The organism is Paenibacillus sp. SSG-1, assembly GCF_002224835.1.
In the GTDB taxonomy this organism is placed as follows: domain Bacteria; phylum Bacillota; class Bacilli; order Paenibacillales; family Paenibacillaceae; genus Paenibacillus_AQ; species Paenibacillus_AQ favisporus.
The window spans coordinates 5,804,372-6,263,895 of record NZ_MBRK01000001.1 but is presented as its reverse complement, the minus strand read 5'-3'; the positions used below and the strand labels follow the sequence as shown (position 1 = coordinate 6,263,895).

Sequence of the window (459,524 nt, the reverse complement as noted above, 5' to 3'; positions counted from 1 at the left end):
GAGCCAGTTTCTTGGAGAGATACCCAAGTGGCTATAAGGGGACCCTCTGCTAAGGGGTTAGACTGCGTAAGCGGTGCGAGGGTTCGAATCCCTCTCTCTCCGCCATTTGAATCACATCTTAGCAAGTTTTAGTATGGCGGCGTAGCTCAGCTGGCTAGAGCGTACGGTTCATACCCGTGAGGTCGGGGGTTCGATCCCCTCCGCCGCTACCATACATACCTGGAGGCTTAGCTCAGCTGGGAGAGCATCTGCCTTACAAGCAGAGGGTCGGGGGTTCGATCCCCTCAGCCTCCACCATCATATGCCGGTGTAGCTCAATTGGTAGAGCAACTGACTTGTAATCAGTAGGTTGGGGGTTCAAGTCCTCTCGCCGGCACCATCTAATAATGCGGGACCGTGGTGTAGAGGCCTAACATGCCTGCCTGTCACGCAGGAGACCGCGGGTTCGAATCCCGTCGGTCCCGCCATTATTATTTATTTCATCTATATGCTTGATATAGATTGAAGATGATGTATTGCATAGTGAATTTCCACAGCGTAAAGTGGGAAGATTAAGATCACCCGCTTTATTTTTGCATGTATGGCTCGGTAGCTCAGTCGGTAGAGCAGAGGACTGAAAATCCTCGTGTCGGCGGTTCGATTCCGTCCCGAGCCACCTTATATGGAGGCTTAGCGAAGTGGCCAAACGCAGCAGACTGTAAATCTGTTCTCGTACGAGTTCGGTGGTTCGAATCCATCAGCCTCCACCAGTTGTAAGAGCCATTAGCTCAGTTGGTAGAGCACCTGACTTTTAATCAGGGTGTCGAAGGTTCGAGTCCTTCATGGCTCATCACAAAGACCATTAACCTTTCGGTTGATGGTTTTTTTGTCTTTTATGGCCTGACGATCTGGTGTGCATAAGAAGTGTGGTTTTCGATTTTATATAGGAATATGGTAAGATGATTAATAAAAATGGCAAAGTGGTGGATGACATCAATGGTGGAGATGGAAACATTACGAAGCAAGTTGGAGCAGGTCGTAGGCGGAACGTTACATATCAAGGAGCTGAGCAAACAGCAGTCGGAGGCGGTTTATTTACCCGTTTCGATATCCAGCAAGGCTTCTTCGAAGAAAGGGAAGCAGACCGAGCATAGAAGCCTCCAGGATGTGGTGATGGTGGAGGACAAAGTTTGGTTCCCGCTGTTTATCAAGAACGGGCGGGTACACGTAATTGAAACCAGTTCTGAGCTGGTCAATGATGAAGTATCCCGCTTGATCGGTGTACTGCTGTCTGCGGTAAGAGAGCAAACAGGTGATGCCGTGGAAGCCCAGGGCGATGAGGAACGGGATCTCCTGAGACTAAGTCAATGGATTCAAGAGCAGCTCGACCTGGGACACGATGATGCCGAATTGCCTGACGATTTGGAACTAAAACGTCTGCTTTCCGCAGAGATGACTCCCTTTTTGCTGACTTGTGAGAGTATCCATGCCTCCGATGTTAAGGGGAGCCAGCTGAAAAAGCTGCTGCGCAGCTACTTCGATGGAGAGGTAGTGCTTGCGGCTCTCCGCGACAACGAGTGGCTCATCTTGGCCAGAAAAGAATTGGTGGCCGGCAGCAATGACGAGAAAGAAGAGGATAACGGCGAATCGGAAACAGACATGCTCTCCGCGTTCTGTATGGGGCTCTATGAGCTGATTGCAAGCGAATGGGTTGGTGCTTTTCATCTATCCGCCGGGCCTTCGTTCATCCCCTTGAAGTCACTGCCGGGCACGGTAGGCATGCTTCGGGAAACTATTTTCTTGGGACGGACGTTTCATGTGTCGGAGCATGTCCACTTTCCATGGGAGCTGCTGCTGGAGCGTTTAATCTACAGCATCCCGATGGAGCAGCGCCGCCGCTTTCTCGAACAGGCAGGAGACCACGGCGTATTGTTCAGCGACAACGAGACGTTGTCGACACTGGAGACTTTCTTTCAGCTCGACTGCAATGTCAGCGAGACGGCGAAGCGACTATATATTCACCGGAACACTCTTTTATACCGGCTCGATAAGATCAAACAAGAGACTAATCTGGACGTTAGAAGCTTTGGGGATGCGGTTTTGGTGAAGCTGACGATGCTATTGTATAAAGTGACGAAAAGAAAATAGGTTTTTTGTGCAGATTGTGTATAGCCAGTCTGCGAGATGTTGGGTAATATATAACTATCATAATGTATTCGATTTCATAACTATACACTAAGGGGGCAAATTCACATGGCAGGTGTACGTTTAGAGCATATTTTCAAAAAGTATCCGGGTTCTGACAAAGCAACAGTTATGGATATCAACCTTGATATCAAGGATAAGGAGTTTCTGGTGTTGGTAGGTCCTTCCGGTTGCGGTAAATCTACGACGCTTCGTATGATCGCCGGTCTGGAAGAAATCTCTGACGGTAAACTTTACATTGGCGACCGTGTCGTGAACGATGTAGCTCCTAAAGACCGCGATATCGCGATGGTGTTCCAGTCTTACGCTTTGTATCCACACATGAACGTATACCAAAACATGGCCTTTGGTCTGAAGCTGCGTAAAGTGAAAAAGGATGAAATTGATAAACGTGTACGTGAAGCTGCGAAAATCCTCGATATCGAGCATTTGCTGGATCGTAAGCCAAAAGCTCTTTCCGGTGGTCAACGTCAGCGTGTTGCCTTGGGACGTGCGATCGTGCGTGATCCTCAAGTCTTCCTGATGGACGAACCGCTTTCCAACTTGGACGCTAAACTTCGTGGTCAGATGCGTGCGGAAATCACGAAACTGGTGAAACGCCTTGAAACCACTTGTATCTACGTAACACATGACCAGACGGAAGCCATGACGATGGGTGACCGTATCGTGGTTATGCAGGACGGCATTATTCAACAAGCCGCTTCTCCGGAAGAGCTGTACAACAATCCAAACAACCTTTTTGTTGCCGGCTTTATCGGATCGCCTACCATGAACTTTATTAACGGAACACTCAGCGAGTCCAACGGTTCTGTACGCTTCAAATCCCAAGGACTTGACGTAGAAGTTCCAGGCGGTAAAGCGCAAATCTTGAAGAGCAAAGGCTACATCGGCAAAGAAGTGATCATGGGCGTTCGTCCGGAAGATATTCATGAAGAGCCTGTATTCTTGGAAGCTTCTCCGAATACGATCTTCACGGCCCATGTAGACGTAACAGAAAACCTTGGTCACGAAATGCTCCTCTACCTGAGCGGATTGGGTAACGACACCGTTATCGCCCGTGTAGACGGACGTTCTACGACTCGTGAAGGCAACAGCGCTCGTTTGGCTGTCGACATGAACAAAATTCATATCTTCGACAAAGAGTCTGAGCTGAACGTATTGTTGGCTGACTAATTCCAGGCGGAATGCCTGAAGATGAAGAGCCGCCCTTTCGGGCGGCTCTTTTGTATTTGGAGCGAATAGGCGGCTGACATTGCATTCATAGGAAATATCATTTACGATGGGTACATTAGAAAATTCATGGTTTGACCGGCGGCAGTCGGCTGACAGAAGAGCCAGCTGATAGAAAGGGAGACGTGAAATGGCTAAGAAAGTAAGAGTATCTGAATTGGTCCAGCAATTTCAGCTGGAGGTCATTTCAGGGGAACACGGCCTAAGACGGGCCATCACGACAGACGATTTAAACAGACCGGGTCTGGAAATGGCAGGTTATTTTGAATATCATCCTGAGGAACGGGTGCAGCTGCTGGGACGAACGGAGCTGGCCTTTTTTGCCATGCTTACGGCAGAAGAACGGAAAGAACGGATGGAGCGCCTGTGCAGCAGCGAGGAAACACCTTGTATTGTTGTCACGAGAGGGCTGGAAGTGCCCGAGGAATTGATCCATTTTAGCCAGGAAAAGAACCTGCCCATCCTGCGGAGCAATATGGCGACGACCATCCTATCCAGCCGGATTACCGGCTTTCTGGAGAGAAAGCTGGCGCCGACCACTACCATTCATGGCGTATTGTGCGACGTCTATGGGGTAGGCATGCTGATTACCGGCAGCAGCGGCATCGGCAAGAGTGAAACCGCACTGGAATTGGTCAAACGGGGCCATCGGCTGATCGCTGATGATGCGGTGGAAATCCGGCAGACCTCGGACTTTCAGCTGCACGGATCGGCTCCTGAGCTGATTCGCCATCTGTTGGAGATCCGTGGCGTCGGGATCATCAACGTCATGACCTTGTTCGGAGCCGGAGCAATCCGGAACAACAAACGAATTACGCTTGTCGTCAAGCTTGAGGCCTGGCAGCAGGATAAACAGTACGACCGGCTCGGACTGGATGAAGAAACGACCAAAATCATCGATACCGACATTCCTCTCGTGACCATTCCGGTACGTCCGGGACGTAACCTTGCGGTCATCATCGAAGTGGCGGCCATGAATTACCGGCTGAAGCAAATGGGTCTGAATGCGGCCCTGCAGTTTACGAATAAGCTCACAGCCACCATTGCAGAAGATATGGACGATATGGACTAGGAGAGTGGATACATGGCTACATTGCTAATTAATCCGATCGCTTTCTCGATTGGATCCCTGTCAGTTCACTGGTACGGTCTGATCCTGGGCTTGGGGGCGCTGGTTGGCCTCCTCCTGGCCATCCGGGAAGGCAGAAGATTCGGCATTATGCCTGAATTTTTCATGGACTTGCTGCTGCTGGGAGTCCCGTCGGCTATTATTGGGGCGCGGATCTATTTCGTGGCCTTCATGTGGGACGATTACAAGAACAACCTGCTGGACATTTTTAAAATATGGAACGGCGGGATTGCCATTTACGGTGCGCTGATCGGAGCGATCATTTGCGCCATCATCTATTTCCGTTACAGAGGGTACAACTTCTGGCGCATTGCCGACATTTGTGCACCCAGCCTGCTTACGGGGCAAATGATCGGTCGCTGGGGCAACTATGTGAACCAGGAAGCGTACGGCGGTCCGGTGAATGAGTTTTTCCTGCGGAACAATCTGCATTTGCCTGCTTTTATCGTAGACCAAATGAACGTCGAGGGCGTATACCACCATCCGACCTTCCTGTACGAATCGTTATGGAGCCTGGTGGGCATCATCATTTTGTTTATTCTCCGTCGTCAAAAGTTTTTGCGCGCGGCTGAATTGTTCCTTTCTTATTTTATTTGGTACTCGATCGGGCGGTTCTTTATCGAAGGACTGCGGACGGACAGCCTTGCTTTTAAGGGTCCGGAATGGCTGGCATCGATGGTTAACGGTTTGTGGAAACCGATGGAGTGGATGGGATTCGAGCACGGTGCGCTTGACCCGAACTACGGAAATGTCCGCATTTCCCAGCTCCTGGCCATCCTGATTATCGTCGTCGCCATTGTATTGATCATTGTGCGCCGTACAACCGGTCAGGCGAAGGAGCACTATCTGGATCCGATCGTCTCGACGAAAGCGCCGAAAGATACGGTGCCGGAAGCAACCGCGCTGGATCATGATGCTAAAGTAGAACCCGTTGCTACCCCTGAGCACCGCGAGGAGAACGCCGTAGTGGAGGACAAAAAGGAGTAACGACAGCATGATAGATACCGTACTGTTTGATTTGGACGGAACGATTATTGATACGAATGAATTGATTATCAGCTCGTTTATGCATGTACTGGAGAAGCATGTGCCGACTCCCCTGACCCGGGAAGTGATCATTCCAAAAATGGGGATGACGCTGGAGCAGCAGCTCCAGTTTTTCTCGGGGAGCGAGGATGTGACCCATTTTCACCAGGCTTACAGAACGTATAACGACGCTCATCACGACGAGATGGTACAGCCTTTTCCGCATGTGCTGGAGGTAATCAAGGAACTGGACCGGCGCGGCATTACGATGGGGGTTGTGACCACCAAAAACAAGCCGGGGACGTTCCGGGTGCTGGAGATGTTTGGGCTGGACAAGTATATGAAGGCGATTGTAACGGTGATGGACGTCGAGCATCCCAAACCGCATCCGGAGCCTGTGCTGATGGCCATCAGCCAGCTTGGAGCGGATCCGGAAGCAACGTTGATGGTCGGGGACAGCCCGGTGGATATTCAATCCGCCAAGGCGGCAGGAGTCCGGTCTGCCGGGGTCGCTTGGTCGCTGAAAGGCGAGAAGGTGCTCCGCGAGTATAATCCGGATTACATACTGCATGATATGACCGATTTATATTCCTTGGTGGAACAGGAGTAAGGCGATTGTGAGCAGAAACGTGACCCGTTACCCGGTCGAAGGCCCGAACGCGCTGTGGCAAATCTATAGAACGGTCAGCCCTTGGAAAGGGGTTAAAAATTTCATATGTATACAAGCGGCCCGGTACTGCCCGATTCTTCCGCTAAAGAATTGGATCTACCGTCACCTGCTGGGGATGAAGGTGGGAGAGCATGCTGCCTTTGGCCTGATGGTCATGGTGGACGTGTTTTTTCCGGAGAACATTACGATCGGGGACAATTCGGTGATCGGGTACAACACGACGATTCTCGCCCACGAATATTTGATTAAGGAATACCGGCTGGGACAAGTCCTGATCGGCAGCAATGTGCTGATCGGAGCAAATACGACCATTTTGCCGGGAGTCACGATTGGGGACGGCGCTGTCATTGCCGCCGGGTCCGTCGTGCACAAGAGCGTGCCGGCGGGTGCCTTTGTCGGCGGAAACCCGCTGCGCGAGCTGAGACGTTCGGATTCGAAAACGGAGGAGGATGCGCATTCCTCGTCCGTGCCGGCATCGGAGGAATAAAGGCAGCGCCGCACATACGAAAACATTCAAAAGCTTGGATTTTGAATGTTTTTTTTGTATCAAGCCGAGGCAAGTGCACGGAAGTGAAACGTATGGCAATTGACGAATCTGCCTTTTCATGTTAATATAGCCATTATTCTTTACTTTGGTAGTATGGTAGCACTTTAACGTGATGAAGAAATATAACTGTTCGAGGTGATGGGACGTGACCAAGCCGAAAGGTTTTGAAAAGCCTTCAGGCGTCCGCGATTATGTGCCTTATGCGGTCTCCAAGCTGCGCCGGATCGAGCGCGACGTGCTTGACTGCATGAGCCGCTGGGGTTACCGGCAAATCATGACGCCGACGATGGAATATTACGATACGGTAGGCGTGGCAAGCTCCACGTCGGACCGCAAGCTGTTTAAATTGTTGAATAACCGGGGCACCACACTGGTGCTTCGTTCGGATATGACGGCTCCGATCGCCCGGGTGGTTTCGTCGCTGCTGAAGGAAGAGCCTCTGCCCATCCGGCTGTCTTACCACGCGAACGTGTTCCGGGCCATTGAGGAAGAAGCCGGACGGGAAGCGGAATTTTTTCAGACCGGGGTAGAGCTGGTCGGTGACGATTCACCCGAAGCGGATGCCGAGGTCGTGGCGCTGGCCATCGAGTCTTTGAAGGCGGCAGGAGTGTCCTCTTTTAAAATTGCCATGGGCCACGTCGGGTTTCTCAACGGGTTGTTTGATGAAATCCTCCCGGGATCAACCGAAGCTCAGCAATCACTGAAAGAGGGCCTGCTCAGCCGCGACTTCGTCGGTTTCCGTAAAACGATCAGCGAGCTGGGTGTAACGGATGAACAGCGGAATTGGCTCGAAGGGCTTCTCCGTCTGCGCGGAGGCCAGGAAATTTGCGATCAGGCGCTGGAGCTGAGCGGTCATCCGCTCGCAAGAGCATCCATCAGCCATTTGTGCAAAGTATGGGAGGTGCTGGAGGCGTATGGCGTGTCGGAGCACGTGCTTATCGATCTGACGATGATCGGAGACTTTTCCTACTATACAGGAATGACGTTTGAAGGCTACGCCTCCGAGCTTGGCTTCCCGGTCTGCAGCGGCGGACGGTACAACAATCTGCTGAAGCAGTTTGGACGGGACGTTCCGGCGACGGGATTCGCGCTGAAAACGAACCGCATTCTGGATGGCGTCAACGGCGTGCAGGAAGCGGCTGTGCTGCCAGTTCTCGTCCGTTATGACGCAGCTCATCGCAAGGAAGGCCTGGCAGAGGCAGCGAGGCTTCGTGCGCAGGGACAATCGGTTGTTACGCTGTTGATCGACGGAGACCATACCGGCCCGGATGCGGCGCAACCAGGGGCGACCAGCCAAGCTTATGGAGAGGTCATCACTTTTGACGGGAGTTTGGGGTAAAGGGAACCTGGGGCAGGTTTAGAGAAACATAAACAGCGAATTGAGATAGATGAACATGAGAAGCAGGAGGGAGAACGTTGGCAGAAACTTTAAAAGTGGCGATGCCGAAAGGGCGGATCTATAAAAAAGCGTCGGCATTGTTCCGTGAAGCCGGTCTTCCGATCCCGGAAGAGGTCGATGAGTCGCGCAAACTGGTCATTCCGCTGCCGGAGCTGGACATGGAATTCATTCTGGCCAAACCGGTGGATGTGCCGACCTTCGTGGAATACGGCGCCGCGGACATCGGTATCGTCGGCAAGGACGTACTGATGGAAGAAAACCGCGATGTCTACGAGCTGCTGGACTTAGGTATCGCCAGATGCCGGATGTCCGTGATCGGTCTGCCCGACTGGAAGCCGGGCATTCAGCAGCGCGTGGCAACGAAGTACCCGAACGTGGCGTCGCAGTATTTCCGCGAGCAGGGGCAGCAGGTCGAGGTGATCAAGCTGAACGGCTCCATCGAGCTTGCTCCATTGATCGGGCTTTCCGACCGGATCGTCGATATGGTGGAAACCGGGCAGACACTGCGGGAAAACGGTTTGGTGGAAATGAACAGCATCTTTGAAATAACGAGCCGTCTGGTAGCCAACCGGGTGAGCTACCGGATGAAGAACGGGCAAATCCAGTCGCTCTGCGACCGGCTTCAGAAAGTCATTTCCGCTTCGGAATAGTTCGGGATAAAGCCAAGCAGAGTGGATGGCGAAGAGATAGCAGAGGGGGAGAATGGGATGAAAATCGTACCGGTTGAGGATTTTGATCTGCGGCGGGAGGTCGAGTACGGCACGCCGGAGCAAAATGCAGCCGCCAAGCGGATCGTGCAGGACGTAAAGCAGGAGGGCGATGCAGCGCTGCTCCGGTACACGGAAGAGCTCGACCGCACGAAGCTGACGGCATCGGGCCTGCGCGTGACCGAAGAGGAGCTGAAGGCGGCCTACACAAAGGTTGAGCCATCGTTCGTCGAAGCGATTTCGGCTGCGGCGCGCAACATTCGCGCGTTCCACGAGAGAGAGAAAAGAAACTCCTGGATGGATCTGCAGCCTGACGGCAGCATCTTGGGGCAAATCATCCGTCCGCTGAAGCGGGTCGGCGTCTATGTGCCGGGCGGGAAAGCGGCCTATCCGTCGTCCGTGCTGATGAATGTCATTCCGGCCCAGGTGGCCGGCGTTCCGGAGATCGTCATGGTGACACCGCCGGCGACGGGCGGAAAAGAGGGCATCAACCCGTATATTCTGGTGGCGGCGGCGGAAGCCGGCGTCCATGAAATTTACCGGGTTGGCGGCGCCCAGGCCATCGCGGCACTGGCGTACGGCACGGAGACGATCGCGCCGGTGGATAAGATCTGCGGGCCGGGCAATATTTATGTCGCGCTGGCCAAGAGGGAAGTGTACGGTGCGGTCGACATCGACAGCATCGCCGGGCCGAGCGAAATCGTCGTGCTGGCCGACGAGCAGGCCGACCCCGAATTCGTGGCGGCCGACCTGTTGTCCCAGGCCGAGCATGACGAGATGGCGTCCGCGATTCTGGTGACGCCTTCGCGGCAGCTGGCGGGCGCGGTCGCTGCCGAGGTGAAGCGGCAGCTGGAGAGCCTGCCCCGCCGGGATATCGCGGCGGCTTCGGTGGAGGGCTACGGAGCCATCATCGTGGTGGAGTCGCTGAAGGAAGGCATATCGGTCGTCAACCGGCTGGCGCCGGAGCACCTGGAGCTGATGGTCCAGGATCCGATGGCGATTGTCGGGCTGATCGAGAATGCCGGGGCAATTTTTCTCGGAGCATACAGCTCCGAGCCGGTAGGGGACTATTTTGCCGGGCCCAACCACATCATTCCGACAAACGGCACGGCCCGGTTTTCTTCGCCGGTCGATGTCGATGATTTTATTAAAAAGTCCAGCATGATCTACTACAGCAAGGAAGCGCTCCTGAAAAACGGCGAAGCGATTATGGAGCTGGCGCGCGGCGAGGGGCTGGAAGCGCATGCCCGGGCCATTGAGGTCCGGCTGAAACGCGAAATCGAAGGGAGAGGCTAGAGCATGACTAATCAAAGCAGCGAACGCCGTGCAAGCATCAGCCGCAAAACGAACGAGACCGACATTCAGCTGACGTTTGGCGTAGATGGCACCGGGGTATCCGAACTGGAAACGGATGTGCCTTTTCTGAACCATATGCTGGACCTGTTTACGAAGCACGGCCAGTTTGATTTGAAAGTGAAGGCCAAAGGCGATATCGAAATTGACGACCACCATACGGTGGAGGACATCGGCATCTGCCTCGGCCAGACTTTAAGGGAAGCCCTCGGCGATAAAAAGGGCATCAAGCGCTACGCGAACGTGTTTATTCCAATGGATGAGGCGCTAGCTCAGGTCGTGATCGACGTGAGCAATCGTCCCCATTTTGAATACCGGGCGGAGTATCCTTCCAGCCAAGTCGGAAGCTTCTCCACCGAAATGGTGCATGAGTTTCTGTGGAAGCTGGCGCTGGAGGCACGCATCACGCTGCATGTCATCGTTCATTACGGCCAGAACACGCACCATATGATCGAAGCGGTGTTCAAGGCGCTGGGGCGTGCGCTGGATGAGGCGACCAGCATCGATCCACGGGTTACGGGGGTTCCATCAACGAAGGGAGTGCTGTAACCGTGACGATCGCCATTGTGGATTACGGCATGGGCAACCTGCACAGCGTCAGCAAGGCCGTCGAACGTCTTGGCACCGAGGCACTTGTGACGGGCGATCGCGAAGCCATTCTTGGGGCTGACGGCGTCATCCTGCCCGGCGTTGGCGCGTTTGGCGACGCGATGGAGCACCTGCGCGAAACCGGGCTTGACCGGGTAGTTCGGGAGGTCGCTGAGGGCGGCAAGCCGCTGCTCGGCATCTGCCTCGGCATGCAGCTGCTGTTTGGCAGCAGCGAGGAGCATGGCCATCACGAAGGGCTCAACATCTTGCCGGGTCGGGTGGTTCGCTTCCCGGACGGGGAGCTGAAGGTGCCGCACATGGGCTGGAACCGGCTGGACTTTGTGCAAAAGGAAAGTCCGCTCTTCAGCGGCCTTACGGAGGGCCATGTATACTTCGTCCACTCGTACCATGTGCTGCCGGACGAACCCGCCGATTTGCTGGCGGTAACGGATTACGGCCGTCCGGTGACCGCGATCGTGGGCCGGGGGTCGGTGTATGGCATGCAGTTTCATCCGGAGAAAAGCGGTGAGCTGGGCGTGCAGCTGCTGCGCAGCTTTTTGCGGCTGACGGGAGCGAAGGTCTAACGCCTTCTTGACCGGCGTGGAATAACAGGAAAGCGGGGAGAACCGATGTCTTCATTTATCATTTATCCGGCCATCGATATTCGCGGAGGCAAGTGCGTACGGCTGGTTCAAGGGGATTACAATCAGGAAACGGTATATAACGACAGCCCGCTCGAGGCCGCCAAGGCTTGGGAAGCACAGGGCGGTGCCTATATTCATTTGGTGGATCTGGACGGCGCCAAGGCAGGACGCCCGGTGAACGACGAGGTCATTGGAGCCATTGCCAAAGGCGTTCAAGTCCCCGTTCAAGTCGGGGGCGGACTGCGCACCCTGGATGACGTGAAGCGCCTGCTTGGCCTTGGCGTGAGCCGGGTCATTATCGGCACGGCGGCGATCGAGGACCGCGCCTTTACTGAGGCGGTACTCGGCACTTATGGAGACCGCGTGGCAATCGGAATCGATGCGCGGAACGGTTACGTAGCGACCCGCGGCTGGCTGGAGACATCGGAGGTTAAGGCAGAGGAACTGGCTAAAGAGCTGGCGGCCAAAGGAGCGGAAACGTTCATCTTCACCGATATCTCCCGCGACGGCATGATGCAGGGGCCGAACATCGAGGCCATCGTGTCACTGGCCAAAGCCAGCGGACGCACCGTGATCGCTTCGGGCGGCGTGACGGTCACCGAGGACCTGCTGAACCTCAGCGGACACCACGGCGACGGCGTGGGCGGAGCTATCGTCGGAAAGGCGTTGTACACGGGCAGCATTCAGCTTGCGGATGCGCTGCGGCGGATCGCTGAACAAGCATAAGCGTGAGGATAGAGAGAGCGGAAGCTCTCTTTTGCAGATATAAAGGGGTAAACGGTAGTCAGACTACCATGTGAGCACGAAAAGAGAGGGAGCGAGGCCCATGCTGGCAAAACGAATCATTCCCTGCCTGGACGTTAAGGACGGCCGTGTGGTGAAGGGTGTTAATTTTGAAAATTTGCGGGACGCGGGCGATCCGGTGGAACTCGCGGCGCTGTACGACAAGGAAGGCGCGGATGAGCTGGTATTCCTGGACATTTCGGCGTCGGTAGAAGGACGCGCCACCATGGTGGAGGTCGTGCGGCAAACCGCAGGGGAAATCGCGATTCCGTTCACGGTAGGCGGCGGTATTTCCCATGTCGATGACATGAAGCGGATTCTGCGCGCAGGCGCGGACAAAATCGGCATCAACACGGCGGCCGTCCTGAATCCCCAGCTCGTAGCGGAAGGGGCGCGCCGGTTCGGCTCGCAGTGCATCGTCGTGGCCGTCGATGCCAAGTATAACGATGCTTGGGGCGAGTGGGAGGTCTACACGCACGGCGGACGGAAAGCCACGGGCATCCGGGCGCTGAACTGGGTGAAGGAAGCGGAAGCCCTCGGAGCGGGAGAGATTTTGCTGACGAGCATGGACGCTGACGGCACGAAGGACGGCTTTGACCTTCCTCTCACCGCGGCGGTCGCGGACGCTGTCCGGATTCCGGTGATCGCTTCAGGCGGAGCGGGGACGAAGGAGCATTTTGCCGAAGTCTTCACGCAGGGGAAGGCGGATGCGGGCTTGGCAGCTACCATTTTTCACTACAAGGAAATATCGATACCGGAATTAAAGCAGGACTTAAAGCAAAAAGGGGTTGAAATCCGATGAGCAGCAACATACAGCAATTCTCCCTGGAGCAGGTGCAGGGGCAAATCCGTTATGACGAGGCCGGCCTCGTACCCGCTATTATTCAGGACGCCACGACGCGTAATGTGCTGATGATGGCTTATATGAACGAAGAATCGCTCAAGCGGTCGATCGAAACCGGGGAGACCTGGTTCTGGAGCCGCTCGCGGCAGGAGCTGTGGAACAAGGGAGCGACATCGGGCAACACTCAGCGCATTGTGTCCGCCAGCTATGACTGCGACGGGGATACGCTGCTGTTCCTGGTCCATCCGAAGGGTCCGGCATGCCATACCGGCGAGGAAACGTGCTTTTACCGCGGCATTGCCGTTCCGGGACAGGATCAATCCGCTGATGGCGTCGATGCGGCAGGCGAAGGAAGACACCGCTTTGCGGTGCTGGAGGAGCTCGAGCAGGTGATCGCGGAACGCGAGAAAGAGCGTCCGGAAGGCGCGTATACGACCTATCTTTTTGACAAAGGCGTCGATAAAATTCTGAAAAAGGTCGGCGAGGAAACCGCAGAGACGATCATCGCGGCCAAAAACAAGGACAATGACGAGCTGCGCCTTGAGGTCAGCGACCTGATCTATCACCTTCTGGTGCTGCTGCAGGAACGCAAGCTGCCCCTGGATGATATCATGGCCGAGCTGGACCGCCGCCACGAGCGTCCCCGCCGGGATTAGGGGGAAACCGCTATGTACATCGATTACCATACCCACCATGTCCGGTGCGGCCACGCCGTAGGCGAGCTTGAGGAATATGTGCGCCGCGCGGTTGACATCGGGCTGGGACAGATCGGTTTGTCCGACCATATGCCGCTGCTTCATGTGGACCCGGCTTCGTATTACCCGGAGATGGCGATGCCGATGGAGGAGCTTCCGCGATATGTGGAGGAGTGCCTGTCGTTGAAGGAGCGCTACCGCGGCCAAATCGACATTCGGGTCGGCCTGGAGGGCGACTATATCGAGGGCTATGAGGCGGAAATTGAGAAGATCGTAAACGCATACCCTTGGGATTACATTATTGGCTCGGTACACTTTTTGGGCGAATGGGACATTACGGACCACCGTCAGGTGCAAGGCTGGGAAGGCAAGGACGTCCTGAAGGTATACGAAACGTATTATGATGCGGTGAAAAAGGCGGCTGCCACCGGCTTTTACGACATTATGGGCCATCTGGACGTGATCAAGCGGTTCGGGTACCAGCCAGGCCCCGAGGCTGCGAGCGAAGTAGAAGCGCTGGAAAACGCCGCCCTTGCCGCTGTCGCGGCCAGCGGGGTAGCAATGGAGCTGAATGCGTCGGGATTGTCCAAGCCCTGCGCGGAAATGTTCCCATCCCGGCGCATGCTGGAGGAGGCATACCGGTTGGGCATTCCGCTCACGGTGGGCTCAGACGCTCATGATCCGCTCAAGCTGGGCGAGAATTTGGAAGCCGCCCGGAACATGCTCTGGGAGGTTGGTTTCCGCGAACTCGTTGTTTTCGAAGGGCGGAAGCGGAGCCGGATTCCGCTGGAGGTATAAGCAGGCTTGTAAGTGCACGGTCTGCTGCGGGCTCAGGGCCGTTTGAAGTGGCGCCGATGACACGGAAGGAAACATTTTTTCCACCGGACTCATCGGCGCGATTTCATTCCGGGAGCGAACCGATGTATAATCTAAGTATAGAAGACGGGTTATCAGGAGGGTCGTATGCAACATAAGCTGCGTATTTTTTCCGGATCATCGAATCCTGTTCTAACTGAAAAAATTTGCGATATGCTGGGTGCGGAGCTGGGCAGCGTTAAGCTTTCCCGTTTCAAAAGCGGGGAAATCTATGTGAACTATGAGGAAAGCATCCGCAACTGCGACGTCTTCCTCGTTCAGTCCCTGTCTCACCCCATTAATGAACTGTTCGTCGAGCTGCTGGTCATGATTGACGCGGCCAAGCGGGCTTCGGCCCGTACGGTGAACATTATCGTTCCTTATTACGGGTATGCCCGCCAGGAACGCAAGTCCGCACCGCGTGAACCGATTACGGCCAAAATGGTGGCGGACGTGCTGACGACGGCCGGGGCGAACCGGGTCATTACTGTTGATTTGCATGCACCTGCTATTCAGGGCTTTTTTAATATTCCCGTCGACCATCTCACGGCGCTGGACCTCATCAGCGCTCATTTGAAATCGCTTCAAATCGACCGGCCGGTCATCGTGTCGCCGGACGCCGGAAGGGCGTCCACCGCGGAGAAGCTGGCGAATCACCTCGATTCTCCGTTTGCGATCATGATTAAGAAGAGACCTGCGCATAACGAGTCCGTCATTACGCATGTCATCGGCGATGTGAAGGGACGGACGCCGATCATCATCGAGGACTTGATCGATACGGGATCGACGATCGTCAATGTGGTCGAGGGCCTGAAGGAGCGCGGGGCGTCCGAGGCGATTGTATGCGCCACGCACGGCCTGTTCTCGGGCGACGCGCTGCAGCGGCTCGATCATCCCCATATCCGGGAGATCGTGGTGACGGATTCGATCGCCATCCCGGAAGCGCGGCCAGAGAAGCTGCACATCTTGACGATTGCGCCGATGCTGGCGCGGGCTACACGGATTATTATCGAGGGCGGGTCGATCGCCACTTTATTCAAGGACGCCGGGGTATAGCTGCCCCGGGGTCTTTTTGCGCTTGCGCGGGAGATGGACGCGGTCTGTCTTCAATGAATTTACGTCAACGTACACTTTTCTTTAGATATAAGAATGGATTAGCTACGAAGAAACGGGCCTCCTTATATCGCAAGAAAAATTTCCGCTAAACGCGGTCTGGCTTCTTAGAAAGTGCACCGATGTACATTTTTTTTAGATATAAGAAAGTTTAATCATCAGAGATGCTGGCTTCCTTATATCGTAAAAAAAACTACCGCTAAACACGGTCTGGCTCCTAAGTAATTACGACGATGGGCGGTTTTTCTTTAGATATAAGAAAGTATAAGCTTCAAAGATGCTGGCCCCCTTATATCGCAAGAAAAACTACCGCTAAACGTGGTCTGGCTCCTGAGAATTACGTCGATGGGTGTTTTTAGTTATAGTAGATTATGGCTTAGATGCCCCTTGCATCTTATGGTATACTGTTCTGGATAGATTGAACTTAAAGTTCGGCGTATGTACTCTCTGATTCCAGAGGGGCGAAGCGGTGGCTTCAGTTCGTTCTATCCAGCAATCAAGGAGGTGCCTTGCTTAGGAATGAACGATTATCATCTGCGGGCGGAGGACCTACACCAAAAAGTAATACCCATTCAAATGGATGCCAATTTCTTTTTTGAACGAGCGGTTCGGTCTCTGGACCGGCACCGATACGATAAGGCATTAAAATATTTTCGCAAAGCTGTTGAATATGAACCGGAAAATCCGGTGAATCATTGCAATATGGCGGGTATATTATCAGAGATGGGCGATTATGAAGGATCAAACGCCGTTCTTGCGCACATTTTGGAGCATGTGGATGCGACCATGACAGAGTGTTACTTCTATATGGCCAACAATTACGCCAACATGGAGAACTTTGAGGAAGCGGAACGCGCACTGGTCACGTATTTGGAGGAGGACCCGGCCGGGCAATTTTTGGACGAAGCGGAAGAAATGATGGAGCTGCTTCAGTATGAGCTGAAGCGGCCGACCAAGCTGAGCCGGATCAAGAGCCGCGGGGGCATCGTGGAGCACGAGCGCGCGCGGTCCCTGATGGAAGAAGGCAAGTTTGCCCAGGCGGCCGAGCTGCTGGAAGGCATCGTGAAGGAAGACCCCGACTTTCTTGCGGCGCGCAACAACCTGTCCCTTGCTTATTATTACATGGGCTTGTTCCGCAAAGCCAAGGAGACCATCGGCGAAGTACTGTCCCTGGAGCCGGGAAATTTGCACGGACTGTGCAACCTGGCGGTTTTTTACCAGCATGAAGGGGATACTGAAGCTTTAGATGGCATGATGAAGATGCTGGAGGTTACGGTTCCCTTTCATCAGGAACATGTATTCAAGCTTGCGACGACGATGGGTATTCTGGGCCGGCATGAAGCGGCCTACGGTCATTTCCGCCGGCTGTTGAAGGATGACGAGCTCAACGATGATCCGAGCCTCTACCATTACACAGCGGTCGCCGCTTATAATAGCGGCAGAAGCAAGGAGGCGGCCCGTTACTGGAGCACGGCCATGAAGCTGGACCCGGAATCGGGAATTCCCCGGTTTTATCTGGACCAGCTGAAGGAGGGCTTTGGCGGAAGCGTCAAGCTCAGCTATCAATATCATCTGCCCTTTGAAGAGCAGCTGAAGCGGTGGGAGAAGGACGGGGAAGGCATGTCCGAGGAGATCAAGAACAACCCGCTGATCCGGTCTTCCTTCTCCTGGGCGCTCCGGTACGGAGATTCTGGTACCAAGCTGCAGGTCATCCGGGCCTTGGCCTGGATTGCCGATGACGAAGTCAAGGAGACGCTGATGACCTTCCTCGAAGACCCGGACGTGCTGAGCGAGCTCAAAGCTGAAGCGCGTCGGGTGCTTCGGGATCTCGGGGTTGAGAGCTCCGAACTTCCTGGTACGGCCGTCGGGGCAGCGGTATACCGTGAAGTGGCTGCGGGTCTGCCCAAGTGGAACGGGACGCTGCAGTCCGTCGTCGACAAGGCTCTGAAGAGCATGGAGACGGTGGCCGACCGCGCACAGAAAAACCATGTGCAGCAACTATGGCACCAGTTTATCAATAAGCTGTATCCCGAGACACCACTCATCAGGCAGGCGGAGGGCTGGTCGGCGGCTCTGGAATACTTGACGGCCAAGAAGCACGGACGCGCCCTGACTTACCAGGAGGTGGCCCAGCGCTATGGCGTTTCGGTCTCCACGGTAAGCCGCAACGTCAAGCGGATCGACAGCGTATGTTCACTGGATGAAGAAAGCGATGATATTTTCCGGCCATTTACGGAGAATATCTAAATAGACCCATTCATTTCCGTTCGAAAAGGAGGCAATTCTCATGTACAAATCCATCGTTATCGGAACAGGACCTGCCGGCCTGACGGCCGCAATTTATCTGGCACGTGCCAACATGAAGCCGCTGGTTATCGAAGGCATGCAGCCCGGCGGACAGCTGACCACCACGACTGAGGTAGAGAACTTTCCGGGGTTCCCTGAGGGCATTATGGGCCCTGAGCTCATGGACAACATGCGCAAGCAGGCGGAACGCTTCGGCGCTGAGTTTAAAACCGGCTGGGTCAACAAAGTCGATTTCTCCAAACGCCCGTTCAAGCTATCCGTGGAAGGCATGGGAGAGATTGAGGCGGAATCCGTAATTATTTCCACAGGCGCCTCGGCCAAATACCTGGGCATTCCGGGCGAGCAGGAAAACGTCGGACGCGGAGTCAGCACATGTGCGACCTGCGACGGATTTTTCTTCCGCGGCAAAAAGATCGTCGTGATCGGCGGCGGGGACTCCGCGATGGAGGAAGCCAGCTTCCTGACCCGTTTCGGTTCCAGCGTTACGCTGGTTCACCGGAGAGAAGAGCTGAGAGCGTCCAAAATTATGCAGGACCGCGCCCGCGAGAACGAAAAGATCATCTGGTCGCTTAACCGTACGCCGCTTGAAATTGTGGCCGGTGAGCATGGCGTGAAGGGACTGAAGGTCCGCAACAATGAAACGAACGAAGAAGAGCTGATCGAAGCAGACGGCGTCTTCGTGGCGATCGGCCATACGCCGAACACTAAGTTCCTCGACGGTCAGATTACGACCGACGAAATTGGCTACATTCAGGTGAAGCCGGGAACGACCGAAACGAACATTCCAGGCGTATTCGCCTGCGGCGATGTGCAGGACGTGCGTTACCGCCAAGCGATTTCCGCTGCCGGTACCGGATGCATGGCCGCCATGGACTGCGAGAAGTTCCTGGAAGGCAGCATGGTGCATGACTGGAGCGAAACGCTGTAAAGCGGATCCATACGAACATAGAAAAGGAGCCGGGGACGGCTCCTTTTTACATAAGAATGGGGGAACGGGCCGCTACCTGATCCTGCCGAGGAGAGGTTTCCTCCTGTATGCGTGCTAATTTCTGTGGATGCTATGCAGGCAGGCGTTGCGCCGGGCTCCACATTTACTCGACCAGGATGGAAACGGCGCTGTATGCGAGAAGCAGGCCCATCGCGACGTTAAACGGGGTCTGGTATGCTGACAGCCATCGCTGAAATATGGAGCCGAACATGCTCCAACAGAAGGTGCTTATCACGCTCAAGAGTGCCAGAAACAAAGAGAAGCCGATCAAGGCCAGATGGGAAGAATGGTACGGGAGAATAAAGGTGGATACGGCCGTTATGGCGTACAAAATGCCTTTGGGATTGATAAACTGAAGCAGCGCCGCCGTCAGAAAGCGGTTGTTTTTGTCCTCCCGGCTGCTCGCGGCCTTTTTGCGGTGGAACATGATTTTAACGGCGAGATACAGCATGTAGGCCGCTCCAAGAATCGTCATCCACCACCGGATGCCGGGAATGAGATTTTTGAGCAGCAGATTGCAGTAACTGCACAGCAGTGCAACGACAAAAAAGCCGGCGCCAACGCCCAGACAAAATCGGATCGTTCGTCGAAAACCGTACCGGTGAGCAAACAGCATCGCCATAAAGTTGTTGGGGCCTGGGGTAAAGGTGCTTACTACAATATAGACAAGAAACGAAAATACAGGCATCTTGGGTCTCCTCCATTTGTATGTTATAATGTCCGAAAATTACGCTATAACGTATTTATACTTCATATTGTACATTGTGATCGTTATATTGTACATAATCGATTGAAAGAGGTGTGCCCATGGAAGAAATCAATCTGATTATCGCGCGGAATTTGAAGAGCATCCGTGACAATAAAAAGCTCAGTCTGGAAAAAGTAGCCGAGCTCACCGGGGTCAGCAAGACGATGATCGGCCAAATCGAGAGGGGCGAATCGAGCCCGACAATCACAACCATTTGGAAAATCGCCAACGGTCTCAAAATTTCGTTCACGTCGCTGATTAACCAGCCCCAGCCCGACACCAAAGTGATTCAGAAAAGCGAGGTCCAGCAGCTATCTGAAGACAACGGCAAATACCGGGTCTATCCTTATTTCCCGTTTGATGAAGAGCGGCGTTTCGAGATGTATGCGGTTGAGATCGATAAAGGGGGATTTCTCGCTTCGGAATCGCATGGTGAGGGAACGGAGGAGTACATTACGGTGTACGAGGGGGAACTGACCATCCGCGTGAACAACAGCGAGCATACTATCGGGAGTGGCGACTCGATCCGGTTCAAGGCCGACCGGCCGCATACGTACCATAATTCCGGCGGCTCGCTGACGAGATTAAGCATGGTCATCTATTATCCGGCTTGAAGCTGGAGGAAGGTGACGCGGGCGCAAATCACTCGGTTCCGAAAAGAAGAACTCAAGCTTACACCTACGGCAAAAAGACCGGCTGCATGAGCCGGTCCCCGTTCGTCCTTTTATAAATAATGAGGCCTTTCAGTCCTTCCTAGAGCCAACCCTTCTGTTCGGCGATCCCGATCGCTTCGATCCGGTTCTTGGCCGACAATTTGTTCAGCGTTTCGGAAATGTAGTTCCGAACGGTGCCGTGCGACAGGTGCAGGGTTGCCGCAATTTCGTTCGCTGTCCTGCCTTCCGCAATCAGCCGTAAAATGTCGCGCTCCCGCGCGGTGAGCGGGTTTTCCTGGCGGAACGAGCCAAAGACGAGCTCGGGTGAGACCTCGCGGTGGCCGGCCATGACCCGCCGGATGGCTTCGGCCAGCTTCTCGCTCGGCTCATCCTTCAGCAAATATCCGCAGGCGCCTGCTTTCACGGCCCGTTCAAAATATCCCGGCCGGGCAAACGTCGTTAATATGATGATTTTACAAGCCGCCATCTGCGCCTTGAGCCTCTCGGCGACCTCAAGCCCGGTAATAACGGGCATTTCAATGTCCAATAGGCAGACGTCCGGCTGTAATGACAGGATCTGGTCCAAGGCTTCCTGGCCGTCGCCGGCTTGGCCCACCACTTCCATATCCTCCTCCATATCGAGCAGCGAAGCGAGAGCGCCTCGCAGCAGACGCTGGTCTTCAGCGATCAGAATACGGATCATGCCGTAACACTCTCCTTCCCTTTAATAATAATCGGTACGGTAATGATGAGCTCGGTCCCGCCGGAAGAGGCCAGCTTCAGCGTTCCGTCGATCAGCGCCAGCCGCTCGGACATGCCTTTCAGCCCATTGCCCTGGCTTGTAGACCGCCCGCTGTCCTCCAGACCGACGCCGTTGTCCCGAATGACCATCCGGACGTCGGAAGTTCCCTTCCGAATAGTAATGGCGCATGCCGTGGCCCGGCTGTGCTTGATGATATTGGTCACTGCTTCCTTCAGGCACATGCTGAGGATGTTTTGCGTCAGATCGGGAATTCCGGTCAGTCGCGTATCCCCCTCGGATTCCAAGGTGATGTCAGCGCTGTGCAAAATCGAGCGCACTTCTTCGATCTCTTCCGCCACCGTCAAGGTCCTCATATCGGAAACCAGCTCACGCACCTGTCTTAAAGCCGCCCGGGAGGTCTCTTCCATTTCACGAGCTTCCAGCCGTGCCTTCTCCGGATCCTTGTCCGTCAGCCGCTGGACCAGCTGGCTTTTTAAGGTGAGCAGGGACAGCGTATGTCCCAGCGTATCATGAAGGTCACGGGCAATACGCAGCCGCTCCTCCTTTTTGACCAAAATTTCAATCTGCTCCCGGGCTTCGTTCAGCTGCAGCTCCAACTGCTTTCGCAGATTCATGGAACGCATGCCGAAGGGGGTCATCAACATAATCATAATAAAGGGAACGAGCGTTAAGTAGTCCGATACGGTCAGATGGCGAATGTTCCCCAGGATCGGGAGCAGGATGGACGCCACGAAGGCGGCGAAGGCGATCCTGAATTTCCGGTCATCCTGATAATTGCCGATAAAGTTGGCGGTAAAAAAGCCCATAAACGAATAAAAAGGGAGGTAGAGCAAAGACAACGTCACAATAATAATCATCTGAACGGCAAGCCAGAAGGCTGTTAACCTTTCGGAGAAAAAGAGCTGACGATACGACACGATAAAGATCGCAATCATGGCGTAGCCAAGCACCATTTTGATGCCGCGCTCATAGGCCATATTAAACAGCGGAATGACCATATACACGAGCCATACATAGGGGGAAAACCCGAGTGCTTTTGGGAAAATTTCTGTTTTTCGACGTGCCAATGGCATTACACCGCTTCCTGTTTCTTTCGTATATAGGTGGATAATACCATAAACAAGATGAGATATCCCAGCAAAATCAATACCGGCTGCCAGCTGGGGGAATGACCCGCGGCTATATCCCAGGCTCCGCTTCCGAAGTTATAGGAAGGAAGCCACTTGCCGATGCTCTGCAGGATGGCCGGGAAGCTGTCGATCGGAAACCACATGCCGCCCACGATCGCCAGAATCATATACACCATGTTGCTGACACCGCTGGCAGTGTCGACCCTTTTCATCGTCCCGACCAGGGTGCCCAGGGCCAGGAAGGGGATGGGGGGGAGCCATATCCACAGGCCGCTGCCGACCCACTGGCCGGCTGACAAATGGACGCCGTTCATAAGAAAGCCTGCAGCAAAAATAACAACAATGGAGAACATATGCATAACCATCTGGCCAAACATTTTTCCAAAGAAATAAATGCTGGAGGGCAGCGGGGTAATCCGCATAAAGACCGACCACCCGTGCGTGCGCTCCTGGACCATGCGGATGCCCAGCGTCATGATCGCTGAACCCATCACGCTGAAGGAAGTCATCGACATCAGGTAACGTGCCTGCCATTCGGAGGCGCCTTCAATGCCGGCATTCACGAGGCGGGTAAAAATGAAGTAGAACACGATCGGCATCAGCAAAGACCAAAAGACGTAGTACGGATTGCGGATAATCCGCAGCATTTCGGCCCGGCACTGCATGAATAACATGTGCATTAGGAAACAGCCCCCTGTGTGTCGTCATTATGAATCATGATTTCAAAAGCGTCATCAAGCCGGCCCTGCTGGGTCCGGATATCGTGGACCGGAAGTTGGTATCGGAAAATCGCGGCCAGCACCGTATCGGTATTGTCCGCCGTGACGGTCCAGCGTCCTTCCTGGCAGGTGCAGTTATGGACACCGGGAACCGGGAGCAGGCGCTCGCGGATGTGCTGTTCGGTATCGGCACTCATCAGAGCGTGGCCTTCGAGCGACCTTGTATCGGTCGTGAAGGTCACGGAGCGGCTCGTCAGCTGGGCCGTGATCGCCTGCGGCGTGCCGTCGGCGGCAATTTTGCCGCGATTGAACAGGATCACGCGGTCCGCGGCGTCCTCGGCCTCCTGCAGGTAGTGCGTGGAGAAGAGGATGGTCTTGCCCCGGTCCGAGAGCGCTCGGACCTGTTCCCAAAAGGAGCGGCGCGCGGGTGTATCCAGGCCGACGGTCGGCTCGTCGAAGAACAGCAGATCGGGATTGCCCGCCAGCGCGAGCGCGAACCCGAGCCTCCGTTTCTGGCCGCCGGACAGCTTCTCCGCCCGTTTGCCCAGGTCCTCCTCGGTGAACCCGGCCAGGGCAGCCAGCTCCTCCAGCCTCATCGGCCGGGGGTAATAGCTGCGGATCAGGGCCAGCACCTCGCGCACCTTCAGGCCGTCGATCACGCTGACATCCTGGAGCATCGCCCCGATGCGCTGCTTGACCTGCAGCTGCTTCGGGGTTTGCCCAAACAGCCGGACAGAGCCGCTCGTCGGCTCGAGAAGCCCCAGCATCATCGAGATCGTCGTCGTTTTCCCGGCGCCGTTGGGCCCCAGGACGGCCACGATGGATCCTTTATCAATCGTGAATGAAACGTCATCGACCGCGGCCTTGCTTCCAAAACGTTTCGTGACATGCTGCAGTTCGGCAATATGTTCCATTTTGTCATTTCCTCCTATTGATCAGGTGAATCCGTATTTGATTGATCTATCGTTATCATAGACGAGGGGGCATCCCTTCGTTAGTGGACTCTGTCATGGAATGGAGGTGACAATTGTCATGTTTTTTGGCAGGGTTTTCATATAGGGGGTAGGTCCGTCAAGCCTTCTGACAGAAGCGCTGGACCCACTTTCGGGTAAGGCCCGCTTCTCTTGACCGGAGAGAGGGCTTCAATTATAGTTGGTACAGTAGGAGCAAACTATTATTGAGGGAAAAAGGTGGCTTGTAACATGTCTGAGCAAATCTACGTCGGTGTCGACTTGGGCGGAACGACCATTAAAGTGGGCATCTGCAATCAAGCGGGACAGCTGATTCAAACGTATGAAGGTCCCACGGAAACAGATAAAGGCGTCGATACGGTTATCAACAATATTGAGAAATATGTGCGCCATATCGTGGAGCAGTCCCCTTACAGCTGGGATCAGCTGGCGGGCGTTGGGGCCGGGGTTGCCGGATTTACGAACGTCCGTGAAGGGATCATCATCCTCGCGCCGAACGTAGGTTTCCGGGATGTACCGATTCGTTCCATTCTGGAGCAGAAGATTGGCAAGCCGATCAAAATAGATAATGACGCGAACGTGGCGGCCCTGGGCGAGGCTTGGAGCGGCGCCGGACGCGGCATCGACAACTGCGTATGCTATACGCTCGGAACCGGCGTTGGCGGCGGCATCATCATTAACGGCCGAATCTATCAAGGCTTCTCCGGACTTGCCGGTGAGCTGGGACATATCTCTGTCGTGCCGGATCTGGAAGCCATTCAATGCGGATGCGGCAAAATGGGCTGCCTGGAGACCGTCTCTTCCGCAACGGGCATTATCCGTATGGCCAAAGACGCCGTTGAGCGCGGGGACCGCACTTCCCTGTCGATGGTTGAGAACATCGCGGCGAAGGAAGTCTTTGATGCAGCCAAAGCAGGCGACGAAGTGGCGCTGCGGATCGTGAACCGCGCCGCCTTCTACCTGGGCAAGTCCATGGCTGCGGTTGCGGCGATTCTGAATCCGGAAGTATTCATTATCGGCGGCGGCGTATCGAAGGCTGGAGACATCCTGTTTAACGAAGTCCGGGAAGTTTATGCGAAGCTGACGCCGGAACCGCTGCAGCGCGGGGTATCGATCCTTCCTGCCGAGCTCGGCAACGATGCGGGTATCGTCGGTGCGGCCGGTTTGCTGCTCCGTTCGTAAGGAGATCCTGCGAGGTCACCCATGGGTTAAAATGAGGGGTGACCTGGGTATACCAAGTATTAACGGGCCCATATTCCATAAGGGAGGGGAAAGCTGATGCTGGAGGAGAATAATACTGCGTCGGCCATGGCCACCCTGATTATTATTACAGGCATGTCGGGGGCGGGTAAATCCTTGGCCGTACGAAGCTTGGAGGATTTGGGATTTTTCTGTGTGGATAATTTACCGCCGGTGCTCATTCCCAAATTTGCGGAACTGATTGAACAATCGAAGGGGAAAATCGCCAAGGTGGCGCTGGTCATTGACCTGCGCGGCCGGGAGTTCTTTACGGCCTTATCCGAATCATTGAATTATATTAAGGACCATTTCACGATTCATTGCGAAATTCTGTTCCTGGAGGCGACCGATTCGGTCCTCGTGCAGCGTTACAAGGAGACCCGCCGGCGGCATCCGCTTGCGCCGGAGGGAATGCCGCTGGACGGCATCCGGCTGGAGCGCAAAATGCTGGAGGAGCTCAAGAGCTCGGCCACAGTGGTGCTCGACACGAGCAATATGAAGCCGGGACAATTGAAGGACAAAATTATCTCGAGATTTTCCCACTTGGAAAGCAACACCCTTTCGGTCAACGTAACCTCATTCGGATTTAAGTACGGTATTCCGATCGATGCCGATCTGATCTTTGACGTCCGCTTTCTTCCGAATCCCCACTATGTGGATAGCCTGCGTCCACACACCGGTCAGGACAGCGATGTGTATGACTATGTCATGAAGTGGCCTGAAACCCAGGCTTTTCTGACGAAGCTGCTGGATATGCTGCATTTCTTGATTCCCCAATACCGTAAGGAAGGCAAGAGCCAGGTGATCATCGGCATCGGCTGTACCGGCGGAAAGCACCGCTCGGTGGCGATCGCCGAGTACCTGGGCAAAATGCTGGGAGCCAGCGAGACCGAGACGGTCTCCGTCAGCCATCGGGATTCCGAACGTGATCGGCATTAAAGAGAGTGGAAGTGATGACAGTGGCAGAACAAAGAAGTGACCGTCCGCGGATCGTCGTGATGGGCGGGGGCACCGGACTGTCGGTCATGCTCCGGGGACTGAAGGAAATGCCGCTAGACATCACGGCTGTCGTCACCGTAGCAGACGATGGAGGGAGTTCGGGCATCCTTCGCAGCGAGCTGCAGATGCCCCCTCCCGGGGACATTCGGAACGTCCTGACGGCACTGGCCGACGTGGAGCCGCTGCTGTCGGAAATGCTGAGATACCGGTTCTCCAGCGGCTCAGGCCTGGCCGGGCACAGCCTGGGGAACCTGATTTTGGCAGCGATGACCGACATCAGCGGCGATTTTGTAACGGCTGTGCGCGAGCTCAGCCGCGTTTTTGCCGTGCGGGGGCGGGTGCTTCCGGCGGCAGGCGAAGCCGTGATCCTGAACGCGGAGATGGAGGACGGCACCATTGTGACCGGTGAGTCGAAAATTCCGGAAGCCGGCGGCCGGATCAAGCGGGTGTTTCTGGAGCCGGCCCATGTCGAACCGCTTCCGGAAGCAACCGAGGCCATCCGGGAGGCGGATGCCATCCTGATCGGCCCGGGAAGCCTATATACGAGCATTCTGCCGAATCTGCTCGTTCCGAAGCTGGCCGAAGCGGTCATGTCGTCGGACGCGATCAAGATTTTTGTGTGCAACGTCATGACACAGCCCGGGGAGACGGACGGCTACACCGTAAGTGACCATCTTCAGGCGGTATATGACCATGTTGGCAAGCATTTGTTCGATTATGTCATCGTGAACAGCGGTGAAATTCCGCCTCAGGTGCAGGACAAATATGCCGAGAAGGGCGCGAAGCCGGTGGAGCTCGATTACGACGAGGTCACCAGTCTTGGCTATAAGGTTATCGCCGATACGCTGGTCCTGTTCCGGACCTATCTACGCCATGACGCCGACAAGCTGAGCCGGCATATTTACCAGCTGGTTCAAAATTGGATTAAACGAAAGAGGTGAGTCCCGTGTCGTTTGCGGCGCTGACTAAAAAAGAACTGACCATGATCGAAGCAGAACCCTGCTGCGAAAAGGCTGAATTGTCGGCACTGATCCGGATGAACGGGGCCGTCCAGCTTTCCAATAAAAAGGTGATTCTGGATATATCGACAGAGAACGCAGCCATCGCAAGACGCATTTACACATTGATCAAAAAGCATTTCCAAGCGCATACCGAGCTTCTTGTGCGTAAAAAAATGCGTTTGAAGAAAAATAATGTGTACATCGTACGTATTCCTGCACAGGTTCAGGAAATACTGAAGGAGTTGAAGATTGTCTCCGAGGGCTTCCTGTTCACCTCGGATATCCATCCGGATCTGGTCCGCAAACCATGCTGCAAAGGGGCGTATTTGCGTGGTGCCTTTATGGCAGGGGGCTCCGTGAACAATCCGGAAGGGTCGTCATACCATCTTGAAATTGCCTCGATGTACGAGGAGCACTGCCAGGCCCTTGTAGACCTCGCCAATGAATTTCATCTGAACGCCCGTTGTATAGAGCGCAAGAAGGGGTTCATACTGTATATTAAGGAAGGCGAGAAAATCATTGAATTTTTAAGCCTGATTGGGGCCCATCAGGCCTTGTTCAAATTCGAGGACGTGCGGATCATGCGGGATATGCGGAATTCGGTTAACCGGATCGTGAACTGTGAAACCGCGAATTTGAACAAGACAATCGGGGCCGCCGTCCGGCAAATCGATAACATCAAACTGCTCCAGAAGGAAGTGGGCCTTGATAATCTGCCGGACAAACTTCGGGAAGTGGCCGAAGTGAGATTGGCCCATCCCGATATGAACCTGAAGGAAGTCGGTGAACTGCTGAAGGGCACCGTCAGCAAATCCGGCGTGAACCACCGGCTGCGCAAGATTGACGAAATGGCCGAGAAGATTCGTGGCGGCTGAGCCTTTTTTCTTCTAGTTTCCTTCATGGTATAATGGTATAATGTTATAAAATGTGTTGTGTGTGAGCTATACAGATTGATCTAATAGGGGGTAAGTTTCCATGACAAAGCACCCGGTAGTTGTCCGTTTGAAAACGGGTCTCCATGCCAGACCGGCAGCATTGTTCGTCCAAGAAGCGAATAAGTACTCGTCTGAAATTTTCGTGGAAAAAGATGATAAAAAGGTGAATGCCAAGAGTATCATGGGAATTATGAGCCTTGCCATTAGCTCGGGTACGGAAGTAAACATCAGTGCTGAAGGTGCGGACGCAGAACAGGCTGTAACCGCTTTAGTCAACTTGGTGGGCAAAGAAGAGCTTGAAAACCAATAATAAACAATTATAGAATGGGCCCTGCGGCTGCGAATAATGCGGAGCTGAGGCCATTTTCTGCACAAAGCAGTCCGTTTCTCCTTGGGGAGGGCGGGCTGTTTTTTGCTGTCAGGCGGGGTCTGGGACGATTTGGCTCTTATAAAAATAAATCTGCCGTCCGATATCATAGCTATAGCCGTTCATGTAAGCGGCGGCAGCGGGGAAGCCCGGATGCATTTATTTTGATAAAGAGGGGTCAACGTATGGGGAAATGGAACAGTACCACAACCAACACAGATGAGGCTGAAGGATCGGGGAAACGACGGAGGCTGACGATCGCGGAGCGGGACGCAATGGGCAGAAACCGGATTCTGCTGATCGCGATTCTGATCTCCACGCTGATGGCTGTGTCCACGGTCAAGCTGGGAAGTCTCGATAATCTGACGAGTCTCAACAACTTAAGCTTCTTGATTGATTTGGTAGTTCTGCTGGTAATGGTGTACAGCCAAGTCCGGCGTAAGCTGATTCATCAGGCGGCCGTTATTGCCATTACGGGGGTGGCCCTGACGATCCTCATTCAGGCGTTGGATTCCACCAGCCCGAGCAGCTTGTTTTCCATATACTATTTGCTCGTGTTGGCGCTGATCACCTTGCGTATTATATTAACCTCGATCACGATGCTGTACGGCTTGGGGTTGATGCTCTACCTGTGCCTGCAAAAGGCTGATGAGGTTCAGCTCGGAACCGGTTCGAAGGACGGACCATTAACGGTCATCATTATGTATGCGCTTGTATGTGTCATGGTGTTCCTGCTGCTGCGGGTGACCCGGTCCTTGATGAACAATATGAAAGCGGCAAGCGATCAGACCGAGCGGCTGCTGGCCGAGCAGAAGGAACAAAAGGAACACGTGCTGGGCAGCGTGGCTGCGGTGACCGGCAGCATCGACGATCTGACGCAGGCGGTCGAGGATAACACCGCCTCGTTCCAGCAGATGAACGTCGCCTTTCAAGAGATATCGGGCGGGGCATCATCCCAGGTGGATTCCACCTATGCCATTAACGAGTCCATTAAGCAGATGAACGAGATGATCAAGCAGATGTCCAACTCGACGGAAACGCTGCTGAGCCAGACAGGTACGGCGAACCGGCTGTCGGAATCCGGCAAGGACAAAGTGGAGCAGCTGAACGAAGCGATTATCGAATTCAAGGAAGAAATCGGCGCCATGTCGCAGGATATCCAGAGCTTGACCGGAAAGGTTCATGAAACGACGCAGTTCAGCCAGACCATTCAGGAGATTGCGAACCAGACCAACCTGCTGTCGCTGAACGCCAGCATTGAGGCGGCACGGGCAGGCGAGCATGGACAAGGTTTTGCCGTGGTCGCCAGGGAAATCCGCAAGCTGGCGGAGAATGCCTCGGACTCGGCGGAGAAAATTTCGCTCCAGCTTCACAGCTTCTCCGAGCTGATGAGCGACACCCTGATGCGGATGGATCAGGTTGCGGAGCGGATGCAGAAGAGCAGCGAGATGACGCATGAGACGTATGAAGCCTTTGAATCCATTAAAGAGTCGGTGGCCGGACTGCTGCAAATTTCCGACGGGTACCGCGGATTGCTTCACGAAGTGGAGACGTTCTCGGGTTCCATTGACGAGTCCACTTCGCATCTCGCGTCGGTGAACGAGCAAACGTCGGCGACGCTCCAGGAATTGTCGGCCACATTGCAGTCCCTCCTCGGCAACAATGAGCAGAGCCTGGCCGGCATTAAGGAAGCGCAGAGCCACTTGAAATCGATCGTCAGCTGACCGTTTCATAGGCAAAAGATTATTTTTCTAACATGTGCAACATTTAACAGTCCCCTACGTCTAGTAGACAAATACAGTTGGAAGGTGAGGGCGGCTGCGCAGGCGGTTTGACCTACAGGCTGCGTCCGTGCTTGCGCTTTCGGCTATATGGATACACTGGAAGTATATAAAGGGAGGCTGAAGGTAATGAAAACATGGCTGAAACCGGTAGGTTCCGTGTTGATCGCAGGAGCGCTCTTGGCTGGAGGCGCGGGCGTCACCGGACTGGGTGGCTCGACCACCGTCTATGCGGACCAGGATGTACAGCGCAATGTCATCAATGTTGTGGGCAAAGGTGAGATTTCGGTCAAGCCGGATATCGCATACTTGTCGATCGGTGTGGACTCGCAAGCGGCAACGGCACAAAGCGCGCAAAAGGCAACGGCAGACAAAATCCAAAAGATCACCGCGCTGCTGAAGACGACGTGGAAAATCGAAGACAAAGATATCAAGAGCACCACGTTCTATGTGCAGCCGAACTACACCTACAACGAGAAGGACGGACAAAAAGTGACGGGCTATACGGCCCACCATACGCTGCAGGTATCGTACCGCGACCTGTCCAAGGTTGGACAGCTGCTTGACGCCGCTTCCGGTGCGGGTGCCAACAACATTGAAAGCGTACAGTTCTCTGTTGAGAACCGTGACCAATATGAGGCACAAGTGATTGAGAAGGCAATGGCTAACGCTGATCTGAAAGCGGGCGCCATTGCCAAGGCCGCCAAGCGTCAGCTGGGAGTGGTTCTGGTCGTGAGCCAGGGCGATGCGCAGAACCCGATCATTTATGCCGAATCTTCCATGACCAAAATGGATGCGGCAAGCAGCGCCGGCAACGCCACCTCGGTGGAGCCTGGCGAAGTGAAAGTATCGACGCAGCTGAGCGTGCAGTACGAAATGAAATAAGCACGGGCTGATTTGGTCCGAGCCAAGCCGCCGTTTCGGGGACAGACGTCCCTTGAAGCGGCGGCTTTTTGCGCAGATGTGGGTCCCGATCCCCCCTTTTCCAGCGGGAAAACACAGAAAGGTATTGTACCAAGGGTCAAAAAACGTTATAGTGAATATGCGAAAATTTGTACATGCAGCAACAGTTTAAACAACTTCCGTTGATCGTAACGGGGAAAAATAATTTACCGAAAAAGCCATACCCATGGATATGGCTTTTTTCTTAGTAATGGATAAGGGGTTGATGCATATGATTGAACTTGTCCAGATTGAGAAGCAATTTGAAGGACAAGTTGTCGTGCATCCGCTGTCACTGAACATTGAAGAAGGGGAATTCCTGACTCTGCTCGGGCCTAGCGGCTGCGGTAAGACGACCATACTACGCATGATTGCCGGATTCGAACAGCCGACTCACGGCGAGATTATCCTGGAAGGGCAGAACGTCACGAAGCTTCCGCCTAACCAGCGGGATCTGAACCTGGTGTTCCAGCACTACGCGCTGTTCCCGCATATGACCGTCGGAGACAATATCGCCTTCGGTTTGAAAATGAAAAAGCTGCCCCAGGCAGAGCAAAAAGCACGGGTTGCTGAAGCCGTCCAGATGACGCAGCTAACCGCGCTTACTTCGCGTTATCCGCATCAGCTGTCCGGCGGACAGCAGCAGCGGGTGGCCATCGCGAGGGCAATCGCGAACAAGCCCAAAGTGCTCCTGCTCGACGAGCCGCTGGGCGCGCTCGACCTGCAGCTGCGCAAGAGCCTGCAATCTGAGCTGAAGCATCTGCAGCGCTCGCTGGGCATTACGTTTGTCTATGTCACGCACGACCAGGAGGAAGCAATGATGCTGTCCGACCGGATCGTGATCATGAACAGCGGCAAAGTCGAGCAGATCGGCACGCCGAAGGACATCTATGCCGCGCCGAAGACGCTTTTCGCCGCGACTTTCGTCGGGGAGAACAATATTTTCAGTTCCGGTTCGGAGCTTTTTGCCGTACGGCCGGAGAAGCTGCGTCCAAAACGGGAAACCGAAGGGGTCCGCAAGACCGGAGTCATTCAGGATGTGCTGTATCTTGGCAACGTTCATAAGCTAACCGTCCAGCTCGATGGCGAACCGATGATGGTGACGATCGCTCTGGACTTCGAAGATGAGATCGTTTGGAAGGTTGGGCAGCGGATCGGGGTGGACTGGAGTCAGCGGGATGAGGTGGTCATCGGGGCATGAGACGATCCAAGCTGCTGATTACGCCGGTTCTGCTGTGGCTGGCGCTGTTTCTGCTCGTCCCGATGGTGATCGTCGTGGTCATGTCATTGATGAGCCGCGACACACTGGGCAATGTTGTCTTTCATTTCTCGCTGAACGGGTATAAAACCTTTTTCGACTCTTTGTATCTCGGCATCTATTGGGATACGTTAGTGCTGTCGGTGGTGACGACCGTCGTATGCTTGTTGGTCAGCTACCCGCTCGCTTATTTTATCGCCAATGCCTCTCCCAGGGTGCAGACCTGGGGACTGGTGCTGATCACGATTCCGTTCTGGATCAACTTCCTGATCCGGACGTACGCCTGGGTGCTGCTGCTGCGCACGCAGGGCGTGGTGAATACGCTGCTGATCCATTTTGGATGGATTCAGGAGCCGTTGCAAATGCTGTATACCAAAGGCGCGGTGCTGCTGGGCATGGTTTACAACTTCATTCCGTTCATGGTGCTGCCGATTTACGTCGCGCTGGAACAGATGGACAAGCGGCTGCTGGATGCGGCCAGCGACCTGGGGGCTACCCGCTGGAAAGCGTTCCGGTACATCACGCTGCCGCAGAGCAAGTCCGGGATCATGACCGGCTGCGTCTTGGTCTATGTCTCCACGACGGGGATGTTCGTCGTCACGGATATTCTCGGCGGTGCCAAGTCGACGATGATCAGCAACATCATCCAGCAGCAGTATCTGGGGGCGCGCAACTGGCCGTTCGGCTCGGCGCTGTCCGTGCTTTTCGTCATCACGTCCCTCATTCTGATCCTGCTGTTTAACCGGGCGATGCAGTCCCGGGCGGACCGAGCGAAGGAGGGGAGAGCATGAAGAAAAAAAGTCATCCCCTGCTGGGGATTCACTCCGTGCTGATGATGATCTTTATTTATGTGCCGATCCTGCTCATTATTATTTATTCATTTAATAACACGAGGCTCAGCGGGGACTGGGAAGGATTTACGTTCGACTGGTACGCCTCGCTGATGACCGATGACCATGTGCTTGAAGCGCTCATGAACAGCTTAACCGTCGGGATCGTATCCACGATCGTAGCGACGCTGCTTGGAACCGTGGGAGCCTTGTCCCTACGGGGGCTTGGCCGGCGATGGAAGGGCAGCATGAACGGACTCATGTACCTGCCCGTTATTATTCCCGACATCATCATGGGGCTGTCGCTGCTGGTGCTGTTCAACCAGATGCATGTTCCGCTGGGTAAAGCGACAGTTATCATCGCCCATATCACGTTCAGCATGTCGTACGTCTATGTCGTCGTGACGGCCCGCCTTGCGGGAATGGGCAAGCAGCTGGAGGAGGCGGCCGCCGACCTTGGCGCCACCCCTTGGCAGACGTTCCGCCATGTAACGTGGCCGCAAATTTTCCCGGGCGTCATCTCGGGGGCGCTGATCGCGTTTACGATGTCGCTGGACGACTTTATGGTCAGCTTCTTCGTAGCCGGGCCAAGCTCAACTACGCTGCCGATTTATATTTACGGCCAGGTGAAGCGGGGAATCTCGCCGGAAATTAACGCACTCTGTACGCTGCTGATCGTGGTGAGCGTGGTGCTGATTTTGCTGGCGCAGTTTTTCCTCAACCGCGGCAAGGGCCAGAAGAAGCATAAAATGCTGCCGATTTAACGCAGCTGCAAGATATTGAACTATTTGATGGAACTATTGATTGAACTACAGGATATGGACTACACGCTATAAGGAGAAAGAGAGGAGATATGTTACTGTGAAAAGAAAGGGTATCGCCGGTCTCGTACTGGCTGGGGCACTCGCCCTCGTGTCGGTTGCATCCCTGGGAGGATGCTCATCTTCCAAGGAGACGCTTCATATTTACAGCTGGGCTGATAATTTTGACGAGCAGGTGCTCAAGGACTTCGAGAGTAAATTCAACGTCAAGGTTACGTATGACAACTATGCGAACAACGAGGATTTGCTGGCCAAAATCAAGGCGGGCGGCGGCGGATACGATCTGATCCAGCCTTCGGACTACATGGTCCGGACGATGATCGAGAACAATCTGCTGGAACCGCTGGACAAGAACAACATTCCGAACTTCGAGAACATTCAGGAATCGCTGAAGAACCCTGATTTTGACCCGGGCAATAAATACTCGATCGTATACACTTCCGGCGTAACGGGTATCGCGTATAACAAAAAGTACGTAAAGGACACCATCGACAGCTGGGAGGATCTGTGGGACCCGAAATACAAGGGCAAGGTCCTTCTGCTGGACGACAACCGCGAAGTGATTGGCATGGCCTTGAAGAAGCAGGGGCACTCGAACAGCTCCCAGGATGAAGGCGAGATCAAGTCGGCCGTGGACGACCTGAAGAAGCTGCTGCCGAGCGTTCTTGCTTTCGACACGGATACCATCAAGCAGAAAATGATTCAGGAGGAAGGCTGGATCGGAACGGTATGGTCCGGCGACGCGGCTTTTATCGCGAAGGACAATCCGGATGTGGAATATGTCGTGCCAAAAGAGGGCGGGACGATCTTCTCGGATAACTATGCGATCCCGAAAGGGGCCGAGCATAAAGAGCTTGCCGAGAAGTTTATCAACTACATGCTCGATCCGCAGGTCAGCGCAAAGAACTATGAATCGATCGGATACAGCGATCCGAACGCCAAAGCGATGGAGTTCCACAGCGAGGAATACCGGAACAACCATATGATCAACCTCTCCGAAGAAGAGCTGGGCCGGACGGAATGGCTCGGCGACGTAAAGGATACCCTGCAGCTCTATGACCGTTACTGGACGGAGCTGAAGAGCGGACGGTAGTAAGCAGAGGCCTTACAACGACCGTTAATATCGTTTAAGAACAATTGCCCTGTTTCGGGATCCATGCTTAAGCTGGCTTCCGGAACGGGGCATTATTTTTATGACGACATGATCGCAAGGCCCGTGGCCGATCGGATGAAGGAACACAAAGTTAACGTAAAGGTTAAGAGAGTTATACTTTTGGCTGGCGTAAACGACAATACTGTAACCCCGGTTGTAAACAAATCGGCGGAGCTCTTTTTTATAATAGGGAAGTGGTGAATTTGGGTAATAAATCATATGACTAGCACAAGCAGCAATGTTTGGAGAGGAGATTGGATAGGGATGAACAAGGGAATGAAATGGGGAGCCGCGGTGCTGGCCGCAGGCGTATTGATCGGAAATGCCGGCGTGTTTGGGGGATCGCAGGTGTCGGCTGCAGCCTCAAAGCCGGTCGTAAAGCCGGCTGCGCAGCCGGGAGTGGCGTTGAAATATAACGGCAAGGTGCTATCGCTGCAGGGGAAACTGGTTGACGGGGTCACCATGATTCCGGTGTCCATTTTGCGCGATGCCGCCGGTCTGCCGCTGTCTTATAATCCGGGTATCAAGACGTACACTGTCGGATCCGGGGTAACGAAGCTGAACCTGGAGGTTTCCGACTACGGGGTCAGCGCTTATATCAACGGAAGCTATGTCGGGGACAATTCGAACAACTACGAGGGCAAATTGATCGACGGCAAGCTGTACGTCCCTTTCAAGCTGCTGAACGACTATATGGGCTTCCAGGGCGTGTATAACGCGTCTTCCAAAACGTTGAGCCTGTCCAAGCGTCAGATGAACCAGGTGGCAATCTCCACCGAACTCATCAAGGCGAGCGACGCCAATGCAACGATTCTGATCCGTTATCCTCAGTTAAGCGGGCTGGCTAACGCGGACGCCCAGGAGGCGATCAACAAAGTATTTAAAGACAAGGCGGAAGCGTTCGCCACAGAAGCCAAGGCCAAAGCGAAAAAACGCGACGCGAAGGTGGAGCACCCGTATGAGTTCGACGGAACGTTCCTGGTTACTTATAACCGCCAAGGCGTCCTGAGCATCGTGACGGATTCTTATGAATACACAGGCGGAGCTCACGGGATGACGGCCCGCGAAGGGTTTACGTTCTCGCTGAAGGACGGCAAACAGCTGACACTGGACAGCCTGCTCCACAATTCGGCCGACGCCAAGACCAAGCTGGACAAACTGCTGAAGCAAAAAGCGACCAAAGACGGCTTCACAGACGGCTTCAACGGGCTGAAAAAGGACGCGGACTTCTATGTGAAGGAAAGCGGATTGACGATCTTCTTCCAACAGTATGAAATCGGGCCGTATGCCGCCGGCTTCCCGACGTATACGTTCAACTTCAGCGACCTGCTGCCGAAGGGAACGGATCCGTTCGAAGCAGCGAAATAATGGAGCCGATGCAGCTGAGATGATGTAAGCGAGTCTGATGAGTATAGAACATTTATCTCAACGAGCGTCGGTCAACGATCCTCAAGCGGATACTTTAAGCAGCCAAACCCCCGTTAAACCTATAACGGGGGTTTGGCTGTTTTTGCTGCGTGGCGGCAGCCGGTCATATTTTTCGTTTGCGGGGCAAAAACAAGGCGACAAGCGCGCCAAGGAGAATGCCGAGCGCCGCGAGATAAATGGCTGTCCGATTCCCCTCAGCTAATGCTTGGCGAAAAGCTTCACCCGTCAGTTGATGCGTACCCGAGTTCGCGATGGCGATCAAGATGGCAAGCCCGATGGCATTGCCGATGTTTAAGGTAGTCGAGGCCATCCCGGACGCGACGCCTTGGTCCTCGGGGGCTACGCCGTCTGAAGCCGTGATCCACATGGCGGTCCAGGTGATGCCCTGGCCGATCCCGGAAATTACAAGGCCCGGAACGATCATTAGGTAGCTGCTATCCGTGTACGCACCTAATGGAATCAGTATGGTCCCAACAATTCCGATGATCATGCCGATAAGCAGTGTGCTTCGCGCCTCCAAACGGGTCGCCAGCCTTTCGCCGAGCTGGGTGCCTGCGGCAATCGCTAAGGAAGGGATAATGAAGGCAAGCCCGGTTTGCAGAGCACTGTATCCATGCACATTTTGAAATAAGGTTGTCAGGAAGTAAGGTAAGGCACCAAACGTCCCCATGTAGATGAATGTAATGACCATGCTGGCAGCCAAGCTGCGGTTACGGAAAAGATGGATCGACATTAAAGGAGCGGTACTGCGTATTTCGATCAGGGCAAAGATCGACAAGAGGATCAGGGAAAGGGCAGCACAGATGATCATTTCCGTGGAGGCCCAGCCCAATTCGGGTCCCTGGACAAGAACATATACCAGGAGAGTAGCGCCTGCGGTTACCGTGGCGGCGCCGGGAACATCGAAATAGCGCTTTTGATTCCGCCGTTCGTCGCGGGGAATAACGAACAGCGCGGCTAGTGCAACGATTCCTGCTAATGGAACATTCACTAAAAAGACCGCTTCCCAGCCAAACGCATTCGTCAATACCCCGCCCAGGATCGAGCCAATCGTCAGGCCGCTGGCTCCGGCCCCGCCCCATACGGCAAGAGCGCGGTTTCGGCGCGGACCTTCCTCAAACAATCGGTTGATCAGCGATAACGTGGCGGGAAACAGGAACGCCGCTCCGATACCTTGGATGGCACGGGCTATAATGATGACGAGCGGGTCCCAAGCCAAGCCTCCCAATAGCGATGAAAGGGCGTAAAGGACCAACGCAAAAATAAACATTCGCTTTTGTCCCAGCATATCGGCAGCACGCCCTCCAAGAAGCAGGAAGCCCCCGCAGAAAACCGTGTAAGCACTGACCACCCATTGCAGGGACTGTTCCGAGAAGCCAAGGCCATGTCCGATCTCAGGCAATGCGACGAAAACGATATTGATGTCGAGCCCGTAAATCAGCTGTGCTAGAGCAAGCAGTGCCAAACTCCATCCCATGCCCCGCTGCTTGACGGAAGCCATTTCGGATGTAGAGCCGCTTAGCCGAGTTTGTTGATCAGTAGACATCGTAGTTCACCCCTATAATTCAAATTATTTTGAAATGATTGGATCGGGAACATTATATTTCAAAATAATTTGAAATGTCAACAAGAGAATTGCGCTGCTGTGGATACGACAATCCCAGAAAAAAATCCCCTCTGAGCAAACGGCAGTGGGCTTTCCTGCACTTGTCTGCTCAAAGGGGATTTTGTTATGGAGCGGAGCTCCTTCTGTTACTTGCCTGAACTTATACGTCAAACACGAAGTCGTCGTCGGACAGCGGCTCGATGTTGATCGCGCGGACGTAGCCGTTGCCTTTTTTCGAGAAGAAATCATGCTGCTTGGTGTGAGTGCTGATGCCATTGAAGACGATCGGGTTGATCGGCTCTTCCGGGAAATGCGGCTCGAAGCCGAGATTCATCAGCGCTTTGTTGGCGTTATAGCGGACATAGGTTTTGACTTCCTCCTGCAGTCCGATCGGGCTGTACAGGTCATCCGTATATTTCACCTCGTTCTGATACAGCGTCTCAAGCAGCTCGTACAGCTCCCGGCGCAGCTCCTCCTGCTCTTCGAAAGAGAACTCCTGGAACAGCTCCTGGGCCAGCGTGCCGACGTACAGGCCGTGAATGCTCTCGTCGCGGATGATCAGGTCGATGATTTCGCCGCTGCTGGTCATTTTGCCCTGTCCGGCCAGGTAAAGCGGATAGAAGAAGCCGCTGTAGAACAGATAGCTTTCCAGGAAGACGGAAGCGGCCATCGCCTTGTAGAGATCGCGCTTGGTTTGAATGTTCGCGTACCAGGATTCGATGCTCTTCGCTTTGAACTGCAGCTGCTCGTTGTCCTCCACCCAGCGGAAAATGGCGTCGATCTCCTCCGTCGAGGCGAGCGTGGTGAAAATGCTGCTGTACGATTTGGCGTGGATTTGCTCCATCATCGACATGAAGCCGAGCACGGCTTTGCGCTGCAGGCCTTCCACATGCTCCAAAATTTTCGGCATGCCGACGCCGCCCTGCAGCGTATCCAGCAGCGTCAGTCCGCCAAGAACATGTTTGTAGGCGGTGCGCTCCTCGTCGGTCATTTTGATCCAGTCCATTTTATCGTCGGACAAGGGGATTTCGTCGTCGGTCCAAAACTGCATGATGTTCTGCTGCCAGAACATGAGCGTAAAATCGTCATCGGGCCGGTTCCAGTTTACTGCTTTCATCAGACCATTGCTCCTTTTATAGAAGAAGGCGACAGGGGCTGTTCAAGCCCCCGCCGTCGCCTTGCGTAATATTCGAATTTAGACGGCGCAGCTGGTGCACTCTTCGATGGACAATTTTTTCGTCCGGGTGTAGTACAGCGATTTCAGCCCTTTCTGGGCGGCGTAAATATAGAAACGGGACAATTCCCGGGTCGATACGGTGCTGTTGACGTGCAGCACGGTGGAAATGCCTTGGTCCACATGCTGCTGGATTTCCGCGATCATGTCGATCAGGCGGAACTGGTCGATATTGTAGGCCGATTTATAATACCACTGCGTTTCCGCGCTGAGGAACGGCATCGGGTAATATGTCGTCGAGTTCGCGTAGGTGCGCGTTTCGATATGCTCGACGATTGGCATGACGCTGGACGTCGCGTTCTGGATGTACGAGATGCTCTGCGTCGGCGCGATCGCCAGACGGTAGGCATGGTACAGTCCGTGCTTCTGCACAAGCGCCTTGAGCTGCGCCCAGTCCTCAGGGGACGGGATCTCGATGCCTTCAAACAGCTGCTTCACACGTTCCGATTGCGGCCGGAAGTCCTTTTCGAGGTAGCGGTCAAAATAGGTACCCTTCGCGTACTCGGACTTGTCGAAATCCCGGAACGTTTCGCCGCGATCGCGCGCGATTTCCATGCTTTGCTCCAGCGAGTAGTAGTTCATCATCATGAAAAAGGTGCTCGCAAACTCGCGCGCTTCCGCACTCTCGTATGCGATTTTGTTTTTGGCCAGGTAACCGTTCAGGTTCATGGCTCCAAGGCCGACGGAGTGCAGCTCCTTGTTGGCGAGGCTCACGCCCGGCGCGTTCTCCACGCGGGAGTGATCGCTGACGACGGTAAGGGCCTCGATGCCGACACGGACCGATTCTTTGATTTTTCCCTGCTCCATCACGTTCACGATGTTCAGCGAGGCCAGGTTGCAGCTGATGTCCCGGCGAATCACATCAGCGACACCGTAGTCGTTGATTTCCGAAGTCTCCTGCAGCTGGAAAATTTCCGTGCACAGGTTGGACATTTTGATCTGGCCGACATCCTTCAGCGCATGCACCTTGTTGGCGTTCGATTTATTCACGATGTACGGATAACCGGACTCGAGCTGGATCGAAGCGATTTTCGTCAGCATGTCGCGGGCGCTCATGACGGTTTTTTTCGTTACCTGGTCATTGGCGAGCAGCTCGTCGTACATTTCGTCCATGTCCAGGTCGTCCAGATGCTTGCCGTAGGCTTTGTACACCGAGTAAGGGCCAAAGACCACAAGCGGCTTGTTTTGGGCGGCGAGCTCGTAAAATTTATTCGGCACAATCAGCCCGATCGACAGCGTCTTGATGCGCAGCTTCTCGTCGGCGTTGATTTTCTTCGAATCAAGGAACTCGATGACATCCCAGCCGAAAATGTTATAGTATCCGGCACCCGAGCCTTTACGCTGGCCCATTTGGTCGGCATAGGAGAACGCGTCCTCCATCAGCTTCAGCACCGGCATGATGCCTTTGGCCGCTCCGGCCACGCCTTTGATCGGTTCGCCGCGCCCACGCAGCTTGGACAAATTGACGGCAACGCCGCCGCCGATTTTGGACAGCTGCATGCAGGTGCCGAGCACGTAGTTGATCGAATTGAGCGAATCGTCCATTTCCAGCAGGAAGCAGGAGACCAGCTCACCGCGGCGGCTTTTGCCGGCGTTGAGGAAAGTCGGGGTCGCTGGCTGCAGCCGCTGCTCGATCATCGCTTCGGCGATACGGAGCGCTTTACCGATATTCCCTTCGCCCAAGTACAGCGCCACGATGGCGACGCGGTCCGGATACTGCTCCAGGTACTGCTTCTTGTCGTTGGTTCTCATCGCATAGTCCTTGTAGAACTTCGAGATCGCCATGTAGGACTGGAATTGGAAGTCGCTGCTCCCCGTCAGGTTGAACACGGACTCGACTTCGTCGTAGGTATAATGCTCAAACACGTTCTCGTAGTAGTCGTTGCTGATCAGGTAATCCAGCTTCTCGCGCAGGGAGCCGAACTTCATCGTATCGCGCTCCACTTCCTCCATAAAGGCGGCAACCGCCTCCCGGTCCTTTTCCAATTGAAAGTAACCGTCCGATCCGCGCTGCATAATTTCGTTGTTGAGTTCAATATGCTTCAATGCTCCGCACCCTCTCTTTGAAAATCTCCGTATCCCGCATCGTTCCCGAAAGCTCAAACTTGGTGATGACCGGCACATGGTACATCTCCGATATCGTATCCGCGCTTTTGGCGAAACGAGGCCCCCAGTTCCGGTTGCCGCTGGCCGACACGCCGCGAAGCATGCGGTTGTTCTTCGACAGGAAGTTGGACACTTTCTCGGGCACCTGCCCAAAACCTGTTGTATACGTTACGAGCACGTAAGGCTCATTCACCTGCTCCTGCTCTTCGATCGGAATGGCTCTCATGTTCAGCTTGTTGACAAAGCGTCTGACATTGCCGGTCTTGGAATCATAGACGATTAGCATGATCCTTCACTCCTGAATAATGTTCTCTGCCGTGGTCACGGGCGCAAAAAAAACGTCTATTGACGTCATTGTAGATAACCACACCACATATCGTGGTCGTTATTCTTGTGATCACAGAATGGTTCAGCTTCGCTGAACATGAAATCCCTTAATCCCAGAACTACACCGATAGACTGGGATAGAGGGAAAATATGTTATATATACTATGCCGATGGAAATCAATATGTAGATGATATTTGGCATGTAGTAAGAATAATACATCAATATATTGATGTGGTCAAGCCTATGAGAATCATGTTCATGGGTGCGCTTGCAGCCTGCTTGACGCCTTGAAAAACAAAAAAACAGGGAGCCTCCCGGCGATCCGTAAGCGGATCGATTCGGGGAGATTCCCTGTTTTTCTTCGGTTCCAAAGCCGCGATTATTTACACGCCTTGGATTGGAGTGCTTTCCAGAACTTTATCGATCAGTCCGTATTCCTGCGCTTCAGCTGCGCTCATGAAGTAGTCACGGTCGGTGTCTTTCTCGATGCGCTCCAGCGGCTGTCCGGTACGTTCGGACAGGATGCGGTTCAAGGTGTCGCGCATTTTCAGAATGCGGCGGGCGCGGATTTCGATATCCGTAGCCTGGCCTTGCGCACCCCCGAGCGGCTGGTGGATCATGATCTCACTGTTCGGCAGGCCGAAGCGTTTGCCCTTGGCGCCGGCGTTCAGCAGGAACGCGCCCATGGAAGCGGCCAAGCCTACGCAGATGGTAGATACGTCCGGTTTGATGAACTGCATGGTATCGAAAATCGCCATACCGGCCGTAATGGATCCGCCGGGGCTGTTAATGTACAAATGGATGTCTTTCTCCGGATCTTCGGCTGCGAGGAACAGCAGCTGGGCGATGATAGAATTGGCGACCACGTCATTGACTTCGGTGCCCAGGAAAATGATGCGGTCTTTCAGCAAACGGGAATAGATGTCGTAAGCCCGTTCACCGCGGTTGCTTTGTTCGACGACCATAGGAATATAACTCACGTGGAAAACCTCCCTTAATTGGCTCAAAATAGGTCATTCTATACATACTGTTACCGTATTAACCACATGATAAACAATTTCAAACAAAAAGTCAAAGAAAGTCAAACTCGAGGTAAAAAAAATAGCCATCTGATTGGCTGTGGTACGTTTGGTTAAAAACATAACGTAGAACGGTTGCCGTTCTGCGTTCTCTTCTATTGAAGAAAAATGGCGCGCCCGCGAGGAATTGAACCTCGATCTCAGGCTTCGGAGGCCTACGTCATATCCATTGGACCACGGGCGCAAAATTCAATAGCAAGAGTTATTATATGATAGCTTGCCTCAAAATGCAAGGGTTAAGTTATTAATTTTTTTGGATCAGGAAAATGCTGTATAGGAGGAAAGGCTGATGTGAATTATAGTCAGTGGACTACTTGCAACCAGCGCCATTATTGAGTAGAATAGTGGTGGGACTTAAAACGTTGACCCGGGACATTTTAGGGCCAGGGGAGAGAGGGAAGCGAAGTTGCAGGAGTGGAAAGAAATGCGGGATATATTAGAGATACAAAAGCAGCTTCTGCCTGATCTCGTGGACGTTCTCAAGACCAGATATACCATTCTTCATCAGATCATGCTGTCGGAGCTGATCGGCCGGAGAACGCTCGCTGCATCCCTGCATATGACCGAGCGGGTGCTGCGGGCCGAGACGGATCTTCTCAAGTCCCAGGGCCTGATTGAGATCGAGAGCTCTGGGATGAGGGTCAGTGAGGCGGGAAGCAAGCTGCTCGAACAGATGGAGCCGATGGTGAAAGTGCTGTTCGGCCTCAATGATCTTGGCGAGAAGATCCGCCAGACGTACGGCTTGCGCAAAGTCGTGGTCGTGCCCGGGGATTGCGAATCGTCGCCGCTCACGAAGCGTGACTTGGGACGCGCGGGTGCCAAAGCGCTGCTTGGCGTCATGAACCAAGGGGACACCGTAGCGGTGACGGGAGGCTCAACGCTCGCCGAAGTGGCGGAGCAGCTGACGCCGCAGGCGGCCGTACCGATGAAGAACAGCTGGTTCGTGCCAGCTAGGGGCGGACTTGGCGAAAGCGTGGAGTTTCAGGCGAACACGATCGCATCCACCATGGCCAAGCGCGTCGGCGCGCAGTACCGGCTGCTGCATGTGCCGGACCTCCTGAGCGATGAAGCGTATCAGTCGCTGGTGCAGGACCGCAACATCCAGGAGATCGTGCAGGCGATCAGGCACTGCCGCATCATCATGCACGGCATCGGGGACGCGATGGAGATGACCCGCCGCAGAAGGCTGGATCCCGCCGCCGTGGAGGAGATCCGGTCGGAAGGAGCCGTAGCCGAATCCTTTGGCTACTATTTCAATGAACAAGGCGTTGTCGTTCATAAAATGATGACTTTGGGGCTGCGGCTGGAGGACATTATGCGGACCGAGACCGTCATCGGCATTGCGGGCGGCCGAAGCAAGGCCAAAGCGATCCATGCGGTGCTTAAGTTCGGCCATGAGGACATTCTGGTGGTTGACGAAGCGGCCGCAATCGAGATTTGCCGGGAAATCGACGGTGAGTAAACAACATTCCTTTTGATGTCATGACAGGTATTTACCTGTTTTGAATAAATAAAATACGAACTTTTGGGAGGACTATTCAATGAGTGTAAAAGTAGGCATTAACGGTTTTGGACGTATCGGACGACTCGCTTTCCGCCGTATTCAAAATGTGGAAGGCATCGAAGTTGTAGCCATCAACGACCTTACTGACGCTAAGATGTTGGCCCATCTGCTCAAATATGATACAACGCAAGGCACTTTCAACGGAGACATCGAAGTTCACGACGGCTTCTTCAAAGTGAACGGCAAAGAAGTTAAGGTTCTGGCGAACCGTAACCCTGAAGAACTTCCTTGGGGCGATCTCGGCGTAGACATCGTTCTCGAGTGCACAGGCTTCTTCACAACGAAAGAAGCTGCTGAGAAACACCTGAAAGGCGGCGCTAAGAAAGTTGTAATCTCCGCTCCGGCTACAGGCGACATGAAGACGATCGTATACAACGTTAACCATGAGACACTGGACGGAACTGAGACAGTTATCTCCGGCGCATCTTGCACAACGAACTGCCTGGCTCCTATGGCCAAAACGCTGAACGACAAGTTCGGTATCGTTCAAGGCTTGATGACAACGATCCACGCTTACACTGGCGACCAAAACACCCTGGACGCTCCGCATCCAAAAGGTGACTTCCGTCGTGCGCGTGCAGCTGCAGAAAACATCATTCCTAACTCCACTGGCGCTGCAAAAGCGATTGGTCTGGTTCTTCCAGAACTGCAAGGCAAACTGGACGGTGCCGCTCAACGCGTACCTGTACCAACAGGTTCCCTGACTGAGCTCGTTACAGTTCTGAACACCAAAGTAACGGCTGACGAAGTGAACGCAGCAATGAAAGAAGCTTCCGATCCAGAAACTTACGGCTACACTGAAGACGAAATCGTATCTTCCGACATCAAAGGCATCACGTTCGGTTCGCTCTTCGACGCTACTCAAACGAAAGTGTTGACTGTTGGCGACCAACAGCTGGTTAAAACCGTTGCTTGGTACGACAACGAAATGTCTTACACTTCCCAATTGGTTCGCACATTGGCATACTTCGCTAAGATCGCTAAGTAATAGCGGCCATCCCATAGCGAAAACATCCCGAGCGGAAACAGGCATCCTATGTTTCCGCTCTTTAAAATATAGAATGCATAAATTTTCAGCGGAGCTGAGCCATTCTATGATTGCAAGATAAATGTCCTAACATGCTGAACCACGGGGCTGAGGAGACTGTCCCGTTAAAAATATGGGTGCGGAGGGAAACAATACGATGAACAAGAAGTCTGTACGTGATGTAGAAGTAAACGGCAAGCGCGTATTCGTGCGCGTTGATTTTAACGTGCCATTGGAAGACGGCAAAATTACCGACGATACACGGATCCGTGAAACGCTGCCAACGATCAACTACCTGATCGAGCATGGCGCGAAAGTGATTCTGGCCAGCCACATGGGACGCCCGAAAGGCGAAGTGGTAGAATCCATGCGTCTGACACCTGCGGCAGAGCGCCTGTCCGAGCTGCTCGGCAAACCGGTTGCCAAGGCTGACGAAGCAGTTGGCGACGCGGTCAAAGCGCAAGTGGAGAAGCTGAACAACGGCGACGTGCTGCTGCTTGAAAATGTCCGCTTTTACCCTGGCGAAGAGAAAAACGATCCGGAACTTGCGAAGCAGTTCGCTGAGCTGGCTGACCTGTTCGTAAACGACGCGTTCGGCGCCGCTCACCGTGCGCATGCTTCGACCGAAGGTATCGCCCATTACCTGCCGGCTGTTTCCGGCCTGCTGATGGAGAAGGAACTTTCCGTACTCGGTAAAGCACTGTCCAATCCGGAGCGTCCTTTCACAGCGATCATCGGCGGTTCCAAAGTTAAGGATAAAATCGACGTGATCGACAACCTGCTGAACATCGCGGATAACGTACTGATCGGCGGCGGCCTGTCCTATACGTTCATGAAGGCACAGGGCTATGAAATCGGTCTGTCTTTGTGCGATAATGAAAAACTGGATGTCGCGCTCGGATTTATCCAAAAAGCGAAGGATCTCGGCAAAAACTTCCTGCTTCCGGTCGACATCGTCATCGCGGACGATTTCAGCGCCAATGCGAATGTGGACATCGTAGAAGTCGGTAACATCCCAGAGAAATGGGAAGGCGTGGACATCGGACCGAAAACTCGTGCCAAGTATGCGGAGATCATCAAGAACTCCAAGCTCGTGGTATGGAACGGACCGATGGGCGTATTTGAAATCGATCCTTTCTCCAACGGTACACGTGAAGTGGCAGAAGCCTGCGCCCAAACCGAAGGCTACACCATCATCGGCGGCGGCGACTCGGCGGCAGCGGCAGAGAAATTCCATCTGGCTGACAAAATGGATCACATCTCGACTGGCGGCGGCGCATCCCTCGAGTTCATGGAAGGCAAGGCTCTCCCTGGCGTCGTGGCACTGAACGACAAGTAAGCAAGAAGCGCCGAAAGAGCGCGGAACGTACGGACCCGTAAGGACAAAAAAGGAGTGAAAAGTGTGAGAACACCTATCATCGCCGGCAACTGGAAAATGTTCAAAACCGTTCCGGAAGCCAAAACGTTTATCGAAGAAGTCAAAGGCAAAGCTGAAGTTGAAGGCGTGGAGAGCGTCATCTGCGCTCCGTTCACGAACCTTCCCGCTTTGGTGGAAGCCGTGAAAGGCACATCGATCAAAATCGGTGCGCAAAACCTGCATTTTGAAGATAACGGTGCGTTCACCGGGGAAATCAGCGGCGTGATGCTGAAAGACCTTGGCGTAGACTACGTCATCATCGGCCATTCCGAGCGTCGGCAATATTTTGCCGAAACCGACGAGACCGTAAACAAAAAGGTTCAAGCGGCTTTCCGTCATGACCTGACTCCAATCGTGTGCGTCGGCGAGAAGCTGGAAGAGCGCGAAGCCGGCCAAACGAAAGACGTCTGCAAAGTGCAGACGGAAGCAGCGTTCCAAGGCTTGTCCGCAGAACAGGCGGCTCAAGTCGTTATCGCTTACGAGCCAATCTGGGCAATCGGAACCGGCAAGTCCTCGACTGCGCAGGACGCTAACGAAGTGATCTCTTATATCCGCAGCCTGGTTGAAGGCCTGTATGGCAAAGAGGCAGCGGATCAGGTTCGTATCCAATACGGCGGCAGCGTGAAGCCGGAAAACGTTAAAGAATACATGGGCCAAAGCGACATCGACGGCGCGCTTGTTGGCGGTGCCAGCCTGCAGCCGGCTTCGTTCATCCAGCTCGTTGAGGGGGCGAAGTAAGATGACCGCACCTAGACCCGTAGCACTGATCATCATGGACGGATTCGGGCTGCGCAGCACGGACGAAGGCAACGCAGTAGCGCAGGCCAAGAAACCGAACTACGACCGATTGATGGCGAAGTATCCGAACACGACGCTGACCGCTTCCGGCGAAGCGGTAGGTCTGCCGGAAGGGCAAATGGGCAACTCCGAAGTCGGCCATTTGAACATCGGCGCAGGCCGCATCGTGTACCAGGATTTGACCCGGATTTCGAAATCGATTCGCGAAGGGGAGTTTTTCAACAATCCGACGCTGGTCGAAGCGGTGCAAGCTGCAAAGAATAACAACAAGAAGCTCCATCTGTACGGCCTCTTGTCCGACGGCGGGGTACATAGCCATATCGAGCATATGTTTGCTATGCTGGACCTTGCGAAAAAAGAAGGACTGGATGAGGTTTACATCCATGCCTTCCTGGACGGACGCGACGTAGCTCCGGATTCCGGCAAGAAGTTCATCCAGGATCTGCAAGCCAAGATCAAGGAAGTTGGCATCGGCAAAATCGCCACGGTACAAGGCCGTTACTATGCGATGGACCGCGATAAGCGCTGGGAACGCGTAGAGAAGTCCTACCGTGCTATCGTATACGGGGATGGACCGAAATACACTGATCCGCTGGTTGCCGTAACGGAATCCTACAACAAGTCGGTATTCGACGAGTTTGTGGAGCCGACCGTCATCGTTGACGAGCAGGGCAATCCGGTATCGCTGGTGGAAAGCGGAGACTCCGTTGTCTTCCTGAACTTCCGCCCGGACCGTGCGATCCAGCTGTCCCAGGTGTTCACGAACAAGGACTTCCGCGGATTCGACCGCGGGCCGAAGTTCCCGGAAAACCTCCATTTCGTCTGCCTGACGCTGTTCAGCGAAACGGTGGAAGGCTACGTAGCCTACGAGCCGAAGAACCTGGACAACACGCTGGGCGAAGTGCTGGTGCAGAATAACAAGAAGCAGCTGCGCATTGCCGAAACGGAAAAATATCCGCACGTTACCTTCTTCTTCAGCGGCGGACGCGACGTCGAGCTGCCTGGAGAAACGCGCATTCTGATCAATTCGCCGAAGGTCGCCACTTATGACCTGAAGCCGGAAATGAGCGCTTATGAAGTGGCGGACGCCTGCGTGAAGGAAATCGAAGCCGAGAAGCATGATGCGATCATTCTGAACTTTGCCAACCCGGATATGGTCGGACACTCCGGTATGCTGGAACCGACGATCAAAGCGGTTGAAGTCACCGACGAGTGCATGGGCAAAGTAGTGGACGCCGTTATTGCCAAAGGCGGGGTAGCGATTATTATCGCTGACCACGGAAACGCCGACATGGTATTTGACGAAGCAGGACGCCCATTCACTGCTCATACGACGAACCCGGTGCCGTTTATTTTGACCGATGAGAACGTAACGCTGCGCGAAGGCGGCATTCTGGCCGACGTGGCGCCGACGATTCTTGATCTGATGCAGCTTCCGAAGCCTGCCGAAATGACCGGCGAATCGATGATCGCAACCCGTAAATAAGCGGAAAATTCGATTCCGGTGATCCGATACGTTATAATGGCTGTAGAAGCTGACAAGCAATATAGAATGAACTCAAGAAGTTCGTGTTGCAGGGCTTGGACAAGGCCGTTACAACAGGGTTCTCCATTCGAGACTTGAGTTCAATCTATATCATGTGGTCTGAATAACCAATTACGAATGTGGAAAAGGAGATTAGCACAAAATGACTATTATTTCTGATGTGTACGCACGCGAAGTCCTCGACTCCCGCGGTAACCCTACGGTTGAAGTTGAAGTATATCTGGAATCCGGCGGCCATGGCCGCGCCATCGTACCATCCGGCGCATCCACAGGCGCTCACGAAGCTGTAGAGCTTCGCGACGGCGACAAAGACCGTTACCTCGGTAAAGGCGTTCTGAACGCGGTGAAGAACGTGAACGAAATCATCGCTCCTGAAGTTATCGGCATGGACGCGCTCGACCAGCTCGGCATCGACAAGCTGATGATCAAACTGGACGGAACACCTAACAAAGGCAAGCTGGGTGCTAACGCCATCCTGGCTGTATCCATGGCCGTAGCCCGCGCGGCTGCTGACGCTCTGGACCTTCCGCTGTACGTATACCTCGGCGGATTCAATGCTAAACAACTGCCTGTACCAATGATGAACATCGTCAACGGCGGCGCTCATGCCGACAACAACGTGGACGTTCAAGAATTTATGGTACTGCCGGTTGGCGCTCCTACGTTCAAGGAAGCTCTCCGTACAGGTGCAGAAATCTTCCACAGCCTGAAATCCGTTCTGAAGGGCAAAGGCCTGAACACAGCGGTAGGCGACGAAGGCGGCTTTGCTCCGAACTTCACGTCCAACGAAGACGCATTGTCCTCCATTATGGAAGCTATCGAAAAAGCTGGCTACAAGCCAGGCGTTGACGTATTCCTCGGTATGGACGTCGCTTCCACTGAATTCTACAAAGATGGCAAGTACCATCTTGAAGGCGAAGGCAAATCCTACACATCCAGTGAATTCGTTGAGCTGCTCGCTTCCTGGGTCGACAAATACCCGATCATCACGATCGAAGACGGCTGCTCCGAAGACGACTGGGAAGGTTGGAAACTCCTTACCGCGAAACTCGGCGACAAGATCCAGCTCGTTGGCGACGACTTGTTCGTAACGAACACCGAGCGTCTTGAGAAAGGTATCGAAGAAGGCATCGGCAACTCCATCCTGATCAAAGTAAACCAAATCGGTACGCTGACAGAAACGTTTGATGCGATCGAAATGGCGAAACGCGCAGGATACACAGCAGTTGTCTCCCACCGTTCCGGTGAGTCCGAAGACAGCACGATCGCTGACATTGCCGTGGCAACGAATGCCGGCCAAATCAAAACCGGTGCTCCGTCCCGTACGGACCGTATTGCGAAGTACAACCAATTGCTCCGCATCGAGGACGAATTGGGCGAACTGGCGCAGTACAACGGCCTGAAGTCGTTCTACAACCTGAAAAAATAAGGCTGCACAGCCTTAAGCAAAGAGCGTTCCGGGTAACTCCGGGGCGCTCTTTTTTATTTAAAATTTCAGTGGCGTTGAACGATTCAATCATCGCAAGTAAAAATTCCGCTAAACTCGGTCTGTCTTTTTTAAAGTTGCGTCTTATGGCGTTATTTATTTCAAGATGGAACTGCCCAGCAAAGTGATGAAAGATCGATGACTAGGATTTTAAACGGTCATGCGTCTGGGGGGCCACCCTGAGCTTGTGATTGATGCCCTAAACGGCGGTGCAGTGCGGGTTTAGCTTGTGTTCGCAAATAGGCTATGGTACAATAAGAATGCTGTTTGTGCACGCTGGGCTGCAGTCTAAGTCCGGCCATAACGGAATTGAAATTTTGACATTCATATAATTGAGATGTTAAGCCATTGGGAGGTGGAACAAATGGAAATCTTGTTGAAGGTGCTGCTCGTGATTTTCTCCATCGCGTTGATCGCGATTGTTCTTTTGCAAAAAGGGAAAAGCGCGGGTCTTTCCGGGGCCATCTCCGGTGGCGCGGAACATCTATTCGGTAAAACGAAAGCACGCGGCATGGATCTCGTGCTGCAGCGCGTGACGGTTGTCGTCGCGGCATGCTTTTTTATCCTGGCCATTGTGGTGGCAGTCGTCGTCAAGTAAAGAATAGCAGCACACCAAAACCTCCGCTCTTTTTCGATTGGAAGATGAGCGGAGGTTTTTTAGGTTGATTAAGGCTTACGGGCAGGGATGCAACCGATTAAATTCGTGTATACTAGGGTATGTGTATATTACTGGACAAATACAACAAACGAACGATTACATAGTCACTTGCGGAAGGCATTCCTGCAAGTCACCTGAGGTGATGAAACGATGATTACGGAACAGATGATACTTGATTTGATGCAGGATCCCGAATATAAACCGATGACGTATCAGGAACTGGAACAGCATTTCGCGATTGACGATGCGCTGGATTTCAAGGATTTTCTGAAAACGCTGAACGCGATGGAGGAGGCAGGGACCGTCGTGCGGACCCGGTCGGAACGGTACGGCGTGCCGGAACGGCTGGACCTCCTGAAGGGCCGTCTGCAGGCCCATGCGAAGGGTTTTGCATTCCTGATCCCGGAAGACCGGGAGCATCCGGATGTATATATTGGAGCCAATGATATGAAGAGCGCCATGAACGGGGATACCGTTCTGGTGCGGGTTACGGCCAAGAGCCCGGCAGGCGGCAAGCTAGAAGGGGAAGTGGTGCGGATCGTCAACCGGGCCATTACCCAGATCGTCGGGGTCTTCCAAGGACATGAAGCGTACGGCTTTGTGCTGCCTGACGATAAACGGATCAACCGGGATATTTTTATTCCGAAGGATGCCTTTAACGGGGCGGTCGACGGCGAGAAGGTCGTCGTCAAAATCGTCAATTATCCGGAGGGCCGATCCGCCGCGGAAGGCGAAGTGGTCGAGATTCTCGGGCATAAGGATGATCCGGGGGTCGATATCCTGTCCATTATCCGCAAGCATCAGCTGCCGGAAGCTTTTCCGGAAGAGGTGATGGCAGAGGCGGAGCAAGCGCCGGAATCGATCACCGAAGAGGAAATCGTCCAGCAGGGACGGCGCGACCTTCGCGGCAAAACGATCGTCACGATTGACGGAGAGGACGCGAAAGACCTCGATGACGCAGTAAACGTGGAGCGTCTGCCGAACGGCAACTTCCTTCTGGGCGTTCATATCGCCGACGTCAGCTACTATGTCCGCGAGAACTCGGAGCTCGATAAAGAGGCATACAACCGCGGATGCAGCGTCTATTTGGTGGACCGGGTCATCCCGATGCTGCCGCACCGCCTGTCCAACGGCATCTGCTCGCTGAATCCACAGGTGGACCGCCTCACGATGTCCTGCGAAATGGAATTCGACGAGCATATGAAGCTCGTGAGGCATGACATTTTTACGAGCGTGATCAAGACGAAGGAACGGATGACGTACAACAACGTCCGGAAGATCCTCAACGACGAGGATCCGGAAGTGACGGAGCGGTACAGCTATCTGGTCGACACCTTCAAGCTGATGAAGGAGCTGGCGCTGCGCCTGCGGGCGAGACGGATGAACCGCGGTGCGGTGGACTTCGACTTCGTGGAGTCCAAGGTGATCGTCGATGAGAACGGCAAGCCTGTCGATATCGTGAAGCGCGAGCGCTCGATCGCCGAGCAGATCATCGAGGAGTTCATGCTGGCGGCCAACGAAACAGTGGCCGAGCACTTCTACTGGATGAAGGTTCCTTTTCTGTACCGGATTCACGAAAATCCGGATCCGGAGAAGCTCCAGACGTTCATGGCGTTTGCGGCCAACTTCGGTCACCATGTGAAGGGCCGGGGCAACTCCGTGCATCCACGGGCGCTCCAGAGCCTGCTGGAGGACATCCAGGGCACGAAGGAGCAGAAGGTCATCAGCACGGTCATGCTGCGCTCGATGAAGCAGGCGAAATACGACGCGGAAATGTCCGGACACTTTGGACTGGCCGCCGAATATTATTCGCACTTTACGTCTCCGATCCGCCGCTATCCGGACCTGGTCATTCACCGGGTGATCCGGGAAGTGCTGGAGAACAAGGGCGTCCTGCCGGAGAACCGGCTGGAGTACCTGGCTTCCCGGATGGCAGACATCGCCCAGCAGTCCTCCGAGCGTGAGCGTGTGGCGGTGGATGCGGAGCGCGACACGGACCAGCTGAAGAAGGCCGAATACATGCTCGACAAGGTCGGCGAGGAATTCGAAGGCATCATCAGCAGCGTGACGAGCTTCGGCATGTTCATCGAGCTCGAGAACACGGTCGAGGGCCTGATCCGGCTGAGCGCGCTGACGGACGATTACTATCATTTCGATGAGGCCTCCATGGCCCTCATCGGGGAGCGCACGTCACGCGTGTTCCGGATCGGCGACGAAGTGAAGATCCGCGTCGAGCGCGTGAACATGGACGATCACACCATCGACTTCGAGATGGTGGACATGAAGCCGCGCAGCGAAGGCCGGCGCGGCGGAAGCTTTGGCGGCCGTGGTGGCGGCCGCGTGGGCAGAGGCGCCGCCATCCGTGAAGGCGGCGAGAATGGCCGCGGCGGGCGCGGTGCGGCCCGTGGCGGCGGCAAGGGCGCGCGGCCGGGCAACAGCGCCCGCGAGGGCGGCGCCGGCGCAGCGCAGCAGGGCGCCGCGCGGGAAGGCGGCCGCAGCGGCGATGCCAAGCGGCCGGTGAGCTTCGGCTTCGGCTCCGGCAAGGGCGGCTACGGCGCCCCGGCGCCTGGCGGAAGCCAGAGCGGCAGCCAGAGCGGCAGCAAGCCGTCCAGCGGCCGCAAGAAGAAAACGTCGCGCAGCGGTATTTTTGTCGGGGACGGGGCGGCAGCCGCCCGCGAGGACAATGCCGGCAGCGGCGAGAGCGTCGTCCGCAAGCGCAAGAAGAAGGGTGCGGCCAAGAATGGCACAGCCGCCTTCGTGCGCAAGAAGAAAAAGTAGAAGGGTTCCTGGGCAGTCTCTTTTAAATCAGGCTTCGCCTGAAATGGGCGCCACACCGTGCGCCTTTTCGCCGAAATCTTGATTTTGCCCAGCCCAGTTGATACAATGGATTTCTGGTGTACCGGCCGGGTTTGCGGCCTCTAGACGCTCTCGTTAGAGCGCTTGAGCTGCTTCCCCTTGTGCTGTATACTGGAAGTCCATTGCTGTTATAGCAAGTGTGGGAGGAGTGATAGCATGGGTGGTAAGAAGAGTGACGGGAAGGTCCTGGCCCAGAACAAAAAAGCTTCCCATGATTACTTCATCGAGGATACGTACGAAGCCGGCATGGTGCTGACCGGGACCGAGATCAAGTCGATCCGGAACGGACGGGCCAATATCGGGGATGCGTTTGCAACGATCCGCAATGGGGAAATTCATATTCATAACATGCATATCAGCCCGTTTGAGCAGGGCAACCGCTATAATCCGACGGATCCGACGCGGACCCGCAAGCTGCTGATGCACAAGGAACAGATCCACAAGCTGCTGGGACAGACTAAGCAGGAAGGTTATACGATTGTTCCGCTTAAGGTGTATATCCGCAACGGCTATGCGAAGCTGCTGCTTGGCCTTGGCCGCGGTAAGAAGCAGTATGACAAGCGGGAATCGGCCGCCAAACGCGACGCGCAGCGCGACATTCAGCGGGCACTCCGCGAGAAGCAGAAGATCGCGCGTTAATTTGGGGTTAAGTGAAGTTACAGGCAAGTTTCACCTGCGTTTCCTTCAACCTCTGTGTCATTTTGGCCGGAATGTGTGATATACTATGTATGTAAGAGGTTATGGCTTGACCGGCCTTTTACGTGATAATTGCTTCTGATCATCCTTTCTTCATGGAGGGGAAGGATGCTGGATAGATTGCTTCTTATGCTTCAACGGTTCTAATCTAATCCAATAGAAGCCCTTTTTAATAAGGGGGCGTTCTTGGATTCGACGGGGATAGTTCGAGCATGAGTAGCGGGTAGTGGGGACGCGTCCACTTCATCAACGCTAAAGCCAATAATAACTGGCAAACAACAAACTTCTTACGCTGTAGCAGCTTAATAACCTGCACACGTGCTCTCGCTCTGCATCGCCCATGTGCCGGGATGAGGGCTCAACTTTAGTGGGATACGCTGTCTAGTCTCCGCCTGGGGCTAGCTGAAGAAGACAAACAGGCTGACCCTATCGGGATCCGGTGACGGGGAGCCTGGTAGGGTGACATCAAAACTGTCACTACACCCGTAGAAGCTTATGTGGCGTTATCTTCGGACAGGGGTTCGACTCCCCTCGCCTCCATAACGAGTATCGGAAAAGCGGCCCGTAATGGGTCGCTTTTTTGCATCTCTGTATTTATTAGGATGGCTCACCCAATGTCTCTTAATCAATATTTTTCTCCACTTTAATTGTGGTTTACTTAGTAACTACCCGGGGAAGATTATACAGTGTCATACTGCAGATAAGTTGAGTTCCAATAAAATGGAAGCAAAATTCAAAAAAACTTGTTATTCAACTCCAGTTGTGTTATAGTTAATTTATTGGAATTTCGACCTGAGATCACATATTGTAGAGGGTTAGATTTTGATGATGTAACCTTGTACAATATGTGATTTTTTTTGGAAACTTGAAGATCATGTAAAAAATAGAATTATGGAGGTAATGAACTATGCAACAAGGAACAGTAAAATGGTTTAATGCAGACAAAGGTTTTGGTTTTATCGAGGTTGAAGGCGGAGACGACGTATTTGTACACTTCAGTGCAATCGTGAGCGACGGCTTCAAATCGTTGGATGAAGGTCAAAAAGTTGAATTTAATGTAGTACAAGGCAACCGTGGCCCACAGGCCGAGAATGTTGTAAAACTGTAAGTTTGTAATCAGAAAGGTCCCGCACATCGTGTCGGGGCCTTTTTTACTTAGGACTCCAGGGGAGAAAGAGGGATGCTGCTTGTACTATTCACGGAAAAGACTGATGATCGATCTTCCTGAGGAAATGACAACGATATGGTCGTGCACCAATGAAAAGTGCAATGGATGGATGAGGGATAACTTTGTTTTTCTGATCCAACCGATTTGTGGCCAATGTAACTCCTTCATGGAGAAAAGTGAGAAAATGCTGCCTATTTTAGCCAATACAAGCCCAAATCAGACAAAGCATTAAATAAAGCGAGACCAAGCAATTCATCACGTTGGTCACCATCTATACGCGGAAAAAAGATGGCGCTATGTTCCGACAGGGGGTCGGCTCCCCCTCGTCGATCACGTAAATGAAATCCACAACCTCATGAGGTTGTGGATTTTGCATTTCAGACGAGCCTATTTCAAATCAAACCCTTTGCTCTTCACATACTCCGTATACCCGCCCAGCGGCAAATCCCGATCCAGCTTTGAGATGAATTTCCCGGACCAGCTGACCTTCTGCTTGTTGTTGGTTCGAGCGCCATAATACTCTTCTATTTCCCGGTCATACTTATCGACTTGTACCTTAAGATCACGATCATACTGGTTTTCAAAAAATACGGCGGACCGTGGCAGGCGCGGCTTTTGTTCTGGGAATTCATCGGGGACGCCTACCGCAAGACCGACCAAAGGAATGACAAAGTCCGGAAGGTCCAGCCATTCGTCCAGCTCAGGCAGAGCACTGTTAATCCCGCCGATAATAACGGCCCCGAGACCCATCGATTGAGCCGCCAAGTTGGCGTTTTGCAGAGCAAGTGCGGCACTTAGTACACTGGTTTGGTAAAAATAGGAGTAGTTCAGATTGCGGCTCATTTTGTCCTGGTAGTCCGGGCCGGCAGCCAGCATCATGCGGTGAAAATCGGCGCAAAAGATAAAAAAGTACCCGCATTCATCAATCCATGGATTTTCCGAATGCAACGCGATTTTCTTGCGCAATTCCCGATCCGTGACGCCGATGATCGAGAACGGCTGCATATGCGCCGAGGTTGGCGCCATTTGTGCCGCGTCGACGATGGCTTCGATTTGCTCACCGGTTAACGGCGTATTTGTAAACTTGCGGATGGAGCGATGCTGGCGGATCAATTGAATGACCTCATTCATAAAAATTCCCTCCAAATCAATGTGATGTGATTTCTACAGAAGCTGCATGAAGACCACGTTCCAATCAAATGGTTTCCATGGAAACCACAATAACAAGGAAATGATACTTTGTCAAATGGTTTCTGTGGAAACCATGATATAATGAAAAGAAAAAAGGTAGGCTTGCCTTATGCCTGATATGAATGATGATTTGCTTCAGCTCAAAAACCGCATCGAAAAATCCATATACCAGATCCTCGTCAGCGAAGCCGAGGATGACAGCGACCGGCTCTGGCTCATGGAGCGCATTTCCGACGACCGGCTGAAAAAGCTGCTGCCCCGTCTATCCGTCTCAAGCCTGCACGTTCTGGACGTCATCTATGTGAATGATGGCATTAAAGGGATCGATATCGCCCGCGAGATGGGTTTAACAAAAGGCGCCGTCTCCAAAATCACCCGCAAATTGCTGGAGCAGGACCTGATACGAAAAAACCAGCTGCCGGACAACCTGAAAGAAATTTATTACTCTGTGACACCACTTGGCGCCGAACTGGCTGAGCTGCACCGGGTTTTTCACAAGGAGAAGGATCATAAAGCGATGGAACTGTTGGCTAGTTTCGACGAGGCATCGCTGGAAATCGTGGCAGACTTTCTGGAGAAGCTGGCCCGTCTGCGGTAGATGGCGTAATTCAAAGCTGGCAGGGAGTGGCTGTCGTTGAGCGTATCGATCAGTATTTTCCGAGGATTATAACTTTAAGCCGCCACGGATCGCTTCCAACTAAAAACCCAGCCTTTGGGGGCTGGGTCTATTTGTGTGCAACGTTTATATACAAAGAAGAAGTAAATCTATAATTGGCATTCTCATCCGTTTGATGAACACTAAAAAAATATTTAACTCTGTATAAAATAATACCTTGTCGTGCCATCCCGGACAGAGCATACTTTTGGCAATGCAAGCAAAGGCGCGGGACATATACAACAAAACCGTAGCGCCGTGGTATGATAACCTTAACCATACCAAATTGGAAATAAAAGGGTTATTTTTCTCCTACGACAGGAAGGAATTACAGCTTATGAAAAGGCAATTGTCAGGTCTGATCGCAATGGTGCTGGTTTTTACCGTCGCTACCTCGATCTTTATTTATGAGTGGCTTCACCCAAATGTCAACTACCCGGAGGCGCGGGAAGGCGTGCTGGACGCCAGAGACTGGGACTTTTCGCAGCAGGGGATCATTCCGCTTCGAGGGGAATGGGAATTTTACAAGGACCAACTGCTAACGCCCCAGGACTTCGCTGATCAGGGAGCGGACCAGCAAACGGAGCGTCGTTTTCTCCAGGTACCCGGAGGATGGAAGGGGAAAGTATCGGACGATGGGTACGGCACGGGAACGTACCGGCTGCGCCTGCTGGTAAGCGACCTTGGCGATTACAGCCTTCGGGCTAAAAAGATTCGGATGTCGAGCCACATTTACATGGACGGGCAAGAGCTTGGCGGTACCGGACAAACCGCCTTGTCTGCCACCGGCTTTGTGCCCAGCAATTTTCCGTTCTTCGGAACAGTTGAAGTGAAGGACCAAACGATCGAAGTTATCATCCAGGTGGCGAGCTACAACAATGTGCAAGGCGGACTTGTGCAGGCTCCTGAATTTGGACGGACAGCCGATGTGCTGACCCGCCGGGACAACGCCCGTATGGCCGATGTGATCGTCATTACGACACTTCTGGTTTTTGGTATTTACTTTGCGGGCATGTTTAGACAGTGGCGGCGGGAGCCGTATCTGATTTTCTTCAGCTTGTTCTGTTGGGCGCTGGGGATTTTTTTCAGCATCGATAACGAAATCGTTATGGCGAACCTGGTTCCTTCCATGTCCTATCTTTTGCTGCAGAAGCTGTTGTTCATCCTTCCTTACTTGGCCATTTTGTTCTTCATTCACTATGTGCGCCTTTATCTAAGTGACAGGAGCGGGCACTGGTTCAAGGGATTTCGCTGGGTTTCCTACGTATATCTGGCTCTGCTCAGCCTGCTCCCGAATGATCGTCTGCTGGTTCTGCTGTGGCCCGGTGTTTTATTGCAGGTTGTGGCTTTCGGTTTCATTTTCACCTCAATTTTTCGCAATCGCCATCATGGGGTGCGGATCTATTATATTTTGCTCGGCGCCTTCTTTTTGATCATTAGTTGGATCTTTGCCCAGACCCGTTATCAGCTGGCGCTGGATAGTCCCTATTACATTATCGTCACGCTGCTGCTGGTCGTGCTGTCGCAATCGTTCCTCATGACGGATCGGATTCGCGGAGCTTTCCTGCGGAGTGAACGTTTGGCTCAGCAGCTGCTGGTCCATGACCGGCAAAAGGATGAATTTTTGGCGAAAACATCACATGAGCTGCGTACGCCCTTGCACGGCATCATCAATCTGTCGGAGACGCTGCTGGAAAACAAGACGACACCGCTTGCAGCGGAGCACCGTGAGAACATCAGGCTGCTGCATCTGATCGGGCGGCGGCTTGCCGGACTGGTTAATGACATCCTTGATATGAACCGGATTCGGTACGGTCAGCTCGATGTGCAGCCGAAGCCGGTCGATCTGTACGTGTCGACTCGCTTTGTCATGGAAACGTTGTCGATTGCGCCCATCAAGAATGGCGTCCGGCTTGCGGACGAGCTGCCTCCCGCGCTCCCCCTTGTCCTGGCAGATGAGAACCGGCTGCGGCAGATTTTGCACAATCTGCTCGAGAACGGATTAAAGTACACCGATAGGGGAACCGTCTCGATCTCGGCCGAAAGGCGGGGGGAGCTGCTGGCTGTTTCAGTAAGCGATACGGGGAGGGGGATCCCGGAAGAAGTCATGGACGATTTGTTTCAACCGTTCTTCCAGCATGACGAGGAAGGCTCCCATTCGCGTGATGGCATCGGGCTGGGGCTTAGCATTTCGAAGCAGCTGGTCGAGCTGCAGGGTGGTCAGATGCAGGTGGAATCCGAAGTGGGCCGGGGATCCCGGTTCACGTTTACATTGCCAATTGCCTGGAGCGGAGAGCATGAAGCGGCAGCGGCGGCGGAAAACGCCACAGCCCAAGCATATGCAGGGGATCGGCAGTACCCGGAGTACGGGAGAGGGAGATACACAGTACAACGAGATGACAAAGAATCTCCGCTGCCTCCCCAATCTACGCCAAGCGGACAGAAGGAGTTGTTCCATGTTCTCATCGTCGACGATGAGCCTTCCAACCTGAAGGTGGCCACGGACGCGATCGGCTCCATGGGACATGCCTATACAACGGCGGCCGGCGGGGCAGAGGCAATGGAGGCCCTTCGGCAAAGAAAACCCGATCTGGTGCTGCTCGACTTGATGATGCCCGGCGTATCGGGGCTCGACATTTGCCGGGAAATCCGCTCTCTGCACGGGCTGGCCGAGCTTCCGGTACTGATGCTGACCGCCTCGGGGCAGACACGCGATACTCTGGCGGCCTTTGCGGCGGGGGCAAACGACATTTTGCATAAGCCTTTTGAACTGGCGGAGCTTCGGGCCCGGGCACAGTCGCTGCTGGCGATGAAAAGCTCCTCTGAGCGCGCGGTGCGCCGGGAGATGGACTTCTTGCAGGCACAAATTCCCCCGCATTTTCTGTACAACAGCCTGAATGCCTTGGTTGGGCTTAGCTACAAAAATGTGGAGAAGCTGCGGGAAACGATTCACCATTTAACCACCTACCTGCGCGCCAAGTTTACGTTCGTTTTTCACGGAGATGAAGTTCCGCTGGAGCGGGAATTGGAGCTGGTTCGCGCTTATCTGGCGATTGAGCAGCTTCGATTCGGTCAACGGTTGGCCGTACGCTATACGATCGACGAGAACGCCCACTGCCTCCTGCCCCCGCTCACCCTTCAGCCTATTGTTGAAAATGCCGTCCGCCACGGGATCGGGCAAAAGCCCGAGGGAGGGACCGTGGACATCATCATTCGCCCTGCGGACAGGGGCGTCGAAATCATCGTCGAAGATGACGGGGCTGGAATGGATGAAGGTACGGTAAGATTGCTGGAGCAAGGAAAGGCTGGAGGAATCGGCATCGGCAATGTGAACCGGCGGCTGCAAATGAGGTACGGGCGAAGTCTGGAAATTCACAGCCGCCCGGGCAAAGGAACGAGAATAACGATTTTTTTGACGGAGGAGCGTTATGTGGAGAGCCATTCTGATTGACGATGAGGAGATCGCGCTTGACGTCATGGATATTATGCTGAATAGGGTTGGCGGGGTGAAGGTCGTCGGCAGATTTCAACTGGCTGGCGAAGCGCTGGCACAATGCGGCGCCCTTCAGCCGGATTTAATCTTTCTGGATATCGAGATGCCTGGGGTGAGCGGGCTCGATGCTGCAGGAGAGCTGGCTGCGAGCTGTCCGGATGCGGAAATCGTCTTTGTCACAGCCCATGATCAATATGCGATCGATGCATATGACACCGAAGCCATCGGATATTTGCTGAAACCCGTCGCGGAGGACAAGCTTGTTAGGGTATTGTCCCGCTATGCGAATCGGCAAGCTAAAAAGAAAAACCGTAGCAGCGATAATTCTGTCGTAGGGTCGCCGAGTGCCGCCGGTTCGGCAGCTGAGCCGGGAAACCGTGCGGAAGATAAGCCGGCACTGTCGCTCAAAGTGCTGGGCAGTATGGAACTGTATGCTCCGGACGGCCGGCTGTTGACATGGCGCACCAAGAAAACAAAGGAATTGTTCGCATTTCTCTGGCATCACCGGAGGCAGCCGGTTTACAAATACGCCATCCTGGAGTATTTATGGCCGGATGATCCGGCGGAGCGGGGGCAAAAGCTGCTGCATACCTCACTCTATTATTTGCGGAGCTTGTTTAAGTCGGTTGGATATGAAGCGGTTGTGAAGTACGGAGATGATCGGTACTGGATTGATGCGTCGTCTGTTCGCAGCGATCTGGAAGATCTGCTTGGGGGATTGGAGCAGGGAGTAGCTGGAGCCGGCATCAAGGACATCCTTCAGCTATATGCCGGCGACTATTTGGAGATGGAGTATTACGATTGGGCAAGCGCCTATCGGATCGAGCTTCGCACTACCCTGTTGTCAACGATGATTGCAGCCTTGGACCAGGCAGCGGATGAATCCCGCATGCTGATCCTCTGGAAGCTGATCGAAGTGGAGCCAAGCCAAGGGCACTATTATGATTTGTTGGCGGATGTGTTAAGCAGGGCTGGGGATCAGGCTGGCGTCCGCCGGGTGCATGCCATGAAGGAGCAGATGCGTTTAGACGAAGGTTAGAACGATAGAGTAATCGCTAAAAATGTCGAAAAACGGTCTTCAGACATGGGTCTGGAGGCCGTTTTTTGTCGTTTTTTGGGAGTAATGTTGTGAAAATGTTGAGAGCAGCTTGTTACAATGGGACGCAGAGCAGGAGACCTCATGACCATGAGGTCCTGTATTATACAAATTCAGAAAGAGGGGGTCAGAAATGAACGGACAGAAGAGGAACAACACCACTGGCAGGGCGGTCATATCCGTCGTTATAAGCCTGATCATGTTGTTCGGGGCGATTCTCCAACTATTGGTGGTGCCGGGACAAGCTTCCGCCGCCCCGGGAGTCGTATGGGAACCGATCGATGGAGGTGGGCTCAGGGCGGATGCGAGTGCAAACTCCAGCTCGAGGGACCCGAGCATCGCGACTTGGAACAACCATTTGTATGCTGCGTGGCCGCATCAAAAGGGCGGCTTCGGGCAACCGGAAATAAGAGTTATGCAGTGGGACGGCAGCGATTGGTCGCCGGCTGATGACGGGAGCGGTCTGAACTTTGGATCCAACAGCAGTGCAAGCAATCCTTCTCTTGCAGTATACAAAGGCTGTTTGTACGCCATCTGGTCGGAAAGGACTTCATCATCGGTCCCCCAGATTAGAGTCAAGAAAAATTGTGGAGACGGAGGCGGATGGGTTTCGACAAGCGGAAACGATCCGGTAAGCGGCAGCGGCAGAGGTGAAATGCCGGTGCTCCTCGTTTATCACGACGATTTGTATGCGACTTGGATAGGTACTTCGGACGGGAGTCCGGGCCGAAAAATTCAAGTGAAAAAATTTGACGGCAGCGTCTGGACCAACGAAGCGGTGGATATGACGTTCGTTCCTAACGGAACGGTATTTGGGCCGCGGCTCGAAGTCTATCAAGACGAGCTTTATTTAACGTGGAGCGAGCAAATGGTGGACAGCCCATATTACTCTTATATTCCTGTCATGAAAAGAACGGTCAACAGTGCAGGAAAGGTCACTTGGGCGAACGTATCGGGGAACTCGGGGATTACGAATACGACGACATCGGCAGGAAGCCCGGTTCTGCAAGCCTATAACGGGCTGCTATACGCGGTATGGAGGGATAACAATCCTGCGCAGTTGAAGGTAAGCAGCTTCGATGGAAGCACCTGGAGCCCTGTCGGCAGCGGGAATTTGGATAAACCGGAGGGGGTTCAATCGCAAAGCCCGAATTTATTTGTATACAATCAGAAGCTGGTTGCCGTTTGGAACGATGTGAAGTCGCAAGGGTTCCAGTGGAAACAACGGGTCGAGGAATACGACGGCACGAATTGGAGCTCGGCGGACCAGGGACTGGCGGGCACGAATCTCGGCAACGTTACTTCTTTTGCCACATTGAACAATGCAATGTATCTGGCCTGGTCCGACGTCTCGAAAATTTATGTGTCTGAGCGTCGGGAGCCGCCCGCGGCCCCTACAGGATTACAAGCCGTTGCAGGAAATAAGGAAGCGGAGCTTAGCTGGAATTTGGGGAGCGGGGTTGCGAATTACAAGATTTATCAAGGTACCGCCAGTGGGGTGTACCGCCCCGATCCGATCGCGACGGTAGATGGCACGACCGGTCATTATAAAGTTCAGGGGCTTGAGGGTGGAAAGACCTACTACTTCGTCGTGACGGCCGTTAACGGTAATGGGGAGAGCTCCTTCTCGGTGGAAGCGAGCGCACAGCTTACAAAGCAGCTGGCGACGGTGAGCTACGTGCCTGGAGATCACGGCACGATTAGCCGCACGAGCGAGCAGGTAGAGATCGGCGGGCATCCGGCATCGGTACCAACGGTTACGCCTGATGAGGGGTACCATTTTGCAGGATGGAGCAGCGATGGTGGCATTACGAAGTTCAGCAGTCAAGAGATAGCGGCTTCGACTGTGACGGCTGATGTGACGTATACCGCGTATTACACGGCGTTTGTCATGGGAGACGCGGATGGTGACGGCAAGGTGACGGCTGCGGACGCGCTTCTGTTAAGCAAATATATCAAAGGCAAAATTACGCTCACGCCGGAGCAATTGCAGGCGCTCGACATGAACGGCGACGGAAAATGGGACGATGAGGATGTCAAAGCGATTCTTGCCGTCTCCGTAGGAAAGGGGTGATTCTATGCGTTGGAAAAAATGGGTTTCGACAATGATGGTGGCTGTTATGCTTCTGCCTTTCGGAACGATGGGCTATGCCGAATCGGATACAGCTTCGAACTCGATGAGAGTAAGCAGTGAAGAGGGGGATGCCGGAGAGTCTGTGGACGTTTCGGTGTTTTTGACACCGGAGGACTTGATCAATCAATACGATATTTCGATCGGTTTCGATGCGGCTTCACTCGAACTGGTGCCTGGGAACGAAGTTACGGATGAATTGGATGTCCCTTCAAATGGGGGAAGCTTTGAAACGGATTTCTCCAGCAATGGGACAATCCAGGTAAAAGCCAATCCGGTTTTGATTATGGATGAGACAAAGGCGCTCACCCTTCATTTTAAAATCAAGGATTCTGTAGAGCCTGGTGATTTGGACCTGACCGTGCTCAAGCACGATCTCTACGAAGGTAATGAGATTGCCTCCACAACGGTGGAACCGGGCAAAATCACCGTAAAGGCAGCGAGTGCTAAACACACCGTGACGTTCGATTCACAGGGAGGCAGCGCGGTTGAGCCAGCTACCGGTGTGGTCAGCGGCACGATGATCAGCGAACCCCCGGCCCCGACAAAGGAGGGTTTTACCTTTGCAGGCTGGTACAAAGATACGCTTGGGACCGATGCGTGGAACTTTGCGACGGATGTGGTGACGTCCGATATGATGCTGTACGCGAAATGGATACCGGCCGCACAGGAGCAATATACAGTGACGTTCGACTCGCAGGGAGGCAGCGTAATTGAGCCTGCGACAGGCGTGGTCAGCGGCACGAAGATCGCCGAACCGCCGGCCCCGACGAAGGCAGGTTACACGTTCGAAGGCTGGTATAAGGATGCGGCTGGGACAGACGGGTGGAAATTCGCAGAGGATGCGGTAACGTCCGATGTAACGCTGTACGCGAAGTGGATGCGGCACGCGGTGCAGATTCAGATCGGCTCGGTGGACGGAACGCCGGGGTCTACGGTGGACGTACCGGTCACGGTGGCCGACTCCACCTATGGAATAGCAGCTTACGGCGTACAGCTTGATTTTGACACGGAGGGATTGGAGGTAACTCGCGTTACAGGAAATGCGGGAGATTACTTCGACTCCAATTACGATAACGACTCAGGCTGGCTCAAAACGGCATGGGTAGACAGCGATGCGGGCGATACGCCGATCAAGGCCGGAGATAAGCTGTTTACCGTGAGCTTCAAAATTAAGAGCGGGTCAGAGCTAGGCGTTAAGAAACTGACGGTGCAAACTGGAGAGCCGACGCTTTTCTCGATCTTGGATGCATTCGGGGCTGAGATGGACAAAACGTTAACCCCTGGCAAGGTAACGGTCAAAGAGGGACCGGTGCAGCACACCGTGACGTTCGATTCACAGGGAGGCAGTGCAGTTTCCAGCATCACCAATGTGGACAGCGGCACGATGATCAGCGCTCCGCCAGCGCCGACGAGAGCGGGCTACACATTCGCAGGATGGTATAAAGAGGCAGCGGGAATCAACGCTTGGAACTTCGCTGCGGATACGGTCACGTCCGATATGACGCTGTATGCGAAGTGGACGAGCAATGGTTCAAACGGTTCGAACAACTCGAACAATTCGAATAGCTCGGGTACGCCATCCATTCCAAGCACGACGACCCCTGAGAAGCCAGCCGGTCTCCAAGTCATTGTCGACGGAGTCGTGAAAGACCAAATTGCTGCTGGTTCGACCACTAAGGAGAACGGCAAATCGGTACTGACGGCGACAATCGACCCATCTAAGCTGGCTGATCAGCTCAAGCAGGCGGCAGATAAGTCCACTGTAGTTATTCCCGTAACCGCCAGTGTGGACAAGGTATCGGTGGTTCTGACAGGTGAAGCGGTGAAGAGTATGGAAAACAAGCAAGCGGTGTTGGAGATACAGACGCCAAGCGGTACCTACAAACTGCCTGCCGGGCAAATCGCCATCGACAAGGTTTCCTCTAAACTGGGCGTACAGCTCAAGCTTTCAGATATTGTCGTTCATGTGGAGATTACCAAGAGCGGTGAGGCTGTGGCGGTTCTTGCTGAAACTGCAGCGGCCCAAGGAAATTTTGAGGTTGCGGCTCCGCCTGTCGCTTTTGATGTAACGGCTTCCTACAATGGTAAAACAGTAAGCGTCGAGCAGTTCAGCAGCTACGTGGAGCGCGAAATTCCGCTTCCCGCCGGCGTTGATCCGAGCAAGGTGACAACGGCAGCTGTGCTGAACACGAACGGAAGCGTACGTCACGTCCCTACCTATATCACGACTCGTGATGGGAAGCATTATGCGGTCGTGAATAGTTTGACCAATAGCGACTACTTCCTGATCTGGAATGCAAAAACATTCGCGGATGTGGAAGGGCATTGGTCGAAGCAGGCCGTAAATGACATGGCTTCTCGTATGATTGTCAAAGGTAGCGATGAGAACCATTATAATCCCGATGCGGTTATAACACGTGCGGAGCTCGCAGCCATCGTGGTCCGGGCGTTAGGCTTGTCCGACAACGGCAGCGGCACCACGTTCAGCGATGTCAATTCTGCTGATTGGTATGCTGGCGCTGTAGCCAAGTCTGTGGAATACGGCTTGATCGAAGGCTACGACAACCGGACGTTTGCTCCGAACCGGACGATTACCCGGCAGGAAGCGTTGGTGATCATGTCCCGGGCGATGAAGCTGGCGGGTCTTGAAGCCGACGGAATCGATGCGGAGTCCCTGCTGTCTTCGTTTGCAGACCGGACAGCGGTCGCTTCCTGGGCAAAGCCAGCCATGGCCGCAGCCGTGAAGAACGGCCTCGTGGAAGGATCTGCAGGGGGCTTAAACCCGATCGGCAACCTGACCCGAGCTGAAACTGCGGCGATTGTACAGCGGTTTTTGATCAAGGCCAACCTTATCGATAGCCGGAACGCCAACTAGTTAAGCTGGCGAAAAGGCTTAAAAAAACCAGCCTCTCCTCCTTATCACTTGGAAGGGAAGGCTGGTTTTGTCTTTATGTTAATGCAGTGGCAGACCGATAATGTTTCGGCGAGGCCCCCTTCACCTTTTTAAACATTTTGGAGAAGAGCAGCGGGTCGGTATAGCCGACCGAGCGGGCGATATCGCCGATTGAAAGGTCTGTGTTTCCCAGCATTTTAGCCGCCATATCCATTCTGTAGCGAATCAGGTAATCCTGAATGCTTATGTTCATTTGCTGTTTGAATAACGAGCATAAATAGCTTCGATTAAGCCCAATCAGATGCGCGATGTCCTCAATAGTAATTTTTTGAGAAAAGTTCATTTCGATAAAATCGATCACTTGCTCCACGTAAACCTCAGCCCGGCTTTCCCTTTGAACGGTGGGCGTTTCCGGACCGGTTTCCACTAGCAGAGATAACATCAAATACAGCAGCCCCGTTAGTCTGGTTTCCCGGGCTTTATGGCTTTGTCTCGACTGGGCCATCAACTGCAAATACTGATGGATCCTATCATCCCGATCATAATGCAGAATTGGAGATGAAGGGGTTAGCCCTGCTTGCATAAGGAGGGGTTCAGCCAGCGTGCCGTTAAAACCAACCCAGCCGTATGACCAAGGGTTAACTTCGTCGGCTTGATAATAGGTAACGATATGGGGACAAATCAGAAACCCCTGTCCTTTGCGAAGGTGGTGCCTCACTCCCCCTACCTCAAAAATCCCCTCCCCTTTGAATATATAATGGAGCAAATAGTGAGTCCTTACGGCGGGCCCAAAATAATGACCGGATATACAATCCTCCATGCCAAACTGCGTCAGATGCAGCTCGGTATGCTGTTTACTTCGCGGCAGATACTCTAACACAAGCAAACCCCATCCCCTTAAAAATAGAATAGCTATATAGAATGAACTAAAGAAATAATTGTTATTAACCTCTATTAAACTTGTTCAATATACCTAGCATAATAACATAACTAGTGAGCACCATGCCATGTACGACCTATCGTATGATCATATATGATTTTTGTATATAAGCCTGTATTTCTGGAATCGTAGATCAATCCTAAAGCCATGTTTCAAAGATAGGTTGAATACAAAAATGCCGGAGCATTGCCCCGGATGGCGGAGATGTAATGGTTCATAGATACGGAAGTGGCACAAGCCAGATTTCTAGACCATGTTACGATGCATGAAGTACCGATGGGCAGGAATGAGGGGATGTTTACCAATGGGCGTAATCGTTCAAGAGCAAGCAGGGTTGTTTCATCTGCAGTCGTCCGGCATGAGCTATTTGATTCAGATCGTGGACGGTTATCCTGTACATGGATATTGGGGAGGGAGACTGAAGCATCGGGAAACGATGGGCGATCTCCTGATACACACTCCCGCGAGGGCCGGGCTTGACCGGCTGCCGCAGGAATACCCGCAGTACGGCAGCGGAGACTTCCGGAATCCGGCGTACCAGGCCGAACTGGAGGATGGGACGAGGATTACGGAGCTCAAGTACGACGGTTACCGGATCCTAAAGGGAAAGCCGCCATTAAGCGGACTCCCGGCCGTTTATACGGAGGACGAGTCCGAAGCAGAGACGCTCGAGCTGGTATTAAAAGATGCCTACTCGGGACTTAAGGTTGTCCTGCTTTATTCCATCTTCACGGATCGCAATGTGATCATTCGGTCAGCTCGTTTGACCAACGAAGGGGACAAGAAGCTTCGGCTTCGCCGTGCCCTTAGTGCCAGCGTCGATTTCTCCGGTCATAGCAATTTGGAGATGGTGCACCTTTCCGGGGCGTGGGCCCGGGAAGGAAATATGAAGCGAAGACCGCTTGAACAAGGCGAAACCCGGATCGACAGCAAAAGGGGCATGAGCAGCCACCAGTTTAACCCTTTTGCCGCTCTGGTCACACCGAAAACGACGGAACGACATGGGGAAGCATTTGGCTTTAGTCTGGTATACAGCGGCGGTTTTGAAGCAGGGGCGGAGGTAGATTCCTTCGGCTCCACAAGGTTTAGCATTGGCGTGAACTCTTTTGATTTCGCGTGGCAGCTGAATCCGGGGGAAAGTTTTCAAACTCCGGAAGCGGTCATGGTGTACTCCGCGCAAGGATTGGGAGAGATGTCGCGGACGTATCACCGCCTGTACCGGACCCGGCTGTGCCGTGGGAAATACCGGGACGAAGAACGGCCGATTCTGGTCAATAACTGGGAGGCCACTTATTTCGACTTCAATGCGGACAAGCTGGTTTCAATTGCGGAAGAGGGGGCCAAGCTGGGCATCGAGCTGTTTGTCTTGGATGACGGCTGGTTTGGCAAACGAGATGCGGACAATTCGTCGCTGGGGGATTGGTACGAGGACCGCCGGAAGCTGCCGGACGGACTGGCGGATGTCGCGGAGCGCATCAACCGGCTGGGCCTGAAATTCGGGCTTTGGTTCGAACCCGAGATGATTTCACCGGACAGCGAGCTGTACAGGAAGCATCCGGACTGGTGCCTTCACGTCCCGGGGCGGAGACGCAGCGAAGCAAGGTGGCAGCTGGTGCTGGACTACACGCGCCAGGAAGTGAGGGATTACATCTATGACTCGCTCTCTGCGATTTTCTCCACCGTGCCGGTTGCTTACGTGAAATGGGACATGAACCGCGCTTTGACGGAAATCGGATCAGCCGCCCTGCCGGCGGAGCGCCAAGCTGAGACTGCTCACCGCTATGTTCTTGGGCTGTACGAGCTGCTTGAGCGAATCACCACTGATTTTCCGCATATTTTGTTCGAGAGCTGCTCCAGCGGCGGTGGACGCTTTGATCCCGGCATGCTATATTACATGCCCCAAACCTGGACCAGCGATAATACCGATGCGGTGGAACGGCTGAAGATTCAGTACGGGACCAGCCTCGTCTACCCCGTAAGCGCCATCGGAGCGCATGTGTCGGCGGTTCCGAACCATCAGGTCGGACGGATCACACCGCTTGATTTTCGCGGCAATGTCGCCATGTCGGGAAATTTCGGGTATGAGCTGGATCTCACCAAATTTACCGATGACGAAAAGGAGACGGTCAAACGCCAAGTCGCCACCTACAAGCAGATTCGCGGCTTGGTGCAGCAAGGCGACTTGTACCGTCTGAAAAGTCCGTTCGAGGGGAACGAGTCGGCGTGGATGTTCGTTTCGGAGGATCAAAGGGCTGCCTTGGTCTACGCTTTTCAAGTGATGGCCGTGCCGAACGCACCCCAGCGGACCTTGCGCCTGGACGGACTTGACCCAGAACTGGAATACGAAGTGGAGCCCGGAACCGGCGGGGAGATTTCGATCTTTGGGGGAGACCGGCTGATGCAGCTCGGTTTGCCCCTTGCCTACGAGCATAAAGATTATCAAAGCCGATGGTTTAGACTGCGGGCCCTCAAGCCCGGCAAGGCGTAACCATTGATCTGAGCCCGAAAGAGCATCCATGGATGGAGTTTAAGCCCCTTTTTTAAGCGAAAAAGGGGCTTTTTGCGCGCAGCAGAGCAGATAACACGGGAGGTAGCGCCATGTTTTTTATCCGGATGATGAATGATATGAAAATAAGGAAGAAGCTGGCCGTTACGTTTATATCGGTGGCCGTTCTTCCCTTGCTGCTGTGCGGCCTGTTTTTGACCGGAAAGCTGCGCGAAATCGTTATTGAAAACGCTTTTGTGCAGGTCTCTACCAATGTGGAGCGTGTTCGGAAACGTACGGAAGAGCTGATCAAGGTTCCGCTGGACATTTCGAACCGGCTGATGAATGACAATCGAATGAAAAGGGTAGCCGGCCAGAAATACAACAGCTACGTTGAGGTCATTCAGGCTTACCGTGACTATACGGATATCCGCGACTACCTCCAGCTGTACAAGGAGATATCGGGGATCCGTGTGTATGCCGAGAATCCGGGGGCACTCGATAACTGGGAGTTTATCCAGCCGGACCGAACGGTCACGGCCCAGAATTGGTACCAAGAAGCCTTGGCGCAGAAGGGGCTGGTCGGCTGGAATCTGATTCAAGATGAACGAAAGGGCTCCGATGATCTAAGTTTGATTCGTTCGTTTCCTTTGGATGCTTCCGGACGAAAAGGGGTATTGGTCATCAATGTGGACAAGCGCCGGTTAAGCTCCATTCTGGAGCAGGAGTCGTTCCCGACCCTGATCGTGGATAACCGGAACCGGATCGTCGCGTCCAATGAAGCGGGAGCGTCAGGAAAGGCTCTGTCGGATATTTATGCCGATCCCAATATACTGTCTCTTCAGGAGGGAAGCTACAATGCGTCCATCAACGGGAAAGCGTCCAAGGTAGTCATCGCCAGTCTGCAACCGCAGGACAGTTGGAATGGCCTTCGCACGATTTCGATTTTTTCCGTTGCCGAGATCACCCGTGATGCCAATCAAGTCATCCGTTTCGGTGTGGTCGTCATTGCAGCCAGTCTGATTGCTGCCGCCCTGCTCATTTATGCCTCCGCATCCTTATTATCCAGAAGGCTCCTCCGGTTAAGCAGGCATATGTCCAAAGTCCGGTCGGGTTCATGGGAAACCTTTCTGCATATCGACGGGAAAGATGAAATTGGCCTGCTGTCCAAGCAATTTAATGCGCTGGTCAGAGAGGTGAACCACTTGTTCAATGAAGTCCAGGAAACGAACCGGCAGAAAAGCCTGGTGGAGAAAAGGCAAAACGAGATGAAATTTAAAATGCTGGCCAGCCAGATCAATCCCCATTTTCTCTTTAACTCGCTCGAATCGATCCGGATGGAGGCCCATATTCGAAAACAAGACGGCATCGCGGAGGCGGTGTGGCTGCTCAGCACGCTGCTGCGCAGCAGTTTGGAAACCGGCAGCGGCAAGATTCCGCTGGGCCAGGAGCTTGAGCGGGTGCGCTGCTATCTTGATATTCAAAAGTTCAGATATGAAGAACGCTTGCAGTATCGATTGACGGTTGATGCAGGCCGGGAAGGGATGCTGGTACCTCCATTGATTATCCAGCCTTTGGTGGAGAATGCCGTCGTTCATGGCCTGGATCACCGCGCGGAGGGAGTGTTTATTAGCGTGGAAGTGAAGGCATTCCAGAGGGGGGTTCAAGTCAAGGTGAGCGACAACGGTGCCGGCCTTTCGGCGGATCGTCTTCATCTCGTGCGGCAGGAGCTTGCATCACCGGCTGAGGACGAGGGGGAGCAGCGGATCGGCCTGCGCAACGTGAATGAACGGCTGGTCCTGCTGTACGGGGAATCCAGTGCTTTACGGATCGACAGCGAGCCTGGAGCCGGAACTTTGATCACATTTTTCATTCCAGGAGGTGATTCCCAATGATGAAGGTCATCATTGTGGATGATGAACCGAAGCTGCGCCAAGGCCTGCAAACCTTGATTCCGTGGGACAGTCTGGGTCTTACCGTGACGGCCACGGCGGCCAATGGTCAAGAAGCACTGGCCGTGATTGATCAGGAACGGCCGGATATCGCCATCGTCGATATTCGCATGCCGCTTATGGATGGATTGCAGCTGATGCAATCCGTATCATCCAGCGGACTTGAGCTGCAAGTGATCATACTGAGCGGTTATGCCGACTTCGAGTATGCCAAACAAGCGATTAAATACGGGGTAGCTGGGTATCTCCTCAAGCCGGTGGACATCAAAGAGATGATCCATACCTTAACGCGGGTCCGAGAGCGGATCGAAGAGGAACGCCTGAAGAAAGGGCCGCGCCAAATCGAGGGTGTAAACCAGGAATGGCTGCTCCAGAGCCTTCTCGTACCGCAGGATACTACCGAAGATCCCGCCAAGCTGCGAAGCATGGCACAAGCAGCCGGACTGCTGTGGAGCAGCTATGAAGTCGTGGCTGTATTCTTGCGCGGACCTGAAGCGACCCGCCCCGATGCACTGCAGCAGCTTGCGGATGCGCTGAAGCCTGACATCGAGCGCAGGGGTACCGGAGCGGTCACGGTTATACCCCCTTACGTCATCCTGCTTCTCCAAGAGCCGCTGCGCGGCAGGCAGCGAAGAGAGCAGTTGTACCGGTTGCTGCGGAACACTTTGGGGAATTTCCGGTTCGTTGCAGCCACCGGGGGAGTGGTGCCGGTACCGGAAGAGCTGAACATTTCCTTTATAAAAGCCCAGGATGCGTTAAAACAGGCTTTCTTCAGCGAGAAGGGCCGGCTGCTGGGTCCCCATCATTCGCGCTATCCTTTACCGGAATTCCCGCGTCTTCCCGGCGGCAGTCCGGAAGAAATAATGGAGGAATTCATCTCCCGCCTCTATTACAGTCTGGATGCGGGAAATCAGACGATGATCCGGCCATTGCTGGACGAGGCGGCGGCCTTTTTTGTCATGCAGGAGGCAAATGAAGGATTTGTCAAAGAATCGTTTTTCTATTTATCCAATGCCGTCATTCATAAGCTGACCGCGACTGCGGGTTCCCGCAAGGAATGGAAAGGGACAGAGGAAGCTTCGCGTTTTTTGAAGGGGATTTTCGAATATGAGCAGCTGGCGGATCTTTTGGAAGAAACAGACTCTTTTCTTCTAGCATTAGCAGAGGATGCGGAACCAGAGGGAAAGGAAAGAGAGCTGAAGATCATGATCAACATCATTCACCGGCATTATGCCGACAACTTGAAACTGGACACGCTGGCCGGGATGCTGAACTACAGTACGGCCTATTTAGGCCAGCTCTTTAAGAACAAAACAGGGGAGTATTTCAACACATACCTCGACAAGGTCCGGATCCGCAAAGCAAAGGAGCTGCTGGAGCAGGGCATGAAGGTATACGAAGTGGCGGAACGCGTCGGCTACACGAGCGTGAACTATTTTCACAGCAAATTTAAAAAATACGAGGGCCGTTCACCTTCCGACTTTAAAAATCCATAATTTGTGGATGATTTTTACCGAAATCCGTTGTATTTGCCGTTTCTCCCCGCTGATTTATGATGGAAGCCAGGAGAGGGGAGGAAACATGAAAACGATAACATTAAAGACGGAAAACGCATACAAACAGACGACGCGGACCCGAAAAAGTGCGTGGAAGGTATTGAAAAACCAAAAATATCTGTATTACATGTCCATTCCGTTCGTTCTTTGGGTCTTTGTTTTCCAGTACCTGCCTTTATGGGGCTGGACAATGGCCTTCCAAAAATATAGACCTGGCGTAAGCTTTTTTGAACAGAAGTGGGTAGGCTTGGAGCATTTCCGTACCTTGTTCCAGGATGACCATTTCTACCAGGTGCTTCGAAATACGCTGGCCATGAGCTTTATGGGCCTGATTGCAGGCTTTATTGTACCGGTCGTCTTCGCCATAATGCTTAACGAGGTTCGGCTTCAGGTGATGAAACGGTTCGTGCAGACGGTGTCTTATCTGCCGCACTTTGTTTCGTGGGTCGTTGCTGCAGGCATCGTTACCAAAATGCTGTCAACGGATGGGGGCGTTGTAAACAGTATACTCCTCAGCCTGAACATCATCGATCAGCCGATTCAGTTCATGGCCCAGGGTCATTGGTTTTGGTGGATCGTCACCAGCGCGGACATTTGGAAGGAAACCGGGTGGAACGCCATTATTTATCTGGCGGCCATTTCCGGCATTGGCCCTGAGCTCTATGAAGCTGCCCGTGTTGACGGTGCGAGCCGGCTAAGGCAAATGTGGCATATCACGCTGCCCGGGATCCGGCCGACAATCATCGTGCTTCTGATTATGTCCATCGGCCACCTGCTCGGCACAGGCTTCGAGAAACAGTTTCTGTTAGGCAATCACCTGGTCATCGATTACTCGGAAGTGCTTGACTTGTATGCGCTTAACTATGGTTTGGCCATGGGACGCTACTCCTTCGGGACGGCGATCAACATTTTCAACTCGGTGATCAGCCTGATCCTGTTGTTTGCGGCTAACGGTATTTTTAAGCGCTTCACCAACGAAAGCATTATGTAAGGAGGAAGACATGGGAACTGCCAATAGTACTGCGCCGGCCGGCCGCATGAAGAGCAAACTGAAGTCAAAATCACCGCAGGACCGGATTTTGGAAGCGATCGTGTATCTGTCCATGATCGTGGTGACCGTCCTGACGATTTACCCGTTCTTAAACGTGCTTGCGATCTCCTTCAACGATTCGGTGGATACCGTCAGAGGAGGGATTACGATTTGGCCAAGGCAATTTACGCTGAAAAATTACGATTTGATCTTTACTTACAGCGGCCTCATCACCGGATTCAAAATTTCCGTCCTGAGGACGGTCATTGGAACCATAGCGGGTCTGCTCAGCGGTTCAATGCTGGCTTACGCGCTGGCCCGCAGCGATTTCCAAGCAAGACGATGGATCTCCATGTTTCTGGCCATCACCATGTATGTCTCAGGCGGGATGATTCCGGGCTTTATCCTGTTGAAGGAACTGCATTTAATTAATACGTTTGCCGTTTACATTTTGCCGGGGCTCGTGAGCGCCTTTAACGTCTTCGTCATTCGTTCCTTCATTGACGGCCTGCCCTATGCGCTGCAGGAATCGGCGAAACTGGACGGCGCCAACGATTTTACGATTTACTGGCGAGTGATTCTTCCCCTTTGCAAGCCGGCGCTTGCGACCGTGGCGCTCTTTCTGGCGGTAGGGCAGTGGAATTCATGGTTTGACACCTATTTGTTCAATGGGTCCAACGAATCGTTGACGACCTTGCAGTATGAGCTGATGAAAATTTTGCAGAGCACGACAACGGGTACTACCAATTCCCAGGACGCTGCCAATATGGCTCAGCGCATGGCACAGGTATCGCCGGAATCCGTCAAAATGGCGATTACCATTATCGTGACGGTACCGATTCTGGTCGTCTATCCTTTCTTGCAGAAATATTTTGTGAAGGGTATGACGCTTGGAGCGGTCAAAAGTTAAAGACAGATGCTGGTGTGTCCAGGCCTCACCGCCTGTTCCATACAAATTCATCATTATTCATTATGACTTGGGGGGTTAAGCTTCATGAAGTCAGGTAAAAAGAGATGGGCGGCGTCTGTACTGGCGCTGACTTTGACGGCAACGCTCGCAGCGTGCGGTGGAAACGGCGGCTCGTCTGCAGCCGAGACAGAGGGAAGTGCTGCATCCGGAACGAAAAGTGATGACCTGAAGCCCATCACATTCACTTATTTTTCGGAAGATTCCAGCACGAACTGGAACAACATGAAAGACGAGGTCGGTAAGGTGATCACGGAGAAAACCGGGGTCACCCTGGATGCGGAGTTCGCTGTTGGCGACCCGGTACAGAAAATTTCATTGATTGCGGCCACCGGCAACTATCCGGATTTGATCGCAGCCAAAGCGGATGTCGGCAAACTTGTCGACGCCGGCGCCGTCATCGACCTCACCGATTTGATCGACAAGTACGCGCCGAACATCAAGAAAATGCTCGGAGACAAGCTTGTTCGGACGAAGTACAGCTTGGATGACCAGGCGATCTACGCGATCCCGACCTGGTCGGCTGTCGAGGAGAAGAAGTTTAAAGCCGACGGAGGCTTTGAGCTACAGCATCGCGTCGTCAAAGAAGCGGGATATCCGGAAATTCGCACAGTGAAGGATTTTGAAAAAGTCATTCAGGACTACATCACTAAGCATCCGACGGACGAAAACGGCAATAAAAATATCGGCTTGTCCCTGAATGCGGACGATTGGCATATGTACCAGGTGACCAACTTGGGATTCCAGACGACAGGAGGGCCGGATGACGGCGAGTATTACATCGATCAGGAAACACACCAGGCCACATACCATTTCCGCCGTCCGGAAGAAAAGGAGTTCTTCCGCTGGTTGAACCACATGAATTCCATCGGACTGCTTGATCCGGAAAGCTTCGTGCAGAAAACCGACCAATTTAAGGCGAAAGTAGCTTCGGGGCGGGTACTTGGCCTTGCCGATCCGGAATGGGATTATGGCGACGGACAAAATGCGCTGAAGGCGGCCGGCAAATTCGACCAGACTTATGGCCACTATCCGGTCACGATGAGCACGGAATACAAGGATACGAGCTTCTGGCCCGCCGGCTTTGACGGAGGATACGGCATCTCGATCTCCAGCAAATGCAAGGATCCGGTACGTGCGATCAAGTTCCTCGACTTTTTAGCATCGGAAGAAGGACAGATCCTGAATAACTGGGGCATTGAGGGCAAGCATTACACGATGGAAAACGGCAAACGCACGCTGATCCCGGAGGTGCAGGAGCGGGCGAACAATGACGGCGCAGCGTTCCAGAAAGAAGCGGGCCTCGGACTATACTGGAACTTGATGGTCCATTATGGTGACGGCATCAAGGATTCCACCGGTAACTACTTCACCCGCAATTACCCGGAACTGCTGACTGCGAACTACAGCGAGGCCGAGAAGGAGACACTGAAGGCTTATAAAGCGGAGCATTGGAAGGATCTCTTCCCTAAGGAAGAAGACTTTAAGCCGAGAGCCTACGGAGCGGCATACACGATGTCCTTGCCTAACGACGATCCTGCCGTGATTCTGGGAGCCAAGATGAAGGACATTACGTGGAAACGTATCCCGGAAGCGGTCATGTCCAAGCCGGAAGACTTCGACAACATTTGGGACGCCTATATGGCGGAGCTGGAGAAGGCCGGAGTTAAAGAAATGGAAGAGGCTTATACCAAGCATATCAAGGACCGGATCGAGCTCTGGTCAACTAACTGAGTAGAGTAAGGCAAAGAATCACCCCGAAAATCGGGGTGATTCTAAGTGTACGTAAAAGTAGCCAGTATGTTAGTCGCCTTGTGAATATGGTGAGAGATTTTTTATCGCTTAGGGATTTAGATTAAAGCAATCGCGAGCAGCGTGAACAGGCTTAACGTCAAAATGGAGTTACGAGCCCTGAATCCGAAGGGTTGGAAAGCGGAGGTGTTTACAGGTCCATCTCTTCGGTCTGTCTCCAAGTACACATGATCACGATCCACTTTTACGATTCTTCCTTCGTGCACATAACCGTCTCTTGTTATAATGCGGACTCTCTGGCACATGAATCGCGTGCAGCTATAATAGGCATCCATCTCATCATTCCTTTCTTTGACAAAGCATCATATGAACGCGTTGGACAAGGGGTCACGGCAGTTATACCAATGAATGAGGCCGATTCCGCTAGTTTACGATATTTTGAGAAACGAACGTTAAAGTGCACCTTTAAACCTTTAAAAAAGATTCAGAAATAAATGAAACCCTGCAGCACAAAGCTGTCAGGGTTTAAAAATGTTATTTGTTCAGAAAAAGAAAGATCTAATGCTTTCAGATCACAACGGCGCGTCCATCTATGTTGTAATTATATTACAAAAATTAATTTGCACCTGTAATACAAAAAAACAAAAAAAACCTGCCAGCAGGTAGCCAGCAGGGTTTTCGTCAATCCTGATATTTGGTTTACCAACAAAATGCTGCCAAAATAATTACCAACAGAATGAACAACACAAGGATAGCACCAACATTGTTGTGCAAGCCGTAACCGTACCCTGCGCCAACTCCTCCTACAACTCCACTCATCCCTTACTACCTCCTTGAGTTTAAAGTACAATGTATCTTATGATTTAATTAGGATTGGGTATGGGCAAAGCGGTAAATAGATAATCATATCTTATGGATAATGAACATTTGGGGAAGGGCAAACCTCTCAAGGGCAAACACTCATTTTTAAGTTTCGGACTATAAATTTAGAATGAATCAAAAAAACGACCCTGCCAGCTAATAGCCAACAGGGAAGAGGCGAGCTTACCGATGCCCGAGGTCGTCAACCCAATTTCAGATAAGTCTCCTTGATAGGAGGCTTTTTTTGTTCTGTAAAAATATTTTTCACCCGTACAACTCTTTATGCCAAGTCATACTTTTTAGGGACACACAAAAACTGTTTCTCTGGACCCACACGGTATTTGTACGCTACTATTAAAACCTATCGTTTCACCACTGATGCTACTGAATGTGTAAGGAGTTAAAAACGTGAACCATGAAGACAGACAATCGACATTTGCCATTTGGCTCAGCTTCATAAGTAATATCGTGTTAACCGCTATTAAACTCGGTGTTGGATTCTTATCCAATAGTCCGGTACTCATTGCAGATGGCGTCCACAATGCAGGAGACGTCGTCGCCACAGGCGCAGCCCTCAGCTCCATGCGGATTTCTAAGCAGCCTCCGGACGAGGACCATCCCTATGGTCACGGGAAAGCAGAGGTGCTGGGGGCAGGGGTCGTGGCCATCATTTTAGCGCTGGCCGCTCTATATATGGCCTATCACTCCGTCATGGTGCTGTTCGAACCCCCGCACAAAACGACCGTCGTCGCGCTGGCAGCAGCGGCTTTTTCTTTGATTTTGAAGCAAGTTCTCTATGTTTATACCATGGCTATCGGAAAACGTCATCGCAGCAGCGGGCTCATTGCCACAGCTTATGATCATCTTGCAGATGTCTATGCTTCCATTGCCGCGGTCATCGGCATCGCATTGGGCATGCTCGGCGATCATTACGATATCGCGATTCTCTCCTATGGCGATCCTATTGCCGGAATCGTCGTCGCTTATTTGGTGTTAAAGCTGGCGATTCATATGGGAAAATCCTCGGTCGATGTTTTGATGGAAAAAAACGTGGACTTGGAGAAAATGAACGAGCTTACGGAGTTAGTCAAAACGGTTCCGGAAGTAAAGCGTCTGGATCGCCTGCGTGCGAGGGACCACGGCCATTATATTATTGTTGATATTCGAGTCGGGGTGGCGGCTGAGCTCAGTGTTCAGGAAGGGCATGATATTTCCCGAAATATTAAACTAACGATCATGAAGCATTGCTCCGATGTCGGAGAGGTTATGGTTCATTTAAATCCATGGTATGAAGAGTAGTCCCCAAATAGCTAAACCCCGCTCACTGAGCGGGGTTTAACGCTTCCTCATTCTTATCCGTAACTTCCTCCACCACGCCGTACCGTTCCAGCGCCTTCACCGAAGCCTCCAGCATGCGTCTCTTCACATAGTCTCCTTCAAGCACCCGCACCCGTTTGCCCAGGAAGCGCAGCTTGGACAGCAGAAATTCCCTCTCATCGCCCATAACGCATACCTTGACCGTATAGGTATCGGTTTGTGCGTCATACTGCACTTCCTTGTCAAAGCAGCACAGCGCATACAGAATGCGCGACAACTCCTGGTTATACTGCGGGATGATCTGGACGAGCACCTCGGCTTTGCGGTTCTCCAGCGTCTCGCTGATCCGCGTCAAAATATCGCTCACCCGCTCAAGCGGCAGCTCCTGCTCGGTGACAGAGAGGATGTTATCCAGCTTCGTGCTCATGAAGGCGCGGTTGCGGATATGGTGCCACAGCAGGTACCATTCCCGCTTCACCATGGAATACTCCAGCCGGTACGGCACGCCCAGTTGGTTGGAGTAGACTTGCCCGCTTTTCAGGGCGTGGGTGACGCGGATCCCGCTCCGGTTCATGATCAGGCGGCGCAGCGGGCGCAGGAGGGAGTGGTATACCTGCTTTTCCCGGCTCCGCGCTTTCTCGATCAGGTGAGCGCCGGTGTCCATCGCTTCATCTTCGGCCAGCAGAGCCGCCAGCTTCGCCAGCGTTTCCGGCGTAAATGCTTCGGAAGCGGCGGGGTGCTCCAGCACGGTTTTCAGCCAAGCGCGTTCGTGGGCGGTGACCATGAAGGTGCCGGAATCGTCGAGGCGCGAGATGATCTGGTAGTTAAATATCTTTTCAAACAGATTCATAATAGGCGCGTATCTCCTTCCATTCCGCGATCATTTCGCGGCGCAGCCGGATCGGCTCAAGCACCTCGCAGCTGGAACCAAAGCTCCGCAGCCACGGCTTGATTTCCGTCGTGCCGTTTACAGTGATCTCGTAGATGAAGGCTTCGTCGTCTTCATCGACGATTTGCCCCCACTGACCCTGCAGCAGCACCCGCTCTTTGATGAAATTCGGTCCGTCGCCGGGATTGTAAAATTTAGCCCGGACCGTAACCGGTGCGCCGGTGTCGATCAGCCAACTGTAGCGCAGCTTCTCCAGCAGTTCCTGCTGCCTCTCCGCAAACCAGACGGGATCCGCCTCTTCTGCCTCCTCAAACTGCGTGATGCCTTCCATCCGGTATTTCCGGATGCCTTCCCGGCCATAGGACAGCAGATACCAGCGGCCGTACTGATGGTCGTACACGACCTTTAACGGCAGCGTCTGTTCCAGCTTGCCCTGCGTTTTCCGTTCAAACAGCGGGTTGGTGTTCTGGGAGGCGTAGCTTTTTTCCGCTTTGGGCGAGAAGTACAGGAACCGGACCTTCCGGTGCTTGCGGATCGCATCCAGAATGGAGAACAAATGGGCTTCGTCCAAAATCCGCGAGTGGTAGTGATATTTATATAAAAAGGGCTCGACCGCATGCTTCTCCGCATGGCTTCGCATCAGCTGCTTCTTCAGTCCGTCCCGCAACAGGTAGCCCTGAACGGAAGGAATTTGGGTGCCCGCCATGACGTCCACAAAATCGTACAAATCCAGCAGCTCATCTTCGGTCAGCTCCTGAACGAGCTCTCCGCGAATGGCGTACCGGTAAGGGCGCGCTCCGCCTATTTTGCGGATCACTCCTACCTCTTCCAGGTACTTCAGGTCCTTGCGGATCGTCTTCTCATCCGGGAGCGGGAGATGGGCGGCCATCGCGTTCGTGCAGCAGTCCAGCAGCTCCAGCGCCGTAAGGGACTGCGTACCAAGCGCCCCAAGCAGCAGGGACAGCCGTTCGCTTTCCGATTCTTTCAGCGACTTGGCGCGGAACAGGAACAGCAGCATGGGGTCAGCCGAATCGTAATAGTTGTAACGCAGCCCTTCGCTGAACTCCTTGCCCTGTTCCTCCGGCAGCTGCTGGTACGTGGCCTGGACAATTTCCTTGAGGCGGCGGATCGTCTTATCGAACGTGTTCACGGAAATGCCCAGCCGCTTGGCAAACTGCTGCCGGTTATACGCCCCGCTCGTCAGCACCAGCAAGCGCAAAAACTGGATTTCTTTATCAAAGCTCTCTTTGGCCATCTGGCGGTTCTCCTTTTCCGTATCGATCTCATTCCATTGTAGCAGGCGAACCGGGTGGTTAACACGTGAACCTTACCATGAGCATGCCGTGATCGTGTGAGCGGAAACACGAATGACGCCTGTTTCAGCAGATTTCTATGCCGGGTCGTAATACTTGCGCCATGTTCGTGCGCACGAAAATAAGCGATGATGACAGCAAGGAATTGAAACCCGCAAGCAAGGAGAGTGCAGTATGGCGATCGTGCAAATCAAGTCCACGAACCCGCAGTTTTCATTTTTGATCAAAAAGAACCCGCATTCCGGCATGATTCTCCGCAGCATCCGCAAAGGGATGGCCTACGGCTGGTATTCGGATGAGCAGACGTTCAACGTCTATTTCAAAGACGCCGATAATGAAATTTCCTATAAGCAGCATGCCGACGAGCAGTTTGAATATTTGAACGTGTCGCGTTACAACACGCCGTTATTTCCGCTCAACGCGATCGGCGAGTTTTTCGCTCATCCGCTCAAGCACCATGACGAACGTGATACGGAGGGGTATGAGCATACGTTGATGATCGGCATGATTCATATCGAGCTCACGCGCTACATCGATTTTTTCGAAAAGCATCTCAAGGACTTCACGTTTCAGATTACGCATCAGGCGCATAAGAGCTACTCGCTCACGGTGACGACGCAGCGCAGCCTTTATGAACTCCTTCACGCCGTGAGCGTGCTGTGCCTGTTCCTGTCCATGTTCGGCAACGAATACATCGACATTTCCGAGCATGTGCTGGACAAATACATCCGCAGCATCAACGTGATCGACGCGCCGTTTTACATCCGCAGCCTGTTCGTCCGAAATTTCCTGGCTTCCCGGGAGCGGTATAACAAGTACAAGGCGGAGCTTGAAGCGTCGGCCCGATACCGCATCCAATTTGCGTACGGAGGTACGGCGCTGCAGCGCCGAAATTACATCGGCAGCGTGCTGCCTTTCGATAAGTCCATTCTCGATGTCGGATGCGGTGAAGGCTTTTATGCGCTGCCGTTTGCCGGCAAAATCGAAGGGAGCTATTACGCGGTCGATATCGACGAAGAGAGCCTGGCGGCCCTGACCCGCAAAGCGGAGTCCCGGCAAATCGATAACATTGCGCCCTTCCACTCGGTGGAGCATTTTCTCGAGGACTACAACGGTGAACGGGTCGACGTGATCCTGACGGAAGTGATCGAGCATATGAGCAGGGAGGAGGCGGCGCAGCTGATTCGGCAGATCGTGGCCGGTGTCGATTTTGAGCATTTGGTGATCACGACGCCGAACGCGGACTTTAACCGTTACTACGAGCTGTCTGGCTTCCGCCATGACGACCATAAGTGGGAGATGGGACAGGAGGAGTTCCAGACGTGGATGCTGGATGTGATTCAGGGGCTCGGACTGTCGCATGAATTCGCGGCGATCGGGGATGAGGTCGACCAGATCCGGACGACGCAGGGCGTTATTTTGAAGAAAGAGGGGGCTTAAAGCTCATGGAAATCCGCACAAAAATGCATACCATCTTCATGCTCGTCGGTTCCACGGAATGCGGCAAAACGACGTTTGCCCAAAATGTGCTGATTCCAGGACTGCGGTTTGAGGATGTGACATCGAAGTTAAAAGCAAACATTCAATATCTGTCCTCCGACCGGATCCGCCAGGAGGTGCTCGGATATGATTACGATAAATACGATCAGGTGATGCTGGAGGCGAGCGAGCAGGCTTTTCACCTGCTGTTCGAGCGGCTGAAGATGGTTACGTCGTTTCCGGTCAATGCCGATTTCGTGGTGGTGGATACGACGGGGCTGGCGGAGGATTTTCGCGAAAAGGTGCGGGAGATCGCCCGCAGCAATCATTACAACCTTGAGGTCATCGTCTTCGATTACCGGAAAAGGGAGGACTACTACGCATCGGAGCGCTCCAAACGGCTCATCACGAATCATATCAACCGCCTGAAAAAAGACGTGCTCGGCGCGCTGCCGCGCGAAGGCTATGCCAAGATCCATAAGGTGCGGGCCAAGGATTTTTACCGGCCTGAAGAAAGCAAGTCCAGTCTCGACTACCGCGTGATGATCGAGGATTTGGAGGCTTATCGGGAGACGGTTCTCCCGCATGGCCCGCAGTACATCATCGTGGGGGATGTCCATGAGTGCGTGGAAGAGCTGAAGGGTCTGCTGCTGAGCTACGGCTTCCGGATGGAGGCAGGTAAGCTGCTCGCAGGGGATAAGCTAAGATCTACGAAGGTCATCCTGGCTGGCGACTGGATCGACAAAGGCAAGCAGACGCGTGAAATCATCGAATTTCTGTATGAGAATCAGGAACATTTCTTGTTCGTGCTGGGGAATCACGAAAATTTCGTCTACAAATACCTGCAGGGCGAGATCCAGGGCGTGGATCAGGAGCTGCTGCAGACGTATTTTGATTCCACCGAGACACTGGCAAACGATGCTGAGCTGCTCCGGAAATTTAATGAACTGGTGGAAAAGGCAAAACCCTTTTACCGCTATGTAGGAACGGATGGCCCTTCCTACTATGTAACGCATGCACCCTGCATGAAAAAGTATATCGGCAAGCTGGACGCCCAATCGGCCCGCCATCAGCGCAATTTCCGCATCGACCGGGAGGCGCCGCTGGAAGAGCAGCTGTCCTTCCTGAAGGATGAGGCGGTCGGAAACCACCCGTATCATATCTTCGGTCATGTGGCCGCCAAGCAGGCTTTCCGGATCCGCAACAAAATCCATCTCGACACCGGCGCCGTGCATGGAAACGGACTGACGTCCGTGACGGTTTCGTTCAAACCGTTCATGAAGTCGCATAAGTCGCGTACGTCCGTGCTGACCGAGGAACTTCCGGTGCTGTTCCAGGAAAAGCAGAAGGTGTCCGTGCAGGATTTGGGGGAGGACGATATCCGCAGGCTGCACTACTGTTCCCGGCATAAAATCAACTTCATTTCCGGCACGATGTCCCCGGCGGATAAAGATATGGAGAGAAGTGAGCTGGAGTCGCTGAAGCGGGGCTTGGACTATTTCAAGGAGAACGGTGTCCTGAAGGTGGCGCTGCAGCCCAAATATATGGGATCGCGCTGCAATATTTATTTGCATCTCGACATAGAGCAGTGCTTCGCGGTAAGCCGCAACGGTTACAAGGTGAAGCAGGTGGATCTGACGGAAGTCTATCATCGGCTGCTGGCCAAGTTCGGCCCTTATATGCAGGAGCGGGGAGTCCGCATGCTCATCCTGGACGGCGAGCTGATGCCGTGGAACGCCCTCGGTGAAGGGCTGATCCAGCGGCAGTTCAAGCCGATCGAGAAGGCGCTGGAGGGCGAGCTTTCCTTTTTGCAGGACCATGGTTTCGAAACCGCTCTGCAGTCATTGACCGAGCAGTATCAGGCCAGCGGCTTTGAGCAGGATCAATACCGCATGCCTAAAAAAGACCTAAGCGACAAATACGGCGCCAACGTGTACCAGAACTACAAGCATATGCACGAAATTGTGGAGACGTCCGTATCGTTGGCACAGCATATCGAAGCTTACGAAACGTACAAAAGACAGCTGGAGCTGTATGCGGAAGCTGGGGAGATGGAGTATAAACCGTTCGCCATCTTGAAAATCGTCATTGAAAACGGCGGGGAGGAATTGCCGCAGTGGACGACAACGGAGATGTACGGCTTCTTATCGGACGATGAATCGGTTTCGCTTGATTTGTCCGAACCGGAGAGTTATGCAGAGGCGGAGCGGTTCTTTGCCAAACTGACGACGGAGAAGCACATGGAAGGCGTCGTTATCAAGCCTGAGGCTTGGGACGGCCGGACGGTGCCGTACATGAAGGTGCGCAACCCGGACTACCTGTCCATCATTTACGGCTATGACTACCGGTTCCCGCATAAGTACCGGAAGCTGCTGAAGCAGAAAAGCATCACCCGCAAGCTGCGGACCTCGCAGAACGAATACCGGCTTGGCCTCCGGATGCTCGACGTGAAATACGACGAGATCGAACCGATGCATGCGGCGTACCAGGAAGCGGCGGCCAATCTGCTGTTTGAGGTGGCCCAGGAGCAAGAGATCGATCCACGGCTGTAGGCGTTCGATTCTCCCTCAAGTAGATCCATGAGAAAGACCACCTCTACGGGTGGTCTTTTTAAAACTCATCTTCTTCCTCCTCTAGAAGTTGCTTCAAGCGCAGCATATTTGTACTCCAGAACTGGGTATAATAAGCCACCCAATCTTGAATTTCTTGGAGCGGGGAAGCGTTCAGCCTGAATCGCGTTTCTCTGCCGACTTTCCGGTCAACGACCAGTCCGGCCTCTTTCAGGATGGTCAAATGCTTGGATACCGCTGTCCGGCCCATCTGGAAATGTGGCGTCAGTTCATGAAGCGGGAGCTCCTCCGCCTCGGATAACAGACGAATCAGTTGGCGTCTGGTTGGATCTGCAACGGCGTCAAATACATCCCGGTGCTCATTGTTCTCGCTCACAGCACTCTCTCCTAAGCCTTATTGTCGTCTCATGATGTGACACCTTTTGGTGACAATTTAATTGTATGACACCTTTTGGTGACAATTTAATTGTATGACACCATTTGGTGTCGTGTCAATGTTTTGCCATGTGAAATGGGACCGCCGGAGTATCCCGCGCATAACCATCCGCCTGGTTCCCAATAACTTCTTGCGTCACTTTACGGTCCTTTTACAAACCGAATGTATACTAGAAGTACAGCAGTATATCAACCATTTTACACAAAGAAAGGGTGCAGCTATGGGAATTCATACGTACTTTCAATCGCTGAACGACCTCGAACGGATCATTCGTTGTCCCGGCAAGTTCAAATTTGAGGAGCACAGCGTTTCCGCCCATTCCTGGAAGGTTGTCCAGTACGCCAAAACGCTGGCTGACATTGAGGAAACCAACGGAGTCACGGTGGACTGGAAGAAGCTGTACGAAATTACCAGCAGTCATGATTACGGCGAGATTTTTATCGGGGATATCAAAACGCCCGTGAAGCACCACTCCCTCGAACTGCGTGCAATGCTTCAGCAAGTGGAGGAAGGCATGGTCGCTCATTTCATTGATGAGCATATTCCGTCTGAGTTTCAGCCGATTTTTCGCAGACAACTGCGCGAAGGCAAGGACGATTCCGTCGAAGGCAGAATCCTGGAAGTGGCCGATAAACTGGATCAAATCTACGAGGCCTTTACAGAACTGCAGCGCGGAAACACGGAAAAAGAGTTCGTCGTCATGTACAGAGATGCTCTCATCAAAATTAAAGGAATCAAGCTTCATTGCGTCGACTACTTTTTGCAGCATATTCTCCCCGATTTAGTCAGCGAAGGGTCCAGATCCCCGATCGATATCGAGAAAATTACGAAAGAAGCCTTAGCCACATAAGTGATGATTTGCATCATTGGTTGTATCCTCCTGCCTTTCAATCTTTTTGAACCTCAGTTCATCCTCTCGAGCTTTACAGCTGCAATAGATTTCTCCTCTCTTTTTTTAAAAATATTTCCCTACATATACGCTTCGAACCAAGATGAGGCCATGCCGCTCTATGGCCACCTTCTTCAGATCCCCGCTTTTTGCACCATTCCATCAGCTTCATATCCCATTTAAGTTCCATTTAAATATTCGGGTTTACTCTAGGGCTATCCCATTACAGCCACAAGGAGTAAATCATCCATGAACAATAAGAAAAAGAAGTCCAAGCGCATTCTGCTCATCAGTCTCACGCTGTCCGTTGCCACAGTCGGCGGTATCCTGTACGGGCTGGCCGACCGGTATTTGATCCCGCATGTGGAGGAGGTTGTTGCCCAGCCCAGCACGGCAGAAGCCATATCGTCGTCCGCTTCCGGTAGGCAGTCGGCGAGTACAACGAAAACGGCTGCTGCGAATACATCGACGAATACAGAATCTGCGGCATCCACGGCCCCGGCGGTAAACGCAACCTCTGACGATTGGAACTACAAGAGCGATAACGTCGATATTTCGATCAAGCAAGTGGAGACCGGTACAGGTGCAGATAAAATGACGTATTACGTCGCCGATGTTCAGCTGAAGAGCGCGTCCAACCTTCGGACAGCCTTCGCGGACAATTCCTTTGGCCGCAACATTACCGAGCATACCTCGGAGATCGCATCCGCCAACAATGCCATTCTTGCCATCAACGGGGACTACTACGGGTTCCGGAATGACGGCGTCGTCATCCGTAACGGCACCTTATACCGTGATGAGCCTGCGCGTGACGGATTGGCGCTGTTCGGTGACGGCACCATGAAATCGTATAACGAGGAGGAGGTTTCCGCCGAGGATTTGCTTGCCCAAGGGGTAACGAATACCTTTTCGTTTGGTCCGGTTCTGGTGAAAGACGGCAACGCGGTGCAGGACTTCGATAACGTCAAAATCGATACCAACTTCGGCAACCGCACGATCGACGAGGCCAATCCGCGGACGGGGATCGGCATCATTTCGCCGAATCACTACGTGTTTGTCGTGGTGGACGGGCGGCAGCAGAATTACAGCCGGGGCATGACGCTGAACGAGTTTGCGAATCTGTTTGAGGACCTGGGAGCGACCGAGGCCTACAATCTCGACGGCGGCGGTTCATCGACCATGTACTTTATGGGCCGGATTGTCAACAGCCCTGGGGGCAAAGGCCAGGAGCGCGGCGTCAGCGACATTATTTATGTTGGCGAATAACGGACCGACGAAGCTGAAGGAGGCTACCGACATGACAACCGTATTGATTCCGGCCTATGAGCCTGACGAGAGACTGCTGCAGCTGATTGCTGACCTGAAAGCGGCTTGCCGCTGCAGGATCGTCGTGGTCGATGACGGCAGCGGAGAAGCTTATGGGGAGCTGTTTCATTCGGCTCGCGAGGCCGGCTGCATCGTGCTGACCCACGACCACAACCTTGGCAAAGGGCGGGCCTTGAAGACCGGCTTCGCCTTCCTGAAGAAGGCGGGTGAGACGGGAGGGATCGTCTGCGCGGACAGCGACGGACAGCACCTTCCGGCCGATATCGTCCGGATTGCCGCGGCGGTCGATGAGCACCCCGACCATATCGTGCTCGGTTGCCGGCATTTTACCGGCAGGGTACCGCTGCGAAGCCGGTTCGGCAACCAAGCGACACGCTTGGTATATGCCCTGACGACCGGCCGCTCTGTCACGGATACGCAGACGGGCCTGCGCGGCTTCTCGCCGGCGATGCTGGACTGGCTGTACAGCATTCCGGGCAACCGTTTTGAGTATGAAATGAACATGCTGCTGCAGGCACGCGGAGACGGCTATCCGATCCATGAGGTGCCCATTGATACCGTCTATTTGGAAAAAAACAAATCGTCCCATTTCCGCCCGGTGGCGGACTCCATCCGGATCTATGCCCCTATCCTAAAGTTCTGCTCTTCGTCCGTACTCTCGGCGGGACTGGACTTCCTGCTGCTCTTCGTGCTTCAGTTCGTTACCGGCAGCCTGCTGGCCGCCGTAGTCGGTTCGCGGTTGTGCAGCGCCATATTCAATTACGCCATGAACCGGCGCTATGTATTTGTGAAAAAGGACGCCCCCCGGCTGATCGAATCGGCTCCGAAATATTTTGCGCTGGTCGCGCTGGTCATGGGATTAAATTACGGGTTGTTGGTATTGTTCCACGAAATGGTGGGGATTCCGCTTTTTATCGCCAAGCTGCTCACCGAGGGCTCCTTGTTCGTGTTCAGCTACTGGTGCCAGCGCAAATTCGTGTTCCGTTCCCGGTCGCAAGCCGGGGGAAGGCCGCCCAAAGCTTATGTTAAGAGATATAAGAAAGTGTGAGCCTCGTATATTTCGGGTTCCTTATATCGCAAGAGAAAAATCGCAAGAGAAAATTTGAACATCAAAGGATGAATATAAGATAAGCCACCGGGTTAATGGCCCCGGTGGTTTTTTCAGTTCTCCGGGACAGGGAGTTAGAGATGGACGTCTGCTCATATCAAGCCATTGATATATTAGTAGAGGAAAAGTTTACCTTGTGGTATAATCTGGGGCTGGTATTTCAAAAAAACAAAACAAAGGATGGTGAATGCGAATGAAAAAGCTTTTATCCCTGTTATTGATCGTTTGCCTCCTGATGCCTGCAGCGATCGTGTCGGCCAAATCAAGCGAGCCTGCAGCTAAAACCTACGCTAAGCTTTATCTTGGCAAGGATGCATCCAAACTACCCATTAAGCTGAACAATGGGCTCGTCGTCGATAAAGAGGACGTGGATGGGCTGGGTTATTTGCCGGTCATCAAGTTGAATGGAAAAAAGGTATGGCGCGAAGCGGATGATTTATGGATCAATACGAACGGCACCGTACAATTTACAGTGACATCCGGCGGAGACACGTACTTGTTGTATCTGTCGGGGGCTACGGGTGGAAGTGCGGTCGACATCGTGGGGGTTCACAAGAACGGAAAAACATTTCTTAAAAAATCGTTTGGCGGCGTCGGCGTTGATGCAAAATTTATATCAGCCAACACCATTCAGGTGGAAATTGAGCGGGACAACAAAAAGTGGAATCCTGAAAGGGATCCGAATGCGGCAAGGCATACCGGGATTTACGACGTCACGGTGTATCAATTGTCAGCCAAAGGTTTAGCTAAGCAAAAGCAGTTTGTGAAGAAAGTTGGTTAGATCGATGCCTACGTAGAGTAGTTAGTTAGCCGCTAAGGGCGGGCCATGATACATAGAAGAGCGATCCAATATGGACCGCTCTTTTTCGTCGATTTGCTGTTCGAACAGGTTTAACCTCTATTAAATTCCTCGTTTAAACGGCTAACGTAATGTTCCAGCACGTAGTCCCTCACAAATTTTTCCTTAGCCTCGCTGTCCTCTTTCCTTTGAAACAGCACGTTCCTTTTCGTTCGTTCCGGCGCAGGCTTGTTAAGCCAGAGCTCCAAGGCCTCGCTCTCCAGCTGACGCTTCACCCTTCGTTCCGTTAGGTGATCCGCCTGTTTCCGGCTCTGGGCTTGAACCGCTGGGGACAAGGACGCCGCCGCTTCGGTCTGCTTCATAAGGAGCTCGGTAAGACGTTCGACTTTTTCCTGCTCACGCTGCAGCAGTTCGAGCAGATGCTGATTAAATTGCTCCTGGTTATTAAAGCGATCGATCACGGATTTCTCCAGTTCTGACAAGGCTTCGGCAAGATTATCGCTCACGCGCTCATCCTTATGGACGCTGGTATCGCTCACGGTCGTGATCGTGGATGACTGGCCCAGCAGCACCTCCTCGACCTGCTCCCCGTTCAGCCCCTTGGAGTATTCGTCACGGATCCGGGCCAGCGTGGGAATAGACGCGGAAGATATCAGATAACTTTTATGCTGCTTTTTCGTATGCAAGTGATGTCCGTGCCGGTCCATGTATCGCCTGATTGTTGGCTGAGGGATTTCAAGCTGTCCCGCCAAATCGGAAACTTTCAGCCATTGCTCATCGCTCATGTGCGCTCACTCTCCCATCATCATACGCTCATAGCTGATATATTCTGGACGCGGGGGGCTTTTTCCTTCGAGCGTGGAGCAATTAGGCTCGCTCAATCATTCACGGCTGGGGTGGCTGGACTTCAAGAGCCGGATTATTCAGTCCTCGGCATTCCCTAGGCGTTACTTCTCACGATTAGCAGCGTTTATAGATAAGAGGTTACGATATTTTCAAATCATAACAACTATTTCTTAAATTATATGGAAAATAGAACGTATATCATGATGTGCATCAACTAGCGAAAGTGAGAGGATGGTCATTAACAAGCTCGCATTATTTTCAGCTTCGATTTTAATGTTCGGTTTTCTTGTGGGTTGCAGCAAAGATCAGACGATAAACAGTCCCTCAACAGGTACGGAAGCAACAACAAACTCTCAGGTAACAACACATTTGCAACAAGAGTCTCATGTGGACAAGACGGATCCGTCACTGGATACGAAATCTTGGTCTTCGGAGAACAAGGAGGTAAAGCTGACGCCGGTTAAGGAAGGGCAATATTCGTATGAATCTGTAGCCGTTGATGTGAATGGTGTGAACAAGGCATTCGACTGGAGCTTTTCGACGATTGAGGACCCGCGGATTTACTACACGGATGTTACCGGCGACGGGAAGGAAGAAGCGGTGATCATCCTTAATAAGGGAAAAGGGACAGGACTGAATATTGATGAATTACATGTGCTGGATGGGAGGGATCTCTCCGAAATCCAAGTGCAAAGCTACCAGGAGATTGTCGCCGGCCAGATCGAAACGGGGGTTACCCGGAAAAATGATCAGACTTTGGCCATTAAGGTAAAGTCACAGGGAAAAGAACATCAATTTGATTATCAGGTTGCCGGTATAAACTTTAAACAGGACAAGCTTAGTTTTGGCGGCGTCGTCTATTATTGGATGAAGAATCAACAAATCGTCACCACGTTAGGTGTGAGCGTTGGCATTTCTCCGCAATACGTAGGCGATTTTCAGATCACCTATAAATTCGATCAAGCAGAAAATAAATTGATTGCTGATCAAATCAGATTTGAGTCAGTTCACAGATAAGATGATCTGGGGTTAAAAAAGGAGACACCGGTCAACTAACCGGCGTCTCCTTTCCATTTCAAAGCATGACTCCCCAATGCTACAACTTCCAAATCCGATACAAAATGACCGCCGCCTCAGCCCGGGTAAGCGGACCTTGCGGCGCGATCTTACCGTTGCTGCCGGTGACGATGCCGGCTTTCACGAGCGCAGCCGCACTATCCTTGGCGTAGCTTGCAATGCTTGCGGCGTCGGCGTATGCGCTCAGGCTTCCACTGCCCCCAACTGTTTTTCCGGCAGCGGCTAAAGCACGTGCAGTGAGCACCATCATCTCCTGGCGGGTGATCGGGCTGTCTGGCTTGAAGGTACGGTCTGGCAAACCAACCGCAATGCCCAGCTCATTGGCAGTGTTCAGCTCGCTACGATTATAAGCGATTGGATCGACATCACTGAATGCGGTTTTCGGGCTGCCTGTACCTTGGAGCTCCAGCGCCCGAACCAGAAGGGCTACGAAGTCGGCCCTTTTGATTAACGCTTCAGGAGAGAAGCGGCTCTCGGACATTCCATGGATGACTCCGCGGGCGGCCATGGCGTCAATGGCTGGCTTGGCCCAAGGGACATTTTGCAGGTCTGTGAAGGCCGTGAACGCATAGGCGACCGCATAAGTACTGAAATGGGTGGTGTGGAAAACCACCGTTCCGGTGGCGGCATCATAGCGGCCGTTAGGAATAGGGGTCGCCTGGCCTTGGCCGTCGACATACCAAACTACAATCTGATCCGGATGGCTTAACTCCTCAGCAGTCGGCTTGTATGGGATTTCCACCGTCACAGGCGCTGCAGGATTGCTCCATTCCAAGGTTCTGCCGGCTGCTGCAAGGCTCAGCTCGATCACCGGACGGCTGCCGATCCGTTCACGATCGGCTGTGCTTAGGTTCAAATGGTCCGTCGAGGCGGTTCCGATGCGGACGGATACCTGCCCGGATAGATCTGTCTGATTGGATAGCATGCCGCTTGGAATTCGAATGATTGCGGAATCCGTCTTCAGCAGCAGCTCAAAGGATTCTTTTCCACTAAGGCTTTGAGCCGGAAGCTGGACTTCAACGGAACCGGTGCCGGGTAGCTTTGCAGTCTCGATCACGATTTGCTTCTTCCCGCTGCCTGTCGCCGCCGCTTGCTCCAGCGCTTTTTTCAGGTTGTCCGCAGAAATGGTACTCACGGCACGTCCGTCTTGGATTTTCGCTTCCGGCTTGATTGTAACGACACCATCGGTGCTTACGGTAATCCCGGTCAGCGGGCTGCCGCCGCCATTGCTGTTATTGCCGCTGCTGTTGCTGCCATTATCGCTTCCGCTATTGCCGCTGTTTCCGTTACTTCCGCCGTTGCCACCGTTGTTTCCGCCACCGCCCTCATTGCCCGAGCCATTGTCGCCCGGATTGGCGGGTTTGCCGGTGAGGGTCAGTACGCCGAACACGGATGGATCCTGGTAGCCGTTACCGGTCGTGTCGTTCCAGGCGGCGACGCTTTGACGGGCGCCGTCCTTCGCGTCATTGATCTGGGCGTCGAAACCAAGCTTCAACTGATTGGCTGGCGTTACCGTTTTGAGTGGAATTTTCATTTCTACTGTATAGTTTGTACCGGCTATTTTGGTCGCCGACTCGAAGCCATCTGCGATCTTGGGCGGATTAAAGGAAGTTTCGTTATCAAAATTAATGCGGAACTGCCCGTCGTCATCCTGGTAGAACGTAGTTTTTGCGTTGTTCTCGTCCAGGAAAACTTCGACGGAGTCCTGCTCCCATGCGTTCGTGCTGGATTTGTCCAGCTGAGCGTCGCTGACCTGGATCAGCACGTACAGGTTGTGGTCGTCCCAGAGCGCTTTGGCTGTGCCAGTCGCGCCCTGCCACGCCATCTGATAGCGGTTGATCGGCATGGCGGCCGCTTGGTTCCATACCGCGTCGACCGTCCCGTCAATCACCGGCGTGCCGTACGCCGCGGTGGATTGGTTGGCATTGCCCGACTCGGGCGGGTGCTCCGTCATAAATTTGTCCGGATCAATGACGCCGTAGTATGCTGGCTTGGCTTGAAGATTTTTATCAAACAACAACGGGTTGGAAGAGGCCCTCCAGCTTGTACCGTCGTCCATCCCCCAGAAGGTGACCCGGCTGATGTCGGCGGCATGGTCCTTGAATATCTTCATTAATTGCGCGTACAAGTAGCCCTGGGCGTTGGCCAGCTTCTCGGGGAGCTCGTAGTTGCTGCCGGCCTGGATGTCCTGCTCGCTGATGCTGACCTCGACCCCTAAGGAGATGAATTTCTCCAGGGAAAGCTTCACATTTTCCGGATTCGTGTTCACATTGTAGTGCCCCTGCATGCCGACACCGTCGACCAGCTTCTTGCCGGGATGTGCTTCGGCATATCTGTCGTTCATGGCTTTGACCATGTTATAAATGGCCTGGGCCTTATTCTGGTTGTCTTCGTTATAATCGTTGTAATACAGCTTGATATCCCAATCCGGATGATCGTCCAGCACTTCCCTGGACGCAAGGAACGCCTGCTCGACATAGTCCGGCCCGATCGCGTTATACCAAGGGGATTTGCGCAGCGACTCTTCCCAATTTGCCGGATTTGGCGGGTTGTCGTTCATCGCTTCGTTGACGACGTCCCAGGAGATCACCTTGTCGCCGAAATGCTCCATGACGGTTCGAATATGGGTCCGCAGGTTGTCCAGCGCTTCCTCGCGGCTCAGAGGGACCGTGTTACCCTGTGCGTCCTGAGCCGTATTCATCCACGCCGGCGACTGCTGATGCCATACCAGCACATGCCCGTGCATCTGCATGCCTGCAGCCCGAACTTTATCGACCATGGCATCGGCTGCGGTGAACGTGAAGCTGCCCTTCGTCGGCTGCAGCGCATCCGGCTTCATGGCGTTCCCCGCCGTGGCGACGTTGTGATGCATGGTTAACAGCTCCAGCCGTACGCCTTCCAGATCCTCCGCCGAGATGGCGTTTCCGATCAGAAAATCGTTTTGGTACGCGTTCTTGAGAGGGACCAGATCCTTCTGGATTTCAACCGGCTTCGAGCCGGTTTTCTCGAAGCTGATATCGTCGATATAAAAGGAGGCTTCCGCGTTACTCGAACTTTCCACGTAGAGGGTCAAGTATTCGCCGCCCACGCTGTTGTAACGGTAAGTTCCTTCAAATTGGACCCAGCCGTCGTCGGTGCTGATCGTTTTCGGGGCCAGGGTCGCATAATTTGCGCTGCCACCGCTGCCGATCTGGGTGGATAGCTGAATCTGGGAGCTGGCGGGGTTGATTAGCTTGACCCAGGCGGATATTTTATACTCGGCGCCTTTATCCACGTATTTCTCCACGCGCAGTGATGGTCCATGCCAGGTAGCGGTCCGTCCTTCCACTTTGAGGGCGTACGCACCGTCCGGTGTGTGGTTGGCTTCATCGGTGACGGTTAGCTTCTCCGTGCCGGATCGGCCTTCAAAGCCACCGGGGGTCTGATCCTCAAAAGTGATCGTGCTGAAAGGCAAGGCAGGATCTCTAGGCGGTTCTTCGTTTCCGCCCCCGTCGGAGTCAGCCTTTTCAGTGATGAGGATGTCGCCTAGGTAGAAGGGGACTGTGGCACCGGCCTCATTAGAGTTGATGCGAAGAGCCTTATCTTTGCTCGTATCCACGGTGAACTCTTTGGTCAAGGTGACCGCTTTGCCGGCCTCATAATCTGCTTCCGCATAATTCCCGTAACTGTCAACCGTTTGGAGCGCTGCTTTGGCATCGGCTGGCACGGCTGCACCGGAATCTACATATACGGCTGCCGTCACGGTGTACGTTTTGCCATTTTCGAGCCCCAGATCGGCAAATTTGAAATCAGCCGCGTCCCAGTTGTTGACTCGGTTGCTTACATAAAGAGCGCCTCCATCCTCATTCCCGTCAAAAACTTTGTCTGATACCTGCTCGAGGTTGGCGCCTCCCGATTGAACGGCTTTGCCCACTCCGTTCGCAAAGGTTTCATGGTATACCACCGTTACCGTACCGGCATCCGGCGACTCTGCATCCGCGCTTACATCCGCGGCCAGCCAGCCCGATGGCATGATCAGAGCCGCGGCGATTACGGCCGAAAAGGCTTGTTTCATCCATTTACTCATTCATTGCACTCCCCCTGCGTCAAATGTTATTTATTAAGCGCTTACATTTTTGCTCGGCGAATCCTCCTTTCCCGCCAAGATGATACCATTCGCCTGAAACGCGCGTCTTACAGCAAATGAAAGGAGATACCGTGCTTTTTTTATATAAATGAATCCGCTGCATCGGCTGGAATGAAAAACGGGCACCTTTCAAGGTGCCCTTACTTGCGTTTTTATCTATCCATGATTAACGATGGGTTCTTTGGGTTAGGATCCCGAAGCGGGCGGAGGATGGCAATACTGCTCCAAAAGAGCATGATCGCAATGACCGGATGCAGCGCGGATAACATACCGATTCGGGATGACAGTACCGCGGTCAGAAACATGCCTATTGTCATGCCGAGCAGCCCTAAACTTCTCCGGATCATTTTGCCGGGCAAACGGGCGGTCCAGGCTAACACAGCCATAATTAGAGGCAGCAAAGAGAAATACCTGGCGAAATTTGCATGGATTAGCCAGTTATCCGGGCTGACGAAGAGGGCGAGCCCAGCGAAAAATACCTGGATTGCGACAGAGATGGTGAACAGCCATGCGAGTGTCATAAAACAGATACGGGCCATCCGCGGATAGGGTCTGTCTACCATCATGACTCACCGTCCGTTCGAGAATTCAGAACATTGGGGTCGGCGTGAATTAGAATATGTGAAATTTCTGAGGGGTCCGTTTCATGGATCGCGTAGATATGCGGCGGTCTGGGCAGACGAAGTTGGGTATGATCGTGAAAAATACGCGTAATCAGCGTACCGAGCGCTTTTCCGCTGTCTTGTTGGACGACGCTCCAAAATCGCCTTTCCCGGTTTTCCCATGGGCCCCAGTGTTCTTCCGATTGAGGAAAAGTCCCCGGCAGAACCGGCTGGGTGACCCATCCCGCCTCTGCGATTTCCGCAGCCAGGGGCTGAAACAGTTTAAAGCAGTAGAAGCCATAAGCGGAATCGCCGCCTTTTGCAAAAATTCGTTCCGTTTCTTCAAGATGCCTTTCCCAAATGGGCTTCCATTGGTCATCGATATATTGCTGGGCATGGGCAGCTAGCACATGCAGGGTCGTCTCTCTTAATGTTTCGGATAGATGCTTCACTTTTCGTCCTCCATTCATTAGGGGTTATGCGCGTTCAAAATCCGCTTTCCAGGCTTTAATGGACCGCTTGATGTGCTCAGGGGTCAGATTTTCTTTCACAGCCTTGTCGCATAAAGCCATCCATTCCTCATCCGGAGCGAATCGCAGCGCAAGAATTTGATTCATTGACAGACGGGGATCAAGCAGCCTGCCGGTGAGTGCGAAGCTGCGTAAGTTTTCCTCGGCCCGAATGGCGCGGTCCTGCACCTTGCAGGCGAACCTCCGGGCGAAGATCATCGTCATGACCGCCATCAGGGAGACCGACACGAACAGCAGCGAGGAAAACAAGGATATCCCGCGCAGCTCTGCGACAAATAAATGGATAATGGAAGCGACCAGCGTAATGATACCTAGGGGCACCAGGAAAAAATGGAACGCCGGAACCATCCTGACGTGAGTTTTATAATTTTGTGATTTCATCGTAAACCTCCTTTCTCGGTATTTTGAGTGAGCGCACACTCATTTGAGGAGGAACGGAGTATCCAGAAATGGAACAGGCTAGCTCAATTTCATCCTCACCGTCGCTATGAGTGAGTACGCACTCATTACTGGCTAAATAAACCCATTCAACCGCAAGATTGGTTGGCTTGACAATGAGTGAGTGCACACTCATAATGGAAGCATAACCAGTAATTACTGCTATGTCAATAGAGTGAGGGATACCATTGGACTTAAAAAATAAAATTGCCGACGCCGCAGAACAGGTGTTATTAAGGAACGGGCTTGCCAAGACGACAACCAAGGAAATCGCCCGGACTGCCGGCTGCTCGGAAGGATCGCTGTATAACCACTTTTCCAGCAAAGAAGATTTATTTGTTCATGTGATCCGTGGACAATTGAAGCATTTGATGAGAACCTTATCGTCGCTGCAAACCATGGCAGGTAAAGACACTGTGCGAACCAATCTGGAGCAGGTTACTCTTGCCGCGCTGGAGGATTTTCATAGCTCCATGCCCCTGATCGGTTCCATTTTCTCTGAACCGGGTCTGCTGCTTCGTCAGCGGGAAGGTTTTGAGCTGCGGAATGAAGGTCCCCACAGGGCCAACGAGGCCGTGGAAGCTTATTTGAATCAAGAGAAGCAGCTGGGCAGAGTCGGGGAGGGCACGGATTCGAGAGCGATTGCCGATTTACTCCTGGGGAGTTGCTTCCAGCATGCGTTTCAAATTAACTTTTTGGGCAAAGAGGAGCCGCCCGAAGAACGGGCACAATTTGCGGCCCGCGTTTTGGATACCTTATCTGCCCTATTATAAATGAACGAACCCAGCTTCCCAAGCTGGGTTTTGTTATCTGTGAACTGCATGCCCAAACGGCAGGTCTCTCTTTTGGATTAGAGATCAGAAAGTATAAACTTCTATGCTAAACATCCTGAATCTCGCAATAAAAATTTCCTCTAAACGCGGTCTGTCTTCATGGAATGTACGTCGATAGATATTTTTAATATAATCATAGCTATTAGAACGACTGGACTTCTTTTCCAGATGATTCAGAACAGGGGGTGTTGGCATGCAGGATCAAATGCTCGAACGCTTGAAGGGCGGCCTCTACGGTGTGGCCGTGGGTGACGCGCTTGGCGGAACGACGGAGTTTATGAGTGTCCGGGAAGTAAAAGCCCAATATGGCTATTTGACGGAGATCATCGGCGGCGGGGTATGGCAGCTCGAACCGGGGGAAGTAACCGACGATACGATGATGACGCTCTGCGTGGCGGAAGGGATTCTGGAAAATCCCGCGGAGCCGCTGGAGGCGATCGGGCGTCATTTTCTCGAATGGTATCAATCGCGGCCCAAGGACATCGGGAACATCATCCGGCATGTGTTTGAAAAATATGAGGGGGATTGGCTCGAATCTGCTTTTATTGCTCATGCAGACATGGGTCAAAGCGGCGGGAACGGCTCATTGATGCGATGCCTCCCGGTTGCGCTGGCTTACAACGACCCGGCTGAGGTTGAGCGGGTAACGATCATGCAATCACGAATGACGCATTACGATCCAAGGTGCGCGGAAGCTTGCGTTATTTATAATCGCATTGCCGATCGTCTATTGCGGGGAGAGGACCTAAGCGAAGCCATCTTGGCTGAGATCAAAGGCAGTGAGTATGAAGGAATGATCGAAGACGAACCAGACTGTCCTCCCAGCGGGTTCGTGGTCCATACATTCCGTTGGGTGCTGCATATTCTGCTTCACGCGACCGACTTCAGCGATGCGGTGCAGCGGGCCGCTAACCTGGGCGGCGATTCCGATACGATTGGAGCGATCGCCGGCGGGTTGGCGGGCATCTATTACGGCTATGAGGGGATCCCGGCGAAGTACACGGATACCATTCTGATCAAGGATCGGCTAGACCGGGTGGTCTCGCAGCTGTATGCGTTGAGGAATTCATCGTCATCGTAAAAAGAAGCCGCAGCAATAAAAGGATAAAAGGGCACCGCTCAGGTGCCACCCTACATCTATCCACTTTAACGGTTACAGTACATTCCGAAAAAACGTACGGATGTCCTTGATCATCAGTTCCGGTGCGTCGATCGCGGCAAAATGCGTACCCCGCTCGAACTCGCTCCAATGCACGATGCGGTTGCCCTGCTCGGCAAAGCGGCGGATCGCCACATCGGATAACTGGAATACCGCGACACCTACAGGGGTTGGCGACATGTCTTTCGGAGCCCAGGCACCCGGGTCGTGTGCGCCTTCGTAATACATGCGCGTAGAGGAGTTTGCCGTTCCCGTCAGCCAGTACAGCATAAGGTTGGTGAGGAACGTATCGCGGTCCACGGCATCGACCGTATCGCCAAAACCGTTAAACAATTCGCAGGTCCAGGCCAGAAGTCCGGCCGGAGAGTCGTGAAGCCCGTAAGCAAGCGTCTGCGGTCTGGTGGACTGGATCATGTTAAACCCGAATCTTTCCTTCATAAAATGCCCCAATCGCCCGACCCGCACCTTCTCGGCATCGGTCAGCGATGCAAATACATCGTCTTCGATAGCCCCGAACGGCACAAAGCCCATGGTCGCCGCGTTGACATGCACCCCGATGACGCGGCCGACGGCGATGCGGCCGATTTCCGGTGCGATCATGGCGCCCATATCCCCGCCCTGCACGCCGTACTGCTCGTAGCCGAGGAGCGTCATGAGCGTATCCAGCGCTTGGGCTGCCCGCGATGGGCTCCAGCCCGTATCGGTTGTCGGGCCCGAGAGGCCAAAGCCCGGCAGCGAAGGGATGACCAGGTGAAAGGCATCTGCGGCATCACCGCCGTACGATGTCGGATCGGTCAGCGGACCGACCAGCTCCAGGAATTCCACAGGGGAGCTGGGCCATCCGTGAATGAGCATGAGCGGCACCGCACCCGGCTCGGAGGAACGAATATGGAAGAAGTGGATGTTCGCACCGTCAATCGTCGTCATAAATTGAGGATAGCTGTTGAGGCGCTGTTCCTGCTGGGTCCAATCAAAGGAATGCTCCCAGTAAGCCGCCATGTCCTTCACAAACGAGAGCGGTGCACCGTAATTCCAGCCAGCCCCCGGAAGCTCATCCGGCCAGCGGGTCATGCTCAAGCGCTGCTTGAGGTCCTGGAGCTCGGCCTGCGTCGTTTCCAAGCGGAAGGGGCGGATCGTACCTGGATTGGTTTGACTACTAGCGAACGTTTTCATTTTTAACATCCTCCTTGGGGTTCTTATGTCTTTATTGTAGGCGCCCCACCTTGACAACAGTATGTCAGCGAGAAATGCAGTGGATATAAAAAGTGATCTTTTTTGTGAATCGCCATTTCTTTGACAAAGGAGAGGGGTAGCTTGAAAGTAGAACGGCTGCTTGGCATTACGATGATCCTGCTGAGCCGGCGCAGGGTGAACGCCCAGACCCTTGCCGATAAGTACGAGGTATCGCTGCGCACGATCTACCGCGATCTCGAGACGATTAACGCTGCGGGCATTCCGATTGTGTCCTATGCGGGAACGGACGGCGGATATGAAATTATGGAGAAGTACCGGATCGAGCGGCAAATTGTCACCTTGGAAGACCTGAAATCGATCCTCGTCGCCTTAAAAGGCGTACAAGCTTCCCTGGATGACCGGGAAATGGACGATCTGCTGACCAAAATCAAGGCGCTTGTCGCCAAATCCGAGCAGGACCAAATGGAGGATGAGGGTGAAACGCTCGTGTTTGACACCAACCTGTGGCATGGAGGAGGAATCAAGGACAAGTCAGTCCTCGTTTCGCTAAGGCAGGCGTCAAAGCACCGGTCGGTTGTGTCCTTCCTATACACCAATTCGGAAGGGACGGCCGAGCAGCGCGAAGTCGAGCCCATTGGCCTGGCTTGGAAGGGGTACGCCTGGTATTTATACGCCTACTGCCGAACCCGTCAGGATTATCGGACGTTTCGGGTTTCCCGATTGAGCGGCTTAAAGGTTCATCTGGAACAATTTCCGTCCCGCGGCGTGCGCATGGAAGAACTGGATGCAAGGTGGGGCAACCAGGAGACCGGCCCTGCCGTTTCTCTCCTGCTGCGTTTTAAGCCGCGGCTGAGCGTACGGGTGGAGGAGGCTTTTGGCGCTGAGAACGTCGAGATAGAAGCGGACGGATCGCTGCTGGTCCGGGCGAGTTACCCGGATAATCATTGGATGTACGGCATGCTGCTGAGCTACGGGCCGGATTTGCGGGTGCTTGAGCCAGCTTATGTAGCCGAGAGGATCCGGCAGATGGCGGTGCAAACGGTGGGGAATTACGAGGATTAAGGCAGAAAATTTACATACGATTATCCGAAGGTCAAATAAGGTCAAAATAATAATTTTCACGATAAATCCACCATAAACCGAGTCAATTCAGGCTATAATCGCGTGTAATCAGCTGTCATCGTTTTTGTCTTTTCACACCCACAGGCATATAATAAAGTCGTAAAGTCAAACAAGGTCAAATGGAAAGGGGAAATAAAGCATGTTTGACTTGATTCCTTTTGGAAAACGCAGAGAAGATGCCTTTGGACCATTGGTGAAATCCTTTAACGACGTGTTCAGCGACGATTGGTTTACATCTTTCAAAGGATCGTTGACGTCCTTCAAGACCGATATCCGGGAAACGGAGCAATCGTATCTGTTGGAGGCGGAGCTGCCAGGTTTTCAAAAAGAAGATATCGAGATCAGCTACGCTGAGCCTTACCTGACGATCAAAGCCGTTCGCAAGGAAGACCATAGCGTGGACAACCAAGACGAACAAGTCGTCCGCAGAGAACGCCGCTATGGGGAATACACGCGCAGCTTCTACGTTCCCGATATTCATGCAGACGGAATTAACGCGTCCCTGAAAGACGGCGTACTGAACATGGAAATACCAAAACAACCTAACCAACGCACCAAACGTATTCAAATTCGCGAAGACATCTAATCATATAGTAAATTGATATGAAGCATCCCGTAGCATCCCGGACGGGGTGCTTTTTGTTAAGATCATAATTTTGAGATTTTTTTCACAAACCCCTTGCAAAGGTGAAAGGGAAGGTGTATGATTAAGCCATAAAGAGGTTGTGATATAAATCACAATCAGATCAAGGCAGCTAAATCATCGGAAATATTTTTTTAAAGTATATTGTGCATTATTTCACAAATGAGCAGTGTCCTCCATTCCGCTGCTTATCCATTAAGTTATCCATTCCGTTTCACATTATCCATTTCATTCCCTATAAGGAGGAATTACCATGAAAGTCGCAGTCATTGGATGTACCCATGCCGGAACCGCTGCTGTAAAAAGCATTGCCATGCAGCACCCGGAAGCCCAAATTACGGTGTACGAACGCAACGATAACATTTCGTTCCTGTCGTGCGGCATCGCCCTTCACGTCGGAGGCGTCGTTAAGGACGCTGGCGGATTGTTCTACAGCAATCCGGAAGAGCTGGCCGGACTCGGCGCTGTGACCCGGATGCGGCACGAAGTGCTGGCCGTCGACACCAACGCCAAGACGCTGAATGTCCGCAACCTAGTGACCGGTGAAGAGTTTACGGACAGCTATGATAAGCTGGTGGTCACCACAGGCTCGTGGCCGGTTATTCCGAAGATGGAAGGCATCGATCTGGACAATGTCCAGCTGTGCAAAAACTACGCTCACGCGCAGGAAATCATTGCCCGCGCTGCGGATGCAGAGCGCATCACCGTCATCGGCGCCGGGTATATCGGCATCGAGCTCGTCGAAGCGTTCCACGAGCTTGGCAAGCAGGTCACCCTGATCGATAACATGGACCGTGTCATGGCCAAGTACCTTGACCGCGATCTGACCGACTTGGCCGAGCAGACGCTAAAGGACCGCGGTGTGCAGCTGGCGCTGGGCCGGACGGTGGAAGGCTTCCGCGGCAGCGAAGGCAAAGTGCGCGAAGTCGTCACCACAGACGGCACGTTTGAAGCCGATATGGTTGTGCTGTGCATCGGCTTCCGCCCCGGCACAGATCTGCTGAAGGGCCAGGTTGACATGCTGCCGAACGGCGCGATTATCGTTGACGACTACATGCGCACCAGCAACCCCGATGTACTGGCCGCTGGAGACAGCTGCGCCGTACGCTACAATCCGACGGGAACGGCGATGTACATTCCGCTGGCCACCAATGCGGTGCGGATGGGTACGCTGGCCGGCATGAACCTGGTGCAGCCGACCGTGCGCTACCAGGGTACCCAGGGGACGTCGGCCATCCGGCTGTTTGACTGGAACATCGCTTCGACGGGCATGACCGAGGCCGGCGCACTTGCTGCAGGTTTGAATGTGAAAACTGTAACAATCCATGAAAACAACCGTCCGGAGTTCATGCCGACCTACGATGATGTCATGCTGAAGCTGGTCTTCGAAGCGGACGGCGGCCGGATCGTCGGGGCCCAGGTGATGTCGAAGGCGGATATGACCCAAGCGGCCAATACGCTGTCGGTATGCATCCAGAACCGGATGACGGTGCAGGAGCTGGCTTTTGTGGACTTCTTCTTCCAGCCGCATTACAACAAGCCATGGAATGTGCTGAATACGGCCGGACTGGCCGCCATGGAGGAAATGAAGAAGGAGCAGACGGCTCCGGAAGCTGCGGTCCAAACGAAATTAGCCGTGTAATGTAATCACGAGTCATTTAATGAATCATTCAACCACCAGGAATTCCATTCCGGCGGGAAGCGGGATTGCCAGCCTGCTTCTTGCCAACACCATAACCATGCTTGATTCCGGCCCGAAGGGGCCGGGATTTTTTTTGCTTTTTCGCTGACGGGGGCGGAATGTACTTTATTTATTTTAAAAAAACGTATGGGATCTATTGACAAATCACCTCCGTCCGCATATTATCTTAATTAATCAAGATATTATATAAATCAAGATAATTAGTTGGTCCAGTTAATGTCAGCGAACCGTTTCTTGAATAGCAAAGAAATCCGCGTAATCAGGCGGCCATTCAATCAAAGGAGATGAAGGATGATGAACATGAATACAAATCAGGCACAGGATCGGAAAGAAATTGAGCAGCTGTTTGAAAAGCTGAAATGGGCTTGGGGAAAAGGGGATGGCGAGGCTTACGGGGCATGCTTTACCGACCAGGCCGACTACGTTACTTTTCAAGGCGAGCATCTGAAAGGAAGAAAGGCGATCGCCGATGTGCATCAGGAGCTGTGGAACGGCGTATTGAGAGGGTCTACGCTGGACGGGGAGATTGCGAAAATCGACTTTATTACGCCGGAGCTGGCGATCTTTCACGGACTGGGCGCCGTCAAAATGAGATGGCAGAAGCAGGCCCCAAAGAAACGTGACTCCATTAACACCAATGTGGTTGTAAAGCAAAATGGCGAATGGCGCATCGCCGCATTTCAGAACAGCCGGATTTCCGGACCGGGTCTGATGCAAAAAATATTCACGAAAATGAGCTCGCGGCGGGCTGTTCAGCAGCAGCTTCGTTGAGACAGTTACAGGAGGATGGCCTGATCGGCGCATCAGCCTGGAAACGATTGAAGCATAGAAAGAACCCCTTTCGTCCTGCCCGGCTGCCGTTGCAGCAAACCGAAACAAACGAAAGGGGAATCTATTGTAATGATCACCTTAATACCCAAACCGGCGGTTCCTAATTAAAGCCACGAGGGAGTATCGGTTGAAGATCGCATCAGGCTTTCTTTTTCCGCGACCAGACAATAACCGGAATTAGAAGCAGGGACAGGAATCCTCCGGCCAAAGAAAGTACGGAGTAGCTGGATTGGGCCACAACCATGCCGGATAAGGCTCCTCCCGAAGCCCCGGCTAAGGCAATAAGCACATCCACCGTGCCTTGGGTCTTTGCCCGAGTATGCGGAGGCGTCGCGTCGACAATGGCTGCCGTTCCGCTAATCAGGCCAAAGTTCCAGCCCAGCCCAAGGAGGGCAAGCGCAAGAACGAGAAATATCATCGATTCTCCGGGCGCGAGCCCAGCCAACAAGCCTGCCGCAAGCAAGGTGATTCCGGAAGCATAGGACATCAGAGTGTGTCCGTACTTATCGACTAGAACGCCGGTAATCAGCGAAGGCAGAAACATCGCAGCCACATGGATGCCGATGACGAGGCCGACCTCGCCCAGCCCGTGTCCGTGATGCTTCATGTGGACCGGTGTCATGGTCATAATGGCTACCATCACGATTTGGGTCAGCACCATCACCGTCGCACCGATCATGATTCCCGTTTTATTCATGGCTGCGTCCTTTATACGGGTGTTCTGCGTGCCATTCAGGCTTTCATCTGCCCGCTGTGCCTCCGCCATGGCCTTGGCCACGATCAGCGGGTCTGGCCGAAGGAAGATGAGGAGGACGACGCCGGCTATAATAAATGCTGCAGCAGCCAGCATGAATGGACCCGAAAGCGCTGGGAAACCTATGGAAGTGGCAAACCGTCCCGTGATATTGACCAGATTCGGTCCGGCCACTGCACCGAATGTGGTGAAGACCATAGCGGCGCTGATCGCTTTAGCCCGCTGCGTTGGCAAGGCCAAATCTGTTCCTGCATATCGAGCCTGTAAGTTTGTAGCCGTACCGGCGCCGTACACCAGCAGAGAAATAAAGAGAAGTGCCAGATTGCTTATGAGGGCTGCCAGAACGACGCCTAGCGCACCAAGCCCACCCGCCAGGAAGCCCGCTGCCAGTCCCGTCCGGCGCCCTAACCGCTGGGACAGACGGCCGACGATCAGGGCTGACGCTGCTGATCCTAACGTGATTAAGGCGGAAGGGACCCCGGCATAGCTGTCGGATCCAAGCATGTCTTGGGCAAGCAGCGCTCCTACTGTAACCCCTGCAGCAAAACCGGCCCCGCCGAAAATTTGCGAAATGATGACGATCAACATCGTCCTTTTATGGAGCTGCCGCTGCCTCTCAGGCGATTCAACGTACTGTCTTAGAGGTGCAGGGAGGGGATTCACCCTTTCTACAACCGTGGTCTCTGACATCTATTGTTCCTCCCTATATTAGACGAACCGATTCGTAAAAGATTTGCTGTTACCCTCACTGCAGACGGTCCTGGAATAAAGAAATGACGGTCTCCACTTCTTCTTTGGTGGTGTACCGGCCCAAGCTGAACCGGATCGCTCCCAGCCCTTCGTAATCGCTAAGGCCCATCGCCCGCAGCACCGGTGAAAGGGTTGTGCTTCCGGAGTGGCAGGCGGATCCGGTGGAAGCGGCGATTTCCGGAAAACGACCCAAAATCTCCTGCCCGCTCAGCCCGAGGAAGCTTACGTTGAGCGTGTTGGGCAGATGGTTGCCGGGATCGCCATTAAACCGGACCTGGTCTCCAAAGGCTTCCTTGAGCCCTTCCTTCAATGCCTCCCGGAGGTTTCGGATTTTACGGGAACCGACCTTCTGCGCTGCCAGTGCTGCGGCTTTGCCCAATCCGACGATATATGGCACATTTTCCGTTCCTGCCCTCCGGCCGGATTCATGGCCTGCCCCATGCACAAACGGGGCGAGTGTCGTGCCTTCACGCACATACAGTGCGCCGATACCCTTGGGCGCGTACAGCTTATGGCCGGCGATAGATAACAAATCGACGCCCAAGGCATCGATGTTCACCGGGATCTTACCAAAAGACTGTGCAGCATCCGTATGCATCAGGATACCGTAGCGTTTGGCGATACTGGCCACCTCTTCAATGGGCTGAATCGTTCCGACCTCGCTGTTGGCGTGCATGACCGAAATGAGGATGGTATCCTCGCGGATGGCACGCTCGATATCTGCTGGTGACACTCGGCCCCAGTGATCAACGGGAACGTAGGTCACTTCCGCGCCCAGCGTTTCGAGGAAGGCACAGGGATTGAGAATCGCCGGATGCTCAATGGTTGTCGTGATGATATGTCTGCGGGGCTGGTTGGATGCAAAGTAAACCCCTTTTAAAGCGTGATTATTGGCCTCGGTTCCTCCGCTGGTAAAAATCACCTCACTGGATTTCGCCCCAATCGCTGCGGCGATCCGGCTTCAGGCGTGCTCGATCGTTTCTTTGAGTGAAGCTGCCGCCCAATGCGACGAAGAAGGATTGCCATAGTGATGCTCGAAAAACGGCAGCATTTCCTGGAGCACTTCCGGATCTAACGGAGTGCTGGCGTTATAGTCCAGATAAATGCGTTTCATTACCTCTGTGCTTGAAATTCCCGCCATTCGTAAACTCCTTCCTCCACCCGGAATGCTGTAAAGCCCTCACGCTGCAATTTCTCAACCGCCTCGGCCGCTGCAACGCAGTAAGGTCCGCGGCAATATGCAGCAATTGGAGTTTCCTTGGGCAGACTTTGCATATATTGATGAAGCTCCTCCATCGGAACAGAGATCGCCCCGGGAATGTGTCCTGCCTCAAATTCATCGGCCGGGCGTACATCCAGTAAGATCATGCCTTCGTTCATTTTGCGCAATACTTCTTTTAAAGACAGGGTCTGAACATCCTCGCACAGACTTAGAAAGTCGTTTTTCACCCGGGTGATGTCGGCCAGCTGCGTTTCGCTCATTCGCCATAGAGCATTCAAAAAGCCCTCAATATGGGGACCAGCCAAGCAGTAGATGACATACGTCCCCCGCTTGCTATACTTCACCAGGTTGGCATCCAGTAAAATTTGGAGATGCCGCGATACGTTGGCTACGCTCATTTCTGTGGCCTCGGCCAATTTTTCAACAGACTTGGGTCCTTGGGATAACAAATGCATGAGCTCGAGCCGTTTATCGCTGGACAAGCATTTCCCGATTCGGGCAAACTGCCGGTACAAGTCGTCTTTGAAAGCACGAACGGGAAAATCGTGGTCCATATCTATTCCCACCTTGCTATAATATTCAATGAATTGATTGAATTATAGTCGTGGTTAACTTTGACCGTCAAGATCATAATGATCTTACAGCTTGACTATATTTTACGAAAGTTCTAATGATGGGTAGGCAAACTTGTCTTGAGTGGGTAATGAATGATAGCTAACTTGCTTCCTTTATCTGCAGACTGTGTTAGTCTTAGTAGTAAATTTCTTGGTTAATGGTTAGATTGAACTAAAGTAAATGGTTGAAAATGTATTTTTAGGAATGATTGGTTTTTTGGTAAAATAGGATACCAGGTGGAAGAATACCTGCTGCCAAAAAAGAAAAAGTATGAAGGGGACAACATTCGGCGTTGACCGAGAAGGGGAGGACACATGAAATCATCCAAAAAGGTATCATTATTTTCATTAGCGCTGCTGCTCCTCGTGGTGACCGGATGGTCTGGTTGGACGGGAAGCGCCGCAGCTGCGCCGGATTCCGGCAAAACCTATGTCATCGGTACCGACATTACGTTTGCTCCGTTTGAGTTTCAGGACGTCAGCGGCAAGTTTGTCGGGATCGACATGGATCTGATGGAGGCCATCGCCAAGGATCAGAATTTTAAGTATGAGATCAAGCCGCTGGGCTTTAACGCAGCCGTTCAAGCGCTGGAGTCGAACCAGGTGGACGGCGTCATCGCAGGGATGAGCATTACCGACGAACGGAAGCAGAAATTCGACTTTTCCGAGTCCTATTTCGAATCCGGCGTGGTGATGGCCATCAGCAAGAACAATGACACCATCAAGAGCTATGAGGATTTGAAAGGGAAAAAGGTAGCCGTAAAGACAGGTACAGAAGGCTACAGCTTCGCCGAATCCATCGCCTCGAAATACGGATTTACCATCGTCCCGTTCGACGATTCCTCGCAAATGTACGACGATGTCAAAACTGGAAACTCCGTGGCCTGCTTTGACGATTATCCTGTGCTGGCTTATGGCGTAAACCAGAACAATGGACTCAAGATCGTAACCGAGAAGGAAGCAGGCGGCTCCTACGGCTTTGCGGTCAGCAAAGGCAAGAACCAGGAGCTGATGCAAAAGTTCAATACCGGCCTGACCAATCTCAAAGCCAGCGGGGAATATGACCAGATTCTCGAGAAATATCTGGGTGAAAATGCATCCGGACCGGCGAACCAAAGCCGCTGGGGACTGATTCAGGATTCGCTGCCACCGCTGCTGACCGGTCTGGGCAAGACGCTGCTGTACACGATCGTATCGCTGTTCTTCGCCTTTATCCTGGGGCTGATCTTCGGCTTTATGAAGGTGAGTCGCAATAAGTTTCTTCGCGGTTTGGCAACGGTATTCGTCGATGTCTTCCGCGGCATTCCGCTGATCGTCCTAGCTTTCTTTATTTACTTTGGTATTCCGCAGGCCTTCGGCTTTACGATGCCGTTGTTCCTGGCGGCCATTCTGACGCTGACTCTGAATGCCGGCGCTTATGTAACGGAAATCATCCGGGGCGGTATTCAGTCGATCGACCGCGGCCAAATGGAAGCGGCCCGTTCGCTCGGTTTGCCATACCGCAAGGCGATGATGAAGATCATCATCCCGCAGGCGATCCGTGTCATGATTCCGGCGTTTATCAACCAGCTGGTCATTACGCTGAAAGATACGTCGATTCTGTCGGCGATCGGTCTCGTCGAGCTGACGCAGTCCGGCAAAATTATTATCGCAAGAACGTTCTCGTCATTTGATATTTGGCTGGTTGTAGCCATCATGTATTTGATTGTGATCACGATCTTAACGAAACTTTCAGGCTTCTTGGAGGGGAGATTGCGCCGTGGGTAAAATCAGGGTTGAAGGATTAAAGAAGAGCTTCGGCGCCAATCAGGTGCTGAAGGGAATCGATATGCAGGTCAAGGAAGGCGAGGTCGTGTGCGTGATCGGTCCTTCCGGATCGGGAAAAAGTACGTTTCTGCGCTGCATCAATCGGCTTGAGGACATCACTGCAGGCCGTGTCATCGTTGATGACCAGGATCTGAACGATTCAAAGACGGATATCAACAAGGCCCGCGAAAATATTGGCATGGTGTTCCAGCATTTTAACCTGTTTCCGCATTTCAACGTGCTCAAGAACATCATGTTCGCTCCGATGGAGCTGGGCAAAATGAACGCGAAGCAGGCGCGCGAAACGGCGATGCGCCTCCTGGAGCGGGTCGGACTCGCTGACAAGGCGGATGCGTTCCCGAGCCAGCTGTCGGGCGGGCAGAAGCAGCGGGTGGCGATCGCCCGTGCGCTCGCGATGAACCCCGACGTCATGCTGTTCGACGAGCCGACGTCGGCGCTCGACCCCGAGATGGTCGGCGAGGTGCTCGGCGTCATGAAGGATCTGGCCCGCGAAGGCATGACGATGATGATCGTCACGCATGAGATGGGCTTCGCCCGCGAGGTGGCGGACCGGGTCATCTTCATGGACGGCGGCTACATCGTTGAAGAAGGTCCGCCGGAGGAAGTGTTCGGCCGGCCGAAAAACGAGCGTACGATCAGCTTCCTGGAGAAGGTACTGTAAGCACGCTATAAGCTTGAGTGAAGCCGCGTACGTGATGAACCGTTATTCGGTGATCACAGCGGTTTGGATGAAAGCCCGGACGGGCAGCGTTAGCTGCTTGGCCGGGCTTTTTGCATTCGTCCCTGCACATATGTTGGCTGTAACCGCTGAAAACGAAACCGAAAGGTACAGCGTTGCGATGAAACATTTTCTCCAGTTAGAGCGTAGAAATATTCCAGGAAAATCCACTTACGTACAGGAGGACGATGATGGTAGAGCTTCGTGAGGAAGGCCAACTGAAATATTCCAACCAGCCGTCCCGGACGGCTAAAACGTTGAATTGGGGACTCGTTGGATTGATGGGAGCCCTCGTTCTAGGATTTCTGGGGTACGGTGTCTTTTGGCTGATCAAGGGAGATTGGGTTGTAGGCAGCATTATCACGGTGATTGGACTATTCTTGGCGGGCATGCTGTGGCTGATCTTCCGAATCGTTCGGATGCCGCAAAAGGTGCTGCTCCGGTACGAACTCCGGGAGGAAGGCTATTATACATACGTTAAGCAAATCAAGACCGGCGAAGAGTCCGAGCATCTGGTGCCATTCACTCAAATGCAGGAGGTGCTGATCGGCCGGACGACAAGGTACCAGCCCAAGGGAGAAGGCAGCATCGGGTTTTATGTGATCGGTGCCAACATCGTCATGAAATGGGTTGATGAAGAGGGTCATATCCAATATTCCATCTTCGGATTAGAGAATCCCGATGAATTGGAGGCCTGGGTAACGGAGTTCCGAAAGCATGGGATCCCGGTGTACGGGACAGAGGCGAATGTGAAGTTTGTTAGGGTGGAGAACTACCAAACCGCTGCATATCGGAAGCCGCGAGCGGAGAGACATCCCCGCGTGGATCAGCCCGGACATGAGGGCCAGAATGGAAGCAGAAGAGAAACGAAGGGATCAGCGGTTGTTCCGGCCTGTTTTTCTAGGCGTCGCCGCAATTAACTTGATTTTGGCCGCATCGTGGATGCCTTCCTGGCCCATTTTAGACGGCGCATTCGCGGACAATTCCGCGTCGACGGCCGTTACGCTGGTAAATGTCGTGCTGTTGGTGCTGACCGGCGCATACTGGCGCCAACGTGTCCGGTGGTACCGTTCACTGCTGGATTCGGTATTGGTGATTGCAGCGCAGTTCGCTGGTGCGGGCATCGCTGCGCTTATTGGAAATGCGGCCTCCGGGCTGCTTGACTCCATCGTGGTGGAGGGACTGCTTTTAGTGGGCATCAGTGTTGTTTTGTTTGTGATTTTTAGATTGGTGCGGTGGATAGTAAAATAACGAAGCCTCACCTTCGTTTGGTTTGGAGCGACAGGAAGGCTTGGGTGTGGGGTTAGAAATGGGGCACCGTTATACGAAACACGAGGTCTCAGCGGCGGCTGAGCTATGCCTCAATATGGCACCCTTCTTCAGTATCCACTGGAGGAGGGGGCTTTTTTGATGCGGATTATTGCCTGCCTCGTTATTTTGTCCCCATCTATTGCCAATCCAAATGCTGTTCGATATACTCATATACATAGTATTACGATGTATTGTAAATCTAGGTATTAGGAGAAGATCATGGCGATTAATAAAGAGCTGCTCAAGGGCAGCACGGTCATTTTGCTGCTGACGGTGCTGAACAAGAAGGAAATGTACGGTTACGAATTAATCAAGGAAATCGAGAAGAGCTCTGAGGGCGTTTTTTCCATGAAAGAGGGAACTTTATATCCCATCCTGCACACACTGGAGTCGGAAGGCTGGCTGGAAGCTTACTGGAGCACACATGACGGCCGCAAACGGAAGTACTACCGGATAACCGACCAGGGCCGGAGTCAGCTGAAAGAAAAGCAGCAGGAATGGGTTCGTTTCCGCACGGCGGTTGATACGGTGATCGGGGAGGGTATTTGATGCGGGCTGTGGAAAAGGATGCGGCGGTTCAGGAGTTTCTTGACCGGGTATGCCGGCATATCCGCGTTAAATCCATGCATGCTGAAATCCGTGAGGAGCTGGGAAGTCATATTGTGGAACGGATGGACATGCTGGCATCCGAAGGAGTTGCTGAAGAGCATTGTGCGCAGGAAGCGATTAAGCTGATGGGCGATCCCGACGACATCGGACGAAGCCTTCACCGGGCGCATAAACCTGTGTTCGACTGGAAGCTTGTTGTTCTATTGGGGCTGCTGACGATTGTGGGGTTGTTTGGATTACTGAATGTGCAGATGTCTGGCCGAAGGATTTGGATGCTCGCTCAGTTTTTTGAGAAGAAGCTGTTTTATGTTGCGCTAGGTTTTGCCGGTCTGTTTATTTGTTATTTCCTGGACTACCGAAAGCTGAGGAAGTTTTCCGGAGTAATATTCTGCGGGACCATCGCCTTAATGGCTTTAACGTTGAAGGTAGGCATAACGACGAATGGGCAGACGACCAGTCTGGCGATCGGTTCCTTTGCCATTAATGTGATGGCTGCATCCATATTGCCATTGCTTATTGCGGCTTCAGGACTGACCTATAGGTTCCGGCGCAGCGATATTGTCGGCTGGATCAAGTTCGCGGCCCAAATGGTCGTTCCGGTCGTACTGTATTGGCAGAGCGGCTCCTTGCTGTACGGCTGCATTTATTTAGCGGGATTCGGAATTATTGCACTGAGGCACAACCGGTTTCCTCTGATGGCCGTTGGACTGCCGATCCTTTCTTTGTACATATATAAACTAACGCAAACCCCTTACCTTGTGGAGCGGCTGCACTCCTTTTTGAGCGAAAAGGATAAGGATTACCAGACCTTGCAGACGATCGGAGCGATCCGTTCGGCGGGGTGGACGGGCCACGGATTTGCGGCGGCGAACGAAACCCTCCCTTTTATCTATGACGAATCGATGTATCCGTATCTTATTTACTGTTTTGGATGGGGTGCCGGGATCGTCATCGGGCTGCTGGTCATTGGATTCATGATACGAATTTGGAAGATGAGCGTGTCCATTAGGGATGAATATGCCACCTGTATATTTTCCGCGTTCATCGTCGTATTTGGCATTCGGCTGTTGTGGCCGCTGCTTATGGCGTACGGTGTGGTGCCCATCGTGGGGCAGAGCCTGCCCTTTGTCGGCTATGGCGGGTTCACGCAGGTGATTGATTTTTGCGCCATGGGGCTGCTGTTATCGATCTATCGGCGCAAGCAGATGCTTCCCGCAAGGATCGAGACCGTTTGAAATTAAGGCCAAGCCCGATTCTTCCGGGTGTTGGCCTTTTCGCTATTGCTATATACAGTTAAACTGTATATAGTGTAAATATACAGTTGAACGATATAAAGTGTGACTGAACAAAAGGGAGGCACTTCATTGAGCAGAGATAAACATTTACCGCTGACCGAAACGGTATATTATATTTTGTTGGCGCTGCTGGAGCCGGCGCATGGTTACCTGATTATGCAGAAGGTGGAGGAGCTCAGCGCGGGGCAGGTCCGGATGGCGGCCGGCACGCTGTACGGGGCGGTGGACAATTTGCTGAAGCAGAAATTCATCCAGCCGACTGCGAGCGAGGACAGCCGCCGCAAGGTGTATGTCATCACCGAGCTGGGACGTGAAATGCTGAGACAGGATTACGACCGGATGCGCCATATGATCGAAGTAACCAATATGCAGTGGGGCAAGGAGGAGTTGCTGCATGAAAAAATATAAATTTTTCACGAATCTGGACCAGGAAGAACAGTGGTTGAACGACATGGCCCGGCTGGGCTATACGCTTGTCCGGAAGTCCTTCGGCTATCAATTCGAGCGAAGCGTACCGGAGGAAGCCAACTACCGGATCGACTTCCGCACGTTTAAGAATCAGCGGGACTTTGAGGATTACGTTGCCCTGTTCGAAGACAGCGGCTGGACGCATGTCGCCGGCACGAAGGGGTCGGGGGCTCAATATTTCAAGCAGAACAGTGACCAGGGAAATGAAGATATTTTCTCCGATGCCGACTCCAAGGCGGCCCGGTATAAGCGGATTTCCGACATGTGGATGACGCTGTGCTGCTGCTTTATCCCGATTTTCGCGGCGCTGATTTCGACCGATGCCATTGACGCATCCGTTATCCTGAAGCCCCAATCGCTGTATTACACGCCGGGATTGTGGGAAATGAGCGGCCCAAGATTTTGGCAGGCGTTCCTGTTCGAGACGCCGTTTGCGCTGTTCCGCGGGATCGTCTGGATGGTCATTCCGGTAATGATTATCGTCTACTCGGTTTTCGCTTACAAAGCCAAAAAGGAATACGACAAGTCCCAGCAGCAGTAATGCCGAATGGGAGCCAATAGGGAGGATGCTGCGCTTGCCGGCATCGTCCCTTTTTTTTCAGGCAGACGGCCCGGCGTATTTCTCCGGCTTCAGAAAAGCGCGAAGCGCGCTGCTCAGCGGTACATCCCGGCGATAGATAAAATAGACCACGACCTCGCGGTAGGACTCCGGCAGGGTCAAGGCTTCAATGTTTTTCTCGTTGGGGATCTGAACTGTGTTGGACCTTGGGAGGAGCGCTACGCCGAGGCCCGAAGCCACACCCCCAAGCACGGCTTCAAGCGAACCGAACTCCATGATTTGCGGATGCTGAACTCCGGCTTCGGCCAGCAGGCGCTCCACTCTGGAGCGGTGGGTGCAGCCTGTCGATAAAATGAGCATCGGCTTCTGCAGCTGTTCCTGCAGGCTGGCCGCTCCGGCCTCGGAGAGCAGCACGAGCTCTTCATCGTAGGAAGGAATCTGCTCCAGCTGGGAATGCGGAACAGGGCCGTACACAAAAGCGCCGTCCAGCTCGCGGTCCAGCACCTGCTGCATGAGCACGCGGGAATTGCCTGTGGCGAGGGACAGGCTGACATGAGGGTAGCGGGCGTAGTAAGCGGCCAGACGTCCCGGCAGATGAGCTGCCGCGGCCGATTCAATCGCCCCGATCCTCAGCGGTCCCCGCGGAGCATCCTCCGCCTGCACGGATTTCTCCGCTTCATCGAGCAAGTTCAGAATTTGACGCGCGTATTCAAGCAGGCGCTCGCCAGCCGGGGTCAGCTCCATCCCCCGGTTGCTCCGGATAAACAGCGGAGTCTGCAAACCTTCCTCCAGCTGGCGAATCCGGCCGGTGACGTTGGAGGGAACATATTGCAGCCTTTGGGCCGCCCGTGTAATGCTTCCTTCCTCCGCTACAGCCCGGAATATACGCAAATCTCCACTTTCCATTCGGCTCACCTTCCTGACTTCATTTTGACTGAACGCCATATTCACTACTAATCATTTTACATGCTCTAAAGCGGCCTATACAATGAATCCCAAAACGGCTTCACAGAGGCCGGAAAAAAGGGAGAGATTCAATTGAGAGCAGCTATTCATCATGGCCGGAGCGGTCTGGACGGACTGCGGATCACCGACGCGGAGACGAAACAGCCAGGCCCCGGAGAGATCAGGGTCCTTGTAAAAACAGCCGGACTCAATCACCGTGATCTGTTTCTGATGAAGGGACGCCGTGCGGCGGATGCACCGCTCATCCTGGGTTCCGACGGCGCAGGCGTCATCGATGCTGTAGGCGAGGGAGTAGCTGGTCTGACCGCAGGAACGGAGGTTATCATCCATCCGACGATCGGTTGGGATCGAACCGAAGAGGTACCGGTGGTGCCGCAAATCCTGGGCGGGCCTACGGACGGGACGTTTGCCGAGACGGTTATCATCCCCGCGGACAATGCCTTCCGGAAGCCGGCATACCTGACCTGGGAGGAGGCGGGAGTATTGCCCTTATCCGCGCTCACGGCCTACCGGGCGCTGTTTACGAGGGCGCAAATCAAGGCTGGCGAGCACGTGCTCATCCCGGGCATTGGAGGCGGGGTTGCAACCTGCGCCATGCTCATGGCCCAAGCTGCGGGGGCTGTCGTCAACGTCACTTCCCGAAGCGAGGCCAAGCTTGAAGAAGCGCGGCGTTATGCTGTGCGGGGAGCTTTTTCCAGCAATGGAGACTGGAACGAAGGGCTGCAAGGGGAGAAGGTGGATGTGATCCTCGACAGCATCGGTCCGGCCACCTTTTCCAAATACTTGGAGGTGATCAAGCCGAACGGCCGGATTGTGAGCTTCGGGGCAAGCTCCGGTGACACGGTGGAGGTCCCGCTAAGGGCGTTGTTTTTTCCGCAGCTGTCATGGATCGGTACATCGATGGGAAGCCGAGAGGAGTTCGGAGAGATGCTTCGGTTCATGGAGGAGCACGCCATTCGGCCTCTGATCGACCGGATGTATCCGCTGGACGAAGCGCCGGCGGCGTTCCGGAGAATGACTGCCGGGGAGCAGTTTGGCAACATCGGGCTCTGCATTGGTTGAGCATGGATGCCCGTTCATGCCAGCGGGACCGGCTCTTTAATCTTTCTTTAGATTTCCTTTAATATTAATTTCTGTTTGCTTAACATCCTCTCCCTATAATCAAAAGCATCTTAGGTTCACGCTCAGGCGCTCACGCGGAGTGGGCACCGGACCGGAAATGGGGAGAAAGAGATGCAGAAAAAAACGATCGCCGTGCTGTTCGGCGGCTGCTCAACGGAATATGAAGTCTCGCTGCAATCGGCGGCTTCCGTCATAGATCATTTGGACAAGGCTAAATATGAGCTGGTGCTCATCGGCATTACCCGGGAGGGAGCCTGGCTGAGGTACCACGGAGATCCGGAGGAGATCCGCAGGGACCGCTGGCATCAGCATCCGGGTTGCATCCCCGCGTTTCTGCCACCAAGCAGGGAAACGGGCGGAATCGTGGAGCTGGTCGGGACGGAATACCGATTGACGCCGGTGGACGTCGTATTCCCGGTTCTTCACGGCAAAAATGGGGAAGACGGCACACTGCAGGGGCTGCTGGAGCTGTCGGGCATTCCTTTTGTCGGCTGCGGCACACTGTCTTCTGCCCTTTGTATGGACAAGGAGGTTGCCAGCAAGCTGGTCAAAGCAGCCGGAGTGGAAGTGGCGGGTTCGGTCACGGTCCTCGCAGGAGACGACTTGTATGCGGCCGCCAAATCGGCTGAGACGCTGGGCTATCCCGTCTACGTCAAACCGGCCAAGTCCGGTTCCTCTTTCGGTATTACGAAGGCGTACGACAGGCTGGCGCTGATGGACGGCATCCGTGAGGCGCTGCAGCATGACGACAAAGTGGTGGTCGAACAGAACATTGCCGGATTTGAAGTGGGCTGCGCGGTCCTGGGTCATCGGGAGCCGTTCATCGGAGAAATCGACGAGATCGAGCTGCAGGGCGAGTTTTTTGACTATACGGAAAAATACCAGCTGATTTCGTCTAAGATCCATCTGCCTGCCCGGATTTCGGAAGAAACGGCGAACCGGGTCAAAGAGACCGCGCGCCGCATCTACCGGACGCTTGGCTGCCGCGGCCTGGCCCGGGTGGACATGTTCATTACCGAAGGGGAGCGGATCGTATTCAATGAGGTGAACACGATGCCCGGCTTCACGGCCGCCAGCCGCTATCCGAACATGATGCGGGCCAGCCACCTGCCGTACCCGGATCTGATGGACCGGCTGATCCAGCTGGCCGAAGCGATGGAGGTGATCCGATGATCGGGGTTGTAGGCACGGAAGGCCGCGTGATTCACATCCAGCCGAGCATGGTGTACCGCGGACACCTGGTCCTCATTAACAGCGAGCATCCGCTCCGCCAGGTGCCTTATTCCAAGAGCCTCGCTCCCGTGGAATCACTCGCTCATGGCAGCACTCATGAGCGGGTGATGCGTCTGGAACGCAGCTGCCTGCAGCAGCTGGAGGCGCTGCTGGACGCCTGCGGGGGCCGGGGAAGCATCGGAGTGGTCAGCGGCTACCGCACCGCGATGGAGCAGCAGCGCATCTACGACCGGTCGCTGGTGGAGAACGGGGAGATTTTTACTGCGAGTTACGTGGCTCGTCCCGGAGAAAGCGAACACCAGACCGGACTGGCGGCCGATGTGGGCGATAAGCATACGGGGGTCGACTATTTATGCCCTTCGTTTCCGGAGGGTGGCGTTTATGCCTCTTTCCGGAAGCTGGCAGCGGAGCATGGCTTCATCCAGCGTTACAAGCAGGGCAAAGAGCATCTGACGCACATTGCCTGTGAGCCTTGGCATTTTCGCTATGTGGGGGTGCCGCATGCCATCATCATGGAGCAGTATGGGATGTGCCTGGAGGAATACACGGACTACTTGAAGCAGTTCACCCTAGATGGTCCGCATCTGTTCAAAAAGGTGAAGGAACATCTTGTGGAGATGTACTATGTTCCTGTTCATGAAGAAGAGCAGGTGCTGACGATTAAGGTCCGCCCCGAAACGAGGGTGGAGTGCTCAGGGAACAATGTGGACGGCTGCATCATCACCGTCTTCCATGATTTGCGGAAGGGGCTGGTGGGTTGAGGGCGCATCGTCTTCGGGCAGAAACGTTCCCTGTGAGATGGGGATACTCGCTTAGTTCTCCAGGCGAAAAGAGAGAAGCCCGGCCTTCCTTATCCCACCGGGCGTGGGCGGAAATCAGCCTGGATCACTTGCGGCATAACGCCGCAGAGCTTCAGCGGCTCCTCCCTTCCGGGTGCCGCCTGATGGCGGTGGTTAAAGCTAATGCATACGGACACGGTATTACGGAGATCGCGGGGCATTTGAACCGTTCGGGGATGGATAGCTTCGCTGTGGCGGAAATCGGGGAAGGGATCCTTTTGCGGGAACAAGGCATCCAGGGGGAGATTCTAATCCTTGGCTACACCGATCCAGAGAGGGCCGCCGATTTAGCCAGGTACCATCTGACGCAGACGATGGTAAGTTTGGAATACGGGCAGGCCTTGGAGGCGCTCGGTATCGACCTGGAGGTACATGTCAAAATCGATACCGGCATGAACCGGCTCGGCGTGCCCCACCAGGATACGATGTCGATTTTGCGGTGCTATGACTTTGTCAATCTTCGGGTGACGGGCATGTTCAGTCATTTGTCCATGTCGGACGGACTTGGACCGGAGGAGACCGAATTTACGCGCCGGCAGATCGCTCACTTTGATGGTGTGGTCGCGCAAATCAAGGAAGCCGGCATCGATCCAGGCCTTGTGCATCTTCAGAGCAGCTACGGCATGCTGAATTACCCTGAGCTGCGCTATGACCGGGCCCGGCCGGGGATCGCGCTGTACGGCCTGCTCAGCCAGGAGGGCGACGCCGTGCGGTGCCAGGCCGAATTGCGGCCTGTGCTGGCGCTCAAGGCGACCGTGACGCAGGTGAAGGAGGTGCAGGCCGGCCAGCCGGTCGGCTACGGACGCCGCTTCGTTCCGGAACGCGATATCCGGATCGCCACGGTGTCCATCGGCTATGCCGACGGCGTTCCAAGGATGCTGTCGGACGGGGGTGGACAAGTCCTGATCCGCGGGCAGCGGGCCTCCATCATCGGCAGCATCTGCATGGATCAGCTGACCGTCGACGTCACTGGTGTCGACGACGTAATGCTAGGGGACACCGTCACGCTGATCGGCCAAGATGGCGATGAGCAGATCACCGCCGGCGAGATGGCCGCACGCTGCCATACGGTCACCAACGAAATCGTGAGCCGGATCGGCAGCCGGGTGCAGCGCATATTTGTTGAATAGCCGCTGGGGACAGCGGCTTTCTTGCGTTTATAGCTGTGGTCGGGGTTACCGCCGTTACTTCGTTGTATTTCGGCGTTTGAACTCTTTTATGATGAAGTTTTTTGCGGAGACGATCAGCATTTCAGGGATGAGAACGCACCCGATATATAGCAGGATGATGAACGGAAGGGAGGCCGTGAAAATAGCGAAGGTTTGTTCTTCCTTTGGTGCTCTGATGACCAACCATAGAGGAATTGCGATCACCCAGGTGAATAGGTTGGATATCAGCAGATAGGTCAGGTTTTCCCACAGTAAGCTAAATAGAATCAAAACGGCAATAGGGATCGCCCACGAATCCAACTGCTGATCCAGATTTAAAAAGCAGAAGAAGGCCATGGGATAGATCAGAGTAAGAACGATTTGGCTGGCTTTTATTCGACTCCGTTTCATTTGGCTCTCCTTTCTTTTCCGTGACTAAAAAAACCCACCGCCTTGTGAATGAACCTCCACGGTTAGTTGATGCCTAACAACGAGAGAATAGTTCAATGCAGACGGTGGTTCTTTACATGTTAGACTATTTTTAAGCGCAGAACCCTAGGATTGCTGATCGTCCATCAGGCGAAGCAGCAGGACAATGGCCTCGGCTCGAGACGTCCGTGCCGCGGCCGCAAAGTTCCGGCCGTCGCGGCCCACGGTCAGGCTACGCTCCTCCAGGGCGGCCGCTGCGGGCTTCGCCCACGCCGGGATCAGAGCGTCATCGTTATACGAGGTGCGCCCCGCGGCTTCTTGCGCCAGGCCAAGTGCCTTGGCGGTCATGACAGCCATCTCCGCACGGGATATGGGTGCCCAGGGCCGGAATTGTCCGTCCGGATATCCGGCGGTCACGCCCGATTGGTACGCGGCATTTACAGCATCAACGGCCCAGAACCCGATCGAGCCCTCATCGGTAAACCGGTGCGGAGGGTTATCCTGACGAGGCTGCAAATTCAGCGTATGCACCAGCATGACGGTGAATTCTGCCCGCGAAACCGGCATGTTCGGCTCAAACGTACCGTCCGGGTAGCCGCGGACCAGCCCCAGCTTCACCGCCCGGAGGATATCCGCTCTGGCCCAGTGGCCGGCGATATCGCTGAACGGATCCGGTTCAGGCGTCGGCTCCGGCTCCGGGTCCGGCTCGGCAGGAGGCTTCGGCTCGGCAGGAGGCTTCGGCTCCTGAACCGGCTGGGCAGGCGTAGTAGAAGGCCAACTGCTCGAGGAGCCGGATCCTCCGCCAGGCTTGCTGGCGGTTACGGCACTTCCCTTCAGCGGCAGGCTTTCGTTGCCGGCTGCATCCAGGGCGGTGACGCTGAACGTATAGGCGGTATCGGCAGCCAGCCCGGCAACGTCATACGCATAGACGCTGCTGCTGACCGTCACTGCGTCGCCTGAACCGGACGCGACACGGTATGATGCTACGCCGGTGACGTCCGTTGCCGCCGGCCAGTTCAGGGTCAGGCTTCCTGACGTGACGCCGGAAAAGGTCAAGCGGCTATCGGCCGGCCAGGCGGGAGCCGTGCAGTCGGCCGGATGGGATGCTTCCACTGAATACAGACCTGTCGTCCCATCCTGTGCCGTGACGATCAAGGAAACCTCCGTCGTGAGGGGGCTTAGCGAGACACGAGTCTCCTGTCCGCTTACCGCCAGACTGCCGTTGATCGTCATGGTTGCTTTCGAATCCGCCACCGTGGCTTTCAACGTCACTTCTGAAACGCCGCAGGGCACCGACAATTTGTAAGCCGAGGCGGCAGGATCAAATTCCGGGCTCAACTGCCCCGCCGAAAAAGTCAAACTGCTCAAATTAGCATTATTACTCAATGGTTGTTCTTGGATCGTAATGTTGACTTTAGCTTCCGTGGAGACCAGGCCTGCATTGGTCTTAGCTCTCCATGTGAATGAAGCCGTGCCTATGAAATCGGATGCAGGGACAAATCTCAAATTCCCCAAATCGGAAGCATCAATTTCTTCAGCCTCGACCACGTCTTTCGGGGTGTCCCCGTCTGTAAGCTCCAGTTTCCCCATAGCAGGATCGGGCAGTGAGGAAATCCGCACGCTGTTCAAAGTGTCTTCTCCGCTCCCGCTAATGTGGCCTGCAAACATGTTTTCAGTAAACGCTAGAACCGAATTCTTCGTGGTCGCCAAATCAAAATCGGTCGCCTGGAGAGAGGACCTAAGCACCAAATGGATCGTGGATTCCTTCTGAATGTTATAATCCGCGAGCGTCCGGCCGTCCTCAAGCTGCTTTCCAGCAAAAATCAGGCGCTGCTGGTCGGGTGGAATGCCCTCCTTATCCTGGATCTTCTGTTTAACCTGCTCTATTGAATCCGACGGTTCAACGTTCAGCGTAATGGTTTTTCCGGTCAGCGTTTTAATGAAAATGATCATGCCACTTTCCAGAAAGGCCCGCTGCGGAAAGGCCAGCGTAAGCAGCATGATCAGGGCAAGACACGCTGCAACAATGCCCGGCCTTATTTTTCTTGCCATCGATGAATCCTCCATCCCTATTCGTTTGAAAACTCCATTGTATTCGCTGCAGACCAACAAAATCCCTTTTAAACGGACCGGAATAAACCATATTTTCATACCGTTGAAAAAACACAGAAATTAACCGTTGACAGGGGCCACCCCCGGTGATAACCTCAACCAGAGGAAAAAAGCCAACCTGCTATACGATATGTAAGATTGATTAACGCGGCAGACCTTTGAGGAGCCGTTTTTTCAAGACGTTATGTCCTTTGTGGACCCCTAGATCCGCATACCTGGCAAGCCGACTCTTCTTTCCGAAGGGTTTTTTCATTTTATAAAAACGTGGGCATACTGCCAGATGCCTAATCCGACAAAAAGAAAGTGATCCCTTGTATCAGCTAAAGTTTAGGGCGAACACCGAGCGCCTGCTAGACAAACATCTTACCGGTGAATCGATCGATTACCGGCAGATTATTTCCCTGTTCATTCCGATTCTGATCGACCAGGCGTTTATTATTTCGCTGAACATGGTCAACGCTGCCATGATCAGTTCGGCCGGAGTCGCCGCCATCAGTGCCGTCAATATGGTCGACTCGCTCAATATTTTCCTGGTCAGCGTCTTTATCGCCATGTCGACGGGCGGAACGGTCGTCGTCGCGCAGTATAAGGGCAGCGGCAACGACCTTATGGTTTCCAAAGCGGCGTCAAGCACCGTCTCCGCCTGCGCGATCCTGGCGCTGGCTCTCAGTCTGATCCTGGTCTTGTTCCACCAGCCGCTGCTCAGCGTGCTGTTCGGAGCGGCTTCGCCGGAAGTCATGGACAATGCCAAAGTATATCTGCTCGGAGGCGGCGTGTCTTTTGTGGGGATCGCCATTACTGAAGCGGTGTGCGGGGCGCTGCGCGGGATCGGCAAATCGAGGGCTTCGCTCATGCTGTCCCTGTTCATGAACCTGACCTACGTCGCGCTGAATTTGGTGTTTATTAACCTGCTGCACATGGGCGTGCTTGGCATGACGATCGCGATCAACATTGCCCGGTACCTGGCGGCCGCCTGCGCGCTGTACTTTCTGGTGAAAAGGGACACCGATCTGCATTTCCAGCTCCGGTCCATCGTTCAGGTGAACCTGAAGATGCTCCGCAAAATCTTTTCCATCGGCATCCCGTTTGCAGCGGAGCAGATGTTCTTTAACGGCGGTAAAATGCTGACCCAGATCTTCATCGTCGGCCTTGGCACATATGCCATCGCCACCAATGCGATCAGCGGGTCGCTGGCAGGCGTCTCCCAAATTCCGGCGAACGCGCTCTCGCTCACGCTGGTGACGGTAGTGGGGCAGTGCATCGGACGGAGAAACGTGGAGGACGCGCGCAAGTTCACCAAGACGTTCCTGTGGCTGGCGTCCTTCTCCTTCGTGCTGACGGGTGTGATCATGATGGCCTTGTTCCATCCGCTCGTCAGCCTGTTCCACCCGCCGAAAGAGATCGTCGGGGACATCTTCACGGTCCTGCTCATCAACCTGATCGCGCAAGTACCGCTTTGGGCTATCAGCTTTATTATGCCGTCGGCGCTGCGGGCCGCCGGGGACTCCAAGTTCACCTCGCTGGTCTCCATGCTGTCGATGTGGCTGTTCCGGGTCATCCTGGGCTATGTGCTCGGCATTGTGCTGCATTGGGGAATCGTCGGCGTCTGGCTGGCGATGAACTGTGAGTGGGGCGTGCGCGGCACCGTCTTCCTGCTGCGTTTCATGGGCAAGAAGTGGTATCAGCACCGCTTGATCGATTGAATATATACGATATCCATTCCGAATTTTACGATAAAAAAAGGACTTTCCCCGGCTTGCCAGCCGATCAGGGAAAGTCCTTTTGCGTTAGGCGGTTGCTCTGTTATTCGGCCGCTATTCGTCCGCAATAATAAGCTTCGTCTGCGTCTTTTTAAATTTGGCGGCATAACTGCGGTCCACCAGGTTGTCTGTCACGATCGCATCGATTTTGTCCAGCGGCGCGATCGCAATGGTGACATCCCGGCCGAATTTGCTGCTGTCGGCGGCGACAAAAACCTCTTTGGACAGCTCGATCATCTTTTTGCGCGTGGTCGCTTCCTCCAGGTTGTAGTCGGAAATTCCCCGTTCGGTTGTGATGCCGCTGCAGCAAATAAACGCCTTGAGGACGTTCAGTTCATGAAAGTTGAAAATATACTCAAACGTTACGACCGACTGCTCGTCCTTACGGATTTTTCCCCCGATGATCATCAGCTCGATGTCGGTGTTCATCAGCTCGGTAATGACCGGGATGGAGTTGGTAATGACCGTCAGCTTCTTCTTGTCCTTGATGTATTTGGCAATATGGTATGTCGTCGAGCCGCTGTCGATGTAAATACAATCCCCGTCCTGAATGTATTCGCTGCATTTCCGGGCGATGGTTTCCTTCTCCTCCAGCCGGTCGATCATGCGCTCATCCATGGAAGGCTCGCCATACTTGGGCTCGGCCAGCTTGATGCCGCCATAGATTTTGACGATTTTCCCCTGATTGGCCAGCACATTGATGTCCCTGCGCAGCGTGTCCACGGAGATGTCCAGTTCTTCGGTCAGCTCGTTCATCTTCAGCACCTTGCGGACGTTCAGCAGATCGATGATTTTCTTTTGTCGCTCTAATGGCAGCATGTTTTTCACCTGTATTTATGACGTGGAAGCTTCGATATTCAAGTTAAGTCAATACCAGTGTACTGATTACACCTTGCAACTTCAATACCGTTTATACCTTGGAGCCACAGGTTTCTGTTGAGCATCTTGCCCGAAACTGCATGGTCTTGCTTCAGCTAAAAAGGGCCGTTGCCGGCCCTTCTGAATTCAATCCGCGACCCGAAGCACGATTCGTCCCCGTCCATGGCCGGTTTGGCATAGCTCGTGAGCTTGCCTGATCTCATGCAGTGGAAATTCCCTTCCGACCGGTGCCTTTATTTGTCCGTCTGCGATCAGCTGTCCTATTTGCTGGAAAACGGTATCGGGTGCGAGCTCATTGCTGAACCGCGCAGTAATGCCCAATTGCTGAGCCCGCTCCGTGGAGGGGACGTCTACAAGCGAGAGCAAGGTTCCCCCGCGTTTCACGATGGACCAGGAGCGCTCCAGCGTGTCACTGCCAACCCCGTCCAGAACCAAGTCCACGTCGTGCACTCTGTCCTCAAATCGGGTTGTTCGATAATCGATGACGGTGTCGGCACCCAGCGATTTGACGTAATCAATGTGGTCCCCCGAACATGTGCCGATGACTTCGGCGCCTTTCCATTTGGCCAATTGAACGGCATACGACCCGACCCCTCCGGCCGCCGCATGAACCAGAACACGCTGGCCTGGCTGCAAATGGCCATGAGCGAACAGCGCCATCCATGCCGTGGTAGCACCTCCTGAGATGGTGGCTGCTTCGCGGAAGGAGAGATTTGGCGGCAAGCTTGCGAGGGTATCCACCGTTGTTGTGACGAACTCCGCGCATGCGCCTTGACTGGCTCTGCCGAATACCGCCTGACCTTTCCGAAATTTCGATACACGGGAACCGACATCGGCGACGACTCCCGCTACAGCTGAGCCCGAGATGAAAGGAAGCTGCAGCGGGACATGCTCCTTCATCAGTCCTTGACGATACGCCCAATCCACAGGCAGTACGCCGACGGCATGCACGCGAATTAAAACTTCCTCCGGTTTAGGAACCGGTACAGGCAGTTGTTCCAATTTCAGCTCCTCTGGTCCTCCATATTGGTGAATGCGGACAGCTTGCATCAGGTTTGAAGTCATCTTTCCATCTCCTTCGAAATCATTTTTGTGTGCTGGATATTGAGGATCCAACGGTTTTACGGGCTCGCACCAGCATAGAATAAAGCGCGACAACCACGAGCAGGACGGTGAACAGCAGGGAAAACGCGTTGCTGTAGCTCATCGCTTGCTCGTGAAAGAGCAGTGGATTCAGCTGAGCGGGAGCTCCCCAATCAAGTACTTTACCAATCAAAGAAGTAGAGACGGCTCCGATGATGAATGTCATCATGGTAAGAAAGCCCATCCCGATACCCATATGCTCCTGTGACAAAGTGAGGGAAACGCTGTTTGACGTAGCTACCTGGATAAAGGTCTGCCCCGTGCTGGCTAGAATCAGGAAGATCCATATATAGGCGGGCGGCATCCCGGGGAATACGGACAAGATACCAAAGGAAACCAAGAGCGGAGCTGCAGCCAGATAGAAGAGAAAGCCATTTCCCCTTTCATCGGCGAGTTTCCCGCCTGTTCTTCCCAGCAAAGCGGATGCCATGGCTCCCGGAAACATAACAAAACCAATGAATGCGGGAGATATATGGCTTATGTTCGTGAGCAGCTGCGGCATAATGAAAGGCATTCCGGAACTCAGGCTTGCCGCTAACAAAGCAATCCCTACGCCCAGGACATAACGCCGATTATGAAACAAGGCGGGCTGAACAAACGGCTCCTCTGCGGACCGGATGCGAAGGATGAATAGAGCAAAGAAGACGAAGCCGGTACCAAAGAACAGCCATGAACTATAAGTAATAGCAAGAAGTATTAACGCAATGGTACCTGCAAGCAGAAATCCGCCGATCCAATCCAGCTTGCTCCCTGTCCGCTCCGGTTCTTCCTGCAAATATTTGCGGAATACAGGCAGAACCAGCAGGATGAACAAAGAAAAACAAAAAAGCATACGCCAATGAAGCATACCTGTCACCAGACTAGCCGCTATAGGGCTAATGGCCGTCCCAAGAGCCAGCCCGCTTACCATCGTGCCAATGGCCCGGCCTCTGTTTTCCGGAGGGAAATATTTGGCCGGTATAATCATGGATACGGCGGGGATCACCGCTCCTCCGGCAGCCTGCAGCATCCGTCCAGCCACCATCATCCCGTAATGCTGTGCCGACAGCCCTAAGAGCGAGCCCGTGACCATAAGGATGAAGCCGAAAGTCAGCAAATCCTTCAGCCGGAAACGGTCTGCCAATTTACCGTAGGTCACTGAACCGATCGCATACATGATTCCATAGCCCGTGGTCATCCAGCTCACCTGTGAAGCCGTCAGCATAAATTCCTCGCGAATGGATGTGAGCACCACGTTAAAAATCGTTGCGTTCATGACCGATATGATCAAGGTGAAATACATGATATGAAGCAGCTTATTGGCCGCATCCTTTTGACCCTCCATCTCCGTAAGTCCCCTTTCCTTTGCGTTCCATCGTGAAGATGGAGATTCATCCACATTATAAAGTTGATAAATGACCGTTAAAAATATAAATTGGTCATAAGTTCATAACTCTAAAGATATAAACTTGATTCGGTCCATCAGAATGGAAGGGTGGAATCCATGGAATTATTGCAATTGAAGTATTTTCAAACCGTCGCCCGGCTGGAACACATGACGAAGGCAGCCGAGGAATTGCATATCGCCCAGCCAGCCCTCAGCAAAACGATCGCCCGGCTGGAGCAGGATATAGGAGTTCCGCTATTTGACCGCCACAAACAAAAAATCCGCCTCAATTCGTATGGCAGACTGTTTTTGCAGCAGGTTGAGCCGGCCCTGACGATGCTGGAAGAGGGGAGACGCCAGGTTGCCGATCAGGCTGGCCTCGAGCAGGGACGTATTGTGTTGGCCACAACGAACCACAAGTGTGACGCGGAGTTTATCAGTTCATTTTTATCGGCGCACCCGAAGGTCAATCTTCGCCTTACCCAAACGACCTCGCACGAGGAGAAGATCGAGCTCCTTCTTGACGGCGAACTGGACTTTTGCATTACTTCACTGCCGATTGAACATGAGGAGATCGAAAGTATTGAATTTTTGCGGGAGGAGATTTTTCTGGCAGTACCCTCCGGGCATCCTTTATCGAATCGCACCCGTATCTGCTTAAGCGAGTTGGCCGGGGAACCCTTTATCGGTTTGGACAGGAAACACAGCTACCGGGTGTTAACCGATCAATTGTGTAAATCGGCGGGTTTTGAACCAAAGATTTCATGCGAGGTGGATGATACGACCGTCATGAGTGCTTTTGTCAAAGCGGGTATGGGGGTTGCCTTATTAACCGAGGCTGCGAAATTAAAAGAACCCTCCCTTGTTCTGCTTCCGATTGAACAGCCTGTGTGCCAGCGCACTTTTCTGTTGGCCTGGTCGAGACATCATTACCTATCCAAAGCGGCTCATACGTTTCGTGATTTCCTGATCCGCTATTATGCGGACTTCACAACAGAATTAGCACAGTAAGCCTTGGTCAAACGCCAAAGCGCCGAATCGGTACTCCAAAGTACTGGTTGGGCGCTTTTTTTACGTATATATGAGAAGCAATGAAGTCGATTTAGGATAAAGTTAGTCAAAATATATGAAAAACATATGCATAATTTACTTCGGTTTTACACAATGGACGATTTGGATTGACATTCGCTTTTTATACTGGGGTTGTGTTTATGGGAGGTGAGCCGTCTGCTCAAGCTGCAGCATATTCGTAAACAATTCGACGAAAAGGTAGTTTTGGAAGACATCAGTCTCGAGATCGGCACGGGCGAAATTGTATCGCTCCTCGGTCCGAGTGGAAGCGGGAAGACGACCCTTCTCGGCATTATTCTCGGGTTAACCGATATGGATCAAGGCAAGATCCTGTTTAATGGCAACGACATCAGCCGGGTGCCTATGAACAAGCGCGGATTCAATATCGTGTTTCAGGATTATGCCCTGTTCCCGAATTTGAACGCTTACGACAATATCGTATACGGGCTTCGCAACAAGAAGGGCATCAGCAAGGAGGAGGTTCAGGAAACGATCGATTTTCTGGAGCTCGGGCCCCATCTGAAAAAAAGAATCAGCGAGCTGTCCGGGGGCCAGAAGCAGCGGGTGGCTTTGGCCCGAACGCTGGTCACCAAACCGAAAATCCTGCTGCTGGACGAGCCGCTCAGCGCCCTCGACGGGGTGATCAAGGAATCGATCAAGCAGCGGATTCAATCGATCGCGCGGGAATTCAAGCTTACGACCATCATTGTGACCCACGATCCGGAAGAGGCGCTGACCCTGTCGGACAAAATTCTGATCATCAACCAGGGCCAAATCGCCCAATACGGCACGCCGCAGGACATCATCCAGCAGCCGGCGGATGCTTTCGTGGAACAGTTTATTATCCGGCAGCTGCAGATTAAACGGCAGAACATTTACCAGCTTTTTGGTGCGGCCCATGCATAAAGTCAAACCTGAAATGCGGGTGATCTTCATCCTGATCGTGCTGCTGTTCGCCGTGTTTCTGTTCATCCCGCTGGTGGTGCTGCTCATTCGCTCTTTGGAAAATGATCAGGGCTTTACGCTCACAAACTATACCGATGTGTGGAGAAACCGGGACCTGACCCGCTCCATTCTGAACAGCGTCAAAGTATCGGCGCTAACCGCACTCATCACGACGGTGCTCGGCTTTATTCTCGCTTATGGTATTCACTGTACCAACGTGTACCGGCCCATCAAGGGTGCAGTAAGAATGTTGGTCGCGCTCCCGATGCTCCTGCCCACGATTACCTACGGATTCGCCATCATGTACTCCTTCGGGAACCAGGGGCTGATCACCCGGATTACGGGACGGAACTGGTTTGAAATTTACGGATTCAACGGACTGCTGCTCGGCTATGTCATTTACACGCTGCCGCCGGCCTTTCTGTTGATCCACAATGCGTTCCGCTACGTGGACCGGAAGTTCATCATCGTCTCCAGGCTGATGGGGGACGGCACGCTGCGCAGCTTCAAAAATACGGTGCTGCGGCCGCTGGCGGGCGCGCTGGGCGGCGCGTTGATCCTGTCGTTTATTTTGAGCTTTACCGATTTCGGGATTCCGGCGTCGGTCGGCGGCACCTACGAGGTCGTTGCAGGGCAATTGTACCAGGTGATGCTCGGCTCCATTCCGGATTTCAACCAGGGGGCGGTCGTTGCGATCGTCATGCTGATCCCGGCGGTGTTTGGCATCTGGCTGCTGCAGGCGCTGGAGAAGCTCAATTTCCACGTCGATAAAATGGCCGATACGCCGCTGCCCAAGCACCGTGTACGGGATGCAGGCTTCGGAATCCTCTCCCTGTTGGTCGTGCTCGGCATGCTCTCTATCTTTGCGGTTATGTTTATCGCACCGTGGATGAATGGATATCCGTACGATCTCACGTTTACCTTCAAGCATGTGGCGAGTGTGCTGGAATCCGGAGATCTCACAGGGGTGTACAAGCATTCGCTGTGGGTTGCGCTGCTGACGTCCGTCTTCGGCACCCTGGCTGCTTATGCCGCAGCGCTGCTCAATGTGCGTACGAACCTGCGGTGGCGGGGAATCACGGATACCATTTCGATGATCACCAACACGGTGCCGGGCATGGTGCTGGGGATTTCGTACCTGCTGTTTCTGAACGGGAGCAGTCTGAAGGGGACGTTTACGATTCTCGTGCTGTGCAACATCGTCCATCTGTTCACGACGCCATACCTGATGGCCAAAAACGCCCTTTCCCGGATGAACCCTTCCTGGGAAACGACCGGGGAACTGCTTGGAGACAGCTGGCTGCGGACCGTCCGGCGGGTGGTGCTGCCGAATTCGGCCGCCACGGTGATCGAAATGTTCGGGTACTTCTTCGTCAACGCGATGGTGACGATCAGCGGAATCATCTTTCTGGTATCGGCGCAGACGTCGGTGGTGGCGAGCAAAATCAAGGAACTGCAGCATTTTGCCAAGTTTAATGAAATTTTCGTGCTGTCCATGCTGATCTTCGCAACCAACCTGATGATCAAGGTGCTGTGCGAAGTACTGCAGAGAAGGAGGGCGGTGCGGCGGTGAGCCTGGGGGTTGACCTTCGCCTAGCGGGATTAACTGCTGGTATTTCACGATTTCTTAGTATCGCTCTAGAAGGTTACATGGCTAGCTATGAGCACAATCTACACTCGCATTGACATGGCTTTGAATTTGTTTTCACTATCATTCACTCTTTTCGCCAAGCCCAGCGGAGGGGCTGAAAACAGGGTTTGGAGAAGCGCAGCGATCGGAATCCCGATTCGGACCCGGAGCGGCCTCAGAAGGCACGCAAGCAGCAAGCCAGCATTACCATCATTTTATTTGAAGCGAGGGAATTTACCCATGTCCAAGTCCAAAACGTTCAAAGGCCTTCTGCTCACCCTGCTCGCCATCAGCCTCGTATTCGCTCTGGTCGGATGCAGCAGCAGTAAAGCGGAGGAATCCAAGAAGGTCGTCATCTACACCAACGGTGATGAAGAAGCGGTAGCCGCCATGGAGACCGCGCTGAAAAATGCCGGCTACGACGGCAAATACGTGCTGCAGTCACTCGGCACTTCCGAGCTCGGCGGAAAGCTGATGGCGGAGGGAAGCGATATCGAGGCCGATCTCATCACAATGAGCTCGTATTTTATCGACAGCTCGCAGAGCAAGTACCACATGTACAAGGACCTGTCTTTTACCACGAACGCCATGGATTCCTATCCGTCTTACTATACGCCGATTCTGGCCAATACCGGATCGATCTTCGTGAATACCGAGGTACTGAAGCAAAAAGGATTGGAGAAGCCGGCATCGATCAAGGATTTGACAAAGCCGGAATACAAAGGCCTGGTATCGATTCCGAACATTATGGACTCCTCCACCGGCTGGCTGCTCGTACAGGCCGTCATCACGCAGTATGGAGAAGAGGAAGGCAAGCAGGTGCTGCACGATCTGATCGCGAACGTCGGCCCGCATCTGGAGAGCTCGGGCTCCGGCCCGATCAAGAAGGTTGAAGCCGGCGAAGTTGCCGCAGGCTTCGGACTGCGCCACCAGGCGGTCAAAGCCAAGGCTTCGGGCGCGCCGATCGACTATGTCGACCCGTCGGAAGGCAACTTCTCGCTGACCGAATCGATCGCGGTCGTCGATAAGAAGAACGCCACGACCGACCTCGCCATGAAAATGGCCGAGACGATCATCAAGGATGCGCGCAAGGACCTGATCACGAACTATCCGGTCGCCCTCTACCAAGGGGAGACGGTCGAAGACATCAACAAGCCGGCCAAATCGATGAAGTTCGCCAAACCGCTGACGGTGGAGCTCCTTGAGGAGCACCAGAAGTTTTTTAACGATGCCAAATAACAAGTGGCGACGACCCAAGAATGAACCCAATATACCGCAGGGAGTGACTTACCCATGAACCAATACAAGCTGTTAACCCCGGGGCCGCTGACCACGACCCGTACGGTGAAAGAGGAAATGCTCCTGGACCGCTGCACCTGGGACGATGACTATAAATCGATCACGCAGCGGATCCGGTCCGAATTGCTCGGCATCGCCGGCGCCGATCCCGCGGAATACACCGCCGTACTGATGCAAGGCAGCGGCACATTTGCGGTCGAATCGGTCATGACCTCGGCCATTTCCGACCAGGATAAGGTGCTGATCATCACGAACGGCGCCTACGGCGAGCGGATCGTCCAGATGGCGCGGTATATCGGCTTGAACTATGCGGAATATCGCATCGATTATGACCGGCATCCCGACGAAACGGAGCTTCGCGGCTTGCTTGAAGCCGATCCTTCCATTACCCATATCGCGATGGTTCACTGCGAGACGACGACGGGCATATTAAATCCGCTCGAAACCGTATCTGCGCTGTCCCAAGCCTACGGCAAAACGCTGATCATCGACGCCATGAGCAGCTTCGGCGGCATCGCGATCGATGTGCCGGGCCTCGAAATCGACTATTTGATCAGCAGCGCCAATAAATGCATTCAAGGCGTACCCGGCTTCGGGTTTGTCATTGCCAGATTGGAGAAGCTGAAGGAACTCCAAGGCACGGCGCGCAGCCTATCGCTGGATCTCTATGACCAATGGAAGGGCATGGACAAGGACGGCAAATGGCGGTTTACCTCGCCTACCCATGTCGTGGCAGCCTTTGCGAAGGCCCTTGACGAGCTGGCGGAGGAGGGGGGCGTCCCGGCCAGGTTTGAACGCTACCGCCAGAACAACCGGCTGCTTCGCGACCGGCTGGCCGGCATCGGGCTGTACGCCTATATCGAGGAAGCGAAGCAGTCGCCGATCATTACGACGTTTTTGTTCCCTGAGGGGCAGCATTTCAGTTTTGCCGACTTTTACGCCTATGTGAAAGAAAGGGGCTTCGTCATCTACCCCGGCAAGCTGACGGACGTCGATACATTCCGCATCGGCAACATCGGGGAGATCTATGAGGAAGACATCGAGCAGTTGTGCGGTATAATCGAGGAATATATGGGAGGGATGAAGCGATGAACCGGATTGAGGGCGTGATTTTGGATTGGGCCGGAACGGCCGTGGACTTCGGCTGCTTTGCGCCGGTGAACGTCTTTGTCGATATTTTCAACCAAGCTGGCATTGAGGTTACGATGGAGGAAGCCAGAGCACCGATGGGCATGCTCAAAATCGACCACATCCGTGCCATGCTGTCTATGCCGAGGATTTCTACTCTCTGGAAGGACAAGTACGGACGGGATTTCAGCGAAGAGGATGTGCACCGACTGTACACCGCGTTTGAGCCTGCGCTGATGGCCTCCCTGACCGAATATACGGATCCGATACCCGGCGTGATCGAGGCGGTGGAAGCGCTGCGGGCGGACGGACTGAAGATCGGCTCCACTACAGGGTATACACGTTCCATGATGGACGTCGTCACTCAGGGCGCACGGGAAAAGGGGTATTCTCCCGACCATCTCGTCACCCCCGACGAAACGGGATCTTACGGGAGACCGTATCCGTACATGATTTACCGCAATATGGAGCATCTAAAGCTGTCCGCATCCTGGAAGGTGGCCAAGGCCGGCGATACGGCCTCCGATATCCAGGAAGGCATACAGGCCGGTGTATGGTCGATCGGCGTCGTCATCGGCAGCTCGGAGATGGGCTTAAGCCAGGAGGAATACGACCGCTTGTCCGCGGCCGAGCGGGCCGAGGCGATTGAGCGCACGAGACGGGCGTTCCTGGCGAACGGGGCCGATTTTACGATCGATACGCTGGCCGATCTGCCGGCCCTCATCGGAACGATCAACCAAATGTTGGCCAAAGGCGAACGTCCCGGCCAAGCACAGCGGCTGCAGACCGCAGAGCTTTAATCGCATACAGTGCAGCTGTTATCTAACCGCGCTTCGGCGCGGTTTTTTATATTGGCTTGCCCTGTTGAGTTCATGCAACCTCACAGTTGCTTATTGTTGACATGCAACCTCGGGGTTGCTTATAATGGGTTTATGAATTGGGACAAAGACGCTATATTCAAAGCTCTTGCCGACCCGACTCGACGGCTTATGTTAGACGAGCTGTCCGAGCGTAACGAGCTGACGTTGTATGAACTTACGGTACGTCTCATTATGAAGCATGAGCTCTCCATTTCGCGGCAGGCGATTGCCAAACATCTTGCTGCATTGGAAGAGGCAGGGCTCGTCATGACAGAAAAGAAGGGAAAATATCGAGTCATTATTTTCAACAACGAGCCGCTTAAACATTTGCTGGAGGGATGGGTAGAGTAATGTAAAGGTGCCGATTGTAACGAGAGCACCCACACCAATTTCAAAGGAGGCACAAAGGATGAAAATCGTTGTGACCAGTATATTTGTATCAGACCAGGACCGGGCACTTCAGTTTTATTCAGAAAAGCTGGGGTTTGTCAAAAAGGAGGACGTTCCCGTCGGTGAATACAGGTGGATCACGCTTGTCTCTCCGGACGAGCAGAACGGCACCGAGCTCTTGCTCGAACCGAATAACCATCCTGCTGCCAAAGAGTATCAAACGAAGATATTTGCTGATGGCATCCCGGCAGCGATGTTTGGTGTGGAGGATATTCATACCGAGTATAAGCGGCTGTTGGAAAACGGAGTGAAGTTTACGATGGAGCCTACCCCAATGGGCGATCTTACGATAGCCGTCTTCGACGATACATGCGGCAATCTGATTCAGATTGTGCAGAAGTAAAACAGGAGGGCGGCTGAAGAAGCCCCTGCAATAATGTACTATCCGCCTGCCGGCCCCGCACCCTATAATGCTAAAAAACGACGGTGTGAGGAGTATCCAACATGAACATTGCTTCTTTTCTGCTGTACTGTGTCATTGTTACCTTTACGCCGGGGCCATCGAATATCGTCATTTTGGCGGCGGTCCGGCAGAAGGGCTTCAGGCAGGCGGCCAAATATATTGCCGGGGCTTCTATCGCTTACTCTTTGCTGGTGGCCGCTTCGGTCGTGGTGAACCGGGAGCTGGTTACGGGGATGCCCGTCGTTCTTACGGTGCTAAGGATCGCTGGCAGCTTGTTCATTCTGTACCTGGCATACCAGATTTACCGCATGGACGTGTCCAAGGCGGCGGCCAAGCAGACGGCGTCATTTATGTCGGGATTTTGGATGCAGTTTCTGAACCCGAAGGTGGTGCTGTTCACCATTACCGTCATTCCCATTTACGTCATGCCCTATTATTCTTCAGGTTGGGTCTTGGCCCTGTTTGTGGGATTGGTCTCGCTGATCGGCGTTGCCGCCTATTTTTCCTGGGGACTGTTCGGCACGCTGCTCAAGGGTATTCTGCAAAAATACCAAAAAATCTCGAATATCGTTTTCGCCCTGCTTCTGGTATACTCGGCCGTAATGGTATCCGGGATCACGGACATCGCGAGGGGGTGAGCGGAGGATGGAACGGTTCGAGTATAAGCAGGCGGCAGGCATTACCGCGCTGTCGGCGAGCATTGCCGATTTTACGTACAAAAAGCACTGCCACGAAGAGTACGCGCTCGGCGTCACCCTCCGCGGCGTTCAGCAGTACGACCTGGAAGGGAGCCTGCAATCCTCCCACCGCAGCGGTGTGATGCTGTTTCATCCCGAGCAGACACATGACGGCTGGTCGCAGGAACGCTCCGGCATCGATTATGTCATGCTCTACATTCACCCGGATCAATTCCTGGAGGCTTTGGGGAAAAAGGAAGTGCTCCGCTTTTCCGACCCTATCCTATACGACGCGGGGCTGCGGCGCAGCATTCTCGATCTGTCCACCGCCATTGCCGGCGGCCAATCCGAGGATGTATGCAGCGAGCTGCTGTTTCGGGTTGCAGGCCACTTTTCGCAGGACATTTTGCGGCCGATGGACATCAAGGCCCCGTCGTTCACCCGCAAAGCCAAGGAGCGGATCCACGAGAACCTGGAGCATGTGCTTCGCCTGGACGAAATCAGCGGGGAGTTCGGGATGTCCAAATATCAGTTCATCCGGGCTTTCAAAGCCAATACCGGGCTCTCGCCTTACCAGTACTTCCTGAACTGCCGTCTGGAGCGGGCCCGGCAGCTGATTGAAAAGCACCGGGACATTTACCTGGCGGTGAGCAGCTGCGGTTTTGTGGATCTGGCCCATTTGAACCGCCATTACAAGCATGTGTACGGCACGACGGCATTCGAGTTTTTGTCTTACTTGGAGGGAAAGCTCTGACCTCGTTAGATTTGTTCTAATAAGTTCGTTATACGGCATGTCATCCGAAAGGATGGCATGCTTTTTTTGCGTTTTGCGTTTTGCGTTGGAGACACCGGACTGGCTCCCGGATAGTGGCCCTGTCTGAAAGGGAGGTTCTTTCGTCATTTCCCATGGATCTTCGGATTGAACGGCTGCTTATTGGAGCGGAGTTTTAAAAGAAAACGTTATGGGCACAATGGATGTCATGCAATGTTCATGATTATAGTATAGGGTACTAGGGTATATTAAAAGAGGACAGTCATTCTGAAGACGAAAAGGAGTGCTGACATGATGAAAAAACAATGGCTTATGCTCATCGCCGCAGCCATGCTGATGCTTGGAGGGTGCCAAAATAATGACTCCGCGTCGGAGCCGGCATCCGTGACCCCGTCGCAGCACGAGCAGGCAGCGGACGATTCGGACAAGAACATGGACCAGATGGACGAGATGCATCATTCCGGTTCTGGGGAAGTTCCCGCAGGGCTGAAAGAAGCGGCGAATCCGGCTTTCAAAGTTGGAAGCCAAGCGATCATCGAGGCCGGCCACATGAAAGGGATGAAGGGCGCCAAGGCTACCATTGTCGGTGCCTATGACACAACGGCCTATGCTGTCTCCTACACGCCGACAACCGGCGGGCCCAAGGTGACGAACCACAAGTGGGTAATTCACGAGGAGATCGAGAACGCCGGGGCCGAGCCGTTCAAGCCAGGGGACGAGGTCGTTCTGGAGGCGGACCATATGCCGGGAATGAAGGGCGCCAAAGCGACGATCGATTCCGACGAGAAAACGACGGTGTATATGGTGGATTATGAGCCAACGACGGGCGGCGATCCGGTCAAAAACCATATGTGGGTTACGGGAAGCGAGCTGTCGGCTGCCAAATAACCGTCCCGAATACCCCTATACCATCCAGGGCCACAAACAAGTGGCCCTTTGTTATTTTCCAGGCCGATGCTCGTAGAAGAATTTCTATTACGGATTCATCGCCCTCCTCGCAACATTGGATAAGCATCGAAAATAAAAAAGCACCCTCTAAGGGTGCTCACGCAAATTTGGGTCGGATCCCCATCCCTACTTTCCGGAAAGGCTAATGAGTTACTCTCCGGAATATAAGCCGATACGGTTCCCGAGGGTCGACAGCCTCTTCGGCTTTTGGTCCAGCTCACCGGCCAAGACGGTCAGTGCTTCTTTGAGCTGCTGCTCATTCCAATACACATAGGGGCTTTTCCACTGGCCCTCGACGGTCTGCATCTGGATTTGGTCCGGTTTCATTTTTTTGTAATTGAGGAGCCAACGTTCCATGTTCTTGGCGGGAATGTCCGTCTGGACCTGTTCCCCGATAATGTCCAGCACCTGCCCCCATTGGCTGATGCCTTTAAATGAAGTGAGCTTGTCCAGGACCTGGTTCAGCACCTGCTGCTGACGCCGGTTCCGGTCAAAATCCGAAGACGGCGACGATCCGTCGTTGGACTTCCGGTAGCGGACGAAGTCGAGCGCCTGCTTGCCGTCCAGATGCTGCATACCCTTGCGCAGATTGATATCCGTGCCGTCCGCCGTATCTTTGTAGCGCATGTCCATGTCGACGTCAACATCGACGCCGCCGACGGCATCGATGATCTGCCGGAATCCTTCAAAGTTGATCATCACCATATAATCGACCGGAATGTGGAACAAGTCGCCAAAGAACTCCTTCGTGTCGGCCATGGCCGCCTTTTTGTCCTTGATATAGTAATGGGCGTAATAGTAGTTGGCTTTGTGCGTCCCCAGCTGGGATTGGCTGATTTTTAAATCCCGGGGGATAGATATTAAGCTGGCCGATTTCTTTTCAGGATTCAGCGCCCCCAAAATCATCACATCGGTATTGATCGTTCCCCCGCTGCCTTCGCGGTTGTCGATTCCGGCGAGGAGAAAAGTCATCGGCTTCATGTCGGCCTCGGTTACGCTTTCAACCGGCGGCTCGCTGACGGCCTCCCCTTGTTCCTGCAGCTGGGACTGGGGTGCGTAATATTCGGCGGCAGCCGATATTTTATGTAAGGTTGATATCGCTTTATGATGCAAAAATCCAAGGAATCCGCCTACTCCGATCAGCAGGAGCGCGATTACAGCCATGATGCTGAGCATCCACTTGCGGAGCCGGCTCATTTTCTTCTTTTTTTTGGAACGTGGTTGCATAACATCCTCCAATCCTATTCTATCAAAAAAAGCACTATACATATGTATACTATAATTATTACAAGCGAGCAACTTTACATAGGTTTCATTATACAATGTACAAAACTTAGCGTTGAATACAGGCGGCAATGGACCTTCAACTGAAAGATGATTCGTTCTCTTGACAATCGGCATATTCTGGAATAAGATGATTCCATAAATGACAGTAAGTACTGACAGTCATAATTGGCTTGGCATTGTTTAAAATAAAGGAGGAATGGAAATGGGAGATGATCAAATGGACGGAAAACCGGTCGTGTGGGTTAATGCCTTTCAAGTGAAGCCGGGCAAGCTGGACGAATTCATGCGGATTCAGTCTGAGGAGCTGCGTTCTTTTGCAGAACAGGACACCGTAAACGGAGCGCTTGGGAGCCGCCTTCTGCGCGCATCCCATCGGGACCGGGCCATAGCCATTGCATTGTTCGAGAGTGTAGAGGCCCACCAATCCTGGCTTAAACAGGCGGATTTCTCAGCGCATTACGACAAGATCAAGGATCTGATCGAAGGGGCGGAAGGCGATTATTATACGGTTGAGGCCGCCTACGGGGCAACCATTGAGTAAACAAGGCGGCGAGTGCCGGGTGACGGGATAGCTGTGAGTGAGTGCCTGTGAATGAAATGTACCCTGTATGACAGTAAGTACTTACTGTAACCTATGAATAAACTATTAATCTATTTATGAGCTACTAATCTATTTATGAGCTACTAATCTATTTTGAATCATGGAAGGGGTTATGAAGTCATGATGAATATTGGAATTATTATTGGGAGTACCAGACCGGGACGCAACGGGGAGGCGATCGGCCGCTGGGTGCATGAAATCGCAAGCAGTCGGAGCGACGCCAGATTTGAACTGGTCGATATCGCGGATTATCGGCTGCCGCTGTTTGATGAGCCGATGTCCCCGATTATGGGGCAGTACTCCAAGGAACATACGGTGGCATGGTCGAAGAAAATCGCCGAGTTTGACGGCTTCGTGTTCGTGACTCCCGAATACAACAAATCCATACCCGGAGCACTGAAGAACGCCATCGATTTCCTGTACTATGAATGGAACAACAAGGCGGCAGGCATTGTGGCTTATGGCGGCGGCGGAGGCTCGCGTGCAGCGGAGGCGCTTCGATTGATCCTTGGCGAGCTGATGGTAGCTGATGTTCGCGCACAGGTGGGGCTGTCCCTGCATACCGATTTTGAAAATTACACGGTTCTGAAGCCGGGCGCCCATCAGGAAGCGGCGGTTCATGCCATGCTGGATCAGCTTGTGTCCTGGAGCGAGGCGCTTCACACCGTTCGGCAGAAGGAGAAAGCCCACGCCTAAAAGGGATCTCCATGTTATACTCTTTAAAGCCAATCCGGAGGATGATGCCGGGTTGGCTTTTTTTCTACTATATAATGGGGTTTGGAGCAGGGTGTCTATCCTCCGATCGAGTGTCCCTTGACAAGACGACCAGGGATCGTTAAGATTAGAATGAACGTTCTATCGTGATTTAAATTTCGAAAGCAGGCTGGAGGCTAAACCGATCATGTTTGAGAAATATAACAAAGTTCAGCAGGCAGTGCTGGAAACGACGCTGCGTATTATTATCGAAAAAGAGCTGCAGGCGACGTCGATGGCGCTGATCGCCAAGGAATCGGGCGTGTCTACCGGAAGCATTTATCATTATTTTTCAAGTAAGGAAGAAATTATAAACGAATTGTATCGAGCGATCGTTCTATACAACGGAGAGTATGTAACACGGGGGATGGACGCCAAGGAACCGATCCGGACCCGTTTTAACCGCGCCTGGGAGAAAGTGTTCCAAGTCAGCCTTACACATCCGGAAGGTTTTCAGTTTATCGAACAGTATTCGTTCTCCCCGTATATTAACGATGCCGTCAAAAGGGAATCGTATGATGGCGGTTGGTGTAAGCCGATGGCGGCTCTGTACGCGAAAGCGATCGAATACCAGCTGTTCATTGAGCAGGAGCCGGCCATGATGGTGCAAATGCATTACGGCACGATGGCTTACCTGGTCAAAGGTCATTTACAAAAGCATTTTACGCTGACGGATGAAGTAATTGAGACGGTCATTAACTCCTGTTGGAAGTCGGTTGCCAAATAACGCCGCACCATAGGTGCGGTTTTTTCAGCCTGCTAGAATGAACGTTCAATATAGTAATCGAAAGGAGCTTATACAATGAGCAAAACGATATTAATTACCGGAACCAGCTCGGGTCTGGGTAAATTAACGGCCATCCATTTTGCGAAAATGGGCTGGAATGTAGCGGCGACGATGCGCACGCCGGAAAAAGAAACGGAACTGACGGCATACAGCAACATTCAACTGTTCAAAATGGATGTGACGGATGTAGACCAGGTTCAAACCGCCGCGAAGCAGGCGATTGATGCCTTCGGCACCATCGACGTTGTCGTTAACAACGCCGGGATGGGCACTTACGGGGCGCTTGAGCTGGCGGAAGAAGAGGCGATTGACTGGCAGTTTGCCGTAAACACACGGGGACCGATTAATGTGATCCGGGCGTTGCTGCCGCATTTTCGGGCGAACGGGGGAGGGATGTTCATCAATATCAGCTCCTTCATGGGCGTGACAAGCGCGGTTCCGCTGGGCTCCTTGTATAACATGTCCAAGTTTGCCCTTGAGGGACTGACGGAGGGCCTCTATTACGAACTGAAACCGCTGAATATCGAACTGAGGCTTGTGGAGCAGGGAGGATCGTCGGGGAACAACTTTATGAACAATATGGTCTGGAGCACGAATCCCGACATTCACGACTACGATGAGCTCACGGCCCGGCTGAAGAAGCGGTTGGAACAGCCGGAGGGGGCCGATGCGGATGATCCTCAAACGATCGTGGATGTCATTTCGGATCTGGCCACCGGCAAGAACAAGCAGTTCCGTACGCTCGTGGGGAATGCGGCCCATGAATTGATGCGTCTCAGACAGTCCGTGCCTATTGAGGAATACTTGGAGACGATGCGAAAGAAATTTTTGTAAAAATCGATCCCCCTGTTCAACGCATGCGGCATGTCATGTATAAACAAAACTGTACGGCTTTATTCCAACCAGATTAGAATGAACATTCTATCGGTAACAGCGGCCATTTCATATCTAAAAAAGATCAACTCCGGTGGGGTTGATCTTTTTCCTTTTCGCAAATGATAAGACATGATGATACCGGCTCGGGTTAGAACCACTTCTCGGCCCATTCTTCCACGGCTTGAAGCGCTCTGCCGAGTTCGGTTCCCTTGCGTGTCAGAGAATACTCCGTACGGATCGGCCGCTCGGTAATGACATTGCGGATAATGATCCCGTTATCCTCCAGCTCTTTAATGCGTTCGTTGAGCATGCGTTTGCTGAGATCAGGGATGTATGCATGAATTTCGCTAAAACGCTTTGGTTCCTCCATTAGGGTATGAACAATCAGGCTGACCCACTTCTTTCCCGTAATCTGGTGTGCGAGCTCGACCTTTTCGCATAAAAGCCTGGCGCGTTTCTCATCCATAGTGCTGACCCCCCTGTGTGCACTGGTTACTTAATATTAACAAGTTATGATCTCTGTAAGGATTCCAAAAGATTCCCAAATCCAGCCGTCAATGGTCATACATTGCCATTATAATATCATAGAAAGCGCTGTCATCAAAGGGATTTTATTTCCGTTCATAATTTGGACAAGAATCTGTTGACTAATCGCTTAAATGGGTTTATGATTGCCAATGTGAATTCAACAGGTTATTAAAAGTAACCTTGTTGCAACGGATTTATCTGCCAGCATGCGCATGGTTTTTGGTGGGAATGGAATGGAGGAGTCATACGTGGACAACATGACATTTGTCTTGTTTGGAGGAACAGGGGACCTGGCAAAGAGAAAAATATACCCTGCACTCTACAATCTGTTTATAGATAAAAAGATGCCTGAAGCGTTCTCGATTATCGCCTTGGGCCGCAGAGAACAATCTAGTGCAGATTTTCAGCAAAACGTAGCGAAATCGCTGCAAACTTTTTCAAGAAGAACCGTAAACGATCCGGCCACTTTGGAAGCTTTTCTCCAAACGATCCGGTATACCGTCCTTGATGCCAATCAAGTGGAGGATTACCATAAGCTGCGGAGCCTAGTAGAGTCGCGTGAACAGGAATTGAACATTCCTCAGAATCGCATGTTTTATCTCTCGGTGGCGCCGGAGTTTTTTGACGTGATCGCCTTAAATATTAAAGACAGCGGACTTGGTTCGACAAGCGGATGGAAACGTCTGATTATCGAAAAGCCTTTCGGACACGACCTGCAGTCTGCGCGCCATTTGAACGAGCAGCTCAGCAAAGCGTTTGATGAAAGCGAAGTGTACCGCATCGACCACTACCTCGGTAAGCCGATGGTGCAAAACCTGGAAATCCTCGAGTCTTCCAACCCGATTCTCAAAGCGCTGTGGTCCAACCATCACATTGCCAACGTCCAAATTACGGCAAGTGAGACCGTCGGCGTCGAAGAGAGAGCTGGATACTACGACAACTCGGGCGCAATCCGCGATATGGTGCAGAACCATTTGCTGCAAGTGCTGATGATGGTTAGTATGCGTCTTCCAGGCAGAGGCGATGCGAACGAAGTCCGCATGAAGAAGAAGAACGTTATGCAGTCCCTTCGTCCGCTGCAGAAGGAAGATATCGCGAAGAACGTGATTCGCGGCCAATATGCCGCCGGTCAAATGCAAGGAAAGCCGGTTCCCGGTTATCTTGATGAGCCTGGCGTTCCTGCGGGCTCGAAGAACGATACGTTTATCGCTACACGCCTCTGGATCGATAACTACTTCTGGAGCGACGTTCCGTTCTACATTCGCACAGGCAAAAGAATGAAGGAAAAATCTACGCGGATCGTCATTGAATTTAAGGAGCCGTTGAAGGGACAAAATACCACCAACGATCCGAATCTTCTCGTGATTGAAATCAATCCGAACGAAGGCATCTTTATGCAATTGAACAAAAAGAATCCGCGGAACGATTCCAAGCTGGAGCCGATGCGCATTCACTTCCATGAAAATGGAAAGGACGTACCGGAAGCGTACGAAAATCTGATTTTCGATGCGGTTCGCGGGGATTCCACGTTCTTTGCCCATTGGGATGAAGTCGAATTGTCCTGGCAGTACGTGCAGCCGATTCTGGATGCTTTCGAGGAGGACAGCGTTCCGCTTCATCAGTATCCTGCAGGTTCGAACGGACCTGAAGCGTCTGACCAGCTGCTGGCCGAGGACGGCTTCAAATGGTGGCTGGATACAGAGCCTGAAGTTGTGAAAGAAGAAGAGAAGGTACTTGTGGGTCAATCTTGATCCAGGTTGTAAACCATACTGGTAAAGGTTTCAATAAACAAAAATAGAGAAAATGCATGGTGTGGAGGGAATTATAATGAAAGTCGGATTGATTGGATTAGGTAAAATGGGTTTGAATTTGGGACAAAATTTGATGGATCATAACCACAGCGTCGTTGCATTCGATTTGAACACAGCCGCTGTTGAAGACATGAAGAGCAAAGGCGCCGAAGGCGCTGCAAGCATCAAAGAGCTTGTGTCCAAGCTGGAAACGCCAAGAATCGTGTGGATCATGGTGCCTCACTCCGTTGTAGACTCGGTTCTTGACGAGCTGAAACCACTGTTGTCCAAAGGCGACATCGTAATCGAAGCCGGCAACTCGCACTACAAAGAGTCGATTGAAAGATACAATCAAATGAAGGAATTCGGCGTAAGCTACCTCGACGTAGGTACTTCAGGCGGTATGGAAGGCGCTCGTAACGGCGCTTGCTACATGGTCGGCGGAGATCAGGAAGCATGGGACATCGTTGAACCGATCTTCAAGGACACCGCTGTAGAGAACGGCTATCTGTATGCTGGCAAATCCGGCAGCGGCCACTTCCTGAAAATGGTGCATAACGGCGTCGAATACGGCTTTATGGCAGCTATCGGCGAAGGCTTTGAAGTATTGGAGAAGAGCGATTTCGATTTTGACTACGAAAAAGTGGCCCGCGTATGGAACAACGGCTCCGTTATCCGTTCCTGGCTGATGGAATTGACGGAAAAAGCCTTTGCCAAAGACGCGAACTTGGACGAAATTAAAGGAATTATGCAATCTTCCGGCGAAGGTAAATGGACTGTGGAAACAGCTCTTGATCTGCAGACCGCTACACCGGTTATCGCTTTGTCCCTGCTGATGCGTTACCGTTCCCTGGAGAACGATACGTTCACAGGTAAAGTAGTTGCCGCGCTCCGTAACGAATTTGGCGGCCATGCTGTAGTCAAGAACTAATCTAAATAAATAAGTTGAACTAATGAATAGGATGCAGGCAAGGGAGTAAAAGGATCCCGAAGAAGCGAAGCGTTCGTGTTTGGCTTTCGGATTTCTAACTTAAGTGGGTTCTGTACTATCAAGAAATCCGAAAACAAGAGCGATCGTAGGAACATTTTACGTACTTGCCCCATTATCCATTTTAATGGTTCAACTTATATAAAAGAAAAAAATAAGTGGAGGTAGTGAAATCATGAAATTTTTCATCGACACTGCAAACCTGGACGACATTAAAAAAGCATATAAAATCGGCGTACTTTCCGGCGTGACGACAAACCCTTCTCTGGTTGCCAAAGAAGGCGTGAAGTTCGAAGACCGCATCGAAGAAATTTTGAAGGCTGTTCCTGAAGTGGAATCCGTATCGGCAGAAGTTACTCCGGATGCGGAAACTGCGGAAGATATGATCGCACAAGCCGATGAACTGATCAAAATCAACGGCGGAGACAAGAACATCACGATCAAGCTGCCAATGACGCTGGCTGGTCTTGAAGCTTGCCGTTACCTGACGAAAAAAGGCGTAAAAACGAACGTAACCCTGATCTTCACCGTGAACCAGGCTCTGCTGGCTGCACGCGCAGGTGCAACGTATGTATCCCCATTCCTGGGCCGCCTGGACGACATCTCGGAAGACGGCGTGCTGCTCGTGGCCAAAATCGCTGAGCTGTTCCGCGTTCATAACCTGGACACTCAAATCATCGCTGCTTCGGTTCGCCATCCAGACCACGTAACCCGCGTAGCGATGGCCGGTGCGCATATTGCTACCGTTCCATTCAGCGTCATCGCTCAACTGGTAAAACACCCGCTGACAGATCAAGGCATCGAGAAATTTGCTGCCGACTGGAAAAACGCAACGAAGTAATATTCAGCAGAGCAGATGAATAAGTATATATTAGGATAAAAAGGCTTCCTTCCTGCCGGGCCGCGGCGGAGGGGGGCCTTTTTAGCTTATTGAAATGGATGTGCTCAATAGGCCTGCGCTAAAGGATCTGAATCAAAACCGGTGCAAACTCCCGCTAGTATGAGGGAATTTAGCAATCGTGTAAACCGAAGGGAGCTGGTGTTGCCCAAAATTCAGTGTGTAAAATTTTTGTGATAAGTAAATTTTCCCTTTCTTGGGAGAGGCAAAGGGTGTATGATATTTCGTACCTAATAAGACGACTGAAAAGACAACAGAATTTGGAGGACTCATGGATACACTTCCAAAGGCAATCATGAACGCACTAGCGCAGCACGGCGTGGCAAAGGAAAGCGTGCTCTGCTGGCTGCTGTGCGACCGGGCCCTGGAGAACGGGTTCAGGGATACGTATGTACTTTTGACCCCTGAGGAGCTGTTGATCTTGTCCCATGACCAGGCGCCAGCGCGGGAGAAGACATACAGCGGGTATGCGGCAAACGTCCCATTGAAAGGGCTTTCTCCGGAAAAAGAGGCCCACTGGGAGCTGGAGGCGCTGAAGATTCGGGACATCGAATCGCTGAGCATCGTCAATCTGGTAGCCTCCGGCATGGTCGTCATCAAGGCACCGGAGGAGAGGGCCGTTGCCGCGTTCACGAACGGCGGCATGCGGAGCGCAGCCAGGCTGGCCAAAATTTTTGAGAAGCTGAAGAAAAGCGAAGAGCTCGGTCCGGAAGAGCTGCGGGACGACCAGGAGCGGGCCACATGCCCGAAATGCGGCATGATCTACCCCGAAGAGGGGCGCCAAGTTTGCCCCAAATGCATGAAGAAGCACGCCGTCTTCGGCAGGCTGCTGTCCTTTGCGGGCAAGTATAAAGTCTCGATGTTCTGGATCGTGCTGTTTATGCTGCTGAACTCGGCGGCGGGATTGGTCATTCCTTATTTTCAAGGTACGCTGCTGTTCGACCAGGCCTTGGGCGGCAAAGGCACGTTCGCAGGCCAAATCGGGCTGGTCATCGCACTTATTATCGTTTTCCGGACGCTCTCGCTGTTGTTTGGGGTCATCTTCGGCGTCATCAACGCCAAGATGGCGGCGAATATTGCCTTTGACCTGAAGTCGAGCGTGTTCCATGCCATGCAGCGGCTTTCCTTAAGCTTCTTTGAGAAGAAGCAGACGGGGCAGCTGATGACCCGCATCAACAATGATGCGACCGAACTGCAGTATTTTTTCGTTGACGGCATTTCGTATTTCGTGGTCAACGCCATGAACATTATCGGAATCGTCACCGTTCTGCTTGTCATGGATTGGAAGCTGACCCTGCTGTGCCTTCTTCCTCTCCCCTTCGTGTTCCTGCTCGTCCGCAAAGTATTTCCTAAGCTGTGGAGGCTGTCCATCAGGCGGCATAAGCGTGTTAGCGCGATGAACGCCATCATCAGCGACACGATCCGCGGCACGCGGGTGGTGAAGGCGTTCGGGAAGGAGCAGATGGAGAATACCCGTTTTCAGCGGGCCAGCGGGGCTTTTTCCGATGCGGAGCAGTCCTTTAACAAAATGGGCGTAACCTTGTTTCCCGTATTGAACATTCTGACGCAAATTGGCGGCATTCTCATTTGGGCCTTTGGCGGCTGGAAAGTCATGCAGGGGGATTTTACGTTCGGTAAAGTCATGACCTTTATGAACTACATGCTCCTGCTGTACGGTCCGATCCAGTTTATGAACAATATTATGAACTGGTGGTCCTACTGTATGTCCGCGGCACAGCGGATTTTTGAAATCCATGACGCGGTGCCCGACGTGGTGGAAAAGTCGAACGCGATGCAGCTTACGGAAATGCAGGGCGAAATCCGCATATCGAACGTCACCTTCGGCTACGAGCCGAACAAGGCGATCCTGAAAGGGGTGTCGCTGCATGCAAGGCCCGGTCAAATGATCGGCGTCGTCGGGCACTCAGGGGCCGGAAAATCGACGCTGGTCAACCTGATTCCGAGGCTGTATGACGTCAATGAAGGAGAGATCCGGATCGACGGCATCCCGATCAAGGATGTGTCCATGGCGTCCCTTCGGACGCATATCGGCATCGTATCCCAGGACGTCTATGTCATGTCCGGAAGCATCGCGGAAAATATCGCCTATGCTGATCCGGACTGCACCATGGCCGACCTGATTCACGCTGCCAAAGTGGCCGGCGCACACGACTTCATCGAGAAGCTGCCGGACGGCTACGATACTATTGTCGGGACCGGAGGGCATAACCTGTCCGGGGGCGAGAAGCAGCGGCTCAGCATTGCCCGGGCCATTTTGCACAATCCGAAAATACTGATTCTGGATGAGGCCACCGCCTCGCTCGATACGAAGACCGAACTGCAAATCCAGGAGGCGCTCGATACGCTGATCAAGGGAAGAACGACGATAGCGATTGCGCACCGCTTGTCCACGTTAAGAAACGCCGACTATCTGGTCGTGCTGGAACAAGGCAAGATCGTGGAGGAAGGAACGCATGAACAGCTGCTGGTGAAGGAAGGGGCTTATTACGACCTGGTCAAAAAGCATGACGAGGCACTGAAGATGAATGAGGTGATTACGGCATGACGCTTAAGGATGTAAGTGTTAGCGAGATTCTAAGGCCCGAGGACGGCGGGAGCAGCCCCGGCCTCGCGGAGGCGGCACAAATCCGTTATTTGTCCCCGGGCGATACGGTGTTTACCCTGACGGAAGGCCATATGCTGAACGTGAAGGCGGGGGGCAAGGAGCACGCCGGAGTGTACGTGCACTGCTCTTTTCCGCATACGAATAAGCGGATCTACCTATCGATTCGAACCGTCGAGAATGAGGAGATCGGGATGATCCGCTCCCTGGACGAGTTCCCGGAGAAAACGCAGCGGATGCTGGAGGAGCAGGTGGAGCTGCGGTATTTTGCCCCTGAAATCTCGAAGGTTCTCTCCGTCAAAGAGGAGTTCGGATATTCGTATTGGGATGCGGAAACCACATCGGGGCGCTGCCGCTTTACGGTTCGCGGCGGCGGTGGGAGCGTCAAGCTGATGACCGCAAACCGGCTGCTGATCGTGGATGTGGACGGCAACCGGTTTATCATCCCGCATCTGGACCGACTGAGCGACAAGGAATACAAGATGGTTGAGGTATGCATGTAGGTTGAACTTCGACGCCTGTCGATACAAGGACGGAGGTATTCATGAACCTTAATTTTACACTGCCGGAGCGCGAGCTGGAGGCCGCCTCGCAGGCTGTGGGGGAGCATATCCGTTACTGCGTGCCTGTCGATTTGACGCTGGGCGGGCAGCGGACGGAAGGTTATTTCGTAATTGGAGAGCAGAGATGGGCCCTGCTGCTGGAGGGCCGTGTGGTCGACAGCCGTCTGATTACCGACGCGAAGGAATACAAGGTGGTGCCGCTGATCGGCAGCGCCGTGCTGGAAGGGGACGAGGCCGGCACCAAATTTATTCTTACGAGGCTGTCCATGAAGCACGCGGCGAGGTACGGTTATATCGCCCAAATTCTGAACGATCTGTCGAGGCAGCGGACAATCCGCATATACAACGATGAAGAGGAGCCGGTCTGCGCCAGCTGCGGCGGTTCGCTCATACCGGGAACGAGGGTGTGCCCGAAGTGCATGAACAAGGCAGCAGCCTTCAAGCGACTGGTCTCGGTGGCGATGAATCACAAAAAAACGTTCGCGATCGGGCTTGCAGTGACATTGGCGGCTTCCGCCATATCGATGGCCGGCCCTTACTTTCAAAAGCTGCTGGTGAATTCCTCGCTGCAGCCGCCTCCCGGCCAATCACCGAGCGTTCCCGTGTTCATCTGGGCCATTCTCGGCCTGCTCTTCGTCCTTGTCGGCGGAGAGGGGCTCGGCATCATCAAAGGGCGGATCATGGCGGGGGTCAGCTCGCAAATCGCGGCCGACCTGCGCAAGCTGGTCTATGAGCGGATTCAGAGCTTGTCCCTCGGATTTCTGACCACGCAGCGGGCCGGGGACATCATGAACCGGGTCACCTCGGATACGGACCGGATCCGCAATCTGGTTCAGGAGCTGTTTACGACGGCTGTCTTTCAGCTCATTATTCTCGTGTCCGCGAGCGTGCTGCTCTTCTCAGCCGATTGGCGCCTGGCTTGCGTTGTGCTGCTGCCGGCGCCGCTCGTCGCCTACATCCAGCGGTATATTTGGAAAGGCGTGCTGTGGAAGCTGTTCCGCAAGCAGTGGAGGGTGTACGACAAGGCGAACTCCTTCCTGCATGACGTGCTAAGCGGGATCCGCGTCGTCAAGGCGTTTGGCAAAGAGGAGCGCGAGGTGAAGCGGTTCAAACAGTACAATGCCGAGTTTGCTGCGGCGACTATCCAGACCGAGAAAGTATTCAGTATCCTGTCGCCGATCTCGAACTATTTGATCCAGATGGGGCAGTATCTCGTGCTCCTCATCGGATGTAACATGATTCTCGGCAAGCAGATGTCCCTCGGGGAGCTGGTGCAGTTCAGCGGTTACGCCGGGATGATCTACGGACCGATTGCGTGGCTGATGTTTATGCCGCGTTGGCTGTCCAATGCCATTATTTCGGTGGATCGCATCTTTTCGGTGATCGATGAGCAGCCGGAGGTAATGGACTCCGAGGCGTCCGTCAAGCATTCGATTCAGGGAACGATTACGTTCCGGAATGTGATATTCGGCTACAAATCGTATGAGCCGGTGCTGAAGGAAATTAATGTGGAGATCAAGCCGGGGGAAATGATCGGTCTGGTTGGACATTCCGGGTCAGGGAAGTCGACGCTGATCAACCTCGTCTCCCGGTTCTATGACGTCAATGAAGGCGAGATCCTCATCGATGGAGTGGACATCCGCCGGATCGAGCAGGCGCATCTGCGCTCGCAGATTGGCGTCGTGCTGCAGGAGACATTTCTGTTCAGCGGCACGATTCTGGACAATATCCGGTACTCGAAGCCGGAAGCGACGTACGAGGATGTGCTCGAGGCGGCGAAGATCGCCAATGCGCATGATTTTATCCTGCGCCTGCCGGATGGCTATGATACACGCCTGGAGGAGAACGGCGGCAACCTGTCCGGCGGAGAGCGGCAGCGGCTGGCGATTGCCCGGGCGGTGCTGAACGACCCGCGGATCTTGATCCTCGACGAGGCGACGGCCTCGCTCGATATCGATACGGAGAGCGCCATCCAGGAGGCACTGCAGCGGGTCACCCGCAACCGGACGACGCTGGCGATCGCGCATCGCCTGTCGACGCTGCGGCATGCCGACCGGCTAATCGTTCTCGACAAGGGCGAGATCGCCGAAGTCGGCACGCACGCCGAGCTTGTGGCTAAAAGAGGGATCTACTACAACCTCATCACCGCGCAGCGCAACATGTCCAAGAAGGCCGAGGCGGTAGGGTAGACCGGCGGGGGATGGCTGCGCCGGGTGGCCGAGGTCGATGTTTGTGAAAAATGTATAGTTGTTCATCGCACTCCGACTCTACTACGTAGAGCCGGAGTGTTTTTGTTTTTAGTACGGGAAGCCTTGGCAATTGTGCTTATTGCGAATGTATCCGAATGAGGAAGGATAACAGCTAGTTATCTAGCTTTGTTTCTCCTTCATAAAGAGACCGATCAGCAAAAGAATCACCCCGGTCAAAAAGAACAGCGGGATCAGGAGCATCATGAGGCCGATGGCGGCAAACCCGTCATGGGCGATCCAGTCCCCGTATATCAACGCAACAAGCCACGAAAATACAAATGCGATCGGCAGCATCGTCGTGATTCCCCACACCATGTATTTTCTTTTCGCCGATTTCCCCCTGCTGAGCTCAAAGGCTAAGCTTAACGCAGCGAGTACAATGATCGCTCCGACGACTAATGCCATTGGTATCCCTCCTGGTAGTTCATTGTCTTCTTTTTTTGCTTGTCATAGGTGAACTGCATGGCGACAAAGCTTAGGACGACCTGCTGGTCCAAATTATAGCTTATGAATAGAACGCTCTAACATCCGAAGGGTTGGTTAAAAAATGGTTTTTCACTGAATCACAAAGGTAAAATCATCCATTTGTTGAATAGTATTTCAGTAAGGCCTTAGGCCAGGAAGCCTATTCTCGTAGGGGAGGAATACACATGGCGCGCCGATGGGTAAATTCGCCGTACGCCTTTGCGCTGGGGATGTTTGCGATGATGGTTCCGAGTCAGGCATTCAGTTCGTTTTACAGCTATTTTTACGTGGAAAAGCTGGGACTCGGCGTCGGGCTCGCCACGCTCGCCAGAACCATTTTCCTGATCTGGGATGCGGTGAACAATCCGCTGTTCGGCTATTGGTCGGACCGGACCGAAACGCGCTACGGCCGGCGCAGGCCGTGGGTATTTGCCTCCATTCCGCTGTTTATGCTTACCTTCGTGTTGGTCTTCTCCCCGCCGGGAGGATTATCGCAAAACGGGCTGTTCACCTGGTTTCTGGTGACGCTGGTGCTGTATGAGGCGGTGGCGACCGTTCTGTGGGTCAACTACGGGGCGCTGTTTCCAGAGCTGTTCCGCGGCGACCGTATCCGGGCCAAAGCCTCCGCCATCCAGCAGGGCTATCAGGTGCTGGCCCTTCTCATCGCCACTGCCCTGACGCCTATCATTTACGCGGCGATCAACTTCTCCAATATGGCGATCGTGTATGTTTTCGTGTTCGGCATCTGCATGCTCATCTGCATGCTTAGCGTGCGGGAGCAGCGGGACCCTGGCAACGCGGAACCGATGAAGCTGGGCGCCGCCTTTAAGGAAACGCTCAGCAACAAGAAGTTTTGGATCTTCAACGTATCGAACTCGTTCGCCCAGACCGTGAACGGACTGGTCAGCTCCATGATCCCGTTCTACGCCAAATACGTGCTGCGGATTTCGGAGGGCCAGGTGTCGATTCTGCTGGCGGCCGTGTTTGTATCGGTCATTCCGCTCGTGGGCGTATGGTACTGGATCGTCCGCCGGATGGACGGCGTGAAAGCCTGGCGGCTGTCGCTCATCCTGTACGGGCTGTCGGTCATTCCGCTCTGGTTCGGCTACAACCTGGTGAGCGGCGTGGCGGCCGGCATCGCGGTAGGTTTTGGTTTGGCCGGTTTCCTCGTTACGCCGGCGATGGTCAGCGGACGTATTATCGACGAGGATGCGGAGCGGACCGGACGGCGGCGCGAGGGCATTTATACGGCAGTCAGCGGGTTCATTACCCGGTCAAGCGGGCTGATTTCGGCGCTGGCTTTTTACGTGGTCGGCCTGATCTTTGGTTATGAAAGCGGTGACAATCCAGGATCGAATCCGGAAGCGACGTTTCGTTACCTGATCAGTGTCGTGCCGTTATGCTTATTGGTCATATCGGTTGTGATATCTTTTATGGCCCAGTTTGATTTTCATATGACGGGGAAAGGAGAGGTGAAGCATGGCCAAGAGGCTCATCATCAACTGTGACGATTTCGGACAGAGCCCGGCGATGAACCGGGCCATCATGCATCTGCTCGAGGAGGGCAAGGTCTCCTCGGCGACGATCATGGCGGTGGCGCCCGGTTTTGAAGAGGCGGCCGACTGGGCTGCGCGCCGGCAGCAGCCTAATGTGGGGCTGCACCTGACCCTGACGAGCGAGTTCGACGCCCTGCGCTGGAGCAGTCTGACCGGGCACCCGTCGCTGCATGACGCCGAAGGCAAGCAGTACCGGACGGTCAGGGAATTTGAGCTGGGCGCAGAGACGGGCGCCGTCGTGAAGGAGATCGACGCCCAGTACGAACGGGTTAAGCAGGCCGGCATCCGAATCAGCCATGTCGACAACCACATGGGCAGCCTGTACGGTATGGAGACGGGGCGCAGCCTGCTGCCCCAGACCTTTTGGAAAATTTCACGCTGGGGCCTGCCTTCCCGCTTTTTCCGCTACATCCACCCCGATGACCCGCTCCTTCGTTCGCTGAGCGGCATTGAACGCCCAGTAGCCAAAGCGGCGGCGCTGGCGGACACCTTCGGAGTGCCGATCCCCGACTATCTGCTGTCCCATCCCTTCGGATTGGTGGAAGGGGAAACGTATGACAGCTTCAAACGGTCGATCATTGCCAAGCTGTACGCCCTGCCGGAAGGGGTCTCAGAGACCTACATTCATCCCGGTGCGGAGGATGCGTGGATGCTGGCTAACATTCCGCAGTGGGAGAAGCGGGTGTGGGAGTTCCGGCTGCCTTTTGATGACGACTTTGCGTACGGCTTGAAGGACGCCGGCGTGGAGCTGACCCATTACGGCTATGTTCAGGAGCACCTAAGACGGCCGCGCTTCAGGTCGGCTTTCCGGCTGATCCGGGAGCTGGCCCGGAAATAGGGCCGCGAATATAGAACTTGTAAGGTCCCGTGAGGCGGGGCCTTTTTGGTTCTGGCATGATTTAACAACTTCCATTTTGGGCTCGGTCTTTAGACACAGGAAACGCCAAAATGTTATAATATAGGTCAATTTTCTGGGGGGTGTCTATTTGAGTATATGGACGTGGCTGCAGGATGTGATCGGCCGTATCAGATGGATGGATGTGCTGGTTTCTACCGGAATCATGGCCATTTTTGTGCTGATGAACCGGTTTCTGGTCCGGTACGTGTTTTCGCTGGTCAACAGGAAAAAACGGGAGAAGGAGCGGACGCTGTTGTGGGAAGAAGCGCTTGAGAAACCGCTCCGGTTGTTTGTTGTCGTCCTTGGGGTGTATCTGGGATTCAAATATTTGTTTTCCGTCCGTTGGGAGACAGCCATTGCGTTGGACGGACTTTTTCGCAGCGCGGTCATCCTGCTGATTGGATGGAGCCTGCTCACTCTGTCCAACCGGTCTTCATTTTTATTGGAGCAGCTCAGCAAGAAGATCCGGCTGGATGATTCGAGCATGCTGATTCCTTTTATGTCCAAAGTGCTGCGGTTTGTCGTGATCGTCCTGACCATTACGCTGATCGGAACAGAGTGGGGGTTCAGCATCAACGGCCTGGTCGCGGGCATGGGGCTCGGCAGTTTGGCGATTGCCCTGGCTGCGAAGGATACGCTCGGCAATATTTTCGGGGGCATCGTCATCATATTGGAGAAGCCCTTCTCAAGGGGCGATTGGATCCTGACCCCCAGCGTGGAAGGATTCGTCGAGGATATCACCTTCCGGAGCACGAAAATCCGTACCTTTGCGGATGCAGTCGTAACGGTACCGAATGCAGCGCTGGCGGATCAGCCGATCACGAATTGGAGCCGCATGGGCAAACGCAGGGTTACCTTTACGCTCGGCGTGGCACTTGATTCGGACAGAGAGCGGCTGGCTGCAGCGGTCGAACGGATCGAGACGGGCCTAAGGGAAAATGAGAAAATCGATCAGACGACGATTCTGGTCAAGTTTACGGAATTTCAGCAAAGCAGCTTGGGCCTTTTCTTTTACTTTTTTACGAAAACGACCGTGTGGGCGGAGCACTTGGCAGTACGGCAGGAGGTAAACCTCGCCGTGATGAAGGTGCTCGAAGAAGAGGGAATTCGCCTCGCCTATCCAGCGCAGCGCTTACTCCTTGAAGAAGGAGTCGTGTGGAACTCGGAAGAAGAGGGACTGAGATCCGTTTCGAGCGCGGGATGATCCTTTCGCGCATAGAAAACAGCCCTTCGCACATGATTGCGAAGGGCTGTATTGGCTTGTCCGGTTTATTGTTCGCTGTCCGCTGGGAATCAACGGTTCTCTAAACCGCTCAAGCCGAGTTTAGATGTCCGACCAGTTCCGGTCGCCCGTCAGGAACTTCTCCGTCAGGATCGACAGCAGCTGAATGCCGACTTCGTTTTCACCGCCTTCGGGAATGATGAGGTCAGCGTATTTTTTGGATGGCTCGATAAAGGCCTCATGCATCGGCTTTACCGTCGCCAGGTACTGCTGGTGAATCGACTGGATGCTGCGTCCGCGTTCCTCAATGTCGCGCAGGACGCGGCGCAGAATGCGGACGTCCGGATCGGTGTCGACGAACACCTTGATATCGAGCATCTCGCGCAGCTTCTCGTCCGAGAGGACGTGAAGGCCTTCGATAATGACGATATTGTTCGGCGTCAGCTCCACCTTGTCGACCGAGGAGCGGGCGTGAACCGTAAAGTCGTACACCGGCGCGTAAGCGGTTTGGCCTTCTTTTAACTGGCTCAAATGCTCGATAAGTAGTTCATTATCAAAGGCGAACGGATGATCATAGTTGATCAGCTCCCGTTCCGCCAGGCTAAGATGAGGGTTGTCCTTGTAATAATTGTCCTGGGAAATGAAGGTGACCTTTCCCGAACCGAGACGATCGATGACCGAACGGGCCACCGTCGTTTTGCCGGAGCCAGTGCCGCCGGCGATACCAATAATAAGCATGACGAGTCGTGTACCCCCTAAATGAAATACCACCTGCAACTACAACCCAAGTATTGTAGCACAGCTGCCGCTTTTTTTCACCTTATCGGGGTTATGAGAAAAATGGTAAGGTTGTTTGTGAGCAAGGCAAACGCCATGGGAAAACTTGTCATGAGCAGTTCGGCAAACCTTGTCGAAAATAGCTTCTTATTGGTTGCAGGCACGGGCAGGAAATAAAACATTAACGGGCGAATGTAAATAAGATTGAAATTACTAAATTGACTTGGTAAACAAAGAAAGGTTGATGATTGTGCCACTCGTAGATATGCCGCTGTCCCAGTTGAAGCAGTATGAAGGAAGAAATCCGAAGCCGGATGATTTTGATACATACTGGTCGCAGGCACTGGAAGAAATGCGGGCTGTCGATCCGCAGGTGGAACTCGTTCCAGCGGATTTTGAAGTGCCGTTTGCCGAATGCTTTTCGCTGTATTTCACCGGGGTGAACGGCGCGAGAATTCATGCCAAGTATGCCCGGCCAAAAGGGGCTGCCCAGCCTCACCCGGCCGTGCTGCAATTTCACGGTTATACGGGAGACAGCGGGGATTGGATGGATAAAATGGTCTACCCGGCAATGGGTTTCTCCATCGCGTCGCTGGACGTCCGCGGTCAAGGCGGCTTGTCCGAGGATAAAGGCGGTGTGGTCGGCAACACGCACCATGGACATATTATCCGCGGCCTAAGCGACAAGGACCCGCACAAGCTGCTTTTCCGTGACGTGTTCCTGGACACCGCACAGCTGGCGGCGATCGTGATGAGCTTCCCGGAGGTAGACGCAGACCGCGTGGGGGCGACGGGCTGGTCGCAGGGCGGAGCACTGACGATTGCGTGCGCCGCGCTGGAGCCGAGAATCAAGAAGGCAGCCCCGGTATATCCGTTCCTGAGCGATTATAAGCGGGTATGGGAAATGGATCTCAGCGTTCATGCGTACGAGGAACTCCGTACCTATTTCCGCAAGTTCGACCCGCAGCATCAGCGCGAGGACGAAATTTTCACCAAGCTTGGCTATATTGACATTCAGAACCTGGCTTCACGCATTGAGGCCGACGTTATGGTTGGCGTAGGACTGATGGACACGATCTGTCCGCCATCGACCCAGTTCGCCGCCATTAACAAAATGAAGTCGCCTGTGAAGCTTGAAATCTATCCGGATTTCGGCCACGAAGGTCTCCCTGGCCTGAACGACAAGATCGTGCAGTTTATGAAGGGGCTCCAGCAGGAATAGTCGCGTATCAAAGCCGCAGATGATAGCGGTGGATTGATTGGCTAGCTCTTAGGCTGTAAAAGAGGCTGCGTTCCATTCCGGCGTTGCTGTAATCGGATGCATGGCATCGTTCGGCAACCGGCTGTCATTGAGCGGATTTTTTGCACTCCTTTGTTTTTCTAACCTACATGCTCCTTAATCAAAGGCATTCCTTGAGGCTAAATATCGGCCAGGGAATGCCTTTTGGCGTCTGTTTAATGGTACGGGTTACGGAAAATGGATTGTTTTTAGAATGGGGGTACGACCGGATAGAAAAAAATATCGAATTTTGGCGGCGCAGTTAACTTTCGTTAATTGTTGGTGCCTGTTTGCCTTGCTACGATAGGGATGCCTTTTTGATCCCGATTCAAAAGACCTAGACGGAAAGACTCATGCCGGCTTGGGGTTGGGACAATTTTCATATCTGAAAGAGCAAGGAGAGATAGGAAATGCACCGATTAAGAAAGCTAAGCCTGGGAGCCGTGCTTATGTTCGGCCTGCAGCAGCTGTACCCGGTGGCGGCATTTGCCGAAATTGCAGTGGAGCCGCAGGAGGACCCGTTTGTTTTTTATGTTAGCGACAACGATTATGGCGAGGGATACAAGCTGAGGGTTAGCTCCTATAGCGATCAGGAAGACCTTTTGCACGAGGAGACCAGCGAGAACCCGCCGAATGAGCCTTTCGTCATTTCCATTAATCCGTACGAAAATCCATGGATTCCGCACGTTGATCTGGATGACCCGCGTCCAATTACGTTCCGGGTGGAGACGATTAAAATGAACGGCAGCGGTTCGGAAGGGGATGGAGCATCCCCTGAGACGTCTGGTGGCACCGGCGGATCGAGCGGAGCAGATAGCGGCAGTGAAGAGCCGGGCAACCCTAGCGGCGAAGTCAGCGACGGCACGACCGGGGGTACGAGCAGCGGCAATGAGGGAACTGTAGGCTCGGATTCCGGAGAAACCGGCGGCACTGAAGGAAGTGAAAGCGGCGAAAGTGAAACCGGAGATGCGGGGCAAGGCGATCCGATTCCCGGGAACTCCGGGGAGCCTGGGGGTTTGCCTGGAATCGGTATCGAATCGATTAGCTCCGATGTACCTCAAGAGGATAGCACAAGTGTGGCGGCGGCTCCCGGCAATGAAAACAGCGAAGAAATTGTGGACCGCGTCGATTATACGTGGAGCCCAATGGCGACCGTCGAAGGGGATATCCCTGCTGCACCCGGATCGGTGGACGACCTGAGAGTGCTGGTGGCGAGCGGAGACAGCCTCGGGACTTCCGTAGGCGAAGGCGATGAAGGATTTAAATACGATGAAGAAACACACATGGTCCATTATAAGGTAAACCTGCCGAAGGGCGGACCTTACCTCGTCGAGGCCTCAGTTGACGGTGACCCTTATGGATCGGCTCTCGTGAAGCCGGTTACCGGGGTGAACCGTTTCCCAAGTAAAACGCTGATCGAGGGCAACCAGATCCATACTTACTTTGAAGTTGACGCTGATCCTCTTGTCCCGTACACCGTAGAACAACTGAATGGGATGGACGACAGCTTGAATGCGGACGATGGACAGGCGGTCGATTTTGGCGGGCAAACCTACAATACGTCCAAGGAGGTCGAACTTCCGTTCGAATTTCCGTTTTATGGGGAGAAGCATGGCCAGATCTGGATCGATATCAACGGAGGAATTTATTTTGACAATTATTCCACTCCGGGTCCAGAGAATTATCCAGATGTAGATGCACCGCCTGCTCTGCAGGCCTATGTATCCGGTCTGAGGCTGAATCCTACCGACCCAAACTCCAAAATCCTAACGAAAACGATCGGGGAGGAAGGGGACCGGAAGTTTATCGTACAATGGAACAATATGTATTTTTATAACGCCGATGCCCCGATTACGTTCCAGGCGATTCTATTCGAAAATGGGGATGTGCAATATCAGTATCCGAACATCACGATAGAAAACGGCGAATACGATGACGGCGAGGCTTCAACGATCGGCATTCAAGCCGCTCGGGGCTTGTCCCTAAATTACCTCCTCTATTCGCATCGCATGTCCATGATCGAAAGCAACCAGGCGATTCGCTTCAGTCCGGTAACGGTCTCGGACGAGAATCACACCGATCCCGGTCATGGCCAGTACACAGTGATCTACAACGGTAATGGCAGCACAGAAGGCGTAGTCCCTGTGGACGGGCAAGCTTATGGTACTGAGGATAGCGTAACCGTTCAGGGGAACGCCGGCGGCCTTAAGAAGGATGGGTACGATTTTGCCGGATGGAGCCGGCATTCGGACGGAAGCGGCACGCTGTATAAGGAAGGCGACACCATTTCGGTCGGCTCGGAAAATATAACGCTCTATGCGGTATGGGCGCCGGTAACTCCTCCGGGTGGCGGTGGCGATAACGGAAACGGCGGAGGAGGAGATAACGGCTCCGGTGGAGATGGCGGCTCCGGCGGAGGGGATCATGGCTCCGGCAATAACGGCGGATCTAACGGCGGTGGAAGTAACGGTGGCAACAATAGCTCGGGCGGCAGCGGCGGATCGAATAACGGCGGCAGCAGCACTGGCGGCTCAACCACGCCAGCGTCTTCGGGAAATTCGGCTGCCAGCGTTCCTTCGCCGATCGTGGTGAACGGTAAGTCTTACGATGGTGTGCTTCAAACGACGGCTTCTACCAATAACGGGCAGACGTCCGTAACGGCGGTCCTTGATTCGTCGAAGCTGCAGGCCATGCTGAGCCAGGCCGGGCCGGGACAATCCGTCATCATTCCGGTCATGCAGGCAGCAAATACAACGACGGTGGGGCTGACAGCAGAATCGCTGAGGGCTCTGGAAAACGGCGCCAGTCAGCTGGTGATCCAAACCGCAAACGGAAGTTATCAGATTCCGGTTTCTGAGATCAGCACGTCAAGACTAACCCGGCTCTTCCAAGCTTCAGGTGATGTTACGGGCATGAACGTCCAGATCACCATCGCCGGGTATGAAGCGGCAAAGGCAGCACAGCTGCAGGCAGCCGCCCAAAAGATGGGGCTGCAGCTGGTGATCGGACCGGTCGATTTCCGGATTGCCGCTTCGTTCCAGGGTCAAACCTTGAACGTTAGCCCGTACAGCACTTATGTGCAGCACGTCCTGCCGATTCCGGCAGCAGGTGAAGGTATGGTGTCCACGGGAGTCATGCTGGACGAGAACGGAACCGTGCATCCGGTGCCTACCCGGTTGACCGGAGAGAACAGCAGCCGCAGTGCGGTCATGAGCAGCCTAACCGGCGGTACGTTCGCCTTGGTTGGCTACAGCACAAGCTTCAGCGATGTGAGCGGGCATATCCAAGAGGTCGTACAGGACCTTGTCTCCCGCTTGATTCTGCAGGGAACGGGGGATGGCCGATTCAATCCTGACCGTACGACTACCCGCGCGGAATTTGCGGCCATTCTGGTCCGCGCGTTAGGGCTTGCCGGCGGAGGCCAATCAAGCAGCTATGCCGATGTGAAGCCGGGCGACTGGTATACGGAGGCCGTCACGCTCGCCCAAAGATACGGTATCGTGAACGGTTACAGCGACGGCACGTTCCGTCCCGGTCATACGATCACCCGTGAGGAGGCGCTGGTCATGTTCAACCGGGCCGGTAAGCTGGCCCGCTTGAAATCCGGTGCCGATCAGGAAGGCTTAAGCCAAGCATTGTCCGTATTTACAGACAGCCAGGCTGTGTCGGGCTGGGCGGCTCAGGCCGTGGCTGAAGCGGCGCAGAACGAGCTCTTGAACGGCCTTGGCGCTCAGCTGCAGCCGAAAAAAGAGATCACCCGAGCGGAAACGGCCGAGATCCTTCAGCGTTTGCTGGAGAAGTCAGGCCTCATCTGATCGTATAAACACTATAGAACATGCAGAGGCAGCTGCCGGGAATATCCCGGCAGCTTTTTTTGTTCCAGCCGCGGGGGCTCAGTCCATACCCACAAGCGCTTCAAGTTGAGCCCGAATGTTGCCGCTGGCGAATCCGCCATGATAACAAATAACGTTCTCGATCTCGTAATTCAGATACCTCTGCAGCGAAAGTACCGCCGCGTCCATATCCGGCGTGGAAGGGCGGTGGGGTCCCATCAGCTTGCCGTTAACGCTGAACATCGCATCCCCGGCAACCAGCGTTTGGCTCCGGTGCAGATACAGACTGAGGTGTCCCGGCGTATGTCCCGGTGTATAGATCACCTCGATTCCTCCGCAATAGGGCAGCACCTGCCCGTCTTCCAGCGTGTGATCGACCCTGCCCTTAGGCAGGTTGGCGATCAGGAAGGAGACAATCTGCTTGCGCTCCCCTTCCGGCAAGCCTTCCAGCTGCCAGGCCATGTGCTCCATTGTGGCCTTCATTAATGGGAGCTCGCCTTCGATATACGGCTTCTCCAACGGGTGGGCGTATACGTTGATGCTGAATCCGGCTTCCTCCAGAATCTCCGGCAGGCTGCCGATATGATCGATATCCTGATGGGTCAGCAATATGGCCCGCAGTTGCTCTGCCGGAACGCCGTGCCGCTCCATTTCGTTCCGGATCAGGCCCCACTGGCCGGGTGTACCGGTATCGATCAGCACCGCGTCTTGTCCGTCCCAAACAAGCGTAGGGTGTAACGTCTGGGGGCCGCCAAATCCGTCAATCTGCAGTTCCAGCATGATTGCACTATTTTCAATGATCAAGGGAACACCTCCTTTATACTGAGTCGTAGCGAATGGGCTGTGAAGATACTTCTCCCTAACAGAATAACGAACCAAGCGGGCGTAAGGATACGTGAACAGCGTGCCGCTCGAAAAAAACATTCCCGGACCAGGCAGCGAAGGGACAGGACCCCACATAAAAAAAAGCGGCAAGGCCCATGGGCCTCCCGCTATACTCGCAAAGCGTTAGGATTTTTTCTTGTCGGAGCCTCCAAAGTTCAGGCCGAGCTCGCCGTCATGGCTGCCGACATTGCCGCCGACCTTAAAGCTGACGCCTTTACCGCCGCCAACTTGCGCCCCGGCATGAGCCCCGAGACCGTGATCGCCGCCCACATGCGCACCTGCGCTGACGCCGGCCCCCTGCCCGCCGCCAACCTGGCTGTTCACATAGGCACCGATGCCGTGGTCTCCGCCAAGCTGGGCTTCCGTATTCAAGCCAATCCCCTGCTTGATGCCGACATGACCGTCGGCGTGGACGCCAAGGCCGTACTTGCCACCCAATTGGGCGCCGGTATCGAAGCTGAGGCCGTGGCTGCCGCTTACCCCGGCTTCACCTTGCATGCCAAGTCCGTAAGATTCGCCGCCGACATGCGTGCCGGCTTGGGTGCTGACGCCGGTGCTGTCCATCTGGCCGCTGGCGCTAACTCCAACGCCGTGTTTTCCCCCGACTTCCATGGAGGTGTTCATCTGAATCCCTTTGGTGGATTCGGTTTTTTGCTCACCCTTTACAGCTTCGCTTTTCACTGGCTCCTCTTTCTGGGCCTTTTCCTTGACGGGTTCGCTTTTGGCCGGTTCACTTTTCACGGGAGCTTCCTTTGCGGCCTCAGGTTTGACCGCCGTATTCTCGGGCTTTGCCAGCTCTGTTTTCTCGGTAGCAGGATTAATCTTGAATTTGTAGCCTTGGGGCGTAGGTTCAACCCGGTTCCAATCATAGGGGAACGGCTGTGGAGTGATAGGAGCAAACGGATAAGGATAGGAGTTGAGCTGCCCGTTTGTGTCGTATGCGTAGTACGTGCGATAAGGAACCGGATAAACGTACTGGGGCCACGTATAGGGAAGGGCGTATGGATAAGAGGATCGCTGGTTGTAAGCATAAGCATACGGGTCCACGCATGGCTGCCAGCACGGCCCGTACGGATGTCCATTCGTAATCATGGGGAACCTCCATATTTGAATTTAATACTATAACCTATTCACATGGAGCCCGAGGTGACACCCGCCTACGGGTCGTTTCTTCGAAAGAGAAGATGTACTATTTTATATGACGTTTGTCATACTCCCTACCTGATGTTCATGACTACTCGGTAACGGTCTGGTTTTCTATACTTAGGCTAGAAGACGTCCTCGGAAGCCCCGAGTATGACGGCATGCTTCATTCAGGGAGGAAGACAGATGAAAACACAAACCAAGGTCACCAATCTAAAAAAAGAAATGGCCCCCTATGAGAAAAGCAATACGAAATCGAGCATTATACAGGTCGTGACAACCCTAGGACCTCTGTTATTACTCTGGTACGCCGCATATTTAAGCTTATCCGTATCGTATTGGATAACGATTCCTATAACCATTATTGCTTCCGGATTCGCCATTCGGACCTTTATTATTTTTCACGACTGCTGTCACTATTCTTTCTTTCAGAATCGGCGGGCCAATGAAATCATCGGTATGATTACGGGGATTCTGACGCTTGTTCCGTACCAGCAGTGGAAGAACGAGCACTCCATTCATCATGCCACGAGCAGCAACCTGGATAAACGGGGGATCGGCGATATGTGGGTGATGACCGTGGATGAATATGCCGCGGCGTCATGGACGAGGAGACTCGCTTACCGTTTCTATCGCCACCCGGTCGTTATGCTCGGACTCGGGCCGATCTTCGTGTTTGTCATATCGTACCGTTTTAACCGTAAAGGAGCGAAGCGAAAGGAACGCATCAACACCCATGTGACGAATGCAGCGATTGTCGGTTTGTATGCAGTGATGTGCTGGGCGGTAGGCTGGGAGGCGTTCCTGATGGTACAGCTCCCGATTTTATTCGTATCCGGGATGCTGGGCATTTGGCTGTTTTACGTGCAGCATCAGTTTGAAGATTCCTACTTTGAAAATGAGGACGAATGGAGCTACGTAAAAGCTGCGGTGGAAGGAAGCTCGTACTACAAGCTGCCCAAGGTGCTGCAGTGGATCACAGGCAATATCGGTTTCCATCATGTCCACCATTTGAGCCCGAAGGTGCCCAATTACAATTTGGAGAAGGCGCATAATTCGACGCCGCCGCTTCAGAAGGCTACGACAATTACGCTTGCGACGAGCTTGGCCTCTCTTAAATTCCGGCTGTGGGATGAGGAGAACAAAACATTTGTCAGCTTTAAGCAGATCAAACTTGGTCGGCGGCAAACCGAGCGTGGAGCTAAACCGATCAAAGCCAGCAGAGCAAGCATACAAGGGGAATAGCGCTGTTATCCGGCGTTTATGATAAACTACAAGGAAAAACTATCGTTCGCACGTCGGGGGGCATCGGCCTTGCAGAAATGGTACCAAATTTTTCACAGGAGCACAGGACTGAGTCCTTATGTATGGGTCATCTTTTATATTTTCCCTTTTTACTTCATATTTCGTTCTTCGTCCACGGTTCATGTGGTGTTTGGCACCCTGATGATTCTGGCGTTTTTCGGCTGCTATGTGTTGTCGTTTGTATCCAAGGGCTGGTGGTTGTATTTTTGGACGTCCATTCAGATTCTGATATCCTTGGCCATGACCCTGATCTTTGGATATGTCTATTTCGCGCTCTTCGTTGCGTTCTTTATCGGAAATATTCATCACCGGGTTGGATTCGTTACGCTGTATACGATTCACCTCGTTACGACAATGGTTACGGTGAATTATGAATATGTGACGCAGGATCCCGTCATGATTACCCAAATCCCGTTCGTTCTGATCAGTCTGATCGCGGTGATTCTGCTGCCTGTCACCACATATTATCGGAACAAACGAGGGAAGCTTGAGGTACAGCTGGAGGATGCGAATAAGCGGATTTCCGAACTGGTGAAGCTGGAGGAACGTCAAAGGATTGCCCGCGACCTTCATGATACACTCGGTCAGAAGCTGTCCCTTATCGGGCTGAAGAGTGATTTGGCCGGCAGATTAATCAGCACAGACCCGGCTCAAGCGCAGTCCGAGATCAACGATGTGCGTCAGACGGCAAGAAATGCTTTGAAAGAAGTGCGGGACATGGTCACGCAGATGCGCGGCACGCGCCTCGAAGATGAGATGTTCCGCATCAAGCAGATCCTTAAAGCGGCCGAGATTGAATTTGTTATGGCAGGAGACCCGATACTCAGCAATACCTCGCTTCTGGTTGAAAATGTGCTGAGCATGTGCCTGAAAGAAGCGGTGACGAATGTAGTCAAACACAGCGGCGCCACCGTCTGCTCGATCGTCATCGAGTCGTCTGCAACCGAGCTGACGATGAAGATCATCGACAACGGGATTGGAATCCAGACGGACTCGGCCCTGGTCAGAGGAAGCGGTCTGCGTGGAATGAAAGAACGGCTGGAGTTCGTAAACGGCAGTATGGAAATCGCCGCGGGCATCGATCCGGGCACGAAGGTGGTCATTAAAGTGCCAAACGCTGTTAAACACCCGGATAAGGAGGTCATCATATGATCCGAATCGTTATAGCCGAGGACCAACGAATGGTGCGGGGCGCGCTTGCCTCGCTGGTCAATCTGGAACACGATATGCAGGTTGTGGGCCAAGCGAGCAACGGCGAGGATGCCGTGAAGCTGGTTCAGCAGCTGAAGCCGGATGTTTGTATCATGGATATTGAAATGCCGGGAAAAAGCGGTCTGGAAGCGGCCGAGGAACTGAAAGGCAGCGGCTGCAAGGTGATGATTCTGACGACCTTTGCACGCTTTGGCTATTTCGAGCGGGCCATTAAGGCCGGGGCCTATGGATATTTGTTAAAAGACAGCCCCAGCGAAGAATTGGCAAGTTCCATTCGGAGTATCGTGGCGGGCAGACGGATTTATGCGACAGAGCTTGTCGACGATGCTTCCGGGCAAGAGAACCCGCTTACCCCACGGGAAAAGGACGTGCTCGGCCTGATTGCCGATGGCAAGAACACAAAGGAAATCTCCAGTCAATTGGATATCACGCAAGGAACGGTCCGGAACTACATTTCCGTCATTCTGGATAAGCTTCAAGTCACAAATCGGGTGGAAGCCATCACGCGCTTTAAAGAGAAGGGCTGGTTCAAATGATTCGATCCCGATGGCCCCTTGGCATGGATTTTGGATGAACCTTAAGGTTTACCGGATCCGTTTCCAGGGGGCATTTTTGTATTGGACCCTGCAGCCGCTGGAGCTGCCGGAAAACTCATCGAGATCACAGCCCCGCCTTCCTGCCGGTTGCCTGCGGCAATGATCCCGCCGCAACGCTCCACAATTGCCCGCGAGATCGCCAGCCCCAGGCCGGACTCCCCGTCCTTGCCCTTTACGAACCGGTGGAAAAGAAAAGGGAGAAGCTTATCCGGAATGCCAGGCCCGTCGTCGCTGATGGTCATTTCGATCCGACCCTCCACGGCCTTGGCGTGTACATTCATTTGCTCAACGGCATAGCGGGCAGCGTTGGACATGACATTCAGCAGCGCCTGAAGCAGCTTGTCCCGGTCGGCCACGACCTCGAACGGCCCGGACGGCGGGGCGTAATCGATCTGCAGCCGGATCCCTTTCTTGACCAGCAGCGGATTCATGCGTTCCGAAGCTTCGGTGATCAGTTCCTTCAAGGACACAGCGTTCTTGCGGAATACATCCTCTTCGCTGTCCAGTTTTGCGAGCAGGGTCATCTCCGTCACCAGCTTCTTGAGCCTGCCGCTTTCGCTAATGATGATATCGAGGCCTTTGCGGATGCGCTCACCTTCAAATACCCCGTCACGAATGCCTTCCGCATAACCCGCGATGGACATCAGCGGGGTTTTCAGCTCATGCGACGCGTTTTGGAAAAACTGCTTCTGCACATGGTTAAACCGGTCCAGCTCCCCGGCCATGTCATACACGGACTCCGCAACGGAGCCGATCTCGCCTCCGGCTCTGACGAAGCGGACCTCGGAAAACCGTCGCTCCTTGACCTTGATCAGCTCCTCCTGAAGGCTCATGAGCGGTCGGATCAGCTTCTTTGTAATAAACAGGCTGAACGCGACCATGAACGCGCCTCCGACGCCAAAAATGATCAGCAGCCGTTTCAGCAGCGCTTGTTCAATTGACTTGACCCGGCTCACCGGCGTGAGCAGGGTAAGGGTCCCCTGGGGCATGATGCTTACGGACGTGATAAACCTTTTGTCCGTCCCCTCTACAATGTCCTTGAAAGCCTGCTCGCCGGAGACGCCCTTCACGGCCTCGGCGATCTTCATGGCGGGATTCGGGGCGGTCACGGGCATGCTTTTTCCCTGGATATCCGTGAAAATGGCCGCAACTCCGCTGGTTTCCGCCATTTTAACCGGCAAGGCAGGCGCTGTGGACAGCTCCGTCGCAACGGTTTGAATGCTGTCGACCCGCAGCTTGGCGGATATGACGGCGCCCATGGCCTTCAGGTCCTCCTTCTGGGAGCCGATCAGGTGGTCCAGCAGGACGAAATGGATCACCACGGCCGTAACGGACAGGACCAGCAGCAGCGCGATCCCGAAGGCCAAATTAATCTGATGCACGAGCTTCATCGTGAGCGTCTCCTCCTTCGTGTCTTAACCGGTAGCCATGTCCCCAGATGGCTTCGATCGGCACCTGCTCCAGCTTTTTACGCATCCGTTTGATCAAGTGGTCGACCGCCCGGTCGCTGCCGAAATAGTCGTCGCCCCAGACCCGGGTCAGCAGCTCGTCCCGCGTGAAGGCGCGGTTCGGATGCTCGGCCAGCACCTGCAGCATCGCGAACTCCTTGCTGGTCATGTCCACTTCTTCCCCGTGCCAGAATACGCGCCGTTCGTCGGGGATCAGCTGCAGCCCGCCCGTTTCGATCCGGGCCGGATGGGACAGGCCCGCTGCGGCATCACCGGATCCGCTCAGCTTGTACCAGCGCTGGAGCTGCCGTCTGATACGCGCGACGAGCTCGCGGGGGCTGAATGGCTTGACGAGGTAATCGTCGCTGCCCAGCTCCAGGCCCAATATTTTATCGACCTCGTTGTCTTTGGCCGAGATCATGATGATCGGCACTTCCGCCTCCTGCCGGATCCGCCGGCAAAATTCGTAGCCGTCCATGCCCGGAAGCATGATATCCAGGACCCACATGTCTGGCGGTGACGTCCGCCACAGATTCCAGGCTTCCTCGGCGCTGCCGAGGCCGACCGTGCGGTAGTTTTCTTTTTGTAAATAAGCCTCGACAAGATCCCTTATATGTACATCATCATCGACCACGGCGATGACGTAACTGTTGTTCATCCCATGTACCTCCCGGATTGGAAATTCATCTCCAGTATATCAAGCGGGTGCCTGCGTATGGAGCTCTGCCATTGTTTTTCCATAATTTCTCCCGCGGGCTGCCACAATCGTTCCGTAGACTGGGACATGTAACACCATATCCGAATTAAAGGAGTGCTGAATCAATGATTCGAAACGCATGGTTTAAAAAGACGGTCGCCTCTGCGCTGCTCATGTCCGCCGTAGCGGCCCCGGCCGTAACAAATGCAGACGCGAGTGAACAGCCCCAGGTTCCTTCCGATGTTCCAGCCAAGGTAGCTGCGATACCGGCAATCAAGGGAGCGGTTATGAAATCCGCCATTGCAGATCCGGTCGAGCTGGCCCAAAAATATGCGCCGGACACCGTAGAGGACTGGAAGCAGACATTGGAGCAGTTCAAAAAGGTGGCAGGAGAAGGCCAACGCTTCTTCAGCATAATCAAAGCGGTTCCGGTGGAAGATGCAGCGAAAGTAAAAGCGGGCGAAGCTTCTCCGGTTACGGAGACGCTTCAGCCTGCAGCGGCAATTCCGGGGGAGAAGATCCGGATCGAAATCCTGGATAAGCTGAAGGACAAGGCGGCCGAGGTGCTGGGTCAGGCCAAGGATCTGGAGCTGGCCGATGTGCCGGGTCAGATCAAGGTGTTCGATAAAGCCGAGGTGCCAGGCCAGATCCTGGAATTGGACAAAGCTGAGGTATTGGGCCAGATCAAGGAGCTGGTGAAATCCGAAGCGGCGGAACAAGCCAAACCTGTGGATGAGGCCAAGGCGCTCGGACCTGCCAAGGTCATCATCTCCAAGCTGGGGGAACTGAAGGTAGAGGCGGCTAAGACTGAGCCGGCGGCGGCAGGCGACTCAGAGCATTCCAAAACTGTGAGCATTGCTGTCAGCAAGGAAGCAAGCGAGTCCGCCATTGCGTTTATGAAGGCCCACATCGCTTTGCATGACGCCGTGGAGTCCAAGGACGAGGCGGCCATCAAGGACGCGCTCGCCAAGCTGCTCGTTCAATACAAGGCGCAGATCAAGGAGCTTGAAGCGGCGGCTAAATCTTAATTGTTTCGTTGAGCAGTCCGTACAGACACATAGAGGAGATATGAAGGCAGTCCCTGTTTCCAGCCCCGGCTGGAGCTGGGACTGTTTGCGCGTGCAAAAAATTTTGCATCTCCCTTTCAAGATTTAGTATGCTAAAGACAGCAAACAACGATCGTTGTTGAACATGTCACGTGAACGCCCGGACGTAAGTAATAGTCCGGTTGCAATGCGCGAGTTGAAAGGGAGTCGGTCCGGACGAATGAATACGGGTAAAATATCATTGGCAGAAGCAGGCAAGCAGGCAGAATATGTACTGGGAGGGCACGGTCCCCGAAATCTGGAGGTGCTGAAGGAGGCCTTCCGGGAGGTGGACGGGTCCCTCGGTGGCGATGCCTACGGCAAAGGCAAGGTGATAGAGGATTTTCAGAACAAAATGGCGGCGTATTTGGGCAAGGAATCGGCCGTCTTTTTCCCGAGCGGGACGATGGCCCAGCAGATTGCGCTGCGGATCTGGTGCGATGAGAAGCAGGTGAAGAAGGTGGCATACCATCCGCTGTGCCACCTGGAAATCCACGAAGAGGACGGTTTGAAAGAACTGCATCATATTGAACCGGTGCTTCTGGCGGACAAGGATCGCCTGATCCGGCTGGAGGACGTTGAGCGGATGCCGGAGGACGTGTCCTGTCTCCTGGTGGAGCTGCCCCAGCGCGAAATCGGCGGCCAGTTGCCGGACTACGGCGAGCTCGAAGCGATTTCCGCCTATTGCCGAGAAAAGGGCATCCGCCTGCATCTCGATGGAGCGAGACTGTTCGAGGTTACGCCTTACTATGGAAAAACCGCTGCGGAAATCTGCTCGCTATTCGACAGTGTCTACGTTTCTTTTTATAAAGGAATCGGAGGCATTTCCGGTGCGGTCTTGGCGGGAAGCCCGGATTTTACAGAGCGGTCCAAGGTATGGAAGAGACGGCACGGCGGGGATCTGTTCAGCCTGTATCCGTATGTAGTCAGCGCCGATTACTATTTTGACCAGCGCATTGGACGGATGGAGCAGTATTATGAGGATGCCAAAGAGCTTGCCGCGCTATATAACGAATGCTACGGCGTCAGCACGAGGCCGGCCGTTCCCGTATCGAATATGTTTCACGTCCATATCCAGCTTGGCAAAGAGCGGCTCGAGGCGCTCCTGGTGGATATCATCAGCGAAACAGGCATTCAATTGAATCATTATGTGAAAGATAATGGGGATTCGGAGTCCTCCTATGAAGTCAGCATCGGGGACTTGTATGCCAAGGTGCCCAAAGAACGGATCCGGGACGCGTTTCGGGCGCTTGACCGGAAGTTGAAGGAAGAGCTGGGCTAAGAAAGGGTCAAACTGTTGAGGATGGGATTCTCAATGGACCGGAAGGCGGCATAAGTTAAAAGGGGGCCTGTCTGGCAGCGTGCCTTCAGGGCTTCAGCATGGACTATTTTTGCTGGGTATGGGAGGAACCGAAAGAGTATGGATACGTTGATGGGACTCATTGAGCAGGTGGGTTATTTTGCGTTCTTTTTCGTATTGTGCTTAGGCGTTATTGGCCTCCCGCTTCCGAACGAGGTGGTGGTCATGATCGGCGGGGTGCTTGCCGGGACGGGGCATCTGGCACCGGTCTCTTCGTTTATCACGATTTACCTGGGGATCTGTTCAGGCTTGACCGTCGGCTTTGTCGTCAGCCGTCTGGCGGCAAGCCGCCTGCTCGACCGTCTGACCAGGTCCAAGCGGATGGCCAGGTATATCGATAAAGCGGAGCTGCTGAACCGGAAATACGGTAATATGGCCATGTGCATCAGCGTATTCCTGCCTGTTCTGCGAAACGTGACGCCGTATGCCGTCGGCATGAAAGGGATGGCTTACCGCCGTTTTGCCCTCGTCTCTTACACGACAGCGTTCGTGTGGACGCTGCTGTATTTTCTGATCGGGAGCACGCTCGGGCTCCAGGTCGACGATATCAGTACGATGTTCGCCTAAATGTTGAAGGGGGTGAAACCATTGCGCATACAGGATTCCGGATCCCATCATTCTCAAGAGCCAGGTGTTACTCCAGAGATAGTGACGCTGGGGATGGGCTGTTTCTGGAGCCCGGAGGCATTGTTCGGCCATATGCAGGGGGTGATCCGGACGCGGGTTGGCTATGGAGGAGGAACGGCATCAGATCCAACGTACCGGAACATGGGTGATCATACAGAGACGGTCGAGGTCGTGTATGACCCTGGCGTCATTTCCTTTTCCGACATTCTGAACGCGTTCTGGGACAATCATAACCCTTTTAATATTAACGATTACAAAGGCAGGCAGTATTTGTCGCTGCTCCTCTATCGCGGTGATGGACAGCTGAAGGCGATTCACCAGGTCCTGGCCTGGCGCGAGGAGCAGGGCAAAGGACGGCCGGATACGGAAATCGCTCCGCTTACGGCCTGGTACCCGGCGGAAGAACGCCATCAGAAGTATTACCTGAAAAGGCATCCGGATGCAATCGAGCAGTTGAGCCGGCTCTATCCGACGCATGAGGAGCTGGTGAGTTCCACGCTGGCCGCCAGGCTGAACGGACTAGCCAAAGGATACACGAGCCTGGAGCGAATACAAAAAGAGATCCATACCTGGCCGCTCGCGGAAGAGGAGCGAAGCCTGCTGCTGGAAACGGCCAAGCGGATTAAATGGTGATATATAACGTACAAAACAAACCGAAGGAGGACAGGCTCCTTTGGTTTTTTTGTGTAAACGTATGATTCACTTACAAATTGTTAGTAAGTCAAAATGGTAGGATTATCTCCAAATCATTTGCGTTCTTACGATTTGTTTGTACCTTTCATATAATTCAATCAAGCGAAAAGAACGGTGCACGTTGAGTTGCCAGACGTGGCCTGGCGCTGTACCGCTCTTGCGCTCATTGATTCTAGGAGTATCGGCTTCAGGGTGCACCAAGGCATGTGCCGGCTATGCCTCGGATCCACCGGCTGCCGGTCGTATATATGGAGGGTATGAACATGATCCAACAAATGAATCGCTTATATATTTACTTACTGACGCTGGGCGTTTTCCTGACGGCCACCTCGGAGCTGATCGTCAGCGGCGTGCTCAGTGAGATCGCCGGTGATATGAACGTTACCGTCGGTGCCGCGGGGCAGCTGATCACGGCGTATTCTTTAGCCTTTGCGATCGGCACGCCGGTCTTGATTTCGCTGACCTCCCGTCTCGGGAGAAAAAAGGTGATGCTGGGTTCGCTGCTGGTTTTCGCAGCCGGCTGTGGACTGTCCTTCGCCAGCACCCATTTTGTCCTGCTGATCGCGTCGCGCATCATTCTGGGCATCGGATCGGGCGTGTACCTGGTGGTCGTGTTCAGCGCCGCCGCCAAGCTCGTCCCGGCGGAGAAGGTGGGCAGCGCCATCGGCACGATTATTCTGGGCTTCAGCTTGGCCATGGTGCTGGGAGTCCCGCTTGGCATCGCCATTACCGGCTGGATCGGCTGGAGAATGATCTTCGTCCTGCTGGGAGCGCTGAGCCTGCTGATTATGGCGGCGATTTACCGGCTTCTCCCGGCTGTGGAAGGTGATGAGCCCGTCTCCTTGGGACGCCAGCTGCGCCTGCTGGGCAGCGGAGTTATCGTGAGTGCTCTGTTCATTACGCTGTTCCGGGAGACCGGGAATTCGGTGATGTATACCTATATGACCCCGTTTCTGCAAAGCGTACTTCACATGAACGCCGCAGGCGTGGCGGTGACCATGCTGGGCTTCGGCATCCTCGGGGTGATCGGCTCCCGTCTGGGAGGCTACGCCGTGGACCGGTGGGGGGCCGTACGCATTCTGCTGGCCGGTCTGCTCGTCCATGCCGCGGCCCTGGCGCTGCTGCCGGCGTTTTCCTCCTGGCTCGTTCCGGACCTCATTCTGATCGGCGTGATGATGTTCGCCATGTTTGTAACCGCGCCGGCCATTCAAACTTACTTTATCCAGCAGGCGCCGGAATCCTCCGATCTCGTGCTCAGCTTGAATACGTCGGTGACGCACTTAGGCCTGGCGGCAGGGGCAGGTATGGGAGGAGCCGTGATCAGCGCCACCTCCACCGTGCTGTACAATCCTTGGGTCGCGGGTCCGGTAGTAGCGCTGGGCCTGGGGGCCGCTATCGTCTGCTTCTTTCTTGGCAGGAAGGCATACCGGAGGCTGGCGTGACGGCTGCGGCTGCCATGAGCGTGTATGATCCATACTGAGCGTGTATGACCCGTGAAAAAGCGGCGGTACGCCGGGAGCGTCAGGGACGCTTTCCGGATACCGCCGCTTTGTCGTGCAGCAGGCGTTTCTAGAAGCAGGTGAACGATTGGATGGTTCTGAGGTCGAGCCCCGAGTACATCCAGAAAAATCCGTTCCAGCGGAATCCGGCAACGGAGGTCCGGCCGACGAAGACGGGATAGAACCAGAAGCCCGGACCGCGTACGGGCCAAATGAACGTATTGCGGAAAAGGCAGCCGGAGATCGCGCCGGGATCAACGGCGAGCGCCGATGCGCCGGTTTGTGCAGGCGTAAATTGCGGCGGCGGGGATGAAGGCGGCTGCACCTGGCCTTGAGGGCCGAAGGGAGGCATGAATGCCATAGGGATGACTCCTTTCTTTGCTCATTTGAGCATAGGTATGGCGAGCTTACGCTAATAAGCTGATGACCAGCAGTTCGTACAGGACCAGAGGCAGGATGGTTTGGTTAAAGAAAGGGGGGCGTCCGGGGATGAAAGCCCGGTGTCCTGATGACTGCGGAATTTGGATATACACGATACCCTTGTCGCAGTGCAAGAGGGTTCCTTCAAATACATCGCCGTCCAGCGTTTCGATCCGGACATGCTTATTGACATGTTGGCGGCACAGCTGCTTGAAGCGTTCGCGAGCCGAATGAAGCGTTTGGCTCATATGAGGCTCTGCCTGGTACAGCGTTTGGTGCTGATAGCCTGAATATTGCACACTCATGACGTTGACCTCCGTTTGGAATTGACCTGCTGCATCCTATGCAGATGCCCAGGCGGAAGTGTCTTAAAATGAACGAAATGTCATACACATCAGTAGTAACGGTCCTTAATGACCGTGGATCAATGGATGTCGCTGAGTTTTTAAATAAAAATTTCTAAATATACGACGTATGTTGAAATAAAATTTCGCAAGCGATATAATAGGCACCAGAAATGTTAACATCTCAAGGCAGCATTCAGGGCTTTTTCGGCTCATTCGCGTGGCGGTTGCGGATTGCACCGTCTGTTCGGAGCATTTGCGCCATTGAGTCTGCCGGCAATCCTGAAGAGAACCGGAAATCGGGAGGGAAGATCATGTACGCTGGTATAGCGGAAGGCGCCAAGGCGCTTGGCCTGGACACAAAAGGGCTTGAGGCCGCCGGGCGTGCCATTGAGCGGGAGATGGCCGCCGGGGTAATACCCGGGGCGGTGCTGGCCGTCACCCGGCACGGGAAGGAATGGGTTTATGCAGCGGGGAAGTCAAATCCGAGTCCGGATGAATCGCTCCCGGCCGGACCGGATGTCCTGTATGATTGTGCTTCGCTGACCAAGGTGAGTGTCACGCTGCCGCTAGTGCTCGGACTGATCGATGAAGGCGTCCTGACGCTTGGTACAAAAGCTGCCGCCTGGATCCCTGAGTTTACCGGTGAGGGGCGGGAAGAGGTGACGATCGGGCAGCTGCTCACCCATACTTCCGGTCTGCCGGCGGATCGAAATATCCACTCGCACGGCTGGACGCAACCCCAAATGTGGGAGGCGGTCACCGGCGTGGCGCTGCAGCATCCGCCGGGTACGGCCGCCGTCTACAGCGATCTCGGCTTCCTCCTTCTCGGCCGGATCGTCGAGAAGGCGGCGGGCATGCCTCTGGACCAGGCGGCCAAGGCGCGGATCTGGGAGCCGCTCGGTATGGCCGGCGCCGTCTTCGCCCCGCCGGCCGGGCTGCAGGCGCGGACCGCCCCGACGGAATATGACCGCGCTGCCGGCGGTCATCTCCAGGGGGTGGTCCACGACGAGAAAGCCCGCGCCCTCGGCGGCGTCTGCGGGCACGCCGGCCTGTTCGCCACCGCCGGCGACCTGGCGCGCTATGCGCGGATGTGGCTGGCCGGCGGCGCCGTGCCGGAGCCGACCGCGCCGGGCGGCCAGCCGCGGCGCGTCCTGTCGGCGGCGGCCGTCAGGGCCGCGACCCGGACCCATACCGCCGGCATCGCCGGGGCGAACCGGGGGCTCGGCTGGGTCCTGAAAGGGGACCGCTGGGACGCCTCCGGCGATTGGATGGGCCCGCGCAGCTACGGGCACACCGGGTTTACCGGGACCAGCCTGTGGGTCGAGCCCGATCTGGACCTGGCGGTGGTGCTGCTTACCAACCGGGTCTATTACGGCCGAAGCGGCAGCGTCGGCGTGCTGCGGGCGGCGGTGCACAATGCGATTACCGCCGCCGTCAGAGATTGATAACGATGCGAACGACAACGAGTAGGGATGAGATCTGCTACGATACGATACGGGCAAAGGAGAGAGCATCATGAACGGGGGACTAGTCAGACTGCGAGAGATTTTGGACGACCTTACGCCCTCAGAGCGCAAAGTGGCTGAATACATTATCAGCTATCCGCACAGCGTACTCGACATGTCCGTAGCGCAGCTGTCTGCGGAAAGCGGCGGCAGCCAGGCGGCGATCATCCGCTTGTGCAAATCTATGGGGGTGAAGGGATACCCGGAGCTGAAGCTGAAGGTAGCCGGGGACCTGAACCAGAACGAAGAGCGCTATGAGTACCGGGAGATTCGTCCGGGCGATTCCATGGAGCAAATTATTCAAACCGTGTCCGCCAACAACATTCAGTCGATCCGGGACACGGTAACGATTCTTGATCCGAAAACCGTGGACCTGGCTGTGGAGGCGTTAAGCCAAGCCTCCCGAATTTTTTTCTACGGGCTCGGAGCTTCCCATCTGATTGCGCAGGATGCGCATCACAAATTTTTGCGGATCAACAAGACAAGCCATTCCTTTACCGATCCGCATCTGGAGCTGACCTCGGCGGTCATGCTGAATCCGGGCGACGTGGCGGTCGGCATTTCGTATTCGGGCGAGACGGCCCACGTCATCGAATGCCTGAAGGAGGCGCGCGCCTGCGGAGCCAAGACGATTTCCATCACCAAGTACGGCAACAATGCCGTGTCGGCACAGGCCGATTATCCGCTCTACACGTCATCGACGGAGAACGAAATCCGCAGCGGCGCGATGTCGTCGCGGATGACCCAACTGAACGTCATCGATATTTTATATTTGGGCGTGGCCAGCCGGGAATACGATCAATCGGTCCGGTATTTGAAAAAAAGCCGGGAGATTATCAAGCGCCTGACGGGCCGCTGATCGAAACAGGTTATGGCTTATCCTTATCCTAATACATCCTCTTTCCTGGGGCATTGACGGCTCTGCGGGAAGGGGATCATTTATTTTCAGGTAAAATCTTCATATTATGCGGACGCATTCCTCCCAAAGGATGATAAAATAGAGGGAATTGAACGTCATCTTGGGATGGAATATCGGCATAAATGGGGTATAGGCAATGGATAAAGAGATAGACCAAATGGATGATCGGCAGATCATTGCAGCTTTTAACGCGCATTACAGGCAGCGGGGCTTTGATCCCGCCAAGTTTCCCGTCCTTAGCAAGCGCTACACCAAAGAGGAACTGGAGGAACGGTTGTCCATTTATAAGGAATATATTGATATCATTCTTTTTTTCGTCAACAAGTTTCTGTCGACCATTCAAGGGACCCCGATTCTGGTCACGGTGACCGATCAATGGGGATATCTGCTGGAATGCTACGGCGAGCCGATGTTTCTCAAGGCCATCGCGGAGCTGGGCATTACCAAGGGGGTCCGCTACAACGAGGAAACCGGCACGGGCTCGGTCCCGCTGTGCCTGCGGTTTAAGCGTCCGTTTCAGACCTTGGGCGAAGAGCATTTCTTCGAGGCGCTCCATGGCATGGCCTGTTATTCGGCCCCTTTCCACCGGGAGGATGGGGCGGTGCTTGGAACGCTTTCCCTGATGACCGGGTTCGATTCGGCCCATCCGCACCTGCTGACCCTGCTGTGTACCATGGTTGATTCCGTGGAGCGGGAAATGCTGCTTCGCCGGAACAACGCCCACCTTCACACGTTGAACCAAGTGCTGCTGGAGGCGAATTATCAGGGGGTTGTCGTGACGGACGCCGCCGGCCGGATTATCGACATGAACGATCAATACTTGAGGATGCTCCGCTTAGGTGGCGGGGACAAACATCTATACCTGGGCACGCCGGTGCTGGAGCACCGCCTGGTTTCCCCCTATTTCGAGCGGGTGCTGGCCAGACAGGAGGAATGCATCGGCGTGGAGCTGCAGGACACCCGGATGGACTCCGACAGCTATTATATGCTGGACGTTCTGCCGGTTTTTGACATGGGCGGCTGCCTTTGCCGCATTATCGGTACCCTGCGGGATATTACGGAAATGAAGAGGACCGAGGAGGTGCTGCGGAATACGGAGAAGCTGGTATTCGCCGGCCAGCTTGCGGTCGGCATTGCGCACGAAATCCGTAATCCCCTGACTACTGTCAAGGGCCTTATTCAGCTGGCGGGACCGACCTCGGGACTGCGGCATTATGACCTGATTATGTCGGAGCTGGACCGGATGAACCTGATCGTTGGCGAGTTTCTCATTTTAGGCAAACCGCAGGAAATCCGCTTCCGGGAAGATTGGTGCATGACGATTCTGCAGGAGGTGCTGAGCCTGATCGAAATCGAGGCGGCGAAGAACAATGTCCGCATCCGGTGCACCTGCATCCGTGAGGAGAAAATTTCCTGCGACCGCAATCAGATCAAGCAGGTGTTTCTGAACATACTGAAAAATGCCATTCAAGCGCTGCCCGGCGGGGGGCGGATCGACATCGTGCTCGAGGCAGACGGCGGTTACCAGCGGATCCGGTTCGTGGACAACGGAATCGGCATGCCCGAAGAGGTGCTGGAGCGGATCGGGGAGCCATTCCATACGACCAAGCTGGAAGGTTACGGTCTGGGCATGATGATCGTGAAGAAAATTATCGCTTCCCACCGCGGCATCCTGAACATTACAAGCGAGCCCGGCAAGGGAACGACGGTGGAAATGGGACTGCCGATCGGCTGATCGAACAGTCCCTGATGAATAGAAATGGAGTTAAGCGAGGTGTCGCGAGATGAAGGTCATGTGGAATTTTGTGGAAATCGTCAGAAATGTCGTATATTTGTTCCTTGGCCTATGCGTGTGCGGGTTTGCAGAAAAAAACCTGACGGCGAGGATCGACGGCAGAATGGATCTGATGCTGCTGGTGCTGCTTGCAGATCTGATGCTGCTGTTCGTCTTCCACCGTCAGGTCATCGGCCCGAAAGCCAACAAACTTCCCGTTAGAACGAGGAATTATTTAATCATAGCTGCGGTGCTGATTTTCATCGCGGTTTATATGCTGAGCTGACATCCGTTGACTGCTAAAACAACAGGTACCAGAAAACAGCCGTTTCCTGCGCATGCTCTTTAAAGCCCCGGTATAGATAGGAATCAAAGCCTCCAATAACAAATCCGCAGCTTTCATAAAATTGGCACACCCGCACGTTGTTGCTCTGCGTCTCCAGCATGAGGCCGGGCGTGTGGCCGGCCTTGGCCCAGAGCACCGCCTGCTCGATCAAATTTCGGCCGATGCCGTGTCCCCGGGCGTTCCGATCCACCCGAAGATCCTCGATATAAGCATACCGATTCCAATTTTTCGCCAGCATGATCCGGCCGACGGCCCGATCTCCCACTAAGGCCAGGTAGACCGCACGGTCCGGACGGCCGATGTACTCCGACAAATTTCCGCTGTCGCCCTGGTCCGCCTCGTCAGGGTAGCTTTTTTGATAACTGGGCACGACGGGTTTAAGCGTATAACCGATCCCTTGGTCCGTAACGGACAGGACGAGCTCGGAATCTACCGTAAAGCTGCCGTCGATCTGAATGTGCTCCGGGTGGTCCCGGTCTGTCATTTCCCTGATCTGAATATCCATTTATCGTATCCTCCTGATTCGCGGTTGGATTTTGAACTTGGGTCAAAATGCTACCTTGCAATCCGGAGGCGGGGCTCTGACTTAACGAAATACAAGCTGTGCCGTCATTACGGTTCTCCTCCTATTGGGCAGAATAAGGACACACCGGCTCTATCATAGCAAAATTCGGTGATCCAATATATTTTTCAGGCTGATATGCGATTTCGACGGGCCGAACCTTGCCAGGGCATCCTGGAAGTCGGCAACCTCGTCGACGGACCCCGTCTGGACGTGAATGAGATAGTTGTACTCCCCGCTGATACGGAACAAGCCCGTCACTTGCTTGGACTGCGTGCAAAATTCCACCAGCTCACTGCAGTGCTCGGTCTTCATCAGGATAAAAGAGGTCGTTCCCCGCTGCAGCTCCCGCAAATTCAGATCCGTGCTGTACCCCGTGATCACGCCCCGTTCCTCGAGCTTAACGATCCGCTCCTTCACGGAAGGCTGGGACATGGCAATCTGCTTGCTGATCTGGGCGATCGGCATTCGCGCTTCATGCTGCAGAAGCTTTAAAATTTTCAGGTCGATCTCGTCAACTGCCGTGCTCAAATTCGCCATCTCTCCTGTACTTGATCTAAAGATAAGGTAAGCATACGAAAATAACTTATTTTATGCAAATCGGGAAGGACCAATTCCTTATTCCATGCATGTCGATCGCGGAAATGAATCTATAAAATAAAAACGATACGAAAAGCACAAAGGGAGAGATGGTTATGAGCGTGAAAGGACTGGCCCATGCGGCCATTCAGGCAGAGGATTATGAAGGAACGCTTGATTTTTATATCCGGGTTCTCGGGTTTACGGTCGGTCACTCCTGGAGCCTGCCTGCGTTTAAAATTAAGACGGCCTCGATGCTGGTTTCGCCTGACGGGCGGACCTGCATTGAGGTGTTCGACCGCGGCGCCGAAGTTCCGGCCGAGGGGGATAAGGCGCCTTCGCGCGAGGAAGTGAAGCACGGCGCCCTGCTCCATTTGGCATTCTACGTGGAGAATGTGGACGAGATGGTGGACAAGGCGCTCGCTCACGGGGCGCGAATATATGTGGAGCCGGGGAATCTGGAGCTGGGTGAGCCGCCGCTTAGGGTCCGCAATGCGGTCCTGCACAGCCCGAACGGCGAAATTATCGAATTGATCGAGGAAGTGGATTTTAACGTGGGAACCCGCTGAGGTTCTGTGTGAGATGGAGGCAGCCGAAGGTTTCGGCTGCTTTTTTGTATGTCATATAACCTTACAAACTCGTTGATAAAAAATATGAAAGCACTTACAATATGGTTATTTAGACATGTTTCGCGTTGTGTTTTGTCGAATCGGCATCCCAGAATGAAGAGAGGAGAAGTGATCCATGCGATGGGCCAATGGATGGAAAATCCAGTACATTTTCGTTCGATTCATGATCCCTTATTTCTTGTTCATGCTGTTTACCCTGCTTGCAGGGGCCTTGTTTTACAGGCAAACCTATGACGTGGTGAAAAAGGAAGTCACGCACAGCAACCTGCAGATGCTGGATCAGGTGAAGGAAACGGTCGACAGCCGCTTCAACGAGATTAACCGGATTTCCCTGCAGCTGCAAAGCGATCCAGCCGTTCAGAGCTTTCAGCAGGTGAAGGAACCGTTCCGGGACACGACGGCGTACAAGGTGTATCGGACGCAAAAAAGCCTCTACAGCTACAATGCAGCCAATGGATTTATTCTTAACTACTATCTGATCTTCAAAAATAGCGATTTGGCGCTATCCCCGGATTCCACTTATGAACTTCCCTCGTTCTATCGTTACATGTTCTCTGAACCCAGCAAGGATTACACGACCTGGAGGAACGATCTCCTTGGCCATTTCCGCAACCGGGAAATCATGTCGTCCGGATCCACGGTGTATCAAGGCAAGACGACGGATCTGCTGACATATGTCCAGTCTCTCGGATACCCCGGTCATATTCAGGGGGTGCTGATGATTCTGGTGGACAACCAGCGCCTGCAGTCGCTTCTTCGTGGAATCGACATATCCGACGGGGGCTGGGTTTCCATCGTGGATGAGAAGGGACGCCTGGTTACATCCCTGTCAAGCGGCAGCATGGTGACCCGGCAAAGCCTGCCGCCGGGAGCGAAATCCGGAGTGATCGAAGCTTCAACGGCTACCGGCGGTATGATGATGACCTATACCACCTCGTCTTATAACGGATGGTCCTATGTCGTCGCCCAGCCGCCCCATGTCGTCCTGAGCAAAGTGTTGGCCATCAAGCATACTACCGTGACCATTCTCCTTGCGTTCCTGATTTTTGGCCTCATCCTTGCCTATCTGTTCGCTACCCGGAGCGGCAGGCCGATCGTGAACATCACGACTGCCCTGACGTCCCGGCTGAACGGCGGGGAGTTGAAGCGGCCAAAGGATATGTACGGCTATATCCAGCACTCGCTCGCACGCCTGATCGACAACAACGATGAACTGCAGCAGGAAATCGAGCGGCAGGCTCCGCTGCTGCGGGAGTCGTTCTTCGGGCGGCTTCTTCAGGGCGAATACCTGATGGCCGAACACGTCGAATCCTTGCTGAAGCATCAAAACGCCGATATTCAGGGCAGCGGCTGCGCCGTCGGAATCGTTCAGTTTCACCGCGGCGGGCACCGGTTTCAGGAGGAGGAGCTGCGCGAGCTCGATATCGAACGCGTGCTCATCCAAGATATGCTGGGCCGGACACTGAAGGGCTGCCCTTTCACTTACCCGGTCGCCGAGGATAAGATCGCCGTCCTGTTCGTCAACGGACAAGGCGATCCCGGCGCCTTCCGAAAGACGGTGGAACAGGAGCTGCAGCAGCTGACGCTGGAAATCAGCCGCCACGGGCTCCAGGCAGGCTTCGCGATCGGAGGCTACCGCACCTCGCTCCTTGAAGTGCCGGAATCCTTTGAAGAAGCGAGGCAGGCGCTCACCCGGGTGCAGGAAGCCGGGTCCAGCCAGTCTGTCTGGTTCGAGGATCTGGCCCATGATCACCGTGGTTTTTATTTTCCGGCGGAATCGGAAAACCGCCTGATGAATTACATCAAAGCAGGCGAGACGGAGGAGGTCCGGAAGCTGCTCGCCTCCCTGTACCGGGAAAATTTCGAGGAGCGGCACCTTCCCTTGGCGATGCAGCAGCTGTTCGTTCTTGACCTGGTCGGCTGCCAGGTCAAAGTGCAGGATCAGCTGATGGTGAAGGAGCAGGCGGACATGAGGCAGCTGCTGCAGCAGCTCGGCACGGCCAATCACCCGAAGCAGGCTTTTGATAACGCTGCGGAGAGATTCGCGGAAATTTCGGACGGCATCGATCTGCGCAAGAAGAGCCGCAACGTCCAATTGATCCGCGATACGGTGGACTACATTCATCACCAGTACGGACAGGCTGATCTCAGCCTGGATGCCGCGGCGGATCATCTGAATATATCCAAGGGGTATCTGTCGCAATTTTTCAAAGAGCAGACAGGGGTCAATTTTTCCGAATACGTTGAGAATCTCCGGATGGACAAAGCCAAGCAGCTGCTGTCCGAGACCAGGCTGCCAATCCGGGATATTGCGCAGCAGGTCGGGTACCACGCGTCCAGCAGCTTCTGCCGGGCCTTCAAGCGCGGCAGCGGCATCAGCGCAACGGCGTACCGCGATATCGCACATAAGAAACCGGCTTCCCCTCTTCACCGTCAGGATGCATAAGCGTTTTTGGGCCAGGGATTTCCTGGCCTTTTCGCTTTCACGAGAATACCTCGCCAGCGGCCGGCTGCCTAAGGCAAATACGCCCGAATCTAACCAAATGTATACAAGCCGGGCAAAGGTCAACGGCCTTTCTGAACGAGGGTAAACCCGCCGGGGAACAGGCAATTTACACCTTGGGCGGTCCCGGTCTATGCTGGGTCCATTCAAGGGGGTGAAAGTGAAATGAGCTTGTCGGTGACCGAGCGAAAGACCAGGGCAGCGCGCAGGACGGGAAGGAGACCCGCCGTAAAGAAGCTGATCCACAGCTGGCAGTTATACGTGCTGATGGCGCTGCCGCTCCTGTATTTGATCATTTTCAAGTACGTACCCATGTATGGCGCACAAATCGCTTTCAAGAACTTTATTGTGACCAAAGGCATTTGGGGAAGCGAGTGGGTCGGGCTGAAGCACTTTGAGCGCTTTGTCCACTCGTACGACTTCTGGAGGATTTTGAAAAACACCCTGATCCTCAGCTTTTACAACCTGGCTGCGAGCTTTCCGTTTCCCATTCTGCTGGCGCTCGGCCTCAACTATTTGCGGGGGCGGGTGTTCAAGCGGGCGGTGCAGATGGTCACGTATGCCCCGCATTTCATCTCGATCGTCGTCATCGTCGGGATTATCCGGGAGCTGCTCGACCCGAGAACGGGCATCGTCAACAAGCTGCTCGGCTTTATCGGTGTGGGGCCGGTCAATTTTATGGGCGAGATTTCGATGTTCTCTTCCATTTATGTCTGGTCGGATGTCTGGCAGCATGCGGGCTTTAACTGCATCATTTTCATTGCGGCGCTTGCGGCAATCGACCCTGCCCTGCATGAAGCGGCCGTGGTCGACGGGGCCAGCAAGCTGCGCCGGATGTGGCATATCGACCTGCCCGGCATCATGCCCATGGCGATCATCCTTCTGATCCTGAGCACCGGGCATGTGCTCGACGTCGGCTTTGAGAAGGTGCTCCTTCTCCAGAATCCTATTAACCTGAAGGCATCCGAGATTATCGACACGTACGTGTACAAGGTCGGTCTGACCTCGCAGGTGGCGAATTACTCGTACTCAACCGCCATCGGTTTGTTCAAGTCGGTCATTAACCTGGTGCTGCTCATCGTGGTCAACAAGATCGCTCAGCAGTCGAAGCAGGCAAGTCTGTGGTAAGGAGGGAAGCCCATGAACGGCACTTTGCGCAATGATTCCCGGGGGGACAAGGTGTTCTCGCTCGTGAACGGCGCCATCGTCACCCTGTTTTTTATCAGCGTGCTCTATCCGATCGTGTACATCGTCAGCGCGTCTTTCAGCGACTCCAATGCCGTCGTGTCCGGTAAGGTATGGTTGTGGCCGGTTCGTCCGACACTGGAAGGTTACGCTGCCGTGTTCGACTACAAGATGGTATGGACCGGATTTAAAAACTCCGTCGTCTACACCGTGACAGGCACCGCCCTCAACGTCTTCCTGACGGTGCTGGCCGCTTATCCGCTGTCCCGTAAAGACTTGTACGGCAAAAACGTATTCATGATTCTGTTCATGTTCACGACGATGTTTACGGGGGGACTGATCCCCAGCTATCTGCTGGTGCGGGAGCTCGGTATGCTCGATACGATCTGGTCCATGATCATTCCGGGAGCACTGACCGTATGGAATGTCATCATCGCCCGGACGTATTTTCAAATGTCCATACCGGACGAGCTGCTGGAGGCGGCACGGCTGGACGGATGCAATGACTTCCAGTTTTTGTGGAAGGTGGTCATCCGGCTGTCGGGACCCATTCTCGCCGTGATTACGCTGTATTATGCGTCGGCCAACTGGAACCAGTATTTTAACGCAATGATTTATTTGAAATCCCAGGACCACTACCCGCTGCAGCTCGTGCTTCGCGATATTCTGATCCAGAACGATGTCGACACGGCGATGCTGGCGGCCGATCCGCAGGATGCGGCCCGCAGGGAGGCGCTCAAAATTTTACTGAAGTATTCCTTGATTGTGATTTCCATCTTTCCGCTTCTGGTCGTGTATCCTTTCGTTCAGAAATTTCTGGTAAAAGGCGTCATGATCGGCTCATTAAAGGGATAAGGAGATGATCGGTGTGAAAAGAAAGTTCCTGTCTTTGCTACTCCTATCCGCTGTCATGATCGGCCTGCTCGGCGCATGCGGCAGCGGAGATTCAGGGGGTGCGCCGGCGGCGGAGCCGGGTGCCGGTGAAGCAGTGAGCGATGCGGGCGTGTTCCCGATCGTGAACGACAAATTGACGCTCAAGGTCATGATCGGCGCTAATCCGGCCGTCGAAGATTTTAACACGAACGAATTCACCAAATACTTCGAGGAGAAAACGAATATTCATGTGGAGTGGGAAATCGCCACTGCCGAGAAGCTCAACCTGGCGCTGGCGAGCGGCGACCTGCCGGACGTCATCATGAGCATGAACGTCACGCCGGAGCAGCAGGCGCTGTACGGAGAACAGGGGGTCATTCTTCCTCTGAACGATTACATTGAGAAATACGGCCTGAATACGAAAAAAATGTTTGAGGAAAGTCCTCTGGTCAAACCGACGATCACTTCGGCCGACGGGAACATTTACGCCCTGCCGGCTCCGAACGAATGCTACCACTGCTCCATGCGACAGAAGCTGTGGATCTACGAACCGTGGCTGAAGGCGCTCAATCTGGAGATGCCGTCCACGATCGATGAATTTTATCAGGTGCTGAAGGCGTTCAAGACCCAAGACCCGAATAAAAACGGGAAGGCCGACGAAATCCCGTTCTCGGGAGCGCCGCAAACGACGCAAAATTCGACCCTGACGACGAGTGTAGAAAACTTTCTGATGAACTCTTTCACGTATGCACCGTATACGCGGATGTATGTGAATGATGAAGGTAAAGTCGATGTTCCGTTCGTCAAGGACGGCTGGAAGGAAGGGCTGGCCTTCCTGCACAAGCTGTACGCCGAAGGCTTGATGGATCCGCAATCGCTGACCCGGGATCCCGCGCAGCTCGTTCAGCTGGGGGAAAATCCGGACGTGCCGATTCTGGGCGCCGCCTCCGGCCCCAATATGAGCGTGCTCACCCAACTAAGCGGTGCTAGTGGCCGGTGGAAGGATTATGTCGCCGTACCTCCGCTGAAAGGCCCGGAAGGGCTTCAGGTGACGCAGTACGATCCTTACCAGGTGGCTCCGGGGCAGTTCGTGATCACGAACAAGGCGAAAAATCCGGCGGCGGCCTTCCGCTTCGCGGACGCCCTGTACGACCGGGAAACGACGCTGCGCTCAACGATCGGGGAGCCGGATAAGGACTGGAGATGGGCCAAAGACGGCGAAATCGGCTTAAACGGCAAGCAGGCGGTCTATAAAGACATGTCCCAATTCGGGGTGACGCAGAACAAGCACTGGGCGCAGACCGGCATCGCCTACCGTCCGAATTCGCTGCGCCTCGGCGCCGTGGAGGACAAGGAGAACCCGCTGGAATCGATCCTGTACAACGAGACGAAGACCAAATACGAGCCTTATCGCGTCAAGGTGGAGACGGTGCTGCCGCCGCTCAATTTTACGGTGGACCAATCGCAGGAGCTGGCTGACCTGTCCAAGACGATCTTCGATTACACGAACGAAATGATGGCGCGGTTCATTATCGGCGACGCCGACCTCAACGCCCAGTGGAACGAGTACCAGTCGACGCTGAAGAGCATGGGGCTGGACCGGTACCTGGAGATCTATCAGGAAGCGTATGATGCACGCAAATCCGTGACATCAGAGACCCAATCGTAAGGAGGAAACTACGATCATGACCGCTATTCAATCGCACGCCTTTACCGTTCCGGACAAGTGGAAGTGGTTTACCGAGAGCCGTTACGGGATGTTTATCCATTGGGGGCCTTACGCGCAGTACGGGCGCGGGGAACAGGTGCTGTTCCGTGAGCATTTGGACCACAAGGAGTATGCGGAGCAGGCCTGCGCATGGAACCCGGAGCATTATGATCCCGAATTGTGGGCCTATACGGCGAGAAAAGCGGGGTTTAAATATGCCTGCTTTACGACCCGGCACCACGACGGCTATTGCATGTGGGACAGCGCTTATACGGACTACTCCAGCGCCAAGCAGGCTCCGCAAAGAGATTTTGTCCGTGAATACACCGAGGCCTTCCGCAAGGAGGGGCTGCGGATCGGACTGTACTATTCGTGGATCGATTGGCGGCTGCCGGCGTATTTCGACGGCCCGGCCAAGGATCCGGAGGGGTGGGAGAAGGTCCGTGGTTATCTTCACGCCCAAGTCAAAGAGCTGCTGACGAACTACGGTAAGATCGACCACTTCTTCTTCGATGGGGTATGGCCGCGGAATGCGGACGATCTGCAAAGTGTGAAGCTGGTGGAGGAAATGCGGGCGCTGCAGCCGGATATTCTTATCAACAACCGGCTCGGTTATTCCGCCGCTCATGACGGGTATCGGGCCGACGGGGGCGTGGGTGCCGGCGATTCCGATACGCTCGGCGACTTCGGTACCCCGGAGCATGTGATCCATGCCGAGCAAAAGCGGCTGTGGGAGTCATGCCAGGTGACGACGTGGCGGCTCTGGAGCCATGTAATCGGCGAGCGGTGGCGTCCGGCGGACGTGCTGCTTGATATGCTCTGCGAAAGCGCCGAGAAAGGCGGCGGCCACGGGGGCAACCTGCTGCTCAACGTCGGCCCGACGGCGGACGGTCAGCTCCCCCCTGAATTCGTGGAGCGGGGGCTGGAGATTGGGCGATGGCTGGAGGTACACGGCGAGGCGGTGTACGGCACGGACGGAGGCTCTGTCACCGAGTTTATCACCCGCGGACGGCAGACGACCCGCGGCAATAACTTGTATTTGATCATCCGGTTCTGGGATGGCCGCCCGGACATAAGGCTGGCCGACTTGACCACCCGGGTGAAGGGCGTCACGCTCCTGACCACAGGGCAGGAGCTCGCGTTCCAACAGAACGGCGATGAGCTGTGGATTCATGGGCTGCCGCGGGAGGCGCCGACGCGGCTCTTCCCGGTGATCCGCGTGGAATGCGAAGGCAAGCCCGAGGCGAATCAGTGGGGCAGGGAGCGGCTGTGGGAAGGCGATCCCGCCCGGGTAGCTGACTGGGCGCGCTTGCGGGGCACTTCGGTATTCGCCGATGGTGCCGAGCGTTAGCTCAATCGGATTTAACTAAAATGCAAACCGTGACCCTGTAACCTTAGGGCCATCTCATACTAGGCAGCGGTGTGCTTTCCCTTGGAGTCTTCCTTCCGGGGAAGCATGCGCTGAGCCTTGGAGGGATGGCCCTTTTGTTGTGGAAGAACGATATAGCATTATTCCTTATATTCCTTTACATTTATATAACCAAATAGTAATATAATAAGCATGAACACGGACAAACTGTTTGAAGCGTTATCCGAACCGAACCGGCGGAGCATTCTGGAATACTTGCGAGTGCGGGACCGCTCTGTGGGCGAGCTTGTGGAGCTGTCGTCCCTAAGCCAGCCGGGGGTGTCCAAGCATTTGCGGATCCTGCGGGAAGCGGGGCTTGTGACCGTCCGCAGCGATGCCCAGAAGCGGATGTACAGCCTGAACGCGAAGCCGCTGGAGCAGCTTGACGATTGGCTTGGGCCCTACCGCAGGTTCTGGTCCGGCAAGCTGGATGACCTGGAGCGCTTCCTCGATGAAGAAGAACCCTGAGCAGGAAATACCTGCTTGCAGGAATATGGCAGAATTTGAATTCTGTTGGGTATCCTGGCGGAATGACAAACTTTAAAGAGCATGTGAAAAAGGAGGATCATCCGTGAATTCCAATGAATTGGCCGTGGTTGAGCAGGACGAGCAGGGAACCCGTGTGCGGTTCGTGCGGCATTTGAAGCACCCGGTGGAAAAGGTATGGGCGGCGCTGACCGAGAATGACCAGCTGAAGCAGTGGTTTGCGGAACTTCGCGTCGAAGATTTGCGTGAAGGCGGAGTCATCTCATTCGATATGCAGGACGGTACTTATGAAAAGTTCGAAATTTTGGAGCTGAAGCCCCTGTCGGTACTTGAGTATACCTGGGCGGAGGACCGCGTCCGGTTTGAGCTGTATCCCGAGCCGCAGGGCTGCCGCCTCGTTCTGATCGAGACGATCGTCCGAGTCACCGATCATACGCCTAAGGACGTTGCCGGATGGGATGTCTGCCTGGACGTTATCGAGGCGCTGCTCGACGGCCGAACCATTGCTTCCCGGAAGGACATCTGGGAAGGGAAATACGAGCGATACCGCAATCGGTTTGCGGAGTTGCGTCAGGGATAAGCCATGAGCGGCCGGCAGCCGAGATGTACAGCCAAGGAGCCCCCAGTCTAATAGGACTGGAGGGCTTTTTTTGGCGTGGAGTTGGGAAGGACCTTCAGCCGGCGTTTCGGGCACCTCAAAGTGCACAGTGGACGGGCCGAAAGCCAGAGCCGGCAAAAATGGAAGGCGGTGCTTATCATCCATCCATCATGCTGCTTATGCGAATTTCTGCTTCTCAGCTGCCAGAAGAAATCTGCTGCTCCCGGTAGGATCGGGGTGAGCAGCCAATCGTTTTTTTGAACATTTTGGAGAACAGAAACGGATCCGTGTAGCCGACCGAGCGGGACACGTCGCTTACCGACAGCTCCAGGTTGTGCAGCAGCACGGTGGCGCGCTTCATCCGGTACTCCAGCAGGAACGCCTGCAGCGACACGCCGAACTGGTCCTTGAACAGGCCGGACAGGTATGTCCGGTCCAGCCCGACGGAACGGGCGATGTCCTGGATGCTGATCTTCTGGCTGTAGCTGCTCTCGATATAGCCGACGGCCTTGCGGACGTAGGCTTCCTTCGAGGTGGTAGGCCGCGGGGCTTCGCCGTTGTCACGGCAGTCCCGAATCAGTTCGCCCAGCAGCCCGTACAGGATGCCCTGGCTGAGCACGTCGCCGCCGGGCCCTTCCATCGCGGCGCGCAGCTGTCCGTAAAACCGTGGAAAGCCCCCGTCCGGACCTGCCTCGTAGACCGGATGAGACGCATTCAGGTGGGCGCGCTGCAGGAGCGTCTTGGCCAGCACACCTTGAAAGCCGAACCATGTATACGTCCACGGATCCGACTCGTCGGCCGTGTATTGCACCAGCATATCCGGCACGATCAGAAATCCCTGTCCCTCGCCGAGCCGGTAGGTGGTGCCGCCGGTGGTGAAAGTCCCCGTGCCGCTGTGCACATAGTGCAGGATGTAGGCATCCCGCAGTCCGGGTCCCCACGAATGGTTCGGCAGGCATTCCTCCATGCCGAAAAAGTGCAGGCGGAGATCGGTTTGGCCCTGCAGGGCGGGCATATAGTAGTCGACATTGATCCGGGTCATTTGTGCTCTGAGTCCCTCCCGTCTGTCTCGCAAGAAAAACTTCCGCTAAACGCGGTCTGTCTTCTGTGAAGGTACGTCGATAGACGTTTTTTTACATTATAACAGGTAAAACGGCTGTAAAACGAGATGAAAGCGAATTCTAAAATGGGATTATGACAGGTAATGCAGGGGTTTCTCCATGTTATTTCCAGGGCCGGGCCTATATATTTAGGTCATGCGACGGGCTTGAAGAAAGCCAACATTTACGGGAGGGATTGAATCAATATGGCCAAAATTACGTTTATCGGTGCAGGCAGTACGGTATTTGTAAAAAACGTGCTTGGAGACGTCATGTCAACTCCGGCGCTGCAGGGGTTTGAGCTGGCCCTTTTCGATATCGACATGGAGCGGCTGAACGATTCGGAACGGCTCCTGAACAGCATCAAGGAGACGCTGGGCAGCACATGCCAGATCAAGGCGTACACGGACCGTAAAGAGGCGCTGCGCGGCGCCAAATATGTCATTAACGCGATCCAGGTAGGCGGGTACGACCCTTGTACGATCACCGATTTTGAGGTGCCGAAGAAATACGGCCTGCGCCAAACGATTGCCGATTCCCTGGGCATCGGCGGGATTTTCCGCAACCTGCGCACGATTCCGGTCATGCTGGACTTTGCGAAGGATATTCAGGAAGTCTGTCCGGACGCTTGGTTCCTCAATTACACGAATCCGATGGCGGTGCTGACCAACGTCATGAACACCGTGGGCGGTGTGAAAACGGTCGGTCTGTGCCACAGCGTGCAGCACTGCGTATCCGACCTGTTCAGAACACTCGAAATGGATCCGACCGGCGTAGAATCCAAAATCGCGGGCATCAACCATATGGCCTGGCTGCTCGAGGTCAAGAAGGACGGGGTGGACCTGTACCCCGAAATCAAGCGCCGTGCCGCTGAGAAGCAGAAGGAAAAGCATCATGACATGGTGCGCTTCGAACTGATGCTGCGTTTTGGCTACTATGTTACGGAATCGTCCGAGCATAATGCCGAATACCATCCGTATTTCATCAAACGCAATTATCCCGAACTCATTGAAAGATACAACATTCCGCTCGACGAATACCTGCGCCGCTGCGTTAACCAGATCAACGGGTGGAAGGAAATGCGCGAGAAGCTGTTTGCGAGCGAAAGCATCGGGCACAGCCGTTCCAAGGAGTATGCATCCTACATCATGGAAGCGATGGAGACGAACCAGCCGTTCAAAATTGGCGGCAACGTCATGAACACCGGCCTGATCACGAACCTGCCGAAGGAAGCCTGCGTCGAAGTGCCGTGCCTGGTGGATGCCTCCGGCGTGACTCCGACGTACGTGGGCGATCTGCCGCCGCAGCTGGCCGCGCTGAACCGCACGAACATCAATACGCAGCTGCTCACCGTCGAAGCGGCCGTCACCGGGAAAAAAGAGCACATCTACCATGCGGCCATGCTCGATCCGCATACGTCCGCGGAGCTGTCCATCGACGATATCGTGGCGCTGTGCGATGATCTCATCGAGGCGCACGGCAGCTGGCTGCCTGAATTCAAATAAAGGCATCGCTGTGATGTAAAAAATGAACGGGCTTACCTCTCTCTGCTGCTTCATGGCAGAGACGGGGTAAGCCCGTTTTTGCATTCCTTCCGGTAGTCCGGATGGCCGTCAGGCCCGGCGTTTCCCACCAATTCGTTCCGTACATCAAAACAGCCATACTAGCAGGATGATCACGGCCACAATGGCTAGACCTATCAGCAGGTTGACTAGGTTCCAGAGAAATCCGCGGCCGGCACCTTGATTTACCTTTTCATCGTGGCGCTTCTTGTGAACGTCGGGGTCATACTGTCCGGGAGGGTTGCGAAAATCCATAGCCATTCTCCTTTCGGTTGGAGATGATCCGGCCCTTGTTAGTGCCTGGCTCAGGCGACGGGAAGGGATATCCGGCATTTTTTCAATCGGTTGTTATTTATTATAACGTTTCCGGATACCGTTTTGTTGGAAGATTTTCTAACTCCTGGGTTATTTGGTTGTGCACGGTGTCCTATACTTTATGCTGCACAAACTTTTTGCCTCCCTTTCTGCGTCTAGCTGGTGTCTCGGCAAAGACACTTTAAGAGAGAAGAGGTTGAAAGATATGAAAAAGAAGAACATTTGGCACCGGATGGCGTTTCCTACTATTTGAAGTCGGATGGAACCGGCAGCCCGGCTGGGATGATCTCGCTTGAGGTCATTACTGAGGGCAGTACGGGCGGGACGAACATGCCCCGAATCGATACGTACAACGTGTCAAATTCGGCTGCAGCCTCGCGCGTAACGCTGTCCGGCCTCCTTGGGGAAGGTTACAAGGACCGGCTTGACGCGGACATTCTCGCCCATATGAAGAAAGAACCGGAGAATTACTTTCTGAAGGATTACAAAGGGACTCTTCAAGAGCAAACATTCTATATCGAGAATGGTGAGCTGGTGATTGTGTTTCCGAAATACAGCATCGCACCGGGTTACGTCGGTTCGCCGGAATTCCGTTTCAACCTGAAAGGGTAATCCGTTCATGAAGCAATAAAATAATGTATAACCAGAGTTTAAAAGGCATCCCGGAAGCATCCGGAGGTGCCTTTTTTGGCTTATTTGTATCTCCAATAAGTGGAAACAACTTTATCCGCCCGTTACAACGTCTTGCCTATACATCAAAGAAAACGAGGTTAGGGTGAATTTTCAAATGAACGACAACATCAGGCTGCGCAGAAGTATAAATTCACGGGGAACGGCTGGTGAAATGCCGGAAGCAGAGAAACGGTATATGCCCGGACTCGACGGGCTCAGGGCCGTATCCGTCCTTGCTGTGTTGGCGTATCACCTGAATGCGAAATGGGCGCAGGGAGGGCTGATCGGCGTTGGCATCTTTTTCGTCATCTCCGGTTATCTCATTACGGACCAGATCATTCAGGAGTGGAAAAGGGAGGGAAGGCTGAATCTGCTCCGCTTCTGGACACGCAGAGCCCGCAGATTGCTGCCTGCCATGCTGGCCATGCTATTGTTCGTTGCCCTATGGCTGTTACGGATTGAGCCCGGCAGACTGCAGGCTCTGCGGGGAGCTTTTCTATCATCACTATTTTATGTGAATAATTGGTGGCTCATCTATCATAAAGTATCCTACTTCGAAAGTTTTGGGCCGCCTTCGCCAATCGGGCATTTGTGGTCGCTGTCCATTGAAGAACAGTTCTACTTGATTTGGCCGCTGCTGCTGGTTATCGGTTTGAAAGTTTTTCCCCGACGCGGCAAATTGGCGCTTATCATTTTCGGGCTGGCTGCCATCTCTGCGCTCAGCATGGCGATCATCTATGTGCCGGGCACGGACCCAAGCCGGGTCTATTATGGCACGGATACCCGGGCTTTCGCGCTCTTGGTCGGAGCTGCTTTGGCTGTCGTATGGCCAAGCGGGAAGCTGAAGGGTCAGGTATCGTCACGATCTCGCGGCCTGCTGGATTTGATTGGAGTTGTGGGGCTTACCGTTCTTCTCATTCTCATCTGCCGGACAAATGAATATGATGACTTCCTTTACCGGGGAGGGTTCCTGGTCATATCGCTCCTGTCCGCGGTTGTCATCGCCGTGCTTGCCCATCCTGCCGGCCGGATTGGCCAGTGGATGGGCTGCAAGGGTCTGCGCTGGATCGGGGTCCGGTCTTACAGTCTGTATATTTGGCATTATCCAGTTATTATCCTGACAAACCCGAGTGTCCAGACGGAAGGGACAAGCCTGCCGCGCATCCTGCTCCAGCTGTCCGCCAGCTTTCTATTAGCGGCATGCTCCTATCAATATATCGAAGAGCCATTACGTAGAGGAGGATTCAGCGTGAAAAGAAATCGATCGTTTTTCGCCGGAAAGGGAGCTATTCGCCCCATCTTGCTAAGTGTCCTTATTCCCGTGATTCTGATAACGGCCGCCTGCAGTCACTACATATGGAACAAGCCTGAGCCGGCTGTGAAGGTCGTCGAAGCCGGGGGAACAATGGCCCAGCCGGTGGAGCATACATATGAGTCCGATGAAGAAGAGACGGATGAGAACAAGAATCAAAAGGCCGACAACGAGCCGATCTCGCCGAATAACTCGGCGGATAAGCCGATTCCGGCCCCTGGGGCCAAAGAACAAAACGGGCAGCTGGCTGCAGCCTCAACCAAGACCACTGATCCGCTGGTGCCTTCCGGCAAAGGCGTTAGCGCCATCGGCGATTCCGTCATGCTGGACGCTGCGCCTTTCCTGGAAAAGATGCTTCCCGGTATCGTCGTGGACGGCAAGGTCGGCCGGCAAATGCGCCAGGCAGGGGAAACGGTCGACCGGTTGAAAGCCCAGGGGCGGCTCGGCGACCGGATTATCATCGAGCTCGGCACCAACGGTCCTTTTAACAAAAGGCAATTAAGATCCCTGCTGAAGTCACTGGGCGCGGACAAGCGGATCCTGTTGGTGAATACACGTATTCCGCGCCAGTGGCAGGATACCGTAAACAGGGACATAGCAGAAGTTGCCAATGAATTCGGCAATGCCGCAGTAGTAGACTGGTATTCGGCCAGCGAAGGCAAAGAGGGCTTCTTTTCCCGGGATGGCGTGCATTTGAACCGCAGCGGAGCGGAATTCTACGCTTTCCTGCTTGTAAAGGCCCTTACGGCATACAACGAATAATTTATGAATGCTGCCGCCAAAACTTTTTGCTTCCCTTCGCTCGTCTTGTTTCTGTGAAGCGATCAGAAGCAAAGCTGTCCGGGTCAGCCGGTGATTAAACATAAGAAGGGTAATACGACATGCTGAAAAGGAAAAAGGAAAAAGTGCTGACGCAGTGCATTAAAGAGCATCAGGCGAATGTGTACAGGCTCGCGTTCAGTTACGTGAAAAATAAGGAGGATGCGCTGGATATCGTGCAGGACTCCATTTATAAAGCGATGACGCACATCGAAGGGTTAAAGGATCCCGACGCCGTCAAAAGCTGGTTCTACCGCATTGTGGTCCACACCGCACTGGACTTTCTACGCAGGAACAAAAGGGTTCAGGCGATGGACCATGAAATGATCGAGGTACATGCCCCAGGTGTGGAGGATGAGTATACGAATTTCGATTTGATGAGAGTGCTCGAGGAGCTGCCCGAGAAATACCGGATCGTGGTCGTGCTGAGATATTTGGAGGATATGAAAATCGATGAAGTAGCCGCGGTTCTGGGGGAAAATGTGAATACGATCAAAACGAGGCTGTACCAAGCGCTTCGGATCATGCGAATGAAGACAGGTGTTGAACCTTTAAAGGAGATTAAATGAGATGAACAACCATATGGAACGGCTGCGGACAGAGTATCAGAATACACCGGTTCCGGAAGAGCTGGATCGGATCGTGGATCAGGCGATAGCCAAATCTTTGCACAGCAGCAGACGCAAACGCGTTAAATATACATGGGCTGCCGGAGCTTGCGCGGTGGTGCTCCTTTTTCTGGCGACCATCAATGCCAGTCCGGCGGTGGCCAATGCGTTATCGGCCATCCCTGGCGTAGACCGGATCATCAAAGTGCTGACATGGAAGGAATATGCTGTCGATGAACCCGGGGGTTATCATGCCAACATCAAGGTACCGGCCGTCACCAATCTGGACAATCAGCCGCTGGAACAGGGGTTGAATAAAAAGTATTTGAAAGAAAACAAAGCGCTCTACGACAAGTTTATGGCGGAGATAGAAGCGTTGAAGCAAGGCGGCGGCCACCTGGGCTTAGATGCCGGCTACAAGATCAAGACGGACAATAATGACATCCTGTCTATCGAACGTTATGTCGACGAAAGCAGAGGCTCGACGTCCGAGAAATTGGAGCTGGACACGATTGATAAAAAGAACGAAATTCTCATTACGCTGCCAATGCTGTTTAAAGACGATCGATACATTCAGTTGATCAGCGACAACATCAAGGAGCAAATGAAACAGCAGATGAAGACGGATGCGGACAAATTCTATTGGGTATCGGGGTCTGCGGAGGTTTTGCCGACCGACGAATTCCGGGCAATCCAAAAGGACCACAGCTTCTATATCAACAACGACGGCAAGCTCGTCATCGTGTTCAACAAATATGAAGTAGCGCCGGGATATATGGGCTCTCCCGAGTTCATCATTCCGACCGAGGTGATTTCAGACGCTTTGGTAAGCCGCAAGTATATCAAGTAATGCGAAGACCGGTAAAGGGACGCCTTTTACCGGTCTTTATGTTTCCCGTACGGTTGAATTCACTAAAATCATAGGAACAGACACAAAAAGCTTACAAACACGCATCGTCATACGTAAGATTTTTCCAGTATAGTGAATGCGTAACTTGACATCTCCTTCCCAGAAACACAAATCCGGCACCAAGGCCCGGCCACAGACCCAACCATTTGTAGCGGTGGACTCTGCAAGCAAATCAAAACCCCTTCGCATTCCAACAATTCGTCCCAGCCTGTCTGCCCATACCATCCCATCCCGAGAAGGGCGTCTGAACAAACGCCAATATTCGTTCACGCTGCTAAGGAGGTGAGCTCCAGAAATTACCGGGTTCCCAGAAAAATGAAAGCGGTTTATTTTTAAAGACGGGGCAGTTCCTGTCGCAGGTAGTCCAGGTCCAAGTATCCCATTCAGGAGGATGATTATGACGGCTCACCATTTTCAGGCTTTACGGAAAACGGCGGCTCTGTATGCGCTGATCTTTGTGTTTCTCATTTCGCAGTTTTTTTATGCCCCGTCTTGGAGCTATGCAGAACCCGCGGGGGCTGTACCTGCCTCCGAGAACCAACAGCCGGGCGGTAATGACACTTCGGATCCGGCCGGCGGTAAAGGCCAGGCTGATTCTCCGGGTGAGGCTGCAGGCTCCGCAGACGCGGGCAATCCGGCCGATGGAGCTGCGGATACGCCGGCTGGAAGCTCCGCCGGCGGGCTGAAGTCCCCAGAGCCTGCAGCCGAGGCAGGGGGCGTTGCTGCGGCCGCCGAGCCGGGCAATTTGGCGGCGGGCAAGAGCATGAGTGCGAGCTCTTCTACCCAGACCTACGCGCCGGCGAATGCGGGCGACTCCAATCAGGCTACATACTGGGAGAGCAATAATAACGCTTTTCCGCAGTGGCTTCAGGTTGACCTTGGCGGGTCCTACAATGTTAACAAAGTGGTCCTGAAGCTTCCGGTCAGCGGCTGGGAGAAGAGAACCCAAACGTTGTCGGTCCAGGGCAGCGCGGACGGGGCAAACTTTACGAATTTGGCCGCCTCGCAGAGCTACACCTTCGATCCGGCCGGCAACAATACGGTGACGGTCAGCTTTACCGCGGCTGCTGCCAGATATGTCAGGCTGGCCTTTACGGCGAACACGGGCTGGCCTGCTGGGCAGATTTCCGAGTTTGAGGTGTACGGCGCCGCCGCTGGTGGCGACACGCAGGCCCCGTCTGCCCCGGGAAACCTGGCCTTTACCGAGCCGGCTTCCGGACAGATCAAGCTGACGTGGACCGCTTCCACGGACAATGTGGGCGTAAGCGGATATGATATCTATGCGAATAACGCCTTGCGTGCGAGCGTTGCCGGCAGTGCTCAGACGTATACCGACAACCAGCCGGCATCGGCTACCGTCTCCTATTACGTCAAAGCCAAGGATGCGGCGGGCAACGTATCCGCCGCCAGCAACACCGTGACCCGAACCGGCATGGGCGGGGGCACGGGCACGAATCTGGCGCTGAACAAGCCGATCACCGCTTCCTCGAACGAATACATTTACGTGCCGGCCAATGCCAATGACGGCAGCCTGACCACCTATTGGGAAGGAGCTGCCAATGCGTACCCGAATACGCTGACGCTCAGCCTGGGCGCGAATGCGAATATTTCGTCCATCGTGCTGAAGCTGAATCCGGACAGCGCTTGGGGACCACGCACCCAAACGCTTCAGGTGTTGGGCCATGACCAGAATTCGACCAGCTTCACGAATTTGGTCTCCTCTGCGCAGTACAGCTTCAGCCCGGCGTCCGGCAACACCGTGACGATTCCGGTGACGGCTACCGCCAGCGATATCCAGCTGAAATTCACCGCCAACTCGGGTTCGACCGGCGGCCAAGTGGCGGAGCTGCAGGTCATCGGAACGCCCGCTCCGAATCCGGACCTGACGATCACGGGCATGTCCTGGACGCCGGCATCTCCGGTAGAGACCGATGCGGTCACGCTGACGTCCACGGTCAAAAACGTGGGGACGGTTTCTTCCGGAGCAACGACGGTGAACTTTTACCTCGGCACGACCAAAGTCGGTTCCGCACCGGTGGGCGCTTTGGCGGGAGGAGCTTCCACGAACGTAACCCTGTCCATTGGCGCCAAAGACGCGGGAAGCTACCAATTGACCTCCAAGGTGGATGAAGATAAGTCGGTCATTGAGCAAAACGAAGACAATAACGCCTTCACCAACCCGTCGCCGCTGGTGATTGCACCGGTATCGAGCTCCGATCTGGTAGCTTCTTCGGTGACCTGGACGCCGGGCAACCCTTCGGCCGGCAACACGGTGAACTTTACGGTGACGGTCAAAAACCAAGGAACGGCCGCTTCGGCGGGAGGCGCCCATAATATCAAGCTGACGTTAACCGATGCGACGACCGGCGCGGTGATCAAATCCTTGACGGGCTCGGTTAGCGGCGTCATCGCCAGCGGGGCTTCAGCTGCACCGGTCAGCTTAGGCAGCTGGACAGCGGCGAACGGAAAGTATAACGTCAAGACGGAAATCGCCGTTGACGGCAACGAACTGCCGGTGAAGCAGGGCAACAACGTCACAACGCAGTCCTTCTTTGTCGGCCGCGGCGCGAACATGCCGTACGACATGTATGAGGCCGAAGACGGCGTTATTGGAGGTGGCGCGGCGATCGTCGGTCCGAACCGGAACATCGGCGACCTCGCCGGCGAGGCTTCGGGACGTAAAGCCGTGACGTTAAACAGCACGGGCAGCTACGTTGAGTTCACGACCAAAGCCAATACGAATACGCTGGTGACCCGGTTCTCCATTCCGGATGCACCCGGGGGCGGTGGTATCGATGCGACGCTGAACGTGTACGTCAACGGCACTTTCACCAAGACGATCAATCTGACGTCGCGCTACGCCTGGCTTTACGGAGACGAAGCGAACCCGAGCAACAGCCCGGGAGCCGGTGCGCCAAGGCATATTTATGACGAGGCCAATATCATGTTCGACAGCACCATCCCGAAAGGCAGCACAATCCGGCTCCAGAAGGATGCGGCCAATACGACGAACTATGCGATCGATTTCGTCAGCCTGGAGCAGGTTGCGCCGATTCCGAATCCGGATCCGGCCAAATACGCGGTGCCGGCCGGCTTCACGCATCAGGACGTGCAGAATGCGCTGGATAAAGTGCGAATGGATACGACAGGCAATCTGGTCGGAGTATACCTGCCGCCGGGAACGTATCAGACCTCGAACAAATTCCAGGTCTACGGCAAGCCGATTAAAATCGTCGGCGCCGGCCCATGGTATACACGCTTCGTGGCTCCGGCGAACCAATCCAACACAGATGTCGGATTTACGGCCAACTCCACGGCCAATGGCTCCACGTTCGCGAACTTTGCCTACTTCGGCAACTATACCTCACGTATCGACGGTCCGGGCAAGGTGTTCGACTTCTCGAACGTGGCGAACATGACGATCGACAACATCTGGACGGAGCATCAGGTGTGCATGTATTGGGGAGCCAACACCGATTATATGACGATTACCAATTCGCGCATCCGCAACACGTTTGCCGACGGCATCAACATGACCAACGGCAGCACGAACAATCTGGTGCGCAACGTCGAAGCGCGGGCTACCGGCGACGACAGCTTCGCGCTGTTCTCGGCGATCGACGCGGGCGGGGCGGACGAAAAGGACAACGTCTATGAAAACCTGACTTCGCTCTTGACCTGGCGTGCAGCTGGCCTCGCCGTCTACGGCGGATACGGCAACACTTTCCGCAACATTTACATTGCCGATACGCTGTGCTACTCGGGCGTGACGATCAGCTCGCTGGACTTCGGCTACCCAATGAACGGCTTCGGCGCATCACCGACAACCAATTTCGAGAATATATCGATCGTCCGGGCCGGCGGGCACTTCTGGGGCCAGCAGACCTTCCCGGCGATGTGGCTGTTCTCGGCATCGAAAGTGTTCCAGGGCATTCGGGTAAGCGACTTGGACATTGTGGACCCGACTTATCACGGCATTATGTTCCAGACCAACTATTTTAACGGACAGCCGCAAAATCCAATCAAGGACACCATTTTCACGAACGTTACGATTTCCGGCGCACAGAAGAGCGGTGACGCATTTGACGCCAAGTCGGGCTTTGGGATCTGGGCCAACGAAATGCCTGAATCCAATCAGGGGCCGGCGGTCGGATCGGTGACCTTCAACAATCTGAAAATTGTGAATACGGCCACGCCGATCAAAAACAATACGTCGACCTTTACCATCAACGTGAATCCTTGATATCAACGCTATATCAGTTGAAAAGTTGAAATTGAAACATTTTACTCCTTGCTTGCATCGGTATTCTCTAGTTCAAGGTATATAGCCAGTATAAAGGACGTACAGCCCCATCCCGTTTCTTTGGGAATGGGGCCGTACGTCCTTTGCTGATTTTGTTAAGTAATAAAGAGCATGTCAGTATCAGTGACTTTGCTTCCTTATATCGCAAGAACTTCCGCTAAGTGCGTATATCACCTCAAGCCGAAGCTGAGCTGCTGCCGGCCTTACCGGCTGCGCCCATGATCACCGAGTCTTTAGGCAGAAGCAGCGCGAACAGGCCAAGCAGCGGGAGAAAAGCGCATACCTGTGTCATCAGCGCTACCCCGTGTGAGTCCATCAGCCAGCCCATGATGACCGAACCCAAGCCGCCCATGCCGAAGGCCAGTCCGAAGAACAGCCCGGCAACGGTTCCCACGTGTCCCGGCAGCATCTCCTGTGCATACACGATAATGACCGAGAAGCCCGACATCAGAATCAGGCCAATGGCCGCGCAGAGGATCACCGACCCGATCGGCCCGGCATAGGGCAGCAGGAGGGAGAACGGGGACGTGCCAAGGATGGAGAACCAGATAATTTTTTGACGCCCGAACCGGTCCGCCAGCGGACCGCCCAGGAACGTACCGGCCATGCCGGCGAACTGCAGGGCAAAAATACTCAGCTGCGCGCTGGTCAGCGGAAGGTGGTATTGATCCATGTAATAGAAGGCGTAATAACCGGTCATGCTGGCGAGATATACGAACTTGGAAAACAGCATGAGGATCAAGATCGCGAGCACATACACAATAAACCGCTTGCTGAACCGGCTAGGCTCCTGGTGATGGGTACGGTTTGCGGTCCGGGCGGGACGGGTCTGCCGGCTGTACCAGCGGCTGACGCCGAGCTGCAGCGCGATGCCGAGTCCGGCCAGCACGATAAACCATAGAAAACCGAGCTGTCCCTGCGGGCTGATGATGAACGCGGCCATCAGCGGAGCAAACGCCTGGCCGGTGTTGCCCCCGACCTGGAATACGGACTGCGCCAGTCCTTTCCGCCGGTTCATGGCCAGGTGGGCGACCCGGGAGGACTCGGGATGGAGCACCGAGGAACCGATCCCGATCAGGGCCGCTGATAGCAGCAGGTACCAAAACGATGGTGCCAGGGCTAAACCTGCCATACCGAGCAGGGTGAACAACATGCCAAGCGGAAGGAGCAGCGGCAGCGGGCGGCGGTCAGTATAGTACCCGATGGCCGGCTGCAGAATGGAAGCCGTAATATTGAGCGTGAAGGCAACCCAGCCGATCTCGGTATAGCTCAAGTGCATCTGCTGCTGAAAGAGCGGAAACACTGCGGGAACGACCGATTGCATCGCATCATTCAGCAGGTGGGCGCAGCTGACGCCGAGCAGAACGGCCAAAGCCGTATTTTTCGCCGTATCCACGGTCATTTCAGATTGTGACATTTCTCCACATCCTCTTTTTTTCTACCCATCATAGCGGATCGAACACGCATCTGTCGCAGCGAAAATTGCCTTTTGGACAGAGCACGATATGCTATACTGAAGCGGGGTGAGGGTACATGAGAATGCAGATCGTAATGCCGCAGCTGGAGGTTCACCGCTTCTCCAGCCCGTTCGAAAATACACCGCATGCACACGACGATCAATTCCAAATCACGATTCCGCTTCAAGGGACCTGCCATTTTACGCATGAGTATAAACAGCTGGCGCTCCCTCCCGGCGAAGGAATTGTGCTGCAGCCTAGCGACCGGCATTCCTTCTACATCGGCGACGGAACGGGCGTGGTGGTGATCCGGATCCGGCCCGAAAGCCTGTACCCGGGTGATTCTTCGGTTTACAGTGAGCCCCGGCACAGAAAGCAGTTTGACGTGAGCCGGGTATCGAGGGTGTTTCGGCAATGGACAGCGGACATGATGGCTCTCGACATGGCTGATCCGCTCGTGGAGGAGGAGCTGGAAGCCCGGATGATCTGCGATCTGCGGGAGCTGATTTGGGAGGGGACCGTTCCGGCCAGCCCCAAGATGGCCCATGCTGCCGCCGACCGGCATCTGGCACAGGTGCTCGAATATGTGCATGCGCATTTCACGGAACAGTTGAGCGTCAGCAGCCTCGCAGCGATGGCGATGCAGAGCCGGTACCATTTTATCCGGTCGTTCAAGTCCCTGACGGGCGTGCCTCCGTATCAGTATGTGCTGCAGCTCCGGGTGAGGGAAGCGATGGAACAGCTGAAGACGTCCGCGGACACTGTCACCGTTATCAGTTTCAACCTTGGGTTCTCGAGCACGAGCCAATTTTTCCGGGCCTTTGCCAAGATGACCGGCATGACGCCGGAGCAGTACCGGAAATCGGAAGGACGCCGCTTGATCTAAAAAACTTAAATTGGAGCTGTGAAATCGAACCGTATCCGAGAGGGATGCGGTTTTTTGAGCTTATCATCGAGACGGATTCTCCGTAATATATCGATACACGCTTGACAAGATATCTAAGTAGTATTATAAAATAACACTACAGTACTTTAGCGAAAGGAGGAGCTAAAAATGATCGAACAACTGCGAAGCCTCGGTCTTTCGGATCTGGAAGCGCGCATCTACCTCGTGCTGCACGAAGAGCCCCATTTGTCCGGTTATGAAGTGGCGAAAAGGGTATCGGTATCACGGACGAACGTCTATGCGGCGCTGCGGGTGCTGACCGACAAGGGCTTCTGCCGCTCCATCGAAGCGGATCCGGTGCTGTACGATGCCGTCCCGATCGGGCAGCTCATCCGCATGCTCAAGTCGCAGTTTGAGCAGACGGCGAAGGCGCTTGTGGAAGAGCTGGATGCGCCGCCGAAGGCGGCACCTGCCTTTTACACATGGAAAGGGGAACAAGCGCTGCAGACCGCCATCCGCCGGCTGATTGCCAATGCGGACAGAAGCGTCGTCGTCGACATCTGGTCGGAGGATGTCCACTGGGTGGAGGAAGCACTGATGGAAGCCCAGCAGCGCGGGATTAACGTCATTCTGATCACGATCGGCGAGGCGGGCACCGGGCTTTCGAACGTCATCGTGCATCAGCGGAGCGAGGAGTGGGCGCAGGTGATCTCGCGCAAATTTTCCGTTCTGTGCGACGGCAGGGCAGCCCTGATCGGCAGCTTCGGCAAATCACTGAAGCTGTCCGCGCTGGAGACAGACCACCCGTCGGTGATCGAGCTGCTGAACAATGCGTTCTTCCACGATGTCATCGCCGACCGGATTGAGCAGGACTTCGGCCGGGAGCTGGAAGAGAAATACGGACGTCACTACGAGCGGATAATCGATCCATATCGCGGGATGCTGGAATAGGAGGCGTCCCCCTTTTTTTTGGAGACTCATTAGTAGTATTCAAGAATACCATTATGGAAGCGATTCTCATATCAAAAGGAGATGGATGAAAGATGAAAACGAATCTGAATGTTGAAGAAATTCGCACTGTTCTTGAAGGGACCGGCGGACAGCTGCTGGTCAAATACGGCCAGGGGCCCGCTCCGGCGGACCGGGAGGCGATAATCGCCCGGTTTGTGGAGGCGAACTCGTGGGCCGAGAAGAACATCCGAAGCATACTCGAATCCCGTTACCCGGATATTCCATGGTCGGAGGCCGAATTGGATGCAGATCAGCAACGTGAGCCGGAGTTTGGCGGGACTTATTGGGTGCTTGATCCGGTGGATGGCGCGGTGCATCTGCATCAGGGTTTTGCCTTCTGGTCGACCTCGCTGTGCCTGATCGAGGAGGGGCAGCCGGTTTTTGCGGCAGTGTATGATGCGAACCGGCGTGAATTTTTTCATGCGATGCGGGGAAAGGGCGCCTTTCTGAACGGGGAACGGATGGCCGTGGCGCAGAAAACCAAACTTGCCGACGCCCTGCTGGTCACCACCCCGCCGAACAAGGTGGAGAAGGAGCCCGAGAACGTGCGGCTGACCGCCTGGAGTACCGGGAAGCTCCTCCCGGAGACGACTGCAATCCGTATGCTCGGTTCGGTTGCGCTCCAGATGGCTTATGTGGCCTGCGGGCGGATGGATGCTTATTGGGAGCACGGGCAGGAAGTTTACGACTGGATGGCCGGGGCTCTTCTGATTGAGGAGGCAGGCGGAATCGCAACTGATATGGACGGCAAGCCGTTTGGATGGGGTGCCTCCGGCGTTATTGCGGGGAGCCGGGAACTATGCAGGGGCATTACCGGGGTGCTGGGCTATTAATGCGCTGAGGCTATGCATACCTTTTTAGTACTTGAAGCGGGGGAACATGGCTGGTAGACTGCTTGTAATCTGGTAATTAAAGGAGGAAGCCTCATGACTATTGATCTTCTTGGTGCAGTCCGGTTTATAAACAGCCGTTTTGGCAGCCGGGCCAAGGATATTGCTCCGGTGGGTGCCGGAGACTGGTCAACGGCTTACGGATTCACGCTGGACGGCCAGGAAATGGTGATCCGTTTCGGCGCTCATGTGGAAGATTTTCAAAAAGATCAGGTCATGGGTTCACTCGCCCCGCCAATGGTACCCGTTCCTGAGGTTACCTTGATCGGAGAGACATCCGAAGGTTTTTATGCCGTATCGAGGCGGGTCCGTGGCGGACATCTGGATGAGCTTGATGCTGGGGAAATGCGGCTGATCCTTCTGGGGCTGATTGATGCGCTCTTGGGACTTCAACAGGTAGATACAGGAAGTATAAGCCATGGTGGAGAGTGGCGTCTTGGGGGCCGTCGCGCAAGCTGGAGTGAGGAGCTGCTGTCCGTGGCCGGACCGAGGGACCGGCTTCCCGGCTGGCGGGAGCGGCTGGATTTATTCCCCGCGGAGTCCAAAATTTTTGATAGCGGTGTCTCGGCTTTACGGCGGCTCGCCCCCCATCTTCCCGAGTATAGAGGTATCGCTCACTGCGACCTTTTGAACCGGAATGTATTGGTGGACCGCGGCGGGTTGACCGGCATCATCGATTGGGGAAATGCCATTTACGGCGATCCCTTGTATGACATGGCCTGGCTTTTATACTGGTGGCCTTGGTATCCGCAGTGGCAGGAGATCGATCTGCAGCAGGTTCTGAATGATGTTTGGGAGCGGCAGGGAGGCTTTCCTTCGCAGATGGAGGAGCGGCTCCGCTGCTGTTTGCTCCACATTGGCTTAGACCATATCGCCTACTGCGCTTTTAGGCAGCGGACGGAGGATATGCGGCGTAATGCCGTGCAGCTGTTGGATTACATATAAAAATATATTTTACAAATAATTGGAAATCAGGTAGACTAATAGAGAAACTAATATTAAAGCGCTTTAACTTTCGGAGGGGGTGGGACTGCGTTAATCCTGTGATCTGCTGCCCGCGCCGATGGCGTCCCTGGCGGTTACAGCTGAGATGAACCGAGGCATAACCTGTTTCCTAATCTATGAAATTAAAGGAGCGTAATGGGTGATGAAAAGAAATAAGAGATTTTCATTAAGCGGCAAAGCCGTTCTGATTTGTTGTCTCGCTTTTCTGATGGTTCCCGCCGGATTTGCGCTGGCGGCGCCGAACAAGCCTTTCCCTCAGCATACGACTTACACCAGCGGCTCGATCAAGCCGAGTCATGTAACCCAGACCACGATGGACGATGCAGTCAAATCCAAATGGGACAGCTGGAAATCAGCCTACCTGAAGCCGGCCGGGACCGGCAAATATTATGTGAAGTACGATTCAAGCGGCGCGACGGTGTCAGAAGCGCATGGCTACGGCATGCTGCTGACCGTGCTGATGGCCGGATACGACAGCAGCGCGCAGACCTATTTTAACGGACTGTATAAATACTACACCGAGCATCCCAGCGACAATAATCCGTACTTGATGGCATGGAAACAGAACAGCAGCTTTCAGAATGTTGAAGGAGCCGATTCCGCCACTGACGGCGATATGGACATCGCTTATTCGCTCCTGTTGGCGGACAAGCAGTGGGGCAGCAGCGGCACAGTGAACTACTTGCAGGCAGCCAAAAATATCATCAATGCCATTATGCAAAACGACGTGAACCAGACGCAATGGACCCTCCGGCTTGGCGATTGGGCTACCGACGGCTCCTACGCTACGGCGACCCGTCCTTCAGACTTCATGCTGAACCATCTGAAGGCGTTCCAGCAGGCGACCGGTGATACCCGGTGGACCAAGGTCATTGATAAAACCTACTCCATTATCAATTCGATTTATACAAATTACAGTGCATCGACGGGATTGCTGCCCGACTTTGTCGTCTACTCGGGAGGCGCGTACAAGCCGGCGCCGGCCGACTTCCTGGAAGATACGACCGACGGCTCCTACGCCTATAATTCCTGCCGTACGCCTTGGCGGATTACGACCGATTACCTGATGACCGGCGACAACCGGGCGCTGAATCAGCTGAACCAGATGAACAGCTGGATCAAAGGCAAGGTGAACAGCAACCCGGGCGCCGTCAAGGACGGATACAAGTTGAACGGAAGCGTCATCGGTTCGTATAACAGCGGCGCCTTTTTCGCCCCGTTCGGCGTCAGCGCCATGACTTCCTCGTCGAACCAAACCTGGCTGAACTCTGTGTGGACATATACGGCCGGAAGCTCAAGCGAAGGATACTATGAAGACAGCATCAAGCTGTTCTCGCTCCTTGTGATGTCCGGCAACTGGTGGGCGTATTGATTGTTGGTGTATTCAAATTTTGTAGTGGTAAAATAATCGCAACCAACTCCCTGTGCCGCCCATTCGAGGCACACCGGTACGACAAAATGGACTTTTCTAGATTTTGTCGTCAAACATGGTTTCCGTTCTTAAGTTGTTTCATCAATGAAATTTTGGCTTCCAACATGTCATTAAGAGTTCTGTGAATCTGCTCAAATTCGATCTGTTTCTGCTCGATCTCACGTATCTTTTCACGAAAGAGGTCAATGAGTTCCATTCCTTTTGATATCGTAAGCTTATCCACAGTATATTCTTGAAAGAGTTCTGTCATTTCGTCTAGAGAAAAGCCAACGCTCTGCAGCCTCTTAATGATCTTCAAATGTTCGACTGTCTCCTCTGAATAGTCACGATAGTTATTTTTCCCCCTAAGAACATAACGACTGTCTAACAAACCTACCTTCTCATAAAATCGAATGGTAGGGGCTGTCAAGCCTGTTTTTATTGCTAACTCATGGATTTTCAATGTAAATCCCCTCTAAATGATTTGCCTTCAAGTTAACTTCATAGTTTATGATTCCATTGTAACACAGACTACCAAGACAAAATGGAGGGAAATCGAAATGAGGAGTTTTGATTCGTCGAGTAGTGATGTGAACAATTCAACATCAACCCCTGCAACAATGCGCGCGGTCCGTTTACATCAATACGGTGAACCGGCAGAAGTACTGCGCTTGGAACAGGCTGCGATCCCTAGCCCCGGTCTCGGGTGTATCCGTGTGAAAGTGCACGCTTGCGGGCTAAATCCAGCCGACTGGGGAATATGCAAAGGTCTGTTTCCCGGTGATCTGCCTCGCGGCATTGGTCTGGATGTGTCTGGGATTGTGGATGCGGTCGGTGAGGGTGTCAATGATGTCGCGATCGGCGACGCCGTCCTAGGCATCGCCGACTACGCCGGTGCCTTGAGCGGCGGAGCGGCTGAACAAGCAATTCTGGACCATTGGGCACGTATCCCGGAAGGACTCGACTTCGTGCGGGCTGCGGCACTGCCGCTCGCAGTCGCAACATCCTATCGACACATTGAAGTGCTGGGGGTGAAGTCGGATCATACCCTCCTTGTGCACGGAGCCGGAACCATGCTAGGCATTGCCGCCGTCCAAATCGCCCTGATGCGAGGTGCCCGAGTGATCGCTACCGCCGGCGATAGCTACGCCGATCAGCTCCGCGCGATGGGAGCGGAGGTGACCTCGTACGGCGACGGAATGGTTGAGCGCGTAGCCGAGTTGGCCGGACAGCCGGTGGATATGGTTCTGGATACAGCACCGCCGAGTGGAGCACTGCCTGCTCTTATCCAAATCGTCGAAGGTGATCCTCGTCGTGTCTTAACCATTAGCGACTTCACCGCAGCCGCCGAGCTCGGTGTCCGCACCACCTTCACAGAGCTCTCCATGGATGAGGCTCAGAACTACGATGTTCTCGGCGAGTTCGCCCAGTACACAGCGGACGGCAAGTTCACTGTCCCTGTTGCTCGGACTTTCGCGCTCGACGAATGGCGCACAGCACTCGACATCAGCCTGAGTGGGCGCGCCCGCGGCAAGCTGGTCCTGCTGCCTACCGGTAACTAATGTAGTTCGAAATCTGAAATGGAAAATTATTCAATCCACCACAAATCGGAATAGTCTTCTTGGGGAAGCCTGTCTATGGGAAAATAACATGAACAGCCCCGGCCGCAATTGGGCCGGGGCTGTTTGGCTATCCCCAAGTGATGAAGTGGTTCAGACCTTCACCGTCTCGTTTTTGCTGTCAGTTTGCTCACCCGACTCCGATGAATCCGTCGGTTCGCCCTGCCACAGCAGCTGCATTTCCGTGCTGGACTCCAGCAGTTCGGCAAGGCTGCCTTCCGCTTCGATGCGGCCGTCCTTCATCACGATGATATGATCGGCCTGCGCCAGCGCTGCCCGGCGGTGGGACACAGCGATGCAGGTGACGTCGCGCTCCTCAAAGAGACCCTCCCACAACTTCTTCTCCGTTTCGACGTCGAGCGCGCTCGACAGATCATCGAAGATAAACAGGTCCGACTCGGTCATCATCATGCGTGCTGTGGCGGCGCGCTGGATCTGGCCGCCGGACAGCATGACGCCTCTCGGGCCGACGAAGGTATCGAGACCTTTCTCCAGGTCCTCGATATCTTTCTCCATGACGGCCAGCCGGATTGCCCGGGCGAGCGCGTCCGCCTCGGGCGGGCTGCCCTGGACGATGTTCTCCTGCAGCGTGTCGCTGAAGAGCCGCGGAACCTGCGGCGTATAAGCGGACCGCGGCGGAACCAAGAACGCCGCCGGATCGATGTCGCGGCCGTTCCAGCGCACATCACCGCCCGATTTGGGCAGCAGGCCGAGCAGTGTGCGGACGAGGGTCGATTTGCCGGAACCGATCCGTCCGGTGATTACGACGAACTGGCCTCTTGTCACCGCAAAGTTCACATCAGTAATTCCGTTCTCCGAGCCCGGATAGGTGTAGGAAAGGTTCCGGATTTCCAGCGTTTGCAGCCGGTCGTCGGAGCTGCGCTCGACCAACGGCAGCTCTGGCGGCTCGCCGTAAAGGTACGTTTCGCTGAAATCCATGATCCGCTCCTGCTCCCCTGGCCGGAAGAGAACACTCATACGGTCGAGGGACACCTTAAGTCTTTTATGTTGAAAAACCATATATCCGAACAGGGAAATACTGAACGCAATATTGGTCATGTATGAGGTAAACAGGGCGAAATCGCCGACGGTAAACTGTCCGGCCTTCATCGCCGAGGCGCACATGAGCAGGATAATGCCGGTACAAATGCTGAGCACATGCTGATTGAGCGAGCGCATCCACTGCTTGAACAGGTTATCCTTCAGCGCCGCCTGCCGCCGCGATTCATTCAGTTCCACAAAGCGGCGGTGGACATGCTCCTCGGCCTGACCCAGCTTCAGCGCCTGCACCGCGCCGAAAGACTCGGCAATGAAGCTGGTGATGCGCCCGGTGGCTTCGCGGTTCTGCTGGCCGTAGCGTCTCGCCCGGTTGCCGGACAGATTGTTCAGCAGCGTCACCGCAACCAGCGGCAGAATCGCGACCAGAGTGATCTGCCAGTTGATGCGGGCCATGATGACCAGGGAGATGATCGCAAACGCAAACCGTCCCCAGAAGTCGACCCAGGACTCCACGTATTCGACCACTTCATCCACGTCTTCGCGGAACCGGCTCACGGCTTCGCCCGGTGAAGCGGGGAGGTTGCGTCCGGGCCAGCGCATGATGCCTTTCAGCATATTCGTGCGGAGAATCGCCTGGATGTCGTAAATATAGGTGACCCATTTAAAAAAGGCCCAGAAGAAGACGCCGGTCCGGGATATGCGGACGATAGCGATAAAAATGAGCGGGGCGACGAGCCACAAATAGTTATGTGACTGGCCGGTCGCCCTGTCGAAGAACCACTGCATGCCAAGGCCCAGCAGCAGCGGCATGGAATGGAACAGCCCCCACAAGAGGCCGTTCACAATAAACAGCGAGATGTTATACGTAAATAGGCGCTGGATAAACCGGGTTACGGTCATGCCAAGTCCTCCTCTCGTCCGGTAATCAGCAGCTGGGCGTAGTGTGAGGTTGGTTCTTTCGCCAATACCTCCCGTTCCCCGAATTCAAGAATCCGGCCGTCGCCCAGCACCATAATGTGGTCGACCTGCTCCAGCGTGGAGAGCCGGTGTGCGATCACGATGCCCGTACAGTTCTGCATGAGCTGATCCACGGCAGACTGCAGCATCGCTTCGGTAGCGGCATCCAGCCGGGACGACGGCTCATCCAGAATCACCAGGCTCGGCTGGGTCAGAAAGACCCGTGTCAGGGCGAAAAGCTGCGCTTCCCCGGCGGACAGCGAGGCGCCGCCGGCCTTCAGGTGCGTATCCAGACCTTCCGGCTGCGAGTCGATCCATTGCTTGAGTCCGAGCCTTTCGGTCGTGCCCAGAATATAGTCGTCCGATATGCTGCCGTCAAACAGCGTCAAATTGTCCCGGAGCGTGCCGTCAAACAGCTGCACGTCCTGCGTGACCATGCCGACCCGGCGGTACAGCGCTTCGAGCTTCAGGTCGCGGATGTCTACGCCCCCTACCCGGACGGTGCCGCTGTTGATATTGTACAGGCGCAGCAGGACCCGGCTGAGGCTCGACTTACCGCTTCCGGTACGTCCGATGATGCCCAGACGCTTGCCGGGCCGGACGGTGAACGTAATATCGTGGAGTACCGGCTTATCCGGGTTATAGCTGAAATGGACATGGTCGAATTCCAGACCAAGCGCTCCGTCAGGCAGCGCCGTTTGTGACCCTTCCATGATCTCGGTGCGGCTCGCCAGCAGCTCCTGGGAGCGCAGCATGCCGGATTTGGCCTTTTGGAATTCCTGAACCTGATCCCCGAGCTGCTCGATCGGATCGTTCAGCATTTGGGTGTATTGATAGATCAGGAATAGCGTGCCGAGCGATATTTGGTCGGTCAGAAAATAATGAACACCGAGCATCAGCACCGCCGTCACGGCGATGGCGAACAGCACGACCGTTGTATTCCAGGGAATGACGCGCAGCATCCAGGCTTTGCGACCTTTGAGGAACACATTTCGCATAGAGCGGTAGAAGCGGTTCATGACGTACGGCACGTTGCCGTTCGCCTGAACGTCCTCAATGCCGGCGATCCGTTCCTCGATCAGGCCGAACAGGGCCGCGCTGGCACCGCGTTCATCTTTGGAGGAAGTGACGCCCAGATTGCGGATGAACACCATGGCCCCAATAGATGCCAAAGTGAACAGGGTCATGACCGAGGCAATCGGCCAATTGATCGTAAACATATAGCCGAGAATGCCGGCAAGAAGCACGAAGCTGCCAATGACTTTAATGATAAACATGGCGAAAAAGTTCGACATGTTGGTGACGTCCCCGTCGATCCGCTCAATCATTTCGCCCGGCGTTTTCAAGTTGTGAAACCGCATGTCGAGCCGCAGGCAGTGCTTCAGCAGGTCGCCGCGCAGCTGGTTGGTGGCGCGCCAGGACACGTCGTTGCCGAGATAGCTGATCGCCACGGTCAGGACCTGGTTCAGCACGGCAAAAACCAGGTAAATCCCTGCCAGCACGAATAGGCTCGAGACGATGCCGTTCGCGGCGGCCGTGTCGATAAAGCGCTGCACGATCTGCGGATTAACCAGCTGCGCCCCGGTCGAGGCGAGCAGCAGAATAAGCAGCAGGAGCAGCCGCCCCCGGACCGGCTTCAAATACTTCAGCAGCCAGGACATCGACGGCTTTGCGGATTGTTGCATGGTAAAACCCCCCAATTCCAAACGAAACCTTATGTATGGTGGCTTGCTTTCGCCCGGCTTTCATAATTGACCGGATGCAAATAATATCCATCATACAATAATTTGGAAGCGATTCAAGATAAAGTTTGACTAAATCCAAACTTTATCGGCCCTGCCCGCTACTGTGCAGCACTTCGCATGCGGATCATGCTTCCGATCCCTGTTATTCCCGGATTTCCATGGAACGGGTAGAAGGTTGAAATCCGGGAATAAAGGGGACCACTTCGTTTCTCCAGCACGATTCCGCCTGCTCCGTTGAAGCCAGCTCACAAACCAAACAAGGGAATAAAAGCTGGCTTAATCAAAAGAGGGGGGTAAGGGGATATTTCGGGGCATGATCCGCATGCGGAGCCCCTCCAGTTCATATTGAGTTCACATTACAGGTTTAATCTTAGTACCGTTCACAAGCTCGGCACTGCTTGTTGCAGGCCTGGCCGGTGACCCAGAATCAAGGGAGGTATGAAGATGGAACCCATCATTCGCGTAGAACAATTGCGAAAACAATATAAAAACAGCAAACGTCCGGCCGTGGACGGGATCAGTTTCGAGGTGGGGAGGGGCGAATTTTTCGCCTTCCTGGGCCCGAACGGAGCGGGGAAAACGACTACGATTTCGATCCTGACCACTACGCTGTCCAAAACCGAAGGCACGGTTATGATCGCCGGCTATGACGTGGAGAAGGAAGCGGCGAAGGTGCGCCGGAATGTCGGCATTATTTTTCAAAACCCGAGCCTGGACCTCGATTTGACGGCGGAAGAGAACATCCGCCTCCATGTCAGCATCTATGGCGTTTATGCCTACCGGCCGTTCTACAGCATGATGCCGAAGGAATACAAGCAGCGGATCGAGGAGCTGGCCGCCATCGTCGGCATTCACGACAATTTGTTCAAGAAGGTCAAAGGCTTCTCCGGCGGGATGAAGCGCAAGTTGGAAATCATGCGCAGCTTGATGCACAAGCCGCAAATTTTATTTTTGGATGAGCCGACGCAGGGGCTGGACGCCTCTGCCCGCCAATCGCTGTGGGCCTATCTGCAGAAGATCCGCAAGGAGGAAAACATTACGATTTTCCTGACGACACACTATTTGGAAGAAGCGGAGGAAGCCGACCGGGTATGCATGATCACACACGGCAAAGTGGCGGTGCTCGGAACGCCGGAAGAGATCAAGCACAAGCTGCTGGGTGACAAAAGTATGCTGATCGATGCAGGCGACCGGAAGGCGCTGCGGGCGGAGCTGGAGGAGCTTCAGGTTTCTTTTACCGAAGAGGAGCAGTGCTTCCGGGTCCGTTTTCAGGATAAAACGCCGCAGTCCCTCGTAGCCCGTCTGCAAACGCCATTAAGCCGGATGGAAGTGCACCAGCAGACGCTTGAGGAAGCCTATCTGAGCCTGGTGCAGCAGAGTCAGAACGACGAATCGAGAAAGGGGGCGGTCTAAATGCTCATGACCAAAGCGCAAAAGGAAAGCAACGCGGTCGTGGCGATCGCCGCACGGGAAATTACGAAGGGAATCAAAAATCCGGTGCTGATGATCGTGAGCATCGTCTTTCCGATCATTTTCATCGGCATCTTCGGTGGAAGCCTGTCGCAGAACATGGCCGGCAATCTCGGTTACAATTATTTGCAGTTCATGATGATCGGCATGATCGTGAACAGCGTGTTCACGGGCCTTATCACGGGGATGAGCTCCCTGATCGAGGAAAGGAACCAGAATTTGACGCAGGAGCTGTATGTGTCCCCGATCTCCAGGTATTCCATTATCCTCGGTAAAATGATCGGTTCCAGCTTCACCAGCATCGTGGGGCTGATCGGCATTCTGATCGTCGCGCTTCTGATGCAAATTCCATTAGGCGGCATGCATATTGTATGGCTGTTTCTCATTACGCCGCTGTTCTGCCTGATCGGCGGATCGTTGGGTATTTTCTTCATCGGGTTTGTCCAAGACAGTAAGACGGCGGATATCGGTTCGATGCTGCTCGTCATGCCGCAGATGTTCCTGTCGGGAGCGATGATTCCGATCCAGCATTCCACCGGCATTCTCGGCTTTCTAGCCCATATTATGCCGATGACGTACTGCATCGATTTGGCCCGGGCGGTGTTTTATTCCGGGACGCCGGTCTACTCGCAGATCGTGCTGTACCATCCGGTGACGGATCTGCTCGTGATGGCCGGATTCTTCCTGGTCTTCACGATCGTGGGCACATTGATGTTTACGAGATCGGAACGGAATCGGTAAAATGCAGGTAGGACGAAAATGGCCCCTCCGATTGGGGCATGGATGTACGGAACGCATAACCGTGAATGTTCGCGTTTATTTCATATCTATTATAGAAAGGAGTGGGGCGACTTGGCTCATATACTGGTTGTCGACGACGATCCTCATATCCGCGAGCTCGTCAGCCATCTGCTGAAGAATGAGGGCTATACGATAGCAGAGGCTTCGAACGGAAATGAAGCCTTGGAGGCAATGGAGTCGTTCAAGGCCGATCTGGTCATCCTCGATATTATGATGCCGGGCATGGACGGCTGGGAGCTGTGCCGTGAGCTGGATGCGGCCTATGACATTCCGCTGCTGATGCTGACGGCCAAAGGTGAGACTTCGCAAAAGGTCAAAGGGTTTGAGCTCGGGACCGACGACTATCTCGTCAAACCGTTTGACCCGCTCGAGCTGACTGTCCGGGTGAAGGCGCTCCTCAAACGTTATAAAATATCGGCCTCGCAGGAAATTCAGTTTGGCGACGTGCGTCTGAACCGCAAAACGTACGAATGCTACGCAGGATCGGCTGCGCTGACGCTCCCGCTGAAGGAATTTGAGCTGCTGTTTTTGCTTGGCAGCTACCCGGGCAAGACGTTTTCCCGGGATCAAATCATTGAACATATTTGGGGCTATGACTATGAAGGTGACGAACGGACCGTCGATGTGCATATCAAGCGGCTGCGGGAACGGTTTGCCGACCAGCAGGACCGCTTTCAGATCCGCACGATCCGCGGCCTCGGCTACCGGCTTGAGGTGCTGTCATGAAGGATAGGGAGCAGGGGCCGGTACCGGTTGATGCGTTCCAGGCTGACGGTACCGATGCCCGTTCCGGGAACCTGGAGCGAAGCGGGCCGGATCGTTACAGCGCACAGCGGGAACGGATTCAGCGCCGCCGTCTGGATCGGGAGCAGAACGAAACGTGGCTGCGCATGAATCACGCGAGGGGGACGAAGCCGGAGGACCGGCAGGAGGCTCGCCGGCTCAAGAGGGAAGAGCGGAGAAGAAAGCGGAAGGAAATTGCGAAGCGGAGAGAGGATAAGATTCGGGGCATGGACGGTGAGCCGCTGAACTTTTGGCTGCGCGTCCGGATCATCTTTTTCATGATCCTTTTGCTGTCAGCGCTCGTCGTCTGCTGGACTGCGGCGTTCTATATAACTCACGGCCTTCGCTGGCACATATCCCCGCTCTTGCGGCAGCTGCTGAATTCCGTGCTGGGATTCTTCATTTTCGGCGTTTCCATCTCGATTATTTCGCGGTTTGCGAAGCGGAGACAGTCGGAGTTTTACCAATTGGTCATCGATGCGCTGAAGCGGATCTCCAAAGGCGACTTCAAAGTGGAAATTCCGGTGTTCGGAGAAAACGGCCACTGGGGCGGGATTGTGAAGGGGATCAACAACATGGCCGCCGACCTGAACAACCTGGAGCATATGCGCCAGGAGTTTATATCGAACGTGTCCCACGAGATTCAATCCCCGCTGACTTCGATCAGCGGCTTTGCCCGCGTCCTGCGCGAGGAGAACCTGAGCCCCGGCCAGCGGGACCATTACTTGAACATCATTGAGGAGGAGAGCGTACGGCTCTCCCGGCTGTCGGAGAACATGCTGCGCCTGGCGTCGCTGGATTCCGACAAGCATCCGTTTCACGCTGAACCGGTCCGGCTGGACAAACAGCTGCAGATGCTCGTTCTCGCCTGTGAGCCCCAGTGGCAGGGCAAGGACCTCGATATGTCTGTAGAGTTTGAACCCGTGACGATCGAGGCGGATCGGGATTTGCTCAGCCAGGTCTGGGTGAATCTGCTCCACAATGCGATTAAGTTTACGCCGGAGGGCGGAACGGTCCAGGTTTTTCTCGAGGAAAGCGGGCAGGAAGCCGTCGTGCGCGTCAGGGACTCGGGCATTGGCATTTCGGCCGAGGACCTCGAGCATATTTTTGAAAGATTCTATAAAGCGGATAAATCAAGAACCCGCTCCGGCGGGGGAAGCGGGCTGGGACTATCGATTATACAGAAAATCGTGCAGATGCACGGCGGCAGCGTCTCGGTCCAAAGCGCTCCGGGAGAAGGCACGGAGATGACGGTCCGGCTGCCTAAGACAGCAGACCGAGCTGCCGGGCCGTAACGAGCGCCTGGGTTCGCGAGGATACGCCGAGCTTTTCGTACAGGCGGGATAAGTAGACCTTAATGGTCCCTTCCGACAGAGCCAGCTCGGCGGCCATCTCCTTATTGCTCGCCCCTTGGCCGATCAGCCGGAGCAGCTCGGATTCGCTGCGGCTCAGCGGCTCGGCCGAGGCCGCCGGAGCTGCAGCCGCAGCCGCCGTCTCCTGCATGGCCACGGGGAATAGCCTCAGAAGCGTACGGACATAATCCCCGGATACTTCCCCCGGGAGCCCGGCCCCAACGTCCTCATGGCTTCCACCGGACTCTCCGCGAATGACGGCCGCCTCATACCGGCCAAGCAGCGACATCATCGGCTTGCCCTCATCCACAAAACTCCGGATATACCCGCTGCGTTCTCCCAGGAACAGGGCGGTATGGAGGTGGCGGAGGGCGGCCGTTTTTTGCCCCAGCTGTTCCTTCAGCAGCGCCTGCAGGGTATGGTTCTCCACGATGCCGGAAACGAGCTGCTCGCGCTCCGATTGGGGCAGCAGGTGCTCCAGAATCCGCAGCGCCTCGTTCTCCTTCCGCTGCTTGCCAAGCAGGCGCACAAGCGTCATCATTTCATACTCCCGCTGAAAAGTCGGCTTGTCCTTGGCGGTCAGCCCCAGCCGGGCCATCAGCTTCCTGGCGGCCGGCATTTGTCCGTCTGCAAGATGCATGCGGACTTTGAATGCCGTCAGCAGATGGACCCAGGGCGTGCCCCAGCCGGCAGAAGATGAGAGCGGGGCATCCAGCACTTCGTCGATGACGTCATGCGCCAGAGCGGTCCGGTCGTCCGCAATGAGCAGACGGGCCTTCATGAGCAGCATGGGAACGAGCAGTCCCGGTACGTTTAATTTTTCGGTCAAAGCTGTCATCTCCTGGAGCATCTGGCGGCACTCGCCGAGACGGTTCCATTCATAATATCCTTCAACGAGCGACTGCTTTACATAGAGATGAATGAGCGACCCCTGCCAGCCATGGGCGGCGAGCACACCCATAAACAGCGTGCCGATTTTTTCCGTGTCCGCCGACAGAACTCCTTTTAGCCCCAGAGCGGTCCGTCTCACAAGAGGCTCTGTTTTGTTGTAGTTAAACATATAATAAGTCGGGTCAGCCGGGAGGATATCGTCCAGCATGGTCCCGATGAAGGCAAACCAATTCGTGAAGTCTCCGCTGGCGAACATCAGATTGGAACGGACGAACAGGATGCCGCTCTGCAGCTGCTTCAGCCGTTCCGATTCCTTCAGCATCCGGGTCGACGCCTCCAGTGATCCGAGTCTGGTTTCAGCCTGGCCGAAGTGCCCGGTGAGCACCAGTACGAACGCGTACAGGAGCGACAGCTCCATAGACAGCTCATAGGATGGCGGGAAGCCCTCGAACCAGCGCAGCAGGACGGAAACTTCACCGCGCTCCAGCACGGCTGGAATATGCTGCTCGAGCAGGCGGCCCGCCTCGGCGTAATCACCGGCAGCCATGGCGTGGTCTACGGCTTCGTCCAGCAATCCGCGGGACGCAAAGCCCCGGCTTGCCAGCCGGTTCAGCCGCAACCACTCATCGGGCTGATGCCGCTTGAGGTGTTCCCGGACAAATCCGGCGAATAAATGATGGTAGCGGAACCATTTATGCTTCAGGTCCAGCGGGATGAGAAATAAATTGAACCGGCGGGCCGCGTCAAGCTTGTCCCCGCTGGCAGGGTCGCCCGTGAGCAGGCTGCATATGCCTGCATCCATCCGGTCGAGAACGGCCGTCGTCAGCACGAACGATCTCAAGTCGGCAGGAAGCTGCGCAAGTACCTCCTGAAAAAGGTAATCGGCCACATCCCGGTGGTCTCCATAGAACCCTTCGATCCATCGGTCCACGTCTTCCGCCGCTCTTAAAGAGAGCGAGGCCAGCTGCAGACCGGCTGCCCATCCCTCGGTCCGTTCCGCAATCCGGTCGATCTGCCGCGGGGTCAGCCGCATGATGCCGGACTTGTGGTAGAACTGCTCGGACTCGTCCCGGGTAAACTGGAGCCTGTCGGCGTCAACGACGATGCATTCCCGCTTGGAGAGCCATTTGGATGCAGGAAAAGGTACTTCCTTGCGGCTCGCGACCGTCACATGAAGGGTGGGGGGCATATAGTCGATCAGGTAAGACAAGCCGTTATGGATGCGGTCATCCTCTATCCAATGATAATCGTCCAATATGAGCTTTACAGGCTCGGACAGTCCATAAAGTTCATTCATTAACGCATCCAGGAAGGCGTCTGCCGACAGGGAAGGCAGGGCATCGGCCAGTTCCAGCATTCGCAGGGCTGCCGGGGCCGGCAGGATTTCCGCCAATGCAAACGCCGCATAGCGCCAGAACCGGACCGGATCGTTGTCACGGCCGTCCAGCGCCAGCCAGGCGCAGTTGACGCCTTCGCTTTGGGCCCACTGCGTCAACAGGGTGGTTTTGCCTGAACCGGCAGGGGCGTAAATCAAAGTGAGTCTGCCATGAACTCCACCCGACAGAGATTGAAGCAGGCGTTCCCTCTCGACCAAGCCATCCTTCGGAAAGGGCAGGGTGATTTTTGTTTTTAAGATGATTGCATCGGTCCGCGTGATCATTGTATCCTCCAAATTTCCGACAAAATGGATGCCTTTTCCGTACTTTTTCTCTCATTATATAAAAAAACGGCCGATCCGTTAACTTTCGTTAATCGCCAAAGGCCTGTTCTTCGGTTAAAATATGCGCAGATCGGAACGTGAGACGATGAGCCGGTCACCCCAATTAACCAAACAACGCCATTCTCCCCACGCAAGGTCCCTGCTACTGGGTCCTAGATCCCCCTCCCCCACAACTCTGCCGCGAAGCTCCCCGGAAACCGGAAACGGTCCCCCTGCCGGATTCCGGCGTTATGCAAAAACAGCCAATCAGAGCATGCTCTGCATTGGCTGTTTTTGGTTAGGGAAGATGAATGGATTTGATATGATCCGTGTGAAGAAGGATGGTTTGGCCTCCCGCCTCGATCAGCTCTATAATATGACTGTCTACTTTTTTGAGGAGCCCGGCTTTGAGGGGAGATTCACCCAAATCGAACACGACCAGACCATTCTGGAATTTTTCAAGCTGCTGTTCCAAGTTCCGCGATAGGGCCGGTGTTCCTGGCTGCACGGGAAAATGCGAATCGCTCAAATCATAGGGGGTCATATTCGGAGGGTACGGAGACAAATATTTTACATGGTGCAGCGGGATATAGATGGTATGGTGAACAGGGGAGTAGAAAAGGAAATAATCATTCATAATGCTGGTTACATACCCATGAATCGAGCTGGCACCGCCAAGATGGATTTCCGTAAATATGCCTCTTGCATTCATCAGCATCTTGCGAAAAGAAATATGGGCATGGTCAAGAACGGGCTCTTTGTTGGCTTGAGACGAATCCTCGGCCTCCTCCATGATCTTCATGTGCTGAAGATGGTGTACCGGCGTGTAAATATATTTGTTTTCCGAGTAGAGGACCAAAATATCACTGCCGACATCAATGAGTTCACCGATGATCGGGATTTTATAGCCCGAGATCTTTAATTCTATTGTTTTTCCAAGTAGAGAACGGATGGACTCCATAGCTTGCCTCCTTTCATATGACATATTGAGTCCAGAGATAAAGGCTGGCGAGGCTGACGATTAGACCGACAGGTATCACAATGAACGTAACGCGCATATACTGCTTCCATGTGATATGAATTTTGCTGCTTCTTAACATGAACATCCATATCAAGGTAGCGAGGGTTCCGACGGGCGTCAACAGCGAACCGATGTCGCTTCCGATAATCGTTGCCATATAAGCGAGATGGACATGCTGCGGATCAAGTCCCATGCCGAGCACCGCTAAGGTTCCGATCATGACGGACGGCAGGTTATTCACGATATTGGACAACAGGGTCAGCAACAGTCCGAATGCGGCGATCAGGCTAGCTTCACCCATGCCGGCAAATGGTTGTAATCCGTTGATTAAAGCAGCGGTTAACCCGGCGTTATCCAGGCTTTTGACGATAATATAGATGCTGAAGGCGAACAGCAGGATATGCCAAGGCGTCTTCGTGACGATGTCCTTGATCCCTGTTTTGGTCCGATACCAGCGGACGAAGACGATGAGGGCAGCCCCGGTGATTGCGACATACTCGAGCGGTATACCCAAGCTTGCTGCTAGAAAGAAACCTGCCCGGAAGAGGACTACGATGCAGATGCTGACACGAAACAGCCACCAGTCGATTTGGGTTCTGGATTCGGTTGGCTGTTGAAGCGGGTGTATGTTAACTAATGAAAAATCACGGGCGGGGTTACGGGAGATGGTAACGGGTATCTGTTTGCGGAAATAAAGGTAGAGCAGCATGGCGATCGTTGCGATCCCGATCATGGAGGGGACGAACATAATTAGGGTATAGCTGTTCAGGTCCAGGCCTACGATATTAAGCGCGATGAGATTCGCGAGGTTGCTCACGCCGATCGGTGCGCTGGATGCCGTTGCGATGAGTGCGCCGGAAAGGAGGTACGGTATTTTTTGATGCGGCTTTAATTTCAGCATCGAGCAGATTTGAATAATGATGGGCGTTGTGATCAGGATACTGCCATCGTTATTAAAGAAAATCGTCATTAGGAAGCAGAGCAGGATCACGTACCAGAACAGTTTCCGGCCGGAACCGTTTACCCGTTCAATCAGGTTAAGAGCAACCCAGCGAAAAACACCGACGCTGTCCAGCACAAGGGACATCACGATTGTAGACAGAATCGTCACAGCGGCTCCGGAAACGATGTTGAAGATGGTGATCAGGTCCGTTAAAGGGACGACCCCGGCGGCGAGCAGAATAAATGCTCCGGCAGTGGTTGAAATGGATTCGTTGATTCCGCGGGGACGCCACATCAAGAAAATGACGGTGATGGCAAATACGCCGACTGTTAGCCACATTTGGTAGTCAGACATTTACTTTGACTCACCTCCCAGGGGGAGAACACTGGATACTGGCTGAATGACTGGATCTGCGGTCCGTGTAGCTTTTCCTGGACGAATCATCCAGTACAACGGGATTCCGGCAAGTAAAACTGCAATAAATACATACATGGTTTATTCCCCCCTTTGTGGATTGGATTCAACGCGAAGGGTCTATTTGGTTGATTGCAGTCATGGCTTATTTACCGATTTTGCGCTTGCGTACCGTACGTTTAATCGTTTTGGTCTTTCTCCAGGATCTGTTAGCCCATTCCATGGCCCCTCTTGTCAGATTGCCTTTGGTATGGTTGCCGCGGGTTTTGTTGCCACGGGTTTGATGGCCACGAGTTTGATTGCCACGAGTTTGGTTGCCGCGGGTTTGATTACCACGAGTTTGGTTGCCACGAGTTTGGTTGCCGCGGGTTTGATTACCACGAGTTTGGTTGCCGCGAGTTTTGTTACCTCTAGTTTGATTGCCCCGGGTTTGGTTGCCTTTGGTTTGGTTACCTTTGGTTTGGTTACCTTTGCTTTGGTTGCCTTTGCTTTGGTTGCCTCCAGACTGATTGCCTTTAGATTGGTTTTTGTTACCGCCGCTCTTGTTCTTGTTTCCTCCACTGGTGTTCGAGCCGATGACCATAACGGATTTTACATGGAATATCGGAATACTGATGACTTCATCTTTTTTGGCTACCACCGTCAATGTGGATTGGTTCACATCCGCAACCACACCTTCGACTTTTTCAGGGCCGCCGCGGTTGATCTGTACGCGTTGGTAGCGGAGCGCGTGCAGCAATCCAGCGAAGTTTCCTGCCATAATCGGGTTCACCGTCATGGCTTTTGCCCCTCCGGATTTGCCTGTGCTGCTGATGCTTTTGATATGGGTGCTGTTGACATAGACGATGCCTTCTTTCGTCGCAACGGCCAGGTAACCGTTTTGTATCCCCACCAGAACACCTACGATCGAGTCCGGCCCGCCGCGATTGATTTTCACCTCGCTCCCAATGGAGTTCATTGTGTTAAGACCTGCTAACGACATACCAATTACCCCTTCCAAGATAGTTTGGATAGTCTCATGAAGGGCTTTATTTGTCCTTCGAGTCTATCTGTAATCTATTTATATGTGTCTTGCAAAAAAGGGGACTAGCCGAAAATACTAGATTATCCAAAATCAAACCGGAGTCTATCTTTCTATGTCTGCCGAATAGTTTTTACACTAGAAAGGCGTCAGCCCTTACGTGAACTGCCGGCGCCGCATAGGTTGAACAAAGCCTAAATAGGGCAAATGATCACGCCGTGTTCAGCCCCAGTGGGCCGGGCAGGCTGTAGATCAGGCGATTCAATCTAGAAGGGCGGTTACGGCATGGGTCTGCCTGTATACCGGATCGAGTTAAAGGATTCGGCGATGAAAAAGCTGGAGAGCAACATATGGTCCGATTCGTTTGTCAGTGGAACGATGAGTATGGATGGCCGGAGGACTCCGATTCGCATTCGTTACCGCGGGGGCCATACCCGTGAATATCCGAAAAAATCCTATGAGGTTCGGACGGCCAAGGCGACGTACCACTTTAACGCGGAGCACGATGATCCGTCCCTGATGAGAAACGCCCTTTCATTTCATTATTTTAATGTGCTTGGCGTCCCCAGCCCCTCAACGAAACACTGTGTGCTTTATATAAATGGAAAGAAGGAAGGGGTGTATTTAAGAATTGAGGCGGTGAAGTCCGCTTTTTTCCGCAAAAGGGGGCTCCATGCACGAAGCATCATCTATGCGGTCAATGATAATGCTGACTTTGCAATGCCGGAAAAAAATGCGAAGTCCAGCAAATTGCTGTCAGGATACGCCTTCATTAAAGGCGGCGAAACGGACAGGAACCGCCTCAGCGACTTCATCCGCAGCATTAACCGAAAAAAAGGGACCGAGCTAAGCGATTATCTTCGGCAGCGACTGGATATGGACAATTACTTGCGCTGGTTATGCGGAGCTGTGCTGACCGGAAATTACGACGGGTTCCTCCAGAACTATACGATATTCGAATACGGCAAACGCAGTAAGTATGGAATGATCCCTTGGGATTATGAGGGTACATGGGGCAGAAACTGCTATGGTAAAGCTGTAAACTCCGACCTGGTCAGGATTAAGGGATACAACGTGCTGACTGGAAAAGTGCTGGCCTACAAGACGAACAGACAGAAGTATAAGCGAATCCTTGAGCGGGCGCTGGAATCCACCTTTACCGTATCCCGCCTGATGCCTGTGGTCAGGAAAATGCACAGCGCCATTGCTCAGGATATCTATGATGACCCTAAATATAAGTGGGATGTCGGTATCTTTGATACGGAACCGGATGTCATCAGGGAATATATTGAAGACCGGCGCCGGGATATCAAGAATGAAATGGAGCAACTTTGAGCGAGCCGTGGCTCCCCCGGCTACATAACACAAGCCCTGGCACGCTTACACGTACCAGGGCTTGCTTCCCAGGGATTTGACCCCGCTTCAGATCATTTTCTGATGTAAATGATTTAAATAGCGCCAGCGCGTGATCCAATAATAAACGACCTGGATCGCCAGGAACGTGGCGAAGATGGCCAGCGTATGCGAAGCGACGGAGAAGTCGACCAGCTGCTGCAGGGCCAGAAAGGCGACGCTGCTGTGGATAACCGCCACCAGCATTGGCAGGAAGAACATCAGCAGCAGCTGCCTCGAGACGGTTCGCCCCAATTCCCTCCGGCTTAATCCCACCTTGGAGATCATCCGGTACTGCTCTTCGTCCCGGGCCAGGTCGGCATAAAGCCGGAAGTAGATGAAGCTCGCAGCAAAGGTGAAGAACACGATCCCGACGAGCCCGCTGACGATCAGCAGCAGGCCGTTTAACTGCCGGGACTCGACCCAGTCGATGACGAGCGCCTGGAAGTTGTAATTCATATTTCCCGACTCATCGACGTCATTATTAATGGTGTCGCGGAGCTCCTGCGCGATGCGCAGCGTGTGGTGCCAGTCCGGAACGACAAACTGCACAGAGACGAGCTTGAGCAGATTGCCGGCGTTCATCTTCGCATAGTCTGCGTCGGACACGACATACACGTTGGTGGTATTGGGTACGACGATATGAGGCAGCGCTTTGAGCAGATGCAGGGTCATTTCCGAGCCTTCCTTCGTCAGGGTCAGGCGGTCCTGGGTTAATCCGTCCAGCTTGAACTCGCTGGTTTGCGTGACCGTCGAGGGCGTGGCGAACGCTTCCCCTTCACGAAGCGTCTCCTGCTCGTAACCGAGGGCCTGCGCCAGTCGGTTGTAATCGTCCAGCTTGATCAGCATGAACCCGTTATCCGAATAAGTCGGGATATAAGATACTTTGCGGTAGTCAAAACCCTCCCTCCGCAGTGTATCTTCAATCAGGCGGACATGCTTCTGCTCAAACGAATTTTTATGGTCCGAATCATTATATGAATCATACGTGAACGCATACGGGTTCTTCATCGAAGCGAGCCCGGGGTCGCCAATGGCCAGCGCGGTTCCGATCCCGGTAAAAGCGGTAGCGGAAATGACCGCAACCATGAAGAACATCACGGCGTTGTCCCGCAACCGGTAAATCAGTTCGGAAATCGTCAGCAGGTTTGTCCGCTTGAGGAAGATGCGGGGCCGCTTCTTCATCGCTCTCATCACGTACACGCTGAGCTGGGTGAACAGGAAGTACGTGCCGACGATGACCAGCACCACGCCGCCGAGCAGCAGCAGGAATGAGAACATCCGGCGCAGCACGAACAGGAACACGCAGGCGTAGCCGAGTATGATCAGCAGCGCCGACAGAACGGACAGCAGGACCGATGCTTTCGGCTCAGGCTTGGGCTTATCCTCCGCTTTGATCAGCTCGATGAGCGTGCCCTTCCGGGTCATCACCGACGTGAAGGAAGCGACCAGCAGAAACAGAAGCAGGTACGCCCCGGCCGTCAGCAGGACCGCTTTTCCCGGCAGGTAAAAGGGCAGCCCGTCGACGATCGCCAGCATCGAGGCGGAGATGAGCAGGATCAGCTTCGAGAACACAGCCCCGACGATGATCCCGGCGATAATAGCTGCAACACCGATTGCGATATTTTCAATAAAAAGCATCCGGTTCAGCTGTTTGCGTGACATGCCTAGCAGGAGCAGAATGCCGAATTCCTTTTTGCGCAGCTTGATAAACGAAGATGCTGAATACAGCAGGAAAAAGAACGAGAAAATGAACACGATACATTGGGATACCCGCAGCCCCATCGTGCCGAGCATGCTCAGCGTTCCGCTGGAGGACACGATGTTTCCCTTCAGATCGGGATGAAAGAGCAGCAGGGCATAGATGAAGAAAATCATGACCGAAAAGGCGCTGCTCAGAAAATGGGCGACGTACGCGCGCTTGTTCCGGAAGACGTTATTAAAGGCGAACTGGCGAAAATTCATGTCCGTTCCCTCCCAGCAGCGACAGCACGTTGATGATCTTTTGGTAGAACGCCGCGCGGTTATCCCCGTCATGGATTTCGTTGTACAGCTGGCCGTCTTTGATAAAAATAACGCGGTGACAGTAGCTCGCCGCCACCGGATCGTGGGTGACGAGCAGCATCGTGGCCCCGTCCTCCTGATTGCGCTTCTCGAGAATTTCCATCACGTCGCGCGCTGCCTTGGAGTCCAAGTTGCCTGTCGGCTCGTCGGCCAGCAGCAGCTTGGGCCGGTGGATTAGCGCCCGCGCGATCGCGGTTCGCTGCGCCTGCCCTCCGGATATCTCGTAGGTTCGCTTATCCAGGATCGGGGTAATGCCAAGTTTCTCAGCTAGAGCGGCGACCCGTTCGTTCATTTCCTGCACGCCGACGCCATCCAGCGTTAACGGCAGTATAATGTTCTCCTTCACCGTCAGCGTATGAAGCAGATTGAACGACTGAAAGACGAAGCCCAGCTCCCGGCGGCGGAACAGTGCCAGCTGATCCTGGGACAGGCGGTACGGATCCTCTCCGCCGATGCGGATTTCGCCCGAGGTCGGGCGGTCGATGGTCGACACGATGTTCAGCAGGGTCGTTTTTCCGCTCCCGGACGGCCCCATAATGCCGACAAACTCGCCTTCCTGAATCGTTAAATCGATATTGGACAGAGCCTCGTAGGAAACCATGCCTTTATAAATTTTGCCTATATTTTTGGCGGATAAAATGTCCGTCATCCGAAGCACTCCTTCTCTTCAACCCGGACACCTGCTCGCGCGCGGGAGAGCGGCGGAACCGGCGGTCCGTTCAATTTTAGGGTCCCCGCAAGATCAGTGATGGCGCATCGATGTAAAGGGATGCTTTGCGGGGTTCATCTAGGTCCAGTGTAAGCGATGGAGCCCAAATCTCCTATGGATGGACCTTTCAGCAATCTTACACGGATGTAAGCTTGCGTCACCGCCTGCAGGCTTGTCTTGTCCGGACGCGCGGCAAAAAGGCGCCGGAATCAGCGATTCCGCACCTGTACCTGCGAGCGCTCAAAATGGAGACGGACCGCCGTCCCTTCCCCGGGCGCCGATTCGATGCGAATGCCGTGGCCCAGCTTGTCCACGACCTCTTTTACGAGATACAGCCCCATACCCGTAGATTCCTTGAACCTGCGGCCGTTCTCGCCCGTGTAGAAGGGACGGAAGACCCGCCCGAGGTCCGCCTTCGGAATGCCGACGCCCCGGTCCCGGATTTCCAGGGTCAAGGAACGGTCGTCTTCAGTCCTGGCGGAAACCGTAATTTTGCTGCCGGTGCCGGCGGCATATTTGATGGCGTTGGACAACAGCTGCTCGAGCATGAACCGCATCCATTTGGCATCGGTTTGCACCATAACCCCGTCGTCCACCTGAACTTCCGGATACACATGATTGCGGATAAAATACCGCTTGAGCTCATGCACCGTTTCGTTTACGGCCTGCCTGAGCCCTACGGGCTCCACGCTGAAGTCCTGCTCGAAGGTTTCGAGACGGGACACGTACAGCACCATCTCCAGGCCGCGCCGGATGCGGTCGGTTTCCTCCGATATGCTGAGCAGACGCTCATCGTCTTCACCCTGCGTAATCATCTCGATGACGGATACCGGCGTCTTCATCTGATGCACCCACTGGTTCATGAAGGTCAGGTGCTCCTGCTGCTTGCGTTCCCAGGTCTGAAGCAGGTTCTGGTAATGCCGGTACTGCGTCTCCAGCAGATGGTTGAAGGCTTGGGACACTGGTGCGGTACCGCCTGCGGCGATCGACTCGTTTAAGGCTTCGAATGGACGGGATAAGCGCATGTACAGCAGCCGCTGGCTGAAGAAACGAAAGATGAGATATCCGGCAAAAATAAACAGGCCGAGAAAAATGCCATAGAGCGCCGTGAGCGGATGGTCGTATCCGTCAAACCAGAACACAGCCACAACGGCCAGCAGTTCCAGCATCGTGAAGATCAGCAGCGGAATATGATCGCGAATGAAGAGCTTCAACGTCATGCCTCATCCTTCCATGCCATATTGAGACGGTAGCCCGAGCCGCGCACCGTTTCCAGCGCCTCCCCGATGCCCAGCTCCGCCAGCCTTTTGCGGACACGGGTAATATTCACGCTCAAGGTGTTGTCGTCCACGAACGTGTCGTCCCACAGCTTCTCGAGGATCGTTTCCCGGGAGACCAGCCGCGGACTGCGTTCCAGCAGGGTTTCAATCAGAATCGTTTCCTTCCGGGTCAGGGAGATCCGCTTGTCCCCCAGCTTCAGCTCCATCCGTTCGGGATACAGGACAAGCCCGGCTTGTTCGACCGTCCGCTCACCGCCGGCGGCATAATCCCCATAGACGCGCCGGAGCTGGCTGCGAATTTTGGCCATCACAATTTCGTAGTGAAACGGCTTGGTGATATAATCGTCGCCGCCGTTCTCCAGGGCCATGACCTGATCCATCTTTTCGTTGCGGGCCGAAATAAAAACGATCGGGCAGGTCGACACCTGACGGATCTGCCGGCACCAGTAGTAGCCGTCGAAGCTCGGCAGGTTGACATCCAGCAGCACGATATGGGGGGCGGCCGCCGTAAACTCATCCAGCACACGGTCGAAATCGTGAATGACGATGGCCTCGTCTCCGTATTTTTGGATGTGGGACTGAAGCAGACCGGCGATCTTCGGATCGTCTTCGACGATCAATATTTTATACATATCCGAATTCTCCTTATGAAAGCAGTACTCGTGTTCCTATAGTAGTTAACTCAGTATCATTATACACGTAAACCGCTGCGGGATTCAGGCAGCCAGGGTTCTGGACGGGAAGCGGGAATAGAATTCGATTGGGAATGATGATCCCGGAGCCCGTTTTAAAACAATGAAAAAGGTACCCTCGCCTGAGGGCACCTTTTTTTGGGCTGCACTGGGTTAGTCGTATGCTTGTTGACTGTCTGGGGGGACGCCATTCCTTTTTAAACGGGCCTCCAAATACGTCTTGTTACCAAGGACGGAGGGATGTTCCGGCTGGTAACGCCTTGCTGCTTCGTTATGTTCATAAGCCGTTTCATACTGGCCGAGCTTGTCGTAACAGACGCACAGCTGCAGATGCGGGAGCCATGTGGCATAGGATCGGTTGGATATCCCCCAATGGCTCGTCGGCGCCGTCCATTCCAGGGCCTGTCGGTACCAGAAAATGGCCGTCTCCCAATCCGCCTGTTCCATATAATGGAAGCCCAGCCTGCAGCAAAACTCGGGGCGGGGCTTGCCGTATTCCAGCGATTTCAAGGTGTAGAGCAGCTCCTTGGATCGATTCCCAAGCGCATGGTAACAATCGGCCAATTTGCCGCATGCCGCAATATTATCCTCCACCCACCCGCGGCCTTCGTTCAGAAATTTCTCATAGTAGAACACAGCCATTTCATATAAATGGTGGTCCATCAGCTCATTAGCAAAATAATACGTGTCCCGGGGAGTGAATTCGGCTTTTTGAGACAATTTGCGCAGGTAGATGCTGAGGTTGCGGTCGCGGTTTCGATCGTCACCCCGGTGAGTAACGGCAATATCGCTGTCCACAATCCGTCCGCTGACCTCCAGATATTCATGAACCGTACCGGTCCAGCGGAATCCCTGTGAACGCTTGACCAAACGGTTGCGCCGCAGCTGGACGGTAACGTTGCCGTACGGGTCGGAACCGAGATGGTACAGCATCGTGACCGAATCGGTCCTTCGATCGAGAGACTCCTTGAGCCGGATTAGCTTTATCTGATCTTCCTCGAGCAGGATATCGTCGGCGTCCAACCACAGAATATACTCGCAGGTGGCGAGACTGAAAGAAAAATTCCGGGCCGCGCTAAAATCGTCAATCCAGTCGAAGAAGTGAATGTCGTCGGTGAATTTTCGTGCGGTCTCCCTTGTTCCATCCGTCGACCCGGTATCCACGATAATGATCTGATCCACTGCACGGGATACCGAGGACAGGCACCTTTCCAGCGTGTGTTCTTCATTTTTTACGATCATGCACAGGCTGATGGTTATCACAATCAGGGTTCCTCCTAGACTCCACACGGATTGCTGCCTCGGAAAAGTGATGAGCTGCCGCCATGCGTAATAAGTATGTATCAATACCATGTGTCGTGCGGCGGGCTTCCACTGAAATCTGGCCGCTTATTTCAAAGGTTATGTGCATCGGTAGGCGGACATACCAACCGGACTATTCCGAACGGCGAGTTCGACGGGTCCCGGCAGCCGGATTTCAGGGGGGGTCATCATGGGCAAAGATGAGAACATGGATTGCGGTGACGGAAAAAGGAACAGGGACAGAGATATTTCCGGTATCATCCTGATCACGGTACATGAGTCTGAGGAGCTGCATGTTCTGCTGAAGCGGATGCTGCTGAAAATCCCCCCGGTTGTTTATTCGGGATCTCCGGCCTCAGCTGCGGAACTGAACGGTGTGCTGAAGGAACTGCTCTGCTTCATCAACGATCTTAGCGGGCTTAAACCCAGGGAAAAGGCCCACCTTCAGGCCGTCCTTGAGCTGACGATCATGATGTCGGAGGCTCATCCTTTATCGGTCATGGGTCTGGTCATCAAACTCCAGCAGCTGCTCGGGGAAATGCTATCGTTTGTACTTTTGCTTCGGATCAGAGCCTCTGACAAGGATTTGCTGGTCGATGCAATCAGAAGGATTGAGCGTTCACTTGCTGCTCTGCTGCCGCGGATCGCTGCTGGTGGGCCGGCGGGACCGACGGGGCCGCCGGGAATGCCGGGTCCCCCAGGAGTTCAAGGGATACAGGGGCCAGCAGGTCCTGCCGGTGTACAGGGTGACCCGGGAGCAACAGGAGCCACGGGAGCAACAGGAGCCACAGGAGCAACGGGAGCAACAGGAGCCACAGGAGCAACAGGCACTACGGGAGCCACGGGCGCTACGGGTGCGACGGGTGCAACGGGCGCAACCGGTGCAACGGGCGACACGGGAGAGACAGGTGTTACAGGGGCAACAGGCACTACGGGAGCCACGGGCGCTACGGGTGCTACAGGTGCCACAGGCGATACAGGAGCAACGGGAGCAACAGGTGACACAGGAGCAACGGGAACGACAGGTGCTACGGGAGCAACCGGTGCTACGGGCGACACGGGAGCGACAGGCGCTACAGGGGCCACGGGAGCAACAGGCGTAACAGGTGCGACAGGAGCAACGGGAGCAACAGGTGATACGGGAGCAACAGGGGCAACGGGAGTAACGGGTGCTACGGGAGCAACCGGTGTTACGGGCGACACAGGTGCAACAGGCGCTACGGGAGCAACCGGTGCTACGGGCGACACGGGAGCGACAGGCGCTACAGGGGCCACGGGAGCTACAGGCGTAACAGGTGCGACAGGAGCAACGGGAGCGACAGGAGCAACGGGCGCAACAGGAGCCACAGGAGCAACGGGCGCTACAGGGGCAACAGGCGATACGGGAGCAACGGGCGCCACGGGAGCAACAGGCGCTACAGGAGCCACAGGAGCAACGGGAGCGACAGGTGCGACAGGAGCTACAGGAGCGACGGGAGCAACTGGTGCAACGGGTGACACAGGAGCCACGGGGGCAACTGGTGCAACGGGTGCCACAGGAGCAACCGGTGTTACGGGCGACACAGGTGCAACAGGAGCAACGGGCGACACGGGAGCAACTGGTGCAACGGGTGCTACAGGCGATACAGGAGCAACGGGTGACACAGGAGCCACAGGAGCCACAGGAGCCACGGGCGCAACAGGGGCAACAGGCACTACGGGAGCCACGGGCGCTACGGGAGCGACAGGAGCAACGGGAGCGACAGGTGCCACAGGAGCGACAGGTGCCACAGGAGCCACGGGTGCTACAGGAGCGACAGGTGCTACAGGTGCAACAGGTGCCACGGGAGCCACGGGAGCGACAGGTGCTACGGGTGAAACAGGTGACACAGGAGCAACGGGAGCGACAGGCGCTACAGGGGCCACGGGAGCCACGGGTGCTACAGGAGCGACAGGAGCCACGGGTGCGACAGGTGCCACAGGAGCTACGGGTGCTACGGGCGACACGGGAGCTACAGGAGCAACTGGTGCAACGGGTGCTACAGGAGCCACAGGAGCTACGGGTGCTACGGGAGCAACAGGAGCGACGGGCGCTACGGGAGCGACAGGCGCCACGGGAGCAACTGGTGCGACAGGGGCCACAGGCGCTACAGGTGCAACGGGAGCTACAGGCGCTACGGGAGCTACCGGAGTAACGGGCGACGCGGGTGTGACAGGAGCAACGGGAGCTACCGGTGCCACAGGCTCTACAGGAGCCACGGGAGCGACAGGTGAAACGGGTGCAACGGGAGCAACTGGTGCAACGGGAGCCACAGGCTCTACAGGAGCCACGGGTGCAACAGGCGACACAGGAGCCACGGGAGCCACAGGCGATACAGGAGAGACGGGTGCTACAGGTGCCACAGGCGCAACGGGAGCAACTGGTGCAACGGGTGACACAGGAGCCACGGGGGCAACTGGTGCCACGGGTGCCACAGGAGCAACCGGTGTTACGGGCGATTCAGGTGCAACAGGAGCAACGGGAGCAACAGGGGCGACAGGCGCAACGGGAGCAACTGGTGCAACGGGTGACACAGGAGCCACGGGGGCAACTGGTGCCACGGGTGCCACAGGAGCAACCGGTGTTACGGGCGATTCAGGTGCAACAGGCGCAACAGGAGCAACAGGGGCGACAGGCGCTACGGGTGCTACAGGTGCGACAGGAGCTACAGGAGCTACAGGAGCGACGGGAGCAACTGGTGCAACGGGTGACACAGGAGCCACGGGGGCAACTGGTGCAACGGGTGCCACAGGAGCAACGGGTGCAACAGGAGCCACAGGAGCGACAGGTGCTACGGGAGCGACAGGTGCAACGGGAACCACAGGAGCCACAGGAGCAACGGGAGCCACAGGAGCAACGGGAGCCACAGGAGCTACAGGCGCAACAGGTGCGACAGGCGCTACGGGCGACACGGGTGCGACAGGCGCCACGGGTGCCACGGGTGCAACAGGTGACACAGGAGCCACGGGAGCTACAGGCGCAACAGGTGCGACAGGAGCCACGGGAGCGACAGGTGCAACGGGAGCATCAGGAGCCACGGGAGCGACGGGTGCTACAGGTGCCACAGGAGCGACAGGAGCAACAGGTGCGACAGGTGCCACAGGGGCGACGGGAGCCACGGGAGCCGGTGGAGTGGTTCCTTTTGCCTCGGGGCTGCCACTTAGTTTAACGTCAATCGCAGGCGGGCTGGCAGGAAACGTAGGGCTCGTTGGATTTGGCAACTCAGGAACGACGACTCTTGTAGGGGGAACCTCGATCGATTTGACGGGGGCCGCCGGAACGCTGTTGAACTTTGCCTTTTCTATGCCAAGGTCAGGGACGATTACGTCCATATCCGCTTATTTCAGCACAACGGCCGCCTTGAACCTGCTGGGAACAACATTGACCATTACAGCTACTTTGTTCAGTTCGCCTACCCCGAACAATACGTTTACGGCGATACCGGGCGCTACGGTTACCTTGGCCCCTTCATTGACCGGAACCCTGGCGGTTGGAACCATTTCATCGGGGAACCTTAGCGGGCTGTCTATTCCATTGACATCGCAAACACGACTGCTCATGGTCTTTTCGGCCACGGCCACCGGAATCAGTCTGCTCAACACCGTTGCCGGATACTGCAGTGCCGGGGTTAGCATTGGGTAATTCATCCTTTGTTTTACAGGGTCAGAGACTTGAACAAGTAAGGAGCAAACGTCATGCACCGTTTTTGGGAAAAGGTCATCAAACCGCTGATCATCGCCACTCGTCCCCGCACCATTGTAGAGATCGGTTCTCTAAGGGGGCAGGTCACGTATAAACTGCTCGACTACTGCAAGCATGTCGGCGCCCGCTGCATCGCCATCGATCCCGTGCCCCAGATGGATACGGAGCTGTTAGCGGAATATTACGGCTCATCCTTCCAAATGATCCGGAAGCTCAGTTTGGAGGCTCTCCCGGCGATTAGGCAGTACGATATGATTCTGATTGACGGCGACCATAACTGGTACACGGTTTTCCACGAGCTGAAGCTGGTTGAACAGACGGCTGCCCGTACGGGGCAATTTCCTGTCGTCATCCTGCACGATACGGAATGGCCTTACGGCCGCCGGGACATGTACTATTTTCCCGAATCCATTCCGGAGGAATTCCGCAAGCCGTTCGCCACAAGGGGGATAGAACCGGGACGGTCCGAACTGCTTCCTGTGGGCGGGTTCAATCATATGGTCAGTAATGCCCTTTATGAGCATGGGGAACGCAATGGGGTGCTGACCGCCGTGGAGGACTTTATCGAGGGCACTTCCTATGATCTGCGTCTGTATCGGCTGCACTCCAGTAATGGGCTGGGGATTATTCTGGAGGAGGATTCGCCGGCTGCCGATGTACTGCCTTATATTTTGAATACGTCCGGCTTGTAATCAAGCAGGGCAGACCTTTTGATTCGGAAAAGAGGGAGATATATGCCGTTAACGAGCCTGGTCATGCTAACCCTGAACGGACTGGAGATGACAAGACGCTGTGTCGAAAGCGTCAGCCGCCATACCGAACCGCTGGAGTGGATCGCAGTGGATAACGGATCGACCGATGGGACGGTGGATTTCTGGGCTGGAATTCCTGGCGTGAAACTCATCGCGAACACGGAAAACCAGGGCTTTGCTGCAGGAGCAAACCAAGGGATGGCTGCAGCTTCCGGCGATCATATCCTGCTGCTGAACAACGATACGGTCGTTGGACCACATTGGCTGACAAGGCTGCACGAGGCGTTGAGCCGCGATCCCGATATCGGGATCGTCGGGCCGGTATCCAACCATGTCGCCCCCATCCAAAGAGCGGCAGGTGCGTGGCCTTCGCTTGAAGAACTGGACGCCTACGCGTTAAATCGGCAAACAAACCTTGCAGGACAAGGCTTTTACGCGCATAGGCTGATCGGTTTCTGCATGCTGTTTCACCGCGGGCTGCTGGAGAGAATCGGCGGATTTGACGAGCGTTTTTATCCTGGGAATTACGAGGATGACGATTTTTCGATCCGGGCTCGCATCAGCGGCAAACGGTTGTGGGTCGCCGAGGACGTCTATATCCATCATGAAGGCCAGGGCACGTTCGGACGCAGTCCGATCGGCCACCGCATCGCGATGCTGAACAATGCCGAGCGGTTCCGAGACAAGTGGAACGTTGGCATCTCCGCATGCGAGATTGCCAGTTTGGGGTACAATCCTTCAGACATCGTAGGCCGGGAGCCCTTTTTCATACCGGAAAGGCATTTCGTTAAGCTAAAGACCACTGATGAGACAACGGCTTATGATCAGACGCGCATGCAAATTCCGGAACTCAGCCCTGCCGAAAAAATAATTTTTCGGAGCAGATAACTTTTTGCTGTCTTCCTCCGTCAGATATTACACAGTCAATAATTTCTATATCAGGAAAAGTAAAAGGAGGCGCGTTTGTGAAAAAAATATGGTTAACGCTTATGGCCGCCGTGATGATCATCTCGGTCGCCCTCGGCGCCAATCAGGGGCAGGCAGCAGCCGCAGCCAGTCAAATCTCGATTTATATTGACGGCCAGAAGCTGTACTCCCCTCAGGCTCCCATTATGGTGAAAGGCAGGGCCATGCTCCCGATGCGAGCCATTTTTGAGGCGCTCGACGCCACGATCGACTGGAACGCGAAGACGAAAACCGTCACCGCGAAACGGGATCAAACGACGATCGTGCTGAAGATCGGCTCTAAGTCTGCGATCGTCAACAACCGGACATTGTCCCTGGATGTACCCGGCCAGATCTACAAGGGCAGCACGATGGTGCCTGTCCGGTTCGTCAGCGAGGCGCTGGGTGAAAAGGTAGACTGGAATGCTTCTAACAAGACGGTAACGATCACGACATCCGGCGGACCGGTTAATGCCGTGGCCTATGTTTCGGCCCGGACCATTTCCAAAAACGGCGACGGACGCGATGTGGAAGTCAGCTTCCCGAAAGTTTCGCCGGAGTCCGGCGTAAGCGAATACCGGGTGCTGATGGTCAAATCGGGCAATGCGTACAATTTCAATCTTGCTCAGGCACTTTCGACCAGCAGCTACACCTCGATCCGCCCGGACGGGGATGACGTGTCGATTACCTTGTCGTCCCAGACCCGCGACGTGAACGGCGATTTGCTCCGGTCGGGGCAGTCCTACGCGGCGTTTGTTCTGACCGTGGGCAAACGCGGAAACAGCGCTCTGTCCGGCGTATCCCAGACAATCACGCTGTCTCAGGCCCCGACCCTTCCATCCGTTGGAGCGGTTTCGAACCTCAAAGTATCCGATGCGAGTGACTACGGGGACGGCCGGGACCTGTCTGTCAGCTTTACCAAGGCCCAAACCGAAAACAATATTACGAATTACCGCATCTATGTGGTCAAAACCAAGGATAAGAACAGCTTTGACCTGGCGGCTGCGAACAAGGTATCGTCCTCAAACTTCACGGTGGTGAACAAGGCTGGAACGACCTTGTCCGGCAATCTTTCTTCTTCGGCAAGGGATACCTCCGGCGAGCTGATCCGGAACGGGGTTCCTTACACGGTGTTTGTGATGTCCGTCAGCAATACCGGCAGCTACACGTCGCAGCTGTCCGCTGCTTCATCGTCCATTACGCTGGCGGCCAATGCGGTATCTGCACCGGTCATTACCCGCGTGGATGACATTAGCAATTATGGCGACGGCCGGGATCTGCGCGTGAACTTCAATAGGGTGTCCGACGAATCCCGCATAGGTTCTTACCGGATTTTCGTCGTGAAGGACAGCAAGGCAGGCAGCTTTAGCCTCTCGGCAGCGAACAATGTTCCGAGCGCTTATTACACGCAGGTGGGCAAAACCGGTTATAACATCAGCCAGGCGCTGTCTTCTGGAGCGCGTGACGTCGACGGATCGCTGATCGCGAACGGCGTTGTATATCGTGTGTTCGTCATGGCCGTGGGAACGGGAAGCTATTCCGGCAGTAATGCGCTGTCTTCGGCGTCTTCTTCCATCGTGCTCTACGGCAACGGTAATGTCGATGCGGCAAGCAATGTGAATGTCAGCGACATTAGCGATTACGGCGATGGACGCGATCTGCGGGTTACCTTTAACCGGGCATCTGACGAGAGCCGCATTTCCGGCTACCGGATCATGGTCGTGAAGTCGAACCAGGCAGGAAGCTTCAATCTGTCCTGGGCAAACTCGGTGTCCAGCTCGAATTACACGACGGTAGACAAAACCGGATATAACATTACGAAGGTGCTGTCTTCCGGAGCAAGGGACGTGGACGGCGACTATATCCGCAATGGCACCAGCTACCGGGTGTTCGTTCTGTCGATCGGTTCCGGCGGCTACTCCGGCAGCAACGCGCTGTCTTCCTATTCCCCGGCGATTACGCTGGGCACCAACGGCTACGTAGGACCGGCAAGCAACGTGAGCGTATCTGACGTTTCAGACTATGGCGACGGCCGGGACCTTCTCGTAAACTTTAAGCGTGCCGACGACGAAAGATATATCGGCCAATACCGGATTCTCGTCGTGAAAAATGGAGATGCCGGACGTTTTGATCTGAATGACGCCAACGCGGTGCGCAGCTCGAACTACACAGCAGTCACGCCGAATGGTGCCAACATTAGCAAGGCCCTCGCTTCGGGAGCGCGGGATGTGGATGGGGACGCCATCCGGAACGGCATCTCCTATCGGGTATTTATTTTGTCGGTAGGAACGGGCAGCTACGCCGGAACGAACGCTCTCTCCTCCTATTCGCCATCCATCACACTGTCGGGCAACGTGAAGGTCGATCCGGCAACGGATGTGAAGGCGGCGGATATCGGCGATAACGGCGATGGACGCGATCTGCAAGTGACTTTCAATCGTGCCAAGGACGAAAGCAACATTAAAGGTTACCGGATTCTCGTTGTACAGGAATCTCAGGCACAATTTTTTGATCTATCCGATGCTGAAAAAGTGCCAAGTTCGCTCTACACGCCCGTTAGCACGACTGGCTCTAATTTGAGTGTTAAGCTGAACACTGGAGCCCGGTCCGTCGATAATAACGTCATTAAAAATGACGTCAGCTATAAGGTGTTCGTTCTGTCTGTAGGGGCGAACGGTACCAATGCGCTGTCTGAACCATCTGCGCCGATCACACTGTCCACGAAGTCTGCAAGTCCCGTAACGGATGTCAGCGTGTCGGACGTAGGGGACAACAACAACGGCAGCGACCTTGAGGTTTCCTTTACCAAAGCGGCAGATGAGCGTAATTTGTACGAATACCGTATTTTGGTCGTGCCTGCCGATAAGGCGAATGGAATGGAGGCAGCGGATGCAACGGATATTAGGTTTTACACGATAGCATCGAAGGGCAGCAACTATAAGCATGCCCTAAGCTCCGATGCCAAGGATATTAATGGCGAATTTATTGCGAATGGGGTCTCCTATAGAGTTTTCGTCCTGTCTGCGATGAGTCCGGACGGCAAGGGCAATGTTCTGTCGACCCCATCCGATGAAATCAAACTGCAGTCCAACCCGACCCTGGTGACCCGAGTCACAGCCTCGGAAATAAAAGATGAAGAGGTGAAAGTTACCTTTGCGAAGGCAGCGGATGAAAGCACCATCGATTATTACAAGGTGTTCGCCGTGCCGGTTGGATCGACTACGTTCATGACGGCGAAATCCGCCAAGGAGGTACCGGACAGCTTCAAGAAAGTCGATAAGGCCAACAAGGGTTCTTACGAGACGGCTTTCCAGACGGGCGACAAAGATATTTACGGTCAGGAGCTGGATAAGAATGCCAGCTACCTGGTATATGTCCTGTCCGTGTTGAAAGGGGACCAGGCTTCCAAAAGCGTGCTTTCTTCCGAAACGGGTTTTATGTTCGTAACGGCTTTTGATGAGAAGGACATGAAGGGTTACACCAAAAACCAGCTGGTGACCGATCAGGGCAGCATTTATCAAGTGCTAACGGACTCGCCGCAAGGAACGCCGGGTAAATCTGGTGACTATAAACTGCTGAAGAAGGCGGAAGCCAAAACAGCCGTCTCCAGCAAAACAAAGGGCTAAGAAGGGTTCCACGTAAACCTGCCGATCTTCGGCCCACAAATCACAGCTCCTGGATGATTGATTCCAGGGGCTGTTTTTTTGTGTATGTCTAATTTGCACATGAAAAATCATCCAATTATTAGGGTATTCTTACGGGATTCTTTGCCCGTACAATAAATTTACTCATCCTTGGTAACCGCTTACATGAAGTGCTGCAGCTGCAGCAATCCGCATGTCAGTCATCATCGATTTTATCGAAAACGCCTTCGAAAAACCAGACCATTTTATGATTGAGGAGGGCAATGATGTTTAAGAAGACGTTAAGCTTGGTTCTCGCCGCTTCCATCGCGCTGCCGCTGGCCGGTGCGGTGGGCCCGGTGTCCGCTGACAAGGCGAACCATGGTAAAGGACCCAAGGCACCTGACCAAACGTACAGCTGGGACCGGGTCAAGGTTGTCGGCGGAGGTTTTGTTCCGGGGATTGTCTACAACCCGAGTGAGAAGGATCTGATCTACGCACGGACGGATATCGGAGGGGCCTACCGCTGGGACCCGGCCACGAAGACCTGGAAGCAGCTGCTGGATTTTGTCAGTGCAAAAGAATGGAACATGCTTGGCGTGGACACCCTGGCGACGGATCCGGTGGAAACGAACCGTTTGTACGTAGCGGCCGGAACCTACACCAACGACTGGACCGACATGAACGGTGTGCTGCTGCGCTCTACGGATAAAGGGGAGACGTGGCAGCGCACGGAGCTTCCTTTTAAACTCGGGGGCAATATGCCGGGACGGTCGATGGGCGAGCGGTTGGCGATCGATCCGAACAATAACCGCATTCTTTACATGGGTACCCGCAGCGGTAACGGGTTGTGGCGCAGCACCGATTATGGAGTCACCTGGAGCAAAGTCGACAGCTTCAACGCCGCCGGCAACGTGAAGGACTCAACCAATGATCTCGTCGGCGTCGTGTGGGTAACGTTTGATCCGTCGACGGGGAGCCAAGGGAAAACCACCCAGACCATTTACGTGGGAGTCGCCGATACCGAGCACAGCATCTATCGGAGCACCGACGGCGGTCAAACCTGGGAGCCGGTGCCGGGACAGCCAGACCAAGGATTCCTCCCGCACCATGGCGTGCTTTCGAAGAACGGGAGCCTCTACGTGACCTACACCAAGGAAGTGGGTCCGTATAACGGCGGTGAAGGCTCGGTGTGGAAATACGATACGTTAACCGGACAGTGGACCGATATCAGCCCGACCGGTGCGGGTTCTACGGATAGTCCGTACGGCGGCCTTGCCGTCGATGCGCAGCACCCGGATACGATCATGGTCGCCACGATGAACAAATGGTGGCCGGATGAATTCATCTACCGGAGTACGGACGGCGGCAAGACGTGGAAGCCGTTCTGGACGCTGGATTATGCCAAAGACCCGGTAAGGACGAACAATTATACTATTGACTACTCCCTGTCTCCGTGGCTGGATTGGGGCGAAAAAAAGAATCTGCCTGAACAGAATCCGAAGCTCGGCTGGATGATCGGCGACCTGGAGATCGATCCGTTTAATCCGGATCGGATCATGTACGGTACAGGTGCGACGCTGTACGGGTCGGAGAACGTGACTGCCTTGGACAAAGGAGAAAACGTCAATATCTCCGTCATGGCCGACGGGATCGAAGAGACGGCGATTCTCGGCTTGATCAGCCCGCCGAGCGGTGCCCAGCTGCTGAGCGCCATGGGGGATATCGGCGGCTTCCGCCACGAGGATCTGACCAAGGCGCCGTCCATGATTACGAATCCGTATATCGGGACAAGCACGGACATCGACTATGCCGAACTGAACCCGGACATCGTCGTCCGCGTCGGCAACAGCGACGGGGCGAACCCGAGAATGGGCGTGTCGACGGATAACGGCAAGACGTGGAAGCCGGCGGCCAACGCCTGGACATCGGCATCCGACGATGCTACGCAGGGCGGCTATGTCGCAGTCGGTGCAGACGGCTCTTCCATCGTCTGGAGCCCATCCAACTCGGCCGCTCCGAAGCCGGTGAGCTATTCGCGCGACCTGGGCGCCACATGGACGGCCTCGTCCGGGGTTCCAAGCGGCGCGAGAGTAGCCTCGGACCGGGTGAATCCGAATAAGTTTTACGCGATTGCGGACGGTACGTTCTATGTCAGCCAGGACGGAGGCGCCTCCTTCACCAAGGCAGCCTCGGGCCTGCCGACCAACCTGACAAGCAACTTCAAAGCCATACCTGGCGTGGAAGGAGACATCTGGGTGGCCGCTGCCGCGGATAACAAGAACCAGGACAGCCTTTTTGGATTATGGCATTCCACGGATTCGGGACGGACGTTTACGAAGCTGGGACAGATCCAGGAAGCGGCGGCCATCGGTTTCGGCAAAGCCGCTCCCGGCCAGAAATACATGGCGCTGTATGCCCATGCCACCATCAACAATGTGGACGGCATTTACCGCTCCGATGACGCAGGCAAGACGTGGACACGCATCAATGACGACCAGCACCAGTTCGGTTCGGCCAACGCGGCGATCACCGGGGATCCAAGGGTTTACGGCCGCGTATATTTGGCGACCAACGGCCTCGGCATTGTTCTTGGTGATATCGCCGGCAGCCAGGATACGGCGGCACCGGTCATCACGGTGGACGACAAAGGCAAACCGCAAAACAACCGGAACTATGTGCTCTCCGGCCGCGTGAACGAGGCTCTACAGGATTCCGCGATCAGCGTTTCCTTAAATGGCGAAAAGCCTTTTACCATAAAAGTTGTGAACGGCAAGTTCAATCATAAGCTGACCTTGGCCAACGGGAAAAACCGGATTGTGCTGGAAGCAGCCGACCTGGCAGGGAACAAGGCAAGCCTTGAGGTTACGGTCGAGTACAACGCCAAGAAGTAATTTGAAAAGGGCGCTCGGGGATCCATCTTAAAGGGACCTGCTGCTGTCCATGCGGTGAGGACTGCCCACGATCGGCATCCTGCCCCTTTCCAAAGCGGTATAAATGAGGGACCGACCAGGGACAGCAAATCCGCTGCCCGGGCGGTCCTTTTCTTTTTCAAGAACAGATCAGCGCCTTTGGTAGAAATGAATTTCAGCCTGCATGAAAGCGCTGTTGTGCAGGGGAACGGGGCACCGGTGTCGAAACGATTCAAACAGAATGATAAAATAAAATGATAAGCCAAACGATTGGAGTGAGAAGCCGTGGCCAGCATTAAAGATATCGCCAAAAAAGCCGGCGTATCCATATCAACGGTATCCTACGCGCTGAACGGAAGCCCGAAGGTGACGGATGAGACCTGCGCCCGGATTTTGGCCATCGCCAAAGAACTGAATTATGTACCCAATGCGGCGGCACGAAGCCTGAAGAAAAAGGAGTCGAAAATTATCGGGGCCTTTCTGCCGGACTTTAGCGGCGGTTTCTACGGAGATCTGCTTCAGGGAATGAAGGGCACGCTGATTCAAAAAGGATACGATCTGGTCGTATGCAGCGGCCCCCAGTCGCACCGGTTGCTGGCCGAGAAGCTGTTTGACGGGGCGCTGATCCTCGACCACACGTTCTCGGACGAGCAGCTGCTGAACTTTGCCGAGCTCGGGCACCGGCTGGTGGTGCTGGACCGGGAGCTGAAGCATCCGAATATTAATCACGTTCTTCTCGATAACAAAGCCGGGGCCAGCCTGGCGATGGAGTATTTGATCGACCTGGGACACCGGAAAATTTACGTGGTTACCGGTCCCGAGGGCTCTTATGACTCGAAGCAGCGTATGGCTGCGGTCAGACAAACGGTTGAACGAAACAGCGACGTGGAATGCATTGAAATTTCCGGTGACTTTAACCGCACGGGCGGCGAGCGCGCCGGCAAACAGATTGCCGCGGAATTCGAGGGTCCGGTGGCGGTCTTTTGCCTGAATGACGAAATGGCGATCGGCATGTATGACTATATATCCGAAACGGATTTGGAGATGGGCAAGGACATCCACATCATCGGTTTCGATAATATCGAGCTGTCCGAGTATATCCGCCCAAGGCTTGCGACGATCGATTATTCCAAGAAAAAGTGGGGTTCGCTCGCATCCGAGCAGCTGATCAAAATCATTGAAGGCAAGCCGGTCGAAAATGAGCGGATTTATGTGACTTTGGTCAAGGCAGAATCGGTTAAGCCGCTCTAATCAGTCCAATCCCGCCGGGCGGCGGCCGCTGAAGTATAAAGAAAGATATTCCTGCTCATCCTGAAGGTAAACCGACAGGGAGGATGCAGGAATGATCAATTTGGAGTCCAGACTCGAAAATGTGGAAGACGAATTCGTCAATATTGACAGCTACTTATGCAAGCATGATTTTTCGCTGGCGGGCAACTGGGATTATAAGCACGGCTATCTGGATAAGCGCCTTGACCAGGAAAGAATGGTGTGGCTGCGGATTCCTTTTCACGTAACCAAAGGCAACCTGGACGGCGAATGCGGCGGCTGCCGGGCGACCGTTAAGCTGGGACGACCTTTCGTATTCAAGTACGTATACAACACGGGAACTGACAAGCATGCCATGCCCCATCTGCTCGGCGCCTTATTCGACCAGTTTCAGGCACCGCTCGATCCTGACGCACATCTGGAGGACGAGTGGGTACAGCGCGCAAGAAGCGTTCTGCAGGAAGTGGAGCTGGGGTACTTACCCTAAGGATTTCGCCGTAAATTAGAGCAGCTTGGTCAAATTCGTTTGGCCGGGCTGCTTTTTGTTTTGTACAGGAAAGCGGGGCGATAACGGTGGGGATCACCTGAGCTTACGTTGTTTCTTTTTATACAGCCATCGTTTGTTTCATAGAGTACAATAGGAGAACTACAGGGAAGAAAGGAGGTGTCAGTCAATGAAATACATGGAGACGGCGGAACTTCCGGACGAGCTGTACGAGCTGCTGGACGGCAGGGAGCTGATCACGAAGCAGCATGAGGCGATGATGCTGATGACCGTAACGGAGGAGGGCTGGCCGCATACGGCCATGATCAGTGTAGGCGAGATCGTCGCCCTGGACCGGGGGCAGGTCCGGCTGGCCATGTGGAACGGAACCGCGACGACCCGAAACATGATTCGTACGGGAAAAGCGACGCTCGTTCTGGTCTACTCCGGTAAGGCCTATTACGTAAAGCTTGTGCTGAGACTTCTGCCGGTGCTTCCCGCAGCCAAGCATCCACGGGAGCGTTTTGAGGCGGACATCCTATCCGTACGAGCGGACGTGGCCGCGTATGCGGACATTAGGTCCGGCATCCAGGTCGACTTTAAGGAGCCCGAAGCTGTGCTCACCCGCTGGTATGAAACGTTAGCCGAGCTGAGGTTGTAGAAAGGCAGCCGAATGCGGATAAAGGCGCTTCCGCGCATCCCCGGACTGGGCAGCTGCCTGGTCTGTGGATGCCGTATAACGCGGTTCAGCTATCATGAGTTTACGCCGGTAGGGTTTTTCTTCTGATCTTTCGTGCTTTGTTCGGAATTTATGCAACATGTCTTTGAAAGCGCAATCATTCGTATATACAATAACATTACGAAATTCACACTTGGAAAAAGAGGGTGATTCGCATATGAGATCCTGGCTCCTCACGCGCTTTCCCCCGCTACACTCGATTGTCGTGCAGCTCTTCCTCTTCTTTTTCTTCGGGATGACGCTTCCTGTCCTTATAGGAGGTTTTTTGTCCTACCACAAATCGTCCTTGATCGTTGAACAGCAGGTCAGCAAGGTGGCCGCGCTAACGATCGTGCAGGTCAGCGACAAGCTGAATATGTTTTTCAAGAAACTGGATGACTCCTCGATGATGGTATTAAACAGCAAAATCGTCCACAACATTTTGGAGCAAAGGCAGGGCGACAACGCCTATGAAACGACGCTCAAGGTGAAGGACGGTAAAGATATGCTGACCTCGATTATGATCAATTCACCGGAAATTCTCGATATTTATATTTTTGATGTCAAAGGCAAAAACTCGGTGCTCAGCGCAGACTCGCTCATGTCGATTCCGAATCAGTGGGATTCCGACTGGTACAAAGCCATTTTGAAGGCGAACGGCAATACCGTATGGTTTGGGCTCTCCGAAACCTCATACCTGAAAAAGACCGGGATGGGCTTCCCGGTGTTTGGTCTCGGTAGGGCCATCCGCAGCTGGGAGACCGGCGAAATTATCGGGGTCATGTTTGTCGAGGTGATGGGAAACGTGCTGATCGATGAGCTGAACCGCGTTCAATTCGGCGATACGGGATACGTCTACATCGTCAACGACCGGAATCAGTATTTCTACCATCCCGATCCGGACGAGTACGGCCAAACGTCGAAGCTGCCGCTGCCGGCCCGGAAGACGCAGCTGCGCGAAGGACGGCGGAATACGCTGATGATTCCCGAGCTGCTCGACAACGACTGGCGCGTCGTCGGCGTCGTGCCGCTGGAGGAGATGACAGCCGATTCGGCCAGCATCCGCAACCTGACGGTGTTAATTACCCTCTGCTCGATCGTGCTGGCGATCGGCATGGGCTACTACGTTACACGCAGAATCGGAAATCCGCTCGTCAACTTGAGCCGCTTGATGCGCAAAGGGGAAGCCGGCGACCTGACCATCCGCAGCCGCAGCGTCGGACGCAACGAAATCGGCCAGCTGGGCCGCAGCTTTAACAAGATGATCGAACAGATCGAGCTGCTCATCGAGCGGATTGCCAAGGAGGAATCCGAGAAGAAGAAGGCCGAAATCCGGGCGCTTCGGTACCAGATCAATCCGCATTTTCTGTACAACACGCTGAATTCGATCCGCTGGCTGGCCAAGCTGAACCGTACGAACGATGTCGACCAGGCCGTCACCTCGCTCGTCCAGCTGCTCGAGGTCAGTATGGGGCGCAGCGGCGTCTTTATCCAGTTAGGCGAGGAGCTGGACCTGCTGCAGAAATACATGGTCATTCAAGGGTACCGGTATGACAATGCCATCACCCTGCGTATCGATTGTCCCGATGAGCTGGAGCAAATTCCGATTCCGCGCATGCTGCTGCAGCCGATCGTGGAGAACGCGGTCTTCCACGGTATCGCGCCCAAAGACGAACCAGGCACGATTGAGATCCGCGCGCGGCAAGAGGGGGAGGAGATCATCGTCAGCATCGCCGACGACGGTGTAGGTATGAGCGAAGAGCGGCTGGCCCACATCTTCGCCGACGAGCGTGCCCATCATCACCGGGGGATGACCAACATCGGTCTGCGCCATGTGCACCAAACGATCCGGCTGTATTACGGCAGCGGATACGGGGTCAGCGTGACCAGCGAGCTCATGCAGGGGACGGAGGTCACGATTACTTTTTCGAATTTAAAGGGGGATCAGGATGTACAAAGTGCTGTTGGTTGATGATGAAGCCATCGCAAGAATGGGGATTCGGTCTACTTTTGAATGGGAAGTCAACGGATTCGAGCTGGTGGGAGAAGCCTCCAACGGCCAGCGGGCGATGAAATGGGTCGAAAGCAAGGAGATCGACATTCTGATTACCGATATTGCCATGCCGGTCATGGATGGGCTTGAGCTGGCGCGCAGGACCAGGGAAATCTGTCCTTGGGTCAAGGTGCTCCTGCTCAGCTGCCATAGCGACTTCGAGTACGTCCGCGAGGGGATCCGGCTGGGTGCCTTTGACTATATTTTAAAGCCGATGCTGAGTGCGGAATCGCTGAAAACGGTGCTGTACGAAATGCGCCACAGCCTGCAGAAGGAGAAGGAGGATCACCGCATTCTGGAGCAGTACAAAGAAAAAAACAGCGCAGATCCGGCGGTTGCCGTGATGCCGCTGCCCCTCCCTGCGGATTGTCCGCCTCCGGATAAATCGCTGCACCAACGGATCGTCCAGCAGGCGGTCGAGTATATTTCGGAGCATTTTACAGAGTCGATCTCTCTGCAGCAGGTTGCCGACAAGGTGTGCGTCAGCCGCAACTACTTCAGTGAAATGTTCAAGCGGGTCACCGGACACAATTTCATCGATTACTTGATTACGCTGCGGGTGAACCGGGCCAAGGAGCTTCTGCAAAATCCAACGCTGAAGGTATATGAGGTCGCGGAGATGTCCGGCTTCAATGATACCAAGCATTTCAGCAAGCAGTTCAAAAAGGTCGTTGGACTGACGCCGGCGGAGTTCCAGGGCATGCCGCGCAGATAAGGTGCTTCTTACGATATATAAGCTGAACTAAAGAATAGGATGCAGGGCAAGGGAGTAAAACGATTCCGAAGAAGCGAAGCGGTCGCATTTGGCTTTCGGATTTCTGCCTTAAGTAGGATCATCAATCAAGAAATCCGAAAACAAGAGCGATCGTAGGAACTTTTTACGTACTTGCCCCTATCATCCATTTGGAATAGTTCAACTTATATAGTTCAAAAACACAGGAAAACATGACACGATTTCGGAAATATGTGCCGTTCAAAAGGCGAAGGGCGCCGTTTTATAATAATCACGTAAGCGTTTTCACACCAAGGTGCTAATCCGATGACTACTCTTTTGAATGGGGGAGTAAAGAAATGAAGAAGCTCAGAAAGTCCTTGCTAGCGGTAGTATTGTTGGCGTCGGTTGTGCTGCAGGCATGCGGATCGGGTGGCGGCAGCGGCGATAACCAGGGAGCGGTGTCGGAAGACGGCAAAGGCAGCGGGGAGAAGGTCAAGATTAAATGGGCGACCTGGGGAAATCCCGGAGAGCTGACCCGCTTCCAGGAGTTTACGAAGGATTTCAACAAGAGGCATCCCGACATCGAGGCGGAGCTGATTCCGATTCCGGGGGAATACGACCAGAAAATTTTGACACAGCTGACGGGAGGAACCGCTCCTGACGTGTTTTATGCCGGCGATGGCTTCGTCGTGAAGCTGATTGAGAACAAGAGCATTGAGGAAATGACGCCGAGAATGACGGCGGCAGACAGCAAAATCAAACCGGACGACTACTTCGAAGGGCTGTGGGGCGCGGCCAAGCGTGACGGCAAGATCTACGGGGTGCCGGTCGACTGCAATCCGATGGTGCTGTGGTACAACAAGAAAGTGCTGAATGACGCGGGAATTACGGAGATGCCGGCCGACCTTCAGGCGAAGGGTCAATGGACCTGGGACGCGTTCAAAGGCATGGTGGAAAAAATCCGCGACTCGAAAAAGTACGGTTACGTGCTGGATAACTCCTGGAACAGCTATTACAGCTGGGTAACGTCCAACGGCGGCAAAGTTTACGACGACAATGGCAAGTTCATCGGCTATGACGATCCAAAGTCGAAGGAAGCGTTCCAGTTCCTGTACGATAACGTGAAGGAGAAAAATATTACGTTTGCCGGTACGCTGCCGAAGGGGCAGGGCGGTGACGCCATGTTTATGTCCAACCAAGTCGGATTCGTCGGAGCCGGACGCTGGTATCTGCCGCTGTTCAAGAAAAACTCCAGCCTGGAGTATGATGTCGTGACCTGGCCGACGAACACCGGGAACAAGATTGAACCGGCCGGAATTCCGACGGCATTCCTGGTCATGAACAGCGCATCGAAGCATAAAGACGCCGCCTATACCTTCTACTCCGAATTCCTGAGCTCAGATGGCCAGAAGTTCCGTCTGCAAGGCGGGGGGAATGCCGTACCGTCCGTTCAAGGCGTGGATGACGTCGTTCTGGAAGGCAATCTGCCGGAGCATGCGCAGCTGTTCCTCGATGCCCGTGAGGTAGGTTATTCGCTGACGCCGTTCGAGGCCGGCATCCCAGGATTGAGCACGGATATTACTTCCAAGTTCGAGGCATTGTGGCTCAAGAACGGCGAGTTGGACGCATCGCTCAAAGACATTCAAGAAATGGCCAACAAAAAAATCGACGATTATAAAAGCGGCAAATAACGAAGGTCCGGAGGGAAGGAGCGCAGGGCACAGCGCAGCGTTCCTTCCCTCTTTCCATGCCGGCCGGCGGCTGGCGGCCAGCGCTTCATAAGGCGTAATTCGCAAGAGGAAGGTGGATGTTTATGCAGAATCAGACGGCCGATCGAACGGCTTCTGCGCCGGCCTTGCAGCCGGACAACAAACGGAAGACCGCTATGACGAGCAGGACATCGGATGGCATATGGGGCTACGTCTTTATTTTCCCCCAATTGGTCGGACTGCTGCTGTTCTCCTTAATTCCCCTGATTTCGGCTTTCGTGCTCAGCATGATGAAATGGGACGGGATGGGGGAGAAGCAGTTTGTCGGACTGGATAACTTCATCAACACGTTCAAGGATGAGGATTTCCGGATCGCCGTGGTCAACACGCTGTATTATACGGTGCTAACCGTGCCTACGGGCATTATTCTGGCGATGCTCATCGCGGTGGGCCTGAACCGGGTACAAGGCAAGCTGATCTACAGACTCATTTATTTTATGCCGAACATTACGATGTCCGTGGCGGTCGCCGTCGTCTTTATGTGGCTGTTTAACGCCGATTTCGGGTTGATCAACCTGTATTTGAAGGAATGGTTCGGGATCGACGGTCCCCGCTGGCTGACCGACACGCGGTTTGTCATGCCGTCGATCGCCATGCTCAGCGTGTGGATGGGGCTTGGCGGGAATATGGTCTTGTTCCTGGCCGGGCTGCAGGGCATATCCGCCAGCTATTACGAAGCGGCACAGATTGACGGCGCCAGCAAATGGCAGCAGTTTGTCAATATAACCGTTCCGCTGCTGTCTCCGACGACCTTTTTCGTGACGATTATGACGATCATCGGTTCGTTTCAGGTGTTCGATCAGTCGTTCGTCATGACCTCCGGCGGGCCCGCGAAAGCGAGCTATACGATCGTGTTCCATATTTACGATTCGGCGTTCGTGGACTTTACGTTCGGGAAAAGCACGGCGACCGCAGTCATTTTGTTCATCATGATCTTGGCGCTGACGCTGTTCCAAATGAAAATGTCCAAACGCTGGGTCCATTACGAGGACTAGAATCGACCGGATAAGGAGGAGAACGCATGCAGACCAGAGGACTTCGTTTGTCCACCGTCCTGCTTCACATTATATTGCTGATCGGCGCGTGCATTATGGCATTGCCGTTTGTTTGGATGCTGCTCAGCTCGCTCAAAGATCTGTCTCAAGTTTTTATCGTGCCGCCCAAATGGATTCCCGATCCGTTCGTGTGGTCCAATTTCAAAACCTCGTTAACGGCTTTGCCCTTCGGAAGGGCGTATTTCAACAGCTTCTATATCAACATCATCGTCGTTGCTTCGCAGCTGTTCACCTGCTCGATGGCGGCTTACGCGTTTGCCAAGATCCGCTTTCCTTTCCGGGAGCCCCTCTTCGTCCTGTTTCTGGCGACGATGATGGTGCCGGGGCAAGTCACGATCATTCCCCTGTATTTGATGATGAAAAGCATCGGCTGGCTGGACTCGCACTTGTCGATCATTGTGCCCGCCGCGCTGTTTAACGCCTTCGGCGTGTTTCTGCTGCGTCAGTTTTTCAGAGGCATTCCGAAGGAGATGGAGGAGGCCGCCATCGTGGACGGTGCCAACCGCTGGACGATTTATGCGCGGATCATGCTGCCCCTGGTGAAGCCGGCTTTGTCGGCGCTCGGCATTTTCACGTTCCTCGGCATGTGGAACAGCTTCTTCTATCCACTCATTTTCCTGAACACTCCCGAAAAATTCACCGTCCCGATGATGCTGAACCTGTACCGCGGCATGTATTCCACGGACTGGACGCTCATGATGGCCGGCGCCTCGATTGCGCTGATTCCGGTGCTGATTGTGTATATTATCGGCCAGCGGTATATCATCGAAGGCGTAACGCTATCCGGGATTAAGGGTTAATGGGTTGTGTTTATGTTTGGAGATAAGAAAGCATTAACTTCCCGGGCAAAACTTCTTTATTTCGCAGGTAAAAACTTCCGCTAAACGCGGTTGGTCTTCTTAGAAAAGATGTCGTTAAACGTGTTTGTTAGCAAGTCGCCGCAGCGTGGCCAAATTTCTTTGGCCAGGCTGTTTTTCTTTGTAGACGTAAGCTGCCAGAAAGGCGGGGTGAACGAGCGCCAAGGACATGGGGATAGCGGTATGGGGAGACGGTTGAAGGGGAGGGCATGCTTCTGGAAATATAGGCAAGCCGCTCATTTTGCGGGGGAAATATGATACTCTATACTTTAGTTCAATCTTTCTAGTGAAGAGAATTTACTTTATAAGGGCCATGCATCGGAGCAGGGAACACAGAGGAGGAACAAGATAGAACTTATGAATAAACGTTCACATACGGATGCGAAGGCAGGCGGCTCTGCGGCCGCAGCTGCTTCCGGACCGGGCGCGAACCGGGTCTGGATGATTATTGTGCTGGGGGCGCTGTCGGCCTTCGGTCCGTTTTCGCTTGATATGTATTTGCCGTCTTTGCCGGAAATGGCCAAGTCGATGCACACGACGGCCTCGCTGACCCAGCTCAGCTTGACGTCCTGCCTCATCGGGCTTGCGGTAGGCCAGCTGCTGGCGGGGCCAATCAGCGATGTGAGAGGACGCCGCACACCGCTGATGATCGGGATGGTGGTGTACGGGGTTTCGTCGCTGCTGTGCGCCTTCAGCCCGTCGATTGAGCTGCTGATTCTGCTGCGGTTTATCCAGGGCATTGCCGGCTCGGCGGGCATTGTCATTTCGAGAGCGATCGTCCGGGATATGTATTCCGGGAGCGAGCTGACCAAGTTTTTCTCCATGCTGATGCTGGTGAACGGGGCGGCGCCGATTCTGTCGCCGATCCTGGGCGGGCAGCTGCTTCAGGTGACTTCGTGGCGCGGCGTATTTATCGTGCTGACCGCCATCGGGGTCGCCATGCTGCTGGCCGTCATGCTCGGGCTGCCGGAAACGCTGGCGCCCGGCAACCGCTCCGGCGGCGGGACGCTGGGCACGGTGAAGACGTTCGGCAAGCTGCTGCGCGACGGCAAGTTCATGGGCCTGGCGCTCAGCTCGGGCTTCATATCGGCCGCGATGTTTGCCTACATTTCCGGCTCGCCGTTCGTACTGCAGGAAATCTACGGGGTATCCCCGCAAATGTTCAGCGTGATCTTCGCCACGAACGGGCTCGGGATCATTATCGCGGGGCAGATCACCGGCCGGTTGGCCGGACGCGTCAGCGAGAAAAAGCTGCTCGTGACCGGCATTACCCTGGCGACGATCGGCGGCGTGCTGCTGCTGATCCTGCTCGCTGCCGGGGCAGGCCTTGCGGCGATCCTGCCGCCGCTGTTCGTGGTCGTATCCTGCGTCGGCATCGTCGGAACCGCAGGTTCCTCGCTGGCTCTGCAGGATTACGGCCGCTCCGCAGGCAGCGCCTCGGCGCTGCTCGGGCTGCTCTCCTACATCTTCGGCGGGATCGTCAGCCCGCTCGTAGGCATCGGAGGCAGCACCTCGGCCCTGCCGATGGGCATCGTCATCGCCTGCGCGGACGTCGGCGCCGTGCTGTGCTACGTGCTGCTGGTGCGCCGGCACACGCGTGCCAGCCAAGCCGGCTCGGCGGACGCCTCGGCAGGGCTGTGACGCCGGGATCGCTGCGGGGCATGGCCGGGAGGCGGCCACCGGGCCGCCTTCACTGCGTGCCGCTGCGCGGCGCGGACTGAAAAAAACCTTGAACGGGAACGTGCCGTTCAAGGTTTTTTTGTGTGCTTTGCAGCGGAAGTAATGCCAATCTGCATTTATTTTGGGGGAAAAGGAAAAGGGCTTTTCCGCAGACAGGCGTCACGATCATCCGCTCATCCCTTGAGATCCTCTGGCTCAGGGATGAGCCGGTGTTTTCCCGAAAAACTGCGGCAAGTATTCTTTGTTGGCCTCCAGCATCTCATCCAGCATCTTGATCGCTACTTCGACCGACGGCACAAGCGGGTGATGGGCCAGCGCTTGGATCGCCAGCCCGCGGTCACCGGTGACCGCGGCGTCGATGGCGAGCTGCTCATAGGTTTTGACGGCCTGGATCAGGCCGACGGCCATCCGCGGGATGCGCGTCACAGGCAGCGGGAGCGGCCCGTTCTTCGTTACGACGCAGTTGACCTCAATGCTGGCGTCCTCGGGCAGGAACGGCAGTGTCCCGCGGTTGGCCACGTTCAGCGTCTGGATGTCATTGGTGCCGTTATAGAGCGACCGCATCAGGTTGACGGCGGCTTCGGAGTAGAAGGCGCCGCCGCGCTGTTCCAGCTGCTTCGGCTTCTCCTTCAGATCCGGGTCGCTGTACAGCTCGAACAGCTCCTCTTCGACCCGCTTCACGACCTCGGCGCGGTTGATGCCCTGATGGAAGGACTCGAGCTGCTCTTCCAGCATCGCGTCCGTCATGTAAAAATATTTTAAATAATAGGAAGGCAGGGCGCGCAGCGACTGCAGGAACTCGGGATTCCATTCGCGGGCCGGCACATTCGAAGCGCTGTAGCCGGCGGTATCGGCGAGCAGTTCATCGAGTTTGTCTTCGCCTTCGACATCGACGCGGGTGACCCAGTGAAGATGATTCAGACCCACAAACTCAGCGTAGACCCGGTCAGGAGCGACCTGGTATTTGGCGGAAGTTTGCTTGATCAGGCCGATGGGCGCGTTGCATAACCCGATGCTGCGAACGTTGGAATACTTCAGGATGGCTTCGGTGACCATGCCGGCCGGGTTGGTAAAGTTAAGCAGCCAGGCGTTTGGCGCCAGCTCCTCCATATCCCGGCAAATATCGAGCAGGACCGGGATCGTCCGCAGCGCCTTCATCATGCCGCCGGGACCGGTCGTTTCCTGACCGATGACCCCGTACTTGAGCGGAATTGATTCGTCGCGTCCCCGGGCATCCAGCATGCCTACGCGCATTTGGGTGCTGACGAAGTCGGCGCCCTCGATCGCTTTGCGGCGGTCGGTGGTTAAATGCACTTCGATCGGCAGCCCGGATTTCTCAACCATCCGCTTCGCCAGGCTGCCGACGATGTTCAGCTTCCGGAGACCTGGCTCGATATCGACGAGCCACAGCTCGCGGACCGGAAGCTCGCGGTGATGCAGGATAAACCCTTCCACCAGCTCCGGCGTATACGAGGAGCCCCCGCCGATTACAGCTATTTTCAACCCCTGCTTTGAAGTCATGATCCTTCACTCCTATCGGGTAGTTTGGTGAATATGTTCAAAATCGCGGAACAGCCGCATCTGATCATAGACCTGTTCCGGAATCGTTAGACCGTCCGCCTCCATAGCCGCCCACACGGCGCCGACGACCGGCTCCGTCGCGAGCGTCACGACCGAGGCCGCTGGTGCAACGGCTCGGACGGCCTGCTCAATCGGGCCGCGGATCCATCCGCGGTCACCCCGCGTCAGGAGGCTGCCGGCAAGCACCACATCAAAGGCCTCGTTCTCCATACCGAGCCTGCGGATGACGGCAGCGGCCGATTTGCCGAGCTCCACACCTTGGCGGTTCAAAATTTCCAGCGCCACCGCATCCTGGCCGGCAGCAGCTGCAAACAGCAGGCGTGCGGCGTCTACCGGCACGCTGCGCTGGTTGTCGTAGAAATCGTCGAACATCTCGCCGACGGTATCGTAGCCCAGCAGGGACAACAGCAGCTGCGTCAGCTGCGTCGGCTGCTCGCGTCCGTCCCAGGCGCGGATGACGGAGCGGAACACCTCGATGTTCAGGGCTCCGCCTCCGCCAAAATCGCCGTACATGTAATCGAAGCCGCCGCACTGCACATGCTCGCCTTGCGGATTCCGGCCGGCGGCATTGGTGCCTGTGCCGCAGATGAGGGCGACCCCGTACGGCCGCTTCGTCCCGGCCCGGAGTCCGATGACGGTATCACAGTCGACCGAATAATCCGTGAAGCCCATATTTCGGATCATGGGATGCAGGATCCGGTAGTCCGGCTCACGGTCGGCTCCCGCCAGGCCGAAAAAGGTGTGGCGGATGTCCGCAAGCTGCAGCCCGGCGTCGGCGATGGCACCGAAAGCGGCGCTCCGGATGCTCTCGGCGGCCACGGCGGCGTCAATCTGGTGATTCCCGTTGCCGCTTTGGCCTTTGCCGAGCACTTGCCCCTGCTCGTCGGTGAGCAGGGCATAGGTTTTGGTGCCTCCCCCGTCGATTCCCAAATAGTAAGCCAATAGTCGTCACTCCTATATGATCAATTCATGCTTTTGCTGTACATGATGATCCGGAGCCGGGTAACTAAAGTCAGGCTCGACGCCCAGGAACGGACGACTCCCGGACGATGAGCTCCGGATCGATTTTTAAGTTGGCTCCGCGCTTCATCGTACCGTCGATCCGCTTCAGCAGCATGTCGGCTGCGGCGATGCCGATCCGGTCTGCCGGCTGGCGTACCGTCGTCAGATACGGATGAAGCTGGGAGGATATTGTCTGGTCGTCGTAGCCAACGACGGCTACCTGGCCGGGCACCTGAACGCCCGCTTCCATCAGCGCGTTCACCACGCCGAGGGCGATATTGTCGTCGCCGGCGAATACCGCTTGCGGAAGCTCCCCTTCCTTTAGCCACCGTACGGCCGTTTCATAGCCGAACCCGATTTCAAAGTCTCCGTTTACGATTTCAAAGGGGGCAAGCCCCCGCTCTGACAGCGCCTGCATAAATCCGTCGCGTCTCTCCCGGGTGCTTCGGAACATCTCCTGTCCGCATAAATGGGCGATGGACGTATATCCGTTATCAAGCAGATGGCTTGCTGCCGCATAGCCGCCCTTGAAGTTGTCGATCGTCACCGAGAAATTGTCGTTTTCCGGCTTCTGATTGTCGATCAGTACGTATGGAATGCCGCGTTTTTTCAATTCCACGATATAGTTGTCTTCTTCCATGGGGGAGAGCAGAATGAGCCCGTCCACCCGGTCCTCCTGAATCAGGTAATGGCTCTCGTCCGAACCGATGCCCGTCGATACCGAAATGGCCAGGTAGTAGCCGTGAAGCGCTAACACTTCGTTCAGCTCTTTGACAACGGCATCGAAGAAGGAATCCTGAAGGGTCGTTACAATAAGGCCGATGATGCCGGTTTTTCCGCGGGCAAGGCTCCGGGCGGCGGCGTTCGGGTGGTATCCCAGCTCTTTGATCGCATCGAGCACTTTCTGCCGGTTTTTTTCCCGGACGGTTTCGGCTCCGTTCAACACACGGGATACCGTTACAACGGACAGTCCTGATTTTTTGGCAACGTCAAAAATACTTACTTTCATCTCTCATTTCTCCTTGGGCAGATTTTTCCGAACCTATAAACTTATCCCTAGTATACATGGACGGAAGTCTGTCCGCGAAGCATGGGATGGCATAAACCGGATACCGCCCCGCAGAGGACGGCATCCGATCGCCGATACGCCGTAAAAAGGTATACCGAATTGAATTGAATCGAATATCTACATTATAAAATGATGGCCCGCTCCACCGAGGAGGACATTTTTACGATGGAAGGGGAAATTTCTCTATTTATGTTCCACAAACTTTCCGTTTACCGCTTGATGATCTCCTGCAGCTTCTTCTGAATCGTCGGCATAACCTCTTCCACCGTCTTATGCCCGCTTTCGATCGGCTGCATCTCGTTAATGAACATGTCGTTGATTTGCGAGTAGTTTGTGATCAGGTGGTTATAGGACTCGAAACCGTATTTAATGGCGCCTTCGTATACGTTCTTAATATCCTGCGGGTCGACGCCCTCAAAATGTTGGTAATAAGCTTCTGCTGCCTGTGTGTTGACTGGCGGGTTGCCTCCGCTGAGCTCGATGGATTTCTCCTGCACGTCGGCGGTAACCAGATACTTGATCCATTCAAAGGCTTCCTTCGGATGCTTGGAACCTTTCAGGATCATGAGCGGATCGACGTACAGCGTGCTGCGCACCTTGTCGTTGCCGCCCCAAGGCACAGCCGCTACGCCCACTTTGAACGGAAAATCGTTGGCCCCGGCCAGGTTCCACGAACCGCCGACGGACATGCCGATTTTGCCGGCGACGAAGGGATCACCGTTCTGACCGGCGACGCTCTTGCTCCACTCGGTCGTCGGGGAGACCTTCTCTTTGAAAATCAAACCGAACAGCTTGTTATACGCCGCCATCACTTCCGGCGAATCGAAATGGGTAGCGGAAGGAACGCCGCCGTTGGTCCAGGTGTCTTCCGAATAAGGCTCGGCCCCGAAGTAGAGAGGGCGGTTATCGCGCTCAGCCCAGGTAAAGTCCACGCCGTACTGGGTTTTGGCGATGTCGTCCGAAATAACGGTCAGCTTCTTGGCGTCTTCGACCATTTTGTCGAACGTCCAGCTCTTGTCCTCATAATCGCTTGGCGGATAAGGCACTTTCGCCGCGTCGAACATATCCTTGTTGTAGAGCATCAGCGTGACATACATATTGACCGGAATGCCGTAAGTGCGGTCCTTTACCTTGTAGATGCTCATCAGGTTGTCCGGAATGCCGTAATCTCCCGCCTTAAAGCCGTCCTCCTGGATGATGTCCGTCAGATCCAGCAGCATATCCTTGTTGTAGTATTCCGCAAAGCCGCCATAGCCGTAATGGCTGGTGACGTCCGGGGACTTGCCGCCGGCGATCAGCGTCTGCAGCTTGCTGTCAAACTGCTCGTAAGGCGCTTTTTCGACCTTGACCTTAATATTCGGGTGCTTTGCTTCAAAGTCGGGAATCAGTTTTTCGACGAACGTGCGGTCTTCCGAGTCGATCGTGTAGTGGGTAATCGTCACAGTGCCGCCTTTATCGCCCCCTGCGGAGCTCTCGCCTCCTGAAACCACATCGCCCGCCGATTTGCCGCCGCTGCAGCCGGACAGCGCGGCCGCAACCAGCATTAGCGTCGTCAGAAGAAGGGCAAAACCTGATCTTTTCCTGTTCTTGTTCATGAACCGATACCTCCATTGCCTTCATGTAATGGGTGCTGCTGCTGTCTGAACTTGTTGAAGTAAAGGCCGGCTTGCTAGTCCTGTGGGGAAGGTGCTTGCTGCATGCCGGCTTCGACCGCGCCCCGGTGGGGCTTGAGGATGACTGCCGGGACGACGGGGCTTCCAATAGATCCGTGCCATTACTTGATCCCGGTGAGCACGATGCCCTCGACGAACCGCTTCTGGGCTATGGCGAACAGCGTCACGATCGGCAGCATGGCCAGTACGGAGGCGACCATCAGCAGGTGCCACGGCGGAATCCGGAAGCGGGATGACGTCAGGGATGCCATACCGACCGGCAGCGTGAATTTCTCGGTGGAGCTCAGGTACAGCACCGGCGTCAGCAGATCGTTCCAGCTGTAGATGAAAGCGAAGATCGCTACGGTGGCGAGCGCCGGTCCCGAAAGCGGGAGGGCGATTTGGCGCCACATGCGAAACTCGCTGCAGCCGTCGATGCGCCCGGCGTCGAACAGCTCTTCAGGGAGCGTCGAGAAGAATTGGCGCAGCAGGAAGATGTTGTACGCTGAGCCGAAGAACGCCGGGACGATCAGCGGCAGGAACGTGTCGATCCAGTTCAGCTTCGAGAAGAGGATGAACTGGGGAATCATGATGGCCGGGTAGGGCAGCATCATCGTGCTCAGCATGAGCAGGAACCACGTGTTGCTCCCCTTGCCGCGGTATCTGGCAAAGCCGTAGGCCGCGAGCGCTGAGGAGAGCAGCGTTCCGATCACGGTAAGAACGCCGATAATCAGGCTGTTCATGTACATCGTGCCGAAGGAGAGTGTATCGAAAATCTCCTTGTAATTGCTCCACTGCCAGCTTTCCGGCAGAAAGGTCGGCGGAAACTTCAGCATTTCCTTCTTCGACTTCAGCGATGTCGATACCATGAAGAACAGGGGCAGCAGCATCAGAAAGGTGGTAACGACCAGCGCGATAAAGCTGACAATGCCTACGGGGTCAGTGCTGCGCCGCCGCTTGGGGGCGGCGTTGTCCGCGTGCGGGCCGGCGGCCGGAAGGGTACTCATCTAGCGTTTGCCTCCTTCGTAGTGAACGTATCGGTTCGACAGCTTCATCACGAGCGCGGTAAAAAGCATGACGACGACGAGCAGCACCCAGGCCAAGGCGGAGGAATAGCCGGCGCGGTACTCTTTAAAGGCGCTGGTGTACAGGTTGTAGACGTAGAACCAGGTAGAGTAGTTCGGGCCGCCCTGGGTCATGACAAAAGCCTGGGTAAACACCTGGAAGGAATCGATCATGCCCATAATCAGCTGGAACAGCAGTACAGGCGAGATCATCGGCAGGGTGACATGGAGAAAAACTTTGAAGCGTCCCGCCCCGTCCAGCTTAGCGGCTTCCACGAGGCTCGCCGGAACGCCTTGCAGTCCCGCCAGAAAGAGGATCATGCCCGAGCCCGCCGTCCAGAAGGACATAATCATCAAGGCGTATAGAGCCGTGTCCGGGTTCATGAGCCAGGCCGGACCTTTGATGCCGAACCAGGAGAGCATGTAGTTGAACAGTCCGATCTGCGGGTTGAAGATCCAGTACCAGAGCAGCGACATCGCCACGCCGGATACCATGCTCGGGAAATACATCGCGGTCCGGAAAAATCCGCGCAGCGGGATCTTCTGGTTCAGCAGCAGGGCGAATCCAAGGGCCAGCAGCAGCTGGATCGGCACGCTGATGAGCGTATACCTCAGCGTCACGGTGACGGATTTCCAGAACAGATCATTGCCGAACATCTCCGCATAATTGGCCAGGCCGATAAACTGGGGCGGGTGAATGATGTCGTAGTCCGTGAAGCTGTAATAAAGCGAGGACAAGATGGGATACAGGGCAAAAACCAGAAAGCCGATGAGCCAGGGGGAAATAAACAGATACATGTACAGCGTCTGCCGCCTGCTTTCGCGATGGGTCACGGGTGCATCAACCTTTCTCACAATGTTTATAAAAGTTTAAACGCTTTAACTTATGGGACAAATTAACCCCAAATATTTATCTATAGTAGCGGGGTATAATTATAAAAGTTAAAGTGCTTTAACTTTTATCTCCTGCCTGTTGCCATTATCATAGTGGATGGTCTGCAAATAATCAATACTAAATTTCAGGATTGTAAGCGTTACCTGTTATAAAAGATTACATTCGACATGGAAATCTTCATGATTTCAAGCGAAAAATCGGGTTTGTGCCGGTTAGCGATGTGATTTTCGGATTGAGAAAAGACATGTTTCACTTTATTAGCCCTGCCCAAGACCACAGTCTCCACTGTTGCGCAGTAAAATGTTATGAAATATAACATTAATATAACGGGAACATGGGCAGCCTTTACATGATCCTGGCGGGGTACGAGGAATCGGGGATGTGCCGATGTTTTGGGCAGATTCCTATAGTCGTTTATAATAATGACAAGGTCTGTCACCGACCCTATTTGTTTCCGATGGTGTGTACCGCCAAATCCAGTAACGGGAGTGCCGACATGTCCAAATCGAAAAGACTGCTCGACCTGATGATGACGATTAACCGGATGCGCCGTTTTAAAGTCAAGGAGCTGGCCGACGAATTCGGGGTGTCCACCCGGACGATCCTAAGGGACCTGCAGGAGCTGAGCGAGCTCGGCGTCCCTTTATATTCGGAAGTGGGGCCGCATGGCGGCTACCAAGTACTGAAGGAACGGATCCTGCCCCCGATCGCCTTTACGGAGGAAGAGGCGGTGGCGATTTTTTTCGCGGTGCACGGTCTCCGGCACTATGTCCATATCCCGTTTGAGACGGAGAGCTCGTCCGCGCTCCAGAAATTCTACCACTACATGCCCGGGGATGTGCGCGACCGGATCGACCGGATGAAGAACCGGGTCGACTTTATTACCCCGTCCAGGCGGGCGGGTGCACCCCATTTGTCCGTGCTGCTGGACGGGGCCGTGAACCAGAAGGTGCTGCGCATCGTTTACGAATCCCGCGGCAGCAGCTCGGTTCGGCAGATCCAGCCGATCGGCATCTATGCCAGCCAGGGACTGTGGTACTGCCCGGCGTACTGCTTCCAGCGGAAGGACTTCCGCCTGTTCCGCTGCGACCGGATTACGGATGCCGCCGAGGATACAACCGGCCTTGAAGCGGCCGACCTCAGCCATGTGCATCTTGGGAATCGGAAGTCATTTCACGGGGAGGACTCGGCGGAGCTTCGCTGCTATGTGGAGCTGACCCCGGAAGGCGTGGAACGGTGCGAGGGAGAATTGTGGCTGGAGTCCAAGCTGCATATCCGCGAGGATGGGACCGGCTGGGTGGACGGGATGATGCCGGAGCATGACCTTTCGTTTTACGCCCAATTTTTTATCGGCTTGGGAACGAATGCGACTGTGAAAGAGCCTCAGGCACTGGTCGGTCTGATCCGCGAAAAGCTTGCTGAACTGCTGTCCCGGTACGAATAATGGTCATTTTTGGGGAAGTAAGGGCTTACCAAAAAAAGAATATTAAATTTTCAGTATTTTTCTGTTAAATGTCATGTATTTTCATGAAAACTGTGCTAACATACCTTTGTTTCAAAGAATACGTTTGAAAGAAAGGTGAATTCTGACTCATGACCGCAACTGTTCAAGAGCCTTCTGCACGGTCAGAAAAACGGCTCAGTCTTGTCCGCCTCACCTGGCCTATATTTCTCGAATTGTTCCTGTTCATGCTGATGGGCAGTGTCGATACATTGATGCTCAGTTCGGTTTCCGACAATGCCGTCTCCGGCGTCGGCGCCGCCAACCAAATTATTTCCATCGCCATCCTCGTGCTGGAGGTGATCGGCAGCGGGGCGGCGATCGTGGTGGCCCAGTACCTGGGCTCCAAAAAGCTCAGTGACGCGGCGCAGGTGACCGGAAATGCAATCACGCTGAACCTGGCCGTAGGGGTGCTCCTAAGCGTTATTTTTCTCGCCTTCGGCGGAATGATGCTGCGCCTGCTTAACGTCACCGGGGAAATTTACGGGTATGCCCAGTCCTATATCCAGATCGTCGGAGGCGGCATTTTCCTGCAGGCACTCATTAACGCCCTTGCCGCAACGATCCGGACCCACGGGTTCACCAAAGAAACGATGGTCGTGTCGCTTCTGATGAATATCATTCACGTGGCAGGGAACTACGCGCTGATCTTCGGGCATTTCGGCCTGCCGGCGCTGGGCGTACAGGGGGCGGCGATCTCGACGGTATTCAGCCGCCTGGTCTGCCTGCTGATCTTCTTCTGGCTGCTGTACCGGGTCATGGAAGTGCACGTGGAATGGCGTTATTACATCCGTCTGTCGAAGAAATTTGTGCTTAAAATTTTGAATGTCGGCATTCCGTCGGCTCTGGAAAGCATTGTATACCAAATGTGCCAGCTGACCTTCACGCTGTACGTCACCTACCTCGGGGCAGAAGCGATGGCTACCCGGCAGTATGCCGTGAACATCTCGATGTACATCTATTTGTTCAGCATGGCGATCGGCATGGGCACGGCCATTATGGTCGGCCATTACGTCGGTGAAAGACGCAACCAGGACGCCTACACCCGGGTGTTCCAGAGCGTGAAGTGGGCGCTGGCCGCGACCATCGTCATCGACTTGATCATTATTCTGTTCCGCGTTCCGCTGATGGGCTTGTTTACGGACGATGCACTCATTATCAAAATGGGGGCGCAGGTCATCCTGCTCAGCATCGTGCTGGAGACCGGCCGCACCGTCAACATCGTCATCATCAACTCGCTGCGCGCTTCGGGGGACGCCAAGTTCCCGGTCTACATGGGGCTATTGTCTATGGTATGCATGTCTCTGCCGCTGGGATACTTCCTCATATTCAAGCTTCACATGGGCCTTGCCGGCGTGTGGCTCGCCATTGCCGCGGACGAATGGGCCCGTGCCGTCATCATGTATTTCCGCTGGCGGAGCCGGGCTTGGGAGAAGCATGCGCTGATCGAACCGCAGGACGGACCGGAGGCCGTGCCGGCAACAGTGCCGACAACCGGTTAACCGGGAGGTTAAGGAAGCTGGATATAACGGGAGATCGGCGCAGGCAGGTTGCGCGCTCCCGGTAATCACGATATAATGTACCTGATGCAGTTACAGCTGAGTGACTGCTTTTCTTTTGACTCTTACTGTGATGGAAAAAGTATCAGTTTACCAACCAATGAACATCACCCGAAAAGGAGAGGTTTGCATATGAAAATCGAAGTATGGTCGGACTTTGCCTGTCCGTTCTGCTATATCGGCAAGCGCCGTTTTGAGGCTGCCCTCGAGCCGTTCGCACACAAGGATGAAGTCGAGGTTGTGTTCCGCAGCTTCGAGCTGGACCCGGGCGCACCGAAAGACAACGATAAGGACATTCACAGCATCCTGGCCTCCAAGTACGGCATGAGCTGGGAGCAGGCCAAGGCGGCCAACGACAATATGACCGAGCAGGCCAAGACGGTGGGGCTCACGTACAATTTCGATACGCTGGTCCCGACCAATACGTTTGACGCGCATCGTCTGACGCAGTGGGCCGGGGAGTTCGGCAAGAAGTATGAGATGACGGAACGGCTGTTCAAGGCGTACTTCACCGATTCGGAACATTTGGGAGACCGTGCGGTATTGGCGCGCCTGGCCGGCGAAATCGGGCTGGACGCCTCTGCGGCAGCCTCCATGCTGGAGAGCGATGCTTACACGAACGATGTCCGCAAGGACGAGGGAGATGCGGGACGACTCGGCATCAACGGGGTACCGTTCTTCGTCATCAACCAGAAATACGGCATTTCCGGCGCCCAGCCGACACAGGTGTTTGCCGAAGCGCTGGACAATATCTGGAAAGAAGAGCATCCGCTGACGCTGCTGGGGAACAGTGCTGACGGGGATGACCTCTCCTGCACGGACGGCTCCTGCCAGGTGCCAACGGATAAAAAGGCGTAACACTGCGTTTGCCGCAAGTCGCCCGAAATTGAATAAAGGCTGTTAGCTGAAGAAAGGCTGCCTACAACCGGGCTTACGAGCAATCCGGGAGGCAGCCTTTTTGGCTGTATATTTTATTAAGGATTTTTTACATGAGGATACGGTTAGACCGGTTAATAGACCGTTTTGGTCAGCTGCTTGAACAGCTGGAAGCCGATCTCGTCCACATGCCGTTTCTGCGGCCTCATCATGGACAGCATTTTCATCGCAAAGCTGCCGTTGTTGGACAGCACGACGACCGCCGTGTTTTTTTCCATGTGAAAGCCCAGGAAGCTGCTTGAGCCGTACGTACCGCCGTTATGCCAGTGAATCCGGTCGTGGTAGATGCCGGTTTTGACCATCCATCCGAGGCTGACGTCCTCGCCGCGGCGTACCCGGTGGCGGGGCTTCTGCCCGTCGCGAAGCGCGGCCGTGATTGGGGCGGAGCCCATGCCGACGTTCGCTTTGGCAAATTGGAGCAGATCATGCGCCGTGGAACGCAAGCCTCCCGCGCCGGCGAGAACGCCCAGATCCCAATGGGGAACCGGCTTGCCGTTGGCCGTATACACCGGGAGGAGACGGGACTGCTGCTCATCGTTCAGTTCAAAGAGCGTGTCCTCCATAAATAACGGTCCGCAGATCTCTTCCCGCATAAGCTGTTCCAGACTCCGGCCGGTGCAGCGGCTCAAGATAAGCCCAAGCAGGCCTACGCCCAAATTGGAATACTCGAAGCTTCCGCTCGACGAAGGTCTGGTTTTCAGCAGGTCCTGCAGCAGATGCTGCTCGGTGTAGTTTTGGTACGGGTTCAGTTTGTCGGTGACGGTCTGCTTGAGACCGGCCGGCAGCCGTGGGAGTCCGGAGGTATGCGTGGCGAGCTGTTCCAGCGTGATGGCGCCGACTTTGGCGTTAGAGGCGATTTCAGGTATGTATTGGCCTACGGTATCCTTGAGCTGCAGTTTGCTCTGACGCTGCAGGATACACAGAAGTGAGGTCGTAAAAACTTTCGTTACGGATGCGATTTCATAGATGGCTGATGCGTAATCGAAGCCCGGAGGTTGTCCCCAGCCGGTGTAAAAATGGTCCCCGTTCTCCAGAATGCCGATGGTGACGCTCAGCGGGTTTCTTTCCCCGTAATGCTCCTGCACCAGGTAGTTGGCTTCTTCAATGATTTCATGGTCAGGAATGATCATGCGCTTATGGCACCTCCTATCTTAATTAGACGCCATGACCCCCTTACAGGTTTCGCTAGAAGGTTTACCAATTAGAGGATTACCCCTTTTTAGCGTGCGTGACGCGCAAATTTCAGAATCAAACGGCGGTTTTTATCGAAAAAATGCAGAAAATCTCCAAAAAACTAACATTTTTGGCTGGACTGACCGATATGGGAGGTAGGGTCTTTTTTTGTTTCTACTCAAAATTAGGGAATTGGAGGGAATTTACATTGCGAATCAGATTAAAAAGGGTACTGGTCATGTCCCTGGTTATGGTACTGTGCATGGCCTATGCCGGAACGACCTGGGCCGCCACGGCGGATTTGACCAAGCTGGTTTTGTCCAAAAATGAGCTTACCCTTGAAATCGGCGATACGGCGAAAGTAACCGCGACGGGTGTATATTCGGATAATTCAACGGCAGATTTGACGGTAAAGGCGAGCTGGAGCAGCTCGAACAACGTAGTTGCCACCATATATAACGGTACCGTAACCGCTAAGAGCGAAGGTACGACAACGGTAACAGCCGTATTCGGGGACGTATCCGAATCGGTGTCGGTGACTGTAACGAAGAAGGTCAAGGCGCTTACGAAAGATGTGCAGAGCCTGGATTTGAAGCTGGGGGACAAGCCCCAGATCAAGCTGACCGCAACCTATACAGACAACAATACGGAGGAAGTTTCCGGCAAAGCGGACTGGTCGACGGATAACGCCAGCGTGGCGACGGTCGTGAACGGAACGGTGACGCCGGTGGGTCCGGGTACGGCTACGCTGACGGCGGTGTACGGCAAGCAGACCGTAACGATTCCGGTGAGCGTAGAAGTGGTGAAGCGGCTCGATGCGGACCCTGCGCAGGTGTCCATGCTGCTGAGCGAGAAGACACCGGTGCAAGTGACGCTGAAAGCGACCTATCCGGACGGCACAACCAAGGATAACGTTGCGGCCGACGCGGAATGGACGTCGAGCAACGAAGGCGTGGCGGACGTCATCAAGGGGCAGATTACTCCTTACGGTCCGGGAACCGCGACGATTACGGCGAAGTACGGTACGAAAACGGCAACGATTCAGGTCGATGTCGACAAGACGATCCGCCTGAAAGCGGACAAGCAGGATATTTTCCTTCATGCAGGGGACTCCACCACACAACCGATCAAGGTTGAAGCGGTGTATCCGGACAAGGATCCGGTGGACATTACAGGAGATGCTGTATGGTCTTCCAGCGACGAGAAGGTCGCTTATGTGAACAAAGGCGTCATCACGGCCATCGCGCCGGGTGCAGTGATCATTACCGCCAAATACGGGGACAAGAGCGTGGCCATTAATGTCGACGTTGACGTGCCGCGCCACCTCGATCTGGTCGAGAAGGTCGCACTGAGCCTGACGGGTGAGAAGACGAAGCAGCTGGACTTGATCGCTACCTATGCGAATGGGGAAACCGAGAAGGTTCAGAGCAAAGCCGTGTGGAAATCCAGCAATGAGGACGTCGTTTTTGTCAGCGGCGGGAATTTGACGGCTTTCAAAAAAGGAGAATCCAAAGTCAGCGCCACCTATGGCGGAGTGACGGTAACGACATCGGTTGCTGTTGACATGCCGCTCAGCATCTCGCTGCCGGTGAAGAAGCTGTCCCTGAAGGTAGACGCCACCTACCAGGCGAGCATCGTGCTGGATTACGGTGCGGACCGGGCGGCCGAGACGATCTCGTCCAAGGACAAGGTAGAATGGAGCACAAACAAAAAGGATATTGCCGACATTGATGAAAATGGGCTCATCACGGGCGTGGCGACAGGCACCGCGACGATTACGGCCAAGTACGAAGGCAAATCGTACACGATGACCGTGGAAGTCGGATTGGTCAGCGACCTGAAAGCGTCGGATACGCTCGTGATTATGTCCGCCGGTGACAAGAAGCAGCTGACCTTGACCGCGAAGGATGCGACGGGTACAGTGGTGGACGTGACCAAGGAAGCGTCCTGGAAGTCGAGCAGCTCCACGGTTGCCGGGGTAGACAATAATGGCCTGGTATCCGGTCTGAAGAGCGGGAAAGCCAACATTACCGCTGAGTACGGCGGACAGAAAGTAACGATCCCGGTGGAAGTCGACGTCATCTCCGCCATTGAGGCGAGCGAGACCGCAGTATCGCTGAAGACGGTAGGCAAAGCCAAGGATAAAACGGCCACCGTCAAGCTGGAAGTGACGTTCAGCGACGGCAGCACCAAGGATGTGACATCCAAGGCGGAATGGAAAACCGGAAACTATAAAGTAGCGTCGGTTAACGACGGTGTCATTACCGCTGCTGCTTACGGCAAAACGACCGTGACGGCCAAGTACGGCAACAAGACGGTCCGGATTCCGGTCGAAGTGGATACGCTGAAATATTTGCAGACTGACAAGGTGAGCGTGACGCTGAACGTCGGCGACAAGCTGACGCTGGCGGCCACGGCGACCTACATGGACGGAACCGATGTGGACGTCTCCAAGCCGGCCCTCTGGAAGTCTTCCAAAATTTTGACGGCGACGGTGAAGGACGGCCAGATCACGGCTAACGGCAAAGGCAAAGCGACGATCACGGTCAGCTTCGGCGGCAAATCGACCAAGGTGGTCGTGACGGTACAATAGAACATAAGCGGATCAAAGCGATCCGAATATGAAGAATCACCCAAAGTCCATATGACTAAGGGTGATTTTTTTTTGCCTGCGCAAGCTGCAGGAGCCATGGCGAGTGGGAAGCGCGATCAGCGTGACAGATGCTCGGCCAGATAGCGGCCTGTATATGAGGCCTGAACGGCCGCCACATCTTCCGGCGTACCCTGCGCGATCAACTGCCCTCCGGCATCCCCGCCTTCGGGTCCGAAATCGGCGATCCAGTCGGACGCGGCGATCAGATCGAGATGGTGCTCGATCACCATGACCGTGTTGCCGGCGTCCACGAGCCGGTTCAACAGGCGACACAGATGCCGGACATCACTGGGATGAAGCCCGGTCGTGGGCTCATCCAGCAAGTACAAGGTATGCCCTCTGGCTTTTTTGCCAAGCTCCTTCGCCAGCTTGATCCGCTGGGCTTCTCCGCCAGACAGCGTCGTCGTGGGCTGCCCCAGCTGCAGGTAGCCGAGCCCCACTTCACCCAGCAGGTTCAGCATGTCGGTTATTACCGGCTCCTCAAAGAGGGCGGCATTCTCCAGGACGGTCAGGTTCAGAATGTCCGAAATGCTAAAGCCCTTGTACTGAACAGCAAGCACATTCTCTTTGAACCGTTTTCCCAGGCAAACGGGGCAGCGCACCTCCACATCCGGCAGAAAGTGCATATCCAGCTGCAGGGTGCCCATGCCGCGGCATTTCTCGCACCGGCCGCCCGGCGTGTTAAAGGAGAAGTGCTTGGGACTCAGCCGTTGTTTCCGGGCCTCGGGCAGCTCCGCGAATAAGCTGCGGATTGGGGTAAACAGGTCGGTGTAGGTCGCGATATTGGATCGCGAAATCTTCCCGACCGGGGCTTGGTCGACGGCGATGACCTTGTCGATAAGCTCCAGGCCGGTGATGCGTTCATATTGGCCTGGCATATCGCCGGACAAACGAAGATGGGATTTTGCCGCAGGTTCGAGGATATCGAAGAGAAGGGTGGATTTGCCCGAACCTGAAACCCCCGTCACTGTAATCAGGCATCCGAGCGGAAAGCTGACGGTCAGCTGCTTCAGGTTATGGGCGGAAGCCTGCTCGATCGTAAGCTTGCTGCCGCTGCCCGCTCTCCGCGTAACCGGAGGGTGGGCGATGTCCACCTCCCGCAGATACCGCCCGGTAGCGGATCCGGGGATCGCTTTCAACTGTTCGAGCGTTCCGGTGCCGACGACGGTCCCGCCTTCTTTTCCGGAGCCGGGGCCAATCTCGATCAGATGGTCCGCAGCCTTCATTACCTCGGTGTCATGTTCGATGACCAGCACGGTATTTCCCAAATCGCGGAGCCGCTTCAGCACCCGGATCAGCTTGTGGGTATCCCGCGGATGGAGACCGGCCGTTGGCTCGTCCAGTACGTACAATACGCCAGTGAGGCCCGATCCGAGCAGCGAAGCGAGCCTGAGCCGCTGGGCTTCCCCGCCGGACAACGTGCTCGCCTTCCGGTCCAGCGACAAATATTCGAGCCCGACATCGATCAGCCGCTGGATACGGTCCGCCAACCCGTTGAAAATAGGCTCCCATACAGCGAGGCTTTCACCTGGAAGCTCCTGTTTCAACTGCTTGAGCCAAGCATAGAGCGGGAGAAGGGTATAAGAAGCCGCCTCGATGATAGTCGTACCCCTAATGGTAACGAGCCGGCCCTCTCTCCCCAATCTCGATCCCTGGCAATCGGGGCAGATCTGCTTCATAAAATACGGATCCCATTTTTTAGAGCTCGATTCTTCCGGGTCTCCGTCATGTTCCCTGTACTTGCGCAGCAAATGGGTGATCAAGCCTTCAAAATTGCCCTTCCCCACAGTTTTGGGGGGCTTAACGCCGGGGAAGTGGCGCTGGAACTGCTCACTGGCTGCGCCATAGAGCAGCATGTCGCGTGCGATCGCGCCATAATCGCGGATGGGCAGGTGCGGCTCGTACGGGAAGCCGTAATGTTTAGATGCCGCTAACAGAACGTCGGCATAGTATTCGCGAACCCAGCCATCCCAGAGCGTTACGCCTCCTTCCAAGATACTGCGGTCTTCCTGCAAAAGCCGGTCCACGGCAATATCGGTCACGATGCCGATTCCTGTGCAGGTCGCGCAGGCTCCTTCTGGCTTGTTGAAGGAGAAGTGGGCCATCGTCAGCTTCGGGATTGAGGCACGGCAGTGCGGGCAGGGCATATGCTTGGGCTCCTCAATCGCATCTTCCGATGGTTCAAGAACTTCTTCGGACACCGCTGGACTGTCTTCGAAGACGGGGTGAATGCTTTGATCGCAAGCTGGACATACCCGCACGCCGAGCTTGGCGTACAGCACACGCAGGTACGTATAGATCTCCGTAACGGTCCCGACGGTGGACCGGGGGTTCCTGTTGGTCACATGCTGGCTGACGCTGATGGAAGGGGACAGGCCACGGATGGAATCCACCCGTGGTTTGCTGATGAAATCCGTCACCATCCCCATGGACTCCATGTACTGCCGTTGGCATTCCTTTTGCAGCGTATCCATCGCGAGCGACGATTTGCCCGACCCGGACAAGCCCGTCAGTACGACCAGCCTGCGTTTGGGAATGCGGAGCGAAATATTCTTCAGATTATGCTCCCGGGCCCCTTCGATTTCAATATATTCATCCACGAATCCATCCCTCTCTTTCATTTTGTGATACGGTACCTTGGATGGTTTTAGAATAATTCATATATACGACAAAAGATGACGTAATTGGAGGGATGGCATAGTAAAAAAGGCCTCACGCCGAAGCGGAAGCCTTTTTAATGTTCACGGACGTTCCTAATAACTATGCTGGAACGATTCATGCACGATATTCTTTTTGAAATTGGTCTTTGGCCGTAGAATCTACTCCAGCCGTTCCACGTCTACGACCGGTACGTTCACAGGCTCGACGGTTTGATCGCCGTCCGGGTACATTTCCTCGGACTCGTTATAGGTTCCGATGACGGTCACGCTGCCCTCGGTGAATTGGAAATTGCCCCTCAGTTTGATATACGACCCTTCCATTTCCGCGAGCGCCTCGCCCTGGCCGCCTTGGACGATATAGATGGTAAAGCGAACCTTCTCTCCCGGATGCGACGGCAGATCGGTCGCTACGATATCCGTAAAGTCCTGCTGGAAGCCCGTAAACTCATAGGCGTCGCCGCGCCGCTCATATATCGCCTCCGGTGCCGTGCCTCCGGCAGCGTCCATCCCGCCGGTCACGTTGTCTCCGCCAATCTCCGGATTCGTCACCAGGAGCGACTTGTCCGATTGAACGCTATAGCCGTCCGCGCTGAATTGGAACAGCTGGACCATGCCGTTCTCCCGGACTTCATAAGCGGCATACAGCGCCTTCCGGGTCGTTGAGTCCGCTTCGACGAGAATGACCGGCGTGCTGCCCGTGCTGAGCGACGGTTCGATGGAGACTTTCCGGATGGCAGCTCCCTGCGGGAAATCGTGGCTGCTGTAACCCTGCACCGTCTCATCGCTGTTCATCCGGGTGAAATAGACGGTGTTGCTGCCGTCCGCTCCGATGGCATAGGCTTTGCCGCCGAAGCGATCCGCTCCTCCGCTGACGAAGTCGTAGGAGGGGGAGGGATTGGCGCTCTGCAGCAGGCGGACCGGATCATGAACCGTCCAGGCCAGCTGAGCCGCCTTGATCTTGTCCTCCGTATCCTCGTAGCCGGATAAGGCCTGGTAAATTGCGATCGCCTCTTCATACTTATGGTTCTTCACTTTGCGGTCTGCGCCCTTCAGCCAGGTGCCGATTTGCCGGGTGATGTAATCCTGGACAGCGGACTGCTTCATGCCGGCGCCGGCCATGTAGGCGGTGTACATCTTGGCGTGGGCGGCAAAGTTTGCCGCCTGGTCTCCCTGCACGTCCTTTGTGAGCAGCGTGCGGGTGAGGGAGTCGGCCTTTTCTTTTACCCAATTCGCCTTAAAGCTGCGGCTCTTGTATTCGGCCATCATGGACAGCGACCAGTCCAGCATGTTCTGATACTGCCCGGCACCCGCCATGCGGGCCATCAGAGCCTCGTCATACGATTGAAATTTTCCGCTTAACTGCTTGCTTTTGGCTTCCGCACCGCCATAAAATTCCGCCGGAATGGCCAGCAGATTCCATTTAAAGGCGTTGTCGTTAACGTTCCCCTGGGCCAGCTGATCCTTCGCCTGCTGGTAAAAGAGGGACTGGAACTGCTTGAAGTCCTTGGTCAGATCCTCCGAAATGCCGTACATCGCGGAGATCTTCGGATAGTAGGCGGCCAGCGGCTGGCTCGCAGCCATATACTCCTTCTTGGCGGCAACCAAGTCGGCGTATACATTCATAAGCCCGTCAAAATCCCGGTTTCTGGCAGCAGTTTCCGCGCGTTGATCTAAACGGGACAGCGACTGCCTCATGGAGGTGATCGGCTCAAGCTCTTTCAGCCGGGAGGCGATCAAATCTTCCTTATAGCGTATGGACCGGTTTGCGGCGGCTTTTTGGTACCATTCCTCTGCATTGATCAGATCTTTACGGTCGTAGTACTGACCCGCTGTGGCGACCCAATCGATCTTCCGGTTCATGTCATAACCCTTGACTCCGATCAGGACCAAAGCTGCGGCGCAGAGCAAAATATACAAATTACGCAGGGTTAGCGCGTTTTTCATCGTCATATCTTTATGGCCTCTTTATTCCCATTTTTGAAAATCCGGGTCCCAGCGGTACTTTTCATTATAAATGGCGGATACCTCGTCGCGTAAGCCGTCCCAGGACTGGTCCGGATTGCGCCGCACGATCTGGTACAGGCGCAAAAACCGCTCCCGCGGCAGACCGCGCGCGTAGCGCCGGATGAAATCAGGATACATATCCACGTACTTCTTCATCCGTACCGCGGCACCGGCCGCAGCCGTCATAATGCTGGCACCCTGCTTCATTTGCAGGATGTAACGCTCATGAATGAGCAGATAACGAATGGCGCTGGCCTTGATCAGCTCGCGTTTAACCTTGGCGATTTCGCCGATATAAGCGGCCAGATCGGAATCGAAGTCCTCGATCAACAGCGGCTCCAGCTCGAGATCCATGTCTTTGCGCAGCACGAACGACTGGAGCAGCACGATTTGCTGCAGCCGGATCCGGTCGTTATGCACGATGGTGGCAATCTCCCGCAGAATCTCGTACCCGATCTGCTCGTCATCCTTAATGGCGGCCGAGGCGGTCGACAGATTCAAATAGATGCCTTCCAGGATCAGGCGCTGGCTGCCGTGGAGCAGCTTGTCCAGCTGGCGGCGCGTCTCGGACGGCAGCATGCGCCGCTGGAGCAGCCACAGCATCACCGTCAGCAGGAGGCCCCCGCCCAGGCAGACAGCAATCTGCAGGAATGTCTGGCTTAGCAGCACGGCCACCAGCGTCAGCAGAAGGGCGGCCAGCCTTTCCGTCTGCATCGACCGCTTGGCGTTAATCGCCGCCTGGTCCATGACTGGGATCAGCGCGTGACGGCCGCAGTTGGCGCAAGTGTCTTCCCACAGGACGGTAAAATGATGGCAATGTTTGCAAACTCTTAACTTTTGATAGGCATATCTCGTTCTATAATAAGGGCGCAGACGTACCGGCTTCTTCTTAACCATGGCGGTCTCCCGGGTTGGCAATGGTGAGCAGCGTTTCGTCCAGCTCTTCCGGAAGCGGCGCGGTCTTCTGGCGTCTGAAATAATTGACGGATTTGATCAAAACAAAAAGAAACAAAACGGCGAGACATCCGTAAGCAATCATATCAATATTCCTTTCTATCGGATGGATAATTATGCAAGTTGTTAGTTAGGTCCTAATGCCTACAATCCGCGGAGCTCCTGTAAACATTGAACTTTGGCAGGTATAATTATATCATAATGTTATAGATTGGGATATTTTAGCGCTCGGCATGGAAGTTTCTACTGAATATGGAATGAAACTAGAAACGTCACTTCACGTTTTTTTATCGTTTCTTAAGGAATATTTAAGACTTTTTGCCTAGAGTTAATAATGGCACTCTTACGGCTTGGAAAGGTCGAATTTTGCGGAATACTGGCCTCGAATATTGGAAACCGAAGACTAATGTTGTGAAGGAGAAACGCTATGCATTTAAAAAATAAATGGACGCTGTGCCTGCTGGCGGGGGTGTTGCTGCTTGTGTCATGGTGCGGCTTCCTGCCGCCGGTATCGGCTGCCGGGCAGCCGTTATCCCAGATTGACGCTGTACTGGTGATGGATGCCAGTAATTCGATGAAGGCTAGCGATCCCAACCGGATCAGCGGCGAGGCGATGAAGATGTTCATTGACATGCTGTCCGCCCAGGGGGACAAGGTCGGAATCGTCTCCTATACGGATAAGATCCAGCGGGAGAAGGCGCTGCTTGAAATCCAGTCTGCGGCGGACAAGGAAGATCTGAAGCAGTTCATCGACCAGCTTGACCGCGGCGCCTATACCGACATTTCGGTCGGCGTGGATGAAGCGGTGAAGGTGCTGAAACAGGGCATGGACAAGAGCCACGAGCCGATGATCGTCGTCCTGGCGGACGGCAACAATGAGCTTGACCCGAAATCGGGCAAGACGGAGCAGCAGGCCGACCAGCAGCTGAGCGCCGCCGTGCAGGAGGCGAAGCAGGCAGGCATCCCGATCTATACGATCGGGCTGAACGCCGACGGCAAGCTGAACAAGGCTGCCCTGGCGGATCTGGCCAGCCAGACCGGGGCCAAATCATTCTCCACCAGCTCGGCGGATGATTTGCCGCAAATTTTGAGCGAAATTTTCGCCAGCCACCAGAAGCTGAAGATCGTTCCGGTGCAGTCGATCACCGCGAACGGCAGCTATCAGGAAGTGACCATCAGCGTTCCGAATGCGAACGTGCTGGAAGCGAACATTTCGATGATGTCCGGAAGCCCGGTTGACGTGAAATTAACCGATCCTGCCGGGACGGCTCAGACCATTCCTTCGGCGAACGTGCTGAGCTCCAAGTCGAAGACGTACTCCCTGATCAAGCTGCTGAAGCCAAAGCAGGGCGACTGGAAGCTCCAGGTGAAGGGCGTTCCGAAGGACAAAATCGACATCAATCTCGTCTTTAACTATGATTTGGACCTGACGATGGATCCGCTGCCGTCCAAATCGGTGAAGCCGGGTGACACGATAGAGATCAAGTCGTATCTGGTCAGCAGCGGCCAGAAGCTTCAGGATCAGGCGCTGTATGGCAGCATGGCCGCCAAGCTTCTGGTGAAGGACCTCGATACGGGCAAGACCGAGGAAGTTAAGCTGACGAACCAAGGAGACCATTTCGAGGGTTCTTATAAAATTACCGACAAGCACCAGTACGAACTGAAGGTGCGTGCGGAAGACCAAAGCTTCTACCGCGAAACCCAGCCGGTTACCGTCAGCGCCAAGCCGGCGGCTGCGGGCACGGGGGCCGGGACGGCAGCTTCAGGAGCGTCCAAGGATAAACCGTTCCCTACGATGCTCGTCGTGATCGGGGTTATTGCCCTTTTGATCATCGCGGCCGCGGCGTATTTCATTTTAAATGCCGTGAAGAAGGCGAATCGGGGCTTTGTCGGGCAGATGGTCATCGAGATCCGCGACGAGAATACCGGGGAGAAGACGTACCCGCAATATAAGAAGCTGACCTCATTCCGGGGCAAGTTCAACCTGCACCAGCTGCTGCAGCTGGCGCCGGAATTGAAGGAAACCGACAAAATCATGTTTACGCCGGGCAAGAACGACCGCCTGGTGCTGAAAAATGCCTCACCTTGCACGATTGAGCGGTCCGGCCGTGTGCTGGATGCTTCTGCCGGCGTGGAGCTGAAGAGCGGTGACCGCCTGAGCGTGTCACTGCAGCAGATTGACAAAACGATACAATTTGAATATTTGGTGTAACGGGTTATTCATATCCGTGCACCTTTTCCAGGAGGGGAATCTATGAAACCGGTCGTTAGAGAACATATACAGCAGCTGGACGTGTCGCTGGGAGGCGGTATCGTCAGCGAAAAAATCCGGGTGGACACGATTGACAACCCGATTCTGATCATCGGCCTCGGAGGCACCGGCATTGATGCGCTGCTGCGTCTGAAATACCAGATCAACCGGCGCTTTAAGCTGCCTGAAGATCCGCTCTCCAAGAAGAAAATGGACAAGCCGGACAACGTCGAGTTCCTGGCTTTTGAAACGAACGAGCAGGACCGGAACAAGCGCTACAAAGGCGTGGGTCTCGATCCGATCAACGAATTCGTGCTGCTGTCGAACGCCGAGATCGGCGGACTGCTGCAGAACCGCAGCATTTTGGAGCCGTACATTACGGACTGGCTGTCGCCCGAGCTCAGCATCACCGACGGCATGAACGGCGCGGCGGGCGTCCGCCAGGCGGGACGCTTGCTGCTCTTCACGAAGATCAACCAGGTCGTGCAGGCCATCGACAAGAAGATCAAGACGCTGTCCGTAGGCACCAACAAGAAGCTGATGGTGTTCCTGCTGACCGGCCTCTCCGGCGGTACCGGAAGCGGCTGCTTCCTGGACATCGCCTATATCGTCCGCGGCATTATCGAGCGCGACCATGGCTCCGCCGGGATCGACCGGGTCAACACGCTCGGTTATCTGTTCACGCCGGATATCAACCTGGCGAACAAGAGCCTTAGCGAACATACGCGTGAGTACATCAAGAAGAACGGCTATGCAGCCCTCAAAGAGCTCGACTACTGGATGAACGTTGATGCGCGCGGGGAGCGGTTCAAACAGCAGTACGGCAACATTCTCACGGTCAACTCGCCGCTGCCGCCGTTTAACCTGTGCCATCTGATTTCGGCGACCAACACGGAAGGCAAGCTGTTGGAAAATGCCTATGATTACTGCATGAACGTCACCGCCGAGAACATTACGAACTTCATGGCGAGCGAGGAAAAGCAATCGGGCGAAGAATTCGCCATTCACGACTATATCAGCAACATCCGCACGAATATCGCCCAAATGAACAAGGCGTATCCGGCCAACTACGATTACAACATCATCGGCGCCTCGTCGGCCGTGCTTCCGATTGAGGAAATGACGACGTTCCTGGCGTACCGCCTGTTCGGCAAAATGGAGACGATGTTCGAAAAAGCGCCGAATCAGGAAGACGTGGAGAAGTTCGCCCGCAAGCTTGGCGTCGATCTCGACACGATGGTGAAGACGTTTGAATCGCGCGTGCCGGAGCCGCTGCCCGGCTACCAGAACAGCGAGCGCTTGAGCTACACGAACGTTGTTAAAAATCAGGTCATCAACATGGACACCGAGCTGGAACAAAATTTCCTGGCGCGGGCCCGTGAGGAATATATCAAGGCGAAGAAGCAGCTGCCAGGGGAAATCGTGGCGCAGTTCAGCGACCAGATCCGCCGCATGTTCCTGCACCCGCAGCAAGGGCCGTTCTACGTGTCTCGCCTGATCTACACAGAGAAGGGGTTCAGCCTGCTCAAAATGCTGCTCTCCTATATTGAGACGCTGCGCGAGAACCTGACCCGCATTCCGCGGGATATCGAGGTGGCCCGGGAGCAGGCGGATGAGCGTCTGGGCGATGCAAAGAGCGCCTTCGTATCCAAAGAAAAGAAGAAAAACGTCTACATCGAGGCCAAAATCAACGAATACTGGCTGATGGCGGACGTAGAGCGTACCGAGCAGATGATCGAGTTCTACGAGGATCTGTATGATCTGCTGAACAAGGAAAACAACCGTATTTATAACGTATATACCGAAATTTTGAACGCGCTGAACTCCATTTTCGCCAAAAACGGAGACATTCTCCTGAACGGGGAGGAGCAGCAGGATCACAAGGGCAACAAAACTTACTACTGGAATCTGGTCAGCGTGCCCGACATCTCGAAGGTCATTAACCGCATGATGGAGCAGAAGGATGTTGACGATCTGATCCGCGACTTTGCGCAGGAGCTGCTGGACCATTCCAATCGCTGGATTCGCGAGCAGGAGATCGACGTGGTCAGCTCCATTTCGGAGTTTCTGACCGACAAGTTCGGCGACCTCATTACCCGCTCGATGGAAGACTTCCTGATCATGAAGTTCGGCCAGGAGGAGTCGATCGAGAAGTTTGTGGAGCGGAACATCGCCAGCAAGCTGGACGAAGAGGCCGTGCCGGTCTTCCACTTGAGCAACAGCGCAGGCAATCTGTACTTCCCGTCCTGGGGCTTTGTCTCCGTGCCGGTGCAGGCGCCGAGCATCCTGAAGGGGATCCGCAATTATCAGAACAATTCGGTGGGCAAATCGCATTTTACCGTCAAAGAGAGCGAAGTGAAGAACCGGATCTTCTGGCTGAATACGAAAAATGGCGTGCCGCTGTTTGTGTATACGCCGCTTAAGGTGTACGAAGAAAGCTACGAACGCACGATTCTGGACAAAGAAGGCATCGGCCGCCACCTGGTGCAGACCGATCGTGTGAACTGGACGTACCTGCCTTCGCCGATTCCGGAAAAATCGTGGGGCGAGACCTACGTAAACCCGCGGGTGCAGAGTTATAACGCCCGTGTCCGCACCGAATTCGACCAGGCGCTGCAGTTGAAGGTGGTTCAGCTGAAGGATGCCGACCAGAACACCAGCAACCGCTACGCGGTGGTGTTTACGAAGCCGTTTGACGTGGAGTCTGCGCTGCACGCGTACGACATGCAGCTGAATGCCGCCAAGCCGAATCTTGGCGAAGTGAAGCGAGCACTGACCGAGCTGAAGCGTTACTTGAGCGAGGGATTGGAGCGGGAAGGATCGAAGGATATCTTCGGCTCGATCAATGAGGAGCTGGCCAAGGAGAACCTGATCCGTTCGCCGGAGCTCATCGCCCGGGTACGGGCCGAATTGGCCAAATATACAGCCATTGCCGCTAAGGCTGCCGAGCTGGAAGACATCATCAGCCAGCATCAGGATGAGGAGAAATGGCTGGACCAGTTTATCGAAGCGATGTACACCGGCACGATCTGCAAGAAGGGCGCCTTGTACGTCTACGACCGCGACCCGGAAGAAGAAGCGTGGCAGCCGTTTGCCAATCTGCTGAAAAGCGTCAATTACGTCGAATACGAAGTGTTTAAGCATTTCCGCGGGCTGGATGAGAAAAGCCGCAGCACCCTGCTGCGCAAATCGTCCCGCCGGGATGCCGAGCTGACCGCTTCGGAGGATATCACCCCGCTGCTCACCAAGCTGGAGGAGCTGTCGGCGACCTTCCTGGAAGCCCGCGACCGTCTCGAATACGAGAAAGTGGAGCTGGCGGACGGGGAAGACCGCTATCAGTTCTACAGACAGATTTCTTCCAAGCTGAACGATATCCGCAGAAGGCTGAAGTAAGCGATGAACGGCATTTTAGAGCGGTTTGCATCCAACTATGCCGCGGCCCAGGAGAGCCTGACGGGTAAGGGAGACGACCAGAGCAGCATCCATTACCCGGCGGTGCTTCTGTTTATCGGCGACAAGACGGCGGACGCCATCGGACCGATCATGAAGATCCACCGGCATAAGTGGGATAACAGCGCCGGAGTGACGTATTTCCATGTCGGCACGGCATCCGGCAGCGACCGGGGGGCCGCCGCTTCAGACGAGACCCACGGCACTTTGGCGTCCACGGCCTCCCAGGAAAGTCATGCGAATGGACGGTTTGAAGCCAAAGGCTACGGGTTCGGCGAAGTGCGCTCCGAAGACGGCGGTTCCTTGCTGAGCCGCTTTCTGTTGGACGACTCCGCTGTGCCGGGTGATCCCAAAACGATACGCAAAGAGCTGTACCGGGCGTTCTACCGGAACGAAAAGCAGTTGTTCGAGCTGAATAAGGCGATCCGCCGGCTAGAGTCTCATATTGCGGGCTACGGCCGGATGTATTCCTCATTCGACCGGATCCATCTCTCTGTCATTACGCGGGTCGACGACCCGCTTAATGTGTTCATACCGGAAATTTCGCTGCTGGCCCAGTCGATCTTCAGCCAGTCCTTCAAGTCGGTTCAGATGGACCTGTACGCGCTGATCAGCGAACGGGAGCAGCTGGAGTCGTTCGGATATGCCAGCTCGGCAGGGATGGCTTTTCTGCGGGAGCTCGACATGATGCAGCGCCCCGAGTACACGTTCTCTGCGCCGCTGCACGTCACGGAGGATGGACTGTCCATCCCGGTGACGCATCCGGCTTCGCCGCTCTTCGATCTGGTGTACGTGCTGTCGGACAAAAACGAGCGCGGCATCGCCGATCCTGGCGGCATGCAGGACAACTATGAGATCATCTGCCACCTCGGCCTGCTGAAGAACCGCAAGCAGAAGGAGCATCAGATCGACGGTCAGGCAGGAAGCTATAACAATACCTCCTTCAAAAATAACATCATGACGGAGTCCGGCCGGCAGGGCTATGTCTCCGCCGGTTTCTCCAGGGTCAAGCGGCCGAACCAGCCGATTGCCCTGACGGTGCTGTACCATTTCTACAGCCAGCTGCTGCTGAGGATGAAGACAGGAAGAGAGCTCGGTATCAAGGAACGCCTGGCATTCTTCGGGCTGGATCCGGCGGCGGTTTCGTCGCGAGCGGACCATGTGGTGCCGGACGGCAGCCGGATCGAGGAAATGAACGGCATGATGACCCGGCCGGTCGGCTTCGCTTCGCTGAAAGGCATGTCCGTACGCGAAGCGGAGGAGGCGCTGTTCGGTGACGGATGCCGGCGGTATTTTCAAGCCAACTATGAGCAGGAGGCAAGCGAAGCGCTGGGCCGCCTGGACGGGGCGGAAGAGCTGGATTCCGTCATCCGGCAGCAGATGGCGGAGCATCCGGAGATCAGCGTGTTCCACATTGCGGCATGGACCGGCGAGAAAGAAGGGGCAGGCGGTGTGCTGGAGGCGCTGCGGGCCCGGATCCGCGATATGGCCGGCCAGCTGGAGGCTGACCGGGCCGAGCTCGACCGGTATTACAGCGAGCAGGTGGGGAACCTGCCTTTTCCAAAACGGCCGCTGATGGACAAGCATAATGTGCGGAGCTTTATCCGCTATTTTCTGGAAACCATCTATCAGCGCAAGCTGGAATTGCTGCTTCTGGAGACCGAGCTGAAGCTGTACCGCCGCTACGAGGCGGAGCTGGAGCGTCTGCATGGCCACTACAAGCGGCAGGCGCAGCGGCTTGAGCAGCTGGAGGGTGAGCTGCATGCCTCTGCGCAGCAGAGCATTCGGGCTGCCGACGATTATATCGGGCAGAACATTATGGAGTATTACGGACTCGTGACGGAAGACATCATGCGCGACCTGGAGGCGAAGAGGGGGCCGTTTATCTTTTTCGAGGACCGTTATGTCGGGAACCTGTCCGCATTGGCAGCTGCGGGGACCGACAGACTGCTGGAGAGGCTCATTGCTGTCGTGGAGCGTGATTTGCTGACGGCAGAGCCTTTTGATCAGACCTTTGAGGATGAATTGCTGCGCCGGGCCAATGTAACGATCGATTACAGCAACAAGCAGGTGCTGTCGAAGGAAGACCTGTTCAAGATGCTGTACCGAACCCTTGAGGAGCATGCGGTCATTAACGTGCGGCTGTTCGACTACACGCAGGAGCACCGCTATGAGGAAAAGTATTTCTTCGGCGATGCCAGCAGCGAATTTGTCCGGTATGCCCTGGGGGCAGACGAGACCTCGCGCATCTACAAGCTCGGGGTCGTGCACGAGAAGCGCAGCAGCGGCGTCGAGAAGCTGAACCTGATGGGCGGATTCCATCTGGAGGACTTGATGTATTACCGCAACGGCAAAGCCTATTATGAGACGTACGTCCAGAACGGCTACGAATTTCACGGTGTGGACCCCGGGCAGCTGCCGGAGCTGCGGTAAGAGCCCGGGCGCCACTTAAGAAAGGAAGCATGGTATCATGCAGCGTAAAATCAATCTGCTTCTGCTGCTCCTCAGCCTGATTGGCGGCGCGGCCGGCTACGTCATCGGAGAGGTCGTGCTGCACGTGTGGGGCAGCGATCTTCCGCGAATCGTGGCCATTGGATTATATTTGGGAATACTGGCTCTCTGCATCGGCACCGGGTGCCTGATCGCGGAGATGATGTCACCCCGCCTGAATGGGCCGTCCTGGAGACAGCGGTATCTGGGGACTTCCTGGAAACTGCTCGTGCCGGCCACACTGGTGCTGGTCTTCGTGCTTGGTTTGGTTTTGGAGTTCGTCTATGAAATCAATCCCGGCCATGCGAAGCCGGTCAAGGACATTGCTTTGGTCATCGACAACTCCGGAAGCATGGGGGAGACTGACCCGGACAACGACCGCTATACGGCAGCCAAAAACCTGATCAACCGGATGGACAGTGACAACCGGGTAGCGGTGATGGTCTTTAACGACCAGACGACCCTGCTGCAGCCGTTCATGAAGGTCAAAAATAAGGATGCCAAACATAAGGTCATCTCCGAAATTGACGGGCTTGAGGCAACCGACGGGGGAACGAACATCAGCCTGGCGCTGGCGGATACGATGAAGCATATCGAGGAAACGAATGACGCCAACCGGAACACGATGGTTATCCTGCTGTCGGACGGCATCAGCGATGTGGACCTGAACAGCGCTCTCGCAGCGTACAAGCAGCGCCAAATCGCCGTCAACACGATCGGGCTCAGCCTGGTTCAGGCGGATGGGGCGCAGCTGCTGCAGGACATTGCCCGGGAGACGGGCGGGCAGTATTACGACGTGTCCAATGCAGGTGACCTGTCGCCGGTCTTCCAGCAAATCTATGAAGACGTAGGCGACCGGACGCTTCTGACCGAACGGACCGGCCCGACACAGGACAGCGTCTATTACCGGATGCTGCACATCGCTTTCATCGCCATCATCGGCGGGGCGATCGGCTTATCCCTCGGCTTGATCTTCGACAACCGGTATTTGGCCCGCAGCTTTGGTATTGGCGGCGTGGTGTCCGGCCTGATTGCCGGAGCCGTGCTCGAATTTGGCTTGTCGGGCCACACCGTTGGCGACGAGCTGGTCCGCCTGCTGTCGTGCCTGATCCTGGCCGGCGTGCTCGCCTTGTTCACCGGCGTCATTCCGGTGAAGGAGAACGGCAAGCTTGCGGCCGGTCTTCAGCGTCCGGGCCAGGCCGGACGGACGCAGTCCGGCTTCGATCGGCGCCAGAAAGACAACACGAGCAGAGGATTCTAAGCAGGGAGGCGCATGACATATGCGGTTTATCGATGCACAGCCGGGCGACCCGGTCATCCGCGGCTTGTCCCACCAGCTGGACGAGGATCGCTGCACCCTCCGCTGGCAGTGGCCGGAGGGGATTCATGCCGTGTACATCGGCAGAGCTTTTGACATTCTTGCGGAAGACGCGGGAGAGGGCGGAGCTTCGGCTCCGTCCGATTCGCCTTCCGACAAGCTGAGGCTGTATACCCGAAACGAATATAAAGCGAACAACGGTTATCACGACCGGATCGAGGGCGTCGGACGCGTCATCTACACCGTCTATGCTTCGGTAACGGAACAAGGCGATGCCGTCCTGTTCCGCCAGCCTGACGGAGCCAATCGTGCCGTCTTCAGCACAGGCAAAGCCCGCGTGACCGTCTCCATCCGCGAGAAGGGCGGATGGCTGCAGAAGTTCAAGACCGTGGAAATCCGGGTGACGACCGAGGTCCCGATCCCGAAGGAAGCGCTCTGCTATGTCAAGAAGCAGGGAAGCTACCCCGCCCACAAGGAAGACGGAACGGTGTATCCGTTCGTCATGGATTTCGCGGCGGGGAAAAACGTGCTGCCCGCCATCGAGGTGGGCAAAAACGACTACGTGCGCCTGTTTTTTACGGACGGGAAGAAGTACGGGCAGCTGTATGAGTTGGTGCAGGGACGCTAGGGTCGCTCCGGTCGCTCCATATATGCCCCTGCGGCTTCTGTTGGGTCGCTCCATATATGCCCCTCCGGCTTCTGTTGAAATCGTGTTATTTTGATGAGATAGGAAGGGAATAACACGATTTCAAAGGAAGCACGTAAACTCTCCGGTCCATATATTCCGCTTGGCAGGGGGCAATTTGTGGGTAGACTCAGGATGTTCCATATCGACATGGCAGGGAGCGTTTGTGGGCGGACTCAGGGGGCTCCATATCGACATGGCAGGGAGCGTTTATTGGCGGACTCAGGGTGCTCTATGTTCGCTTGGCTGGGAGCATTGTGGGCAGACTCAGAGGAGAAGGCAGAAGCTGGATAGCTCGAAGATGGCAGGTGCAAGCCGATTCAGGGATCCGGGGCATGCCGTACGGTGCTACCTTGTGGGCAGGAATGTGCGATAAAATATAGAGATTAAACATATGAACTATTAAACTAGTGAAATTAAGGGTTAGAGTGAACGGAATTGGATTCAAGGGCGGATTACTAGCTTTGAGGGGCGAATTACAGAACTAAAAGTGCGCAAGCTTGCGGAATCGACCTGCAAAGCTGCAGAATGGAGTTTGAAGGTTCGAGGTAGAGTTATACGTTAGATCTGCAGAACAAATAGATTAGCAGAAATAATAGATGACCAGAACGAATAGATGAGCAGGACGTATACATTAAGGGAGCAGTGCTTCGAGAGAAGTGCTAGAAATGCTTAGAGAGAAAGAGCTTAGAGCCTAAGAGTGAGCTTAAAGATTAGGGCTTGGAACTTAATGAGCAGAGATTAGAATTTGCAACCTGGACCATCATAGCGCTAAGGGCAGGCTGGCCTGAACGGCTGAATACCAAAGTAACAGAACTCCATAGGGCATAAACAGAGCGAGGCCCAGGGATAAAAATGCTGCCGGAGATGACCCAGCGGAGAGGACGGAATCATTTTGGAGAAGCGGCAGCGGTCGCCTTTGCCTCGGAATTTCAACCTTTAATAGGGTTAATCAAATCAGGAAATTTGGAGGCAACAGCGATCGGAAGAATGATCCGGCATCGGAGCGGGCTTTAGCTTCTCTGCCACAGCTCGAGGAAGTTATTCTCGATGTTTTGCTTCCGCAAAACGTGAGATATCAGCGCCTCTTCGAGTCAGCTCACGAAAGAGCATCAGCGGCTCTTCGAGCCAGCTTACGATAAGGCATCAGCGGCTCTTACGAGCCAGCTCACAATGAGATTACTAGCGGCTCTTCGAGCCAGCTATTGAACATAGAAGTACGGGAAAGGGGGAACGAAAGCATCATGGGCATTTTTGACAGGTTCAAGAGGAAGCCGGAGCCGGAGCCCCGGCCATTGTTTTACGATATCGTATGTCCGTACTGCTTCAGCAAATTTTCGCCGGAGGAGGTCGTGTTCCGCGCTGCCCACCATCGGGAAGACGACGAGGATTACGCGCTCCGCGAGGATGAGGAGCTGAACCGCTACCGGGAACGCTTCGGCCTGGATTCGGTGTACGACATGGAAGCGATCCTCTATCCGCGGGACATTCCCGAGGAGCATCAGATCTACTCCGATCACGTGCTGATCGGGTTGAACGACCGCTACGGGGTGGTCACGCGCAGACGGCTGTGCCCGAAGTGCCATAACGAACTTCCGGTAACGGCGGGCAAAGTGCCGAGCAACATCATCTCGATCATCGGCGCCTCGCAGGTCGGCAAGTCGGTGTATATGACCTCGCTGATCCATACGCTTCAGCATATGACGGCGGACCATTTCAATGCGGCCTGTATGCCGCTGAATGCGGAGATCAGCCGCAAGTTCCGCACGATGTACGAGGAGCCGCTGTTTGAACGCGGGGACCTGCTTGCTTCCACGCAGAAGGAGAAGATGCAGGAGCCGTTTATTTTCCAATTCGTGTTCAAGGACGAGACGAAGCCGCCGCTCACGCTGGTGTTCTTCGACGTGGCCGGCGAGGGCATGGTCGACGAGGATTACCTCGGCCTGCACGGGCAGCACATCAAAAACTCCGCGGGCATCCTGTTCATGATCGATCCGCTGCAGATCCGCTCGATCCGCGAGAAGATCCGCCTTAATTTAGGCGACCAGCCGGGCGAATGGGTATCGCAGTACGATGAGCCGCGGGACGTGGTGCTGACCTTATTTGGGGACTTTATCGCCTACGAGGACAAGGGCAAAACCGACATACCGACAGCGGTGGTGCTGACGAAGAGCGACATGCTCCACTCGCTGAAGGACGAGGACGGCGAGTACGTGAAGCCGAACAGCAACATTTTCAACAACATGGTGCACCGCAAATATTTGAATCTGACCGAGTTCGAAAATATTGACGGAGAAATCCGCCGCTTCATCGAAAAGGTCGATCGGCCGTTTAAGGGGACGATGGACGTGTACTTTTCCAATACGGCTTATTTCGCGGTGTCTGCGCTGGGCAGCAATCCGGTGGGGCAGAAGCTGCAGAGCGTGGTCAGCCCGATCCGGGTGGATGAGCCCTTTATCTGGCTGCTGTACAAGCTGAAATACATCGAGGGGAGAGAAGACTAGTGCCTGATTTCACTCCCAAAAAGGTTCAGCAGCAAATGTATACCCGCGAACGGCGCGGGATTTTCCGCTCTACCGAAGGGTTTGATACGATCGCCAGATCGCTGGGGCTGGAGCATGGTTTTATTAAAAAGGTGCTGCATCCGTTCTGCCAATACGACGCCCCGGCGGAGCTGACCGCACGGAGCGAGAAGGAAGCAGACGCTTATCCGGATGCCCTGCATCTGTTTCGGGCCGAGACCGGGGAAACGGTTCTAGGGCGAAGCGTGTACCAGCCGGCGGATTTTACCGGGCTGCGCAGCGCCTTTTTTACCCATAACTATGTACTCCCACCGGGTTGGATGGAGCAGACGGGTACAGATTACCGCAGGCTGCTGAACGCCCAGTTTGCCGATCATTACGACATTGAGCTGGGCCCGGACCTCCCCGAACTGGGGGATTTGCCGGTGGCGAAAGACGGGCAGAATCTAGCGGCGGCCGAGGTCATGGCGCTCCTGGAAGAGCTGCATATTGACGAGAAGGTGTTCAAACAGCTGCTGTTTGCAGCCATGTCGTCGGTATCGGGCAAAAAGAAGGTATACATCGTCTTGGACGTTCCGGTGGAGCAGTTGTCCGTCAAGGCGCGCGAACTGCTGCATGTGCTGTTTGGCAGCCTGCCTTACGCGCTGCGCAGCGAGCTTGGTTTTCTGACGTATGCCAAAGAGCCGCAGAGCAAAAAGGGCATCCACCTGAACTTCGTGGAAAAAGGGGGCCTGCGCCTCGGCGACCGCAGCGTAGAGAAGGATTATTTGTTTGAGCTGGCGGCGGGCCGCGTCATCAACGTGGACTTGGACTGGTCCAAGCAGCCGTATCTGGATTTTGCCTGGGCGAATCTGCGGAATCCGGAACGGTTGGAGGATTTTTATGCTTTTGCCGACCAAATGATGGAGGGCATGGAGCCGATCCGGCGGATTTCGGTTGCGGGCTACCATGAGCTTTGCGTGCTGTACCAGATCGATCAGGGACGGGAAGAGCTGTATACGGCGCAACCCGGCACGGTGCTTCGCTGCATCCTTGATTATCTGTCCACACCTGGGGCAATTCATGCCAAAGCCCGGCTGAATCAGCTGTTCTTGACGCGTTTTGACAAGGAGCTGGATCGGGTGAAGCTGGGCGAGGTGCCAGGTACGGACATCATCGAAAGCATCAAGGATTACTATGCCGTCGACGGCAAAAATTTTGGCCTGCGCATCGTGGAGTATTTCATCCGTACGATCAACAATGCGCTGTCGCAGCAGCGTGAGGATATTGCGCAAGCCGCGTACGGCATGCTGGAGAGCACACCGGCCTTGAGCCGCACTTTCTTCGCCCGTGTGCTGAGCAGCCCGGGGCTGCCCGCCCTGCTGTTCGAGCCTTACATAGAAAATAGGCTGAAACAGGCAGCGACAGCCAGTGATCTGGTCGAGCTCGCCGGCGCCTGGGTGCAGAATCACCCGATCGTGCTGGAGAACGCGGTGTTCACCAAGCTTGCGGAAACGCAGCTGATGGACAAGCTGGGCCGGGAGTCCGATCCGGTCCGCGCCGTGAATGCGGTGATGGACCAGTTGGACGATCTCGAGCGGGATCCGGGCCGCGGACTGGGCCAAATCGAAGGCGGGTCACGGTTTGTCGACCGGCTGGTGTATGCGGCCAATCTCTTTTTGCTGAAGGATCTGGATTTGGAACGTCTTTCGAGAGAGCAGCTGCTGGACATTGGATTTCTGCGGGAGCCGAAGGAATTAAGATCGTGGGTATCCCGATTCGATGCCCGCATCCGCTCCAAAGCGAACGTCATGCTGGCGCTCTATCAATGGTTCGGTACCGACCATCCGAAAAGGGAGGACGTGCTGGACGGATTGTCCTTTGCGGAGAGGGATCAGGTGCAGTATATCGGCCGCGGCTGGCTGCAGCGGGAAGTGAAGCCAGAGGTGTTCGAGTGGATTACTCTGGCCTTCTGCCAGGACGTGGAGACCGGAGCGGTGGATTACGGATCCTTGCTGGATTTCGTGTATAAATACGGAGACAGCCCGGAGACGGTGTATGAGTACATCCAATGGTCGGCGGACCAACCGCTGTTTGTGCGTCCACGCGGCCTGGTTCCTGCGTATGCCGCGGCGATCGTGTCGTTTATGAAAAGAAATGACCCGGGCGCGTTCCGGAACAAAGACAAGGTGAAAAGATACTTTGACTCCGCTCCGCCGGCGCTTCAGCCGGCTTACGCCCGGGCACGGTCGGAACTGGCGCCATCGTGGATGAAGTTTTTCAGAAACAACCGCAAGCCGATCATGCTCAGCTCGGTGCTGCTGGTCATCGTGATTGCGGCAGGGGTCACGATGCTGACGCTGCAGGCGAACGGTGCCTTTGATCGGAAGGCGGACCCGGTAGACGTCACGAAACCGCCGGTCGCTTCCCAGCCTCCGGCGACGGAGACGGCAACGGAAATTCCGCTGCTTACGGCGGAGCAGGTTAAGAATGGGGAGCAAGGGGAACTGACGGAGCTTACTTTCCACTTCAAGCAGCCGGAGGCCTGCCGGAATTTCAAAGCGGGTGAAGTGACCGTCCTGGACAAGGACGGTAACATCCTGTTTGAGGCGATTGATCCGCAGACGGTCAGCCAGTGCGCGGCGGATTCGGCTGGGGGAACGGATTCCACGTCCGGAGATACGGCAGGCATCAAGGCAACCGACGGGCAGACCACCGATTCGGCAGGAACGTCAGGCACGGATGCGACGGAAGGCGGCCAGACCGGCGAAACGCCTGGCGGGTCCGATACGGATGCGACGAAGGACGGACAGGCGGATACCGGCGGGTCTTCCGGGAAGACGAACGCCGCGGATGGAACGGCGGGAACGGACTCGAACGGTGGGGGAGCGGACGCCGGTCAGTCGTCTGACAAAGCTGCCGATCCATCGGATGCATCGACTGGCACTGCCGGTGGAAAAGATGAAGCAACCGCAGGCAGTGAAGGCAGCGGTAACGGTGACACCGGGGGAGTAACGGACAGTGCCGGAACAACGGGAACTACAGGTGCACCCGGTTCCGGTAATACGTTGACGGACGAATACACCAGCACCATCACCGTGAAGCTGGGCAAAAAGCTGGACATTAGCCAGATTGAAAAAGTCAACGCGGCCGGCGGATCGTTTGTCTTGACCGCAAATCCTGAGCAAGGAAACACGGATCAGGAAACCGGCGATACGACCGACGAAAAGGCATCCGGCGATCAGCCGTCGACAGATGGGAAATAAGGATGAATTTCAGTGGCAGGACAGATTGGCCCCATTGATAGAAATTCATAAATGGATATAAGGAAACCCCTTAATCGCACGTATGGTGCGATTAAGGGGTTTTTCTAAGCCTTCATTTGCGGGGAATTCGGGTTGAGCTGCATAAATTCAATGCGGTTTCCGTCCGGATCCTTCACCCAGCACTGCCAATTGGAGTCTTTGCCCTGCTGGGGCTCCACGTCCAGCGGGACACCATGCCGTTTCAGATGGGCGGCGATTTCTTCGATGCTGCCCACTTCCAGGCACAAATGCGAGAATCCGATGGGGCGTTTCACCGCTTCGGGTTTATTTTCAGCCCCATAAAACAGCTCGATAAACTGGCCTTCACGCACCTTGATATACTCGATCCAGGGGTTGCCATGATCATCCTCAATCGAAAAGGCCTTTTTAAATCCGAGAATGCCGCAGTAAAAATCGATCGATTTGTTCATATCGGCTACATCAAAGGCCAAATGCCCAATCCCTCTAATCATCCGGTCTACCTCCCTTAGATTGATTTAGAATTCCGATTCGGTATGACTCGTCGTCCGACGGTAACGCTTTCATCTTATCCAATCAAAGCGCTATTGGCAATTTGTATTTTTGAACATCCATAATGTTCGTTTTTATCGGTATATTTGTAATATCGAAATGCTTTCAATCTAAATAATTATACTAAAATACGAACGATGTTGATCGTGGATGTTGACACATTCGTGTTTATCCATTACACTAACTCCTGTAAACGATAAATAACAGAGACATTGTTCGTATAACCTCAATGATATGGTTTGAGGGTTTCTACTAGGGGCCGTAAATCCCTGGCTACGAATAGGCTGCTTTGCATACCTATTCTATGCCGGGGATTTTTTTGTTGACCTAACCCATTTCAGGAGGAACATGATGAGTAAATATGATGTCATTGTCGTTGGAGCCGGTCCGGCCGGTATTTTTGCCTGTTATGAATTTGCGTTAAAGGCGCCTCATCTGAAGGTGCTTCTGGTGGATAAAGGGCATGATATTTACCGCCGCAGCTGTCCGATTCTGGAGGACAAAATCAAGTTATGTCCGCCCGCCGGCGGCCGTAAGGAGTTTGCCGGCTGCGTACCCGCCTGCTCAATCACAGCGGGCTTTGGCGGAGCCGGAGCTTACAGCGACGGAAAATTTAACATTACAACCGAATTTGGCGGCTGGATGACGGACTATCTGCCACCATCCAAAGTGCTTGAGCTCATCCGTTATGTTGACGAGCTGAACCTGCAGCATGGCGCGACGACGAATATTACCGATCCGACGACGGATGTCATCCGGGGCATTGAGCAGCGCGGCTATGCCGCGGGTTTGAAGCTGCTGCGGGCACAGGTACGGCATCTCGGCACGGAGCAGAACCTGGAAATTTTAAAATCGATCTACGAGTTTCTGAACACGCGCATCGACATGATGTTCAAGGCCGAGGTGGAGGACATCCTCACCGTCAAGGAAGACGGCGTCCACACGGTGCAGGGCATCGTCCTGAAGAATGGGGACAGTTACGAGGCGGACCGCGTCATCATCGCCCCAGGCCGGGACGGGTCAGCTTGGCTGACAAGCATCCTGAAGAAGCGCCGCCTCAAAATGTACAACAACCAGGTCGACGTCGGCGTTCGCGTCGAAACCTCCGATGTGGTGATGTCGGAAATCAATCAGCATCTGTACGAGGGGAAATTCGTCTTTAACACGTCCGTAGGCACTCGAGTCCGCACGTTCTGCAGCAACCCTTCCGGCCACGTCGTGGTCGAGAATCACAGCGGAGCGATGGCGGCCAACGGACATTCTTTCAAGGATCCGGCGCTGGGCTCGTCCAATACGAACTTTGCGCTGCTCGTCTCACATAAATTTACGGAACCGTTTGATAAGCCGAACGAGTATGCGCGTGAAATATGCAAACGGGCCAACGATTTGTCTAATGGCGGGATCATTGTCCAGAAGTACGGCGATATTTTGCGCGGACGGCGCTCGACCGAAGGGCGGATTCGGGAAGGATTTCTGGAGCCTACCCTGAGGGAGGCTGTACCGGGGGACCTGGGTCTCGTTCTGCCTTACAACACGATGAAAAGCCTGATCGAAATGGTTGAGGCGCTGAACCATGTCACGCCGGGCATCGCTTCGGAGCATACGCTTTTCTATGGCGTCGAAGCCAAGTTCTACTCCGCCCGTCCCAAGCTGTCGGAGACACTGGAGACGGAAATTCGCGGGCTGTACTGCGGCGGCGACGGAGCGGGGATCACGCGCGGTCTGGCCCAAGCCGGGGCGGCCGGTGTTTGGATTGCCCGCGGGGTGGTGGAGTCGCTGTCCCGGTAAACAATAGCATATAGAAATTGGTGAGATTCCTGCCTGAATGTTTAGGCGGGAATCTTTTTTTCACTCAAAAGGAAGATACCCTGCCTGTCCGGGCCCTAAAATAGAAAAATTTTACTAGTCGGATGTCTTTAATCAGGATAAGATCGATGCAGAACAATTCAGCGTTGAGGCTTACATCCATTCATAAATATGTAGGAGGAATGAAATTTGCAGGGGTACGGTAAAAGGTGGGTTACCGCCGCGTTGACGCTGTGCATGGCACTTGGTGTGCCTTCGCTGGCTTGGGGCGCAGGGGTCAGAGAGGACTCGGCATGGCTCAGCGTCAGCACTTGGCAGCCGGATGCTGCCGCCAGCACGAAGGGGGATTTGCTCACCGCGGGATGGGTTGGAAACGGCAGGGTGCTGGCCGCAAAGGACGGCAGCGTGCTGGTGTCCGACACGGTGAACCACGTGATATGGAAGGTCAGCGGCACACAGCGGACTGTTTTTGCGGGAATGCGGTTTGCGGGTTATAAGGGGAACGACAAGCCGCTGGGCGGATTGCTGGATGGGGCTGCGAATACCGCGCTGTTTAATCAGCCGATGGGCATGGATACGGATGCCGCCGGCAATTTGTACGTCGCCGACTCGGGGAACCATGCGATCCGCAAAGTTACCCCTACAGGGCAGGTCAGCACGCTGGCAGGAAACGGAGTGCAGGGGTTCAAGGATGGCACCGGTTCGGCAGCCGCGTTGAATACGCCAGAGGATGTGGCGGTGGCGAAGGACGGATCCGTGTACGTTGCCGACACGCTGAATCATGTGATTCGGAAAATCGCCGCAGACGGTACGGTCAACACGCTAACCGGCTCTTCCGACCGTGTAGTAGAGGTCTATTCGGGAGTGGCGGCATTCGCTGGCGACTACAAGGACGGGACGCTGAAAGAGGCGCGGTTTAACGAGCCTTCAGGGCTGGCGCTGGACGATGAGGGGAACCTCTACGTCAGTGACTCCGGCAACCAGGTCATTCGCTATATTAATCTGAAAACCGGTATGGTCACGACAGTCGCCGGATCGGTAGCGGGCGATGGCCAAGGGGTGGCACCAGGGAAACTATACCGGGGCGGAGGTTACCAAGATGGCGCGGCAGCTTCGGCGAAATTTAATCATCCCGTTGATGTGGCTTGGTCCTCCTCTCAGCATGAGCTGGTCATTGCCGATTCGCTCAACCAGGTTGTGCGAACGTTGAAAGACGGCCAGGTCCATACGCTCGTGGGCTCTTTGCAGGGAGAAGAAGGGAAGGCAGACGGTGTCGAGAGCACCTCTTTGCTTTCTTATCCGCAGGGCGTTGCTGTAAGCCAGGATGGGAGTGTCGGCTGGATTGCCGGAAACGGCTTGCGCCAGTGGAGCTTGTATCGGCAGCCGGATCATAAACCGATGAAACCGGCTGGTGCCGTTTACGTGGCCTACAACGCCAAATGGCTGCAGATCGATACCCGGGTAACCAAGGACGGCCAGACGCTGATTCCGTTGCGGTCTATCGCTTCCGAGCTTGGACTGAAGTTGGTATCGGCTTCGGCCAAGTCTGCCGTGGTTCAATCAGGAGACCGCAAGATTCAGCTGGAGGCTGGCAGCACCGCTCAATCCATCGACGGAAAGTTGTATGTGCCGATCCGGACGCTGACGGACCTGCTGGACAAGGACGTGAAATGGCTGGCTTCGGAGAAAACCGTGGTTATCCGTGATAAATAAAGGAGAGGAGTTGAAAACAACGTGAGACGAGGAAAATTATGTTGGAAAATGGTCAGCTCGACGCTGATTCTGCTTCTTGCAGGCTCGGCGGCTTGGACGACGCAGGCTTCCGCCGACAGCGCACGCAGCATGACCATCAGCCGCATTGACGGACCGGCTTATATCCAGCAGAGCGGGGGCGCGCTGCGCATTCAGGCTTATCCAGGAATGCTTTTGCATGAGGGCGACACCCTTGTTACCGAATCCGGCGGTGCGGTGCTGGCCATTCAGGATGAAGGGGACGAAATCACGCTGGCTCCGAACAGCGAAATTCGGATCAAGGTGCTGACGGGTGGAGCAGTACAGTCGACAACCAAGCTGGAGCTGATGTCGGGCCAGGCGTATACGAGCGTCCATGATCTGCGTGAGTCCCGGGACGTGTTCGAGATGGATGTGCCCGGGCAGAAGCTGGAGGTCAGAGGAACGCAGTTTTTTGTCATTATCAATCCATTGACAGGTACCCCTGATGTTGTCGCGGGAGCAGGTGTGGTCAAGGTTTCGGGTACGAACCCTCAAAGCTTTGCCGGGAAGGCCGAGTCACCCGTCACTTTATATCCAGCCCAGCAAATCAGCTTAACGCCCGGCGTGGATCCATCCCTTCAAACGCCGACCGGCGTCGATATTTCGGATCTTGTTCATCAGGCTTCACCGGACATCATTAAAGCCATCATCCAAAACAAGGCGCAGATTGACCGGGAGAACCAGGAGCTGATTGAGCAGCAGAAGAAGCAATTGGAACAAGGTCAGTCCAAACCCTCCGGTTCTTCGGCATCAAACGGGTCAAACGACCTCTTTTTGGTAAGCCAACTGGATGACCTTCAAAAAATCCAGCAAAATTTGAATGTCTTGGTCGGCAATGTAGCCAAGGAGGCGAGTAGTCAGGGCAAGATCGAAAAAAGTAAATTGGATCCGTTGATAGAACAGGTGAACCGCGGGATTGACGACCCGAACGGAAAAATTGACCTTGGAAATGTGCGTCCGTTTGATCCGACCGTAGGATTGGACCCGCAACAGGAGGCTAAACGCAAAGAGCAGGAGAAGGTTCAGCAGGAACTGCAAAAAAAGATCCAGGAGCAAATTCAGCAACAGCAGCAGCAGATACAGGAAGTATTGCAGCAGCAACAGATGCAGGATATATTGCTGCAACAGCAGATGCAGCAGCAATTTCAGGCTATGATCGACAATATCCTGAAAACGATCGCCGAATTGCAGCAGGCCAACCAAAAGGCAGCAGAGCAAAGAGCTACGCAGGCCGTGATCCAGTATCAGCAGCAGCTGAGCACTGATGAGATGAAGCGTTTTGAAGAAGAAGTGCGACGGCGCAATCAGGAGCGGATTCAAATGGGAGGCCAGCAGCCTGCTGCTCCTACGCAGCCGACTGTCCCTACGCAGCCAAATTCGCCGAGTGGGTCGATGACACCTCCGGTGAAACCGCCAGTGGATCCTCCGGTCGATCCGAAGCCTGTCGAAATTAAAGCTGTTTTCAGCCCGGATTTTCCGGAACAAGTGCCGCTCCATTCTTCACACAAGTTCACGTTTGGATTTAGCAGCGGTCAATCGGATCAAGAAACGAAAGTAAAGGTACGAGTGACGTACAGCTCTAAAACGGGCATCAACTTGTCCGAGACGGATTACACCTATTGGTATGGGGAAGATGCTATCAAAGAGGGCCAGCTCAGCCCTGATGGCATTGTCATAACAAAGGAGGCCGGTCCAGACGAGGAAGAAGGGGAAGGCTTTACCCTGGGCGAACTGAACGGCACGCCGATTACTTTTGCAACCAGGTTGCCGGAGGTCGGCGACTACCTGGTAAAGGTTGAGCTGCTGAAGGATGAAGAGGCTGCCGGCGATCCGCTCGTGACCGTGACCAAAGAGGTCCATGTTATTGATGGTCTATCAACGGAGGTTAACCCGATAGAGGACACTGACCTGGATAGAACGCTGAAAGTAAAGGCCGGGGGAATTACGCCCGAGACCGTTTTGGGTCTAGAGATCGACCTTAGAAGAGGAAGTGGCGAAGCCTCCGAGGCAGCACCCGGTGCACAATTCATACTGGTGCATAATGGTAAGGAAGTTGCTGAAGGGAAAACGAATAGCGATGGTATCGCGGACGTTTTGCTTCCGCCACAATTGGCAGCGATAAATTTAGGACTTGTGAATGGAGACGGTCCGACACCAGAGGGAACGGAATTTACCTTACGGATGGTTGCCCCGGCGGATGAAGTGAATGTGCCTATACCTGGAGAATACACTGCAGAACTGCAGTGGGTAAGACAAACAGGTGACATTGAAAAGTTAATCCCGCTTGGGCAGGCTTTCAAGGTTCACTACACCGTTCCTCCAACTCTCTGATCATTTCAAACAGAGACCATAAACCCAACCAACCCGGACAGGATCCCTCCTGCCGGGTTGTTTTTTTAAGAGATCAGAAGGTATAAGATTCGGGGCCTCCGCTTCCGGATCTCCGCTTCCGGATCTCGCAAGAAAAACTTCCTTTAAACGCGGTCTGTCTTCTTTGAAGGTACGTCGATAGACGTTTTTTTATATACCTACCTCTTCTCCCATCTGATACGATGTTGTTGAATTTAATGCTATGAATATTCTGGGGGTGAACCGCTTGAAATTCATGATTGTAGACGATGAGCCGCGGCACCGCCGGGGCATGGCCGGGATGCTGCTGGCGAGCCGGCCCGGCTGCGAAGTGTTTACGGCCGGGGACGGAGCCAAGGCGCTGGAAATGGCCGGCATCGACCGGCCCGAGGTCATATTTACGGATATCCGGATGCCGCAAATGGACGGGCTTACGTTCCTGCGGCGGGCGAACGAAGCCTTGCCTTACAAGCCGCGGATCGTGATGCTGTCCGCGTACAACCTTTTCGAATATGCCCAGGAGGCATTGCGGCACGGGGCTTTTGATTATTTGTTAAAGCCGGTTGATGTCGACAAGCTGGAGGAGGTGCTGGAGCGGTTGGAACACATCTATCGTGAAGAGCGTGAGGCACGGGCTCGAACCATGGCGCTGGAGAAGCAAATGACGGCAGCTTCCTTGGCGCATCAAGGGCGTTTGATGCAGCAGTGGCTGTCCGGCAGCCTGAGCTTGGAGGAGGAACAGAGCTGGCTTTCGGCCGGAATCGTGGATGGCCCTGGAGTGGTCATCGTTTCAGAGCTGGAGCCGGCCAGCGGGGACGGGAGCGGCTCTGCCACGGAACATTCGGATCGCGGGATGTCAACTTGGTTCCACGTCCCATCACCTGACACTTACACCGAACCCCGCTCCGCCTCTCTGACAGCCGATAGGCTGCACCAAGCGCTGAAGCGCGCCTGCTCTGCCTTCGGCAAGGCCTTGACGATCGCCTGGGATGCGGCGGATTGGAAGCGGCCGAGGTGGGTCACGATCCTACACACGGGTACAAGCTTTGGTGAAAAGCGGGAAGACATCCGCAGGGGGCTGATGAGCCTACAGGCCGAACTCACCGCTGTGGGGTATTCCGACAGATGGGTGCATGCGATCGGAGAAGAATGCGTTGATCTAGCGGAGGGGGGGCCTCAGTCTTACCGGACGGCTCTGGCTGCGCTGCCGTATCTGTTTTACGACCAGCATGGGGCCATCTTGTTTCATAGCGAGCTTCTGCCGATACATCCGGTTTTAATGTGCTCTGCCGCAGAATTGCTGGATCTCCTGAACGCCGGCGATACGGAAGGTGCAAAGGAATTGTGCCGTACAGCCGTGACCACTATGTCGGCTGACGGCATGGCCGAGCCGCAGTCCGTCAAGGACCAAACCTGCCTGCTTCTGCTGAAGCTGGCGGACAGCAAATCAGGGTGGGGGATGAACCCGCTGACGGAAGAAGCCGTACGGCAGATCCGCACCTGCCGGCGGTTTGGGGAGCTGCTGGAGATTTTGGATTCGGTGCTCGAGCAAATGGGCGTCACGCTGAAGGAGCAGAAAAAAAGCAAACGCGAGCTCGTGATCGACAGCTGTCTTGAGCTGATGCGTGAGCGGTACATGGAGGATTTATCGCTGGAATCGGTGGCGGAGTCGTTCCGCTTCAACCCGTCTTATTTCAGCACCTTGTTCAAAGAGGCGACAGGCCGTTCTTTCTCGGATGTTCTCATTGAGATCCGGATGCGCAAAGCCGAAGAGCTGCTGCGGGACGGCAGCGGACTAAAGGTGTACGAGATCGCCGAAAGGTGCGGCTTCCGCGATACGAAATACTTTTCCCGGAGCTTCAAAAAGCATGTCGGCGTTACGCCGGAGGCGTACCGTCATTGGGCAAGGCAGCAAAAATCAGGGGAGGGGAGGTCCAGATGAAATTCCGCTCCAGGCTTCTGGCCAGCTATGTCGTTCTCATTGCGCTGCCCCTGCTGCTCCTGAGCTTCATCTATTACCGGAACAGCTTGAGCTCGATGCGGGATCAGGCGCAAAACAACGTGCTCGAAATCGTCAAGAAGAGCAATGAAGTGATGGATACGAAGCTGAGGAAGGTAGACCAGGGCAGCTTAGCCTTGTTCGTCGACCGGGACCTTTTTCGGATCTTCAACCAGTTGGATCCTTCCGTCCCGTCGGAGCTGCTGGATGCGGACAGGCAGGTGTCCGCCATTCTGAGCAAGTATTTTACGCAAAATGAAGATGTGTACACGTACCAGCTGTGGACTTCCTATTACAGTTTCGGTTCACAGCGGAATCTTCCGCAGGGGGATCCGACCCGTACGGCGCTGTATCAGGAGGCGGAGAGGGCACATGGCAAAATGGTCTGGTACCCGACCTACGATTTCGTCCAAATGTTCGATCAGCCCTGGCTGCAAAACAGCGATATCGAATACCGGTATATGTTCTCCGCCACCCGCCTGATGGAATTTTCCTATGTCGATAATTCCACGATTGCCAGGCTGCGGCCGAACGTGGAGCGGCCGGTACTGACAATTGGCTTTAAAGCGGACTTTTTCAACTCCCAATTCGAGCAGAGCATTCCGACAGGATCGAGCTATTTGGTGATTGATCCGGATAACAAGGTCGTGGCCAGCTCGAACGCCTCCCAGGTAACCCGGGTGTTCAATGAACAATGGGTGAACGCCATTCGAAAGGCTGGAAGCGGAACGCAGCGATTGGTCCTGGACGGCCAAAAGACGATCCTGTGCTTCGACCGCTCTGCCGTAACCGGCTGGCTCTCGGTGGTCTTGATTCCGGAATCCACGCTCGTCCGCGGCTTTATTCCGACCATCCGCACGTCGACGATCCTGCTGGCTGCGCTCCTGGCATTGATTGCATACTTGTTCGCTTATTTTATCGTCCGCAAAATGACTGGCCCGATCCGGCAGCTCTTCACCGCCATGCGCTCGGTCGGCGAAGGGGACTTTCAGACCCGGGTAGAGGTCAAAACCCATGACGAGTTCGGGGTGCTGCTGCAGCGGTTCAACCGGATGAATTCGCGCATCGAAACGCTGGTGAAGGAAAACTACGAAATCCGGATCAAGGAGAAAGAGGCGGAAATCATGGCGCTCAATATGCAGATGAACCCGCATTTTCTCTATAATACGCTCAACATCATGAACTGGATGGCCATCGAATCGGGACAGAGGGAGCTGAACCGGATGCTCGTCCGCCTGTCCAATATGCTGCATTACACCTCGCGCAAGGACTGGGGAGCCGTAACGGTTGCCGAGGAGCTCGAGTGGATGAAGGACTATTTTTACATTATGGAGGCCCGCTTTGAATCGAAGTTCACGGTTCATTTTGGCATCGCTCCCGAGCTGCTGGACACCCCGGTGCCGAGGCTGCTGTTCCAGCCGTTCGTCGAAAATGCCATTCTCCACGGCTTCGAGCAAATGGAAGAAGGGGGACGCATTGAAGTTACCGGAGAGATCAAGGACGGGACTCGTGTGCTGGTTGTTTCGGATAACGGGCGCGGCATGAGCCGGGAAACGGTTCAGCGGATTTTGTATGCGGAGTCCGCCTCGATCGGCATCAAAAACACGATTTCCCGCATCCGTCTTGCGTATGGGGACGAGTACGGCATCGATATCGAATCCGCTGCAGGCCAGGGAACACGCGTGATCATCACACTGCCCCACTTTTCTAATCAAAGTCCACCATTCCAAAAATAATCCGGTTTTGAAAGCGCTGCCTAAAATCTATAATCAAAGGCAACATAGGCTGCAGCTATGAAATCATTCGTAAAGCAGGAGAGGGGTTACAGTTCATGATGAAAAAACACCGAAAGCCGCTGACGGCAGCGATTGCATTTCTGCTCACGGCAGGATTGCTGCTGAGCGCCTGCACCCGGTCGGAGGAAAGCGGCGGGCCTGCAGCCGGAAGCGCGGACAAGGGGGGAACTCAGGCGGCGGCCGGCGAACAGATCAAGCTCCGCCTCACCTTATGGGGAGCGCCTAATGAAATTGCCGTAAACAAAAAGGTCATCGCCCGGTTCGAAGCAGAGCATCCCAACGTGAAGGTCGAATTGCAGCAGATTCCTACCGATTACGACACCAAGCTGACGACTATGGTTGCTGGCAACGATGAACCGGACGTGGCGATGATGGAATCGGCGACGATCGCCTTTCCGCTTGCGGAACAGGGGAAATTCCTGAATCTTCAGGAATTCCTGGACAAGGACCCCGAAATTAAGACCGATAGTCTGGTTCCGAATATCACCTATTCCTCGGAGCCCGGCAATATTATCGGTATAGCCCCCGGCCCGGAATCGTTTACGCTTTTTTATAACGAAGATGCTTTTAAGGAGGCTGGGTTGACGCCGCCGCCTTCCAAGGTATCGGAAGCGTGGACCTGGGAACAGTTCGTGGATACCGCCAAGAAGCTGACCTTGGACAACAAAGGACGGAATGCGGACGATCCGAATTTTGATCCGAAAAACATTAAGCAATACGGAGTGAACCCCGGCAACTGGTGGGGAGCGTACAGCAGCTTTATTTTTTCAAACGGCGGCGACTTTGTCTCTCCGGACGGCAAGACGTTTGCTTTGAATCAGCCGGAAGCCGTCGAGGCGCTGCAGAATATCGCCGATCTGATCAATAAGTACCACGTTGCTCCGTCACCGCTGCAGGCCAAGAATATTCCGGCAACCAATGTGGCTCTGCAGACGAGAAAAGTGGCGATGGTAATTGACGGACAATGGAATACCAGCACGCTTGCGGAATCGAAGGTTCACTTTAACGTCGGAGTGCTTCCTGTCATGAAAAAGCCGGCGACCACGGTAGTTTGCGCGATGTTTTCCATTTTTAAATCGACCAAGCATCCCCAAGAGTCCTGGGAGCTGCTCAAGGCGCTTATTGACCCAGATGCGTCAATCGAGATGCTGACTTACGGCACCTGGATGCCTTCGCTGAAGGACTGGTATACGGATGATGCCCTGCTGTCGAAATGGGCGGTGAATCAACCTTCCCGGCCATCAGGCTACAAAGATGCGGTTATTGACGTCGTGCTCAATCATAGCCATGCTACGCCTACCGGTTACGTTAAGAACTTCAACAAGATCATGGATATCGTCAATCCTGCCATGGATAACGTATGGCTGGGCAAAACAACGGCCAAGGAGGCGATGGACAGCATCGCGGCCAAAGCTCAGGCACAGGTGCAGGGACGGCGAGACGTAAAATAGGGGGCTTAAAGTACACATGCAGACGAACATTCCGATGAACGCTCCGGTTCCTGTGCGCCGCAAGGCGGGTGTACGGGAACGCAAAGCTCTGTTCTACGGGCTGCTGTTTACGGCTCCGGCGGTACTCGGGTTTATTCTGTTTACCGCCGGTCCCATGATCGCGAGCTTTGTGCTGAGCTTGACCGATTACAACGTATTCAAGGAGTCGGTGTCCTTTATCGGCTTCGGCAATTATGCCCGGCTCTTCTCCGGCCAGGACGAGAGCTTCTACCGCTCGCTTGGCGTCACGTTTTATTTCGTCGTGCTGCGGGTGCCGGCCTGCATCATCATTTCCTTCATTATTGCCCTGCTGCTGAACATGAACATTAAGGCTCGCGCCTTGTTCCGGACGATCATTTATCTGCCGAGCATCGTGCCGGCGGTAGCCTCGGCGATGATTTGGATGTGGCTGCTCAACCCGGACCTAGGGCTGATCAATATGATGCTGAAATGGCTTCATCTGCCGACGAGCGACTGGATTTTTTCCGAAAAGAGCGTTATCCCCTCCATCGTGCTGACGACGCTGTGGGGCATCGGAGGGACCGTCATCATTTTTCTGGCGGGCTTGTCTGGCATTCCCAAGCAGTACTACGAGGCGGTTGATGTGGACGGAGGCGGGTGGTACCACAAGCTGTGTCATATTACGATTCCGATGGTGACGCCGACGATCTTTTTCAATGCGGTGATGACCATCATCAGCTCTTTCCAGGTGTTTAATGAGGCGTATATTTTGACCCAGGGTGGACCGAACGATAAGAGTTTGTTCTTCGTGTTCTACCTGTGGCGGACCGCGTTCCGGGATACGGAAATGGGTTATGCCTCGGCGCTTGCTTGGGTGCTGTTCGTGATCATTCTGGCGTTTACGTTCCTCGTGTTCCGATCGTCGAAATCCTGGGTTCATTACGAAGGAGGCGGACCGTCATGAGGGAATCCAGACTGAAGCTGGGCGCGGGCTATGTGGCGCTTGGTGTCATCTCACTGCTGTTTATCATCCCGTTTATTTGGCTGATCCGAAGCTCACTGATGGATTTATCGCAAATCTTCGTGATGCCGCCGGAATGGATTCCGCATCCCTTCCACTGGGACAATTATAAAAGGGCGCTTACGTCCCTCCCGTTTGGCACGTACTTCGTCAATACGCTGGTCATTGTGGCAAGCGTGCTGATCGGAACGGTACTGACGAGCACGATCTCGGCGTTCGGGTTTTCACGGATCCGATGGAAAGGGCGGGATGCCGTGTTCGCCGTCCTTCTATCGAGCATGATGCTGCCGGGAGCGGTGACGCTCATTCCGAGCTTTCTCGGCTGGAAGGAGCTCGGGTTCTACGATACGTATTATCCGCTCATCGTGCCTTCCTTTTTCGGAGGCGGGATCTTCAACATCTTTTTGCTGCGGCAATTCTATATGTCGATTCCGAAGGACTTTGACGAAGCGGCATTTGTCGACGGGGCGGGTTACTTTCAAATCTATTGGCGCATTATTCTGCCGCTCAGCCGCTCCGCGGTCATCGTCGTCGCTTTGTTCACCTTCCTGGGCACCTGGAACGACTTTATGGGACCGCTCATTTACTTGAAGAGCGACAGCCGCTTCACGCTGGCGCTTGGCCTGCAGATGTTCCAGGGCAGCTACTCGGCCCAGTGGGATTTGCTCATGGCAGCTTCTGCGGTGGTCATCCTCCCGTGCGTGGTCATTTTTTTGCTGGGACAGCGTTATTTTCTGGAAGGAATTACCCTGACGGGGTTGAAAGGATAAGCATCGCAAGAAATTGCATGAAGGGAGAGGGTGCAGGATGACAACGACTCATTCGCAGCAGGGCTGGCAGGGCGTGCCTTTTACTCAAGTGAAGATCCACGATGAACTGTGGAAGCAGAGGCTGGAGGTATGCAAGCAGGTGACGCTCCGGACCTGCCTGGACAAATGCGAATCGACCGGGCGGATCAGCAATTTCGCCAAAGCGGCCGGCCTTATGGAAGGAGAATTTGAGGGGATTTATTTTAACGATTCCGATGTGTACAAGGTGCTTGAAGGCGCGGCATACCTGCTGATGGCGGACCGGGACCCCGAGCTGGAAGCGGAGATCGACCGGATCATCGGCTTGATTGCAGCGGCGCAGGAGCCGGATGGATACCTGACGACGTATTACACGCTTGAAGCCCCGGACCAGAAGTGGACGGATATGGAAAAGCACGAAATGTATAACGGCGGCCACCTGATCGAAGCGGCGGTTGCGTACCACGCGGCTACGGGCAAGCGCACGCTGCTGGACGTGGCCTGCAAGCTGGCTGACCATTACGACAGCCTGTTCGGGCCGGGCAAGCGGCATTGGGTGGAAGGCCATGAGGAGATCGAGCTGGCGCTGATCAAGCTGTATCACGCGACCGGTGAGGAGCGTTATTGGAAGCTCGCCCTGTGGCTGCTCGAGGAGCGGGGTCACGGGCATGGCCATGGTGCGATATGGGACCGCGAGGAGTGGGGACCGGCGTACTGCCAGGACGATGTGCCTGTCCGGGACATCGAGAAGGTGACCGGGCACGCCGTCCGTGCGATGTATCTGTACACCGCCATGGCGGACGTGGTGCTGGCCTCCGGAGACCGGACCTACGAGGAAGCCCTGCGCAAAGTGTGGGCGCACACGGTCGAGCGGAACATGTACATTACCGGAGGCATCGGGCCGTCCCGGCATAATGAAGGGTTCACGCACGACTATGACCTCCCGAACGAGAGCGCTTACTGCGAAACCTGCGCCTCGATCGCGATGGTGTTCTGGAACCACCGGATGAGCCTGCTGTTTGGCGAGGCGAAGTACGCCGACGTCGTGGAACGCGCCATGTACAACGGGGCTTTGGCGGGGATTTCGCTGTCCGGCGACCGTTTTTTCTACGTCAATCCGCTGGCGTCACAGGGCGATCATCACCGGACCGAATGGTTCGAAACGTCCTGCTGCCCGACGAATTTGGTGCGGTTTCTGCCTTCGATCGGCGGATACAATTACGCCGTGAACGAGGAAGGCCCCGTCATGCTGCAGTTCGTCGCCGGCACGGCCGACCTGGAACTGAAGGACGGCAGCCGGGTCTTGATGAAGACCGTAACCCGTTATCCTTGGGACGGGCATGTGCATGTCGAGGTGGAGCCGGCCCGGGAGGCCGAATTCGCGGTTCGGCTGCGCCTGCCGGGATGGTGCCGCGGGGCGAAGCTGTCCATTAACGGGGAGAGCGTGGCTCCTGCGGATTGGACCATAGACCGGGGATTCCTCGTGCTCAGCCGCCGCTGGCAGCCGGGCGACACGATTGACTACGTGATGGAGATGCCGGTTCAGCAGGTTCACGCACGGCCGGAGGTCGAGGCCGACCGGGACCGCGTCGCGGTTCAGCGCGGACCGCTGGTGTACTGCCTGGAGCAGGCGGATAACCCGGAACTTGTTTATGATGAGTTTGCGGTCCGGCCGGGCATTTCCTTTGGCCTGGAGCCGCGGGACGAGCTGGGCGGCATCGTTGCGCTCACCGGGTTCGACGGGCAGCGAGGGTACCGCTTCGTGCCGTACCATTTGTGGGACAACCGGGAGCCGGGATTTATGCAGGTCTGGCTGAAGGAAGAGGAGGACAGGCGGCTGTATTCGTTGTAAGGTAAAGTGTGTGTATAAGGGCAGTCCGGTGAGCGCAGGTTCACTATGGCGGCGCATGTCAAAGGTTCACCACATGTGCCGGGGGCCGGATAGGATCCGCTTTGCTGTAGCTTTATATGATAGATTGAGGCACCGGGAGAGATCCCGGTGCTTTTTGGCTTGGGGCCCCGAATGGCCCCAAGCATCTGCGCCTGTTTGTGCGGTTTTGTTATCTTGCGCTTATACTTGGGAAGCCTTCCAAGCTCTCACCGGCAGCAGTATACTTAAGCCGAGATATTTCTTGAGGTGGCTGCAGCCCTGCAGGATATCCCTTGGTCAACGATTTTTTACAAATGGATAGGGGGAAGTAAGAGGATGCTTACAACGATTGAACCTAATATTCTCTACTTTGGTACGCCTGTAGTTCTGATCAGCACTTTGAATGAGGACGGTTCGGCCAATTTAGCCCCGATGTCTTCGGCCTGGTGGCTGAATCAGTCCTGCATGCTCGGCATGAGCGGCAAATCGAAGACGGTCCAAAACATCAAACGTGAGCGCGAGTGCGTGCTGAATCTGCCGTCGGCCGATCTGGTCAGTCAAGTGGATCGCCTGGCGCTGACGACAGGGGTGAACCCCGTCCCTGATCACAAGGCGGAGATGGGCTACCGGTACGAACCGGATAAATTCGGTCTTTCCGGGTTTACGCAAGTCCCGTCGGACCTGGTAAAAGCGCCGCGGGCCGGGGAGTGCCCGGTTCAATTGGAGGCGGAGCTGGTGCAGATCCACTCCTTTGAGGAGCCGAGCTCCATCGCGGCGATGGAGATGAAGATCAAGCGGATCCACATCGACGAGGAGCTGCTGATGGGGGAGAAAAACTACATCAACCCCGAGCGGTGGAACCCGCTGATCATGAGCTTTTGCGAGTTTTTCGGCCTCGGCCGCAAGCTGCACCCGTCGAGACTGGCGGAGCCGTTTATGGCGAAAAACTATGAGAAGTAATCTATACAACAAACAGCGTTAGCAGGTCTGTTGAAGGGAGCATCGGATGGATTCCGGTGCTTTTTTGTTTCGAGTGTGCCTTTGAAGGGTGGCAATTCGTGGGCAGGCGAGACTGACTTCCCCAAGCTACCTAATTTCTTCCCCACTACTATCCACTACCACTGTGACTGTAATCTTCCTTATTACTCTATCTCCTATCACTTTCCCCTGACCACTTTCCGTTCCAACAATGTCCGCAAACTCCTCCACCCATTCCCACTCCAAACTCATTGTTATATGCCGTGTAACCGCACAATAGAACCGTCGGAAAATAATTTACTAAAAATCCGGATATATAGAAAAATATTTTCTTAAAAGCGTTTACATAAACCTGTGGTTTTGATAGTCTATGAATCAAGAAGCAATCATACATCATTTACCGGAGGAGTGAGGACGAATTGGAGAACAAGCTGAAGTATGATGTGGTGGTTATGGGCGGCGGTATTTCCGGCTCGATGGCTGCGGTGGCGGCCGCAAGCTCGGGGGCCAAGACGCTGATCGTGGAGTCGCACGGGTTTCTCGGCGGTACGCTGACGGCGAACGGCGTCGGGCCGATGATGACCTTCCATGCGGGGGATAAGCTGGCGATCCGGGGCTTTACCGACCAGCTGATCGAACGGCTGAAGCGGCAGGGGAAGTCGCCGGGGCATATTTTTGACACGGTCGGCTTTACGTATTCGGTAACCCCCTTCGACGCCGAGGCGATGAAGCATGAACTGGAGCTGATGGTGACCGAGAGCGGCGGAGAGATTTTGTACCACACGATGCTCGCCGGCGTGAAGGCGGAAGACGGACGCATCGTCAGCATCAAGGTGTGCAACAAGTCGGGCCTGACCGACATCGAGGCATCCGTGTTTATTGACGGAACCGGGGACGGGGACCTTTCCGTAGGCGCCGGAGCGGAGTTTACGAAAGGCCGGGAGTCCGACGGGGCAATGCAGCCAATGACGCTGAAAATGAAAATGTACAACGTGAACATCCCCAAAGTGAAGGAGTACATCCATGCGCATCCGGAGGATTTTCCGCTATACAACGGCGACACCTCCATCATCGAGAAGGCGCCGCGCCTGTCGGTCGGCGGCTTTGACAGCTTGTTCCGGAAGGCGAAGGAGCGCGGCGAAATTTCGATCCAGCGCGAGAACGTGCTGTTCTTCGAAACGAACAATCCGGGCGAGGTCATTCTGAACACAACCCGGATACTGGGCCACGATCCGACCGATGCGTTCAGCCTCAGCCTGGCCGAGATGGAAGGACGGAAGCAGTGCCGCGAGCTGGAGCTGTTTGTCCGCAAATACATTCCGGGCTTCGAGAACGCAGTTGTGGAGTCCACCGGTCCGAACATCGGGGTGCGCAGCTCCCGCCAGATCAAAGGGGTGTACACGCTGACCGCCGAGGACCTGCTGGAACAGAAGCTTTTTGACGATACCATTGCCCATTCCGGCTATCCGATCGACATTCACAGCCCGGACGGGGAAGGGACGAAGCATCAGAAGCTGGAGTGGGGCGGCATGTACAGCATTCCGTACTCCTGCATGATCACGAATTCCGTGAAAAATCTGATCGTCATCGGCCGCTGCATCTCGGCGACGTTTGAAGCGCAGGCAGCCATGCGAACGACCCCGACGACAGGGGCGATCGGCCATGCGGGGGGCGTGGCTGCGGCATACGCGGCCAAACATGGCGTTAACGTACAGGATGTGGACATCAAAGCAGTGCAGGCTCAGCTCAAAGCGCAAGGGGCCCATTTGGAAATATAGCCCATGAATTATTAACCACGTGAAGAAATCTCATGACGAGAGGGGTAACCAAAGTGACTGGTGTAATGTGGGTGCAAGCGATCGGTATTTTGATTGTGTTTTTGGTGTTCGTCGGGCTGATGATGACGCGCAAAATCCCGGCAATTCTGGCGCTTCCGCTGATGGCGATCCTGTTTGCGATCATCGCCGGGGTACCATGGAACTCGAATAATCCCGATACGACAAGCATTGCCAAAACGATCCTGGCGTCGGGCTCGATGCGGCTGTCCGGGGCGATTGCCGGCCTCGTGTTCGGCGCCTGGTTCGGACAAATCCTGAACAAGGTCGGTATTACCAAATCGATTATCCGCAAAGCTGCCGAGCTGGCCGGGGATAAGCCGATGCTGATCGCGATTCTGTTTTTCGTGACCGCGTCCATTATTTTCTCCGCCGCAGGCGGGCTGGGCATGGTGATCCTGGTCGGTACGATCGTTATTCCGATCATGCTGACCGCCGGCATTTCGCAGTTCGTTGCGTCGATCGTTGTGCTGTCGGCGGTCGGGGTGGGCGCACTTTTCAACGTATCCAACTGGGCTGTGTATGTTGATGTGCTCGGACTCTCGGTTGAGCAGATCGCGGACTACACGATGGTGGCCGCGCTGCCGCTGATCGTGCTGTCCCTGGCCATGATCGTGTTCTATATCCGCAAGGACGGCAAGGGCCGCAGAGCGTGGGCGATGCCCGCAGCTACCGGCGGCGACGGCAAGAAGGTGCCGACCTATGCGCTGATCAGCCCGCTGGTGCCAGTTATTCTGGTGTTCGCTTTTAAAATCGATATCGTTCCCGCCGTCATCATCGGCGCGCTCGTTACGATCCTGCTGGCCTGGCCGAAGCGCCCGATCCACGTGCTCTCCAGCGCGCTGATCGAGGGCATTCAGGACGTCGCCGGCGCCATGGCGCTGATGATCGGCATCGGTATCCTGCTCAATTCGGTTATGGCACCGCAGGTTTCCGCGCTGATTTCCCCGCTCATTGAGGCGGTGCTTCCGGGCAATCCGATCATGTACATTCTCTTCTTCACCATCCTGTCGCCGCTGGCAATTTACCGCGGTCCGCTCAACGTATGGGGTCTTGGCAGCGGCATCGCCGCCCTGTTCGTGACGGCAGGTATGACGCCGGTCGCCGCCATGCTGGCGCTGCGCGTGGTCAGCAACGTGCAGGCCGTATCCGACCCGACGAACTCTCATAACGTATGGGTTTCGGATTTTACGAAGACCGACATCAACGAAATTTTGAAGAAGACGCTGCCTTGGATGATGGTCGCCGTCCTGATCTCGATGGTCATCGGTGCATTCATGGTATTTTGATAAAGACGGCTTTTACGGATGATTCCGGACGGGGAACGGACTGCGCGGCTTGATGCGGGCCTTCCCCTGTCCTGACTTCAGGAGGGTAACATGGAGAGAAAAAAAGTAAGGGTAGGCATCGACGTCGGCGGAACGTTTACGGACGCGGCCGTCATCGACAATGAAACGTTTGAAGTCATCGGCAAAATGAAAATCCCGACGACGCACCATGATGAGGACGGTGTGGCAAAGGGGATCGTGCAGATTTTGAACCGGATTCTGGAGAGCCAGGGCATTCTCCCGGAGGATGTCACGTTTATCGCCCATGGGACAACCCAGGCGACCAACGCCCTGCTTGAAGGGGATGTGGCCAGAGTCGGCATCATCGGTATGGGCACGGGACTCGACGGCATGAGCGCAAGGTCCGAGTCCAATCCGGGGGATATTGAGCTGGCGCCAGGCAAGTTTTTGAAAACATATCATACGTTCCTCGACTCCAAAAATCTCACTGACGCAGACATTGAAACCGCCATCGACGCCCTGGTGCAGCAGGGGGCCGAAGTCATCGTCGCCTCCGAGGCGTACAGCGTCGACGATCCGACCAATGAGCTGCGGGTCATTGAACTGGCGAACCGCAAGGGCATCTATGCCACCGGCGGCCACGAAATTTCCCAGCTGTACGGGCTGAAGACGCGGACGCGGACGGCGGTCGTTAACGCATCCCTGATTCCGAAAATGATGGAAACGGCCAACATGACCGAGAAGTCCGTCAAAAACGCCAATATCCAGTCCCAGTTGATGATCATGCGCTGCGACGGCGGCGTAATGAGCATCGATGAGGTACGGAAGCGCCCGATCCTGACGATGCTGTCGGGCCTCGCGGCCGGGGTGGCGGGCGCTTTGATGTATGAGAAAATTTCGGACGGCATTTTCTTCGAGGTCGGCGGAACGAGTGTCGACATTTCCGTCATTAAAAACGGCAAGGTCATGATCCAGAACGCCCAGGTCGGCGGCCACCGCACGTACCTGCAGTCGCTGGACGTCCGCACGCTCGGCATTGCCGGCGGCAGCATGATCAAGGTGTCCAGCGGCAAAATTACTGACGTCGGCCCGCGGAGCGCGCACATCGCCGGCAAGGAGTACGAGGCGTTTGCACCGGCGGACGAAATCGTCAGTCCGAAAGTGAAATTCGTCAGCCCCCGGGAAGGCGATCCGGCCGAATACGCCATCTGCGAGTGCGGAAATGGACGGGAGTTCTCGTATACGCTGGCGGGTGCAGCCAACATCCTCGGCTACGTGCCGGAGGGCGACTATGCATATGGTAACAAGGAAGCGGCAGTAAAAGCATGGGAAGCCCTTGCCGCACACGTTGGTCTGAGCGTGGAGGAAGCCGCGCGCAAGGTGATGGACATTGCAATCGATAAAACGATGAAAACCGTAAATGAAATGATTCAGGATTATGAGCTGGACCGGGCCTTCGTTACGCTCGTTGGCGGTGGCGGCAGCGGGGCGGTGCTGGTGCCGGCGATGGCCGAACGGGAAGGCTTCAAGAGCCAGATCGCCAGCAACGCGCCTTATGTCTCCACGATCGGGGTGGCGCTGGCCATGGTCAAAGAGCAGCTGGAGCGGACCGTCGTCAATCCGACGGAAGAGGATATCAAGCGGATCCGTGCCGACATCGTGGAGCGGATCGTCCAATCGGGAGCCAGCGAGGAGACGGTGGAGGTCACGATTGAAATCGACAGCCAGAAGAACATTCTGCGGGCCATCGCAACCGGCTCGACCGAGCTGCGCTCCAAAGACCTCGGACAGCAGGCGATGCCGCTGGAAGAAATGACGGCGGTCGCGGCCAGCTCGGTCGACCAATCGCCGGAGAACACCCGGCTGGCGGCACAGAGCGGACGGTGGAGTCTGTTCGAAGCGGAGCAGACGAAGAAGTCCCTGTTCGGCCTGATGAAGAAGAAGGTCAACTACGTCGCCGTGCTGGACCGCGAAGGGGTTGTCCGCTTCAAGAAGAGCGGCGTCCAATTTACGAAAGTGACGAAAGCTGCGGCTGATGACCGGCTTAACGAATTTCTGGACGACAATACGATCTACTCTGACGCCAACGCGACGATCCCGAAGGTGTTTGCCTTTTATAAGGAGAAAATGCTGGATCTGACCGGCATGCAGACGAAGGAGCAGCTGCTGTCGATTCTCACGCTTGAAACGGAGATGCTGAAGTCCGAGGACGAAATGATCGTCATTGCGTACCAATAGAACAGCTAAAGAGATGAAGAGATAGATCAAGGTTAGAACACGAGGAGGGGGATGAAAGGCATGCCGGAGTTCCAGGGATACGGTTGGAATGTTCAACATCTTGGACTGACCGATGAGCTGCTCGCCCATGCGGAGCTCACCAAGGACCCGCTGTACCGCAAAATTCCCCAGGACCGCCTGGCCTATTATGTGGACAGGTCGCTTCAAAGGGGCAGGGAAGCGGCACAGGCCTGCCGGGGCATGTCCATCCGCGAGCTGTACCGCAGGGAAGGCCTCCGCTACGAAATCACCGACCGCTCCGGTACGTTTCATCAGCTCTCTCTGCGGGCGCAGATCGATTTTAACAAAACACCGCCGGAGGTGGTCGTTTACGCCGCATCTCTCCGCGGTATGGCGGATGCATACCGGGCGGTCATGAGTCCGGGAGAACGGGCAAATCATTCGGCGGACGCGAAATCAGGCCCAGGCAATGCGCTGCAGCCGTCAGAGCGCACGCCAGATCCGCATTCGGAGCGCCCACCCGCCCCTCAGGACGATGAGCTGGAGCGGCTGGTCGATATCCACCTGGCGCATGAATTTTTTCACTATGTGGAGTACCGGGCCGGGCAGTTTACGAACGACATGCTGGAGCCGGTCGAGGTGTTCCGGCTGGGCAGGAGGCTGGTGAAGCGCTCGAGCGTTGTTCAGTGCAGCGAAATCGCTGCCCACGCCTTTTGCAAGGAGATGATGGGCTTGCCTTTCCTGCCGAACGTACTGGATTACGCCTTCCTGATCCAAACCGGTTCTTTAAGCGAAGAAGCCTTTTACCGGGAAGTCGAGGCTTGGAAGAGCGGCCATGCGGCGGCGTTGTGACATCGTTTTCTAAATACCTTCCCTTGTATGATATAATGGGGTGTGCTAGCGGGGGTTACCGGATTAGCTATTTTCCCACAGGTAGGTCAGGAGGAGGTCACATGTCTTCACAGGTTCCGGCCGTCATCGCCAAAATCGTATCGCAAACCCAAAAGTTAACCTACGGCGAAAATCAAATCGCCAACTTTGTCATTCATAATCCGGAGTTTATTACCCGCAATACCATCACGGCGATTGCGAATGAGATCGGCGTATCCGAGACGAGCATTAACCGCTTCTGCAAAAAGGTCGGCTACAAAGGCTTCAACGACTTCAAGATTGCCTTTGCCCAGGACGCGTTCTACCGGGATATGCAGGCGAAGAAGAAGGAAAGACGCGAGATCAATCCCATTGATGCGCTCGCTTTGGATTATAATGAGCTGATCGTGAACACATCCGCGCTCGTGACGGAGGAGCAGCTGAACCAGGTCGTGGATTTGCTGAAGAATGCCCGCCGGATCGTGGTCATCGGATTGTTCGATTCGTTTTTGGCGGCAATGGCGCTCCGCAACCGGCTGGCGATTATCGGCATGATGGCGGAAGCCATCAACGACAGCAGGGAAATGAAGATCGCCGCCTCCCAGTGCGGTCCGGACGATGTGGTCATCGCTTTTTCCCGTTCGGGTTCAACGAGGGAAATTATCGATGCGGTATCCATCGCGCGGGTCAATCAGGCGAAGGTGATCGCGATTACCTGCTACGACGCTTCGCCGATTACGGAGAACGCGGCCGTCGATATTATTGTCCCGGATAAAATATCCGTCAATAACAGCGCCTTTATGTCCAATCATATTACGTTCCTGTTCGTGGTCGATCTGATCATGAGCGTGTTTATTTCCTCGGATAAAAAGTATTTGAAAAAGAAGCTGGACAGCGAGGGCCTTTTGGCCAGTGACCAGTCGATCACGAATTATTTTTTGTAAGAAGAGCGTTTCCTGCCGGAGGGCAGGGGCGCTTTTTTTGTTGGCTTACGGTCAAGTCCCGGAGAGCGCTGTCATATACATCTTTACGGATTCATCTTCGATCCTGCGGATGACGCCAAAGTTGTGCGCAAAGCCGCAGAATGGGCGATTGGCCGTGGAGACGGGTCCCACTAGAATGGGGTTGTAAACTTACAGGTGGTTCCCACCGGGAGGAGATTGGTATGAGCAAAAAAATGCGTTTTGCCATTATTGGAGCCGGCGTGATCGCCCCTCTGCACGCGAGAGCCATCGTGAGCCATCCGGAAGCGGAGCTGGCGGCGGTCGTAGACGCCGTTCCGGAAAAAGCGGCAAAAATAGCAGAGGAATTCGGAGCGGCCCACGTATATACGGATACCCGGCAAATGCTTCAGGAGTGTGACGTGGACGTCGTCTGCATCTGCGTGCCCAGCGGAGGCCACCGGGATGCAACCGTCGCCGCGGCGGAGGCAGGCAAGCATGTGCTGTGCGAAAAGCCTCTCGGCATTACCAAGGCGGACATGGACGAGATGATCGAAGCCTGCCGGAGTCATGGCGTCAAGCTGGCCACCGTATTCCAGAAACGCACCACGCCGCATGCACTGCTGACCAAAAAGGCCATTAACGAAGGCAAACTTGGTAAATTAGTGCTGGGAGACGCCTACTTGAAGTACTACCGCAGCCCGGAATATTACAAAAGCGCCGGATGGCGCGGAACATGGGCCATTGATGGAGGCGGCGCCCTCATGAATCAGGGGGTGCACGGCATCGACATCATCCGCTGGATGATGGGGGAGGTAGACAGCGTCTTTGCCTATACGGCTCCGTTAATTCATGACATTGAGGTGGAGGATACAGCGGTTGCGGTTTTGAAATATAAGAATGGGGCGTTTGGGGTCATCCAAGGAACGACGTCGGTCAATCCCGGCCAGGAGCCGCGTTTTGAAATTCACGGCGAGCACGGGACGATCATTTACGGAGACAGCGGTTTTAAAGTATGGAAAACGGTTGACGGTGATGCAGCCCCGCTCGTGTCGGAAGGCTCCGCCGAAGGTGCGGATGACCCGAATGCCATTTCTTCCGACGGGCACTATATTCTGATCGACGACCTGATTCAGGCGGTGCGGGAGGATCGTGAGCCGCTCATTTCGGGAGAGGAAGCGAGGAAATCGGTGGACCTGATCCTGGCCATTTACGAGTCCTCGCGTACGGGCAAGGAAATCAAACTGTAGGAAGAGGCGATGAACGGAAATGAGTACAGAAGAGCTGAAGGTCGCAATCATTGGGCTGGACACGTCGCATGCGCCGCTCTTTGCCGAGCTGCTGAACAACCCGGATCACCCGCACCATGTGCGCGGCGGGAAAGTGACGGCCGCCTATCCGGGCGGATCGCCGGATTTTGAACTGAGTATCGGGCGGGTGGACAAATTCACGGCTGAAGTCAGGGACAACAGCGGCGTCCCCATCGTCCAGAGCATCCAGGAGGCAGCCGAAAACGCCGATGCCATCCTGCTGCTCTCCGTGGACGGGCGCGTGCACCTGGAGCAGTTCCGGCAGATCGTTCCTTATGGAAAGCCGGTTTTTATCGACAAGCCGTTTGCCGTCACGACCCGTGACGCCAAGGCGATTTACCGGCTGGCACAGGAGCACGGAATTCCGCTTATGAGCTGCTCCTCCGTCCGCTGGTCGGAAGGCCTGGGCCGGGCGCTGGACTCAGCCGGTCAGGGGAACATCATCGGGGTGGATACCTACGGCCCCATGGAGCTGCAGTCGACGCAGCCTGGCTTTTACTGGTACGGCATTCATGCCGCTGATATGCTGTACCGCAGCATGGGCAAAGGGTGTAAAGAGGTCACGGTCACCACGAATGCCGACCATGATCTGGCCGTAGGTGTATGGGAGGACGGCCGGGTCGGAACGCTGCGCGGCAACCGGAAGGGCAACCGCCGTTTCGGAGCGTTGATTCATCGTGAGCAGGGGACCGAGCATGTCGACGTGTATGCGGACGGCAAGCCGTATTATGCCAGCATGCTGGAGGAAGTGATCCGCATGTTCCAAACGGGCGCGGCTCCGATCGACATGACGGAGACGCTGGAAGTCATCGCGTTTCTGGAGGCGGCCAACGAAAGCCGGGAGACCGGCAGAACCGTGAAGCTGGATACGGGCATCAGCCCTGTTGCCAGCTCCTGATTTTGCCGCTTGCTTCTTGCGGCGTGGTAAAAGCCGTCCAGGTTCGCTTCCGGCTCGGCGTCATAGATGCTGCTGCCGCATCCCGACTATGACGTCTGGATGAATCGAACCCTGGGAGTCTATAACGGGTTATCTGAAACATGCAAGAAGATGTGCAATGATCTGATTTTGCACAGACGATGAATCATGGTGATGAAAGGAGGGGAAGGGCGACATGAATGCGGCTTTTCAACTGGGCGTCATTACCGACGAGATCTCCCAGGACATCGCCGATGCGATCCGCATTGCCCGCAGGTACGGGCTGGCCGCGCTGGAGCTGCGCTCCGTGGACGGAGAGCAGCTGTACCGGCTGAGTGATTCGCGCATAGAGGAGATCGGTGCGGCGATCCGGGCGGCTGGCCTGAAGGTCAGCGGCTTATCCGCCCCGGTGTTTAAATGCAACCTCCGGAATGCGGAAGAAGTAGCCGAACACCGGGGAATTTTGACCCGTTATGCGGAATTGGCGCAGCGGCTCGGCACCCGTTATGTCCGCGGCTTCAGCTTCTGGGCAGAAGGCCCGCTGGAGGAGGCGTTCGAAGACATCGTCCAGGAATTAAAGGGCGTGGTGCCGATCCTGGAGCAGCATGGCGTCATTTACGCGCTGGAAGCGGATCCGGCGGTCTACGCCTCCAATGCGGCTAAAGCAGCAGCTCTGATCCGGGCGGTGGATTCGCCTTATGTTCAAGGATTGTATGACCCGGGTAACGACCTGTGGGATCCGGACCGGGAGGTCCCTTACCCTGACGGCTACGATGCTTTGCGGGGGCGGATCTGTCACATCCACCTGAAGGATGCGGTGAAGCAGGGAGATCATACCGAAGCGGTGGCGATCGGAAAAGGTCAGGTGGATTACGCCGGCCTGCTGCGCCGCCTGGTGGAAGAGGGGTATGACGGCTATTTGGTGGTCGAAACCCACTACAGGCTTCAGTCGAGCCTGACGGAAGAGCAGCTCAAGCGCCCGGCCGGATATGCTTTTTCCGAGGGAGGGGAAGAGGCGACGATCGACTGCCTGAATTCCTTGTTTGAGCTGCTGGAGCGGAGCTCCATTTCAATTAGCAAGCAATAAGCAAGAGCGGTTCGTAAATTAATGGAGGAGGAATGATCATGCCCAGTCCCCGTTTGGCGGAGAAAAAGTGGTGGAAGGACCGTCTTCAGGTCCGGCAGTACGCGTCGAGAGACGAGATGGGAAGAGCGGCGGCAGCCGATGTCTCCCAAGCAATGAAGGCGATCCTGGCGGACCGGGGCAGCTTGCGGATCGTGTTTGCCGCGGCCCCGTCGCAGAACGAGCTGCTGGACTACCTCGCAGCGGATAAAGATATCGAGTGGAGCCGGGTGACCGCGTTTCACATGGACGAATATATCGGACTGGACGACGATGCTCCCCAGCGGTTCAGCACTTTTCTGGATAACCGGCTGTTCTCCCGGGTCCGCCCGGGAACCGTCCACCTGATCGACGGCTCCGCCGATCCCGCTGCGGAGTGCGAACGGTATGCGGCACTGCTGCAGGAGGCCCCAATCGATATCGTCTGCCTCGGCATCGGGGAGAACGGCCATTTAGCTTTTAACGATCCGCCAGTGGCCGATTTCAACGACCCGAAGACGGTAAAAATCGTCGAGCTCGACGACATGTGCCGGGAACAGCAGGTTCGGGACGGCTGCTTTGACCGGTTCCGGGAGGTGCCCGAAACGGCGATGACGCTGACGATCCCTACGCTTCTCTCCGGCAGCCGCCTGTTCTGCATTGTGCCGGGCCCGACGAAGCGCAGCGCGGTGACGCAGACGCTGGAGGGACCGATCACGACCGCCTGCCCGGCCTCCATTTTGCGGGAGCACCCGAACTGTACGTTATACCTGGACCGGGATTCGTATGGAGGCTGACCGCCGCGGCATGGAACCTACGGCAGCAGGCAGCCATGACGCCCTGACCCGGCTGGAGGGCATTCATGCCCTGACCGGGGAGCATATCCGGCTCACCCTGGCAGGCGGGCTGATTGCCGGGTACGAAGTGCTCGGGACACCGGAGGAGGAGGAGATCCAGCGGGTTGCCGGGGCACAGGGGGGCGGGCAGGAGCTGCCCCTCATCGGACCGGGACTTGTGGACCTGCAGATTAACGGGTACGCAGGGCTGGACCTCAACACCCATCCGCTGCAGGCGGACACCGTCCGGCAGTTAAACGAGAGGCTGTGGGCGGAGGGCGTCACCTCGTATTTGCCCACGCTGATTACGAACAACGATGAAGCGCTGCGCAGCGGACTCCGCACGCTTGCCGAAGTGTGCGAAACGGACCCCAATCACAATATGGCGGGAATTCACCTGGAGGGGCCGTTTATCTCCCCGGAAGACGGGCCGAGAGGGGCCCATGACGCCCAGTATGTCAGGGCGCCGGATTGGGGATTGTTCCAGTCCTGGCAGGAGGCTGCCGGAGGGCGGATTCGGATCGTTACGGTATCGCCGGAGTGGCCGGAGGCCGTGGATTTTATCGAGCGGTGCACGGGCAGCGGCGTGCTGGTCTCGATCGGCCACACTGCGGCCAACTCGGCCCAGATCCAGGCGGCCGTTCAAGCCGGGGCGCGCATGTCCACGCATCTGGGCAACGGCGCCCACCCGGTGCTGCCCCGCCACCCGAATTACATATGGGATCAGCTGGCGGAGGAGCCCTTGTGGGCGAGCGTGATTGCGGACGGCTTTCACCTGCCGGACGCTTTTCTCCGCGTTGCCGCCAAGGTGAAGGGCGAGCGGCTGATCTTGGTCAGCGATGCCGTCAGCTTCGGCGGGATGCCGCCCGGCACGTACGACACGCATATCGGCGGCCGCGTCACGCTGACGCCGGCAGGGCGGCTGCACCTGGCCGGGCAGCCCGCGCTGCTTGCGGGCTCGGCGCTGCCCATGACCGCCGGCATCGCGCACCTCGCGGGGCGGGGCATCGCCAGCCTCGGCCAGGCATGGGCGATGGCCTCGGTGCGCCCCGCGGGCCTGCTGGGCCTGCCCGCGGCCCAGGGCCTTGCGCCCGGCGCGCCCTCGGACGTGGCGCTCTTCACCAAGGATGCGGCGGGCATCCGCATCCTTCGCACCTATAAGCGCGGGCAGCTGAAGTACGACGCCCGCGTTGCGCAAGACGCCGGCACCATGGGATGAGACCTGCACGGTGCAAGCTCTCCATCGCCACACGATAGCTCCAGCATCACGCGCCGTAGCCTCTCTCTATACGATAACGCCCGCAGGATGCACGCTGCTGCTCTCTCTACACGATGCTGTCCACACGATGCGCGCTGCTCTCTCTACCTGATGACACCCGCGCGATACGCGATGCGCTGCTCCACACGATGATGCCCACACCACACATCGCGGCCATCTCCACCCGATGGCGTTCGCACCATGGGTCATGGCCATCTCTTCCCGAAGATGTACTCACCTCGCACCATACCCCTAGTCCACGCACCACGCACGCATCGCAGGCCAATACTCAGCCCCAAGCTTAGCGGGGCTGAACCAAAACATGAACCCCCACCCGGATACGCAGACCGGGTGGGGGTTTTTACTTTACCCACATGTGATGGCGGCAGGCCCTGCTGAGGTTCGGCGGCCGTTCATGCCATTAATCAATATGCAACGTAACCCCAACCTCGACCCAGCGGAGTGGGCGGAATCGATCTGGAGAAGCGAAGCGGTCGCCTTTGTCTTATCCAGCCCCAAGCTTGGCGCGTGCTAAACCAAACCATTAACCCCCACCCGGATACGCAGACCGGGTGGGGGTTTTTACTTACCCACATGTGATGGCGGCAGGCCCTGCTGAGGTTCGGCGGCCTATCATGCCATTAATCTTTATGCACCGTAACTCCAACCTCGACCCAGCGGAGTGGGCGGAATCGATCTGGAGAAGCGAAGCGGTCGCCTTTGTCTGATCCAGCCCCAAGATTAGCGCGGGCTGAACCAAAACATGAACCCCCACCCGGATACGCAGTCCGGGTGGGGGTTTTTACTTTACCCACATGTGATGGCGGCAGGCCCTTCTGAGCTTCAACGGCCTTTCACGCCATTAATCATTATGCAACGTAACCCCAACCTCGACCCAGCGGAGTGGGCGGAATCGATCTGGAGAAGCGAAGCGGTGGCTTTTGTCTTATCCAGCCCCAAGCATAGCGCGGGCTGAACCAAAACATGAACCCCCACCCGGATACGCAGACCGGGTGGGGGTTTTTACTTACCCACATGTGATGGCGGCAGGCCCTGCTGAGGTTCGACGGCCGTTCATGCCATTAATCTTTAGCACCGTAACTCCAACCTCGACCCAGCGGAGTGGGCGGAATCGATCTGGAGAAGCGAAGCGGTCGCCTTTGTCTTTGGATTTCACCCTTGGTATGTTTCCGGTCAAGAAATCCAAAGACAACAGCGATCGGAAGAACGATCCGTACACGGAGCGTCCACTCGAGCATCGAAGTACCAACGAAGAACGATCCGTACACGGAGCGTCACTCGAGCGCCAAGAACCACAAAGCATCAGCAAGCATTATGCCAACGGAGCGTCCACCCGAGCACCCGAAGTAACATGAAGCATCAATGCCAACGGAGCGTCCACCCGAGCGCCGAGGTACCAGCTTTATTATGAGCTGTCATTTACCGGACGACTGCCTGTACCACGCTGCTCACGTCCAGCCTGCCCGCCATCACTCCCCTCTACGATGCATATTTGCGCCGATACTCCCCAGGCGTAATCCCCGCATGGCGCTTGAACATGCGGATGAACGAGTTCACGTTGCGGTAGCCGACCCGGGCCGCCACGTCCTGGATGCGCAGATCCAGGTTCTGCAGCAGCTCCTTGGCGGTCCGGATGCGCAGGTCGTTCAGATAGTCGCTGAAATTGACGCCGGTCTTCTCCTTGAAGTACGTCGACAGATAGCCGGACGTAATGTTCAGCTTGTCGGCCATCATGTCGAGGTTGATGTCCTCGTCCAGATGCGTGCACATATACTCCGTCACGAACGATGTGATCGGATCATGCTCCTCCGTCTTGCGCCGGATTCCCTGCAGCACGGGGTGCAGCAGGTCCGCGAACCAGCGCTCGTACTGCGTCCGGCAGTAGAAGCGCCGGGTCTCCTCGAGCGCCGGGCGGCCGCCGGCATCGGCCGATGCGGCCGCGGGAAGCTGGCGCAGCGCTTTATCCAGCTCGCCCGCCACATCTTTGGCGAACTGCCGGTAGTCGCTGGCCACCGCCTGCTTCTTCTCGAGCTGGTCCAGGCTGCGCCGGACCCATTCCTGCATGCCTTCCTCGCTGCCGCTCATCAGGCGGGTCTGGAACTCCTGCTCCCACATCGCTTTGAGGTAGCGCTCGCCTCGCGCTCCGCCGTCAGGGGCGTCCGGCCGAATCCACTGCGTTTCATCCACCAGGCGGCGCAGCTTCAGCCGCTCCTGGACCTGCTCATACGCAGCCGTGAAGTCCGCCCCCGCCGGCTGAACGGCTCCATGGGCCATCGTGACGAGATAGCTGTCGCGGTCCACGGAGAACACCTGCAGCAGCCGCTGCATGTATGGGGTGAGATCCGCTTCCGGATCGGGCAGGAACAGCAGCGTCAGGATCTGATGGGGCTCAGTCTGGATCGTGACGGCATCGGGAAAAGCCTGACGCCATACATTGTCGACGTACACGCGGAGGTAATAAGAGCCTTTACCCGTTTTCTGCTGATAATGCTCGAAGGCATCCTTAAACAGCACCTGGTAGACCACCACCACGTAAGGCAGGCTCGTATCGGTCAGCTCCTGGATCTCCTTCAGGTTCATATGGATGTTCTTCAGCTTGTTGGTGTAGGCGTAATGCCGGAGCATGGAGTTTTTGCGTGCCAGATCGCGCGAAATGCTTTGGTGGGAGATGCGCATGTGGTGCATCTTTCGCGTGATCAGCTCGATTTCGCGAACGGGCTCGTTATCCGTGCCGCTGCCGGCGTCGGTCTCGTAGCCCTTCAGTTCGTCGACGATGAGCCGAATCGGCTGGTGCATGCGCCGGCTGAACAGGAAGGTGAGCACGATCAGGACGCCGACGATGGCGAGCAGCGACAGCAGGATCAGGTTCAGATTGAGGAGCTGGCCGGAAATGCTCTGGACCGGAACCCGGCTGACATAGGTGAAGCCCGTGCCGGCCCCCTTTTTATAAAAATAATAGTAATCCTTCGTTTGCATATAGGAACGGCCCGGATCAAACGAAGTGACGAGACCCGAATTGATGTCGGCCGACGTCTGGTAGAGCGGCTGCCCGTCAGCATTCAAAATATAAAACTGGTCGCTGATCGAAACGTGCAGGTCCTGCGTCAGCTTTTGGGCATCGATCATGACGATGAAGTACATGTCGCGGTAAGGCATCATTTTAATGATCATGGGCATCAGCACGCCTTTGGACACGGTGTGGCCCGCCGTGTTCTCGGTAAAGGCGGCAGCCGGAAACACGCGGTAGGCGTACGATTCGTCAAACTGTCGGTCCCAAAACTCCGGCGGGTAGGAAGGGCTAATGTAATACGTGCTAAACATCGCATTTGCGCTGCTTGTCCCGTCCTTCTCGATGACGTAGGCGTCGCTGCGGAAGTCAATGATGAGGTTGTCAATATAAAGGAAGGGATTCGTGTACAGCTGCTTCATCTCGGCAATGACGTCGTTGACGTAGCCGTAAGCCTTGTTGACTCTCGCATGCCGGAGCAAATTGATGTGGGTCGCCCAGAGGCTGTTCTGGTTCAGACCGAGCACCATTTCCCGGGTCAGCCGAAAATGATCCTCATAGCCCTCCACCGCGTGATTAATGCTCAGCTCGTTGTACTTGACGATCTCCTGGTGGATCTGGCGTTTTAAATAGAAGAAGGAAACCAGGTTGAAGGCGGCAAGAAGCAAGATGACGGCCAGAAATCCAAGCAGCAATTTCGTGAAAAGCGTCGTATACCCCAGTTTTTTCGTCAGCATGAGTGACATCTCTTGAACACCTCCGGCAGTGTGCGCTCTGTTACCTATATAGATTGAACTAAAGTTTTGCATTGGACTTCCTGTTATAACGGCCCAATAGATGCCTAGAACATTCCTTTCTTTAGTTCAATCTATGTATATCATAAGATTTATTTTCGCATTCAAACAATATTCACCTTTTCGGGTATCTCTACAATCTTCCGGCTGACCCCGGAAAAAGGGGATATCCTCACAAACGTGCAGATTTATTTATGGAGAAGCGTTCAAGTATGATTCGGGTACAGGGTTTCACGGCCCATGACCAAAGAGGGAGGTGCGCATGTGGGTGAAACAAGCACAATCGGAAGTGTCGGGAATCGTTGAAGCAGGCCTGCCGGGCCTGAACGTAAAGCGCCGCAGCGGCATGACCATGCAGAGCAGGCTGAAGCGGGCCTGGAGACGAAGCAAATACTTATGGCTGCTGTTTCTCCCGTGCCTGCTGTATTACGCGATTTTTAAGTATGCACCGATGTTCGGCCTCGTGATTACATTCAAAAACTACAACGTGTTCAAGGGCATTTGGGCGAGCGAGTGGGTGGGCTTCAAGTATTACCGGATGTTTTTCGAGAACCCGGATTTCTGGGTGCTGATGAAAAACACGGTGCTGCTCGGCGTTTACAAGCTGGTCTTCGGCTTTCCGGCGCCCATCATTCTGGCCCTGCTGCTGAACGAAGTCCGGAATGCCGTGTTCAAAAAATGGGTGCAGACCGTCAGCTATCTTCCGCATTTCATTTCCAACGTCATCGTGGCCAGCATGGTGATCATGTTCCTGTCCCCGAATGGGGGGATCATCAATGAGCTGATTACCGCGCTCGGCGGCAAGCCGGTCAACTTCATGATGGAGCCGGGATGGTTCCGGCCGGTCTATGTCCTGTCGGAAATCTGGCAGCACATCGGATGGGAGACGATCATCTTCCTGGCGGCGCTGACCGCGGTCGATCCTCAGCTGTATGAAGCGGCCAGCATCGACGGGGCAAACCGGTGGCGGAAGCTGTGGCATGTGACGCTGCCCGGCATTGCCCCGACCATCATGATCATCCTGATCCTCGATATCGGGAAGGTGCTCGAGATCGGCTTCGAGAAAGTATTTCTGATGTATAACCCGGCCATTTACGACACGGCGGACATCATCAGCACCTATGTGTACCGGGTCGGGATGGAGCAGGGGAACTTCAGCTACGCCTCTTCCATTGATCTGTTCATGGGGGTCATCAGCTTCATCTTTATTTTTTCGGCCAACTTTATCAGCCGCAGACTGGGGGGAACCAGCCTATGGTAAGTGCAGGGGAGGTGCGCGGCCGCCGCAGGATCAGCCTGTTTACCATCGTCAATACGCTGATTCTGCTCGGTGTCGCCGCCGTGACGCTGTATCCGTTCGTTTACATGCTTGCGGTTTCGCTCAGCGGGGACGTGTACGTCATGAAGGGAGAGGTCACGCTGTGGCCAAAAGGCTTTAATCTCCGGATGTACGATCTGGTGCTGGGGGACCCGAAAATTTGGTCGGCCTACCGGAACACGATCATCTACACCGTGCTGGGCACGGCGATTGCGATGATCATTACGTCCATGGGCGCTTATGCGCTGTCTCGCAGCGACATGACGTTTCACAAGGGCTTTACGCTATTGATCGTGTTTACGATGTTTTTCAGCGGGGGCATGATCCCGACGTTTCTGGTGGTCCGCTCGCTCGGGCTGGTCGATACGATCTGGGGCATGGTGCTCCCGGGAGCGGTCAGCACGTGGAATCTCATTCTGATGCGGACGTTCTTCAGCGGCATTCCGAAGGAGCTGGAGGAATCGGGGCGGATCGACGGGCTGAACGACATCGGCATCTTCTTCCGCATCATCGTGCCGTTATCCAAGCCGGTGTTTGCTACGATCTCATTGTTCTATGCGGTAGGCATCTGGAACAACTTCATGAATCCGCTGCTGTATTTACGCAATCCCGACCTGTTCCCGCTTCAGGTCATCCTCCGCAATCTGGTGCTTGCCGGAAGCGTCAGCTCCGGGCAGGTGACGCAGATCGGCGGGGACAACATGGTGGTCGAGGATTCGCTGAAGTTTGCGACGATCATGGTATCCACCATTCCGATCCTGATCATATATCCGTTCGTCCAGAAATATTTTGTGAAAGGATCGATGATCGGCGCGGTGAAGGGATAACTGTGATGTTCCAATTTTGATCAAAGGGGCGAAACGAATGAAGAAAAGAAAGATCGCTTCAGCGCTGCTGGCCGCACTGCTGATCGTCATTGCCGCAGCCGGATGCACCAGCGGGAAGAAGGAAGAGACGAGTACGACACCAAATGCCGGAACCGGGGGACAGAAGGAGACGGTCACCTTAACGGCTCTCCTCGACAACAATGCGACCTTCCCGTACAGCAAGGATTGGCCGATCTGGAAGTGGATTCAGGAGAAAACCGGGGTCACGCTGAACGTGCAGACGCCTTCGGGCAAGCTGAGCGACACGCTGAACCTCGTCATGGCCTCGGCCAATCTCCCGGACCTCATGTATATGTCGAGCCGAAGGGACTCCAACAAATACGGGGACCAGGGCGCGCTGGAAAACATTTTGGACCATGTCGACCAAATGCCGAACCTGAAAAAGTGGATGGAGCAGTATCCGGAGGAAGCCAAGGCCGCGCTGTCTGCGGACGGCAAAATGTATATGTTCCCGAACCAGGGCTTTGGGGAGACGAACCGGATGATCTGGCTGTACCGCGAGGATGTGTTCAAGAAAAACGGACTGCAGCCGCCTAAGACTTATGAGGAGCTGCACCAGGTACTGAAAAAGCTGAAGCAGCTGTACCCGGACAGCTATCCGCTGTCGATGCGCTTCGGGCAAATTCCGGATGAGATGTACGCCAACCTGACGACCAACTTCGATACGGGCACGGACGTATATTACGATTTTGACGACAACAAGTGGAAGTTCGGACCGACCGAGGACAACTACAAGAAAATGGTGGAGATGTGGCATACCTTCTACGAGGAAGGGCTGATTCCGCCGGATTTCCTGTCGATCCAGACGAAGCAGTGGCAGGACGTCATGTCCACGGGCCAATCCTTTGTGACAATCGATTACATCAGCCGCGTCGACTTCTTCAACAACGCGATGCGCAAGGATAATCCGGAGTACAGCCTGCAGTTCATGGCACCGCCTGCAGGACTGCCGGGCATGAAACAACTGAACCCGTATTTCCACTATCTTGAGGGCGGTCTGACCGTTGCCTCGAGCTCCAAGCATAAAGACGAAATTATGAAGTACATGGACTTTTTCTACAGTGAAGATGGGCGAAACTTAAGCAGCTGGGGCAAGGAAGGCGAGACTTATACGGTGGAAAACGGGGAAAAGAAATTTAAGCCAGAGTATACCGACGTGACGGAAATGAGGAAGCAGACCGGTCTGCAGACGAGCGGCACGTACACGTGGATCGACTTTAACGCGCACTTGTCGCTGTTCTCGGACGATTTGAAGAAGGCCTATGAGGAAGCCGCCAAGTACGATCCGCCGGCGATGCAGCCGAAACCGGCCTTTACCGACGCGGAGAACGAGGTGCTGTCGGTGACCGGGCAGGCTGTGAAGAAATACCGCGAAGAGAATTTCTCCAAGTTCGTCCTGGGCACGCGGAAATTAAGCGAGTGGGATAAATATGTGGAGGAAATCAACGGCCTCGGCGTCCAAAAGCTGATCGACACCTATACGGCGGCGCAGCAGCGGGTGGAGCAGGCGAAGCTGGAAAATAAATAGGAAGGCGCGAGGCTGCGCCGATTCCCTGAGGCACCTGGCTAACGGCCGGGTGCTTTTTTTCTGCATTTGAATGCAAGGCAATTTACCCATCATAAAAGGGCGGATGCCGATATTCCATCCCAAAGGTTTTCCAAATTCCTTGACAGGATACAATATCTGTAATATAAATGATCTAGTTATTTAGTAAATTACTGATTTAGTAAATTACTAAATGTTAATCGGGAAAGTGAGATGAATCGGATGGATAAAAGCCGCAGGGCAGAGCTGATCGCCCAATACAAAGAAATGAAACCCCAAATGGGCGTATATATGCTCAAGTGTGTCCCTTCCGGACGCATCTATCTGGGTTTTACGCAGGATATGAAAAGTATGCTGAACCGGCATCAGTTTATGTTGAAATCTGGCCTGCACAAATGCAAGGAGCTGCAGCGGGAATGGAACGAATACGGGGAGAGCCAGTTTGAAGTGAAGGTTGTGGACACGCTCGCCTACGACAAGGATGAGTCCAAAACCGACTATACGGAGGACTTGGAGCTCCTGCGCGACATCTGGAAAGATAAATTAGAAAATGTGGAGATGATCTAACCATGAGGATCCCAACAACGTTAAAACATAAACCGGTCATCGTTTCCGAGAATTACGAAAACATCGACGGCAGAAAGGCGTACAGCACGGATGCCAAGGGATTGTCCCTGGGCCTTGCCCAGTGGAACGAGCGCGGGAAGGTGGACATTTCCGCCAAGGTATGGCGTTATACCGGCGAGAAATGGTCGCGCCAATCCGAAGAGCTTCCGATGCACCGGGTGCTGGATCTGGCGATTCTGATCCTGCGCAGCAGCGCTTACTTCAGCGAGGCGTACCGCTATCCCAAGCTGTATGACCCGGAAGAGGCGACCATTGACCGGGTAGGGGTGCAGGGGGACGCCATGGAAGTGGCGGTATGCACGGACAATCCGATGATTGACGAGGATATCAAGCTGTTTGCCCAAGCGCTGAACGAAGACGGCGAGCTGCTGGGCGAGCGGTTCCGCATTTTGTCCCGCCTGCTCAAGGACATGGGATATTGATGAGCATGCGGAAACCTTTCAAATGGATGATCATTAAAGGAGATGGTTTTACATGAGTTCTACCGAGCAAGGTTTAAAAGGCGCCTCCGGTGCCGTGCCATCCGAGAGGCCGGGGCCGGGTGCTCCCGAGAAGAAGGATACGGTACTGCGGGCCATGATCGCCTTCCTTATCCCCCTTATTCTGAGCAACGCCCTGCAGTCCGTCGGCCAGCTGGTCGGCAGCATCGTCGTGGGGCGCTGGATCGGGGTTGAGGCACTGGCAGCGATATCCGCATTTTTCCCGTTATTTTTTCTGGTCATATCCTTTGTGATCGGGATCGGCTCCGGCAGTGCCATTCTGATCGGCCAGGCTTACGGTGCCCGCAACGAGGAGAAGCTTAAGGCGGTTGTCGGCACGACGCTGACCTTCACGGTCATCCTCGGCATCGTCCTGGCGGTGCTGGGAGGCATCTTTACCGAAGACATTTTGCTTCTGATCGGAACCCCGTCCAACATCATCGACATTTCCGTACATTATGCCCGCATCATGTTCTGGAGCCTGCCGTTTTTGTTCCTGTATGCAGTCTATACGACATTTATGCGCGGAACGGGCGATTCGAAAACGCCGTTTTATTTTCTGATCGTCAGTACGGCGCTGAACCTGATTCTGCTGCCCGTGCTGATCTTTGGCTGGATCGGGCTGCCCAAGCTCGGCCTGTACGGCGCGGCTTACGCGAATCTCGTCTCCACGATCGTGACCTTTATTGCGATGCTCTGGTATCTTCGCTGGAAGAAGCACCCGCTGCAGTTCGACGCTTCGGTGCGCAGGCACCTGGGGATGGACCGGGAAATGCTGAAGCTGCTGCTTCGTCTCGGCATTCCGTCCAGTATCAGCATGATTCTGGTGTCGCTGTCCGAGATTGCGGTCATTATTTTCGTCAACCGGTTCGGGTCCGACGCAACTGCGGCCTACGGCGCGGGGAACCAGGTGGCGAGCTACGTCCAGATGCCGGCGATCAGCCTGGGCATGACCGTATCGGTGCTGGGAGCGCAGTCGATCGGGGCCGGTCAGCTGGACCGGTTGAAACAGGTCATCCGCGTGGGTATTATGCTTAACTATATCATTGGGGCCATCATCATTATCCCGGTGTATCTGTTTTCGGAGCATATTTTGTCCTGGTTCATTACGAGCGGCGATACGCTGGACATTGCCCACCGGCTGCTCATGATCACGCTGTGGAGCTACCTTATCTTCGGCCATACGCAGATTTACGGGGCGACGATGCGGTCCAGCGGCACGGTGCTGTGGCCGACGGTCTTCAACATCGTGTCGATCTGGTGCGTAGAGGTCCCTGTGGCCTATGTGCTCTCGTACCACACAAGCCTTGACATTGAAGGCATTTGGATCGGGTATCCGGCGGCGTTCATTGCCAGCTTCATTCTGGTGTACAGCTACTACCGCTTCTCATGGAAAAAGAAGCAGATTACGCGGCTCGTTCACTAGCAGGGAGTACTTCAGAACTGCGGAACCTGGAATAACCAAGGGGGGACCGACATGAAGGGGAAAAGGCTAGCGTTATCGCTGATCATCGCTTTCGTGGCTGCGTACATTGGATTTGGGGCTTGGATCGCCCATGATACGAAACGGATATTGGTGGCAGCCATGAGCGGGGATCCGGGCTATACCGAATACATGGATGAAGCTGTCTATGATGACATCCATCCGGTCCAGCGAGGCATGACGGACAAGGATTATGCGTATGACCCCGCCGTTCACGACATTGGCTTCGTATTTCCGCTGCATTTCTTCGGCGTATCTCAGGCTTATGTGACCCAGCAGTATTCCGGTGAGCATTTCGGGTTCAGGGAGCCGGTCCGGCTGACACTCCAACTCAAATCCGGCAAATGGTATGCGACCGGTGCATCCATTCAGCCTTAAAAATAAATCAGATGGATAACTATAATTGAAGGGCTGCTCGAACGGGGCGAAGATGACCGTGGAAGCAGCTCATTTTTTGTATTAAAAAATTTTTTGAATATTTTTTTGCTTCCGTGTCGATTTCGCCGACATGCATACGTCGAATTAATGTAAAGACAAAAAACAGTGAAAGGTTGTTGAACAATATGGGAGCACAAATGAACGCTTATCTGATGTCGGTGGATGCAAGAAGCCAGGCGAATTACTATATCGAGGCCCTCGGCGGGGAAATTCAGTTTGTCAGTACATACGGAGACGCGCCCGGAGCGCCTGAGGCGATGAAGGATAAAGTGATGCACTTGGCGGTAACGGTGGCAGGAACGAATCCATTGATGCTGTCCGACGCGTTAGAACCGGTTTCGTATAACCGCAGCGTCAGCCTTTCTTTAACATATACCGATGAGGCGGAAGCCAGAGCGGCCTATGCCAAGCTGAGTGAGGGCGGAGAAAGCAAGTATCCTTTTGCCCTTCAGCCATGGGGCGCTTATTATGGTGAGGTCATTGACCGGTTCGGTGTAACGTGGATGATCACGAAAATGTAATGGCGGGAACGAAACCCGGCAAATATAACGATGGGAAGCAGCAGATAAAGCAGTTCAAGGAAGGCAGCCGCCATGAGGATCGGCTGTCTTTTTTTGCTGCAGTGAACAGCCGGGAACCGTTGATCAATCGGCGTCAAACTTACCTTTTTTCCCCTTCGTTAAGGGAACGAAGGGGTTCCAAAAAGCCAAAAAGTAAGTTTTTTTAAATTAGTGGGTTGCAAAAACTAACTAAGTATTGTATTATGACTTACATAGAAACGAGCACAACTGGTGAGCGCTCAGCAAAGCAGATCATGACGAGAAAAAAACAAGTAAGAGCTTCATTTGAGAAGGGATGGATCATCCGATGATCAAGGAAACGTTCGATGCGTTAATTATCGGCTTTGGCAAAGGCGGAAAAACGTTGGCCCCCTTTCTGGCCGAGCAGGGATTGAAAGTCGCCGTCGTGGAAAAGTCACCTCTGATGTATGGCGGAACCTGCATCAATATCGGCTGCATTCCCACAAAGGCGCTGGCCTATCAGTCGCATATCGTTTCGCAGGAGGAAGGGAACGGTCCGGAGTCCCGGCAGGCGAAGTATGCGCGCGCCCTTCAGGAGAAAGATGAGCTGGTTACCCTGCTGCGCGGGAAGAACTTCAATAACCTGAACAGCCATCCGGGGATCACGGTATTGACAGGGACGGCTTCGTTCCAATCCCCGCACGAAGTTCGGGTGGAAACGGAAGCTGGGAGCATCCTCGCCGAGGCCGAGCGGATTTTCATCAACACGGGGGCAAAACCGGTCCTTCCCGACATTCCCGGGATTGACGGAGCTCATGTCTATACGAGCACGGAAATGCTGGACTTGGCGAAGCTGCCTTCCCGGTTGGCCATCATCGGCGGCGGCTATATCGGCCTGGAATTCGCCTCCATCTATGCAGGCTTCGGCTCAGAGGTGACCGTTCTTGAGAATGGCGGCGTATTTATGCCGAGAGAGGACCGGGAGATTGCCGAAGAGGTCAAAAAGGTGCTGGAGGCCAAGGGCATCCGCTTTCGGCTGCAGACCAAGGTGTCCCGGATTGCGGAACAAGGGGAATCCGTTCAGCTGCTGCTGTCCACACCTGACGGTGAGGACACACTCCAAGCGGATGCCGTACTGGTCGCCACCGGAAGACAGGCCAATACGGACGGGCTGAATCTTGAAGCCGCAGGCGTTGAAGTGACGGAGCGAGGTTTCGTCCGGGTCGACGAGACGCTTCAGACCACTGTGCCGCATATCTGGGCGATCGGCGACGTGAACGGCGGCCCGCAGTTTACGTACATTTCGCTGGACGACTACCGGATTCTCAAGAATCAATTGTTCGGTGACCGGACGCGTACGACCGGCGACCGGCGATTCGTTCCTTACTCCGTGTTTATCGATCCTCCGCTGGCCCAAGTCGGGTATACGGAACAGGAGGCGCTGAAGCGGGGGCACACCGTGAAAACGGCAAAATTACCTGTTACCGCATCGACGAGGGCACGCCAGCTGAAACAGACCGAAGGTCTGCTGAAGGCGGTCGTCGACGCCGAAACGGACCGTCTGCTCGGGTTTACTATGTTCGGTGCGGAGTCCAGCGAGGTTGTGAACATCGTGTCCGTGTTCATGCAGTCCGGGCAGCCGTACTCCGTACTCCGCGATACCATTTTTACGCATCCGTCGATGGCGGAGACGATCAACGACTTGCTCGGCGCGATCCAGTGAGCTCTTCTACGAGCTCATCGCTTACATATTGACGGACACAACGTCACTCAGCTTAACACGATAAATCACATGTATAAGGGAGAGAACAACCATGACGAAAGTAAAAGAGACGATGAAAGCTGTAGGCCTGTATAAGTATTTACCGATTGATCATCAAGAAAGCCTGATTGACGTCGAGCTGGAAAAGCCGGTGCCGACAGGCAAGGATTTGCTGGTGAAAGTCCAAGCCATCTCAGTGAATCCTGTCGATTATAAAGTCCGTTCGCCTAAAGACCGCGTGGAGAGCGTGCCAAAAGTGCTGGGATGGGACGTCGCGGGCGTCGTCGAGCAGGTAGGTCCGGATGTGACGTTGTTTAAGCCGGGCGATGAAGTGTACTATGCCGGCAGCATTACGCGTCCTGGCGGCAACAGCGAATTTCATCTGGTGGACGAACGCATTGTGGGCAAGAAGCCATCGACGCTGGATTTTGCACAGGCGGCGGCGCTGCCGCTAACGACCATTACAGCCTGGGAAAGCTTGTACGACCGGCTTGGAGTCTCCAAGAACCAGGCGGACAACACCGGCAAAACCATCCTGATTATCGGAGCAGCTGGCGGGGTCGGATCGATTGCGACACAGCTCTCCAAATATTCCGGCCTGACGGTCATCGGCACGGCTTCCCGCCCGGAATCGGCCGATTGGGTGAAAGGGCTGGGGGCGGACCACGTCATCAACCATTTTGAAGCATTCCTGCCGCAGCTTAAGGCGGCCGGCATCGAGCAGGTCGACTACATCCTCTGCTTGAACAGCACGGAGAAGCACTGGGCGAACATGGCGGAAGCGATCGCGCCGCAAGGCAAGATTTGCTCGATCGTAGAGACGGATGAGCTGCTCAACCTGACCCTGCTCAAGAATAAAAGCGTCACGTTCGTATGGGAGCTCATGTTTACCCGTTCCACGTACCAAACGCCGGATATGATCGAGCAGCACAAGCTGCTGGACGAAGTCGCACGCCTCGTGGACGAGGGCGTCATCCGGACCACCACAAGCGAGACGCTTACACCGATCAATGCCGCCAATCTTCGCAAAGCCCATGCTCTGCTGGAGACCGGCCGTACAGTTGGCAAGGTCGTACTGGAAGGATTTTGACGGGAGCCGCGCGGGGGTCGATTTGCGTGAAGCGGTCATTTGTGGCACTGTAGGATTAGAAGGTAGTACCACATTTGAGGCAAAGATACACGGGGGGGTCATGGATATGCCGAAGAATATTTACAACCTGGATTGCAACATTGCGCAAACATTGAACATCGTTGGCGATCGATGGTCTTTGATGATCATACATGAAATTTTGGTCGGTAAAAAAACGTTCAACGAGATCAAACAGGGGCTGGCGACGATCTCTGCGAATGTGTTATCCGAGCGGCTCAGACAGCTGGAGGAGGACGGGCTGATCGTATCCAACCTGTACTCCGCACATCCTCCACGGTATGAGTATGAATTGACGGAAAGCGGACGGGATATGGAAATGATCTTTCATGCTTTTATCCTGTGGGGAGAGAAGCACCTGGATAAATGCTATAAAAGCCTGAAGCATACCGCCTGCGGCCACGAAGTCGAACTCCGCCATTATTGCCCGCACTGCGAATCGAACGTGGATGACATTACCGTTGTCCCCGTAGAAGACGCCAAGCAGCCGTAACGAACGGCCGCCGCAAAAGCTTCAGCCGGATCGCCTAGGGCGGTCCATTACACATAAAGAAGGGATGGATGACAAATGGCAAACACGACAATCACGCTGGAACAGGTATTGAATCAGCAGGTGGCGAACTTCAGCATTCTTTACGTTAAAATCCATAACTACCATTGGTACGTAAAAGGGGAACAGTTCTTCACGCTCCATGCGAAGTTCGAAGAGCTGTACAACGACATTACGCAAAAAGCGGACGACATCGCCGAACGCCTCCTGACGATCAAGGGAAGACCGGCCGCGACGATCAAAGAATATCTTGAAATCGGCACGGTAGCGGAAGCCACGGGAAAAGAGGATGCGCGCGGTATGGTGCAGTCGCTTATCCATGACTTCTCTGCGGTCAGCAAGGAGCTGCAGGATGGGATCCGTTTGGCGGAAGACGCGGGCGACCATCCGACGGCAGATATGCTGATCGGGATGCAGGCGGACCTCGACAAGCACGTCTGGATGCTGGAATCTTATCTTGGATAAAAAGGAAGAGCCCGGGGCTAAAGCTCCCCGGGCTCTTTTAATAACGTCGTCCGTGCCCCGCTGTGCGTCAGCGTCAGCTTATGCATCGCCCGGGAGCAGGCGATATAGAGCAGCGATCGGTCCATCTCGTTCCGGTAGACTTCGCTATTCACGAAAGGAACGATCACCTCATCGAACTCCAGGCCTTTCGCCAGATGGGCGGACGTGATGATGATGCCCTCGTGGAACTCCTCGCTGTCGAAATCCAGCAGATACAGGTTGTCAAACGCGTCCCTCAGGCTTTGATAGACCTCGTCCGCCTGGGCCTTTGTTTTGCAGACGATCCCCATGGAACGCGACTCGGAATGCACAAATTCTTGGAGGACAGACCGGATGCGCTCCATTTCCTCCTCCCCGTCTGCGCAGGCAACCATCCGCGGCAGCTCGCCGTGCCGCTCAATGGGTACGACGCTGCTGTTGTCTTTGAGCTGCTGGGCAAAGGTCGTTATTTCATAGGTGGACCGGTAGCTCTTTAACAGCTCTACCGTATCCGCGTTCGGGAACACCTTTTTGATCTCGGCAAGCGAAGAGGAGGAGTAGGGATTGACGGATTGTCCGGCATCGCCGAGGATCGTCTTGCGGCAGTTGAACAGCTTGGAAAGGACGGCGTACTGGATGGGCGTGTAGTCCTGCATTTCGTCGACGATCAGATGCTTGACGAAATCAAATGGCGCCGTTCCTTCCCAGTACATTTTCAGGTAGACGAGGGGAAAGACATCCGAATATTCCAGCTTCTTCGGCCCTGCCATGCGAAGCAGATCCGGTCTGCCCAGCCAGTCGTAAAAATCCCTGTACAGCGCCAGCAGGGTGGAGGCACGGAACATTTTTTTAACGGCCGCCTTGATTTTGCGAATCCGGGGTGCGGACAACCTCTGTCCATCCTCGTCCCTGAGGTTTGCCGCCGCCTGGTTTGCGGTCCGCTCTAGCCTGGACAGTACGGGCATCCGGCGGGTGCCGTCATAGATGGCTCGCAGCTCTGCGGCAGAAATCTGCAGTCCGTCGACCTGCACATCCTCCGGCGCAAAATAATGCTGCTCTGCATAAGCGACAAACTCATCCAGCTTCTGGATGAAGTCGGCAGTCGCCTTAAACCGGATGCGTTCGACCATGCCCGGGTCTTCTTGGTCCATCAACACGGTGACCTGCTCGTAGAACGTCTGGAAGCCGGCAATCCCTTTGAGCTCCACTTCCGCCAGCTCCTCGAGGCGCATTTCCATCATATTTTCTTCACCAAGCTCTGGCAGAACGCTCGAAATATAATCGGAGAACACGTTGTTCGGCGAGATGATCAGCACGTTTTTTGACGTCAGCGTTTCCTTGTAGCGGTACAGCAGGAAGGCGATACGGTGCAGGGCGACCGACGTTTTTCCGGAACCGGCCACGCCCTGAATGATGAGAACATCGGAGGTTTCATTGCGGATGATGACGTTCTGCTCCTTTTGAATCGTGGCGACGATGTTTTTCATCTTTTCGTCCGAGGTGCTGCTGAGCTCCTTCTGAAGGACGTCGTCGTCGATGTTGATCGAGCTTTCGATCATATATTCCATGCGGCCGTCCCTGATTTTGTACTGCCGCTTCACCGTCAGCTCGCCCTCGATCCGCCCCAGCGGAGCTAGGAAATAGGCAGGCCCGACGCCGAAATCGTAAAACATGCTGGCGACCGGCGAGCGCCAGTCATAAATCAGATTCGTATGCCCGTCCGACCCGGCAAAGGAATGAATCCCGATATAATAGGCATCGGCTTCTTTTAGGCCATTTTCCCGAAAGTCTACCCTGCCGAAATAAGGAGACTGGTACAGCTTGTGCAGCTTCCGCTCCTTGTCGATCGCTTTCTCACCCGAGTCGATCTGAAGCGAGATGTCGACCTTGTTCGCGGCCCGCTCCGCGGGATCCAGTTGGGAAATGTTTTCCCACATATATTTTTTCGCCTCGATGACGTCGCGGTAGGAAGCGGATATTTTCCCGCGGATGTCTTCCAGCGCCTGTCCCAGCTTGTCTGTCATCGCTTCGGCATAACGCCTTTCATCGGCTTCGCTTTGGTTCAACATCTTAGACCCTCCCTGTGAAAGAATAAGTCTAAGTATAGAAAAAATCCGCCAAAAATATAGACTTATACTTCCGGCTGTAGTATTATAACTTGCACGTGGGTCCAGAAATACCTATACGGCACCACTTTACAGTACCAAAGTAATTAATGGGATAAACTACAGCCAGGTCCTTAAGGGGCCTGGCTTTTTGGTATGTCCGTTACCTGCCTGGATTCAGATTCCGGAATGCTCTCCGCGTACTGCCGCTGCATGGCGGCCAGCCGGCCGTTAACCCATTCCCGGGCTTCGGGAGGCTCTATAATGACCGCTTCGGGCCCCAACATCCAGACCATATCGGCAAAGAACGCCACGTCCTTCCGGGGAATGGATATGCCGATCCTGCCGCTGCCATCGGGCTCGCATTCGATATGAGGCTGAAGCCGGCCGTTCCCCTCCAGCATTCGGACGCCTTCCGGAGTCAGTCGGACGATGAAGTCGGTCTTCGTCGCCTTCTTCAATTCCTCCTCATTCCAGTTAAACACCGTTTTCTCATCAACCTCGTCAAGGCAGCAGACCTCTTCATTCAGCACGGCTGAGCGGATACGGTCCGCCCGGAACAGGCGATAAGCTTTACGGGTAAAGCAGTAGGCAGGGCAGTACCAGTATCCTTGGTCCGAGTAGAGGCCGATCGGCTGAATGACTCTTTCGTCCGCGGATGTGCCGGATTGATAGACAATGGTTGCGGCGCTGCGAATCATAACCGCCTGCAGCAGCACTTCCAGACACTCGGCAGACATGCTGCGCCGGGGGCTCCAAATCGCCATTTTACCGGTTAAGCGGCTGATTCTCTCTTTCAGGTCCGGCGGGAGATAGTGATAGAACTTGTCGAGGGCGGAAGCGGCCGCTTTACCGAACGGGACGGAGCCAAAATAAGCCAGCGATTGGGAGGCGAAGAACAAGGCGGTCGCTTCGCTTTCGGTAAAAGCGATCGCGGGCAGCAGCCGCTCGTTTAACAGGCGGAAACCGCCGCCCCGTCCTTGGACGGAGTACACGGGGATGCCCAGCTCGCCAAGCTCGATGAGGTCCCTGGATATGGTCCGCTGGGACACGCCCAGCTCATCCGCAAGCTCGCGGAGAGTGAAGTTTTTCTTAGCATTGACGAGCATGATAAGCCGGATCAACCGCTGGGATTTATACATCGGCGTCCCGTCCTTTCATTTTTTTCTCAAGTGTATCACAAAAACAAGACAGTACCTGTCGTGTTTAAACGATATAATGAGTTCATAAGATTTGGAAAGGCATAATCAACCCTATAGAGGAGGATGCTGTATGGAACCAATGGAAAAGGGAAACGAGCGCAGTCTGCAGGCGTTTCATGCATTTCGCCGGGCGATTGAGGAAGGGGATACGGGGGCGTTTGAAGCGCTGGTGACCTCTGATTTTGGTTTTATCGTCCCGATCCCTTTTGAGGAATGGCAAGGAGAGCAGAGGGGAACCGGGAGGTTCCGGGAATTGGTCGAGCTTGAACGGGCAAGCATGAGTGCCAAACTAACGCCGGTCATCTGCGTAGAGCAGGAGGATACCGGGATCGTTATCTTTCAAGCGGAGGGGATCTTTAACGAAATGCCGTACACGAATGAGCTGGTAATCGTGTTCCGTTTCGAGCAGGAACGGATCCGCTCCTTCCGGGAGTATGTGGGCGTCACTTCCCACCTGCTTGCGATAGCGAAGTCGTAAGGCATGAAAACGGGCAAGGCCGGGAATAAGCACGAAGAGTGCCCTCGGTCTTGCCCGCATGTTTGCTGCCCGCGGCGCCATGTTATTCGGTTATCCGGCGGGACGGAGTGGGCTCATCAAACTGCCGGTTGATCAGCACTTGGCAGGCGTTCAGAAAATACTCGGCATGGTAATACCCCTTATCCATGTAGGCACTCATCATGGCGCCTTCCTTCAGCAGCTGAAGCTGGTAAGTGAGCTGAACCGGGTCGCGGGCGCCGGCCCGGCGGGCAATATCCTCAACATTTTTCCAAAGGGAGGAGCGGTGTGTCATGGCTGCCTGGTGTCCGGGATGGTCCTCATCCGGAAACTCGACGATGGCGTTCATAAAAGGACAGCCGCGGAACTTGGAACTCTTCATTCGTTCAACCAATTCCTCCAGGAGGGCGTAGAGCTGTTCCTTTGGCGAATCGGAGAACTGCCGCTTTATTTCTTCATATGCTTCCATCCTGGTCTTGGAATGCAGCTCCAAATAGGCCACGACCAAATGGTCCTTGGTCGGAAAGTTGCGGTAAAAGCTGGCCTTTGCGACCCCCGATTCCTCAATGATCCGGTCGATCCCCACGGCACGCACGCCTTCGCTATAAAATAAATCGGACGCCACCTTCAGTATCCGTTCTTTGGCGGATTCCTTCTTGGTCATTCTAATCACCTGTTCCTAAAATAAGGTAAATTCGCTGTTGACATGAGACAGATCTGTCTGTATCATACGATTATCAAACGAGACAGATCTGTCTCATTTATTTTAATGGCTGATTCCGGCTGCTGTCAAATATCCGGATCCGCCAGAGGAGGATGAAGCAAGCGATGAACCAACCGGTCAATTCCATTCCCGCGCCTCTTGCGCAGGCGGCGGCTGAGCCGCGCCAGAGGCCGCGTTTAATGCTGGCGGTGATGCTGCTGTCCGTATTTATGGCCGTAGCGAACATTTTTATCATCAATGTGGCAACCCCTTCGATTCAGCGGGGGCTTCACGCCGATTTCTACGGCGTACAGTTCGTCGTTTCGGCCTACACCTTGTCCTATGCCGTGGCCTTGATTATCGGCGGGCGGCTGGGCGACCGGTACGGACGGCGGAAGATGCTCCTGATCGGCGTGGCCGGCTTTACATTAACATCCTTGTTATGCGGCATTTCGGGCAGTGTCGGTGTGCTTACGGCCATCCGCGTGCTTCAAGGCTTTAGTGCGGCGCTGATATCGCCGCAGGTGCTGTCCCTTATTCAGGCGCAGTACCCGCCGGAGAAGAGGGGAATGATCTTCGGGCTGTATGGTGCAGCCCAGGGATTGGCCGCTTCGACCGGCCAGCTGATCGGCGGTTTGCTGCTCGGCTGGAATCCGTGGCATCTCGACTGGCGGCTGGTCTTTTTCTTCAGCGTCCCGATCGGATTGATCATCCTGGCGATGGCTCCGTTCGTTCCGGAATCGAGGGATTCGGACCGCTCGCGGATGGACTGGTTCGGTGCGGCCGTGGCGGCGGCAGGACTGCTCCTCCTCGTGTATCCGCTGGTCCAGGGGCAGAAGGAGGGGTGGCCGGCGCTGCTCGTCATCAGCCTGATTCTGTCCGGCCCTGTCCTCGCCGTATTCGTATGGACGCAGCGTAGGCTGCTTGCCAAAGGGCGCCGGCCGTTTATGAACGTGAGGCTGTTCGGACAGAAAGCATTCAGCTTGGGCCTGGCCGTGATCTTTCTCATGATGACCGCTCAAGCCGCCTTCTTTCTGATCACGGCCTATTTGCTGCAAATGGGGCATGGATTCAGTGCCCTGAAATCCGGATTGATCATCCTGCCCATGGGCATCGGGTATTTTCTGGCCTCGCTGTTGTCCCCGAAGCTGGCGGGCAAAATTGGAGCCCACGTCCTTACGGTCGGTTCGGTGCTGACCACCGTCGGCTATTTCGCGGTCGCGCTGACGATCTGGGCCACCGGATGGTCGCCGAATGTATGGTTCTGGCTGCCGGCTCTGGTCCTGCTGGGCATAGGCCAAGGCTTTATCGCCGCGCCGCTGACCAATGTGGTGCTGTCCAAGGTAGAGAAGCAGGATATCGGGTCGGGCTCCGGCATTTTGACGACGGGGATGCAGCTCGCCTCTGCCATCGGTATCGGCCTCATCGGCATTGTCTGGATGAGCTCATTAAGCCATTATGCCAATCAGGCGGAGGCGCGGACCGAGCTTGAGCTGCGGCAGCATCTGACATCCTACGCCTTGTCGGAGGAGCAGGGGCAGACGGCGCTGGCCAGGCTGCGCGATTGCTTCCCGGCAGCGGCCGGTCAGGCACAGGCGGCTCCCGGCGCATGCAAGGTTACCGCTTCCGCTGCCGGGGGTGCCGAGAGGCTGGTGGCGGACGGCGTATCGCAGTCGAATGCGCGCAGCTACACGAGCGCTTTTATCCTCAGCATGACGGTGCTCGGATTCTACACGATGCTGATCATTCCGATGACGGTCGCGCTAGCCGGGAGAAAGCGAAAGAGATGAAGGCGCAGTGGACGATCCGGCAAGGGCTTCAAGATCGTCCGAGGCTCGCCAATTATCGGATGAACGGGTCCCGCCCGTGAATCCGGCAGCCCTAAGGTATAACATTCTTATCTCCCAAAAAACCCTGCCGATTCTTCAGGAGAATCGGCAGGGTTTGGGCGCTTTTATGCAAGCTGCGTATACGTTGATATTACTTAGGCTGTACCGTATCGGCGTCCGACGTCACAATGATCGCTTCGGCACTCGTGATGCCGGGAATCGATTTGGTCATGATCGGAGAATGATAGGCGATAATTTTGGTGCCAGGGCGAAGCTTGGTATCGCCGCCCATCGTAGGGATGACCGGCGTATCTTTCGAGATGTTCAGAATGACGTCGTTGTCGGTGGAATCATCGGAACCTACGTTTACATAGACCTGATCGGCCGAAGCCCGGTCCGATGCTTTAACAGTACCTTCAATTTTGACCGTTTCCGCCTTCTTCACCACGATTTTGCCGGCATGCGTTTGGGCCGGATAAATCATCGTCATGATATCGCTGTAGTATGCGTCCACGCGGATATCCGCCTTCAGGGCATCCTTGGTCAGCGCCCTGCCGTCTTCGTCGACGATTTGGGTTTTGTCATCGACGGAGAGGATGACGTAGTTGACGCCGCCCTTGTCATGCGCCTTGCCGACGACCGTCACTTTGCCGTCCGCCGTATTAGTGACGATGCCGTCTGTGCCTGCTTTAAGTTCCTGATCTGTATTTCCGGATTCACCGCTTCCGGTGTCTTCCGTGTTCACGATCACATAATTCGTTCCGGCTTGAGGCGGCAGGCTCATGGCCACTTCAGGACCATAGAAAGCTCGGATGCTCGTGCCCTCTTTAATGTCGCCGCTGGTCAGCGCCTTGCCGTCCTGGCTGAGGATGGTGGCTTTATCGGCCAGGTGCAGAAGAATCGTGTCCTCATTAGAGGTGTAAATATCGGTTCCTTTGACCAGGATGCCGTTCTCTCTCACTTCGGATACAGTACCGTCAATGGCGGTAAAGCTCTTGTCCTGAACGACAAGCGTCAGCGCCGTGCCGCGGGCCGGAAGGCTTTTCGTAATATTCGGTCCATAGAACGCCTTCACGACTTTTTTCTCATCGATCACGGTTTTCAGGGGAACGCTTTTCCCGCGGGCATCGACGATCTTGGTCTCCGGCGTGATGGCCAGGATGATCTGGCTTTGATCGCTTGGAGCCAGCCCCCGTCCCGTAACCGTAATGGATTTGCCGGTCTTGTCGTTCACGAAGTTCGTGATTTGTCCCCATGTGGCAGGAACCACTTTGGCCTCATTTTGAACCTGGCCTTGTCCGCTTTGAGCGGCTGCGGGCGGAACTTCCTGGGCGCTGGCCGCAACCGGAACGGCTGCCAGAGCGAAAATTGATGCGGTTGCCAAGACTTTGTAAATTTTGTTCATCTGTCATTTTCCTCCTCTATATGGCGTTCTTGCGAGTGCGAATCGGAATGTTTCACCGTGCATGCAATTGGTAAATGATGCTTGCTCTTCATAGTTCCTGACGAGGCGGTCATGCCAAATGTTGCACATTGCAGGCAAATTCACAGCGTTCTCCGTCCAATAACACGCTTATGGGCTGGCGGCCATACAATGGGGAAAGAACATTGAAGCTGGAGGTAGCCTGATCATGAAAATGACGCTGGATCTTGCCAAAATGCTGCTCGAAGCAGCCGAGAAAAAAGCTAAGGAAATGGGGCTCGCAGAGGACATCGCCATCGTGGACGACGGCGCGAACCTGGTCGCCTTTCACCGGATGGACCACGCCCGGATCGGGGGCATCGATATCGCCCAGAACAAAGCCTGGACCAGCGTGGCCCTGCAGATGCCGACCTCGAATCTGACCAGAACGGCTCAGCCCGGGCAGCCATCCTTCGGGATCAATACGACGAATCAGGGCAGGGTGGTCATCCTGGGGGGAGGAATCCCGTTAAAAGCAGGCGATGTCATCATTGGGGGCATCGGGGTCAGCGGAGGGACGAGCGAGCAGGATATTCAGGTGGCGGAGGCCGCCGTGCAGGCTTTTGAGCGCTGGATGCAGCGGTCGGACCTTCGGAGCATCTCGTTTCGGATTGGATCGAATCAGTCGTAAAGGCTGCTCTCGCAGCACGGCCGAATCGATGGCAAGATAAAACCCTCCATCCGGCCTGCATGTGAGGCGGTTGGAGGGCTTTGCTTAACTAGTATGGTGGATCAGAACGCCCAGTTGCCCTTACGGAATACAGGTTCTCTTTGGCCGTCCGCCGTGATGCCGTCGATGTCCATGTCCGCAGAGCCGATCATGAAATCCACGTGGATCATGCTGTGATTCAGCCCGGCACGGTCGAGCTCTTCCCGGGTGAGCGAGGTTCCGTTCTCGATGCAGGTCGGGAAGGCTTCGCCCAGGGCCAGATGGTTCGATGCATTTTCGTCAAATAGCGTATTGAAGAAAATGAGCCCGGTCTCCGAAATGGGCGAGTGGTGCGGTACAAGCGCGGCTTCGCCCAAATAGCGGGCCGACGCGTCCATGTCGAGCATGCCTTTTAAAAATTCGTAACCTTTCTCTGCCGTAAAATCGACGACTTTTCCGTCCTCAAACGTCAGGCTGAAGTTCTCGATCAAGTTTCCCTGGTAGCTGAGCGGTTTGGTGCTGCGGACTGTTCCCCGGGTCCCTTCCCTGCGGGGCGAAGTGAACACTTCTTCCGTCGGAACGTTCGGGTTGAACTCATTGCCCGCTTCATTCCGGGCGGTACCGCCGTTCCAGACATGATGCTCCGGAAGCTCGATCAGCAGGTCGGTGCCCGGAGCTTTATAATGAAGCTGCTTGTACTGCTTGCGGTTCAAATATTCGCGCTTGCTGCGCAAATTCGCATTATGCTCGTTCCAAGCCTGGATCGGATCGCCGCCGCTCACACGGGCGGTTTGGAAGATCGCCTCCCACAACGCCTCGACCGCGGCTTCCGGTGCCAGGTCCGGGAAGACCAGCTTCGCCCAGGCCTCGGACGGGACGCCGATAATGGACCAGGTCATTTTGCTTGCGGACATATACTCCCGCCATTTGGAGAGAGCGGCGCTGGCCGCTTTGGAATGGGCTGAGATCCGCTTGGGGTCTACGCCCTTCAGCAGCTCGGGATTAGCCGATTCGATAAAAAGAAATGCCCCGTCGTTCTCGGCGAATTCCTGAACCCACTTTGCTCTCCACACCGGGTACTCCTCAAAAGCCTCGTCAGGAGCGAGATGATACTTCAGCTGTGTGCTGATCTCGTCCTGCCACTCAATATGAACCAGCTTTGCCCCGGCTTGATACGCTTGCTTGGCGATCATGCGCACGAATTCCGGCACATGGATCGGAGCGCTGATCCACAAGGACTGCCCCGGCTGAATATGAACCGCAACACGGACGGCGAGCTCGGCGTATTTTTCCAAACGGTCTAAAAAACTCATGGACTTTTTCCTCCCCAACATCGGCAGATTATAACAATCTATTAAGGATTCGCCCTTTCTTCGCCAGTTCCTTCCAGCTTTCGCGCCGCCGGAGGCCTCCGAACAAATGCCATCGGTGTATGATCTTGTCTAAACAGGAAGGAATTTAGAAGGACATCGGGCTTTTTCCGCGAATTAGGAAGGGAGCAAAGCAAGGGGGAGACGCCATGAAAAAGCAACGGCCCATCTATGTGCAAATCGATATTGACACAACGATGGATAAGCTATGGGAATATACCCAGAACCCGGATTTGCATACCGCATGGGATGCCCGGTTTACGGAAATTTCGTATTTGCCGCGGGCACAGGATGAGCCTCAACGTTTTCGGTACCGAACCCGGATCGGCATGGGCATCGATATTGCAGGCGAGGGAGAATCGGCGGGACAAGTGGAGAAGGAATCCGGGGACCGGGTCTCCTCGCTGAAGTTTTGGACGCATGACCGGCTATCGCTCATCCGAAAGGGCAGCGGGTATTGGAAGTATACGAAGAAAGACGGCGGTATCGGCTTCGAGACGCTGTACCAATATGAGTCGGCTTTCGGCGCGGCGGGGCGTCTTGCCGATGCCTACCTGTTCAGGCCGCTGCTCGGATGGGCGACGGCTTGGAGCTTTGACGCGTTAAAAATGTGGCTGGAGCAGGGATTTCATCCGAAGCTGCTGCTCCAGCGCTTTCTCACGTACTGGACCGTGTGCGGGGTGATCGCCTTTGTATGGCTGTACCACGGCCTCGTTCCCAAGCTAATCATGGCCCATCCGGACGAAATTCGCATGATGGAAGCCGTAACCGGGAGCATGGGCAGCGGCGTGGCGATGATCCGGATGGTCGGCATACTGGAAATGCTCTTTGGACTCGTGTGGCTGCTGCCGCTGTATAAGCTGAAGCGCCCTCTGTTTATTCTCCAGATCGTTGCCATCTGCGGTCTGACCGCCTCTGCGGGGATCGGGGATATCGGCAGTTTCGTCGCCCCGTTTAATCCCGTGACGCTAAACGGTATGCTGATCGTCCTGTCGCTGATCGGCTACGGGAACAGCCGACATCTGCCCAGCGCCGCCCGCTGCCGCCGAAAGAAGGCAGGTGACCTATGAAATCGATCTATGAACAGGCGCTCGGCGATACCTATCAGCTGCTGCATCCCAAGCTGCAGGAGCGTTACCGGCTGACGGGAGATGCGGTGTTTACCGGGGCCGGCCGGATGGAGGAAATCAGCGGCGGTTTGTTTGCCATACGGGCCATGATGGTTCTGGGCATTCGGGCCCGTCTGTTCTTTCCCGAGCGGGGCCGGAACATCCCTTTTGTGATCCACAACAAAGTATCCCGGGATGCAAAGGGCAAGGAGACGGTACATTGGGATCGGACGTTTGATTTCCGGGGCAAAAAACGCCATTTCGATGCTGTGATGAAATGGGACAGTGAGGAGGAGCAGATCCTGGACTTGTTCGGCAAGCCGGCACTGCTCGGCTCCTCCCTGTCCCTCCACGTGGACGACAAAGGAGCCATGCACATCTCCTCCAGAAGCCAGTGGCTGCCCCTGTTCGGCATGCGGATCCCGCTTCCCCGGGTTTTTCACGGGGCGGCCCAGATCGTGGAGTCCTACGACGAGGAGCGGCAGTGCTTCCGGATTCGGGTGCATGTGCGCAATCCGTTGTTCGGCACCCTTTTCGCCTATAAGGGGAGTTTTACGGGAACAAGGAAAGACGGGAGCGGAGGAAGCCGGGATGAAACGTAACGCATGGTTCGGATTGCTGCTGTATGTGATGTTTCTCGGCGTCAGCGGGCGGCAGCTTCAAGTGCTTGAAGCGGTGCTGATGCTGGCGGTGCTGGTGCTGGTACCGGGTTTCTTAATGCTCGTGGATGCCCGCCTGCGTAACGGGAAAACGATGGCTTTGTACAAAATCATGATTATCCTTTACCCCCCGGCTGCCGTCTGTGCGGCACTCTCCTTCATGGGAGATATCCCGCTGTTATGCCTTCCCTGGGTGGCTTTTACGGTGATTACGGCGCTGTATGGGCTGAGACGGCTGCTGGAGAGGGGACTGCATCCGCTTGCTGAAACCGCGGTGGATTTCGGACTGATGTACTTGGCCGGTGGCGGTTTCTGGTTCCTGGCTGCGTCGCTGCATTGGCGTATAATGGATTTTTCGGACGTGCTCATCATGCTGACAGCCGTTCATTTTCATTACTCTTCATTTATTATCCCGATCCTGGCCGGACTGCTGGGGCGAAAAATAACGGTTGGACGGAAGCTGTACTTAACCTCGACCGTCATCATCATGCTGGCCCCGGCCGGCATTGCGCTGGGCATTGCTTTTTCCACCGCCCTTGAGTTCATTCTGGTGGCGGCGTACCTGGCTGCCCTGTACAGCTACGGACTGCTTGTTTTCAAAGCTTCCTTTACCCGGCAGGAGGCCAAATATCTCATTTCTTTTTCGGCGCTCGTATTGATGGTGACGATTCTGTTCTCCCTGATTTACGCAGCCGGCAAGGCGATGGGGTTCGGGAGTCTCTCGATCAACCGGATGATCTGGATTCACGGCTTGATGAACGCGGTAGGCGTAGCTCTTCCGTCGCTTGCGGGCTGGCTGCTGGAGGGAAACTTCCCGAAGGAGAGCTATTATGGCAAACCGGTAAGCTCCATCACCGGCGGAAGGCATATCGGGCGCCACTTCTTAAGCAGGGAAGGACTTCTTGACGAAACGGCATCCTACTCAGGGCTGGTCGACCGGATCGACGGGTTTGACTCCGCCTCGTTCCGCGCCCGGAGGCTGTCGCCCGTCATTCGGGATTTCTACGAGCATACCGATCAGTACGCGATGCGGGCCGACATCCGCTGGGCCGGGTGGTTTAGGCCGCTGGCTGTGGTCTATCAAGTCATCAGCCGCCGGATCGGGCAGATCCATCTTGGTACACTTAAAGGGTGGCAGGGGATGTACGGCCGGGTTCTTCCGGTGGCGTCGGGCAGGGACGGCAGGCAGCGGGTTCGCGCCTGGCAGCGTTTGAACGGGCAGGGGGAGGCGATTTTCATTGCGCTCTATTCCCTGCATTGGTTCGGAGACGAGCCCTACATGAATATCGCCCTGCCGCTGCCGGGCACCAATATGACCGGGATGCTGCGCCTGTATAATGAAGGCTCCGGGCTCGTCTTGACCAGCGCCCACAGCCCGGCTCACCGGGGCGATGAGGGCATTTACCTGCATGCCTCATGGTTCACGATGCGTTTGCCCCTGAAGGAAACCTTCTGGATCCGGGAGGGGGAGTCCGGACAGCGGCTGACGGCCCGCCACCGGATGTGGATTTTCGGACTCCGTTTCCTGGATATCCGGTACGATATTCAGCGGTCCGGATGAGCCTGCGGCTGGGCAGCGGCGTTGACATGTATGTCCCATGGGATATAATGCTAAAAGGAAGATGACCGAAAGATCAGGTATTGGAGGATTATTGTCATGAGCCAGGACAGGGAGCCGCTGTACATTCAAATACAAAACCATTTCAAGCAGTTGATTGCTTCCAGGCAGCTGAAGGAAGACGACCGGATTCCGACTGAGAAGGAGCTGATCGACCAGTTTCAGGTGAGCCGGATTACCGTGGCCAATGCGCTGGCCGAGCTGGCGGGCGAAGGCTGGATCTACCGGATTCCGGGCCGGGGAAGTTACGTCAAGGGTGTGCCTGAGAAGTACATATCGGGTAATCCGGTCTCCCTCGTCTCGGAGGCCAAATCGTCGTCGGCTCCCAAGATCGGGCTCGTGTTTCCTTCCATTGAAGATTATTTTGCCATCCAAATGGTACGGGGGATCCGCAGCGCGCTGTCGGGGAGCAAATACTCGCTGGTCGTCATGTTCACTTACAATTCCAAGGAACTGGAGAAGGAAGCGATCCGCGAGCTCCGCAGCACGACGGACGGGCTGATTATTTTTCCGGTGGATGCCGAGGTGTACAGTGAAGAAATTATCGCGTTGAAGATGCAGAATTACCCGTTCGTGCTCTTGGATCGGCATCTGCCCGGCGTTGAGACGAACGTGGTCCTGTCCGATCCGGCTCTGGGTTCCATCCTGGCGGTGGATCATCTGTGGGAGCTGGGACACCGGAACATTGCGATATGCTCGGATTCTCCAATACCGACGGTGACGGTCGATGAACGGATTCAAGGATATAACGAAGCGCTGAAGAACAAGGGCGCGATGATCAATCCCGCTTTAATTCTTACCGACTTCAGCATCCCAACGGGGCCTTCCCGTACGGATCACCCGCTGTACCGCTTCCTCAAGAGCCGGATGGCGACGGCGTTTATCGCGCTGAACTGCAAGCTCGGGGTCAACCTGTGGTCCATGGCCAAGGAATTGGGGCTGGATGTCCCGGGTGACCTGTCCATCGTCACGTTTGATAACCCGAGTCCTATGCTCGAAGAGCTCAGCGTATTTACGTATATCGATCAAAGCGAGGAAGAAATGGGTCGCGAGGCGGCTAGCCTGCTGCTGGATATTTTGGAAGGGAACATCAAGGACGTCAAGTACACGAAGCGGATTTTTAAACCCCGTCTCGTCATTCACCATACGACAGGCCCGGTATAACCAGAGGAAACAAGAAACGGCATTTCTTGAAACAAGAGATGCTGTTTTTTTTGTTTTATATTATACATAAATGCTATATTATATATATTAATACGAGCAAATTTATTGCCGATGTGCTGTAACCGACGAAGCAGCAATTTATTACTCCGGAAATTCCGGGAGCATGCATGGCCGGAGACGGAAGGATGCAGAAGGGGAAAAGGTGATCATCCATGAGATTTATGATTGAAAAGCTGGAGCGGCGCATTCAGGAGCTGGCCGGGCTGAGATACCGGGACCGCAAGCCGCTGGAGAACATGCATATCGTACCGGATGTGGAGAGTTTGGCGGAAGCGAAGGCCGCCGCAGGCAGCCAGCCGGTCGTGAAGGTAGGGGACCGCTGGGGAGGAAGGGACCGCTACGCCTGGTTCATCGCTGACGTAACGTTTCCCGCATCGTGGAGGGCCCAGGACGTCGTAGGACTGATCAAGCTTGGGGAAACCGGCGGGGGCAACTGCAGCGGGTATGAAGGCCAGGTGTATCTGAACGGGGAACCGGCGCAGGCCGTGGACCGCAACCATGCCGAGCTGTTCTTCCCGGCGCAGGCTGTGGACGAAGGCCGCGTGGAGCTGGCCATCCGCGCATGGAGCGGGCTGACGCCCCCGAACGGCAGCCATATGCCGTTTGATCATCGGGTTGATGTGCTGGAGCTAGCAGTACTGGACGCGGCAACCGACGATCTGTACTATACGGCACTGCACATGCTGCAGACGGTGAAGCTGCTGGACGAACGCGCCTTGGAGAAGCAGGCGATGACGTCTGCACTGGAGGAGGCGTTCCGGCTGCTGGACTGGAGCGCGCCGGGATCGGACCGTTTCTACGCTTCCACCGAGCAGGCGCTGTACGTGCTGAAGGAGCGGCTTGAGGCGATTCCGCGCGGCCCGCGGCCGCAGATCACCGCGGTCGGCCACTGCCATATCGACGTCGCCTGGCTGTGGCGGCTGAAGCATACCCGGGAGAAGTCCGGGCGCTCGTTCTCGACGGTGCTGACGCTTATGGACCGCTTTCCGGAGTATGTTTTCCTTCAGTCCCAGCCGCAGCTGTACGCTTATTTGAAGAAGGATTTTCCGACGCTGTACGAGAAAATCAAGGCTCGCGTGAAGGAAGGCAGCTGGGAAGCGACCGGGGCGATGTGGCTGGAGTCGGACTGCAACATTCCTTCCGGGGAGTCGCTGGTCCGGCAGCTGCTGACGGGCAAGCGCTTCTTCAAGAGGGAGTTCGGCGTTGACAACCGCGTCTTATGGCTGCCGGACGTGTTCGGATACAGCTGGGCGCTGCCGCAAATTTTGAAGAAGAGCGGCATCGACTACTTCATGACGACCAAAATCAGCTGGAGCCAGTACAACCGCTTCCCGTATGACACGTTCATGTGGCGGGGCATCGACGGCACCGAAATGCTGACGCATTACATCACGACCCCGGACAACGACGGCAGCTGGTTTTATACGTACAATGGCAACATCACCGGCTCCTCGATTCAGGGGCTGTGGGATAACTACCGGCAGAAGGACATCAACGAGAATCTGCTGCTCGCCTACGGCTGGGGCGACGGCGGCGGCGGTCCGACCCGGGATATGCTCGAAGCGGCCCGCCGTTATGAAGATATGCCGGCGGCGCCGCAGGTGAAGCAGGGCGGAGCGGAAGCATTCTTCGAACAGCTGGAGGAACGGGTCAAGGACGATCCGCAGCTTCACTTGTGGGACGGGGAACTGTATCTGGAATACCATCGCGGCACCTATACGTCCCAGGCTTATAACAAGCGGATGAACCGCCGGATGGAGCAACTGCTTCACAACGCGGAATTCGTGAACGCGCTGGCGCTGATGCTGAATCCGGGCTATGCTTATCCGGCCGCAGGCCTCGCGGACAGCTGGGAGATCGTGCTGCGCAACCAGTTCCACGACATCATCCCGGGCTCGTCCATTCACGAAGTGTATGAGGACAGCCGGGTCGAGTACGCTGAGGCCGAGCAGCTGGCCGTGCAGGTGCTGGAACAGGGGCTGTCGCAGTTTACCGCCGAGGGCCGCGGGGAAGCGGGCGCACAGCCGGACTCCGCCAAGGCGGAGGGCAAAGGCTTACCTGTCCGGATTTTCAATCCGCTCGGCTGGGAACGCTCTTTCGTCAGCGAAGTTTCCGTGGAAGGGGCCGCACAGTTGGTGTGGTATTCTGCAGCCGGAGAAGACCTGCCGACCCAGATCATTCCTGTGCAGGAGGATGGATCATCCCGCGTGCTGGTTACCGTGAAGGATGTGCCGGCCTACGGCTACACGACCATTTACGGCCGCAGCGGGGGATCGGGCACCCCAGGTTCGGCTTCCGCTGTAGCGGGTGAGACGGATTGGCAGATCACGGGAGACGTCGTGGAAACGCCGTTCTACAGCATCCGTCTGAACGAAGCCGGTCAGCTGGTATCGCTGTACGACAAGCAGGCGGACCGCGAAGTGCTGAAACCGGGTGAGCCGGCGAACGTGCTGCAGGTATTCGAGGATAAGCCGATGGCGCACGACGCCTGGGACATCGATATTTTCTACCAGGAAAAAATGCGGACGGTCGAGGACCTGAAGGAACTGACGGTCCTGGAGGAAGGGCCGCTGCGCGGCGTGATCAAGATGGTGTATGCGTATCACAACTCCACCATCGAGCAACGGTTCACGGTGTACCGGGACGATCCGCGGATCGATTTTGTGACCAAAGTGGATTGGCACGAGCACCAGCAGCTGCTCAAGGCCGCTTTTCCGGTCGACATCCGCTCCACCAAAGCCACTTACGAGATCCAGTTCGGCAACGTGGAGCGTCCGACCCACTGGAACACGAGCTGGGATTACGCCCGGTTCGAATCCGTGGCGCAGCGCTGGGTGGACCTCTCCGAGGGCGGTTACGGCGTCAGCCTGTTGAACGACTGTAAATACGGGCATGACATCCGCAACCACGTCATCCGCCTCAGCCTGATCAAGTCCGCCGTCTATCCGGACGGAACCGCCGATCAGGGTGAGCATGAATTTACGTATTCGCTGTATCCGCACCGCGGCGGCTGGTATGAAGGCGGAACCCACCGGGCGGCCTGCGGCCTGAACACGCCGCTGCTGGCCGTGCCGGTACAGGAAGGCATTCTGCCGGAGGCGCTTGGCCTGGTGAAGGTGAATCAGCCGAATATTATGATCGACACGATCAAAAAGGCCGAAGACAGCGACGATATCGTCATCCGCATGTACGAATACGGCGGCATCCGCACCCGCGCCCGGGTCGAGCTGGACCCGCAGGCCGGTGTGGTCAGCGCGGCGGCCGAGACGAATTTAATGGAAGAAGGCGGCGAGCCGTTGAGCGTGTCGGGCAACGGTACGGAGCTGCGCTTCAAGCCGTACGAAATCAAAACGCTGGTGGTATCGCTGGCGCGTTAGCCACCCGCACCATATTTGATGCGATACGCACGAAGCACAAGCAAGCCCAGCCTCACCCATGAAGGGGGAGAGCTGGGCTTGTTTTCTTTGTCCGGGCCGAGCAGCCGTGTCAGAGCGTCTTGGCCTCCAGCCGCCGGGCGATGATCGAGAGAATGTAGTTCACGATGAAGTACAGGGCGGCGGCGAAGATGAGGGCCGGGATGACGTAGTTCGGGCTGTGTCCCTGCAGGATCTGCACGTTGTGCATGAGCTCGGGAAGCGAAATGATAACCGCGAGCGACGTATCCTTGAGCAGCGAGATGAACTGGCTGACCAAGGGCGGGACCATGCGGCGCAGCGCCTGCGGCAGAATGATATGCCGGAGCGTCTGCATATAGCTCAGCCCCGAAGAGCGGGCCGCCTCGATTTGTCCCCGGTCCACGGAATTGAGTCCGCCGCGGACGATCTCCGAAATCATGGCCCCTTCGAACAAGGTCAGGCCGACGACCGTCGCCCAGAAGGGGGACATCTTGATGCCGAGTTGGGGAAGCACGATGTACATGAAGAAGATGATCAGCAGCAGCGGCAGGTTCCGGATAATATCGACGATGGCTGCGACAATCCGGGACAATACGGGGATTTTGGCGTAACGCAGCGTCCCGAGAACGGTTCCCAGCACGAAGCTGAACACAATGGACAACACCGCGACCTCGATCGTAACGAGAAACCCCTCAAGCAGAAACTTGACGTTGGGTAGGGAATAGGCACCTATAAAATCCATGGCGGCATCTTCTCCTCTTGCCAGAATAAAGCCCCTTTATCGGTCAGCCGAGCGGAATCGGCGTTCCATGTAATGGACCGCAAAGCTGAGCGGAAGCGTAAGCACCAGGTAAAAGACGGCGACGATCGTATACACGGTCAGGGGCAGGAAGGTGTCGGAGTTGATCAGGTCGGCGTAATACATCAGGTCCATCCCGGTCACGACGGCCAGAATGGACGAATTTTTAACGAGATTAATAAACTGGTTGCCGATAGCCGGCAGCACGATCTTGATCGCCTGGGGCAGCACGATGTGAAGCATCGTCTGGATATACGACAGTCCCGTCGCGCGGGCGGCCTCGGTCTGGCCGGCCGGTACGGACTGGATGCCGGCACGGATGGCTTCCGCGATGAAAGAGGCGGTGTAGACCATCAGCCCAAGCGTCCCCGAGGTAAAGCCGTCCAGCGGCAGTCCGAGCGACGGGATTCCCAGGAAAAAGAAAAACACGACGAGCAGGAGCGGGATGTTGCGGATAAACTCAACATACACCGTTCCGATCACATTCAGGGCCCGGATCGGGGAGATCCGCATCACGGCGATGATAACGCCGAGCACGAAGCTCCCGATCAAGGCGAGGACGCTGGCTTCAATCGTGTGGATAAAGCCTTCGGCAAAACGGTCCCAGTGGTTAAACAAGACGTGAATGTCAAATTTGCCCGGCATGGCCTTCGTCCTTTCTTAAAGGTTTTCAGGGCTCCCCGCAGCGTGCCGGGAAAGGCAGCGAAAGCCAAGGCCCTACTCGGGTTTGACACCCATCCACTGCTCATACAGCTTGTCGTATTCGCCACTGTCCTTCATTTCCTTGAGCAGATCGTTGACGGTCTTCACGAACTCGGCGTCGCCTTTTTTGATGGCGATTCCGTAGGGCTCGTCGGTGAAGGTGCCGCCGACCAGCACGTAGTTCGGATCCTGTTTTTGCATGCCGAGCAGGATGGCGTTGTCGGTCGTCAGGGCTTCCCCTTGGCCGGCTTTCAGCGCGGTAAATGCGTCCTGATAGTTTTCAAACTCCAGCACGGTGGCGTCCGGCGCCTTTTCGCGGATGTTTTTAGCCGAGGTGGAGCCTTTGACGGTCAGCACCTTCACGCCTTTTTTCAAGTCCTCCAGGCCTTGGATGGCGCTGCCCTTCTTCACGAGCAGGGATTGACCCGCTTTAAAATAGACGTCGCTGAAATCGACCTGCTGCTTGCGCTCCTCAGTGATGGTCATCGTGGCGACGATAAGGTCGATGTCCCCGTTCTGCAGCAGCGGAATGCGGGTTTTGGACGTCACTTCCTTCAGCTCGATCTTGGTTTCATCGCCGAGTATTTTTTTGGCCAACGCCTTGGCGATGTCGATGTCAAAGCCCTCTACCTGTCCGGAAGTCGGGTCCTTCAGCCCGAACAGCTTGGTGTCGTATTTCACGCCGGCGATAAGCTTGCCGCGGGCCTTGATCGCTTCCAGCGTGCCGCCCTTGGCAGCCGTGTCTCCGCCGTCGTCCTTGTTCCCGCTTGCAGTCGTGTCGGTCGACCCGCCGCCGGTCGCGGCCGTGGGCTCGCTCTTCGAGCCTCCGCAGGCCGTGAACACCAGGCACATCGCCAACAGGACAAACGCAACACTCCACCTCAAAGGTTTTTTCATGAATTCAATAACCCCTTTCCATATGCTTTCCGCTGAATTTAATGATGAATCAGCCGGCTGAGAAACGTCCGCGCGCGCTCTTCCCGCGGATGGTCAAAGAAGCTTGCCGCCGGGCCTTCCTCGATGATCTGACCGTTGTCCATAAAAACGACACGGTCGGCAACCTCGCGGGCGAATCCCATCTCATGCGTAACGATGACCATCGTCATCCCGTCGTAGGCGAGAGAGCGCATCACGTCCAGCACTTCGCCGATCATTTCGGGATCTAGAGCCGATGTGGGCTCGTCGAACAGCATGATCTTCGGATGCATGGCCAGGCCCCGGGCGATTGCGACCCGCTGCTGCTGTCCCCCCGAGAGCTGGGAAGGGTAGCTGGATGCCTTATCCGCAATGCCGACGCGGGACAGATAAGAGGTCGCACGCTCGGCCGCTTCTTCTTTGGAGAGGCCAAGCACCTTGACCGGAGCAAGCACAATGTTGTCGATCACCGTTTTATGGGGATACAGATTAAAATGCTGAAAGACGATGCCGATCTCGCGGCGGAACCGGTTAATGTCGATCTTTTTGTCATGCAGCGCCGTTCCGTTTACGTAGAGCTCGCCCGACGAGATTTTTTCCAGCCGATTGATGCAGCGGAGCAGGGTGCTCTTGCCGGAACCGGACGGTCCGATGATCACGACCACTTCGCCCTCTTCGATCCGAAGGTCGATATTCTGGAGGACATGGAAGCTGCCGTAAAATTTACTGACGTTCTTGAATTCGATCAGAAATATACCTCCCTTCCTATGTAACCTTTAAGTGCGTGCGTGTTCAAAAAGTTCAGTTTTCAGCACCGAGAAGATTGAATGAAGCAAGGGACTGAGGAGCAGAGCGTACGTAGTGGGTACGTGAGCACCGGAAATGTTTCCGAAGGAAACATACTACGCAAGCATCCACTTAGGCCCGGCTGAATTCAAGATTCGATGCCGAATCAGCTTCCCGATTTACTTCGTGATCAAAAGCGGACTTTTTGAACAACCTCTTTAAGGAGCATGTCGGCCCGACGTGCTCGTAACACTATATTGCTGTAAGCCCGATAAAATGATTAACCTGCCCAAATGCCGTCAGCTCGAAGTCATATCTTGGCATGGCATATCAACATTTCCCAAATCCTTGCATTTTGGTGATTTCCGTGGTACACTGTATTCAGTTCTAAAATTTGAAACCAATTCACATATTGAAAAGGGTATCATGTTTACGATGGAACTTTTTTCAATGTGTGAATTTTTTTTAGCTTTATTTAAAAGAAGGATCATATTAAATTTCAATTTTGGAGGTACAGCCCCATGCAAACAGGTACAGTTAAATGGTTTAATGCCGATAAAGGCTTCGGATTCATCGAAGTTGAAGGCGGAAACGATGTTTTCGTACACTACAGTGCAATCACTGGTGATGGTTTCAAAACGTTGGACGAAGGACAACGCGTCCAATTCAACGTGGTTGAAGGCAACCGTGGACCACAAGCTGAGAACGTAGTGAAACTGTAACATCAACAAGCGGCTGCCCTTAACAGATTCGTTAAGGGCAGTTTTTTCATATAGACCAAGCAGGCTTGTCCAAGATCCGTTCTTGGCGGAGGTTGACTGCTGCAGGGCGTCCGTTTATACAGTTTGGTTTTATACTTCATAAAAGGGGGACTGAGCATGAACTACCGCAAAAAGTCGATGGAGGAAATACCTGAGGAAAATACAGCGATCTGGTCCTGTACGAAGGAAGGGTGCAAAGGGTGGATGCGCGATAATTTCGCCTTTGAGCATGAGCCGACCTGCAGGTTGTGTAATTCCCCGATGGTGCGGGATACGAAAATGCTTCCTGTTCTGAACAATTCGAGTGCCGATCAGAAATCGGCCAAGAAGGGCGTCAAGATCGACTCCTAAGCAATGAACCCGTGTGAAATCATAGAATATCCGATATAAACGGCAAAAAGGTCTGCACGATTATGCAGGCCTTTTTTCTATGGGATGCGGATCGAAGTATCCCCATTGAAGGTTCTGTTTCGGTTAATTTATCCTGTTAATGGTTCATGTCCTGAACCCTAGACAGTCTTTCCTGGCCGGTACCCGGTGTTAGTGGTCTTCGTCGATGACGCCAAGCGCCCGGTTTTTCTCTTTGAACCGCTCATTGTGCGAAGAAACATAAGCAACCTTGGGCGCTTCGGGATCCATGTAGAGCTTGGCGCTGTTCGTGGCAAGCACAGCATCGGTGAATGTGCCTGCGATCAGTCTCACTTTGCTGCTGTAGTCCACAAAGTCTCCTGCGGCAAAAATTCCCGGCACATTCGTTTCCAGCTTGTCGCTGACGTTCGCCGTCCATTCGCCCATATCGATGCCCCAGTCGCGGATCGCCCCAAAGTTATACCGCATGCCGTGGTTGACGATGACCGCATCAACGTCCACGCGAAGGGTATCGCCGCTCTCTTCATGACAGATCGAAACCTGATTGATCGCGCACCCGTCACTGCTGTGCAGCTGGCGGACGGTATAGGGAACATGGATCTGAACGGAGGACTGCTTCATGCGAACCACGTTGCGCTCATGGCCGCCAAACTGCTCGCGCCGATGTACTACACAGACGCTGGCTGCGATCGGCTCGAGCTCATTGGCCCAGTCCACGGCGGAATCGCCGCCGCCGGAGATGAGCACGCGCTTGCCGCGGAAGGGCTCGAGCTCCTGCACCGTATAGTGAAGGTTGCTCACTTCGAACCTGTCGGCACCTTCGATGTCGAGCTTCGCCATCTCCAGGATGCCGTAACCGATCGCCATGATGACCGTGCGGGTCCAGTGCTTTTCTCCGGTTGAGGAAGTAAGCAGAATAGTGCCGTCTTCCAGGCGCTCCTGGCCGACGATCTGCTGGCCCAGTACGACGGTCGGATCAAAAGTCAGCGCCTGCTGCTTCAACTGCTCGATCAGGTTGCGGCATAGGATCGGTCCCGTACCGCCGACGTCCCAGATCATTTTCTCCGGATAAATCAGCATCCGCCCGCCCAATTCGTCCTTCGCTTCGATCAGCTTGGTCTTCAGGTCGCGCATCCCGCTGTAAAAAGCCGCATACATGCCGGCAGGGCCACCCCCGATGATGGTTACGTCGTACAGCTCCAATGATTCACTCATGGTTTTCCCTCCAAGTCCATTCAGGTATGATCCGATCCAAAAGTCGGAAAATAAGATCTATATCAAGCACTGGCGTTTAACTTTTCGCTCTGGCGAGCAGATACAGAAAATAAGGTGCGCCGATGACGGCGACTACAATTCCTGTCGGTACGCCGGAAGGCTGCAGAATCCAGCGGCCGATCGTGTCGGCCGCGATAACGAGCAGCGCCCCGATGAGCGCCGAGACCGGAAGCAGCATCTGATGCTTCGGACCGACGAGGCGTCTGGCCAAATGCGGACCGACGAGCCCGACGAAGGCGATGCCGCCGCTGACGGCTACACTTGCCGCAGCAAGGGCGACGGCAGCGGCGAGCAGGCGGAACTGCTCTTTGCGTACATTTTCGCCAAGGCTGGTCGCCATCTGCTCTCCCATCTGCAGCACGTTCATCACCCGTGCCCGATAAATAATGTACGGCACCAGGACGACGATCCAGGGGAGAAGGGAGAGGACAAACTTCCAGTTCGTTCCCCAGATGCTCCCTGCGAGCCATGTCGCGACGAATTGATACTGCTCCGGCTTCAGCCGGAGCGTCAGCACGATCATGGCCGCCTGAATGCCGGCGGCGACGGCGATGCCTGTCAGCATCAGCCGGATCGGGCGGATTCCCTTGTTCCGTGTGTAGGACAGGGAGTAAATCAGTGCCGCCGTCAATCCTGCGCCCACAAAGGCTAAGAGAGGGAGCAGGAATACCGGCATCGCCTGCGTCGTCGGATAGAACGAGACGAGCAGCATGACCATCAGCCCCGCCCCCGAGTTGATGCCGAGGATGCCGGGGTCGGCCAGCGGATTGCGGAATATCCCCTGCATGACCGCTCCGGACACCGCCAGTCCCGCGCCGATCAGCACCGAAATGACGATCCGCGGGAGCCGGAATTCGAAGAGAATCAGGTTCTCCTGATCCGATCCCTGCCCGAACAGCGTCCGAATCAGGTCGAGCGGGCTTAACCGTATGTAGCCGGTGTTCATGCTGATAATAAAGACCGCAACAATGAGCAGCGCGAGAATCAGCATGACGGTCATGCCGCGAAGCTTTCTCCGCTGTTCGTAAGTAGAAACCGCTTGTCGTTCGGACATTACAGATCCCCTACCTCTCTTCGTGCAAGATAGAGGAAGAACGGAACGCCGATCAGCGAGATGATCGCTCCGATCGGGGTTTCATGCGGCGGATTGATCATTCTTGCCGCCAAGTCGGCAAGGACCGCCAGCAGGCTGCCCAGCACCGCCGAGCAAGGAACGATCCAGCGGTAATCGACGCCGACGAGATAACGGGTGACATGCGGGATAATGAGCCCGATGAAGCCCACCGATCCGACCACGGCGACCGAGGAACCCGCCAGTACGAGCACGATGAGCACGGCGGCCAGCTTGATTAGGGCGGTGCGCTGTCCGAGCCCCTTGGCGACTTCATCGCCGAGACTCAGCATCGTGATCGACCGCGAAATGAGCAGCGAGCCGATCAGGGCGCCGGCGATCCATGGGAACATGATCTTGAGCTGTACCCACTTCGTGCCGGCTACGCCGCCGGCATACCAGAAGGCCAGATCCTGGCCGATGTGAAAGTACAGCGCCACGCCTTCGCTGAGCGCGGTCAGCAGCAAGCTGAGCGCTGCACCGGCCAGAACGAGTCGTACCGGGGTAAGCCCTCCCGGGGCGAGCGATCCGACGCCGTAGACGAGTCCGGCACCGACCCCCGCGCCGAGAAAGGCGTACAGGATCAAGTACATAAAGGACAGACCGGGGAAGAAGGCAAAGCATAGCGCAAGAGCGAAGCCTGCACCCGCATTAATGCCAAGGAGTCCCGAGTCGGCGAGTGGATTGCGGGTCATCCCTTGCATTAGGGCTCCGGCTACCGCAAAGCTTGCGCCAATCATCGCGCTGGCAAGGACCCGCGGCAGGCGCAAATCCCGAATAATTTGGTGATTGACCACATCCGCATGGAAATTGAACACGGCCGACCATACTTCAGACAGCCGGATATTGGCCGCTCCGAAGGAGATCGACAATCCCATGCTCAGAACGAGCGCGGCAAGGCCGCCGATAAGGATCAGGCTGGCGGTCTTCGGACGGGAACGGAGGCGTTCCTTGGAGTCCGGGGTCATATTCGCTGCTGCCTGCTGATTCATATATTGTCACCTATTTCCATGAAATTGATTCTCATTCTCACTTCATTCTCAATTACTCATTTTATATGAACAGCAGGCCTCTTGGCAATGAGAAATATGAAATCGGCATAAATCTGGCACAATTGAGCGTTGGTTCTGCAATGCACTGGAAGAAGGCCATTCTCAATAAGGAAGTGCCGAGGTGAAACCCTGCAGGTATCGGATAAATCTATGGACGGTGCCGAATTCCCGGCAAGAAAATAAAGATTGACAAGGGAACGGCGAGCTGTTAAGTTTTCAATTGATAATGATTATCATTACTGATGAATTACATACCTATGGGGGGTTATTATGTTTACAAGGTCCAAATCATTGTTTACGGTCATGATCCTGGTGGTCATGCTATCCATGCTGGTGACGGCCTGCGGCGGCAATAGCGGCGGCAGCGGGTCAGCGGCATCCGGCGGGCCGGCAGCCGAAACTTCAGGCAAGGAGACAGCCGCACCGGATTCAAAGGAAACGGCGTCGGACGGAGGAACGCGTACGTACAAGACAGAAAAAGGCGACGTGGAGATTCCCGTAAAGCCGCAGCGCATCGTAACTGATTATTATGGCGGCGAGCTGCTGTCCGTCGGCGCCCCTGTAGTGGGCGCGGAACCGAGCATTTTCCAAAACCCGTTCCTGAAGGATAAACTGAACGGAGTAGAGGATGTAGGCTATCCAATCAATACCGAGAAGGCGCTCTCGCTCAAGCCCGACCTGATCGTCGTCATGTACGACGACAATTATGAGGCGTTGTCCAAAATCGCACCGACCATCTACATTCCTTACGGCACGGCAACCAACGTTGACGATACGGTGCGCCTGTTCGGCGACATTGCCGGCGAAAAGGAAAAGGCGGAGGAATTCATCAAAGCGTTCGACGAAAAAGCAGCGGCTGCCCGTGAGAAGCTCAAAGGCGTCGTCGACGAGAACGACACCTTCGGTATCTACGAGTTGACGGACAAGGGCGAGCTGTGGACGTTCGGCGACAATGCCGGCCGCGGCGGCCAGGTGCTGTACAATGCGCTCCAGCTGAAACGCCCCGCGAAGAACAGCAAGGAAAACCAGACGCTGCAGCTGTCCATGGAACTCCTGCCGGAGTATGCGGCGGATTACATGTTCCTGACGACCTACGATCCGGAGAAGAAAGGCGACAAGCTGAAGGAACTGAAGGCTTCCCCGGTATGGAACAGCCTGGCGGCCGCGAAGAACGACCGCATTTACTATAACGACTTTGACACGTTCTACCGCTATGATCCGATTGCTATTATGGGCCAAATCGATTTGTTCGTGGATATGATCCTCGAACACAGTGGTAAGAAATAGGAATTAGCATATAGAGTGTCCAGGCGGCAACGATTGATACTGCCGGTAACGAAAAAGAAGCTGCTCCGCTTTGATGCGGGGCAGCTTCTTTTTGTCTTTAACATCGCTTTGTCGAGCTGTCATGGACAGTTTCTCTGAGCAGCCGTTTTTACCGGTCGTTTATTGCCGTCTTTTCGTAAACGAAGTGATCAAGGACACGATGGACAGCAGCAGGGCGGCAATCGAGGCGACCAGCGTCGCGGTCTGAACGCCGCTGCTTCCGGAATCCGCCGTGGCCGGGGTTTGAGTCGGTACGGCAGCCTGGTCCTGAGCGGACGTGTCGGCCCCGGCTCCGTTATCCGTGGAGGCCGTGTCGTCATGGCCGTGATCGGCAGGCTCCGTGGATTCCGCGACGGTGATTTTGGTGATGGAGTGAGGCGAATCCGCGCCTTCGTCACCCGTCCATTCCACGATACTGCCGTCTTTGTAATATTGGTAGGCGTCCCAGGCGACATCGGCATCCTGGTCCGGGTTCTGCGCAACGAAGTTGAACTGCTGGAATTCACCGGCATTGATGCCGGCCCCGGTAGCGCTCCACGTAATGGTTTTGATTTTACCCGAGGCATCCTTTTCGGTCGTGACTTTCCACTCCGGCACCGGCTGGTACTGTTTAAGGTCCACGTTCTCCGGCACTTTTAACGTTACCTTGGTAGTGGCCACTTCTTTCTCAGACGGAATCTTGATCGTGTACGTTTCCCAGGCTCCCGGAGCCGATGTGGCCGGCTTGACCGTCACATGGGCGCTGGCGATGCCGGAAAACAGAAGCAGGCCGGCGGCTGCCGTGATCAAGAACGGGATGCGTTTGCTCAACAATGTTTTCATGCTCAATACCCCTTTATATTGTATTTGGTGATGAGGCCGATATCACTTGCCCGCATGCTTCAACTGCTTCCGACGGTAATCTGGAAATCGGTATCCCAGGCGTCGAGGGACTCGGTCAAAATATGGACATGGACGTTCCAGCGGCCTGCCATGCTGATCAGGTCCTGGGCTTTATACGTCTTGTCGGCGCCGGGAATCTCGATTTCGTATTTGCCCATATCCATGTCCAGCGAGGTCAGCGTCAGCTTGATCTGCTGAATGCCCTGCACCGGCTTGCCGCTGGCATCCTTCACGCCTACCTCGAAGGTATTCTCGCCCGCGATATTCGGGCTGATCTGCAGCGTGACGACGGTGCGGTTATCCAGCGTCTGCTGCACACTCACCGGCCCCGGATTGGAAGATGCCGGGGGCAGGTTCGAGAGGGCGGCGGCGAGCACCAGGGCCGCAATGCCGGCCGCGAATTCGATCCATACGCCGGCGCCAAGCGGCTTGCTGCGGCGCTGCCCGCGGATGAGGTGCACAGCGGCGAAGCCGAGCATCACCAGCAGCAGCACGCATTTCAGCAGCAGGATGCGTCCGTAGGCGGTGTGAAGGAGCGAATACCAGGTCGGTACATACGTCAGCGAGGCGTACACGCCGCTGATCAGCACAGCCGCCACCAAGGTGGTGCCCCATAGAGAGAAGCGCTCGATGACCGCGAAGTAACTCTTTTTACGAAGATCCGGTTCGTCTGGCAGCGATGCCTCCCTAGGCAGAATCAAGCCGAGGGCGAGCAGGCAGCCGAGCCAGATGGAAACCGACACGAGATGAAGGAAATCCATAAATACCGGCATCCATATCGATTCGGCCGAAGCGGCGTGCCCAATGAATGCCTTGGACAGCAGCAGCCCCACGCCGGTGAGCAGTGTGCCCGCATACAACGCACGGAGCCCTTTTTGCTCGGTGCTCTGGGTTGCGGCATAGAGCAGTGCGCCCAGGAACAGTACAAGGATCACCTGCACCAGCCAAATATGGCCGAAGCTCGTAATGCGCAGCATTTTGCCGAGGAGCTCTGCGTTCCACACCTCGCTCCAGTCGACTCCGGCTTCGATCGCCGTTTGCATCGGCAGGCTCAGGAGCACACCGAGGATCAGAGCGGCATAGGATATGCCCAGAAGCTTACGGCTCCGAGGAGATAACACCGGATGCCGGGACCCTCCGCCCGCAGGCAGCAAATATAGATAAAAGCATAAAACGCCAAGCAGAAAAGCCAAGCTTACATAAAAGACCCAGCGGATCAGGATCAGATCGGCGCCCGGCGTATAACCCGCGTACACAATGTGGCTGGCCGTACCCTGGCTGCCTGTGCCGATTTGGAACGGAAACGTTCCGTTCACCGGATGGCCGTCACCGGACACGGCTTTCCACTGAACTGTATAAATACCGTCCGGAAGACCGGTCTTCAGGTCGACTTCCAGGACGGCCGGCTGTCCGGCCGGAACTCTGCTGCTGCCCTGGTTAACCTCTGTTCCGGACGAATCCATCACGATGATGGAGTGAAAGGCCGGCTGCAGCGCCTCGTTGAACTGAAGCGTCACTTTGGCTGGCGTCTGCGTCATCACTTCATTATCGGACGGGCTGGACTTGGTCAGATAGGCATGGGCCGAACTGGAGGCAGGATGAATGAGCACTCCGATGAAGATCACCAGCATCCACACCCATAGCGGTTTCATATTACGTTTGAACATATCAAGGATTCACCTACTTTGAATTCGGTGCCGTTACCGCCGCTTGCGGCCGGCACATTGGTAATTGTATAGCCATCGTTCCGAGATGAAAATGACCCTAATGGGCTATAGCGGACCACAGGATTCATCGATTTCGTGAACTTTCGCCATGAAGCTGGATGGATCTAGGCGATTCTTCTTTTTCGGAAGCTAAATTTTTCCATAAAATGGGATGTTTGGCGGCTGACTTGCCGGATACCGGAGGATACGGCAGGATTTCTCCGGCTGGGGGCTCTGAGCCCCGGTCATCGCGGTTCAGCCCGCGAGGGCCGGGATCAGCCATTTTCAGCACATTTTCAATAAGTTTCAGGTCTCGATATAATAAAAAGGGAGTTCCCAATGAACGAAAAAATTGAAATCAGGAGTGATGTTATTCATGAGTTTGGCTGTGTTGGAACGTCGGAGTGAGCTGCTGAAGAAACGGATTCAACAATTGATCATTAAAGATAACCAGTACGGAATCAGCCGTCAACAGAACATGTTCCTGCAGCACATGATTAAGGAATTACACCAAACATCATACGAGTTAAACACGGAGCGCGGGTAAGCCGGCTGGGCTTATCCGGACGGAGAGAAAAAGGGTACCCGCAAGGGTATCTTTTTAGATTAAGAAAGCAATGAAATCAAGTTGAAGAAACCCGGATCATGCTCGCAGACATGCGCCGGGTTTTTCGTTCATATAAATAGAATACGTGTGAAATCAAGACGTTGTAGGCGAACCCGCATAGAGAAGGTTCACATCCGCAGCAGGGAGGGCTTTGCCCTTCTGTCTGGCTTCGATATACCGGATGAACAGCTCGGTCAGGTCCGGGTCAAACTGGGTTCCGGCACAGGCGCGCAACTCGCGGATTGCATCTTCGACCGATTTGGTGTTCTGGTATGGGCGCTCCGAGGTCATGGCGTCAAAGGAATCGATCACGGTGAGCATCCGGCACAGCAGGGGGATTTCCTCCCTCTGATACCCATGCGGATATCCCTTGCCGTCGTACCGTTCATGATGCAGCTCGATATAGGGCACCAGCGCTTTGAACGGCTCCTGAATGAGCGCGATTTCCTTGCCCCAAACGACATGCTTTTTCACCGTTTCCCATTCCGAAGGGCTCAGCTTGCCCTGCTTCCGGATAATGTCGCGCGGTATTTCGAGCTTGCCGATATCGTGGATGAGTGCCCCGAGCACGAACTGCTTCCGGCTGACCGGGTCCAGCCCGAGTACTTTGCTCATATCCATGGCGTAGCGAAACACCCGCTTGGAATGCTTGAACGTATCGATATCCTTGTACAGAAACAGGCTGAGCAGCTGCTCGATGTTTTTGACGTCCTGGGCGATGTCCTGCTCATCCTGAACAGGCTGGGATTCCCCAAAGATTTGTACGGTGTTTTTACCCTGTTTTTTGGCACCGTAGAGGGCCTGGTCCGCCTGATCCACCAATAGCGATTTGTCGTGAATGTCGGGCTTGTATCCGGAAATGCCGGCTGAGAAGGACAAGCATCCATGCGGAAAAATTTCTACGCCTTCGTAAGGGGTATCGTTGATCCGTTTGCGCAGACGGTTGATAAACTCAAGGGCTTGCTGCGTATCGTAACCGGGCATCAGCAGGGAAAACTCCTCACCGCCGTACCGGGAGGCGGAAATGCCGGCCGTTTCCGATTCTTCTTTTAAAATTTGGCCCATGAGACCCAGCAGCCGGTCGCCCTTCAGATGACCGAAGTGGTCGTTGTACTTTTTGAAATCGTCGATATCGACCATGGCGAGGGACAGCGGCTTGCCGGTATTTCTCGCCTGCTGCAGCTGTACGTCGAGAATTTGCTCGAAGTAGGTGTGATTGTACAATCCTGTCCGCTGATCTGTATTGGCGCGCTCCTGCACCTGCTGATACATGCCGAACTGCATCCGGAACAGGTGGGACAGCAGCAGGCTGATGCCGAGAAACAGCCCCAGTCCCGTCACGCCGTTATGAACGACCATGATCGTGAGCACGAGAGAGAGGATCAGGATGCATAAGTAGACAAGCATGGATTCCCGCAGCAACCCCTTCAGCAGGGCGTACAGGTTGTCCCGGTTGCGGTACATCAAGCAGTAGTACAAGCTGATACATATCAGGTTCAGTATAAAATAAGCAACGAGGGCGCCGACGTATGCCGGCAAATGAACGTTCTGAAGGTAGCCCAGACGGCCGCCCATCAGATGAAACATGCCGCCTGCACCAGAAATCATGATGGAATAGATGGAGAAGTTGAGAAGGTGCTTCCACCATGCTAATTTCCGTTCGATGAAGGCGAAGATGACCGCGCTGACCAGCAGCATGGCCAGAGAAGCCGCGCTCCCATAAGTAAAGATGCACGCCAGATATACGACCGAGTCCATCGACTGCTTGCTCCCGTCCGGGGGAACCTGGAAGGTATACATATACAGAACCAGCGACGCGGCAAGCATGGAGCCGAGAAGAAGCCAGTCCGCTGAAGTATATTCGAGGGACAGGCTGCGCATATGGAGCAGGAACAGAAGGGTGCCAAGCAGGCAGAACACCATCGTGCCGACCAACCCGGGAATTTGCTGCTGCGTAATAAGACGTTTTTTGAACATAAGATTTATCTCCCTGCAGCAAAAAAATGGATATTCGAATCAGATGTTTATTTCGCCTTGTTAAATCTTAATTCCTTTAATTTTCAAGGCGGAATGGAAAACGAATCATCATCTGACGGTTCTGCGCTTGCATACTATTGGGGGGTATCGTATAATGATGGTATCAAAGCGGCATAGGAGGTGTCCTTATGGCGAAGGTCGAAATGAAGGTCGAAGGAATGACGGGCGATGCCCTGCTCTCCGCAGTCGGTCCTCACAGCTCCTGCGAAGGGGGATGCAGCGAGCGGCACAGCCACCATTCGGAACAAACCAAGAACAATTTGATTACCCGTTTGAACCGGATTGAAGGACAGATCCGCGGCGTGAAAGGCCTGATCGAGAAGGATACCTATTGCGATGATGTGCTGAACCAGATCGCGGCGATCCAATCGGCCCTGAACGGCGTAGGCAAGCTGCTCCTGGAGGGTCATATGAAGAGCTGCGTGGTCGAGCGGATCGAAGCCGGAGACCATGAAGTGATTGACGAACTGCTGGTTACGGTGAAGAAATTAATGAAATAATACCTGCATGAGAAGCAGGGATTATCCAACTTAAGGAGGAATATATGATGAAACAAGTTACGCTTAACGTTCAAGGCATGTCGTGCAACCACTGCGTCAATGCGGTAGAAGGCGCGGTGAAGAATGCCGGCGCCGCAGGCAAGGTTGACTTGCCGTCCAATACGGTGACTGTGGACTATGACGAGAACAAAGTAAGCCTGGACACCATTAAGGCGGCGATTGAGGATCAAGGCTACGATGTTGTCTAAACATTAGATCAGGCGGATGTTACGCCTCGAATACGAGTTTCAGAAGATGGCGGAGGCGAGGATGTCCTCCGCTTTATACCAGGCAGCGATGCGAATTTACGTGATTTGCGGGCGCTGCCTTTTTTGACTCCAGTTTATACCCCGCTGGGGTATGCCATAGACTTGGGGAAAGGAGAGGACGCGGCTATGGAACAGCATACGCCGGATCAATCGGAGAAGCATACGACCCTGCCCATTACGGGAATGACCTGTGCGGCCTGCGCAGCCCGGATCGAGAAGGGGTTAGGCCGGATGGAGGGCGTCAGCCGGGCGAACGTGAACCTGGCATTGGAGAAGGCCTCCGTCACCTATGATCCGAAGCAGACCAATCTGAAGCAGCTGGAAGACAAAATCGTATCGCTCGGTTACGGTACGATGAAGGAAACGATGGATTTTGACATTACGGGAATGACCTGTGCAGCCTGCGCGACCCGGATCGAGAAGGGGCTCGGCCGGCTGTCCGGCGTGACGGAGGCGAATGTCAATCTGGCGCTGGAAACGGCCCGGGTGGAATACATGCCGGGGACCGTGACCGTGCAGGACATGATGCATAAGGTGGAGCAGCTCGGGTACAAGGCGATTCCGAAGCAGGAAGCCAAGGATACCGCCGAGCTCCGCCGTCAGGAGATCCAGCACAAGCGGTGGAAGTGGATGATGTCGGCCATTCTCTCCCTGCCGCTTCTATGGGCGATGGTTGGCCACTTTTCCTTTACGGCATGGATCCCTGTGCCCTCGCTGTTCATGAACCCTTGGTTCCAGCTGATTGTGGCTACGCCGGTACAGTTCATCATCGGCGGGCAGTTCTATGTCGGAGCCTATAAAGCACTGCGCAATTGGAGCGCCAACATGGACGTGCTGGTCGCTCTGGGTACATCGGCCGCTTATTTTTACAGTCTGTATCTGACGATTGCCTCCGCCGCGATGGGAATGAACCATTCGGTGGAAATGTATTATGAGACGAGCAGCATTCTGATCACGCTGATTCTGGTGGGCAAGTGGTTTGAGGCGCTGGCCAAAGGCCGGTCCTCGGAGGCCATCAAAAGCTTGATGGGACTGCAGGCCAAAACGGCGCTCGTTCTGAGGGACGGGAAAGAGGTCAGCATCCCGGTCGCGGACGTGGCCGCCGGCGATACCGTGATCGTCCGTCCCGGGGAGAAGATCCCGGTGGACGGGCGGGTACTCGAAGGATCGTCCTCTGTAGATGAGTCGATGCTGACCGGCGAAAGCCTCCCGGTCGAGAAACGGACCGGGGACAACGTAGTGGGCGCTACGCTGAACAAGAACGGCGTGCTGCGCATCCGGGCGACGAAGGTCGGCAGCGAGACGGCGCTGGCCCAGATCATCAAGGTGGTGGAGGAGGCGCAGGGCTCCAAGGCACCGATCCAGCGGATCGCCGACGTCATTTCCGGCATCTTCGTACCGATCGTGGTCGGCATAGCGATTGTAACCGGGCTGGCCTGGTATTTCCTTGTGGACCCGGGCCACTTTGCCCCTGCCTTGGAGAAGGCCATCGCGGTGCTCGTCATTGCCTGCCCGTGCGCGCTCGGACTGGCGACGCCGACCTCCATCATGGCCGGCTCCGGCCGGGCCGCGGAGTTCGGCATCCTGTTTAAGGGCGGGGAGCATCTGGAGTCGGCGCAGGACGTCCAGGTGGTGGTGCTGGACAAAACCGGCACCGTGACGAGCGGCAAGCCGCAGCTGACGGACGTGGTGCCCGCGCCGCTCATGACCGAGCAGTCGCTGCTGCGGATGACTGCCGCGGTCGAGAAGCATTCCGAGCATCCGCTGGCGGAAGCCATCGTGGCGGGCGCGCAGGAGCGGAGTAAAGGGCTGCCGCTGCCGGAAGCGAAGGATTTTGCCAATCTGCCGGGCTACGGCGTCTCCGCCCGGGTCGACGGCCGCTTCGTGCTGATCGGCACCCGGAAGCTGATGGCCGAACGAGGAGTAGCGCTGGACAGCGCCATTCCGGTAATGAATCGGCTGGAGGAGGCCGGGAAGACGGCGATGCTGGTGGCGGTGGACGGCAGATATGCCGGGCTCGTAGCCGTCGCCGATACGATCAAGGAGACGTCGCGCGAGGCGGTGTCCCGCCTGCAGGAGATGGGCATCGAGGTCGTCATGATCACCGGCGACAACGAGCGGACGGCGCAGGCGATTGCGGCCCAGGCCGGCATCCGCCGCGTGCTGGCGGAGGTGCTGCCGGAAGGCAAGGCCGAGGAAGTGAAGAAGCTGCAGCAGGCCGGCCGCAAGGTCGCGATGGTCGGGGACGGCATCAACGACGCCCCGGCCCTGGCTACGGCCGATATCGGCATGGCGATCGGCACAGGGACGGACGTGGCGATGGAGGCCGCCGACGTCACCTTGATGCGGGGCGATCTGAACGCCATCGCCGACGCGATTCTGATGAGCCGCCGGACGATGGGCAACATCAAGCAGAACCTGTTCTGGGCGCTCGCCTACAACACGGTCGGCATCCCGATCGCCGCGGCCGGCTTCCTGGCGCCATGGCTGGCCGGCGCGGCGATGGCGTTCAGCTCCGTGTCGGTCGTGCTGAACGCGCTGCGCCTGCAGCGGGTGAAGCTGTGACTCTGCCGCCGATTAGACTTAAACGGCGGTGGCAAGGATTATGCCGGTCGCTAGTGTAACTGCATATACTGCACATCAAATACGCCCAAGGGAACCGGATGAACGCCGGCCCCTTGGGCTTTTTGCGTGTAAATCATTTCCCATGGCTCCTGATCAGGACTGATGCCTGGCAATATGGCCCGGGTCGGTCAAATTTTAATGTCCGCATGATTCCTTTGAGCTTCGAGCACGTCGTACAGCGCCAATTTATAATTGATTTTATCCAGATTGCGGTAGAGATCGGCTATTTTATTTTCAATATCTTTTTTATGCTGGAGCATCATCGCTTTACGTTCCGAAATGGTGAAATCGCCCGCTTGATACAACCGGACATATCTCTGTATCTGCACGATGGGCATGCCCGTTGCCCGGAGTGCGGTAATGAAATGAACCCATTCCAGGTCCTCATCATCGTATTGGCGTTTTCCGTTCTCATCGCGTTTGACATGAGGGAGCAGGCCTTCATTTTCATAGTACCGGAGCGCGGAAGCCGAAATTCCAGTCATCTGCGTGACCTCTTTTATACTGTTCATGGATACACCTCTCTGTATTTGTTTTTAAAGTTAACTTTAGCATAAATGATGTTCAGAGGTAACTGAAATGAGCGGTTGGATGGATCGAATACCGATGGGACAGGCAGCAGGTTGTTGGAGAAAACGGAACACAGTATGAAAAGCAGAGGATGCCTGAGCAAAATCTGCGTAAAGAACTCAGGAATAGGAAGTGTTTATGCCAAAGGATCGTGGTCTCTGATTTGATGGAAAAATACCCTTGACTTAAAGTGAACTTTAAGATTTATGCTAAAAATGCAATCCATAAGGCAATCCAATTCCATGAGTAAAGGAGTAGTGAGAAAACATGTGTAAAACACGCGTGCTCAGCGCCCCAGGCGCAAAAAAGCCTTTTGAAAAAACAACGATTGAGCGGAGAGAGCTGCGGCCGGACGACATTTTAGTCGATATTCATTACAGCGGTATTTGCCATTCGGATATACATAGTGCCTACGATGAGTGGGGCGGGGGGATATTCCCGATGGTTCCCGGTCATGAAATTGCCGGCATCGTAGCGGCCGTAGGTTCGGAAGTAACCCAATTTGCGGTGGGTGACCGCGTTGGCGTGGGCTGCTTTGTAGACTCGTGCGGAGCGTGCGAATACTGCCTCATGGGGGAAGAACAGTATTGCACGAAGGGCGTCGTTCAGACCTATAATTCGCTGGACTATGACGGCAATCCGACCTATGGCGGGTACAGCCAAAAGATCGTCGTTACGGAAAGATTCGTAGTCCGGATCCCGGAAGGTCTGGAGTTGAGCGAGGCAAGCCCGCTGCTCTGCGCCGGCATCACCACGTATTCCCCATTGAAGCATTGGAACGCTGGTCCCGGCAAAAAAGTAGCCATTTTGGGGATGGGCGGACTCGGCCACCTGGCGATCCAATATGCGCATGCCCTGGGTGCGGAAGTCACGGTTTTGAGCCGCTCCATGGGTAAAAAAGACGAAGCCCGGAGCTTCGGCGCAGACGATTACTTTTCTACCAGCGATCCGGATACGTTCAAAACGCTGGCCGGCCGTTTCGATCTCATCCTGAACACCGTATCCGCGAATCTTGACGTTGATGCGTATCTATCACTCCTTCGCGTCGACGGTACGCTTGTGAATGTCGGTGCACCGGGCAAGCCGGATCAGTACAATGTGTTCTCCTTAATTATGGGCCGCCGCAGCATCGCCGGATCGCTCGTAGGCGGCATTCGGGAAACGCAGGAGATGCTTGAATTCTCAGCGGAGCACGGCATTGCTCCTAAAATTGAGGTGATCCGCGCCGACCAAGTCTACGAGGCTTATGAACGCGTCCTTCGCAGCGACGTGCGGTACCGGTTCGTCATTGATATAGCTACACTGTAATGAGTCCATGTTTCGATGTGGAACTCGCTCAACAGATATCGGGTCGCCATGCGCTTCATGGACGGATCCATCTGAGCCCTGGCAGGGACTGTGCCACAATCCCCCTGCCGGGGCTTTGTGCTGCCGGTTACTTCTGAAGATGCTGGATGGAGGCGAACCCGGCCAGAACGAATCCGCCGTGCCCGCCGGACAGGACGGTCGTGATCGAGCACTCCGCCACCAGCTCGCTCTGCCTGGAGACAAAGGAGGGATGCCAGCGGTTCAGCACGCTCTCGGGAAAGGCATTGAGCAGAAAATCCGTGATCAGTCCGCCGTGGGTGATCAAGGCGAGATGTTTGCCCGGATGCTGCAAAGCCTGCTCCGACAGCAGCGATGACAGCCGGTCGCCGGCCTGCCGCGCGGAGTCGCCGACGGGTGGGACGTAATCCCGGTCGTCCGTGCATCGTTCCCACATGCGCACAAACGCTTCGAAGGTTTGGCCGGGAAGGTCGCCCCAGTTGGCGCGCTCCCTCAGGCGCACATCGGTGTGCACGGGAAGGCCGGACGCTTCAGCGATATATCCGGCCGTGTCCGCCGCCCGCCGGAGCGGGCTGGACACAATCGCGGCCAGGGGCAGCCGGCCTAAATGCCGGGCGGTCTGACGGGCTTCCAGTACTCCCTCGGGGGAAAGCGGGACATCGCCTATGGCGCGGACCTTGGTGCCGTGCCGGACGAGATAAAAGGTGGTGCTGGTGGCAATCGGATTCATAAAGGGGCCTCCTTGGCATAGACCGTTAGTGTTGCGGTTCAAATCGTTAACGTGATTAACAAACAACAATTGATTTAGCGTAAGTGAAATTAGATGTTTATCTAAATACACTCTAATGGATTTCTATGAAAAATAGAACAGGGGAAGCCACAGCGCATCCATTTTTTGAAAGGAAGAGGATTGGTTTATAATAAAAAGGTGCATGTCTGCCTGTATTCACGCGATTGCAGGTGCGGTACAAGTCATGAGGCGGCTAGACAATAACCACTCGCGTTAGGAGATGTATGACTGATGAACGAGGTTATATCCTTAATAAAAAACCACCGCTCCATCCGCAAGTTCAAGAATGAACCGGTCACGGAGCAGCAGCTGAACGAGATCATTTCTGCGGCACAGTGCGCTTCCACTTCCAGCAATGTTCAGGCCTACAGCGTTATCGCGGCCACGGACCCGGCCCTGAAGAAGCAGCTGGCCGAATTAGCCGGCAATCAGGCCTATATCGAGGAATGCCCGGTGTTTCTGATCTGGTGCGCGGATTTGCACCGTTTGGATCAGGTCACCGCCGGGCACATGGCCGGCCGGGAGTCGTACGTGGATTCGACGGAGAATTTTATCGTGGCCACGGTCGATGCGGCCTTAGCGGCACAGACGGCGGCGGTCGCCGCGGAATCGCTCGGGCTTGGCATCGTCTATATCGGCGGCGTCCGTAACCGTATCGCCGAATTGTCCGAGCTGCTGAACCTGCCGGAGCTTGTCTACCCGGTATTCGGCATGTGCCTGGGTGTGCCGGATCAGGAGCCGGGCATTCGTCCGCGTCTGCCGGTGGAGGCGGTTCTGCACCGCAACGGTTACAACGAGGAGCGGATTCAGGAGCCGGTGCAGGCATATGATCAAACGATGCAGCGCTACCTGTCCGAGCGTACCGGCGGCAAGCGGGATACGCCATGGTCGCAGATTATGGCCGATCGTTTGGCCGAGCCAATCCGGCTGCATATGCGGGAGTTTTTGAGCGGTAAAGGCTTTATGAAAAAATAAACCGGCAGCCGCCGTAACTCGATTATGATAAAAAAGAGGCTTGCGTTTAAAATAGCGCAGGTCTCTTTTTTTATTGTGTCTGTTGTGCCAATTTTCCTTTTCCTGGGTAAATAACTTAGGAATGGTGACAAAACCTTCATCCAAAAGTAACGGAGCCACCCTTTTATAGACAAGCAGGGGTCTCTATAATGCTTATAATCGCTATCCCAGATTAAAAGATATAGAAAAGATTATTTTATGGAAAAGGAGCAGCCATACATGCGGACAAGATTCAAAATGGTACTGCCGGGATGCTGTATGCTTCTGGCTTTGGCGGGTTGCACGGAACCGGGCGGCTTGAATGACGGCCTTGGAAGGACTCCTGCTCCCATCAGCGCCGGCGAGGAGGCAGGAAAGCCTGGCAACGTGGAGAACGGGCATTCATCAGGTGGGGCAGCTGGAACAGCGGAGCAGGGAGTTCAGGGGAGTAACGCCTCTTTTGCCGATCAGATGAAGGCCCTGACGAACGCGGGGACCGTGAAAAGCTTGAGCTATTCCCGGCTCACCCAAAAATACGTATACATCAAATCGACGGCCAGCAGCAGCTTCGAGGTCTATTTCGGAGACTTTCAGGCGAAAACGGAAAAGCTCGTCATCAAGCATACATACAGCGCCAAGGAGTCAAGCGTATCCCTAAGCCCTACCGGGCCTTACTTTATCGTCACCCGGGTAACGAGCCGCAATCCCGACCGCTATAAATCGGAGCTTTACTATACCGGAGATTTGAAGCCCTACGCGGTGCTGAACACCTTTGGCGAGCCCAGATGGGACGAGGATGGCAGGCTGATCCGGTCTTCGGAATATTTCGATAAGCATCCGAATACGTACCGAAGCCAGATCAGTGTAGATTCCTTGAAAGCCGTACCGGAACCGGACGAAGTGTTCGCTGAGACCGTCACCGTGGTGAAGGGTCCCGAAACGTCCCGGAAGACCGGCGTTATCTTCAACGTGACCAAGGTGGACAAAAACATGATCTATTATCAGGAACTGAATCTGGATACCAAGCAGATTGAAAACAAGCAGAAGCTGTATTAAGGGCATATCCTGGTTTTGTAAAAAGAAAAAGGCCTGTCCGTAGCGGGCAGACCCTTTTTTGATTTAGCACGGAAGGCCGTAAAAACGGCAGGCATTGGCATGCAGCAGCGCCCTGGCTTCCGGCAGGGGGACGCCACGAAGACTGCTCCATACCGAGGCCACCTTTGCGGTCATGCGGGGATGGGTCATCTGACCGGCGAACGGCCCTTCGAACGGCCAAGGCCCGTCGGTCTCGGTCATCACCTGGGAGGCGGGATAACGGCGCGCGAGCTCCTGGATTTCCGCCTCATAGGCGATATCCGGTGTAAACGAGACGTAATATCCGCTATCCGCCATGCGCCGCACGGTGTCCGCCGATCCTTTGAACCAGTGGAAATGGGCACGGGAGACGCCGTGCTTTTCCAGCAGATCGCAGGCGATATCCGCATCCTCGTACACGGCGTGCAGCACGATCGGCTTGTCATGGTCCCGGGCAAAACGGACGAAGCGCTCAAGCAGCGCCTCGTACGGCCCGTTATCCCATGGAAGTCCGGCTTCCGCTGCCTCCAGCCGCGAGTAGTACGGCAGGCCGACTTCGCCGACGGCGACCATGTCGTCCGCATGCTCCGCCATCCAGCCGAAGAGCGCGTCGATCTCGCGGTCAGCATGGAGCGGCTGCTCGGGATGGAAGCCGAAGGCGGGATAGACCTGCCCGGGCCAAGCCTGGGCAAGCCTCAGATTGGCTTGGCTCGATAACAAATCCATGGACACGCCGATGACGGCTGCGACGCCTGCATCTTTCAGGCTCCCGAGCAGCGCCTGCGTCTCGTGCTCCTTATAAGTATCGAGATGAATATGGGCATCGATCAAGGGCGCGAGCGGCGACCGATTCGCCTCCGCCGGCGATGCGGATGCCGCTGCTGCCCGGTCGAGGACCATCTCTTGGCCGTTTGCGGGTTTTACTTCGCTGTGGTTGCCGCTCATTGGCGTGAACCTCCTTGCTGTGCAGCCTGCATTTTTCGCTGCTCCTCGCGCATCCATTCGCTCAGCTGACGCTTCAGCTGCAGAAACTCGGGAGCCTCTGTCACTTCCTCGCGCCGCGGGCGCGGAAACGGCACGTCGATGGCGTGCAGCACCGCGGCCGGCCGGCTCGAGAAGACGTAAATGCGGCTCGAGAGCAGCAGCGCCTCCTCGATGTTGTGCGTAATGAAGAGAACCGAGCGGCGGTTCTCTTCCCAAATGTCGAGCAGCCAGCGCTGCATGTCGCTGCGGGTCAGCGCATCGAGCGCGCTGAACGGCTCGTCCAGGCACATCAGCTCCTGCGGGCTGAGCAGCGCGCGGAGAAAGGCCGCCCGCTGCTGCATGCCGCCCGACAGCGTATGCGGATGCGCCTTCTCAAAGCCGGCCAGGCCGACTTTGGCGAGCCAGCGCCGCGCGTCCTCACGGGCCTCCCGGCTGACAGGGCCGTGCACCTCCTGGGCCAGCAGCACATTGTCCTCGATCGTCCGCCAAGGGAACAGGGCGGGCTGCTGCGGCATGTAGCTGATATGCCCCTGCTGCCCGGTTACCTCGGCGCCGTTCATCCGGACGGTGCCGGCATCCGGGCGGGTCAGCCCGCCGATCACGTGCAGCAGCGTGCTCTTGCCGCTTCCCGACGGCCCGATGATGGACACGAATTCGCCTTGGCCCACGGTCAGCGAGATGTCGCTGAGTACCGGCAGTGTTCGGCGCTTCTCTTTGAAGCTTTTGCTGACGGAGACGATCTCCAGCGCGGGCGCGGTTTTTTTATTCATCACGGTATTTCTCCTTTCCGGCCTGGCCCGCTAGCCCTGCTTCGGCTTCCAGCGGACGAACCATTTTTCGAGCAGCGCAATCAGCCCGAACATCAGCAGGCTCAGCACGACGATGATCATGATCGCCACGAACATGCGGTCGGTGCGGTAGCCCGATTTTTGCAGCATCATATAATAGCCGATGCCCTTGTCGGCCCCCAGCCACTCGGCGATAATCGCACCCATGACACTGTAGGTGGCGGCAATTTTAATGCCGGAGAAGATGGAAGGGAGCGCGTGGGGCAGCTCCAGCTTGGCGAAGATTTGGCCCTTGCCCGCCCCGATCATGCGCATGTAGTTCATCATGACGGGATCGGTCTGCTTCAAGCCGCCCAGGGCGGCGACCGCCACCGGAAAAAAGCAGACGAGCGTGATGACGATCAGCTTGGGCAGGAGGCCGAAGCCGAACCAGATCATCAGCAGGGGGGCGAGGGCGATGGTCGGGATATTTTGGCTTAGAATGAGCAGCGGATACAGCGCCTGTTTTAAAAACGGAATCAAATGCAGAATCAGTGCGATGACCAGCCCGATGGCGGTTCCGATGGCGAAGCCGAACACGGTCAGCTTCAGCGTGGCCCATACATGCTCCCACAAGCCGCCGGAAGCGGCCGCGGCTTCCCGGGCGATGTCGCTCGGCGCAGGCAAAATCCATTGTTCAATATGGAACAGGGAGGTCAGCAGCTGCCACACGAGCAAAAAGAAGATGACCGCCACGAGGGGCGGCCATACGTTTTTCCACCAGCTTCTCATGGACGGTACTTCTCCGTCAGCTTGTCCATGCTGATTCCGCCGGGATTATGGGCGATTTTGACCTGGGAGATGATACTCGGGCTGCCTGCGGCCACCAGAGCTTCGTGCATTTTGCGCACGACGTCCAGCAGCTCCTCCAGCTCGCCCTCCATCGTCGTTTCCAGCGGGTGCACCTCATGCTTCACGCCGGACTGCTGAATGACCTCAATGGCACGGTCGACGTAGGCGTAAGAGTCTTCGTTGCCCGGCGTCTTCGGGATCACCTGAATGCTTAACAGCGTATTGGCCATGCGAATCTACTTCCTCTCTTCATAGGTTACGGTATCTCTTAGGTTATGTGCTGCTTATTGTTCCGGCAAAAAGTCATTCGTGTACGCACTCTTCACGTCCAGCGGCTTGTCCAGCAGCTTGTGATCGTACATCCAGTCGGAATAGCCCTTCCAGATCTGTTCCTTCTGCTCGCCCCAGCGGGCTGCGTCGTCTTGATATTTAGGACTTAACCATTTCTGGCTTTCGATCACCAGCTGCTTATCGAGGTCCGGCACGTCCTTCAGCAGCAGGTTGGCAGCTTCTTCCGGCTTGTCGATCGCGTACTGATAACCTTTGGCGGTCGCGCGCATAAACGCTTTAACCAGCTCGGGGTCATCCTTGATCTGCTTCTCGTTCGTTACGAGAACCGGTGTGTAGTAGTCCAGCTTATCGGAATAATCTTTGACATACAGCATGTCCAGCGGCTCGCCGCGCAGCTTCGCCTCGATTCCGGTCCAGCCGTAGAAGATCCAGGCGAAGTCGATGTCCCGCTTCACGGCGGTAAAATAATCGGCGTCGCCCATATTGACGATTTTTACCTTCTTCACGTCCGCCTTGTCGATCTCCATGATGGAGCCCATGACGGCTTCTTCCACAGGGGAGCCCCAGCCGCCGTAGGTTTTGCCTTCAAAATCCTTCGGCGTCTTGATCCCCCGGTCTACCGGTGCGGCAAAGCCCGACGTATTGTGCTGGATGACCGCGGCGATCGAGACGAGCGGCACGCCCTGCGTGCGGGCCTGGGTCACGCTCTCCTGATAGCTTACGCCGAAGGGCGCCTTGCCGGAAGCGACCATGGCGTCGGCGCCGGTGGAGCCCGGCTGCACGATCTCGACGTTCAAGCCTTCTTCTTTATAATAGCCCAAGTCTTTGGCAGCATAGAGCCCAGTATGGTTCGTGTTGGGCGTCCAGTCGAGGACGACTTTGACGTCCTTCAGCGGCTTCGCTGCGGTGTTGTCCTGGCCTGCCGTGGTGTCGGAAGCGGATGTTCCTTCTCCGCCGCCCGTATTGTTCTGGCTGCCGCCGCATCCGGCAAGCGCCAGTACGAGCATGCAGACCAGCAGCAGGCCGATGGATTTGTTCTTCATGGCTTTCTCTCTCCTTTGATGTCCGGCCGTTCTTGTTCTCTCTGTGGAAGCACCGACCGGTGATCCCCTCTCCCCGTTATATTTAGAATCGTAAGCCGATCTGAGTGACTGAATCATCGAAGCATTCGCAAGGCGTAATCCCGTTTTTCACTAGTATGAATGAAAAAAGCGCCCCGTAAACGGGACGCTTCATATGCGCAAGATCAGCACGGCTTGTATGCCGTGACAAACGGTTTCCTACGCTGGCATTACCCAGATCAGGTTAAAAGGGTCAGTATCTTGAAGGGATACAATCTCAGCCGGCCAATTCCAGCACCCCGGATTCTATAAGGTTTTCGGGTTGTTTTCCTCCCATATTATAGTCCATCCCCATGGGGGTGTCCAGACATCCGCCCGATTCCAGATTATCTCTGGAAAAATTCGATCCATTCTTTTTCCGGACCATAGATAAAGAAATATTGGTATCCGTTCGGCAGGGTCACGATTTCCTGATCGATCAGCTCCACGCCGTCGAGCGCCTGGATCCGCTCAAATTCCTTCTGAATATCGTCGACATGGATCGCAAAATGGTGCACCGTGCCCTCAGCCGGCAGGTCGTAGCTGTAGCCTTGAATGAGCTCGATTTCCGTCTCGTTACTGCCCCCGAAGCCGAGAAACGCCAGCTGGAACACGCCGTTGGTGTGTGTCAGCCTGCCTTTCAGCTCCAGGCCCACGATCTCGGTATAAAATCGGATGGTTGACTCCAAATCCCGTACGACGATGCCGACATGATCCAAACGTTTATTAGCCATATGTATAAGCTCCTTTTCATAGTACTTATAAGTAATGGGTTTGCCCTAAATTAAGGCTATTATAGCATTTAAATCCGAGGTGTAAGGCAACTTTATGTAAACATCATTGTTTATAAATGATAGGCTGCTTGGTGGCTTCGTTAGGTATTGAAATAGTCAGGAACGGGGGAGAGGGTCTTGAAAAAAATAATTGCAGCATGGCTTTTCATGTGTATGTTGACAGCATGTACCGGGCCAACATCCAGTGGAGGGGACATAACGATACTCGATAAGCAGCTCATTGGCTCGACATACTGGATTGTCGCCGAGAAAACCCATAGTAAAGAAGAAGGAGCGTTTAAAATTAAAGTCGATAATGAAAACACTTGGAACTTGTTAGAGGTCGGAAAAACGTACTTATCGACATACTCCTACAAGTCGTTGGACAAAGGAGCTAAACTGGAGAGTGTCCGCCATATAAATCAAGGGCAGTGAACAACGCAACAGGCTCATTTGATTAAAGCCCGGGATGTCCATCAGACGATCCCAGGCTTATTTTAGTTCCCGCGCTGCTTCTTCTTCGCATAAAATTCGGCCGCCTTATGGCGGTTGCCGCAAGTGTCCATGCTGCACCAGCGCCGCTTGCCGCTCTTAGAGGTGTCCACAAAATGCAGGATGCAGTCGTCATGCTCGCAGATCCGGATGCGGTCCGAAGATACGCTTGCCAGCGTCTCGAAGAGGGAGCGGACGATGGGGTACAGCACGCCTTGGACGGCGGTTTGCCCGTAGGTGATGAGAAGGGGGGTGCCCTGCGCATCCCGCTCAGCCCGAAGCGCCACGTCTAACCGCGAAGCTTCGGCCTCCATGGCGGCGAATGCCTCATCCGACAAGGTACCGCCATGGTCCAGGTCTTCTAGAACGAGCCGGCACACGCCGCGCAGACGGAGCAGTTCGGGCAGCAGGTCTTCCCGCGGCACAGCTGAAGCTGCCCCTGCGGTATTGTTCAAGCCGTGCAATTCATTATCGTGAAGCCATTCGTCTAAATAACCTGGCTCCTCCAGCATATCCGTGACCCGGTGCTCCCGCATGCGCACCGTATTGGCGAGATTGATCCACAGGGCGCCTCCCAGCACATTGCGGGAAGGGGATTTATCCATGATGCGTCATCCTTTATAGAGTAATCGTTTCCTTTGTGTTCAGGAATGCTATGTCCATTGTATCACCAACTGCAGTCCGCAGGCGATTTTGCCAATCGGGAGTCTGGAGGTATACAGGCGGATGGTGGATGGCGGTATGGTGGATCGGCACCAGCCGTTTGGCCCCGAGAACGCGTGCGGCCGCGGCCGCTTGTTCCGGAAGCAGCGTAATCGGCATGCCGCTGGGCGGCTGACGATCAGGACGTTCCAGAACGGCACCGTTCACCGGCAGGCATACCGCATCGAATGGGCCGTGAGCCGCGGCAATCTTCCACCAGTAACCGTGCCACAGCGTATCTCCGCAGTGGAGCAGGCGGTGCTCGCCGTCGCTCAGCGCCCAGGCGATCTGCACGTCTCCGACCCCGTCGACGGAGTACGTGGCGGCTGCGCTCAGCGCACCGATTTGGAAGGCATCGCCGACGGAAGCACCGATTACGCGGTTGAGGCCGCTATTTTCGGCAAGGAGGACGCTCTCCTGCGGGAGGTACACGGGAATGTCAGCCCCGTAGGCATCGATGATGGCCTGGGGATCAAAGTGATCCGCATGCTCATGGGTGATCAGCACCGCATCTGCCGGGCCGTATTCGTTAAGCGGGAAGAGCGGTTCGTGAGACTTGGCGTATCTTTCCGGAAAATGATAAAGCGGGTCAATGACCACCGATGTGGCTCCTGCCGTCACTCGAATGCCTGCCCAGGGAAGCTTTTGAAGTTCCATGTCATCCATCTCCTTTGTATAACCTCTAAAATTTGTATTACAAGTTATAATTGGAGTATAGCTGTATTTTTATAACCTGTAAATATATTTTTAGGGGTTATACAAAAATAAAAAAAAGCGGGGCGGCTGGCCCGCTTTTAATTTGAATGGCTTATTTTCCTGCACCTGATGGCCCCTGCAGTCCGCTCTGGTGAACCAGCTTCCGCCGCTGCAGCTGGAAAGCCGCAAAGCTGAGCACGACCATGCCGGCAGTGAACACCGCGAGCATCCATGCCGACTGGTTCACTTCCAGATGGTCCAGGCTCCAGCCCATGATAAGCGGCAGGATGGCTCCGCCGACGCCGCCGGAGGCGATCAAAATGCTGGGTGTCGATTCTTCGCTGCCCTGCAGCAGCTTGCTCGCAAATACGAGCGCAATCGAAAAGATCCCCGACATGAACAGCCCGAGCAGCAGGATGATCGCGAAAGCCGACCATACCTTGCCCATCAGCGGGAACACGATCAGCAGCACCAGGGTGATGAGGCAGCTGAACAGCACGTAGACCCGGTAATGAATCTTTTCGGCGACGACGCCGGCAAAGATCCGGCCGACGGACATCGCGATCCAGAAGCAGGTGACGCTGAGCGCGGCGGCGGCTTCCTTCATGCCCATTTTCTCAATCAGGATGGCCGGCATAAAGTTGGCCAGGCTCATCTCGGTGCCGACGTACAGAAAGAAGAATACGATAAAGAGGACGAGAATGCCGAAAGCTCCGCCTTGATAAGGGAAGCGTTTGGCCGAGGCATGCTCTTGACCGGATACGGAAGCGGCAGGCCCTTTGGCGCTCAGCACGGCATCGATTTCACCGAAGGAGGCCTTCGACCAGAACAGCAGCGTGACGAGTGCGATCAGCGAAATGACGAGGAACGAAAACCTCCACCATCCTTCCGTAATGAATCCGCTTGCGATTAGCGGCATGACCATGGCCCCGACCCCGAAAAAGACCTCCAGGCGGCTCATCGCCACAGCGGTTTTATCAGTAATCGCCGCAATAATAATGGTCCCGATCACCGCTTCAATCATGCCGAAACCAAAGCCTGCGCACACGGCAATTGCGTACAGCCATTCCCAAGGCGGCAGCAGGGTATAGACCAGCTCGGCGGCTGTAAGCAGGCCGATGGCGATCAGCAGTCCGCCCCTTTTACCAAAACGGCGGTTCAGCCACGGGGATACGAGCACACCGGCCAGAAAACCGGCGAACTGGGTAAAGATCAGCGTCCCGCCTTCGCTGTATTCGCGGTGATAATGCTCCAGCAGCACGGGAAGGACCGATCCCAGCACGACATGCGCCAGGCCGATCAGAAAATAGGATAGACATCCTATCCAAATGAGTCGTTTCATGAGGAACTCCTTTACAGTATTAAATTCTTGGTGCGGACAAGCCGGATGACGGCCGGTATCTCCATCATAACAAGGTATTCAGGGCACGTCATGCCTATTCTTGGATAAAAGTTGACGTGTTCCAAGGTTCATCCTATACCGGACAGGGTACACTATGGGTACGGGCTGCGCCCATGGACAACACGAAGCAGAAAGGAGCGGATCATCTAGAGATGGAAGCGAAAATCATCCTGGAACAAAATCTGGCCAAAATACTGGATCACAACCAGTTTTGCTCATTTGCCACAGTGGAAGGCAACCGGCCGAAGCAGCGGTATATGGCTTTATATAATCAGGGCCTCAGCATCCATCTGGTCACCGACCGCAAGACGCATAAAGTTGAGGAACTGGAGGAAAACCCTCACGTTTCCCTGCTGCTGGGCTATGAAATCGGGGGATCGCGGGAGGTTGTAGAGATTGAAGGAACCTGCAAAGTAACGGCTGAGGACTCCCTGCGTAAGCAGATCTGGAAGGAAGAATTCAAGAAGCGGTTTACCGGTCCCGATGATCCGGATTACGTCTTGCTTGAAATTACGCCCGTCCGTGTAGAATATACGGGGAAAGATGGGGAAAAGCACGAATGGATCGAGTAGATTTACTGTGTCCATAAGCAATTGGAACCATTTTCATAGATCCGTGATACGCCCTGATGCTCGAGACCTTGTTCTCGGGCATTATTTTTTGGGAATTGGATGTATTTGTCTTTATTTCATAGGTTACATCGATATAAACTACTCTTGTAGACAGAACTTAATTTAACAATGGTTAGTTAAATAAAGGGGTTAAATTTGTTCTGCCCACCGTACTCGATGTACATCTATTAGGAGGGGTAACATGTCGAAGTCCCGTAAAAAAGTCCTCAAAGGCATCACCGCCGCAGCCGTTGCGATCAACGTGCTCGCCGTTCCAATGGTGCCGGTATTTGCGGACAGCAGCAGCAACGGATCCAAAGTGAAGCTGCGGATCATGGAAACATCCGATTTGCACGTGAACATGGTCAACTATGACTACTATGCGGACAAGCCCACTGACGAATACGGGTTTGCCAAGACGGCCAGCCTGATCAAGGCAGCCAGAAACGAAGCGAAGAACAGCCTGCTGTTCGATAACGGGGACTTGATCCAAGGGAATCCGCTTGGCGACTACGTGGCCAAAGTGAAACCGCTTAAAGAGGGCGAAGTGCACCCGGTTTACAAAGCGATGGACCTGATGGATTACGATGCCGGCGGCGTCGGCAACCATGAATTCAACTATGGCCTGGACTTCCTGAAACTGTCGGAAGAAGGCGCCAACTTCCCGATTGTCAACGCCAACGTCTACAAGGACGACGGGGACAAGGATGACAGCAACGACGTGAACTATTTTACCCCTTATACGATTTTGGACAAAAAGGTTACGGACGAGAACGGTAAGGAGCAGACGATCAAGGTCGGTGTGATCGCATTCGTTCCTCCGCAAATTTCCCAATGGGATAAAGCCAACCTGGAAGGCAAAGTCATCGTGAAGGACATGGTGGAGACCGCCAAAAAGTTCATTCCGCAGATGAAGAAGGAAGGAGCCGACGTCATCGTCGCCATTCCTCATTCCGGCTTTGAGGATATTCCGGAGACGCCTCTGATGGAGAATACCGTTCTGTATCTGAGCAAGGTGGAAGGTATTGATGCCATCCTGTTCGGACATGCCCATAAAACGTTCCCGAGCGCAGAATTTAAAGGCAAAACCGGCGTAGACCTGGAGAAAGGCACGATTAACGGCGTCCCTGCGGTCGAACCTGGATTCTGGGGCGATCACCTCGGCATCATCGACCTGAACCTGGAGAACGTAGACGGCAAGTGGAAAGTAGTCGACTCGAAAACCGAAGCGCGCCCGATCTACGATACGGCAAACAAAAAGGCGCTCGTTGACGCCGATCAAGAAATCGTGAACGCAGTTAAAACGGAGCATGATGCAACGATCGATTATGTACGCGGACCGGTAGGCAAAACCAGTGCGCCGATCAACAGCTATTTTGCACTCGTACAGGACGATCCGTCCATTCAAATCGTCACCAACGCCCAGAAATGGTACGTCGAGAAAAACCTGAAGGGGACCGAATACGAAAACCTTCCGGTGCTGTCGGCAGGGGCTCCTTTCAAGGCGGGCGGACGTAACGGCGCTTCGTATTATACGAACATTCCGGCCGGAACGATCGCGATCAAGAACGTCTCCGACCTCTACGTGTACCCGAACACCGTGCATGCCGTTGTCGTTACGGGAGCCGAGGTGAAGGAATGGCTGGAGTGGTCCGCAGGCCAGTTCAACCAGATCGATCCTTCCAAGACGACCGAGCAGCCGCTCGTGAACATGGACTTCCCGACATACAATTACGATGTCATCGACGGCGTAACGTATCAAATCGATGTGACCCAGCCAAACAAATACGATGCAAAGGGCACGGTAGTGAATCCTTCAGCAAACCGTATCAAGAATTTGCAGTTCGACGGCAAGCCGATCGATCTGAAGCAGAAGTTTGTCGTAGCGACCAACAACTACCGCGCTTCGTCCTCGAAGCTCGCCAACCCGGACGGCAAGCGGATCATCATGGCCGCTCCGGACGAAAACCGCCAGGTCATCATCGACTACATCCGCGACAACGGAACCATCAACCCGTCCGCTGACGGAAACTGGACCTTTGCGCCGGTGGATGCCAAGCTGAACGTGACCTTTACCTCTTCTCCGGATGCGAAGGACCTTGCGGCCAGCAGCAAAAACATGAAATACATCGGCGCGGCCGAGGACGGATTCGCCAAATACGGACTCGATTTGTCGGTAAGCACGGCTGGTACGGCCCCAGTGACGCCTCCGGCTACCACACCGGAGACGCCTTCGAAGCCGTCTGAGCCATCGACGCCGGCGCAGCCTTCGAAACCGTCCACGCCGTCCAAACCGGCTCCGGCACCGGAAACGAAGCCTTCCGGCAAAGTATATGTCATCAAGAAGGGTGACAACCTGTACCGCATCGGCATCAAGTTCGGTGTGGACTGGAAGACCATCGCCCATGTCAACGGCATTACGGACGTGCATGGATTGAAGGTCGGACAGCAAATTATGATTCCGTAAGCTTTCAATTTATAGGCACGATTCGGGATTTACCGCGAAAGGACGAAAGAGCAGAGAAAGTTCTGCTTTTCGTCCTTTTTTTGTTCGATAGAAAATTTATGAATGTCCAGGGAATCCCGCAAGGTTCCGGAATTGGCAAGGGGGTTTGCGGCGGAGCCAAGTGCATGAGCGGGACGGATTATGATCCGACACCGGCGCGGGTGTTCTGCTGCGGTGCGGTTCTGCGTCCAAAGCGGAGCAGGTAGACGACGGCGACGATGACCATCATGACGGCCAGCACCAGGAAAATGCTGCTGTATAAATAGCTGCCCGGATACGTGTTCAGCGGGTTCCAATGGGCAGAGGAGCCGGTGTCGAGAATGCTGCTGTACACGGACGTGGCAACCGCTGCGCCGATGAAGTTCAGCATGCTGAGCAGTCCCATCCCGACGCCGGTCTCTTCCTTGGCCAGCGTACGGGAGACGGTGTTCGAGAGCGCGACCTGCATGAAGGTCTGGCCGACATTGCTGAAAATCAGCACGATGGCGATGATCCAGGCATGGATGCCGGCAAAGGCGGAGAGGAGAAAGAAGCCGATCATTTGAAGAAGGGCTGCGATGCAGACGACGAAGAGGTTGCCCTTCAGGTCGGCGAACTTTCCTCCCGCGAAGCCGAGCAGCGCGGAAGCCGCGGCACCCGGAATCATGATCAAGCCGATGACACTGGCGTCCAAATGATTGGACCCTGCCAGCAGCTGCGGGATCAGGAACGGGATCGAGAACGCGATACAGGAAATGACGAAGGCAATGCCGATGCCAAAAGTATAGTTTAGATTCCGAAACAGCCGGGGCTGCACGAACGGATCGGCTGCTTTGCGGATGCGGATGACGAACAGGATAAGCAGCAGCACTCCGGCGGCTGCCGGAATCCAGCCTCCACCGGTCAAGGCGAACAGGATCAGGCCGGTTGAGGCGGCGAGCAGTCCGCCGCCCAGAACGTCCATACGCCCACTGCTTTCCTTGGCATCGTCAAGGTACTTTCGGTAAAAGGGCAGGGTGAGCAGGACGAGGACCGAGAAGCAGAAGAGCCAGCGCCACCCGGCGTAGCCCATAATAAGCCCGGAGACCACGGGGGCGAGCGTATTGCCGACGGCGAGGCCGATCGCCGACTTGCCGAGGGCGCGGCCCCGGGTCTCCGGCGGGAAATAGCGGACGGGGATGATCATGGCGGCCGCCGGGATCACCGACGATCCGGCCGCCTGAAATACCCGGCCGATGACGATCATCCAGTAGGCTCCGGCGGCGAGCCCGAAGACGGAGCCGAGCACGAATACGATCAGCCCGATGGTGATCAGTTTTTTCAGGGCGTATTTGTCCGCCAACTTCCCGTAGGTCACTGAGCCGACTGCATAGACGAGCATGTAGGCGGAGGACACCCAGCTGACCTGGGCGGCGCTCAGGTGAAATTCCGCCCGGATGCCGGGCAGCGCGATATTGAACATGGAAACGTTCATGACCGAAATAACCAGCGTGAACATGAGAATCTGGACCAGTTTGTTGCCTTGATGGACGGACTCGGCTGTAGATTTCATCGTTATTCCCTTCTTTCGGATAAGTGATTAGCTGAGAAGCCATTCGGCGGCGAACAAAATGTCTGTCAGCACTTACTGACATATAGTGCGGAAAAGCGCTGCAATATGCGCTTTTTTAAGCTCAAAGCTTTTTTGACTGCAAAAGGGCACTAATATTTCCAAGGTATCCGCCCGATTTGAAGAAATAGATGCACTTATTGGCGGTCGAGCAGCGGATTCAACGCCACGCCGGGATAAATAGATGCACTCTTGCGATCAAAGCTAAGGCGTTAACGCCCTGGCGAACAGCCGGACGCTTTCCTCAATAAAGGCGTCCATTTCGATATCCGTAAACGTTTGGACCGCATGGGTCGTATTGAGGAAGGCCCCGAGGTTCATCCACATAAAAGCGACCGCCGTCAGCGACGGGTCCTTCGTGACCAGCTTCCCTTGATCGGACATGTACTTGAAGTAATTCGTCAGAACCTCCCGAAACTGCCGGGGATGGCTTTCGGAATAATCCCGGAAGCCGGGCAAATGATCGCCGACCTGAATGCTGATAACAACCAGCTTGCGGTTGCGGTCCATAATTTTATGATAGGTCCGGCTGATCATAAGCAGGTCCTCGTGCAGATTTCCCGTGAGCTTTTCCTTAAATAGCTTCTGCATCTCGGCTGCGTACAAATACCGGTCATACGCCTTCTCCAGCAGGTTCTGTTTGCTGCCGAAATGACGGAAGAGCGTCTTCTCGCTCAGCCCGGCTTCAGCGGCGATTTCACGTGTGGACACCCCGTCATAGCCTCTGGCGGAGATGAGGTCGATCGCGGCCTGCATCAGCTTATCCTGGGTGCATAACTGGTTGTTTTCGTTCATGTGACTCTGCCCACTTTCCATGATCTGACTGTCAGTACTTACTGTCATCTTAATCTTCGGGTTTACTCTTGTCAAGGGCAAACGCCCGCTCTTTGCATAGGAAAAAGCAGCCCGGCTTCATAAAGCCAGGCCGCTTTTCGGCAGTGGAGCTGATGCTAGTCTAAGACAATATTCTCAATTTAGTTTGCATCTGCACAGATCAATGTCAGTTACGATGCACTGCTTAATGTCACCTACGCTGTACTGTCCAATGTCAGCCTACAATCGCGCTGCTGCTCGAACTGCCAATGCCTACCTGGACCTGACCCAGCCCGCCGAGCTGATAGCCGCGTCCGTAGACGCTGATGCTGACCGGAGTTTCGGTCTCATTGGTCACGGTCACATCCTGCTCGCCGACCGTCACTTGGAGACGCGCCCCACGGAACATTACTTTGAAGGAGAAGGCACTCCAATGTCCCGGATTGAACGGATTCAGGTGCAGCACTCCATCCTTGACGCGCAGCCCGCCGAACCCGTGCACGACGGACATCCAGGTGCCGGCCATGCTGGTGATGTGGCAGCCGTCCTCGGTGTCGTTGTTGTAATTGTCCAGATCTAGGCGCGATGTGCGCAAGTACATTTCGTACGCCTTCTCCCGGTAGCCCAGCTCGCAGGCGATGATCGAGTGAACGCAGGGGGAGAGGGAGGACTCGTGCACGGTCAGCGGTTCGTAAAAGTCGAAGTTCCGCTTTTTCGTATCGAGGTCATATCGGTCCCCCAGGAAAAACAGCCCCTGCAGCACGTCGGCCTGCTTGATGTACGCCGAGCGCAGGATCCGGTCCCAGGACCAGTTCTGGTTCAACGGCAGGTTCGACGGGGCCAGGTCCTTGACCGGCGTCAGATCCTTGTCGAGGAAGCCGTCCTGCTGAAGGAAAATGCCGCGCTCCGCATCGACCGGATAATACATTTTCGCAAGGATGTCGCCCCATTTGGCCGTTTCTTCGGGCGCCAGCGCCAGCTTGGCCACCAGCTCCTCGTAGTGTGCCGGGTCGCTTGCCTGAAGGTCGGACAGCACCTGCAGCGTGTATTCCATCGTCCAGCAGGCGATCCGGTTGGTGTACCAGTTGTTGTTGACGTTGTTTTCGTATTCATTGGGCCCGGTCACGCCCAGAATCATGTACTGGTCCTTGGCTGGGACGTAGTTTACCCGTTCTTCCCAGAAGCGGGAAATTTCAACGAGCACCTCCACGCCGTATTGGGCAAGGTAGCTGTCATCGCCGGTGTAGTTGACGTAGTTGTAAATGGCATAGGCGATCGCTCCGTTACGGTGGATTTCCTCAAACGTAATCTCCCACTCGTTATGGCACTCTTCGCCGTTCATCGTCACCATCGGGTAGAGTGCGCCTTTGGCAAAGCCGAGTTTACGGGCGTTCTCGCGCGCCTTCTCGAGGTGCTTATAGCGGTAGATCAGCAGGTTGCGGGCGATCGTGGCATCCGCCGTGCTCAGATAGAAGGGCAGGCAGTAGGCTTCGGTGTCCCAGTATGTGCTGCCGCCGTATTTTTCCCCGGTAAAGCCTTTGGGCCCGATGTTCAGCCGGTCGTCCTCGCCGGTGTACGTCTGGTTCAGCTGAAAAATGTTAAATCGGATCGCCTGCTGCGCCGCCACGTCCCCTTCGATCACGATGTCGCTCTCGCGCCACTTGGCCGCCCAAGCCTGCACCTGCTCCTCATAGAGCTGCCCGAAACCGGCAGCAGCAGCTTCCTGAAGCGCCGATCGTCCGGCGTCCAGCAGCTGGGCGTACCCGTAGTCGCGCGAGGTCACGTTCGCTACGTATTTGTAGATGACGGTCTCCTCATCCTGCTTGGCTTCCGCCTGTACGCGGTAGCCGGCATACTTCTCCTGCTCGATCTGCTCCGGTTCCAGCGCCAGCTTGGCGCCGTTCTGATAGATTTCAAACGTCATGACCGAGGTGACGTGAAAATCGAGCTTTTTGGTCCGGACCGTTAATGCGGCGTTGTCCGCGGTCACTTCCTTGTGCACTTCGACCCAGAATTTCTCGTCATAGTTCGAATCTTTGTTCTGCACATCGCCGTCCAAGTACGGCGTGACGGTCAGCGTTCCGCTAAAGTTCAGCGGCGTTACCGCATAGCGGATCGCTCCGATCTCATGCCGGGCCAGGCTGACGAAACGGACCGCCTCGACGCGAATCTCCTTCCCGTCCGGCAGGGCGGCGGTAAAGCTGCGCGACAGCGTACCTTCCTTCATATTCAGCACGCGTCTGAAAGACTTGACCTGACAGGCTGCGAGATCAAGCTCGGTGCCATTAACCGAGATGCCGATGCCGATCCAGTTGGTGCTGTTCAGCACCTTGGCAAAATACTCGGGGTATCCATTTTTCCACCAGCCCACCCGTGTTTTGTCGGGATAGTAGACACCGGCCATGTAGCTTCCCTGCAGAGACGGACCGCTGTAAGCCTCCTCAAAGTTGGCGCGCTGGCCCATATATCCGTTGCCGATGCTGAAGACACTCTCGGATATTTCCTGCTGCTGGGGATCGTACTGCTCCTCGATAATATTCCATGGGTCCAACGTTAGATATTGTTTCATAGTTAACTGGCTCCTTCGGGAAAAAGTGTTATTAACTCTTTGTTATGCGACGTATAATCATTGTGCTGCGCAGGACAGGGGAGTCCTGGTTTTCATCTCTGCCAGGACTCCCTGCTGCACGAACGCCGCCTGGTTCGGGGAACCTAGCGGTGAGAAACGAGCTCAAACAGGCGGACTGTCGTCATGTCCTGCAGCGAAGGTACCACGGCATCCGCCGCGCCCAGTACTTCCGGCGAGCCAATGCCGATGCTGCGCATCCCGGCCCGCTTGGCGGCTTCGATGCCGGCCTTGGCATCCTCGAACACGACGCATTCCTGCGGCTGTGCGCCAAGCTCCCGGGCACCCAGCAGGAAAACCTCCGGATCGGGTTTGGCGCTGGCCGTTTTGGTTCCGTCGATGATTGCGTCAAAATACGGAACAAGGCCGGTGTTGTTCAGGATGGTCATCGCATTTTTGCTGGCCGACCCCAGGGCAATGCGGATTCCGTTCTCCCGCAGCTCTCGCAGGAAGGCGAGCGCCCCTGGAAGGATCTCCTGTTCATCCATATGCGAAATATACTCGACATACCAGCGGTTCTTCTTGTCGGCCAGCGCGGATTTGGCCGCATCGTCCAGCTCAAGCCCGCCAACTTCAAGCAAAATGTCCAGCGACGCCATTCGGCTGACACCCTTGAGGCGCTCGTTATCCTCCGGCGTAAATACAAAGCCGAGCTCTTCGGCCAGGCGTTTCCATGCAAGATAGTGGTATTTGGCTGTGTCGACCAGAACCCCGTCCAGATCGAACAGGCAAGCTTTAATGGGAGCTGCAGCTGTCATTTGTCATTCCTCCTTATGTAGTTGTGCAAACGTTTGAACAAACAGGTGAAAAGAAATGAAGCACCAGGATGCTCCACATGGTTTTGATACGTTTACGATGGTTTAGGCGGCGTAAAAATGGACGACTCCCGAATCACCAGCCGGTGGGGAATAATGTGGCGCTTCTGGAACTGCCGGTCCCCGTCGTGCTGAATGGACTGAATCAGAGCCTGGGCTGCGGTGTAGCCCAAGTTATAGATGCCGATATCCATGCTGCTGATGGGCGGCGTGGACAGTTCGGCGATGGAAATGTTGTTGAAGCTGACGATGCACAGGTCGTCCGGAACACGGTAACCGAGCTCGTGAAGTCCACGCAGGACGCCAAGCGAGACGAGATCGTCCATGACCACGAGGGCAGTGGGACGCTCAGGCAGGTTCATGAAAAACGACATCGCCCGGTAGCCGCTCTCCTGGAGAAACTCACCTTCGACGATCCAGTCCTTTCGCATCTCCAGACCGGCCTCTTTCAGAGCGTTCGTGTAACCTTTCAGCCGGTCGCGCGAGACGATGTGATTCGGAGGCCCGCTGACAAAACCAATCCGCTGGTGGCCGAGGGATATCAGATGTTTGGTCGCATCGTAAGCGGCCTGAATGTTGTCATTGTCCACGGACAGAATGTCCGGGTACTTCTCGCTGCGTCCGATCAGCACGAACGGATGGCCGTTCTGCTGCAGAAAATCGACCACCGGATCCTCTTTGCGCGAATAGAGCAGGATCGCCCCGTCAACGCGCTTGCCGTTCAGCAGCCGGGAGACGGCCTCGACCTCCTCCTTCTCACTGCCTCCGGAACTGATCAGCACATCGTATCCCGAGCGGTTGGCCTGGGTGACGATACCGCGGATCAATTCCATGAAGAACAGATTCAGGAACAGCTCTTCGGCAGGCTTGGGCAAAATGACGCAAATGCTGCTCGTCGTCTTGGAAACCAGACTTTTGGCCGTCATGTTGGGGTGGTATCCGAGCTCCTCCATGACATCCCGTACCTTCTGCGACGTTTCACGGCTGATTCTGGAGTTATTCGACAGCACTCGGGAGACGGTGGAGGGGGAAACGCCCGCTCGTTTGGCGACATCTTTAATCGTTACAGACATTTGTTACCTCCTGTGGAACCGTTTGCACTATATCGTAAATGAGAAACGGCCGTCTCATAGACGCTGGCTATTTTACAATTGCTATCTTAGCCGAAAGCCCCAAGCTTGTAAATATCCAACCTGTGGCGGCGAAAGAAGCCGGTGGGATCTGGCTTGAGGCACTTTTTACAACCAGGAAAAGGCGGCGATATTATAAAAAACCATGATATAGATAGAATCGTCAAGAAAATGAAAGATAATACGGTGTGTATCTCTATATATTGCGGAAAATCGGATATAGATCCAGCTTTTCATAGAAATTAAGCCGTCGTATTCTCCATACAGACCGGTGTCGTCCGAAAGCTGCCCAGGGTCAGTCCAGTTCGCCAGCAATTGTATCCGCTTTCTATCTGGGTGATTGACGGGGCTGATCGGCAGTATTCTGCTCAAAGGATGCCGGATCAAGCAAAGGAGGATGTCATGAAAACAAACAAATGGGGCATGCCGGCAGGACAACAACTGCGGAGGCTGGCAGCGAGCGTAACGGCGGTATTCATGGCGGTTGCCCTGCTGTCGGGATGCAGCAGCGCGGGAAACCATGCTGCGAATGACAACGGGGCTCAAGGCCGGCCCAATGCAGGAGCTGGCAGCCAGACGGCAGAACAACAGGGGCAGCCGGGAACGGGAACCACAGCAGGGGAACAGCGTGGCGGAACTGCCGTCACGGCCGTCGACGAGCAGCCGTCGACCGTGTTCTATGAGGTGTTTGTCCGCTCATTCTATGATTCAAACGGGGACGGCATTGGCGATTTGAAGGGGCTGACACAGAAGTTGGATTACCTGAACGACGGCAATCCAGATACGACGGACGATCTCGGTGTCGGCGGCATCTGGCTGATGCCGATCCAACCGTCGCCCAGCTACCATGGGTATGACATTACCGACTACGAGGGCATTAATCCCGATTACGGGACGCTGGAAGATCTGAAGGAGCTGATCGCCGAGGCGCACAAGCGCGGGATCAAGGTTATCATGGATTTGGTGTTGAACCACACCAGCACGCAGCACCCCTGGTTTGTCAGCGCTTCAAAGGATCCGGGCAGCCAATATAGGGACTGGTACGTGTGGGCGGAAGACCAGAAGCTCAGTCCCACCGGGGTCAGTGCGGCCGGCAGCGGCAGTCCGTGGCATGCCTTGAACGGAAGCCACTATCTGGCCACGTTCTGGGAAGGAATGCCGGATCTGAATTATGACAACCCTGCGGTTCGGGCGGAAGCCGTCCGGATCGGGCAGTATTGGCTGAAGCTCGGCATAGATGGATTCCGGGTGGACGGCGCCAAACACATTTACGAGAACCTGCAGAGTGACCGGGGCCAGGCGGCCACGGTCAAAAACACGGCGTGGTGGCAGGAATTCCGGACCGGCATGAATCCGGTGAACAAGGATGCCTATATCGTGGGTGAAGTATGGGAGAATTCGGCCGCCGCCATCGCGCCGTATCTGGATCAGGCCTTTGATTCGGGGTTTAATTTCAGCCTGGCGGAGAGCATCCTGAGCGCGGTGAAGGACGAGAGGGACAACAACCTTTCCTTTACGCTGCAGCGGACACAGCAGTTCTACGGCAAACAATCGCAGGGGCGGTTCACCGACGCCATTTTTCTGTCGAATCACGACCAGGACCGCGTAATGAGCCAGCTGGACGGAAATCCGGACCATGCGCGGATGGCCGCGGCGCTGCTGCTGACGCTGCCGGGCAACCCGTTTATTTATTACGGCGAGGAAATCGGCATGCGCGGCGTGAAGCCCGACGAGCGGATCCGGGAACCGATGGTGTGGAGCGATCTGCCCCCACAGCCCGGCCAGACGTCGTGGGAACAGCCGCTTCTCACCGGAGAAGCAGCGAAAGGAATCAGCGTCCAGTCGGAAACGGCCGACCCGAACTCGCTGCTGTCGACCTATCGGGACCTGATCCGCTGGAGAGAGGACGTTCCCGCATTGCGGGATGGCGACATCCAGAGCTATGACTCCGGCAATCCGGCCGTGGTGTCCTTTTTGCGCCGTAGTGCACAACAAACTGTGCTAGTGTTGCACAACTTGTCTGGCAAGGAGCAGCAAGTTCAGCTCGAGGCAGGGCAGGGAGGAGGATTCGCAAAAGTGCTTAAAAACAGCAGTAAATCCACGGTTTTAGAGCAAAACTTGCTTAGCCTCCCTCCATATTCCAGTGTGGTTCTGGAATAAAATTGACGAAATTAAAAGAAATAATGCGATATAGAAAGAATTATAAAGAGAACTGCTGTTTATGTTTTATAAATGGGATAAAACACGTTGTGCAAACGTTTTTACAAAAATATAGACCTTGTGTATGATAAACGCATGTTTAAAGCGCTTACTTGGTAACTTCCGCAAAAGGAAATACCAACGATTCTTGAAAAAACTGCGGATTTATGCTGATCATGCCATGTGATTGCGTAGTCGGTCATTGTCCGGGAAGGGCTTCATAACATGCATCCAATCATGCCGTGCCGAGAAAGGCGCTTGCAAATGGGAAGTCAGGCATGTTTATGAAATCGTTTGCGCAAGTGCGCAGGTCCCTCAAGGAGAGTCGGCAGGGCATCAAGCGGCAGGCGTCAGGTATTCATTGGAATCGGCGAGGTATCAGACATGAATGGGAGTCAGCAAGAGCAGGTATTACAGGGAGTCAGCAAGGCAGTCGTGTTACGAAGTAAATGATCAGAGAGGGGTTCGTTTTGGAATGAAGATGAAAAAGGTTATGGCGCTGGTCGCAACGTTGACCATGGCATTCTCGATTACGGCGTGCGGCAGCTCCGGCAGCAAGGCGGAGGAGCAAACTCCATCGACTACAACAACTGAAACGGCGGCTACAGACGGCCAGTCGGATAACACAGCGGCTTCGGGCGACAGCCTCCAGCCGGAAGAAGGGGCTTCCCTCGTCGTATGGGAGTCCAAAGAGGAGCGCTCTTTTACCGACGAAATCGCCAAGCAGTTTACCGAAAAGTACAACGTACCGGTCAAGATTGAAGAGGTAGCGGCAACAGATCAGGTAACGAAGCTGTCCCAAGACGGTCCGTCGGGGCTTGCAGCCGACATCGTGATGTTCCCTCACGATAACCTGGGCAGAGCCGCGGCAGCGGGGCTGCTGCTCGCCAACGATGCGTTCAAGGACGAAACGGTGAAAAACAACACGGAAGCCTCGATTCAAGGCGTAACCTATGACGGCGTGCTGTACGGGTACCCGAGAGCGGCCGAAACGTACGCCCTGTATTACAATAAGAGCCTTGTGAAGGAAGCGCCAAAGACGTTCGATGACGTCATTGCGTTCGGCAAAACCTTCACCGACAAAGCCAAAAAGAAATACGGAATCATGTGGGAAACAGGCAACATGTACTTCAACTATCCGTTTATCGCAACGACCGGCGGATACATTTTCGGTAAAGACGGTACGGATAAAGACGATATCGGCCTCAACAGCGAAGGCGCGGTCGAAGGCCTGAAAACCTATGTACAGCTGAAGGAAATCCTTCCGGTGAAGAGCGGCGACATTTCGCCGGACATCAAGCGCAGCTTGTTCAACGCGGGTGACGTGGCGATGGACATTAACGGTCCGTGGGAGCTTGCCGGCTACAAGCAGGCGCTGGGCGATAACCTTGGCGTCGCTCCGATCCCTACGATCGGCGGCAAAGCGGCAATCTCGTTCTCCGGCATCAAAGCCTGGTACGTCAACTCCTTTACGCAGTATCCGAATGCAGCCCAACTGTTCGCGAACTTCGCCTCCAGCAAGGATGCTCAACTGCTGCTGAACACGAAGGTTGGTTCCATCCCGACGAACAAAGAGGCGCTGGAATCCGATCAAATCAAAAACGATCCGTACATTTCGGCTTTTGCAGAGCAGACGAAAAACTCCCAGCCGATGCCTTCCATCCCGGAAATGGGCAACGTATGGAGTCCGGTGAATGCGGCGCTGCCTGAAATTTGGGACAACAACGCGGATCCGAAGGCGGCGATGGATAAAGCGGCACAGCAAATCAAAGATCTGAACAACGGTGCAACCAAGTAAGGCATCGACGCACCGCTGTCAGGTAAGGAAAAAGTTATGAATGGAAGTATGACCCGCCGCCATCAACCGCGGCGGGTCATTCCCTGACATACCGGTACCGCTGAAAAGCGCGCACGCTTCGGCTGCCGGTATCGCCAAGGAACAGGGCCGGGAAAGCGCGGCCTGTCTTCTTGGAAGCAGTACCCTCCGGGGGTGCTTCCGTTGACCCGGGGAGAGGAGAAGAGGATACGATGAACAGGCTCCGCGGCAAAGCCGCTTTACTGTCGATTATCAGCATGGGATTGGGACAAATCTATAACCGCCAATGGATCAAAGGCATCTTGTTCCTGCTGATCGAGGCTTTTGGCATTTACTACTTCATCAACAATTTGGGAAGAGCGCTTTGGGGGATTACGTCGCTCGGGGATACGCCGCGTCTGCTCGTGAAAGGCAAGTGGATCGATGGCGACCACTCCATCTTTATCATGATTCAAAGCTTGATCACGCTGCTGTTTCTGCTGATCTTTATCGTCGTATATGTCATGAACGTCAGAGACGCGTACCATACGGCGATCAAACGGGAAAACGGGCAAGTCCCGAACAGTTTCGCCAAATCCATTAAATTTGTGATGGATTATAAATTCGCCCAAGCCTTTTTGACGCTGCCGGCGCTCGGCATCTTGTTCTTTACGATCATGCCGATCCTGTTTATGATCATGCTGGCTTTTACGAACTATTCCGCACCGAACCATATCCCTCCGGCGAAGCTGGTGGACTGGGTCGGATTCCAGACCTTCAAAGATCTGGTGTCGCTGAAAACCTGGAGCCATACGTTTTTCGGCGTATTAACTTGGACCATTATCTGGGCGGTTCTGTCCACGGCGACCACGTATTTGGGCGGCCTGCTCGTTGCGCTTTTAATCAACCAGCAGGGCATCAAATTCAAGGGCATGTGGCGGACGATCCTGGTTATCCCTTATGCCATTCCGCAGCTGATTTCGCTGCTCGTCATGAGGAATATGTTTAACGGCCAGTTCGGGCCGATCAACCAGTACCTCGGCTACTTCGGGCTCGGCGGTCTTCCTTGGCTGACCGATCCGTTCTGGGCCAAGGTGACGGTTATTCTCGTCAACATGTGGGTGGGCATTCCGGTCTCGATGATTCTGATCATGGGCGTGCTTACGACCATTCCGAAGGACATGTACGAAGCGGCTGAAGTCGACGGGGCAAGCGCGTATCAGAAGTTTCGCATCGTTACGCTGCCGATGATCCTCTTCTCGACGGCACCGACACTGATCATGCAGTTTGCCGGAAACATCAACAACTTCAACATGATTTTCCTGCTGACAAACGGGAACCCGGTGGTCGGAGACTACCAGTATGCGGGAGCGACGGACCTTCTCGTGACCTGGCTGTACAAACTGACGCTGGATCAGAACAAATACAATATGGCGTCGGCCGTCGGCATCATTATCTTCCTGATTATCGCCATATTCTCCATCTACAATTACCGGCGGACCAAATCATTTAAAGAGGAGGATATGATCCAATGAGCGGACGTCAAGGCAGAAAAGCAGTTCGGCTGACGGTCAGCTACATCATTCTCATCATCATGGCCATCGGCTCGATCTATCCGGCCCTCTGGGTCATTCTCGGCTCCTTCCGCCCGGGAAAATCGCTCTACAGCAAGACGCTCCTTCCGGAAGCGTTCACGCTGGACCATTATCGGGAGCTGTTTACGTCCAGCAGCATTTTGTTTGGCCAGTGGTACATGAACACCCTGAAAATCGCCGTGTGCTCGATGATCATCGGCGTCTTCCTGACCCTGCTCACGAGCTATGCGGTATCGCGTTTCCGCTTCAAGTGGCGCAAGACGGCTTTGTCGACCGTGCTCATCCTCGGCATGTTCCCGGGATTCATGAGCATGATCGCGATTTACCTGCTGCTGAAGGAGTGGCATTTGCTGGATACGCATCTTGCGCTAATTATCGTGTATGCGGCGGGAGCCCCGCTAGGCGGCACCTTTATCGCCAAGGGCTTTCTTGACACGATCCCGCGGACGCTGGACGAGGCGGCAAAGATCGACGGAGCGAGCAACTGGACGATTTTCAGCCGCATTATTCTGCCGCTGTCCCGGCCGATGCTGACCTATATGGCGCTGACGCAGTTTGTCGGCCCATGGGTGGACTACATCTTTGCCCGCCTCGTGCTGCGGACGAAAGAAAATTGGACGCTGGCGGTTGGATTGTTCGACATGGTCAGCACAAATCAGAATACGAACTTTACCACCTTCGCCGCAGGGGCGGTTCTGATCGCGGTGCCGATCACGATCCTCTTTATTTTCCTGCAGCGCCTGCTGGTAGACGGTTTAACATCGGGAGCGAGCAAAGGGTAAGCAGGGTGTGGAGGCTTCTCCCCCACGGGCGATCTGCCTGACGGGTTGGTTTTTTGGAACAAAAGAAAAACAGAAAGGCACAGCTTTCGCATCATGCATGCAGGCTGTGCCTTTTTATTTGGAGGCTGGCTGTAGCTCCAGAGTGCACCGGGTCCAATTCACGTACAATCAGGAAAGGTTTCCCTTGGATAAAAAGTACCGGATGGGGAGGGATTCGCATTCATATGAAGTATATGTTATAGAGGTGAAAAGAAATAGATCGAAGGGAGTTTACCTATATGAATCAATCATGTTTCGAAGACCGGATTTACTGTATGGGATGCGGCAAGCTCGTGAAGGAGCACCGGGCCAGACAGGTGCTGAAGACCGGATACTATATGCACACCCACCGGCTGGCGGCGGGATGCGATGAGTGCGGAGCGCATTACGTGGATTTGCTGCCGGATGAGACGGGCTCCAGAGCGGCAAGCTACCACCCTTTTTGAAAGCGTATTCAAATAAAAAGGGTTTGTGTCGATTTAACCGGGAATATGTCGTAAAAAAATTCGCTAAAACATAAAATTCCATCTTTCGTTTTTATCGACAACGTCGTATGTTTATAGTAAGTAGAAAATTCCAATTTATAAAATATATTAGGGAAGCGAAATGCACCGGGGAAGTCCCTCGGCGTATGGATGCTGGCCGCCGCCTGTGAACCGTGAGAATAACGGAAGAAAAGTCAAACATAGGAATGGTACGGTAGTAGGAGGAAGTTAGGTGGAAGCTCTCGGCTTCATGTTTTTTTCAACGCTGGAGACATTTGCGATCTATTCGCTGACGATGTCGCTGTTTAGGTTCAAAACCTCGGATTACTTGTGGCAGGCTCTGTGTGTCACGCTGCTGGCGAATGTGCAGAGCTATGTGATGAGGGACGAGCTGTCGCTGTCGTTTTCAGCACCGTTAATCACGATTCTGATTTACATTCTGCTGTATACGACCGTGATGAAGATCCCTCTGGCCTGGTCGGCCATCTGCACAATTCTGGGTTATGCGCTGTATGCGCTCATCCAGACCGTCTATGTGCTCTGGTTGTTCGGATCGGTTCAGGAAGCCAGCGCCACGGACGTTAACTCTTACAGCTTGCAGGTCGTCTCGGCGTTAACGGGACTTGGGGTATCGTGGCTCATGTACAAGTTTGGGATCGGGTTCGCCTTTGACTTTGAGAGGCTGCGCTTCAAGAAAGAGCACATCGTGCTGGTGCTGCTGATTATGGTCACGCTCGTCTCGGTGGAATTTATTTTCTATTACAACAAGGTATGGATCAACGTTCTGTTTTTCGCCTGCACGTTCGGCCTCTTTTTGTATTACACCATCCGCAAGGAGGAGGAGGATATCCATGCTGATTGAAACGGCCGCCGTACGAATCGCTGAAGGGATCAAGCGGCAGGTTCCGGATCATAAATCCTCGGTGAACATCCTCAAACATGCGATTGCCGTCATTCTGAACGTGGTGTTGATCATCGCCCTCACGCTGGTGATCGCGTTCTTCACAGGGTATATGGACCGCGCGGCGACAGCGCTGATCGGATTTGCGCTGCTGCGCCAATTCACGGGCGGTATTCATCTGAAAACCGGGGAATGGTGCGTGCTTGTCACCACCGCCTTGTTCACCCTGGTGTCGTTCATCGAGCTGTCCGCCTTCTATGTTCAAGTACTGAACGTTCTCAGCATGGTGCTTGTGGCTGTATTTGCTCCGTGCAAAATCGAAAAGCAATCCAGAATACCTCGCAGGCATTACTCCAAACTGCGGGTGATCGGAGTCCTCATTGTACTGGCCAACGTCCTGATCCAGTCGCAGACGCTTGCCGTCGTCTTCTTCGTCCAAGCCCTCAGCCTGATCCACCGAAAGGAGGTGAAACGCCATGTCACTGATCAGCAAAGTTAAGCACAGCACATTCACAGCCATTGCTTCGGCATTAACGCTGGTAGCTGTGTATCTCGTAAGTGTTGCCAGTCCTGTGTATATTTACAGCGGTGAGACGCCAGAGGAACTGCTGAAGTGAAATGGAGGAGCTGATTCAGATGCAATATCTTACGGTTTCACGAGATATTGAAGGGGAATCAGGCATCGTCAATCTTCGGGTACACGATATTTTGTTCATGGAATTCAGCATTCCGGCAGACCGGGTTGTCGTTCATACGATGGAAGAGCAGTTTTATATGAACGGCACGCTTAAATACTGGTCCGGCATGCTGAGCGCGAGCGGGTATACGTTTCGCAACGTAGACCGGAACCTCGTCAACGTGGACAGAATTATGCTGATCGACAGCGTGTACAAGAAGGCGTATTTTGAGCCGGAAATCCATAAAGGCTCCAAATGCTGCACCATGGCGTTTAAAAGGTACAACAAGATTAAAGAGGAGCTATTAGCCTATAACCCGGGAATATTGATCGTCTGAAAGGAGCTGCGCTAAGCAGCTCTTTTTTTGCTTCTTCAACGCTTCTCAATAGGCGCAGAGCTGCTGGCGAGGAAGAAATTACGCTTGACCCCAAAGGCTTCATATACTATAGTAAACCCATCGGAATTAAATTAACTGACTCGTCAGTCAAGTGATGAAAGGGGTCCTGATTCTGCCATCGCAAACTAATGAAGAACCGCAGCGCGAGCAGGAGCTGAGGCAGGCCGCCCTCGAGCTGTTTGCACGCAAAGGTTACCATAATACAAAGATATCGGAAGTGGTGAAGGCGGCCGGCGTCTCGCAGGGGACGTTCTACTGGTATTTTGACGGGAAAGAGCAGATGGCCATCCGTTTGGTGGAGAACGGTCGGGACAGGCTGGTCGAGGTCATTGAACAGGGATACCGCAAGCATGCGGGATCTGTAGACGACATGGTGAATTCCTCAGCCAACCTGCTGACCAACCTGTTCGAGTTTGCCAATGAAAACCGGAATTTGATGGCCTTTCTGCTGATCAAGGGGCAGGGCGCCGATCCCAAGGTCCGTTCGGCGGTATCGGAAGTGTGGATCGCCTTTGAAGAGGCCTTTAAGAAAAATGTGCTTCGCGCTATTGAGTTGGGTATGCTGCCGCAGTTTACGGACGTTTCGCTGCGCGTGAACATTCTCGTGTCGCTCATCACAGGCGTTTTGACCAAATGGTTGTTCGGTCCGCTGCATGACGTGGACTACGAGCCGGTGTACACCGCCGCGCAGATTGCCGAAGAAACGGCCCGGTTCGAGTTCCGCGGGCTGCTCGGTTAAATATTAGAACCTATTCTAAGGGGGATTATAGAAATGAAGTTTAGAGTCAAATCACTATTTATGTCGCTGTCGCTGATCGCCGTTATCGCTTTGGTACTGGCCGGCTGCGGCAAAGATTCGGCGTCATCGGGCAGCAATGCTTCCGGTGGAAGCGGCAATCAGGCGTCTTCGTCGGCTGGCAATCTGCTTGAGCAGGTCAAGAAGAACGGAAAAATCAAGGTAGGTTTGATGGGTACGTATGCCCCGTATAACTTCTTGAACGACAAGAAGGAAGTAGACGGATACGACGCCGACATCGCCAAAGCGATCGCCAAGAAGCTCGGGGTTGAGGCTGAGTTCATTACCGGCGAATTTTCGGGCCTGATCGAGGGTCTGCAGCAGGGTAAATACGACGTGCTGATCAGCCAGGTGACGATCACGGATGACCGGAAGAAAACGATGGACTTCTCGGAGCCTTACATCAAGAACTCTGTGAATGTGGTCGTGAAGAGTGACAACGATACGATCAAGTCGATCGACGATTTTAAAGGCAAGAAGATCGGTGTCGGACTTGGCACCAATGACGAGAAATACCTGCGCGACGAAGCGATGCCGAAAGTCGGCAAGTTCGAAATCGCGACATACAACGACGTCATTTCGTCTCTGATGGATTTGAACACAGGCCGGATTGACGCAACGATCAACAACATGTTCGCCCTGAAGCCTCTTATCGACCAGAACCATCTGAAGATTAAAGCGGTCGGCGATTCCATCAAGGACGATTATGCCGGTGTCGCGATGCGCAAGAACAATCCGGAACTGCTGGATGCAATCAACAAAGCGCTGGACGAAATGAAGACCGACGGAACGCTGAAGGAAATCCACCAAAAATGGTTTGGCGTCGATCCAAGCTTCTAAGTTATGAGTCTTACAGCTGTGGGAGGCCGTTTTAAATGAAATTGGTAATGGATAATTTGGGTTTTCTGTTTACGGGAGCCTACTACACCCTGCTCATCACGATCGTCTCCATGTTTTTTGGGTTGTTTATCGGACTGTTCACAGCCATCGCCCGGTTAAAAGGAAACCGGCTGATCGCCGGCATCGCCAGGGTATATGTGTCCATCATCCGCGGAACCCCGATTATCGTGCAAATCTTCATCATTTACTACGGCTTGCCCGATTACGGGATTGCACTGCAGCCGATGACGGCCGCCTATATTTCGCTTAGCATTAATATTGGTGCGTATTTGTCTGAGACTATCCGCGGGGCGATCTTGTCCGTGGATAAAGGGCAGACCGAAGCGGCGCTGTCTCTGGGGCTGACGCCATGGCAGACGTTGCGCAAGGTCGTTCTGCCCCAGGCGGCCCGGACGGCGATTCCGCCGATGGGCAATACGTTCATCGGGATGCTTAAGGAAACATCGCTGGTGTCCATCGTTACGGTGACGGAGCTGCTGCGTTCGGCGCAGCTGCTGATCGCCCAGTATTACGTGGCGATGCCGTTCTACCTTGCTATCGCCGTCATGTACTGGGTGATGAGCACAGGCTTTTCGGCGATTTTGAACGTCATTGAGCGGAAGCTGTCCAAGGCTTATTAAGGAGGGAGAAGGCATGATCGAAGTCAGCCATTTAAGCAAAAGCTTCGGATCGTTATCGGTTCTGAAGGATGTGAGCCTGAACATTCGGCAGGGCGAAATCGTGGTGCTCCTGGGACCCAGCGGCTCGGGCAAAAGTACCTTGCTCCGGTGCCTGAACGGCCTGGAGCAGGCTGATGCCGGCTCGGTCCGCATCGACAGCGTCCACATCGAAGCTGCGATGCGCGCCAAAGAGCGAAAAAAGGCGGTCCACGAGCTGCGCAGCCTGACGGGCATGGTGTTTCAGTCGTTCAATCTGTTCCCTCATCTCACCGTCCTGGACAATGTGATCATGGCCCCGATGACGGTGAAAAATATGCCAAAGGAGCAGGCGGTTGAAATTGCCGAAAAGCTGCTTGGCAAAGTCGGTCTAGCAGAGAAGAGGGACGAGTATCCTTCGCGGCTGTCCGGTGGGCAGCAGCAGCGGGTGGCGATCGCCCGCGCTTTGGCGATGGAGCCGAAGATCATGCTGTTCGACGAGCCGACATCGGCGCTGGATCCGGAGCTGACCGGCGAGGTGCTGCAGGTGATGCGGCAGCTGGCGGAGGAAGGAATGACGATGGTCGTCGTTACGCATGAGATGAAATTCGCGCAGGAAGTGGCGAATCGGATCGTCTTTATGAGCGAAGGCATCATTCAGGAAGAAGGGGCGCCGGAGCATTTCTTTGCCGGACCGAAGACGGAACGGGCGCGCAAGTTCCTTCGCCAGATGGCGCAGGAGCCGGTCTAAGGCTGGAATATAAACGATGATACACGGACTTAAGAACGGAAATACGGAGACAGGACAGCCTGATCCGAAGGAGTTGAAGCGCAGCATGAATGATCATCAGCAGCATCTGGACATGATTTCGGAGCGGGTACGGCGGATCATGGACAGTGAAAATATCGACGCGCTGGTCGCGACCAGCAGCGAAAATTTTTATTATCTCTCAGGGCATCAGAGTGCCTTTATGTATACCCTGCGCATGAGTGAGGTTGGGCTGGCGGTTCATTTCCGCGATCCCGGGCGGAAGGCAGTCGTCATCATGAACGATTTCGAAGCCGCCGGGTTTGCCGGGGATTCCGAGCGGTATGAGGTTCGCACCTACCCTACTTGGGTAGATGTGGATGATCCGCTTCATTTGAAAGGCGGCAGCTATCAAGGGAAGCGGCCGGTGTCCCCGCAGGCGGAGGAGATGTTCGGCGTCCTTCAGCAGGTGCTGGAGGAGTACGGCATCTCCCGGGGGCGAATTGCGGCCGAGCTGGATTTGATGCGGCATTCTTCCGTGATGGCGCTGCGCAAGGCGTGCCCGGACATTTCCGAGCTGGCCGAGGCGGGGCCGATCTTCACGCGGCTGCGGGCGATCAAGACGCCGTGGGAAATTCAGCAGCTGCGCCGGGCATGCGCTTATGCGGAAGCAGGCGTCGAGTATGCGGTCCGCGAAATCGAGCCGGGCGTTTCTGCCGCAGGGATCGTGGATGCGTTCCGGAGATCGCTGATGCGGAATCCGGACGGGTCGACGCCGCGGTTCCATATGATTTCGGTCGGGGACCACTTTGCCCCTGTACAAGTGTTTGATACCCGGCCAAGCCAGCCGGGGGACGTGATCAAGTTTGACGTAGGCGTCGAGGTGGCCGGCTACGGCTCGGACATCGCCCGCACCTTCGTGCTGGGCGAGCCTGCGGATGTCACGAAGCGGATCTATGAGGCGCTCCGGCGCGGGCATGACCGCCTGCTGCAGACGATCGAGCCCGGGATGCCAATGAAAGTGGCATTCCAAGAGGGGATGAGCGTCATCCGTGCGGCGGGGCTGGGCCAGTACAACCGGGGCCATCTGGGGCATAGCGCAGGGCTGAGCCTTGCCGCGGAGGAAGGGCCGTTCATCAGCCCGTCCGAGACGGCGGTTTTTGAGCCGAACATGGTCGTCTGCATCGAGACGCCTTACTACGGCTACGGGATTGGAGCCATCATGATTGAGGATATGCTTCTGATTACGGAGAACGGCGTGGAGCGGCTGAACCGTTTAAGCACGGATTTGGTATCTTTGTAATTAAGCGTAATGGAAGTAAAGTTTTGTCTAATTAGGGATTAATTTGACGAATTGATATTTTTATGGAAAACATTCATCCCGATGAAAGTGCGTTTACAAACCGGCTGACTTGGTTTTAAATAGGGTAAGCCCATTTTCCTCGCAAAATCGGTTACTCATCATTAAGGGTTCCTTTCCTCCTGGAAGATCTCCAGGATTCTTAGGGAACCTTGGAAGATCGGGGGGATTGAAATGCAAATCTTGTCTGATGAACAGCTGCTGGAATGCGTGATGCTGGCCAAGCAGTTGGAACTGGACCCTGAATTTCTGGCCCTGCTGATGTCGGAGCTGCAGCGCCGGGGAATCGAGCTGCAGGATGAGGACGGTGTTCTCCTCCAGGAGGATTATCAGGTATCCGGAAACCGCGAGCTCGATGCAGCCGAAATGTACTTTGCATGATCGGGAGAGTCGTCATGAGACCCATGAGAGTGCCGGTGCAGCACTTGCTTCGGGCTCACCGGTTGAGCACCTGACTGAAGAGAATCAAGGCCTCAGCGATGCTGGACCATTCCATATTCGGTAACAAGATTTTCGCTGCAAGCGGTCTGCTTTCAGTGAATGTATGCAATTGGATCGTTTGAGACAAGGAGCTGCGCCCTTTGGGGCTGCAGCTCCTTTTTTATGGCATTCCAGTCTGGAATTCGGCCCGGCAGTCCGGACATGGTACAATACCAAAGGAGTGAGAAGATACCTTTACTTTTCCAAAGGAGATTTTTCGTCATGTTTAAAATTTTCATTGTCGAAGATGACAAGAAGCTTGTCAGCCTGCTGGAGGAGCATTTGCATAAATTCGAATATGACACGCGTTCCGTGACGGATTTCGCTGCGGTTCTGAGCGACTTCCGGAGCTACGATCCTCACCTGGTGCTGCTCGACATCAATTTGCCGAAATACGACGGATACTATTGGTGCCGGCAAATTCGCGGCCTGTCGACATGCCCGATTATTTTCATATCGGCCCGGGAGGGCAAGATGGACCAGGTGATGGCGCTGGAAAACGGGGCGGACGATTATTTGACCAAGCCGTTCGATTATGAAATCGCCGTGGCCAAAATCAGCAGCCAGCTTCGCCGGGCGTACGGTTCGTATGCCGCATCCCAGCAGACGCGGTCCGTCACGGTCTCAGGGCTTACGCTGGACGTGGACCGGCTCTCTCTGACCTTAAACGGGCAAAAGGTGGAGCTCAGCCATACCGAAGCCAAAATATTAGAGGAACTGCTCACCCGCCAGGAGCAGGTCGTCAGCCGCGACCGGCTGCTGGACCGGATCTGGGACGACCAGTCGTTCGTGGATGACAACACCCTGAACGTCTACGTCACCCGCGTCCGCAAAAAACTGTCGGGGCTCGGCGTGCAGGATGCCGTCCAGACCGTCAGGGGCCAAGGTTACCGGCTGCTTCCAAACTGGGAGGACGAAGCATGAAGCTGTATCTGAGAGACCAAGCCCCGCTTATCGCCCTTTATATTCTGCAATTATTTCTCATCACGCTGGTGTACCGGCTGGACGGGTACCGGAACGCCGAGGTCAGCCTATATGCGGCGCTGCTCAGCAGCTTCCTGTTCGCCGGGTACCTCCTGATCCGGTACTGGCGCAACCGGACCTTCTATGCGCGGCTGTCCGCGCCGTCCCCGACGACGGAGGAGCTGTTGAACAACAAGCAGCAGACTCCCTTGTCCCTGAGCCTGCACCGTCTGATCAAGGGGCAGTACCGCCGCTATCAAACCGAGCTGCAGCAGTATAAGCACAAGCTCGATTCCCATATTCAATTCATCAACCAGTGGGTACATCAGATGAAGACGCCTGTGTCGGTCATCCATCTGATCATTCAGCATCAGGACAAGCCGGAGTTCACCGCGATCGGCGATGAGCTCGACCGGCTTCGGAAGGGGCTGGACATGGTGCTGTACACCGCCCGGCTCGACACGTTCGAAAAGGATTTTTTTGTGGAGGAGTTGGATCTGGAGCGGGTAGTGCGTTCGGTGACGTCCTCACAGCGCCGGCTGTTTATAAGGAGCCGTATCTTTCCTGTCATCGAGTTCGAACGGACGCTTCGGATTACTTCAGACGAGAAGTGGCTGTCCTTTGTCATGACCCAGCTGGTCACGAACGCGGTCCGGTATTCCGCAGGGGAGGAGCACCGGCAAATCCGGTTCCGCGGATACCAGAGCGGCAGCGAGGCGGTTCTGGACATCCAGGACGAGGGCATCGGCATTCCGCAGGGGGATCTGCCGCGCGTGTTCGACCCGTATTTTACCGGTGAGAACGGCCGGTTGTACCAGGAATCGACCGGGATGGGACTGTACCTGGTCAAGCAGATTTGCAGCCGCATGGGACACGGCGTCGAGATCGAATCGGAGGAAGGACGGGGAACGACCGTCCGGATCAGGTTCAAGCTTACAAATGTGTAAGCTAGTGTAATGTTGCGCGATGGCAGGCTGAAGCAGGCACTGCCTATAATAAGCCTATGACAGAAATCAAAGCGGAGGAGCCTGGAGCACGTGACGATTCTGGAAGTGAAGCATTTGTCGAAAATCTATGAAGGCCGCGTACCGCTGCAGGCGCTCGACCATATCCAGTTCGCGGTGACCGAAGGCGAATTCGTGGGTGTGATGGGCCCCTCGGGGAGCGGCAAGACCACGCTGCTCAACGTGATTGCGACCATCGACGAGCCGACGGCCGGCGAAGTCTGGATTAATGGGACCAACCCGCATCAGTTGAGCCGCAAACAGACCGCGCTGTTCCGCAGGCGCGAGCTGGGCTTCGTGTTCCAGCACTTCAACCTGCTCGATACGTTGAGCGTCGGGGAGAACATCGTGCTGTCCCTGTCGCTGGACGGGGTGCCCGTACGGGAGATGGAGCGCAGGCTGGAGGAAGTGGCGGAGAAGCTCGGCATTCGCGGGATTCTGGACAAGCGCACCTACGAGATTTCGGGGGGACAGATGCAGCGGACGGCCATCGCACGTGCGCTGATCCACCGGCCTTCGCTGATTCTGGCGGATGAGCCGACGGGCAATCTCGACTCCAAGGCGTCCAAGGACGTCATGGAGACGCTGGATCAGATGAACCGGCAGGAGCAGGCGACGGTGCTGATGGTGACCCATGATCCGGTCGCGGCGAGCTTCTGCCACCGGGTCATTTTTATCAAGGACGGCAAATTCTATAACGAAATCTATCAGGGCAGCAACCGGCAGGCGTTTTTCCAGAAAATCATCGACATGCTGTCGCTGCTGGGGGGAGACAGCCGTGTCCTTTCTACAGTTCGTTTATAGAAACGTCGCCCGCAGCAAGCGGACCTATGCGGCTTATTTCCTCAGCAGCGCCTTCTCGGTCATGATCTTCTTCATCTGCGCCCTGTTCCTGTTCAGCCCCTATATCCGCGGGCAGCTGATCTATCCGATCGTAATGCAGACGATGATCACCGCCGAATGCATCATGTATCTGTTCTCCTTTTTCTTCGTGCTGTATTCGGTAGGCTCCTTTCTGACCTCGCGGAAGCGGGAGATCGGAATCCTGCTGATGCACGGGATGACCAAGGGACAGTTGAACCGGATGGTCCTGATGGAGAACATGCTGATCGGCCTCGGGGCTATCCTGACCGGTATGGCCGCCGGCCTAATCACCGGCAAGCTCTTTTTGATGATCGGTTCCCGTGCCTTTGGCATGGCCCCGATTCCGTTTTACTTGCCTTGGCAGGCGCTGGCGATGACAGCGGGCGCATTCGTACTGCTGTTCCTGCTGATTTCGGTCTGCACCTCCGTCATGCTCCGGAACCGGACGCTCATCGAGCTGTTTCAGTCCGGACAAAGGCCGAAGACGCCGCCGCGGACGTCCGGCATCCAGTCGCTGCTGGCGGCCGTGCTGCTGCTCGCATCCTATGCATTGGCCGCGACGACCACGGTGAATACGATCTACATCCGCATGCTACCGGTCGTCATCATGACCATCGCCGGCACGTATTTCCTGTACACCCAGCTTGGCGTATGGGTCGTCCGGCTGCTGCAGAAGCGGAGGCTCTTTTTCTGGAAAAAGACGAATATCGTGACGGTCTCCAATCTGGCGTACCGGCTCAAAGACAACGCGAACATGCTTTTCATGGTGACGATCATTTCGACGGTCTCGTTCTGTGCTGTCGGCGTGTTTGCTTCCATTAATACGCTCTCCGGCCAGTTTCGGGAGGACTACCCGGCAGCGGTCAGCTATCTGTCCAAGGGAGGAAATTCTCTCGAAGCGCAGCATGTGCAGCAGCTTGAGGACGAACTTCGCGCGAAGGGGCTCAGTCCAGCGATCGTCAGCTTTCCGGTCAAAAACATCCAGGTCGGCCTGCCAGCCGGTGAAGGGGACCGCGCGCTGCTTCCGGTCATCTCTTATTCCAGCTACAAGCAGGCGGTGGAAGCCGCCGGGAACAGCGACCTGGAGAAGCCGCTGGAGGGCATTGACGCCTTGGTGATGATCAGTTCCGAGCGCGACCGTACCTACACCCGGATCCGGGAGATGGAGGTCTATACGCTGGCGGAAGAGAGGCTGCAAATCCGGGAGATCGGGTACACGTCGCGGGTACCCGTGCCTGAGCATGTCCTGCGGGAGATGAAATGGAAGCGGGAGGGCGATTTCAGCGGCCTCGTCGTCAGCGACCGCCTGTTTGACCGTCTGACGTCTCCCGTGTCAGTGGACCGGTATACCGGATTCTACGTGGACGATTTCGAGCGTACGCTGGGCCTTGGAGAGCGGCTCGCGCCGCGCGGCGAAGTCCGGTATGACGCCGGACAGCCGTACGCGATGACGGTGAGCGGCACGCTGTATGTGACGCAAATGACGTCTTACCGGGCGATGCTGTTTGCAGCGCTGCTGGTGGGGACGGTGTTTTTTATCGCAGCGGGCAGCTTCTTGTATTTCCGCCTCTATGCGGACCTGGACTACGACCGGCGCCAATACGACACGATCGCCAAGATGGGACTGACGGACCGGGAGCTGAACCGGATCGTGACCGGACAGCTCGCGATGCTCTTTTTCGTGCCGATATTACTAGCCGCTCTCCACAGTATTTTCGCTTTCATGGCGCTGCAGAGCTTCTATTATCTCTCCATCGCATGGGAAATGGGCGCGGTGCTGGCGTGCTTCGTTACGGCCCAGGTGGCGTATTTTTTCTTCATCCGTTACAACTATTTGCGGAACGTAAGAAAGACCCTGATTTAACGCAGGGCTTCACTATAAACCGTATGGGAGGGAATTCCATGGAGCAGTGGATTACCAGCGTCGTGGAACAGTTCGGTTATGTCGGTATTGCGCTCATTATTGCCCTTGAAAATATATTTCCCCCGATTCCGTCGGAGCTGATCCTTACGTTCGGGGGCTTTATGACAACGAAATCGCATCTGGCCATCCCGGGCGTCATCGCGGCGGCTACAGTCGGCTCCGTGATCGGAGCGGTCATTCTGTACGGCATCGGCCTGCTGCTGGATGTGAACCGCCTGGAGCGGATCGTGGCCAAATGGGGCCGCATCCTGCGGGTCAAATCCTCTGATATCGCCAAGTCGGAGAAGTGGTTCAGCCGTTACGGCTACTTTACGGTGTTCTTCTGCCGGATGATTCCGCTCGTGCGGTCCCTGATCTCGATTCCGGCCGGGATGGCCCGGATGAAGTTTGGTCTGTTTCTGCTCTTTACCACCGTCGGAACGCTGATCTGGAACACAGTACTCGTGTATTTGGGGGCGGCCCTGGGGGATTCCTGGGAGAGCATTCTGCACTATATGGACGTGTATTCACATGCCGCATACGCCGTGATCGGCCTGGTTATTGTATGCGTGCTGTTCCTGTACCTCCGCCGCGCGCGGGGAATGCGGGTTGAAAAGTAAACTGAAGGAGTTGTGAAACGTTTTGGATTTGATGGAAATCATTAAAGCGGTGATTCTCGGGATCGTCGAAGGATTGACGGAGTTCGCCCCGGTATCATCGACCGGGCATATGATTATCGTGGACGATATGTGGCTGAAGACCGGGGAGTTTCTGGCTTCACCCGTAGCTAATACCTTTAAAGTCGTTATTCAGCTGGGCTCAATCCTGGCGGTGGTCGTCGTGTTCTGGAGCCGGTTTCTCGACCTGCTTGGCCTGCGGAGAAGAGAGCCGGAGGCAGGGGGCAGCCGGGCGCAGGGACGCCTGAAGCTGACCCAGGTCATCGTCGGCCTGATTCCGGCCGGCGTGCTCGGCCTGCTGTTCGATGACTATATTGACGAGCATCTGTTTTCGACCCGGACGGTGCTGATCGGGCTGGTCATCGGGGCGCTCCTGATGATCGCGGCCGACGTATGGCGGCCGAAGCGTCCGAAAGCCGAGACGGTGGACCAGATTACATACGGGCAGGCCTTTGGCATCGGACTGGTTCAGTGCCTGTCCCTGTGGCCGGGCTTCTCCCGCTCCGGCTCTACCATCTCCGGCGGGGTTCTGATGGGCATGAGCTACCGGGCGGCTTCCGACTTTACGTTTATTATGGCCGTGCCGATTATGCTCGGTGCCAGCGGGTTGTCGCTGCTGAAGAACTGGGAGTATTTTACGATGGATATGATGCCGTTTTTCTTGGCAGGCTTTATCAGCTCGTTTATCGTGGCGCTGATCGCCATCCGCTTCTTCCTGAAGCTCATCAACCGCATCAAGCTGGTACCGTTCGCCGTGTACCGGATCGTGCTGGCCGCTATTATTTTTCTCGTCATATGGTAACCGTTCGTTATAAGCCCCTCGCAGAGGGGCTTTTTTTGCCGCTTAGAAACTCCTTCCAATCCAGGCCGGCCATCAGGTACAATAGGTTCGACAAGGAGGCCTGGCATGAAAATTAGAGTGCTGATTGCGGATGATAATTCGTTTATCCGGGAAGGAATGAAGATCATCCTGAATACGTTCGGGGAGTTTGAGGTGCTGGCTACGGTGAACGACGGGCAGGAAGCGGTGGACTACTGCAGGACCCACGAGGTGGATGTGGCGCTCCTGGACGTGCGGATGCCGAATATGAACGGGGTGGAAGCGACCAAAATATTGACCGAAGAGACCGGAACCAAGCCGCTGATCCTGACGACCTTTGATGACGACGAATACATTCTGGATGCGATCCGTTACGGCGCCAAAGGGTATCTGCTGAAGAACAATGACCCTGAGCGCATCCGGGATGCGATCAAGAGCGTGTACAGCGGCAATAATGTGCTGCAGGACGTAGTGCTGGATAAGCTGAAGTCGGTGATGGACGGACTGCCTGCGGGTCAGGGGAGAAGGACGGAATCGGGTGCCCATCAGGAACATGGCGGAGCTCCGCAAGCGGGTGTGCAGGAGGCTGGCGGGAGAGGAGCGTCTGCGACCGCGGGGAGTACATCTGGCCGGGGAACAACGGGAGCATCGGGCGCATCGGCGGCATCGGCGGCGCAGGCTAAGGGAGCCTCGTCTACCGATTGCCCGTTTGACCGCAGCGTATTCACCGAGCGCGAGCTGGAAGTGATGTCCCTGATCGCCCAGGGGCTGTCCAATAAGGAAATATCCAAAGAGCTGTTTATTTCGGAAGGGACCACGGCCAACTATATTACATCGATCCTGAACAAAACGGCGCTGTCGCACCGCACCCAGATCGCCATCTATTATTTGACCGGCAAGGTCCGGTAGGCGGCGGATTGTATGGAACTGTGGACCGTCGGCAACAAAACGATATTGCTGCTCTTTGTCGTGATCGCCACCTATTTTACGGCAGCCCAACCGGACCCGTGGATCGTGCTGGTGTTTCTCATTTACTCGGCGCTGAATCTGGTGCTGCATATCGTGAAGGGCAGCCGGCTGAAGCAGGGAGCCATCGTGCTGATCGAGCTGTTTTTGATCGGCTGTGCGATGTATCATCCCTTTTTCACGCTGCTGCTGCCCTTCGGATGTTATGAGCTGGCCACGTTTTATCCCCGGAAGAACGGGGTCGTGCTCCTTGTTATCCTGATTCCGCTGATCTTCCTGCGGGATTCGATGATGGTTCTATATATGTTCGCGGCCGCGCTGAGCTATTTCAATTATGTGCTGGTCCGGCAGTATATGGGCAGGATCGTCCGCCAGGAAGACGAAAATGAGCTGATACGCAAGGATATGCACCGGCTGGCCCGGAGCTTGAACGAAAACAGGGACTTCGCCAGGGCCTCGGAATATATGGTCAAGCTGGAGGAACGCAGCCGGTTAACCCAGCAGATTCACGACGGGATCGGGCATGCCATGACCGGGGCCTTGATCCAGATGGAGGCCGCTAAGCGGCTGCTGCACAGCGACCCCCATACCGCGGAGAATCTCCTCCAGAACGCCATCGGCATCTCGAAGGAAGCCATCGAGGAAATCCGCCTCACGCTGAAGAACAACAAACCCCCAGTGGAACAGCTCGGACTGAGCCGCCTGAAAACGACTGTTGAAGCTTTTAGCGGCAAAACGGGGATGATGACCTCTGTCGTTCATGACGGGAACATGGAAATCATCACCCCTCTCCAATGGAAGATCATCTATGAAAATGTGACCGAGGCGCTGACCAACAGCGCCAAGTACTCCGGGGCTACTTCGGTGCATGTGGAAATCCGCGTGCTGAACCGCTTCATCAAAGCGGTCGTCTCCGATAACGGCCAAGGCTCGTCCAAGATCGTTAAAGGCCTGGGCCTGATCGGCATGGAAGAGCGGACGGCATCCGTGAACGGCACGGTCATCGCCGACGGCTCCCAGGGCTTCACGGTCACTACGCTGATTCCGTACGGCAGGGAATGATAAATTTCATATGACCGGTTATGCCCCCACGGGTAAAGACATGAATTTTCTCATGGATCAAGGATGAACTTATGCACTGACATAAGGTCATCCTTTTTTATTAAGATAAGAGCATCAAGAGATGGAGCGGGCGAGATGCATGCCGCCCTGTCGATCTGTTAAAAGGACAACGAAACGGAGTGGGATGAAATGAACGTGCTCGATATTCGGGGGCTGACCAAAAAATTCGGCGAATTCGTCGCCGTGGACAATATGTCGCTGACGGTAAGGGAAGGGGAAATCTTCGGCTTTCTCGGGGCCAACGGCGCCGGCAAAAGCACAACCATCAATATGGTATCCTCACTGCTGCGCCCGAGCAGCGGGGAAATCCGGATTTTGGACCGGGACATCACGAAGCAGAGCCGGTTCGCCAAGCTGAACCTGGGCATCGTGCCGCAGGATCTGGCGATCTATGAAGATATGACGGCGTATGAGAACGTGAGCTTCTTTGCCGGATTGTACGGTCTGCGCGGCACCCAGCTTAAAGAACGGACGGAGGAAGCGCTCGAATTTGTCGGCCTCAGCGACAAGGCGAAGAGCCTTCCGAAGAACTTCTCAGGCGGAATGAAGCGGCGCTTGAACATCGCCTGCGCGATCGCTCATAAGCCGAAGCTTATTATTATGGATGAGCCGACCGTCGGCATCGATCCCCAGTCGCGGAACTATATCCTGACCTCGGTGCGGAATTTGAATGAATCGGGCTGTACGATTATTTATACGAGTCACTATATGGAAGAAGTCGAGGAAATCTGCTCGCGGATCGCCATTGTGGATCATGGCAAAATCATCGCCGAGGGCACGAAGGAGCAGCTGAAGTCAACGATTACCGACGTGAAAGACATCCGCATCGAAGTGAAATCGGCGCAGCCTGCGGCGGCAGGGGCGCTCAAAGCGATTCCGGGCGTGCGGACGGTGCTGCAGGAAGAGAACATGATCCGGATTCACAGCGACGCGGCGGTCGACAACTTGAACCGGATTCTGAAGCAGCTTATGGATGACGGGATGGAAATCCGCTCGGTGGAAGAGCAGGAGCCCAATCTGGAGACGGTGTTTCTGACCTTGACGGGAAGAAATTTACGGGATTAATCGCTTAAGCGGGGAGGAGGTTCATGAGGTGAATATTTTATCGATTGCATTTAAAGAAATCAAACAGGATTTCCGGGATCGGCGCACACTGATATTTATGCTTGGCTTTCCGATCATTCTGATGCTCATTCTGGGCCTGGCCCTTACGAACGCATTCAGCGGCGATTTGAGCGTCGGTGACCTGAAGGTGGTCGTGAAGGACACCACCGGAGGAGGACCGCTGTCCGAAGCGTTTACTGCCTTTACCAAGGAGGCCGGAAAATCGGGGATCACGTTCGATTCGCTCCCGGCGGGGAAGAACGGCCGGACCGAAGTGGAGAACAACCGCTACGTGGATTATGTGGAGCTGAGCGGGCAGGGGATTTCCCTCTACGGCAGCAGCCGCAGTACGATTGAGAGCAATATCGTGCAGGGGATGCTGACATCCTTTGCCGATAAATACAATGCGGCTGCGGCGGTTGCGCAGACCGAGCCTGCCCAGGTTCAGGCGGTGTTTGCTGGCGGAGCCGGGTCGGACTACATCAAGGAACTGTCGATCAACGCGGACCGGACGCCGGGGTCGATCGATTACTACGCGCTGGCCCTGACGGTAATGGTCGGTATGTGGGCGGCCATGCCGGCCGGTGGGCTGATCCAAAGGGAAATCTTGCGCGGAACGGCGGTGCGGCTGGTGACGGCGCCTGTACGCAAAAGCGAGATATTTGCCGGCAAGGTGCTGGGCGGCATCGTGACCAACTTTCTGTTCGTGATCGTCATTATCGTCTTCAGCAAGTACGTCTTCAAGGCGTATTGGGGGGAACATATGGGCATCGTCCTGATCGTGCTGCTGTCGGAAGTCATCATGGCGCTGAGCCTGGGCCTTGCCTTCAGTTATCTGCTCAAAGGCAGCGCATCGCGGGGCATTGTCTCTCTGATCGTTCAGCTGATGTCCTTCTTTGGGGGAGCGTACTTTCCGATCGGGGACGAAGCCGGGGGAGGCATCATGGGATTTCTCGTGAATTTGTCTCCGATCCGCTGGGGAAATCATGGATTGACCCAGGTGATTTACGGAAACGACGTATCCGCTGCCTGGCCGGCGGTCGGCCTGTATATCGGTTTTGCCATACTGTTTCTGGGCGCATCCATCGCCGTCATGAGACGCAGGGAGGGATTGTAACATGTGGAAGGATATCTGGTTTTTGGTGATCCGGACACTCCGGGCCACATTTCGCAAACGCAGCACGATGATTCTGTACTTCGGGCTGCCGATCGCTGGCATATTGGCTTCCCTGCTGCTCTATGGATCGCAGGGAACAACGGAGCTGCGGGTTGGCGTAGTCAACGGGGATGACGGGCAAACCATCGCAGCCGATACGGTTCAGTTTGTTCAAGGTCTCGACCATGTCAAGGTCGTGAACGTGACCCAGCAGGAGCTGCAGGATCAGCTTGCCGCAAGCGATCTCGACAGCGGGCTGATCATCGAGTCCGGCTACTCGGAGAGCGTTCGGAGCGGCAGCCCGGACCATATCGCGATTCAGTCGGTGAAGGGCGCCCAGGTAACGGCGTATATGAAATCTATGCTGTACGGATATATCGACAACGTGGCGGCTATGGGCAGAATTTCGGCCGGAAACGACGCGAAGTTCCAGCAGCTGTATGACCGATACCGTTCGGCGGACTTCAAGGTCACCTCCGAGTCTGTCAATGACACGTCGACCACGAAGGAGATGTCCTACCAGTCCATCGGCTTTCTGCTGATGTTTATGATGACCTCGGCAGTGAGCTTGTCGGATCTTATCCTGAAAAACCGGGAGAACCGCACGTACTTCCGGGTGCTATCTTCGCCGATTAACGCCAGGACGTACGTCATGGCCAACATCTTGATGAATCTGATCGTCATGCTGGCGCAGATCGTGATCGTCCTGTTCTTCATGCGCGTCGTGTTCCGGATCGATGCGGGCATGCCGGTGGCACAGATGTTCGGCATTCTGCTGCTGTTCTCCTTGGTATCGGTGAGCATCTCCCTGGTGATCGTGGCCTTCTCGAAGAGCTCCGCCATGGCCGGCGCGCTTTCGAACCTGATCGTCACACCGACATGCCTGCTCTCCGGCTGCTTCTTCCCGATCAGCATCATGCCGGATGCGATCCGCCGGGTGTCCGACTTCCTGCCCCAGAACTGGGTGCTGCAGTCGATCGAGAAGCTGCAGTCCGGCGAAGGCTTCGCCGGGGTATGGTTTAACCTGTCGATTCTGTTTGCCTTCGCGGTGGTATTTTTCCTCATCGCGACCTACAAGTTCGGCAGAAACAACGATACGCGGAATTTTGTGTAAAGCTATATGGCGAAAAATAAGGGACCCCAGGTACGAAACCCGGGGTCCCTTGCTTCTTATTTGTCCGCTTTAAGCATGGCGCAGCCGTATGCCGGCAGCTTTACTTGAAGCTTGCCCTGGCGGGCAGACGCGGTTTGGTCTGTGCGGATATCCGTCCAGCTTGATTCCTCCACGTCGACCGAGAGGGTATCCTCCTGGGCCGAATTGTTCATGAGAATGACGATCTTGTCGTTCTCGTCCTCGCGGGAGTAAGCCAGCTGCGTGCTTCCTTCCTCCGCGGACAGGAACGTCAGTCTTCCGGTGCGGAGCGCACCGTACTGATGACGCAGAGCGATCAGGTCCTTATAGAACGCCAGCAGATCCTGGTCCTGCTTGGCGGCATCCCACTGCATGCACTGGCGGCATTCCGGGTCCTGACCGCCGCTGAGGCCGACCTCATCCCCATAGAAAATGCAAGGGGTTCCGGGGAATGTGAACTGGAACTGGGCGGCCAGCTTCATTTTATCCTTGTTCCCTTTGCATTTGGTTAGCAGGCGCGGCGTATCATGGCTGTCCAGCAGGTTGAACGCCACTTCGTTCGCCTGGCGCGGATAGCGGGAGAGCTGCTTGCCGATCGCATTGGCGAATCCTTCGGCGTCCGTAATTCCGTCGACAAAGAAATCGAGCGCCGCGTTGGTGAACGGATAGTTCATGACGGCGTCGAACTGGTCTCCCTGCAGCCAAGGTGAGGACTCGTGCCAGATTTCGCCGAGAATATAAGCGTCCGGTTTAGCCTGTTTTACGACCTGGCGGAACTCGCGCCAGAACTGATGGTCGACCTCGTTGGCCACGTCCAGGCGCCAGCCGTCGATGTCGGCTTCCTTGATCCAGTATTCCGCGACCTTCAGGAGGTACTCCTTCACTTCAGGGTTTTCGGTATTCAATTTCGGCATGAGGGGCTCAAAAGCAAACGTGTCGTAGCTCGGTACGCCGTCCTCCACGCCGATCGGGAACTTGCGGATGTGGAACCAGTCCTTGTAGCGCGACTGCTCTCCTTTTTCCCGAAGATCCAGGAAAGGGGCGAACGTCCGGCCGGAGTGGTTGAACACCGCATCCAGCAGCACGCGGATGCCCCGCTCGTGGCAGGCGGCCACGACCTTCTTCAGCAGCTCCATATCCCCGAATTGGGGGTCGATCGTTAAGTAATCTTCGGTATCGTATTTATGGTTGGTCGTCGCCTTGAAAAGCGGCGTGAAATAAATTGCATTGACGCCCAGCTCACTTAAATGATCCAGGTGGTCGAGCACCCCCTGCAAATCCCCGCCGAAGAAGTTGTCCCGCTCAGGCTCGCCGCCCCAGGGCAGCGTTCCTTTCGGATCCAGCGACGGATCGCCGTTTGCGAAGCGCTCAGGGAAAATTTGATAAAAGACCGCGTCCTTCACCCATGCCGGCACGGTGAAAATATCGACCGGATTGATGAAAGGATACTCGAACAAACGGTCCGGCGTCTCTGGCGGCTCCGGAAGGAAATCGTATTCGGTCATCCAGTACTTTTCCTTGCCGTCCTCGAGCAGAAATCCGTATTTCAGCCGGCGGTAGGGAGGCGTCACCTCGCATTCCCAGTAATCAAACAGTTCGTCGGAAACCAGCTTGATCATCGGGATATACTCCATCGACTCCTCCCAAATGTACTTGTCTCCGGCCATGGCCGATACCGAAGTCACGTCGTCTCGTTTGGTGCGGATTCTCAGGTGGATGGTACGTCCGTCATAGGCATAACACCAGTTTAGTTTGGGGCGGTGGTACACAGCTTCCAGCAGCATCTCATTTTCCTCCTCACGCAAAAAAGGCACAACCAGGGTCCATTACTTCAGCCCGAGGTTGTACCTTCATTTAGGGTAACATAGCCTTTAAATTGAAATACTGAGAACATCGGTTAAGGAAACGTCCGTGCTCAGGTAGCTAAAATATAGCATGATTCCTTCTGGGCTTCAACCTGTAAAATTGTGCGGCCGATCAGTGAACGCTCCTCCTCTTCCAGCGAAATAGGGTATAATCACAATGAAATTACCTTGGAAGCTTAGGCCTGAAACAGACAGAAAGGAACGATATCATTGAACGTATCACTGTTATATATCGAAGACGACGCCGAGATCGGCGAATGGGTCTGCCGGGACCTGACCGAACGCGGATATCAGGTGGAATGGCAGCGCAGCGGCGAAAGGGCTGCGGAGCTCGCGGCCAACAGCAAGCTGGTTATTCTCGATGTCATGCTGCCGGGCCTGGACGGATTTACGGTGGGACAAAGGCTGAAGAAGGCGTACCCGGAGCTGCCGATTCTGATGCTGTCCGCGCGGACGTCCATCGACGACAAGCTGGAAGGGCTGCAGTTTGCCGACGATTACCTCACGAAGCCTTTTCACCCCGACGAGCTGGCGGCCCGCATCGAAGTGCTGCTCCGCCGGTCGGGATCGGTCGCGTCCGATGTGCTGGAACTGAAGCACTTGTCGGTACACGAGCGGGAGAACCGGATTGTGAACCGCGAGACCGGGGAAGAGATCATCCTGACCGGCAAGCAGTATCAAATTTTCAAGTTTATGCTCCGGCATTTTGGCCAGATCCTGACCAAAGAGCAGATCTATGAGGGCGTGTGGGGCGAGCCTTATTTCGACGGAGACAAGACGCTGATGGTGCACATCCGCTATCTCCGCGAGAAGCTGGAACGTGACCCGGCCGCGCCCGAAATCATTGAAACGATCCGCGGTGTCGGCTACCGCATCAAGGCATGAAGACGGGCAGAAGCGGAAAGTTCCGCGGTTCGCTGCTGTCGAGATACCTTTTAATTATGGTCATCGCGCTGCTTTTTATTCCGGTGGTGTTTCCTGCGGCGCTGATCGGATATCAGCTCGTCAACTTGAATATCATCGATCCGCTGTTTCCCTCGGAGCCGGAGCGGGAAAATCCATACACCGGCTTGCGCCTTGAGAGAACGTGGCATCAGGAAGCTAAGCAGCTGAAGGACAAAACCCCGGAGCAGATCGATGCCAGGCTAAAAAAGCTTAGCCAGAAGTACGACAAGGCGGCCGTGTTCTGGGTTGACGGGCAGGGCAACCTCAGGGAGCCGGGGGGCAGCAAGCTGGACCTTCCGAAGCGGTGGAGCGCGTCGGATGCGATGGCCTATATGAAGAAGTACCGGGAATCCTACGGGAAGTTTACGGTGGTTGCTTTTATCGGGGATGCAGAGTCTCTGGGCAAGGGATTTATGGTCATCGAGGTGCCGAAGGAAGTGCAGAGCACCCGCAGCGACTCGGTGTCAGACCGGACATTTTACTTCGTATATGTACTTATTCTGCTGATGTTTTTGGCCTTTGTCGCCGTCTCATGGATGTTCTTCGTGAACATGAGAAGGCGGCTGCTGAGCCTGCAGTATGCCATGACGGTGCAGGGTCAGAACGGACTGCCGGAGCCGATCCAGGTCAAAAGGGAGGATGAAATCGGACAGCTGGAGAACGCGTTTAACGGGATGGTGGCCAAGCTGGGCCGAAGTTTAAAGCGCGAACGGGAAGAGGAGGAGCTGCGCAAGCGGCTGATCGCCAACCTGTCGCATGACCTGCGTACGCCGCTGACCGTCATCCGGGGCCATGTCCATACGCTGCAAAAGGAGGCCCTGTCCGATCGGGGACAGGAGCTGCTGAAGCTGACCGAAGCCAAGCTCGGTGATCTGGGCGGGCTGATCGATAACCTGCTGTCGTATAATCTTCTGACGAGCGGAAGATACACCCTGCAGCCGGTGCAGGCAGATGTGCTCCGGATCGTGAGGGAAAGCGCGGCCGCCTGGTATCCGTTGTGGGAAAAAGAAGGCTTCGAGGTGGATGTCTCGCTGCAGGAAGAGCCGCTGTGGTGGCTTGTCGATATCCAGTGGTTCCGGCGGATTCTGGATAACCTGTTTCAGAACGTGCTGAGGCATGCCCATTCCGGTTTGTATATCGGCATCGCAACTGAGACGGCCGGGGGCAGGACGGCCATCGTCATTTCCGATCATGGCCAAGGCATGCAGTCGTCTTCCGGCGGCAAGGGTGCCGGGATTGGCCTCGCGATCATCGGCTTCCTGACGCGGGAGATGGGGCTGTCCATGCTGATCGAGAGCAGTTCGCAGGGGACAAGGGTCCTGCTGTACCCTGCGGGCTCGGAGAAACCGGGACTGATGATCAAGTGAAGCCTTGGTTTTGACCATAGAAAACTTACACCCCCTTGTTAGCCGAAGCCTAACAAGGGGGTGTAGTTTAATCAGAGCGGTTTTCTGTATACTTTCACGTGATGAATATTTCAGCTGTTAAAGGATTTGATGAAGTTTTTCTGATCCTTGGTGAACACGTATCCACGTCGTTCGTAGAACCGGTGGGCCTGGACGCGGCTCGGATGCGACAGCAGCTTGACTCCGGAGAACCCGTGTCTTCTCCCCCACTGTTCCAGATGGCTGATCAGCATACTGCCGACCCCTTGATTCCGGTGTGATTTTTTTACGACAAACCCCAGAACGTTGATCAGCGAGTCGGAAAAGAGCAGCTCATAAGGACTGCCGTGAATGTATCCGACGACTTCTTCATTTTGCTCGCACACAAAAATGACATCCTTCGTCTGAGCCGTGATGGCTTCAATCCTCTTCTTCACCCGGTCCTCGGTAAACAACCGCAGATCCGGGTTGAAATCCTGATTCAATACGTAAATATCGCGGTAATCCGCTGCTTCAATCTGCCTAACCGTGCAATCCGTCAATGTTACGCCTCCAATCGTCAAGAGATGACAGGTTTCTCTCATTTATGGTAGAGGCTGGCGCGGATTTTGGCAATGGAGTTTTAAACGAAATTTAAACTTGGAGCAGCCTGTCTTTTAACCTTGGCCCGGTAAGATGGGTATCGAGGTGATGATCGTGAGTGAACTCGTGATACAGACGAGAAATTTGAACAAAAAATACCGCGGCCGCTATGCCGTACGCAATTTGGATTTGGAAATCGCCAAGGGGGAAATTTACGGCTTTCTCGGACCGAACGGGGCCGGGAAGACGACGACGATCCGGATGCTGCTCGGCCTGATTCGCCCGACCGTGGGCTCGATCCAGATTTTCGGCAAGGATCTGAGGAAGGATAAAATGAATATTCTGCGCAAGGTCGGGTCGCTGGTCGAATATCCTTCGAACTACGGCCATCTGACGGCCGTGCAAAATCTGGAGGCGATCCGCCGCATCCTCGATGTGCCGAAGGCGCGCATCCACGAAGTGCTGGACATCGTGTCTCTCACGAAGGACGCGAAGCGCCCCGTCAAAGGGTATTCGCTCGGGATGAAGCAGCGGCTGGGCATTGCCGCCGCTCTGCTCGGAAGTCCGGAGCTGCTGATCCTGGACGAGCCGACCAACGGACTGGATCCGGCCGGGATCCACGAAATACGCGAGCTGATCCGCAGCATGCCGAAGCAGCACGGGATTACCGTGCTCGTCTCGAGCCACCTTCTTTCCGAGGTCGAGCAAATGGCCGGGACCGTCGGCATTATCCGCGAAGGGGAAATGGTGTTCCAGGATACGATCGACAATCTGAAGCAGCAGGCCTCAGGCGGATTCCGCCTGGTCGTATCGGAGCCGCAGGAGGCGCTGGTTCACCTGATCGGCCAAGGCTATACCGGCCGGATGGAAGACGGGGCGATCAAGCTGGACCAGCTGAGCGATCCGGAAGTGGCGCTGCTCGTCAAGCGCCTCGTAGACAACAACCATGCGATTTACCGTGTGGAGGAGAAGCGACGCTCGCTGGAGGATATTTTCATGCAGGTGATCGAGCAGGGGGGATTCTCATGATGGTGGCGCGCGCGCTGTCGGCCGACTTTCTGAAAATGCGCCGCAAAGGGATCTGGCTCCTCGTTATTCTGGGCTCGGTCGGACTGCTGGCGATGCAGGGGCTGAATTTCGGCCTCCGGTACGACTACCTGCTGCAGCGCTATCAGGATGATCCGTGGGCCGGGCTGATCGGGGAGATCTTCTCGTTCGTGCCGATCGCCCTGTTCCTGGGCACGACGCTGATCGCTTCGCAAATTGCCAACGTTGAGCATGGCAGCAACTCATGGAAGCAGCTGCTGGCACTGCCGATTTCGCGGGGCGCGGTGTTTACGGCCAAATATCTGCTGGGGATCATTGCCCTGGCGGCATCCTGCCTGATTTTGTCCTGCGGAACCGTCGTCCTGGGACTGGCCCTCAAATTCAGTCCGGACCATATCCCGTATTTGACGATTCTGAAGCTCAGCTTTGTGCCTTTTCTGGCGGCGCTGCCGCTGTTTGCCCTGGAGCTGTGGCTGTCCCTGACGTTTAAAAATCAGGCGCTGCCGATCACGCTCGGCATTACTGCCGCCATCGCTTCGCTGTTCGCGGGAAATTACCCGGAATGGTTCCCGCTGGCCTGGCCCCTGCTGTCGTTCTATGGAAAGGCGTCCCCGGCCCTGCCGGTAGGCGGAGGCATCATTTTGGCATTTATCATTTATTTGGTTGGCATGGGGCAATTCCGCGGAAAGGATGTGGACTAGAGATGCTGAGTTACTTTCGGGTGTTATCCGCCGAACGGCTGAAGATGTCCCGTTCTCTGATCGTGCTGCTTATCCTGGTCAGTCCGCTCGTCTCCGTCCTGGTCGGGCTGCTGTCGGACGTCGACAGCCGGCAGCAGCCATGGCTGGTGCTGCTCGGCGCCTTGAGCATGCTGCATGCGCTGCTGTTCATGCCGATCATGTCGGGAATCTTCGCCGCCTTCATCTGCCGCTACGAGCATCAAGGGGGCGGGTGGAAGCAGCTGCTGGTCCTGCCGGTGACCCGGTCCGGGGTGTTCCTGGCAAAATATACGGTCATTATCGCTCTGCTGCTGATCATGCAGGTGCTTTTTCTCGGCGCACTGCTGCTGGTCGGCGCCGTGAAGGGCCTGCCCGGTCCGATTCCGTGGACGGAGATCGGCCGCAGCCTGCTGGGCGGCTGGGTCGCCTGCCTGCCGCTCGCGGCGCTGCAGCTGGCCGCCTCGCTTATGTGGAGCAGCTTCGCGGCTCCGCTGGCACTGAACGTGATGTTCACCATCCCGAATATGCTGGTGGTGAACTCGGCCACCTATGGTCCTTACTATCCCTGGGCGCAGCCGTTTCTGGCAACCCTGCCGGCAGGCACGATGGAGGGAGGCGGATTCGGGGCGCTGAACCTGCCGTTTGAAAGTCTGATGATTACGGTCGTCGGCAGCTTTGTAGTCTTTTTCCTGATCGGGTGGATCTACTTCCGGATGAAGGAAGTATAGAAGGTTTGGATTGCTGAAAATAAGGGTAAAGCAACATAAGGGCGTCCCCGCTAGGGGCGCTCTTTTTTTTGCTGGGGCAGGGTGAAGATGCCGTTCAACGGGGGTTCCAGTCCGGCGGCTATTCACAAAGCGAATATAACATGATATATTATTTAGAGATTGTAGAATGGTTCAGCTGAGCTGAACTTGTGGACCCAGAGACAGAGGAGGTTGCAACGTGTCGCATGAATCGTCGTCGAAGCCGATGTACGAACAAATTTTTGAAGAACTGCGCGATCAGATCGTAGCCGGAAAATATATGCCGGGGGAGCGGATCCCATCGGAAAAGGAGCTGGGCGAAGCCTACAGCGTCAGCCGGATCACCAGCAAGAAGGCGCTGGAGATGCTTACGCAGGAGGGATACATTGTCCGCCAGCCGGGGAGAGGCTCCTTTGTGGCCGAGGATTATGAAAGCGGGGGAGGAACACCGCCGTCCCGCGCGGGGGCAGCGTCCAAGCGGCGCCGGGAGAGCGGCAAGCTGCTGATCGGACTGGTCATGACCGACTTTGGGGACAGCTATGGAACGGGCCTCGTCTTCGGCATGGAGGAAGCATCCCGCGAGCATGACAGCTATTTGATTCTCCGCAGGTCATTAGGAGAGACCGCCAGAGAGCAGGAAGCGATTCAGGGCCTTCTGGAGATCGGGGTGGACGGGCTCATTATTTTCCCGGCGCAGGGCGAATACTTCAATGCCGAAATTTTGAAACTGGTCATCAGCGAGTATCCGTTCGTGCTGCTGGACCGGCACCTGAAAGGCGTCTCCGCCAGCTCCATCAGCACGGACAACGTATCGGCGTCCAAGCAGTTGATCCATTATCTGTTCGGACTTGGGCATACCCATATCGGCCTTATGACCACCCCGCCCCGGGATACGACCGCCATCGAGGAGCGGATCGAAGGATTTATCCAAGCCCATGCGGAAAGCGGCATTGCCGCCGACCGGAGCCTGTGGATGGAGAACATTACGGCGACGCTGCCGGCTGCCTTTGTACCGGAGAACAAGAAGAAGGAGAAGGAACATATCAAGCGCCATCTCGCGGCCCATCCGGAGATTACCGCTCTGTTCGCCATGGAATACAACATCGCCAGGCTTGCTTATGAGGCGGCGCTGGAGTCGGGGATCCGTGTACCGGAAGATCTGTCGATTGTATGCTTTGACAGTCCGGATGACGCTGCCGGCTCCTTGTTCACCCATATGCGGCAGAAGCAGAATGAGATGGGGAGGCTCGCCTTTGAAAATGTGCTTAAATTGCGAAACGGCGAGAGCGTTCCCGGTAAAATCCTGCTGGATGCCGAGCTCGTCGAAGGCTTGTCGGCGGGACCTGTCCGGAACGGCGGGCTTGCCATGAAACACAAATAGAGCTGGAACCAAAGCGGCAGGCCTCTGTGGGAATGCCGTTTTTCTTTTAAATAATATAATATTTAACGATAGAATGTTATAAAAAGTATATTGACATGTTAACTTACCAACAAATATAATTTTTGTGTATTCATACGGTAGCATAGCTGATATATTCATTAACTTTCGACGCTTATGATGCCATAACCAAGGAGGAGAGCGCATGAAATCACTGGGTACGGAGCCTGTTACTTTGGAACGGTTGGCCGGGAGAATGTCCGAACAGCTGGCCGGAGAGACGCGTTTGCTGGACATTTTTCAAAATGCGATACGGAATACTTGGGGGACGACGCTGAAACGGATGGAAGACGGAACGACTTTCGTCATCACCGGCGATATTCCGGCGATGTGGCTGCGCGACTCGGCCGCGCAGGTGCGGCCGTTTCTGGTGCTGGCGAAGGAGGATCCGGAAGCTGCGGACATGATCGAAGGCTTGGTGCGGCGGCAGCTGGATTCGATTTTGCTGGACCCTTATGCAAACGCCTTCAACGAGGAAGCCAACGGGCGCGGCCACCAGGCGGACGAGACAGAAATGACCCCCTGGATATGGGAACGCAAATACGAAATCGATTCGCTCTGCTATCCGCTTCAGCTCAGCTACCTGCTCTGGAAGAACACGGGCAGAACCTCGCAATTCCAAGGCAGCTTCCGTCAAGCTGCGGAGGCCATATTGGATTTGTGGACGGTGGAGCAGCGCCATGAAGAGCGGTCGCCTTACCGGTTCCAGCGGAAGGACTGCGTGCCGAGCGATACGCTGGTGCGGGACGGCAAAGGCGCGGAGACGGCTTATACCGGCATGACCTGGTCCGGATTCCGGCCGAGCGACGATGCGTGCGAATACGGCTATCTGGTTCCTTCCAATATGTTCGCCGTTGTGGTGCTCGGCTATTTACAGGAAGTTGCCGGAGAGGTGCTGCAGGATGAAGAACTGCAGGGCAGGGCCGCCAAGCTTGCCCAGGAGATCGAGCAGGGCATCCGGGAGCACGGCATCGTGCAGCATCCGGAGTTCGGGCCGATTTACGCCTATGAAACCGATGGCCTGGGCCATCACAATCTGATGGACGACGCCAACGTGCCGAGCCTGCTGTCGATTCCGTATCTCGGTTACCGGGACGCGTCGGATGAGGTATACCAGAATACACGGCGGTTTATTTTGAGCCGGAACAATCCTTATTATTTTGAAGGAACTGCCGCCGAGGGGATCGGCAGCCCGCATACACCGCAGGGCTACATTTGGCATATCGCCCTGGCGATGCAAGGGCTGACTGCGGACAGCCGTGAGGAGAAGCTGCGCCTGCTGCAGGTGATGAGCCGAACGGACGCGGGAACCGGGCTGATGCACGAAAGCTTTAAGGCCGACGATCCGGCGGAGTATACGAGACCTTGGTTCTCGTGGGCAAACATGATGTTCTGCGAACTGCTGATGGATTACTGCGGCATCCGCGTGATGCGCTAAGAGAGATAATCTCAGCTATCTAATAAAGTGCGGAGTTGGACGAAGGCTTTCCTGCACCTCGATATTACTTTCCTCCTACTTCCGTAGGGGGAATTTTTGTTTCATCGCCTTGGCAGGGGCCAAGAGCTTGTTGCATATGTGAGGAGACAGAGCGAAGTAAAAATATTACACTTAATCCAAAGATAAAAACATTATATTACTTTTGCTGCTTCTGTAATATTGGTGTAACACAGCCTGGTTTGTGTTGGGCTGATCGAAAAGGAGGGCATACACAGTGATAAAACTCATGGTAGTCGATGACGAGCACTGGATTCGGGAAGGCTTGAAAAGGACCATTGATTGGAGCTCACACGGAATCCAATTTATCGGTGACGCCGAGGATGGTTGCAAGGCGTTGGAATTAATCGAAGCCCATGTTCCGGAAATTATCATTTCGGATATCAAGATGCCCACAATGGATGGTATGGATTTAATGGAAGAAATTAAAAAGCGCGGAATCGATACAAAGGTTATTTTTATTAGCGGCTTCAGCGATTTTGCGTATGCGCAGAAGGCGGTCAAGCTAGGAGCGTTTGACTATATTCTCAAACCGGTTGAAGAACCGATTTTGCTTGAAATTATTGAACGCTGCATCAGCGAAATCAGACAGAAGCAGGAGCTGAACTCCCGCCTGCAGGAATTGTCGGGCCGCATTCGGGAAAGCTTGCCGCTCGCCAGACAGAAGCACCTGGAGATGTGTTTAACCCGATCTTTGACAGAGCGAGAGATGCAATCCGCATGGGAAGCCCTTCATATCAACCTCGATCCGAAACGGCTGATCGTTATGGCGATGGTCGTCCACGAGTGGGGAGACCGGGAGATGGACGAAAGCGGATGCTCGCTCATGAGGTACGCGCTCGGAAATTTGGTGGAAGAAATCCTGTCCCAAAAGGGCATCCGGTGCTTGGCTTGTCCTTTACAAGGGAATGATTTTGCGGACATTGCGCTAATTGCTTCGCTAAGTGAGCCCGATACCTCTTTCGGCGTCGAGGACTTGTACCGCTATATGGATGGCGTTATTGAAGATGCGCTTCAAGTGTTAGGCGTTCGAATCAGCATAGGGATCAGCGGCTTAAGAGAGCGGACGCAGCTTGCATCCTCTTTTAGGGAAGCGCTTACTATAAGCATGAACTATTTGGTTCACGGACCCGGGCAGGTCCACACTGCCCCGATGGACGGCAGTTCAACAGGTCATGGATCCAAGCCCCGCCCGGCTGAGCAGCTGGACTACCGCATGGCTGCATGCATGGGGCAATTGGCGGCGGACGTTTTGCTCACGGATCACAAAGCGGACTCCCTTGACTCGGCATTGTCGAATCGGATTCTGCATGCCATGAAGCTGAAGGATGCGGGCAGATTGTCCGAACTGCTCGATGTACAAACCGGGCTGCTTCAAGAGCTCATCAAGCAGACGCCGGCCATTGCCGTGCGGTATGAAATGAATATGCACATCAGCATCCTTTTGTCCAAGTGGCAGGAGCTGCTCCAGGCAAAGGATCATTCCAAGGCTTCCACCATTACGCATCAACACAAGCTTCAGCTCTACAGGTGTTCCATTGGCGATTGGAAGGCCATGATCATGGACACCTTCCTCATAAAGGATACTCATGCACCCTCAATTGCGCATAAGCGAACGATAGAAACGGCGCTGCGTTATATCCATGATAACTACCACCTTGGCATCAGCCTTCATAACGTGGCCGAAAAGATTTACATGAATCCCTCTTACTTCAGCAGAGTGTTTCACGAAGAGGTTGGCGAAACGCTCAGCCGCTATCTCATTCGAATCCGAATCGCGAAGGCGAAAGAATTGCTTGAACAGACCCCTCTAAAGGTATATGAAGTCGCAGACCGGGTCGGATATCGGGATTTTCGGCATTTCGTCAAAACCTTTAAGGAATGGGAAGGCATGACGCCCGCTCAATACCGTAATTACGGGGCATAAGAAGAGAGGGACCTCATGAGACTGCAGTTCATCGATAGAATCAAGTTCAATTCGGTCGGAATGAAGGTGTTCGGATTCTACGTAGCCAGCATGATCGTCATTATTACCGTTATGGGATATCTATCCTATGATAAATCCGCTCAGATGATGGAGAACAAAATCGGAGGCATGGCGCTTCAGAATGTTCAGCAGATGAGCAAGCGGGTCGATATCCTTCTGGAGGGATACGAGGACCGTTCCCTTCTTGTCGTCGGCAATAAGGATATTCAGAAGCAGCTCATGGGAGATTTTATGGACGAGAAGGAAAGGATTCAGACGAATAACGCGAATACCGCCTTTCTATCGAACCTGGTAAACTCCAGGAATGATATGAATAATATTTATCTGCTCAGCGAGAGGGGCTACTCCTACCGCTATTCACCCAAAGAATCCTTTCCGGTCTACAATTCTTACCCCTATGAATATTTCACGGAGGCCTGGTATCAACAAATCCGTCAGGCTGACGGCAGGCTCGTCTATTTCGGCATCATGCCTTCATTAATAAAAGGTCCGAGCTCCGAGCCTGTTTTTACCTTTGGACGTGCCCAGAAAAATATGAAAGGCCGCGGAGAAATTATCGGCGTCGTGCTGTACGAAGTCGATCCGGCGGAGGTCCGGGAAATTTTGGCGGAAATCGATTATGACGGGTCGGGAATCAACGTCATGATTGACGATACCGGCCAGATCAAAGGGGATAAGGGTGGAATCCTATTGTCCAGCAAACTGGACATTCCGTTCAAGGAAGAGCGTCAGGGAACGCTAAGCTACTCCATAGACGGGCAAGAGATGCTGGTCGTCTACAGCCAATTGGAGACGAACCATTGGAGGCTTGTCGGCATGCTGCGCAGCAATGATTTGATGAAGGAAGCGATGGATATTCGCTGGTATATGCTGTCGCTGGGCATTGTTTTTTCCTGCATCGGTATCCTGCTCGCGATCATTATCGCTTCTGCCGTTCACCGGCCGCTTCAGAAGATGACGCATGCGATGCGCCGAGCCAGGGACGGCGATTTCAACATCCGGATTGTCGATAAAAGAGAGGACGAATTCGGCTATTTGTTTACCCATTTTAACCAGATGGTGGCCCATATCAAAGAATTAATCAACGAACTGTATGTGCAGAAGCTGCTGGAACGGGATCTTCAGCTGAAAATGCTGGGATCTCAAATTAACGCTCATTTTCTGTACAACACGCTCGATTCCGTCCACTGGATTGCCCGCATACATAAAGTTGACGACATTAGCACGATGATCTTCGGACTGTCGAAGTATTTGCGGATCAGTCTGAGCGAGGGAAGGGATGAAGTGCCGGTCAGCCAGGTCGTCCATTTGATCGAGAGCTATATCATGATCCAGAAAGTCCGGTATAAGGACAAGTTTACGCTCTATGTGCAAGCGGACGAATCGCTGATGGATTATAGAGTGCTCAAATTTATTTTTCAGCCGATCGTAGAGAATGCGATTTATCACGGGCTGGAGCGAAAATCAGGCAAGGGCCGGCTGGATATCGCCTTTACCCGGGAAGGCAGCTGCCTGAAATTCGTCGTTACGGACGACGGTGCCGGAATTGCGCCGGATAAGCTGGCTGAATTGAAGCACATTCTGGGCGGAGAACAGCCTGCGGAGGAAAGCAGCTTCGCGCTGAGAAATATTAATTCACAAATAAAAATCGCATATGGCGCCCAGTACGGGATCGAGATGGAGAGCAGCCTGGGGGAAGGAACGAAAGTAACCATGACGATCCCGCTCACGAAACGAAGCCCTGCCCAGCAAGTCAGTTGAAGCGAGTTTCGTATGACAGCGTGCGTAGATGATTACAAGAGAAAGTTAAAAGTGGAGGTAACGATGAAAGTGTTCTTGACTCGTCGAAAGATGCCTGTTCTTTTCATACTTGTACTCCTGGCCACCGTAATCATGGTATGGAACGCTTATGTCAGCAAGGGAGCGACATTCAACGTTAATTCGGAATTATTAGGCAAAAATGCTGCGAGCAGCTCGATTAAGCATAACGGCCCTGTAACGATAAGCTTCTGGTATTCGTGGGTCGGCGGATTTCAGGACGAATTCTACGATACGGTCGTGAAGCCGTTCGAAGAGGCAAACCCGGATATCAAGGTTGAAATGACCTTCATTGAGAACTCGGACAATTCACAAGGCTCGGATAAGCTGTTGACGGCGATTGCCGGAGGGAAGGCGCCGGATGTCGCGATGATCGACCGGTTTATTGTAGGCGAATGGGCGGCGATGGGCTCCATTGAAGACATTTCGGCTTATGCGAATCGTGAAGATATGGCGAGTATTTATTACAAAAGCGTGTGGGCGGAATCCCAATACGACGGCAAAACGTACGCCCTCCCTTGGAATATGGACAGCCGAGCCATGTATTATAACAAAACGATGATGAAGCAGGCGGGTTTTAATCCCGACAATCCCCCGAGAACCATTGCCGGTCTGGATGCCATGGCAGAGAGGATGTTCAAAACGAACGGGGACGGCGCATATGAGCAAGTCGGATTCGTCCCGTGGATGGGTCAGGGCTTTTTGTATACGCATGGATGGAACTTTGGCGGCGAATGGGAACGAGGCGGGAAGCTGACGCCGAACGATCCGCGGAACGTTAAAGCGCTGGAGTGGGTGCAGGGCTACGCCGAGAAGTACGATGTAAAGAAGCTGTTGAAATTTTCGGAGATGATGAGACAAACCGGAAGAAACTCCTTTTTGTCCGGCAAAGTCGGATTTGTCTATGAAGGCAACTGGCTTCTTAATGAGATGGAAGATTTGGATTTCGAGTGGGGTGTGGCGCCGATGCCTACAATTGATGGCAGCCGGCCGGTCACATGGTCAGGGGGGTGGTCGTTCGTCATGCCCAAAGGGGCGAAAAATAAAGAGGAAGCTTGGAGGTTTATGAAGTACGTAGCGGGCAAGGAAGGCTCGCTCCTATGGGCCGGCCGCGAGGGCGGCAGGAATGATCTGATGTGCATTCCGGAAGTGAATGCCAAGCTCGGCTTGGATCAGAAGGAACCGATGAAGGTGTTTACAGAGCTGCTTGGGAATGCCTACATCAGGCCCGTCACACCTGTGGGCGGATATATGTGGGATGAAATGCTCCGTGTGCAAACGCTGGCGATGAATCTACAGGGGGAACCGGGAGAGCTCTTGAATGAAATGAAGAAGAACGTCGATGCTGAATTGGCTAAGGTTATGGGGTACGGAAACCGCAAAATGGAGCATCCCCAAGGCCGCGATGAGCAGCCGTAAGAGTGTCTGTCATGTATGACAGGCACTCTTTTTTTCTTGCCCCGGATTGAAACGCGAAGCCGATGGCTCCCCTTCCAAGATAGTAAAGATAGTACACGAAATACAAAAGCAGTCTCATTATCCCCTCTCATAAAAGCGTTTACACTAAAAAGGAACTAATCATACCATTAAAACCTGGCAAAAAGGAGGCATGTAAGTGAGGAAAAAGAAGGGCGCCACTCATTTGAGAAGAGCGATGCTCAAGTATCTGGTTACCGCATTATCGGTATGTTTCGTATTAACAGGCTGCGGGGGCTCGGGCGGGTCCAGCGGAGAGAATGGAGCCAAGGATACAAAGGGAGCGGACAGTACAAATCAACAGACCGATACCGCCAAGAAAAATACCGATACGGGTAAAGGCAGCGGTGAAAAGGTAACGCTCGAACTCTGGGGTTGGGGAGGCAAATTCCAGACGGACTACACGAAAATTGTCATCAGCGAATTTGAGAAAGAGCACCCGAATATCAAGGTGAAATACATCATCGATCAAGGGGGCACGGATAAGCTGACGACGCTGATTGCCGGCGGCACGCCTCCGGACGTAGCGGTGCTCGACCGCTTCATGGTAGGGCAATGGGCGGCGAAGGGATCGCTGGAGAGCCTACAGCCGTTCGTCGATGCCGGAGACGAAGTACGCGCCGACGATTATTATCCGGGCGTCTGGGCGGAAGCGAATTACAAGGACCAGCTCTATGCGATGCCGTTCACCACAGATAACCGGGCGCTTTATTATAATAAAACGCTTATGAAGGAAGCGGGTCTCGACCCGGAGAAGCCGCCGGTTACGATTGCGGAATTGGACGCGATGGCGGAGAAAATGTTCAAGAAAACAAGCAACGGAAGCGGCTATGAGCAGGTCGGCTTTATTCCATGGGCAAACCAAACCTACTTATACACACAAAGCTGGAACTTCGGCGGAGAATGGACCAATGGCGAGGAATTGACGCCAAACCACCCGCAAATTGTGAAAGCGCTTGAATGGATGGTCAGCTACGCCAAAAAATACGATATGTCCAAAATCAACAAGTTCAACGATGTTATGGGCAAAACCGGCATCAACTCGTTCTGGACCGGCAAAGTCGGATTCGTCGTGGACGGCAACTGGGTGCTGAACGATTTGACCAGCAATGCGAAGGTGAAGCCTACCTTCGAGTGGGGCGTCGCGCCGATGCCTTCCGCGGAAGGTTATCCTCAAACGACATGGGCAGGCGGCCATTCCTGGGTCATGCCGAAGGGAGCCAAGCATCCGCAGGAAGCATGGGAGCTCCTTAAGTTTATCGGCGGCTATAAGGGCACGCTGCTCTGGGCCAAGCGGGCGGATGCAGGCAACGATATTACGACGATGCCGAAGGTCAACGAAGAAATTAAGATCACCGAGAATCCCAAGCTGAAGGTATTCGTCGATTTAATGCCTGTGGCGCATTACCGCCCAGTTACGCCCGTCGGCCAGAAGCTGTGGGATGAAACCTTCCGCGTTCAGGATTTGGCCTTGAACGGAAAGGGCGAGCCGAAAAAGCTGCTGGACGAAGTCAAGAAGAACGTCGATAACGAGCTCAAAAAACTGGAATCGAAATAATCAAGGTGGACCGGTTTTCATAAGGAGGGGGCGGCTGAATCGCCTGTCCCCTTTCTTCATCAGAAGGAAAAGAACCGCTTAAGGGACATCCTGATGAATTGAACGACAAAGAGGTGACAGTGCTTGAAATGGCGTTGGAATGATGCACTAAAGTGGAAGAGAGTCATGCTTATATCGATCACTTTTCTTGTCTTTTCGCTGACCTTCGGTGAGAGCTTTCATTCTTATGCCAACAACGAACGTTTACGGGACCGGAATCAGAATCAGGGCGTTCCGCTGACGAATGACCAATTAGCCGTGAACAGTATTTTGGAGCCGACTTACGCGACGACGCTGGCCGGATATAAGAAAGAGGGCTATCCGCCTGCCGATCAACCGGACATTGTGATGAAAGCCGATCAGCATTCGGCGTTTGGAGGCACGAAGCCGGTCTTGGAAACGGTAGACGGCCTTTCCGCTCTTGTGTGGGACAGCAAGACAACGTGGATCGAATGGTCGGTAGATATCCCGCAGGACGGTCTTTACAACCTGGCCCTAAGTTATTATCCGATGCCGGGAAAAAGAATGCCGATTCAGCGGGAGCTGCTTATTGACGGAGAAAGCCCGTTTCGCGAGGCGCAGCGTATCTATTTCTACCGCAGCTGGGTCGACCGGGGCGATCCGGCCCAAAACAACCAGGGAGACGACGTCAGACCCAAGCAAATCGAGAAGCCGCAGTGGATGGACCTTCCGGTTTCGGACGGGAATGGTCTGTACCCGGAACCCTTCCAATTTTATATGACCGCAGGCAAGCATGTCATTCGGATGAATTATTTGCTCGAACCGATGGCCATCGACGAGATCCGGATTACGTCACCGGAGCAGCTGCCCAGTTATGCCGAAGTGGAGCAGGCCTACACCGCGCAAGGCTATGAACCCGCCCAGCAGATCAATGTGAAAGTGCAGGCGGAGAACAATCCGACGAAATCCGATCCGACGATCCGCAGAGAATCGAATGGCGATCCGTTAATGGAGCCGGCAGGCGATGGGCGAATCCGGCTGAACGCATTTGGCGACTGGCGCTGGAGGAAGGGCGGTCAGAAGGCATCGTGGGCGTTCTCGGTTCCGCAGGACGGGTTGTATAAGATTGGGCTGAAATTTGGACAATGGTGGGGCGATGGGCTGCCGTCCTATCGTCAAATTCTTATAGATGGGAAAGTTCCGTTCAAAGAACTGGAGCTGTACCCTTTTACCTACTCGCGCAACTGGCGGATCGAAACGCTGCATAAGGACAATGAACAAACAGGAAAAGATGAACCCCTGCTTGTGTACTTAACGAAAGGCGAGCATACGCTGACGATGACCGCCCAGGTCGGGCCGTATCAACCGATCATGGAAGCTTTGACGGCCGATACCCAGAAGCTCTCTGATCTGTACAGGCGCATTATTATGATCACGGGACCGACGCCGGATCCGAACTTCGAATACGAGCTGAACAAGAAGGTGCCGAAGCTGATTGAGGACCTGAAGGTCATCGCGGACGATCTGCTCGTTCAGATGGATGCGCTCAAGGCTCTGTCGGATGTAGAGCCGAGCACGGTGAACAGTCTGCGGATGATGAACCACACGTTCGAGAAAATGATCCGTAACCCCGATTCGATTCCAAGACAATTATCAGAGCTCAGCAACAGCCAAACGAACCTCAGCACACTGCTGATGGATCTCCAGAATGTGCCGCTTGTTCTGGATTACATCCTGATCAGCGCCCCGGATACGAAATATCCGAAGGTAAAATCCAACGTTCTGCAAAAATCGGTCAGCACGTTCAAAAACTTCATGGCTTCCTTTACGAAGGACTATACGGGCGTAGGCAGCGTCTACGACAACGAAACGGGGGAGGAAGAGGGTCCGGTTATCGAGGTTTGGGTATCCCGGGGCAAAGAGTGGGCGGAAATTATGAAGGAAATGGCGGAGGAAGACTTTACGCCCAAAACCGGCATACGCATCAACATCAATACGCTCCCGGCCGGCCAATTGAACTCGGGCTCCGTCAACACGCTGCTGCTTGCGGCAAGCTCCGGCAGAGCGCCGGATGTCGCAACAGGCGTCGATGCGCATCTGCCTGTCGAATTTGCGATCCGGGACGCTTCCGTCGATTTAACGCAGTTTCCTGATTATGAACAAGTCAGCAAACGGTTCCTTGCGGGATCGCTCATTCCTTTCAAATACAATGGGGGGAACTATGCGCTTCCGGAAACGCAGGATTTCAACTTGTTGGTCTTCCGGAAAGATATCTTGAACGAGCTGGGCGTCAGCATCCCGAAGACATGGGATGAGGTCTATGCTCTGCTTCCGATTCTGCAGCAGAACGGGATGCAGATGTACTACCCGATCACGCAGCTTGGCTTCATGCCGTTTCTTTACCAGAATGGCGGCGACTATTACAAGGAGAACGGAACAAAGTCGGCGCTGGATTCACCGGAAGCCTTCCAGGCCTTCACGGAATGGACGGAGCTGTATACCAATTACAAATTCCCGGTCATGGCCAACTTTTTCAACAGGTTCCGTACCGGGGAAATGCCGATCGGGATCGCGGATTATCTCACGTATGTACAGCTCTCTACTGCAGCGCCGGAGCTGATCGGACGCTGGGGCGTCGCTCCGTCTCCCGGCCATCAGAAGGCCGATGGATCGATTGACCGCACGACCGGTGGAGCGGTACAGTCCGTTGCGATCTTCAAGCAATCGGAGCATCAGCAGGAATCCTGGGAGTTTCTGAAATGGTGGACGAGTACAGAGGTTCAGCTGCAGTTCGGCCAAGAGCTGGAGGCACTGCTCGGCGTCGAGGCCCGCTGGAATACGGCGAATATAGACGCTTTATCGCAGCTGCCATGGCCGGAGGACGACCTCAAGGCATTGAAGGACCAATGGAAGTACTACAAAGAGCAGCCGTACGTGCTCGGCGGCTACTTCACGGGGCGGAACATCGATAACGCCTGGAACCGCGTCGTTCTTGGCGGCATGAATATCAGGGAGTCGCTGGAGAAGGGCATCAAGGATATTAACAAAGAGCTTAACGCCAAGCAGAAGGAATTCGGGTTCACGCCGAAAGACTAAGGCGGCGGAAGGAGGAGCAGTATGCAAAGCAGCGTGGAGGTTAAAGGGCCGCTCCAGCTGGCACCGCAGAAGGCACGTCGATTCAAATTGACTCACGCGAGAAAGAGGGCTGCGCTCGGTTATTTGTTTCTCAGCCCGTTCCTGATTCTCTTCATCGTGTTTACCGTCATTCCCGTCGTGCAGTCGGTCTATCTCAGCTTCACCTACTACAACATGCTCCAACCGGCGAGGTGGGTAGGCTTATCCAACTACAGCGTCTTGTTTCTGGAAGACGACATCTTTCTCACATCGCTAAAAAATACGTTTATCTTCGCTGTGATCGCCGGGCCGCTAAGCTATTGCTTATCCTTTTTGCTCGCGTGGGTGATCAATACGCTGAAGGCCAAAATGATATTCTCGTTGGCCTTTTACGTCCCTTCGATTACGAGCGGAATCGCTTTATCGATCGTCTGGCTGTACATATTCTCCGGAGACCGCTACGGGTTATTGAACAATGCGCTGCTCAACTGGGGCATGATCAGCGAACCGATTCTCTGGAATACGGATCCGAATACGATCATGCCGGTCATCATCATCGTTTCTTTGTGGATGAGCATGGGTACGGGATTCCTGGTGTTCCTGGCGGGGCTGCAGAATGTATCGCCAGAGCTGTATGAAGCAGGCGCCATTGACGGGATTTCCAGCCGGTTTCAGGAATTGTGGTTCATTACGCTGCCGCTGATGAAGCCGCAGCTGCTGTTCGGTGCAGTCAACGCCATCGTCGGCGCTTTCGGGGTGTTCGACATTGCCGTGGCCATCTCCGGGATGCCGAGCCCGAACTATGCGGGCCATACGATTATTGCGCATCTGTTCGACTATGCCTTCATCCGGTTCGAGCTGGGATACGCATCGGCAATCGCCGTCTTCCTGTTTGTAGTCACGTTCGGCTTAGGCCGCATCGTGATGCGGTTACTATCGTCCAAAGATCAATAAGGGGGCTAAAGGACGTGACGATGAGCTTTACGAAATTTATCGCCCGTTTCAACAGGGGTTTGTTATACGCGTTTATGATCGCATTGGTCGGATTTACGTCCTTGCCGATCGTATATATGATTTCCACGGCTTTCAAACCGCTCGATGAGCTGTTTCTTTATCCGCCGAGATTTTTTGTGCAGAAGCCGACCCTGCGCAGCTTCTTTGATCTGCTTACCGCGACGGACAGCTCTGTCGTTCCTTTCTCGCGGTACATCTTCAACAGCTTGTTCGTCTCCGTTGCGGTCGTGCTCTCCAGCTTGGTTGTGTGCTGCCTGGGAGCGTACGTGTTATCCAAGTTCAAGCCGCCGGGTGCGGGCTTCATCTTCTCCGTCATCCTGTCCGCTCTGATGTTCTCGCCGCAGGTGACCCAGATCCCGACTTATATGATCGTATCGAGCTTAGGATTGGTCAATACGTATTGGGCGTTAATTCTGCCGAAGATTGCCGTGGCCTTCAATATCTTCCTCATGAAACAGTTCTTCGACCAAATTCCCGATGCCCTGATCGAGGCTGCGCATATCGACGGAGCATCGGATTGGAAAATCTTCTGGAGGGTGATTATGGCGGTGAGCAAGCCGGCCTGGGCAACGTTGATTATTTTCTCTTTCATCGGGAACTGGAACGATTTCTTTTCGGCGCTCGTGTTTACGACAAGCGAATCGATGAAGACGCTGCCGCTGGCGATTCAGACACTGGCTGGAGGGCCTGGCGTCGTTGCGCGGACGGGTGCGCTGGCTGCCGGCACGTTCCTGATGACGCTTCCTCCGATTCTCATCTTCCTGCTGTTCCAGAAGCTGATTATGAATACGATGGTTCATTCCGGGATCAAATCATAGGGGGCGGATATGGTGTACAAACGAATAACGGCGGGTATACTCGGCGGTCTGCTGTTTCTGATCAGCAGCTTGCCTGCCCATGCGCTCCCGCAAATGTCTTATACGCTCGATCCGATGTATGGCCATCGGATGCCGATCCCCCTGACCTATACGGTAGACACGATCATTATGGATGTTGGCCAGCCCGGCTTGAATAAACCGAACGACTTGTTTATCGACGAGAAGGGGCTCTTATACGTAGCCGACACGGATAACAACCGGATTGTGAAATTGGACGGCCAAGGGAAAGTGCTGGGCATCTTCGGGAAAGAACAAAGCGTCGAGCTCAGCAGTCCGAGCGGTATCTATGTCGATAGCCTCGGTCATATGTTCGTAGCGGACACGGGCAGCGGCAGGATCATTCATCTGTCTCCGAAAGGGGAGTTAATCGAAGAGTTCGTCAAGCCGGAATCTTCCCTGCTGAGCGAAGATTTGGATTTTTCCCCGGATAAAGTCATCATGGACCGGCGCGGTTATCTCTATGCGCTCAATAAAAATGACTACAGCGGCTTCATGATGATCGACGCGATGAACCAGTTCCGCGGCTATATCGGCGCCAACCGCGTTCCGTTCGACTGGAAGAAGCTGCTCATCCGGTTACTGGCAACGCCGGAGCAGCGGGAGCAGCTGAACAATGCGGTTCCTCCGCAAAATTCAAATATCACAATCGACGGTAAAGGATTTATTTATACGCCGACGGTTCTGATCGAAGCGGACCAGCTCAAGAAGTTTAATGCCATGGGTGAAAACATCTACAAGAAGGCATTTTTCGGCGAAGCTTCGATCGAAAGCGGGGCGCTGGAAAACCCATATTTCATCGATATGGCTGTCGATCAATACGGGGTCGTGAACGCGCTCGACGCGATGTCGCGGAAGATCTATCAATACGATCAGGAAGGCAATCTGCTTGCTGTATTCGGCGGACAAGGCGATGAGAAGGGGCGCTTTGAATACCCGACGAGCATCGTCGTCGATAAGGCGGGCAAAATCTACGTGCTGGACCGGGACCGCAATAACATTCAAATTTTTCAGCCGACACGCTTCGCGGAATTGGTCCACCAAGCGAGCCAGCTGCACTTCAACGGGCGTTACCAGGAAGCGATGGTGCCCTGGAAGGAAGTGCTGAAGATCGACGAGAACTATCCGCTTGCCCACCGCGGCGTGGCGAAAGCGCTGATGAAGGAAGAGAGATGGAAGGAAGCGATGCGGGAATTTAAGCTGGGCAATGACCAGGAGGGGTATTCACTCGCTTTTGCCGAGTATCGGCATGGCTTGTTGCGTGAATATTTGGGCTGGATTATCTTGGCCGTCGTTCTCATCGTGGTCGCCATCTACTTTATCGTCAAATTCATGATCCGCGTCACGAATACCGTCATAAGGAGGTATGGCTATTGATCAGAACGGCGGATATCAAACAGTCGGGTCTCCGGTCACTGCGGCTGGGCATAGCAATACTGTTCCATCCGGTGGACGGTTTTGAGGAGCTGCAGAAAAACAAGCATCTGATCTCGGCATTCGTCTTAATCCTGCTGACCATCAGCGTCAGAATTATATCGATCTATATGACCAGCTTTCATATGACGTCGCTTCAGCCGAAGGATGCCAATTTGAATTTGGAAATCATCCGCTTCGTCGTGCCGCTGATCTCGGGCGTGATTGCCTGTTATTTAATTACAGCGATTATGGACGGCGAGGCCTACTTCAGCCAAGTGCTGACCGCAATGTCCTATGCCTTGATTCCCTATATCGTATTTACCATCCCGCTGGCTGCCGTCTCCTTGGTGATGTCAAGGGGCGAACTGGGGCTGTACAACAGCATCAATTCGATCATATGGCTGTGGGTGGCCCTGCTCATCTTCATTCAACTGAAGGTGCTGAACGATTATACCTTTAAGAAGGCGGTCGGCGTCCTCCTTTTATCCATCTTTGCCTTTATTATTTTCTGGGGAACGGTAGGGCTTGTCTTCGCCTTGACGAACCACGTTCTTCAATTTGTGCGTGAAGTGGCCGTAGAAGTCAGATACTTACTGGAAAATTGAGGGGGGTACCATGAAAACGAGACTCGCCAAACGATGGATCTACTATTTAACCGTCAGCGTCATCATTGCTGCGCTCGTGCTTCTGGCGTTACCCTCCGTGCAAAGGGCCATGGAACGGGCCAAGGAGGAAATGAGGCCGAATAAGAACCAGGTCGTTGAGAGTGAGCAGATGCCGGCTCCGGAGGAGAGCGGACAGCCGCAGAAGCCAACCCATTATGAGAAGATCGCCGAGAACGACCGGCTTGAGCTGCAGTTCCGCTCATCCGATTCCGCCATCGCGGTGATCGACAAGAGCAACGGGTACCGGTGGGAATCGGCAGTTCCGCTGCAGGATGTCGAAACGGACGGGAATGAGCTGTGGACCGCCAGCAGTCAGTCGATTTTTCATCTGACCTACACGGATCCCCATCTGCCTGCGCTGGAAACGCAGGAGACGAACTTTGCACTTGAGCAGCCGAAGATGACGACGACCTCACTGGAAAACGGGATATCGGTCCGTTACGAGCTGCCCAGGCTGAAAATCAGCTTCGATATGAGCTTCCAATTGAAGGGGAACGCCCTCGAAGTCACCGTACCCGGCCAATCGATCCAGGAAGGGGAAGACAACTGGCTCATGTCGGTTGCTCCGCTTCCCTTCTTCGGAGCGGCATCGGATCACGATCAAGGCTATGCGGTCTATCCCGACGGGCCGGGTGCGCTGTCTTATTTTAAGACGAACCACCCGAATTATTTGAATCCTTATCGTGCGAGCGTTTACGGCGCGGATACGATTACCTTCAATTTTTTCGGACGGGAACAAAACGCGATGCTGCCGATCTTCGGCTTGAAAGTGGGCAATAACTCCTTTATGGGGATCATCACCCAAGGAGAATACGACGCGAATATCCTCTATTCGCCGAGCGGCTATCTCATTAATTTGAACCGAATATCTTCCGAGCTCGTTTACAGGCGCGAGTATGAAGCGGTTAAGAAAGACGGCAATCTGACGAAGAAGCCCGAAAAGGACCTGATCCGCGAGGATCATACCATCCGCTACATGTTCTTTAGCGGCAAAGAAGCCGATTACAGCCATATGGCGACCGCCTACAGGGAGTATTTGCTCGACGAGCAAGGCGTGATTCCGAAGGTGAAGAAAGGGGAAGCGGTTCCTTTCGGACTTGATCTGCTTATGGGCATTAAGAAGGACCAGATTCTGTTCGATCATTTTATTCAGAGTACAACCTTCTCAGAGGCGCAGGACATGATGGAGGACCTCAGCCAGCGCGGCGTGCAGTCGATTTCGGCGAACCTGCTCGGTTGGACGGGCGAAGGCTACATGAGTTATCCGTCGGGATATAAGCCTTCCCGTAAGCTGGGCGGCACAAGAGGGCTGGCGAAGCTGAGCGAGTATGCGAAGGCGAAGAACTACCAGCTTTTTCTGCAGGACAACTATGTCGAGGCATGGAAGGGCAACGACGGGTTCTCGTCGCGTAAAGACGTCGTTGTCGGAGCCAATCATTTTGTCGTGACCGACCGTTACAGCGAGCTCTTCTACTTGAATGCAGGCAAGCAGAATGCGCATTTCCAGAAGAAAGTGCTGAATCCGCTGCGCAAGCTGGGGATTACCGGCATTAACTTCGACGGCATCGGCAGTCAGCTCTACTACGATTATAATGACGATTACCCGCTGAAGCGCGGGGGGACAGCCAAGCAGTGGACGGAAATGATGGAGAAATCGGTCCTGCAGTTCGGCGGTGCGGCCTCGGTTGGGGGCAATGGATACAGCCTGAAGCATTCCTCCCGCCTGTTCGGCATCCCGATGGAGGACAGCGGCTTTTTCTTTACCGACGAAACGATCCCGTTCTACCAGATGGCGCTGCACGGCATTATTCCTTACTCGGGCGATCCGCAAAATTTATTCTACGATCCACAGCTGCAATACCTCAAAATGGTGGAATACGGCTATATGCCGTACTACCAATTAACGATGAACCACTCTGAAGATTTAAAGGACACCATCTACAGCGATTTGTTCAGTTCGGCTTACAGCAATTGGGTGGATCAAGCGGTCCAATACTATAAAGAGATGAACGACAAGCTGAGATCGGTATGGTCGCAAACGATGAAGGAGCACCGCAAGCTGCAGGATGATGTCTATGAGGTCGTATATGAGGACGGGACTCGCGTCATTGTCAATTATACGCCGGGTGAGGTGACGGTCGATCATCATGTCGTTCCGGGCAAAAACTTCATCGTGGTGCCGAAGGGGGGATCAGCATGACAGGGAAAAAGTTGAGTCTGGAACGAAAAAAGATGCTGGCAGGCTATGTTTATATCGCTCCATGGGCGATCGGGTTCGCATTGTTCATGCTGTATCCTTTGATTTACTCCCTTTGGCTGGCCTTTCATGAAGTGGTCGGCGTCGGCAATTTCGACTTGGAGCCTGTCGGCTGGGGAAATTTCAACAAAGCGTTCGTGCTGGATACGCAGTTTATTCCGTTGTTCATTTCGGTGGTGCAGGATGCCGTCATCAATACGCCGCTGATTCTGGTCTTCTCTTTGTTTATCGCGATCCTGCTGAATCATAAGATTCGCGGGCGCGCCTTCTTCCGGGCTGCATTTTTCCTGCCTGTTTTGATCGGCTCCGGCCTTGCGATGCAGCAGCTGCTCTACGCAGGGGTCGGCAAAGACACGCTGGTGAACGGCATCGGCGTTCCGGAGGAGGTATTTCTGTATATGGGCCCGACGTTCTCGCAGATCGTCTTCGATATGCTGAGCAGGCTTACCGTGATCTTTTGGAAAACGGGCGTGCAGATCCTGCTCTTTTTAGCCGGACTTCAGGGGATTTCTCTGTCGCTCTATGAGTCGGCCAGATGCGACGGTGCAACCGAATGGGAGATGTTCTGGAAAATCACGCTGCCGCTGATCTCACCGATCATCCTGCTTAATCTCGTCTATACATGCGTGGATTCCTTTACGGATATCAACAACAGGATGATGGTCTATATCAAAGATACGGCCTTTACGAAGATCGAAATGGGCTACGCGTCCGGTATGGGCTGGATCTACTTCTTGTTTATCTTCCTGCTGCTCATTATCGTATTTGCTTCAACCAGGCGCTTAGTCGTATACACAGGTGAAAAATGAGAATGAGGAGCAAGGAGGTGGTGCAGCGTGAAACCGATTCCGATGTCGAAGACCAAGCAGCGTGTGGCTGTGCAGCCCGAAAGTATCGCTAACCGGGCGAAAGCGTTAAGAAATAACAGCGTCATCAGCCGGATCAGCAGCAAAAGCCGCTGGTTCGCGCTCATTTACCGCATCTTCGTGTACGTCATTCTGATTGACTTGGCCTTTGTTTTTCTCTATCCGTTTATCTATATGATCACGACCTCGCTCAAGCATCCGGTGGATCTGATCGACTTCGCGATCAAGTGGATTCCGACGAGTCTGGCGTGGGAAAACTTCTACTACGGGATGAAGGGGCTGCAGTTTTGGACGCATTTCAATAACTCGGCCCTCATTTCCGTAGTGAGTGTGATCGGCCAGGTATTATCCTGCTCTTTCGTCGCCTATGGTTTCTCCCGCATTAGGTTTCCCGGACGGGAAGTCCTGTTCGTGCTGTGCATGTTCACGATGATCATTCCGCCGCAAACGATCATTGTCCCTTTGTATATGCAGTACAAGACGATCGGCTGGCTGGACAGCGTGATGCCGCTGATCGTGCCTTCCTTTTTTGCGAATGGGCTTAGGGGTGCCCTGTTCATCTTTATCTTCCGCCAGCTGTTCCGCGGGCTTCCGTGGGAGCTGGAGGATGCGGCCAGGGTGGATGGCTGCGGAAGCTTCCGCGTATACTGGAGAATTATTCTCCCGCTTACACCGCCTGCGATTGTCGTAACGACCCTGCTGTCCTTGGTATGGCACTGGAATGACTTCTTCGAGCCGTCGATCTTCCTGACGTCAGAGGAGAAGTTCACCTTGCCGATGATGCTTCCGCGGCTCTACCAATCCCTGGATACATTGACAGGCAGCAGCTTTGAAGTGTTCAGCCTGCCTGTCGTCATGGCCGCTACATTCCTTGCACTGATTCCGATGCTTGTCGTCTATCTCTTTCTGCAGCGGTATTTCATTCAAGGCGTGGAGCGTTCCGGGCTGGTTGAGTAAGCGGAATGAAAAGCACTCCATTCGGGTGCCGTTGAAAGGGGAGAGAGGCCGCCATGCTGTGGTCAGAACGCGCGGATGCGGCGCAGGAAGCGCTGCGCCGACATTATTGGAACCCGGGTATCGCCATGTTTAATATTGAAACGCCGTGCCCGAACGGCGATTGCAACACGATTTTTCATTACTGGTGGATGGCGCATGCCGCCGACGTGCTGGTGGACGGACTGCTGCGCACCGGCGAGGCGGTTTACGGGGAGACGCTCGCGGAGCTGCATGACGGCATCCGGCGCCGGAACGGCGGCGTGTACCCGAATGAGCTGTACGACGATATGGAATGGATGGCGCTCGCCTGGCTGCGCGCGTACGAGGCGACCGGCGAGGAGACGTACAAGGAAACCGTCCACATCCTGTGGGAGGACATCCAGAGCGGATGGAACGACCATATGGGAGGCGGCATCGCGTGGCATAAATCCCAGCTGGCTTACAAAAACACCCCGGCCAATGCGCCCGCCGCCATTCTCGCGGCAAGGCTGTACCGGTGCTTTGGCAGCGCGGAGGATTTGGAGTGGGCCCGCAAAATATACGATTGGCAGCAGCGCTCCCTGGTCGATCCCGCCAACGGCTTCGTCTGGGACGGCATGAACCGGACCGGGGACGGAAGGATTGATAAGGACTGGAAGTTTACCTACTGCCAGGGTGTCTTTATCGGAGCGGGCGTGGAGCTGTGGCGGGTGAGCGGGGAGCCGGGCTTCCTCGTGGATGCTCTGCGCACGGCCGAGGCCGCCAAGGCGGAGCTTGCCGCGGATGATGGCGTGCTCCCGGACGAAGGAAGCGGGGACGGCGGCCTGTTCAAAGGCATCCTGGTCCGCTACCTGGCTGAGCTGAGCCTGGCCTCGGTGGAGGCGGCCCGGTTTGCCGTCCCGATGCTCGCCGCAAATGCCGGCGTGCTGTGGGACGCCGGGCGAAGCGCCGCATGCCTGTTCGGAACGGACTGGAGCCAGGCGCCGGCAGATCCGGTATCCCTGAGCACCCAGCTGAGCGGCGTGAAGCTGCTGGAGCGTATGGCGGTGCTGGAGAAACTGGGGGTTGCCGATCATGAGAGTAAACAATAAGCATGTTTAACGATATCTTAAACAGTAGAACTTCATCGTTGGTATGGAAGGCAGACTCAGTGGACCGCTCACGTAAAGTGGGCGGTCTTTTGGTTTGTTTTCCCGCTCCCTAAAAAAAGGATTGTGTTGAAAGCGCCTGTATGGTATTTTATGTACATAAAAACGTTTTTATAGCAAAGGAAGAATGGTTATATGGGTAAGGTAACGATCAAGGATGTAGCTAAAGCAGCCGGAGTCTCCATTTCTACGGTTTCGAATGCATTGAATGACGTGGATGTATTGACCCCGGAGACCAAATCACATGTTCTGAAGGTGGCAGAACAATTAAATTATGTACCGAACCTGAACGGGAAGCTGCTGAAGTCGGGGAAGACCAAGATGCTTGGCTTTTTTACAACAAGCGTGGCAGGGCCCTACTTCTACACACTGGTTGAGTCGATGTCACATGAATGCGACCGTTTGGGTTACGGATTGAATGTGTTTATTACGAAGGATAAGCAGGTTATCATGAGCAATATTATGGGCGGCCGGGTGGATGGCGTCATCATATTCGAAGAGCTGAGGATCGACGACAAAGACATCGCCGCTATGGAGAAGGACAAGATCAATGCCGTGTTCCTGGATCGCGAGATTCAGAAAGAGACGATGGGCAGCATCATTTTCGACTCCTATGAGGCCGGTTATGAAGCGACTAAATATTTGATCAGCCTGGGGCATAAGAAGATTGCCTATATTTCCGGCGTGGATACGATGTTTGACAGCGTTCAGCGGAAAGAAGGATATCTGGCTGCTCTGCGCGAGTGTCAGTTTCCCATCGATGGAGACTATATTCTGCAAGGTTATTTTGAGGAAGAAGGCTCCTATAACGCTGTAAAATCCTTTCTTCACCTGCACCCCGACAAAGTGCCCGATGCTTTTCTTGCCGGTAACGACGTGAGTGCCATCGGTTGTATTCGGGCCCTGAAATCCCTGGGATACGAGGTTCCCCAAGATATAAGCGTCGTGGGCTTCGATGATATTGATATTGCGCAGTATTTTACACCGCCTCTCTCGACCGTACGCAATCAGATTGCCAGACAAGGCATTCTGGCCGTGGATCACCTGGTTCGCATGATTCAGAAGAAAGAGCAAGGCAAGACTCAGAAATTGCCTGGGGAGCTTGTCGTTCGCGGCACCAGTCATGTGAAGATCAATCGGAATAAACCGGTTTAAGTGAAAGGGCCAATGATTATTCCGATTCTTTTTTTTAAAATGATACAAAATAGGAGGATATTTTTTGCCAAAAAATAAAAACGTTTTTATTTAAGTCTGTCATTTTGTGATCAAAGGAGGCTTACTAGGTGGGCAAAACAGTTTTAGTTCAGCCAACCGGCACAGGCCCGGTTCAACCAACCGGAAAGAAGCCGCGAGGGCAGAGAATCAAGGAGTTTTTCATTGATTTCAAGCGGCAATGGGAGCTTCAATCGATGATTCTTCCCGGTATTATCTTCATGTTTATTTTTTGCTACATACCGATTTATGGTTTATCCATTGCTTTTAAAAATTACACCGTCATTGATACGCTGGATTCCGCTCCGTGGGTTGGCCTGGACAATTTCAAAATTATTATATCGGACAAGTATTTTTGGGATTCCGTAGTCAACACGCTGGGCATCAGCTTTTTAAAATTGGCGGTGGGCTTTGTCATTCCGATCATTTTGGCCATTATGATTTACGAGGTTAGCATGGGCCGGTTCAAAAAATTCGTACAGACGATTTCGTATCTGCCTCACTTCTTGTCATGGATCGTGCTGGGCGGAATGCTCATTACCTGGTTCTCCACCTCCGGTTTACTTAACGAAGTGCTGCTTGGCTTAGGGCTAATCTCGCAGCCGCAAAACATTTTGCTCGACCCGAGCAAGTATTGGTGGATTGCGACCTTATCGGATATCTGGAAGGAAGCTGGATGGGGGACGATTCTGTACTTGGCGGTCATGTCCAAGATTGATCCTACCTACTATGAAGCCGCAAAAATCGATGGTGCGAGTCGCCTCAGACAAATCTGGAACATCACACTGCCTAACATGAAGATGATTATCAGCTTAAATCTGATCCTGACTGTAAGCGGTTTATTGGGGTCAAATTTGGATCAAACCTTGGTGCTCATGAATTCACAGAACCGGGAAAAGGCAGAAGTCATTAACTCGTACGTGTACCGGATGGGGATGACGCAAGGGGATTTCTCTTATGCCACCGCGGTTGGTTTGGGTGTATCCATCATATCGGTCATTCTGCTCGTTACGGCTAATAAGGTGACCAGCAAATTAAATGATAATCAATCCGTTCTATAGGCCATGCAGGGGGAGGCATTACGGTGAATTTGAAAGCAGCAAAAGGGGATCTCGATAGCAAAATCTTTGATACGATCAACATCATCCTATTGGTTGTATTTACGATTATTATTGTCGTTCCGTTATGGAACGTCGTCGTTTCATCCTTCAGTTCGGGCAGGGCCCTTGCCGAGGGCGGGTTTATCTTTTGGCCTAAAGAATTATCGCTTGAGAATTATCAGGCTGTGTTCAGAGATACAGGCATATGGCAGGCCTTTTTCATCTCGGTTGCCAAAACCGTGATCGGGGTTATCACCCATGTATTCTTCTGTGCCATGGTAGGTTACGGCCTGAGCAAAAAATACGTCCGCGGCCGCAAGTTCTACGTTGCGATGGGTGTCATCACCATGTTTTTCTCGGGCGGTATGATTCCGACCTACTTATTGATTAAAAGCTTGGGCCTGCTGAACACCTTCTGGGTTTATATTATTCCGGCTCTCTTAAGCTTCTATGATGTCATCATTCTGATGAATTTCTTCCGCAATGTGCCGGATTCGCTGGAAGAGTCGGCAAAGATCGACGGCGGCGGCGACTGGAGAGTTTTTCTGAGCATATTCATTCCTCTTTCTATGCCGGCCATGGCCACAATCGCCCTATTTAACGGGGTAGGGCAATGGAATGATTTTATGACCACGAAACTGTATATCACCGACCAATCGCTATATCCCTTACAGATGATGCTGTATGAAATTATTGTGCAGTCTCAGACGCAATCGATGCAAAATATAGGTTCCGTAGCGATTCAAACCACCACGAAAGGGGTCCAACTAGCAACAATCGTCGTAACAACGCTGCCGATTGTTGTGATGTATCCGATATTGCAAAGATATTTTATCTCGGGGATGATGCTTGGGGCAGTCAAAGAATAGAGAAGCAACTCTAAGGGAGTGGAAATGAAGCTGGCTGTAAAAACACAGGCTCTATCAGGAAAGCGCTTTAATTAAAAGGGAGGGTATAGGATGTTTACGAACAAAGCTTTTGGAAAGAAAGGACTCACACTGTTAACTGTATTGATGAGTGTTGTATTGGTTGTTAGTGGCTGCAGCGGATCGGGCGGCAAGTCCGGCTCCAAGAAGGAGAATTGGGTTTCGATCGAAGACCGTTATACTCCGGATGCCGAGACTCCGGCCTGGAAGCTGGATAAAAAAGAAGAGGTAACCAACCTGACTTGGTATGTAAATGCGGATTGGTGGAATACGGATTTCGGCAAGGACGTTGTCACCAAAAAAATCAAGGAAGATCTGAATATCAATATCAAGTTCATCACGGGTGACGATACCAAATTGAACACGTTTTTTGCCGGCGGGGAAATGCCGGATTTGATCACAACGTTTGACTCCAACTCCCCGGTGGTACAAAAAGCGGCCACTTGGGCGCTGCCGTTAAATGATCTGGCTGAGAAATATGATCCCTACTTCAATAAAGTTGCTGCACAAGACACACTCAACTGGTTCAAGCTCAAGGACGGCAAAACCTACGGATATCCGAACTATTCCAATACACAAAAGGACTATGACAGCGGCAATATTCCTGCGAAAACGGCATTTATCATCCGTAAGGATGTTTACGAAGCCCTGGGTAAACCGGTTATGGGCACACCAGAGCAATTTCAGGCTGTCCTCCAGGATATCAAGAATAAATTCCCTGACCTGATTCCATTCGGGTTCAACTCCATTGGTGAAGGAACAGGATCGCTTGGCGATACGCTTCAGGACTTCATCGGCGTGCCGCTGGAAGACAAGAATGGCGGATTCTACAACCGTAACCTCGATGAAGACTATTTAACTTGGGTAAAGACGCTTAATTCCGTATACAGAGCCGGGGCGATCAGCGATGACAGCTTTGCCGATGACGGAACCGCTTTTGAAGAAAAGGTCAAGGCCGGCAAATATGCAACCATTTTGTTGGATGGAACACCGCAGCAGGGCGGCAACCTGCAAAGCTTCTACAGTAATAATAAAGGCAAGGAGTATATCGCGATTGACGGCCCCCAAAGCACGGCCTTGCATTCACCGACACTGAACCAATCCGGGATCACAGGCTGGATGATCAGCTTTATTACGAAAAATAATGTGGATCCCGCTAAATCGATTCAGCTCTTCACCTACTTGCTAAGCGAAGAAGGACAAATGCTGATGAACTATGGTATTGAAGGCGAGACCTATAAAGTGAACGCGGATGGAAAGGTCGAGTTCCTGCCTGCAGTGAAGGAGCTTCAGTTGAACAACCCGGATTCCTTTAAAAAGGATTACCGCATGGGCGAATTCATGTTCTTTGGCCATGACCGCCACAAAGCGCTCAGTGGTGACGCATTCCCGGATGCCATCAAGCAAATGCAGGAATGGGGTAAAGGAAAGCTGGTGCCACACTTTATCCTGGAAAATATCAACCCTGACCAAGGCACACCGGAAGCGCGTTCTTTGGCCGCAATCAATACCAAATGGAACTCAACACTCATCAGTATGATTCGTTCGAAGGATGATGCTGCGTTCGATAGCCTCTTGAATGAATACAAAAAGTTCCTGGACAGTAACAATTGGGACAAAATCGTGGAGGTTCGCAATGAGAAGATGAAAGCGAACAAAGAAAAGCTTGGGCTGAAATAGGCTTTCACGGATAGGAAACGATATATAGAAATCTGGAGGGAACAACATGCTGAACATGACAATCTACCAGTCGAATGGGGAAGAGGAATTATTCATTAAGAAAACGAAGGAGGAGCTTACGCCTGTATCTCCCTCTGCACTGCTGAATACGGTTGTTATCGATGAGGAGCAGACGTATCAGGAGATGGATGGCTTTGGCGCGTCCTTCACGGATTCCGCGGCTTATCTGATTCATCAAGTACTGGGGGCCGAGCAGCGTTCGGAGCTTATGACACAATTGTTCGATCCGAACGAAGGGATTGGTTTGTCGGTACTGCGCCAGCCCATGGGCGCATCTGATTATGCACGTGACTTCTACAGTTATAATGATCTGCCGGAAGGCCAGGCCGATATGGAGCTGAAGCAGTTTTCCATTGCACACGATGAGGACGATATTATTCCACTCCTGCAGGAAGCGCTGCGATTGAATCCGGATATGAAGCTGATGGGTTCGCCCTGGAGCCCGCCTGGCTGGATGAAGACAAGCGGGTCGATGATCGGCGGAGAGCTGAAGCAAGAGTGCTATCCGGTTTATGCCCATTATTTCGTCCGTTATATTCAGGAGTATGCATCAAAAGGTCTGCCTATCTATGCGGTGACGCCGCAAAATGAGGCCTTGTATTCACCAGGTCATTATCCCGGCATGATCATGCTGCCTGAGGCACAAAGTGATTTCATTAAGAATCACCTGAAGCCGCAATTCGTGAAGAATCATATCGATACGAAAATCCTCTGTTATGATCACAATTGGGATAAACCCGACTACCCGCTGACGGTGTTAGAGCAGGCCGGCGATGCGGTGGATGGTGTCGCTTGGCACTGGTACGGCGGCAAGCCGTCAGCCCAATCGGACGTATTCGAAGTTTTCCCTGATAAAGAGGTCCATTTCACGGAAGGGTCGGGCGGGGAGTGGATTCCGCCGTTTGAGCAAGCCTTCTCGAATGTCATGCGGACAGGTATCGAGATTCTCCGCAATCATAGCAAGTCTTACGTCTTATGGAATATGGCACTGGATGAGAAAAATGGCCCTACCGTACCCGGCTTTGGTACAAGCACCTGTCGCGGTATTGTGACCGTGAATCAGCAGACGAAGGAACTAACCTATACGCTGGACTACTATGCGCTGGCGCATTTCAGCAAGGGGATCCGTCCGAAAGCGCGGCGTATTGCTTCGACCAGCAATGATCTGATCCGCTCCGTTGCCTTTAAAAATACGGATGGCTCTATTGCAGCCGTTCTGTTTAACGACAGTGAAGCATCGGAGAGTGTAGCTGTTCAGCTGCACGGAAAAGAGGCATTGCAGCTTGAGATGCCGCCCAAGAGCGCTTTAACGTTAATGTTTGAAGCGTAACTAGTAGAGGGGCCGTTTTATAATAAAAACCGGCTTGTTACATGAGAAAACGGCCTGCGCCGATTGAAAAGTATAAAAGAGGATTACGCTGCACGGCGACCGCTTCCCGGTATTTTACCGGAGAGTGGTCGCCGATTTTTTTCTCGAATTTTCCTATAAACTGCGCGGCTTGGTCGGAGTGACACAGAGAAAATTTACTCCGAAACAACATGATTGGGCTTTACAATCTCAATGTTCTAGTGTACTATCCAACTATAACACTAATACAAGGGAGTTGTGAGCATGAACCATCGAACAAATATGCAGGCGGACGCCGATGCGCCGGTTCTTTCACTCCAAGGGGTATCGAAACGGATCGGAAGCAAGTGGATCGTCAGCCAGCTTTCTTTTGATGTGCATAAAGGCGAAGTGGTAGGCCTGCTGGGGCCCAACGGTGCGGGCAAGACGACAACCATCCGCATGATCGCCGGATTGATCGGGATGACGGAGGGAGATGTGCTGGTCCGCGGGAGCAGCATCCGCAACGACTGGAAGCAGGCGATCCGCCATATCGGGGCGATTATCGAGAACCCGGAGTTCTACCCGTATATGACCGGATACGATAATTTGAAGCAGTATCAGCGGATGAATCCCTGGATCAGCCGGGAGCGGATCGACGAGGTTGTCCGGCTCGTGGGGCTGGAGCAGGCCATGAAGAAGAAGGTCAAAGCCTACTCGCTCGGCATGCGCCAGCGGCTCGGCATCGCCCAGGCGCTGCTGCATGAGCCGTCAGTCCTGATTCTGGATGAGCCGACGAACGGCCTGGATCCGGCGGGCATCCGGGAGATGCGCGACTATCTCAAAAATATCGCCCGCGAAGAAGGCATCTCCATCCTGGTGTCGAGTCACCTCCTGCTTGAAATGGAGCAGCTGTGCAGCCGGGTCGTCGTCATTCAAGACGGCAAGCTGGTGACGGTCCGCTCCATTGGCGGAGGCAGCCGGGAAGCGGAGCAGCCGGGGCAGCAGGAAGCCATTCGCGTCATGTTCCGCGTCGGCCGCCTGGAAGAGGCGAAGAGGCTGCTCGAAGGGCTGGATCTGGCCGAGGTACTGGCGGTGAACCCGGAACAAAGCGAGATGATTCTTTCCTTGCAGTACAAGGACATTCCGGGGGTAGTGGAGCGGCTGGGCAGCGGCCGGATCCCGATTTACCTCATTACCGAGCTCAAGCAGTCTCTAGAAGACGAATTCCTGAAATGGACGGGAGGAAACCAAATTGCGTAGTTTTTCTTTGCTGGTGGTCAACGAATGGCTCAAGATGGCCAAGAAGCGCAGCTTCTTCATTCCTTATGCCATCGCTGCAGTGGCCGCAATCGCCCTGGGCTGGATTCTGAAGCGTTGGGGTGGCGAGATGCTGACAGGGGCGAGCGCCCTGGATTATACGGTGTTGATGGCGGGTATGAGCGGCTTTGGCCAAATGACGGCCATGCTGGCGATCATCTTCACGGCCGGCATCGTATCCGGGGAGCACGGCCAAGGAACGATCAAGTTCCTGCTGATCCGCGGGCAGAGCCGGTCCGCAGTTTTGGCATCCAAGTACACGGCGGCCGTCCTGTTTACGCTGTCGCTGGCCGTATGGCTGACGGTGCTGAGCTTCGCAGCGGGTGCGTTCTTCTTCGGCACGGATGCAGGGGAAGCCGGCTGGCGGGATGTGCTGGTGGCCGGAGGCAGCACGCTGGTGTACAGCATCATTTTCATGACACTGGCCTTTATGATGGGGGTGCTGACCCGGTCGACGGGAGCCGCAATGGGTGTAGGCATGGCCTCGGTGATGTTCAGCGGAATCGTTATTCCGAAAAGCTTCTATAAATACGTGCTGTTCCCGAACGCAGACCTGTCGGTGTACAGTCAGGGCGGTCACGCACCGATTCAGGGGATGAGCCTGGGCTTTTCCATCGCCGTTCTGGCGGCATATCTCGTCTTGTTTCTTGTCGCCAGCTTTGTTACGTTTAAGAAACGTGATATAGCCTGATGCGCGGGAACGTAAGCTGACGGCGAAAGGAGTCTGTCCTGAAGTGAGTATTGAATTCGACAACAATTTGCCGATCTATCTGCAAATCATGAACCATATCAAGAGACAAATTGTCTCAGGCATCCTGCAGCCGGGCGATAAAATCCCTTCCGTAAGGGAACTGGCGGCCGACCTGCAGATCAACCCGAACACGATCCAGCGCACATTTCAGGAGCTGGAACGCGAGGAAGTCGTAGAGACCCGGCGCGGGCTGGGAAGATATGTGACAAGCGAGGAATCGAAGATTATGGCGATTAAAAAGGAAATGGCGGGCGAATTGCTTCACCAGTTTATCCATGGCATGCAGGAGCTGGGGTTCAAAAATCAAGACATCGTCTCCATCGTAAGCGAGGCGGTCGCGGAGGACCGAAAGCAAGGCGTAAAGGAGGGGGCTAAGGGTGGAAACACTGCTCAAAGTTGACGGCGTATCCAAGAAATACGGAGGCAAGCTGGCGCTGAACAGCGTGTCACTGCGCATCGGACCGGGCCGGATCGTCGGCCTGCTCGGGTCGAACGGCAGCGGGAAGAGCACGCTGATGCGGATCGCCGCCGGGCTGACGCCGCCTACCGCGGGAAGCATTTCCGTGCTGGGCAAGCCGGTGGGCAAGGAAACGCGCAGCCTGATCTCTTATATGCCGGACCTTCCGCTGACGGAGAACTGGATGCGGGTGAAGGATGCGGTTGCTTTTTACCGGGATTTCTATGATGATTTCGACTTGGAAAAGGCGCGCGAGATGCTCGACTTTATGAATTTGAAGGAGAACGACCGGGTCAGCTCCCTTTCCAAGGGCATGGGCGAACGGCTGCAGCTGACGCTGGCCCTCTCCCG

At 54.7% G+C, this 459,524-nt stretch carries 382 protein-coding genes, 9 tRNA genes, 1 other RNA gene, 1 pseudogene and 2 riboswitches; of the genes and pseudogenes, 285 read left to right on the top strand and 108 right to left on the bottom strand.

Translation table 11 applies throughout. From position 1 onward, the window contains the following. Positions 1 to 13: 13 nt before the first annotated feature. The 26 genes from BCV73_RS28580 (at position 14) to trxB (ending at position 19,002) form a co-directional block, all read left to right on the top strand. Positions 14 to 105, top strand: a tRNA-Ser gene (locus tag BCV73_RS28580). A gap of 30 nt (positions 106 to 135) precedes the next feature. Further along, positions 136 to 212, top strand: a tRNA-Met gene (locus BCV73_RS28575). A 9-nt stretch (positions 213 to 221) separates the two neighbouring features. Continuing rightward, positions 222 to 297: transfer RNA gene (locus BCV73_RS28570), tRNA-Val, on the top strand. A 6-nt stretch (positions 298 to 303) separates the two neighbouring features. Next, positions 304 to 379, top strand: a tRNA-Thr gene (locus tag BCV73_RS28565). Positions 380 to 390: 11 nt separating this feature from the next. Further along, positions 391 to 467, top strand: a tRNA-Asp gene (locus tag BCV73_RS28560). A gap of 115 nt (positions 468 to 582) precedes the next feature. Next, positions 583 to 655, top strand: a tRNA-Phe gene (locus BCV73_RS28555). 8 nt (positions 656 to 663) lie between these two features. Continuing rightward, positions 664 to 749 (top strand) — tRNA-Tyr (locus BCV73_RS28550). A gap of 7 nt (positions 750 to 756) precedes the next feature. Further along, positions 757 to 829 (top strand) — tRNA-Lys (locus BCV73_RS28545). A 155-nt stretch (positions 830 to 984) separates the two neighbouring features. Continuing rightward, positions 985 to 2,127 carry a PucR family transcriptional regulator gene (locus tag BCV73_RS28540; RefSeq protein ID WP_256993034.1) on the top strand — a complete coding sequence of 381 codons (1,143 nt, stop codon included), beginning with the start codon at positions 985 to 987 and terminating at the stop codon, positions 2,125 to 2,127. Positions 2,128 to 2,232: 105 nt separating this feature from the next. After that, a complete protein-coding gene (locus BCV73_RS28535; protein WP_076173198.1) occupies positions 2,233 to 3,357 on the top strand; it encodes an ABC transporter ATP-binding protein in 1,125 nt (374 codons plus the stop codon). 187 nt (positions 3,358 to 3,544) lie between these two features. Continuing rightward, a complete protein-coding gene (gene hprK, locus BCV73_RS28530; protein ID WP_076173197.1) occupies positions 3,545 to 4,486 on the top strand; it encodes an HPr(Ser) kinase/phosphatase in 942 nt (313 codons plus the stop codon). Between the two features lie 12 nt (positions 4,487 to 4,498). Next, a complete protein-coding gene (gene lgt, locus BCV73_RS28525; protein ID WP_089549417.1) occupies positions 4,499 to 5,530 on the top strand; it encodes a prolipoprotein diacylglyceryl transferase in 1,032 nt (343 codons plus the stop codon). Between the two features lie 7 nt (positions 5,531 to 5,537). Next, positions 5,538 to 6,179 carry a pyrophosphatase PpaX gene (ppaX, locus tag BCV73_RS28520; protein WP_089549416.1) on the top strand — a complete coding sequence of 214 codons (642 nt, stop codon included), beginning with the start codon at positions 5,538 to 5,540 and terminating at the stop codon, positions 6,177 to 6,179. Between the two features lie 7 nt (positions 6,180 to 6,186). Continuing rightward, positions 6,187 to 6,726 (top strand): acyltransferase, encoded by a 540-nt coding sequence (locus tag BCV73_RS28515; protein ID WP_089549415.1) that lies wholly within the window; start codon positions 6,187 to 6,189, stop codon positions 6,724 to 6,726. Positions 6,727 to 6,931: 205 nt separating this feature from the next. Beyond that, positions 6,932 to 8,125: an ATP phosphoribosyltransferase regulatory subunit gene (locus BCV73_RS28510; protein ID WP_089549414.1), complete on the top strand. Its 1,194-nt coding sequence runs from the start codon at positions 6,932 to 6,934 to the stop codon at positions 8,123 to 8,125. A gap of 77 nt (positions 8,126 to 8,202) precedes the next feature. Continuing rightward, the gene (gene hisG, locus BCV73_RS28505; protein WP_076173192.1) at positions 8,203 to 8,835 is read left to right on the top strand and encodes an ATP phosphoribosyltransferase; all 633 of its coding nucleotides are present in this window, start codon (positions 8,203 to 8,205) and stop codon (positions 8,833 to 8,835) included. Between the two features lie 57 nt (positions 8,836 to 8,892). Further along, positions 8,893 to 10,188: a histidinol dehydrogenase gene (hisD, locus tag BCV73_RS28500; RefSeq protein WP_089549413.1), complete on the top strand. Its 1,296-nt coding sequence runs from the start codon at positions 8,893 to 8,895 to the stop codon at positions 10,186 to 10,188. 3 nt (positions 10,189 to 10,191) lie between these two features. Further along, entirely contained in the window at positions 10,192 to 10,794 is a 603-nt protein-coding gene (hisB, locus tag BCV73_RS28495) for an imidazoleglycerol-phosphate dehydratase HisB (protein ID WP_089549412.1), read from the top strand. 2 nt (positions 10,795 to 10,796) lie between these two features. Further along, positions 10,797 to 11,417, top strand: coding sequence for an imidazole glycerol phosphate synthase subunit HisH (hisH, locus tag BCV73_RS28490; RefSeq protein ID WP_089549411.1), 621 nt, complete (start codon positions 10,797 to 10,799; stop codon positions 11,415 to 11,417). Between the two features lie 45 nt (positions 11,418 to 11,462). After that, positions 11,463 to 12,203, top strand: coding sequence for a 1-(5-phosphoribosyl)-5-[(5-phosphoribosylamino)methylideneamino]imidazole-4-carboxamide isomerase (hisA, locus tag BCV73_RS28485; protein WP_089549410.1), 741 nt, complete (start codon positions 11,463 to 11,465; stop codon positions 12,201 to 12,203). A 100-nt stretch (positions 12,204 to 12,303) separates the two neighbouring features. Next, the gene (hisF, locus tag BCV73_RS28480; protein WP_089549409.1) at positions 12,304 to 13,062 is read left to right on the top strand and encodes an imidazole glycerol phosphate synthase subunit HisF; all 759 of its coding nucleotides are present in this window, start codon (positions 12,304 to 12,306) and stop codon (positions 13,060 to 13,062) included. Beyond that, complete coding sequence (hisIE, locus tag BCV73_RS28475; RefSeq protein ID WP_089549408.1) at positions 13,059 to 13,760, top strand: bifunctional phosphoribosyl-AMP cyclohydrolase/phosphoribosyl-ATP diphosphatase HisIE; 702 nt, start codon at positions 13,059 to 13,061, stop codon at positions 13,758 to 13,760. Before hisF ends, hisIE begins: the two co-directional genes overlap by 4 nt. A 12-nt stretch (positions 13,761 to 13,772) precedes the next feature. Beyond that, positions 13,773 to 14,597 (top strand): histidinol-phosphatase HisJ, encoded by an 825-nt coding sequence (hisJ, locus tag BCV73_RS28470; RefSeq protein WP_089549407.1) that lies wholly within the window; start codon positions 13,773 to 13,775, stop codon positions 14,595 to 14,597. A 165-nt stretch (positions 14,598 to 14,762) separates the two neighbouring features. Continuing rightward, positions 14,763 to 15,710 carry a ribose-phosphate diphosphokinase gene (locus tag BCV73_RS28465; protein ID WP_076173184.1) on the top strand — a complete coding sequence of 316 codons (948 nt, stop codon included), beginning with the start codon at positions 14,763 to 14,765 and terminating at the stop codon, positions 15,708 to 15,710. A 576-nt stretch (positions 15,711 to 16,286) separates the two neighbouring features. Next, entirely contained in the window at positions 16,287 to 18,014 is a 1,728-nt protein-coding gene (locus BCV73_RS28460) for a tetratricopeptide repeat protein (RefSeq protein ID WP_076173183.1), read from the top strand. Between the two features lie 40 nt (positions 18,015 to 18,054). Beyond that, positions 18,055 to 19,002, top strand: coding sequence for a thioredoxin-disulfide reductase (gene trxB / locus BCV73_RS28455; RefSeq protein WP_076173182.1), 948 nt, complete (start codon positions 18,055 to 18,057; stop codon positions 19,000 to 19,002). A gap of 163 nt (positions 19,003 to 19,165) precedes the next feature. Here trxB and BCV73_RS28450 read toward each other — a convergent pair whose 3' ends face one another. Then, on the bottom strand, positions 19,166 to 19,750 hold the full coding sequence (locus tag BCV73_RS28450) for a LysE family transporter (protein ID WP_076173181.1): 585 nt from the start codon (positions 19,748 to 19,750) through the stop codon (positions 19,166 to 19,168). Between the two features lie 119 nt (positions 19,751 to 19,869). Between BCV73_RS28450 and BCV73_RS28445 the strand changes: the two genes are divergently transcribed. Continuing rightward, a complete protein-coding gene (locus BCV73_RS28445; RefSeq protein ID WP_076173180.1) occupies positions 19,870 to 20,424 on the top strand; it encodes a helix-turn-helix domain-containing protein in 555 nt (184 codons plus the stop codon). Between the two features lie 139 nt (positions 20,425 to 20,563). On the opposite strand, the gene BCV73_RS28440 is transcribed toward BCV73_RS28445, so the two are convergent. Genes BCV73_RS28440 through BCV73_RS28425 form a run of 4 tightly spaced genes read right to left on the bottom strand, consistent with a single transcriptional unit; the run spans position 20,564 to position 23,989 of the window. Further along, positions 20,564 to 21,166 (bottom strand): response regulator transcription factor, encoded by a 603-nt coding sequence (locus BCV73_RS28440; protein WP_076173179.1) that lies wholly within the window; start codon positions 21,164 to 21,166, stop codon positions 20,564 to 20,566. Next, entirely contained in the window at positions 21,163 to 22,299 is a 1,137-nt protein-coding gene (locus tag BCV73_RS28435) for a sensor histidine kinase (protein WP_179232092.1), read from the bottom strand. Before BCV73_RS28435 ends, BCV73_RS28440 begins: the two co-directional genes overlap by 4 nt. After that, complete coding sequence (locus tag BCV73_RS28430; protein ID WP_089549406.1) at positions 22,299 to 23,036, bottom strand: ABC transporter permease; 738 nt, start codon at positions 23,034 to 23,036, stop codon at positions 22,299 to 22,301. The genes BCV73_RS28435 and BCV73_RS28430 overlap by 1 nt, the downstream gene beginning before the upstream one ends. After that, a complete protein-coding gene (locus BCV73_RS28425; protein WP_089549405.1) occupies positions 23,036 to 23,989 on the bottom strand; it encodes an ABC transporter ATP-binding protein in 954 nt (317 codons plus the stop codon). Before BCV73_RS28425 ends, BCV73_RS28430 begins: the two co-directional genes overlap by 1 nt. A 288-nt stretch (positions 23,990 to 24,277) precedes the next feature. Between BCV73_RS28425 and BCV73_RS28420 the strand changes: the two genes are divergently transcribed. From BCV73_RS28420 to BCV73_RS28360, 12 genes are all read left to right on the top strand, one after another. Next, positions 24,278 to 25,228 (top strand): ROK family glucokinase, encoded by a 951-nt coding sequence (locus tag BCV73_RS28420; RefSeq protein ID WP_076173175.1) that lies wholly within the window; start codon positions 24,278 to 24,280, stop codon positions 25,226 to 25,228. 96 nt (positions 25,229 to 25,324) lie between these two features. Further along, the gene (gene rapZ, locus BCV73_RS28415) at positions 25,325 to 26,224 is read left to right on the top strand and encodes an RNase adapter RapZ (protein WP_076173174.1); all 900 of its coding nucleotides are present in this window, start codon (positions 25,325 to 25,327) and stop codon (positions 26,222 to 26,224) included. Between the two features lie 14 nt (positions 26,225 to 26,238). Further along, entirely contained in the window at positions 26,239 to 27,225 is a 987-nt protein-coding gene (locus BCV73_RS28410; protein ID WP_076173173.1) for a gluconeogenesis factor YvcK family protein, read from the top strand. Positions 27,226 to 27,230: 5 nt separating this feature from the next. Next, positions 27,231 to 28,160, top strand: coding sequence for a DNA-binding protein WhiA (gene whiA / locus BCV73_RS28405; protein ID WP_076173172.1), 930 nt, complete (start codon positions 27,231 to 27,233; stop codon positions 28,158 to 28,160). Positions 28,161 to 28,260: 100 nt separating this feature from the next. Next, a complete protein-coding gene (locus BCV73_RS28400) occupies positions 28,261 to 28,530 on the top strand; it encodes an HPr family phosphocarrier protein (protein WP_076173171.1) in 270 nt (89 codons plus the stop codon). A gap of 242 nt (positions 28,531 to 28,772) precedes the next feature. Continuing rightward, complete coding sequence (locus BCV73_RS28395) at positions 28,773 to 30,311, top strand: methyl-accepting chemotaxis protein (protein WP_179232091.1); 1,539 nt, start codon at positions 28,773 to 28,775, stop codon at positions 30,309 to 30,311. Between the two features lie 186 nt (positions 30,312 to 30,497). Beyond that, positions 30,498 to 31,253, top strand: coding sequence for an SIMPL domain-containing protein (locus tag BCV73_RS28390; protein WP_089549403.1), 756 nt, complete (start codon positions 30,498 to 30,500; stop codon positions 31,251 to 31,253). Between the two features lie 283 nt (positions 31,254 to 31,536). Beyond that, complete coding sequence (locus BCV73_RS28385; protein WP_275541930.1) at positions 31,537 to 32,511, top strand: ABC transporter ATP-binding protein; 975 nt, start codon at positions 31,537 to 31,539, stop codon at positions 32,509 to 32,511. Continuing rightward, complete coding sequence (locus tag BCV73_RS28380; RefSeq protein ID WP_089549401.1) at positions 32,508 to 33,359, top strand: ABC transporter permease; 852 nt, start codon at positions 32,508 to 32,510, stop codon at positions 33,357 to 33,359. Before BCV73_RS28385 ends, BCV73_RS28380 begins: the two co-directional genes overlap by 4 nt. Then, on the top strand, positions 33,356 to 34,162 hold the full coding sequence (locus BCV73_RS28375; RefSeq protein WP_089549400.1) for an ABC transporter permease: 807 nt from the start codon (positions 33,356 to 33,358) through the stop codon (positions 34,160 to 34,162). Before BCV73_RS28380 ends, BCV73_RS28375 begins: the two co-directional genes overlap by 4 nt. Before the next feature lie 112 nt (positions 34,163 to 34,274). Next, positions 34,275 to 35,312, top strand: a complete 1,038-nt coding sequence (locus tag BCV73_RS28370) for a polyamine ABC transporter substrate-binding protein (RefSeq protein WP_373319031.1) — start codon at positions 34,275 to 34,277, stop codon at positions 35,310 to 35,312. A 324-nt stretch (positions 35,313 to 35,636) separates the two neighbouring features. Beyond that, positions 35,637 to 36,740 (top strand): PdaC/SigV domain-containing protein, encoded by a 1,104-nt coding sequence (locus tag BCV73_RS28360; protein ID WP_179232089.1) that lies wholly within the window; start codon positions 35,637 to 35,639, stop codon positions 36,738 to 36,740. A gap of 163 nt (positions 36,741 to 36,903) precedes the next feature. Here the strand turns inward: BCV73_RS28360 and BCV73_RS28355 are convergent, their stop codons facing one another. The 6 genes from BCV73_RS28355 to BCV73_RS28330 form a co-directional block, all read right to left on the bottom strand. Further along, positions 36,904 to 38,346 carry an MFS transporter gene (locus BCV73_RS28355; RefSeq protein WP_218828203.1) on the bottom strand — a complete coding sequence of 481 codons (1,443 nt, stop codon included), beginning with the start codon at positions 38,344 to 38,346 and terminating at the stop codon, positions 36,904 to 36,906. 220 nt (positions 38,347 to 38,566) lie between these two features. Beyond that, positions 38,567 to 39,523 carry a class 1b ribonucleoside-diphosphate reductase subunit beta gene (gene nrdF, locus BCV73_RS28350; protein WP_089549396.1) on the bottom strand — a complete coding sequence of 319 codons (957 nt, stop codon included), beginning with the start codon at positions 39,521 to 39,523 and terminating at the stop codon, positions 38,567 to 38,569. A gap of 78 nt (positions 39,524 to 39,601) precedes the next feature. Continuing rightward, positions 39,602 to 41,686 (bottom strand): class 1b ribonucleoside-diphosphate reductase subunit alpha, encoded by a 2,085-nt coding sequence (gene nrdE, locus BCV73_RS28345; protein ID WP_089549395.1) that lies wholly within the window; start codon positions 41,684 to 41,686, stop codon positions 39,602 to 39,604. Continuing rightward, complete coding sequence (nrdI, locus tag BCV73_RS28340; protein ID WP_076173159.1) at positions 41,673 to 42,032, bottom strand: class Ib ribonucleoside-diphosphate reductase assembly flavoprotein NrdI; 360 nt, start codon at positions 42,030 to 42,032, stop codon at positions 41,673 to 41,675. Before nrdI ends, nrdE begins: the two co-directional genes overlap by 14 nt. Positions 42,033 to 42,457: 425 nt before the next feature. After that, positions 42,458 to 43,054 (bottom strand): ATP-dependent Clp endopeptidase proteolytic subunit ClpP, encoded by a 597-nt coding sequence (clpP, locus tag BCV73_RS28335; protein WP_076173158.1) that lies wholly within the window; start codon positions 43,052 to 43,054, stop codon positions 42,458 to 42,460. A gap of 208 nt (positions 43,055 to 43,262) precedes the next feature. Further along, positions 43,263 to 43,337, bottom strand: a tRNA-Arg gene (locus tag BCV73_RS28330). Positions 43,338 to 43,577: 240 nt separating this feature from the next. On the opposite strand from BCV73_RS28330, the gene BCV73_RS28325 reads away from it, so the two are divergent. The 12 genes from BCV73_RS28325 (at position 43,578) to BCV73_RS28270 (ending at position 56,601) form a co-directional block, all read left to right on the top strand. Continuing rightward, positions 43,578 to 44,615: a sugar-binding transcriptional regulator gene (locus BCV73_RS28325; protein WP_076173157.1), complete on the top strand. Its 1,038-nt coding sequence runs from the start codon at positions 43,578 to 43,580 to the stop codon at positions 44,613 to 44,615. Between the two features lie 79 nt (positions 44,616 to 44,694). After that, positions 44,695 to 45,705, top strand: coding sequence for a type I glyceraldehyde-3-phosphate dehydrogenase (gene gap, locus BCV73_RS28320; RefSeq protein ID WP_076173156.1), 1,011 nt, complete (start codon positions 44,695 to 44,697; stop codon positions 45,703 to 45,705). Between the two features lie 196 nt (positions 45,706 to 45,901). Beyond that, positions 45,902 to 47,083, top strand: a complete 1,182-nt coding sequence (locus tag BCV73_RS28315; protein ID WP_076173225.1) for a phosphoglycerate kinase — start codon at positions 45,902 to 45,904, stop codon at positions 47,081 to 47,083. A gap of 63 nt (positions 47,084 to 47,146) precedes the next feature. After that, the gene (tpiA, locus tag BCV73_RS28310) at positions 47,147 to 47,899 is read left to right on the top strand and encodes a triose-phosphate isomerase (RefSeq protein WP_089549394.1); all 753 of its coding nucleotides are present in this window, start codon (positions 47,147 to 47,149) and stop codon (positions 47,897 to 47,899) included. Between the two features lies 1 nt (position 47,900). After that, positions 47,901 to 49,445 (top strand): 2,3-bisphosphoglycerate-independent phosphoglycerate mutase, encoded by a 1,545-nt coding sequence (gene gpmI, locus BCV73_RS28305; protein WP_076173154.1) that lies wholly within the window; start codon positions 47,901 to 47,903, stop codon positions 49,443 to 49,445. Between the two features lie 202 nt (positions 49,446 to 49,647). Continuing rightward, on the top strand, positions 49,648 to 50,934 hold the full coding sequence (gene eno / locus BCV73_RS28300) for a phosphopyruvate hydratase (RefSeq protein WP_076173153.1): 1,287 nt from the start codon (positions 49,648 to 49,650) through the stop codon (positions 50,932 to 50,934). A 421-nt stretch (positions 50,935 to 51,355) separates the two neighbouring features. After that, positions 51,356 to 51,589, top strand: a complete 234-nt coding sequence (secG, locus tag BCV73_RS28295) for a preprotein translocase subunit SecG (protein ID WP_076173152.1) — start codon at positions 51,356 to 51,358, stop codon at positions 51,587 to 51,589. Between the two features lie 210 nt (positions 51,590 to 51,799). Then, positions 51,800 to 54,427: a ribonuclease R gene (gene rnr, locus BCV73_RS28290; RefSeq protein WP_089549393.1), complete on the top strand. Its 2,628-nt coding sequence runs from the start codon at positions 51,800 to 51,802 to the stop codon at positions 54,425 to 54,427. A 234-nt stretch (positions 54,428 to 54,661) separates the two neighbouring features. Next, on the top strand, positions 54,662 to 55,144 hold the full coding sequence (smpB, locus tag BCV73_RS28285) for an SsrA-binding protein SmpB (protein ID WP_076173150.1): 483 nt from the start codon (positions 54,662 to 54,664) through the stop codon (positions 55,142 to 55,144). Positions 55,145 to 55,377: 233 nt separating this feature from the next. Then, positions 55,378 to 55,744: a transfer-messenger RNA gene (ssrA, locus tag BCV73_RS28280) on the top strand. Positions 55,745 to 56,108: 364 nt separating this feature from the next. Further along, positions 56,109 to 56,309 (top strand): cold-shock protein, encoded by a 201-nt coding sequence (locus BCV73_RS28275; protein WP_076173149.1) that lies wholly within the window; start codon positions 56,109 to 56,111, stop codon positions 56,307 to 56,309. A gap of 28 nt (positions 56,310 to 56,337) precedes the next feature. After that, the gene (locus BCV73_RS28270; protein WP_373309600.1) at positions 56,338 to 56,601 is read left to right on the top strand and encodes a cold-shock protein; all 264 of its coding nucleotides are present in this window, start codon (positions 56,338 to 56,340) and stop codon (positions 56,599 to 56,601) included. A gap of 155 nt (positions 56,602 to 56,756) precedes the next feature. On the opposite strand, the gene BCV73_RS28265 is transcribed toward BCV73_RS28270, so the two are convergent. Next, positions 56,757 to 57,500, bottom strand: a complete 744-nt coding sequence (locus BCV73_RS28265; protein WP_089549392.1) for an NADPH-dependent oxidoreductase — start codon at positions 57,498 to 57,500, stop codon at positions 56,757 to 56,759. Between the two features lie 178 nt (positions 57,501 to 57,678). On the opposite strand from BCV73_RS28265, the gene BCV73_RS28260 reads away from it, so the two are divergent. From BCV73_RS28260 to BCV73_RS28240, 5 genes are all read left to right on the top strand, one after another. Continuing rightward, positions 57,679 to 58,158, top strand: a complete 480-nt coding sequence (locus BCV73_RS28260) for a MarR family transcriptional regulator (protein WP_218828202.1) — start codon at positions 57,679 to 57,681, stop codon at positions 58,156 to 58,158. Positions 58,159 to 58,552: 394 nt separating this feature from the next. Then, entirely contained in the window at positions 58,553 to 61,666 is a 3,114-nt protein-coding gene (locus tag BCV73_RS28255) for a hybrid sensor histidine kinase/response regulator (protein WP_167372898.1), read from the top strand. Further along, the gene (locus BCV73_RS28250) at positions 61,644 to 62,747 is read left to right on the top strand and encodes a response regulator (RefSeq protein ID WP_089549390.1); all 1,104 of its coding nucleotides are present in this window, start codon (positions 61,644 to 61,646) and stop codon (positions 62,745 to 62,747) included. The genes BCV73_RS28255 and BCV73_RS28250 overlap by 23 nt, the downstream gene beginning before the upstream one ends. A 190-nt stretch (positions 62,748 to 62,937) precedes the next feature. Then, positions 62,938 to 64,878 carry a dockerin type I domain-containing protein gene (locus tag BCV73_RS35985; protein WP_256993032.1) on the top strand — a complete coding sequence of 647 codons (1,941 nt, stop codon included), beginning with the start codon at positions 62,938 to 62,940 and terminating at the stop codon, positions 64,876 to 64,878. A gap of 4 nt (positions 64,879 to 64,882) precedes the next feature. Then, positions 64,883 to 67,813: an InlB B-repeat-containing protein gene (locus tag BCV73_RS28240; protein ID WP_089549389.1), complete on the top strand. Its 2,931-nt coding sequence runs from the start codon at positions 64,883 to 64,885 to the stop codon at positions 67,811 to 67,813. Positions 67,814 to 67,886: 73 nt separating this feature from the next. On the opposite strand, the gene BCV73_RS28235 is transcribed toward BCV73_RS28240, so the two are convergent. Next, positions 67,887 to 68,711 (bottom strand): AraC family transcriptional regulator, encoded by an 825-nt coding sequence (locus tag BCV73_RS28235; RefSeq protein ID WP_089550447.1) that lies wholly within the window; start codon positions 68,709 to 68,711, stop codon positions 67,887 to 67,889. A gap of 364 nt (positions 68,712 to 69,075) precedes the next feature. Here BCV73_RS28235 and BCV73_RS28230 point away from each other — a divergent pair, with 364 nt between their 5' ends. From BCV73_RS28230 to BCV73_RS28205, 6 genes are all read left to right on the top strand, one after another. Next, complete coding sequence (locus BCV73_RS28230) at positions 69,076 to 71,259, top strand: alpha-galactosidase (RefSeq protein ID WP_089549388.1); 2,184 nt, start codon at positions 69,076 to 69,078, stop codon at positions 71,257 to 71,259. A gap of 110 nt (positions 71,260 to 71,369) precedes the next feature. Then, the gene (locus BCV73_RS28225) at positions 71,370 to 73,151 is read left to right on the top strand and encodes a cache domain-containing sensor histidine kinase (RefSeq protein WP_089549387.1); all 1,782 of its coding nucleotides are present in this window, start codon (positions 71,370 to 71,372) and stop codon (positions 73,149 to 73,151) included. After that, positions 73,148 to 74,704, top strand: coding sequence for a response regulator transcription factor (locus BCV73_RS28220; protein ID WP_089549386.1), 1,557 nt, complete (start codon positions 73,148 to 73,150; stop codon positions 74,702 to 74,704). Before BCV73_RS28225 ends, BCV73_RS28220 begins: the two co-directional genes overlap by 4 nt. Before the next feature lie 85 nt (positions 74,705 to 74,789). After that, complete coding sequence (locus tag BCV73_RS28215) at positions 74,790 to 75,755, top strand: ABC transporter permease (protein WP_089549385.1); 966 nt, start codon at positions 74,790 to 74,792, stop codon at positions 75,753 to 75,755. 10 nt (positions 75,756 to 75,765) lie between these two features. Further along, a complete protein-coding gene (locus BCV73_RS28210) occupies positions 75,766 to 76,704 on the top strand; it encodes a carbohydrate ABC transporter permease (protein WP_089549384.1) in 939 nt (312 codons plus the stop codon). A gap of 84 nt (positions 76,705 to 76,788) precedes the next feature. Then, positions 76,789 to 78,495, top strand: coding sequence for an ABC transporter substrate-binding protein (locus tag BCV73_RS28205; RefSeq protein ID WP_089549383.1), 1,707 nt, complete (start codon positions 76,789 to 76,791; stop codon positions 78,493 to 78,495). Positions 78,496 to 78,611: 116 nt separating this feature from the next. On the opposite strand, the gene BCV73_RS35980 is transcribed toward BCV73_RS28205, so the two are convergent. Both BCV73_RS35980 and BCV73_RS35500 read right to left on the bottom strand, forming a co-directional pair. Continuing rightward, a complete protein-coding gene (locus tag BCV73_RS35980) occupies positions 78,612 to 78,848 on the bottom strand; it encodes a hypothetical protein (protein WP_089549382.1) in 237 nt (78 codons plus the stop codon). Between the two features lie 364 nt (positions 78,849 to 79,212). After that, a complete protein-coding gene (locus BCV73_RS35500; RefSeq protein WP_208629353.1) occupies positions 79,213 to 79,332 on the bottom strand; it encodes a YjcZ family sporulation protein in 120 nt (39 codons plus the stop codon). A gap of 450 nt (positions 79,333 to 79,782) precedes the next feature. Here BCV73_RS35500 and BCV73_RS28195 point away from each other — a divergent pair, with 450 nt between their 5' ends. Continuing rightward, the gene (locus tag BCV73_RS28195) at positions 79,783 to 80,673 is read left to right on the top strand and encodes a cation diffusion facilitator family transporter (RefSeq protein WP_089549381.1); all 891 of its coding nucleotides are present in this window, start codon (positions 79,783 to 79,785) and stop codon (positions 80,671 to 80,673) included. A 22-nt stretch (positions 80,674 to 80,695) separates the two neighbouring features. Here BCV73_RS28195 and BCV73_RS28190 read toward each other — a convergent pair whose 3' ends face one another. Then, on the bottom strand, positions 80,696 to 81,541 hold the full coding sequence (locus tag BCV73_RS28190; RefSeq protein WP_089549380.1) for a WYL domain-containing protein: 846 nt from the start codon (positions 81,539 to 81,541) through the stop codon (positions 80,696 to 80,698). Further along, on the bottom strand, positions 81,528 to 82,835 hold the full coding sequence (locus BCV73_RS28185) for a helix-turn-helix transcriptional regulator (RefSeq protein WP_089549379.1): 1,308 nt from the start codon (positions 82,833 to 82,835) through the stop codon (positions 81,528 to 81,530). Before BCV73_RS28185 ends, BCV73_RS28190 begins: the two co-directional genes overlap by 14 nt. A gap of 232 nt (positions 82,836 to 83,067) precedes the next feature. On the opposite strand from BCV73_RS28185, the gene BCV73_RS28180 reads away from it, so the two are divergent. Both BCV73_RS28180 and BCV73_RS28175 read left to right on the top strand, forming a co-directional pair. After that, a complete protein-coding gene (locus tag BCV73_RS28180; RefSeq protein ID WP_089549378.1) occupies positions 83,068 to 84,333 on the top strand; it encodes a class I SAM-dependent methyltransferase in 1,266 nt (421 codons plus the stop codon). A gap of 5 nt (positions 84,334 to 84,338) precedes the next feature. Continuing rightward, on the top strand, positions 84,339 to 86,924 hold the full coding sequence (locus tag BCV73_RS28175; protein ID WP_089549377.1) for a metallophosphoesterase: 2,586 nt from the start codon (positions 84,339 to 84,341) through the stop codon (positions 86,922 to 86,924). A gap of 58 nt (positions 86,925 to 86,982) precedes the next feature. Here BCV73_RS28175 and BCV73_RS28170 read toward each other — a convergent pair whose 3' ends face one another. Further along, the gene (locus BCV73_RS28170) at positions 86,983 to 87,318 is read right to left on the bottom strand and encodes an ArsR/SmtB family transcription factor (RefSeq protein ID WP_089549376.1); all 336 of its coding nucleotides are present in this window, start codon (positions 87,316 to 87,318) and stop codon (positions 86,983 to 86,985) included. Positions 87,319 to 87,598: 280 nt separating this feature from the next. On the opposite strand from BCV73_RS28170, the gene BCV73_RS28165 reads away from it, so the two are divergent. From BCV73_RS28165 to BCV73_RS28150, 4 genes are all read left to right on the top strand, one after another. Further along, complete coding sequence (locus tag BCV73_RS28165; RefSeq protein WP_089549375.1) at positions 87,599 to 88,228, top strand: HD domain-containing protein; 630 nt, start codon at positions 87,599 to 87,601, stop codon at positions 88,226 to 88,228. A gap of 288 nt (positions 88,229 to 88,516) precedes the next feature. Next, positions 88,517 to 89,533 carry a phosphodiester glycosidase family protein gene (locus BCV73_RS28160; protein ID WP_089549374.1) on the top strand — a complete coding sequence of 339 codons (1,017 nt, stop codon included), beginning with the start codon at positions 88,517 to 88,519 and terminating at the stop codon, positions 89,531 to 89,533. Positions 89,534 to 89,564: 31 nt separating this feature from the next. Further along, complete coding sequence (locus tag BCV73_RS28155) at positions 89,565 to 90,641, top strand: bifunctional glycosyltransferase family 2/GtrA family protein (RefSeq protein WP_089550446.1); 1,077 nt, start codon at positions 89,565 to 89,567, stop codon at positions 90,639 to 90,641. A 253-nt stretch (positions 90,642 to 90,894) separates the two neighbouring features. Next, positions 90,895 to 91,482, top strand: a complete 588-nt coding sequence (locus BCV73_RS28150) for a hypothetical protein (protein ID WP_089549373.1) — start codon at positions 90,895 to 90,897, stop codon at positions 91,480 to 91,482. Positions 91,483 to 91,592: 110 nt separating this feature from the next. Here BCV73_RS28150 and BCV73_RS28145 read toward each other — a convergent pair whose 3' ends face one another. Beyond that, the gene (locus BCV73_RS28145; protein WP_089549372.1) at positions 91,593 to 92,285 is read right to left on the bottom strand and encodes a hypothetical protein; all 693 of its coding nucleotides are present in this window, start codon (positions 92,283 to 92,285) and stop codon (positions 91,593 to 91,595) included. Positions 92,286 to 92,577: 292 nt separating this feature from the next. Here BCV73_RS28145 and BCV73_RS28140 point away from each other — a divergent pair, with 292 nt between their 5' ends. Then, on the top strand, positions 92,578 to 93,363 hold the full coding sequence (locus tag BCV73_RS28140) for a hypothetical protein (RefSeq protein ID WP_143811910.1): 786 nt from the start codon (positions 92,578 to 92,580) through the stop codon (positions 93,361 to 93,363). Between the two features lie 79 nt (positions 93,364 to 93,442). Here BCV73_RS28140 and BCV73_RS28135 read toward each other — a convergent pair whose 3' ends face one another. From BCV73_RS28135 to BCV73_RS28120, 4 genes are all read right to left on the bottom strand, one after another. Further along, positions 93,443 to 97,489 carry a glycoside hydrolase family 10 protein gene (locus BCV73_RS28135; RefSeq protein ID WP_089549370.1) on the bottom strand — a complete coding sequence of 1,349 codons (4,047 nt, stop codon included), beginning with the start codon at positions 97,487 to 97,489 and terminating at the stop codon, positions 93,443 to 93,445. Between the two features lie 212 nt (positions 97,490 to 97,701). After that, positions 97,702 to 98,115: a DUF6220 domain-containing protein gene (locus tag BCV73_RS34865; protein ID WP_143811909.1), complete on the bottom strand. Its 414-nt coding sequence runs from the start codon at positions 98,113 to 98,115 to the stop codon at positions 97,702 to 97,704. After that, positions 98,112 to 98,603 carry a DUF6022 family protein gene (locus BCV73_RS28125; RefSeq protein ID WP_089549368.1) on the bottom strand — a complete coding sequence of 164 codons (492 nt, stop codon included), beginning with the start codon at positions 98,601 to 98,603 and terminating at the stop codon, positions 98,112 to 98,114. Before BCV73_RS28125 ends, BCV73_RS34865 begins: the two co-directional genes overlap by 4 nt. A 24-nt stretch (positions 98,604 to 98,627) precedes the next feature. Beyond that, positions 98,628 to 99,062: a DUF6526 family protein gene (locus tag BCV73_RS28120; protein WP_089549367.1), complete on the bottom strand. Its 435-nt coding sequence runs from the start codon at positions 99,060 to 99,062 to the stop codon at positions 98,628 to 98,630. A 245-nt stretch (positions 99,063 to 99,307) separates the two neighbouring features. On the opposite strand from BCV73_RS28120, the gene BCV73_RS28115 reads away from it, so the two are divergent. Continuing rightward, on the top strand, positions 99,308 to 99,892 hold the full coding sequence (locus tag BCV73_RS28115) for a TetR/AcrR family transcriptional regulator (RefSeq protein WP_089549366.1): 585 nt from the start codon (positions 99,308 to 99,310) through the stop codon (positions 99,890 to 99,892). Positions 99,893 to 100,145: 253 nt separating this feature from the next. Continuing rightward, positions 100,146 to 101,033, top strand: a complete 888-nt coding sequence (locus tag BCV73_RS28110; protein WP_089549365.1) for an ADP-ribosylglycohydrolase family protein — start codon at positions 100,146 to 100,148, stop codon at positions 101,031 to 101,033. Between the two features lie 72 nt (positions 101,034 to 101,105). Here BCV73_RS28110 and BCV73_RS28105 read toward each other — a convergent pair whose 3' ends face one another. Further along, positions 101,106 to 102,284 (bottom strand): epoxide hydrolase family protein, encoded by a 1,179-nt coding sequence (locus tag BCV73_RS28105; protein WP_089549364.1) that lies wholly within the window; start codon positions 102,282 to 102,284, stop codon positions 101,106 to 101,108. Positions 102,285 to 102,425: 141 nt separating this feature from the next. Between BCV73_RS28105 and BCV73_RS28100 the strand changes: the two genes are divergently transcribed. The 4 genes from BCV73_RS28100 to BCV73_RS28085 all read left to right on the top strand — a co-directional run bounded on the left by BCV73_RS28100 (position 102,426) and on the right by BCV73_RS28085 (position 106,543). Beyond that, positions 102,426 to 103,367, top strand: coding sequence for a helix-turn-helix transcriptional regulator (locus tag BCV73_RS28100; RefSeq protein ID WP_089549363.1), 942 nt, complete (start codon positions 102,426 to 102,428; stop codon positions 103,365 to 103,367). A gap of 199 nt (positions 103,368 to 103,566) precedes the next feature. Then, positions 103,567 to 104,013: an Hsp20/alpha crystallin family protein gene (locus BCV73_RS28095; RefSeq protein WP_089549362.1), complete on the top strand. Its 447-nt coding sequence runs from the start codon at positions 103,567 to 103,569 to the stop codon at positions 104,011 to 104,013. Between the two features lie 310 nt (positions 104,014 to 104,323). Then, a complete protein-coding gene (locus tag BCV73_RS28090; protein WP_179232087.1) occupies positions 104,324 to 105,712 on the top strand; it encodes an FAD-dependent oxidoreductase in 1,389 nt (462 codons plus the stop codon). 354 nt (positions 105,713 to 106,066) lie between these two features. Continuing rightward, entirely contained in the window at positions 106,067 to 106,543 is a 477-nt protein-coding gene (locus BCV73_RS28085; RefSeq protein WP_244169343.1) for an SgcJ/EcaC family oxidoreductase, read from the top strand. 199 nt (positions 106,544 to 106,742) lie between these two features. Here BCV73_RS28085 and BCV73_RS28080 read toward each other — a convergent pair whose 3' ends face one another. The 3 genes and pseudogenes from BCV73_RS28080 to BCV73_RS28070 all read right to left on the bottom strand — a co-directional run bounded on the left by BCV73_RS28080 (position 106,743) and on the right by BCV73_RS28070 (position 109,883). Beyond that, complete coding sequence (locus BCV73_RS28080; RefSeq protein WP_089549360.1) at positions 106,743 to 108,047, bottom strand: MFS transporter; 1,305 nt, start codon at positions 108,045 to 108,047, stop codon at positions 106,743 to 106,745. Positions 108,048 to 108,102: 55 nt separating this feature from the next. After that, positions 108,103 to 109,221: pseudogene (locus BCV73_RS28075) on the bottom strand (cysteine desulfurase family protein). Then, positions 109,221 to 109,883: an ArsR/SmtB family transcription factor gene (locus tag BCV73_RS28070; protein WP_089549359.1), complete on the bottom strand. Its 663-nt coding sequence runs from the start codon at positions 109,881 to 109,883 to the stop codon at positions 109,221 to 109,223. The pseudogene BCV73_RS28075 and the gene BCV73_RS28070 overlap by 1 nt, the downstream one beginning before the upstream one ends. A 375-nt stretch (positions 109,884 to 110,258) precedes the next feature. On the opposite strand from BCV73_RS28070, the gene BCV73_RS28065 reads away from it, so the two are divergent. The 3 genes from BCV73_RS28065 to BCV73_RS28050 all read left to right on the top strand — a co-directional run bounded on the left by BCV73_RS28065 (position 110,259) and on the right by BCV73_RS28050 (position 113,408). Then, entirely contained in the window at positions 110,259 to 111,710 is a 1,452-nt protein-coding gene (locus BCV73_RS28065) for an amino acid ABC transporter substrate-binding protein/permease (protein WP_089549358.1), read from the top strand. After that, positions 111,703 to 112,431 (top strand): amino acid ABC transporter ATP-binding protein, encoded by a 729-nt coding sequence (locus tag BCV73_RS28060; protein WP_089549357.1) that lies wholly within the window; start codon positions 111,703 to 111,705, stop codon positions 112,429 to 112,431. Before BCV73_RS28065 ends, BCV73_RS28060 begins: the two co-directional genes overlap by 8 nt. A 248-nt stretch (positions 112,432 to 112,679) precedes the next feature. Then, positions 112,680 to 113,408: a prepilin peptidase gene (locus tag BCV73_RS28050; protein ID WP_089549356.1), complete on the top strand. Its 729-nt coding sequence runs from the start codon at positions 112,680 to 112,682 to the stop codon at positions 113,406 to 113,408. Here the strand turns inward: BCV73_RS28050 and BCV73_RS35200 are convergent. Continuing rightward, positions 113,364 to 113,657, bottom strand: a complete 294-nt coding sequence (locus tag BCV73_RS35200) for a hypothetical protein (RefSeq protein WP_179232086.1) — start codon at positions 113,655 to 113,657, stop codon at positions 113,364 to 113,366. The two genes, BCV73_RS28050 and BCV73_RS35200, sit on opposite strands and share 45 nt — an antisense overlap. A gap of 361 nt (positions 113,658 to 114,018) precedes the next feature. Here BCV73_RS35200 and BCV73_RS28040 point away from each other — a divergent pair, with 361 nt between their 5' ends. The 4 genes from BCV73_RS28040 (at position 114,019) to BCV73_RS28025 (ending at position 116,712) form a co-directional block, all read left to right on the top strand. After that, positions 114,019 to 114,348: a PadR family transcriptional regulator gene (locus BCV73_RS28040; protein WP_076173111.1), complete on the top strand. Its 330-nt coding sequence runs from the start codon at positions 114,019 to 114,021 to the stop codon at positions 114,346 to 114,348. Continuing rightward, complete coding sequence (locus BCV73_RS28035) at positions 114,348 to 115,643, top strand: FtsW/RodA/SpoVE family cell cycle protein (protein WP_089549354.1); 1,296 nt, start codon at positions 114,348 to 114,350, stop codon at positions 115,641 to 115,643. The genes BCV73_RS28040 and BCV73_RS28035 overlap by 1 nt, the downstream gene beginning before the upstream one ends. Positions 115,644 to 115,772: 129 nt before the next feature. Then, positions 115,773 to 116,111, top strand: a complete 339-nt coding sequence (locus BCV73_RS28030; RefSeq protein ID WP_089549353.1) for a PadR family transcriptional regulator — start codon at positions 115,773 to 115,775, stop codon at positions 116,109 to 116,111. Continuing rightward, entirely contained in the window at positions 116,098 to 116,712 is a 615-nt protein-coding gene (locus tag BCV73_RS28025) for a DUF2812 domain-containing protein (RefSeq protein ID WP_089549352.1), read from the top strand. The genes BCV73_RS28030 and BCV73_RS28025 overlap by 14 nt, the downstream gene beginning before the upstream one ends. A gap of 57 nt (positions 116,713 to 116,769) precedes the next feature. Here BCV73_RS28025 and BCV73_RS28020 read toward each other — a convergent pair whose 3' ends face one another. Further along, a complete protein-coding gene (locus tag BCV73_RS28020; protein WP_089549351.1) occupies positions 116,770 to 117,636 on the bottom strand; it encodes a LysR family transcriptional regulator in 867 nt (288 codons plus the stop codon). A 132-nt stretch (positions 117,637 to 117,768) separates the two neighbouring features. On the opposite strand from BCV73_RS28020, the gene BCV73_RS28015 reads away from it, so the two are divergent. From BCV73_RS28015 to vanT, 4 genes are all read left to right on the top strand, one after another. Then, positions 117,769 to 118,758, top strand: a complete 990-nt coding sequence (locus tag BCV73_RS28015) for a zinc-binding dehydrogenase (protein WP_089549350.1) — start codon at positions 117,769 to 117,771, stop codon at positions 118,756 to 118,758. A gap of 171 nt (positions 118,759 to 118,929) precedes the next feature. Beyond that, the gene (gene vanG / locus BCV73_RS28010) at positions 118,930 to 119,991 is read left to right on the top strand and encodes a D-alanine--D-serine ligase VanG (RefSeq protein ID WP_089549349.1); all 1,062 of its coding nucleotides are present in this window, start codon (positions 118,930 to 118,932) and stop codon (positions 119,989 to 119,991) included. Then, entirely contained in the window at positions 119,988 to 120,812 is an 825-nt protein-coding gene (locus BCV73_RS28005) for a D-alanyl-D-alanine carboxypeptidase family protein (RefSeq protein WP_256993031.1), read from the top strand. Before vanG ends, BCV73_RS28005 begins: the two co-directional genes overlap by 4 nt. A gap of 32 nt (positions 120,813 to 120,844) precedes the next feature. Then, entirely contained in the window at positions 120,845 to 122,020 is a 1,176-nt protein-coding gene (vanT, locus tag BCV73_RS28000) for a serine racemase VanT catalytic subunit (RefSeq protein WP_089550444.1), read from the top strand. Between the two features lie 54 nt (positions 122,021 to 122,074). Here the strand turns inward: vanT and BCV73_RS27995 are convergent, their stop codons facing one another. Both BCV73_RS27995 and BCV73_RS27990 read right to left on the bottom strand, forming a co-directional pair. Next, positions 122,075 to 122,449: a hypothetical protein gene (locus tag BCV73_RS27995; protein ID WP_089549348.1), complete on the bottom strand. Its 375-nt coding sequence runs from the start codon at positions 122,447 to 122,449 to the stop codon at positions 122,075 to 122,077. Positions 122,450 to 122,593: 144 nt separating this feature from the next. Then, positions 122,594 to 124,519 carry an S-layer homology domain-containing protein gene (locus BCV73_RS27990; protein ID WP_089549347.1) on the bottom strand — a complete coding sequence of 642 codons (1,926 nt, stop codon included), beginning with the start codon at positions 124,517 to 124,519 and terminating at the stop codon, positions 122,594 to 122,596. A gap of 371 nt (positions 124,520 to 124,890) precedes the next feature. Here BCV73_RS27990 and BCV73_RS27985 point away from each other — a divergent pair, with 371 nt between their 5' ends. Beyond that, the gene (locus BCV73_RS27985; RefSeq protein ID WP_089549346.1) at positions 124,891 to 126,282 is read left to right on the top strand and encodes an MATE family efflux transporter; all 1,392 of its coding nucleotides are present in this window, start codon (positions 124,891 to 124,893) and stop codon (positions 126,280 to 126,282) included. 111 nt (positions 126,283 to 126,393) lie between these two features. Here BCV73_RS27985 and BCV73_RS27980 read toward each other — a convergent pair whose 3' ends face one another. The 3 genes from BCV73_RS27980 to BCV73_RS27970 all read right to left on the bottom strand — a co-directional run bounded on the left by BCV73_RS27980 (position 126,394) and on the right by BCV73_RS27970 (position 129,685). After that, a complete protein-coding gene (locus tag BCV73_RS27980) occupies positions 126,394 to 127,158 on the bottom strand; it encodes a DeoR/GlpR family DNA-binding transcription regulator (protein WP_089549345.1) in 765 nt (254 codons plus the stop codon). Between the two features lie 186 nt (positions 127,159 to 127,344). Next, complete coding sequence (locus BCV73_RS27975) at positions 127,345 to 128,283, bottom strand: NADP-dependent oxidoreductase (RefSeq protein WP_089549344.1); 939 nt, start codon at positions 128,281 to 128,283, stop codon at positions 127,345 to 127,347. Positions 128,284 to 128,302: 19 nt separating this feature from the next. Then, positions 128,303 to 129,685 (bottom strand): MFS transporter, encoded by a 1,383-nt coding sequence (locus BCV73_RS27970; protein ID WP_089549343.1) that lies wholly within the window; start codon positions 129,683 to 129,685, stop codon positions 128,303 to 128,305. A 174-nt stretch (positions 129,686 to 129,859) separates the two neighbouring features. On the opposite strand from BCV73_RS27970, the gene BCV73_RS27965 reads away from it, so the two are divergent. The 11 genes from BCV73_RS27965 to BCV73_RS27915 all read left to right on the top strand — a co-directional run bounded on the left by BCV73_RS27965 (position 129,860) and on the right by BCV73_RS27915 (position 139,850). Continuing rightward, the gene (locus BCV73_RS27965; protein ID WP_343220217.1) at positions 129,860 to 130,738 is read left to right on the top strand and encodes a LysR family transcriptional regulator; all 879 of its coding nucleotides are present in this window, start codon (positions 129,860 to 129,862) and stop codon (positions 130,736 to 130,738) included. Between the two features lie 216 nt (positions 130,739 to 130,954). Beyond that, on the top strand, positions 130,955 to 131,704 hold the full coding sequence (locus BCV73_RS27960; RefSeq protein WP_089550443.1) for an ABC transporter ATP-binding protein: 750 nt from the start codon (positions 130,955 to 130,957) through the stop codon (positions 131,702 to 131,704). Beyond that, a complete protein-coding gene (locus BCV73_RS27955; protein WP_089549341.1) occupies positions 131,697 to 133,316 on the top strand; it encodes an ABC transporter permease subunit in 1,620 nt (539 codons plus the stop codon). Before BCV73_RS27960 ends, BCV73_RS27955 begins: the two co-directional genes overlap by 8 nt. Before the next feature lie 297 nt (positions 133,317 to 133,613). Beyond that, entirely contained in the window at positions 133,614 to 134,612 is a 999-nt protein-coding gene (locus BCV73_RS27950; RefSeq protein ID WP_089549340.1) for an extracellular solute-binding protein, read from the top strand. A 54-nt stretch (positions 134,613 to 134,666) separates the two neighbouring features. After that, positions 134,667 to 135,764, top strand: a complete 1,098-nt coding sequence (gene phnW / locus BCV73_RS27945) for a 2-aminoethylphosphonate--pyruvate transaminase (RefSeq protein WP_089549339.1) — start codon at positions 134,667 to 134,669, stop codon at positions 135,762 to 135,764. After that, positions 135,761 to 136,600, top strand: a complete 840-nt coding sequence (gene phnX / locus BCV73_RS27940) for a phosphonoacetaldehyde hydrolase (protein WP_089549338.1) — start codon at positions 135,761 to 135,763, stop codon at positions 136,598 to 136,600. Before phnW ends, phnX begins: the two co-directional genes overlap by 4 nt. A 132-nt stretch (positions 136,601 to 136,732) precedes the next feature. After that, entirely contained in the window at positions 136,733 to 137,011 is a 279-nt protein-coding gene (locus tag BCV73_RS27935; protein ID WP_076173094.1) for an ArsR/SmtB family transcription factor, read from the top strand. 58 nt (positions 137,012 to 137,069) lie between these two features. Beyond that, entirely contained in the window at positions 137,070 to 137,453 is a 384-nt protein-coding gene (locus BCV73_RS27930; RefSeq protein WP_076173093.1) for a VOC family protein, read from the top strand. A 101-nt stretch (positions 137,454 to 137,554) separates the two neighbouring features. Then, positions 137,555 to 138,151 (top strand): LysE family translocator, encoded by a 597-nt coding sequence (locus tag BCV73_RS27925; RefSeq protein ID WP_089549337.1) that lies wholly within the window; start codon positions 137,555 to 137,557, stop codon positions 138,149 to 138,151. Positions 138,152 to 138,158: 7 nt separating this feature from the next. After that, positions 138,159 to 138,944 carry an AraC family transcriptional regulator gene (locus BCV73_RS27920; protein ID WP_089549336.1) on the top strand — a complete coding sequence of 262 codons (786 nt, stop codon included), beginning with the start codon at positions 138,159 to 138,161 and terminating at the stop codon, positions 138,942 to 138,944. 312 nt (positions 138,945 to 139,256) lie between these two features. Further along, positions 139,257 to 139,850, top strand: coding sequence for a YdhK family protein (locus tag BCV73_RS27915; RefSeq protein WP_089550442.1), 594 nt, complete (start codon positions 139,257 to 139,259; stop codon positions 139,848 to 139,850). 210 nt (positions 139,851 to 140,060) lie between these two features. On the opposite strand, the gene BCV73_RS27910 is transcribed toward BCV73_RS27915, so the two are convergent. After that, complete coding sequence (locus tag BCV73_RS27910) at positions 140,061 to 141,137, bottom strand: LCP family protein (RefSeq protein ID WP_256993030.1); 1,077 nt, start codon at positions 141,135 to 141,137, stop codon at positions 140,061 to 140,063. 262 nt (positions 141,138 to 141,399) lie between these two features. On the opposite strand from BCV73_RS27910, the gene BCV73_RS27905 reads away from it, so the two are divergent. The 4 genes from BCV73_RS27905 (at position 141,400) to BCV73_RS27890 (ending at position 144,172) form a co-directional block, all read left to right on the top strand. Continuing rightward, positions 141,400 to 141,738: an antibiotic biosynthesis monooxygenase family protein gene (locus BCV73_RS27905; protein WP_179232085.1), complete on the top strand. Its 339-nt coding sequence runs from the start codon at positions 141,400 to 141,402 to the stop codon at positions 141,736 to 141,738. A gap of 180 nt (positions 141,739 to 141,918) precedes the next feature. Further along, the gene (locus tag BCV73_RS27900) at positions 141,919 to 142,494 is read left to right on the top strand and encodes an NADPH-dependent FMN reductase (protein ID WP_076173088.1); all 576 of its coding nucleotides are present in this window, start codon (positions 141,919 to 141,921) and stop codon (positions 142,492 to 142,494) included. Positions 142,495 to 142,699: 205 nt separating this feature from the next. Continuing rightward, positions 142,700 to 143,278, top strand: a complete 579-nt coding sequence (locus tag BCV73_RS27895) for a TetR/AcrR family transcriptional regulator (RefSeq protein WP_076173087.1) — start codon at positions 142,700 to 142,702, stop codon at positions 143,276 to 143,278. Between the two features lie 75 nt (positions 143,279 to 143,353). Then, a complete protein-coding gene (locus tag BCV73_RS27890; protein ID WP_089549334.1) occupies positions 143,354 to 144,172 on the top strand; it encodes an SDR family oxidoreductase in 819 nt (272 codons plus the stop codon). A gap of 190 nt (positions 144,173 to 144,362) precedes the next feature. On the opposite strand, the gene BCV73_RS27885 is transcribed toward BCV73_RS27890, so the two are convergent. Next, positions 144,363 to 144,680, bottom strand: coding sequence for a winged helix-turn-helix transcriptional regulator (locus BCV73_RS27885; RefSeq protein ID WP_076173085.1), 318 nt, complete (start codon positions 144,678 to 144,680; stop codon positions 144,363 to 144,365). A gap of 310 nt (positions 144,681 to 144,990) precedes the next feature. Here BCV73_RS27885 and zwf point away from each other — a divergent pair, with 310 nt between their 5' ends. The 6 genes from zwf to BCV73_RS27855 all read left to right on the top strand — a co-directional run bounded on the left by zwf (position 144,991) and on the right by BCV73_RS27855 (position 153,793). Next, complete coding sequence (zwf, locus tag BCV73_RS27880) at positions 144,991 to 146,493, top strand: glucose-6-phosphate dehydrogenase (RefSeq protein ID WP_089550440.1); 1,503 nt, start codon at positions 144,991 to 144,993, stop codon at positions 146,491 to 146,493. Positions 146,494 to 146,569: 76 nt separating this feature from the next. Beyond that, positions 146,570 to 147,463, top strand: a complete 894-nt coding sequence (gene gnd / locus BCV73_RS27875; RefSeq protein ID WP_076173084.1) for a phosphogluconate dehydrogenase (NAD(+)-dependent, decarboxylating) — start codon at positions 146,570 to 146,572, stop codon at positions 147,461 to 147,463. A 232-nt stretch (positions 147,464 to 147,695) separates the two neighbouring features. After that, entirely contained in the window at positions 147,696 to 148,361 is a 666-nt protein-coding gene (gene fsa / locus BCV73_RS27870) for a fructose-6-phosphate aldolase (RefSeq protein ID WP_076173083.1), read from the top strand. 328 nt (positions 148,362 to 148,689) lie between these two features. Continuing rightward, positions 148,690 to 150,984 carry an ABC transporter ATP-binding protein gene (locus BCV73_RS27865; RefSeq protein WP_089549333.1) on the top strand — a complete coding sequence of 765 codons (2,295 nt, stop codon included), beginning with the start codon at positions 148,690 to 148,692 and terminating at the stop codon, positions 150,982 to 150,984. Continuing rightward, on the top strand, positions 150,981 to 151,544 hold the full coding sequence (locus tag BCV73_RS27860) for a DUF1854 domain-containing protein (protein WP_089549332.1): 564 nt from the start codon (positions 150,981 to 150,983) through the stop codon (positions 151,542 to 151,544). Before BCV73_RS27865 ends, BCV73_RS27860 begins: the two co-directional genes overlap by 4 nt. A gap of 41 nt (positions 151,545 to 151,585) precedes the next feature. After that, entirely contained in the window at positions 151,586 to 153,793 is a 2,208-nt protein-coding gene (locus BCV73_RS27855) for an ABC transporter ATP-binding protein (RefSeq protein WP_089549331.1), read from the top strand. Positions 153,794 to 153,973: 180 nt separating this feature from the next. Here BCV73_RS27855 and BCV73_RS27850 read toward each other — a convergent pair whose 3' ends face one another. Continuing rightward, a complete protein-coding gene (locus BCV73_RS27850; RefSeq protein ID WP_089549330.1) occupies positions 153,974 to 154,258 on the bottom strand; it encodes a hypothetical protein in 285 nt (94 codons plus the stop codon). A 245-nt stretch (positions 154,259 to 154,503) separates the two neighbouring features. On the opposite strand from BCV73_RS27850, the gene BCV73_RS27845 reads away from it, so the two are divergent. From BCV73_RS27845 to BCV73_RS27835, 3 genes are all read left to right on the top strand, one after another. Then, entirely contained in the window at positions 154,504 to 155,826 is a 1,323-nt protein-coding gene (locus tag BCV73_RS27845; protein WP_089549329.1) for an MFS transporter, read from the top strand. Beyond that, positions 155,798 to 156,712 (top strand): polysaccharide deacetylase family protein, encoded by a 915-nt coding sequence (locus BCV73_RS27840; protein WP_089549328.1) that lies wholly within the window; start codon positions 155,798 to 155,800, stop codon positions 156,710 to 156,712. Before BCV73_RS27845 ends, BCV73_RS27840 begins: the two co-directional genes overlap by 29 nt. 148 nt (positions 156,713 to 156,860) lie before the next feature. Next, positions 156,861 to 157,976, top strand: a complete 1,116-nt coding sequence (locus BCV73_RS27835) for a mechanosensitive ion channel family protein (RefSeq protein ID WP_256993029.1) — start codon at positions 156,861 to 156,863, stop codon at positions 157,974 to 157,976. A 120-nt stretch (positions 157,977 to 158,096) separates the two neighbouring features. Here the strand turns inward: BCV73_RS27835 and udk are convergent, their stop codons facing one another. After that, positions 158,097 to 158,732 carry a uridine kinase gene (gene udk, locus BCV73_RS27830; protein WP_089549327.1) on the bottom strand — a complete coding sequence of 212 codons (636 nt, stop codon included), beginning with the start codon at positions 158,730 to 158,732 and terminating at the stop codon, positions 158,097 to 158,099. Between the two features lie 289 nt (positions 158,733 to 159,021). Between udk and BCV73_RS27825 the strand changes: the two genes are divergently transcribed. Both BCV73_RS27825 and BCV73_RS27820 read left to right on the top strand, forming a co-directional pair. Continuing rightward, positions 159,022 to 159,993: an acetylxylan esterase gene (locus tag BCV73_RS27825; RefSeq protein ID WP_089550438.1), complete on the top strand. Its 972-nt coding sequence runs from the start codon at positions 159,022 to 159,024 to the stop codon at positions 159,991 to 159,993. 467 nt (positions 159,994 to 160,460) lie between these two features. Then, entirely contained in the window at positions 160,461 to 163,865 is a 3,405-nt protein-coding gene (locus BCV73_RS27820) for an S-layer homology domain-containing protein (protein ID WP_089549326.1), read from the top strand. 78 nt (positions 163,866 to 163,943) lie between these two features. On the opposite strand, the gene BCV73_RS27815 is transcribed toward BCV73_RS27820, so the two are convergent. Together BCV73_RS27815 and BCV73_RS27810 are read right to left on the bottom strand one after the other, a co-directional pair. Further along, positions 163,944 to 164,687 (bottom strand): MBL fold metallo-hydrolase, encoded by a 744-nt coding sequence (locus BCV73_RS27815; RefSeq protein ID WP_256993028.1) that lies wholly within the window; start codon positions 164,685 to 164,687, stop codon positions 163,944 to 163,946. A 204-nt stretch (positions 164,688 to 164,891) separates the two neighbouring features. After that, complete coding sequence (locus tag BCV73_RS27810; RefSeq protein WP_089549325.1) at positions 164,892 to 165,860, bottom strand: hypothetical protein; 969 nt, start codon at positions 165,858 to 165,860, stop codon at positions 164,892 to 164,894. 237 nt (positions 165,861 to 166,097) lie between these two features. Between BCV73_RS27810 and desA the strand changes: the two genes are divergently transcribed. The 3 genes from desA to BCV73_RS27795 all read left to right on the top strand — a co-directional run bounded on the left by desA (position 166,098) and on the right by BCV73_RS27795 (position 168,964). Beyond that, positions 166,098 to 167,156, top strand: a complete 1,059-nt coding sequence (desA, locus tag BCV73_RS27805; RefSeq protein WP_089549324.1) for a Delta(5) desaturase DesA — start codon at positions 166,098 to 166,100, stop codon at positions 167,154 to 167,156. Between the two features lie 69 nt (positions 167,157 to 167,225). Next, complete coding sequence (locus BCV73_RS27800; RefSeq protein WP_089549323.1) at positions 167,226 to 168,368, top strand: sensor histidine kinase; 1,143 nt, start codon at positions 167,226 to 167,228, stop codon at positions 168,366 to 168,368. Further along, a complete protein-coding gene (locus BCV73_RS27795; RefSeq protein WP_089549322.1) occupies positions 168,365 to 168,964 on the top strand; it encodes a response regulator transcription factor in 600 nt (199 codons plus the stop codon). Before BCV73_RS27800 ends, BCV73_RS27795 begins: the two co-directional genes overlap by 4 nt. A gap of 41 nt (positions 168,965 to 169,005) precedes the next feature. On the opposite strand, the gene BCV73_RS27790 is transcribed toward BCV73_RS27795, so the two are convergent. Both BCV73_RS27790 and BCV73_RS27785 read right to left on the bottom strand, forming a co-directional pair. Further along, a complete protein-coding gene (locus BCV73_RS27790; protein WP_089549321.1) occupies positions 169,006 to 170,415 on the bottom strand; it encodes a sensor histidine kinase in 1,410 nt (469 codons plus the stop codon). Then, positions 170,393 to 171,130: a response regulator transcription factor gene (locus BCV73_RS27785; RefSeq protein ID WP_089549320.1), complete on the bottom strand. Its 738-nt coding sequence runs from the start codon at positions 171,128 to 171,130 to the stop codon at positions 170,393 to 170,395. Before BCV73_RS27785 ends, BCV73_RS27790 begins: the two co-directional genes overlap by 23 nt. Before the next feature lie 164 nt (positions 171,131 to 171,294). Here BCV73_RS27785 and BCV73_RS27780 point away from each other — a divergent pair, with 164 nt between their 5' ends. The 5 genes from BCV73_RS27780 to BCV73_RS27760 all read left to right on the top strand — a co-directional run bounded on the left by BCV73_RS27780 (position 171,295) and on the right by BCV73_RS27760 (position 176,376). Next, complete coding sequence (locus BCV73_RS27780; protein WP_089549319.1) at positions 171,295 to 172,197, top strand: hypothetical protein; 903 nt, start codon at positions 171,295 to 171,297, stop codon at positions 172,195 to 172,197. Positions 172,198 to 172,435: 238 nt separating this feature from the next. After that, positions 172,436 to 173,536: a threonine aldolase family protein gene (locus BCV73_RS27775; RefSeq protein WP_089549318.1), complete on the top strand. Its 1,101-nt coding sequence runs from the start codon at positions 172,436 to 172,438 to the stop codon at positions 173,534 to 173,536. Positions 173,537 to 173,674: 138 nt separating this feature from the next. Next, positions 173,675 to 174,181: a DedA family protein gene (locus tag BCV73_RS27770; protein ID WP_076173067.1), complete on the top strand. Its 507-nt coding sequence runs from the start codon at positions 173,675 to 173,677 to the stop codon at positions 174,179 to 174,181. A gap of 21 nt (positions 174,182 to 174,202) precedes the next feature. Beyond that, the gene (locus BCV73_RS27765) at positions 174,203 to 174,874 is read left to right on the top strand and encodes a peptide-methionine (S)-S-oxide reductase MsrA (protein WP_256993027.1); all 672 of its coding nucleotides are present in this window, start codon (positions 174,203 to 174,205) and stop codon (positions 174,872 to 174,874) included. A gap of 323 nt (positions 174,875 to 175,197) precedes the next feature. Next, positions 175,198 to 176,376, top strand: coding sequence for an MFS transporter (locus BCV73_RS27760; RefSeq protein ID WP_256993026.1), 1,179 nt, complete (start codon positions 175,198 to 175,200; stop codon positions 176,374 to 176,376). Between the two features lie 127 nt (positions 176,377 to 176,503). Here the strand turns inward: BCV73_RS27760 and BCV73_RS27755 are convergent, their stop codons facing one another. Both BCV73_RS27755 and BCV73_RS27750 read right to left on the bottom strand, forming a co-directional pair. Continuing rightward, positions 176,504 to 176,794 (bottom strand): transporter, encoded by a 291-nt coding sequence (locus tag BCV73_RS27755; RefSeq protein WP_089549316.1) that lies wholly within the window; start codon positions 176,792 to 176,794, stop codon positions 176,504 to 176,506. A gap of 46 nt (positions 176,795 to 176,840) precedes the next feature. After that, entirely contained in the window at positions 176,841 to 177,158 is a 318-nt protein-coding gene (locus BCV73_RS27750; RefSeq protein ID WP_089549315.1) for an LSm family protein, read from the bottom strand. A 212-nt stretch (positions 177,159 to 177,370) separates the two neighbouring features. Between BCV73_RS27750 and BCV73_RS27745 the strand changes: the two genes are divergently transcribed. From BCV73_RS27745 to BCV73_RS27730, 4 genes are all read left to right on the top strand, one after another. Then, a complete protein-coding gene (locus BCV73_RS27745; RefSeq protein WP_343220191.1) occupies positions 177,371 to 178,645 on the top strand; it encodes a serine hydrolase domain-containing protein in 1,275 nt (424 codons plus the stop codon). A gap of 70 nt (positions 178,646 to 178,715) precedes the next feature. After that, on the top strand, positions 178,716 to 179,564 hold the full coding sequence (locus BCV73_RS27740; protein ID WP_089549313.1) for a MurR/RpiR family transcriptional regulator: 849 nt from the start codon (positions 178,716 to 178,718) through the stop codon (positions 179,562 to 179,564). A 196-nt stretch (positions 179,565 to 179,760) separates the two neighbouring features. Continuing rightward, a complete protein-coding gene (locus BCV73_RS27735) occupies positions 179,761 to 181,359 on the top strand; it encodes an ATP-binding protein (RefSeq protein ID WP_089549312.1) in 1,599 nt (532 codons plus the stop codon). 49 nt (positions 181,360 to 181,408) lie between these two features. Continuing rightward, positions 181,409 to 181,684, top strand: coding sequence for a hypothetical protein (locus BCV73_RS27730; protein ID WP_089549311.1), 276 nt, complete (start codon positions 181,409 to 181,411; stop codon positions 181,682 to 181,684). A gap of 13 nt (positions 181,685 to 181,697) precedes the next feature. Here BCV73_RS27730 and BCV73_RS27725 read toward each other — a convergent pair whose 3' ends face one another. Both BCV73_RS27725 and BCV73_RS27720 read right to left on the bottom strand, forming a co-directional pair. After that, entirely contained in the window at positions 181,698 to 182,249 is a 552-nt protein-coding gene (locus tag BCV73_RS27725; RefSeq protein ID WP_089549310.1) for a GNAT family N-acetyltransferase, read from the bottom strand. A 153-nt stretch (positions 182,250 to 182,402) separates the two neighbouring features. Continuing rightward, positions 182,403 to 182,837: an AsnC family transcriptional regulator gene (locus tag BCV73_RS27720; RefSeq protein WP_089550435.1), complete on the bottom strand. Its 435-nt coding sequence runs from the start codon at positions 182,835 to 182,837 to the stop codon at positions 182,403 to 182,405. A gap of 164 nt (positions 182,838 to 183,001) precedes the next feature. Here BCV73_RS27720 and BCV73_RS27715 point away from each other — a divergent pair, with 164 nt between their 5' ends. The 8 genes from BCV73_RS27715 (at position 183,002) to BCV73_RS27680 (ending at position 192,257) form a co-directional block, all read left to right on the top strand. Then, a complete protein-coding gene (locus BCV73_RS27715) occupies positions 183,002 to 183,454 on the top strand; it encodes a VOC family protein (RefSeq protein WP_089549309.1) in 453 nt (150 codons plus the stop codon). A 175-nt stretch (positions 183,455 to 183,629) separates the two neighbouring features. Further along, positions 183,630 to 185,960, top strand: coding sequence for a helix-turn-helix domain-containing protein (locus BCV73_RS27710; protein WP_089549308.1), 2,331 nt, complete (start codon positions 183,630 to 183,632; stop codon positions 185,958 to 185,960). Between the two features lie 222 nt (positions 185,961 to 186,182). Further along, positions 186,183 to 187,145, top strand: coding sequence for an ABC transporter permease (locus tag BCV73_RS27705; RefSeq protein WP_084204012.1), 963 nt, complete (start codon positions 186,183 to 186,185; stop codon positions 187,143 to 187,145). A 12-nt stretch (positions 187,146 to 187,157) separates the two neighbouring features. Continuing rightward, positions 187,158 to 188,057: a carbohydrate ABC transporter permease gene (locus BCV73_RS27700; RefSeq protein ID WP_089549307.1), complete on the top strand. Its 900-nt coding sequence runs from the start codon at positions 187,158 to 187,160 to the stop codon at positions 188,055 to 188,057. Positions 188,058 to 188,070: 13 nt separating this feature from the next. Beyond that, entirely contained in the window at positions 188,071 to 189,744 is a 1,674-nt protein-coding gene (locus BCV73_RS27695) for an ABC transporter substrate-binding protein (RefSeq protein ID WP_089549306.1), read from the top strand. A 16-nt stretch (positions 189,745 to 189,760) separates the two neighbouring features. After that, the gene (locus tag BCV73_RS27690) at positions 189,761 to 191,134 is read left to right on the top strand and encodes an alpha-L-fucosidase (RefSeq protein WP_089549305.1); all 1,374 of its coding nucleotides are present in this window, start codon (positions 189,761 to 189,763) and stop codon (positions 191,132 to 191,134) included. A 210-nt stretch (positions 191,135 to 191,344) separates the two neighbouring features. Beyond that, positions 191,345 to 191,659, top strand: coding sequence for an ArsR/SmtB family transcription factor (locus tag BCV73_RS27685; RefSeq protein ID WP_089549304.1), 315 nt, complete (start codon positions 191,345 to 191,347; stop codon positions 191,657 to 191,659). 103 nt (positions 191,660 to 191,762) lie between these two features. Further along, positions 191,763 to 192,257 carry an SRPBCC family protein gene (locus BCV73_RS27680; protein ID WP_256993024.1) on the top strand — a complete coding sequence of 165 codons (495 nt, stop codon included), beginning with the start codon at positions 191,763 to 191,765 and terminating at the stop codon, positions 192,255 to 192,257. Positions 192,258 to 192,471: 214 nt separating this feature from the next. Here the strand turns inward: BCV73_RS27680 and BCV73_RS27675 are convergent, their stop codons facing one another. Beyond that, positions 192,472 to 193,317, bottom strand: coding sequence for an AraC family transcriptional regulator (locus tag BCV73_RS27675; RefSeq protein WP_089549303.1), 846 nt, complete (start codon positions 193,315 to 193,317; stop codon positions 192,472 to 192,474). Positions 193,318 to 193,581: 264 nt separating this feature from the next. Between BCV73_RS27675 and melA the strand changes: the two genes are divergently transcribed. After that, complete coding sequence (gene melA, locus BCV73_RS27670; RefSeq protein WP_076173052.1) at positions 193,582 to 194,880, top strand: alpha-glucosidase/alpha-galactosidase; 1,299 nt, start codon at positions 193,582 to 193,584, stop codon at positions 194,878 to 194,880. A 144-nt stretch (positions 194,881 to 195,024) separates the two neighbouring features. Here melA and BCV73_RS35195 read toward each other — a convergent pair whose 3' ends face one another. Continuing rightward, complete coding sequence (locus tag BCV73_RS35195) at positions 195,025 to 195,192, bottom strand: hypothetical protein (protein WP_163880096.1); 168 nt, start codon at positions 195,190 to 195,192, stop codon at positions 195,025 to 195,027. A gap of 282 nt (positions 195,193 to 195,474) precedes the next feature. Here BCV73_RS35195 and BCV73_RS27665 point away from each other — a divergent pair, with 282 nt between their 5' ends. From BCV73_RS27665 to BCV73_RS27645, 5 genes are all read left to right on the top strand, one after another. Beyond that, positions 195,475 to 195,864 carry an RsiV family protein gene (locus BCV73_RS27665; protein WP_089549302.1) on the top strand — a complete coding sequence of 130 codons (390 nt, stop codon included), beginning with the start codon at positions 195,475 to 195,477 and terminating at the stop codon, positions 195,862 to 195,864. Positions 195,865 to 196,039: 175 nt separating this feature from the next. After that, positions 196,040 to 197,998 (top strand): acyltransferase family protein, encoded by a 1,959-nt coding sequence (locus BCV73_RS27660; protein ID WP_481855806.1) that lies wholly within the window; start codon positions 196,040 to 196,042, stop codon positions 197,996 to 197,998. A 119-nt stretch (positions 197,999 to 198,117) separates the two neighbouring features. Next, on the top strand, positions 198,118 to 198,624 hold the full coding sequence (locus tag BCV73_RS27655; protein WP_089549301.1) for an RNA polymerase sigma factor: 507 nt from the start codon (positions 198,118 to 198,120) through the stop codon (positions 198,622 to 198,624). A gap of 1 nt (position 198,625) precedes the next feature. Further along, a complete protein-coding gene (rsiV, locus tag BCV73_RS27650) occupies positions 198,626 to 199,513 on the top strand; it encodes an anti-sigma-V factor RsiV (protein ID WP_089549300.1) in 888 nt (295 codons plus the stop codon). Positions 199,514 to 199,970: 457 nt separating this feature from the next. Continuing rightward, positions 199,971 to 203,816 (top strand): discoidin domain-containing protein, encoded by a 3,846-nt coding sequence (locus BCV73_RS27645; RefSeq protein ID WP_256993023.1) that lies wholly within the window; start codon positions 199,971 to 199,973, stop codon positions 203,814 to 203,816. Positions 203,817 to 204,051: 235 nt separating this feature from the next. On the opposite strand, the gene BCV73_RS27640 is transcribed toward BCV73_RS27645, so the two are convergent. After that, positions 204,052 to 205,293, bottom strand: a complete 1,242-nt coding sequence (locus BCV73_RS27640; protein ID WP_089549299.1) for an MFS transporter — start codon at positions 205,291 to 205,293, stop codon at positions 204,052 to 204,054. Between the two features lie 122 nt (positions 205,294 to 205,415). Between BCV73_RS27640 and BCV73_RS27635 the strand changes: the two genes are divergently transcribed. The 5 genes from BCV73_RS27635 to BCV73_RS27615 all read left to right on the top strand — a co-directional run bounded on the left by BCV73_RS27635 (position 205,416) and on the right by BCV73_RS27615 (position 210,497). Continuing rightward, a complete protein-coding gene (locus BCV73_RS27635; protein WP_218828201.1) occupies positions 205,416 to 206,219 on the top strand; it encodes an AraC family transcriptional regulator in 804 nt (267 codons plus the stop codon). Positions 206,220 to 206,387: 168 nt separating this feature from the next. Next, positions 206,388 to 207,170 (top strand): TrmB family transcriptional regulator, encoded by a 783-nt coding sequence (locus BCV73_RS27630; protein WP_089549297.1) that lies wholly within the window; start codon positions 206,388 to 206,390, stop codon positions 207,168 to 207,170. A 92-nt stretch (positions 207,171 to 207,262) separates the two neighbouring features. Then, a complete protein-coding gene (locus BCV73_RS27625) occupies positions 207,263 to 208,063 on the top strand; it encodes an inositol monophosphatase family protein (RefSeq protein ID WP_089549296.1) in 801 nt (266 codons plus the stop codon). A gap of 93 nt (positions 208,064 to 208,156) precedes the next feature. Beyond that, positions 208,157 to 209,065: a phosphotransferase family protein gene (locus BCV73_RS27620; protein ID WP_089549295.1), complete on the top strand. Its 909-nt coding sequence runs from the start codon at positions 208,157 to 208,159 to the stop codon at positions 209,063 to 209,065. Between the two features lie 202 nt (positions 209,066 to 209,267). Continuing rightward, positions 209,268 to 210,497 carry a family 8 glycosyl hydrolase gene (locus tag BCV73_RS27615; RefSeq protein ID WP_076173043.1) on the top strand — a complete coding sequence of 410 codons (1,230 nt, stop codon included), beginning with the start codon at positions 209,268 to 209,270 and terminating at the stop codon, positions 210,495 to 210,497. A 109-nt stretch (positions 210,498 to 210,606) separates the two neighbouring features. Here the strand turns inward: BCV73_RS27615 and BCV73_RS27610 are convergent, their stop codons facing one another. Further along, complete coding sequence (locus BCV73_RS27610; RefSeq protein WP_089549294.1) at positions 210,607 to 210,999, bottom strand: MerR family transcriptional regulator; 393 nt, start codon at positions 210,997 to 210,999, stop codon at positions 210,607 to 210,609. Between the two features lie 97 nt (positions 211,000 to 211,096). On the opposite strand from BCV73_RS27610, the gene BCV73_RS27605 reads away from it, so the two are divergent. Then, the gene (locus tag BCV73_RS27605) at positions 211,097 to 212,098 is read left to right on the top strand and encodes an NADP-dependent oxidoreductase (protein WP_218828200.1); all 1,002 of its coding nucleotides are present in this window, start codon (positions 211,097 to 211,099) and stop codon (positions 212,096 to 212,098) included. A 150-nt stretch (positions 212,099 to 212,248) separates the two neighbouring features. Here the strand turns inward: BCV73_RS27605 and BCV73_RS27600 are convergent, their stop codons facing one another. Together BCV73_RS27600 and BCV73_RS27595 are read right to left on the bottom strand one after the other, a co-directional pair. Beyond that, positions 212,249 to 214,054 (bottom strand): ABC transporter ATP-binding protein, encoded by a 1,806-nt coding sequence (locus BCV73_RS27600; RefSeq protein WP_089549293.1) that lies wholly within the window; start codon positions 214,052 to 214,054, stop codon positions 212,249 to 212,251. Then, on the bottom strand, positions 214,051 to 215,796 hold the full coding sequence (locus BCV73_RS27595; protein WP_089549292.1) for an ABC transporter ATP-binding protein: 1,746 nt from the start codon (positions 215,794 to 215,796) through the stop codon (positions 214,051 to 214,053). The genes BCV73_RS27600 and BCV73_RS27595 overlap by 4 nt, the downstream gene beginning before the upstream one ends. A gap of 504 nt (positions 215,797 to 216,300) precedes the next feature. On the opposite strand from BCV73_RS27595, the gene BCV73_RS27590 reads away from it, so the two are divergent. The 4 genes from BCV73_RS27590 (at position 216,301) to BCV73_RS27575 (ending at position 220,205) form a co-directional block, all read left to right on the top strand. Next, complete coding sequence (locus tag BCV73_RS27590; protein WP_089549291.1) at positions 216,301 to 217,269, top strand: ABC transporter ATP-binding protein; 969 nt, start codon at positions 216,301 to 216,303, stop codon at positions 217,267 to 217,269. Continuing rightward, positions 217,270 to 218,067 (top strand): ABC transporter permease, encoded by a 798-nt coding sequence (locus tag BCV73_RS27585; protein ID WP_089549290.1) that lies wholly within the window; start codon positions 217,270 to 217,272, stop codon positions 218,065 to 218,067. A gap of 111 nt (positions 218,068 to 218,178) precedes the next feature. Further along, a complete protein-coding gene (locus tag BCV73_RS27580; protein WP_089549289.1) occupies positions 218,179 to 218,853 on the top strand; it encodes a response regulator transcription factor in 675 nt (224 codons plus the stop codon). Then, positions 218,850 to 220,205: a sensor histidine kinase gene (locus tag BCV73_RS27575; protein ID WP_343220186.1), complete on the top strand. Its 1,356-nt coding sequence runs from the start codon at positions 218,850 to 218,852 to the stop codon at positions 220,203 to 220,205. Before BCV73_RS27580 ends, BCV73_RS27575 begins: the two co-directional genes overlap by 4 nt. Here BCV73_RS27575 and BCV73_RS27570 read toward each other — a convergent pair. The 4 genes from BCV73_RS27570 to BCV73_RS27555 all read right to left on the bottom strand — a co-directional run bounded on the left by BCV73_RS27570 (position 220,174) and on the right by BCV73_RS27555 (position 226,188). Further along, entirely contained in the window at positions 220,174 to 222,813 is a 2,640-nt protein-coding gene (locus tag BCV73_RS27570; RefSeq protein ID WP_089549288.1) for a winged helix-turn-helix domain-containing protein, read from the bottom strand. The two genes, BCV73_RS27575 and BCV73_RS27570, sit on opposite strands and share 32 nt — an antisense overlap. 337 nt (positions 222,814 to 223,150) lie before the next feature. After that, positions 223,151 to 223,813, bottom strand: a complete 663-nt coding sequence (locus BCV73_RS27565; protein WP_089549287.1) for a DUF2642 domain-containing protein — start codon at positions 223,811 to 223,813, stop codon at positions 223,151 to 223,153. 13 nt (positions 223,814 to 223,826) lie between these two features. Further along, positions 223,827 to 225,170, bottom strand: a complete 1,344-nt coding sequence (locus tag BCV73_RS27560) for an arsenic transporter (RefSeq protein ID WP_089549286.1) — start codon at positions 225,168 to 225,170, stop codon at positions 223,827 to 223,829. Positions 225,171 to 225,375: 205 nt separating this feature from the next. Next, positions 225,376 to 226,188, bottom strand: a complete 813-nt coding sequence (locus BCV73_RS27555) for a hypothetical protein (protein WP_089549285.1) — start codon at positions 226,186 to 226,188, stop codon at positions 225,376 to 225,378. A 348-nt stretch (positions 226,189 to 226,536) separates the two neighbouring features. Between BCV73_RS27555 and BCV73_RS27550 the strand changes: the two genes are divergently transcribed. Next, positions 226,537 to 227,586, top strand: a complete 1,050-nt coding sequence (locus tag BCV73_RS27550; protein WP_089549284.1) for a CotH kinase family protein — start codon at positions 226,537 to 226,539, stop codon at positions 227,584 to 227,586. An 87-nt stretch (positions 227,587 to 227,673) separates the two neighbouring features. Here the strand turns inward: BCV73_RS27550 and BCV73_RS27545 are convergent, their stop codons facing one another. From BCV73_RS27545 to BCV73_RS27525, 5 genes are all read right to left on the bottom strand, one after another. Further along, positions 227,674 to 229,608, bottom strand: a complete 1,935-nt coding sequence (locus BCV73_RS27545; protein WP_089549283.1) for an ABC transporter permease — start codon at positions 229,606 to 229,608, stop codon at positions 227,674 to 227,676. Continuing rightward, entirely contained in the window at positions 229,583 to 230,356 is a 774-nt protein-coding gene (locus BCV73_RS27540; protein WP_076173030.1) for an ABC transporter ATP-binding protein, read from the bottom strand. The genes BCV73_RS27545 and BCV73_RS27540 overlap by 26 nt, the downstream gene beginning before the upstream one ends. A 269-nt stretch (positions 230,357 to 230,625) precedes the next feature. Continuing rightward, on the bottom strand, positions 230,626 to 231,630 hold the full coding sequence (locus tag BCV73_RS27535; protein WP_179232164.1) for a sensor histidine kinase: 1,005 nt from the start codon (positions 231,628 to 231,630) through the stop codon (positions 230,626 to 230,628). 2 nt (positions 231,631 to 231,632) lie between these two features. After that, on the bottom strand, positions 231,633 to 232,328 hold the full coding sequence (locus tag BCV73_RS27530; protein WP_076173028.1) for a response regulator transcription factor: 696 nt from the start codon (positions 232,326 to 232,328) through the stop codon (positions 231,633 to 231,635). A 213-nt stretch (positions 232,329 to 232,541) separates the two neighbouring features. Continuing rightward, positions 232,542 to 233,651, bottom strand: a complete 1,110-nt coding sequence (locus tag BCV73_RS27525) for a tetratricopeptide repeat-containing glycosyltransferase family 2 protein (RefSeq protein ID WP_089549282.1) — start codon at positions 233,649 to 233,651, stop codon at positions 232,542 to 232,544. Between the two features lie 229 nt (positions 233,652 to 233,880). On the opposite strand from BCV73_RS27525, the gene BCV73_RS27520 reads away from it, so the two are divergent. The 14 genes from BCV73_RS27520 to BCV73_RS27455 all read left to right on the top strand — a co-directional run bounded on the left by BCV73_RS27520 (position 233,881) and on the right by BCV73_RS27455 (position 256,204). Continuing rightward, positions 233,881 to 237,351, top strand: coding sequence for a collagen-like repeat preface domain-containing protein (locus BCV73_RS27520; RefSeq protein WP_256993022.1), 3,471 nt, complete (start codon positions 233,881 to 233,883; stop codon positions 237,349 to 237,351). Positions 237,352 to 237,404: 53 nt separating this feature from the next. Further along, complete coding sequence (locus BCV73_RS27515) at positions 237,405 to 238,103, top strand: class I SAM-dependent methyltransferase (protein WP_089549281.1); 699 nt, start codon at positions 237,405 to 237,407, stop codon at positions 238,101 to 238,103. 42 nt (positions 238,104 to 238,145) lie between these two features. Beyond that, a complete protein-coding gene (locus BCV73_RS27510) occupies positions 238,146 to 239,051 on the top strand; it encodes a glycosyltransferase family 2 protein (protein ID WP_089549280.1) in 906 nt (301 codons plus the stop codon). Positions 239,052 to 239,128: 77 nt separating this feature from the next. After that, positions 239,129 to 242,734, top strand: coding sequence for a copper amine oxidase N-terminal domain-containing protein (locus tag BCV73_RS27505; RefSeq protein ID WP_089549279.1), 3,606 nt, complete (start codon positions 239,129 to 239,131; stop codon positions 242,732 to 242,734). A gap of 284 nt (positions 242,735 to 243,018) precedes the next feature. Then, positions 243,019 to 245,625 (top strand): xyloglucanase, encoded by a 2,607-nt coding sequence (locus BCV73_RS27500; protein ID WP_089549278.1) that lies wholly within the window; start codon positions 243,019 to 243,021, stop codon positions 245,623 to 245,625. Between the two features lie 303 nt (positions 245,626 to 245,928). Then, positions 245,929 to 246,894 (top strand): LacI family DNA-binding transcriptional regulator, encoded by a 966-nt coding sequence (locus tag BCV73_RS27495; protein WP_089549277.1) that lies wholly within the window; start codon positions 245,929 to 245,931, stop codon positions 246,892 to 246,894. Between the two features lie 91 nt (positions 246,895 to 246,985). Continuing rightward, positions 246,986 to 247,399: a YugN-like family protein gene (locus BCV73_RS27490; RefSeq protein ID WP_076173024.1), complete on the top strand. Its 414-nt coding sequence runs from the start codon at positions 246,986 to 246,988 to the stop codon at positions 247,397 to 247,399. A gap of 196 nt (positions 247,400 to 247,595) precedes the next feature. Beyond that, the gene (locus BCV73_RS27485; RefSeq protein WP_089550429.1) at positions 247,596 to 248,057 is read left to right on the top strand and encodes a pyridoxamine 5'-phosphate oxidase family protein; all 462 of its coding nucleotides are present in this window, start codon (positions 247,596 to 247,598) and stop codon (positions 248,055 to 248,057) included. Positions 248,058 to 248,400: 343 nt separating this feature from the next. Continuing rightward, on the top strand, positions 248,401 to 250,086 hold the full coding sequence (locus tag BCV73_RS27480) for a sensor histidine kinase (protein WP_343220185.1): 1,686 nt from the start codon (positions 248,401 to 248,403) through the stop codon (positions 250,084 to 250,086). Next, positions 250,064 to 250,882 carry a response regulator transcription factor gene (locus tag BCV73_RS27475; protein WP_076173022.1) on the top strand — a complete coding sequence of 273 codons (819 nt, stop codon included), beginning with the start codon at positions 250,064 to 250,066 and terminating at the stop codon, positions 250,880 to 250,882. The genes BCV73_RS27480 and BCV73_RS27475 overlap by 23 nt, the downstream gene beginning before the upstream one ends. A 356-nt stretch (positions 250,883 to 251,238) precedes the next feature. Next, positions 251,239 to 252,573 carry an ABC transporter substrate-binding protein gene (locus BCV73_RS27470; RefSeq protein ID WP_089549275.1) on the top strand — a complete coding sequence of 445 codons (1,335 nt, stop codon included), beginning with the start codon at positions 251,239 to 251,241 and terminating at the stop codon, positions 252,571 to 252,573. Between the two features lie 194 nt (positions 252,574 to 252,767). Further along, complete coding sequence (locus tag BCV73_RS27465; RefSeq protein WP_089550428.1) at positions 252,768 to 253,646, top strand: carbohydrate ABC transporter permease; 879 nt, start codon at positions 252,768 to 252,770, stop codon at positions 253,644 to 253,646. Positions 253,647 to 253,672: 26 nt separating this feature from the next. Continuing rightward, positions 253,673 to 254,506, top strand: coding sequence for a carbohydrate ABC transporter permease (locus BCV73_RS27460; RefSeq protein WP_076173020.1), 834 nt, complete (start codon positions 253,673 to 253,675; stop codon positions 254,504 to 254,506). A 414-nt stretch (positions 254,507 to 254,920) separates the two neighbouring features. Beyond that, positions 254,921 to 256,204: a multidrug effflux MFS transporter gene (locus BCV73_RS27455; RefSeq protein WP_089549274.1), complete on the top strand. Its 1,284-nt coding sequence runs from the start codon at positions 254,921 to 254,923 to the stop codon at positions 256,202 to 256,204. Between the two features lie 234 nt (positions 256,205 to 256,438). Here the strand turns inward: BCV73_RS27455 and BCV73_RS27450 are convergent, their stop codons facing one another. The 6 genes from BCV73_RS27450 to BCV73_RS27425 form a co-directional block, all read right to left on the bottom strand. After that, positions 256,439 to 257,764, bottom strand: coding sequence for a 6-phospho-beta-glucosidase (locus BCV73_RS27450; protein ID WP_089549273.1), 1,326 nt, complete (start codon positions 257,762 to 257,764; stop codon positions 256,439 to 256,441). A 12-nt stretch (positions 257,765 to 257,776) separates the two neighbouring features. Continuing rightward, positions 257,777 to 258,766, bottom strand: coding sequence for an N-acetylglucosamine kinase (locus BCV73_RS27445; RefSeq protein WP_089549272.1), 990 nt, complete (start codon positions 258,764 to 258,766; stop codon positions 257,777 to 257,779). Positions 258,767 to 258,836: 70 nt separating this feature from the next. Then, on the bottom strand, positions 258,837 to 259,835 hold the full coding sequence (locus BCV73_RS27440; protein ID WP_089549271.1) for a LacI family DNA-binding transcriptional regulator: 999 nt from the start codon (positions 259,833 to 259,835) through the stop codon (positions 258,837 to 258,839). A gap of 269 nt (positions 259,836 to 260,104) precedes the next feature. Next, entirely contained in the window at positions 260,105 to 261,490 is a 1,386-nt protein-coding gene (locus BCV73_RS27435; protein WP_076173015.1) for an ABC transporter substrate-binding protein, read from the bottom strand. 179 nt (positions 261,491 to 261,669) lie between these two features. Beyond that, positions 261,670 to 262,554, bottom strand: coding sequence for a carbohydrate ABC transporter permease (locus BCV73_RS27430; RefSeq protein WP_089549270.1), 885 nt, complete (start codon positions 262,552 to 262,554; stop codon positions 261,670 to 261,672). After that, positions 262,555 to 263,445, bottom strand: coding sequence for a carbohydrate ABC transporter permease (locus tag BCV73_RS27425; RefSeq protein WP_240913327.1), 891 nt, complete (start codon positions 263,443 to 263,445; stop codon positions 262,555 to 262,557). Positions 263,446 to 264,002: 557 nt separating this feature from the next. Here BCV73_RS27425 and BCV73_RS27420 point away from each other — a divergent pair. The 3 genes from BCV73_RS27420 to BCV73_RS27410 all read left to right on the top strand — a co-directional run bounded on the left by BCV73_RS27420 (position 264,003) and on the right by BCV73_RS27410 (position 267,424). Continuing rightward, positions 264,003 to 264,950 (top strand): helix-turn-helix transcriptional regulator, encoded by a 948-nt coding sequence (locus BCV73_RS27420; RefSeq protein ID WP_089549269.1) that lies wholly within the window; start codon positions 264,003 to 264,005, stop codon positions 264,948 to 264,950. Positions 264,951 to 265,099: 149 nt separating this feature from the next. After that, positions 265,100 to 266,509 (top strand): MATE family efflux transporter, encoded by a 1,410-nt coding sequence (locus BCV73_RS27415; RefSeq protein ID WP_089549268.1) that lies wholly within the window; start codon positions 265,100 to 265,102, stop codon positions 266,507 to 266,509. Positions 266,510 to 266,698: 189 nt separating this feature from the next. Continuing rightward, positions 266,699 to 267,424 carry a DsbA family oxidoreductase gene (locus BCV73_RS27410; RefSeq protein WP_089549267.1) on the top strand — a complete coding sequence of 242 codons (726 nt, stop codon included), beginning with the start codon at positions 266,699 to 266,701 and terminating at the stop codon, positions 267,422 to 267,424. A 152-nt stretch (positions 267,425 to 267,576) separates the two neighbouring features. On the opposite strand, the gene BCV73_RS27405 is transcribed toward BCV73_RS27410, so the two are convergent. Continuing rightward, on the bottom strand, positions 267,577 to 268,632 hold the full coding sequence (locus BCV73_RS27405; protein WP_089549266.1) for a serine hydrolase domain-containing protein: 1,056 nt from the start codon (positions 268,630 to 268,632) through the stop codon (positions 267,577 to 267,579). Between the two features lie 251 nt (positions 268,633 to 268,883). On the opposite strand from BCV73_RS27405, the gene BCV73_RS27400 reads away from it, so the two are divergent. After that, positions 268,884 to 271,268, top strand: a complete 2,385-nt coding sequence (locus tag BCV73_RS27400; protein ID WP_256993019.1) for an Ig-like domain-containing protein — start codon at positions 268,884 to 268,886, stop codon at positions 271,266 to 271,268. Between the two features lie 116 nt (positions 271,269 to 271,384). Here the strand turns inward: BCV73_RS27400 and uvrA are convergent, their stop codons facing one another. The 4 genes from uvrA to BCV73_RS35190 all read right to left on the bottom strand — a co-directional run bounded on the left by uvrA (position 271,385) and on the right by BCV73_RS35190 (position 277,031). Then, complete coding sequence (gene uvrA, locus BCV73_RS27395) at positions 271,385 to 273,928, bottom strand: excinuclease ABC subunit UvrA (protein ID WP_089549265.1); 2,544 nt, start codon at positions 273,926 to 273,928, stop codon at positions 271,385 to 271,387. A gap of 219 nt (positions 273,929 to 274,147) precedes the next feature. Then, entirely contained in the window at positions 274,148 to 275,938 is a 1,791-nt protein-coding gene (locus tag BCV73_RS27390; RefSeq protein ID WP_089549264.1) for a hypothetical protein, read from the bottom strand. A gap of 15 nt (positions 275,939 to 275,953) precedes the next feature. Next, complete coding sequence (locus tag BCV73_RS27385) at positions 275,954 to 276,889, bottom strand: hypothetical protein (RefSeq protein ID WP_089549263.1); 936 nt, start codon at positions 276,887 to 276,889, stop codon at positions 275,954 to 275,956. Then, positions 276,882 to 277,031: a hypothetical protein gene (locus BCV73_RS35190; RefSeq protein WP_163880163.1), complete on the bottom strand. Its 150-nt coding sequence runs from the start codon at positions 277,029 to 277,031 to the stop codon at positions 276,882 to 276,884. The genes BCV73_RS27385 and BCV73_RS35190 overlap by 8 nt, the downstream gene beginning before the upstream one ends. A 342-nt stretch (positions 277,032 to 277,373) precedes the next feature. Between BCV73_RS35190 and BCV73_RS27380 the strand changes: the two genes are divergently transcribed. The 7 genes from BCV73_RS27380 to BCV73_RS27350 all read left to right on the top strand — a co-directional run bounded on the left by BCV73_RS27380 (position 277,374) and on the right by BCV73_RS27350 (position 292,907). Further along, positions 277,374 to 279,158: a vWA domain-containing protein gene (locus BCV73_RS27380; RefSeq protein ID WP_089549262.1), complete on the top strand. Its 1,785-nt coding sequence runs from the start codon at positions 277,374 to 277,376 to the stop codon at positions 279,156 to 279,158. Positions 279,159 to 279,200: 42 nt separating this feature from the next. Then, complete coding sequence (locus BCV73_RS27375; RefSeq protein WP_089549261.1) at positions 279,201 to 282,590, top strand: tubulin-like doman-containing protein; 3,390 nt, start codon at positions 279,201 to 279,203, stop codon at positions 282,588 to 282,590. A 3-nt stretch (positions 282,591 to 282,593) separates the two neighbouring features. Further along, positions 282,594 to 285,080, top strand: coding sequence for a transcription initiation factor TFIID (locus BCV73_RS27370; RefSeq protein WP_089549260.1), 2,487 nt, complete (start codon positions 282,594 to 282,596; stop codon positions 285,078 to 285,080). 37 nt (positions 285,081 to 285,117) lie between these two features. Continuing rightward, positions 285,118 to 286,398: a vWA domain-containing protein gene (locus BCV73_RS27365; protein WP_089549259.1), complete on the top strand. Its 1,281-nt coding sequence runs from the start codon at positions 285,118 to 285,120 to the stop codon at positions 286,396 to 286,398. Between the two features lie 19 nt (positions 286,399 to 286,417). Then, positions 286,418 to 287,083 carry a beta-mannanase gene (locus BCV73_RS27360; protein ID WP_089549258.1) on the top strand — a complete coding sequence of 222 codons (666 nt, stop codon included), beginning with the start codon at positions 286,418 to 286,420 and terminating at the stop codon, positions 287,081 to 287,083. Positions 287,084 to 288,384: 1,301 nt separating this feature from the next. Next, positions 288,385 to 289,644, top strand: coding sequence for a hypothetical protein (locus BCV73_RS27355; protein ID WP_076172999.1), 1,260 nt, complete (start codon positions 288,385 to 288,387; stop codon positions 289,642 to 289,644). Next, the gene (locus tag BCV73_RS27350) at positions 289,644 to 292,907 is read left to right on the top strand and encodes a GAP1-N2 domain-containing protein (RefSeq protein ID WP_089549257.1); all 3,264 of its coding nucleotides are present in this window, start codon (positions 289,644 to 289,646) and stop codon (positions 292,905 to 292,907) included. Before BCV73_RS27355 ends, BCV73_RS27350 begins: the two co-directional genes overlap by 1 nt. A gap of 104 nt (positions 292,908 to 293,011) precedes the next feature. Here BCV73_RS27350 and BCV73_RS27345 read toward each other — a convergent pair whose 3' ends face one another. Further along, entirely contained in the window at positions 293,012 to 293,419 is a 408-nt protein-coding gene (locus BCV73_RS27345; protein ID WP_089549256.1) for a VOC family protein, read from the bottom strand. A gap of 254 nt (positions 293,420 to 293,673) precedes the next feature. After that, a riboswitch (purine riboswitch) is annotated at positions 293,674 to 293,773 on the top strand. Positions 293,774 to 293,828: 55 nt separating this feature from the next. Between BCV73_RS27345 and BCV73_RS27340 the strand changes: the two genes are divergently transcribed. The 20 genes from BCV73_RS27340 to BCV73_RS27245 all read left to right on the top strand — a co-directional run bounded on the left by BCV73_RS27340 (position 293,829) and on the right by BCV73_RS27245 (position 321,864). Beyond that, the gene (locus BCV73_RS27340) at positions 293,829 to 295,265 is read left to right on the top strand and encodes an NAD(P)/FAD-dependent oxidoreductase (RefSeq protein ID WP_089549255.1); all 1,437 of its coding nucleotides are present in this window, start codon (positions 293,829 to 293,831) and stop codon (positions 295,263 to 295,265) included. 207 nt (positions 295,266 to 295,472) lie between these two features. After that, positions 295,473 to 296,996, top strand: a complete 1,524-nt coding sequence (locus BCV73_RS27335; protein ID WP_089549254.1) for a stalk domain-containing protein — start codon at positions 295,473 to 295,475, stop codon at positions 296,994 to 296,996. Between the two features lie 129 nt (positions 296,997 to 297,125). Further along, positions 297,126 to 299,387, top strand: a complete 2,262-nt coding sequence (locus BCV73_RS27330) for a FecR domain-containing protein (protein ID WP_179232083.1) — start codon at positions 297,126 to 297,128, stop codon at positions 299,385 to 299,387. A 274-nt stretch (positions 299,388 to 299,661) separates the two neighbouring features. Next, complete coding sequence (locus tag BCV73_RS27325) at positions 299,662 to 301,347, top strand: response regulator (RefSeq protein ID WP_256993178.1); 1,686 nt, start codon at positions 299,662 to 299,664, stop codon at positions 301,345 to 301,347. Further along, complete coding sequence (locus tag BCV73_RS27320) at positions 301,344 to 303,140, top strand: sensor histidine kinase (protein WP_089549251.1); 1,797 nt, start codon at positions 301,344 to 301,346, stop codon at positions 303,138 to 303,140. The genes BCV73_RS27325 and BCV73_RS27320 overlap by 4 nt, the downstream gene beginning before the upstream one ends. Positions 303,141 to 303,238: 98 nt before the next feature. Continuing rightward, positions 303,239 to 304,651: an ABC transporter substrate-binding protein gene (locus BCV73_RS27315; protein ID WP_089550425.1), complete on the top strand. Its 1,413-nt coding sequence runs from the start codon at positions 303,239 to 303,241 to the stop codon at positions 304,649 to 304,651. Positions 304,652 to 304,667: 16 nt separating this feature from the next. Beyond that, the gene (locus BCV73_RS27310; RefSeq protein WP_481855805.1) at positions 304,668 to 305,615 is read left to right on the top strand and encodes a carbohydrate ABC transporter permease; all 948 of its coding nucleotides are present in this window, start codon (positions 304,668 to 304,670) and stop codon (positions 305,613 to 305,615) included. Continuing rightward, positions 305,612 to 306,442, top strand: a complete 831-nt coding sequence (locus tag BCV73_RS27305) for a carbohydrate ABC transporter permease (RefSeq protein ID WP_076172990.1) — start codon at positions 305,612 to 305,614, stop codon at positions 306,440 to 306,442. The genes BCV73_RS27310 and BCV73_RS27305 overlap by 4 nt, the downstream gene beginning before the upstream one ends. A gap of 37 nt (positions 306,443 to 306,479) precedes the next feature. Next, positions 306,480 to 308,312: a glycoside hydrolase family 127 protein gene (locus BCV73_RS27300; protein ID WP_089549250.1), complete on the top strand. Its 1,833-nt coding sequence runs from the start codon at positions 306,480 to 306,482 to the stop codon at positions 308,310 to 308,312. Positions 308,313 to 308,666: 354 nt separating this feature from the next. After that, positions 308,667 to 309,290 carry a flavin reductase family protein gene (locus BCV73_RS27295; protein WP_076172988.1) on the top strand — a complete coding sequence of 208 codons (624 nt, stop codon included), beginning with the start codon at positions 308,667 to 308,669 and terminating at the stop codon, positions 309,288 to 309,290. Positions 309,291 to 309,727: 437 nt separating this feature from the next. After that, a complete protein-coding gene (locus tag BCV73_RS27290) occupies positions 309,728 to 311,086 on the top strand; it encodes an FAD-dependent oxidoreductase (RefSeq protein ID WP_234489547.1) in 1,359 nt (452 codons plus the stop codon). 53 nt (positions 311,087 to 311,139) lie between these two features. Then, complete coding sequence (locus BCV73_RS27285; RefSeq protein ID WP_244169336.1) at positions 311,140 to 312,432, top strand: citrate transporter; 1,293 nt, start codon at positions 311,140 to 311,142, stop codon at positions 312,430 to 312,432. A 90-nt stretch (positions 312,433 to 312,522) separates the two neighbouring features. Further along, entirely contained in the window at positions 312,523 to 314,670 is a 2,148-nt protein-coding gene (locus BCV73_RS27280; protein WP_089549249.1) for a hydantoinase/oxoprolinase family protein, read from the top strand. A 60-nt stretch (positions 314,671 to 314,730) separates the two neighbouring features. Then, a complete protein-coding gene (locus BCV73_RS35185; protein WP_179232081.1) occupies positions 314,731 to 315,522 on the top strand; it encodes a hypothetical protein in 792 nt (263 codons plus the stop codon). Between the two features lie 101 nt (positions 315,523 to 315,623). Then, positions 315,624 to 316,484 (top strand): MurR/RpiR family transcriptional regulator, encoded by an 861-nt coding sequence (locus BCV73_RS27270; RefSeq protein WP_076172985.1) that lies wholly within the window; start codon positions 315,624 to 315,626, stop codon positions 316,482 to 316,484. 221 nt (positions 316,485 to 316,705) lie between these two features. Then, entirely contained in the window at positions 316,706 to 317,731 is a 1,026-nt protein-coding gene (locus BCV73_RS27265) for a Gfo/Idh/MocA family protein (RefSeq protein ID WP_076172984.1), read from the top strand. Positions 317,732 to 317,750: 19 nt separating this feature from the next. Beyond that, complete coding sequence (locus tag BCV73_RS27260; RefSeq protein ID WP_089549248.1) at positions 317,751 to 318,689, top strand: Gfo/Idh/MocA family protein; 939 nt, start codon at positions 317,751 to 317,753, stop codon at positions 318,687 to 318,689. Positions 318,690 to 318,903: 214 nt separating this feature from the next. Then, on the top strand, positions 318,904 to 319,794 hold the full coding sequence (locus BCV73_RS27255; RefSeq protein WP_089549247.1) for a sugar phosphate isomerase/epimerase family protein: 891 nt from the start codon (positions 318,904 to 318,906) through the stop codon (positions 319,792 to 319,794). A gap of 38 nt (positions 319,795 to 319,832) precedes the next feature. Then, on the top strand, positions 319,833 to 320,606 hold the full coding sequence (locus tag BCV73_RS27250; protein WP_089549246.1) for a glucosamine-6-phosphate deaminase: 774 nt from the start codon (positions 319,833 to 319,835) through the stop codon (positions 320,604 to 320,606). Positions 320,607 to 320,616: 10 nt separating this feature from the next. Next, complete coding sequence (locus BCV73_RS27245) at positions 320,617 to 321,864, top strand: N-acetylglucosamine-6-phosphate deacetylase (RefSeq protein WP_089549245.1); 1,248 nt, start codon at positions 320,617 to 320,619, stop codon at positions 321,862 to 321,864. Positions 321,865 to 321,970: 106 nt separating this feature from the next. Here BCV73_RS27245 and BCV73_RS35180 read toward each other — a convergent pair whose 3' ends face one another. Beyond that, on the bottom strand, positions 321,971 to 322,141 hold the full coding sequence (locus BCV73_RS35180) for a hypothetical protein (protein WP_179232080.1): 171 nt from the start codon (positions 322,139 to 322,141) through the stop codon (positions 321,971 to 321,973). A gap of 946 nt (positions 322,142 to 323,087) precedes the next feature. Here BCV73_RS35180 and BCV73_RS35495 point away from each other — a divergent pair. Next, on the top strand, positions 323,088 to 323,279 hold the full coding sequence (locus BCV73_RS35495; protein WP_218828199.1) for a hypothetical protein: 192 nt from the start codon (positions 323,088 to 323,090) through the stop codon (positions 323,277 to 323,279). 124 nt (positions 323,280 to 323,403) lie between these two features. On the opposite strand, the gene BCV73_RS27240 is transcribed toward BCV73_RS35495, so the two are convergent. Then, positions 323,404 to 325,668 (bottom strand): helix-turn-helix transcriptional regulator, encoded by a 2,265-nt coding sequence (locus BCV73_RS27240; protein WP_179232079.1) that lies wholly within the window; start codon positions 325,666 to 325,668, stop codon positions 323,404 to 323,406. 403 nt (positions 325,669 to 326,071) lie between these two features. Between BCV73_RS27240 and BCV73_RS27235 the strand changes: the two genes are divergently transcribed. The 12 genes from BCV73_RS27235 to BCV73_RS27175 all read left to right on the top strand — a co-directional run bounded on the left by BCV73_RS27235 (position 326,072) and on the right by BCV73_RS27175 (position 336,948). Continuing rightward, a complete protein-coding gene (locus BCV73_RS27235) occupies positions 326,072 to 326,986 on the top strand; it encodes an ABC transporter permease (protein WP_089550423.1) in 915 nt (304 codons plus the stop codon). Continuing rightward, positions 326,980 to 327,870, top strand: a complete 891-nt coding sequence (locus tag BCV73_RS27230) for a carbohydrate ABC transporter permease (protein ID WP_076172615.1) — start codon at positions 326,980 to 326,982, stop codon at positions 327,868 to 327,870. Before BCV73_RS27235 ends, BCV73_RS27230 begins: the two co-directional genes overlap by 7 nt. A 37-nt stretch (positions 327,871 to 327,907) precedes the next feature. After that, the gene (locus tag BCV73_RS27225; protein ID WP_076172618.1) at positions 327,908 to 329,458 is read left to right on the top strand and encodes an extracellular solute-binding protein; all 1,551 of its coding nucleotides are present in this window, start codon (positions 327,908 to 327,910) and stop codon (positions 329,456 to 329,458) included. A 240-nt stretch (positions 329,459 to 329,698) separates the two neighbouring features. Next, the gene (locus BCV73_RS27220; protein WP_076172621.1) at positions 329,699 to 330,043 is read left to right on the top strand and encodes a GIY-YIG nuclease family protein; all 345 of its coding nucleotides are present in this window, start codon (positions 329,699 to 329,701) and stop codon (positions 330,041 to 330,043) included. A 2-nt stretch (positions 330,044 to 330,045) separates the two neighbouring features. Further along, on the top strand, positions 330,046 to 330,525 hold the full coding sequence (locus BCV73_RS27215) for a DUF6530 family protein (RefSeq protein WP_076172624.1): 480 nt from the start codon (positions 330,046 to 330,048) through the stop codon (positions 330,523 to 330,525). A 154-nt stretch (positions 330,526 to 330,679) separates the two neighbouring features. Beyond that, positions 330,680 to 332,008: an MATE family efflux transporter gene (locus tag BCV73_RS27210; RefSeq protein ID WP_244867494.1), complete on the top strand. Its 1,329-nt coding sequence runs from the start codon at positions 330,680 to 330,682 to the stop codon at positions 332,006 to 332,008. Positions 332,009 to 332,059: 51 nt separating this feature from the next. After that, a complete protein-coding gene (locus BCV73_RS27205; RefSeq protein ID WP_089549242.1) occupies positions 332,060 to 332,443 on the top strand; it encodes a hypothetical protein in 384 nt (127 codons plus the stop codon). A gap of 185 nt (positions 332,444 to 332,628) precedes the next feature. Next, positions 332,629 to 333,024, top strand: a complete 396-nt coding sequence (locus BCV73_RS27200; RefSeq protein WP_089549241.1) for a VOC family protein — start codon at positions 332,629 to 332,631, stop codon at positions 333,022 to 333,024. Positions 333,025 to 333,358: 334 nt separating this feature from the next. Beyond that, a complete protein-coding gene (locus BCV73_RS27190) occupies positions 333,359 to 334,747 on the top strand; it encodes an NAD(P)/FAD-dependent oxidoreductase (RefSeq protein ID WP_256993017.1) in 1,389 nt (462 codons plus the stop codon). Between the two features lie 91 nt (positions 334,748 to 334,838). Beyond that, on the top strand, positions 334,839 to 335,876 hold the full coding sequence (locus BCV73_RS27185) for a zinc-binding alcohol dehydrogenase family protein (RefSeq protein ID WP_089549239.1): 1,038 nt from the start codon (positions 334,839 to 334,841) through the stop codon (positions 335,874 to 335,876). A 106-nt stretch (positions 335,877 to 335,982) separates the two neighbouring features. After that, the gene (locus BCV73_RS27180; RefSeq protein ID WP_076172945.1) at positions 335,983 to 336,426 is read left to right on the top strand and encodes a winged helix-turn-helix transcriptional regulator; all 444 of its coding nucleotides are present in this window, start codon (positions 335,983 to 335,985) and stop codon (positions 336,424 to 336,426) included. A gap of 75 nt (positions 336,427 to 336,501) precedes the next feature. Beyond that, entirely contained in the window at positions 336,502 to 336,948 is a 447-nt protein-coding gene (locus BCV73_RS27175) for a Dps family protein (RefSeq protein ID WP_089549238.1), read from the top strand. 17 nt (positions 336,949 to 336,965) lie between these two features. Here BCV73_RS27175 and BCV73_RS27170 read toward each other — a convergent pair whose 3' ends face one another. Further along, positions 336,966 to 339,035 carry a HelD family protein gene (locus tag BCV73_RS27170; RefSeq protein ID WP_089549237.1) on the bottom strand — a complete coding sequence of 690 codons (2,070 nt, stop codon included), beginning with the start codon at positions 339,033 to 339,035 and terminating at the stop codon, positions 336,966 to 336,968. A 170-nt stretch (positions 339,036 to 339,205) separates the two neighbouring features. Next, positions 339,206 to 340,213, bottom strand: a complete 1,008-nt coding sequence (locus BCV73_RS27165) for a helix-turn-helix transcriptional regulator (RefSeq protein WP_089549236.1) — start codon at positions 340,211 to 340,213, stop codon at positions 339,206 to 339,208. A 130-nt stretch (positions 340,214 to 340,343) separates the two neighbouring features. Between BCV73_RS27165 and BCV73_RS27160 the strand changes: the two genes are divergently transcribed. Next, a complete protein-coding gene (locus tag BCV73_RS27160) occupies positions 340,344 to 340,751 on the top strand; it encodes a nuclear transport factor 2 family protein (protein WP_244169320.1) in 408 nt (135 codons plus the stop codon). A gap of 82 nt (positions 340,752 to 340,833) precedes the next feature. Here BCV73_RS27160 and BCV73_RS27155 read toward each other — a convergent pair whose 3' ends face one another. Beyond that, on the bottom strand, positions 340,834 to 341,433 hold the full coding sequence (locus tag BCV73_RS27155) for a TetR/AcrR family transcriptional regulator (protein ID WP_076172642.1): 600 nt from the start codon (positions 341,431 to 341,433) through the stop codon (positions 340,834 to 340,836). A 164-nt stretch (positions 341,434 to 341,597) separates the two neighbouring features. Between BCV73_RS27155 and BCV73_RS27150 the strand changes: the two genes are divergently transcribed. Then, positions 341,598 to 343,262, top strand: coding sequence for an MFS transporter (locus tag BCV73_RS27150; RefSeq protein WP_076172644.1), 1,665 nt, complete (start codon positions 341,598 to 341,600; stop codon positions 343,260 to 343,262). Positions 343,263 to 343,452: 190 nt separating this feature from the next. Here the strand turns inward: BCV73_RS27150 and BCV73_RS27145 are convergent, their stop codons facing one another. Further along, on the bottom strand, positions 343,453 to 344,706 hold the full coding sequence (locus tag BCV73_RS27145) for a peptidase (RefSeq protein ID WP_089549235.1): 1,254 nt from the start codon (positions 344,704 to 344,706) through the stop codon (positions 343,453 to 343,455). 223 nt (positions 344,707 to 344,929) lie between these two features. Between BCV73_RS27145 and BCV73_RS27140 the strand changes: the two genes are divergently transcribed. Next, the gene (locus tag BCV73_RS27140; protein WP_089549234.1) at positions 344,930 to 345,394 is read left to right on the top strand and encodes a GlcG/HbpS family heme-binding protein; all 465 of its coding nucleotides are present in this window, start codon (positions 344,930 to 344,932) and stop codon (positions 345,392 to 345,394) included. A 101-nt stretch (positions 345,395 to 345,495) separates the two neighbouring features. Here BCV73_RS27140 and BCV73_RS27135 read toward each other — a convergent pair whose 3' ends face one another. Further along, positions 345,496 to 346,725 carry an aminopeptidase gene (locus tag BCV73_RS27135; protein WP_089549233.1) on the bottom strand — a complete coding sequence of 410 codons (1,230 nt, stop codon included), beginning with the start codon at positions 346,723 to 346,725 and terminating at the stop codon, positions 345,496 to 345,498. 206 nt (positions 346,726 to 346,931) lie between these two features. Here BCV73_RS27135 and BCV73_RS27130 point away from each other — a divergent pair, with 206 nt between their 5' ends. The 5 genes from BCV73_RS27130 (at position 346,932) to BCV73_RS27110 (ending at position 354,769) form a co-directional block, all read left to right on the top strand. Next, positions 346,932 to 347,852 (top strand): DoxX-like family protein, encoded by a 921-nt coding sequence (locus tag BCV73_RS27130; RefSeq protein WP_076172654.1) that lies wholly within the window; start codon positions 346,932 to 346,934, stop codon positions 347,850 to 347,852. Then, positions 347,849 to 348,493 (top strand): DUF4166 domain-containing protein, encoded by a 645-nt coding sequence (locus tag BCV73_RS27125; RefSeq protein WP_089549232.1) that lies wholly within the window; start codon positions 347,849 to 347,851, stop codon positions 348,491 to 348,493. The genes BCV73_RS27130 and BCV73_RS27125 overlap by 4 nt, the downstream gene beginning before the upstream one ends. Then, complete coding sequence (locus BCV73_RS27120; RefSeq protein WP_179232078.1) at positions 348,483 to 350,111, top strand: YndJ family protein; 1,629 nt, start codon at positions 348,483 to 348,485, stop codon at positions 350,109 to 350,111. The genes BCV73_RS27125 and BCV73_RS27120 overlap by 11 nt, the downstream gene beginning before the upstream one ends. 96 nt (positions 350,112 to 350,207) lie before the next feature. Then, complete coding sequence (locus BCV73_RS27115; RefSeq protein WP_089549230.1) at positions 350,208 to 351,332, top strand: GntR family transcriptional regulator; 1,125 nt, start codon at positions 350,208 to 350,210, stop codon at positions 351,330 to 351,332. Positions 351,333 to 351,544: 212 nt separating this feature from the next. Then, positions 351,545 to 354,769: an alpha-mannosidase gene (locus tag BCV73_RS27110; RefSeq protein WP_089549229.1), complete on the top strand. Its 3,225-nt coding sequence runs from the start codon at positions 351,545 to 351,547 to the stop codon at positions 354,767 to 354,769. 109 nt (positions 354,770 to 354,878) lie between these two features. Here the strand turns inward: BCV73_RS27110 and BCV73_RS27105 are convergent, their stop codons facing one another. From BCV73_RS27105 to BCV73_RS27090, 4 genes are all read right to left on the bottom strand, one after another. After that, entirely contained in the window at positions 354,879 to 355,529 is a 651-nt protein-coding gene (locus tag BCV73_RS27105) for an amino acid ABC transporter permease (RefSeq protein WP_076172665.1), read from the bottom strand. A 36-nt stretch (positions 355,530 to 355,565) separates the two neighbouring features. Further along, positions 355,566 to 356,231 carry an amino acid ABC transporter permease gene (locus tag BCV73_RS27100; protein ID WP_076172668.1) on the bottom strand — a complete coding sequence of 222 codons (666 nt, stop codon included), beginning with the start codon at positions 356,229 to 356,231 and terminating at the stop codon, positions 355,566 to 355,568. Between the two features lie 72 nt (positions 356,232 to 356,303). Next, a complete protein-coding gene (locus BCV73_RS27095) occupies positions 356,304 to 357,185 on the bottom strand; it encodes an ABC transporter substrate-binding protein (protein WP_089549228.1) in 882 nt (293 codons plus the stop codon). A 38-nt stretch (positions 357,186 to 357,223) separates the two neighbouring features. Then, positions 357,224 to 357,952 carry an amino acid ABC transporter ATP-binding protein gene (locus BCV73_RS27090; RefSeq protein WP_076172673.1) on the bottom strand — a complete coding sequence of 243 codons (729 nt, stop codon included), beginning with the start codon at positions 357,950 to 357,952 and terminating at the stop codon, positions 357,224 to 357,226. A 558-nt stretch (positions 357,953 to 358,510) separates the two neighbouring features. On the opposite strand from BCV73_RS27090, the gene BCV73_RS27085 reads away from it, so the two are divergent. Both BCV73_RS27085 and BCV73_RS27080 read left to right on the top strand, forming a co-directional pair. Beyond that, positions 358,511 to 358,711 carry a cold-shock protein gene (locus BCV73_RS27085; protein WP_076172675.1) on the top strand — a complete coding sequence of 67 codons (201 nt, stop codon included), beginning with the start codon at positions 358,511 to 358,513 and terminating at the stop codon, positions 358,709 to 358,711. A 156-nt stretch (positions 358,712 to 358,867) separates the two neighbouring features. Beyond that, positions 358,868 to 359,101 (top strand): cold-shock protein, encoded by a 234-nt coding sequence (locus BCV73_RS27080; RefSeq protein WP_076172678.1) that lies wholly within the window; start codon positions 358,868 to 358,870, stop codon positions 359,099 to 359,101. A gap of 189 nt (positions 359,102 to 359,290) precedes the next feature. Here the strand turns inward: BCV73_RS27080 and BCV73_RS27075 are convergent, their stop codons facing one another. The 3 genes from BCV73_RS27075 to BCV73_RS27065 form a co-directional block, all read right to left on the bottom strand. Then, complete coding sequence (locus BCV73_RS27075; protein WP_076172681.1) at positions 359,291 to 360,334, bottom strand: NAD(P)/FAD-dependent oxidoreductase; 1,044 nt, start codon at positions 360,332 to 360,334, stop codon at positions 359,291 to 359,293. A 76-nt stretch (positions 360,335 to 360,410) separates the two neighbouring features. Further along, the gene (locus BCV73_RS27070; protein ID WP_076172683.1) at positions 360,411 to 361,448 is read right to left on the bottom strand and encodes a FecCD family ABC transporter permease; all 1,038 of its coding nucleotides are present in this window, start codon (positions 361,446 to 361,448) and stop codon (positions 360,411 to 360,413) included. Next, positions 361,448 to 362,497: a FecCD family ABC transporter permease gene (locus BCV73_RS27065; protein ID WP_076172685.1), complete on the bottom strand. Its 1,050-nt coding sequence runs from the start codon at positions 362,495 to 362,497 to the stop codon at positions 361,448 to 361,450. Before BCV73_RS27065 ends, BCV73_RS27070 begins: the two co-directional genes overlap by 1 nt. A gap of 330 nt (positions 362,498 to 362,827) precedes the next feature. Between BCV73_RS27065 and BCV73_RS27060 the strand changes: the two genes are divergently transcribed. Then, positions 362,828 to 363,844 (top strand): ABC transporter substrate-binding protein, encoded by a 1,017-nt coding sequence (locus tag BCV73_RS27060; RefSeq protein ID WP_089549227.1) that lies wholly within the window; start codon positions 362,828 to 362,830, stop codon positions 363,842 to 363,844. Between the two features lie 159 nt (positions 363,845 to 364,003). Here the strand turns inward: BCV73_RS27060 and BCV73_RS27055 are convergent, their stop codons facing one another. Both BCV73_RS27055 and BCV73_RS27050 read right to left on the bottom strand, forming a co-directional pair. Further along, on the bottom strand, positions 364,004 to 364,705 hold the full coding sequence (locus BCV73_RS27055) for a YcnI family copper-binding membrane protein (RefSeq protein ID WP_089549226.1): 702 nt from the start codon (positions 364,703 to 364,705) through the stop codon (positions 364,004 to 364,006). A 59-nt stretch (positions 364,706 to 364,764) separates the two neighbouring features. Further along, entirely contained in the window at positions 364,765 to 366,432 is a 1,668-nt protein-coding gene (locus BCV73_RS27050) for a copper resistance CopC/CopD family protein (protein WP_089549225.1), read from the bottom strand. A 415-nt stretch (positions 366,433 to 366,847) separates the two neighbouring features. On the opposite strand from BCV73_RS27050, the gene BCV73_RS35175 reads away from it, so the two are divergent. After that, positions 366,848 to 367,018: a hypothetical protein gene (locus BCV73_RS35175; RefSeq protein ID WP_163880247.1), complete on the top strand. Its 171-nt coding sequence runs from the start codon at positions 366,848 to 366,850 to the stop codon at positions 367,016 to 367,018. Between the two features lie 153 nt (positions 367,019 to 367,171). Here the strand turns inward: BCV73_RS35175 and BCV73_RS27045 are convergent, their stop codons facing one another. Beyond that, a complete protein-coding gene (locus BCV73_RS27045; RefSeq protein ID WP_089549224.1) occupies positions 367,172 to 369,055 on the bottom strand; it encodes a bifunctional diguanylate cyclase/phosphohydrolase in 1,884 nt (627 codons plus the stop codon). A 218-nt stretch (positions 369,056 to 369,273) separates the two neighbouring features. On the opposite strand from BCV73_RS27045, the gene BCV73_RS27040 reads away from it, so the two are divergent. The 3 genes from BCV73_RS27040 (at position 369,274) to BCV73_RS27030 (ending at position 372,488) form a co-directional block, all read left to right on the top strand. Continuing rightward, positions 369,274 to 369,615, top strand: a complete 342-nt coding sequence (locus BCV73_RS27040) for a metal-sensitive transcriptional regulator (RefSeq protein ID WP_076172948.1) — start codon at positions 369,274 to 369,276, stop codon at positions 369,613 to 369,615. A gap of 47 nt (positions 369,616 to 369,662) precedes the next feature. Then, positions 369,663 to 369,863, top strand: coding sequence for a copper ion binding protein (locus BCV73_RS27035; protein WP_076172696.1), 201 nt, complete (start codon positions 369,663 to 369,665; stop codon positions 369,861 to 369,863). 186 nt (positions 369,864 to 370,049) lie between these two features. After that, a complete protein-coding gene (locus BCV73_RS27030) occupies positions 370,050 to 372,488 on the top strand; it encodes a heavy metal translocating P-type ATPase (RefSeq protein ID WP_089549223.1) in 2,439 nt (812 codons plus the stop codon). Between the two features lie 188 nt (positions 372,489 to 372,676). Here BCV73_RS27030 and BCV73_RS27025 read toward each other — a convergent pair whose 3' ends face one another. Continuing rightward, positions 372,677 to 373,060 (bottom strand): MerR family transcriptional regulator, encoded by a 384-nt coding sequence (locus BCV73_RS27025; RefSeq protein WP_089549222.1) that lies wholly within the window; start codon positions 373,058 to 373,060, stop codon positions 372,677 to 372,679. Between the two features lie 325 nt (positions 373,061 to 373,385). Between BCV73_RS27025 and BCV73_RS27020 the strand changes: the two genes are divergently transcribed. Beyond that, a complete protein-coding gene (locus BCV73_RS27020; RefSeq protein ID WP_089549221.1) occupies positions 373,386 to 374,426 on the top strand; it encodes an NAD(P)-dependent alcohol dehydrogenase in 1,041 nt (346 codons plus the stop codon). Positions 374,427 to 374,553: 127 nt separating this feature from the next. On the opposite strand, the gene BCV73_RS27015 is transcribed toward BCV73_RS27020, so the two are convergent. Further along, positions 374,554 to 375,216: a histidine phosphatase family protein gene (locus BCV73_RS27015; protein ID WP_256993016.1), complete on the bottom strand. Its 663-nt coding sequence runs from the start codon at positions 375,214 to 375,216 to the stop codon at positions 374,554 to 374,556. A 249-nt stretch (positions 375,217 to 375,465) separates the two neighbouring features. Here BCV73_RS27015 and nfsA point away from each other — a divergent pair, with 249 nt between their 5' ends. Both nfsA and BCV73_RS27005 read left to right on the top strand, forming a co-directional pair. Next, complete coding sequence (gene nfsA / locus BCV73_RS27010) at positions 375,466 to 376,209, top strand: oxygen-insensitive NADPH nitroreductase (protein ID WP_089549219.1); 744 nt, start codon at positions 375,466 to 375,468, stop codon at positions 376,207 to 376,209. A gap of 258 nt (positions 376,210 to 376,467) precedes the next feature. Then, positions 376,468 to 377,283: a hypothetical protein gene (locus BCV73_RS27005; protein WP_089549218.1), complete on the top strand. Its 816-nt coding sequence runs from the start codon at positions 376,468 to 376,470 to the stop codon at positions 377,281 to 377,283. Positions 377,284 to 377,346: 63 nt separating this feature from the next. Here the strand turns inward: BCV73_RS27005 and BCV73_RS27000 are convergent, their stop codons facing one another. The 6 genes from BCV73_RS27000 to BCV73_RS26975 all read right to left on the bottom strand — a co-directional run bounded on the left by BCV73_RS27000 (position 377,347) and on the right by BCV73_RS26975 (position 382,029). Beyond that, the gene (locus BCV73_RS27000) at positions 377,347 to 378,201 is read right to left on the bottom strand and encodes a TatD family hydrolase (protein WP_089550421.1); all 855 of its coding nucleotides are present in this window, start codon (positions 378,199 to 378,201) and stop codon (positions 377,347 to 377,349) included. A 41-nt stretch (positions 378,202 to 378,242) separates the two neighbouring features. Beyond that, positions 378,243 to 379,055 (bottom strand): ABC transporter ATP-binding protein, encoded by an 813-nt coding sequence (locus BCV73_RS26995; protein WP_076172704.1) that lies wholly within the window; start codon positions 379,053 to 379,055, stop codon positions 378,243 to 378,245. Positions 379,056 to 379,085: 30 nt separating this feature from the next. Then, a complete protein-coding gene (locus BCV73_RS26990) occupies positions 379,086 to 379,844 on the bottom strand; it encodes an ABC transporter permease (RefSeq protein WP_076172705.1) in 759 nt (252 codons plus the stop codon). After that, the gene (locus BCV73_RS26985) at positions 379,841 to 380,134 is read right to left on the bottom strand and encodes a thiamine-binding protein (RefSeq protein ID WP_076172706.1); all 294 of its coding nucleotides are present in this window, start codon (positions 380,132 to 380,134) and stop codon (positions 379,841 to 379,843) included. Before BCV73_RS26985 ends, BCV73_RS26990 begins: the two co-directional genes overlap by 4 nt. 54 nt (positions 380,135 to 380,188) lie before the next feature. After that, positions 380,189 to 381,238: an ABC transporter substrate-binding protein gene (locus BCV73_RS26980; RefSeq protein ID WP_089549217.1), complete on the bottom strand. Its 1,050-nt coding sequence runs from the start codon at positions 381,236 to 381,238 to the stop codon at positions 380,189 to 380,191. 217 nt (positions 381,239 to 381,455) lie between these two features. Next, positions 381,456 to 381,568, bottom strand: a riboswitch (TPP riboswitch). Between the two features lie 74 nt (positions 381,569 to 381,642). Further along, entirely contained in the window at positions 381,643 to 382,029 is a 387-nt protein-coding gene (locus tag BCV73_RS26975) for a VOC family protein (protein ID WP_089549216.1), read from the bottom strand. A gap of 177 nt (positions 382,030 to 382,206) precedes the next feature. Between BCV73_RS26975 and BCV73_RS26970 the strand changes: the two genes are divergently transcribed. Beyond that, complete coding sequence (locus BCV73_RS26970) at positions 382,207 to 382,503, top strand: hypothetical protein (RefSeq protein ID WP_089549215.1); 297 nt, start codon at positions 382,207 to 382,209, stop codon at positions 382,501 to 382,503. Positions 382,504 to 382,565: 62 nt separating this feature from the next. On the opposite strand, the gene BCV73_RS26965 is transcribed toward BCV73_RS26970, so the two are convergent. From BCV73_RS26965 to BCV73_RS26955, 3 genes are all read right to left on the bottom strand, one after another. Further along, positions 382,566 to 383,165, bottom strand: a complete 600-nt coding sequence (locus BCV73_RS26965; RefSeq protein ID WP_089549214.1) for a CGNR zinc finger domain-containing protein — start codon at positions 383,163 to 383,165, stop codon at positions 382,566 to 382,568. 13 nt (positions 383,166 to 383,178) lie between these two features. Further along, a complete protein-coding gene (locus tag BCV73_RS26960) occupies positions 383,179 to 383,919 on the bottom strand; it encodes an MBL fold metallo-hydrolase (protein WP_089549213.1) in 741 nt (246 codons plus the stop codon). Positions 383,920 to 384,070: 151 nt separating this feature from the next. After that, positions 384,071 to 385,378 (bottom strand): MFS transporter, encoded by a 1,308-nt coding sequence (locus BCV73_RS26955; RefSeq protein ID WP_256993177.1) that lies wholly within the window; start codon positions 385,376 to 385,378, stop codon positions 384,071 to 384,073. Positions 385,379 to 385,473: 95 nt separating this feature from the next. Here BCV73_RS26955 and BCV73_RS26950 point away from each other — a divergent pair, with 95 nt between their 5' ends. Beyond that, entirely contained in the window at positions 385,474 to 385,932 is a 459-nt protein-coding gene (locus BCV73_RS26950) for a pyridoxamine 5'-phosphate oxidase family protein (protein ID WP_244169323.1), read from the top strand. 241 nt (positions 385,933 to 386,173) lie between these two features. After that, on the top strand, positions 386,174 to 388,438 hold the full coding sequence (locus BCV73_RS26945; protein ID WP_089549211.1) for a bifunctional 2',3'-cyclic-nucleotide 2'-phosphodiesterase/3'-nucleotidase: 2,265 nt from the start codon (positions 386,174 to 386,176) through the stop codon (positions 388,436 to 388,438). 178 nt (positions 388,439 to 388,616) lie between these two features. Here BCV73_RS26945 and BCV73_RS26940 read toward each other — a convergent pair whose 3' ends face one another. From BCV73_RS26940 to BCV73_RS26920, 5 genes are all read right to left on the bottom strand, one after another. Then, positions 388,617 to 390,008: an MFS transporter gene (locus BCV73_RS26940; protein WP_089549210.1), complete on the bottom strand. Its 1,392-nt coding sequence runs from the start codon at positions 390,006 to 390,008 to the stop codon at positions 388,617 to 388,619. A 261-nt stretch (positions 390,009 to 390,269) separates the two neighbouring features. Beyond that, complete coding sequence (locus BCV73_RS26935) at positions 390,270 to 390,860, bottom strand: TetR/AcrR family transcriptional regulator (RefSeq protein ID WP_089549209.1); 591 nt, start codon at positions 390,858 to 390,860, stop codon at positions 390,270 to 390,272. 253 nt (positions 390,861 to 391,113) lie between these two features. Next, positions 391,114 to 393,447, bottom strand: coding sequence for a glycoside hydrolase family 65 protein (locus BCV73_RS26930; RefSeq protein ID WP_089549208.1), 2,334 nt, complete (start codon positions 393,445 to 393,447; stop codon positions 391,114 to 391,116). A 143-nt stretch (positions 393,448 to 393,590) separates the two neighbouring features. Beyond that, complete coding sequence (gene pgmB / locus BCV73_RS26925; RefSeq protein WP_089549207.1) at positions 393,591 to 394,262, bottom strand: beta-phosphoglucomutase; 672 nt, start codon at positions 394,260 to 394,262, stop codon at positions 393,591 to 393,593. A gap of 92 nt (positions 394,263 to 394,354) precedes the next feature. Next, on the bottom strand, positions 394,355 to 395,392 hold the full coding sequence (locus BCV73_RS26920) for a LacI family DNA-binding transcriptional regulator (RefSeq protein WP_089549206.1): 1,038 nt from the start codon (positions 395,390 to 395,392) through the stop codon (positions 394,355 to 394,357). A 459-nt stretch (positions 395,393 to 395,851) separates the two neighbouring features. On the opposite strand from BCV73_RS26920, the gene BCV73_RS26910 reads away from it, so the two are divergent. The 26 genes from BCV73_RS26910 (at position 395,852) to BCV73_RS26785 (ending at position 420,931) form a co-directional block, all read left to right on the top strand. Continuing rightward, positions 395,852 to 397,609: an alpha-amylase family glycosyl hydrolase gene (locus BCV73_RS26910; protein ID WP_256993012.1), complete on the top strand. Its 1,758-nt coding sequence runs from the start codon at positions 395,852 to 395,854 to the stop codon at positions 397,607 to 397,609. 514 nt (positions 397,610 to 398,123) lie between these two features. Next, on the top strand, positions 398,124 to 399,446 hold the full coding sequence (locus BCV73_RS26905; RefSeq protein WP_076172721.1) for a sugar ABC transporter substrate-binding protein: 1,323 nt from the start codon (positions 398,124 to 398,126) through the stop codon (positions 399,444 to 399,446). Between the two features lie 230 nt (positions 399,447 to 399,676). Then, entirely contained in the window at positions 399,677 to 400,978 is a 1,302-nt protein-coding gene (locus tag BCV73_RS26900; RefSeq protein ID WP_076172722.1) for a sugar ABC transporter permease, read from the top strand. After that, positions 400,975 to 401,820 (top strand): sugar ABC transporter permease, encoded by an 846-nt coding sequence (locus BCV73_RS26895; protein ID WP_076172723.1) that lies wholly within the window; start codon positions 400,975 to 400,977, stop codon positions 401,818 to 401,820. Before BCV73_RS26900 ends, BCV73_RS26895 begins: the two co-directional genes overlap by 4 nt. A gap of 278 nt (positions 401,821 to 402,098) precedes the next feature. Continuing rightward, entirely contained in the window at positions 402,099 to 402,305 is a 207-nt protein-coding gene (locus BCV73_RS26890; RefSeq protein WP_076172724.1) for a hypothetical protein, read from the top strand. Between the two features lie 271 nt (positions 402,306 to 402,576). Continuing rightward, positions 402,577 to 403,206: a hypothetical protein gene (locus BCV73_RS26885; RefSeq protein ID WP_089549204.1), complete on the top strand. Its 630-nt coding sequence runs from the start codon at positions 402,577 to 402,579 to the stop codon at positions 403,204 to 403,206. After that, positions 403,196 to 403,744 (top strand): accessory gene regulator ArgB-like protein, encoded by a 549-nt coding sequence (locus BCV73_RS26880; RefSeq protein WP_256993011.1) that lies wholly within the window; start codon positions 403,196 to 403,198, stop codon positions 403,742 to 403,744. The genes BCV73_RS26885 and BCV73_RS26880 overlap by 11 nt, the downstream gene beginning before the upstream one ends. Continuing rightward, positions 403,722 to 403,862, top strand: coding sequence for an AgrD family cyclic lactone autoinducer peptide (locus BCV73_RS26875; protein ID WP_089549203.1), 141 nt, complete (start codon positions 403,722 to 403,724; stop codon positions 403,860 to 403,862). Before BCV73_RS26880 ends, BCV73_RS26875 begins: the two co-directional genes overlap by 23 nt. 19 nt (positions 403,863 to 403,881) lie before the next feature. Continuing rightward, positions 403,882 to 404,259, top strand: a complete 378-nt coding sequence (locus BCV73_RS26870) for a LytTR family transcriptional regulator (protein ID WP_163880297.1) — start codon at positions 403,882 to 403,884, stop codon at positions 404,257 to 404,259. Between the two features lie 154 nt (positions 404,260 to 404,413). Continuing rightward, positions 404,414 to 405,058 carry a TetR/AcrR family transcriptional regulator gene (locus tag BCV73_RS26865; protein ID WP_089549201.1) on the top strand — a complete coding sequence of 215 codons (645 nt, stop codon included), beginning with the start codon at positions 404,414 to 404,416 and terminating at the stop codon, positions 405,056 to 405,058. Between the two features lie 33 nt (positions 405,059 to 405,091). Continuing rightward, positions 405,092 to 405,955 (top strand): transporter substrate-binding domain-containing protein, encoded by an 864-nt coding sequence (locus tag BCV73_RS26860; RefSeq protein ID WP_089549200.1) that lies wholly within the window; start codon positions 405,092 to 405,094, stop codon positions 405,953 to 405,955. A gap of 35 nt (positions 405,956 to 405,990) precedes the next feature. Next, entirely contained in the window at positions 405,991 to 406,635 is a 645-nt protein-coding gene (locus tag BCV73_RS26855; protein ID WP_089549199.1) for an amino acid ABC transporter permease, read from the top strand. Positions 406,636 to 406,648: 13 nt separating this feature from the next. Then, positions 406,649 to 407,401, top strand: coding sequence for an amino acid ABC transporter ATP-binding protein (locus BCV73_RS26850; protein ID WP_089549198.1), 753 nt, complete (start codon positions 406,649 to 406,651; stop codon positions 407,399 to 407,401). An 85-nt stretch (positions 407,402 to 407,486) separates the two neighbouring features. Beyond that, on the top strand, positions 407,487 to 408,701 hold the full coding sequence (locus BCV73_RS26845) for a M24 family metallopeptidase (protein WP_089550418.1): 1,215 nt from the start codon (positions 407,487 to 407,489) through the stop codon (positions 408,699 to 408,701). A gap of 231 nt (positions 408,702 to 408,932) precedes the next feature. After that, a complete protein-coding gene (gene sda, locus BCV73_RS26840) occupies positions 408,933 to 409,139 on the top strand; it encodes a sporulation histidine kinase inhibitor Sda (RefSeq protein ID WP_089549197.1) in 207 nt (68 codons plus the stop codon). 321 nt (positions 409,140 to 409,460) lie between these two features. Continuing rightward, entirely contained in the window at positions 409,461 to 410,162 is a 702-nt protein-coding gene (locus BCV73_RS26835; protein WP_076172731.1) for a response regulator transcription factor, read from the top strand. After that, positions 410,159 to 411,148 carry a sensor histidine kinase gene (locus BCV73_RS26830; RefSeq protein ID WP_089549196.1) on the top strand — a complete coding sequence of 330 codons (990 nt, stop codon included), beginning with the start codon at positions 410,159 to 410,161 and terminating at the stop codon, positions 411,146 to 411,148. The genes BCV73_RS26835 and BCV73_RS26830 overlap by 4 nt, the downstream gene beginning before the upstream one ends. A gap of 90 nt (positions 411,149 to 411,238) precedes the next feature. Beyond that, positions 411,239 to 412,009 carry an ABC transporter ATP-binding protein gene (locus BCV73_RS26825; protein WP_089549195.1) on the top strand — a complete coding sequence of 257 codons (771 nt, stop codon included), beginning with the start codon at positions 411,239 to 411,241 and terminating at the stop codon, positions 412,007 to 412,009. Further along, on the top strand, positions 411,984 to 413,933 hold the full coding sequence (locus tag BCV73_RS26820) for an ABC transporter permease (RefSeq protein ID WP_089549194.1): 1,950 nt from the start codon (positions 411,984 to 411,986) through the stop codon (positions 413,931 to 413,933). Before BCV73_RS26825 ends, BCV73_RS26820 begins: the two co-directional genes overlap by 26 nt. Before the next feature lie 38 nt (positions 413,934 to 413,971). Further along, on the top strand, positions 413,972 to 414,592 hold the full coding sequence (locus BCV73_RS26815) for a DedA family protein (RefSeq protein WP_089549193.1): 621 nt from the start codon (positions 413,972 to 413,974) through the stop codon (positions 414,590 to 414,592). A 31-nt stretch (positions 414,593 to 414,623) separates the two neighbouring features. After that, the gene (locus tag BCV73_RS26810; protein ID WP_179232162.1) at positions 414,624 to 415,451 is read left to right on the top strand and encodes an undecaprenyl-diphosphate phosphatase; all 828 of its coding nucleotides are present in this window, start codon (positions 414,624 to 414,626) and stop codon (positions 415,449 to 415,451) included. 105 nt (positions 415,452 to 415,556) lie between these two features. Beyond that, positions 415,557 to 416,378 (top strand): response regulator transcription factor, encoded by an 822-nt coding sequence (locus tag BCV73_RS26805; RefSeq protein WP_089549192.1) that lies wholly within the window; start codon positions 415,557 to 415,559, stop codon positions 416,376 to 416,378. A gap of 12 nt (positions 416,379 to 416,390) precedes the next feature. Further along, positions 416,391 to 417,497 carry a sensor histidine kinase gene (locus tag BCV73_RS26800; protein WP_089549191.1) on the top strand — a complete coding sequence of 369 codons (1,107 nt, stop codon included), beginning with the start codon at positions 416,391 to 416,393 and terminating at the stop codon, positions 417,495 to 417,497. 189 nt (positions 417,498 to 417,686) lie between these two features. After that, on the top strand, positions 417,687 to 418,622 hold the full coding sequence (locus tag BCV73_RS26795; RefSeq protein WP_089549190.1) for an ABC transporter ATP-binding protein: 936 nt from the start codon (positions 417,687 to 417,689) through the stop codon (positions 418,620 to 418,622). 28 nt (positions 418,623 to 418,650) lie between these two features. Beyond that, positions 418,651 to 419,778: an ABC transporter permease gene (locus BCV73_RS26790; RefSeq protein WP_089549189.1), complete on the top strand. Its 1,128-nt coding sequence runs from the start codon at positions 418,651 to 418,653 to the stop codon at positions 419,776 to 419,778. 1 nt (position 419,779) lies between these two features. Then, positions 419,780 to 420,931 carry an ABC transporter permease gene (locus BCV73_RS26785; protein ID WP_089549188.1) on the top strand — a complete coding sequence of 384 codons (1,152 nt, stop codon included), beginning with the start codon at positions 419,780 to 419,782 and terminating at the stop codon, positions 420,929 to 420,931. Between the two features lie 56 nt (positions 420,932 to 420,987). On the opposite strand, the gene BCV73_RS26780 is transcribed toward BCV73_RS26785, so the two are convergent. Beyond that, positions 420,988 to 422,733, bottom strand: coding sequence for an alpha-glycosidase (locus BCV73_RS26780; RefSeq protein WP_089549187.1), 1,746 nt, complete (start codon positions 422,731 to 422,733; stop codon positions 420,988 to 420,990). Positions 422,734 to 423,024: 291 nt separating this feature from the next. On the opposite strand from BCV73_RS26780, the gene BCV73_RS26775 reads away from it, so the two are divergent. Further along, positions 423,025 to 423,699 carry a response regulator transcription factor gene (locus tag BCV73_RS26775; RefSeq protein ID WP_089549186.1) on the top strand — a complete coding sequence of 225 codons (675 nt, stop codon included), beginning with the start codon at positions 423,025 to 423,027 and terminating at the stop codon, positions 423,697 to 423,699. Then, the gene (locus tag BCV73_RS26770; protein ID WP_089549185.1) at positions 423,696 to 425,126 is read left to right on the top strand and encodes a HAMP domain-containing sensor histidine kinase; all 1,431 of its coding nucleotides are present in this window, start codon (positions 423,696 to 423,698) and stop codon (positions 425,124 to 425,126) included. The genes BCV73_RS26775 and BCV73_RS26770 overlap by 4 nt, the downstream gene beginning before the upstream one ends. Before the next feature lie 110 nt (positions 425,127 to 425,236). Here BCV73_RS26770 and BCV73_RS26765 read toward each other — a convergent pair whose 3' ends face one another. Further along, positions 425,237 to 425,686: a GNAT family N-acetyltransferase gene (locus tag BCV73_RS26765; protein WP_179232077.1), complete on the bottom strand. Its 450-nt coding sequence runs from the start codon at positions 425,684 to 425,686 to the stop codon at positions 425,237 to 425,239. A gap of 133 nt (positions 425,687 to 425,819) precedes the next feature. Here BCV73_RS26765 and BCV73_RS26760 point away from each other — a divergent pair, with 133 nt between their 5' ends. From BCV73_RS26760 to BCV73_RS35975, 27 genes are all read left to right on the top strand, one after another. Continuing rightward, on the top strand, positions 425,820 to 426,755 hold the full coding sequence (locus BCV73_RS26760) for an ABC transporter ATP-binding protein (RefSeq protein ID WP_397345054.1): 936 nt from the start codon (positions 425,820 to 425,822) through the stop codon (positions 426,753 to 426,755). After that, positions 426,755 to 427,474 (top strand): ABC transporter permease, encoded by a 720-nt coding sequence (locus BCV73_RS26755; RefSeq protein WP_089550417.1) that lies wholly within the window; start codon positions 426,755 to 426,757, stop codon positions 427,472 to 427,474. Before BCV73_RS26760 ends, BCV73_RS26755 begins: the two co-directional genes overlap by 1 nt. 2 nt (positions 427,475 to 427,476) lie before the next feature. Beyond that, positions 427,477 to 428,220, top strand: coding sequence for an ABC transporter permease (locus BCV73_RS26750; RefSeq protein WP_089549184.1), 744 nt, complete (start codon positions 427,477 to 427,479; stop codon positions 428,218 to 428,220). 217 nt (positions 428,221 to 428,437) lie between these two features. Further along, positions 428,438 to 429,619, top strand: coding sequence for a GntR family transcriptional regulator (locus tag BCV73_RS26745; protein WP_244169325.1), 1,182 nt, complete (start codon positions 428,438 to 428,440; stop codon positions 429,617 to 429,619). Positions 429,620 to 429,821: 202 nt separating this feature from the next. Continuing rightward, a complete protein-coding gene (locus BCV73_RS26740) occupies positions 429,822 to 431,114 on the top strand; it encodes a glycoside hydrolase family 125 protein (protein WP_089549183.1) in 1,293 nt (430 codons plus the stop codon). Between the two features lie 274 nt (positions 431,115 to 431,388). Continuing rightward, complete coding sequence (locus tag BCV73_RS26735) at positions 431,389 to 433,098, top strand: response regulator transcription factor (RefSeq protein WP_089549182.1); 1,710 nt, start codon at positions 431,389 to 431,391, stop codon at positions 433,096 to 433,098. 15 nt (positions 433,099 to 433,113) lie between these two features. Continuing rightward, on the top strand, positions 433,114 to 434,919 hold the full coding sequence (locus tag BCV73_RS26730) for a cache domain-containing sensor histidine kinase (RefSeq protein ID WP_089549181.1): 1,806 nt from the start codon (positions 433,114 to 433,116) through the stop codon (positions 434,917 to 434,919). Between the two features lie 90 nt (positions 434,920 to 435,009). Continuing rightward, the gene (locus BCV73_RS26725) at positions 435,010 to 436,395 is read left to right on the top strand and encodes an ABC transporter substrate-binding protein (RefSeq protein WP_218828198.1); all 1,386 of its coding nucleotides are present in this window, start codon (positions 435,010 to 435,012) and stop codon (positions 436,393 to 436,395) included. A gap of 196 nt (positions 436,396 to 436,591) precedes the next feature. Beyond that, the gene (locus BCV73_RS26720) at positions 436,592 to 438,010 is read left to right on the top strand and encodes an ABC transporter substrate-binding protein (protein ID WP_089549179.1); all 1,419 of its coding nucleotides are present in this window, start codon (positions 436,592 to 436,594) and stop codon (positions 438,008 to 438,010) included. Positions 438,011 to 438,133: 123 nt separating this feature from the next. After that, the gene (locus tag BCV73_RS26715; RefSeq protein ID WP_143811904.1) at positions 438,134 to 441,106 is read left to right on the top strand and encodes an extracellular solute-binding protein; all 2,973 of its coding nucleotides are present in this window, start codon (positions 438,134 to 438,136) and stop codon (positions 441,104 to 441,106) included. A 21-nt stretch (positions 441,107 to 441,127) separates the two neighbouring features. Next, a complete protein-coding gene (locus BCV73_RS26710) occupies positions 441,128 to 442,078 on the top strand; it encodes a carbohydrate ABC transporter permease (protein ID WP_076172753.1) in 951 nt (316 codons plus the stop codon). A gap of 20 nt (positions 442,079 to 442,098) precedes the next feature. Further along, on the top strand, positions 442,099 to 442,956 hold the full coding sequence (locus BCV73_RS26705) for a carbohydrate ABC transporter permease (RefSeq protein ID WP_089550416.1): 858 nt from the start codon (positions 442,099 to 442,101) through the stop codon (positions 442,954 to 442,956). Positions 442,957 to 442,968: 12 nt separating this feature from the next. Beyond that, positions 442,969 to 444,390, top strand: a complete 1,422-nt coding sequence (locus BCV73_RS26700) for an NHL repeat-containing protein (RefSeq protein ID WP_218828197.1) — start codon at positions 442,969 to 442,971, stop codon at positions 444,388 to 444,390. Next, positions 444,387 to 445,034, top strand: a complete 648-nt coding sequence (locus tag BCV73_RS26695; protein WP_076172755.1) for a Yip1 family protein — start codon at positions 444,387 to 444,389, stop codon at positions 445,032 to 445,034. The genes BCV73_RS26700 and BCV73_RS26695 overlap by 4 nt, the downstream gene beginning before the upstream one ends. A gap of 10 nt (positions 445,035 to 445,044) precedes the next feature. Beyond that, positions 445,045 to 447,294 (top strand): DUF5696 domain-containing protein, encoded by a 2,250-nt coding sequence (locus tag BCV73_RS26690; RefSeq protein WP_089549175.1) that lies wholly within the window; start codon positions 445,045 to 445,047, stop codon positions 447,292 to 447,294. Next, positions 447,291 to 448,160: a carbohydrate ABC transporter permease gene (locus BCV73_RS26685; RefSeq protein WP_076172757.1), complete on the top strand. Its 870-nt coding sequence runs from the start codon at positions 447,291 to 447,293 to the stop codon at positions 448,158 to 448,160. Before BCV73_RS26690 ends, BCV73_RS26685 begins: the two co-directional genes overlap by 4 nt. 27 nt (positions 448,161 to 448,187) lie before the next feature. Next, entirely contained in the window at positions 448,188 to 449,174 is a 987-nt protein-coding gene (locus BCV73_RS26680) for a carbohydrate ABC transporter permease (protein WP_089549174.1), read from the top strand. 53 nt (positions 449,175 to 449,227) lie between these two features. Next, on the top strand, positions 449,228 to 450,283 hold the full coding sequence (locus BCV73_RS26675; RefSeq protein WP_089549173.1) for a glycoside hydrolase family 76 protein: 1,056 nt from the start codon (positions 449,228 to 449,230) through the stop codon (positions 450,281 to 450,283). A gap of 192 nt (positions 450,284 to 450,475) precedes the next feature. Beyond that, positions 450,476 to 451,495, top strand: coding sequence for a LacI family DNA-binding transcriptional regulator (locus BCV73_RS26670; protein ID WP_076172759.1), 1,020 nt, complete (start codon positions 450,476 to 450,478; stop codon positions 451,493 to 451,495). Between the two features lie 128 nt (positions 451,496 to 451,623). Continuing rightward, a complete protein-coding gene (locus BCV73_RS26665) occupies positions 451,624 to 452,613 on the top strand; it encodes an ABC transporter permease (RefSeq protein ID WP_179232075.1) in 990 nt (329 codons plus the stop codon). A gap of 23 nt (positions 452,614 to 452,636) precedes the next feature. After that, positions 452,637 to 453,521 (top strand): carbohydrate ABC transporter permease, encoded by an 885-nt coding sequence (locus BCV73_RS26660; protein WP_089549172.1) that lies wholly within the window; start codon positions 452,637 to 452,639, stop codon positions 453,519 to 453,521. A 90-nt stretch (positions 453,522 to 453,611) separates the two neighbouring features. After that, positions 453,612 to 455,258: a type 2 periplasmic-binding domain-containing protein gene (locus BCV73_RS26655; RefSeq protein WP_089549171.1), complete on the top strand. Its 1,647-nt coding sequence runs from the start codon at positions 453,612 to 453,614 to the stop codon at positions 455,256 to 455,258. A gap of 46 nt (positions 455,259 to 455,304) precedes the next feature. After that, on the top strand, positions 455,305 to 456,648 hold the full coding sequence (locus tag BCV73_RS26650; RefSeq protein WP_089549170.1) for a glycoside hydrolase family 30 protein: 1,344 nt from the start codon (positions 455,305 to 455,307) through the stop codon (positions 456,646 to 456,648). A gap of 282 nt (positions 456,649 to 456,930) precedes the next feature. Then, a complete protein-coding gene (locus BCV73_RS26645) occupies positions 456,931 to 457,908 on the top strand; it encodes an ABC transporter ATP-binding protein (protein ID WP_089549169.1) in 978 nt (325 codons plus the stop codon). Then, the gene (locus BCV73_RS26640) at positions 457,901 to 458,656 is read left to right on the top strand and encodes an ABC transporter permease (RefSeq protein WP_076172764.1); all 756 of its coding nucleotides are present in this window, start codon (positions 457,901 to 457,903) and stop codon (positions 458,654 to 458,656) included. Before BCV73_RS26645 ends, BCV73_RS26640 begins: the two co-directional genes overlap by 8 nt. A gap of 43 nt (positions 458,657 to 458,699) precedes the next feature. Further along, on the top strand, positions 458,700 to 459,116 hold the full coding sequence (locus tag BCV73_RS26635) for a GntR family transcriptional regulator (RefSeq protein ID WP_076172765.1): 417 nt from the start codon (positions 458,700 to 458,702) through the stop codon (positions 459,114 to 459,116). After that, a partial coding sequence (locus BCV73_RS35975) for an ATP-binding cassette domain-containing protein (protein WP_256993175.1) occupies positions 459,094 to 459,524 on the top strand: 431 nt, incomplete at its 3' end. The genes BCV73_RS26635 and BCV73_RS35975, both read left to right, overlap by 23 nt.

Excerpts from the sequence above, each read along its gene's own strand:
- BCV73_RS28540 (WP_256993034.1), top strand. The coding sequence starts at position 985 with ATGGAAACATTACGAAGCAAGTTGGAGCAGGTCGTAGGCGGAACGTTA.
- BCV73_RS28535 (WP_076173198.1), top strand. The coding sequence starts at position 2,233 with ATGGCAGGTGTACGTTTAGAGCATATTTTCAAAAAGTATCCGGGTTCT.
- hprK (WP_076173197.1), top strand. The coding sequence starts at position 3,545 with ATGGCTAAGAAAGTAAGAGTATCTGAATTGGTCCAGCAATTTCAGCTG.
- lgt (WP_089549417.1), top strand. The coding sequence starts at position 4,499 with ATGGCTACATTGCTAATTAATCCGATCGCTTTCTCGATTGGATCCCTG.
- ppaX (WP_089549416.1), top strand. The coding sequence starts at position 5,538 with ATGATAGATACCGTACTGTTTGATTTGGACGGAACGATTATTGATACG.
- hisD (WP_089549413.1), top strand. The coding sequence starts at position 8,893 with ATGAAAATCGTACCGGTTGAGGATTTTGATCTGCGGCGGGAGGTCGAG.
- hisB (WP_089549412.1), top strand. The coding sequence starts at position 10,192 with ATGACTAATCAAAGCAGCGAACGCCGTGCAAGCATCAGCCGCAAAACG.
- hisA (WP_089549410.1), top strand. The coding sequence starts at position 11,463 with ATGTCTTCATTTATCATTTATCCGGCCATCGATATTCGCGGAGGCAAG.
- hisF (WP_089549409.1), top strand. The coding sequence starts at position 12,304 with ATGCTGGCAAAACGAATCATTCCCTGCCTGGACGTTAAGGACGGCCGT.
- hisIE (WP_089549408.1), top strand. The coding sequence starts at position 13,059 with ATGAGCAGCAACATACAGCAATTCTCCCTGGAGCAGGTGCAGGGGCAA.
- hisJ (WP_089549407.1), top strand. The coding sequence starts at position 13,773 with ATGTACATCGATTACCATACCCACCATGTCCGGTGCGGCCACGCCGTA.
- BCV73_RS28465 (WP_076173184.1), top strand. The coding sequence starts at position 14,763 with ATGCAACATAAGCTGCGTATTTTTTCCGGATCATCGAATCCTGTTCTA.
- BCV73_RS28460 (WP_076173183.1), top strand. The coding sequence starts at position 16,287 with ATGAACGATTATCATCTGCGGGCGGAGGACCTACACCAAAAAGTAATA.
- trxB (WP_076173182.1), top strand. The coding sequence starts at position 18,055 with ATGTACAAATCCATCGTTATCGGAACAGGACCTGCCGGCCTGACGGCC.
- BCV73_RS28450 (WP_076173181.1), bottom strand. The coding sequence starts at position 19,750 with ATGCCTGTATTTTCGTTTCTTGTCTATATTGTAGTAAGCACCTTTACC.
- BCV73_RS28445 (WP_076173180.1), top strand. The coding sequence starts at position 19,870 with ATGGAAGAAATCAATCTGATTATCGCGCGGAATTTGAAGAGCATCCGT.
- BCV73_RS28440 (WP_076173179.1), bottom strand. The coding sequence starts at position 21,166 with ATGATCCGTATTCTGATCGCTGAAGACCAGCGTCTGCTGCGAGGCGCT.
- BCV73_RS28435 (WP_179232092.1), bottom strand. The coding sequence starts at position 22,299 with ATGCCATTGGCACGTCGAAAAACAGAAATTTTCCCAAAAGCACTCGGG.
- BCV73_RS28430 (WP_089549406.1), bottom strand. The coding sequence starts at position 23,036 with ATGCACATGTTATTCATGCAGTGCCGGGCCGAAATGCTGCGGATTATC.
- BCV73_RS28425 (WP_089549405.1), bottom strand. The coding sequence starts at position 23,989 with ATGGAACATATTGCCGAACTGCAGCATGTCACGAAACGTTTTGGAAGC.
- BCV73_RS28420 (WP_076173175.1), top strand. The coding sequence starts at position 24,278 with ATGTCTGAGCAAATCTACGTCGGTGTCGACTTGGGCGGAACGACCATT.
- rapZ (WP_076173174.1), top strand. The coding sequence starts at position 25,325 with ATGCTGGAGGAGAATAATACTGCGTCGGCCATGGCCACCCTGATTATT.
- BCV73_RS28410 (WP_076173173.1), top strand. The coding sequence starts at position 26,239 with ATGACAGTGGCAGAACAAAGAAGTGACCGTCCGCGGATCGTCGTGATG.
- BCV73_RS28400 (WP_076173171.1), top strand. The coding sequence starts at position 28,261 with ATGACAAAGCACCCGGTAGTTGTCCGTTTGAAAACGGGTCTCCATGCC.
- BCV73_RS28395 (WP_179232091.1), top strand. The coding sequence starts at position 28,773 with ATGGGGAAATGGAACAGTACCACAACCAACACAGATGAGGCTGAAGGA.
- BCV73_RS28390 (WP_089549403.1), top strand. The coding sequence starts at position 30,498 with ATGAAAACATGGCTGAAACCGGTAGGTTCCGTGTTGATCGCAGGAGCG.
- BCV73_RS28385 (WP_275541930.1), top strand. The coding sequence starts at position 31,537 with ATGCATATGATTGAACTTGTCCAGATTGAGAAGCAATTTGAAGGACAA.
- BCV73_RS28380 (WP_089549401.1), top strand. The coding sequence starts at position 32,508 with ATGAGACGATCCAAGCTGCTGATTACGCCGGTTCTGCTGTGGCTGGCG.
- BCV73_RS28375 (WP_089549400.1), top strand. The coding sequence starts at position 33,356 with ATGAAGAAAAAAAGTCATCCCCTGCTGGGGATTCACTCCGTGCTGATG.
- BCV73_RS28360 (WP_179232089.1), top strand. The coding sequence starts at position 35,637 with ATGAACAAGGGAATGAAATGGGGAGCCGCGGTGCTGGCCGCAGGCGTA.
- BCV73_RS28355 (WP_218828203.1), bottom strand. The coding sequence starts at position 38,346 with ATGTCTACTGATCAACAAACTCGGCTAAGCGGCTCTACATCCGAAATG.
- nrdF (WP_089549396.1), bottom strand. The coding sequence starts at position 39,523 with ATGAAAGCAGTAAACTGGAACCGGCCCGATGACGATTTTACGCTCATG.
- nrdI (WP_076173159.1), bottom strand. The coding sequence starts at position 42,032 with ATGCTAATCGTCTATGATTCCAAGACCGGCAATGTCAGACGCTTTGTC.
- BCV73_RS28325 (WP_076173157.1), top strand. The coding sequence starts at position 43,578 with ATGCGGGATATATTAGAGATACAAAAGCAGCTTCTGCCTGATCTCGTG.
- gap (WP_076173156.1), top strand. The coding sequence starts at position 44,695 with ATGAGTGTAAAAGTAGGCATTAACGGTTTTGGACGTATCGGACGACTC.
- BCV73_RS28315 (WP_076173225.1), top strand. The coding sequence starts at position 45,902 with ATGAACAAGAAGTCTGTACGTGATGTAGAAGTAAACGGCAAGCGCGTA.
- gpmI (WP_076173154.1), top strand. The coding sequence starts at position 47,901 with ATGACCGCACCTAGACCCGTAGCACTGATCATCATGGACGGATTCGGG.
- eno (WP_076173153.1), top strand. The coding sequence starts at position 49,648 with ATGACTATTATTTCTGATGTGTACGCACGCGAAGTCCTCGACTCCCGC.
- secG (WP_076173152.1), top strand. The coding sequence starts at position 51,356 with ATGGAAATCTTGTTGAAGGTGCTGCTCGTGATTTTCTCCATCGCGTTG.
- rnr (WP_089549393.1), top strand. The coding sequence starts at position 51,800 with ATGATTACGGAACAGATGATACTTGATTTGATGCAGGATCCCGAATAT.
- smpB (WP_076173150.1), top strand. The coding sequence starts at position 54,662 with ATGGGTGGTAAGAAGAGTGACGGGAAGGTCCTGGCCCAGAACAAAAAA.
- BCV73_RS28275 (WP_076173149.1), top strand. The coding sequence starts at position 56,109 with ATGCAACAAGGAACAGTAAAATGGTTTAATGCAGACAAAGGTTTTGGT.
- BCV73_RS28265 (WP_089549392.1), bottom strand. The coding sequence starts at position 57,500 with ATGAATGAGGTCATTCAATTGATCCGCCAGCATCGCTCCATCCGCAAG.
- BCV73_RS28260 (WP_218828202.1), top strand. The coding sequence starts at position 57,679 with ATGAATGATGATTTGCTTCAGCTCAAAAACCGCATCGAAAAATCCATA.
- BCV73_RS28255 (WP_167372898.1), top strand. The coding sequence starts at position 58,553 with ATGAAAAGGCAATTGTCAGGTCTGATCGCAATGGTGCTGGTTTTTACC.
- BCV73_RS28250 (WP_089549390.1), top strand. The coding sequence starts at position 61,644 with ATGTGGAGAGCCATTCTGATTGACGATGAGGAGATCGCGCTTGACGTC.
- BCV73_RS35985 (WP_256993032.1), top strand. The coding sequence starts at position 62,938 with ATGAACGGACAGAAGAGGAACAACACCACTGGCAGGGCGGTCATATCC.
- BCV73_RS28240 (WP_089549389.1), top strand. The coding sequence starts at position 64,883 with ATGCGTTGGAAAAAATGGGTTTCGACAATGATGGTGGCTGTTATGCTT.
- BCV73_RS28230 (WP_089549388.1), top strand. The coding sequence starts at position 69,076 with ATGGGCGTAATCGTTCAAGAGCAAGCAGGGTTGTTTCATCTGCAGTCG.
- BCV73_RS28225 (WP_089549387.1), top strand. The coding sequence starts at position 71,370 with ATGTTTTTTATCCGGATGATGAATGATATGAAAATAAGGAAGAAGCTG.
- BCV73_RS28220 (WP_089549386.1), top strand. The coding sequence starts at position 73,148 with ATGATGAAGGTCATCATTGTGGATGATGAACCGAAGCTGCGCCAAGGC.
- BCV73_RS28215 (WP_089549385.1), top strand. The coding sequence starts at position 74,790 with ATGAAAACGATAACATTAAAGACGGAAAACGCATACAAACAGACGACG.
- BCV73_RS28210 (WP_089549384.1), top strand. The coding sequence starts at position 75,766 with ATGGGAACTGCCAATAGTACTGCGCCGGCCGGCCGCATGAAGAGCAAA.
- BCV73_RS28205 (WP_089549383.1), top strand. The coding sequence starts at position 76,789 with ATGAAGTCAGGTAAAAAGAGATGGGCGGCGTCTGTACTGGCGCTGACT.
- BCV73_RS35980 (WP_089549382.1), bottom strand. The coding sequence starts at position 78,848 with ATGGATGCCTATTATAGCTGCACGCGATTCATGTGCCAGAGAGTCCGC.
- BCV73_RS35500 (WP_208629353.1), bottom strand. The coding sequence starts at position 79,332 with ATGAGTGGAGTTGTAGGAGGAGTTGGCGCAGGGTACGGTTACGGCTTG.
- BCV73_RS28190 (WP_089549380.1), bottom strand. The coding sequence starts at position 81,541 with ATGAATCTGTTTGAAAAGATATTTAACTACCAGATCATCTCGCGCCTC.
- BCV73_RS28185 (WP_089549379.1), bottom strand. The coding sequence starts at position 82,835 with ATGGCCAAAGAGAGCTTTGATAAAGAAATCCAGTTTTTGCGCTTGCTG.
- BCV73_RS28180 (WP_089549378.1), top strand. The coding sequence starts at position 83,068 with ATGGCGATCGTGCAAATCAAGTCCACGAACCCGCAGTTTTCATTTTTG.
- BCV73_RS28175 (WP_089549377.1), top strand. The coding sequence starts at position 84,339 with ATGGAAATCCGCACAAAAATGCATACCATCTTCATGCTCGTCGGTTCC.
- BCV73_RS28165 (WP_089549375.1), top strand. The coding sequence starts at position 87,599 with ATGGGAATTCATACGTACTTTCAATCGCTGAACGACCTCGAACGGATC.
- BCV73_RS28160 (WP_089549374.1), top strand. The coding sequence starts at position 88,517 with ATGAACAATAAGAAAAAGAAGTCCAAGCGCATTCTGCTCATCAGTCTC.
- BCV73_RS28155 (WP_089550446.1), top strand. The coding sequence starts at position 89,565 with ATGACAACCGTATTGATTCCGGCCTATGAGCCTGACGAGAGACTGCTG.
- BCV73_RS28150 (WP_089549373.1), top strand. The coding sequence starts at position 90,895 with ATGAAAAAGCTTTTATCCCTGTTATTGATCGTTTGCCTCCTGATGCCT.
- BCV73_RS28145 (WP_089549372.1), bottom strand. The coding sequence starts at position 92,285 with ATGAGCGATGAGCAATGGCTGAAAGTTTCCGATTTGGCGGGACAGCTT.
- BCV73_RS28140 (WP_143811910.1), top strand. The coding sequence starts at position 92,578 with ATGGTCATTAACAAGCTCGCATTATTTTCAGCTTCGATTTTAATGTTC.
- BCV73_RS28135 (WP_089549370.1), bottom strand. The coding sequence starts at position 97,489 with ATGAGTAAATGGATGAAACAAGCCTTTTCGGCCGTAATCGCCGCGGCT.
- BCV73_RS34865 (WP_143811909.1), bottom strand. The coding sequence starts at position 98,115 with ATGATGGTAGACAGACCCTATCCGCGGATGGCCCGTATCTGTTTTATG.
- BCV73_RS28120 (WP_089549367.1), bottom strand. The coding sequence starts at position 99,062 with ATGAAATCACAAAATTATAAAACTCACGTCAGGATGGTTCCGGCGTTC.
- BCV73_RS28110 (WP_089549365.1), top strand. The coding sequence starts at position 100,146 with ATGCAGGATCAAATGCTCGAACGCTTGAAGGGCGGCCTCTACGGTGTG.
- BCV73_RS28105 (WP_089549364.1), bottom strand. The coding sequence starts at position 102,284 with ATGAAAACGTTCGCTAGTAGTCAAACCAATCCAGGTACGATCCGCCCC.
- BCV73_RS28095 (WP_089549362.1), top strand. The coding sequence starts at position 103,567 with ATGTTTGACTTGATTCCTTTTGGAAAACGCAGAGAAGATGCCTTTGGA.
- BCV73_RS28090 (WP_179232087.1), top strand. The coding sequence starts at position 104,324 with ATGAAAGTCGCAGTCATTGGATGTACCCATGCCGGAACCGCTGCTGTA.
- BCV73_RS28085 (WP_244169343.1), top strand. The coding sequence starts at position 106,067 with ATGAACATGAATACAAATCAGGCACAGGATCGGAAAGAAATTGAGCAG.
- BCV73_RS28080 (WP_089549360.1), bottom strand. The coding sequence starts at position 108,047 with ATGTCAGAGACCACGGTTGTAGAAAGGGTGAATCCCCTCCCTGCACCT.
- BCV73_RS28070 (WP_089549359.1), bottom strand. The coding sequence starts at position 109,883 with ATGGACCACGATTTTCCCGTTCGTGCTTTCAAAGACGACTTGTACCGG.
- BCV73_RS28065 (WP_089549358.1), top strand. The coding sequence starts at position 110,259 with ATGAAATCATCCAAAAAGGTATCATTATTTTCATTAGCGCTGCTGCTC.
- BCV73_RS28050 (WP_089549356.1), top strand. The coding sequence starts at position 112,680 with ATGGTAGAGCTTCGTGAGGAAGGCCAACTGAAATATTCCAACCAGCCG.
- BCV73_RS35200 (WP_179232086.1), bottom strand. The coding sequence starts at position 113,657 with ATGGAGTCAAGCAGCCCGGAGGCCGCATTTCCAATAAGCGCAGCGATG.
- BCV73_RS28040 (WP_076173111.1), top strand. The coding sequence starts at position 114,019 with ATGGCGATTAATAAAGAGCTGCTCAAGGGCAGCACGGTCATTTTGCTG.
- BCV73_RS28035 (WP_089549354.1), top strand. The coding sequence starts at position 114,348 with ATGCGGGCTGTGGAAAAGGATGCGGCGGTTCAGGAGTTTCTTGACCGG.
- BCV73_RS28025 (WP_089549352.1), top strand. The coding sequence starts at position 116,098 with ATGAAAAAATATAAATTTTTCACGAATCTGGACCAGGAAGAACAGTGG.
- BCV73_RS28020 (WP_089549351.1), bottom strand. The coding sequence starts at position 117,636 with ATGGAAAGTGGAGATTTGCGTATATTCCGGGCTGTAGCGGAGGAAGGA.
- vanG (WP_089549349.1), top strand. The coding sequence starts at position 118,930 with ATGCAGAAAAAAACGATCGCCGTGCTGTTCGGCGGCTGCTCAACGGAA.
- BCV73_RS28005 (WP_256993031.1), top strand. The coding sequence starts at position 119,988 with ATGATCGGGGTTGTAGGCACGGAAGGCCGCGTGATTCACATCCAGCCG.
- BCV73_RS27995 (WP_089549348.1), bottom strand. The coding sequence starts at position 122,449 with ATGAAACGGAGTCGAATAAAAGCCAGCCAAATCGTTCTTACTCTGATC.
- BCV73_RS27990 (WP_089549347.1), bottom strand. The coding sequence starts at position 124,519 with ATGGCAAGAAAAATAAGGCCGGGCATTGTTGCAGCGTGTCTTGCCCTG.
- BCV73_RS27980 (WP_089549345.1), bottom strand. The coding sequence starts at position 127,158 with ATGCTGCCATTAGAGCGACAAAAGAAAATCATCGATCTGCTGAACGTC.
- BCV73_RS27975 (WP_089549344.1), bottom strand. The coding sequence starts at position 128,283 with ATGACTTCAAACCTGATGCAAGCTGTCCGCATTCACCAATATGGAGGA.
- BCV73_RS27970 (WP_089549343.1), bottom strand. The coding sequence starts at position 129,685 with ATGGAGGGTCAAAAGGATGCGGCCAATAAGCTGCTTCATATCATGTAT.
- BCV73_RS27955 (WP_089549341.1), top strand. The coding sequence starts at position 131,697 with ATGCATAAAGTCAAACCTGAAATGCGGGTGATCTTCATCCTGATCGTG.
- BCV73_RS27950 (WP_089549340.1), top strand. The coding sequence starts at position 133,614 with ATGTCCAAGTCCAAAACGTTCAAAGGCCTTCTGCTCACCCTGCTCGCC.
- phnW (WP_089549339.1), top strand. The coding sequence starts at position 134,667 with ATGAACCAATACAAGCTGTTAACCCCGGGGCCGCTGACCACGACCCGT.
- phnX (WP_089549338.1), top strand. The coding sequence starts at position 135,761 with ATGAACCGGATTGAGGGCGTGATTTTGGATTGGGCCGGAACGGCCGTG.
- BCV73_RS27935 (WP_076173094.1), top strand. The coding sequence starts at position 136,733 with ATGAATTGGGACAAAGACGCTATATTCAAAGCTCTTGCCGACCCGACT.
- BCV73_RS27930 (WP_076173093.1), top strand. The coding sequence starts at position 137,070 with ATGAAAATCGTTGTGACCAGTATATTTGTATCAGACCAGGACCGGGCA.
- BCV73_RS27925 (WP_089549337.1), top strand. The coding sequence starts at position 137,555 with ATGAACATTGCTTCTTTTCTGCTGTACTGTGTCATTGTTACCTTTACG.
- BCV73_RS27920 (WP_089549336.1), top strand. The coding sequence starts at position 138,159 with ATGGAACGGTTCGAGTATAAGCAGGCGGCAGGCATTACCGCGCTGTCG.
- BCV73_RS27915 (WP_089550442.1), top strand. The coding sequence starts at position 139,257 with ATGAAAAAACAATGGCTTATGCTCATCGCCGCAGCCATGCTGATGCTT.
- BCV73_RS27910 (WP_256993030.1), bottom strand. The coding sequence starts at position 141,137 with ATGCAACCACGTTCCAAAAAAAAGAAGAAAATGAGCCGGCTCCGCAAG.
- BCV73_RS27905 (WP_179232085.1), top strand. The coding sequence starts at position 141,400 with ATGGGAGATGATCAAATGGACGGAAAACCGGTCGTGTGGGTTAATGCC.
- BCV73_RS27900 (WP_076173088.1), top strand. The coding sequence starts at position 141,919 with ATGATGAATATTGGAATTATTATTGGGAGTACCAGACCGGGACGCAAC.
- BCV73_RS27895 (WP_076173087.1), top strand. The coding sequence starts at position 142,700 with ATGTTTGAGAAATATAACAAAGTTCAGCAGGCAGTGCTGGAAACGACG.
- BCV73_RS27890 (WP_089549334.1), top strand. The coding sequence starts at position 143,354 with ATGAGCAAAACGATATTAATTACCGGAACCAGCTCGGGTCTGGGTAAA.
- BCV73_RS27885 (WP_076173085.1), bottom strand. The coding sequence starts at position 144,680 with ATGGATGAGAAACGCGCCAGGCTTTTATGCGAAAAGGTCGAGCTCGCA.
- gnd (WP_076173084.1), top strand. The coding sequence starts at position 146,570 with ATGAAAGTCGGATTGATTGGATTAGGTAAAATGGGTTTGAATTTGGGA.
- fsa (WP_076173083.1), top strand. The coding sequence starts at position 147,696 with ATGAAATTTTTCATCGACACTGCAAACCTGGACGACATTAAAAAAGCA.
- BCV73_RS27865 (WP_089549333.1), top strand. The coding sequence starts at position 148,690 with ATGGATACACTTCCAAAGGCAATCATGAACGCACTAGCGCAGCACGGC.
- BCV73_RS27860 (WP_089549332.1), top strand. The coding sequence starts at position 150,981 with ATGACGCTTAAGGATGTAAGTGTTAGCGAGATTCTAAGGCCCGAGGAC.
- BCV73_RS27855 (WP_089549331.1), top strand. The coding sequence starts at position 151,586 with ATGAACCTTAATTTTACACTGCCGGAGCGCGAGCTGGAGGCCGCCTCG.
- BCV73_RS27850 (WP_089549330.1), bottom strand. The coding sequence starts at position 154,258 with ATGGCATTAGTCGTCGGAGCGATCATTGTACTCGCTGCGTTAAGCTTA.
- BCV73_RS27845 (WP_089549329.1), top strand. The coding sequence starts at position 154,504 with ATGGCGCGCCGATGGGTAAATTCGCCGTACGCCTTTGCGCTGGGGATG.
- BCV73_RS27840 (WP_089549328.1), top strand. The coding sequence starts at position 155,798 with ATGGCCAAGAGGCTCATCATCAACTGTGACGATTTCGGACAGAGCCCG.
- udk (WP_089549327.1), bottom strand. The coding sequence starts at position 158,732 with ATGCTTATTATTGGTATCGCCGGCGGCACTGGCTCCGGCAAAACGACG.
- BCV73_RS27820 (WP_089549326.1), top strand. The coding sequence starts at position 160,461 with ATGCACCGATTAAGAAAGCTAAGCCTGGGAGCCGTGCTTATGTTCGGC.
- BCV73_RS27810 (WP_089549325.1), bottom strand. The coding sequence starts at position 165,860 with ATGATTACGAATGGACATCCGTACGGGCCGTGCTGGCAGCCATGCGTG.
- desA (WP_089549324.1), top strand. The coding sequence starts at position 166,098 with ATGAAAACACAAACCAAGGTCACCAATCTAAAAAAAGAAATGGCCCCC.
- BCV73_RS27795 (WP_089549322.1), top strand. The coding sequence starts at position 168,365 with ATGATCCGAATCGTTATAGCCGAGGACCAACGAATGGTGCGGGGCGCG.
- BCV73_RS27790 (WP_089549321.1), bottom strand. The coding sequence starts at position 170,415 with ATGAAGCTCGTGCATCAGATTAATTTGGCCTTCGGGATCGCGCTGCTG.
- BCV73_RS27785 (WP_089549320.1), bottom strand. The coding sequence starts at position 171,130 with ATGAACAACAGTTACGTCATCGCCGTGGTCGATGATGATGTACATATA.
- BCV73_RS27780 (WP_089549319.1), top strand. The coding sequence starts at position 171,295 with ATGATTCGAAACGCATGGTTTAAAAAGACGGTCGCCTCTGCGCTGCTC.
- BCV73_RS27775 (WP_089549318.1), top strand. The coding sequence starts at position 172,436 with ATGAATACGGGTAAAATATCATTGGCAGAAGCAGGCAAGCAGGCAGAA.
- BCV73_RS27770 (WP_076173067.1), top strand. The coding sequence starts at position 173,675 with ATGGATACGTTGATGGGACTCATTGAGCAGGTGGGTTATTTTGCGTTC.
- BCV73_RS27760 (WP_256993026.1), top strand. The coding sequence starts at position 175,198 with ATGATCCAACAAATGAATCGCTTATATATTTACTTACTGACGCTGGGC.
- BCV73_RS27755 (WP_089549316.1), bottom strand. The coding sequence starts at position 176,794 with ATGGCATTCATGCCTCCCTTCGGCCCTCAAGGCCAGGTGCAGCCGCCT.
- BCV73_RS27750 (WP_089549315.1), bottom strand. The coding sequence starts at position 177,158 with ATGAGTGTGCAATATTCAGGCTATCAGCACCAAACGCTGTACCAGGCA.
- BCV73_RS27745 (WP_343220191.1), top strand. The coding sequence starts at position 177,371 with ATGTTAACATCTCAAGGCAGCATTCAGGGCTTTTTCGGCTCATTCGCG.
- BCV73_RS27740 (WP_089549313.1), top strand. The coding sequence starts at position 178,716 with ATGAACGGGGGACTAGTCAGACTGCGAGAGATTTTGGACGACCTTACG.
- BCV73_RS27735 (WP_089549312.1), top strand. The coding sequence starts at position 179,761 with ATGGATAAAGAGATAGACCAAATGGATGATCGGCAGATCATTGCAGCT.
- BCV73_RS27730 (WP_089549311.1), top strand. The coding sequence starts at position 181,409 with ATGAAGGTCATGTGGAATTTTGTGGAAATCGTCAGAAATGTCGTATAT.
- BCV73_RS27725 (WP_089549310.1), bottom strand. The coding sequence starts at position 182,249 with ATGGATATTCAGATCAGGGAAATGACAGACCGGGACCACCCGGAGCAC.
- BCV73_RS27715 (WP_089549309.1), top strand. The coding sequence starts at position 183,002 with ATGAGCGTGAAAGGACTGGCCCATGCGGCCATTCAGGCAGAGGATTAT.
- BCV73_RS27710 (WP_089549308.1), top strand. The coding sequence starts at position 183,630 with ATGCGATGGGCCAATGGATGGAAAATCCAGTACATTTTCGTTCGATTC.
- BCV73_RS27705 (WP_084204012.1), top strand. The coding sequence starts at position 186,183 with ATGAGCTTGTCGGTGACCGAGCGAAAGACCAGGGCAGCGCGCAGGACG.
- BCV73_RS27700 (WP_089549307.1), top strand. The coding sequence starts at position 187,158 with ATGAACGGCACTTTGCGCAATGATTCCCGGGGGGACAAGGTGTTCTCG.
- BCV73_RS27690 (WP_089549305.1), top strand. The coding sequence starts at position 189,761 with ATGACCGCTATTCAATCGCACGCCTTTACCGTTCCGGACAAGTGGAAG.
- BCV73_RS27685 (WP_089549304.1), top strand. The coding sequence starts at position 191,345 with ATGAACACGGACAAACTGTTTGAAGCGTTATCCGAACCGAACCGGCGG.
- BCV73_RS27675 (WP_089549303.1), bottom strand. The coding sequence starts at position 193,317 with ATGACCCGGATCAATGTCGACTACTATATGCCCGCCCTGCAGGGCCAA.
- melA (WP_076173052.1), top strand. The coding sequence starts at position 193,582 with ATGGCCAAAATTACGTTTATCGGTGCAGGCAGTACGGTATTTGTAAAA.
- BCV73_RS35195 (WP_163880096.1), bottom strand. The coding sequence starts at position 195,192 with ATGGATTTTCGCAACCCTCCCGGACAGTATGACCCCGACGTTCACAAG.
- BCV73_RS27660 (WP_481855806.1), top strand. The coding sequence starts at position 196,040 with ATGAACGACAACATCAGGCTGCGCAGAAGTATAAATTCACGGGGAACG.
- BCV73_RS27655 (WP_089549301.1), top strand. The coding sequence starts at position 198,118 with ATGCTGAAAAGGAAAAAGGAAAAAGTGCTGACGCAGTGCATTAAAGAG.
- rsiV (WP_089549300.1), top strand. The coding sequence starts at position 198,626 with ATGAACAACCATATGGAACGGCTGCGGACAGAGTATCAGAATACACCG.
- BCV73_RS27645 (WP_256993023.1), top strand. The coding sequence starts at position 199,971 with ATGACGGCTCACCATTTTCAGGCTTTACGGAAAACGGCGGCTCTGTAT.
- BCV73_RS27640 (WP_089549299.1), bottom strand. The coding sequence starts at position 205,293 with ATGTCACAATCTGAAATGACCGTGGATACGGCGAAAAATACGGCTTTG.
- BCV73_RS27635 (WP_218828201.1), top strand. The coding sequence starts at position 205,416 with ATGCAGATCGTAATGCCGCAGCTGGAGGTTCACCGCTTCTCCAGCCCG.
- BCV73_RS27630 (WP_089549297.1), top strand. The coding sequence starts at position 206,388 with ATGATCGAACAACTGCGAAGCCTCGGTCTTTCGGATCTGGAAGCGCGC.
- BCV73_RS27625 (WP_089549296.1), top strand. The coding sequence starts at position 207,263 with ATGAAAACGAATCTGAATGTTGAAGAAATTCGCACTGTTCTTGAAGGG.
- BCV73_RS27620 (WP_089549295.1), top strand. The coding sequence starts at position 208,157 with ATGACTATTGATCTTCTTGGTGCAGTCCGGTTTATAAACAGCCGTTTT.
- BCV73_RS27615 (WP_076173043.1), top strand. The coding sequence starts at position 209,268 with ATGAAAAGAAATAAGAGATTTTCATTAAGCGGCAAAGCCGTTCTGATT.
- BCV73_RS27605 (WP_218828200.1), top strand. The coding sequence starts at position 211,097 with ATGAGGAGTTTTGATTCGTCGAGTAGTGATGTGAACAATTCAACATCA.
- BCV73_RS27600 (WP_089549293.1), bottom strand. The coding sequence starts at position 214,054 with ATGACCGTAACCCGGTTTATCCAGCGCCTATTTACGTATAACATCTCG.
- BCV73_RS27595 (WP_089549292.1), bottom strand. The coding sequence starts at position 215,796 with ATGCAACAATCCGCAAAGCCGTCGATGTCCTGGCTGCTGAAGTATTTG.
- BCV73_RS27590 (WP_089549291.1), top strand. The coding sequence starts at position 216,301 with ATGGAACCCATCATTCGCGTAGAACAATTGCGAAAACAATATAAAAAC.
- BCV73_RS27585 (WP_089549290.1), top strand. The coding sequence starts at position 217,270 with ATGCTCATGACCAAAGCGCAAAAGGAAAGCAACGCGGTCGTGGCGATC.
- BCV73_RS27575 (WP_343220186.1), top strand. The coding sequence starts at position 218,850 with ATGAAGGATAGGGAGCAGGGGCCGGTACCGGTTGATGCGTTCCAGGCT.
- BCV73_RS27570 (WP_089549288.1), bottom strand. The coding sequence starts at position 222,813 with ATGATCACGCGGACCGATGCAATCATCTTAAAAACAAAAATCACCCTG.
- BCV73_RS27565 (WP_089549287.1), bottom strand. The coding sequence starts at position 223,813 with ATGGAGTCCATCCGTTCTCTACTTGGAAAAACAATAGAATTAAAGATC.
- BCV73_RS27560 (WP_089549286.1), bottom strand. The coding sequence starts at position 225,170 with ATGTCTGACTACCAAATGTGGCTAACAGTCGGCGTATTTGCCATCACC.
- BCV73_RS27555 (WP_089549285.1), bottom strand. The coding sequence starts at position 226,188 with ATGAACTCCATTGGGAGCGAGGTGAAAATCAATCGCGGCGGGCCGGAC.
- BCV73_RS27550 (WP_089549284.1), top strand. The coding sequence starts at position 226,537 with ATGGGTCTGCCTGTATACCGGATCGAGTTAAAGGATTCGGCGATGAAA.
- BCV73_RS27545 (WP_089549283.1), bottom strand. The coding sequence starts at position 229,608 with ATGAATTTTCGCCAGTTCGCCTTTAATAACGTCTTCCGGAACAAGCGC.
- BCV73_RS27540 (WP_076173030.1), bottom strand. The coding sequence starts at position 230,356 with ATGACGGACATTTTATCCGCCAAAAATATAGGCAAAATTTATAAAGGC.
- BCV73_RS27530 (WP_076173028.1), bottom strand. The coding sequence starts at position 232,328 with ATGTATAAAATATTGATCGTCGAAGACGATCCGAAGATCGCCGGTCTG.
- BCV73_RS27520 (WP_256993022.1), top strand. The coding sequence starts at position 233,881 with ATGGGCAAAGATGAGAACATGGATTGCGGTGACGGAAAAAGGAACAGG.
- BCV73_RS27515 (WP_089549281.1), top strand. The coding sequence starts at position 237,405 with ATGCACCGTTTTTGGGAAAAGGTCATCAAACCGCTGATCATCGCCACT.
- BCV73_RS27510 (WP_089549280.1), top strand. The coding sequence starts at position 238,146 with ATGCCGTTAACGAGCCTGGTCATGCTAACCCTGAACGGACTGGAGATG.
- BCV73_RS27500 (WP_089549278.1), top strand. The coding sequence starts at position 243,019 with ATGTTTAAGAAGACGTTAAGCTTGGTTCTCGCCGCTTCCATCGCGCTG.
- BCV73_RS27490 (WP_076173024.1), top strand. The coding sequence starts at position 246,986 with ATGATCAATTTGGAGTCCAGACTCGAAAATGTGGAAGACGAATTCGTC.
- BCV73_RS27485 (WP_089550429.1), top strand. The coding sequence starts at position 247,596 with ATGGAGACGGCGGAACTTCCGGACGAGCTGTACGAGCTGCTGGACGGC.
- BCV73_RS27475 (WP_076173022.1), top strand. The coding sequence starts at position 250,064 with ATGTACAAAGTGCTGTTGGTTGATGATGAAGCCATCGCAAGAATGGGG.
- BCV73_RS27470 (WP_089549275.1), top strand. The coding sequence starts at position 251,239 with ATGAAGAAGCTCAGAAAGTCCTTGCTAGCGGTAGTATTGTTGGCGTCG.
- BCV73_RS27465 (WP_089550428.1), top strand. The coding sequence starts at position 252,768 with ATGACGAGCAGGACATCGGATGGCATATGGGGCTACGTCTTTATTTTC.
- BCV73_RS27460 (WP_076173020.1), top strand. The coding sequence starts at position 253,673 with ATGCAGACCAGAGGACTTCGTTTGTCCACCGTCCTGCTTCACATTATA.
- BCV73_RS27455 (WP_089549274.1), top strand. The coding sequence starts at position 254,921 with ATGAATAAACGTTCACATACGGATGCGAAGGCAGGCGGCTCTGCGGCC.
- BCV73_RS27450 (WP_089549273.1), bottom strand. The coding sequence starts at position 257,764 with ATGACTTCAAAGCAGGGGTTGAAAATAGCTGTAATCGGCGGGGGCTCC.
- BCV73_RS27440 (WP_089549271.1), bottom strand. The coding sequence starts at position 259,835 with ATGAAAGTAAGTATTTTTGACGTTGCCAAAAAATCAGGACTGTCCGTT.
- BCV73_RS27435 (WP_076173015.1), bottom strand. The coding sequence starts at position 261,490 with ATGAACAAGAACAGGAAAAGATCAGGTTTTGCCCTTCTTCTGACGACG.
- BCV73_RS27430 (WP_089549270.1), bottom strand. The coding sequence starts at position 262,554 with ATGAGTACCCTTCCGGCCGCCGGCCCGCACGCGGACAACGCCGCCCCC.
- BCV73_RS27420 (WP_089549269.1), top strand. The coding sequence starts at position 264,003 with ATGTCCAAATCGAAAAGACTGCTCGACCTGATGATGACGATTAACCGG.
- BCV73_RS27415 (WP_089549268.1), top strand. The coding sequence starts at position 265,100 with ATGACCGCAACTGTTCAAGAGCCTTCTGCACGGTCAGAAAAACGGCTC.
- BCV73_RS27410 (WP_089549267.1), top strand. The coding sequence starts at position 266,699 with ATGAAAATCGAAGTATGGTCGGACTTTGCCTGTCCGTTCTGCTATATC.
- BCV73_RS27405 (WP_089549266.1), bottom strand. The coding sequence starts at position 268,632 with ATGATCATTCCTGACCATGAAATCATTGAAGAAGCCAACTACCTGGTG.
- BCV73_RS27390 (WP_089549264.1), bottom strand. The coding sequence starts at position 275,938 with ATGACGATGAAAAACGCGCTAACCCTGCGTAATTTGTATATTTTGCTC.
- BCV73_RS27385 (WP_089549263.1), bottom strand. The coding sequence starts at position 276,889 with ATGGTTAAGAAGAAGCCGGTACGTCTGCGCCCTTATTATAGAACGAGA.
- BCV73_RS35190 (WP_163880163.1), bottom strand. The coding sequence starts at position 277,031 with ATGATTGCTTACGGATGTCTCGCCGTTTTGTTTCTTTTTGTTTTGATC.
- BCV73_RS27380 (WP_089549262.1), top strand. The coding sequence starts at position 277,374 with ATGCATTTAAAAAATAAATGGACGCTGTGCCTGCTGGCGGGGGTGTTG.
- BCV73_RS27375 (WP_089549261.1), top strand. The coding sequence starts at position 279,201 with ATGAAACCGGTCGTTAGAGAACATATACAGCAGCTGGACGTGTCGCTG.
- BCV73_RS27370 (WP_089549260.1), top strand. The coding sequence starts at position 282,594 with ATGAACGGCATTTTAGAGCGGTTTGCATCCAACTATGCCGCGGCCCAG.
- BCV73_RS27365 (WP_089549259.1), top strand. The coding sequence starts at position 285,118 with ATGCAGCGTAAAATCAATCTGCTTCTGCTGCTCCTCAGCCTGATTGGC.
- BCV73_RS27360 (WP_089549258.1), top strand. The coding sequence starts at position 286,418 with ATGCGGTTTATCGATGCACAGCCGGGCGACCCGGTCATCCGCGGCTTG.
- BCV73_RS27355 (WP_076172999.1), top strand. The coding sequence starts at position 288,385 with ATGGGCATTTTTGACAGGTTCAAGAGGAAGCCGGAGCCGGAGCCCCGG.
- BCV73_RS27345 (WP_089549256.1), bottom strand. The coding sequence starts at position 293,419 with ATGATTAGAGGGATTGGGCATTTGGCCTTTGATGTAGCCGATATGAAC.
- BCV73_RS27340 (WP_089549255.1), top strand. The coding sequence starts at position 293,829 with ATGAGTAAATATGATGTCATTGTCGTTGGAGCCGGTCCGGCCGGTATT.
- BCV73_RS27330 (WP_179232083.1), top strand. The coding sequence starts at position 297,126 with ATGACCATCAGCCGCATTGACGGACCGGCTTATATCCAGCAGAGCGGG.
- BCV73_RS27325 (WP_256993178.1), top strand. The coding sequence starts at position 299,662 with ATGATTGTAGACGATGAGCCGCGGCACCGCCGGGGCATGGCCGGGATG.
- BCV73_RS27320 (WP_089549251.1), top strand. The coding sequence starts at position 301,344 with ATGAAATTCCGCTCCAGGCTTCTGGCCAGCTATGTCGTTCTCATTGCG.
- BCV73_RS27315 (WP_089550425.1), top strand. The coding sequence starts at position 303,239 with ATGAAAAAACACCGAAAGCCGCTGACGGCAGCGATTGCATTTCTGCTC.
- BCV73_RS27310 (WP_481855805.1), top strand. The coding sequence starts at position 304,668 with ATGCAGACGAACATTCCGATGAACGCTCCGGTTCCTGTGCGCCGCAAG.
- BCV73_RS27305 (WP_076172990.1), top strand. The coding sequence starts at position 305,612 with ATGAGGGAATCCAGACTGAAGCTGGGCGCGGGCTATGTGGCGCTTGGT.
- BCV73_RS27300 (WP_089549250.1), top strand. The coding sequence starts at position 306,480 with ATGACAACGACTCATTCGCAGCAGGGCTGGCAGGGCGTGCCTTTTACT.
- BCV73_RS27295 (WP_076172988.1), top strand. The coding sequence starts at position 308,667 with ATGCTTACAACGATTGAACCTAATATTCTCTACTTTGGTACGCCTGTA.
- BCV73_RS27280 (WP_089549249.1), top strand. The coding sequence starts at position 312,523 with ATGGAGAGAAAAAAAGTAAGGGTAGGCATCGACGTCGGCGGAACGTTT.
- BCV73_RS35185 (WP_179232081.1), top strand. The coding sequence starts at position 314,731 with ATGCCGGAGTTCCAGGGATACGGTTGGAATGTTCAACATCTTGGACTG.
- BCV73_RS27270 (WP_076172985.1), top strand. The coding sequence starts at position 315,624 with ATGTCTTCACAGGTTCCGGCCGTCATCGCCAAAATCGTATCGCAAACC.
- BCV73_RS27265 (WP_076172984.1), top strand. The coding sequence starts at position 316,706 with ATGAGCAAAAAAATGCGTTTTGCCATTATTGGAGCCGGCGTGATCGCC.
- BCV73_RS27260 (WP_089549248.1), top strand. The coding sequence starts at position 317,751 with ATGAGTACAGAAGAGCTGAAGGTCGCAATCATTGGGCTGGACACGTCG.
- BCV73_RS27255 (WP_089549247.1), top strand. The coding sequence starts at position 318,904 with ATGAATGCGGCTTTTCAACTGGGCGTCATTACCGACGAGATCTCCCAG.
- BCV73_RS27250 (WP_089549246.1), top strand. The coding sequence starts at position 319,833 with ATGCCCAGTCCCCGTTTGGCGGAGAAAAAGTGGTGGAAGGACCGTCTT.
- BCV73_RS27245 (WP_089549245.1), top strand. The coding sequence starts at position 320,617 with ATGGAACCTACGGCAGCAGGCAGCCATGACGCCCTGACCCGGCTGGAG.
- BCV73_RS35495 (WP_218828199.1), top strand. The coding sequence starts at position 323,088 with ATGTTTCCGGTCAAGAAATCCAAAGACAACAGCGATCGGAAGAACGAT.
- BCV73_RS27240 (WP_179232079.1), bottom strand. The coding sequence starts at position 325,668 with ATGCTGACGAAAAAACTGGGGTATACGACGCTTTTCACGAAATTGCTG.
- BCV73_RS27235 (WP_089550423.1), top strand. The coding sequence starts at position 326,072 with ATGACCATGCAGAGCAGGCTGAAGCGGGCCTGGAGACGAAGCAAATAC.
- BCV73_RS27230 (WP_076172615.1), top strand. The coding sequence starts at position 326,980 with ATGGTAAGTGCAGGGGAGGTGCGCGGCCGCCGCAGGATCAGCCTGTTT.
- BCV73_RS27225 (WP_076172618.1), top strand. The coding sequence starts at position 327,908 with ATGAAGAAAAGAAAGATCGCTTCAGCGCTGCTGGCCGCACTGCTGATC.
- BCV73_RS27220 (WP_076172621.1), top strand. The coding sequence starts at position 329,699 with ATGGATAAAAGCCGCAGGGCAGAGCTGATCGCCCAATACAAAGAAATG.
- BCV73_RS27215 (WP_076172624.1), top strand. The coding sequence starts at position 330,046 with ATGAGGATCCCAACAACGTTAAAACATAAACCGGTCATCGTTTCCGAG.
- BCV73_RS27210 (WP_244867494.1), top strand. The coding sequence starts at position 330,680 with ATGATCGCCTTCCTTATCCCCCTTATTCTGAGCAACGCCCTGCAGTCC.
- BCV73_RS27205 (WP_089549242.1), top strand. The coding sequence starts at position 332,060 with ATGAAGGGGAAAAGGCTAGCGTTATCGCTGATCATCGCTTTCGTGGCT.
- BCV73_RS27200 (WP_089549241.1), top strand. The coding sequence starts at position 332,629 with ATGGGAGCACAAATGAACGCTTATCTGATGTCGGTGGATGCAAGAAGC.
- BCV73_RS27190 (WP_256993017.1), top strand. The coding sequence starts at position 333,359 with ATGGATCATCCGATGATCAAGGAAACGTTCGATGCGTTAATTATCGGC.
- BCV73_RS27185 (WP_089549239.1), top strand. The coding sequence starts at position 334,839 with ATGACGAAAGTAAAAGAGACGATGAAAGCTGTAGGCCTGTATAAGTAT.
- BCV73_RS27180 (WP_076172945.1), top strand. The coding sequence starts at position 335,983 with ATGCCGAAGAATATTTACAACCTGGATTGCAACATTGCGCAAACATTG.
- BCV73_RS27175 (WP_089549238.1), top strand. The coding sequence starts at position 336,502 with ATGGCAAACACGACAATCACGCTGGAACAGGTATTGAATCAGCAGGTG.
- BCV73_RS27170 (WP_089549237.1), bottom strand. The coding sequence starts at position 339,035 with ATGTTGAACCAAAGCGAAGCCGATGAAAGGCGTTATGCCGAAGCGATG.
- BCV73_RS27165 (WP_089549236.1), bottom strand. The coding sequence starts at position 340,213 with ATGTATAAATCCCAGCGGTTGATCCGGCTTATCATGCTCGTCAATGCT.
- BCV73_RS27160 (WP_244169320.1), top strand. The coding sequence starts at position 340,344 with ATGGAACCAATGGAAAAGGGAAACGAGCGCAGTCTGCAGGCGTTTCAT.
- BCV73_RS27155 (WP_076172642.1), bottom strand. The coding sequence starts at position 341,433 with ATGACCAAGAAGGAATCCGCCAAAGAACGGATACTGAAGGTGGCGTCC.
- BCV73_RS27150 (WP_076172644.1), top strand. The coding sequence starts at position 341,598 with ATGAACCAACCGGTCAATTCCATTCCCGCGCCTCTTGCGCAGGCGGCG.
- BCV73_RS27145 (WP_089549235.1), bottom strand. The coding sequence starts at position 344,706 with ATGAACAAAATTTACAAAGTCTTGGCAACCGCATCAATTTTCGCTCTG.
- BCV73_RS27135 (WP_089549233.1), bottom strand. The coding sequence starts at position 346,725 with ATGAGTTTTTTAGACCGTTTGGAAAAATACGCCGAGCTCGCCGTCCGT.
- BCV73_RS27130 (WP_076172654.1), top strand. The coding sequence starts at position 346,932 with ATGAAAAAGCAACGGCCCATCTATGTGCAAATCGATATTGACACAACG.
- BCV73_RS27125 (WP_089549232.1), top strand. The coding sequence starts at position 347,849 with ATGAAATCGATCTATGAACAGGCGCTCGGCGATACCTATCAGCTGCTG.
- BCV73_RS27120 (WP_179232078.1), top strand. The coding sequence starts at position 348,483 with ATGAAACGTAACGCATGGTTCGGATTGCTGCTGTATGTGATGTTTCTC.
- BCV73_RS27115 (WP_089549230.1), top strand. The coding sequence starts at position 350,208 with ATGAGCCAGGACAGGGAGCCGCTGTACATTCAAATACAAAACCATTTC.
- BCV73_RS27110 (WP_089549229.1), top strand. The coding sequence starts at position 351,545 with ATGAGATTTATGATTGAAAAGCTGGAGCGGCGCATTCAGGAGCTGGCC.
- BCV73_RS27105 (WP_076172665.1), bottom strand. The coding sequence starts at position 355,529 with ATGGATTTTATAGGTGCCTATTCCCTACCCAACGTCAAGTTTCTGCTT.
- BCV73_RS27100 (WP_076172668.1), bottom strand. The coding sequence starts at position 356,231 with ATGCCGGGCAAATTTGACATTCACGTCTTGTTTAACCACTGGGACCGT.
- BCV73_RS27095 (WP_089549228.1), bottom strand. The coding sequence starts at position 357,185 with ATGAAAAAACCTTTGAGGTGGAGTGTTGCGTTTGTCCTGTTGGCGATG.
- BCV73_RS27085 (WP_076172675.1), top strand. The coding sequence starts at position 358,511 with ATGCAAACAGGTACAGTTAAATGGTTTAATGCCGATAAAGGCTTCGGA.
- BCV73_RS27080 (WP_076172678.1), top strand. The coding sequence starts at position 358,868 with ATGAACTACCGCAAAAAGTCGATGGAGGAAATACCTGAGGAAAATACA.
- BCV73_RS27075 (WP_076172681.1), bottom strand. The coding sequence starts at position 360,334 with ATGAGTGAATCATTGGAGCTGTACGACGTAACCATCATCGGGGGTGGC.
- BCV73_RS27070 (WP_076172683.1), bottom strand. The coding sequence starts at position 361,448 with ATGTCCGAACGACAAGCGGTTTCTACTTACGAACAGCGGAGAAAGCTT.
- BCV73_RS27065 (WP_076172685.1), bottom strand. The coding sequence starts at position 362,497 with ATGAATCAGCAGGCAGCAGCGAATATGACCCCGGACTCCAAGGAACGC.
- BCV73_RS27060 (WP_089549227.1), top strand. The coding sequence starts at position 362,828 with ATGTTTACAAGGTCCAAATCATTGTTTACGGTCATGATCCTGGTGGTC.
- BCV73_RS27055 (WP_089549226.1), bottom strand. The coding sequence starts at position 364,705 with ATGAAAACATTGTTGAGCAAACGCATCCCGTTCTTGATCACGGCAGCC.
- BCV73_RS27050 (WP_089549225.1), bottom strand. The coding sequence starts at position 366,432 with ATGTTCAAACGTAATATGAAACCGCTATGGGTGTGGATGCTGGTGATC.
- BCV73_RS35175 (WP_163880247.1), top strand. The coding sequence starts at position 366,848 with ATGAGTTTGGCTGTGTTGGAACGTCGGAGTGAGCTGCTGAAGAAACGG.
- BCV73_RS27045 (WP_089549224.1), bottom strand. The coding sequence starts at position 369,055 with ATGTTCAAAAAACGTCTTATTACGCAGCAGCAAATTCCCGGGTTGGTC.
- BCV73_RS27040 (WP_076172948.1), top strand. The coding sequence starts at position 369,274 with ATGACGGGCGATGCCCTGCTCTCCGCAGTCGGTCCTCACAGCTCCTGC.
- BCV73_RS27035 (WP_076172696.1), top strand. The coding sequence starts at position 369,663 with ATGAAACAAGTTACGCTTAACGTTCAAGGCATGTCGTGCAACCACTGC.
- BCV73_RS27030 (WP_089549223.1), top strand. The coding sequence starts at position 370,050 with ATGGAACAGCATACGCCGGATCAATCGGAGAAGCATACGACCCTGCCC.
- BCV73_RS27025 (WP_089549222.1), bottom strand. The coding sequence starts at position 373,060 with ATGAACAGTATAAAAGAGGTCACGCAGATGACTGGAATTTCGGCTTCC.
- BCV73_RS27020 (WP_089549221.1), top strand. The coding sequence starts at position 373,386 with ATGTGTAAAACACGCGTGCTCAGCGCCCCAGGCGCAAAAAAGCCTTTT.
- nfsA (WP_089549219.1), top strand. The coding sequence starts at position 375,466 with ATGAACGAGGTTATATCCTTAATAAAAAACCACCGCTCCATCCGCAAG.
- BCV73_RS27005 (WP_089549218.1), top strand. The coding sequence starts at position 376,468 with ATGCGGACAAGATTCAAAATGGTACTGCCGGGATGCTGTATGCTTCTG.
- BCV73_RS27000 (WP_089550421.1), bottom strand. The coding sequence starts at position 378,201 with ATGGTCCTCGACCGGGCAGCAGCGGCATCCGCATCGCCGGCGGAGGCG.
- BCV73_RS26995 (WP_076172704.1), bottom strand. The coding sequence starts at position 379,055 with ATGAATAAAAAAACCGCGCCCGCGCTGGAGATCGTCTCCGTCAGCAAA.
- BCV73_RS26990 (WP_076172705.1), bottom strand. The coding sequence starts at position 379,844 with ATGAGAAGCTGGTGGAAAAACGTATGGCCGCCCCTCGTGGCGGTCATC.
- BCV73_RS26985 (WP_076172706.1), bottom strand. The coding sequence starts at position 380,134 with ATGGCCAATACGCTGTTAAGCATTCAGGTGATCCCGAAGACGCCGGGC.
- BCV73_RS26980 (WP_089549217.1), bottom strand. The coding sequence starts at position 381,238 with ATGAAGAACAAATCCATCGGCCTGCTGCTGGTCTGCATGCTCGTACTG.
- BCV73_RS26975 (WP_089549216.1), bottom strand. The coding sequence starts at position 382,029 with ATGGCTAATAAACGTTTGGATCATGTCGGCATCGTCGTACGGGATTTG.
- BCV73_RS26965 (WP_089549214.1), bottom strand. The coding sequence starts at position 383,165 with ATGGATAAATCCCCTTCCCGCAATGTGCTGGGAGGCGCCCTGTGGATC.
- BCV73_RS26960 (WP_089549213.1), bottom strand. The coding sequence starts at position 383,919 with ATGGAACTTCAAAAGCTTCCCTGGGCAGGCATTCGAGTGACGGCAGGA.
- BCV73_RS26950 (WP_244169323.1), top strand. The coding sequence starts at position 385,474 with ATGGACAACACGAAGCAGAAAGGAGCGGATCATCTAGAGATGGAAGCG.
- BCV73_RS26945 (WP_089549211.1), top strand. The coding sequence starts at position 386,174 with ATGTCGAAGTCCCGTAAAAAAGTCCTCAAAGGCATCACCGCCGCAGCC.
- BCV73_RS26940 (WP_089549210.1), bottom strand. The coding sequence starts at position 390,008 with ATGAAATCTACAGCCGAGTCCGTCCATCAAGGCAACAAACTGGTCCAG.
- BCV73_RS26935 (WP_089549209.1), bottom strand. The coding sequence starts at position 390,860 with ATGAACGAAAACAACCAGTTATGCACCCAGGATAAGCTGATGCAGGCC.
- BCV73_RS26930 (WP_089549208.1), bottom strand. The coding sequence starts at position 393,447 with ATGAAACAATATCTAACGTTGGACCCATGGAATATTATCGAGGAGCAG.
- pgmB (WP_089549207.1), bottom strand. The coding sequence starts at position 394,262 with ATGACAGCTGCAGCTCCCATTAAAGCTTGCCTGTTCGATCTGGACGGG.
- BCV73_RS26920 (WP_089549206.1), bottom strand. The coding sequence starts at position 395,392 with ATGTCTGTAACGATTAAAGATGTCGCCAAACGAGCGGGCGTTTCCCCC.
- BCV73_RS26910 (WP_256993012.1), top strand. The coding sequence starts at position 395,852 with ATGAAAACAAACAAATGGGGCATGCCGGCAGGACAACAACTGCGGAGG.
- BCV73_RS26905 (WP_076172721.1), top strand. The coding sequence starts at position 398,124 with ATGAAGATGAAAAAGGTTATGGCGCTGGTCGCAACGTTGACCATGGCA.
- BCV73_RS26900 (WP_076172722.1), top strand. The coding sequence starts at position 399,677 with ATGAACAGGCTCCGCGGCAAAGCCGCTTTACTGTCGATTATCAGCATG.
- BCV73_RS26895 (WP_076172723.1), top strand. The coding sequence starts at position 400,975 with ATGAGCGGACGTCAAGGCAGAAAAGCAGTTCGGCTGACGGTCAGCTAC.
- BCV73_RS26890 (WP_076172724.1), top strand. The coding sequence starts at position 402,099 with ATGAATCAATCATGTTTCGAAGACCGGATTTACTGTATGGGATGCGGC.
- BCV73_RS26880 (WP_256993011.1), top strand. The coding sequence starts at position 403,196 with ATGCTGATTGAAACGGCCGCCGTACGAATCGCTGAAGGGATCAAGCGG.
- BCV73_RS26875 (WP_089549203.1), top strand. The coding sequence starts at position 403,722 with ATGTCACTGATCAGCAAAGTTAAGCACAGCACATTCACAGCCATTGCT.
- BCV73_RS26870 (WP_163880297.1), top strand. The coding sequence starts at position 403,882 with ATGCAATATCTTACGGTTTCACGAGATATTGAAGGGGAATCAGGCATC.
- BCV73_RS26865 (WP_089549201.1), top strand. The coding sequence starts at position 404,414 with ATGAAAGGGGTCCTGATTCTGCCATCGCAAACTAATGAAGAACCGCAG.
- BCV73_RS26860 (WP_089549200.1), top strand. The coding sequence starts at position 405,092 with ATGAAGTTTAGAGTCAAATCACTATTTATGTCGCTGTCGCTGATCGCC.
- BCV73_RS26855 (WP_089549199.1), top strand. The coding sequence starts at position 405,991 with ATGAAATTGGTAATGGATAATTTGGGTTTTCTGTTTACGGGAGCCTAC.
- BCV73_RS26850 (WP_089549198.1), top strand. The coding sequence starts at position 406,649 with ATGATCGAAGTCAGCCATTTAAGCAAAAGCTTCGGATCGTTATCGGTT.
- BCV73_RS26845 (WP_089550418.1), top strand. The coding sequence starts at position 407,487 with ATGAATGATCATCAGCAGCATCTGGACATGATTTCGGAGCGGGTACGG.
- sda (WP_089549197.1), top strand. The coding sequence starts at position 408,933 with ATGCAAATCTTGTCTGATGAACAGCTGCTGGAATGCGTGATGCTGGCC.
- BCV73_RS26835 (WP_076172731.1), top strand. The coding sequence starts at position 409,461 with ATGTTTAAAATTTTCATTGTCGAAGATGACAAGAAGCTTGTCAGCCTG.
- BCV73_RS26830 (WP_089549196.1), top strand. The coding sequence starts at position 410,159 with ATGAAGCTGTATCTGAGAGACCAAGCCCCGCTTATCGCCCTTTATATT.
- BCV73_RS26815 (WP_089549193.1), top strand. The coding sequence starts at position 413,972 with ATGGAGCAGTGGATTACCAGCGTCGTGGAACAGTTCGGTTATGTCGGT.
- BCV73_RS26810 (WP_179232162.1), top strand. The coding sequence starts at position 414,624 with ATGGAAATCATTAAAGCGGTGATTCTCGGGATCGTCGAAGGATTGACG.
- BCV73_RS26805 (WP_089549192.1), top strand. The coding sequence starts at position 415,557 with ATGAAAATTAGAGTGCTGATTGCGGATGATAATTCGTTTATCCGGGAA.
- BCV73_RS26800 (WP_089549191.1), top strand. The coding sequence starts at position 416,391 with ATGGAACTGTGGACCGTCGGCAACAAAACGATATTGCTGCTCTTTGTC.
- BCV73_RS26795 (WP_089549190.1), top strand. The coding sequence starts at position 417,687 with ATGAACGTGCTCGATATTCGGGGGCTGACCAAAAAATTCGGCGAATTC.
- BCV73_RS26785 (WP_089549188.1), top strand. The coding sequence starts at position 419,780 with ATGTGGAAGGATATCTGGTTTTTGGTGATCCGGACACTCCGGGCCACA.
- BCV73_RS26780 (WP_089549187.1), bottom strand. The coding sequence starts at position 422,733 with ATGCTGCTGGAAGCTGTGTACCACCGCCCCAAACTAAACTGGTGTTAT.
- BCV73_RS26770 (WP_089549185.1), top strand. The coding sequence starts at position 423,696 with ATGAAGACGGGCAGAAGCGGAAAGTTCCGCGGTTCGCTGCTGTCGAGA.
- BCV73_RS26760 (WP_397345054.1), top strand. The coding sequence starts at position 425,820 with ATGGGTATCGAGGTGATGATCGTGAGTGAACTCGTGATACAGACGAGA.
- BCV73_RS26755 (WP_089550417.1), top strand. The coding sequence starts at position 426,755 with ATGGTGGCGCGCGCGCTGTCGGCCGACTTTCTGAAAATGCGCCGCAAA.
- BCV73_RS26750 (WP_089549184.1), top strand. The coding sequence starts at position 427,477 with ATGCTGAGTTACTTTCGGGTGTTATCCGCCGAACGGCTGAAGATGTCC.
- BCV73_RS26740 (WP_089549183.1), top strand. The coding sequence starts at position 429,822 with ATGAAATCACTGGGTACGGAGCCTGTTACTTTGGAACGGTTGGCCGGG.
- BCV73_RS26730 (WP_089549181.1), top strand. The coding sequence starts at position 433,114 with ATGAGACTGCAGTTCATCGATAGAATCAAGTTCAATTCGGTCGGAATG.
- BCV73_RS26725 (WP_218828198.1), top strand. The coding sequence starts at position 435,010 with ATGCCTGTTCTTTTCATACTTGTACTCCTGGCCACCGTAATCATGGTA.
- BCV73_RS26710 (WP_076172753.1), top strand. The coding sequence starts at position 441,128 with ATGCAAAGCAGCGTGGAGGTTAAAGGGCCGCTCCAGCTGGCACCGCAG.
- BCV73_RS26705 (WP_089550416.1), top strand. The coding sequence starts at position 442,099 with ATGAGCTTTACGAAATTTATCGCCCGTTTCAACAGGGGTTTGTTATAC.
- BCV73_RS26690 (WP_089549175.1), top strand. The coding sequence starts at position 445,045 with ATGAAAACGAGACTCGCCAAACGATGGATCTACTATTTAACCGTCAGC.
- BCV73_RS26685 (WP_076172757.1), top strand. The coding sequence starts at position 447,291 with ATGACAGGGAAAAAGTTGAGTCTGGAACGAAAAAAGATGCTGGCAGGC.
- BCV73_RS26675 (WP_089549173.1), top strand. The coding sequence starts at position 449,228 with ATGCTGTGGTCAGAACGCGCGGATGCGGCGCAGGAAGCGCTGCGCCGA.
- BCV73_RS26670 (WP_076172759.1), top strand. The coding sequence starts at position 450,476 with ATGGGTAAGGTAACGATCAAGGATGTAGCTAAAGCAGCCGGAGTCTCC.
- BCV73_RS26655 (WP_089549171.1), top strand. The coding sequence starts at position 453,612 with ATGTTTACGAACAAAGCTTTTGGAAAGAAAGGACTCACACTGTTAACT.
- BCV73_RS26650 (WP_089549170.1), top strand. The coding sequence starts at position 455,305 with ATGCTGAACATGACAATCTACCAGTCGAATGGGGAAGAGGAATTATTC.
- BCV73_RS26645 (WP_089549169.1), top strand. The coding sequence starts at position 456,931 with ATGAACCATCGAACAAATATGCAGGCGGACGCCGATGCGCCGGTTCTT.